The following is a 461,373-nucleotide window of genomic DNA, read 5'->3' as shown; positions in this document are numbered from 1 at the left end:
GTTCATATTGGCTGCATCATCTACAGAGATTTCAAGGCGAGAATCATACACTTCATCTACAACATCTTTTCTTGCAAATACGCGAATTGTTCCCGTTTCGCGGTTTAAATCAACACGAACATTTTGCGCTTGATTAAAGTTACGCTTATATGCAGAAATGAGTGCAGCTTCTATCGCTTCAATAATAATTTCTTTACTAATACCCTTCTCTTTCTCGAGAACAGTCAGGGCATCTAACAACTCACTACTCATTTTTATGGTTCCCCCTTATATCAATGAAAAGGTTAATTGAACGAAACTGCTAATCTTGCGTTAGCTATTTTTTCGTATGGAATATTGATCTCTTTCTTTCTTGTCTTGATCTTCACTGTCACTGTTGCAATCTCACCATCAAAGCTTGTAAGCTCACCTTCAAATGCTTTTTCACCATCAATTGGTTCATATGTTTTCATGAAAACATTTTTTCCAAGTGCTTTTTCAAAATCAGCTTTTTTCTTTAATGGGCGCTCCGCTCCAGGAGAGGACACTTCAAGAAAGTAGTTTTGGCTAATCGGATCTGCCTCATCAAGCTTTTCGCTCAAGGCTTCGCTCACTTTGGCACATTCTTCGATATCGACGCCTTTATCAGAGTCAATAAACACGCGAAGGAACCAGTTTTGACCCTCTTTGACAAATTCAACATCAACGAGTTCAAGCTGTAAGCCATCTAAAATTGGCTGTACCATTTCGCTTACGACATCCACTACTTTTTTGCTCATTCTCTTCCTCCTTGTGCTTTCGATAAACGCTCTTATCAATCATTCTGCATAAAAACCCTGCTTTATGTGAGCAGGGGGAGCAGAAAACGGATGAATAATGTCGAGACAAAAATTGCCTGTTCAATACAAAAGAGCGGGTTTCCCCACTCTTGTCTCGGTAATCGTTAGCATTTCCATAAAAACTATACCATATCCAATTTTTTTATGCAAATGAAGTTCTTCCTTATAACAGGTACTCGTAAATCGTTTACTTTAAACCAATCATACCTCTCTCTTCCTTTATTATATATGCCAATATGAACAGAACGGGCTGGTGATAATCGCAGCTGTATACTATGGGCGAAGAACAGAACTCCCTATGAAAAATGATCTCCATCTGCACTAAATCATTTCTATGTCGAAAAAGCAATTTGTATTAAACAGAATGGTTGATATTTAATATAGAAGAAAAGAGTGTAAATGTTAAAGAAATAAGCAGGCTTCCATTTTAATCGCTTTGCCTTTGCTCCCTCATTTCAAAGAAAACCCTTCCAACTTGTTTCTAGCGAATAAAATTGAGAAAAAATTCACATCGAACTCCATGGAGAGTAGGCGGAATACTGCACTGATAACCTTAACATTACACATAAAGAAAGGACCATGTTTAGATGGAGTTATTTAGCCAGAATTTTTAATAAGCCACGCATGTAAAAGTACAGGTACTTTCTGCGTTGAACTGCTATATTGATCTGGAGCCTGTCTTAACGTTTGTTGTAAATTTCCATTTCCTATTAACGATAAAAATTCCATACTAAATGGGCTAAATCCTCCAATTATAGAAGTACCAATCTTATACATCATATCTTCTCTCGGTTTGGTAATATAGGTGAGTAACTGTTCAAACTCAGATAATGTCAACGAGGCATGATATTGATCATATATATACAGTTCTTCTTCTTTGCTCTGAACTGAACTCAATCCACTTTCTATACTATCTCGATTTAAATCAACAATATAAATCATAGATTCATTTGATAAATAAGGAAGTAACTGTTCTAATAATTCGATCGGATTTTCAAATAGCCCAAAACACAGATGTATTAAAATCACATCATAAATTTTAGCATGTGATGAAAAATTTTTTATATCTGTACAAATAAAATTGGCTTTTATATTTAATTTATTTGCACAATGTATGGCTTCTTCAGATGAATCAATCCCAGTCAAATCAGCTAGAGGTAATTGCTTAGATATATACTCAAGCATCTGACCTTGTCCACACCCTATATCTAAAATAGAAACAGGTGTTTTTTTGAATGTTAGTTGATAATAAGAAATGAAAGTTTCAGCTGATAGAAATCGAGTAAATGGTGTTTCTCTATTATCATAATTTGAACTTATTTTTCTTTTATCTGGATCCAAAAACCATGACTGAGCCAGAGCTCTTTTTACTTCAAGCTCTTTGATTTTTTCTTGTAACATCACAGGGTTTACCACCTTTATAAAAGCCTCACCAGTCAGTTTCAGATAATACGGGAGGTTTCGTTTTGAATTCCTTTACTTTGAGAGGGTGAAAAAAATGAATGAACAAATTATGAGAAATATGAAATGCTATCGCTGCTAAAATCCCAAATGCAAAATATGAAATAACTGTAATTAATGTAAAAAGAGACATATAAGCAGTTGACTTAGCACCGCCTAATGGTATATGCAGCAATATAAATCCTATCGAACTTACACAGATTGATATTGCAATAGATTCCCATAAATTCATTAATAAAGCCGGAAGAATAAAGCGCCAAATTACTTCTTCTGATAGAGCAGTCAATGGAAGAAAAACGATTGAATCAACATTGACAGCATATCTACCTTTAAATACAATCACTTTGTTTTTTATTTTCCATAGCACTGATGGTAAAAGTACTCCTAACAAAAAGAAAAATAAAATGCCAAATACATTTTTACTATTCGAGACTTCAACAAAGAGTTCTTGAGAAAGCGCCCCACAGCATATAGAAGCTCCGATAATGGTGAGTCCATCATAGCTCCTCTGAGGTGTGATATATGTTGTTAGCCTTCGATTGGCTGTTGATTTATCTCTCATGATTTTGACAACCATTTTAGAACTTAAGGGACCCAAAAAGTGAATGAGGATCCCTAAAGCTGCTATCATTGAAATCATTTATTTAAGTACCCGCAATCAATGTATATATTGGGGCATCATCTACTCCATTAAATCCACCGATCAATTCCATCAACTCATCATCGATAAACCCTCCGATAAATTTTATTTAAGGAGGTTTAAAGATGACTAAAATTACAATTCCAACTGCTTTGTCTGCTAAGGTACATGGGGAAGGTCAACATTTATTTGAACCAATGGCTGCGCGCTGCACTTGCACAACAATCATCTCAAGTTCTTCAACTTTCTAATCAACTTTAGGTTTTTTCGTAATATATATGATTGAAAAAACCTCCCACACACTTAGCGAAGCAGATTAGTTAGGTGTGTGGTCATCTTTTATTTGGAAAAATAGAAATTTTCCACACTTATTCTCCTTAACGAAAACCTTGCATTTAACTCGCTTTTGTAAAGCTCCCTCTTATAATTAAACTAATTCTTGTACTTCAATTTAAATTCTCAACACAACTATTTCTCTTACATATATTTGAATTTCAACCCAAAGACACGGTGATCATGATACTAATGGGGTAATCTAGAGATAGAGGATAAAACAAAAAAGGCTATTGAGATTTTTCTCAACAGCCTACTACGTTAACTATCGATTACTTTCACACCGCTTAAATCAGCCCCTTCTCCTTCTAAGATATGATAGGTCATTTTATCCATTGTCACTCCAATAAAATTTAATTTTTTAAACGTACATGATTTGAAATTAACATTTATTAATTTAGAATTCTCAAAAGAGATGTTTTTAAAATAACAATTTTCAAATGAAACATTTATTAAAGTTGATTCATCAATACGAACATTGGGTAAATGACAGCCATATAAAGATGAATTCGTTATCTCACAATGTTCAAAATGAGATTGAGTCAAATCACTCTTTTCAAAAGTTGATGTGGAAATTTTAGAATTGCTAACATTCATTTTTCTCAGATAACACCCATTAAATTCTGAATGGTTCATCACTTTTTGTACGATCGATAGCCCTTTAAAATCGCACAACTTATACTTAACATTTATAAAAGTCAACCAATCTAAATCAGCATTAACAAATATTTTTTTCACATGCTCTACTCGATTATGATCATCAATATCTAATGTATTGACATCAATGCTTATTTCACCTGATTTCAGCTTTTCAATAAGCATATCCTGAACTTCTTCATCTTTTGTTCCAGCATTTTTCAGTTTTAATTTAACTTTTCCAAGCATCTCTAATAATTCTTTTTTCTTTTCTTCATATGTTTTGTTTTTTTTATATGGCCGAAAACAACTTTCAACATATAATTCTAACTTTTCACTTAACATTGCCCCACTCCTTTTATATAAAAAGACGGCTTACAAGTATTGATTTTTCGGTCAACGTTCTAGAAATAGACTAATTGAAGTTTAGATAAATCATTAAAATTTAAGTTAGTTTATGTGCATAACATTCAGCTGAAATTTTATAGCCTAGCCTCTGGCTCTCTTTATATATTTTTTATAACCAACCAACGAAAGAATAAATCCTAACAGTGTATAACCTATAAGGACTACTGTTACTAAGATCAAATTCTCCCCCCCGGGTAGTGTTGATACTGATTGCACTAAGCCTTGATGTGCCCAATACTGTGGGAAGAGCATTCCAATTATTTTTAAATAACTAGGTAATTGATCAAATGGAGTCCATAAACCACAAGCAACCGCTGTCCCTAAAGCAATCATGTTCGTCATCACTAAACCTGTATTCTCAGTTTTAGCAAATGCGGCGATGGCTACTCCCCATGAAGTGACTTGCATTGATAATAGGACAACTACTAAGAAATACGAGCTGTATTGTGTGATTTCAATACCATATAAGTAAACACCCAAAATGGTTAACAACAAAACTTGAAATAAAATGATGACAAAGAACGGAACACACTTTCCAAGAAAAAAATTATGCGGCTGTAAGGGAGTACTTGCCAGCCTTGCCACAATTCCTTTCTCTCGATCTTTTACAAAGCTAATTACAATTGAAATAATAACAAATGTGGAAAAAAACACACTCATTCCTGTAACCGATTGAGAAGCAACTAATGTTTTTTGTGCTTGTGAACTACCTGATGTAAATAATTCTATTAAAAGAATAATTGAAGCAACTGGCAACAAAATGGTCCAGAACAACAAAGATCGATCTTTCACTTGTTTTATGGATTCGATGCGGACTAATGGCCACATAAAAATCACTCCCGTTATATTAATTTAATTCGCTTTCTTATATCACTTTTAAAATAATCACATTTTTTAATTATTTTACCATTTATAGATGCATTTAATTATAATTAGTCAAATAATCTTAACTAACCTACTTATTATTTTAAATTGAAGGTTCACACAAGGTAATTCTGTTCGTTTGATGTATGCCTCTTAACTATGTCAATCACTCTTATAAGTTATATGAATTAAAATACGAGAGTGGTTTTCATTCATAAAGACATTTTTATTGGAATTGATCACGTAAATCTGTTCCTGTTAATTGAAAAAATACATCTTCGAGTCTAGGTCTGTACAAAGATAATTGTTGGGGAACCAATGATTCTTTTTTACTCAGTTTAGCCAAATCTTCTAAAGTTTCTAAGGGTTTTGTTGTTTTAACTAACACACCGCCTTGATAAGTTACAAAGTCATACCCGAGACTAGTTAATGTTTTATTAGGAATCATAGAATCAAAAAAGACAGATGTTTCTGCATAACGATTCAAAAGTTCACCTATTTTTCCTTCTTCAACAATTTTTCCTTTATCAATGAAAGCCACATAATCACATAAACTCTCTATTTCCTCCATATAATGACTAACATAGATAATAGTTCTTCCCTCTTCCTTCAATTTGTTGATTATGTCAAAAATATAGCGTCTTGATTGAGGATCTACCCCCACTGTCGGTTCATCTAAAAGAATTAACTCAGGGGCGTGCATGAGAGCGCAGCCAATATTCAAACGGCGTTTCATTCCTCCTGAAAAATGTTCAACTATATCATTTGCTCTTTCCCACAACCCTACATCTTTTAGTGTTTTTTCTACTCTTTCATCTAATTTCTTCCCTTTTAAACCATAAATCTGTCCAAAAAACTCCATATTTACTTTAGCTGTTAATTTTTCCTCCAAGCTGATGTCTTGGGGGATGTAGCCTAGCGCACTTTTAGACTCACCAACATGCTCAACTTTGCCTTCATAAGATTTAATTATATGAGATATAATTTTCATTAAGGTTGATTTACCAGAGCCATTTGGACCTATTAATCCATAACAAACTCCTTCTGGAATCGTTAATGTAATACTTCTTAACGCTTGGGAAGCTCCGTATTTTTTACTGACGTTCTCTATTTTCAACATTCGGCACCCTTTCCTTTCATCTCATTTATTTTTTAAAATGGCTTCAATAACACTCAAATATTCTTTGTAAGCGTGCTCTCCTAAATCTGTTATACTAACTATTGTTTTTGGTTTTTTATCCACAAAGGTCTTTGTAATTAGCACATAGCCAGCTTCTTCTAATTTTTTCAAATGCGAGCCCAAATTCCCGTCTGTTACAGATAAAGAACCTTTTAAGAAGGTAAAATCACATGTTTCATAAATCATTAATAAACTCATAATCCCTAACCGGACTTTTGGATGGATTAAATCATTTAAACTATTGACATTACTCATTTCCTTGTCCTTTTCTTTTTAAAATCACACCAGTTAATAACAAACTTCCTCCACCAATAAAAGCAAAAATAATGTTCATTAAACTAGGAAATAATAAAAATGTAGTTACACCTAAAACACTTAACCAGAACCCCATAATAAAAATCTCTTTAGCTAGAACAATACCTAAAAGTAAATACATTATGGATACCAATAAAACAATATAAAAGGGTAAATTATCTACTGTATATGGTAATAAACCAACACATATTAAAAAAATAAAGATACCTAAAATGATTCCAAGGCCAAGCCATGTGTATTGCAATTGAGTTCTTAAAAACAAGGGCATTGGTATCATTTTCTTTTGTTTAAAATATGTAGTTAAAGTGATAACCCAGCCCACAATACCTAAAACAAGCCAAAAGACACCTATAGTTATTGGATTAGCAAAAAGTAAAGGTATTGAATACCCCATTATCCAAATAAGGCCCCAAATGATAAAATAAATACTTGTTTGTTTACAATACTCTGTTTTATAGTTTGTAATCGTCTTGATATGAGATAAATTCTCTAATATTTCTGAATTATTCGATTTTTCATTTGGCATAAATAAACTCCTCTTCCACAAAGAACTCTGTACTACAGAGTATAGAGTTAAATTTCCATTTAGTCAAGTTATTGGAAATTTTTTTTACAAATTAAGATAAAAAATAAAAATAACCACCTCCTTTTTTATGGGGAACGAAATCTCATAAATACCTTCTGTCACTTGATCCTTTCTGAAAACTTGGTTTAAGCAATATAAACAGCAAATGAAGTTCCTTATTCAGCAAGCATTCGCCATCAGTTCTTTTCGTTCATTCTTTTCGCATGTTCACTGATAAGGGCTGCCTCCCTGCTCCCTTTTATGATGCGGAAACCGTCATAATCGGGATAGAGCGAATCATCGTCTTGAATGCTTGTTAAAATCCAAAATTGACTACCAGCCCCTCCGAGCCGCTCAACCGCTGACAGCCAGCTTTGGTATACGTCAGGACGTGCTGATTGATTTTGATAGCCAAACTCTTCTAACACAACTGGTTTTCCGATTGACTTCCCGCGGGTGATATGGTCTTCGATCCATTTCACTCCCCAAGCAGCAGACTTGTTCCAATGATCTGGGTACAGATGGTAGGTTCCATAATCGATATTAGAGAGAGCTGTCAAACGGTCCCAATCGACGCCTTCTCCGCCTCTGTAAAACCAATCTTCATGGCCTGGTATGCGAAAAAACCCTTCATCTCCTACTGCAACAAGATGGTGACGATCCAGCGATTTGATCCATGTACTCATTTCATCTGCCCATTTGACTAGTATATTACCCGTTGGATCTGACTGCACACGCGGCTCATTGGCTAGTTCCCAAGTCATAATAGCTGGATCGTCCTTATATTGAACACCTGTGTACGTATTCGTTCTTTCTAAAACATAACGCACATAATTTTTGTAAGCATGTTGAATACGAGGATCTGTATAAAAGGCATCATGTGATCCTGCATTGAACCACTTTACGTATTGATTCATCCCGCCAAAGTCATCCCAATTGTTCACTAGTGGGATGACAAGTTTTATTCCTTCCTGCCCCGCTTTATAAATCGCATAATCTAGTTTTTGAAAACCCGATTCTTCATAGACCCCTGGACTAGATTGTAAAACGGAGTTTTCTTGAGGGGCTCCGTCGTGAAATCCCCAAATACGTAAGACCTTTAAATTCATTGCTTTCATATCATCGAACACTGCATCTACCATCTTTTTAGATTTGTAATGGAAATAGTAATTATTTGTACCAGCAAAGTAAAATGGTTGATTGTTCAGCGTAAATTGTGTGCCAGACGTCTGTACATAAGCGGCGGCTTTAATCGTCAGTAAAAACCATCCGGCCCATATAGCGACCACAAGTATGAAGAAGGACACTCTTTGAGTCCACTTTTTCATTTACATTCTCCTCACAATCTATCCTTCTTCAGGTATGATCACATCTAGCCGAAGTGGTGTTTGTTCATTTGAATCAAGTTCAATTGTCTGCTGTTTCAACAGTTTACTTTCTTTACCGATTCGAATCTCATATGTCCCGTGAAATGCTCGACATGTCACATTGCCATTAGCATCTGTTTTTTCAACTCTTTGTGTCGTCCACTCATTTAGAAGCTTTTCGTAACGTCTACCTGCTTCATTTAAAGACCAATCGTAATTCACGATGGCCGCATGCTCACCTCTCCAATGGGCACCTGCCCAAAATCCCCACATTAGCACTCCTTTTACGGCTGGATGACTAAATGCGACGCGATATAAAGCCTCTAGGTTATCCGCTCTTCTATTAGCGTCAGGGTGAACAGAGTCGTACTCTGTAACCCATATAGGAAGTCCAAGCTCAGCAAGCACATCGAGCCTCTCTTTTACAACGGCTGGATCGACCCGTTCTTCAAAATGCCCTTGTACACCAATCGCCTCAATAGGTGCGCCTAACTGACGAAGTTCATTGATATGTGCTTTATAAGCATGGTGCTCACCATATGAGATCACATTATAATCATTCACAAACAATCGTGCTTGAGGGTCAATTTTTTTCGTTTCTTCATACATCCATTTCCAAATATTTTTCCCGAAGCGGTCTTTAAAAAATGAACCATGCATCATTTCATTGTTTACATCCCAGTGACGGAATCTTCCTTTAAAGTGATTGCCCGCATGCTCAAGCCGGTTTTTCATGGCTTCATACACTTCGTGATTCGGTAGTGACCTCAGCCAGCTTGGATTGGCATCCTCTACCTCCCAAAATAAAGCGTGCCCCCTTACTGGAAGTTGATGTTTATCTGCAAAATTCAGCATCGCATCTGCTTTTTCGTAGGTGATTCTCCCTCTGTCCGGCTCATTTGCATACCATTTTGCCTCATTTTCAAAAACAGCCCAATTAAAATGCTTCACAAAAAAATCGGCATATTGTTGATTAAATAACACTTGGTCATTCATCGCTGAACCAAATGCAAATTCATGCCTAATTTGCTTCAACTCAACCTCTATTCCTGCTATTGGCTTTTTATCGTGATTTGTGACGTTTATTTCAAGATCTCTTTGTCTATGCTCTGAGATTCGATCATTCGCCTCTTTTTTCCACATCAGATTGATCTGCTCATTTTCGCCCTTGTTTATTGATTGATGAAGAAAACTTCTTTCTTTGACCATGTAAAAACACCCTTATCTTCACTGTATTTATATTTCTTAAACAAACTGCCGGCTCAAAGAAACCGGCAGCTTAAATTTCACCTGCTAGTTGATTAGACGATGATATTCTGCGTAGGCAGTGGCCATATCCACTTGTGACCAAAAACGGTGATAGGTGAAAACCGGTGCCCCATTCTCCCATTTGCCTGTTGCTTCATTATATGAAGACTGATATTTACTCTCGAGTGAAGACCATGCTGGATCTTGTTTAATGTTTGGACGAAGATCAGCAAAACTCGTATAGACCCCATTACCTCCTCGCTGCGGATCAGAAGGAATAGTGCTTGATCCAGGAATCTGATTCCCTTGACCAAATGTCCCGCTCCAACCATTTGGGAAATACACTTCTTTTTTAAAGAAGCGGTCATAGTCCTCTCTGTCTTCCTCTGTCACAATGCCCACGCCATCATTGTAATTCCACGCAACCTCAAGGAGCTGAGCGGCTGCATCTTTCGCTCTTACGCCAAGCGCTGTATAATCCCCTGTTTCTAGCTTAGTAGCAGCAGCAAAGAAAGTTAAAGCCTTGACGAGACTCCCTAGTACGCCCGTATCCTGAGTTGGATCTTTTGTGACAGCTATTAGGTTTGGATTTCCTGTTGCAGACTGGAATCCATTCCACGTGTCAGGCTGTCCGCTCCATGCAATATTTCCAGGAAGCCAAAACTCGCCAGGTGCACTCGTTGTAGCCACAGCAGCATTTGTTCCTCCTAGAATTCTTTGTCCTTGGTCATCTAAGAAATACCCCTCTTCATCCGACACAGGACGGCTGCCGATAAAAATGTAATCTAATGCATAGTCGACCCATTTTGTGATACAAGATTTCGCCATTTGGACATTTTCAGAAGTTTTGTCTCCATCTTTCACAAAAATATAATAAAGCTCTGCTACGCGTTCCATCGGCCATGCCTGCATCCCGAACCAGTTATTAGAAGGTGGATCATGGTAAACAGGTGCATCCTCGTATGCCATATCGTAAAAAGTACTTCTTCCCGCCGGATATGCACTATAGTCTCCATTCCAGCTATTGGTTGCGCCTCCTGCTATCGCTCCCTCTTTTGATTGCAGCCATACATAAAATTCAAGCTGCCTTTTTAATGTTTTTTCCCAATCGCTTGCACCGGTTGCGGAAGATGGCTTTAAACCACCTTTGTCTGAGGACAAAGCATAAGCGGCGACAGGGTTTTGATACCCTTGGTGGCAGTGGCTCGCTCCGATACGCCATGACCAGTTTGCATAGTCGCCAAGTCCTCCGCCCCAAGAGGTATACCACGCCATTAAGTAATGACAGGCACCCTTTCCGTTTCCAGGGTACGGATTCCCTTGCTTGCCGCTTCCAATCGTTTGAAAATACTTATCGTACATACCGTAACGGAGAAAATCACCCATTTTTTTCGCTTTATCAAGATAGGTTGAATTATTGTAGCCGAGTTCCTTTGCCCAATACATCGCTTGTATTGCACGCGCATCAGCATCCGTCGCATTGGTATAGCGCCACTGAGCAGCTGGTGCTTGGTTTTCTTTTGTGAACAAGCTCATAAAGCCTTCATTTGGCTTCCCAAAAGATTGATCATCTTGTGATGGATGTGGGATCGCCTCCCATACAGATTCCTGCGGCCCGCGCTGGAACGTGTTTACATATGCGGCTGTATGTGATGGATTGAGTAAGTTCCCATATTTATACCAGTTATCGACATCAAGCAGCCAGTGCATTAAATACGTTTCATTCGTTCCATAGGTTGATTTCAATTCACCATCAATCGGATCTTGACCAGCAGGACGAGCTCCGCTCAGCTGACTAGGATATTGATCTGGATATGGTTTTTCCGCTGCGTATGTGGCTGGGCTAGAAGGATTGTAGGCGCTCATATGCGGCTGCTCATCATTTCCATCTTCATTTACTGGGATGATGTACTTCTCCATATTGTCCCAGGCTGCCTCTAATTTGCTCCAATCCCCTGTGTAATGTCCGTACAACACCTCTAGCCACAGCCAATAGCTATACGCTTCTGACGTTGTCATATGCCCATAATCAGGCGCTTCGCAAATAAGCGTCTCAATTGAATGATACGGAATTCCTTCTGATGAAAAATATCCATTCCCATCACTTTTAATTTGATGATAAAGCGTTAAAAACCGTTCTTTGTTTGACAAATCCTTCACCCTTTCAAAAAATCTTGATTTTTATTTGTCTGGAAGTGTACCAAATACTAAAGCACCATCATCAAAAACAGGAATTCTCGGTGTTTTTTGCATATTGGATGTTAAGCCTTGAAAGGAATAATCATTTGAGGCATCCCATATATTCGACCCATTTGGTGCAGATAATCGAAATTGTATTTCCTTCTTATGCTCTGATTCTCCTCCAGGAAAAATCGCTACGCCTGTAAAATCAATTTCTGCATAATACACGTGAGCTGATGCGTCATATACCTTGATCGGAGATAAGGAAGCGCCTTCATTGTAGGCGGCTGTCACTTGAATATCTTTTTCAGTGAATCCCTTTGCAAAGACCTCACTCAGATTGACGTAATATCTAAAGGAGAGCGTTTGACTACGTCTCGCCGGCCATCCGGACCGGTTGTATAGAACCGCCTTTACTTGAGTAGATGTTGCATCGTTATTCATCACTGCTGCCTCTACAAAAAACTCATCCTCTGGTTGTTCTTGAGGCGGGAAATTGGGCAGCTTTGATTGCCCTTTTCCAAACAGCTGCACCATTTTGGCTATATTTCCTGTAAAAGCGGCATTATAGTCCGTCGCCACCTCGTTTGATACATAATCAGAGATGTCATCGTCATATTGATCCTGTGCATTTGGTCCGCCAACGAGCGCCCCATAAAGAGTGTGACGATGATTCGAAGGATTTGTCAGCTGATTAGACCATGAACCGTGTGCAGTTCGGTGGTGTGGATGCTTCGGCGGGTTCTGGCCAAACCCAACGACATAGCTTCTATTAAGCGGATTATCACCAAGCATATAGTGAGTTTGGTTGATCGCAAACGTTTGGTATCGATTCTTTTTTTCTTCATCTGACACCCAATCAGCGTAAACAAAGGCTAAAAATGCTGCATTTGCTGTATAACGAAGCGAGCCCCATTGATCAAGCCATGCCAAACCGCCAGGCGTATAAGTGATTCTTTCGACTTTTCCATTTTGAACAAAACCTGTGGTCCAGTAATCAAGATTACGCTCTGTCGATTCTATAAATCGATTCTCTTTCGTGATTCTGGCGAGTAAGATTTGCGAAGCAAAAAAAGTATTGTCCCAGGACATGGTAAACGTATAATCCCAATCCTTCGGCCATTCCTCTACTGCTTTTAATGCTTGATTTAAATAGGTTTCTTCATTTGTTGCCAAGTACAGCCAGATTCCGCCCCAAATGAGTTCATCAATATAGCCGCTCCATGAGTTGTAAAACGGCTGAGCGTTTGTGACACAATCTGTATACTCGCCGCGATACCTGTCCGCAAATGCATACAGCTGTTTCGCGTGCGTCAGAAGCTTTGCTGCATAAGGGGCATCTGTCTCTTTAAAAATGATAGAGCCCGCTGCTAAAGCTGCCGCAGTTTGTGCGGCCACTTCTGTTCCTGGACAATTTTCATCAATTTTAAAAGCTGGCCGGCTCATCGGCATCACTTCTGCCGGTCCCCACCAAGCATGATCAGCGTTCCCATCACCTACCTGCGCCCAAAACTCGTTCGGACCTGTATGAGCTTTCAAAAAATAATCTGTTGCCCACCTGATTTGATCGAGGATGTCATCAAGCAGTTCTGCCTCTTCATAGGCTTCTCGGTATTCATATACTGTCCATGCAAGCACAGCTGCTGAGTACGCCATTGGAAGTCCAAATTTCACATGATCACCTGCGTCATACCAGCCGCCAGTTAAGTCATGCCCTACATCCTTCCCGTCCTCTAGTCCAGAATCTCCCCGCCAGTTGAGACGGCTGCTTTTAGGCAGTTTTCCAGACCGCTGCGCTTCATAAAACAACAAGGATTTTTGAAGAACCTCTACATAGTTATACGATGCCATTTCTGTATGACTCACCCCTTCTATTTAGTCAAACATGAATAGACAAGCCACCTCCTTTGATTCAGAACGTGATTTGAACAGCTTTGAAAAGAATCAAATATGTTTCAAAAATAAGCATAGTAAACAGCAATCAGCTTTGCGCTCATCGAAGTTTTTTTCTCTTGATTCTTTCTGTGACTGTACCCAGAATGATCATATGTCGATTGAGAACATTTCAGACGGCGAAATTCTCTTTTTTGCTCTATTTGGGTAGAAAGAATGACATACAATCTCTTCTTTTAAAACATCACGCTAAATCAAGGTATATGAATGAATTAGAAAATGATTCCATTTGGTGGAAATTCTTTATTAGTTAACATAATAATATTATTGTATATATAAAAAAGAAACGCCCCTTTAAGGGCGCTCTTCATTGATCGCATTAAAACAAAGAAAGCTGGTTTTGATCAGGAAGTGCTTCTAAGCAGCCTTGACGATCTAAATATTCTAGAATCGTTTTCGACACTTTTCCGCGTTTTTGTAAATCCTCTTTTGAAAGGAATTCCCCATCTTGACGTGCGCGAACAATATTTAACGCAACGTTCGTTCCGAGTCCAGGGATTGAGTTGAATGGCGGAATTAATCCATCTCCATCAATGATAAACTCTGTTGCACTTGATCGATAGAGATCCACTTTTTTGAAATGGTAGCCTCTTTCACACATTTCAAGGGCAAGCTCTAGTACAGTTAATAGGTTCTTTTCTTTCGGTGAAGCATCTAAACCTTTTGAGTTAATATCGTCCATGACCGCTCGAATCGCATTCGATCCTTTTGTCATTGTTTCAATATCAAAGTCATCTGCACGAACGGTAAAATAAGCCGCATAGTATAAAAGTGCATGATGCACCTTAAAGTAGGCAATCCGTACAGCCATTAATACGTAAGCAGCTGCGTGGGCCTTAGGGAACATGTATTTGATCTTTTTACAAGAATCAATATACCAGTTCGGTACATTATTATTCTTCATTTCTTCTTCCCATTCAGGGGGAAGTCCTTTTCCTTTACGAACAGACTCCATGATTTTAAAGGCAAGTGACGGCTCTAAGCCCTGATAGATGAGATAGACCATAATATCGTCACGGCACCCAATCACTTCACTTAGTTCACACGTTTTATTGTGAATGAGCTCTTGCGCGTTCCCGAGCCATACATCCGTCCCGTGTGATAATCCAGAGATCTGAACAAGCTCTGAGAAGGTTGTTGGTTTTGTATCCTCAAGCATTTGCCGAACAAACCTTGTCCCAAACTCTGGAATACCGAGTGTACCTGTTTTACAGCCAATTTGCTCCTCTGTTACACCAAGAGGCTCTGTTCCTTGGAAAATTTTCATCACTTCTGGATCATCTGTTGGAATCGTCTTTGGATCAATTCCGCTTAAATCCTGAAGCATACGAATAACCGTAGGATCATCGTGCCCTAATATATCAAGTTTGAGCAAGTTGTCATGGATTGAGTGGAAATCAAAATGCGTCGTTTTCCAATCAGAACCTGTCGCATCTGCTGGAAATTGAATAGGTGAGAAATCGTAAATGTCCATATAATCCGGCACTACAATAATACCGCCTGGATGCTGGCCCGTTGTCCGTTTTACCCCTGTACAGCCTTGTACAAGCCGGTCGATTTCTGCGCCCCTCATATGAAGATTATGATCTCCAGCGTAGCCTTTCACGTAACCATATGCTGTTTTTTCTGCAACAGTACCAATCGTACCTGCTCGGTATACATACTCTTCACCGAACAGCTCTTTCGTATAGTTATGGGCAATCGGCTGATATTCACCTGAGAAGTTCAAGTCGATATCAGGGACTTTGTCTCCTTTAAAACCTAAGAACGTTTCAAACGGAATATCATGCCCGTCTTTTTTGTACGGCGTGCCACATTCCGGGCAGTCCTTGTCAGGAAGGTCAAAGCCTGAACCAACAGATCCGTCGTTAAAGAACTCGGAATGCTTACAGCTTGGACATACATAATGCGGCGCAAGCGGGTTCACTTCGGTAATCTCTGTTAAAGTTGCAACAAGAGATGAGCCGACAGATCCCCTTGAACCAACAAGATATCCGTCATCAAGTGATTTCTTTACAAGCTTATGAGAGATTAAGTAAATAACGGCGAATCCATGCCCGATAATACTTTTTAATTCTTTCTCAATACGGTCTTCTACGATTTTCGGCAAATCATCTCCATAGATGCTGCGCGCCATTTGATAGCTCATTTCCCGTACTTCTTCATCTGCACCTTCAATTTTTGGTGTGTATAGGTCATCTTTGATTGGTTTAATGCTTTCGACCATCTCAGAGACTTTTTTCGTATTCGTCACGACGATCTCTTTCGCTTTTTCCTCTCCTAGAAAGGAGAATGCTTCAAGCATTTCATCTGTCGTTCTAAAATGAACTTTTGGCAGTTCATGACGATTCAGCGGATTTGCTCCACCTTGTGATGAAATTAAGATTTTACGATAAATTTTGTCTTCTGGATGCAGATAATGCACATTTCCGGTTGCTACGACTGGTTTATTCAGCTTTTCGCCAAGCTTCACAATGTTTGTGATGATTTCTTTTAACGCACGTTCATCTCGAACAAGCTCCAGCTGTAGCAGATGCTGATACACTTCTGGCGGATGAACTTCTAAATAGTCATAAAATGCTGCAATGTCTTCAACCTCATCAGGTGATTTTTGCATCATCCCTTCAAACACTTCACCCTTATCACAGGCAGACCCAATAATTAAACCTTCTCGATATTTCTCAAGCTGTGAGCGCGGAATGCGCGGCACTCGGTAGAAATAATGAATATGAGAAAGAGAAACAAGCTTGAATAAATTTTTCAGCCCTGTCTCATTTTGTGCGATCAGAATGGCATGGTAAGGACGTGAGCGCTGGTAAGCATTAGACTGACCCATGTTTTCATTCAATTGATCGTGATAGGCAATATCCTTTTCAGCCGCATCTTTTAGCATTTTCAGCATGAGGTAGCCTGTCGCCTCTGCATCGTAAATGGCCCGGTGATGCTGCGTCAGTTCTATATCGAACTTTTTACAAAGTGTGTTCAGCCGGTGATTCTTAAATTCAGGGTAAAGGAATCGGCCAAGTTCCAGTGTATCAATCACAGGGTTTGACGCTTTATCTGTTTTTAACAGGCGTTTGTACGCTGTATTTAAAAAGCCCATATCAAAGCTTGCATTGTGCGCAACAAGGATATCTTGTCCAATCCATTCTTTGAAATCCCGTACGACATCGACGACATCTGGAGCATCTCTGACCATATCATCCGTGATACCTGTTAATTCGATCGTTGTCGCTGATAGTGGGTGATGAGGATTTGCAAATGCCTCAAAACGGTCAATGATTTCTCCGCCCTTTATTTTCACTGCTGCCAGCTCAATAATCGTGTCATACACAGCTGAAAGTCCAGTTGTCTCTACGTCAAATACAACATATGTTGCATCCTCTAACAAACGGTGCTCTGGATTATAGGCAATAGGTACTCCGTCGTCAACCAAGTTGATTTCCACACCATACATCATTTTGATGTCATGCTTTTTACTTGCTGCATAGGCATCTGGGAAGGATTGTACAACCGCATGATCCGTCAGAGCAATCGCTTCATGTCCCCATTTTTTTGCTTGTTCCACCAACTTGCCAATGCCAGTAACAGCATCCATTTGACTCATTGGGGAATGCAAATGAAGCTCGACACGCTTTTCACCCTCAGGTGCCGTATCCTCTTTCAGCTGAGGTTTCATTTCATTGACGTCATTGGCAATCATGACAAGGTCTCTGACAAACGTATCGTTTTGAATGCTTCCTCTTGCTTTGACCCACATGCCTTTTTTCAATGATTTCATCAGCTGGGCATCTTCTTTTTCTCTTGCAAACATTTTAATTAAAATACTGTTTGTATAATCTGTAATTTTAAAGATACAAAGCGTTCTGCCGCTTTTCAGCTCACGCGTTTCTGCATCGAATACGTAGCCCTGGACGGTGATTCTTCTTTCCTCATCCATAATACTATCAAGCGTACGAATTTCTTCATTGTCTTTAATTTGATAGCCAATCATGAGTGGGCCAGACGGACCTTCTTCCTGCTCCTCACTTTCCTTCTTCTCCATCTCAGTGAGGGCTTGCATCGCTCTTTCTTGATCTTCTGCAAGCTTTTGTTCTCTGAACTTCTGAATCTCTTGATCTGATACAAAAATTTCTGTATCAAATTGCAATTCTGGAAAGCCTACTTGTTTAAAAGCAGCCTGGAGCATTGGACTGTACTTCTTCTTGATGGCCAAAGCCTCTGTTTCGCTTTTCGTTTTGATGATGATTTTATGTCCAGACAGCGATGGTTTTTGCTGCTGAAGCAAGCTGATAATTGGAGGAGAAATTCCTTGAAGCTCTTCCACACAATGTGACCAATACGATTGAACGAGCTCTTCAGAGATGCTCGAATCATTGACTTCAATCGTGCAAGTGACTTGTGCAATATGAGAAAATGCATTTGTCAGCCTGCTGAGAAACATTGCATATACCTTGTAAGGCAAAAGCGCCTTAAATTTAAAAAGGAAATGCCACGTTTTCGCCGCCTTATGCACCGTCAATTTGACGATTTCTCCTTCTTCAAAGTAACGACTGAGGTCATCATCTGTCATTTGAATCTGATTGAGTAATATATGAAATTGCCGCCGTGTGATCGGTAATTGTTCATCCAAGACAGGACCCTCCTTTTGTCAATCAGAAAGGTACCTCTTTTCTACAGGAGGTACCTTCATTTTTTTGTTCGTTTTTTATGCTTGGCGTATAAAAGAAATCAGCTCATCAACAGATACTTCGTGTGATTCCCCTGATTTTCTAAACTTCACTTCAACAATGCCTTCTTCTGAACGTTTTCCGCAGCTAATGCGAATTGGCAGCCCAATTAAATCACTGTCTGCAAATTTCACGCCTGCTCGCTCCTGACGGTCATCGAAAAGTACGTCAAAGCCCTCATCTTCTAAGCGCTCGTATAACGTTTCAGCTAGCTCTTTTTGAGCATCGTTTTTCATATTTAATGCAAGGAGATGAAGGTCATATGGCGCAACAGCTTCCGGCCAAATGATTCCTTTCTCATCGTGATGCTGTTCAACAATCGCTGAAAGCGTTCTAGAGATACCGATACCATAGCAGCCCATAATCATTGGCTGCGCTCGACCATTCTCATCAAGGTACGTCGCATCCATTGACTCAGAATAACGAGTGCCTAGTTTAAAGACTTGTCCTACTTCAATCCCTTTAGCAAACTGGATTGTGCCTTCTCCATCTGGAGAAACGTCGCCTTCTTGGATCAAACGGAGATCTGTGAATTCTTTCACTGACACATCACGCGCAGGATTGACATTGATATAGTGATAATCCGCTTCGTTTGCACCTGCAACAGCATTTGTCATGCCTTTAACCGCAAGGTCTGCATAAATATCGACTTCTGCTTCCAGCTTCACTGGACCAACAAATCCAGGCTCTGTTCCAATGACTTCTAGTACTTCTTCGCGAGTAGCAAGCTCTACAAGCTGTGCTCCTACCAAGTTTTTCACTTTCACATCATTTACTTCATGGTCGCCTCTCGTCAGGATGAGAACATACGCATCATCTGCTTTAAACAAAACAGACTTGATACAAAGAGAAGGATCAACTTCTAAAAATCCAGCGATGTCTTGAATCGTTTTTGCTTGCGGTGTATGGACTTTTTCAAGTTCTTTGAAGTCCGCAGGATTTGCTTCTTCTCCTTGATATACAGCTTCAGCCATTTCAATGTTCGCAGCATAGGAAGATGTATCAGAGTATGCGATTGTATCTTCTCCTACTTCTGACAGTGCCATAAACTCATGTGTATCTTTTCCTCCCATTGCACCAGAATCTGCAATAACTGGTCTAAAATTAAGACCTACTTTTGAGAATACATTGGAGTAAGCTGTAAACATCTTGTTGTAAGTGTCATCAAGGCTTTCTGGTGAAGAATGGAATGAGTACGCATCCTTCATAATAAATTCACGTCCGCGCAGTAGCCCAAAACGCGGTCTCTGTTCGTCGCGGAATTTTGATTGAATTTGATAAAGAGTTAAAGGAAGCTTCTTATACGATTTCACTTCGCTGCGTACAAGTGATGTAATCACTTCTTCGTGCGTTGGGCCAAGTGCAAACTCACGGCCATGACGATCTTTCATACGCATCAATTCTGGACCGTATGTATACCATCTTCCTGACTCTTGCCACATTTCTGCCTGCTGCAGCACTGGCATTAACAGCTCAGCTGCTCCCGCCTTTTCCATCTCCTTGCGAACGATGGATTGAATATGCTGGATGACTTTATGAGCAAGCGGCAGATAATGATAGATTCCGCTTGTGTTTTGTCTAATGAACCCAGCTCTTACTAAGAGCTGGTGACTTTTTGCCTCAGCATCTGCTGGCACCTCTCGAAGAGTTGGTATGAAAGTCAGGGATTGTCTCATGTCGTTACACCTCATTTATGAAATAGGACTTCTCACAAAAACTCTTGTTTCCCGTAATGAGAAACAAGAGACATTGGTTTTATAAAAATAATCGCTGGATGTCATTCCACGTAACCACTAGCATTAACAGCATGAGGAATGCAACACCGATAAAGACAACAAGTGCTTCTTTCTCACGATTAATTGGTTTACCGCGAATGGCTTCAACAAACAAGAATAGTAAACGTCCTCCGTCTAGTGCAGGAATCGGCAATAAATTCACGATACCTAAGTTAATACTAAGGAACGCCGCAAACTGCATTAATGTTAACACACCTTGCTTAGCTACTTCTCCTGTCATGTCATAGATCCCAACAGGACCTGCTAACATATCTAGTGAAAATTGCCCTGTGACAATCTTTTGTAAGTTCGTTAAAATCAGACCTGCTGTTGAAATCACAGTCGTTCCTGAGGATGAAATAACCTTCAGAAATCCATTTTCCGTTGGCGGATAAGATCCGAAACGGCCAATGTTTTTTCCGTCTGCTTTCACAGCTTCTGGTACAACCTGCACAGTGCTTTCTTTGCCGTCTCGGTCAATGACGACATTCATTTTTTTCTCAGGGTTCTTTTGAACGGTTTGAACGACATCTGTCCAAGAATTCATTTTATCCCCGTTAATGGACACGATGTGGTCTCCCTGCATGAGTCCAGCTTCTGCCGCTCGGCCGTCTTTCGTCAGCTTGCCGAGTACAGGATCATCAACGGTGACCCCTTGAATAAACCCTAAAGCAACTAAAATCACATACGCCAAGATAAAGTTCATAATCGGTCCAGCTGCGATCGCTTTAATACGCTGCCATACCGTTTTTGATCCAAATTGACGATTGTACGGTGCGATTTGAATCTCTTCACCATCTGCAATATAAAAGCTTGTTTGACTTACATTGTAGCCAGTCAAAATATCTTCATTTCCAGCTTCATATCCTGAGATTCTCATGGCATGATCTAAATCAATCTGCTCAACTTCGATGACAAGTGCATCAGGATATTTTTCTTTATCATTTAAAATGATTTTTTCTACTTCATTTTGCTCATTGAATAAGAGCCCCACTGTATGACCTGGTTTAATTTCAATGACTTCAGGGTCCTCTCCTGCCATTTTAACAAATCCGCCAATAGGGAGAAGTCTAATGGTATAAACGGTTTCTTTTCGTTTAAAGGAGAAAATCTTCGGCCCAAAACCAATTGCGAACTCACGGCATAAAATCCCCGCTCGCTGCGCCATAATTAAATGGCCAAGCTCGTGGAAAAAAACGAGCGTTCCAAAAATAATAATAAACGCAATCACTGTATTCACGAACATACCACCTTATGTGAGGATTGATTGAACAAAGTCTCGTGTATCTTTGTCCACTTCATGGATATCTTGCAAACTAGGCGTTGAAATCACATGATGTCTGTTTAGTGCCTTTTCAATCAATTCTTCAATTTGCAGGAATGTTACTTTGCCTTTCAGAAATGCATCGACTGCCATTTCATTTGCTGCATTGAGCACAGCAGGCATTGTCCCTCCTATTTTACCTGATTCATAAGCAAAATGTAAGCAGCGATACCTGTCAAAATCCGCTTTTTGGAAATTCAATTGTCCAATCTCCCAAAGGTTCAATGATTTTGCTTCTGGTAATGGCGCCCTGTCAGGGTATGTGAGTGCATATTGAATGGGCACTCTCATGTCAGGTGTCCCTAACTGAGCCATGACGCTTTTGTCGTGAAATTCCACCATCGAATGGATAATGCTCTCTTTATGTAACAGCACATCAATTTGTTCATACGGTATATCAAACAACCAATGTGCCTCAATCACCTCGAGCCCTTTATTCATCATCGTCGCTGAATCAATGGTAATTTTCGCTCCCATCGACCAGTTTGGGTGGTTCAGCGCTTCTTCAACCGTAACACCTTCAAGTTCAGTTCGTTTTTTATCTCGGAAACTACCACCTGAGGCTGTCACGATTAAGCGTTCAATGTTTTTAGCTTGTTCACCTTGCAGGCATTGAAAAATAGCGGAATGCTCACTATCGACAGGAAGTAAAGGTACATCATATCTTTTCGCGTACTCTTTTACTATATGACCAGCTGTCACAAGTGTTTCCTTATTTGCGAGTGCAATCGTCTTTTTTTGTTCAATGGCCTTTAATGTTGGAACAAGCCCGACACTTCCGACAAGGGCATTGACCACAACGTCCACTGCTTCATAGGTCGCTGCTTCGATGTTGGCTTCATCACCAGCAGCCATCTTGACATCGTATTCAAATGAATGACCTTTTAGCGTGTGATAGGCCTCTTCACTTAAGCATCCGACAAATTCAGGCTGAAACTGTTCAATGATTGGTATGGCTTTGTCTACATTTCGGCCAAACGTCATGGCTTTTAGCTTAAATTTGTCTGGGTGCTGCCTCATCACATCTAATGTTTGTTCTCCAATTGATCCTGTTGCGCCTAATAGCGAAATATATCTCAAATTGCCACTCCTTCTCTCGTTCAATAAGTTTCTATGAGGTTAGCTGGCAAACGTTGCAAGCAATAAATATAAAAACGGCAGAACGAATAAAAAGCTGTCAAACCTGTCCAAAATCCCGCCATGTCCAGGGAGAATTGTCCCTGAATCCTTCACGTGGTAATGACGCTTTAAAGCAGATTCCACAAGGTCGCCAAGCTGTCCAAAGATACTGAGCAAAAGCGTAATAAACATAACGAGCAGATATGATGGCAAAAATCCTGTAACCGCCTGAAACACAAATGACAACACGACCGCTGTGACGATTCCGCCGATAAATCCTTCTACTGTTTTGTTTGGGCTGATCTCTGGCCAGAGCTTTCGTTTCCCCATCGATTTCCCAATAAAATAGGCACCTGAGTCAGTGGACCAAATAATCACTGCTGCGAAGAAGATCGCACTCATGCCATATAAGCCTCTAATTTGAATAAAATAATAGAAACTGACACCAATATATAATGTCGCTAATATTACAAAAGCAACCTCATCGAATGTGAAAGAGTTTTTGCTCAACACTGTATAAGTTAAAAGAATTAAGACTGCAAATAAAGCAATCTGCATTTTTGATGCGTCTACGTTCGGGAAGAAGCTATTCTCTCCGCCCATTAAAAGCCAAAGCAATATTAAGCTGACAATACCAGGAAAGCTAAAAATCGATATCTTTTTCATTCTTAGAAGCTCAAAGAGAGCGACACTTCCCATTAAGTAAATCAGCAGGGTAAATGGCATCTGTCCATATATAACTGCAAGTAAAAAGACTGCAGCTGCCAAAACACCCGTCAAAATTCTTTGTTTCATCTGCACCACCCTCTAAATTCCACCGAACCTCCGGCCGCGGCGCTGGTATTCTCCGATAGCGCCTATAAGATGCTCATCAGAAAAGTCAGGCCAAAGCACATCCGTAAAGACAAATTCGCTGTACGCAATTTGCCAAAGCATGAAGTTGCTTAATCTAATTTCTCCACTTGTGCGAATAAGCAAATCCGGATCTTGAAGAGATTCTGTCATTAAATAAGCTGAAAACATCTCTTCTGTGATGTCTTCTGCTTGAAGCTTACCTTCTTTGACTTTTTCAGAAATTTGTCTGCATGCGGAGACGATTTCTGTGCGCCCTCCATAGTTGAGCGCAAAATTCAAAATGAGCCCGTCGTTATTCGTCGTACTCTTTACTGCGTTCTCCACCGCTCTTTTCGTATGCTGCGGGAGGCCGTCTGGATCACCTGTTAAGCGAACACGGACATTTTCCTCGATGAGCTCGGGCAGGTAGATGTTTAAAAATTCTTCAGGAAGTTTCATTAAAAAGTCTACTTCTAGTTTTGGACGCTTCCAATTTTCTGTAGAGAAAGCATACAAAGTCAGCACTTTGACATTCAGCTCATTTGCAAGCTTTGTCATGCGCTTGACGACTTTCATTCCTTCATGATGTCCTGCTACCCGCGGAAGAGCACGTTTTTTTGCCCATCTTCCGTTCCCATCCATGATAATGGCGATATGTTCAGGAATTTCTCCATTTAATATGTCTTCTTTTGTCAGACTTTCTAAGTTGGAAGCTGCAGTTTGCTGATTCTTCCAATTTTTGAGTATATTGAGCATGAGATTCCTCCATCACCCAAAAAGGTTGCGTTTCCGCTAATAATATAGTCACCAACAGTATTAACAAAAAAACCCCCTGTAAACATGAAGAGGGTCTTTTCACTATTATCTATTGTACATAGTTTTTTCTTAAACTTCCATGATTTCTTTTTCTTTATCTTTCGTCACGTCATCAATTTTAGCGACATATTCATCTGTCAATTTTTGAACATCCTCTGTTGATGATCTTAATTCATCTTCAGTGATCTCACCATTTTTCTCGAGCTTTTTCAACTCATCGTTTGCATCACGACGAACATTACGAACAGCTACTTTTGCTTCTTCTGAATATTTTCTTACCACTTTCACAAGCTCTTTACGTCTTTCTTCTGTTAGTGCAGGAATTGCAATACGGATCACATTTCCGTCACTTGTTGGCGTGATGCCAAGATCAGACTTTTGGATCGATTTTTCGATATCACCGATAGCTGTTTTATCATAAGGTGTGATAATCAGCATACGTGCTTCTGGCACTGTGATTGACGCGATTTGGTTAAGTGGTGTTTGTGCACCGTAATAATCAACCGTCACTTTATCAAGCAATGAAGCATTTGCTCTGCCCGCACGAACAGTTGCAAGTTCACGTCCGTATGCTTGAACGGCTTTTTCCATTTTTTCTTTCGTTTGGTTCAATACTTCTTTTGACACGTTATTTCCCCCTCACAATCGTTCCAATTGATTCGCCATTTACGGCACGTTTAATATTTCCTTCTTCCATAATAGAGAATACGATTAATGGAATGTCATTGTCCATACATAATGAGGACGCAGTAGAATCCATTACTGCAAGCCCTTCTTTTAGCACATCAAGATATGAAAGCTTGTCATATTTTACTGCATCCGCATCTGTACGAGGATCAGCACTGTAGACACCGTCTACATTATTTTTCGCCATTAAAATGACATCTGCTTCAATTTCTGCTGCACGAAGTGCTGCCGTTGTATCTGTAGAGAAATAAGGGTTACCAGTACCTGCAGCAAAAATTACGACACGTTTCTTCTCAAGATGACGGATCGCTTTTCTTCTTATGTATGGTTCTGCAACCTGTCTCATTTCGATAGAGGTTTGTACCCTAGACTGAATGCCAAGCGTTTCTAGGCTGTCTTGTAGCGCGAGTGAATTCATCACTGTTGCCAGCATGCCCATGTAGTCTGCTGTTGCACGGTCCATTCCTAAGTCACTACCTGTCTTACCGCGCCAAAGGTTTCCTCCGCCTACAACAACTGCAACCTCAACATCTAGCTCTGCAATTTCTTTTACTTGCTTTGCAATTGAATGAATGACAGTTGGGTTAATTCCATTTCCAGCATCACCTGCTAGTGCTTCGCCACTTAGCTTCAGTACAATGCGATTATATTTCGGTTTGCTCATGATAACCTCCAAGTGTAAACTATACCGTCTCTTATTATGCGTAAGAAACTGCCTTTTGTAAATCAATATCCTCTAAAAAATAGGGAACACAGTGCTTGTGCTCCCTAAAAAAGCCCCAGAGAGCTTTTCAAACATTATTTTTTCACTTGGCTCATCACTTCTTCAGCAAAGTTGTCTTGACGCTTCTCGATGCCTTCGCCCACTTCATAGCGAACATAAGTTTGAACGCTTGCGTTTTTCGCAGCTACTACTTGTTTCACTTTTTCATCTGGGTTTTTAACGAAAGCTTGGTCAAGTAAGCAAATTTCTTCGAAGAATTTGTTTAGACGGCCTTCTACCATTTTAGCTACGATGTTTTCAGGTTTTCCTTCTTGAAGCGCTTGCTGCGTTAATACTTCGCGCTCACGGTTTGCTTCTTCTTCTGACACTTGGTCACGAGAAATGTATTTAGGGTTTACAGCAGCAACGTGCATTGCGATGTCTCTTGCAAGCTCTTCGTCAGTTGTTCCGTTAAGAACAGCTAACACACCGATGCGTCCGCCCATGTGTAAGTAAGAACCGAATGCTGCGTTATCTTCTTTCGTGATAACAGAGAAACGACGTAGAGTGATTTTCTCTCCGATTTTCGCAATCGCAGATGTGATATGCTCTTCAACTGTTGAACCGTTTTCCATTTTAGAAGCATGAGCTTCTTCAATTGTTGCAGGTTTAGCAGCAAGCAAATGATCAGCAAGTTCGTTAAGAAGTGATTGGAACCCTTCGTTTTTCGAAACGAAATCAGTCTCAGAGTTCACTTCTAGAATCACGCCTGTGTTGCCGTCAGTTTTGATAAGAGTTAATCCTTCTGCAGCAATACGGTCTGCTTTTTTCGCAGCTTTTGCAATTCCTTTTTCTCTTAGAAGATCGATTGCTTTGTCGATGTCACCATCAGTTTCTGTTAACGCTTTTTTACAGTCCATCATACCTGCACCAGTTTTTTGACGCAGTTCTTTAACTAATTGAGCAGTAATAGCCATTTTACATTTCCTCCTTCTATGTTAAAACACGGATTACTAGGTGAAAAAAAGGTGATAAAAGGCATTTCCCTCTTATCACCTTTTGAATAGGTTACGCAGTTGTTGTTTCAGTTTCTGTCGTTTCTTCTACAACAGCTTCTTCTTCGCCTTGTTTAGACTCAAGAATCGCATCTGCCATTTTAGCAGTTAGAAGTTTTACAGCACGGATTGCATCATCGTTTGCAGGGATCACAACATCAATTTCGTCTGGATCACAGTTTGTGTCAACGATACCGATGATTGGGATATTCAATTTACGAGCTTCTGCAACTGCAATACGCTCTTTACGAGGGTCGATAATGAAAAGTGCATCCGGAAGACCTTTCATGTCTTTGATTCCGCCTAGGAATTTTTCAAGACGTTCTAATTCTTTTTTCAGCTGAACGACTTCTTTCTTAGGAAGAACATCGAATGTACCGTTTTCTTGCATTTTTTCAATATCTTTTAAACGTTTGATACGTTTTTGGATTGTTTCAAAGTTTGTCAAAGTTCCACCAAGCCAGCGTTGGTTCACATAGAACATACCAGAACGGATTGCTTCTTCTTTCACTGAATCTTGTGCTTGCTTTTTCGTACCAACGAAAAGGATTTTTCCTCCGTCAGCAGCAAGGTTTTTCGTGAAGTTGTAAGCTTCCTCTACTTTTTTCACCGTTTTTTGAAGATCGATGATGTAGATACCGTTACGCTCTGTAAAGATGTAACGCTTCATTTTTGGGTTCCAGCGGCGCGTTTGGTGACCGAAGTGAACACCAGCTTCTAGCAATTGTTTCATAGAAATAACTGACATGTTGTTGCCTCCTAATATAATGGTTTTTTTTCCTCCGCTCAAGTCATGTTCACATAAAACTGCGCCACGGCAGCACCTTCATATGAATCATTAAGCGTGTGTATTTAACACCAAGAAATAATATAACACATGATGGACTGACAATCAAGAATCCTTTACAGCTTTCCGCTAAATTTTAATAAAAGCTCGATTTCTGTCTTGCCCGTTTTCAGTTCTTTCGCTATTTCTTCTAGCGAATGCCCTTGGTCATATAAGGTCTTCACTTGGTCCTCGAATGTTTCTTCTACTTCACTTTCAGAAGACGCAAAAGCGTCTGATTCAAGATGTGGAACGGGTTCGTTTACCTTCTCTTCCTGCACTTCGACTTCGCTAAGGAGAGCCGACAAGTGCTCTGGTACTGGATCTTCACTTTCTACCGATTGCTGGGATTCAATTGGTGTTTGTGGCTGCTTTGGTGTCTGAAAATCTGTTTTCAGCTCTTCAGCAGAAAAATCAGGGGAAGCGGCTGCCACTTTTGATAGTTTGTCATTCTCTTCTTTGACTTCCATCAAAAATGCAGCCAGGGTATTTTCCGTTTCTTCTAGAAGTTCTCGCTGCTTTTGTTCAGTTGCCTTCAGCGAATTCATTCTCGTATATAAAATGATCACAAAATAAATAAGTGCAGCATGAAGCATGAAGCTAATCAGCCATAACATATTTTTTCACTCACTAACTCTTTAAGATTGAATGGCTTTATCAAGCAGATGCTTAAGCTTGAACAATGCCTTTGAATGAATTTGCGAAATGCGTGAGGTCGATAAATTGAGCACGTGACCGATTTCCGTTAACGTCAGTTCCTCTTTATAGAAAAGACTGATCACGAGCTTTTCTTTTTCAGATAGCTCGGTCATTTTTTCAGCAAGCTGTTCTATTAATTCATCTTTCAGCATCTTCTCTTCAGGTGTCACAGTTTTCTCGTCGCGAATCATGACTTGGACGTTTTCACCGTCTTCTTGATCATGCAGCTTCTCGTCGATTGAAAGCAGATTTGCAAAGAAACCTTCATTCATTGTTGTGACAACATCCTGTTCACTCATGCCAAGTTCCTCTGCCACTTCTGTCGGCGTCACATTTCGTAAATAGCGTTGTTCAAGCTTTTCAATAGCCGCTTCTACTTTTTTTGTTTTTTCTCTTGATGTACGAGGCAGCCAGTCCTCTTTACGAAGACCGTCGATGATGGCCCCGCGGATTCTGAAGGATGCATATGTATCAAACTTCAGATCTCTTCCGGGGTCGAATTTTTCAAGGGCATCATATAAACCGAGCATCCCTAGACTGATCAAGTCTTCTTTATGCACTGACTTCGGGAGACCGATGGAAATTCTTCCAACATGATATGTGACGAGCGGCATATAGCGGCGCATAAGATCATCTCCAGCAGCTGGGTCCTTCCACTCTTTCCATCTAGCCCATAGCGCCTGATCTTCGTAATTTAAGGATTGCATCTTTCTCCCCCTATACTTCCTTAGTTATATCTTCATAATGCCTTGCTTCACAGTGCGGATCTCAAGCTCTGTCGTAAGCGGGTCAAATTCAATCGTACGACCATTGTTCCCGCCCGTATCCTCACTAATGATCGGGATGCGATAAAGAGACAGATGTTCTTTAACAGCTGATACATTTCTAGGTCCAATTCTCATCAGATCATTGGTTGACTTAAACTTAAACATTTCTGCGCCACCAGCAAGTTTTGCCTTTAGCGCATGTTTGCGCGCTCCTTCTTTAAGGAGCAGATCAATTGTATGCTTGACACCTGTATCTGCATATTTAGCCAAGTTCTCCACTGCCCCTTTTGCAAGGGATGAGTCTGGAAGCATGACATGGACAAGACCTGCCAGTTTTTTTTCTTGATCAAACAGAACAAGCCCTACACAAGAACCAAGTCCGGATGTCCGAATGCGGTCCGGTGTTTTCACAAGCTGAACATCCGCTATACCAACCTTTACAACTGCCGGAATCTGAACGTTCATTAAAGGTTACCTAATGCTTTGAATAGTTTTTCAAACGATTCAAAGTCTGGTAATAGAAACATATTTCCTTTCAGCTCTTGCTTATTTTGATCATCAAAAATTGATGTATCAATCACAATTGCCTGATCACCTAGAGGACTGAATTGCATTAACCCTTCGCTAATGACAGCCCCGAACATATCGAGCGTAACATCTGGAACACTTGGGTGAAGCTGCAATTTTGTTAAATCGGCAAGGGCTGATAAATAAGAGCCTGCTAAAATATTTCCCAGCTCGTGTAGTGCTGACGTCCCCATCACATGCTCGTGAATGGTATCAATATCAAATGCTGGATCTCGTACAAGCTCTCTTACAAATTGCTCAGCTTGCTCAAAGGGCATAATGAAAAAGATAGAGCCAGATAAATCTCCTTCCATTCGCAGGAAAATGCTTGCAACTGGGAGGTCTGCACCGCCAAAGAAATCCATTAATTCTTCAAACGAGAGAACCTTGACAAACGGAACAGCCATATCTATTTTGCGATCCAAAAGGCTGGCAAGAGCAGACGCGGCGTGGCCTGCTCCAATATTCCCAACCTCTCTTAATACATCCAGCTGTTCATCTTTTATTTCATTGAAAATGCTCATTTCACATCCTCCTTAATGAACAGGTGCATCTTGAACGCTCTTGTCGAGGACAGCACCAGGGTGAATGATATTAAATAGACGCTGATCATGCTTAATGATACCTGTTACCCATGATTGTCCTTCTTTTTCAGCTGACTCAGGAGAAGATTCTACTTCTTCTTGATGGACTGTAATGACATCATTCGCTTCATCAACAATCCAGCCGACTTCAATGTCACCAACTTGTACAATAATCATTCTTGTTTCATCTGTAATTTCATTGTCACTTGATCCAAGTCTCACTCTAAGATCGATGACAGGCGTCACGACACCGCGCAGATTAATAACACCGCATATATAAGGGGCAACGCCAGGGACTCTTGTCGGCTGCTGCCATTTTTCAATGGACTTTACTTCTGATACTGAAATGGCGTATTCTTTTTTGTTTACGATAAACACAATCATCTTTTCGCCAGTTTTGATATCTGTACTCATTTCAGACCGCTCCTCTATTGTTTTTTACTTGATCAGTGCATTACAGTCAACGATGAGTGCAACTTGACCGTCGCCTAGGATTGTTGCGCCTGAGATCGCAAACACGTTTGGCAGGTAATCTCCTAGTGATTTCAATACAACCTCTTGCTGACCAATAAATGAATCGACCACAAATGCTGTCAGCTTATCTCCTTTACGAACAACGATGATGTGCAGTTCTTCCTCTAATTCATTCGCATTTGGTACGTGGAATTGTTTCTTCAAGTACACGACCGGTACGATAAATCCGCGGAAATCAATTACTTCGCGATCATGCGTTTGAAGGATGTCGCTTTTCTTAATGACAGCCGTTTCAATAATAGAAGAAATCGGAATCGCAAATGTTTCCTCTTCCAGTTTTACAAGAAGTACAGAAATAATCGATAATGTAAGCGGAAGCTGGATCGAGAATAGTGAGCCCTGTCCTTCTGTTGAGTTGATGCTTACAGATCCGCCCAGTGATTCCAGCTTGTTTTTCACAACGTCAAGGCCTACACCGCGGCCAGAGATGTCAGAAATCGTATCAGCTGTAGAGAATCCTGCTGCAAAGATCAATGAATCAATTTGATGATCTTCAAGTGTCTCTGCTTCTCTTTCTGTAATAACGCCGCGCTCTAATGCTTTTTCAAGCACTTTCTTACGGTTAATCCCACCGCCATCATCTTCTACTTCAATGAAGACGTGGTTTCCGCTATGATACGCCTTTAATAGAACGGTGCCTTTTTCTGGCTTGCCTTTTTTCACACGTTCTTCTGGCGATTCAATTCCATGATCTAGACTGTTTCTAAGTAAGTGTAAGAGCGGATCTCCAATCTCGTCGATAACCGTTCGGTCAAGCTCTGTCTCAGCACCTTCAATGATCAATTCAATTTTCTTATTCAGCTCTTTTGTCAATTGACGGATCATACGAGGGAATCGGTTAAACACCGTTTCAACAGGAACCATTCTCATGTTCAGGATGATCGATTGCAGATCTCCAGAAATACGTGTCATTCTTTCAACTGTGTCTGTGAGTTCATTATTTTCTAATTCTTTGGCAATCTGTTCTAAACGGCCTCTGTCAATCACCAGTTCTTCAAATAGATTCATGAGAGAATCGAGACGGTCAATGTTGACACGAATCGTTTTTGTTCCGCCGGCAGCTGCACCGTTATTGCCATTTGCTTTTGGCGCATCGTTTGCTGGTGCTTTCGCAGCAGGCACAGATACTTCTTCTTTTTCCTGTTCAGGTTTTGCTTCTTGTTTTTCAGCTGGAGCCGCTTCTTCAAATGCAGAAACTTCTGAGATCTCAACTTGTTCAACTTCTGAGATCATCATCACGATTTTCTTCACTTCGTCCATCGGTTGTTTAGATAAATAAGAAATACTGAATTCAGATTCGAAATCTTCTGATTCTAAAAGTTCTGCATTTGGAACTGTTTTAACGACTTCGCCTGCTTCGTTCAGTCTTTCAAAGATCATATAAACACGAACGGCTTTTAATAAGCATGCGTCGCTTAATGTTACATTGAGTTCATAACATTTAAAACCTTGTTCTCTCGCTTCATCAAGCACTGTTCGTTCAAATTCGTTATAGTCTAAGTCGGTAGCAGCCGCTGATACATCACCTGTTTCAACACTAGGAGCTGCCTCAGCATGGCTTCCTGTCACATCTAGCTTTTTACTAATCTCTGTGACATCGCGTTTCCCATCGCCGCCTTCTGCAATTGATTGAACCATTGCTTCAAGGTGATCAAGTGCTTCAAACATTGTGTCCATTGACTCAGGTGTGACAATCATTTGTTCATTTCGAATGGCATCAAACATGTTTTCTAAGTGATGTGTTAGCTGAGCCATATCAGCGTAGCCCATCGTTGCACTCATGCCTTTCAATGTGTGAGCCGCTCTGAATATATCATTCACTAGCTGCAAGTCGGTTGGGTTCTTTTCTAAATCAAGAAGTTTTTCATTACAAGTTTGTAAGTGTTCTCTGCTTTCATCTAAAAAGATATCTAAGTATTGGTTTACATCCAACGTGTTCACGCCCTCTCTTTATTCATGGAGCTTATAATTGCATGTGCGATGTCATCCACATGCCTTGTTTCATGTGCAAGGCCTGCTTTAATGACTGATTTAGGCATTCCGAAAACAACACATGATTCTTCTTTTTCTGCAATGACTTTTGTATGACCGCTTGCGACCATTTTTTTGACACCTTCTGTGCCGTCACTACCCATGCCTGTCATAATGACAGCGATTTTCTCGTAACCCTTTATATGACTGATAGATTCAAATAAATAGTTAACAGAAGGTTTGTGCCGGCTTTCTGTGTCCTCCGGAGACAGCCTGATGACTAAGGATGCCCCTTGTTCATGAAGTGACATATTCATTCCACCAGGCGCTATGTAAGCCACTCCATTTTTAGCGATGTCTCCATCTTGTGCTTCTTTAATCGAAATTTGAGATAAATGGTCTAACCTAGTAGCAAGTGATGCTGTAAATCCTGCCGGCATATGCTGCACAATCAAAATAGGTGCTTCTATGTCCTTAGGCAGCTTCGTGACAACTCGTTGAAGTGCCCTTGGCCCTCCCGTTGATGTTCCGATTGAAATAATCTTTCGGAGTGAGCCACTTTTTACGGCTTGCGGGCGAGGTGTAGCCACTGGAATTGGCGGCTTCATCACCGGCTTTGGAGAAACCTGTACTTCAGTGCGTTTCCTTGACAGCCCTGCCGCAAGCACCCGCTCTACAATTTGGCCTCTTACTTTGTGTAAATCGAGCGAAATACTTCCTGAAGGCTTTGTCACAAAGTCAAAAGCACCAAGTTCTAAGCAATGGATGGTTAAATCTTTCCCTTGCTTTGTCTGGCTTGACACCATAATCACGGCAAGGTCGTGTTCAGCCAGAATTTGTTTTAATGCTTCTGTTCCATTTAAAACAGGCATTTCCACATCTAATGTGACGACATCTGGATTCAGTTCCTTGATCCGTTTTAAGGCATCTTCCCCATTTCGCGCCGTTCCGACGACTTCTATTTCTTGCTCGGCACTTAGGAAATCACTAATGAGCTTTCGCATAAAGGCCGAGTCATCTACTACAAGCACTCTAATCATGAGTCCACCTTCCTCCTTTTAAAAAAAGAGGACAACTTATCTATAAACGTATGCTGCTCTCTCTGTGCCTCTCTTATCTGCTGTTGATAAAGTGTTTCTGCCAGCATCTTGATCGTTTTACTCAGCCGTGAATGAGGCTGCTTCATATAAAATGGAATTTGTTCAGCCACCGCTTTTGGAACCGCAGGATCATCCGGCACAGCACCAGCAAATACTAGTTTTCTGTGTAAAAATGATGTGACCACTCCTGCTAACTTCCGGTAGGTTTCTGACCCTTCTGACGGGGTTTTACACCGGTTGACAATGATTTGCACAGATTGTTCGAACTGATGAATCGCTAAGTGTTTAATTGCGCTGTAGGCATCCATGATTGATGTTGGTTCTGGCGTTGTCACAACCACAACTTCTCCTGCTGATAAAACAAAAGGCAGTTGATCTTTAGACAAGCCAGCCCCCATATCAAAGAAGATACAATCAAAGTCGTGCATCATTCTTTCCATTTCCTCTAGAAAGAACGACCATTGATCTTTATCTAAAGAAAACAGCTGTTCAAGTCCGCTTCCACCAGAAATGTAATAAAGGTTGTTCGTTCCTTGGGTCATAGCTGCTTGGAAGGATTTCTTCCTGACAAGAACATCTAATATAGAGCTAGTCGAAGTTTTTCCTAGTAAAATATCAATATTGCCCATACCAAAATCAAGGTCGATGACTAACACTCGCTTCCCTGCATTTGCGATAGACAGTGCCATATTCAGCGTCAAATTCGATTTTCCAACCCCACCTTTACCGCTCATGACAGCAATGGTTTTTGCCTGTCCGCTTATACCAAGAGGAGCTGGTGCGATCGTTTGATTCTGCTGAACGAGCTTTCTTAAACCTTCTGCTTGGTCGGGCTTCATCATTGTAAGACCATCCTTGTTAATTCAAGAGGAGAGCCCTCAAGAATATCCTCAGGAACATTTTGACCATTTGTTAAAAAGCCAAGTCCAATTTGAGAGTCTGCAATGATTTGAAAGATGGTTCCCATCGTGTCTGTTTCATCTACCTTTGTAAAAATGAATTGATCGATTGGAACGTGTTCAAAGCGTTTAACCATGGCTTTCATATCCTGATACTTCGAGGTCGCACTCATCACTAGGAAACTTTGAATGCTTTCATTAAATGGAATGATGTCTGTCAGCTCTTTGATATACGCTTCTTCTTTAAAGTTACGACCCGCTGTGTCTACGAAAATATGATCATACTCTTTAAACGTCTCTTGAGCTTTTACAAAATCCTCTCTCGAATAACAAACCTCAAGCGGTGCATTGAGCAGTTCCGCATATGTTTTCAGTTGTTCGATCGCTGCAATTCGGTACGTATCTGTTGTAATAAAAGCGATTTTCTTTTGCTTCTGAATGGCCGTTTTGGCAGCGAGCTTTGCAATCGTTGTTGTTTTACCAGCTCCAGTTGAACCAAACAGCACAATGTATTTTGAACGAATCATCGGCTCATCAGAGGTGTGAGCCGGCAGCATATCTGTCAGCTGTTGTTCAAGTTCTTTTTGAATTTGATCTTCCTTGACAGCACCCTTCGTTAAAAGACCTTTGAGGCATTCGTCTCGAATGACATCATCAAGACCTTGATCCTTCAGTTTTTGATCGATTGCCATGAGAGGATCAGGCAGAATACCAGCATGCCGCTCATTCCTCGCATATTCTAAAGGCTGAGCTTGAGAAGGTACTGGTTTCACTGCCTCAGGAGCAAGAGACGGCTCTTCAGGCCGGTGTTGAATCTGCTCCTTTTTCGGAAATACTGGAAGAGGAGGCGCAGGGTGTCCACCTTTACCCGCTCTTTCTTCAAAATCTTGATCCAGCACTGCAATCACTTCAACCATTTGCTGTTTCTTTAAACCGAACAGCTTTCGTTTCACAACGGTTTTGGAATTTAAAATGACGGCATCCTTTCCAAGCTGCTGCCTAATTTGAATCGTTGCCTCCTGCATTGAATTCGCTGTGATTTTTTTCATTTTCATTAGATATCCACCACTCCGATGCTCTGTACTTCCACATTTGCTTCTAGTTCGTTATAAGATAGTACCGGTAAATCCGGGAAATATCTTTCTAACAGCTGCTTGACGTACATTCTTATAGGAGGTGAGCACAATAGAACCGGCGTTTCCTGACGAAGCGAAAGCTGTTCAATTTCTCTCGCCACTGATTGAATCACACTTTCAGAGGATTCTGGATCTAACGATAAGTAGTTGCCATGCTCTGTCTGCTGTACGCTGTCAGCAATCACCTTTTCCACTCGGCCTGAGCATGTCACGACTTTGAGCGATTCATTTTCTCTCGCATATTGTGCAGTAATCTGTCTTGCCAGCGCCTGTCTGACATACTCTGTTAACAAATCTGTATCCGTCGTTAATTTTCCGTAGTCTGCAAGCGTCTCAAAAATGGTGACAAGATTTCGAATAGAAACCTTTTCTTTCAGCAGTTTTGCCAACACTTTTTGAATATCACCAACTGCTAGTGGGTTTGGCGTCACCTCATCCACTAAGACAGGATAACTTTCTTTTAGATGATCGATTAATTGCTTCGTTTCTTGGCGCCCGAGCAGTTCGTGTGTGTTTTGTCTAATTTTCTCTGTGATGTGAGTAGACACAACCGATGCAGGATCTACAACCGTATAGCCAAGCATCTCAGCCTGATCTTTTTCTGCTTCTGAGATCCATTTAGCCGGAAGACCAAAGGATGGCTCAATTGTTTCAATTCCTTCAATCGGATCATCATCAGGCGTTGGAGACATCGCTAAGTAATGATCAAGCAGCAGCTCTCCTTTTGCTACTTCGTTCCCTTTAATTTTCAACCGGTATTCATTTGGGTTCAGTGCAATATTGTCCCGGATCCGTACGACTGGAATCACAAGACCTAGTTCGAGGGCAAGCTGCCTTCGGATCATCACAATTCGGTCTAACAGGTCCCCGCCTTGATTTGCATCGGCTAGCGGAATCAAGCCGTAGCCAAATTCAAATTCAATGGCATCCATTTGCAAAAGATGAATGACGCTTTCTGGACTTTTCATCTCTTCTACCTCTGCCTGTTCCTCCAGTACCTCTTCAATTTCTTCTTGGTCTTGTTTGTTTTTCGACATCATGTATGCGCCAAGTGCAATTAAACCTGCGATCGGTCCTGTCAAAAGTATGCCGATTGGTGTAAACAGCCCAAGAAGGAAGATCGTGCCTGCTGTGACATAAAGCATGGCTGGGAATGCAAAGAGCTGACCTGTAATGTCTGATCCAAGGTTTCCGTTAGAAGCTGCTCTCGTAACAACAATCCCTGTCGCCGTTGAAATGAGGAGTGCCGGAATTTGAGAAACAATTCCGTCCCCTACTGTTAACAGGGTAAAGTGGGAAGCTGATTCTTGAATCGACATGCCTTGCTGAAGCATCCCAATAATAATTCCAAATATAATATTGATGATAACGATGATAATACCAGCGATGGCGTCCCCTTTAACGAACTTACTGGCACCGTCCATCGCTCCATAAAAGTCTGCTTCCCTCGCTACTTTTTCACGGCGGTTTCTTGCTTCACTTTCTGTCAGCATCCCTGCATTTAAATCAGCGTCAATACTCATTTGTTTACCTGGCATCGCATCAAGTGTAAATCTTGCCGCAACCTCTGATACACGCTCAGCCCCTTTAGTAATAACAATAAACTGAATGATGATCAGAATAAGGAAAACAACGAGACCAACGATGATATTTCCTCCAACAACAAATGAACCAAACGTTTCTACAACCTTTCCAGCATCTCCTGTTGAAAGAATAGAACGTGTTGTAGAGATGTTAAGCCCTAAACGAAACAGTGTTAAGAGCAAAAGCAATGATGGAAAAATTGAAAATTCCAGTGGTTCTTGCATGTTCATAGTGGTGAGAAGCACGATAAGCGCAAGAGAAATATTAATAATGATTAAAATACTTAATAGCATTGGCGGAAACGGTATGACCAGCATCGCCACAATTAAAATAACACTGAATATAACAGATAAATCTCTTGCTGACATGCCTGTTCTCTCCTTTTAAAACCAAAAATTCATAAAATCTTTTGTTTCGTTTTATAGACGTAAGCTAAAATTTCTGCGATCGCCTTAAAGTATTCCTCTGGGACCGCTTGGTCGATGTCGACCTGATCATATAGTGCCCGAGCGAGCGGCCGGTTTTCTATGGTCATGATATCGTGCTCTTTCGCAATCGTTCTAATTTTCAAAGCTAAAATATCTGTTCCCTTTGCCACAACAAAGGGCGCGTCCATCTTTTCTTCGTCATATTTCAAAGCAATTGCATAGTGGGTTGGGTTTGTAATGATGACGTCCGCTTTTGGGACTTCCTGCATCATCCGTCTCATGGCCATTTCCCGCTGGCGCTGTTTAATCTTAGATTTTATGAGCGGGTCACCCTCTGATTTTTTATACTCATCTTTGATGTCTTGTTTGGACATCCGTAAGTTTTTTTCATAATCAAATTTCTGATACATATAATCAAGCCCTGCTAAGATCATGAGAGCACCTGCTGCATATAGCCCCATAATCAAGGTCATATTTGCGACGAAATGAAGGGTTTCCTCTGCTGTTAATAAAGGAAGCCTCAGGATTTCGTCAAAGTGCATCCAAAGTGCAATAAATGTCGCAAAACCAATTAAACCAATTTTCAAAATGGATTTTAATAGCTCTACGAGGGCTCGAATACTGTATATCCGTTTAAACCCTTTAATAGGATCTAGCTTTTCTAATTTCGGTTTGATGATTTCTGTCGAAAAGAGAAAACCAACTTGCAAATAGTTACTGATGATCCCTGCCAGCATACCAACACCAAGGATTGGCATGAGGAGGATTCCTGTTTCCTGAAGCAATTGCACAAATAGTTGATGAATATTAGATGTGCTAACCTTCATTAGCATCGTTGTTGAATAAAAACGTTCAATGAGCGCAATAATACGCTCTTTCATAAAAGGCCCAATAAAAAAAAATGATAAAAAGATTAATAGAAATGAGATGGCTGTATTGACGTCGGTACTTTTGGCAACCTGACCTTTTTTACGTGAATCTTGTCTCTTTTTCGGCGTTGCTTTTTCTGTTTTTTCGCCTGCGAAAAATTGCAAGTCTAGTCTAAGTCTTGTCATCATGACGAACCACCGACCAATGCTAAGAAATTCCTCATGGTGAGTACAATCGTATCAAATGTATTTTGGACAACCCCGAAGATGACGCCCATACAGATGATGATCATAATAAAACTCACACCCATTTTAATAGGAAGTCCGACAACAAAAACGTTCATCTGCGGAACTGTTCGTGCCACAATGCCCAGTGCCAAATCGACCAAAAACAAGCTGGCAACGACCGGTGCTGAGATTTGAAAGGCAATGATGAACATTTGGTTGAAGCTCTTTGCAATAAAATAAGCAAAGGATTCACTGCCGAAATTCAGTGCGTACTGATCAACTGCAATATATTGAAAGCTGTAATAGATTCCATCAAGCAGCAGGTGGTGTGCATTGGTTGCCAGCATCAATAGCAATGTGACCGTATAAAAAAACTGCCCCATCAGCGGCGTTTGCGCCCCTGTTTGCGGATCAATCACATTGGCGATCGCAAAGCCCATTTGAAAATCAATAAATGAGCCGGCAATTTGAACAGCGGACACCATGATATATGCAATCAAACCAAGCAGAAGTCCGACCATTGCTTCTTTCACCGCAAGCATCATATAAAGACCGTCTATGTCGAGTGCTGGCGGTTCCTTAATCGTGCTAAAACTAATCACGGCTAAAAACAGAGAGAATCCAACTCTGTGTACAGCTGGGATCGTTCTATGCGCTAAAAGCGGTACTGTCACAAAAAAAGCGGTGATCCGAATAAAAACTAATAGAAAAGCAGGGAATAATTCTATGATTGACATCGCTCGTTAACCTGCAAATCGATCTAAATTCGAGAACAGCTCTGTCGTAAAGGACACAATGGTTGACAGCATCCATGGACCAAACACAACAAGCCCGATAAGAACTGCAACAATTTTAGGAATGAACGCAAGCGTCTGTTCTTGAATTTGGGTTGTCGCCTGAAACACACTGACAATCAGTCCCACAATAAGAGCGAGCGCTAGAAGCGGCCCACTGACAAGCAATACCACATACACTGATCTTTCAGCCATCGTAATGACAAATTCTGAACTCATGTTTTAAGCACCTACTCTAAAAGCTTTGCAGCAAAGATTTAACAATCAAATACCATCCATCGACTAAAACAAATAACAATATTTTAAAAGGGAGCGATATCATAACCGGCGGAAGCATCATCATCCCCATTGACATCAGAACACTTGCGACCACCATGTCAATAATTAAAAAGGGAATAAAGATCATGAAACCAATTTGAAATGCCGTCTTTAATTCTGAAATCGCAAAAGCGGGTACCATCGCCGTTAACGGAATATCTTTTATCGATTCAGGTGTATCGATTTTTGCGTAACTAAGAAATAAAGCCAAATCCTTCTGTCTCGTATGTTTACTCATAAATTCTTTAATGGGCACTTCGGCTTTTTCATATGCCTGATTGAGCGTAATGTCATCATTTAAAAGCGGCGTGAGTGCCTCTTTATTAATCTCTGAGAACGTGGGTGCCATGATAAAAAATGTGAGAAACAATGCAAGCCCTACAAGCACTTGGTTTGGCGGCATTGAGTTGGTTGCAAGTGACGTTCTAACGAATGAAAGTACAATCACAATTCGTGTAAAACACGTCATTAAAATGAGAATGCCTGGTGCAACCGAAAATACGGTTAAAAGTAAAAGAAGACGGACAGACGTGCTAATATTCCCTGCACCGCTGGAATTAAATAAATCGATAAACTCATTCATTTTGTTTCGGGCCTTTCTTTCTGACTTCTGATTGGGTCTTTTTCAATTCGGCTAGCTGCGCCTTCAAATTGGCTGAAAAAGAAGAAGTGGTTGGCTGATCCTGTTTCTTTATCTGAGATGTGAATTTTTGAACGATTTTTGGTAAATCTGTTTTACTTTCCATCGCTTCTTCATATTGTTTCACGATCGCTTCACATTCTTGTTCATCATCAATTTCTTTTAGCAGCTGGATTGAGTCCGCTACTCCGACAACTAATACTCGTTTGCCCACTTTGATAAGCTGGACTGAACGGTTTTGGCCAACCGTCGTTCCGCCAATATTTTCAACATAGCGAAATGGTTTAAGTAAGCGGTTTTGCTTACCAACAAATCTCACCAATCCATATATGAGCAGGATGACAAAAAGTAAGGCACCAATCATTTTGACAAAATCCATAATGGAGACAGAAGAAGAGGGAACTTCTTCTGCCGGATTCGTTTGATTGTCAGTGGTTGTCTTTTCTGTATCCTTTTTGCTGCCTTTCTCTTCTTTGAGCCAGTCATTCACTGTGCCATTTTCAGGATCTTTCGTTTCAGCAAACAGTGAGGCAGGCTGTATCGTTAAGAAAAGCATAAAACTGATCATTGCTATACATATCAAACGTTTTTTCAACAAGTCTTACACCCTTTTTTAGCCTAACGTTTTATTAATTGCTTCAAGTACACGGTCTGCCTGGAACGGCTTCACGATAAAGTCTTTTGCACCTGCTTGGATCGCGTCAATAACCATTGACTGCTGCCCCATTGCAGAACACATGATGATTTTTGCAGAAGCGTCGATTTGTTTAATTTCTTTTAATGCTGTGATCCCGTCCATTTCTGGCATTGTGATATCCATTGTGACAAGATCAGGAGATGTTTCTTTAAATTTTTCAACTGCTTGAGCGCCGTTTTCTGCTTCTCCTACTACATCAAATCCGTTTTTTACAAGAATATCCTTTATCATCATTCTCATGAATGCTGCATCATCTACGATTAATACCTTAGTAGCCATTTACTTATTCTCTCCCTGTATGTTTGTTTATTTTAAATTAGAAAGTCTTTCTGACTGACTTAAAATATCAGTCACACGAACACCAAAGTTCTCATCAATAACAACGACTTCCCCTTTGGCGACGATTCGTTTGTTCACTAGAATGTCTACTGGCTCACCAGCAAGTTTGTCCAGTTCAATGATACTTCCTGCTGAAAGCTCAAGGACTTCTTTGACACTTCGCTGAGTTCTTCCAAGTTCCACCGTAATGGAAAGCGGAATGTCCATCAGCATATCAAGATTTCCAAGCTGGCTTGTTGTATGCTGAGGCTCACTGAACGCTTCAAATTCAACTGGTGCCACATTTACAGGTGCTGCCGGCTTTGGCTTCGCCTGTCTTTTCGGCGGAGCAGCTTGCTGCGCTGGTGCAGACTGCGTTTGAGGTGCTGCCTGCTGAGGTTCAGGTGTGCTCACTTGCGTGTCTTGAACCGGCTCTTCCTCCTGCGCTGGGTCTGTTAATTCTGCGATTAAATCTTTCGCAAATGTAATAGGATAAAGCTGCATAATATTTGAATCAATGAGCTCTCCTATTTTTAATCTGAAGGACACTTTGACAAGCATTTCTTCAGCTGGGATCCGGTCTGTTCCTTCTCCTTCTTTCACATCAAGTAATTCGACGCGAGGCGGAGAAATATCAATCTTTTTATTAAAGACCGTCGACATGGATGTCGCAGCAGAACCCATCATTTGGTTCATCGCTTCTTGCACTGCACTTAAGTGAATCTCGCTTAAAGAAGGGTCAGCATTTGTCCCGTCTCCGCCCATCATTAAGTCCGCAATGACTGCTGCATCTGTTTGCTGGACGACAAGCAGGTTACTTGCGCTGAAGCCTTCCGTATAATTCACTTCAATCGCGACATACGGATGAGGAAATTCCTCATTCAGCATACTTTTTTGAATCACTGTCACAGTTGGAGTGGTAATCTCCACTTTTTGATTTAATAGGGTTGAAAGTGCTGTAGCAGAACTGCCGAATGAAATATTTCCGATTTCTCCAATGGCATCTTGCTCCATTGCAGAAAGGATTGTTTCAGGCTCTATATCGTCATTGCTGCCTCCTTTAAGGAGCGCATCGATTTCGTCTTGTGATAATTTACTTCCGTTATTCTCCATCTTCTTCACCTCTTATGTCGTGATCTAGAATTTGAATCGCCTGTTTCCGATTCACGCGGCCGGCCTGTCCCAAGAATTTCGGTTTATTTCCGACCATAACAGTAAGAGGCGCATTTACTGGTTTGTCCAAGGCAATACAATCACCAATTTCCAAATTCAAAAACTCTTCCACCGTCATTTCCGATTCCCCTAGCTCTGCGACTACCGGTATCTTTGCCGTCATAATCCGTTTTTCAATAGCCTTTGTTTCTTGTTGTTTTGGTTCATTTCGTTCAGACTGCATCCAGTAGTGTACAGACAGCTTTGGAATAATAGGCTCTAATACAACATGAGGAATACATAGGTTAATAACCCCGCTTACCTCACCAATTTGTGTATTAAGAGAAATGACGACAACTGTTTCGTTTGGTGACACCATTTGAACAAACTGGGGATTTACCTCGAAATCTGCCATTTCAGGCTCGATGTCGGTTATGGACTGCCACGCTTCTCTGTAATTTTCCAAAGCTCCCTCAAACATGTTTGAGATAATCTTTGTTTCGATTTCTGTAAGTGATTCTGTCTTATTATGACTAATGCCTATCCCGCCCATCAGCCTGTCCATCATGGCATAGCCGATTGTTGGGTTCACTTCAAGCATAATTCTTCCTTCAAGCGGGCTGACATAAAATAAGTTTAATAATGTCATATTAGGAATCGAACGAATAAATTCTTCGTATGGTACTTGGTCAACCGAGCTGACAGTAATTTGAATATATGATCTTAGCTGAGCTGAAAAGTGTGTGGTGAGCAGTCTAGCGAAGTTATCGTGAATCCTTGTTAAACTTCGAATCTGGTCTTTCGAAAAGCGAAGTGCACGTTTAAAATCATACACCTTTACTTTTTTCGTCGTTTCTTCTTTTTTCAGCTCTTCTGCATCCATTTCGCCTGTAGATATGGCGGATAATAATGCATCGATCTCATTCTGGGAAAGCACTTCTCCTGACATTTCTTCACCTCCATCGTGTCAATTAATCGCCTCTATTGCAGATTAAAGGAGGTTATATATACTTCTTTCACCTTGCCATCTTGCAAATAGTTATTCACTTTGTTTTTAACTAGTGTTTTAAAATGTTCTCTGCCTTTTTTGCCATCAAGTTCATCTGCATTTGTGTCTGATAAAATGTCAATTACGGCGTCTTTCACTTGAAAACTTCTTTTCTCGAGCTCTTCTTTTGCTTTTTCAGAGTCTGTTTCAATATTCAATACAAGTTTGACCGCATTTCCTTCAGACTTTAAATTGGTGATAATCTCAGGAATTTCAACAGAAGCTTTTACGACTTCATCTGCTGTTGGCTCTTTTTCAGCTTTTGCTTCTTCTGAACCATTCAACAGAAAAATGATGCCTGCTCCTATTCCGCCGATGGCAATAATCATGATTAGCATTACTACGACTAATTTCTTCTTCATTCAAATTCCTCTATTCCTTGATTCAATGAAATGACTTGGATTTTTCTGTAGAAAGAAATGATTTTCTCTTGAAGCTGCTCTTCATTTTCTTTCACAACGAATTTCTTTCCATTGGCTAATGTAATGGTCGTGTCTGGAAAGCTTTCGATTTGCTCAATATGGAGAGCGTTCAGCATAAATCCTTTGCCATTCAATCTTGTCACTTCGATCATATTAAGCAGAGAAGCGATCATCCGCTCCCCCTACCTCCTATCGTTTCAGATTCACAAGCTCTTGCAGGATTTCATCAGATGTTGTGATCGTCTTTGCGTTCGATTGGAATCCACGCTGCGCGATAATCATTTCGGTAAACTCGTCTGTTAAATCAACGTTTGACATTTCAAGTCGACCTGTTTGAATGATGCCCGTTCCTTGTTCACCAGGAACGATAGGATTACTTGGTGCACCTGAGCTTAACGTTTGGCGGTATAGGTTCTCACCAACTTTGTCTAATCCTGCTGCGTTACTGAAAGATACGAGTGAAACCTGTCCAACATTTCTAGATACGTTGTTTTCAACAACAGATATTGTTCCATCTGGACCAACACTTACACTTGAAATGCCATCTGGAATCGTTATCTTTTGTCCATTCATTCCAAGCACGTAATTTCCGTCAGAAGTGGTTAAACTTCCCTCTGAATCCCGAGTAAAGTTCCCTGCTCTGGTATAAAGAACTTCTCCTTGTTTTTCAATACGGAAAAATCCATCTCCATTGATGTAGAAATCATAATCTCTATCCGTATTTTGAGAAGCTCCTGCTGACATGATTTTATCAATAGAAGATAAAGATGATCCTAAACCAACTTGTTTTGAGTTGATTGAACCAGAGTTGTTCGTCGGTCCACCAGAACTTGAAATGGTTTGGCTGACCATATCTTTAAAAGTGATACGGCTTTTTTTGTATCCGTGTGTATTGACGTTGGCTACGTTATTGGCTACAACATCTAATTTTGTTTGGAAGTTTTTCATTCCACTAATTCCTGAGTAAAGTGAGCGTAACATTTATTTTCCTCCTCGAATTACTTCGTTTTTTCTCCAACTGCTGTAACGTCCCAAGGGCTGATTTTCGTTCCATCTTCTAAATACAGGAAGTATTCATTGTTTATGTTTTTAACAGACTTCACAGTGCCTGATATCTCTTTATCATCCAGTTTGCCCGATACTTCTTTACCAATCCAGCCTACATACGTCGTAAACGGATCTTGGTGTGCAACAAATGTAGACATGAGCTGATTCAGCTTGGTGATCGAATCGTTCATATTGGTTTGCTGTTCTAAAGATGAAAATGTTGCAAGCTGTGTGACAAACTCACGGTCATCTAGTGGGTTTGTCGGATCTTGGTTTTGAAGCTGCGTGAGCAAAATTTTCAAGAATTGATCTTTGCCAAGCGTATCTGTTTTCTTTTCTGCTTTTGAAGAAGTGTCTGTTTGTGCGACTGTTCTATTCGTAGCATCAACTGTTGCCATTAGATTTCCTCCTCTTCTTCATCTGACCCAACAAGAGCATCCAGTACATCTTGGAATTCTGCTTCCTGTTCATCAGGCTTTTGGAAATTCTGCCCTTTTGACTGTTGCTGCTTGTTTTCTTCGTTAAATTGTCCAAATAACGGCTGCTCATTTGATTGAAGCGGTATATGGAAACGGTCCACTTGAACCGACATATTCGGAAGCGCCTGCTTGAGCTGCGGAAGGTGATGCTCTAGCAGTTCTTTTGCTGCCTGTGTCGAAGCTGTAATTTTACTCGCATACATACCATTTTGCTTCGTCAGCTGAATCGTGATAAATCCGAGATTTTCTGGATTTAACCGAACTGTAAAGCGCCCACTTGAGTTGCCAAATGGCGTGAATTTCATTTGCTTCCACGTATTTAGAATTTGCTGATCAACCGTTCCCGGCTTTTCATCAGTTGTTTGTGTCTGCTGAACAGGAGCTGCTGATTGCAGTTGAAAAAACTGCTTATGACCTGGCAACAGCGTATGAGTGATTGTTTTTTCAGAAGCAGGTGCAGCAGTGCTTTGTCCTTTGACAACTTCCTTTTTGATGAGCCATTCAAGAGAGTTAGCCCCTTTTGCAGGAGTAGCAAGAGTAGATTCTTGTCTTGGAGAGACCAATTCTTTTAACTCTCCTAAAGCAATCTTCAACTCTTTGTCTGACCCTTTTGCATTTGCCATCATATGGTCAATTAACTGATTAAAGTGTTTCAGCTCACTTTGAGACATCGAATTCAGCTTTGGCGCTGAACCCTGCGAGAAAAACTGCTCTTTTACTTGCTGAATCAGTTTCTCATCTACTCCATTTTTTGAAAGAAAGTGAATGAAGTCTTGACCCTTTGCTTCAATATCTTGCACTAGCTTTGCATCAAAGCTGAGCGGCTGTTGATTGAGTAGTTGATATATGAAAAAGTGGACTTGTATGAGCTGCTCACTATGTTCAGAAGCTGACTTATCCGTTTGATCACCGTAAATGGATGATTCCATTTTTTGAAATAGCTCTTCTAGTGACTTGAGATCAGACGAATCAAGCGTTTGACCTTGAAGTGTTTGAAGCGCGCTAAGAAGGTCTCCGTTGATGCCTTCTTCAGGCGATTGCATCCATTTTTCAATGATTTGCATCGCATCATTGATGGAAAGAGTGGCACCCGCTGTCTCAGCATTCACAAGGCCGCTTTGTGCGCCTGCCCCGCTAAGTAATTGTTTAAACAACCCGCTTGCAGATGCCGCGCCGCTCCCCTTTGGTCCCGAGAGACCTTGAGACGATTGCTGTAAGGCTCCAATATCCAATAGCTTCACTTATTGTCCACCCCCATTTTCACTTTCTTTTTTAGAAAGCTCTTTCGTAAACGTAGCTGCCTTCTGAGGTGTTAGTTTTGCTAATATGTCTGTTAGTTTATTTTTGCTTAGCTCTTCGAGGATCTTCAATGCCTCTTTATCACTTAATTCTGATAAAATTTTGGCGGATTTCCCTGCGTCCATGCTTTCATAGATACTGGCAATCTTCCCTTTCGGTTTCTGGTTAGAGGCTGCTGCCCCATCAGAAGTTGTCCCTGATGCATTATTACCTGATGTATCGCTTGATGAGCTGCTATTTGATGAACTGTCATCCGCTGACTTATCATTCGCATCATTTTCAGATGTTTTTTCAAGTGAACTGATTTTTTGATTCAGTCTTTTAATCTCTTCATCACTTGTTTTTAAGTCTTTTTGTGCAATTTCAAGTTCATTCTTTTGCTCTTTAATGGTCTTTTTCAGTTCCTTCAATTCTGCATCGCTTTGATTATTATGTGAAGATGACGTTTTTGAGGTGTCATCTGAACCAACCAAACTACTGACGCCCGGAATGTTTTGGAGCGGTTTCTTTAGATCAAAACCTGCCATATAAAGGATTGTGCCAGTCACTAACACAAGCACAATCAATGGGATGATGACAATAAACAAGATCCATTGAAATTTACCGCCGCTTGATTCTTTCGTTTTTTCCTTCTTAGGCATTCATCTCGACTCCTAATGTCCTTGAAACATGAATTGGCTGATAGAGATATCATCCATTTCTTTCATTTCAATGGCCTTATGTTCAAGGGAAAACTTTTCATACTGCTTTTCTTTCATTTTTTCAAACTTTTTAAACTCGATGTTTTTTTCAGTTAAATCAGATTGTTTTTCATTCATTTGATGGCGTTTCATGATCACAAGCTGCTGATAATGCTGAATGGTGTTATCTAAATTGGTCACAAATTGCTGATAATGACGCATTTCTTGAACACTCATACCACTTCTCAGCTTTTCTTCTTTGCTTTTTTCCATTAATTCTTTTTTACTCATATTTTCATAGAGCTTTTCAGCGACTTGCTCAAATGCCGAAACGGATTGTTGGTACGCTGCGAGTGACTTGTCTTTTTCACTTTCTTTCAGTTCTAAGAGCTTTTGAAATTTGTATTGATATCTCACTGTTTTTGTCAATCCTCTCTATTCATCAAACCGAGCAATACATTCACACTGTCGTCAATAGATACAGCCTCTTCTACATCCTGCTTCAAAAATGAAATCAGATGAGGATAAGCCTGCATGGCATCATCAATGTCTTTCGAGGAGCCTTTTTTATATGCTCCAATGTTAATGAGGTCTTCAGCGTTTTGATAAGTGGATAAAAGCTGGCGGAACCGGTTGGCCGCCTCCTTGTGATCATGACTTGCGATATTGCTCATAACACGGCTGATACTTTTCAGAATATTGACAGCAGGAAATTGTCCTTTGTTGGCTAAAGCACGATCAAGTACAATGTGGCCATCTAAGATTCCCCTGACTGTATCAGCGATTGGCTCATTCATATCGTCACCATCAACAAGCACTGTGTAAAACGCTGTGATGGAACCAAGCTGATTCGTTCCAGTTCGTTCAAGTAATTTTGGCAGTATAGCGAACACCGAAGGCGTATATCCTTTTGTCGTTGGCGGTTCACCAGTTGCAAGACCGATTTCCCTTTGTGCCATAGCGACCCGTGTAACAGAGTCCATCATGAACATGACGTTTTTGCCTCTGTCTCTAAAATATTCTGCAATAGCTGTTGCTGTATAAGCAGCCTTCATTCTCGTCAGTGCAGGCTGGTCAGAAGTTGCGACGACAACAATCGATCGCTTTAGTCCCTCGGTACCTAAATCCTTTTCAATAAACTCACGAACTTCCCGGCCACGCTCTCCAACAAGGGCAATGACATTGAGGTCTGCTTCTGTCTGCTTAGCAATCATCCCCATTAAGGTACTTTTTCCAACACCACTTCCGGCAAAAATACCGATCCTCTGACCAGTGCCGACTGTAAGCAGACTGTCGATCACTCTGACACCAACGCCCATTTTTTCACGAATAGGTGGCCTGTCCATCGGGTTTGGAGGTGACTGATCTGTCGAAACAGGTGCAAGTCCCTTTGGAAGCATACTGCCGTCCAGCGGTTCACCGAAGGCATCAACAACTTCGCCAATTAACCCAGTCCCAACTTTGACCTTCAGCGACTCACCTGTCGCTTCAACTAGACTTCCTGGTGAAATATTGGATGCTTCTACATAAGGCATGAGCAGAATATTTTCATCTCTAAACCCTACGACCTCTGCTTTTATTGGATCGTGCTTACGCCCCTTTTTATGAATGAGACACACGTCTCCGATAGAACTTTCCGGCCCCTTAGATTCAATCATCAGTCCAACAACTCGATTGACTTTACCAAATCGTTTATAAGGATCTGCGGTTTCAATCGTTTCTTTTAACACATCGATGTTCATTTGTGATCACCTGAATCAATGACTTCTAGTAGCTTTTCTTTCAACTGATTCATTTGTGTATCAACACTCGCTTCCACTTTTCCAAAGCTTGTTTCTACGTAACAAGTCCCTTTTGGCGCTTTTTCATCCGAGTAAATGGCAAGGTGTGTATCCTTTTGAAGGATTCTGATTAATTCGTCTTTATACTCCATCACATGATCGTAATGTTCAGGGTCAACATAGATGGAAATATCGTCATATTCTTTCACTTCAGAAATGACCTGCTTCACGAGAGCCAAAAATTGATCTTTCGTGTCCTCAGCCGAGTACCAAACACGTTTGGCGAGTTCAAAAGCCAGTTCCACAATTTTTTCTGCGGAGCTTTCAATTTTTTCTTCGTAATCCTGCTTGGCAAGACTGACAATGTCATTTGCTTGATCAAGAATTGATCGGTACTGACTCATCGCATCTGCTTCACCCTTTTGGAAGCCCTCTTGGTAACCTGCTTGTTTCGCTTCTTCAATAAGCTGCATTCTTTCTTCTTCAAAATCAGCGCGGCGCTGATTGATTTCAGCCATTGTTTTTTCAAGCTCACTATTTGCTTGTTCTACTATACGGCTTGCTTGATCTTCAGCATCACTTAGTACAAGCTGCGACACTTCTGTTTCATTGACAAGCTCTTCTTCATGATGTTCTTTTTTGAACTCCACTTGCTGCAAAGGAATCGTTTGCCGGCCTTGCTCAGGAATAACAGATGTTTCATGTTTGATAATCCTAGACAATGATATCGTCTCCTCCGCCTCGAGCTATGACGATTTCTCCAGCTTCCTCGAGTCGTCTTACGATGCTGACAATACGGGTTTGTGCTTCCTCGACATCTCTAAGCCGGACAGGTCCCATAAACTCCATTTCTTCTTTGAACGTTTCGACCATTCTCTGTGACATGTTGCGGAAGACAATTTCTTTGACCTCTTCGCTTGCCACTTTGAGTGCAAGCAATAAGTCATCATTTTCAACATCTCTGATCACGCGCTGAATCGCTCTGCTGTCAAGAGTGACAATATCCTCAAAGACAAACATACGTTTCTTAATTTCATCAGCAAGCTCAGGATCTTGAATTTCAAGAGTGTCTAAAATGGTCTTCTCGGTCGCACGGTCTACACCATTTAGTACTTCTACAACCGCTTCGACTCCGCCCGTTTGCGTATAGTCTTGCGTAAAGGTTGAAGAAAGTTTTTGTTCAAGAATGCGTTCCACTTCATTGATGATCTCTGGAGATGTGCGATCCATTAAAGCAATACGTCTCGCAACCTCTGTTTGTACTTCCTCACCTAATTCAGATAAAATCTGCCCTGCTTGAACTGGATCTAAGTAGGAAAGGATGAGCGCAATGGTTTGTGGATGCTCATGCTGGATAAAGTTTAAGATTTGTTCTGGGTCAGCCTTTCGAGCAAAATCAAACGGTTTCACTTGAAGTGAGGATGTTAATCGGTTTAAGATACTATCCGCTTTGTCCTCACCAAGCGCTTTTTCAAGCACTTGTCTTGCGTACATAAGACCGCCTTGTGATATGTAGTCCTGCGCGATGGCGATGCTGTGAAATTCTTCAATGATTTCATCTTTTTTAGCAGTATCTACACTTCGCACATTGGAAATTTCCAATGTTAATTTTTCTATTTCGTCTTCAGACAGATGTTTGTATACAGATGCTGACACCTCTAGCCCTAAGGAAATCATTAGGATTGCTGCTTTTTGTCTGCCTGTTAGTCGATTTGAATCTTTTCTCGACATGTATATTCCTCCTAATCCTCGGACAGCCAGCTGCGTAGCAATTTAGCAAAGTCTTCTGGTTTATCTTTTGCCATTTTTTCAAGCTGATTTTTCCTCACCATTTCTTCTGTTTCTGGTTCAGTGTCGATATCAGGAACATGAATTGGTGTATGTTCATCAAACTCAAACTCTTCTTCCTCTTCTTTTCTGCGTTTACGCACAAGAAGAATAATGAGAGCGATAATTGCAAGTAGTAGCACACCGCCTACAATATAAACCCAAATTGGAATATTGTTTGATGGGTTTTCTGCTGCAGTTTGCTGTTTACCGTCTAATTTTGATACAGATAAAACAATTTTGTTATCTAAGTCCGCTTGAGTGAGCGCTTGACCATTTGTGTATTCTTTATCAATTGACGTGCTAATGATCGTTGAAAGAATCTTTTTAATATCATCTTGTCTTTCAGCTGTTAAAGAGTTCACATCGTTTGCAGTTGGTGGTTCGACCAGTGCTTGAATGCCAACATCTCTAATTTTATAAGGGCTCTCTTTGATATCTTTATGAATGCGGTTGACTTCATAGTTGATACGATCTTCGCTCTTTTCGTAATCTCCGCTACCGTTCGCTCCATCGGCGCCTTGATAGTTTGTGACATCATCGTCGCCTGTTCCAGCGGTTCCACCAGCTGCTGCACCATTTCCTGAATAAGTTTCAGCAATCTTTTCAGCGCTGACAGCGATGCCTTGCATGTTTTCTTTATCAACTGGTTCTACAAGGTCTTCTTTTCTTTTCTCTTCAGTAAAATCAATGTCTGTTGTGACCGATACAGCGACTTTTTCTTGACCCATCATTGTTCCCAGCAGCTGTTGAATTTTTCTTTGAAGGTTCTTTTCGATTTCTTCTTTTTTCTGCTGCTGTGCATCCATTCCACTTGCATAGGAATCGGAACTGCTGTTTAAGTCGTAGTAGTTGGAATCTTGGTCCATAATGACAATGTTTTCTGTCTTTAAATTCGGTACACTTTTTGAAATAAGATGATAAAGGCCTTTTACTTGCTGCGGCGCGAGCGTGTAGCCACGTTCAACTTGCAGCACAATGGATGCTGATGCATTACTTTGCTCTTCTCCAACAAAAACGGAATCTTTTGGCAGGTTAATCATAACTTTTGAATCTTTGATCCCATCAATCGTGTTGATTAGATTGGATAGTTCTGTCTGAGTTGCGTCTACTTTCAGAACATCAAATTCATTATCTGTTAAACCGAAGCCGGAATTATTCGCAAAGAAGGAGTAATCAATATTCCCTGTCTTAGGGAGACCCTCAGATGCGAGTGTTACTTTTAAAGAGTCGGCCTGCTTTTCTGGAACGAGAATCGTTGTTCCATTATTCGCAAGTTCCGATTTAACGTTTTTGCCATCTAGTTCCTGTTTGATTTGCCCAGCTTCTGCCTCAGACAAATCTCTAAACAATGGAACCATTTTTTCAGAAGAAGCAAAGATGCTAACAACCGTAATAATGATTGCTAGGGCAGCAACGCCGCCAATCATAAGTATTTTTTGTAATTTTGATCGATTTCGCCAAAACTCAACTGTTTTTGTTCTTAATTGCATTAAAGTACGATTCATCTTAACCCCCGGTCATTCCATTCAGTCTTTTTTTGTCCGTCAGCACCTCCTACATCTGCATTCTCATAATCTCTTGGTACGCTTCGACCGCTTTATTTCGAAACTCCGTTGCAGCTGTGAGTGTCACACTCGCTTTTTGCGAGGCAATCATGACTTCATCGAGATTGACATCTTTTCCTTGTGCAAGTGCATTTGTATACTGGTCTGATTTAAGCTGTGATTGATTTAATGCCTCAATGGAATTCTTCAGCACATCAGAGAAATTCGTTTGACTTTTAGGTGCAGCCGCATGAACGGACGATGCATTTGTCAATTCACTTGCTTGCTGAGCAGCTTGAAGCTGGAAAGGAGATATTGCGTTAACCAATTCTTTTCACCTTACTTTCCTATTTCTAAAGCTTTCATCAACATGCTTTTATTCGCATTTAGCGCGGTCACGTTTGCTTCATATGACCTTGAGCTGCTGATGAGGTCAACCATTTCCTTTAATGGATCAACATTAGGTGTTTGAACATATCCATTTTCATTGGCATCGGGATTTGTAGGATCATATTGAAGGTTGAATGGAGTTTCGTCTTCTGTAATCTTCGTTGCTTTCACGCCGTTTCCTAATTTACCGCTCGAATTCATGCTTGAGTTTAATATAGATGAAAACGATTCACCTGACGGCTGTAATGTGACGAGCTTACGTCTATAAGGCTCCCAGTTGCCATCAACCTGTTTCGCTCTTGTTGTATCCATATTTGCAAGGTTAGAGGATACAACGTCCATTCTGAGCCTCTGTGCTGTTAATGCAGAGGCCGAAGCGTTAACGCCTGAAAAAATTGACATCACTTACCTCCTGTCAAAACTGTTTTAAGAGAATTGAATTTTCCACTCATTCTTTCAACCAACGCATTATACTGAATTTGGTTTTTAGCGAGTTCACTCATCTCTTGATCAATATCGACATTATTTCCGTTTTCTTGATATGAAGTACGGTTGCTCGAAACAACTGAATAATTAGACCCTGTTTTAGAAAAATCAATGTGACCTTGGTATGTTTTTTTAGCATCTAACTTGATCGACGCATCGTTTAGCATATCATGAAATGCGACGTTTTTCGACTTGTAGTTCGGTGTGTCTATATTCGCGATATTATTGCTTATGACTTTTTGCTTAACATTCGCTCTGCCCAAGGCATTCTCAAGGTTGCTTATCGTTCCAGAAAATATATCCAAAACCATATACCTCCAATCATATGTATTTCATTCCATTTAATCATGTCGAGATTTGTAAAACCATATGTTCATTGTAAGAAATAATAGGATTAAAGTCTATGATGTATATGTAAAAAAAACTCGTAATATATATCTATTTTACGAATAGGTATAAAGACCTAGATTCAAAGAACTAAGAATTGTAAGGGTTTTCTTGGAAAAAAGAGTGTCATTTTTCGGACAAATCCTCTTTTTTTATAAAAAAAAACCCTTTTCAGCTTGTATTTCTGCTGAAAAGGGTTTTTGATTAATGAGATTTTAAATTTTCAAGTTCAATTAAAAATTTGTTGTTTAACACTTTGATATACGTTCCCTTCATTCCAAGAGAACGAGATTCGATGACGCCTGCACTTTCTAACTTACGTAAGGCGTTCACGATCACTGAACGAGTGATTCCTACACGGTCAGCAATTTTACTTGCCACTAGAAGCCCTTCGTTGCCATCAAGTTCTTCAAAGATGTGCTCAATGGCTTCAAGCTCACTATATGAAAGAGAACTAATCGCCATTTGGACAACAGCTTTACTTCTTGCTTCTTCTTCAATTTCCTCTGATTTCTCACGAAGGATCTCCATTCCAACAACTGTTGCACCGTATTCAGCAAGAATTAAATCATCATCTTTGAATGTATCTTGCAAACGAGACAGGATTAACGTCCCTAAACGATCTCCTCCTCCGATAATTGGAACAATGGTTGTCAAACCTGATTCAAATAAATCACGGTTCTCAATCGGGAAAGCTGTATACTCACTGTTAATGTCAAGATTTGAAGATGTTTCAGGGATGTTAAATAGACTCTTTGTATATTCTTCAGGGAACTGACGGTCTTCAAGCATTTTCTTCATACGCGGATTTTCAATCTGCTGGTTGATCGAGTAGCCTAGAAGCTTCCCTCTTCTGCTTAATACGAAAATGTTTGAATCAATGACATCTCTCAACGTTTCTGCCATTTCCTTAAAATTAACTGGTTTCCCCGCTGCATCTTGCAGCATTGAGTTAATAATCCTTGTTTTTTGTAGTAACGCCATATTAATGATCCTCCTAGATTACTTTATTCATTTGTTAAAGTATAAATTGACTTAAGTCTTTGTTATTCGCAATCTTTCCTAGCTTCTCTTCTACATACTGAGGGGTAATGGTCACTGTCCCTAGTGTAATATCAGGCGCCTCAAATGAAAGCTCTTCAAGCAGCTTTTCAAGTATGGTATGAAGCCTTCTTGCACCGATGTTATCTGTCTCCTGATTGACATGATAAGCCACTTCGGCAATCTTATGAATAGCATCGTCAGAAAATTCAAGAGATATACCTTCTGTTTCAAGTAAAGCTTTATATTGCTTTAATAATGCATTATCTGGTTCCGTTAAGATTTTCACAAAGTCTTCGATACTTAATTTATCTAATTCTACACGAATTGGGAAGCGCCCTTGAAGCTCTGGAATCAAATCTGATGGTTTTGCCATATGAAATGCACCTGCTGCTACAAAAAGCACATGGTCTGTTTTCACTGCCCCATATTTCGTCATCACAGTTGAACCTTCTACAATCGGTAAAATATCACGTTGAACCCCTTCACGAGAAACATCTGCAGATGATGCACCACCGCTTTTAGCGATTTTATCGATTTCGTCGATAAAAATAATTCCTTGCTGCTCTGCTTTATAGACAGCTTCTTGACTGACTTCATCCATGTCAATCAGTTTTGAAGCTTCCTCAGCTGTTAACGCCTTTCTTGCTTCTCTGACGGTCAGCTTTCTGCGTTTTTTCTTTTTAGGCATGAGATTGCCGAGCGCATCCTGCATGTTCATGCCCATTTGCTCCATACCCGAGCCCTGAAGCATATCAAACATGGATGGCTGCTGCTCTTCGACTTCGATCGTGACGTAATGATCTTCAAGTTCGCCCATAGCCAGTTGATGAGCGATTCGCTTTCTTGTCGATTCAAGTTCAACTTCTTCACTTGATTGATCTCGATCACGGTCATCTTCATCAGAACCACCAAACAGCATCTCAAAAGGATTTTTCACAGACTGGCTTTTTTTCTTGCCAGGAACAAGTAAATGAACAAGACGTTTATTTGCTTGTTTTTCTGCTTCTTCTTGAACGTCTTTCATCTTTTCTTCTTTGACAATTCGGATCGCTGTCTCAACTAGATCTCTGACCATCGATTCTACATCACGGCCGACGTAACCAACTTCAGTAAACTTCGTCGCTTCCACTTTAATAAAAGGCGCACCAGAAATTTTTGCAATTCTGCGGGCAATCTCTGTTTTCCCCACACCTGTTGGGCCGATCATTAAAATGTTTTTCGGAACGACTTCATCCTTTAGCTTATCATGTAAAAGGCTTCTTCTGTAACGGTTTCTTAAAGCCACCGCCACTGCTTTTTTCGCATCAAGCTGACCAATAATGTATTGATCAAGCTTTTCAACTATCTCTCTTGGGGTGAACGGCTTTTTCTCCATACGTCTCATGTCCTTTCTATTCAAGCTCTTCTAAAGTGATTTGATCGTTCGTGTAGACACAGATTTCTCCAGCGGTTTCAAGAGCTGCCTTTGCAATATCTCTTGCTGTGAGATGATCACCTGCATGTGTTTTGAGTGCTCTCCCGGCGCTAAGCGCATAATTGCCGCCTGAGCCGATGGCCAAAATACCGTCATCTGGTTCGATGACCTCTCCTGTCCCAGAGACAAGCAGGATGCTGTCTTTGTTCATAACGATCAGCATGGCCTCAAGCTGTCTAAGCATCTTGTCACTACGCCATTCTTTTGCTAGCTCTACGGCTGCCCGCTTTAAGTTACCACCATATTCTTCAAGCTTCGTTTCAAACTTTTCAAAGAGTGTAAATGCATCTGCTACTGAACCTGCAAAACCTGCAAGCACCTTGCCTCCGAAAAGACGGCGCACTTTTTTTGCTGTGTGTTTCATCACGACAGCCTGCCCGAAAGTGACTTGACCGTCTCCAGCCATCGCACTTTTTCCTTTGTGTTGAACGGCAAAGATGGTTGTTGCATGAAATGATGACATGAAAAAACCTCCTTTTAGGATCGTTTAAAAGCCCTTGGGTGATGAGACATGTACGTTTTCCTTAAAGAATCTTTTGATACATGCGTGTACACCTGAGTTGATGATAAATTCGAATGACCAAGAAGTTCTTGAACACTTCTCAAATCTGCCCCCTCATTTAAGAGGTGTGTGGCAAAGGTGTGCCTTAACATGTGAGGATGGATATGTAATGTGCCTGACGCCTTTTTCATTAGTTCAGTGAGAATGAATCGAACGCCTCTGTCTGTAAGAGGCGCCCCGCGCTGATTCAAAAACACATATGCATCAGCACGATCATTCCCCTTCGCTTTCAGCTTTAGCCTTCCATCCTCTAAATAAGTGATGAGCGCTTCATGAGCATATGAACCAAAAGGAACATACCGCTGCTTGCTGCCTTTTCCATGAACAAGCACTGTATCCATCGATAAATCAAGATCAGATTCTTTTAATGAACATAACTCACTGACCCTCATACCTGTTGCATAAAGAAGTTCTAAAATCGCTTGGTTTCTTTGCCCAAGCGGTGTGCTGACATCAGAAACTGTAAAAAGCTCTTTTAGTTCCTCTTCATACAAAAATGAAGGAATTCGCTTATCCTGCTTTGGTAAGCTAACGAGTAAAAAAGGATTTTCTTTCACAAGCTGTTCTCTTAATAGAAATTTATAAAAGCTGCGAAGCGCAGAGACTTTCTTACTAATCGTTCTTCTTGTCAGGCCTTTTTCATAAGCTTCTGTTAAATAAATTCTCGTATCTTGATAGGATACCTCTTCAAAACCGTCTATTCCTTGAACGTTCATAAATCTGACAAACTCTTCAATCGCTTCTGTATATCCTGAGATGGTTAAAGCAGAATAGTTTTTTTCAATTTGCAGATATTCAATGAATAAGTGGACAAGACGCTGTTTATTCGTCATTTTTACACCTCTTTAAGGCTTTTAAATGGTATCACATATCTTGCTTTCCGTGCAATGATTTACTACAGAGATTTCGAAATAGTTTGAATAGTTTCGATTGCGCGCTTAGCGTACTCCGCATAACGCTCTTGTTTGTTTTTAATGCGAACACCAAGATCTTTCAACAAACCAAAATTCGCATTCATTGGCTGGAAGCTTTTCTTGTTTGTCGATGTGATGTAATAAGCCATGCTGCCGATCGCTGTTTCCTCCGGAAGTGTCACAAGCTCTTCTCCTTTGACAAAACGAGCGGCGTTAATTCCAGCCACTAGTCCGGAAGCTGCGGACTCGACATAGCCTTCAACGCCTGTCATTTGTCCGGCAAAGAATAGATCTTCTCTATTTTTAAACTGATACGTTGGTTTTAAAAGACTTGGTGAGTTAATGAATGTATTGCGGTGCATCACGCCATAACGAACAATCTCTGCTTCTTCAAGACCTGGAATCAAGCGGAATACTTCCTTTTGGTCGCCCCACTTCAGATGTGTCTGGAAGCCGACGATGTTATATAAAGTGCCTGCTGCATCATCTTGTCTTAATTGAACAACAGCATAAGGTCTTTTTCCTGTTTTCGGATCTTCAAGTCCTACTGGCTTCATCGGACCAAACAACATCGTTTTCTTTCCTCTTTTCGCCATGACTTCAATTGGCATACAGCCTTCAAAGAAGATTTCTTTTTCGAACTCTTTTAATGGCACAGTTTCAGCAGAAATAAGCGCGTCGTAAAAACGATCGAATTCTTCTTCTGTCATTGGACAGTTTAAATAAGCAGCTTCTCCTTTGTCATAACGTGATTTCAAGTACACCTTATCCATATCAATGCTATCTTTCTCTAGGATAGGAGCCGCTGCATCGTAGAAGTACAGATATTCTTCACCAGTTAACGATTTTAATTCTTTTGAAAGTGCTTCAGATGTAAGTGGGCCTGTCGCAATAATTGTTGGACCTTCTGGAATGCTTTGCACTTCTTCTTGAAAAACTGTCACATTCGGGTGATTTTTTACGCGATCAGTAACGTTTGCTGCAAATTCATGACGATCTACTGCAAGCGCTCCGCCAGCAGGAACTGAGCTTTCATCTGCAGCTGCGATAATCGCTGAATCTAAATGACGCATTTCTTCCTTTAATACACCGACCGCATTTGTCAAAGCGTTGGCACGCAGTGAATTGCTGCATACAAGCTCTGCAAATTTATCTGTGTGGTGAGCTGGCGTTTGTTTGACAGGTCTCATTTCATACAAGTTGACTTTAATTCCGCGTTTAGCAATTTGCCATGCCGCTTCACTTCCAGCTAAACCTGCTCCGATCACATTTACAAATTGACTCATTGTACAACTCTCCTATTTCGTAAGTTCTGTTTGATGACATAAAAAAGCAGGTGAACAAGGCTGCTCACCGCTATTTTTGTTGTTCCTCTTTATAATCACAATTCACACATTGAACTTGCATGCCTTTTTTCAGCTTTTTCTCTACAAGCATATTTTCGCATTTTGGACACTTTCTTTCAATCGGTTTGTCCCAAGAGACGAATTCACACTCTGGAAAACGATCACAGCCATAAAAAATGCGGCGCTTCTTAGATTTTCGTTCAACAATGTTTCCTTCATGACATGTCGGGCATTTCACACCAATATCTTTCACAATTGGTTTTGTGTTACGGCAGTCAGGAAAGTTAGAGCAAGCCATGAACTTACCGTATCGACCCATTTTGTACACCATCGGATGTCCACACTCTTCACAGTCAACTCCGGCGTATTCAGGCTCAATCTCAACTTCTTGCATTTCTGCTTCCGCTTTTTCGACCCGTTTTGCAAAGTCTTGATAGAAGCTGTCGATAATACGAACCCATTCGATCGTACCTTCTTCAACGCTATCAAGTTCTTTTTCCATTTTCGCTGTGAATTCCACGTTAATGATTTCAGGGAAGAATTCAATGATTAAGTTGAGAACAATTTCCCCAAGCTCTGTTGGGATAAACCGTTTATTATCAAGTGCGACATAGCCGCGCTTTTGAATCGTATCTAATGTTGGTGCATACGTAGACGGACGGCCTATACCTAGCTCTTCAAGCGTTTTGACAAGTCTTGCCTCAGTGTAGCGCGGAGGCGGCTGCGTGAAGTGCTGTTCAGGTTCGATATCTTTTGAAAGAACCGTATCACCTTCTTTAAGATCAGGCAGCATTTTGTCCTTTTCTTCTAGCTGGTCGTCTTTCCCTTCTACATATACCTTCATGAATCCAGGGAATTTCACTTTGCTTCCGTTAGCACGGAATGTAAGCCCGTTATTATCAAGGTCCACACTCATTGTATCAAGAACAGCCGGCGCCATTTGGCTTGCGACGAATCGTTCCCAAATCAATTTATACAGACGAAGTTGATCTCGGCTTAAAACATGTTTGACATCTGCTGGTTTTCTTAGCGTAGATGTCGGTCTGATGGCTTCGTGAGCATCTTGTGCATTTTCATTCTTTTTAGCGGTTCGTTTTGTTGTATTTAAGAAATTCTTACCGTACGTCTGATCAATGAAAGCAGATACTTCTTCAATCGCCGTATTGGAAATACGTGTTGAGTCCGTTCTCATGTATGTAATGAGTCCGACTGTACCTTCTTTACCAAGATCAATTCCTTCATATAATTGCTGTGCAATCATCATCGTCTTTTTCGCACGGAAGTTTAATTTTCTCGCAGCTTCCTGCTGTAAAGTAGATGTTGTAAACGGAACAGCTGGGTTGCGTTTACGCTCTTTTTTCGTCACTTTCTCTACAGAGAATTTGCTCCCTTTTAGTTTCGAAAGGATTTCTTTTACATCTTCTTTTGTTTTCAGTGGATGCTTTTTGCCATTGACGCCAAAGAAGCTCGCTTCGAAGCTTTCTTTTCCTTTTAGGAATGTACCGTCAATTGTCCAGTATTCTTCTGGTTTAAATTCATTAATTTCATTCTCGCGATCAATAATCAGGCGGAGTGCAACTGATTGAACACGACCAGCACTTAAGCCCTTTTTCACTTTCTTCCATAAAATCGGACTAATTTTATACCCAACGAGACGATCTAAGATCCGTCTTGCCTGCTGTGCATCAACTAAATCCATATTGATCATACGTGGATGCTTAAAGGAATCTTTAATAGCATCTTTTGTAATCTCGTTAAAGACAACGCGGCAGTCAGAAGAGAGGTCAAGGTCAAGGCTATGCGCTAAATGCCAAGCAATCGCTTCTCCCTCTCTATCGGGGTCAGCTGCGAGATAGACTTTCTTTACTTTTTTCGCAGCTGTTTTTAATTCTTTTAATACGGGGCCTTTCCCGCGAATTGTAATATACCTCGGTTCGAAGTCATGCTCAGTGTCAACACCAAGCTGACTTTTCGGTAAATCTCTTATGTGCCCCATTGAAGCCTTTACTTTATACTTTTTACCTAAATAACGCTCAATCGTTTTCGCCTTGGCTGGCGACTCAACGATGACTAAATAATCAGCCATACTCAAAATCCCCCTTAAGAGGTGTTCTCTCTTTATACATTTCACAATTCATATTTATGTTAATTGCACCTATCTAACAGGCAATCATGAAAAATTCTTTATGATGAACATCATTATAAACACGAAAAACAAAGTGTAAACTTAAATCCTCACTATTATTAAATATTCCTATGTCTTTTGTCAAACGATATTTTTATGAGAGTTCAGTATATTGAACGCTGCGGAAGGAGAATTCCTCTAAAATATCCTTCGTTGAATGAACAAGCTTTGCTCCCTGCTGTATAAGTCTGGCTGGACCTGTGGAATTAGGATCAAAGATTGATCCTGCAACCGCAAATACCTCTTTGCCTTGCTCAAGTGCTTGATACGCGGTAATGAGTGAACCGCTCTTTTCTTTGCACTGAATCACGATGGTTCCACTTGTGAGCGCACTAATTAAACGATTCCTCAAAGGGAAATGCCACTTTTCTGGTTTGACATAAGGCGGATGCTCGGATAAAAGCAAATGATGCTCGCCCATGTATTCAGCCATTTGCACATGATCCTTTGGGTATAAATGCTGAAACCCGCCTGCTATAATACCGATCGTTTTCCCTTTATTCCTAATGCACTCTTTATGTGCAAGTCCATCAATGCCTTTTGCTAAGCCACTGACAATCGTCCAATCTTCCTTTACAAGCTCACCAACAATTTTCTTCACACATGCTTCTCCATAAGACGATGGAACTCGTGTGCCTACTACACCTAAACTTTTTTCTTCATTTAAATACGATATGTTTCCTTTTAGAAATAACACAGGGGGAGGATCATAAATATGTTTTAGTGTGCTGGGATATAAGGGTGATGTGATGGGAATCATGTGAATGTTTTGCTTTAAATAGGCTTGAACGATGTGTTGAAAAATGGGGAATTCTTTTTCTTCGGCTTGTTTTAAGCGGGTAAAGTCGATTGTTTGTAATGATCGATCCTGTTTGAAATGATGTGTTTCTTCATTTATATATAGCTCAGGATCGACTTTCCACCATTTTGTTAACAAAGAGGGTGAGATGAGGCCTTTTAAGCGGTGAAAAATCATTCTTTCGGACACGTTGTACATACCATTCCTCCTGTTTAAGATAGAAAGAAGAAGACTTGTCAAAGAACAAGTCTTCTTGTGTCATTAATGCGTTTTACAAGCTTCAAAGAGATTCTTCTCTTTTAGTACTTTAATCAAAGTTTCTCCCATGACAGATGGTGTCTCTGCCACTTCAATTCCACATTCACGCATTGTTTTTACTTTTTCATCAGCTGTTCCTTTACCACCAGAAATAATGGCACCAGCATGTCCCATGCGTTTTCCTGGAGGCGCCGTTTTACCGCCAATAAAGCCAACAACTGGCTTTGTCATATTTGCTTTTACCCATTCAGCTGCTTCTTCTTCAGCCGTACCGCCAATTTCACCGATCATAATGACAGCATGTGTATCAGGGTCTTCATTGAATGCTTTTAATACATCAATAAAGTTTGTCCCATTGACAGGGTCTCCGCCGATTCCTACAGCTGTCGATTGACCAACGCCAGCTTCTGAAAGCTGATGTACCGCTTCATATGTAAGCGTTCCAGAACGAGAAACAACCCCCACATGACCTTTTTTATGAATGTAGCCTGGCATGATCCCAATCTTACATTCTTCAGGTGTAATGACACCTGGGCAGTTAGGGCCAACAAGTCTTGTCTTTTTCCCTTCCATATACCGTTTTACTTTGACCATGTCAAGTACTGGAATATGTTCTGTAATACAAATGACTAGATCGACTTCTGCATCAACAGCCTCTAAAATGGCATCTGCTGCAAATGGTGCTGGTACATAGATAACAGAAGCATTTGCTCCAGTTGTTTGAACAGCTTCAGATACTGTATTAAATACAGGAACTCCTTCTACTTCAGTTCCACCTTTTCCAGGTGTGACACCGCCAACAATATTTGTTCCGTACTCAATCATTTGTTTTGTATGGAACAATGCGGTTGAACCGGTAATCCCCTGAACAATTACTCTCGTATTTTTATTAATAAATACACTCATTTAGGTTCCCTGCCTTTCTGCTCTACTTGACTAAAGATACAATCTTTTCTGCCCCGTCAGCCATAGACTCAGCAGAAGTGATATTTAAGCTTGAATCGCTCAGGATTTTCTTCCCTAATTCAACGTTTGTTCCTTCAAGACGTACAACGAGTGGTAATGTTAAGCCGACTTGTTTCGTCGCTTCAACGACACCTTCTGCAATGACATCACATTTCATGATGCCGCCAAAAATGTTCACGAAAATCCCTTTTACATTTTGATCAGATAAGATGATTTTAAATGCTTCCGTTACTTTTTCAGCTGTTGCACCGCCGCCAACATCCAGGAAGTTTGCAGGGTCCCCGCCGTAATGCTTGATGATATCCATTGTAGACATCGCAAGACCTGCACCATTGACCATACAGCCAATATTTCCATCTAGAGAAATGTAGCTTAGATCATATTTAGATGCTTCAATTTCTTTTGGATCCTCTTCATCAAGGTCACGGTATTCTAATATATCTTTTTGTCTATATAAGGCATTGCTATCAAAGTTTAATTTCGCATCAAGTGCCATGACTTTTCCATCGCCTGTTACAACAAGTGGATTAATCTCAGCAATTGAACAATCTTTTTCAACGAACGCATTGTAAAGACTTGTCATAAACTTAACAGCTTGGCCAACTAATTTTGTTGGAATATTAATTTTAAACGCTACTTCTCTCGCCTGATAGCCTTGCAATCCAATCGCTGGGTCGATGACCACTTTGACGATTTTTTCTGGCGTTTTTTCTGCTACTTCTTCAATTTCAGTACCGCCTTCTTCAGAAGCCATCAATACAATTCTTGATGTCGCTCTGTCCAAAACAAGTCCAACGTAGTACTCCTTTTGAATATCGCAGCCTTCTTCAATAAGTAAGCGTTTTATTTCGCGCCCCTCAGGCCCAGTTTGATGTGTGACAAGTGTTTTGCCGAGCAATTCCTCTGCAAACCCTTTCACTTCATCTTTTGTTTTTGCAATTTTTACCCCGCCTGCTTTACCACGGCCGCCTGCATGAATCTGTGCTTTTACGACATATACAGAGCTTTCTAGCTCTTCTGATGCTTTCACTGCTTCATCAGGTGTAAATGCTACTTTACCATTTGGAACTGAAACCCCATATTTTCTTAGGATTTCTTTTCCTTGGTACTCATGGATATTCATTTCCCATCCTCCCAACATATGTAGAAACAAAAATTATAAAATAGACTGCGCTTTCATTTTAAAGAATAAAAAAGAGAATGTCTAGGGTTCTATGTAAAATCGTAAAATCCTTCTAAACATTCAAACTTTTATTTTATTAAAAATATAAATTTTTCATTCAAAACACTTATTTTACCTTATTTTTTCATTTTTTGATCTAACCTATAGATAAACGAAAATATTTCTGCTACAGTATCGTATAACGCTTCAGGGATCTCCTCATCCAGCGTTAAGTGGCGCATGAGTTCAACTAAATTACGGTCTTCTTGTATAGGAACTCCCGACTTTTTTGCTTCTTCAATAATATGGTCTGCTACATAGCCGCTCCCTGTTGCAACGACTTTTGGCGCCTTTTGTTTTTCTTCATCATAATGTAGAGCGACCGCCCTTCTAAGCGGTTTTGAATCCTTCATACTCGTAAGTCCAGCCCTTTCTCGCTGATTTTATGAAAGTGTTCATCTAGAAAGTGAGACGGATCTACTGGCTCTTGTCTCTTCTTTGCTGTAATTCCCGTAAGGCTGTATCCTAAGGCATTTAAATTCTCCCGAACTGCTGGAATCATTGGATTAATGGTTCCTTGAAGTTCATGACCGGTTTCAACTGTAATTGACATGACCTTTTGCTGAATCGTACAGTCGATTAATGTTTCTTCGAGGTTTTCCATGTTTAAGTAAAACATAAGGCGACACTGAGAAATATCAATAGAGCCATCTTTTTTCTTATGTCCTTTTAGAATAAAGGTTAAATCTTGAACACTATGTTTTGAAAAGAGCGGATAAGAGACCATCATTTGGCTGATGGTTTGGTTCTCCTGCTGCACAAATAACTGCCCGTTCAATCTATGAAACAATTGATCGACTTCTTTTTTTACGGGCTCTGGTAAATCGGACTGTCTCACATCATTTAAGACGAGCTTTAATTGGTGAAGCTCCTGATTTTTTACATCCTGGTTGCCTTTTTCGAGTAGTTTCAGCATACCGATTTCGTCACGTACACCTATTGCCTTTTTCATCGTCATGAGTAAATCGAGCACATCGGTTTTATTGCTTAATGCGGGTTCCGTCTGCTGCACCACCTGAGCCAATGCTTTTGCCTCTGTTTTTGACAGGAACGGAAATTCTTTTTGAAGCACAGATGCTTTTGCGTCAGGCTGAGATCCAGCCTGCTGAAGCCCTTGCAGCAATGATGTGAGCTGTTTTAAGCTAGGCTCTTGCTGCCCATCTGCGCCTTGTTTTATTAAACTTGTAAGTATCCGCTCAATTTGCTGAGGCGGGATTTGCAGCTCTTTTGGGCTTATTGATTGCTGCACGTTAGATTGAAGAACTTGGGTCGTCTGACGCTCTTGAGCGATTGGAGTTTGGCTATTTTCTTTTGGTTGAGTCAGATTGGGCTGAGGCGTTACAGGTAGACTTCCTCCTTGCTTCGTCGCCCCTTCTCTCGCTGCTAGAAGGACCGATAAGAGCTTTTCTGCATGGACAGACGTCTCAGCATCTATGACTGATCGAACGGCTTGTGTAAGCGCCTGTGTGGCGTCTGAGTGCTTCGGGAGCTGTGTTAAGCGTTCTAGCAGCGCTGTCATATCCTGATGAAGAGCAGAGGATGATTTCACAGCTAAAATGGATTGAAGCACTCCTTCCTGGATCGGCAAGTCTTTCTTTAAAGCAAATAAAAGTGCCTGGAGACCTTTTTTCACATCAGCTCCTTGAAGCTGTTCGATCCACTTCACTGCCGTTTTTAACTCTGTTTCGTTGATAACCGATTTTTCTTTTAAAAAAGCTGTGGCTGTTAGAATGTTTTCAAGTCCGCTTTTCAGAGAGAGACCTTCTAATAGTTTGGCAGCGGCATCCTTTAATGTCTTAGGATCTTGATCAAATTGCTGGACTGGCCTTAGTTTATTGAGGCTGTCTCCACCCTCTTGTTCAAATTGGAACCAATAAAATGCGTCTGCTTTGAGCTGAGCCGCTAGCTGTGCTTTTATTTTTGTTGAGCCTATTTGAACAAGGGCTGTATCATCTCCAAGCATTTTCAGTACTTTACCGAGAATCAGCCGATGCACATTTTCCTTTCCTTCGGTGTTTAATGGCACAGATTCTGCCGCACTTAACCGGCTATTCAGTGCTGTATGTATGTCCTCAACTCTTGTCATCACAGGCAGCCTCCTTAGGTCAAAAATTTATGAGATAACGGATTTCACTGGTGCAAACGATAATCGATGGATTGGGGCAGCTCCATGTGTTTGAATGGCAGCCAAATGCTCTTTTGTTCCGTACCCTTTATGTTTTTCAAATTGATACTCAGGGTACTTACGCCCGTATTCTTCCATCATCTGATCTCTTGTCACCTTTGCAATACATGCACCTGCTGCGATGGATGCACTTTTTGCATCTCCTTTGATGATATTCTCCTGGTGAATAGGAAGTGGGAGCGTCATGGCATCTATGAGTAGATAATCAGGTGTATGAGTTAACTGCTCCACCGCTCTCACCATCGCCAGTCTTGATGCCTCGTAAATATTGATTTCATCAATCGTAGCCGCATCAACAATGCCGATACCGATATCAAGTGCTTCTTTTTGGATCAGGTCATAATATGCCAATCTTTTTTTCTCAGATAATTGCTTTGAGTCGTTTAAACCGAGCAGGACTGTATCTTCCTTTAATATGACAGCTGCTGCTACAACGGGGCCTGCCAGTGGTCCTCTTCCTGCTTCATCTATTCCAGCAATACATGTGTATCCCTGCGCCTTAGCATTGTTTTCAAATTGCAGCATCTCATTCCATGCTACATGAAGTTGCTGCTGCTTTTCTCTCTCTTTGTGCCACTTCTCTATCAGTTTTTGGACACTTTTTCTCTTATCATCTTTTACAAGCTCATGAATGTATGACTCGTCTTGCGAATGCTTTTCTATCAGTTCTTTTATTTGTTTCACTGTGTACATAGGCTTTTCGTCAGCCTCCTTCTTTATATCGGCAGTTTTCCGCAAAAAATAAAGACCCGCATGAGCTGCGTGTCTTTTAGCTTTCAGGCTTCTCAAAAGTGAGGGGACCAAATTTTTCTGTTCGAATATCCCGAATAATGATTTCGGTGGTTTTGTCGTAATTAATCAATCCACCGCTCATGAGACAGCCGCGCTTTGTACCTATTGCATCAAACAGCTCAGCCGTATCTTCAGGGATCTCCGTTAGGTCATAGCGTTTTTTTAATCTCTCTGGATAGTTTTCTTCTAGAAAGCGAAGTCCATATACAGCGACATCCTGTAAGTTGATGATAGAATCTTTGATCGCTCCAGTTACCGCTAGCCTAAGTCCTACTTTCTCATCTTCAAACTTCGGCCAGAGGATTCCAGGTGTATCGAGCAGTTCCAATTCTTTCCCTACCTTCACCCATTGCTGTGAGGTGGTAATACCAGGACGGTCTCCTGTTTTGGCAATGTTCTTTTTCGCTAAACGATTGATTAAGGTCGATTTCCCGACGTTGGGAATCCCGATAATCAGCGCCCGGATTGCACGTGGTTTAACACCTTTTGCTTTCATGCGGTCGAATTTTTCTTTTAAGATTTCTTTTGAAGTTGTGATGATCTGATTTAACCCTTGTCCATCGACAGAGTTAATAGCAAGTGACCGAACGCCTTGCTGCTCAAAGTGCGCCTGCCACTCCTTTGTCACACGAGGATCCGCTTTATCTGCTTTGTTTAATAGCATGATTTTGGGTTTATTCTGAAGGATTTCTTCGATCATTGGGTTTCTAGAGGACATCGGAATTCTAGCATCAGTTAATTCAAATACGATGTCGATGAGCTTTAATTTTTCTGTGACTTCACGTCTTGCTTTTGCCATATGGCCTGGAAACCATTGAATCGTCATATGTGCACCTTCTCTTCTATCGATTATCTCTATACATTGTACAAAAAAAGAGCCTGTTACAGGTAACAAGCTCTTTCCTTTGATATCATTATCGTCTGATTTCTTTGATACGAGCCGCTTTACCGCGAAGTTCACGTAGGTAGTAAAGTTTCGCACGACGTACCTTACCGTGACGTACAACTTCGATGTTAGCGATTTTTGGTGTGTGTACAGGGAATGTACGCTCAACGCCTACACCGTAAGAAATCTTACGAACTGTGAAAGTTTCGCTGATTCCACCACCACGACGCTTAATTACAACACCTTCAAAGATCTGGATACGCTCACGAGTACCCTCGACAACTTTAACGTGTACACGTAAAGTGTCACCAGGACGGAACGCAGGAAGATCAGTGCGTAATTGTTCTTTTGTGATTTCTTCAATCAAATGTTGCATCGTTTTCAACTCCTTCCAACAGATGCTCATGTCCTCTTTCTTCATTGCAGCGGAACATCGTTTTCAAACTTGAATCGGCAAGCCGTCCAAGTCACAAGTAGTATCATACCATACCTCTATGCAGTGTGCAATACAATCTAGTCATTATGAAGCTGCCAAAGCCATCTTTTTTCTTCATCTGTTAACGTTTTGCATGAATCGATCAAATCTGGCCTTCTTGTATAGGTTCGCTTCAAGGATTCTTTGCGCCGCCACTCTTCAATTTTGGCATGATTTCCAGAGAGGAGCACTTCCGGCACTTTTAGTCCTTTATAATCGGCTGGCCTTGTATAGTGAGGATGCTCTAGCAAACCTGTACTAAATGAATCTTCAATGTGAGACGCTTCTTTTCCAAGCACATGAGGCAAAAGCCTGACCACACTGTCTGCAATCATCATCGCTGGCAGCTCTCCGCCTGTGAGAACGAAATCTCCGATTGAGATTTCATCTGTGACAAGATGCTCCCTGATGCGCTCATCGTAGCCTTCATAATGGCCGCAAATGAACATAAGGTGTTCTTCTTTTGCAAGTTCCTCTGCCTTCTTTTGTGTATATCTTTCTCCTTGAGGACAGACAAGAATAATTCGGGGCTTCTTGCTTGCTTTCTTCGTTAAATCTTCTACCGCATCGAATACGGGCTGTGCTTTCAGTACCATACCAGCACCGCCGCCATACGGATAGTCATCTACTGTTTTATGCTTATGATCCGAATACTCTCTAAAATTGACAACATTGAATGAGACGGCTTCTTTCTCCTGTGCCTTTTTTAAGATCGATGAGTGGAGCACACCTTCGAACATTTCAGGAAAAAGTGTTAAGAAGTCGATTTTCATTCGTCAATGAGTCCTTCCATCACTTCAATGTGTATGGTTTTGGATGAGATATCGATCTTTTTGACGACAGATGGGATATAAGGAATCAGGGCATCTTTTTTGCCTTTTCTTCCGACCACCCAGACATCATTTGCCCCTGGTGTTAAAATCTCTTTGATTTGGCCGACAAGCTGATCCTCTTCATCGTATACTTCACAGCCAATGATTTGGTGGAAATAAAACTCTCCTTCATCTAAAGAGACGAGATGTTCTTTTTCTACTTTTAAGATTGATTCTTTCAATAGCTCTGCTTCATTTAATGAGCTAATTTCTTCAAATGTGAGCAAATCAAACTGTTTGTGCTGCCTATGTGATGCGACAGTGGCTTTCAGCGGCTCCCCTTGACCTTGCTTAAAAATATAGAGGACGCTTCCTTTTTTGTAACGCTCTTCTGGGAAATCTGTCTTTGACACGACGCGTACTTCTCCGCGCACTCCGTGTGTATTGACAATCTTTCCAACATTCAACCATTCTTGTTCCATGTTCTCAATCACCCCTGACGTATTTCCACAATGGTGCCGTCTTTCACGACGATGACATTGTCTTGCATCTTGTCATCCCATTTATCACCTATTTTCACTTCAACCAGCGCATCCACTTCTGTCTCTTTCATTTCACTTCCAAGCGGCAAAATATGCAGCTGCTCTACTTGAAAGTCAATTTGCTGGATCTTCTCCTGCCGTTTATCGATGGCTTTTTGAAATTGAGGGATGGCTTCTTGCTGATGTGGTTCTTTTTCATGTTTTTTCAGTTGAAAATATAGTTGGTTGCATTCACGTTCTAGTCTTTCTTTTTTCTCCAAAAAAGTCGTTAACAGTTTGTCCTTACTGCTTTCAGTTAATACTTGCATGACGGTGACATGTTGAATGATCTGCATCTTCCTTTTTGTCCCCCTATCCGAAGGCATTTGTCCTCTACAGTATAACGAAAAATAGATTTAAACGTGTAAAAAAAGGGGAGGTCCTAAGCCCTCTCCCTTTTTAGTCAGCAATCTCAAGTTGAACTTTCTTAGAAGACTCTGCACTTGCTGCAAACATGACTGTTCGTATCGCTTTCGCTGTACGTCCCTGCTTTCCGATCACCTTTCCGGTATCTTCAGCATTGACAGACAGTGTGTAAATCACTTGCTCATCTTTTTCTAATGAAGATACGTGAATATCTTCTGGGAAATCAACAAGTGGCTCGACGATGGACACAATCAATTCTTCCAAGGACAGCTCATTCATTATTTGCTGTTTTTCGCATTATGAAATTTTTCAAGAATTCCTTGGCTTGAGAAAAGGTTGCGAACTGTATCAGATGGTTTCGCACCATTTTGAAGCCATTTAAGAGCTAATTCTTCGTTGATTTTCACCTCAGCTGGTGATAACACTGGATTGTATGTTCCAACTGTTTCGATGAAACGACCATCACGTGGTGAACGAGAATCTGCTACTACAATACGATAGAAAGGAGATCTTTTTGATCCCATACGTTTTAAACGAATTTTTACTGCCATTTTACTAGCACCTCCGAAAATATTTCAACAAGATAGTATATTAACAATGATAAAAGGGTTTGTAAAGTGTTTTTTCTTAACAACGGTTTTATCATGTATAACCAATTACATAAATGGTAATTTAAAGCCTTTTTTCTTTCCTTTGGACATGTTGGTCATTTGCTTCATCATCTTTTTCATTTCGTCAAATTGCTTTAAGAGGCGATTGACTTCCTGTACAGATGTTCCGCTTCCTTTTGCAATCCGTTTTCTTCGGCTTGCATTGATGACCTCTGGCTGTTCTTTTTCCTCGGTCGTCATTGATTTAATGATCGCTTCGATGTGATTGAGCTGCTTTTCGTCTACTTGGACGTTTTTGAGCCCTTTCATTTTACCGGCTCCCGGCATCATTTGGATCAATTCATCAAGTGGACCCATGTTACGAACTTGGCCAAGCTGCTCGAGGAAATCATCGAGTGTAAAGCTCATGGTCCGCATTTTTTGTTCAAGCTCTTTCGCTTTATCTTGGTCCACGTTTGCCTGTGCTTTTTCAATCAGTGTAAGCACATCTCCCATGCCAAGAATTCTTGATGCCATCCGTTCTGGGTGGAATGGTTCAATCGCGTCAAGCTTTTCACCTAGCGCGGCGAATTTAATCGGCGTATTGGTGACAGCTCGAATGGAAAGTGCTGCACCGCCTCGTGTATCCCCGTCTAGTTTCGTTAAAACGACACCTGTTAAACCTAGCTGTTCATTAAAGCTTTTCGCTACATTGACAGCATCTTGACCTGTCATAGAGTCAACAACAAGGAAAATTTCTTCTGGACTCGCTACTTCTTTTACTTTCTGAAGTTCATCCATCAATTCTTCATCAATATGAAGGCGTCCTGCTGTATCTAAAATGACATAATCATGGTGTTCTTCTTTCGCTTTTTCGATTGCCTGTTTGGCAATCTCGACAGGACTGACTTGATCACCTAATGAAAACACAGGCATATCAAGCTGTTTCCCTAGCGTTTCAAGCTGCTGGATCGCTGCTGGTCTGTAAATATCTGCAGCCACCATCATCGGCTTGCGATTATGTTTTTTGCGAAGTAAATTGGCAAGCTTCCCAGTTGTGGTGGTTTTACCTGCCCCTTGAAGACCAACCATCATAATGACCGTCGGAGATTTTTTCGCTACAGCGATTTTACTCTCTTCTCCGCCCATTAATTCAGTGAGTTCTTCTTTTACAACTTTAATGACCTGTTGCCCAGGGGTAAGGCTTTTCATGACCTCTTGTCCAACTGCCCGCTCACTTACTTTTTTCACAAAGTCTTTGACTACTTTAAAATTGACGTCAGCTTCAAGAAGGGCAAGGCGTACCTCGCGCATCATTTCTTTTACATCTTGTTCTGACACTTTTCCTTTGCCGCGGATTTTTGAAATCGTCTGCTGCAGTCGGTCGGCTAATCCTTCAAATGCCATACTGTGCCGCCTCCTAATCTAATTTCTCAAGCGATTCAATTAAAGCTTCTGCTTCTTCCATCTGAGCGGAATCTGCTACGAGCTCACTCATTTTTTTGAGAAGTTCTTTACGCTCTTTAAATTTCTTAAACAAGAGCAGCTTTTCTTCATATTGTTCAAGCATCGCTTCAGTCCGTTTAATATTATCATAAACAGCCTGTCTTGATACTTCATATTCATCCGCAATTTCACCGAGGGAAAAATCGTCTAGGTAGTAAAGCGACATGTAGCTCTTTTGCTTTGCGGTTAACAACGATTGATAGAAGTCAAACAAGTAGTTCATTCTCGTTGTTTTTTCAAGCGTCATGGGCTCTCTCCCCTTTGTTAAGTTCATTCCCTTTACATCAACTAAGTTTACACGGTTCTCTACTGTGTGTCAAGTTTTTATCTTGTCACTGCATGAAGCGGCGTATAAATAAAAATGCCAGCAATTTTTGCCGGCATTTTTGTTAGTCCTCTTGATCAATCACGTCTGAGAATAATCCATACACATACGATTCTGCATCGAATTCTTGCAGATCGTCTACCTTTTCACCTAAACCGACGAGCTTCACGGGGATGTTTAACTCATTTCGAATTGCAAGGACAATCCCGCCTTTTGCAGTGCCGTCAAGCTTTGTTAAAGCAATTCCTGTCACATTCGTCGCTTTAGAAAATTCCTTCGCTTGTGCCATCGCATTTTGACCCGTTGTTGCATCAAGAGCGAGCAGCACTTCATGCGGTGCATCTGGAACCTCGCGTTCAATGACTCTCTTGACCTTCTCCAGTTCTTTCATCAAGTTGACTTTGTTTTGTAGTCTTCCTGCTGTATCACAGATAAGGACATCCGCATTTTTCGCTTTTGCTGATTGAACGGCATCATAGATCACCGCTGCTGGGTCAGAGCCAGCCGTCTGTTTGACAACAGGGACACCTGAACGCTCTCCCCATACTTCAAGCTGCTCTATCGCACCGGCACGGAATGTATCACCTGCTGCCAAAATGACGGATTTCCCATCATTTTTCAGCTTATTTGCAAGTTTGCCGATCGTCGTTGTTTTCCCAACGCCATTGACACCGACAAATAAAATGATATTTAATCGCCCGTCTTCAATATTCAGCGCAGAGATTTGTTCCTCTCCGCTATTGTAGATTTCAACCAGTTTTTCAGAGATGACCGATTGTACTTCACTTGGGTCTTGAATGTTTCTTAGTTTCACTTCTTTTTTCAGCTCATCAATCAGTTCCATCACCGTTGTGAAACCGACATCCGCGCCGATCAGAACTTCTTCTAATTCTTCAAAAAAGTCTTCATCAACTTTACGGTAGCGTGAAATGAGTTCATTTACTCTTCCTTGAAAGGAGTTTCTCGTTTTTTCAAGTCCATCCTTAAACTTTTCTGATACTGAATCGGTTTGCTGCGTAAATTTTTCTTTTAATTTCTTAAAAAAGCTCATTTGGTTCAAAAACCTCCTTTAATTACTGGACAAGCTCTTTCGTTTCTTCTAGTTTGACAGATACAAGTTTTGAAACACCTGACTCCTGCATCGTAACACCGTAGAGCACATCTGCTTCTTCCATTGTTCCTTTGCGGTGCGTAATGACTATGAATTGTGTTTCTTCGCTGTATTTTTTTAAATATTGTGCAAAGCGGAAAACATTGGCTTCATCAAGCGCCGCTTCTACCTCATCTAACACGCAGAATGGAACAGGTCTGACTTTTAAAATAGAGAATAGTAAAGCGATCGCTGTCAATGCTCTCTCACCGCCTGAAAGAAGGCTTAAGTTTTGCAGCTTTTTCCCTGGCGGCTGCGCGACAATATCAACGCCAGAGTTTAGTAAATCGTTTGGATCTGTCAGCTTAAGATCTGCTTTCCCGCCGCCAAATAATGCTTGGAAAACTGATTCAAAATGCCCGCGAATTTGCGAGAATGTTTCAGAGAAGCGCTTTGTCATCTCTTGATCCATTTCTTCGATCACTTGGAATAATGTATTTTTCGCTTCTGTCAGATCATTTCGCTGTTCTGTTAAGAAAAGGTAGCGTTCATTTACTCGTTCATACTCATCAATGCTGCCTAAGTTCACTGTTCCTAGCTCTTCAATGGCTAATTTGATCAGTTTCACTCGTTTTCTTGCTTCATCTGGCGATAACGTCAGATGATACATCTCTTTTGCCCCTTCAAACGAGAGAGCATACTCTTCGTTCAAATAAGCGATGAGGTTGTCGAGCTCAACTTCCATACGGCCAAGCTTAATTTCTTCATCTTTTAAGCTTGTGGTGAGCTGCTTGTAAAGGCGTTTTTGTTCTTTCAGTTCACGTTCAGCAAATTCTAACGTTTCAGAAAGAGCAAGACGCTGTTTGCGCCGCTCTGAAATGAGCGCGGTTGTTTTGTTTTTATTTTCCAGCTTCTCTTTCGCCGCTTCTTCCAGCTGTTCTGCTCCGCTTGAGCTAGATGTCATTTCACTTGTTAAGAGTGACAGATCTTCTTTTGTTTCCGTCAGCGTTTGTTCAGCCTCTTCTAATTCGGCCATTAAGCTCGAAAGCTTTTCTTGTTCATTCGCTAAGGACTGCTCTTTTTTGGCAAGCGAGATTTTCAGCTCTGTTAATTCGGCAGAAATGGTTTCTTTCGTTGAGCTTTGGGTCTGTTTACGCTTTGTTAATGTATTGATCTCTTGATCAAGGGTGGTCAATTTCTCCCCTATAGAAACTTCAAGAGTTGTCTGCTTTTTGTCCTTATCTGTAAGTTCAGTAGAACGCAGCTGCAATTCTTCTTTTTCTTGGTCATAGAGTTCAAGGTGAGCATTAATATTTTTTTCTGCTACTTGCAGTTCGTATAGCTTCCCTTTGAGCTCTTGCTGCTGTTCTCGAAGCGTTTCTCCCCGCTGACGCAGTTCGTTTAATTGACTTTCGTTTGCTGCAATCAATTGCTTCGTTTCTTTTGTTTCCTTTTCAAGGATCGTCGTTTTTTCTTCCATTTCAACAAGCTGCTTTGTTAATGTTTCGATCTCTCGGTTTCTTGAAAGAAGGGAGTTGTTCTTTTTCTTAACACCGCCACCAGTCATTGAACCGCCGGGGTTCACAACATCTCCATCAAGGGTCACGATGCGATAACGATGACCAAGCATTTTTGCCAGTTCATTGGCGCCTTTTAAGTCTCTAACGATCAGAACCGTTCCAAGCAAGTTCTGTATGACCTTTTGATACTTTTCTTCAAAGGAAACAAGGTGACTTGCTACACCGATAAATGCAGCGTGCTGCTCGGCTGTTTGGACGTCTCTATGCTGAATGGTTCTTTCTTTGATCACATTCATTGGCAGGAAGGTTGCTCGTCCAAAGGAGTGCTGCTTTAAGTATGCAATTGCTTGTCGCGCTGCGGCTTCGTTTTCTGTGACGACGTGCTGCGTTGCTGCGCCTAACGCGATTTCAATCGCTGTCTCATGCTGCTGATCTGTTTGAATCAGCTCTGCAATGGCACCGTGAATACCGCCTAACCGTTCTTTTGCCTTTAAGACCTCTTTTACTCCTTGGAAAAAGCCTGAGAAGTCTTCCTGCATGGATTCTAGCATCTCTTTTTTTGACTTTGCCTGTTGCACATATTGATAGGCTTGGTAAAGAGCCGTTTCTTTTTTCTCGTATTGACGTTTCATTTGCTCAAGTTTTTGCTCCGCTTCTCTAAAACGCTTGACCTGAGCCAGAATGTCTTCTTCTAGGGCTGAAAGCTGCTGCTCAGCCTCTGTTTTCTTCTCATTGACAGACACACGTTCTTCAATGTGTTTTTGGTTGTTTTGCGTGAGCCGATCTAGCTGCATGGCCGCTTGGCGCTGCTGTTCTTCTAATAATTTGCGTTCATTGCGGATGGAAGCCTGTTCATTGAGCAGATCAAAATAATCGCTTTTCAGCTGTTCAATTTGACCTTCCACATCTTCAGTATGAAGCGACAGTTGATGCTGCTTTGTTTTCGCTTCATCTTTTAGCTGCTGCACTTCTTTTTGAAGGCTGTCCCGCGCGATTTTCTGCTGCTGAATCTTTTCGGTTAGCTGCGCCTGCTTTTCAGTTAAACGAATGAGTGTTTCTTCTAGCTGTCCCTGATTTGCGGCTGCATTTTTCTTCCGTTCTTTTAGTACTTCTTTTTTACCTTCAAGCTTTTCTAATTCCTCACTTGTGAAAAGAAGAACTTCCTGCAGGTCATTAATTGATTCGTCAAGTGCTTGAATGCGGTCTCTTGACTCTTCAATTTTAGCTTCTTTTGCTTGAATATCTGTGGATTGCTTCATTTCATCTTGTTTGAAGCGCTCGACAGCTTCACCAAGTGTTGTCCATTTTTCATGAAGTGCTTCGATGTCATGGACAGTTAAGGCGATTTCGACATTTTCAAGCTCTTCTTTTTTTTGCAAATAGTCCTTTGCAATAGATGCCTGCATTCTTAATGGTTCTACTTGATCTTCTAGTTCATGCAGAATATCTTCTACTCGGTTTAAGTTGTCCTGCGTTTCAAACAGTTTATTCTCGGCTTTTTTCTTTCTTGTTTTATATTTCAAAACACCAGCCGCTTCTTCAAAGATGCTTCTTCTCTCTTCTGCCTTACTAGATAGAATTTCCTCTACCTTCCCTTGGCTGATGATCGAAAAAGCTTCCTTTCCAAGACCTGAATCCATGAAAAGATCAATAATATCTTTTAAGCGGACAGATTGATTGTTTATGAGAAATTCACTTTCTCCTGAACGATAGACTCTTCTTGTCACACTGACTTCGTGAAAATCGATCGGTAAAAAGTGATCTTCGTTATCTAACGTTAAAGTCACTTCTGCTAGATTGACTCTTTTTCTTGAGTCGCTTCCTGCAAAAATGATGTCTTCCATTTTTCCTCCGCGGAGGCTTTTCGCTGATTGTTCTCCAAGTACCCAGCGGATGGCATCGGTAATATTACTTTTGCCGCTTCCGTTTGGTCCAACAACAGCGGTGACCCCTTTGACAAAGTCCACGGTCACTCGCTGTGCAAAAGATTTGAATCCTATCACGTCTAAACGTTTGAGGAACATGAGAGTGATCCTCCTTATGTATTTAAAGTACTATTATCTTACCATATGAAGTGAAAAAAGATGATGGAAAACAGAGTGAAATCCCCCTGAATGACGAGGGGGATTTTATTGGTTCATATGATGTTTCTGCAATTTAGCAAGTGCTTCCTGTGCAGCATGCTGTTCTGCTTCTTTTTTACTGCGGCCATTTCCAATTCCAAGCACTTCTCCGCGAAGGGAAACATTTGCTTCAAATTCCCGGTTGTGTGCTGGTCCTTTTTCATGCAGGATGTGGTATTCAAGTACACCTTTTCCATCGCGCTGAACGAATTCTTGCAGCTGGCTTTTAAAGTCCATGACATGCGAGAACGCTCCATCATTAATTTTCGGATAAACATAGGCTTCTAGGAATCGCTCCACTGGCTCAAGCCCTTGATCTAAATAAAGTGCCCCGATAAACGCCTCGAATACGTCCGCTAAAAGTGCTGGGCGTTTTCTCCCGCCGGTCATTTCTTCGCCTTTTCCTAAAAGAACAAGGTCTCCGAAGGACAGCTCATGTGCCAGAGACACAAGTGACGGTTCACATACGATCGCTGCTCTTAGTTTTGTTAAATCTCCCTCGCTCATCGCAGGATATTTCGCAAATAAGAATTGAGAGATGGTCAATTCTAAAACAGCATCTCCTAGAAATTCAAGTCTTTCATTATCCTCGTATGGCTTTTTCCGGTGTTCATTCACATAAGAGGAATGCGTAAAGGCTTGATATAGAAGTTTTTCATTTTGAAAGTGTACAGAAATACGCTGCTGGAATTCTCTAAATTGCTCTAGTTTTTTGCTCTGTTTCTGTTTGTCTTTATATTGTTTTGGCATAGCAACCTCCAGGTAGGCTTAATCGCCTTTAAGGATACTGATTATATGGAGTCTCTCTTTCTACATGCAAGGAAACATTGCTCCTTAGCATCTGAAAAAGGCTGACAATTGATCAGCTGAATATGTTGAAACTAACATAAATTTTGAAAGTCCCGTCATGAAAACAGACGGGACTTTGTTACGCTTATTGCTGGCTATTTATGTAGTTCACAGCGTCACCGACTGTTGCAATTTTTTCAGCATCTTCGTCAGAAATTTCCATATCGAACTCATCTTCAAGTTCCATAACTAGCTCAACTACATCAAGGGAATCAGCGCCTAAATCTTCTTTAAATGAAGCTTCCATTTTCACGTCAGCCTCATCAACGCCAAGGCGGTCTACAATAATTTTTGATACACGCTCTAATACGTCTGCCATTGCCTTTCACCTCCCCTCAAAGTATTATAGTTGATTCGTTTTTAAAAAACTAGAGAAAACCTAATGAAATTTTGATATTTCTTAGGACATGACCATTCCGCCATCTACTTGGATGGTTTGGCCTGTAATATAACCTGCTCCTTCTGAAGCTAAAAAGACAACAACGTTGCTAATATCTTCAGGTGCACCAAAGCGTGCAAGCGGGATCTGCTTAAGCATTTCAGTTTGTACATTCTCATCAAGCTTGTCTGTCATATCTGTAGAAATAAAGCCTGGTGCTACTGCATTGACTGTAATATGACGAGTTGCCAGCTCTTTTGCTGTTGTTTTCGTTAATCCGATGACACCAGCTTTTGCTGCAACATAGTTTGCTTGTCCAGGATTTCCACATACGCCAACTACTGAAGCCAAGTTGATGATTCTTCCGCTGCGCTGTTTCATCATTTGACGTGTCACGGCTTTTGTACAGTTAAAGACACCTTTTAAGTTTATGTTAATGACGTCATCCCATTCATTTTCTTTCATTCTCATGAGCAGGTTATCCTTTGTGATCCCTGCATTATTGACAAGAATGTCAATTGAGCCAAATGTGTCAATCGCTTGTTTCATGAGCGATTGTACTTCTTCAGCATTTGAAACATCAGCTTTAACGGCAAATGCCTGCTGGCCAAGTGCTTTGATTTCGTCTACGACTTCATTTGCTTTTGCTTCGTTTCCAGAATAGTTGACGACAACATTTGCACCATTCTTTGCTAAATCGATCGCAATAGAACGGCCAATCCCGCGTGATGCACCTGTTACAACGGCTGTTTTATTTGTAAGCATCAAGAATCCTCCTTCAATGTTTTAATGGCTGCTTCAATTGTTTCCTGATCTGAAACTGAAATAGTTGTCAGGCGGCGATTGACCTTTTTCACAAGACCTGAAAGCACTTTGCCTGGGCCAATTTCAATAAACGTTGTCACGCCTAAATCAATCAGACGTTCTACACTTTCTTCAAATCGAACAGGAGAATACAATTGTTCAATGAGCTTTGTTTCAATAGCATCACGAGATGTAACGATGTCTGCTGTGACATTTGAGATCACTGGTGTTTTGGCATCTGTAATGTTTAGCTTTGACAGAACATCTGTGAATTTTTCAGCGGCTGGTTTCATTAAGGCAGAATGGAAAGGTCCACTCACTTCAAGGGCAATCGCACGTTTTGCGCCTTTTTCTTTCGCTTTCTCTGAAGCGAGTTCGACCCCTTTTGCTGTACCAGAGATCACGATTTGACCAGGACAGTTTAAGTTAGCGAGTTCTACAAGATGACCACTCTCTGTCACTTCTTTTGTCACTTCTAAAAGCGCAGCTTGATCTAAGCCAAGGATCGCTGCCATAGCGCCTTCTCCTGCTGGAACAGCTTCGTTCATTAATTCGCCGCGTTTTCTCACTGCATAGACAGCATCTTGAAACGAAAGTGCGCCTGCCGCAACGAGGGCCGTATATTCACCAAGGCTATGTCCTGCTGCGTAATCTGCTTTGATTCCGCTCTCTTCAAATTTCTTTAAGATGGCGATACTTGTCGTTAAAAGAGCTGGCTGCGCGTTATAAGTGAGCGTCAGCTCTTCTGCATCTCCTTCAAAAATCATTGAAGATAAGTCAAAACCGAGGGTCTTGTCTGCTTCTTCAAATACAGCTTTAGATACTGCTTCTTGGTCAAATAAATCTTTTCCCATGCCAATTTTTTGAGAGCCTTGGCCAGGGAATAAAAATGCAATTTTAGTCATGCTGCTATACCTCCATTAAGACTCGTTCGTGGTTTCTTTTTGGACTTCTTGATGAATGATGGCTGAAACGTCTTTTTCTACGATATCACGTGCCTGACGAATGGCATGAAAAATGGCGTTTTCATCAGAGGAACCGTGCGCTTTAATGACAGGTGCCTTTAAACCAAATAAAGCGGCACCGCCATATTCGGAGTAATCCATTTTAGACTTCATCTGCATCAATTTCGGCTTCATCATGCCAGCCGCTATTTTTGCTGTGAAGCTGGATGTTAATGTTTCTTTCAGCATTTTAAAGACAGAAAGAGCTGTGCCTTCAATCGTTTTCAGGGCGATATTTCCTGTGAAACCATCTGTGACAACGACATCAGCTACACCTTCTAGTAAATCACGAGACTCCACATTTCCTACGAAATTCAAATTTGATGCTTTCAATAATTCAAAGGTTTTTTTTGTGAGATCGTTGCCTTTTTTATCTTCTGTTCCTACATTTAACAATCCTACACGCGGATTGCTCTTTGGAAAAACACGCTCTGCGTAGATTGAACCCATCATCGCATATTGCACAAGGTGTTCTGGTTTGGCATCAACGTTTGCGCCGACATCTAGTAATAAAAACCCACTGCCATCAAGTGTTGGCAGTGTTGGAGCAAGTGCCGGTCTATCGATGCCATCAATTCTTCCTACGATAAACAGTCCTGCTGTCATGAGTGCGCCAGTGTTTCCTGCTGAAATACAAGCATCTGCTCGTCCTTCGGATACTTCTTGCGCCATTTTCACCATAGATGAATCCTTTTTACGTCTAACTGCACGCACTGGTTCATCTGTCGGTTCAATGACTTCTTTTGCATCTAAAATCGTGATGCGCTCGTTATTTGTTATGTATGGTTTGATTTTATTTTCATCGCCGACAAGTGTAATCTCGATATCTGAAAATGCCGTTAAGCTTTTTTGCACACCGTCAATAATGGCTTTAGGGGCATGGTCTCCCCCCATTGCATCGACTGCAATTCTCATATTACGTGCCACCTTTTACTTTTGTTTTGAGCGATACATGACGAAGTCACCTGAGAAGACAACTTCCTCACCGACATAGCTGTTTACTTCAACTACAGTTCTGCCTTTTTCTTTATCATGCGAGGCTACTTTGGCTTTTGAGACAACTCGTTCGCCTTGTTTAACCTGCCTTGTAAATTTAATATTCGCTTTTGCTGTTAAAGCCAGTTCATCGTCAATGACCGCTACTGCAAGCGAATTTGCCTGGGCGAAGAGATGATGTCCCCTGGCAATTTGGTTTCGGCTAAATACATGCTCTTTTCTCACTTCTAAAATGGAAATGGCTTGGTCATCAAGCTCTACATCAATCATTTCTCCAATCACTTCATCCAGCGGAAGTGACTTCACTTCATCCTCTAATGTCTTTTCGGCCACATGCTTAATTCTTTCGCGTAATTCAGGAATTGACAGTTCCAAACGATCAAGACGAACCGTTTGAATGCTTACACCGAATTTACTTGCCAATTCTTCATCAGTAATGAACGGAGTCGAGCTGATCGTTTGCTGGAGAAGCTTTTGACGTTCTTTTTTATTTAGTTTCATATGCAGACACCATCCGTACATTTATGACTAGGTACTAATAGTAGTATATAATCTCATAGATGATAAATCAATCCTTGTTTCAAAAAGACAAGAAAATTCCTCCAGCGCTTGATCAGCTTAATTTATCTCCGCCCAGCACCCCGCTGTCTACAAGTGTTTGCCGAAGTTCTTTGTATTCGGAATCTGTCCAAAATGCATCTGACTGCACAAGTTCTGCCGCATCTTTTCTAGCGGTTTCCAGTGCTCTGTAGTCATGAACCATATCGGCTACTTTAAATTCAGGCATTCCGCTTTGTTTTTTACCGAAGAAATCACCGGGTCCTCTTAGCTCTAAGTCCTTTTCAGACAGCTCAAAGCCGTCGGTTGTTTCGGACATGATCCTCATCCGCTCTTTCCCGGTTTCCGATTTTGGATCCGCCATTAAAACACAAAATGATTGATGCTCTCCGCGTCCAACCCGGCCTCTGAGCTGATGAAGCTGAGACAGTCCGAAGCGGTCTGCATCGTAAATGACCATGATGGTCGCATTCGGCACGTTGACACCCACTTCAACGACTGTGGTTGAAACGAGAATTTGTACTTCATTTGCTGTAAAGTCTCTCATCACCTGATCTTTTTCATCACTCGCCAGTTTCCCGTGCATTAAGCCGATCGACCACTTACCGCGGTATGCCTCTGTCAGCATGCTGTGGACATCAATCGCATTTTGGACATCCAGCTTGTCCGATTCTTCTATGAGTGGACAAATAATATATGCCTGTCTTCCTTTTTTTAGCTCTTTATCTACAAATGCAAGAATCCTCTCAAGCATGTCATGCTTGACCCAATACGTTTCGATCTGTTTTCTGCCGGCTGGTAATTCATCAATGACGGAAACGTCCATTTCTCCAAAAACAGTGATCGCAAGTGTGCGCGGAATAGGTGTGGCAGTCATGAATAAGACATCTGGGTCCTGCCCTTTACTTCTTAGTTTTTTCCTTTGTTCGACGCCAAACCGGTGCTGCTCATCTGTAATCACAAGACCGAGCTGCTGAAATTCGACTTCGTCTTGGATGAGCGCATGCGTTCCGACTAATATATCAATCTCGCCCTCTTTTAGACGTTCTAGCAATTCTCTGCGGCGCTTTCCTTTCACAGAGCTTGTTAGTAGAGCGATATTTAATCCCCATTTTTCAAACAGCTGATAAAGGGAATCTGCATGCTGCTCTGCCAAAATCTCTGTTGGAACCATTAATGCACCTTGATAGCCGGATAAATGAGCGGCATATAGTGCAATAGCTGCAACAGCAGTTTTCCCTGAACCTACATCCCCTTGCAGCAGACGGTTCATCCGGTACGGGGACGCCATATCAGTCATAATTTCATCAAGCACTCTTGATTGTGCCTTTGTCAGCGGAAATGGCAGACTGTGAACAAACTCAAAAACAGCGTCTTTAGAAAACGGATGCTGGATGCCCGATGTTTTTTCTCGTTCTTTCTTTCTGATGGCCTGCATCTTCAGCTGGAAAATAAGAAATTCCTCGTACACAAAGCGGCGTCTTGCTTGCTTGAGCGAGTCTCTTGTTTCTGGCAGATGGATGGTTTTTAATGCTTCCTGATAGGACATGAGTTTATAGGTAGAGACAAGCTGCTTTGGCAGTGGATCTTCAGCTTTATCTACATAAAGTGACAAGGCTTGTTTGACAAAACGCCTCATCATTTTCACGGTTACATTTTCTTTTACTGAATAAACAGGCTCTATACTGCCATCTTGCTCGTGCGTCCCTTTTTTAAATTCCTGCACCATGATCGATTGACGGTTTTTATCCCATTTGCCAGTGACGGATACCGTATCACCTAACACAAGGCTTCGTTTTAAATAAGGACGATTGAAGCAAATTGCTGTGATGAGAAAACGCCCGACAAGCAGCCTGAATGTCAGCCTGCTTCGTTTTTTTCCATAATAGGTGAGGACGGGCTCACTGTGCACTTTTCCTTCAACTGTGACACGTTCGTCATGCTTTACTTCTTCTAAGTTACGAAGCTCATAGTCGTCATATCGATAAGGAAAGTAGCCAAGTAAATCGGCTACTGTGTGAATTCCAAGTTCATTGAGTGTTTTTTCGGTTTCTTCTCCAATCCCCTTAAGGACTGAGACATTATCTTGCAGTTTCTGTATCACGAGATGGGGTCACACCTCCGAAAATCTTCTTTTCAAGCTCTCTTGCTGTCGGTGTCGCAGCAAGTCCGCCTTGTGCTGTTTCGCGAAGTGCCGTTGGCATGGTTTGACCGATTTTATACATCGCATCAATGACTTCATCACATGGGATACGGCTTGTGATGCCGGCAAGTGCCATATCTGCTGCAATCATCGCATTTGATGCACCCATGGCGTTTCGTTTTACGCACGGTACCTCAACAAGTCCAGCTACTGGGTCACAAACAAGTCCAAGCATATTTTTCAGTGTAATCGCCATTGCTTCAGCAGATTGCTGAGGTGTACCGCCTGCCATTTCGACAATGGCTGCTGCCGCCATCCCTGATGCTGAGCCTACCTCAGCCTGACAGCCGCCTGCTGCACCAGAGATGCTCGCATTATTGGCCACAACAAAACCAAATGCGCCAGAAGTGAATAGGAATCTGACCATTTGTTCCTTTGTTGGCTTTAATGTTTGTTTTACTGCAAATAACGTACCTGGCACAACACCTGCTGAGCCTGCTGTAGGCGTTGCACAGATCGTCCCCATTGCGGCATTGACTTCATTTGTTGCCACTGCCTTACTAACAGCATCTAATATCGTATGACCAGACAATGTTTTGCCTGATGCGATATACGCTTGAAGTTTGACCGCATCTCCGCCTGTTAAACCGGATAATGATTTCACACCTTTTAGCCCGTTTTCTACGGCTTGTTCCATCACTTCTAAGTTGCGGTACATCTGGGAGAAAATATCTTCACGTGATTTCCCCGTTACTTCCATTTCTTGCGTAATCATGATTTCTGAAATGGAGGTATTCCGTTCTTCTGTTAGCTGCACGAGTTCTTTGACGTTTTTAAACATCATTCATAACCTCCTTGTTGTTACTCTGCAATTTGTGTGACTTGAATAATGTTTGGCAGTGTTTCAAGCTCTGATAAGGCAGCTGGGTCAATATTTTGATCCACTTCGATGGTCATCAGAGCCTCTTGCCCGACATCTTTACGCGCCACTTCCATATGACCGATGTTGATGGCGAATTTCGCTAACACGTTGGCGACTGCCGCAATCGTGCCGTAGCGATCGTTATGAACCACAAGAATGGCAGGATGATTTCCTGAAAGTCTGAGCTCAAAGCCATTCAGTTCAGTAATTTCGATTTTACCACCGCCGATGGAAATCCCGATTAATTCAAGGCTTCCGTTCGCATCTGATATCTCTACTTTTGCTGTATTCGGATGCGCTGGTACCGCATCTTCTTCTTTAAATTCAATGTCGATCCCTTTGCTTTTTGCAATATCGATCGCTGTTTTGATGCGTTCATCAAATGTATCAAAGTCAAGAACGCCGCCGATCATGGCGACATCTGTACCATGTCCTTTATACGTATCTTTAAAAGAGCCATAAAATGAAACGACAATTCGCTTCGGTTCTCTTCCAAATAAGCTGCGAGCCACTCTTCCTATTCGAGCCGCACCCGCTGTGTGCGAACTTGATGGACCAATCATGACGGGTCCAATAATATCAAACACACTTCTAAATTTCATAGGTCTTCCCCTCTCATAACCACTCACATATTGGTTTGGTTCTTTCTTTAGACTAATGGATTCAATCGTTTCCCGCAACTCATTTCACCGTTGAATCGTTAGTAAAAAATTGCAAAAGAAGAAGAAGGGCTTTATTTGCCCTTCTTTCGTTATTCGACAGCCAAAATATATGAATAAAGCGGCTGTTTTCCATCGTGGACTTCAACTTCTATATCTTCAAATGTTTCTTCAATAAAGGCTTCTAACTCATCCATCTCTTCAGATGATGCATCTTCCCCTTTAATGATCGTAACAATCTCATCATCTTCTGTCACCATTTTGGTCAAAAGTTCTTTTGCTGCATCTAATTGATTTTTCGCAGTTAAGGTGATTTTTCCGTTAAAGAGACCCATATAATCTCCTTTGGCAATGTCGATTCCATCAATTTGGGTATCTCTCACCGCAAAGGTAATTTGGCCGCTTTTCACGTGGTCAATCGCTTCTAGCATCGCCGCTTCGTTGTCTTCATTTGAAGCTGCTTCATTGAGAGAAAGAAGTGCCGACATTCCTTGAGGAACGGTCTTCGTTGGAATGACAACAACCTCACGACTCGAGACAGTTGCCGCCTGTTTCGCTGCCATGACAATATTAGAATTATTAGGTAAAATAAAGACGGTTTCGGCATGTACGCTTTCAATTGCTGTGACAATGTCTTCTGTACTTGGGTTCATCGTCTGTCCGCCTTCAATGACGACGGAAGCTCCGATACTTTTAAACAAGTCAGCAATTCCTTCTCCCATTGCGACACTGACGACTCCAAAGCGCTGTTTTTCAGCAGCAGGTGCCTTTGGTGCAGCGGGCGCATGTTCTTTTTCTTCGTTCACAATCGAGCTATGCTGCTCTCTCATGTTTTCAATTTTCATATTGATCAGGCTGCCGTAGCGCTGTGCATAGGATAAGACATCTCCAGGCTGCTCTGCATGAATATGAACTTTCGCCAGCGTTTCATCAGATACCACAAGAAGTGAATCTCCGAATTCGCTTAAGTCTTCTCTGAAGGCATTCTCATCAAAGGACTGTTTCTCTTCTTCAAATTTCACCATAAATTCAGTACAATAACCAAATTCAATATCTTCAGTGTTCATATGGCTTTGTGCACTTTTATGATGCTCTGCACTGACAAGTTCTTTTAACGTTGGCAAAGAGGCCGCTTTCAGATGGAGGTCCTCTCCTCTTAATGAAGCAAGGAAACCTTCATATACGCAGAGAAGTCCCTTACCTCCACTATCGACAACGCCTACTTCTTTTAAAACAGGAAGCAGATCTGGCGTTCGATCAAGTGATGCTCTCGCTTCCTCAATCGTTAACTCAAGAACGCGATCAATGTCTTTTTCTGTTACTGAAACAGCAACCGCTTTCTTTGCTGCATCCTTTGCGACCGTTAAGATGGTCCCTTCAATCGGCTTCATCACGGCTTTATATGCTGTATCGACACCTGCCTGTAAGGCAAGGGCAAATTCTTTGGCGTCAATCGTCTCTTTTTGTTCTATATTTTTACTGAAACCTCTAAAGAGCTGTGATAGGATGACGCCTGAGTTTCCTCTTGCGCCCATCAATAGCCCTTTTGACAAGGCCACGCCGACCTTCCCAATATGATCGGTATTTGTTTCTTCAACTGCTTTTGCCCCTGAAGTCATTGACAAATTCATATTTGTCCCCGTGTCTCCGTCTGGCACTGGAAAAACATTTAACGCATCCACAATTTGTGCGTTTTGAGAAAGATGGTGAGCACCTGCAAGAATCATTTTTGCAAATGAGCGGCCATCAAGATTTCTAATAGACAATATATTTCCTCCTTACTACGGGTTCGTAACTCTTACTCCTTGTACATAAATGTTGACCGAATCAACAGAAAGTCCAACTGTGTGAGAAATCGTATATTTGACTTTCGTTTGAACATTATGTGCGACTTCTGATATTTTTGTACCGTAGCTGACGATGATGTACATATCAATATGAATGCGGTCTTCTTTTTGACGCACAAGAACACCCCGGCTGAAGTTCTCTTTACGGAGAATATCCGTCAAGCCGTCCTTGATTTGATTTTTGGACGCCATCCCAACAATACCATAGCAATCGATCGCAGCGCCTCCTGCCACCATTGCAATGACTTCATTTGATATATCAATTTGTCCGTATTTCGTTCTAAGTTCAATGGACACATTGGTTCCCCCTTTTTGAGAAATTGCCCTGAGTTATCACTATTTTACTATAAGACCCTTCTTTTTAAAAGAAATCATTCAATCCGACCCAATCCTACTTATACTATAGCCTTGATTTTTTATCAAGATGTCAAGGTATTTTTCTTGAAAGAGGAGTAAACAATCCTTGCAAACCCCTTGAAGCTGTGGTAAATTATTAAAGTATCTTGAGGCATCTCTAAGTACGTATATGAAGAATATGATGATGTTTTCGCAGTTAGGAGGGAAACAAATGGCACGTAAATGCGTTATTACAGGCAGAAAAACAAAAGCTGGGAACAATCGTTCTCACGCAATGAACTCTACAAAACGTACATGGGGCGCGAACCTTCAAAAAGTTCGTATTCTAGTGGACGGTAAGCCTAAAAGAGTATATGTATCAGCTCGAGCTTTGAAATCTGGTAAAGTTGAGCGTGTATAAGCAAGAGTAAACGCCTGCTACAATAACTTGTAGCAGGCGTTTTTATGTGGAAATAAAGGAGATTACTCATTAATCTTTCTTAAATGAACCAAGCATCGCACGGACAATGCCGCCAAGAAATCTAGGCAGTTTGATTGTATAAAATTTCATTTTGTCCCCCTCCTAAAAGTACCGCTTGCAGCACAATTGAGCTTAATCAGCCATCCACATTGATAGGTTGGTCAATCTTTGCTTCTTACCATTATTAATATGCCTTCATGAAAAGAAAAAGTACCATTTGAGTGGATGAGTTCGTTACTAATACATAGTGTTGAACCAGGCTCAATATGACAATTTTTCAGAGGATATTTGAAACCTTTTAACGTCAGCTTTTCAACCGGTGTTCCAAAGGGTAAAAACGATACATATTTTTTATCCTGATCTTCTTTTATTTCGTATGTACCAGGTTCAAACATTTGAATGATATTTTGTTTGTCTACAAGGGTGATATTCTGCTTGTGCTGAATCCCTTTGTAAAGAAGATGGATATTTCCTAGAAAATGATCCGCCCTTCCTCCTGTAATACCATAGATGTAAATATGTGCTGGGTGCTGACTTAGTGCCCAGTTCAGTGCAAGCTCTAAATCGGTTTCATCCTTTTCAGCTTGAAATACATTCAGAGCAGGCAATTTCTCTTTCAGCTCCCGAAGCTCTTTTTCTGTCACACTGTCAAAATCACCAAAGGCTTTGGCAGGGGTAATACCGTGCTCTAGTAAGAAGAGGGTTCCACGGTCTACGCCAATCCAGAGAACATCCTCCTGTGATGCTTCACGTTCAAGTGGCGGGATGTATTCAAAAGGACCGCCGGCTACGATATGTATGTGCATGATACACGCTCCTCTCCATGTAAAAAGAACCAAAGATCACAATGACTTTGGTTCCTTCCTTTACGCTTCTCGAATTGCCTGGATCGCTGCTGCGCGGTTTTCTTTACCATATACCGCAGAGCCCGCTACTAGTAAATTAGCGCCTGCTTCTTTGCAACTCTTTGCAGTCTCTACATTGACACCGCCGTCTATTTCTATTAGTAAATCGGTTAAGCCCTTTTGTTCACTCAGTGCTTTTACTTCTTTTACCTTCGTGAGGACAGATGGAATAAATGCCTGTCCCCCAAAACCAGGGTTCACTGTCATGAATAACACAAGGTCCACATCTTCTAATACATGCTCAATGTGAGAAACAGGTGTGTGCGGATTCAAGACGACCCCTGCTTTTACACCTTGTTCTTTCATATGTTGTATTGTTCGGTGTAAGTGCGGACAAGCTTCCACATGAACAGAGATAATATCAGCGCCTGCTTTTGCGAATGCAGGAATATACCGATCTGGCTGCTCAATCATTAAGTGAACATCAAGCGGAAGACGCGTATGTGGTCTGATCGCTTCAACGACATTTGGCCCAAATGTCATATTCGGAACAAAATGACCGTCCATGACATCGATGTGAATGTAGTCTGCACCGCCTTGTTCCACATCACGGATATCTTTCTCCAAATTGGCAAAATCTGCTGATAAAATGGAAGGGGCAATATAAACCATGATTTAGTACCTCGGCTTTCTGTCTTTGATTTCAGTTAAAAACTCTAAATAATGCTGATAGCGATATTCTTTGATTTGATCATGCTCGACCGCATCTTTTATCGCACAGCCAGGCTCTTTCACATGCAGGCAGCCTCGAAATTTGCAATCTGCACTCCGGTCTCTAATATCTAAAAAGTATAGACCTAGATCTTCTGCTTCGATGCCAGTAAATTCGAGCGAGCTAAAGCCCGGAGTATCTGCAATGAGCCCGTCTGCTGTTCGAATGAGTTCGACATGTCTTGTCGTATGCTTTCCTCGTCCGAGATGGGATGAGATATCATCTGTTTTCAGCGCCAATTCAGGACTCATCGCATTTAAAAGGGAGGACTTGCCTACACCAGACTGACCGGCAAATACCGTGATTTTATTGTGAAAATGCGGGGTCAGCTTCTCAATGCCATCTCCTTCAATCGTAGAGGTTAAATGAACCTCATAACCAATTTGCCGATAGTCGTCTGCATATGCCTTGATGGTTTCACGCTCTTCGTCTGTTTTCAATAAGTCAATTTTAGTGATACAGATAATCGGCTCAATATGATTGGCTTCTACAAGCACTAAAAATCTGTCTAAAAGTGAGGTGCTAAAGGCTGGTTCTGCCGCTGAGAAAACAAGTACCGCTTGATCAACGTTACTAATAGGCGGACGAACAAGTTCGTTTGTCCGTTCTTTTACTTCTAATAAGTAGCCTTCTTTATCATTGTCTGCTTGATACACGACGTAATCGCCAACAAGAGGTGTAATTTTGTTTTTTCGAAAGATGCCTCTCGCTCTGCACTGAACTACTTTTCCACTCTCTTGCGACTCATCCAGCACATAGTAGAATCCGCTTAATGCTTTAATAATTTTGCCCTCAGGCATAAAGTCCCTCCTTTATTCATCATCAGGGTATTCGATTGTTTTCGAGCTGACGACTTTATCATCAACCGTCACTTGATAATATCCTTTTTGACCTGGTTCAATCTTAAATTTAATGGTCCGTTCAGTCGGCGCAGTGATTTTAAAGCTTTCGTATGAATCAGAGATGCTATGCTCCGCATCATCAATGGAAATTTGGACATTCATCTCCTGTCCTTCCGCTTCTGGTTCATAAGGGATCTCAATCTTTTCAGTTACCGTTTTGGCTGGTTTTTCCTTCGGTCCAAGAGAGAATGTAATCTTGACCGTATCACCTGGTTTAACAGCCGTTCCTGCTCCTGGTTCCTGCTTCATGACCTCGCCTTTTGGCACATCGTCAGAATGCGCTTCTTTTTCATCGAGCTTTAAGCCGTTATCCTCTAAATAATTCGATGCCGCTTGCTTACTATACGTCGTTAAATCACGTAATGTAATATCGGCAGGACCTATGCTGACAGTCAACGTGACTTCTTCATCTGCTGCTACAAGCTCAGTATTCGCGGAAGGACTCTGTTCCATGACAATCCCAGACTCGGTGTCATTATCATTCACTTCCTCCACAACGACCTGTTTAAATCCTTTTTTCTCTAATATTTCTTTTGCTTTATCGACCTTTTCGCCTGTAACATCAGGTAATTCGGTCTTTTCCTTGCCAGTACTTTCGTAAAGCTGAATCTCTGTTCCTTCTTTGACCTTTGTGCCGATTTTCGGGTCTGTTTTGACGACGAGACCTTTTTCAATTTTCTCATCAGCGATCTCTATTGACTCCGAAGCGACGGTAAACCCAGCTTTCTTTAAGGTATCTTCTGCTTTTTCAACCGTCATGCCAGATACATCTGTGACTTCCACATCTTTTGGAAAAAGCAGCCCTGGAAACACAGTGATGGCTAAAATTGACGCAGCAGTCAATATAAATAAGATGGATGCCACAATCCATGGCCATTTTTTTCGTTTCTTTTTCGGCTTTTGTTTCTCTTTTTTCTTCGGTTTTTGAGCCGGATGGACGGCTGTTTTTTCATTGTCTTGATCGATTTGATGATCTTGAATGATTGGGATCGCTTTCGTTGCTTCATGGTCTTCTTCAATAACAAAGCGTTTTTCTTTTAATCTGGCTGGATCGAAAGCGGTTTTTAAGTCTTTTTGCATTTCAGATGCATCTTCATATCGATAAAATGGATCTTTGGCCATCGCCTTTAAAATGATGTTTTCCACGCTTTGTGGAACAGAAGGATTCCATCTTCTCACAGATGGTGGCTCTGATTGCAAATGCTTCAGTGCAACACTGACAGCCGATTCTCCTTCAAATGGCATGCGTCCTGAGATGAGTTCATAGAGCACAATCCCAAGTGAATAGATGTCTGATTTTTTCGTTGCAAGACCCCCGCGTGCTTGTTCTGGAGACAAGTAGTGCACGGAGCCTAGGACAGAATTTGTATGGGTAATGGTCGCTGAGCTGAGTGCCATGGCAATCCCAAAATCAGTGACTTTGATGTTCCCCATATTGTCTATTAATATATTGTGAGGCTTAATGTCTCGGTGGACGAGCTGTTTCGCATGGGCTTCTTCCATCGCCGCAACGACTTGCTCCATGATGCGAACGGCTTCTTTCGGATGAAGCGGGCCATTGGCGTGTATGTATTCTTTCAGCGTCATCCCTTCGACATATTCCATGACAATATAATAAATGTCATCTTCTTCCCCAACATCGTAGATGCTGACAATATTCGAATGATCTAAGCTTGCAGCTGACTGCGCTTCCCGCCGGAAACGTCTAATAAAATCATCATCGCTCGCAAAGTCAAACCGCAAAATTTTAATCGCTACTTCGCGATCTAAAATCATATCCTCCGCCAAATAGACGTTGGCCATTCCGCCTCCGCCTATGACGCGAAGAATCTGATAACGGCCGCTGATCCTTTTTCCGATCAACACTTGCTGTCACCCTCCTCTGGCTGGGAGGAGATTTCTAACAGTACTGCTGTAATGTTATCTTCACCGCCGTTGTCATTCGCTGTTTGTATTAACTCTGTTACTTTTTCCTCTGGCGCGGTCGTTTGCGTTAATATATGAGTCAAATTCTCTTCTTCTACTTTATTCGATAGACCATCTGAGCAAAGCAGGATTTGATCTCCTGGGTCCACTTCAAAAGTACGTGCATCAATTTGAACCTGTTTATCTGTTCCTAATGCTTTCGTGAGCACATTTTTTCTTGGATGATATTCTGCATCCGCTTTTGAAATTTCACCTGTTTTCACAAGCTCATTCACGAGTGAATGATCATCTGTTAATTGGGTCAGCGCTCCTTCTCTTAGCAGGTAGCAGCGGCTGTCTCCAATATGCGCAATTGTGACCGTTTGCAAATGAACGAGCGCGCATACAATAGTCGTCCCCATTCCTTGGCACTCCTCATTGTTTTGCGCATGTTCATAAACTTGGTCATTAATGTCACTGATTTTTGAGATTAACCAGCTTTCTTGATCGGCTGGCTTTTCTGGAATTGAAGATGTTTCTTCCCAGTATTCTTTTAAAGAAGAGACTGCCATCTTGCTGGCGACATCACCAGCAAGATGACCTCCCATGCCGTCTGCTACAACAGCGAGAAGTGAATCTTCTTTTGCTTCAAAAATACCTGCATCATCTTCATTATGCTGACGGACTTTTCCTGTATCGGTAAGAAAGGCTGCCCTTATCAACATTCGTCACCTCGTCTCTTCCTGACGCTCCTTCGCTCTTAGCTGACCGCAAGCAGCATCAATGTCATGGCCTTGCTCTCGTCTAATCGTTACGTTTACGCCTCGTTCTTTTAGCGTTTTTTCAAATAGGAAGATTTGTTCTCTAGGTGTTCTCACATAATCTCTCTCTGGTACATAGTTCACCGGAATGAGGTTCACGTGGCACTTGATTCCTTTTAATAGGTCTGCAAGTTCTTCTGCATGGTGAACTTGATCATTTACTCCGCCAAACAGGCCGTATTCAAAGCTGACACGTCTACCCGTCTTTTGAATGTAGTATTCGATGGCTTCCATTAATTTTGGCAGCTTATATGCCTTATTAATCGGCATTAGGCGGCTTCTGATCTCTGTGTTCGGTGCGTGCAATGACACAGCAAAGTTGATTTGCATTTGCTCATCAGCGAATTGATAGATCTTTGGAATGATTCCGCTTGTCGAAACCGTAATATGGCGTGCACCAATATTTAAGCCATGATCATGGTTGATGATTTTAAGGAAAGCAAGCATTTCTTCAAAGTTATCAAACGGTTCGCCAATTCCCATGATGACAACAGAGCTGACTCTCTCGTCTGTTTCGTCAAGTGCCTGCTGTACTTTTAATACTTGTGCAACGATTTCTCCGGCTTCAAGGTTTCGTTTTAAACCGCCGAGTGTAGATGCACAGAATGTACAGCCAATTCTACAGCCAACCTGTGTTGTCACACAGACAGAGTTTCCATATTCATGACGCATAAGCACTGTTTCAATTGTATAACCATCATGCAGTTCAAATAAAAACTTGATCGTTCCGTCTTGAGACGTTTGTTTGATCACGGTTTTTAATGTTGTGATTGTAAATTGATCTTTTAATTTTTCTCTTAAATCTTTGGAGAGGTTAGACATTTCATCAAAGGATGTCACACGTTTCTCATAAAGCCACTCAAAAATTTGAGCTGCGCGGAAAGGCTTTTCGTCTTGTTCTTTTAACCATTCTTTCATTTCGTGAAGCTCAAAAGAATAGATCGACGGCATATCTGTTTTCAGTTCTTTTCTTACTTTTTGTTCTGTCATTTTTTATCCCTTCTTTCTCATGCTGCAAATAAAGAAACCATCTGTTCCGAAATAATGAGGAAGAATTTGCACACTTCCGTTTTGAACAAACGGAGCAACCTGCTCAGGCAGCCGTTCATTAAGAGATAGATCGGGTTCGAAGTCTTGGTGTTCTTGTAAAAACGCATGAATCACTTGTTGATTTTCTGTTGGGTCCATTGTACATGTACTATATACAAGGGTTCCGCCAGGCTTTAAAAGCGGAGCTGTTTCTTTTAAGATTGCCTGCTGAATTGCAGCTAGCCTTGCTGAGTCTTCTGGAGACTTTGTATATTTCATATCTGGTTTTCGTCTAATGACGCCAAAACCAGAACACGGCGCATCAATCAGAATCCTGTCAAATGAAGCTTCGCTGTAATCGTCTTTTGCTTTCCTTGCATCCAGCGCTTTTGCTTCAATCTGAGTAAGGTTCAGACGTTTTGCTGCTTGTTTGATGAGTTTCACTTTGTGTTCGTGCAAATCAAGTGAAACAATTTGTCCTTCGTCGTTCATACGCTCTGCGATATGTGTTGATTTTCCGCCTGGAGCCGCACAGGCGTCAAGCACAGCTTCTCCCGGCTGAGGGTCTAGTGCTCTTGCGACAAGCATTGAGCTTTCATCTTGAATGGTCACATAGCCTTCTTGAAAAGAAGGGGTTGAAACGATGGACCCTTTCATCAGCTTAAGTGCATCTTCTGATAAATCGCCAAGCTCCGTTTCAATTCCGGCATCCAGCAGTTCTTGCTGCAGTGCTGCGCGGTCCGTTTTCATTCGATTGACACGAAGGGTTTGCTTTGGCGGTACTAAATGAATGCGGCACATGCTTTCTGCCGCTTCAAATCCGTACGACTGAACCCATTCCTGCACGAGCCATAATGGGTGGCTTGTCTCAATCGAAAGCCGCTTGACTGGATCTTTGATGTCATCAAAAGCCGGAACGCCTTCTCTTTGCACGGATCGAAGAACGCCGTTCACAAGTGAAGAAATGCCCTTGTGCCCTCTCTTTTTCGTTAGCTCAACCGCTTCATGGATGGCTGCACGATCTGGAATCTTTTCAAGGTAGATCATTTGATAAAGGGACATCCGCAAAAGCTGCATGACCCACGGAGCCACCTTTTGCGGTTTTTTCACAAATGGTGCCAGCATATAATCTAATGCCAGCTTGTTTTGCAGTGTACCGTACACAAGCTCTGTTAAGAGCGGTTTGTCCTGATCTGCCAAGTCTTTGTCTTTCATAACTGACTGCAAAAGCAAATTACTATAAGCTTGGTTTTGTTCGAGTTTGATTAAAGCGTCCAGCGCTACTTCTCTCACATTACTTTTCTTCATTCATTAACCCTAATTTCTGTCCCATTTCGATATTTGCGCCTCTTAGGAAGTCTTCGCCGCTCATTTTTTTCTTACCAGCTGGCTGCACACCTGTTAATAAAAGGCCTTGTTTATTCCCAGTTCCAATGACTGGACCTTCTTTTTGAAGCTCAATCACTTTCCCAGGTTCTTCTTGCGCTTCGAGTGGAACTTTTTTCGCTTCCCATACTTTTAGATGAGCCCCGTTCCATTCAGTATAGGCAACTGGCCACGGATTTAAGCCGCGAACTTGGTTGTAAAGCTCTTCTCCGGTCTTTGTCCAGTCTAACCTTTCCTGCTCTCGCTTTATATTAGGTGCATACGTTGCCGCTTCTTCATTTTGCGGAATTGGAGAAATAGATCCGCTTAGAACATTCGGCACAGTATCTTTCAATAGTGCGGCGCCTGCTACACTTAATTTATCATGTAATGTACCGACATTGTCTAATTCGTCGATTTCCACTTCTACTTTACTGATCATGTCCCCTGCATCGAGCCGTTCCACCATGTACATGATCGTGACGCCTGTTTTCTTTTTGCCTTGAAGGATCGCATAATGGATCGGCGCGCCCCCTCTTAGTTCTGGCAGCAGCGAGGCATGTACATTGATACAGCCAAACTGAGGTTCATCTAGTAATCGTTTTGGTAGAATTTGTCCAAATGCCGCCGTGACAATTAAATCTGGCTTTAAGGCAAGCACTTTATCAATTTCTTCATCAAGGCGTACCTTTTCAGGCTGCAAGACCGGAATGCCGTGCTTTAAGGCTTCTACTTTCACAGGAGGCGGCGTGAGTACTCGTTTTCTGCCTTTCGGGCGATCTGGCTGCGTGACGACCCCGACAACTTCGTATCCTTCTGTTATAAGTGTCTGCAGCACAGGTACTGAGAAATCAGGGGTTCCCATAAATACAATACGTGCCATTTTCTTCACCCTTCCATTTCCGCAAGTTCTTTTTCTGTATAGGTTTGAATGATTTTCGACGTAAATAAAATGCCGTCTAAATGATCAATTTCGTGCAATAAGGCTCTTGCTAAAAATCCTTCTGCTTCTATTGTAAATGGTTTGCCTTTCTTATCAAAGGCTTTTACCTTCACATAGCTCGGTCTTTCTACTGTGCCGTATAAAGATGGAAAGCTCAGGCAGCCTTCAATATCTGTTTGACTTCCTTTCACTTCAAGAACCTCGGGATTTACTAAATCAATTCTGCCCGTTTCTTCTCCGATATCGACAACAGCAATTCTTTGTGAAATGCCGATTTGTGGTGCTGCTAGTCCGACTCCATCTAGCTCAAGCATTGTATCATACATATCATCAAGCAGTTTTTTGAGCTTTTTATCGAACGTATCGACAGGCTCTGCCTTTTGTTCGAGTACTTCTGCCGGATGCATGACTATTGGTTTGACTGCCACTTAAAGCCCTCCGTTTTACATCATCATATATGGATTCATATCTATTGAAATCATCAATTGTTTTTGTTCCATTTCCTTTTGATAATGATCTTGTATTTTCCGTAGTAAACTTGCCAGTTCATTTTCCCTTTTGTATTTTATCACGCATTGATATCGATATCTATCTTTGATCTTAGCGATTGGTGATGCAGCCGGACCAAGAATTCTTGTATTCGGTGCACAGTTCATTTTTAGGAACTGAACAATTTGATCCGTGACATGCGCTGCCTTCGTCACTTCCTCATGTGATACTGTCACCATCGCCAAAAAGTAATACGGCGGATAGGACTGGTGGCGGCGATGCAGCATCTCCTGTTCATAAAAGGCTTCGTAGTCATGCTGCTGCGTTAATTCAATACTATAGTGAGAAGGCGTATACGATTGAATGATCACAGAGCCCGCTTTTTCATGTCGTCCTGCCCTGCCGCTGACCTGCGTGAGAAGCTGAAATGTTTTTTCACTTGAACGGAAATCAGGGATATGAAGAGACGTATCCGCACTTAGAACACCAACAAGTGTGACATCTGGGAAATCTAGCCCTTTTGCAATCATCTGCGTCCCGAGCAAAATATCTGCTTCTTTATTGCCAAAAGATGTGAGGAGCTTTTCATGAGCACCTTTACGAGACGTTGTATCTACATCCATTCGGATGACTCTTGCCTCTGGCAGTACTTTTGTCAGCTCTTCTTCTACACGCTGCGTACCCGTACCAAAATAGCGAATATGCTCACTATGGCATTCTGGACATTCAGCTGGCACCGGTGCCTCGTGACCGCAATAATGGCATTTCAGCCGTTTTTGATAGCGGTGATAGGTGAGAGAAATTTCGCAATGAGGACATTGCTCCACATATCCGCAATCACGGCACATCACAAAGGATGAATAGCCCCTTTTATTCAGAAATAAGACGGCTTGTTCTTTTCTTTCAAGCACTTCCTTTAATCTGAGCATTAATTCTTCTGAAAACATGGACCTGTTGCCATTTCTCAATTCTTCTCTCATATCAATTAACGAAACGTGCGGCAGCTGCTGCTGGTTGACTCGGTTTTTGAGCGTCAGCAATGTAAACACGCCTTTTTTGGCACGCGCGTAGGTTTCAAGTGAAGGAGTTGCACTACCTAAAACAACTGGGCATCGATGCCTTTTGGCTCGTTCAATGGCGACGTCCTTGGCATGATAACGAGGCATTTCCTCTTGTTTATAAGAAGATTCATGCTCTTCATCTATGATAATCATGCCTAGATTTTCAAATGGTGCGAAAACAGCCGATCTCGCGCCCACGACAAGTTTGACTTCCTTGCGGTGGATTTTCCGCCATTCATCATATTTTTCCCCTGTCGATAATCCGCTATGAAGTACAGCCACATTTGAACCGAATCGTTCTTTAAACCGCTGAACCATTTGAGGGGTTAACGAGATTTCTGGAACGAGGACGATCGCTTCTTTTCCTTTTTGTAGGGCATGATCAATCGTCTGCAAGTATATTTCCGTTTTACCGCTTCCTGTCACCCCGTGCAGCAGAAAAGTTTCATGCCGGTCATCGCTGACTGCTTGATGTATATGTTTTGCCGCTTCTGCTTGTTCTGGCATAAGGTCAAGTGAAGCAGAAGGTGTAAATGCCCGGTCACGATAAGGATCCCGGTAGACCTCTTCATAGCTTTCTGTTAGCAGCCCTTCTTGAATAAAGGTTTTAAGCGTTTGAGAACTCGCGCCTGTTTGCTGCTGCAAGTCTTTCGCTAAAAAGGTCGTCTCACTCGCTTGAAGCAAAAAGGAGAGCAGAGCCTTTTGTTTCACCGCATTTTTTTTCAGCTGCTGCTGTTTTTCTTCAAGCTTATCTTTTGATGCAGCTAGTTGGAGCGTGCGCACTTTTTTCTTTCCAGATTTTTGCGAGACGTGATACCTTACCTCTAGATGACCTTTTTGGACATGCTTTTGAATCTGTTTTAGTTGTTCGGCTGGGATGTCAGCGTAAAGAATGCTATCTCGCTGACCGAAAAGCTCTTTCAATGACTGCGGAAGTTCTTCATCTGACAGCACTTGAATTTCTTTTTCATACTTCGCCTTCATGGCTGCAGGCAGCATCGATTGAAGTGCCGTAATGTGATAGGACAATGTTTTTTCCGTCAGCCAGTGGGAAAGCTCCAATAGCTCATCTGTCAGAACAGGTGATAAATCAAATAAATCGACAATGTCCTTTATGCTTCCTGTTTTTACGTCTGTTTCTTCTTTGACTTTTGTCACAAACCCTTGAATCTTCCTAGGGCCAAAGGGAACGACCACCCTCATTCCCGCTTTGACGAGATCTTTGAATCGATCTGGTACACGGTAATCGAATGGCCGGTCAATGGCTTTCGTTGTGACATCTACGATAACTTCAGCAATCATGCGCGATCACGCTCTTTTGGCAACAGCTGTTTTGCCTCCTTTAAGATTTCAAAAGCGAGGTCTTTTTTGCTCATCATCGGCAGTTCTGTTGTTGTACCATCTGCTTTGATGATTGCTGCTACATTTGTGTCTGTGCCAAACCCTGCACCTTCTTTTGTGACATTGTTGGCCACAATCATATCTAAATGCTTGGATTCGATTTTCTTTTTCGCATAATATTCTACATCCTGCGTTTCAGCTGCAAAACCGACAAGCACTTGATGCTCTTTTCTTTTCCCCAGCTCTTTTAAAATATCTTTTGTCCGGGTGAATTCAATTTCTAAGCCGCCGTCCTGTTTTTTCATTTTATGAGGATATGAGGTCACAGGGGTATAGTCGGCGACTGCTGCTGATTTAATGACAAGGTCCGCTTCCTCGTACACAGCTAATGCGGCTTGATACATGTCCTCTGCCGATTCAACGTGCACCACATGTACATGATTAGGTGCCGTTAAAGAAACAGGTCCTGAAATAAGCGTGACATCAGCCCCCATTTGCTGCGCAGCCTCTGCAATTGCATAGCCCATTTTTCCTGACGATCGATTTGTAAAGAAACGCACAGGATCGATGACTTCTCGTGTAGGTCCTGCTGTCACCACGACTTTTTTACCTGAAAGCGGTAAGTTTTTTGGCTCTTCGAAAAATGCACGGATGTGCTCAACTATTTTTTCAGGCTCCTCTAATCGCCCTTTTCCAATATAGCCACAGGCTAAATAACCTTCACTCGGTTCAATAAACCGGTAGCCGTCCTCATATAATGTGCGAATGTTCCGTTTTACTGCCGGGTGATCATACATATGCACATTCATAGCTGGCGCGATCCATACAGGAGCAGTTGAAGCAAGTAAGGTCGTCGTGAGCATATCATCTGCAAGCCCTGCCGCCATTTTACCAATCGTATGTGCTGTTGCAGGGGCAACAAGGATGAGATCGGCCCAGTCAGCTACGTCAATATGCGCAATGACTTTTGGATTGTTTTCTTTAAATGTATCCACATACACCTCATGTCGAGACAGAGCTTGGAAGGTAAGCGGAGACACAAACTCACGGGCAGATTCTGTCATAATCACTCTTACATTTGCGCCTGCTTGTACGAGTTTACTAGTAAGTGCAGCTGCTTTATATACGGCGATTCCTCCGCTGACGCCGAGCAAAATATTTTTTGACTGTAACATTTGTTTGTCCCCCTTAACGGCCTTTTTCACAAATTCGTCTACAATTCAAAAAAGTCAAAACCAATCATAGTTTTGACTTTTTTGAACGTATCGTATCTGCATAGCAGAAGCGATGTGTTATTCTTGATCCTCTTTTTCAAATGTCAAAAGACCGGCATCAATTTCTTCAAGTGCTTTACCTACAAATTTGTAAGATTTCGTATTTTCGATTTGCTGATCTTGGTGGATCTGCATTTCACGTGCACGACGTGCAGACACTGTCACAAGTGTGTATTTTGAATCAAGTTTGTTCATCAATGAGTCAATTGAAGGATCTAACATAGTTTATTCTACCCCCAGCATTTTTTTATATCTTGGTGCGACTCTGTCTCTGCGCAGGTGTTCTGCAAGGACGATCGCTTTGATTCTTTCACAAGCAAGCTCGACATCATCGTTTTCCACGACATAGTCGTAAGCATCCATCATTTCAATCTCTTCTTTTGCAGCAGCCATTCGATTTCGAATGAGCTCCTCAGACTCTGTACCACGTGTAATGATGCGGTTCTGAAGTTCTGAAAGACTAGGCGGTGCAAGGAAAATAAAAAGACCTTCTGGGAATGCTTCTCTTACTTGAAGTGCACCTTGCACTTCGATTTCAAGGAAAACATCTTTTCCTTCGCTTAATGTCTGTTCTACATAGTCAACAGGCGTGCCGTAGTAATTCCCGACATACTCTGCCCATTCTAACAGCTTTTTGTTTTCAATCATATGTTCAAATTCTTCCCTGGATTTAAAGAAATAATCGACACCATTTCTTTCACCTTCACGCGGTTTACGTGTTGTCACAGAAATTGAGTATTCAAATTTCGTATCTTCCTGGGAGAAAATGGCTTGTCTGACCGTTCCTTTTCCAACTCCCGAAGGTCCAGAGAGAACGATTAAAAGTCCTCTTTCTTTCATAATGGCGTATTACCCCTGCCCTTCATCTATGATTTCTTCTTTTACAGAAAGTCTTTGCGCGACAGTCTCAGGCTGAACGGCAGATAAGATGACATGGTCACTGTCCATAATGACAACAGCACGGGTTCTTCTTCCGTATGTAGCATCTATGAGCATGCCTCGATCTCTTGCGTCTTGTATCATTCGTTTAATCGGTGCTGATTCCGGACTGACGATCGAAATCATCCGATTCGCTGAAATGATGTTTCCAAATCCGATATTGATCAACTTTATGGTCATCTTCTAACGTCCCCCTGTATTATAAACGTCTCTAGTCTCGCCGAAAGAGACGTACTGTAAACAGCATACACAATGACTATTCTATATTCTGCACTTGTTCTTTTATTTTTTCAATAGCACTTTTCATTTCAACCACCAGCTTAGTTAAATGATGATGGTTCGCTTTTGAGCCAATGGTGTTCACTTCACGGTTGAGCTCCTGTACTAGAAAATCAAGTTTTCTGCCAGCAGCACCGCCTTGCATCAAGATTTGCTGGAATTGCTGAAAGTGACTTTTCAATCTCGTAATCTCTTCTGTAATGTCACAGCGGTCAGCAAAGATCGCAGCCTCTGTTGTCAATCTGCTTTCGTCAAGCGCCTCTCCGATCCATTCTTGCAATCGCTGATTGAGCCTGTCTTTATACTGACTCACAACCTCTGGTGCAAAGACTTTGATTTCTTCTGTATAGGCCTCTAATTCAGAAAGCCTCAGCTCACAGTCTTTTTGAAGTGATGTTCCCTCCTGCTCTCTCATGAAGCAAAGCTCCTTGACAGCCGTTTCACAAGCTTCCATCAGCAATTGCTCTAATTGCTCATTTCGGCTAGCCGATTCTTCTACTTGAACGGCATGCTCCAGCCCCAGTAAGTCATGTGCATGCTGAATGCCTGAAATGTGATAGCGTTTCTCGAGATCTTTTGCGGCTTTCATGTATTCATCAAGCAGCGGCCAGTCGATCTGCAAGGACCGGCTTGCTAGTTTACCGCCTTCAATCGTAACAAACAGCTCAATTCTACCGCGCTGCACGTGACGAAGAATGATTTTTTTTAATGTGTCTTCGAAATATAAAAGCGGCCTCGGCAAACGGGCATGAACCTCTTTAAAACGGTGATTGACCGATTTTAGCTCAACTGACACTGTCAGTTCTCCATCCGTTTTACTCGCTTGGCCGAATCCCGTCATACTGCGTATCATGTCAAAACACCCAATTCTTTCATATTAATAAAATGAAAAAGGTAATAGCAGACACTATTACCTCAAAATTATACCATAACGAATTATTTTTTTCTTGTCAAAAGTGATCCTGCCAGTAAAAAAGTTGGCAGTGCAGACATACCGATGATCAGCAGCCAATCAATTGGTGCAATCGCCACCGTTTTGAAAATCGGCTGAAGCGGCGGATAATAAATGACCACAAACATCAGTAAAAGTGATGACAATACCGCACCGATTAAGTAGAGATTCCCGAATGGATTGCGTTCAAAGATGGATCGTTCACTGCGGCAGTCAAATACATGAATGAGCTGCGCCAACACAAGCGTACTAAATGCAACAGTCTGTGCATATGGCAGGTTGTTTGGATCACGGTGATACACAAACATAAATGCTAAAAGGGTCGCAAGTCCAATGAGGAACCCTCTAGATACAACCTTCCAGCCAAGCCCTCTAGCAAAAATCCCCTCTTTCATATTCCTCGGCTTCCTTTTCATGACATCGCCTTCTGGCTTATCCATACCAAGCGCCATCGCCGGGAGACCATCTGTGACGAGGTTGACCCATAAAATTTGAATAGGAACGAGAGGAAGCGGAAGCGCTAGAAGCATCGCAAACAGCATAACCAAAATTTCTCCCACATTTGATGCGAGCAAATAGCGAACAAACTTACGAATGTTTTCATAAATATTTCGGCCTTCTTTAATGGCCGATTTAATGGTCGCAAAGTTGTCATCAAGTAAAATAAGAGAGGACGCTTCCTTGGCTACGTCTGTTCCAGTGATGCCCATGGAGATACCGATATCTGCTTGCTTAATTGCAGGCGCATCATTGACCCCGTCACCTGTCATCGCTACAATATGTCCATTTTTTTGATAGGCTTTCACAATTCTCAGCTTATGCTCCGGTGATACCCGTGCAAAGACGTATACATTTTCAGCCGTTTGCTCAAGCTCTTTGTCACTCAGCTGATCCAGCGCTTTTCCGTCGAGCACCTTTCCTTGCTTTGGTAAAAGGCTCAAGTCTTTTGCGATCGCTTTGGCTGTTTCCACGTGATCCCCTGTAATCATGACTGTTTTTATGCCCGCATCTCTGCACTCTTTAATCGCTCGTCTCACTTCAGGACGAGGTGGATCGATCATGCCCTCTAGTCCGATAAATGTTAAATCAGTTTCAGCCTGCTGGACAGTGGTGATTGTTTCGGTCAGACCAACTTTTTTATACGCAATGGCAATCGTTCTCAGCGCCTGTCTTGCTAAACCTTGAATCGCAGCCTCTGTTTCTTGCCTGTGAGTGGCTGAAAATGAAGCTGTGCGTCCGCCATGCATGATATGGCTTGAACGGTTCATCAGGACATCCGGCGCACCTTTTGCAATGACGTACCGCTCTTTTTGATTCGTTTCGACGACGACTGACATCATCTTTCTTTCTGAATCAAAAGGAAACTCTTCTACCACGTGAAATCCTGCTTCGATGAATTGCTCTGTAAAACCCGCTTTACGTGCTGCGGTGAGAAGTGCCCCCTCTGTCGGATCACCATCAAGCCTCATTTCGCCATCTTTTTCAACGATGGTCGATGTATTACAAAGCGCCCCATATAATAACACCTTTTGCAGACTTGGATGTTTATCTACATGGACAAGTTCTCCGTTCAAGGTGAAATCACCAGATGGCTCATAGCCCGTACCAGAAATATTCCACGTTTTGCCCTCTGCCCATACATGGGTCACAGTCATTTTATTTTGCGTCATGGTTCCTGTTTTATCTGAGCAAATGATCGACGCGCAGCCAAGAGTCTCCACCGCCGGGAGCTTTCTGACAATCGATTTTTGTTTGATCATCCGCTGCACTCCTAAGGAAAGTGCGACGGTAACAATTGCCGGCAGGCCTTCGGGAATGGCAGCAACCGCAAGTGATACTCCCGCCAGGAACATATGATACAAATCATGTCCTTGCACAACGCCAAGAACCACAACGAGCACCGTTAAAAATAAAGCAGCCACAATGAGGATTTTCCCCAGCTGTTCGAGACGTCTTTGCAGTGGTGTTTCCATATTCCCTGCAGCATCCAGCATACCGGCAATTTGTCCCATCGCTGTATTCATTCCTGTACCAATGACAACGCCCACGCCGCTTCCTCTAGTGACAAGCGTCCCCATAAAGGCCATGTTCGTCAAATCTCCAAGCGAGACATGATTGCTAGAAAGCGGACTTGCGTGTTTGACTGCTGGGATGGATTCGCCAGTGAGAGCAGACTCCTCGATTTCCAGACTCTTTGTTTCTAGTAATCTAATATCTGCCCCAATCCGGTCTCCGCTTGAAAATTTCACAATATCCCCTGGCACGAGATGTTTAGACGGGATCTTGATCCATTCATGATTTCTCCTTGCATACACATGTGGGGTTGATAATTCCTTTAGTGCTTGAAGGGATTTTTCCGCCCGGCGTTCTTGATAAAAGCCGAGCACTCCATTAATCAGAACAATCGCTACAATGGCTACTGCATCAATGTATTCGCCTAGAAAAGCAGAAATGATCGTTGCTGCAAGCAAGATTAACACCATAAAGTCTTTAAATTGCGCTAAAAAAATAATCAGAGCTGACGCCTTTTTCCCTTCCTGCAATTCGTTTGACCCGTGTTTTTCAAGCCGTTTTTGTACATCTTTTTCTGACAGTCCGTCACCTATCGATGTATTCATTGTTTTTAATAAATCGGTTTGGTTCAGTTCATGCCAATTCATTTGACCTCGTCCACTCCTCTTTTGTTCTCTCTCATATGCAGTGTTCTATAAGCCAGTTTATTCAGACTCGTCCTAAATCATGCTATAATAATAAGACTGCCTAAAGAACGAGAAATGGAAGGTTCTTTCAGTAGATTTGTGTGAAAGAAGAGGGTGTATCCAACATGTCATTTGACGGCATTTTTACATATGGTATGACAAATGAATTGCAAGAGACATTAACTGGTGGAAGAATTTCAAAAATTCATCAGCCATATAAGCACGAGCTGATTTTTCATATCCGGGCAAACGGAAAGAATCATAAGCTCCTTTTATCCGCTCATCCGAGCTATGCTAGAGTGCAGCTCACAGAGCAGCAATATGACAATCCAAGCGAACCTCCAATGTTTTGTATGCTCCTTAGAAAGCATCTTGAGGGCGGATTCATTGAGCGTTTTGAACAAATTGGATTTGACCGTGTGATCGTACTTCATGTACGAAGCCGTAATGAAATTGGCGACGAACAGACGCGAAAGCTCTACATTGAAATCATGGGAAGGCATAGTAATTTGATTCTTGTCGAAGATGATACGCAGCAGATCATCGATGGCTTGAAGCATCTTTCTCCATCTGTAAACAGCTATCGAACAGTGCTTCCTGGGCACGAATACCTTCTGCCGCCTGCGCAGCAAAAATTAAATCCGTTTGCAGTAACGAAGGACGATATTTTAAAGCATTTACGCTTTCAAGAAGGAATGATCACAAAGCAAATTGTCGATACATTCTCTGGGGTTTCTCCGCTGTTTGCAAAGGAAGCTGTTCACAGGGCCGGTCTTGCCAATCAGGAAACAATTCCAAATACATTACTCGACATGTTCCAGCTGATTCGCATGCATTCCTTTACCCCGCAGCTGACAAGAAAAGATGGGAAGGAGTATTTCTATTTATTAGAACTGCAGCATGTCCAAGGCGAAATGAAGACATTCGACTCTCTCAGCCAGCTGCTTGACCGCTTTTATTTCGGCAAAGCTGAAAGAGACAGAGTGAAACAACAAGCTTCTGACCTTGAACGGTTTGTCATAAATGAAAAAAAGAAAAATGAAAACAAGCTCAAAAAACTGAACAGAACCCTTGAAGAATCTCAAAATGCCCATAAATACCAGCTCTATGGCGAATTGCTAACAGCCAATTTATATGCCATCAAAAAAGGGGATAAAGAAGCGACTGTCATCAATTATTACGATGAAGATGGTGGAGAGATCACGATACCGCTCAAAACAAACAAAACCCCTTCTGAAAATGCGCAAGCATATTTCACAAAATATCAAAAGGCAAAAAATGCAGTGGAAGCGGTCAATGAACAAATTGAGCGGACGCATGAAGAGATTGCTTATTTTGATGAGTTGATTCAGCAGCTGTCCTCTGCCTCACCGAAGGATTTAGAGGAAATGAGAGAAGAGCTTGTTGAAGGGAAATATTTACGCGCCAAACAAAAGCGCAACGCCAAAAAGAAAAAAACGGCGGCCATTCAGCTTGAAACGTATGAATCGTCTCAAGGGATTCCGATATTAGTCGGAAAAAACAACAAACAAAACGAGTATTTAACCACAAAGGCGGCTGCCCGTGACGATATTTGGCTGCACACGAAAGATATTCCTGGATCACATGTCGTCATCCGTCATCAAACGCCTGACGAACAGACGCTACTTGAAGCGGCTCAAATCGCTGCCTACTTCTCGAAGGCAAAGGAGTCGAGCTCCGTTCCTGTCGATTACACGAAAATCCGGCATGTGAAAAAACCAAATGGAGCCAAGCCCGGATTTGTGACGTATGATCAACAGCAAACATTATTTGTCACGCCTGACGAAGATGTGGTTCTTAAGCTGCGAAAATAATAAAAGCCGATAAAATCCTTTCAAGAGATTTTATCGGCTTTTTCTTTGTTGTTTTTTTCTTTCGATATAGAGAGCATCAAGTGCATCTACATCCTCTTGTTCAAGCAATGTCTCAATTTCCGCAGCCAGCTGTTTTGTCCGGGCTGGGCTTGCACCGCTTGTAGAGACTGAAATCGTCACTTTCCCTGCTTTGACCACCTTTGGCACGATCACATTGCCAAGCTCTGATTGGCTCACACAATTCACAAGCTGGTGAGGCCGTGCTGTTTGTGCAATCCATTCATTTACCACCGGATCATTTGTAGCAGCGACAATGAAAAATGCATCCTCTACATCTTGAGCTTCCACTTTCTTTTCTTTCCAATTCAGGTTGTATGTATCAATGAGACGTGCCATCTCTTTAGAAATATCAGGACTCACGATGGTGATATGGCAAGGCTCTATGCATAGCACCTCTGCCCTTCTTGCGGCTATTTTTCCACCGCCGGCGATGAGCACTTGTTGATTGGTTAAATCAAGATGGACTGGAAGCATGGCTTTCTCCTTGGAAATGAAACACATCGTCTTTGTTTAAAATGGTTTCTTGCACGCGTTCAATATAAGCTGCTTTTACATGCGGATGAAAGCCAATATACCGGCATACCCGGACGTCTTTCAGCCTCTCTCTCGCCTGAGCCGCTTCGCTTTCAATCTCTTTCATTAAAATACCCGTAAACAACAAGTAAGGAACGAGATAAACAGGCGCATCATCATCTGCTGTTAATTTCGCAAGAACATCTCGGTAATTTGGCTCACATGCTGTAATAAAACATGGCAAGACCTCAGCAAAAGGAAGCAGGCGCCGGACATCGTCCGCAATGCCAAACACATCTCGCTTCACATCTGGATCAGAGCTTCCGCGGCCAATTAAAAGAATACGTGCTTCCCCGCCTTGATATCCTGCTTCTTCAATTCTTGCAGCAACTGCTTTTGTCACTTCTTGATTGACCCCAATTGGTTTCCCGTATGTGACCTTCACTTGCGGGTATCGTTTTTGAACTTTCTCAATCTCAACTGGAATATCTGATTTAGCATGCATAGCAGTTAAAAGGAGGAGCGGGACGATCGCAATATTTGTAGCTCCTTTGTTCACACAGGCTTCAAAGCCTTCCTCTATAGAAGGGGCTGTTAGTTCTAAAAAACAAATTTCTTGTATATCGGCTTCTACTAATGGCATACAGCTTTTCATAAAAGAAATGGCTTTATCTTGTGCTTCTTTTACCCTGCTTCCATGCCCAACATAAAGTACAGCTTGTTTCATGTGACTCCTCCTTCTTACTTGTTTTGTTCAGACGAAAAGACACGATCAATGCACGTGTCTTTTCTCTAACATTCTCAATTCTCAATGAGAGCCGGTTCAAACCAGTTCAGCTTTTGGTGAAAATGAACGACATCTCCAACAACTATTAAGCTTGGATGCTCGATGCCTTCTTTTTCAACGGTTTCAGACAGTGTCTTAACAGTGCAGCAAGTCGTCTTTTGCCTCGTCGTGGTTCCCCAGTGTATAAACGCTGCTGGCGTTTCTGGATCACGTCCATTTTTTATAAGAAGCTGCTGCACTCTTTCTACGTTTTTGACGCCCATGTAAATCACAAGGGTATCAATCCCTGTAGCCAGTGCCTCCCACTTTTCTTCAAAATGCTCATCCTTTTGATAGTGACCCGTGACAAACGCAACATTCGAGCTGAATTCACGGTGCGTCACAGGAATGCCTGCATAAGCAGCTGCTGCAATACCAGAGGTAATCCCCGGGACAACTTCATATGGAATTCCGTGCTCAGCTAAGCATTCGATTTCTTCACCGCCGCGGCCAAATACAAAGGGGTCGCCGCCTTTCAGACGGACGACAACATTCCCTTCCTTTGCATGGGTCACAAGGGCTTCATTGATGGCTTCCTGTCTCATCGTATGATGATTCGGGAGCTTGCCGCAATAGATTAATTCCGCCTCGGGTTTGGCGTGGGCGAGTATTTCTTGATTGACAAGACGATCATATAAAATGACATCTGCCTGCTGTATTGCCTTAAGGGCTTTTAATGTAATTAAGTCTGGATCCCCAGGTCCAGCCCCCACAATGTATACTTTCCCCATCGTGCTTTTCTCCCCCTGCCATCAGGCGATTATTTCGCTTTTCCCTTTACATAATCAACAAGACGCTGTTTGGACTCTTCACGCGATAATTCACCTGTATCTAGAACAAGCTCAGGTGCAGCTGGCTCTTCATAAGGTGAATCAATCCCGGTAAAAAATGGAATTTCGCCATTTCTAGCTTTTTTATATAACCCCTTTGGGTCACGCTCTTCGCATACGTTCAGATCACATTTCACAAACACTTCGTGAAATTCTCCCGCTTCAACTAACTGTCTAACAATGCGGCGGTCTTCTTGAAATGGTGAAATAAAAGCCGTGATGACAATTGTTCCTTGCTCAACAAATAATTTCGCCACTTCTCCGATACGTCGGATGTTCTCTTTTCTGTCATCATCTGAAAACCCTAAATCTTTATTCAATCCATGCCGCACATTATCGCCATCAAGAACAGTGACTTGATAACCTTGTTCAAACAGCTCTCTAGCCGCTGCATTTGCAATTGTAGATTTACCTGATCCACTTAGACCTGTGAGCCAAATAATGCCGCTTTTATGATTGTTTTTTTGTTGATATTCTTTTTTTGTAATAGATGAATCATGCCACACGATATGTTCGTTGCTCATGTCATACCCTCCCATTAAGATACCGTCGTTTTTAATCCTTCGATTAATGTTTCAATGACTTCTTTTCGGCTGAACGTGCTTGGCGGTAATTCTCCGTTTCTCAGCATCGTTCGAACCTTTGTACCTGAAAGAATGACATGCTCGCTTTTATCGTGAGGACATGTTTTTGGTGTTGCCATTGCTTCACATGTATTACAGTAGAAGCTATGTTCAAATTTTAACGGGGTAATGCCAATTTCTTCGCTTGTAAATTGTTCAAATAACTCCTGCGCCTCGTATGTGCCGTAATAATCACCAACACCTGCATGATCTCTTCCCACAATAAAGTGAGTACAACCGTAATTTTTACGAACAAGCGCGTGAAAGATTGCTTCCTTTGGTCCAGCATAACGCATTGCCGCAGGAAAAACACCTAAAAAGACGCGATCCTTTGGGTAATAACCGTTCAATAACACTTGATAGCTTTTCATTCTCACGTCTGCCGGAATATCGTCTGATTTTGTTTCACCGACAAGTGGATTTAAAAACAAACCATCGACGGTTTCAAGTGCTGTCTTTTGAATATATTCATGGGCACGGTGAACAGGGTTTCTCGTTTGGAAACCAACAATCGTTTTCCAGCCGTTCTCTTTAAAATGACGTCTTGTTTCTTCCGGCTCATACGTAAATTGAGGGAATGGTTTTTCGCTTCGTTTCGTCAGTGTAATTTTACCACCAATGTACGTATCACCGCGTTCAAATAATTTTTTCACGCCTGGATGATTGCGGTCATCAGTTTTATACACATTCACCGCTTCTTTTTCCTTATCTGGTGTGTATTGATCCTCTACTTCAATCACGCCATATACAGTTCCATTATACGATAGACGCACAATCTCGCCTCGATGGATTTCCGCTGCCTTTTCCTTTGTCACTGGCAGTGTAATAGGAAGAGACCAAACGACACCACTTGCTAGCCGCATACTGCTCACAACCGCTTCATAATCAGCTTTTGTTAAAAACCCTTCAATTGGACTATACCCGCCAATTGCTATGAGTTCAAGGTCTGCAAAAGAGATAGCATCTAGTTCAATTTCCTTTGCAGCCGTGCTGAGGTCATACTCTTCATTTACTCGATTAATTAATACGCCACCATGTGGTGTTAAACTCATTTGTTCATCTTCCTCTCAATGTTCATATTTATTAGATGTAAATAGTCGGATTTGTCGTTAAATCCCGCCGCCCTGTTCATGAATCGAGCTGCTTTCATTTTTGACTGCCTTCATCAGACTTAGCGCACCAAGTGAGGCAAGCAGTACACTCATCATGATAAAGATAGAGTAATAGTCCCCTTTTAAGAAAAGACTCACCAGCAAATACGATAGACTAAGTGATAAAAAGGGTGATACTACCCACACTTTCAGCATTTTTTTCACCACATGTTTATGAAAAATATTAGGTCCGCCTTTTGCCATGCCAAGTCCAATGATAGACGAGGAGGTGATTTGGGTAAGTGGAACTGGCAGCCCAAAAATAGAGCTGACGATGACAAGTCCAGCACCGGTACCGGAAAGCAATATCCCTTCGCCCGTTTGATAGCGGGTAATTTTCTTTCCGTTTGTTTCCAGTACTCTTCTACCAAGCAAGAGGGCTCCAATGGCGACGAAGATTCCGCCGTAAAGTGTTCCTTGCCCAACTGACAAAACGCCCGCGGCAACAAGTGGACCGACTGCATTTGCCACATTGTTCATACCTGCTGAAAATGCTTCTAAAAACCCACTAAGGATTAAAACAATGGATAAAATGACTGTTCCTTTTTTAGACAGCTTACGTTTAGGGAACATTCTGATGATTTTGACTACAACAAAGGTAAAAAGAAAGGCGACAAGCGGAATGATGACCCAAAATGCCACAATGACTAAAATGGATTTCACATACAATACTTTATATGCGACCGCGACACCAACTACAGCTCCTACTGTCACCTCACTCGTTGATAAAGGGATGGCCATCAGATTCGCTATAAAGAGTGATAATGCAGCAGAACCAATAATAATACAAACAATTTCAAGTGTAATGACGGATTCAGGCATAATTCCAGAGCTAATCGTTTTGACAACCTCACCACCGCCAATAACTGAACCTGCTAAAATCCCAACTGCACATACACTGAGTGCATAGATCGGCTTTCGAATCGCACCTGATCCGTACGCGATCCCCATCGAAGCTGCTGCACCACTCGCGCCAATGTTTAGAGCGAAAAATAAACTAAATAAAATTGCGGCAATTTCCATACACTATGCTCCCTTACTCATGTAATCCGCACTCAGTCTTAGCTGTGCCTGACCATCTGCCTGACCGCAGATCCTCGGCAGTAAATGCTGGCTGTGTACACGGGGCACACCCGATACTTGGATATCCCTGATCATGTAGCGGATTATAAGTAAGTTCCTCTCTAGATGCATATCTCCATATGTCCTTCCACGTCCAGTGGATAAGCGGACATACTTTCACTGATTTGAATTTTTCATCCTTATTTAAAAAGTTCGTCCCTGCTCGCTTAGGAGACTGCTCTCTCCTTAAGCCAGAAAGCCATGCCGGATAGCCAGATAGCGCTTCTTGCAAAGGAATGACCTTACGCATATGACAGCAGCTTTGAGGATCTGTTTTCCATAGTTGATCACCATGCTGCTCGTTTTGCTCCTCAACCGTCAGCTCAGGGGTTTTCAGCACAATATCTAAACCCGGGTATCTTTCCTTTACCGCATCAATTGTGTCGTACGTTTCCTTAAAATGCAGACCTGTATCTAAAAAGACAATTCTTGCATCCTTTTTTACTTTCGCAATCAAATCAATGAGGACGATGCCTTCAATACCAAAACTGCATGCATAAACGAGCTGATCACCATAATGACCGTATGCCCATTTCAGCACAGATAAGGCCCCTTTATACAAATCATCTTCTTGAAATGTAATGGACGGCTCTTGCCAATTTTCATAAGTTAACATTGTTTCTCCCCTTCCGGAGTATCACTACTCTCCGCACTACGTCAACTGAATTTTTTCTGTCTTCTTCCACTTGGATCACTTGACCGTCCTGAACAATCAGTGTAACTAAACTGAATTCATATCCCCAATCAGTTTCTGCATAGGCTTCAATTAAGTCTTCATCCTGCTTTTGCTTCACTTCCCCCTCACCGTTAAAATAAAAAAACTTCCTTTCAGTCCGAAAGAAAGATGAGGAAGCTCACGATTTCCTTATCTTTCAAAATAGAATCATTTTGCAGGAAGTAGCACCTTGCAAATCGCAGGTTGCCGGGCTTCATCGGGCCAGTCCCTCCACCTCTCTGGATAAGTGTTTTAATTTGTCTTAAATATTAACACAATTCAAACAAAAGTCAACCCGACTTTATTGATAGGATTAGTTTTTATTTAAATTTGAGTCTATTTTACTATTTTTAACCAAATAAAAAAGCTGTGCGGGGAGGCGCAGCTTTTTAGACGGTTTCTTCCATCCAAGATTCAGAGGAAGGATCTTGTCTCCAGCGTTTCAATTTATTCATAGCAGAAGGCTCAATCGCTTTCAGCTCAAGTGCCACGTCTGTCAGGGTGTCATAGTCTGTTAGGGTGACATATGGAATGTTTTTCTCTTGGAATGCTGCCGCAGCTTTTGGCAGACCGTATGTGAAGATCGCAGCAACGCCTAGTACGTCACAGCCCGCTTCTTGAAGAGCAGCGACCACTTCAAGCACACTGCCTCCTGTTGAAATCAGATCTTCTACGACGACCACCTTTTGGCCCTTTGATACGGCACCTTCAATTTGATTTCCTTTTCCATGTGCTTTTGGCTTACTTCTGACATAACACATCGGGACGTTTAGACGATCTGCTGCTAATGCCGCATGCGGGATGCCTGCTGTTGCAGTACCAGCAATCACCTCCGCTCCCTCAAAATGAGTGAGAATCAACTCTTTAAGACCTTCAGCAATGTCGTGTCTAACTTCTGGATAGGACAAGGTGAGACGGTTGTCACAATAGATCGGTGATTTGATACCGCTTGCCCATGTAAACGGTTCGTCTGGTTTCAATGAGACCGCTTTGATTTGTAATAGGTGTTTAGCAATTTTTGTTTTCATCTGGCAGTCACTCCCACTCTTTCAAAATTTGATGATAGGCTTCCAATGGTTTTTCAGCTTTTGTGATTGACCTTCCGACAACAATTTGTGAAACACCTTGCTCTTTTGCATAAGCAGGGGTTGCCACACGCTTTTGATCATCGGTTTGATCATTTAGTAAACGAATCCCTGGCGTAACAGTGAGGAAGTCAGGTGAGATGTGCTCATGAAGGGCTTTGGATTCATGAACAGAGCAAACAACACCGTCTAGTCCACTTTCATGTGCCAATTGACCGTACCGGATGACAGTCTCTTGCAGCGGACGGTCTATGAGTAATTCGCTTCTCATCATGTCTTCAGATGTACTGGTCAGCTGAGTCACTGCAATAATGCCCGGACGTTTTTGCCCAGCAGGCGTTCCGTTTTCAAGCCCTTCTAACGCAGCTTGCATCATCTGTTTCCCGCCAGCAGCATGTACATTGACTAGATCAACGCCAAGTGCGGCAAGCCGGTTCATTGCTTTTTGCACCGTTGTTGGAATGTCATGTAATTTGAGGTCGAGGAAAATGTGGCAATTTTTTTCTTTAAGTGCGTCAAGGATGGCAGGTCCTTCTTGGTAAAACAGCTCCATGCCGACCTTCACAAATAATGGTGTCCCTTCAAAGGGTTCTAAAAAGGCAAGCGCCTCCTGCCCTGATGGAAAATCAAGCGCGATGATGGGCAAGTGCTTCATATTTCCAGCTCCTTCCGATACATTCCTCTACAGATGAATACCCATAGGCTGCTAATACATTTGGCAGTTCTTCTATGATTTCTGGGCAAATAAATGGGTTTACAAAATTGGCTGTGCCAACAGCTACTGCACTCGCACCTGCTAGTAAAAATTCAAGTACATCTTCAGCATTTTGCACTCCGCCCATTCCGATAATCGGGATAGAAACCGCTTGACTGACCTCATGTACCATGCGCACAGCGACAGGTTTGACCGCAGGGCCTGATAATCCGCCTGTTTTATTGGCAAGAATCGGTTTCCCTGTTTTTAAATCTAAACGCATACCGATTAACGTGTTAATCATCGTGAGTCCATCCGCTCCAGCACATTCAATCGCTTGAGCAATCTCTACAATATTAGCTACGTTAGGAGACAGTTTGACATAGACAGGAACGGAGGACACGTCCTTCACCGCTTTTGTCAATGCTGCTGCCATTTGAGGATCTGTACCAAAGGCAATTCCGCCCGTTTTGACATTCGGACACGAGATATTCAGTTCAAGGGCATGGACATTTTTTGCTTGGCTGATCTGCTTCGCTACTTCAACATAATCATCGACCTGTGAGCCAGCGACGTTTGCAATAATAGGCGTATCAAACTGCTCAAGCCAAGGCAATTCATTTTCCAGCACGCCTTTTAGGCCAGGATTTTGAAGACCGATGGCATTGAGCATCCCGGCACCTGTCTCCGCTACCCTTGGTGTCGGGTTGCCAAATCTCGGCTCTAAGGTTGTGGCTTTAATCATGATACCGCCAAGCACGGATAAGTCGTATAATGAAGCAAATTCTCTCCCGAATCCAAAGCAGCCTGATGCAGGGATAATCGGATTCTTTAAAGATAAGCCGGGTAACTCAACGTTTAGCATGACAACGCCACCTCCTCTGCTTTAAATACAGGTCCGTCCAGACAGACTTTGACGTAAGCTTTTTCGTGCTGATCGGTATGACAGACACATGCAAAGCAAGCACCAATTCCGCAGCCCATTCGTTCTTCCATTGAAATGTAGACAGGCTTATCGGGGTAAGAGTATTTTAGTGCTTTTAACATAGGGGTCGGCCCGCAGGAAAGCATGACATCAAAGCTCAAATCATTCTCTTCAATGACACTTGTCACGAAGCCCTTTGCGCCATATGTCCCATCAACTGTTGCGATAAATGTATCTCCGAGTGCTTGGAATTTCTCCTCGTAAAATACATCCTTTTTCGATTGAAAGCCAAGGACATGCTTGACGATGACGCCTTTTTTCGTTAAACGTTTGGACAGCTCATATAAAGGCGGTACTCCAATTCCACCACCGACTAGTAACGCTGTCTGACCTGGCTGAACAACTGAAGGATCGTACCCGTTGCCAAGCGGCCCTAAGACATCGATGGATTCCCCATCCCGCCTTTGGGAAAGAAGCTTTGTGCCCTCTCCCTCTGCGCGATAGATGATGGTTGCTTCTTGCTTCTCGGCATGAATATTGGCAATACTGATCGGTCTTCTCAGCAGCGGTGTCATGGACTCGCTGACCTTGATATGAAGAAATTGTCCAGCCGTTTGAAAGGAGTCCACAAGGTCACCTTTTAATGTCATTTCGTAAATATGATCAGCGATCTCTCGATTTGAGACGACCGTCAAGTATGCTTTTTTCATATCGTTACTGTCACCTCAGCATTCGTTTTCACTTCTGGCATTTCGTCCGCTCTAAATGTCATGCTTTCTAGTACTCTTAAAATCGCTTCTGCTGTATCTAGCGACGTTAAGCAAGCTACGCCATTTTCAACAGCTTCACGTCTGATTCTAAAGCCGTCTCTTGCCGGCTGTTTTCCTTTTGTCAGAGTGTTGATGACAAATTGGGCTTCCCCGTTTCGAATGACATCGAGAAGGTTTTTGCCTTCTTCTCCTATTTTGCCGACAACACTTGATGGGATGGAGGCTTGTTTTAAGTAATTCGCTGTTCCTTCTGTCGCTAAAATATGGTAGCCGATTGAATGGAATCTTCTCGCAATCTCCAGTCCTTCTTCTTTATCCTTATCAGCAACTGTCAGAAGAACTGTCCCGTCTTTAGGAATTTGAATGCCTGATGCAATTAATCCTTTGTAGAGAGCTTTTTCAATTGTGACATCTTTCCCCATGACTTCACCTGTCGATTTCATTTCAGGTCCGAGTGTAATATCGACTCTTCTTAGTTTTGCAAAAGAGAAGACTGGAACTTTGACGTACACCCCTTCTTGTTCTGTGTGAAGTCCTTCTTCGTAGCCATAGTTTTTGAGTTTTTCTCCTAAAATGACTTTTGTCGCCAGGTTGGCCATCGGGATGCCTGTGATTTTACTTAAGAAAGGAACAGTCCGGCTTGAACGCGGGTTCACTTCAAGTACGAACACTTCACCTTTTGAGAGAACAAATTGAATGTTTAGCAGCCCAATAATGTTGAGTCCTTTTGCAAGCTTGATCGTGTATTCTGCGATCTTCGCTTTGATCTCTTCAGACAATGTTTGCGGCGGGTAAACCGCAATCGAGTCACCAGAGTGAACCCCGGCTCTTTCAATGTGTTCCATAATGCCAGGGATCACGACAGTTTCGCCATCAGACACGGCATCTACTTCGATTTCTTTTCCTGTTAAATATTTGTCAATTAAGACTGGGTGCTGCGGATTGACTTTCACTGCATTCTCCATGTAGTGAAGAAGCTCGGCTTCTTGATAAACAATTTCCATCGCACGACCGCCTAATACATAGGAAGGACGGACAAGGACTGGGTAGCCGATCTGATTGGCAATCGCTACAGCTTGAGGCACAGAAGTAGCTGTTTTTCCTTTAGGCTGCGGCACGCCGAGTGCTTCTAATGTTTGTTCAAACTTGTCCCTGTTTTCAGCTCGGTCTAGGTCTTCAAGAGAAGTGCCCAGAATCTTCACCCCTCTATTTGATAATTCATCTGCTAGGTTGATTGCTGTTTGACCGCCGAACTGGACAACGACTCCTTCAGGTTGCTCTAGATCGATGATGTGCATCACATCTTCTACAGTGAGTGGTTCAAAGTAGAGCTTGTCCGAAATACTAAAGTCTGTTGAGACCGTTTCAGGGTTGTTGTTAATAATGATTGCTTCATACCCTGCTTGTTTAATTGCCCACACAGAATGAACGGTCGCATAATCAAATTCTACTCCTTGACCGATTCTGATAGGACCTGAGCCTAATACGATGACGCTTTTCTTGTCTGTACGTTCTGATTCATTTTCATCTTCATATGTGCTGTAGAAATATGGCGTCTCGGATTCAAATTCAGCCGCACAAGTATCTACCATTTTGTAAACAGGTACGATGCTTGCTTCTTGTCTTAGCGTATAGACATCCGCTTCATTCATATTCCACTCGCGGCTAATATAGATGTCTGAGAAGCCTTTTTCTTTCGCTTCTTTTAATACGTCTGTATTGCCTTTGTTTTCTTTTAATGTCTTTTCAAAAGCGATGATGCCTTCCAGTTTATGAAGGAAGAAGTAATCAATTTTTGAGAACTCATGTATTTGTTCAACCGTATAGCCTCTTCTAAGTGCCTCGGCGATATAGAATAATCGTTCGTCTCCCGCCTTGATAATCCGCTTTTCAAGCACTTCGTTTGTGATATCTGCTTCATCTTTTAATTCAATGTGGTGCACATCCGCTTCAAGTGAACGAACAGCCTTTAGAAGAGACTCTTCTAATGTACGACCGATCGCCATTACTTCACCCGTTGCTTTCATTTGCGTACCAAGACGTCTGTTGGCCGATTCGAATTTATCAAACGGCCAGCGCGGAATTTTAGACACAATATAGTCGAGTGCCGGTTCGAAGGCGGCATAGGTTTTACCTGTGACTGGGTTCATCATTTCATCAAGCGTTAAGCCGACAGCAATTTTCGCTGCAAGTTTGGCAATTGGATAACCAGTTGCTTTCGAAGCAAGTGCAGAAGAGCGACTCACGCGCGGATTTACTTCGATGATATAGTATTGAAAGCTGTCTGGATCAATTGCCAGCTGTACGTTACATCCGCCTTCAATCCCAAGTGCCCGGATCAGCTTGAGCGACACATTGCGAAGCAGCTGATATTCACGGTCACTTAACGTTTGGCTTGGCGCCACAACGATACTGTCTCCTGTGTGGATACCGACTGGATCAAAGTTTTCCATGTTACAAACAACGATCGCATGATCACCGCTATCACGCATGACTTCATATTCAATTTCTTTAAAGCCTGCAATACTTTTTTCAAGTAAGCATTGTGTGACTGGGCTTAGCTTCAAACCGTTTTCGACGATTTCCTTCAGCTCTTGCTCGTTTGTACAAATTCCGCCGCCTGTTCCGCCTAATGTATAAGCTGGTCTCACAATGACAGGGAAACCAATTTGATTCGTAAACGCCATCGCTTCTTCTAGGTTATGGATGATTTCACTTTCTGGTACAGGCTCATTTAGTTCATTCATCAAATTACGGAATAGATCTCTGTCCTCTGCTTTTTGAATAGCTGAAAGTTTTGTTCCTAATACTTCAACACCACATTCAGCTAATACGCCAAGGTCTGATAATTCAACAGCAAGGTTAAGTCCAGTTTGTCCGCCAAGTGTTGGCAAGATCGCATCAGGACGTTCTTTTCGAATGATTCGTGTTAAGAATTCTGGTGTCAGTGGTTCGATGTATACCTTATCGGCCATTTCTGTATCTGTCATGATGGTCGCTGGATTGGAATTCACAAGAACGACTTCATAGCCTTCTTCTTTCAGTGCTAAGCAAGCCTGTGTGCCTGCATAGTCAAACTCAGCTGCCTGACCAATGATGATTGGACCTGAACCGATAACTAAAATCTTTTTGATGTCTACGCGTTTTGGCATACTTCTTCCCCTTCTTTCTCAGTTGTATGAATCATGTCCATGAACTGGTCGAATAAGTAGTTCGCATCTTCTGGACCTGGTGATGCTTCTGGGTGGTACTGGACAGTGAATGCTGGTGCTTCTTTATGTTTTAAGCCTTCAATTGTATTGTCGTTTAGTGCGATGTGTGTGACTTCGAGCACGTCCTCGTTAATGGCACTAACTGTGTAGCCGTGGTTTTGAGCTGTCAGGGTGACCTTGCCGGTTGCTAGTTCTTTCACTGGGTGATTCGATCCTCTGTGACCGAATTTCATTTTTTCAGTACTTGCGCCGCATGCAAGCGCGAATAATTGATGTCCAAGGCAAATGCCAAAGAGTGGAACTTTTCCAATCAATTGCTGAATCATCTCGACTGCTTCCGGTACATCAACAGGATCCCCAGGGCCGTTTGAAAGCATGATTCCATCAGGCTTTAACTGTAGCACTTCATCTGCCTTGATATTGTACGGCACCACGATGACATCACAGTCCCGTTTATTGAGCTCGCGCAAAATGCCGTGCTTCATGCCGAAATCGACAAGGACAATTCTTTTTCCTCTTCCTGGGCTTGGATACGCATTTTTCACAGAAACTTGACTCACTTGATCTGTTGGCTGCTGCATTGTTTGAAGGCGGCGCACCACGTCTTCCACTTGTTCATCCGGTCCTGCAAATGCCCCTCTTAATGTGCCTGCACTTCGAATCATGCGTGTCAGCTTGCGTGTATCAATACCGCTAAGCCCTGGAATGTTTTTCATTTTTAAATACTCATCAAGCGAGTATGCAGAGCGCCAGTTTGAGGGCTTTTCACAAAGTTCCTTCACAATCAGCCCTTTGACAAATGGTGTGATCGATTCAAAATCATCACGATTAATCCCATAGTTGCCGATAAGCGGGTAAGTGAGTGTGACAATTTGTCCGCAGTATGATGGATCAGACAAAATTTCTTGATAGCCTGTCATCCCTGTATTAAAGACGACTTCTCCGACTGACGATTCTAAGCTGCCAAAACCTGTTCCTTCGAATACTGTTCCGTTTTCTAGCACTAAGCGTCTCTTCATTTTACTAGTCTCCCCTCTTCATACACGACTTTCCCAGATGCAAGTGTCATGACCGGCCATCCTGATACAGTCAATTTGTCAAACGGTGTATTTTGTCCTTTTGATAAGAAGCTCTTTTTATCGATTGCCATTTCTTTGTTTAGATCAATGAGTGTAATATCAGCTGTTTGTCCTTCTTCCAGCTTTCCATAAGGAAGGGAGAAGGCTTCTGCTGGCTTGATCGTCATATAATCAACGAGTTTTTTTAATGTCCATTCGCCTGTTTTGACAAATCGCGTGTAAAGAAGCGGGAACGCTGTTTCAAGCCCAACTATTCCAAAAGGTGCGCGTTGCATCGTTTCGTTCTTTTCTTCTTCTGTATGCGGTGCATGGTCTGTTGCGATGAAATCAATCGTTCCATCTAACAGTCCCTCGATTAGTGCCTCGCGATCCTCTTTTCCTCTAAGAGGCGGGTTCATTTTATAGTTCGTATCAAGCCCTGGGATGTCTGCATCACATAGGAGCAGGTGATGCGGTGACACCTCTGCCGTCACACGGATGCCTGCTTTTTTTGCATCGCGAACGACTCGCACAGATTCTTTCGTACTGATATGACATACATGATAATGACAGTTCGCTGCTTCTGCTAAAAGAACATCTCTTGCAATATGCACCGATTCACAAATGGACGGTATTCCGTTTAATTCATTCGCTTTTGAAAATTCTCCTTCATGAACGCATCCTCCGTAAATGAGCGAGTTATCCTCACAGTGCGCGACAATGGCTTGATCAAGACTTGCTGCCTTTTTCATCGCTTCGTACATCATACCTGCTGTTTGGATGCCAACCCCGTCATCTGTGAAAGCGAAGGCGCCTGCTTCTTTTAGTGCTGCAAAGTCTGTCATCTCTTCCCCAATTTGTCTAGTTGTGATGGAGGCGTATGGCAGTACTCTGACAGAAGAGGTCTCTTCGATTCGATTCATGAGCCATTCCATTTGCTCTTTTGTATCTGGAACTGGGCGTGTATTCGGCATCGCTGCAATCGTCGTATAACCGCCTCTTGCTGCTGCTTTAGAGCCTGTTTCAATCGTTTCCTTTTTCTCTCCGCCTGGCTCTCTTAAATGTACATGCAGATCAATTAAGCCTGGTGAAACAAATAGCCCTTTAGCATCAATGACCTCTTCTCCGTCTTCTCTTTCTAAGTGACCAATCGCTTGAATCACTTTTCCTTCTACCCTAATATCCTGCTGCACTTTTTCACCTGTGCTTGTTAAGATAAAACCGTTTTTAATGAGATACGACATAGACAGAATCTCTCCCTTTTTGATGTAGTCTGCTATTTTGAAAAGCTCTTTTTAATACCGCCATTCGGACATAAACGCCATTTTCCATTTGCTTGAAAATTCGTGACTGCTTTGATTCCACTAAAGAATCATCTATCTCCACACCTCTGTTTACTGGTGCTGGATGCATGATAATGGCTCGTTCTTTCATGTTGTTTGCTCTGTTTACTGTTAATCCATAAGTCGATAAGTAATCTTCATTGCCCATTTTTTTAGCGTGCCGTTCATGCTGGATTCTAAGCAGCATCACCACATCAGATTGTCTAATGGCTTCGTCTACTTGGACATACGTTCCGTGAGGATTTTGCTCATCTTGGAAGGAAGCAGGTCCTGAGAAAAGGACTGTCGCTCCGAGCCTTGAGAGTACTTCCGCATTCGACCTTGCCACCCTGCTGTGCTTGATGTCTCCATGAATCGAAATCGTTAAGCCCTCAAAGCCGCCAAACTCTTCATAGATGGTCATTAGGTCAAGCAGTGATTGGGTCGGGTGCTGCCCGCAGCCATCTCCAGCATTGATGATGGGAATCCCAACCTTCCCGATCAGTTCGTTGTAATATTCATCGGTGCTGTCTCTGATCACACAAGCTTTCACGCCGATGGATTCGAGCGTTTTTACCGTATCGTAAAGAGTTTCGCCTTTTTGAACAGAGGTGCTTGCCGCATCTAAGCTTAGTACATTCATCCCCAGCTTCTTTTCGGCGACTTCGAAGCTAAATCGTGTTCTTGTGCTTGGTTCAAAAAAGAGATTTGCTACAAATTCTCCCGCTAAACCAAGCTCTTGCTTCCCCTTTTTGAGAGCCGTTGCTTCTTCAATCAGCTGTAAAATCTCTTCTTTAGATAAGCTGCTCATTGTCGATAGATCATTCATTTTTTCTTCCCCCTCTAGTTTTTCATCACTTTCAGGTTCAAAAAAACCCTAAGCCTCGGCAGCTTAGGGTTCTCCAAAAGAAGCAGCGGCACGTTCGTGCATTCTGCTCATTTTAGAACCCTTGTCAGCCTCACTGGACTTCTTTTAAAAGGTTTTCTGTATTCGATTCATTTGACTCGTCATCCTCCGCTTTTTGTTGCGGCAGGATCAGGTTCAACAGGACACCCGTGATGGCAGCAAGTGCCATTCCAGATAGTGTGAGGTTGATTTGTTTCACCTCAATGAATGCCCCGCCAATTCCGATGACTAAGATGACTGATGCGATAATGAGATTACGCTTTTCTTCAAAATTCACTTTATGATCAATCAGGATTCTCAGGCCGCTTGAGGCAATGATCCCAAAGAGCAAGAATGAAACGCCTCCCATGACCGCGGACGGCACTGTACTGATTAATGCTGAGATTTTTCCGACAAAGCCGAAGCAGATTGCAAACACTGCTGCTCCGCCGATGACGAAGATACTGAACACTCTTGTGATGGCAAGGACGCCGATGTTCTCTCCATACGTTGTTGTCGGCGGTCCGCCAATGAGTGAAGCGAAGATTGTCGCCGCACTGTCTCCTAAAATGGAGCGGTGAAGACCAGGTTTTTTAATGAAATCTTGCCCTACAACTTTACTTAACACCACTTGGTGGCCGATGTGCTCAGACATTGTCACAAAGGCAACCGGCACCATTACGGTGAGAATGCTTAAAGTCACAGCTGGTGTGTAGTCCACAAATGGTACAACGAAGTCTGGTACAGCAAACCATTTTGCATCAATGACCGGCTGGAAGTTCACAATGCCTTGTGATAAGGCAAAGAGATAGCCGCTGATAATGCCGATTAATACTGGGATCAAGCTAAGGAATCCTCTTAGGAAAATCATGCTGATAATCGTGACAGCCAGTGTGAAGCCGGCGACCATTAGGTGCTTCAGGCTGTAAACAAGCTCGGTTGCATTCGGATCAGCATACATCGCCATGTTGACAGCTGTTCCAGCGAGTCCGAGTCCGATGACCATAATGACCGGCCCTACGACGACCGGCGGTAGAAGTTTCATCAGCCAGCCTGTGCCGAGCCATTTAATAAATAGTGCAATGAGTGCATAAGCGACACCCGCCATGAAGGCACCGACCATGGCGGCTCCAGGGCCGCCTGTGGCTTTCACATTCAGTATGGGGGCGATAAAGGCAAAGGACGATCCAAGATACGCTGGAATTTGACCTCTTGTGATAATTAAGTAAACTATGGTTCCAACACCACTTGAGATGAGCGCGACCGCTGGACTCATATCGATGATTTTTGGTACTAGAATGGTTGCACCAAACATGGCAAACAAATGCTGAAGGCTAAGTGACAGCCATGTGAACGGTTTTGGGATATCTCGAATGCCTAAATTGGCTTTTTGCTGACTCATGATTTTCCTCCTAGATGTGTCCTTTTTCATTAAAAAAGCCTCTTTGCGAGTATGCGCAAAGAGGCCTAGAAAAACCGTACACGTCATGTTTGCCGTGCTTGGTATCTCTGTTATTGCCCTCTTTGCAAACTCTCTGGAATGCATTTAAAAAGGTTATTTTTCATATATAGCGACAAGGTCGTTTTGATCTACTTCATTCAGTTGAACCATAACTGTCTCTGCTTTTGATGTCGGAATGTTCTTCCCGATATAATCCGCTCGAATCGGTAGCTCCCGGTGTCCCCGGTCGACGAGAACAGCAAGCTGAATGGAAGATGGTCTTCCTACATCCACAAGGGCATCCATGGCTGCTCTGACGGTTCTGCCTGTAAACAGGACATCGTCAACGACAATCAGTGTTTTGTCATTAATGTCAGCTGGAATGTCTGCACCCTTCACAAGCGGGTCTTGGTTCTCTGTCTTTTTTGTCAGGTCATCACGGTATAGCGTAATATCAAGTTCACCCACTATGACTGGATTTCCTTCAATTTGCTCGATGCGCTCTGCAAGGCGCTTTGCAAGATGAATACCTCTAGTCTTGATCCCCGCAAGGATGACATCTTTCATCCCTTTGTTGCGCTCAATCATTTCATGTGCAATTCGGGTAAGCGCTCGTCTGATCGCTTGTTCATCAAGAATGACTGCTTTTTGTTCCATCTTTTACACCTCTTTTTGACAAATAAAAAGCCCCTTCTGCAAAGGGCAGAGAGGGGCGTTCATTTGTGCATACACGTGCACAAATTGATCCGTTATCCTTCTCAGCCTCTCTGGACTGTTTTAAAGAATCTTCATATCTTCGTTCATTATTTCAAAAAAAGAACGGCCTGTCAATCGTTATTTCTTAATGAATCTATAAAAGCTTGCATATCAGCAGGAACTGGTGCTGTGAACTCGATATATTCGCCTGTTCTTGGATGATCAAATCCTAAAACACCTGCATGAAGCAGCTGACCATTGAAATCGACTGTCTTTCTCGGTCCATATTTCGGATCTCCTGCAAGCGGATAGCCGATATATTTCATATGAACACGAATTTGGTGTGTTCTTCCTGTTTCAAGTCGGCACTCCACCACCGTGAAATCCTGAAAGCGTTCAATCACATCAAAGTGAGTGACGGCTTGTTTTGCACTTTCTTTTGTGACCGTCATGCTTTGGCGGTCTTTTTTGTCTCTGCCAATTGGGGCATCAATTGTGCCGGTATCATGCTGAATGATGCCATGGACAACGGCCGTATATTTTCTTGTGACAGTTTTAGCCACAAGCTGATTGACGAGTGATTCATGCGCCATATCGTTTTTCGCGACCATTAACAGCCCAGACGTATCTTTATCAATACGATGGACAATTCCAGGACGCATCACACCATTAATCCCTGATAAGTCCGTGCAATGTGCCATCAGGCCATTTACAAGCGTTCCTGACACGTGACCTGGTGCTGGATGAACGACCATTCCTCGTGGTTTATTCACCACTAGCACATCTGCATCTTCATAATAAATATCAAGATCCATTGGTTCTGCTTCTACATCTAGTACTTCTGGTTCTGGAATCTCGACTTTAATCTGATCTCCAGCTTGTACTTTGTAATTGGCTTTCACTTGTTTCCCGTTTACTTCGATCAGCCCATCCTTTACCCACTGCTGGACCTGGGTTCTTGACCATTCTGGTTCTGTCGTGCTTAGAAATTTATCAAGCCGTTCACTCGTTTGTTCTTCTGAAACGGCAATATTTACTTGATTCATGTAGTTGACTCCTTCGTTTTCTTTCCATCTAACAGCATTTGAATGAAGAGCAGAATAACTCCTACACATAGAGAAGAATCTGCAATATTAAAGATTGGGTAGTGATAATTCCCAAAGACGAAATGAGCAAAATCAACCACTTCCTGACGGAAAACACGGTCGATAAAGTTTCCAATCGCTCCGCCAAGCATTAATGCCAGTGCAACTCCAAGCAGCTTGTCCTTTTGCCCATGCTTTTGCAAATAATAAACAATTCCCGCAATAACAACGAGTGTGATCACATAGAAAAACCACATTTGTCCTTGGAGAATTCCCCATGCGGCTCCTGAATTTCGGTGAGACGTGATATAAAAGAAACCATCAATCACCGGATAAGAATCTCCGAGCATCATATTTTTGACAATGAGCCATTTTGTTAATTGATCTAAACAAATCATCACGAATGCGATTATGTAATAGAACACACACGTTCCTCCATCTTCATACTTTGATCTTTATGCATTTTATCAAGAAAACAGGAAGGAGTAAAGAAACTTTAGTTGACAGACAAAAACCTCCCTACATGTGGAAGGCTTCAAAATGAGAATCATCTGATTCATGAGGATAAGGAGTGAATGCTTTTTTCTCGTATTGCTTATGATATAAAAAGTCGTCAGCCGTGCGGGCGGTAGGAAGAATACTCATTTGTTCAAGCGGAATGACATCACCTGTCGCCTCACATATACCAAAGGTTCCTTGCTCAATTTTTGCAATAGCGAGAGTCACATCTTGCAGCTCTTCTTTGATGTGATAAAGAAGCGTGGCCGTTTGGACCTCGTTCATTGAGACATGCTCAGCGGGTGAACGAAATGATGCGTATTCAAACAGTTTAGCTTGCAGCTCTTCTTTCATTTGAAGGAGTTCCGTGTAAATCGTCTCTAGATCGCCATTCATGTCGCTATTTCAACTCCTGCCCTGTCGTGATAATCATATTGTTGCCCCGGCTGTCCACTTTAAAGCCATAAGATTTTTCCTTTCGTTCTAAACGCTGTCATTTCCGCAAAAAAGAAAACGCCCCGCATATGGCGGGGCGCTAGTTGGTCATATCACACTGTTAATTCTGGTAATATTTTTCCACGATTTCAGCATTTTTCAGTGACAATGTTGGGTATTTCGGATTTGCACCAACATCTTTTGAAATAATACGAGAACGTTCGCATAGTTCTCCTTCTGCTTTTTGAACCAAAATTCTTCCTGAAGTGTATTCAGGTGCTGATGTGTCAGCATTTTGCTCATCTTCTACCGTTAATTCAGAGATGATAAAGAGCTGCTTCACATCTTCTTTAATGGATGCAAGAAGGTTTTTCACTTCTTCTGTCGCATAAAGGGTCAAACTTGCTTCAAGAGAACGTCCGATGACTTTCTCGTTACGCGCAATTTCGAGCGCTTTTAGCACATCGTCACGCACTTCCATAAAGCGGTCAAACTTCGCTTCTGTCGCTTCCGCTTGAGAAACAGCCACACCTTCTGGCATATCTGTTAACTGAACACTTGGCTCTTCAACAAAGCTTAAGTGGCTCCATAATTCATCTGTTGTATGCGGAAGAATTGGTGCAGTCAGCTTCACTAATGCCATTAATGTTTCGTAGAAGACCGTCTGCATGCTACGGCGGTCTGGATGATCCGCATGCTCAATGTACACGACATCCTTTGCAAAGTCGAGATAGAAAGAGCTTAGCTCAATTGTACAGAAATTGTGAATCGCATGATACACGACCGCAAATTCGTAATCATCATAAGCCTTTTTCACTTTATCAATCAATTTGTTTAATTTGATCAAGATATATTGATCCACTTCGCGAAGCTCTTCTACAGGTACTGCATTGACTGCTGGATCAAAGTCAAATAGGTTACCGTGCAGGAAGCGGAACGTGTTACGGATTTTACGATAGACCTCTGCTACTTGTTTTAAGATATCATCAGACACCGGGTGATCGGCTTGATAGTTAACAGAAGATACCCAAAGTCTAAGAATTTCAGCACCTAGTTGTTTAGCTACTTTGGCAGGTTCAATGGTATTTCCTAAAGATTTACTCATTTTACGTCCTTCTTTATCCAAAGTCATTCCATGGCTAACCACTCCTTTGTAAGGTGCTTTTCCTGTGATAGCTACAGAAGTAGATAAAGATGAGTTGAACCAGCCGCGATATTGGTCAGATCCTTCAAGGTAAAGGTCTGCTGGACGGACAAGGTCCTCTCTTTCTTCTAAAACGGCTTGGTGAGAAGAACCGGAATCAAACCATACATCCATGATATCCTGCTCTTTTGTGAATTCACCGTTCGGGCTACCTGGATGTGTAAAGCCTTCTGGCAAGAGCTCTTTCGCTTCTTTTTCAAACCAAATATTCGAGCCATGTTCTCTAAATAATTGAGAGACATGCTGAATTGTTTCATCTGTGATGATTGGCTCACCATTTTCGGCATAAAAGACCGGAATTGGAACGCCCCATACACGCTGTCTTGAAATGCACCAGTCACCTCTGTCACGCACCATATTGAATAGGCGTGTCTCGCCCCATGCTGGCACCCATTTCGTTTCTTTAATATTGTCTAGTAGCGCTTCTCTAAAGTCTTTAATCGATGCAAACCACTGAGCGGTTGCACGATAAATCGTTGGTTTTTTCGTTCTCCAGTCATGCGGGTAGGAGTGCGTGATAAAGTCGAGCTTTTTCAGGGCGCCTTTTGCTTCAAGCTGTTCTGTGATGGCTTTATTGGCATCCTCGTAGAATAGTCCTTCAAAACCAGGTGCTTCGTCTGTCATGACACCTTTTTCATCTACTGGACATAGCACATCAAGACCGTATTTCATACTCACATTAAAGTCATCTTCCCCGTGACCTGGTGCTGTGTGAACACAGCCTGTACCTGCATCCGTTGTCACGTGGTCACCAAGCATCACAAGGGAATCTCTACCATAGATCGGATGCTCTGCAACGACGTTATCTAATTCTTTTCCTTTTAATGTTTTCACGACTTCATACTCTTCAAAGCCAAGCGTTTTTGCCACTTGTTCAACAAGCTCAGATGCGACAACATATCGCTCAGCACCTACTTGAAGAACACTGTACTCTAGGTTTGGATGAACACAAATACCAAGGTTTGCAGGAAGTGTCCAAGGTGTTGTTGTCCAGATGATGAATTGTTCGCCGTTTTCAAGTACGCCTTTTCCATCTTTCACTTTAAATGAAACGTAAATGGATGGTGAACGTTTGTCTTTATATTCAATTTCCGCTTCAGCAAGAGCTGACTCACTTGAAGGAGACCAGTTAACAGGCTTTAGTCCTTTGTAAATATAGCCTCTCTTCGCCATTTCTCCGAAGACAAGAATTTGCTGCGCTTCATACTCAGGCTTTAACGTGACATATGGATTGTCCCAGTCTGCTCTGACGCCTAATCGCTTAAATTGATTGCGCTGACCCTCGATTTGCTTCCATGCATACTCCTCGCATAGTTTGCGGAATTCAGCTGTCGACATTTCTTTACGTTTGACTTTTTTATTTTTAGTGAGTGCTGTTTCAATTGGTAAGCCGTGTGTATCCCAGCCCGGTACGTACGGTGCGTGGAACCCATTCATTGATTTAAAACGGACAATAAAATCTTTTAGGATTTTATTGAGTGCGTGCCCCATATGAATGTCACCATTCGCATATGGAGGTCCATCATGCAAAATAAAGGTCGGGCGTCCTTTTGTCCGCTCTAAAACCATTTGATAGATGTCTTTTTCTGCCCACTCCTCTTGGATTTCAGGCTCTTTGTTCGGCAAGTTCCCTCTCATTGGGAATTCTGTTTTCGGCATTAATAAGGTGTCTTTGTAGTTCATACCCATTCCTCCATATGCAAATTCTGATTAAAAAACAATAAAAAAAGCCCTCTCATCCCATAAGGGACGAGAAGGCTTGTCTCGCGGTACCACCCTTTTAGACAAGCGCTATTTAATCAGCCGCTTATCCACTCTAAAATCGTAACGTGATCAGACGCCTTTTCTTACTCATTCTTTTCAGAAAAGGAACTAAAGGGGTGATCTCATTGCAGCGTCTCGTAATGTCAGGCTTCCACCATCCCTGATTCGCTTTATTACGCATATGACAACTGCGAGTGTCCCTTTCAAACGTTTATCTCTTGTTAATTTATGATGGTATTATATGCAACTTGTACACGTCATGTCAAGATGATGCGCTTATTCTTTTTCGTCAAAGACAGCGTCAACTTCATATTCCAGTAAATGATCCCAATCGTCATTTTTTAGAAGATCAAGCTGAGCTTCGATGAGCATTTGGAAGCGAGTTCTAAAGACCTTCGACTGCTTCTTCAGCTCTTCGATTTCCATCGCAATCTTTCTTGATTTAGATAGCGCTTCGTTAATAATACGATCGGCATTTTTCTCCGCTTCACGAATAATCAATTTCGCTTCTTTATCAGAATGACGTTTGACGTCTTCTGCTGCTTCCTGCGCCACAAGAATTGATTTGTTTAATGTCTCTTCAATTGTTGCAAAATGACCTAATCTTTCGTCAAGCTCGTTTACTTTTTCTTCGAGTTCATTCTTTTTGCGAAGCACGATTTCGTAATCTTTACGTACTTGGCTTAAAAACTCGTTTACTTCATCTTCGTCATAGCCGCGAAAACTTTTTGTGAACGTTTTATTATGAATATCATTAGGTGTTAATGGCAACCTCGCCACCTCCAGATTCAAGTTCGTTATGTCAGAAGCTCAAATGTTACTTTAAATTTATCTTTTTTGGTCTTCCCATCAATCGTTTTGAGGCTAAAGCGGCCGAATCCCCTAACAGAGAGCTGATCGCCTTCGCCGATTGTAAAGGAAGGGTCCTCAGTGACTTTCCAGTTAACTTTGACAAGCCCATTTTTGACCAAAAGCTGTGCTTTTTGCCGAGACTGACGGCTGATTGCAGCACATACCGCATCAAGCCGCAGTGAAGAAATCGTATCTTCTTTGATGTCAGTCTTGCTCTTAACCGGCTTTAAATCTGCCTGCGTGATTTCCTCTAATGAAACGGAGGCTCTGCCGACATGCGTCAGCTGCGCCCGAACAAAATCGGCGACATCACTCGTACAAATAAACTGCACATCTTCCTCTGAAAATAACAAATCTCCAAATTTTTGGCGCTTCAAGCCTGTCCCAATCAGTGAACCAAGGAGCTTCGGGTGTTCTAACGAAATAAACTTTTTCGCATAGTTCACCTGAAAATAAGAGAGCTCAGCATCCTGAGTAGCCGGTTGTAAATATTCGGGATAAATGAGCGCTCTTTTGCGCTCCGCTCCCTCATAACCGCCAAAAAACATGATCCCAAGCTCATCAGCATGCTGGATGACGGACTCGGTAATAAACTGCTCACGCGGATCAAGAAAGTCTGTTAATTTCATTCGATACTGGTCGAGTGCGATTTTTTTCCAGCCTAACACTTGGTCGACAAATGGCTGTTCGTCTTTTCTAAAATGTTGATAAATATCGCTCATTTTGTTCCCCTCTTATGTAAAAGAGCCTGGCAGCGCCAAGCCCGGCAGCCTGTCTACATGAAGCGTGCAATCATATTGTAAAGACCAGTTAGTCCATATGTTGATGCAAAACGAATCACAAGCAATGCCACAATTGGCGAGATGTCAATCATGCCAATTGGCGGAATAATTTTACGAAATGGTTCTAAATATGGTTCGCAAATATTTGTCAGAAAACGCCCAATTGCTGTTTCTCTTGCTGATGGCACCCATGACATAAAGATGTAAATAATAATCGCGAATGAGTAAATCGTTAATACAGTCTGTAAAAGCTGGAAAATGTAATTTAGAATCACTATGATTTACCACCTCTGAGGTTCTTCCTCTGTCAAAAGTTCTGATATTGTGCCAGATACATCTACATTATCAGGTGTACAGAGGAATATATTCGAGCCAATACGCTGGATATCTCCACCGATTGCATATACAGTGCCGCTTAAGAAGTCGATGATTCGCTTTGCTTGATCGTGCTGAATGCGCTGCAAATTGACGACGACTGCACGTCTGTTTTTAATATGGTCTGCAATCTCCTGCGCTTCTGCATAAACACGCGGCTCACTTAACACCACTTTAGAGGATTTCTGCACGCTTTGCAAGCTGACGACATTTTGTTTTCCTGTCTGCGGACGCTCTTGAAATGCCGCTTTGTCCTTTGTTCCTTTTTCTTCTTGGACTGGTTCTCTTTCTTCATCAATATATTCGTACTCATACTCTTCATCGTCGAGAGTGAAAAAGCTTTTAAACTTATTTTTTATGCTCATGTCACGCACCTCCTGTTTCATTTCCAACAAGTGAAGAGCCAATCCGAACGAATGTCGCACCTTCTTCAATTGCGATTTCAAAATCATTTGACATGCCCATCGATAAATGCTGACAAGGTGCATTTACTTGGTTAAGATGTTTTACTTCTTCTTGAAGGTTTTTTAATGTTTTAAAGCAGTTTCGTATCACAGTGTGATCATCTGTAAATGGAGCCATCGTCATCAGTCCAGCAATTTCAATGTGTTTGAAATCAGCGAGCTGCTTGACAAATGGGATCACGTCTTCACTTTGCAAGCCATGTTTTGACTCCTCCAGCGATGTGTTCACCTGTACAAAACAGCGAACCGTGTGATCCGCTCTTTTTTCAATTTCATTCGCAAGAGAGATCCTGTCGAGCGAATGTAAGTAGTCAATGGTCTGAATGACAGATTTTACTTTTCGTGTTTGTAAACTGCCGATGAAGTGCCAGCTAATGCTTTCATCGGTTATAGCCGCTTGTTTTTCAAGTAACCCTTGGTCACGATTTTCACCAAAATGCAAAATTCCTGCTTCCTTGGCTTCTTGTGCTCGTTCAATTGAGACATATTTTGTGACAGCGACGACTGATATATCGTCTGGGTTCCGGTCGGCTCTTTTACATGCTTCGTTTATTTGTTCATTTATTTGTCTGAGATTCTCTCGTACATTCAATTGCTCTTATGCCTCCTTAAACCCGACAAAAGACATCATACGTCCTGTTTTTCCTTGATCACGCCGGTGTGAGAAGAATAGCTGATCATTACAGCTTGTGCACATCGAACTGACATGTATGTTTTCTTCTTTCATCCCTGCATGTAGCAATACGTTTTTGTTTAATGTTTTTAAGTCTAATTTATATTGTCCTTGTGATATCTCGGAATACACATCCTCTGTAGAAAAGGGAAGCTGTTTCACTTGATTCAAGACCACATCATCAACTATGTAGCAACAGCTGCCAATGGATGGTCCAATGACGACTTGTATTTGATCGGTCTTAGCACCTTCTTGGTTGACCCATAGATCTACCATTTTTGCACCAATTTGTTTGACGGTTCCTTTCCATCCGGCATGGGCTGTTCCGATGAGGCCATGTTGCGGAGCTAGAAAATAAAGCGGAACACAATCGGCGAAACAAAGAGCGAGCATGATGTTCGGTTCAGACGTATATAAGCCGTCTGTTCCAGGCAGTGCCTCATGATAATGAAGACTTCCTCTTCCTCTTTGCTCCTTGGTGACTTTCTTGATGCGGTCCTCGTGTGTTTGGTCTGCAAACACCCAATCAGAGAGCGGCACAGCAGTAGCATCTGCTATGACTTGACGATTCATTTGGACACTAGAAGCATCATCTCCTACATGGAGTCCAGTGTTCAATGATTGATATGGAGAAAGGCTGAAGCCGCCATTTTTTGTCGTAAATCCGGCTAATACCTCTTTACCAGAACATGTCATGTTCGTCCAATCATGAATCACCATTGCATAAGGTGATTTCTGCTGAAAGGGGTCATAATTGTGTGTCAAAGCTGCCTCCCACCTTTCATTCATCTCTCTTTATATCGCTCCTATTTTACCACAAGACATGCGTAGACAGTTAGTGGGATTCATTAAATATTACACTCAAATGTGCCCTTTCTACAGGTTTTTTTGCAAATTGATATGAAAACGTAATCTTTTTACCCGAAAAAGACATTGTTTGCTGAGAATGGAGAGCTTATGTTAAGGATCATTAAATGATTCATTGAGGAGTTATACGAATTTTAAGAAGACAATCGGACAAGTATCACATCTTCGCCAATTTTTACTATATTTCGCCACGGGACAATCATTTCCTCTTCTTTTCCGAAAAATCCCATCATTTTACCTGTACCGCCGATAATGATTGCTTGTATTTTACCACTCGTAACATTGATATCAATGTCCCCAATGGTGCCTAGTTTTTTTCCGCTGGACACATCGACAACATCCTTGATTTGGAATTCAGAAATACTGATCATCTGTCCTTCCCCGCCTTTCGTTTTCTACTATAATATGTATGATGGAAAAGCAGGGACGCAGACCAATAGTTTCTTTTATCTACAATTTACTTAAATGAGGACGGCCATTTCTCCACATCACATCTACCGGACATTCAAAGAAGGAAGAAAGCAAGTCGCTTGTCATCATCTCTTTTGTTTTCCCTTGATCAAAAACAGTCCCATCTTTTAATAATAAGGTGTGCTGAAAAACAGGCAAAATCTCTTCTGCATGATGGGTCGTGTAAAGCAAAGTAGGCGCATCAGGCTTTGAAGCAATGAATGAGATGGTCTCCAGCACCTGTTCTCTTGCTAAAAAATCAAGACCTGTCACAGGCTCATCTAAAATCAGGAGCTTGGGATCATTCATTAAAGCCCTCGCAATCAGGACTTTCTGCTTTTCTCCTTGCGAGAGTGTTTCATATGTCCGGTTTGCATATTTGAACGAACCAAATGCTTTTAATAGATCAATGGCTTTCTCCCTTATCTCATCTGTCGGGGTTTCATAAAGCCCGATAGAGGCAAATGCCCCGCTGAGAACAATTTCAAATGCATTGTCGTCTCTGTGCAGTTTCTTTTCAAGTCCCGCAGAAATGAGGCCAATTTTCTTCCTGAGCTTTTCGCCAAGAGCCTCCTTGCCAAAGATATGTCCCAGCACGGTCATCTCACCTGATGTAGGGAAATAATATGAGCAGAGCATATTTAATAAAGCGGTTTTCCCCGCACCATTTAAACCGTAAAGCACCCAGTGCTCCTCTTTGTTCACATGCCAGTCAACAGACTGAAGCAGCCATTTTCCATTTCGTTTTAATGAAACATTCTTCAATTCAAGTGACACCATCATTTCCCCCTGAGTAAAAATTCTGAATAAACAAATAATGAATGTTTACAGCATATCGCAATTGCTCTTTCTGGTAAACCTCACATAAAAAAAGCTGCTCCTTCTACGGAACAGCTTTTCTTCATAGCTACGAAATTTCAATTCGTACGCCTTCTTTTATATCAGGAAACGTGTGCGGGGATGCAAAGACAGCTCCCGGTAATACATCATCAAACGGCTCTTGGAAGTAGATCGAAATATGGCCGAGTTCTTTAAAGTTGTCATTTGCTTTATTGCCGAGGGCTGTGATCGTGTACGTTTGATCGCCCACTTGAATGGTACCGCCCAGTTTCAACGGCTCTTCTTCTAAATGTTCGAACTCATGAATGACGGACATATCTCTTAATTCCTGCGGCGCTGCGGGTCCAAATAAAACAATCAGCTTATCTTCTTTAAATTGCGGGACTAAGATCCCGATTTCTTTTACGACAGATTGTGTGACCATGTATATCGATTCCTCCTTTAATACGTTTAATACATACCGAAGCTGGCAGCGTATGCGATCACAACAGATAGAACCCCTGTAATGAGACGGCTATACAAAACAGCTGGTACTCCATATTGTACCGTTTCCGGCTTCGCTTCACCAAGTGACAGACCCACTGGAATGAAATCACACCCTACTTGACCGTTGATGGCAAATAGTGCAGGAAGTGCAAATTGAGGCGGGATATTTCCTAGTGCAATTTGACTACCAATGAGAACACCGATTACTTGTGCAATGACTGCACCAGGTCCTAAGACAGGTGATAGGAATGGCAATGTACAGACCACAACGAGCAGTAAGAGTCCCCATATAGATCCTGCCAATGGTGATAGAAAATGGGCAATCAAGTCACCAATTTTTGTATAATTGATAATTCCAATTAACATACTGACAAATGCCATGAATGGAATAATGTTTTTCAAAAGCATATCAACGGAATCACGGCCAGCCTGGTAGAACGTACCGGTAACTTTCCCAATTCCTCTTGAGAACCTCATCAGGAAATTACCTTTTTCCTGACGCTCGAGATTTTCCTCTTTCAGTTTTGAATAGGTTTCTTTGAAATTCTCCTTGTCAATCGGCTCACTGTTTTCCTGACCTTCTACTTTTTCCTCACCACTTGATGCATCCGCAAAGGAAATATCTTTTTCTGTGACGCCAGATACGAAGATATCCTCTGTAATATGTTTTGCAAGCGGTCCAGAAGGAGAGGATGCCAAAACGTCTACAGTTGGAATGCGCTTCATTGGATAAAGTCCGATTCGTGCGGTTCCTCCGCAGTCAATGACAACACACATCATTTCATCTTCTGGTATCGAGTTTTTAAAGCCGTCACATGCTTCTGTCCCTGTCATTTCTGCAATTTTACGTGCAACTGGGTGAATGCCTCCCCCTGTAATGGAAACAACCTTTCTTTTTTTACCGGTTGGTTCAAGCTCCAAGCCTTCTCCCCATCCGCCAGCACCTTTTGCAACAAATACTTTGTGGTTTGTCATGTCTAACCCTCCCCTATTGTGAATTCGCTTTCATTTTTCCTGCTAAGTACTTTGTAATCCATTCAGTAATAATACCGCGAAGTAAAATGACGACGATCCCGACTAAGAAGTACCGTACAGCAAGCTCTGACATTGAGTATCCTGCTTCTTTAATACCGTTCGCAATCCCTAAGTAGACAAACAGTTCTCCTGCGTTGGCATACGGAAACAGTGATGTCACCGGATGAACAAATGAAACAGCTGAATCATAGAATGCTGGTTTTTGTTTTTCGGGTAAGAAGCGGCCAAACGTATAAGCCATCGGGTTTGTCAAAATAAGAACGGATAAGATCGGCATTAACGTGTAGCGCAAAATGGTATATTTCGCAGCAAACTGAATCGCTCTATTCACTCGCTCTTCTCCAATAAACTTCATGACAGCATAAGTGAAAGTAAGTAACACAACAAGCGTTGGAACGATACCTGTAACAAGACCCATGAATTGCTTTCCGCCGGCTTCAAACATTCCGATAAAGTGCTCTCCAAACCATTGAATCCATTCCATGTTTCATCTCCCCTTTCTTTAGTTCACATTTGTTATATTTTTTTTCGAAATCGAGACAAGTGCCTGTTCAGCCGCCATGGAAAGTGCGTGCATGACAGCTGGCCCCTTTTTGCGTTTTTTCAACGTCTGCTTCATCATATGGTGCTCATCTAACACAGCCCCTACATGCTTTCCTTCATATGAAGGGACTTCTTTAAATTTAGATAAGATCGACACACCGCCAAGCACATGGCATTTTTGAATGATATACGATTCATCTACAATGATGAGCGCAATGGCTCCAGGGCCAACTTTGCGCCGCTCCATTCCTGAAAATAAGTGATAGCCCTGCTTCCCTCTGTAATCATCAATAAGTGAATCCATGCTCTTGCGGTAGTACTTGATTTGAATAAAAGATAACCCGTACTGCACAATGAGAATGATACAAAGTACGATCGCTAATTTTTCCACAGCTTCACGTCCTTATGATTGAAATAAATGATCTTGTAATGATCGCAGCTTCCAGACCGTTGTGTTTGAATCAAGCTCTACATCATCATGAGTTAGGAATTGTCCTAATTTGATGTCTTTTTTCGCTACGACTTTTCCGCTAATTAAACCAATTGGAATGTGGCCGTTCGTTTTCATGTCTTGATGTGTTTCAAGAACACCTCTTACAGAGTATCCGCCAATCCCGTCAAGTGATTCTCCAGCTTTAATATCTCTTTTTGCCACAGCGACTGTTTCTGATACTGGTACACCAATTGGGTGAATGGATGAATCATGCTGTAAGACCGCTTTTGCGATGGTAACAGGTGTTTCAAGACTCGCTAAGTGGAAAGGACGGTAAAGTGTGTAGTGTGGGCCTTTTCCAACTTTTAAGTAGCGCAGCTCTTCATCTACTGGCTCAAGGTCACTCTTCACGATGACAAATACACCTGGTGCAAGTCCATTTACATATTCAACGACTCCGAAGTTGTCGAGCACGCCGCCTTGCTGTTTTTGATTCAATTTATCTGCTACATTTTCTAAATTGGCTTCGACTCCGTGCATACCGACTTTATCTGGCAGAAGCCCTGTCGCGTTACTTAATAAGTTCATTTCCGCCATTGTTTTTGTTCCGTCCTGGAATGCAGCCAGCATATGTGAACTCATATGTTTACTATCTGCTTCTGCTTGACACGTATCTGGATTTGCTTCTGGGAAGAATGGGTTGTTCTTTCCTTTCCCTGCAACGAGTACCTCAAGACCCATTGTTTTCGCAAATTCATATAATTCTAGTGTTGCTGCTGGTTCGTCTCCAGCTGATCCTGAGTAAACAAGTCCTGCATTTGTGAATAACTTATGCATGACCAACCCGATGGTAATATCAACTTCTACATTTAAAAGAACGAGATGTTTTTTTGAATTAAGCGCTTCCAAAGAAATGTTTGCTCCGACCTCTGGGACACCTGTTGCATCTACGACAACTTCTACGGAATCTGATTGAATCACTTCTCTGTAATCATTTGTGACAACCATTTGATGCGGCTTTGCATGCTGCTTGTAAAAATTCGCTGCCTTCTCTGCTGCACTAAGGTGAATATCACAAACACCAGCAACAATCATGCCTGGAATTTTAGAAATTTGTGAAATGAGTCCAAAGCCCATTTGGCCTGCTCCAATAATCCCTACTTTGATTGGATCTCCACTGCGTTCTCGAGCTAACAATTGTTGATAGATTGACATCTAAATCATCCTTTCAGGTTTTCTTGCTTCTCAATAGATTGCTAGAAATATAATCTGAAACTTTTAACAAATGTTATAAAAATTAACAAAAATCCGTTTATTGTAACATTTGTTATTTTGTTTATCATTTGTTATGAACTTAGTTTATATGATGTGTCAACTTTGTGTCAAGCTAAAATCGATAAAATTTTCAATCTTTTTGAGTCTAAAGACTCAAAAAAACTACCTAATGATATTAGGTAGTTACTTTAATAAGGCATCTCCAGTTCGTTCATCGGTAATTAATACATGAATTAATCCACCTGCTAATGCCGCCCGAATTGCTTCAATTTTCTCTTCGCCACCAGCGACACCTATGACAAGTGGAATTTCTTTTAGCTTTTGGGGGCTTATGCCCATCACCCGGTCGTTCCATGGGTGGGGATATACTTCCCCTTGATGATCAATAAAGTTATAGCAAATGTCACCTGCTACATCCTTTGCTTGAAGGATGTCCTCTTCACCGCTTGTCATATAAGATTTCACCATCGTTGAATGCTGCGGAACACCACCAATTCCGACAACCGCGATATTTGATGATTCTCCTAGTTCAATCACTTTTTTGATTGACGGCTGCCGGATCAGTACATCTTTCGCTTCTTTCGTATCAAGCATGACAGGTACATGTAAAAACTCACATTTAGATTTGAGCGCCTCTGTGCATCTCGCAATAATATAGTTGGCGTGGATATCGACATCTTCATTTCCCACACCTCCGACAAGCGGAACAAATGTCACGGATGGATAGTGCTGAACAGACGTAACCGCTTTCGCCATCTCATGCAGCGTTGTCCCAGAGGAAAACCCAATAACTTGTCCATCCTTCATCACTTTTAATAAAAAGCTTGCCGCCGCGGCACCGATTCGGCTTTTGGTTGTGTCTTTGCTGAGTGTTTCCACACAGACGACTTCTCGGAGCCCATATTTACGTTCTATTTTTCTTTCTAACGATCCATACTGTTGGTTGACTTCATCATGAATAATGATTTCCACGATTCCTGCTTCACGTGCTTTTGCCAAATATTTCGATATGAGCGAACGGCTAACCCCAACCGCTTCTGCAATGTTAGATTGAGTGGCGCCTTCTTCATAATACATATGCGCAACCTTAATGAGCAGCCTTCTTTCATCATGGAATGTCATAATAACCCTTCTTTCCGCTTAAGTGTTCCCTAACAAATGCTATCTAAAATAACATTTGTTAAAAACAGATTAAATGAAAAAAATAACAGAGTCAATACTAGAGGAGTGTTCTCTCATAAGAATGAAAAAAGCCGCACATGAAGCGGCGGCTTTAAAAGATGTTTTTATTCATTTGTTTAATGGCTGCTTTTTCAAGCCTAGAGACTTGTGCTTGAGAAATCCCGATCTCTTCGGCAACTTCCATTTGCGTTTTGCCCTGGAAGAAGCGTTTGCGAAGAATCATTTTTTCCCTGTCGTTCAACCTACGCATGCCCTCTTTTAAGGCCAATTCTTCCACCCATTGTGTGTCTTTGTTCCGTTCATCACTAATTTGATCCATCACATAAATCGGATCTCCTCCGTCATTATAGATCGGTTCAAACAAAGATACAGGATCTTGAATTGCATCTAGGGCAAAGACAATTTCCTCATGAGGCACTTCCAGCACTTTGGCAATGTCTTCTGCTGTTGGCTCCTTGCTTGTCTCACTAATCAGCCTCTCACGGACCTGAAGTGCCTTATAGGCAATATCTCTTAGCGAGCGAGACACCCGAATCGGGTTGTTATCACGCAAGTATCGACGGATTTCTCCTATGATCATAGGAACCGCATAAGTTGAAAATCTGACATTGTGGCTTAAATCAAAATTATCAATTGATTTCATTAATCCGATACAGCCTACTTGGAAGAGATCGTCGACATATTCGCCTCTGTTGTTAAAACGCTGAATCACACTTAAAACCAACCGTAAATTGCCATTGACTAGCTTTTCTCTTGCTGTATCGTCACCCTCATCTTGCAGCTGTCTGAACAATTTTCTCATCTCGTCGTTTTTCAGAACAGGCAGCTTGGAGGTGTCGACTCCGCAGATTTCCACTTTATTTCTGGACACTTTTTTCCCTCCCTACAGGAGCTGTTGTACAAAGTTCAGTATCTCCTTGGGATGGAAAAATATGCACGAGCGATGACGAGAATCATGAAAAAAAAGGTTGTTTCCTTTGACAGTGCAGGGACAGAGCTTTTTTAAAATAATTTTTAGACCATTTTATTAAATTCTTTTTGTAATCGTTTAATAATTCTTTTTTCAAGCCTCGAAATATAAGACTGTGAAATCCCAAGCATGTCAGCGACATCTTTTTGGGTTTTTTCCTCACCACCAATTAAGCCAAATCTTAGTTCCATGATCTGCTTTTCGCGGTCATTTAATTGTTCGAGCGCTTTTTTCAGCAATTTTTTATCCACATTTGCTTCAATATCGCGTGTGATAATATCATCATCTGTTCCAAGTACGTCTGATAAAAGCAGTTCATTTCCGTCCCAATCAATGTTGAGCGGCTCATCAAACGAAACTTCTGACCGGATTTTATTATTTCGACGTAAGTACATCAAAATCTCATTTTCAATACATCTCGAAGCATATGTTGCAAGCTTGATCTTTTTTTCTGGGTTAAATGTATTGACTGCTTTGATCAGACCAATGGTTCCGATACTGATTAAATCCTCAATATTAATACCTGTGTTTTCAAATTTTCTTGCGATGTAAACGACTAAACGCAAATTTCTTTCAATCAGAATCGCTCTTGCGGTTTGATCTCCCTTTGGTAATTTGACAAGCAGCTCCTGCTCTTCATCCTTTGATAATGGAGGCGGGAGCGCTTCACTTCCACCAATATAATAAATTTCATCACTCTTTAGACCTAGCTTCATGAGGAGTTTATACCAGTAGTAAGTGAGTTTAAATTTTAATTTTTTCATCTTCTTCTCCCTTCTAAATGTCAAGTTGACCTCGTAAGATAAAAGACATCACCAAAAACTACGACACCCCCTGGATGATTTTCCCGTCTAACATATCTGGATGAATGATGGATTGAAATTCCTGATCTGCCGATAAGCCGCTCAGACTCAACCCTACAAAACACTTAGCAGGCTGAATCATATGCGTCTTTGAATAAATGAAGACTGTATCTGGTTTTAGGCATAGTAGAAAGCCGTGATCATGACCGACCGCTCGATATGGAACAAGTCTTAATCGATCAAGAAGAGGAAATTGATCATCGATCTTTTGCATGACTTCAACAGGATGAGACTGTTTCATGAGCTCTATAAATGGCTCTCCGCAAATGGCCGTTAGCTGGTCGGCCTGGACGATCATGACAGGTGTTTTTGTCATAGGATCATACAGCTGGTTGCCAGAATCGACGAGTCCCTTTAAACGGATGGTCTCTCCATGAATGTGTATTTCCACAAGCACTTGTTCATCAACCTGTCTTTTTTTCGTACCCACCTCGCCTAATCTTTTCTTTGAAAACAGCCAAATCGCAGGAAACCCAGTTAAAACAAAAAGCCAGCTAATCGGATCACCAAAGCCATCATTTTGTGAAATCAGCAGGCCATCTTGAATCACTGTATTGGTTTGCAAAAATGAATGAACCCCAATCATGCCTCCTCCCATCAAAAATGTTACAAAGTAAAAAGCAAACAGATTTTGAAAAAAGGAACGAAATCTTTGAAAACCAAAGGTTGCAAGAACAATGAAGACAGAAAAAAGTAGTTTGCCTAAAGGGTGTGACACAACCATTGCAAATGGTGTAAAGAGCAAGAGAACAATGCTCGATCCAATGAGAGCTCCTAACATATATCGCCTTTTTTTTACTTGTCGTTTGAGAATAAATGCAGTGAGTAAGAGAAGCAATAGATCAAAACAAAAGTTTAACAGCCAAATCACATCTAAATAAATGACCACCTTCTGCTCCTTTCATCTGAAACAAAGAATCAAAAGCAGTACTTGCACTTGTTTGTACCAGTATAAAACAGTCATGAGATGGAAGTCTGTCAATTCTTGTTGGGGATGATAGAGAACTTTTGGTGGATTGTTATTGTTTTTGTCGAGGAATGAGAGAGAATATTCTTCTGGACAAGCCTTCAAACAATTGTTGAAAGAAAAAAGACACGCTCCAAGAAGTCGTGTCTTTTGTTTAAGTTACTTTTCATTGATGTTTAATGTACCTGAAGCTTTTTGTCTTGTGACATTTCCATAATCATCTCGCACAATTACTTCAATGACCGCACCTTTTGCTTTAGCGGTAGAAGTAGCAGTCCAGTAACCTTCATACGTTCCGCTCGATACTTCGCGAAGCGGCAGCTCTGTAGTATTTTGAAGCTTTGATCTCGCGTTTGTCAGCGGCATGTGAATGACAAACGTTGTGTCTAGCTTTTCTCTACTGTGAAATGAAATTTTAACAGACTCCCCTGATGCCAGATGGACATTCTCTGCTGGAGTCAGCTTAGAAATTTCAGGTGCCTCGTATTGAACATCGATCTTGATTTTTTTAGTCGTTTTGTTTCCTGCTGCATCTTTCGCTGTGACCTTGATCGTATTTTCTCCGTTCTCAAGCAGTATTCTTACGGAATACTTCCCTTCTTTTATGGTTGCCTTTTTTCCATTTACGGTGACTTGATCAAGATGATCATCTGTGACCTTTCCTTCTACAGTGAGCGATTCTTTATTCGTCTTTTCCCCTTTTTTCGGTGTATCGATAGTGAGCGCTGGCGCTGTTTGATCAATGATTACCTTTACTGGTGTAGATCGTTTTGTTGCACCTTTATCCGTAACAGTTGCAGCCGTGAATACATGCTCTCCACTTGAAACTGTGACCTTTTCTTTGAAGGCGCCTGACTGATCTGCTTTCACTTTGGCAATCTCTTCGTCGTTTTGATAGATCGCTACATCAAGCCCAGGAGAGGCTTTGCCTTCAATCTCCAGTTCATCTTTGTTCGTAATGACGCCTGCCTTTGGAGATGTAATCTCTGGCACATCTGCTTCATAGTCAACAAGCGCACGAATCATATAATTTCCCTCTTCTTTTGGAGAAGGAGAAAATGCACCGCTTGTCAGCTGCCAGCTTCTTTCAGCATTTGGTCCATCCTCATCAGTTGCAAGCCCTGGAGATTCCGTATTCTTTTTCGTTTGAATATAGACAAGATAGAAATCTCCATCCACCGTGATGGCTTGATCTTCTAAATCTACTTTTGTCCATTCCCCATTACGCAGCGCTTTTGCTTTTAGAGGTCCTGCCATTTTCTCCCCTGGAGCTCCGTTCTTCCCAGAAGCGTCATACACTTCAACTGCAAATTCATTCCCTCCAGGAGCTGGCCACTCTGCTGACCAGAAACGGAAAAGCCCTCCTGTGAGTTGCGCTTGTTTCTTCCCCTTTTCTAATGAAAACTTCACAGCCCAGCCATTGCCAGGATCATAGAAGGCTCTCGCATTTTCAGCTGTTCCATCATCGTAGCCAATTTCCCCAGCAAAGCCGATGAATGGCTCTAGCTGAATGTTTTTCCCAACTGGCTTTTCTGTCACATCTGCTGTAAAAGAATATCCTTTAAATCCTTTGGCAAATACTTTGACGGTATAGACACCGCTCAATGCCTCTAGAGAAAATTCGCCAGATTCATTTGTTTTCACCGGCTTAATTTTCGCATCCTCTACAAGATAAACCGTGGCATCCTTTATCTTTTCACCCGTTGTTTCGTTGGCAATTGTGCCAGATATCGTTCGTTTCTTTAGTGGCTGTAAGGCGAAATTCGCCTCTGCCGTTTTATTTGAAGAAATATGGACGGTTTGTGTGCGTGATTCAAATCCGTAAGCTTCCGCTTTCACTGTGAATTTTCCTGCACTGTGAGGAAGCTGATATCTCCCTGTCGCTTCATCTGTGTACGTTGACTTGCCGCTTTCAAGAACACTAATTTCCGCTTTCATTGGAAGAGCTTTGATGGACGGAGCAGCTAGATTTTTTTCCTTTTTCAATTCTTTTATGTTCGCAGGCTTCTTATGTGGGTGTAGCGCCTTATCTTTTTGAGGCAAGGCTTGATCTGTTATTTTCATATCACCTAAATGAACATCTTCGTTTGTCACCTGTCCTTCGATCATGCCAATTCCATCTGTTAATGCCGTAATCGCCTCTCTTGCATCAACTAAACCTGCCCCATAGCCATTGTTTGGGGATTCCGTGAATTGCTGATCAGTTAATGGCTTCGCTGTATCAATCAGAATTTGTTCAATCTCTTCAACAGAAAGATCTGACTGTACTTGGCGAAGAAGAGCCACAACAGCTGAGACATGCGGACCAGCCATCGACGTCCCATTCCAGCCATCCTCATACCCTTTCCCAGGAATGGATGAACGAATGTTTACCCCTGGGGCGGCAATGTCTGGTTTCATGACACCATATGGAGACGGACCTTGCAGCGAGAAAGACCCCAATTTGTTATCTTGATCCGTAGCACCCGTTGCAAAGACCTCTTGATAGTTCGCAGGATTCGCAATGGATCCTTCACCACCAGGGTTGAATAAATCGGTATTGCCAGCTGAAAACTCTGGGAAGATGTCCGCCGCTCTCCAAGTATTGACGACATCTTTATACCAATCATCAAGGCCAGGCCCACCTCCCCAAGAATTATTGACAACATCTGGTGCCTTTTCTGGATGCGGGTTGCCGGCCTCATCTTTTGGTGCTAAAATCCACTCACCTGCGTCAAGCAGATCAGCATCTGTACCACCATCTTCTGAGAAAGCTTTCACCGCAATCCATTTTGCGCCCGGTGCGACTCCGATTTGATTCTTTCCATCTGGCTCAGAGCCAACCATCGTTCCCGTTACATGTGTACCATGCTCTAAATCATCATATGGCGCTTCAGATCCTGTTGTAGCATCGTACCAATTGAATTCATGAGTTGGTTCATTCGGATGTGCTGGATCAAATCCGCGGTATTTTTCCTTTAAAGCAGGATGATCCCATTCCACTCCTGTATCAATACTTGCCACAACTGTACCAGTACCGTCATAACCTAAAGCCCACGCTTCTGGAGCATGAACTTGAGAAATGTTCCACTCGACTCCATCTACTGCTTTCATTTGTTTTTTCTGCTTCGTCTTCAAATCAACTGGCCGGTGAATTTGACGGGTTTCATTTGGCAGCACTTGATCTACTTCTGGAAAGGCAGCCACCTTTTCCATGACTTCTTTCGTTCCCGTCACCGCTAAACCATTCACAATATAGTACGAATGAATCTCCTTCACTTGCTTTTTCTTTTGTTCCTTTTGTAAATACGTAAGGAGCGCTTCCTGCGTCTTTTCAGACGTTGCTCTTAATTCGGATACGACAGCTGATCTTTTTGTGTATTGCGTTTTAGCCGCTGTTAATTTCTGTTTTTTGGCTTTGATCACCGCTTCCTTCGCCACATTTTGCGTATTTGTTTGCTCTTTCATTTTGATTAAAAAAGTCACCTGATCATCCTGCTGAAACTGCTTCATTAATCTAGATGAGATCTTTGCTTTTGTAGTCTTAGAGGAGACAGCTTCCTCCTGATATGAGGTAGAAGTCGATGTTGCTTGAACCGTCCCAAAGCTTGTCATCGTTAAAGTACCAATCACCAAAAGACTCATCAAACGATAGCCGGCGGTCTTGCGAAACTTCAATTTCAATCAAATCCCTCCTCCTCAAATGTCCAAACAGAGTATAGGTCCCACTCCTTTCCTTCTGTTGTTCATGACAAGATTCATGGTGTTCTATTTAATGTAGTCAAATAAAGTTCATCATTTTGTCGTTTTTTGTAAGAGGGAGTAAAAATGATTCTTTTTTCTTAAACACCATAAGTCAAATTACATATGGAAATTGAAGTAGCTTTCACGTATTTATGACTTTTTGATTAGAAACCCTTATAAGTTGAGACATAAAAAAACCCCTTCCAATGGAAGGGGTTAAGCTATACTCGATTAGCGTTTATTGCGGTTGCGTAAGAACGTTGGAATGTCTAGCGTATCATCACTTGATTGTGTATTTTGTCTTGGCTGAGATGATGGCTGTTGATGTTCTTCACGTTTTACTTCACGTTTTTGAGGAATGGATTGATTTTGCTTTAATCCTTGTCCTAATGGGTTTCTTTGTGATTTTGTCACTTCTGGTTCTTGCTCAATAAATCCAGTAGCGATCACAGTAACCACAATTTCATCCTTCAAGTTATCATTGATGACAGACCCGAAAATCATGTTTACATCTTCGTCAGATGCAGAAGCCACAATATCCGCCGCTTCTTGCACTTCATAAAGACTTAGGTTCGTTCCACCCGTAATGTTCATGATGACACCTTGAGCACCATCGATTGCTGTTTCTAGAAGTGGTGAGGAAATGGCTTTCTTCGCGGCTTCCGCAGCACGGTTTTCACCTGTTGCGACACCAATACCCATAAGAGCTGAACCTTTATTGGACATGATGGTTTTCACGTCAGCAAAGTCAAGGTTAATCAGACCTGGTGTTGCAATTAAATCTGAAATCCCTTGAACACCTTGTCTAAGCACGTTATCTGCCGCGCGGAATGCTTCCAGCATTGGCGTGTTTTTATCAACAATTTCCAGCAAGCGATCGTTTGGAATCACGATTAATGTGTCAACGGCTTCTTTCATAGAAGCAATTCCTTCAACTGCTTGAAGCTGACGCTTTCTTCCTTCAAATGTGAAAGGACGAGTCACAACTCCAACTGTCAATGCACCAGAATCTTTTGCGATTTTTGCAATGACAGGTGCAGCACCCGTACCAGTTCCACCGCCCATACCAGCTGTAACGAAGACCATGTCTGCGCCTTTTAATACTTCTTCAATCTGCTCTTTGCTTTCCTCAGCAGCTTTTTTACCGACTTCAGGATTCGCACCTGCTCCAAGCCCTCTTGTCAGCTTAGCACCGATTTGCATTTTAGTTTCTGCTTTTGATAGATTTAACGCCTGTGCATCAGTATTGACTGCAATAAAATCGACACCTTGTACGTCATTTTCAATCATTCGGTTGACAGCGTTATTCCCGCCGCCACCTACTCCGATTACTTTAATTGATGCTAGGCCGTCTATATTTGTTTCAAACTCCAACATGCTGAATCCTCCTAATCCGTCGAAAATCTAATTCTATTCCCAGAACATATTAAATAGTTTTTTCATTTTGCCCGGTTTTTTATTTGTCTCTTGTTGTGCTTGTTGTTTTACTTTCGGTCTTGGCTGCGCTTCTTTCACTTGTGGTGCAGAAGAAACCGGCTCCATGGATGCGCCTACTTCATGAAACGCCTCATCTGGCATTTGGAATCCAACTTGTCTGCCCTGAATCTTTGCATTGCGATAAGCAAAGTGGATCAGACCCACTCCTGTCATATATTGAGGCTCTCTCACCCCGATATAATTCGGACTTGCAATCCTGACATTGTTTTGCAAGACTGTTTGTGCAAGAGAAAGGATACCTGGAATGGCTGCCTGTCCACCTGTTAGAACGAATCCACCAGGCAAATCATGGACACCCATATTTCTTAATTCCTCTGCCACAAAGAGCAGGATTTCTTCCAGCCGCGCTTCAATAATGTTAGCCGCATCAATTTGTGTATACGTTTGTTTTTGATCAGTACCGATCACAGAAACTTCAAATGTCTCCTCAGTCGATGCCTCATCATAAAACGCATGCCCAAATTGTTTTTTGATTCGTTCAGCTTCTTCAGTGGAAGTTCTAAGTCCTATAGACAAATCTTTTGTTATGTTCTCTCCGCCCAAAGGGATACTGTGAGTAGAATAGAGATGCCCGTTTTCAAATACGGAAATCGTTGTAGATCCGCCGCCAATATCGACAAGAGCTACCCCAAGATTTTTTTCATCTTTCGATAATGCTGCCGAGCCCGATGCGAGTGGCTGCAAGCATATATCCAGTATTTCAATTCCAGCTCTTTCTACACATCGGAGCCAGTTATGTAGAATCGTTTTAGAACCTGTAATTAACGATCCTTCCACCTCTAGCCGAACACCAAGCATTTTTTTCGGATCTGTGATCTCATCTCTTCCGTCGACGATAAATTGTCTCGGAATCACGTCTACGACGAGATGTTCTTGAGGAATAGATACTACTTGTGCAGCATCTAAGACACGTCTCACATCTTCAGCATGTATTTCTTTGTTTTCACTAGATACTGCGACTACGCCGCTCGTATTCTGAATATGAATGTGGTTTCCGTTAATTCCGACAATCGCCTTTTGTAAAGGAAAACCTACCATTCTCTCAGCCTGTTCAAATGCTTGTCTAATAGAATGAACTGTCTCATCTATATCAACAATCGATCCTTTTTTTAACCCCTCTGAAGGGACATTTCCAACACCTATAATGTTAAGCGAATCATCCGCCATTTCTCCGACGATGACTTTTATATTGGATGTACCGATGTCAAGGCTGACGTAAATTTCATTGTTGTTCATTCTATGGCACCTCCTCACATATCAATACTTTCTATTCTATTATTTGCTGAACAACAATACAATGAATGTGTTTTTACAAGTGTGTAACAAAACTTAAAAAATCAACATTTTTTATTAGGATTACTGAAAATATTCGTTACATCATATGTATATCCTTTTTTATGACTGACTTTTTTTCTTTTTTTCTCTAGAAATTGTCCATTTTGTTAGGAGAATTCTTCTAATAACTGCTATATTTTGAAACAATCTAACGCCGAATGCAAACATTCCGACTAAGTATAAGTCTACACCAAGATGGACGCCCAGAAAAGCTAAACTTATTGCCAGTATAATATTAAAGAAGAAGCCTGATACAAACACTAGTTCATCGTATGCCCCTTGCAGATGTGCCCGGATTCCACCAATCAATGTATCAAGCGCAGCAAGTACAGCGAGGGAAAGATAATTAGAATACTCATTCGGTATCGTAAAATTAGTTAAGAAACCGATCGCAACTCCTATGATTAAGCCAAGTACAGGAAGCCACATTAAGATTTTCCCTCCTTTACATCGTCAAGAGGCTTCAATTCGTTTACTTGAATTGCACCGTCATATGCTTTTAAGTGGATTTTTTTCTTCGGCTGGCTCATACTCAAGCTGAAGTTTTCCTGAGCAAACAAATCACCAATATCTGATACATTTAAACGGCTGTATAATTTGTCGGCCTGCTCACTAATCATTTTAATGGTGACTTCATCACTATCTAAGCTGTAGCCATCCATTTTTGTCGTGCCATTAATATCTCGAATCACACTTGTATTAATGACACGGCGATCATTGATGGAAATATGTTTTGCCCCAAACATATTGGCTTCATTCATTAACTTTTTCAGAAGATCAGGTGGGATATTTTTCACTTCTTCTCCGGTAAGGTCCTTGGAAAAAAGCTGAGATATTTCAATTTCAATCCCCTCCCCTTCCACTTCTGTAAAACCAGCCTTTTCTTTTAAATCCTTTAATGTTTTTGTTAATTGTGCTTCTTTTGATCGGTCTCCTTGAAGACCATATTTTTTTAGCATCTCGTCGTATTTATCAATTTCTTTGAGCAAATCCAATTCCTTACTTTTAGATGCAGATAAATCCTCTCTCAGTTCCCACACATCACGAGTATCACGAACTTTGGGCTTTTGTAAGGAATTAAATTGGATGGAGACCATGATGCCAAATATGATCATTAAAGCTGTTAAACTAAGTAAAGGCTTCTTTTTCCTCAACACCACTCACCTTTTCACTTTTAATCTTTGTTTCTTAAAAGAGGGTTCATACGAATATCCGTTTTCTCGATCGTCATTGAAATGTGATCACTTGTCAGCTGATCGACCACTCCCCCTGCAATATTTAAAGCGGGTATTAACACAGCAGGATCACCAATAGCAGATATGACAAATGGTGCTGGATGCTGAACACCATCTACTGTGACAACTGGACCGTTACAATGTATGTATGATTGGTGTGTGATTCTTTGCCCATTAATAGATACAGCAGAAGCCCCTGATATAAATAGTTCGTTTATCACATGAAAAATGTGGCTCTCATGCACAATGTAATTATTAACATTTTGTCCACTCGGGATATAAGATGCATCTTCAAGAGACACTTTTACCCCTTTTCCTTTTACACCGATCTCTCCTGTAAACATTCTGTATTTCTCAACATCTTCCAGCACATTAAAATATTGCTCTTTTTCATTTTTCAAATTGGACTCCGTTGCTTGTACCTTTGATTGAAGACTATATAATTCTTTTTCGAGTTTCTGATTCGCCTTTTCTTGCGTTGTGAGCTGACTTTTCAGAGAGTATTCTTTTTTCCATTGCTCTGTTCGAATGACATCTGCCTGATGCTGCTTTGTATATTGGTATGAAAAAGAAATCAGAAAACCAAGAACAAGCATGACAATCGAGAATATAACTGTTTTGCCTCTCAACGCTCATCTTCCTTTTTCTTAGATTTAAACGCTTCGAAATACGTAGCGACTTCCATATGGATTGTGCCTTTTTCAGATGATGAAAGTTCTTTTACAATGGCTGGATAGGTTTTCATTTTATCACCGAATGTTTTAATTGATGCAATCACAGTGTTTCCGTCATTCATATAAAATTTAACTAGCCACTTGTTTGAATTGGTCGGCACATAATATATTTCTGAGATGAGTTCCTGAATAGAGGCTGGCAGTTGATTTAAAGATTTAACAGTTTGCTTCAGCTTCTCCTTATTGTCCCAATCGACAAAAATAGGTCCTGCATGACTCGGTGTCACTTCTTCTGGTAAAGCGGTCCCATTTTCAAGAAGCTCATAATATAGATTTCCCTTTTGAAGATACGCAATATTTGCATATTCTTTGACAGCAATACTCACTTTATTTGGGAAATGCTTTTTGATACTGACACTTTTAATCAATTTATTTTGTTTCATATGATCTGCTGTTAAATCTTTATTTAAATTCCAAAACTCTGTTTCGCCTTCTTTAATTTGTGAAAGTTTAACAAGCTGTTTTGTTGAGACATGCTCGTTACCTGTGATGGTTAAAGAAGAAATTTTGCTGATAGGTGTCTGCAAATAAATAATAATTAAAACCATGATAAAAAACAGTAGTATAAAAGAGATCAGTCTCCGATTCGCTTTTTGCTTCCTTTGTTCTTTAATTTTAGGAATTCGCTCTTCTATATTGACGATCTTTTCATTTTCATGATCAGGCCGCATATATACTCTTCACCTCATTCAAAGCTGCTTGTCCACACCTTTGGGTCATCATTTTGATGAGAAAACAAACGGCATTCTTTCATGCCGTTTGTTTTCCTCAGATGCCATCATTCATAAAAACTAGCTGTTAATTTTCTTCACCGATAATTTCTACTTCTGTATGCATCTCTACGTTGTAGTCTTCTTTAATTTTCTTTTGGATGAACTGAATTAAGTCCAGCACGTCTTGAGCAGTCGCTCCACCAGCGTTGACAATAAAGTTGCCGTGCATATCAGAAATTCTAGCTCCGCCGATTTGGTATCCTTTTAAATTCGCTTTTTCTACAAGCTGTCCTGCATATTCAGGCAGCGGATTTCGAAAAATACTGCCAGCACATGGCCGGTTATAAGGTTGAGTTTCTTTACGATAATCTTTATTTTGCTGCATCTTCTTTGTGATTTTTTCGCGGTCATCCTGCTTGAGCTTAAACACAGCTTCTAGAACAATGCCAGGTCGTTCCTTTTGTAGGACTGACGTTCGATAGCTAAAATTCATTTGTTCATTTGTGAGCCACTCGATGCTTCCATCTGCAAATAAGATTCTGGCTTTCACAAGAATCTTACTGATATCAGATCCATGTGCACCTGCGTTCATATAAACAGCGCCTCCAATAGATCCCGGAATACCAGCTGCGAATTCCAGTCCTGAAAGACCCTGTTTACTAAGTGATGTCGCGAGCCTTACGACAGAGTAGCCGCCGCCTACTGTAATTTCTTCATCATTTACAGTTAGGTGATCCAGTCCAGCACCTAGCTTTAGGACAACTCCTCGAATTCCCTTATCAAGGACAAGTAAATTAGATCCTCTTCCAATGACCGTCCAATTCGTATGGTGTTTTTTCACATGATCCATGATCGTTTTCACTGCATCGATATCTTTTGGGATGATCAAAAGATCTGCTGGTCCGCCTATTTTCATTGTTGTATGATTTGCAAGCGGCTCATTTTCAAGTACTTTACCAACTTGCGCTTCTAATAATTCATTCTTCAAGTTCTCCATATTACCCTCCGCCTTACCTAATATCATTCCATCATGTAGTCGTTATTTCTTTTAACACATTATATAAACGTGTAGCCGCATCTGGTACTCCGAGTTCTTTCGTTAAACGGCTCATTTGGTTGAGTTTTTCTTCATTACCAGCAATTTCATCAATGGCATGCAGCAAACGATCCCCTGAAAGCTCTGATTCTCTTAAAACAATCGCAGCATCATGTTTTTCAAGTGATCTTGCATTGATTTCCTGATGATTTGCCGTCACGTATGGGCTCGGAATAAAAATGGTTGGGATTCCAAGAGCCGTTACTTCAGCAATTGTTGTAGCTCCTGCTCTTGCAACAATCACATCGATCGATTTCAGGTACTCTGGCATTTGATGCAAGAAAGGTTTGGTGATCATATTAGGTGCTGCACCTTTTTCCTTTAGTTCATTCAACACTTTTTCATAATGAACCTCACCTGTGATATATAAAAGCTGGTAGTTTTTAGCCTTTAAATCATCTTGCATTTCGATCACTGCTCTATTGATAGGAGCAGCACCTCGACTCCCGCCGAAAATAAGAACCGTTTTTTTCTTTTCATCGAGCCCGAATTCTTTAAGAGATTTCCCCTCTTTTATAGAGACGACTTCAGAGGCTCTAGGGTTTCCCGTAAATACAACCTTTTCAGAAGGAAAATGTGCCTTTGCCTCATCAAAGCATATGGCTACCCTATTAACATATCTCGCTAGGAACTTATTTGTAATACCAGGCAGGCTGTTTTGTTCGTGTATAATGGTCGGGATCTTCAGCTTAGAAGCCGCATAAACAACAGGCCCACACACATAACCGCCTGTTCCAATAACCGCATCAGGCTTGAATTCTTTTAAGTAAGATTTGCTTTTTTGAACGCCTTTTAAAAATCTCATCACCGTTTTGACGTTATCAAAGGAAAGCTTTCGTTTAAAACCTGAAATTTCTATTGCCTTGAAAGGGATATTTTCTCTTTCTACAATTTTCTTTTCAAGTCCATTTTCAGTACCGATATATAAAAATTCCACATCAGGATGCAGTCTTTTCACTTCTTTAATAAAGGCTAAGGCCGGATAAATATGTCCGCCTGTTCCGCCTCCACTGATTACTATACGCATTATACCATTTCCCCTCAATTTTTTTCTGCTCTGAACAAAGTATAAACCCTGTTTTAAACAACAGGGCTCCATTAAAACCTGTAAAGAAGAGTCAAAATAAACGTTTTCGAAACAAAAACTGTCATTTTCACTCTTCAAATCATTTTTTTATACTTTTGCAAAATAAACGTCAACATGGTTTCATTAGCTTCAGCACGCTAATATCTTGCGTACCTGCTGACATTCAAAAGTACGCCAATCGCCATCAGCATTAATGTCAATGATGAGCCGCCATAACTAAGGAATGGGAGCGTGATACCTGTCACAGGAATAAGTCCAGTGACAACTGCGATGTTAATCATTACTTGAATGGCAACCATTGAAATAATACCAACTGCTAGGAAACTCCCATATAAGTCCGGGGCTCCAAGTGCTATTCGTATGCCTCTCCATAATAGAACACTAAAGAGGAGTAAAATGAGTGATCCCCCTATAAAGCCAAGCTCTTCAGACAATATCGCAAAGATGAAGTCCGTTTGGGGCTCAGGTAAATAGAAGAATTTTTGTCTACTTTGACCAAGTCCCATTCCGAACAGACCACCTGGACCAACAGCGTATAAGGACTGAATAATTTGAAACCCACTGCCTAGTGGATCTTCCCAAGGATTTAAATAAGATGTAATTCGTTTTATTCGGTAGGGTGCTGATAAGACAAGTGCAGCAAATCCGCTGAGCCCTATAAGACCGAGAAATATAAAGTGAGCAATTCTCGCACCTGAAACAAATATCATAATAATACAGGTTCCAACCATCACCGTTCCTGTTCCCAGATCCGGTTGAAGCATGATGATGGCAAATGCAGAAAATACAATGCCTAAAGCTGGGGCAAAACCTTTTCGAAAGGATGTGATATTTTTTTGCTTTTCAGATAAGAATTTTGCAAGAAACGCAATCATCGCAAGCTTCATGAATTCAGAGGGCTGAATACTAAACGCTCCGACACCGATCCAGCTTCTTGATCCATTTCTCTCCATACCGATACCAGGAATAAGTACAAGCAGCAAAAGGAGAAAACAAACAGCAATCAATATCTTTGACCAAGTCCGCCACGTCCAATAATCGACTCGCATAATGAAAAACATTGCGATAACTCCGATTCCGGCAAACAACAGCTGTCTTTTTGCAAAATAAAACGAATCATCAAATTTATACGATGCCCACACAGCACTAGCGCTGTACACCATAATTAAACCAATCGTCAATAAAAGTAACGTAATGACAACAAGCAAAAAATCCGGAGAAGTTTTCTTATTCGTCAAGAGACCGACACCCCAAGCATAATTTCATTTGGGCTGTCAGTCATATGAGAGACAAGCCCTTATTTAAGCATATGCACGGCGTTTACAAACATGTCTCCACGTTCTTCAAATGTTTTATGTTGATCCCAGCTTGCACAAGCCGGAGATAATAAAATCACGTCTTCTTCTTCAGATATGTTAAACGCCGCAGGTACTGCTTGTTCAACATTATCGACATGTTTTACGTGATGTATTCCAAGCTCTTCACCAAGCTTCACAAACTTAGGTGCAGTCTCACCAAATGTGATAATTCCTTTGACATGTTTCATAAAAGGTTTCAACTCATCAAATTCATTGCCTCGATCAAGTCCACCTGCTAATAAAATAGTCGGTTGTTCGAAGGCTGACAATGCTTTAGTTGTTGCCAGTATATTGGTCGCCTTGCTATCGTTATAAAATTTCCGACTCTGAATTGTATCTACAAATTGCAGACGATGCTTCACCCCACCAAATGTGGTGAGTACGCGTGTGATCGCTTCATTTGAGCAGCCTGCATTTTTTACAACACAAATAGCTGCCAGAATGTTTTCTTGATTATGCTCACCAGGAAGGACAACATCCTTTACATCAATGATATGTTCATTCATGTAGTAAATTGCACCATGTTGAATAAACGCACCATGTTCTACTGGCTCTTTCACTGAGAAAAACACTTTTTTTGCTTTTGAACCTTCTGCTAGTTTTACAACGGAAGGATCATCTAGGTTAATTACAGCGATGTCATCTTCTTGTTGATGTGCGAATACTTTCTGCTTTGCTTTTTCATATTCATCACGAGTGTGGTGATAATCTAAATGTGCATCAAAAATATTTAATATTAAGCTGATTTTAGGTCTAAATTCAACTGTTCCCATTAACTGAAAAGAAGAGAGTTCTGTTACGATCCACTCATCGCCAGCTGCATTTGCAGCGACTTCACTGGCAACTGTTCCAATATTACCCGCCACTAATGTTTTTTGGCTGTCTTGTTTCAGCATTTCATAAATCAATGTCGTGGTAGTGGTTTTTCCATTCGATCCAGTAATCCCAATAAAAGGAGATGAGGTTAAATGATACGCTAATTCTATTTCCGTCCAAACTGGAATTTGGCGGCGAAGCGCTTCTTGAACCATCACATTTTCATATGGAATGCCTGGATTTTTAATTAAAATTGTAATGTCTTTATCTTCGAATATACGAAGAGGATGACTGCCACAAATGACATCAATCCCCTTTTCAGAAAGTAGCTGAGCAGGTTCATTTTCTTCAAACGGTTTTTGATCATTTACCGTCACATTTACTCCATGTTCATGAAGAATTGAAGCTGCCGCATATCCGCTTTTAGCAAGACCTAATACTAGTACATGTTCGTTTTTTAACATTTGCATCTTATTCAATTATAACCACACCTCGATGTAAATTCCTAAAACAGCAAGTAATAAACCAGCTGTCCAGAAGGTGACAACTACTCTCCACTCTGACCAGCCAACTAACTCATAGTGGTGATGAAGCGGACTCATCTTAAAGATTCTTTTGCCGGTTGTTTTAAAGGAGATGACTTGAAGAATAACGGATAACGTCTCAACAACAAATACTCCACCAATAATGACAAGTAAAATTTCAAGCTTCGTTAAAATCGCAATTGCTACAATGGCTCCGCCTAATGCTAGAGAACCTGTATCACCCATAAATACTTTTGCAGGATGTGCGTTAAACACAAGGAAGCCAAGAACGGCTCCTGCAACAGCTACTGAAAAGATCGCTACATCATACTGGGATTGATTCCAAGCCAGTATAGCAAATGCTCCGAAAGCAATAGCAGCGGTTCCAGATAAGAGGCCATCCAGTCCATCTGTTAAGTTTACGGCATTAGAACCTCCGACAAGCATGAAAACAACAAGGATAAAGTAAGCCCATCCTAAATCAAAGCTGACGTCTGTTCCTGGAATGCGAATCGTCGTTGCAAACTGATAATAATGGAAAACTGCATAAAAGATCACAGCGATCACAATTTGACCGATTAATTTCTGTTTCGATGTTAATCCAAGATTTCGTTTCATCGCTACTTTAATATAATCATCTAAAAATCCTAATAGGCCGTAACCAAGTGTGACAAATAACAGTAAAAACATTTCTGGACTAATCTCAGAAAATTTGTTGATCATCACAATTGTTGTAATAGTGATAGAAAAGATAATCATGATGCCGCCCATTGTCGGCGTCCCAGATTTCTTTTGGTGAGACTGCGGGCCCTCTTCTCTAATACTTTGACCAAATTTTAGTCTTCTTAAAAACGGTATAAAAATCGGGGATAAAAGAACACTGATTAAAAATCCCATTATGATTGTAAACAATATCACCTGTTCAAGCATCGTTCTTTACTCCTTCCGAATTTCCAAAGCCGTTTTCCATCAGAAAATTGCATTCATTATTATGGTATTCATTCGCGTTCTTCGTATGTTGTTTTTGTACAAAATGCTTCATTTCATTACACTCTTTTCATCATTTTAAGATTTGTTTAGATCTAAAATAGCGTCAATAGCAACCTTTGCATCATCAAAGTCATAGACTTGATCGTCAATAATTTGATAGGTCTCATGGCCTTTACCGGCTATTAAGACTGTATCGCCTTTTTTCGCATTGGCAATGGCAAAGAAGATCGCTTGTTTTCGATTCACAAAGCTATGATAATATGCGTCTGGTACCCCGTTTTCCATATCTTTTAAAATGGCTGAAGGATCTTCGCTTCTTGGGTTGTCTGATGTAAATACAGGTTCATCTGCATATTTCACAGCGATTTGAGCCATTTGAGGACGCTTTGTTTTATCACGGTCTCCGCCGCAGCCAATCACGCAGAAAATTTTGCCCTCTGTTAATTCTTTACATGTTGTGAGGACATTTTCTAAACTATCAGGTGTATGTGCGTAATCGACGATGACAGGGAAGTCTTGATCGCAGTTTACAAGTTCAAATCTGCCCTTGACTCCTTCCAGCTCTTCAATCGCACTCACGATCGTCTCAAATGTTAAGCCAGATACGATCCCAACTGATACAGCTGCGAGGATATTATACACATTGAACTTTCCGACAAGGGCAACCGTCACTTTCTTGGTGCCGATTGGAGTGACCAAATCAAATTGAGTTCCCTTCGGCATGATTTGAATATTTTTTGCCATGACATCTGCTTTTCGCTCTAGGGCATACGTCATGACTTCAGCAGCTGTGACTTTTTCAAAATAACTCGAAGCCTCATCATCTGCATTTAAAATCGCATGCTTCGGTTTATTGTGATGAAAGGCACTTCCGAGCTGAGAAAACAGCAAGCTTTTCGCATGTTTATATTCTTCCATTGTGTTGTGGTAGTCAAGATGGTCCTGCGTAAGATTTGTGAAAACAGCAATATCATAATCACATCCATGCACCCTGCCAAGATGGAGGGCATGTGATGATACTTCCATGATGGCTGTGTCTACATCTTGATCAAGCATCTGTTTAAACGTTTTTTGAAGTGTGACACTTTCAGGTGTGGTGTTTTTCACGTCGAGAATGTCATCATTCACCTTCATATACATCGTACCGATTAAGCCTGTTTTCTTCTCGGCTTTTCTCATCATTTGTTCGATCATGTGTGTTGTTGAGGTTTTTCCGTTTGTGCCTGTGATCCCGATGAGATTCAGCTTATGAGTGGGCTGTTCATAAAACGCATCAGCTATTCTTGCAAGTGCTCTTTGAGAGTGTTTCACAATAATGACTGGTACCTCTGTTATGTTAAGAGGGTGTTCTGCTACAATGGCAGCAGCCCCGCTTTTCACCGCTTTTTCAGCATAATCGTGTCCATCTACTGTATAGCCTTTTATACAGACAAAAAGGCTTCCCTTTTTCACCTCTCTTGAATCCATTTCAATGGAAGTGATATCAGGATTTTCGTTTATCAATTCGTTGTTTTCACTTTTAAAGTATGTAAGCAGTTCTTGTAATTTCATTTTCATATCAAACCTCTCAAATTCGTTCACGTGCATGTCTTGTGAAAAAAACACACAGTCTATATTTTATCGTAAAAAAAAGGATACATCCAGCGTATTCCTTAAGTTTCTGTTGGAAAAAACACACTTTGGACTCTTTTTTTCAAACTGGCCTTCTCTTTCAACAAAAAGAGGCAGCCAAATGAGTGCGGCTACCCTCTGTTCATTCTTTATTATTCATCGTTTAAGTATAATCTGATCGTGGAGCCTTCTTTGACCTTTGTCCCAGCAGCAGGTGATTGCTTCACTACTTTACTGCCAGTTCCTGAGGCATCGATCTTTAGGTTGATCAAGAGGGATTCAAGATCTGAAACAGATCCTCCTACAAGATTCGGTACTTCAATGGTTTTTGTGTCCAGCCACTGATACTTCTTTTCAATTTGGCCTTTTCTTTTTTTCACACCCATCTCAGGCAGGCTATCTCGCATAATATGACCAACAATTGGTGCGGCAACGGTACCACCAAATTGAATGGTGCCTTTTGGGTTATCCACAGCTACATAGACTACGATACTTGGGTCATCTGCAGGCGCAAATCCGATAAACGACACAATGTGGTTATTCTCCATATACTTTCCGTCCTTTACCTTCTGTGCTGTTCCTGTTTTTCCGCCAACCCGATACCCTTCAACAAATGCATTTCGGCCAGTTCCTTGAGCGACTACACTTTCAAGTGCATACCTGATTTCTTTAGATGTCTCTGCTGAAATCACTTTCTTTTTGGCAATCGGTGATTGCTTTTTCACAACCTCTTTTGTGATTGGATCTATCCATTCTTTTGCAATATAAGGCGTGTAAAGTGTCCCGCCATTTACTGCAGCTGCTACTGCAGCTACTTGCTGAATTGGCGTAACAGATACGCCTTGACCAAAGGCGGTGGTCGCCTGCTCTACAGGACCTACACGATCAAGCGGGAACAAAATGCCCCGTCCTTCTCCTTGAAGGTCAATTCCGGTTTTTTGGCCAAATCCGAAATTTTTGATATAAGAAAATAATTTTTCTTTACCAAGACGGTCTCCTAGCTCTACAAAGCCGGGGTTACAGGAATTTTGAACTACTTCCAAGAATGACTGTGATCCGTGCCCGCCTTTTTTCCAGCACCTGAGTCTTGCACCATCAACTGTCACAGATCCGCTGTCAAAAAATGAATCGCGTTTTAAATTCACTTTCTTCTCTTCTAATGCTGCTGCAAGTGTAATAATTTTAAATGTCGAACCCGGCTCATATGTGCTCCACACCGGAAGATTTCGGTTAAACACTTTTGAGTCAACTGATTGATAGTCAGCTGGATCAAAATCTGGTCTGCTTGACATTCCTAGCACTTCACCATTTTTCGGATTCATCGCAATCGCAATCATACCATCTGGATTATACTTTGCCTGCGCGTTGTCTAATTCCCGTTCTATGATGGTTTGTACTTTTGCATCGACTGTTAATTTCATATCAAGACCATCTTTAGGCGGTGTATAATCGTCTGCTTCATCTGGCATTTTCTGCCCTTTTGCATCAGAATAAAACTTCACAGACCCTTTTTCGCCTTTTAGGTCATCGTCATAGTAGGCTTCAAGTCCAAGTAAGCCTTGATTATCGATTCCAGCAAAGCCGAGTACATGTGAAAGAAAGCTGCCAAACGGATAATGTCTGATGCTGTCTTCTGCTACATACACGCCTTCTAAATCAAGCTCTCTTACTTCTTTTGCTTTTTCATGTGATACCTTTCTGCCCTCAGGAGAAATTCGTTCAATTGATGTTTTTTTCGTGACGTGCTTGTACGCTTTTTCTTCAGACATATTCAGCACAGCTGCCAATTTCTTGCTTGTTTCTGCGGGATCTTTAATTTGCCGAGGGACGACCAAAATAGATGGAGCACTTTTGTTCGTCGCAAGCTCTACCCCATTCCGGTCCAAAATATCTCCTCGTTCTGGTTCGAATGGGAGGTTTCGGCTCCATGAATCTTTTGCTAAGCTTGTCAGCTTCTCACCCATAATAAACTGCACATATCCTAATCTAGTATCTATGATGAAAAAAATGATCACCCCAAACAGCAGCACGAAAAGCAATCGTTTTCTCACTGTTACACTCGACACTCGCACGCCCGGTTCACTCCTTACATATGGCTTGTTTTCATCATATGCAGGCCCGTCCTTTTGTAGAACGCACCGTGATATTCTGCTGGAGCAAAAGAAAAAACCTAGCAAGTGATTTGCTAGGTTTACAGTTAATTTGGGCTTTTAAATGTCACAGTGACGACTTTGTCTGAAATCTCCGCTCCACTTTTGACACTTTGTTTCACAGCATAGCCTTGTCCATTTGTTTCTATATGCACACCGGCAATCGAAGCATATTGAAGGACTTCTCTTCTGGACCAGCCTGTCATATCAGGCATCTTAATGGTTTTCCCTGCTGTTTTCAAGAAGACTTTCTGGCTTTCAGAGAATTCAGAGCCCGCACTCGGCCACTGGCGTTTAATGGACAGACCGTCGCCGATGACAACAGGTGTTAAGTGTTTATTTTTGACTTCTGTTTCTGCCTGCTTCACTTCTAAATCCAGGAATGAAGGCATCGTTTCTTGTTTCACTTTTTGTTCGCCTGATTTCTTATCGTCTGTTTTTGTTGGTGCAATATTTAAATATAGCAAACTATTTTTCATGACAGGGTTAAAGATTTGAGAAACCGGAGCTGACCCCGTTTCTGTTTCAGACAGCTGCGGCTGCTGGACAGCCACATAAACAAGTAGCTTCGGATCATCTTTTGGCGCCATTCCCATAAATGAAAAGACGTAATCGTTTCTTCCTTGGAGGTAACCGCCGGCACCGCCAATTTGTCCCGTTCCTGTTTTTCCAGCAACGTCGAAGCCTTTGATTTGATAAGGCTGACCTGTTCCAATTTTCGAGGAAACAACCTCACCTAAAATGTCACGAACTTGCTTCGCTGTATCAGATGAAATCGGTTTTCCTGCCGCTGTTGGTTCGTGCTGCAAAATCGTTTTGTTTGTGTTCGGGTCTGTAATATGGTCAATGACATATGGCTTCATCATTGTTCCGCCGTTTGCTATCGCAGTGGCTGCTTCGATTTGTTGAATCGGTGTGATGGCTGATGCTTGACCATAAGCTGTCGATGCTTTGTCATATTCATATCTATAATTGATTTTACTAGACGCTTCGTTCGGCAAGTCAATCCCCGTTTTGTCATAGAAATGGAACTTCTGCAAATATTGTTCGTATCGTGTGAAGCCTAGTTTTTCTTTTGCCAGCTTTGCAAAGGCCACATTTGACGAGCGAAGAACTCCTTGATGAAAGTCAATTTTCCCCCAGCCATTTCCGTTGTTGTGGTCTCGGACAAGTCCGCCGCCTACTTTATAAGTACCAGATTGATATTTGTCATTGCCTTGGTAGACCCCTTCTTGGATCGCCGCAGCGAGGGTAAAGATCTTCATCGTTGAACCTGGTTCAAACGCATATGAAATCACATCATTGTTATAATTCGTAATGTCTAGTTCATTTAAATTAAAGCTTGGCCGTTGCCCCATCGCGAGAACCTTCCCAGTTTTCGGATCAACGACTGTGGCAATGATTTTCTTCGGCTTATACTTTTTGGCAACCTGCGTCATACTTTCTTCAAGAAACGCTTGAATTTTCTGATCGATGGTCAGCGTGACATTTTTCCCGTCTTTCGGGGCGACAATGTCTTCTTTACTATTCGGCAATGCCCATCCGCTTCTGTCACTGTTATATGTCACATAGCCGTCTTTTTCTTTTAAAAATTTGTTCAGTGCCTTCTCAAGTCCCATTGCACCTGACATGTCCTTTGTCGCCTCATTTAATCTGGCATAACCGATGAGGTTAGAAGCAAACATGCCGTTAGGATAATATCGCTTCGTGTCTTTTTCAAAAGCAACACCTGGAAGCTTTAGCTTTTCAATTTTTTCCTTCGTTGAAAAACTAATATCCTTCCCCGCTTTACCAAACTCCACTTGGAATGCATCTTTTGTATTGAGACGCTTTAAAATTTCGCTTTCACTCATATCGATGACTTTCGAGAGCTCTTTTGCCGTCTTTTCTTTATCGACGACATGCATTGGATGCTTAGGGTCCACTGTCATTTTCTTGCTCATGACTGCAATGAGCTTATACACAGATGTATCCTCAGCGATCACATTTCCATTCCGGTCTAAAATAGATCCTCTTTTTGCTTCAAGTGTTTTCTTCGATTGATATTGTTCATTTGCCTTGGCAGCTAATACTTGTCCATCAACCGTTCCTGTAATTTGAATATAGATAAAACGTGCTAGGATGATAAAGAAAAACAGGGCGAAGCAAATACTCGCAATTGCCGCGCCTCTGTTCATCATTTTATTCTTTTTAGGCATCGCCATGTTAATCGACCTTCTTAACATCTTTCGAAATAGTTAAGCCTGCTTTTTTTGCGGCATCAATGATTCTTTCTGGTTCACTCAGCAAGTCTTTTTCCTTTTGTAGCTCAGTGATCTTCTTCGATTCTAAAGATACTTGCTGTTCTAGCTTCTGCACTTCGATATTGGCGTGATAGACAGCAAAAGCTTTAGAAATGATGAGAATCGAGCTGCACATAAGAGCCATGACAAACATGACAAGTAAGATTTTTTCACCAAGTGTGATAGAACCTCTTCTTTTAATGACAACCGATTGGCCTTGCTGCTCTGTTTGATGGTGCTTCACTTCTCTTTGGTAAGCCAAATTACTCATAAGAAACCTCCTTTTTATCATCATCTATGGTGTCGTTTTACTTTTTTTCTGCAATTCGGAGCTTCGCTGAACGGGCACGGTTGTTATGTTCCAGCTCTTGTTCTGATGCAACGATCGGTTTTCTCGTGATCAGCTTCAGCTTTGGTTCAAGTCCTTCTGGAATCACTGGTAGTCCGTGCGGAAGTTCTGGAAGAGAAGACATTTCTCTAAATGTACTTTTACAAATCCGGTCTTCAAGTGAATGGAATGTAATGACAGAAATTCTCCCCTTCGGATTGAGTAACTCTATTGCTTGTTCTAGTGCTTCTTCAAATACTTTCAATTCATCATTTACGGCAATTCGGATCGCTTGAAACACTCTTTTTGCTGGATGTCCGCCAGTTCGTCTTGCAGGTGCCGGAATTCCTTCTTTGATAATGTCGACAAGCTCACCCGTTGTTTCAATTGGCGCTTTTTTTCTTGCTTCTTCAATTTTGCGTGCGATTTGCTTGCTGAACTTTTCTTCCCCATATTTGTAGAAAATCCGAACTAGATCTTCAAATGGCCATTCATTCACCACTTTTTTTGCCGACAATGCGGCTGATTGATCCATTCGCATGTCAAGAGGTGCATCATGGTGATAACTAAAGCCTCTCTCTGGTGTGTCGAGCTGAGGAGATGATACCCCAAGGTCAAAAATCACACCGTCTACGCTTGTAATACCTTGTTCATTCAGACGTTCTTTTAAATATCGGAAGTTGCTTTTTATGAAAAGAATGTTCGCTTTAGAATCCGCGAGCTTCTCTCGTGCATGATCCAGTGCAGCATCGTCTTGGTCAAATCCAATCAATGTTCCTTTTTCTGATAATTGAGATAGTAAATATGAGCTATGACCTGCTCCGCCTAGCGTGCAGTCCACATATGTACCGTCTTCTTTTACGTTTAAACCGTCAACTGTTTCTTTTAATAATACTGTCTCATGTTGAAACATGATGTTATGGTCCCACCTTTTTCAAATAGAAATGAATGTGTAGAAAGCTTGCTGCACAAGGGATTATTATATATCAAATCCAATCATGTTTTCAGCAATTTCAGCAAAAGAATCTTCTTGCTCTTCTGTATATTGTTCCCAGATCGACTTACTCCACAACTCAATTCGATTTGAAACGCCGATGACCACACATTCTTTTTCGAGTTTTGCATATTGGAGTAGGTTTGATGCGATGTTAATACGCCCCTGCTTGTCCAGGTCGCATTCGACTGCGCCAGAGAAGAAGAACCGGGTAAACGCACGTGCATCTTTTTTCGTTAGCGGTAGTGCTTTGAGTTTCTCTTCGATTAGTTTCCACTCACTCATAGGGTAGCCAAATAAACATTGATCAAGCCCTCTCGTCAGCACAAACTGTTCTCCGAGACCGTCTCTAAATTTAGCAGGGATGATCATGCGCCCTTTTGTATCAATCGTATGTTGGTATTCACCCATGAACATGATAATCAGAGCCCCACTTTCTCACCCATACTCTCCACTATCCACCACTTCTCTCCACAAAACTTATTCTACACTGTTTCTACATAAAAAAAAACCCTGAACTAGTCAGGGTTCATTAAAACTTTATTTCAAAGTTTGACAATTTGTTGCTTGTTTTGAAATGAAAATGGCATATTTTTGAATGTTTTGAAGAATTCTGGACCATATTTGTTTAAAAAGTACATGATATTCCAAATTCTTTCTTGCGGAGCATCTAGTGGTTTTAAACTATTTTCAATCCGTTCAAAGTCCCGAAGGATATATCCTTCCTTCTCTTCCACACGCTGCGCAACCTTTTGATAAACAAATTGAAGCTGGTCTTCAATAAATTTGGCATTTTTATCTAGCAGCTGCTCGAAGTTTGGTTCAATCTCCAGTGCTTCTTGTCTCATCACGTCATGAGCATTTGCTAATTCACGTTTGGCGTGTTGAACCGCTTGAACAAAGCTGTCTGGAAGACTTTGCTGAAAGTGCGCTTCTTTCTTTTCTTTCACTCCATTTGTCAGCACTTCTTCTACCGACAGTTCTCTAACTGGCAGTTTCTTGTCGATGTGCCTTTCAAGAAGGGTTACATGCAGTCTCGGAAGAACAGGCGCCATCTTTAATTTAAAATGCTCAAAGATTCCTTTCAGCTCTCCCCAATAGTTAACCTCACCGTGTCCTGCCATAAAGGCAAGTGTCGGGAGAAGGGTTTCCTGCATCAAGGGACGCGTCACCACATTGTTGCTAAACCGTTCTGGGTGCTCCTCCACTTCCTGCAAAAGCTCTTCCTTCGTCCACGTAAGCCCCACTTCTGATATAGAAAACCGGCCGTTCTCTTTTTCAATCAGGAAACGTTCCTCATCATATTCGTAAAACAGATTCGCCTGATTGTCACCAGCTTCAATAATTGGCTGATATCCTGCTCGTTTCATAGCAGCCTGCGATTCATTTAAGCGAGCAGTAACTGCATCATTTGTCTCGACAATGTGCTTGAATAACGCACGCTCGAGTGGTTTGACACCTAAGTCACCCGAATTAAATAAAAGCAGTCCATCCTCTTCAAAGAGGTCACATACAATCCATTCAAAGAAATCAGTAAACGTTTGTGATTTGCGTAAACATCGAAGAAGCTGATCAAACAAGTCATTGGTGTATGCAGATTCTTCATACGTTGAAAACACATCACGGAGCCATGTCTCGGTTTTTTCTTGATCAAGCGGGATTCTTTTCGCAGCCGCTTTTTTGACGTTATGTAATGACAGCTTTTGTTTCACTGGCCCTTTTTCGCCAGATGTGTACACAAAATTAATTTCATCTACGTCATGATCCTCACCGGCTACCCAAAAGACCGGAATCACCGGGACGCCAAGCTCTGTTTCTTTTTCTTTTGCAAACTGAATGATGGATATGATTTTATGTATGGTATAAAGCGGTCCTGTTAATAGACCAGCCTGCTGTCCTCCGACCACCATGACACTCCGTTCATCACGGATCTTTTCAATGTTCTGGCGCATCGCTTTCGATTCAAACTTTGCGTGGTACGCGCTCATATAATCCGCTAAAGCCTCGCGCGGGAAGCTCATTTCCATGAGATCGTCGTATCTCTTTTTCCATGTGTGCTCAGAATGTATATCATAATCAAAAAAAGTCGTCATCTCTTTTTTTTCTTCTATATAATCACGTATGAATAAATTCTGACTTCGGATGGAAAGTTCAGTCAATTGCATGTTTAGAACTTCCTTTCTTCAATAAATAGTTAGTTTCCCGAAAAAAGTATAGCATGTAAATGAGCTCACTCAAAAGATTTTGTTTGCTTTTTTTCCAATACTTCCAAGCTTCGATCAAAGAAAGTGAGATGTGGCGCCGCAACGCTGTGAGCTTGAGCCTTTTTTAAAAGATAGCCAAGGATGGCTTTTCTTTCGGTTTGGCGGCCTTTCACTATATCTTGAAGCATAGACGACTGATTCTCAGCCGTTTTCTCACAAACAGAGACTACATAAGACCAGAGCCGCTCTTTTTCAGGTAAGCTCAAGATGGAAACTGCTTCTTCAAATGCACATTTCATCATGTATTCATATGAAGGGTTTGCGATCAATTCCCCGTTTCTCACATGCAGCAAAGCCGTGAGCGGATTAATACAGACATTGACAAGCAGTTTTTCCTCCAGCACCTTTTTCCATTCATCCGTATAGATCATCTGAAAATGAGATGATGTCTCATTCAATGCTTTTTTTATATCAGCTGCTTCTTCATGCTGAAATGCCCCCCACTTAATGACACCGATACCTGTATGGTTCACTGCATGATTTGACATCTTCATAGCTCCGTGCTCTACCACACCTATGTATAATGAATGTCCCGTTTTCCAATTCTCCAAATCTAATAAGTGAGCCATTCCGTTCTGTAAGAATAAGATACGATGAGGAGGTAATGTCGATAGTTCACCAAGTACATCTTGCAAATGATGATATTTCACTGTCACGATGAGCAAATCAAATTCTCCTGTTATTCCTGTCTGTGCATGAACAGCCACCTGGCATGTTTCTCCTTTTACTGTTCGCTCAATGCCTACTGCTCGAATCTCTTCTGCCTGTTCGTTTCTTCTTGTAAAGACTGTGACGTCATGATGCTGCGTTAAATAACTAGCACAAAGCAGACCAATCGCACCGCCGCCAATGATTCCAATATTCAACTGCCGCACATCCCTTTTTCGTTTACTTCATGATATCAACTATTTTAACAGGTTCATGTCGTGATGCAAAAAGCAGATGGCGCGCTATGATTGAATTTTTTTAATTTAAAAACTATAATAATAAGTGTAAAAACTTTTTGAGGCGGGTGGGATGAAAACGCCTTCAATGACATCACTGTCGACATTATGTGTGTAAGGGGGAAGATCATATGGCACAAGTAAAACGACTTCTAATTAATTACAAAACGTTAGAGGAATTTAAACAATTTAAGGAATACGGCATACAAGAGCTATCCATGCTCGAAGACCTTGAAAGCAATATGATTGAAAATGACAGCAACTCTCCATTTTATGGGATTTATTTTGGAGATAAGCTAGTGGCACGTATGAGCCTTTATCAAGTGGACGGCTCAACGACAACGTATTTTAACCACAACCATGATTATTTAGAGCTGTGGAAGCTGGAAGTGCTTCCTGGGTATCAGCGCAAAGGGTACGGAGAAGCACTTGTTGAATTCGCTAAATCGTTTGGATTGCCAATTCGGACCAATCCGCGCGTCAAATCTGCCGGTTTTTGGGATAAAATGGGCTTTGAAGCAGTCAAATATGATATGGAGCGCGATAAGGGTGAAAATCCACTCATCTGGGAGCCCGCACATATTCAAAAAAATACAGGTGAATCCGCTTAAAGGCTGATCACAAAACGCCCCTCCTTTCTCTGTGAGGGGCGTCTCTTTATTTAGCATATTCTTTTAAGCTGATATTCTGTTTGACTCTTTCAACAATACCTATGAGTGCCCGGTAATCTTCTTCTGTCATTTTTAATTGCCGCTTTAAGTGTTCATTTTCTTCTGTAAGTGACTTCAATTGATGCTGTGCATCTGCCAGTTCTTCGCGTAAATGAGTAGGTCCATCAGGTTCTTTTTCAAGCTGCTCTAAAAACTGAATCACTTCTCGAAGGGTCAATTCAGCCTGATTTGAAGTAGTCTTCTCTTCTATGGTTAACGCATGCTGTGGTAAACCAGAGGAATGAATACCTATTTTTTTGCGCAATTCTTTCCGCTGTTTTTTTGCCAGCTCTATGCCTGCCTGATATTGTTTTCTAACGTATGAGTTCCACCTGAAACCACATGCTGCCGCTGTTCTTGACAATGCTTTCCCGACTTCCTCAAATGCGGAAAGCTGCGTTCCTCCGTCTCGAATGTGCCTTAAGACAACTTCTGCTAAAAGTAAATCTTCATCCTGTGTCCATGCGTCCTGCCTTGTAATCGTCAATTGATCATCCCCCCTGAATCTGAATACCACATCATATGCGCCTACTAGAGTAGATAGACTATTTGCAGGGGAGAAACCTAAAAAATAGACAAATAAAAAAACGCAAGGGAAGAATTCCCTCACGTTTTTTTATCAAGCATTAGTTGCTTTTTACGTCTTTGCCTTTGTATGTTCCGCAAGATTTGCAGACACGATGAGAAATTTTCATTTCACCGCATTCTGGGCAAGCTACCATACCAGGTACTTGTAGTTTGAAATGCGTACGACGCAATCTTTTTTTCATTTTAGAAGTTCTTCTAAAAGGTACAGCCATTATTCCCACCTCCTTAAAGAGTTAAGTTAAGATTCATTATTTTCTTCTAAGAGCTTCTTCAAGCCTTCCAGACGCGGATCAATTCGGTTTTGATGTGCATCTTCCGAAATGACCGCCCAGTCATTCCCTTCTTGTGGTGCAGCACCTTTTACGTCCGTTTGGTCGCAAAAGATTTGCATCGGCACTTCAAGAAGAATTTCTTCCTTGACTAAAGGCGTTAAGTCGATGATGTCGTCTTCTACAATAGAAACGTCTTCATCTTCTATGTCGTCTGTCTTATGAAGTACAAATAGTTCTTTCGTTGAAATCGCAAATGGATAATTTACATCAACAAGCGTTCTTGAACAAGGCAATGTCATTTCACCTGTGATGGTTAAATCAAATGCGACTTGCTTTGATTCGATCACTCCAGTCCCTTTCACCTCTACCGGTGAAATGCGACGTATATCTGAATGAAGGCTAGTAAGTTCATTTAAGTCAACCGTCTCATGAAAATCGAAGCTGTTTTTAGCTTTTTGATGTAACTGATAAACTGTCCATTTCAATTGTATCACCTCTAAGAGCAACAAACATGATTATAGCTTTCCTCATGTTATTTGTCAATATTTTTTCTTTACAGTCCTTTGTGATGTCAGAGCGTTGTTTGACATCAGTTCTCGGAATGCCTACACTGAAAAAAATGGGCTTCATTTTTCCCTTATGCTACTGTAGCATAGACCATTTAACCATAGCAAGAAAGGCGGAACATCTATTGAAAGCAACAGGAGTCGTTGTCGAGTATAATCCATTTCATTATGGACATGCCTATCATGTTCGTCAGGCGAAAACACATACCTCCTCAGATGTTGCCATTGCCGTCATGAGCGGTTCCTTCCTCCAGCGCGGTGAGCCTGCCATCGTCTCAAAATGGGCGCGGACAAAAATGGCACTGCAAAACGGTGTAGACATTGTGTGTGAGCTTCCATACATATACGCAGTGCAAAAGGCAGAAACCTTTGCAAACGGTGCTGTGGCGATTCTAGATGCTTTAAAATGCCGCTCCCTTTTTTTCGGCAGCGAGGATGGTGACATCAAAGCATTCGAGCGAACAGCTCGTGCTTGGCATGAGAAAAAAGAAGAAATTGACCTTTTCACAAAAGGAAAAGTAAAAGAGGGCCTTAGTTATCCAGCTGCAGCTGCTGCTGCGTTTCAAGAGGTGATTGATCCTAAGCACTTACTGGATCTGTCTCTGCCCAATAATATTTTAGGTTTCCATTATGTCAAAGCCATCTTGGAGAGATCCCCTCACATGCAGCCCTTTACCTCTCAAAGGATTTCATCTGGTTATCATGATGATAAACTACCTGAAAATCAGAAAATCGCAAGCGCAACAAGTATACGAAAAGCGTTAAAAGATCATGGTACATTTGAAACAGTCGCCCCTTATCTCCCAGAAGCTACGCTCAAGCAATTACATGACTATCATTCTTCATATGGTCTTCTACATACACAAGAAGCCTACTTTAGCTTCTTAAAACACGTTTTTCACACAATGGATACGGCAGAACTAGAAGGCATCTATGAAATCGAAGAAGGCATCGAACACCGCATGCAAAAGGCGATTACACATGCGTCCTCCTACGAGGAATATCTATCACTTGTGAAAACAAAACGCTATACGTGGACGAGGCTGCAACGGATGAACACACATCTCTTAATGAGGGTGAAAAAGAGTGCCATGCATGAGCTGCTGAAAGAGAAAAAAGCGCCTTATATTCGTTTACTTGGTATGTCAAAGAAAGGGCAGCAATACTTATCTCTTGTGAAAAAAGAATTGGACGTGCCGCTCGTCAGTAAGCTGTCTGCCTTTTCACATCCCGCACTTGATCTTGATATTCGCGCATCCCGCGTCTTCAGCCTGCCCGTTAGTGAGCCGATGCAAACGAACTTAACGGAAGCGGAATTTAAAACCTCACCGATCCGATATGATGAAGAGACTGGTCTCTTCCAGTCTTAGCAAAAAAAGCAGCCTTGCGGAAGGCTGCTCCAAATTGTTGACACAGGGCTAAAATGATCTTTATTTTAGCCTTTGTCTTCTTTTCAGCATAATAGAAAACCTTTGCAGTCCTGACAAAGAATGCAAAGGTTTGTCTACATGCTGAGAGCAGCCTTTATGAAGGCTGCTCTTTTTTGATTAAGATGCTTTCTCTTTTAATTTGTTTAAATAGTTCAGGGCATCTTGCATTGTATCTACAGGCACAATTTTCATATCACTTTTAATATCTTTCGCTGTTTTGACAGCATTTCTATAGTCTGAATTTGGATCACCTTTATCATTCGGTGCAAAGAATATATCTTTTCCTGCTTTATCTGCCGCCACGACCTTTTGATCGATTCCACCAATTGGACCGACCGTTCCATCGGCGTCAATCGTTCCCGTTCCTGCAATCGCATAGCCATGTGTTTCGTCTTCTTTTGTCAGCTGGTTATAAATTTCAAGTGACATCATAAGACCTGCTGATGGGCCGCCGATATTTTCGATATCCACCTTAATAGAAGGTGAGACTTTCACATTTCGGTCTGTAAATAATGATACGCCAATTCCAACTCGATTCGGCTCTTCTTTAAATGGTTTTAACGTCACTTTCTCCGTCATGTCTTTGCCATTTCGTTCAAGGACAAAACGGACAGATGTACCTGCTTTTTTGCTGCTGATATACGAAACCATTTTATCAGCAGAATCATAGGTCTTGCCATCAACGCTTTTAATTCGGTCGCCCACTTCAATTTTGCCGTAAGCAGACATTCCTTTCATCACGTAGCTTGCATATACGCCGTTAAACGTATAATCTACTTTTTTACCTGCTTTTGTATATGCTGCAATCATGGCATTTTCTTGCGAGCTTTTCATCAGCTGCAGCTGCCGTTTCATATAATCTTGATCCGACTCCCCGTCCGCTTTAATATTTTCTTCTGGGACGATTTCATCATATTTATTCATTTTCGCAAGCAAATACGTATACGGATTGGCTGGACCTACTTTAATTGTCATAAGAGAGAAGCTGCCCTTCTCGCCATATCCGCCGTCTACTTGAATGTGGGGAGCAATCTCGGTTGCATCACCCGGCTTTGTCACGTAATATGGCAGTTTGACAAAGGTTAAGCCACATAATACAAGGATAACGACAAAAAAGCTGAGCCAGCGAATATTTAATTTTTTCATTCGATTAACACTCCCATTTATCAATGACATCTTTCAGTGTACCTGTTAGTTGATCTGCGGCAAGCTCACCTGCTTCAATCATCTCCTGCACCTGCACGAACGCACTCGAGCTAAATGTTTCAAGCCTCGGCCGGATCATGACATCAGCGTGAATGGTTTGATGACGGACCAATTCATTTTGAAGGATGTCCAAACTTTGCATAATCACATCCGATAATCTCGTCGCCTTTTCTGTTTTTTTCACCCTTGATACATCAGAGGCGATAATGAGGTCTGCGCCCATATCTTTTAAAACAGACACAGGAATGCGGTCCACAACCGCTCCATCCACTAGCTGTCTGCCGCCCATTTCATGAGGAACAAACACGCCCGGAATGCTGATGCTTGCTCTGACTGCTTGTGAGACAGACCCTTTTTTAAACACGACCTTCTCCCCTGTCTCGAGGTCACAGGCAACCACTGCAAGGGGCATTTTTAATTCTTCGAATTTTTTCCCATATGTAAACGTGTGAATCAGCTGCAAAATTCGATTTCCTTTTAAAAGACCGATTTTTGGCAGTGTATAGTCAGCATAATACTTTTTTCTGAAGACAAGTGCAAGTTTTTTCATTTTTTCTACGTCCTGTCCTGCCGCATAAAAGCTCCCAACAAGTGCGCCAATACTGCTGCCAGCAATCATATCTACCTGAATACCTTGTTTCTCAAGACTAGATAAAACTCCGATATGTGCCATTCCCCTCGCACCCCCAGAGCCTAACGCAAGCCCGATGACTGGTCGCCTCATGAAAATCCACCCTCCTCTTTTCTATGCATATATACGAATCTATTGGTCTAAACATGCCCCTTCTGCTCGTATAGTAATAGAAGACAGGCTCGGCTAGTTTCTTTCTTTTTTGATCACGAGCTCGCCAATAGATCATAACGGCAAGGGGCGAAATCTCCATGAAAAAATGGAACACTCTGTTCATCGCTGCTTTTTTTATCTTTTTAACAGCCACTGTGATTACACATCCACAAGCCTCTTTGCAAGCGTCTAAAAATGGACTTGCAATGTGGTGGGAGGTTGTATTTCCATCATTGCTTCCTTTTTTTATTTTGTCCGAGCTATTAATTAGTTTCGGGATTGTCAGATTTGTCGGGGTATTATTAGAGCCATTTATGCGCCCCATCTTTCGAGTGCCTGGTGTAGGCGGATTTGTCCTAGCGATGGGAATGGCATCAGGCTTTCCTTCTGGTGCGAAATTAACCACAAGACTCAGGCAGGAAGGGCAACTGACACAAATCGAAGCAGAGCGCCTCGTTTCTTTTACAAATTCATCGAACCCATTGTTTATTTTCGGTGCGGTGGCTGTTGGTTTTTTTCATCATCCAGCTTTAGGAATTGTTTTGGCCTGCGCACATTATTTAGGGAATCTCGCTGTTGGGGTGACGATGCGAGGATATAAAGCACGGCATGATGCACATCTGAGAAGCCGTAAGCAAATTTTATTCCCACCGTTTCAAGAAGCATTCAGCGCTCTTCATACAGCAAGACTCGCAGAGAAAAGACCGCTCGGCCAAATTTTAAGTGATGCGGTCATGTCATCAGTCCAAACACTCTTTATGATTGGCGGCTTTATTATCTTATTTTCTGTGTTTAGCAAAATGCTGTCAGTTGTTCATGTGACGGATCTCTTATCCATAGGGATCGGATATATGCTGCAAACGATGCACCTTCCGCCAGAATTAGATCTTGCGATGATTGCCGGTTTATTTGAAATCACATTAGGAAGTCAGCTGACAGGGTCACAGGAAGTCACCCTTCTTGCTAAAACGATTGTCGTCAGCTTTATATTAGGATTCAGCGGGTTTTCTGTTCAAGCTCAGGTCGCTGGCATTCTGGCGGCAACAGATATACGCTTTAAACCGTTTTTCTTCGCTCGTTTGCTTCACGGGATTTATGCAGCTGTTTTTGCCTTCTTATTGTTCAAGCCTCTTTATGTCTCTCGATCTGACATGGCTCTCCCAGCAGGTGCCTTTGAAGCAAGCCAGCAGGTCGTCATGTACAGCAGTGTGCTTTGGAATCAGCTTGTGACAGCTGGCCCTTTGATCACGCTATGCAGCTTGATCTTGTATACGGCGCTATACTATCAGAAATTAAAAAAAGGATGAGTGCACAGTGCACTCATCCTTTAAATTTTTCTATCAGCGCTTCTTCTACCTCTTTTGGCACAAGGTCTTTGACTGAACCATCATATTTCGCTACTTCTTTGACAATGCTTGAGCTTAAGAAGGAATACTGATTGTTGGTCATCATGAAAAACGTTTCAATGTCATCGTTTAACACTTTATTCATTGATGTGCCCTGCATTTCATATTCAAAGTCTGTCACAGCTCTTAATCCGCGTAAAATGACTTTGGCTTCTTTTTGTTTCGCATAATCAACAAGCAGACCGTGAAAGGATTCGACTTTGATATTTGGCAGATCCTTCGTCGCTTGGCGAATGAGCTCACACCGTTCTTCAACGGTAAATAACGGTTTCTTGGATGAGTTATTTAGTACACATACATACACTTCATCAAAGATCTTTGCACCTCTTTTGATGATATCCAAATGGCCCAATGTGACTGGATCGAAGCTACCCGGACAAACGGCTATGTTCCCCATGCTTTAATTTCCCCGCTTTCTATAGATCGTAATACCAGTCAACCCGTACAGTTCCTGTCTTGATATGTAAAGCTGTCCAGCTTCCTCTGGCAGTATAACGTCCTTATCATGCTCACACACGATCACGCCGTCATCTGTTAATAAGGCATGCTCGTCAATCATGTCAAGAAGTGCTTTTAGCTGTTGATCTTTGTAAGGCGGATCAAGAAAGATCGCTTGAAAGGATTCCTCTCGTTTCACAACGGCTGCAAGTGCACGCTTTGCCTCGTTTCGAAACACTTCACTTTGATCAATCAGCTCCAATTGATTGAGGTTTCCTTTGATCGTTTGAATCGCCTTCATATCTCGATCAACGAATATGCAATGATCGAATCCTCTAGAAAGCGCTTCAATCCCTAAACCACCGCTTCCCGCAAATAAATCAAGGGCCCATCCGCCATCAAAATACGGGCCGATCATATTAAATATCGATTCTTTTACTTTATCTGTCGTCGGTCTTGTTGATTGACCTGGTACCGCTTTAAGTGTGCGGCCTTTTCTCGTTCCAGAGATGACTCTCATTTTTCCACCACTTTTTCTGCTTGCTTCTATTGGTTATTGTGTATGACAAAAAATCCAACATTATCTTACCACAACACTCCGCAGGGGACAATGCGCGGACTTTCATTCATTTACTATGTATAGATCAAGGAAAGCGGGGTCATACTACTTATAACAGCATCTGATGTGGTGCTGTTGCCAACCGCGGAGAAGACTTACGTTTCCCCATAAGTTCTTCCTCCGGTTTCTCCTCTCCCTTTGCCTTCTCCTTAATGAATCATTAAGAATAGAAGGACCCCGCGGGTGATGCCGCGGGGGTTTTTTTGTGTCTTTAAAAGCCCACTTTATAATCATACTCTTTTGCTTTGTCCAATTTGGATTCGTACTCTAATTTAATAAAAGGTTTATATGAAGGCTCAACACGCTTCACAAATGGCAATGAGCTGAGCTTAGCCATATGGCGCTCGAGATCATTCATATCACAATAGATCACTGCATATTTCATTTTCCGTGAAATATAGTGAACATTTCCAAATTTTCTTAGCGCCTTTGACTGCTTTAACGAATGCAGCCAAACGACCATCCCTTGACGTTTGGTTTCCATCTTTTCACCTGCCGCTTTTTCAATTCTTTTCAGTCATTATGTAAAAGACGAGACATTCAAGTCTCGTCAAGATACTTTACAGCCACAGCTGCCACCAGATCCACAGCCACCGCCGCATGATGATAGACCATCAAAATACGGGTTCCCTGTTGGAACTTTGATATATGCTGATACAGCTTGACCGATTTCAATACTAATCTCATCTAAGATGGATTGAATCGCTGTTTCTGCTTTTTTGAAATCAACCACTGTATCGTGAAGATCTAACTTTCTTTTGACCTCACGCATTTCCTTTGAGATCGTTCTATAGTCCGGATGGTATTTGCCGAACCGCTGCACATCCTCATATTGCTCTTTTACTTTTGTAAAATGGGCAATAATTTGTTGGGCTTCTTCGTCTTGCTGGAGACGCTTAAAGCAGTTGCGGTAATGTTCAGCCTCCTCCGACTGAAGAATCATGGCAGCCAATTGATTCGCTTCCTCTTGGAGCTCCACAGATTCGATTGTCGCATACATAAATGATGCACCTCCAATTCATAGTTTACCACGAAACCTATGGATCAGAAAATGCTTTTACGTCACAAATACATCCCATGTCTCTCTTTTCTGCCTATATTCTGGATGACGAGAATTGAGCACAACGGTCATTTTATGCTTTCCTTTTGAGAGATGCTTGACCACAAATGCAGCAGTATATTCATTGCCTGCACGTTTTCCGTCTACATACACTGTAAAATATCCCGCCTTCTCATCCTTTTTTAGTCGCGTAGGCTCAAGATGAAAATCTTGCAGTGTACTTTCTATATAAACAGAAGACCCCTGCACTTTGTATTTTAAAAAACCTTGCTGCTTCATTTCGCTTTGGGCTTGCTGCATCACATGTACAGCTGGATCTTGCTTTATGACTTGCTTCTCTTCATGTTGACTTTGACACCCGGTGACAAGAAAAAGCAATGCGCATATTGACAGCATCCATTTCATCATCTGATTCTCCTTTCATCTACTTTTATAGGATGCTCAGGAAATAGACATCTTAATCAACTCAAAAAAGCCTCATCCGGCTCCATTTTGATTGCGCATTGCTTGGAACATTTGAATCATCATTTCAGCCATTTGGACACTGTTACTCAACTGACTCACACGATGAGGAATGGTTTTTTCGTAAAAATTCATTTTATCTAATTCAAAGGACGATAGCTTATCAGGATGTCGAGTCAGCTGTCTGTACCAGAGAGGACGCTGTCTGATGAATTTGATTCGATCCTCTTCGGCCATGACAAACTCCAGTACTTCTTTCCGCACCAAAAGCATCCCCTTTCACTTAATCTTTCCTGAAGGAGAATGGGTGCTGACTGCCTCCAGATGAACCTTTCTTTGAGCCATTTGATGAAAATTGTCCGAGTAAGCTTTGTAAAGAGGAAATAGACTGGCTCATTTTGTTGATTTGTTCATTCATTTGATCAGCGTCCATTTTTTTCACAGCAGAAACCATTTTAGACATAAAATCGGCTTTTCCCGCTTCACTTGGCTTAGAGTCTTTTTCTTCTTTCACGTCTCCAGATTGCGTTTGCCGGTAAGGAGACCACATCTCATCTTCCTCACCAAACATGACCCAATTTTCGTATACACTTTGCCAGCTTTTTTCTTGCGTTTGCACTTCTTGAATTAACTTCGGATGGCGTCTGACGAATTGTTTAAATTCATCAATGGATGTTTGTTTTTGCTTGTTTGTCATATCCTCACCCCCCATACAAATGCCTACTATACTATATACATCAGCAGTTATTTTGGTGAGCCTCTTTTTCAATCAAAAAAACAGCTGCGATGGTGCAGCTGCTTTCGTTTAAGATGTTTTTTTAATGAAGTTTTGGGTGTAGTATTTTTCTTTCACACCGACGCCAAGGTGTGTGTAATCTTTATTTAATAACGCCTTCCTATGACCTTCACTATTGAGCCAGCCTTCTACCGCTGCAGGTCCATCTACATAATTATAGGCAATGTTTTCACCTGCGAGCTGAAATGCCACCTCGCCTCTTTCTAATCGGTCTTTCAGCGTACCGTATTTTTTAGATTCATGGGAGAAATAATGATTCTCTTTCATGTCCTCACTATGCATGAATGCCACTTCAGAGGTTTCATCATCCCACTTTAAGATCGGCAGTTTGTACTTATGACGAATAATATTGGTCATATCAAAAATTTGTTTTTGACTGGAAGCTTCGATCTCTTTCCATTTTTCACCCGATATTGCCTCTGGTTCTATCAATTGACCACGATAGACGACTTCGTATGGCTTTTGTTTCACAAATGTATCTGCGTTAAACGCCCTGATACTTGAAAGGGTGCTTTCAAACTTATCCATGTAAAGCTGAACATATACATCATCGTCCACTTTCACGGTAGGTCTTGTATTCATATCATCTTCTGAGAATTCAAAGCGGTATGAATTTTGTTCATCCTCTACATGAATGTAAGGTGCAATTTGTGTTTTTTTAAATACCTCACTTGTGGCTTGACCGATTTTAAACGGTTCAACATTGAGCCCGTCTCCTGTTGCAAACAATGTCACCACTTTACTATCCTTTACCCCTACTTGAATATAGTGCTTCTTCGATTGATTGTATATCCACCAGTCATAATCATATGCGGAAGGATCAATGCGATCTGGTTCTCCCAGCTGTTTAAGCACTTCGTTTGAAGATTTCCCCATAAAGGACATGAGCCCCTTTTTAGGGATGTTGATCGGCTTATCGCTAGATGTTTCTTCATTAGACACCTTCGGTTCATTGCTGTTTTCTTTTTCTGGTGAAGATCCATATTGAATAAACAGAACGTACGTTCCAGATATAATCAGGAGGATGAGGAGTGTTTTGAGCACAGTTTTCAAATAAACACCTCCGTTAAATTGGCAAGGTACAAAAAGTACCTTCTACTGTCATTTAAACAAAACTCGCTCTATTTATCAACGACAATACAGCCTATTTAACACGAATTTAAAATATGCCCCTCTTAATGAAGAAATCCTTGCCCATGATCTTGATCCTGCTGAGAGATTTCTGTCAGTGCATCTCCTGCGCGATCATTCGATAAATCTTCGACGGATAAATCTCCAAGAGCGACAATCCCTGTTAATGCACCGTTCTTCACAACAGGAATGCGGCGAAGCTGGTGCTCTGACATCAGCCGGACAATTTCTTCAAGCGTTGCATCTTCTTCTGCTGTCAGTACTTCCTTCGTCATCAGCGAGCCTACTTCCTGTGAGTTTGGCTTTTTTTCTGCAATGCCTCTGAGTACAAGGTCACGGTCTGTCACGATACCAACGAGCTGATCTCCGTTAACCACGGGAATGGCACCAATGTCTGCGTCTCTCATTTTGACTGCCGCTTCATACGTATTGTCATCTTGCTGACATGTCACTACTTTTTTTGTCATAATATCTTTGATTTTTTTTGTTTTCACGTTGATTCCTCCATCTGTTATTTTCTTTATTACTGTAACCAGGTTATAAAAGAACATACCTTTCACAGTTGAAAGTTTAACGCTTTCATACTATGATTGTCAGTAAAGGGAATTTTTATAAGGAGGGGTTTTGGGTGAAGTTTGAAGGTACGGGGATTGAAAAGGTAGCAGCTGACTTAAATAAATTAGATTTCATCATGGAAAGTGAAGGATTTGTACGAGCCGATCAATGGGATTATGAGCGTGTGACGTACGACAGAAAGTTTAACATGGTAGAGGGAACCTTTTATTTACGCATTTCCGGCTACGCCACCGAAGGAGATGTAGGTTCAAAAAGAGCACACATACAGCTTCTCACACCTTTACTCGGAAAACATTATTATCCGCACGGTGTTGAATACGGCGAAGGCGAAGATTTCCCTAAGTCTCTCATCCAATCAAGCAAAAAAACACTTGAACAGCTGAAAGAAAAACTAGAAGCAATGACTGCAGAAGCATAAACGAAAGCACAGCCATCCGGCTGTGCTTTTTTCATTCATATTTCGGAATCAGGGCATCTGGTACGGCATCTTTCGCTCTTTCTTTTCTTGCCCAGTCAAAGAAGACAACAGCAAGGATCGAGCCGTACACAATCTCCTGAATAATTTTCATCAAAATCGCGCCTAGCTGCTGGTCTTCTAGCAGCGGCAAGGTATGGAACATTTCAGGACCTGTGAGCGCAAGACCTGCCAGCGTATCACTTGGTACGCATAGATGCAGCGCCTGTATCCAAGCACCAGCATCAGAATAGGTTGCATAGATCGGCGCCTCACTAAACATGATGAGTGCACACGCAGGAGTCATTAATATCCCGTCTGCCATGATATAACCAAGCTTTAAAATGCCTGTAATCTGAGGCTGACTTTGGACTTTATGAACGAGCGGCCACCACATGAAAAAAGCAGCGATAAAAATGACCACTGTCATCAGCGCATGATAAAACGGATCTGTTTTCACAAAGTCAAACACAAGCGGAATATGGTACATCGAAAACAAGCCGTTAAACCCGAGCAATGCAATTAAAGGCTTGGAAAACAAACGAAACATCTGCTGAATGCCTGGTGTTTGTATGATCCGCTCCCAAATGGCCGCAGGTAATCCTGTAATAAGGAGAGGCGGAATGACTAAATAGAGCACCGCCATTTGCGCCATATGTGCACTAAACATAATATGCCCCATTAAATCAATCGGGCTTCCTTTTACGGCGTATAACAGCACAAGCCCGGTCAGAAACAGCGTTTTCTCTTTTACCGTCGCACGATACTTCCCCTTTGTCACAAGAAGCAGATAAAGAGCAGCTGCTATGACAATACTAGTCAAATAGTAAGGGCTCCATAATGCCCGAAATCCGAATATTTCTAAGTTCTCCATTGCTGCGCCTCCTTCAAGGGCAAAGCGGGCTTACCACCAAATAATGGTCAAAAAGGCTAATACGGTAATAAACGCGACAAACACACCTGAGTAAAGAAACAATGCGGGTGTTTCATGCCCTTTTTGGTTCATGTGCATAAAATAATAAAGCTGAAAAGCCACCTGAATAACGGCAAGCAGTAAAATAAATGGTACTGCGAACCAGTTTCCTACGTCTTCAGAAGCGATTGTTAAAAAGGCAACAAAGGTTAATCCAATCATCAAGCCGAAAGAAATGAGCTGATGCTTCATTTCTTCGGCATTTTTCTTTTTACGGTATACAAGATCGACTTTAGACTGATTTGTGTTTTTATTTCCCATTCTTATCCCACCATTCCCATTAAATATACAACGGTAAAGATGAAGACCCACACAACATCAATGAAGTGCCAATACAGACTTGCCACATAATATTTCGGCGCATTGTATAAATCGAGTCCGCGTCTCATATTTCGAATCATAAGAGCGGTAATCCAGCAAAGTCCAAAGGCGACGTGAGCCCCGTGAGTTCCTACAAGTGTATAGAAGGAGGAACCAAGAGCTGAACTGGTAATGGTAAAATCATACGCATGCACATAATGATAGAACTCATAAATCTCAACCCCTAAAAATGAAGCACCTAATAGCACAGTCACACCAAGCCAAAGCTGCATCTTTTTAAAGGCAAAGTTTTTCATATGATACATTGCATACACACTCGTTAAACTGCTCGTCAGTAGAAGCATCGTGGCAATAAAGACAAGCGTGAGATCAAACATATCAGTTGTTTTTGCTCCGCCTGCATTAGAGTTTTTCAGCGCCAAATACGTGGCAAAGAGCGATGCAAACAGAACGGTTTCTCCCCCAAGAAACAACCAGAACCCGACGAACTTATTCTTTCCTTCTAACGTGGCTTTCTCAGGAGAAGCCGGAAAAGTTTCTGCTGTCATTTTTTGTGGTTCCATTATGCTTTCACCCCTTTATCATCGTCATCGGTCAAATCTTCTTTGTGAATATGGTACCCATGATCGTCTTTAAGAGAGCGAACCAGCATGGTCGCAAATGTAATGCCAAGACCAATGAGAATCACTGGAAGCCCCCAGCTATGCTCTTGACGATACATGAAGCCAAACGCTGACACAAATAGACCGAATGAGATAATGACAGGTAAGATGGAATTATTCGGCATGTGAATATCATCGAGCGGTTCAGATGCTGTCATTCCTTTTTTACCATCCATTTTTTCAATCCATAATGGATCTAGTCCTCTGACAAGCGGAAGCTGTTTAAAGTTATATTCTGGCGGAGGTGAAGACACTGCCCATTCAAGCGTTCTTCCATCTCCCCAAGGATCGCCCGATACACGCTCCCCTTTTGCTGTCGTCCAGATGATATTAATCAGCATGATGACAACAGCCACAAACATGAACAGTGCCCCAATCGTACTGACCAAGTTCCCAAGGTCTAGCCCCTGACCCGGCAAGAATGTAAAGACTCGGCGCGGCATGCCCCAAAGACCGAGAAAATGCTGGATAAAGAAGGTTAAATGGAAACCGACGAAAAACAGCACAAAGCCAATTTTCCCAAGCTTCTCATTCAGTATTTTTCCAAACATCTTCGGCCACCAGTAATGCACACCAGCTAAAATACCGAATACGACCCCGCCGATAATGACGTAGTGGAAATGCGCCACAACAAAGTACGTATCATGGAACTGATAATCTGCTGCAGCTGCTGCAAGCATGACTCCGGTTACCCCGCCAAGTAAAAACGACGGTATAAAGGCAACGGAATACAGCATTGGCGTTGTAAACTTCACATTACCGCCCCATATGGTGAGCAGCCAGTTAAATACTTTAATTCCTGTCGGCACCGCAATCGCCATTGTGGCTACAGCAAAGATGGCATTGGCAATCGGACCAAGTCCTGTTGTGAACATGTGATGCGCCCACACCATGAATCCAAGGAAACCAATCAATACAGTCGCAAACACCATCGACGAATACCCAAACAGCCTTTTTCTTGCAAACACTGGAATGATTTCAGAAAATATTCCGAATGCTGGCAGGATTAAGATATAAACTTCTGGGTGTCCGAAAATCCAGAACAAATGCTCCCAGATGATTGTATTTCCGCCGAGCTCTGGATTAAAAAAGCTCGTATCAAACATTCTATCAAGCATCAGCATCGCAAGCCCTGCAGTAAGCGGCGGGAATGCGAATAAAATCAGTGCTGAGGCGACAAATGTCGTCCAAGTAAAGAGCGGCATTCTCATATACGTCATACCAGGCGTTCTCATATTAATAATCGTTGCAAGAAAGTTGATTCCGGCAATTAGCGTACCAATACCCGCTATCTGCAACCCTAAAATATAGAAATCCATGCCGTGTCCTTCTGAATTCAGCGTGAGCGAAGCGTATGCAGTCCAGCCTGCATCAGGTGCCCCGCCCATAAACCATCCAAGATTTAAGAAAATTCCTCCGAAAAAGAACAGCCAAAAACCAAGTGAATTCACAAATGGAAACGCTACGTCACGTGCACCAATTTGAATAGGTACAACCGCATTCATTAATGCAAATAAAAGCGGCATTGCTGCAAGGAAAATCATCGTTGTTCCATGCATCGTCATGACTTCATTGTAAAACCCTGCACTTACAAAATCATTTTCAGGGATGGCTAGCTGAATACGGATTATCATCGCTTCCAGGCCGCCAATTAAAAAGAAAAATCCCCCTGCCACTAAATATAGTATGGCAATTTTTTTGTGGTCAACCGTCGTCAAGTAATCCCATAAGACAGCGCCAAACCCCCGCTTTTTAGCTATAGTACTCACCATGAAATCCCCCTCTTATCTCCCATTTGCCCCTTTTCATATAGATGTTTTAACTTTACACAGACTGTGTCTGACAGATGGCTACTTCTTGGTTGTAGAGACATATTCGGGAGCTCTTAACAAAAACTTCACATCGATTACATACCCTCTTACACATTCCTATTAGAAATTACTCGATTTTAAGTCCTTTTAAATACTCATAAAGTGCATCTGCTTCTGAGTCATTTAATTTAGGGTACGTCCCTGTCATTTTATTTCCTGGTTTAAAGCTCTCTGGATCTTTCAGCCATGCTTTCACGTTTTCTTTGTTCATGTCTTTAATTCCAGCTACTTTCGTTCGCTCTCCGAAGGTTGCAAGGTTTGGTGCTGTCCTTGCTGCTTCCGGCCGTTCGTCCCCAGGCTCTACTGCGTGACAGCTCAAGCAGTTTTTCTCTTTAAATAATTTTTCACCTTCAAGGGCAAGATCTTTTGTGGATGTAGGCTTCTTGTAATCAGCCATTTTTTTCGTCCATCCTAAAAACTCATCTTGAGAAAGCGTTTTAACTTTAAAGTCCATTAAAGCATGCGAGGGACCGCAAAGCTCCGCACATTTCCCGTAGAAATATTCTCCTGCATCTTTCGTTCGTTTTGAATCAAAGGTTAAATAAAACTTGTTTTCATTGTCTGTGTTTGTATCAATTTTACCGCCAGCCGATGGAACCCAGAAAGAGTGTTTCACATCAGATGCTTTCAGCTTGAAGTAGACCTTTTGATCTGTCGGTACAATCAATTCCTGACTCGTGACAATCCCATAATCAGGGTATTCGAATTCCCACCAATATAAACTGGCTCTTACATTGACAACAAGTGTCTTTTCAGGATCTCGTTTTTTCTTATCCATAGCGCTTGTATCCCCAAGCTCAAGCGTGTATGCCACAACAGGCACAACGAGAATAATGAGGAGAAGAATCGGAATCGCTGTCCACGTAATTTCTAGGTTACGGTTCCCTTCCACCTGCTTTGGAATCGTATCTTCTCCAACTTTAGAACGTTTGAATTTAATGATGACGTAAAAGAAAATGATCGATACAACAATGACGACAAGAACCATAATGAGTGTACTCAGTACCGTTAGGAAAAATTGTTTATCTGCTACTTCCCCAACTGGTTTGAGTGTTGATAAGTATGGTTCACCACAGCCCGCCAAAACGAGCGTCAATAAGAGAAACAGTGAATAAACACGCCATTTTCTTATCATAATTTGTCCCAACCCCTTTTGCTTGATCTCCTTTGCCTTTCGCTTTTTACCTCTTATTTATAAAATCACTTTTCACCCATCCATAACCCCCGCCTCTTATAAAAGCACTTACATTTCCTGTTTTCATAAAAAAATGATGTTTTTACTCAAAATACCATCTATGTATAAACAGAAAGCCGCCTAAATAGAACTGAATATCAGGCGGCTTTCATAGTTGTTAGAAAATGTTGTGTTATAAGATATAGCCTTGTTTTGATGTGATCAAAGTGTATTTTACTCTAGAATAGTGTAATAATAATCATCGCGACGAAAAAGATGGTTAAGTAGTTTAATGAATAAACGAACATGAGCGTTGACCACTTCATGACGTCTTTCATTTTAAAGCCCATAAGGCCAATGACGAGCCATCCAATATTCAGCAATGTGCCAAGTGCGACAATCGGCCATCCTAATCCACCTAAGAAAAATGGAAGCGGGAGAAGACATGCTGTCCAAATGATGATTTGGCGTTTCGTGACTTCAAAGCCATAAACGACTGGTAGCATTGGAATACCTGCCTTACGGTAATCTTCCGTTTTCTTAATCGCAAGTGACAGGAAGTGCGGGATTTGCCAAATGAACATAATCATAAACAAAACCCAAGCCGTTGTGTCGATTGTACCTGTGACAGCTGTCCAGCCGATTAATGGCGGCACCGCACCAGATACACTTCCAATAACGGTATTAATGGTGTAATGGCGTTTAGACCACATGGTGTAAAGAACCGCATAAGTAAAGACTCCGATAAATCCAATCACTGCTGATGTGATAGTTGTCATCAGAAGCATGATGAGTCCAAGTACAACAAGCAAAATACCAAATGCATACGCTTGCCCCGGCTGAATCTTACCTGTAACCGTCGGTCTTGTTTTTGTTCTTTCCATTAATATATCAATATCACGGTCAAACGCATTATTAATGGCGCATGAACCGGCAATAATAAGAGAAGAACCAATCATTGTTAACAGCACAATATCAAGATTCCCAAGGAAACTCATCCCTGTAAAATAAAAAGCAAGCCACATTCCAGTAAATGTTGTAATGAAGTTGGAATTGACGATGCCCATTTTAATCAGAGCAAGAAAATCTTTCCAAGCTGTTGTTTCTTCTATTTGTCCATGAATAGCTGCTTCCGCGGCTGTTTTGGAATTTGCCAATGTGTATAACCTCCCTTGCCCAAACCTTCAAACAAACAATGAAACGTAAATTCGTTACAACTCTATCATACAAGATAAACAGCTGTAAAAAAACATCCTATTAAATAATAAACGACAATCTCGAAGTTATTTGTGAACTTTTAGTGAATTTATTAGGATTTACCTGTGTTTCAGAAGGCGGTGCAAAATGAAATATTCTCTCCTCTATTTCTATCAGACTGTGAAAGAAAGATCAAGCACTCTAAATCTGTAAACTTTGTGAACTAACATATCATTTTTTTGTGAACTTTGGTCATTATGAATTGCAACAGAACACGCATTTGGCTTAAACTTGAGAGCATGTGAGGTTTTTCAATTAGATCAGAAGTTTTTTAGAGAAGGTGAAATAATTTGATGAAATTTGCTTTAAGGTTATTGAGCGTGATCACAACGTTTGTGATGCTGATCGTTTTGATTGGCGGTGCGCTTGTGACGAAAACCGGCTCGGGTCTTGGCTGCGGCAGGCAGTGGCCCCTTTGTCACGGTCGTTTCTTCCCTGAAATGAACCCTGCTTCCATCATCGAATGGAGTCACCGCATGTCAACAGGGGTTTCAACCATTCTTGTCTTGGCACTGGCGGTCTTATGCTGGAAAAAGATTAGTCCAGTATTCCGTGAAACCAAATTTTTGGTCATCATGTCGATTATATTCTTACTGCTACAAGCGCTGTTAGGGGCTCTTGCCGTCGTGTTTGGTTCCAACGCACTTGTCATGGCACTGCACTTCGGTATTTCACTCATTTCTTTTGCTTCAGTGTTATTGCTTGCGCTTCTTGTATTTGAGGCAACCAGATCTGAAACAAAGCTTGTGAAGCCGCTTCATATCGGCAAAAAAATGCAGTTTCATATTTATGGTTTGATCACCTATACGTATATCGTGGTGTACACGGGTGCTTATGTGAGGCATACTAAATCAAGCCTTGCTTGCTCTGTTTTCCCGTTTTGTTCAAAAGACGGTGCACTTCCAGCATACTTTAATCAGTGGGTGCAAATGTCTCACCGAGCAGCAGCACTTCTTTTATTCGTCTGGATATTTGTTGCGATGTTCCATGCCATGAAACATTATAAAGAACAGAAGCAGCTGTATTATGGATGGATCATTTCAGCCATTCTCATTACACTTCAAGCGATTTCAGGTGTGATGTCTGTGTATTCCCAGCTCGCACTAGGTTATGCGCTGGCTCATTCATTCTTTATTTCCTGTTTGTTTGGAGTACTCTGTTACTTCTGCCTACTCATTGCCCGGTTTAAATATGAAAGCAAAGAACCATTCAAATAAGAATTTGTATCCCCCTTTCTTGCGGAATGGGGGATTTGTTTTATTGTTGTTTTGCTTCTTCAAATAGCGAAATGGCTTTTTTGCGTCTTTCCTGGTGGTCAACTGCCGGCAGCGGGTATGTATCACCTAGCACACAGCCCGATTTCAATTGCTCATCAATCGGCATTTTACTTGGTTCATGAATCCATTTTTCATCGACATGCTCTAGCTCTGGTACATATTTTCTAATATATTCTCCGCTCGGGTCAAATCGCTTTGACTGAGTGGTCGGGTTGAAAATACGGAAGTACGGCACCGCATCTGTTCCGACGGAGGCTGCCCACTGAAATCCTCCGATATTTGACGCCTCATCATAATCCACAAGTTTTTTTGCAAAATACGCTTCGCCTTTTCTCCAATCAATCAAATAATCCTTTGTTAAAAATGAAGCTGTAATCATTCGCAAACGGTTATGCATCCAGCCCTCCTCATTTAACTGTCTCATCCCTGCATCAACGAGCGGAAAACCTGTCTCTCCTTTACACCAAGCTTCAAACAGCGTCTCATCTTCATTCCATTTCATCCCTTGAAACGCCGAATTGATTTCTTTTTCTTTCATCTCAGGATAATGCGCATAAATCATATGATAAAAATCACGCCATGCCATCTCTTTGATAAAAGTCTCTCTGCCCTCGTCTTCATAGAGTGCTTCTTCATATATCGCATGAAAGATCGTTCGAATCGAAATAGTGCCTGTTTTTAAGAACCGCGACAGCTTGCTCGTTCCAAAAACAGACGGAATATCTCGTTTCTCATGGTAACGCGTTAATCTTTTTTGGATAAATTGATGAAGCGTGTTCATCGCTTTGTCTGAGCCAATTTGATCAAACTTCCTTGAGCAGCCCTTTATCAATTCTCGCAGTTTATCATTTCCTTTTTGCGAAAGTGGCTCATCACAAATCGTATGCTCGCTGCTAAAAAATGATTTGTCAACTTTTATCACAGGCTGCTTTTCTTGCTTACGCCATGATTGATAGTATGGGGTAAACACTTGATAATGTGACCCATCTGCTTTTAAAATATCTCGCGCCCCGTGAAGGTGTGTATCTTGCCATGTTGACACATGAATGCCCTTCTTTTCTAAAAAATCGGTTACTTGCTTGTCACGCCTTTGACCGATCCCCACCTCATCTTCATTAAAAAAGACGGTTTTGATGTCATACACTTCCATGACCTGCTGAAAGGCGCGCAGGACATCATCATGGAGAAGGTGAACATACACTTGAGATTCTCTCGCTTCCTTGACGAAATGCGCCAAGTTTTGAAAGAAATGTTCGTTATTTATATCCATTTCCATTTCAGTAAAGAATGGATCTAGATGATAAAGAGCCAATAATTTGTACTCGTGTTTTTTTGCATAAGTGATCGCTTTTGACAAGGCGATATGATCATCTAATCGCATATCTCGGCGAAACCAAATCACGACAATTTCCAACTTTCTTCACCTCACTCTATAGTGTAATCACTCTCGCAGGCTGCTGCACATTTTAATGCGCTCAAAAAAAGACACATCACGATGGATGTGTCTCAGATTGTAGACAAAGGGCTAAAATGATTTTTATTTTAGCCCTTTGTCTTCTTTTCAGCGTGATAGAAAACCTTTGCAGTCTAGGAAGGGCGAGCACCGGAGCGGAGCGAATTTGACATTCGTGAGCACCGAAGCGCAGACCTGACAAAGAATGCGAGGGTTTGTCTACACGCTGAAACACATCACGATGGATGTGTCTCACTTATTATTCAGGCTTTAAAACAATCAGCAGATCTCCGGTTTGAATCGGTTCTCCATTTGTCACATGTATTTCATCTACGACCGCAGTGAATGGGGCTTGTACAGTCGTCTCCATTTTCATGGCTTCATTGATCATCAAATGCTCACCTTGCGAGATTTTCTGTCCTTTTTCCACGAGCACTTTGATGACAGTGCCTGGCATTGATGCGGCAATGTGATTTGGATTTGAACGGTCCGCCTTCATTTTTTCTTGAACGGATGATTTGATGCTTTCATCCTTAATCACGACTTCACGCGGCTGTCCATTTAGCTCAAAGTAAAGAACTCTTGTGGCATCTGGATTCGGTTCTCCAATTGACACGAGTTTAACAATGAGGGTTTTTCCTTTTTCGATTTCTACCTCAATCTCTTCACCAAGCCTCATCCCGTAGAAGAACGTTGGTGTGTCAAGAACAGAGATGTCTCCGTAGCTTTCTGCTGTTTGGACAAATTCAGAAAAGACTTTTGGATATAAGGCATACGCAATCGCGTCTTGCTCTGTCAGCGTCAGGTCATGAGATTCTTTGAACTGCTGCTGAATAGCTTCAAAGTCAACTGGCTTCAGCTTTTCACCAGGTCTGACAGTGAGCGGTTCTTCTCCTTTTAAAATCAGCTTTTGCAATTTTTCAGGGAACCCGCCATGCGGCTGGCCTAAATAGCCTTTAAATAGCTCCACAACAGAATCAGGGAAGTCTAAAGTTGCTCCTTTTTCATAGACATCTTCCTCTGTTAAATCATTTTGCACCATATAAAGAGCCATGTCTCCGACTACTTTAGAGGAAGGTGTCACCTTCACAATATCACCAAACATGTCATTCACACGTCTGTACATTTCTTTTACTTCGTTCCAGCGGTCACCAAGTCCGACACCTTTCGCCTGTTGCTGCAAGTTACTATACTGTCCGCCAGGCATTTCATGCTCATAAATTTCTGTATGAGGTGAATTCATGCCGCTTTCGAATTCACGGTAGTATTTTCTAACAGAATCCCAATATTGAGAAAGGTGTTCGACCGATTGGACGTTCATGTCTGGCTTTCTTTCATGCCCATCTAAAGCATAGTACAGTGAGCTTGCGCTTGGCTGCGATGTGAGTCCTGCCATAGAGCTGACGGCCACATCAACAATATCAACACCTGCATCAATTGCCCTTGCATAGGTGAACAGTCCATTTCCACTCGTGTCATGTGTATGAAGATGGATAGGGATTGTGAGTTCATCTTTTAAAGCAGAGACTAACTCATAAGCTGCCTGCGGCTTTAATAATCCCGCCATATCTTTAATACCTAAAATATGTGCACCGGCAGATTCAAGCTCTTTCGCAAGAGATACATAGTACTTAAGATCATATTTCGGACGAGATGGATCGAGAATGTCCCCCGTATAACAAATGGCTGCCTCTGCCACTTTGCCTGATTCACGAACAGAATCAATGGCAAGTGTCATGCCTTTGACCCAGTTTAAGCTATCGAAAATACGGAACACGTCAATGCCTGCCTCGGCAGATTCCTTTACAAATGCTTTAATCACATTATCCGCATAGTTTGTATATCCGACAGCGTTTGATGATCTTAAAAGCATTTGGAACAACGTGTTTGGCACTTCTTGGCGAAGCTCTTTTAATCGCTGCCAAGGATCTTCTTTTAAGAAACGGTACGCAACATCAAATGTAGCACCGCCCCACATTTCCATACTAAACAGCTCTGGCCATAAACCTGCTGTTGGCTGGGCTACTTTCTTTAAATCATGAGTTCTGAAGCGGGTCGCAAGCAGAGACTGATGCGCGTCCCTAAAGGTTGTATCTGTTAAAAGGACGCTCTTTTGTTCTTTCACCCAATTGGCAAGGCCCTCAGGTCCATGCGCATCTAACAATTGTTTAGTCCCAGATGGCACCTCTTGCTTGAGAGGAAGCTTCGGTACAACAGGCTTGTCAAAATGAGGCTTCTTTTTCTCCGCAATACCAGGGAATCCATTAATGGTCACGTTACCAATATAAGTCAGCATCTTCGTTCCACGGTCTTTTTGCTTAGGGAAATTAAATAGCTCTGGCGTTGAATCGATAAACGACGTATCGTATTCCCCTTTTAGAAACTTCTCATGCTTTGCCACGTTTTCAAGAAACGGAATGTTTGTTTTAATTCCGCGAATCCTGAATTCCTGTAAGTTTCGAACCATTTTAGCAGCCGCTTGGTCAAATGTGAGCGCCCATGTGGACAGCTTGACCAATAGTGAATCGTAATAAGGTGTAATGACTGCACCTTGAAAGCTGTTCCCTGTATCAAGTCGTACACCAAATCCCCCGCCTGAACGGTAGGCCATAATTTTCCCTGTGTCTGGCATAAAATCATTTAAAGGATCTTCTGTTGTAACCCTTGATTGAATGGCAAAACCATGTGTGAAAATATCTTCTTGCTTTGGTATACCGACTTCCTTGCTGTGAAGGTCATAGCCCTTTGCGACAAGAATTTGGGTTTGGACGATATCGACACCAGTGATCATTTCAGTGATCGTGTGTTCTACCTGTACCCTTGGATTGACTTCAATAAAGTAAAACTCTCCATTTGCAACAAGGAATTCTACAGTTCCTGCATTGATATATGATACATTCCGAGCCAGCTGAACAGCCGCTTCGCAAATATCTTCACGCAGTTGATCTGTAAGAGACACACTTGGCGCCACTTCAATAACTTTTTGATGCCGCCTTTGAACAGAGCAGTCACGCTCATATAAATGAATGATATTGCCGTGATTGTCACCAATCACCTGCACCTCAATGTGTTTCGGATTTTCAATCAGTTTTTCAACGTATACTTCGTCATTTCCAAAAGCCGCTTTTGCCTCTGACTTCGCACGGTCATAGGCTTCCTTCAGCTCCTCTTTCGTTCTGACAATCCGCATACCCCGGCCGCCGCCGCCTAGTGAAGCTTTAATAATAAATGGGTAACCGTATTCTTCACCGAATTTTTCGACTTCTTCGGCCGAATTAACTGGTCCGTCACTTCCTGGAATGACTGGAATTCCAGCTTTTTTCGCTTCTTCTCTTGCCTTTACTTTATCTCCAAACATATCTAAATGTTGAGAAGTTGGGCCGATAAATTGAATGCCTTCCTCTTCGCATCGTCTTGCAAAATGAATGTTTTCAGATAAAAATCCGTATCCTGGATGAATCGCATCCACGTCATTTCGTTTTGCAATTTCGATGATCCCCTCGATATCAAGGTAGGCATCAATCGGCTTTTTCCCTTCTCCAACTAGATATGCTTCATCGGCTTTATAGCGATGATAAGAGCCCGAGTCTTCTTTGGAATAAATGGCTACTGTACGTAAATTGAGCTCCGTACAGGCCCTGAAGACTCTGATAGCAATTTCCCCTCTGTTTGCAACTAGAACCTTTTGAATTGTTCTCTGTGACATTTCTCACTCCTCCATATCCCTTAAAATTTTATATGTACTCTATAATAAAGGAAGAAATGAAAACTGTACACTTTTGTTTTCTAAAGATTCAAAGTTTTCTGCAATCCATTTTTTTGAACTGATGGCTTGATCATTGATTTTTTCTTTTTGTAACGCTCTTTATATTCAGTAAACATGCTGATATTCAGCAATATTCCCATACAACCGCTCAGTAAAATGATGGACGATCCCCCGTAGCTAATAAACGGAAGAGTGACCCCAGTAATCGGAATCAGACCTGAAACACCGCCTAAATTAATGCATGTTTGGATCGCAATCATGGAGGAAATTCCTATTGCAAGCAAACTTCCAAATGGGTCTTCACACTTTCTTGCAATATAAAAACCTTTCACGACGATGAAGCCAAGGAGAGCGAGTACAAAAAATACGCCGAAAAAGCCAAGCTCTTCTGAAATGATTGCCATGATAAAATCTGTGTGCGGCTCTGGAAGATACCCGTACTTTTGAACGCTTTCTCCTAGACCCAGTCCAAAAAAGCCGCCTGATCCAATGGCGTAATAGGAATTAATCAATTGATGTCCAGTATCCCCTGCATCTTTAAAGGGATCTTGGAAACTCTCAAAACGCCCGAGGCGATTTTGCGTGAATATTTTATCCCAGAACAGAATAATAAATGGGGTTACGATGACCATCACGGCACTAAATAACGCCAGCAGCTTCGCAAGTGTTTTCCCGCTAAACCCTGAGCATAAAATCATCGCAAGAGCAATCATGCCAATGATAAAGGCTGTCCCATAGTCTGGCTGCAAAATGATAAATCCGCATAAGATCGAAACAATCACGATTGGAGGTGTGACTCCTCGTAAAATATGATCAATATAATGCTGCTTTTTTGCATACACAGCAGCAAGATAAATAATAACGACAATCTTCACAAATTCCGCAGGCTGAAGACTGAATGGGCCTACTTTAATCCAGCTTCTTGCGTTCCCTGCAATATGACCGCCAAAGTACACATAGATGAGGGAAAAAACGGATAGCAGCAGCATACCGATTTGAAATTTCTTATTTGAAAACAGCTGATATGGAACTAATGCTGTAAAGAGCAATATGACCGCTCCAACGATCATAAATAAAAGCTGTTTCTTAAAAAAATTATCTGGCGCGGCATCGTATCTAATCACAGATGTAATCATACTTGAGCTATACACCATGACCAAACCGAATGCGCTAATTAAAATAATGGCGAACAATAATGAGTAGTCATACGATTTTAGCATTCTCTTTAACATATAATCCTCTTCCTAACGTCTGTTTCTACTGCTTGATATCCTCTTAGCTGTTTTTATTCTACTACATTTTCTCCGTTTGATCTCGTTTTACCTCTTTTATATTGTTCGTCATTCGTGAAAGAATCAAGTCCGTTTGACATGAAACAATGAAAAGAAAATAGAGGACAAAAAAACTCAAACTTATGTTAAGGAAGTTTGAGTTTTCAATCATTATTTTTTTGTGAACGCATCATGAAGTGCGGAAAGCTCTCTCTCAAGTTTATCGAGTAGTTTCTTACCTTCATGTTGATCAACTAATCCAAGCCGGACAGCAAAATCAATTTCTCTCGATAATCCGAACATTTGAGTATCTAAAACCTCTTCATAAAGAGGACATTGCGGCATCGTTAAGTTGTCCATTTGCACTTGGATCAATTTTAAAATTTTATCTGCATCCAATTTTAATAAAGCCAGTGCTTTTTGCCGATGATCGACTAAAATTTCTGACGCCAAAAGTATCCCTCCGTTCCCCAGGCGAGTACCTAATTCTTCTATTTATCATAAAGCGAAACGCCCAAAATTGCAAGCAGATTTGTACAGTTCGCTTTGTAAAAATAAAAAGAAGCCCTCCTTCATTAAAAGATACTCATCTCGTATTTTTCACTCATCAGCTCAAGCAGCTTAATCCCAGCAATACTATTCCCTTTTTCATCCAGAGCCGGACCGAAGATACCGATTCCAAAATCATATGGTGCAGCTCCCATAATCCCGCCTGAGACACCGCTTTTTGCAGGAATTCCGATGTTAATGGCAAATTCTCCGCTCGCATTGTACATGCCGCACGTCACCATAAAGGTTTTACAAATTCTAGCGACATCTTTTGAAAGAATTCGCTTCCCCGTTTCTGGATGTCTGCCGTCTAATGAAAAAACACAAGCAATTTTCGCCAAATCCAAGCTGTTCATCATGATGGCACATTGTTTCGTATAGACGTCCATGACTTCCTCTACGTTCCCTCTAATAATATGATATTGCTTCATATAATAGCACATTGCCCGGTTAATCATCGATGTCTCAAATTCGGAGGCTGCTGTTTCCTTGCAGTATGTAATGCTTTTGTCATTTGCAAGCTCTCTAATGAAGCTGAGCAACCGGCCCAGCTGATCTTGCGGAGTCGCTCCTCTGATTAAACTCGTGACTGCGAGCGCCCCTGCATTAATCATTGGATTCAGCGGTTTATTCGGACTCGCTGTTTCCAGTTTGATCATTGAATTAAACGGGTCACCTGTTGGTTCTTGTCCAACAAATTGAAAGACTTTTTTTGGCCCTTCTTCTGAGAGCACAAGCGCCAGTGCTAATACTTTTGAAATGCTTTGAAGCGTAAATCGTTTATCTACATCTCCAGCTGAGTGGCACGTATTACTCACATGATACACTGCCACAGATAAATCCGTCTGATCCGCTTTGCCGAGAGCGGGAATATAGGATGCTACTTGACCATCTTTGGCCACTTTTTTTGCTTCTTCTACAAATCGCTGAAGCTCTTCATTGTCGCGACATGCCATGCTCATACACTCCCTATCTTTCATGTATGATTAGTGTGTACAAGGTGCAGCATGTTTATGAAAGTGACAAAGCGGGAGAAAACTTCTATAATTTATGTTGGAAAGGGGTTGTCTTGAACATGAGCATCATTCAAATCAAGGGGAACGTACAGTACAAGATCACCATTGATCCAAGTGTATGGATTTTTGATGACCGCAAATTTTTAATGGATTCATTCTTTGAAAAAAATGCAGCAAGTGAAGAGAAACAGCTAGATCAGGAGCTTGACCAAGAGCGGGTCATAAGAGAAGGTCAAACTCTTCCACCTACGTTAAAAACAGAGAAGAAGTACGAAAAGGAAAGACTCGTCACAGGCAGCTTCGGGATGAAGCTTGGCGATATGCTAAAAAATGCTGAGCCGCTTGAACATGCGGATACATGCGAATTTGTCACAGAGACAGGTACAATTGCTGTGCCGCTTTCTCAGGCAATGGAAAGCATTGCTCATTTCAGCCAACATGGTAAGCCAATCACAGAAGAAGGACCCATCCACGTCTATTTCGCGGATCAGTCCAACCTCACTCAGCCGATAAAAGGTGTCAAAGAGCTGATCATTACATAAGAACAGAGGGTCTGGACTATAGCAAATCAGCGGCAAGCTGTGCAAGTCCAGACCTTTCTCCTTTGACAAGCTTGACATGTCCAGATATTTGCTGCCCTTTGAACCGCTCGATCACATACGTAAGCCCATTATTTAAGCTGTCTAAATAAGGGTGATCAATCTGCTCTGGATCTCCCATGAGCACAATTTTACTTCCCTCTCCGACTCGCGTTAATAATGTTTTCACCTCGTGCTTTGTTAAATTCTGCGCCTCATCAATGATAATAAATTGATCAGGTATACTTCTTCCCCGAATATACGTCAATGCTTCGACTTGAATAGATCCAATTCCCGCCAAAATCGCATCAAGCTCGCCCGGCTTTTTTGTATTAAATAAAAACTCTAGGTTGTCATAGATCGGCTGCATCCATGGTCTGAGCTTTTCTTCCTTTTCTCCAGGCAAATATCCTATATCTTTCCCGACAGGCACGATGGAGCGCGCCACGATCAACTTTTTAAACATACCGAGGTCCTCTGTCTGCATTAATCCGGCAGCAAGTGCAAGCAATGTTTTACCAGTCCCCGCTTTTCCAATCAGTGTCACGAGCGGAATGTCACGGCGCAAAAGCAGCTCGAGTGCCATCGTCTGCTGGACATTCTTTGGACGGATTCCCCAAATATGCTCTTGATCATAAACGAGACGTTTTACATGCTCTGCCTTTTGATCAAGCATTCCTAAAGCAGAACCACCTTCATTTCCCTTCATGATGACAAATTGATGAGGGTTGAATGGTGCGCTTGTGACCTCTTTTATTGGTAATTGATTTTGCTTATAAAATGTATTCAATTGCTCAGTCGGAATGTAGAGCTCATGATAGCCATTATCGATGTCCTCATTTTGCAAAACACGGTCACTTAAGAAGTCTTCTGCTTGAAGCCCTATAGCATCCGCCTTTACCCGCACTAACACATCCTTGCTGACCAAAATAACAGGTCTGCCATGAGGCTTTGTTTCTTCCTCTAAGCTTAAATTTTTCGCGACTGCCAAAATTCGATTATCGTTCGTTTTTTCAATAAAAATTTCTTGAAGCTCATGAAAAGAGCGGTGATTCAGTTCAATGCGTAGCGTCCCTTTTGACTCTAGTGTAATTTTTTCATGCAGTTTCCCTTTCGATCTTAAACCGTCGATTAGGCGTGAGACGCGCCGGGCATTTTGTCCAACCTCGTCCATATATCTCTTTTTTGAGTCTACTTCTTCTAACACAACGGCTGGTATGACGACCTCGTTGTCTTCAAATGAAAAGATTGAATTCGGATCCTGTAATAACACATTTGTGTCTAATACATAAATTTTACTCAGGTCCTTCGCCTCCTGATCGGGGTTTCATTCATCCTTGTCTTTCCCAAAACGATTGTTAAAATATATGTTTTCATGAATAAAGTTAGAAGGTTAATTCAACAATAAAATAAATCATGCAGTTTGTGAAGGAGGGAATACAGATGCGACTATTTTTGACATTATTCATGATTCAAGCCATCATTCTGTTGGGCGCTTGTCAGCAGCTGGAAAAGCCAGAGGCACTAGACAAGCAAGATGGACGCCAGCACGTAGTACGGGTGTCAGACTCAACGAAGAAAAAGACCAATCAAGCCCGGTCATCTACAGATGTTGCGCAGCATCTTGTCAAAGTGACAGAGCACGTAGCAGATGTCAATGATGCAACGGCGATCGTCATCGGCCGCTATGCTGTTGTTGGTATTGATGTAAAAGATGATTTAGATAGAAGCAAAGTAGAAAACATTAAATATTCAGTTGCAAAAGCACTGAAAAATGATCCAGAAGGTGCGAATGCTGTTGTGGTCGCTGATCCGGATACAGTCAGCCGGTTAAAAGAAATGGGCAAAGAAATACAAGCAGGCCGTCCTGTCAGTGGGATTATGGATGAACTAGCCGCCATTGTCGGCCGCGTGATGCCAGAGATGCCGAGAAATGAAATTGATCGCCACGAAACAGATCCGACAAATGAGCCGAATGATCAGCTCAAACAAAATGATCAAAAGCAGTTAGACGAACATCAAAACGATCAATCAAACCATCATATGAATCAGAAGAAATAAAGAGAACGGCTTATATCTCCTGTGATATAAGCCGTTTTCTACGCTGATTTTAAGTAGCTGGAAAACATGCTATAATAAATGCAATAAGTGAGGTGAAAAGGATGAGAGTGAAGTGCTCAATATGTGAGAAGCTTGAAACCATTGATGATGATACACTCGTTGCTAAGCGGTTAAGAAATCGACCGATTCATACATATATGTGCGATGACTGTCAGGAACGTATTAAAGTAAAGACAGAAGCACGCATCAAGACTGGCAGATTCTCTCTTTATCAAGATCCTGCGACGAAAGAGAAAAAGAAGAAAAAAGGAAAAAAAGAACAAAAGACATAAAAAAAGACCTGACACATGTTCAGGTCTTTTTTTACGTATTCACTGTTCCTTCTTTTTTCGCACGATGCAGCCGTATTTTATAAATAATCAAAATGGCAGCTGCCACAACTAGGCCTTCCGCTACTGGCAGGAAGATTCCTAGAAATGTGAGAAACGTGCAGCCAAAAATCAAAAACAAGTAAATCACGAGCGCTTTTAAAATCGGTAAACGTCTAGCAAAGCCGAGCTTAAAAACAATAATCGCTAAAACAAGGATGGTGCCATATAGGAGCCACATCCCTGTTTGCGGATTTTCATCGACACGAAACAGCATCGCGAAAAAGGATAGATTTTCACTTACTTCCTGATCATTCAAAAAGATTCCCTCCCCTTATCTTTCAGGGTTCTATCTCTTTAATTCTTCATGGAATTAAGATAATCCTGCTAGCTTTTTCTTCTTCGCTGATTTCTCACGTTCGTTTTTATCTAAAATTTTCTTTCTTAAACGAATTGATTCAGGTGTAACCTCACAGTATTCGTCCTCATTCAAGTACTCAAGAGATTCCTCAAGTGACATAATACGTGGTTTTTTCATGCTCACCGTTTGATCTTTCGTCGCTGAACGCACGTTTGTTTGTTGTTTCATACGGCTTACGTTGACAACAAGATCGTTCTCACGGTTATGCTCACCAACAATCATTCCTTGGTATACTTCAACACCCGGCTCAACGAAGATCACACCGCGCTCTTCAACGCCTTGGATTCCGTAAGCAGTCGCTTTACCTGTTTCCATTGAAACAAGAACTCCTTGACGGCGTCCGCCGACTTGACCAGACTGCATTGGCTGGTAGCTGTCAAACGTATGGTTCAAAATACCAAAACCACGAGTTAATGAAAGAAATTCAGTTGTATATCCGATTAAACCACGTGAAGGCACTGTAAAGATCAGGCGAACTTGACCATTACCATTATTGATCATGTCAATCATTTCACCTTTTCGTGCGCCCATTGATTCCATGATAGAGCCAGTGTGCTCTTCTGGTACATCAATTTGAACGCGTTCAACAGGCTCACATCGAACACCGTCAACTTCTTTTACAATAACTTCTGGCTTCGATACTTGTAATTCAAATCCTTCACGTCTCATATTCTCAATAAGAATGGATAAGTGAAGCTCTCCGCGTCCAGATACAACCCACGCATCAGGTGAAGCAGTTGGATCTACACGAAGACTGACGTCTGTTTGAAGCTGCTGCTCTAAGCGCTCTTCGATTTTACGTGATGTTACGTATTTCCCTTCACGGCCTGCAAATGGGCTGTTGTTAACAACAAACGTCATTTGAAGTGTCGGCTCATCAATACGAAGGATTGGCAAAGCCTCTTGGTGTTCAACTGGACAAACCGTTTCACCTACGTTGATGTCTTCCATTCCAGAAACAGCAACAAGATCTCCTGCTTTCGCTTCGTTGATTTCCACTCGTTTTAACCCTTGGAAACCAAAAATCTTCGTCACACGGAATTGTTTCACACTGCCGTCAACTTTCATTAAGGCTACTTGCTGTCCTACTTGCATTGTTCCTCTGAATACACGGCCGATCCCAATTCTTCCAACATAATCATTGTAATCAAGTAGTGCCACTTGGAATTGAAGCGGCTCTTCATGGTTATCAACTGGGCAAGGGATATGGTTAACAATGGCTTCAAACAAAGATTCCATGTTTTCATCTTGCTTGCTCGCATCGTTACTTGCTGTACCATTGATTGCTGATGCATAGACAACTGGGAATTCAAGCTGTTCTTCTGTTGCATCCAATTCAATGAACAAGTCGATTACTTCATCGACTACTTCAGCCGGACGAGCAAAGTCGCGGTCAATTTTGTTGACAACAACGATTGGTGTTAAGTTTTGCTCAAGTGCTTTTTTCAGCACAAAGCGTGTTTGAGGCATACAGCCTTCATAAGCATCCACAACGAGAAGTACACCATCTACCATTTTCATGATACGCTCAACCTCACCACCGAAATCGGCGTGTCCTGGTGTATCTAAAATATTAATGCGTGTATCTTTATAATGGATCGCAGTATTTTTAGCTAAAATCGTAATACCGCGCTCTCGCTCTAAATCATTTGAATCCATGGCTCTCTCAGCGATATTTTCATTCGCACGGAAAGTACCAGCTTGATGGAGCAATTGGTCAACAAGCGTCGTTTTACCATGGTCAACGTGGGCAATAATTGCGATGTTGCGAAGATCTTTTCGAAGTTTCACATTTTCATCTCCTAAAATAATTAGATAACTTTCATATTATATCACAATCCCCTTTAAATGCCGATCGTTTTTCTGTAAACTTATATTAACTCTAAAAAAAAGGGATGGGGACAAATGAAACAAATCAAATGGCTTCTATTATTATGTGCATTACTTGCGGTTGTCAGTATGGCGTTTATTGGGGTAACTCTTGCAGAAAAAAACGTGCTGGGTATTTGTTTAAGTATTGTGTTTGCCATGATTTTCATGGGTACAGGATTTACATTAAAAAGAAAATTAAACGTGCAATCATAAAATTTCTCAAAAGCCTTTTACATTCTATATGTAGAAGGCTTTTATTTTGGGTAAAAACAAGACCAACCACCTATGAAAGGTCGTGTATAAAGACAGAACATATCATTTAGGCTTGGCAAAAGTAAGCCATCTGAACCTCTCCATCTTTCGACAATAACGTTTATAGTTCTCCAAAATCAAACAGAAAGTTACAATTTTCCTATTCTTCCACAAAGTTTCTCGTGATATGCTGTTCTTGCAACAAAATTTAACAGAAAAGGGAGAGAAAAGAAGCATGAAGAAGATTTTGAGCAAATCGCTCAGCTCTGTTGTATTTTTCGCTTTAGCTATTATTCTTACTTTCACAACAGTAGCTCCTGGGCAAGCAAGCGCTGCAACTTTCAAAGGGATTCCTTTCGAGCAGCAGCAAGTCATTAAAGAATTATTGGAGAAAAACGAGCGTGTCATCAACATTCTCATCAACTCATTTGTTGAGGAAGACAACAACTACACATTTGATGTGAAAAAAGCTGTTGAGCTCGGACTAACTGAAGAAGAAGCGGCGACTGCTGAGAAATTCTTAGATCGCGCAGCTGTTCTGACAATCGTTTTCAGTGAAAGCATCACTAAAAACGAAAAAGGAAAATTGGTTTTTGATGCAGCGAAAGCTGTTGAACTTGGTCTTACAAAAGAAGAAGCAGCTAAATTTGAAAAGCTGTTGAAATCAGTGATCAGAATTGCTGACCTTGCTGGTGATGCACTTGTTCTAGACAAAAAAGGTAATGTTGTCATTGATTCAAAAATCGCAAAAGGTATTGGATTCAGCTCTACTGAATTACTTGTTTTTAACCAAATGCTGAAGAAAATTCCTCAAGAGCAATTAAAATCGGTCTATGATGCCATTCAAATTGCTAAAGAAAAATTAAGCTAAGCTCGAAAACCCCCATCTGGATCGCCCAGATGGGGGTTTTTTATTTCAGCCAATAAAGAATGATCATCATCACATACCCTAAACCAAACACGATGCTTGCTCGGTATATTAACTTGCCATAATAGCGCTTCTCGAACTTTCTTTTTTCTTCCTTTTCATCTATATATGGCATGAGATCAGGTGTCTGGATAAGAATGATTGGTTCTCTCATCTCTTGATAAAGTTGCCGGCAGCTCTCGCAGGTTTGTAGATGCTCGGCTATTATTTTATTGGTACCCGCACTTGTGTCTCCCTCTATATAAAGGGGTAACAATTCTTCGATCAAATAACAGCTCATGTATTGAACTCCTCACAATGTAGCATTCGCTTCAGCTCTAATCTCGCTCGATGAAGGGTTGTTTTGACTTTAGATAAAGTCCAATTCAAAATTTCAGCTACTTCTTCATATGACAATTCCTGAATATCTCTTAAAATAAGGACCTCTCGGTATGAATCCTTCAGCTGATTGATATGATGCCACAGCCTTTGAATGTCAGCTTGTGTTTCGATGTGGTCCTCTGGTGTCAAAAAGGACTGCTGCTCTAAGTAATCAACCTCTTCTACATTCGTAAATGTCCATTTGATTTTTCGGCGATAGTCATTCACAAATGTATGATAAGCAATGGTATAAAGCCATGTTTTCACACTAGAATGTCCTTTAAAAGATGATAAACCATGTAGAGCCTTCATAAATACATCTTGCGCAAGATCCTTGGCCGTTTCCATATTCCCTGTCCGCCGATATAGATATTTGGTGATTTCCTGAAAATATTCTTCATAGATTTTTTCAATTTGATCAGCTGTTCTGGACATTAGAAATAAAACCACACAGTCATCCAAATCGATAAGACAATGAAAAAGAAGTATAACGAGTAAATAAACCCCTTCATGCGTTTTAACTCATTATAGTCATTCTGATCTTCAATCAGTGCTGAACCTTGTTTATTCCCTATGACAACATGCTGAAATTGCTGCTCATGTGACTTCATCCAGCTGTATGCTTCGTCACCCAGCTCCCCTTCTTGATACAGTTCATATAAGTCTTGAAAGATGGCTTGTTTTTCTTTATCTGTCAAAACGGTGCACCTCTTTTGTTCGTCCATTTACTTCATAAATTTTACGCTCATTTGATCCAAAGGTTTGAATAATGACTAGCCATGAATTGTCCATGTCCCCTTCTTTGTTGATCATTCTAACTGGTTTTATTTGTTTTTTATAAATCATAGATGGTTTCTCATTTTTTAATACTTGTTGATAGACTTCATCACGATCTTTATACGATACAACATCCGGTATAGAGGACACTGGTTCCAGCCTCAGTTCAATTCCATCATGATCTCTAAACACACGCAGTAGATGAGAGGATCGATTAAATGTATACTGTTTGGTTTCATTAGTACCTGTCTTTTTCTTCACGTCTTCTGGCTTTTTCTCTATGAGCTTTAACAAATCTTCATCGCTGACGTTCTCTTTTTTCTGTTGAAGAAGCGTTTTTGACAACTTGAAGCTGATGATATCTTTTGTTGAGCCATTAAACAGAAACTCCGATTGATCTTTTGTTGTGACCCTCACTTCATGCTGCCAATCAAAATAGAATTCATCAATGCCTGTGATTTGATAAGCTGGCGACTTTAGGTTTAAATGTTTATAAATACTGTTGATCCTATTTTTTATCTCCATTTCTGTTAAATGGATTCCGTCTATATCCTTTAATTGAAAGATGGCGTTTACGTATTGCGCTTGTCGAAGCGTCCCTTTTTTCCAGGTGGCAAACGCTAAACTGTCCTCTTCATTCTGAGACATTTTTGGCAGAAGAAGAACGTCCGTCTCTCCGTCCTCTTTTTTTACAGCTAATTGAATGCGCTGTAGATCGATTGACCGCCCGCTTCTTTCAAAAAATTCAATGGTTTTTTTTCTATATTCTTTATCGGTTAGTTCCTTTCCCTCTAAACGACCTCGATAAGAATAACCGCTTAATTCGCCTGTAAACGCAGAAATATTCACTTCATACTGATCATCTGCAAACACGTAATGATAAGGGATAGGCTGAAGACTAGCATTTAAATACAGCGATTGATCCTCTGGGACAAATTTTGAAGCGAATGCTTTTGCACTTACTGCTGATAAAGGGCGATATTCTTCTGAAAATGTATCTACCAGTTCCGTTTTGGTGAATTGGAACATGGTATGAGGAATATTGACAATCGGATTGAGTAATAGCAGAAAAAAGACAGCTATACAACCAGCGCCCCACTTCCTTAATCTCACCTTGTCCCGTAGTAAAGCATATAACAAATAAATCGTCATAAAGCTTCCTGCTGCTGCTACTAAAATGACAATCGATTTAAATGTAGATTGAAGCTCATACTTCGAAATAGAAGGATAAAATATATAAAGCAAGGCTGCAAAAATCAAACCATAGAATAAAAGCAATTCCTTCCACTTCCAGTGCCAAAACAAGCGAAAGAAAAGGTGCAGCAGCAAAGCGGCAAAGCAAGCCATAGCCAAAATGGTGATCATATCTCTCCATACTAGCCCCGTATCACCGCTAAGAAAGAACTTTTTGCTTTCAGCAAACACAATAAACACTGTTTGACATAAAGGCAGAAGTAATACAGATAAATCAAAAGCAAAAAACATACCTTTATTTTTTAAATAAGGAAGAGTAATAACATAGTACAGTGATGCAAGCAAGACATACCCATAGATGAGAAATTGCATGAAATCCGTCAGCACTTCAAATGTTTCAATCGTATACTGTCTAGCTAGGACTTGGTGGCTCATTTCAAGTGTCATTCCGCCTAGCAGGACTACTCTTAATACAAGCCCAGCATAAAATACATAACCACTTTTCTTTTCTTTCCATATAGGAAGTGTAATAAAAAGAACAAATAGTCCAAGTACACACCATTGAATGATGCGGATACTGTACTCGTTTAAAATAAAATACCTTTCAAAATGGAGCGATAAATCACTAAACAAATCAAACATTAATAAACAATCCTTTACATCAAATTAAGGCCTCGTTCGTATAGACATTTCTCTTTCCAAAAAGTTTCATCAAATACAAAAAATCACTTCATTCTCATGAAGTGATTTGGTTTATTTTTTATTTCCACTGCCTTTTATGTAATCGTGCAAGATTTTTTCACAAACGGATCGATTTCCGGCGACGATACTGTTTTTGTCTAGAAACGTTAGGTGTTCTCCGTGTATATTTGAGTAGACTGCCCCTACTTCATCAAGCAGTACGCAGCCCGCTGCATAATCCCACGGCGCAAGCCTTAACGTGACGTATGCGTCACTTCTGCCGCTTGCGATATAAGCGAGCTCAAGTGCAGCTGATCCAATCGTTCTCGTCCCTCTCACATCACGCACAAGGCGGGCGAACGGTTTAGCATCAAAATAAGGGCTTTCGATCGCCCAGGTCGGGTTAATGCCAACAATGGCTTTTTCAATCGCTACATCTTTTAATGGAGGAAGCAGGGTATCATTCATATAAGCCCCTTCTCCTTTGATCGCATGGTAAAGCTCGTCATGAATGACGTCATAAATGAGACCGATTTTCCCAATGCCATTTTCAAATATCCCGATTGAAATGGCAAAGTTGCGTTTTTGATGGACAAAGTTCATTGTGCCATCGATTGGATCAATGATCCACACGACTCCATCCAGTGAGGTCACTTCTTCCCCTTGTCCCTCTTCACCTAAAATATGATGATCTGAAAATGTCGATTGTATCTTTTCAATGAAAAAACGTTCTGTTTCTTTATCGATATTTGTGACAAGATCATTTGGATTTGATTTTGTTTCAATTGATAGACCTTCCTGCATGGACGCTTTAATACGGCTTCCTGCTTCTTTTACCCAAAGCTTTGCAAGACGGTCAATTTCCACCCAGTTTGTCATCAGACTGTAAACCTCTTTTCTATGTAATACCTATTTGTAATAGCATACTGATATTATGTGCGTAAAAGCAAGAAAAAAGCAGCTTCATACAAAAACGAACCGATGAATTGGTTCGTTTTTACCTCACCTTGTTTTACCCTTTAAGCTGCTCCCATTCTTTTCTTAGGCGCTCAAGCTTTCGTTTGCTGCGTTCGATTTGGATGTCATCTTTTTGCTCGATGGCTTCATGAAGCGTAGAAAGCTCATAGTCCACCTCTAATCTCCACACAGCGATGCGATTCTTCTTCTCCTGTCTATACCCCTGCTTCACGATTTGCTTCATTTGGTCAACGCCCCTTCCAGAGAATGATTCATTCCTTGTCAGTTTTCATTGATAAAAAATTCAATCGATAAGAGAATTGGTTCTTGCTTATATCGTATGAAGCGATCGCATAACCGCAACGACATTCTGAAAATTGTGTTTTTACCTATTTGTTATGTACCACAAAATCGTTGTTTTTAAACGCTGCCCTACTTCCTCTACAATCTTTGACATGACGGTGCATCTTTTTTTGAGCTTAACCCAAGCTATGATAAAATATGATCAGCGAAAGAATACAGGAGGCATACTATGAGTGAAATGCGTTTTAGAGATGAAGATTTTGAGACATTTACAGTTGACGGTTTAGATGAACGAATGACCGTATTAAAAGAAAGAGTCCGTCCAAAGCTTGAGGCACTTGGAGAACACTTTGCACCACTTCTTTCTTCTATTACAGGAGACGAAATGTTTGTACACGTCGCAAAGCATGCTAGAAGATCAGTCAATCCGCCAAATGATACGTGGGTTGCTTTTGCAAACAGCAAGCGTGGGTATAAAAAACTCCCTCATTTTCAAATTGGGCTTTGGAAAACACATGTCTTTGTATGGTTTGCTCTCATTTATGAATCTCCTGTGAAAGGCGAATATGGTCAGTTATTCGAAAAAGAACTAGATACCATTCAGAAGAAAATACCGCAAGATTTTGTTTGGTCTAAAGATCATATGAAACCAGATGTCATGCGTCACAGCGAACTCGATGCAGAACAGCTAAAAACGCTGTTTGAACGTGTCCAAACGGTGAAAAAAGCCGAGCTCCTTTGCGGTATTCAGCTGCCTAGAGAAGAAGTCGTTCAAATGAATAATGAAGAATTTTTATCAAAAATCGAAGATGCCTTCCGCACGTTGACTTATCTATACCGCTTTACACAAAAACAATCTGTATAAAAAAACGAGCCCACCAAGGCTCGTTTTTTCTTACATACGTATAATGGCGGACTCTTCTGCTTCTCTTGCCGTTTTCACTGTACGATAAGGAGAATACCCGCTTTCCTTTTCAAACGCTGCACAATGCGTCTTTTCTTCTGCTTTTGATGGCACAATCTCTTTAAAGCGTTTATAAGTATCTAATAACTCCTGCTTCGCTATTCCTTTTTCATAGGCTTTTTCAACAGCTTGAAAAAACGAAATAACCGCAATCTTTTCCTCTGTCGTCCAGTCGACGTCCATTGGATATTGATATTCCATTTACTTGTCCCTCACTTTAACACTCATTTCTTATTTGAACTTTTATTATAGCATCTGTTCGATCAGAAACCGATTGATTTTATGCTTTACATTCCGATCAGTTCATAATATAATTCTTTTGTTTTATGCAATGAAATCTGTCGTTATTGGCACAATAATAGCAGGTATTTCGACGAAGGTGGGAAAGCAATTGTCACAACATGATACACCCTTATACACTGGACTAAAAAAACACGCAGCAACCAATCCAGTTCAATTTCACATTCCTGGCCATAAAAAAGGAGCCGGAATGGACCCTGAATTTAGAGCATTCATTGGCGACAATGCATTAAGCATTGATCTCATTAATATAGAACCTCTTGATGATTTACACTCACCTCGAGGAATGATAAAAGAAGCACAAGATCTAGCTGCTGAAGCCTTCGGTGCTGACCATACGTTTTTCTGTATCCAAGGAACAAGCGGCGCCATCATGACAATGGTGATGACCGTATGCGGACCTGGAGATAAAATCATCGTTCCGCGTAACGTCCATAAATCGATTATGTCCGCGATTGTATTTTCTGGCGCAGTTCCTGTTTTTATTCACCCAGAAATAGACAAAGAGCTTGGCATCTCTCACGGCATTACACCAGAATCAGCGAAAAAAGCACTCATAGAGCACCCAGATGCAAAAGGTCTGCTTGTGATTAATCCGACGTATTTTGGCGTTTCAGCAGACTTAAAATCGATTGTAGACATTGCCCATTCATTTCATGTTCCTGTCCTTGTTGATGAAGCACACGGCGTGCATATTCATTTTCATGATAAGCTCCCGCTATCAGCCATGCAGGCAGGTGCCGACATGGCAGCAACAAGTGTCCACAAACTCGGCGGTTCCCTGACCCAAAGCTCTATTTTAAATATGAAGGAAGGGCTTATCTCAAAAGATCGCGTGCAATCGATTTTAAGCATGCTGACAACAACGTCTACTTCTTATTTGCTCTTGGCGTCACTTGATGTCGCTCGAAAGCGATTAGCCACTGAAGGAAAGGCACTAGCAGATGAAGCCATCCGTTTAGCTGAATCAGCGAGAAACCGTTTGAATCAAATTGATGGCATTACGTGTATTGGCAAGGAAATACTCAGTTCAGCTTCTACGTATGATTATGATCCAACGAAATTAATTATTTCAATTAAAGACCTTGGCCTCAATGGCCATGATGTCGAAAAATGGTTGAGAGAAAGCTACCGGATTGAAGTGGAGCTTTCTGACCTTTACAACATTTTATGTATTGTGACCCCTGGTGATTCTGATGAAACAATCGATACGCTTATAATGGCTATGAAAGACATTGCCGCAACCTCTACAAGTGAGAGCGGCACACAAGCGGTAACTGAAGTCCTGCTTCCTGAGATTCCATCGCTTGCCATGACGCCGCGTGATGCCTTTTACGCCACAACAGAAGTGGTTCCGTTTAAAGAAGCAGCGGGTCGCATCATCGCAGAGTTTGTTATGGTGTACCCGCCAGGCATACCTATTTTTATACCAGGAGAGATTATCACAGAAGAAAATATCTCCTATATCTTTAAAAACATTGAAATTGGTCTCCCTGTCCAAGGACCAGAAGATTCAACGCTAGAAATGATCCGTGTCATCAAAGAACAAAAACCAATTTTATAAAAAAGAAACATGCAGCCCCAAATGGAGCTGCATGCTTTTTTATTTATTCAGAGGCTTCATCACAGCAATGACAGTGACCACACGTTCCGTATAGTGTTGTCACTTTTTCATTTTCAAATTGATCAATGGTCTCATTGCAATCTTGACAAATAATTGTACCCACGTACATTCCCCTTTTCTTCATTCAATATTTGAAAGCGTTTAATCTATTTCATACTTCTATAATATGATGTCACATTTAAGTTGTCAACGGTTAATTGTATGACACATTTAATTATTTTTTATGAATATGTGCTATTTTCTCATCATATTGAGGGAACGTTTCAATTGTATTTTGCTTCATATCAATTCTGTAACAATTGAGTAACAATCGAAAATTGTCAAAAAGGACATGATACACTAGAGTGACTAACAGGTAACCAGCTCCTAAAAATGTTGGGACAACCCCAAAGGATTTTGAGGTGAATAGATTGAATTTTATGAGGACACTTCTCATTATATTCCCCATGCTCTTTGTACTTAGTTCATGCTCATTTGCGTATATCATACCGAATCAGACAGACCAAGTCAGTCATATTCAAAAACCAAGAATTCTCTTTTTTACAGATGCAGAAAATCTTGATAAAGAAAGTCCTTATTATGATGCAGTCCTCGATTTAAAGAATGAATACCCGAAGGAAATGTCAAAGATGATTGTGAAAGAAGATCGTAAAGGCTGGAAAAATGAAGTAGACGAATTGCCGGCTATTTTACTTGTAAATAATGAAAAAGTCATTGTGAAGGTTGAAGGAAATGTCAGCAGCAAAGAGGATATTTTATCGCCTTTATGCCACGCTTTAGACCGCGTGAATACAAATTAATGGCTTCACCTTGCACTTATATATCCATATGAAATAGCCCCCTCATGAAATGAGGGGTTTTTCTCATGCAGCGCTCAAAAAAACCCTCTCCTTGATGGAGAGGGTTTTAATAAGTTCATTATTTTACGATATGGATTGGGCTTCCAATTGCTACTTCAGCCGTTTCCATTGTAATTTCACCTAAAGTTGGGTGAGCGTGAATTGTCATTGCGATATCTTCAGCAGTCACTCCAGCTTCGATTGCAAGGCTAAGCTCTGAAATCATATCAGAAGCGCCAACACCTGCGATTTGTGCACCAATCACAAGACCATCCTCTTTACGAGTGATCATTTTCATGAAGCCATCAGTTGCGTCAAGAGAAAGTGCACGTCCGTTTGCTGCGAATGGGAATTTCGCTGCAACGATGTCGATTCCTTCTTCTTTTGCTTCTGCTTCAGTGTATCCAACAGTTGCAAGTTCTGGCTCAGAGAATACAACAGCAGGAATACCAAGGTAATCAATTTCAGCTGGCTCTCCAGCGATTGCTTCAGCTGCAATTTTACCTTCGTAAGAAGCTTTGTGTGCAAGTGGTGGTCCATCAACGATGTCACCAATTGCATAGATGTTAGATACGCTTGTACGGCATTGTTTGTCTGTTTTGACAACTCCGCGGTCAGTCAATTCAACACCAACTTGCTCAAGACCAAGCTCATCTGTGTTTGGACGACGACCAACAGTAACAAGTACGTAATCAGCATCAACTGTTTTTTCTTCACCTTTTACTTCGAAAGTAACAGTGACACCATCAGATTTTTCTTCAACGCCTTTTGCAAGAGCGTTTGTATGGATTTCAACGTTTCCTTTTTTCTTCAGGTTACGTTTAACCAATGAGCTCATTTGCTTTTCGAAACCTGGAAGGATTTCGTCTCCACCTTCAAGGATGACAACTTCTGTTCCAAAGTTTGCATAAGCAGTACCAAGCTCAGTACCGATATATCCACCACCGATAACAACTAACTTCTTAGGTACTTCTTTAAGCGCTAAAGCACCAGTTGAGTTGATCACGCGGTCTGTGTATTTAAAAGTAGGCAATTCAATTGGACGAGATCCAGTAGCAAGAATTGCATTTTTGAAAGTGTACGTCTGTGCTGAATTTTCATCCATTACACGTACAGAGTTGCTGTCTACGAAATAAGCTTCACCTTTAACGATGTCTACTTTATTTCCTTTAAGAAGACCTTGAACTCCACCTGTTAATTTGTTTACAACAGAAGCTTTCCACTCTTGAACTTTTGTGAAATCAACTGTTACGTTTTCAGCTTTGATACCCATGTCTTCAGAATGCTTAGCATTTTCGAAACGATGGCCAGCATTGATTAATGCTTTTGAAGGAATACAACCAACGTTTAGACATACACCGCCAAGTGTTCCTTTTTCAACGATTGTTACTTTTTGTCCAAGCTGTGCAGCACGAATAGCAGCTACATATCCGCCAGGACCTGCACCGATGACAAGAGTATCTGTTTCGATTGGGAAATCTCCTACTACCATGACATTACGCCTCCATTAAAATTAATTGTGGATCATTCAATAAACGCTTGATGTGGTTAAGGGCATTTTGCGCAGTAGCTCCGTCGATCATACGGTGGTCAAAGCTTAGGGAAAGAGCTAAGACTGGAGCTGCAACGATTTCGCCATCACGAACAACCGCTTTTTCAGCGATACGGCCAATACCAAGGATCGCTACTTCTGGGTGGTTGATGACTGGAGTAAACCATTGTCCACCAGCAGAACCGATGTTTGTGATTGTGCAAGATGCACCTTTCATTTCAGCTGGAGCCAATTTACCATCACGTGCTTTTGTTGCAAGCTCGTTGATTTCGTTAGACACTTCAAAAATAGCTTTGCGATCTGCATTTTTCACAACTGGAACGAGCAGGCCTTTTTCAGTATCAGCTGCAATTCCGATGTTGTAGTAATGCTTTTGAACAACTTCATCTGTTTTATCATCGATAGAAGTGTTAAGTACTGGGTACTTTTTCAAAGCAGAAGTAAGAGCTTTTACAACGTAAGGCAAGTAAGTTAACTTGATTCCTTGATCAGCTGCAACTTGTTTGAATTGTTTACGATGTGCAACAAGGTTCGTTACATCAACTTCATCCATTAATGTTACGTGAGGAGCTGTATGCTTAGAGTTTACCATTGCTTTCGCGATTGCTTTGCGGATTCCGCTCATTTTCTCGCGAGTTTCTGGGAATTCCCCTTCAAGAACTGGAGCTGCTGCCGCTTTAGGAGCTGCTTCTTCTTTCGCACTTTCAGCTGCTTGAGGTGCTGCTTCTTGAGCTGCAGAACCACCATTAACGAAGCTGTCGATATCTTCTTTTAACACACGTCCGTTTTTACCAGAACCTGCAACTTTGTAAATTTCAATGCCTTTTTCGCGAGCATATTTACGTACAGATGGCATAGCGATAACGCGTTTGTTTGGATCAGCATCTACTTGCTCTTGTGCACCTGCACCAGTTGCTGCTGCCGCTTCTTCTTGTGCCACTTCTTTCTTCTCTGGCTCGTTACCAGCTTCAGCAGTACCTTGTACTTGAGCTTCAGTTTTTGCTTCGCCTTCTTCTTCGCTGCCTTTAAATTGAAGATTTTCGTAACCAGGTGCATCAAACGTAATGATTGTTTGTCCTACAGTTGCAACTGTTCCCTCTTCAACTTTTAATTCTAATACTTTTCCTTTAACAGGTGAAGGAATTTCTACAACTGCTTTATCGTTTTGTACCTCTGCTAAAACGTCATCTTCATTAATTTCGTCGTTTGGTTTTACAAACCACTTAACGATCTCACCTTCGTGGATACCTTCTCCGATGTCCGGAAGTTTAAATTCAAATGCCACTGTTTTTCGCCTCCTAGATTTTGTTGAATCCTTGTTGTGTATGTTTACACGGTCTTGTAATTGATAAAGGGGAAGAGAAATAAATTCTTTTCCCCTCAGTCATTTAATTAAAATTCAAGAACTTTCTTAGCTGTTTCAAGCACATCTTTATGGTTTGGAAGCCATACGGTCTCAGCTTGAGAGAAAGCAAATACAGTATCAGGTGCAGCTACACGAAGTACTGGTGCTTCTAGGCTAAGGATTGCTCTGTCATTGATTTCAGCTACTACGTTTGCAGCAATACCAGCTTGTTTTTGTGCTTCTTGAACAACGATCGCACGACCTGTTTTTTCAACAGAAGCGATGATTGTTTCAATATCAAGCGGGCTTACTGTACGAAGGTCGATCACTTCAGCAGAAACGCCTTCTTTTTCAAGTTCTTCAGCAGCTTTAAGTGATTCGTGAACCATTGCACCGTAAGTGATGATTGAAAGGTCAGAACCTTCACGTTTCACGTCAGCTTTACCGATTTCAATTGTGTACTCTTCTTCAGGAACTTCCTGACGGAAAGAGCGATAAAGTTTCATATGCTCAAGGAATACAACCGGATCATTGTCGCGGATTGCAGAAATTAATAGTCCTTTTGCATCGTAAGGTGTTGAAGGAATGACCACCTTGATACCAGGCTGTTGTGCGATAAGACCTTCTAAGCTATCAGCGTGAAGCTCAGGTGTGTGAACTCCCCCGCCGAATGGAGAACGGATTGTCACTGGAGAATGCCAGCGTCCGCCAGAACGGTAACGCATACGAGCCATTTGTCCAGAAACAGAATCTAATACTTCGTAAACGAATCCGAAGAATTGAATTTCCATTACTGGGCGGAATTCTTGTAGTCCAAGGCCAATTGCAAGACCGCCAATACCAGATTCAGCAAGTGGTGTATCGAATACACGATCCTCACCAAACTCTTTTTGCAATCCTTCAGTCGCACGGAATACGCCGCCGTTTTTACCAACGTCTTCTCCGAAAACGAGAACGTTTTCGTCATTTTTCAGTTCTGTGCGTAACGCATCAGTGATCGCTTGAATCATTGTCATTTGCGCCATGGCTTACTTCGACTCCTTCTGTTTGTAAATTTCAAGCTGTTCAACTAAGTTGAATGGTTTCACATCGTACATATTTTCAATCAAGTCAGTGACTTTTTGCTTAGGCTGTTCGTCAGCTTCTTTGATCGCTTGTTTGATTTGTTCTTTTGCATCTTCGATGACTTTATTCTCTTCTTCTTCAGACCATAGGCCTTTGTTTTCCAAGAATTTGCGGTAGCGTACCAATGGATCTTTTTGCTCCCACTCGTTTTCATCTTCTTTTGTACGATATCTTGTTGGATCGTCACCAGCCATTGTATGTGGGCCGTAACGGAATGTAAGAGTTTCGATTAATGTTGGACCTTCGCCATTTACAGCACGCTCACGAGCTTCAGCAGTTGCTGCATATACAGCTAATGCATCCATACCGTCAACTTGTACGCCTACGATACCAGCTGCAGCCGCTTTTTGTGCAATTGTTTGCGCAGCAGATTGCTTCTCAACAGGAGTAGAGATCGCATATCTGTTGTTTTGGACAACAAAAATCGCTGGCGCTTTGTAAGCCCCTGCAAAGTTAATACCTTCGTAGAAATCACCTTGTGAAGCTCCGCCATCACCAGTGTAAGTGATTGCAACAGCATTTTTACCGCGCTTTTTCAAACCAAGAGCTACACCAGCAGCTTGAATGATTTGTGCACCGATAATGATTTGTGGTGAAAGTGCATTCAGATCTTCAGGCATTTGGTTACCAACAAAGTGTCCACGAGAGAACAAGAACGCTTTTGTTAATGGAAGGCCATGCCAGATTAATTGTGGTACATCACGATATCCTGGAAGAATGAAATCTTCTTTCTCAAGTGCAAAGTGAGTTGCAAGCTGAGAAGCCTCTTGTCCAGCTGTTGGCGCATAGAAGCCAAGACGTCCTTGACGGTTCAATGAAATTGAACGTTGATCTAATACTCGTGTAAACACCATACGGCGCATTAATTCTTTTAATTGGTCATCTGAGAGATCTGGCATTGCCGCTTCGTTTACGACTTCGCCTTTTTCGTTTAAAATTTGAAACGTTTCAAACTGCTTTTTGATGGCATCAAATTGCTTTTTGCTATCAACAATTGCTTTTTTTGTTTTTGCAGCCATTCTAAAGTCACCTCTTCCTTTCTTTTAACAGTCAATTTGTCGTGAATCCATTTATACATACAGATATAGGATAACCCAAAATACACATATGACTCCTGTATTTAATAGCCACTAGGATCGTTGTCGAAACATAAGATGATCGCTCGTTTTTGAGTTCTTCTAACTGTATTAACGATAGTTCACAAATAACTAATACAACTTCTGTTAACAAGGACTAGTTTACAACAAGAAAAATAGTCCGTCAATTGATTTAACGGCTTTATTTAAATAAATGTATTCGCTTTACTTTTTATGGTGAGCTGTATCAATCTGTTTAACAAACACATCGAACTGTACTAGTATAGTGTGTACTACTGTACTACAATAGAAAATGTTTGTTTTTGTCGAAAAATAAAAAAAGAGCTGTTTTTTCAGCTCTTTTTGGACTCTTGATCTGCCACTTTAGACAAAGCCTGTTTATGCTCATTCAATTGCTTTGTATATTGATTGAACTTTTTACCTTCTTTTCTGACTTTGCTATAAGAACGGTTCACCGTCTTCAGCTTGGATTTCAGCTCTTTATATCCTAAGTCCTTCTTTTTTAAAGATTGATATAAATGCTGATCTTGTTTCAACGCCTTTTGATATTCCTTGTAAAGCTGGTCATACGACGCATATCTTTTCTCAAGCGATTTGACCGTTTCATCTGCTTCTTCTTTTAAATTCGTATCTTGTATACGTCCCGCAGATTCCTTGACCGTTTTCAATTCTTTTTTCGATTCATCCATGCTGTCTTTTTCTGTTTTCAAATGTTCTTCTCGTTTCGCAGCAGATGCTAACGCCTGATCAGAAAGGCTTTTCACTGTTTTAGTGTGATCCTTTGTGGTTTGAATCATTTTTTTATAGAGCTGCTGCTCTTTTTTCTCATAGCTTTGCAGTGCGCCTTGCTCTTTTTCAAAGGATGCCTCTTTTTCGCTCATTTTCGTCATCGCATCTTGCATATCATGAAATGGACTTTGACCTCCGCACCCCGCCAGCAAAAGGGTACATATCCCCGCTAAAGCAGCACCTGCTTTCATGCTTCTTCTTATCTGTCTCATCACAAGGTTCCCCCTTTACTCTCCACATACCACTATAATTTTTATAGGCGTTTGTGACAAGGAAAGAGGTCATTTTGAGGAGCCGAAGAAGATTTTTTTCAAGTGATAGGCGCATGACTATACAAATAGTGCATTCATACATAGTTTATATTACACGCTTCGCCTTCACTTATGAGAGGCCGAGTGTATTTCCAAAGGAGGTCAAAAGTATGTCTAATTATAGTCATGGAAGTATGTATGGTGGATACGGCGGTTACGGGTATGGATACGGTGGTGGATATGGCGGTGGCTGTTGTTACCCAAGTTATGGCGGTGGCTACGGATACGGCGGTGGACGGACATTCGCTTTAATCGTTGTCCTTTTCATCCTATTAATCATCGTTGGCGCAGCATTCTTAGGCGGCGGTGGCGGCTGCTGCTAATGGCTGTTTAAGCCTCTGACCGGTCTCATAGGACCGGTCTTCTTTATTTCATTGCATATGTTGTGTATCATTTTATATACTTTACATACAAAGGAAATAGGAGTGAAGATTTGTGATTACCATGGAAGATATCGTACGGGACGGACATCCCGTCTTAAGACAAACAGCTGAAGCGGTCGAGCTCCCGCCGACAGAAGAGGACAAACAGCATTTAGCTGACATGATTGAATTCGTTAAAAATAGTCAGGATGCTGACATGGCTGAAAAGTATGGACTCAGACCCGGTGTTGGACTCGCGGCTCCGCAAATTAATGTCAGTAAACGAATGATCGCTGTTCACTGTGAGGATGAAGATGGAGTGGAATACAGCTATGCCCTTTTCAACCCGCGCATTGTCAGTCATTCCGTCAAAAGAGCTTATTTAACGACTGGTGAAGGCTGCTTATCTGTTGATGAAGCCATTCCTGGATTTGTCCCTCGATATCAAAAGATCAGGGTGAAGGGTACAACGCTTGAAGGAGAAGACATTGATATTCGCCTAAAAGGGTTTCCGGCCATTGTGTTTCAGCATGAAATCGACCATTTAAACGGCATTATGTTTTATGATCATATTCAAAAGGATCAGCCATTCGCTGAGCCTGACAACTCTGTTGCGATCGGCAGATCATAAAATAAAAAGAAGACCCAATAACCTAAGGGTCTTCTTTTTTTATTCTTCAATCAGGCCTAAATGAGTCACTGCATGGAATATGCCGTCTTCATCTACTGGCTTTGTCACAAAATCAGCCAAATCTTTTAGTTCATTCACAGCATTTCCCATGGCGACGCCTGTACCAGCAAACGAAATCATCTCTCGATCGTTCAGACCGTCTCCAAAGGCAACGGTATCCTTTTGCTCGTAAGGCAGTCTTTCGATAACTCGTTTAATGCCTTCAGCCTTCGATCCGCCTTTTGGCAAGACATCTGTTGACAGCTCGTGCCATCTGACAAGATCAATTTCTTCGCGGAACGCCTCGTATTGGACTTCCTCTTCTGCCTTACAGAATAACAGCATTTGAAAAATCTCGTTTTCTTTAAAGTAAGATAAATCATGTTCAGGATGCTCTGTTTTTAAAGTCCCAATCCCCTCATGGATAAACGGATGATTTGGCACAGAAGCCTTCATCGTTTTTTCCCCCATGAAAACAAGCGGATGATCATGATGATCCGCTGTTTCATAAATTTGCTCCATTAGCTCCAGTTTAAGCGGATTGCCGTAAATGACTTCTCCCTCATACATGACATACTGACCGTTATAAGCTATAAAGGAGTCAAGCCCCAATTCCTCTAAAATAGGCTTAATTAAAAAAGGCGAACGCCCAGATGCAATGAAGAGATGATGGCCTTTTTCTTTTAATAAACGAACCGCTCGCTTCGTTGATTCAGGTATTTTTTTATCATGATCATATAAAGTACCGTCGATATCAAAGAAGATGACTTTTTTATTCATATCCCGTCTCCTGTCTCTTGTTATGTATACCCACTCCCTTTCATCATACAGAAAGATTTCTGCTTTCGAAACCACTTCCTATGAAAACGCCTATTTCCCACATATAACCATGTAACATTCAATGGAAACGTCATATAATACAAGTATAAAGAGAGAACGGAATACAAGGTCTAATCTCACTTCAATTCGAAAGGAGGCGACCTGCGATGCTTCGTCGTCTGCGCAAGAAAATTAGAAGACAATGGAAGGACATGCTTCGTAAAAAATCGATCGCTTAAAAGGATCTTCCGCACATTTGCTGAAGGTCCTTTTTTCTCAGAGACTTTTCTTATGCGCGTTTTTTTAATATAATAGAAATAGCGAGTGTAACATACGGTATTTAAGGAGAGATTTGGATGATATATAAGGTATTTTTTCAGGCAAGTACTACTGAGGTACCTGTAAGAGAACACACAGATTCACTATACGTTGAAGCAGTTTCTGAAAGAGACGTACGTGATAAGTTGAAAAAACATAGCTACAACATTGAATTCATTCAGCCTGTAGACGGTGCTTTTTTAGACTATGAACGAGAAAGTGAAAATTTTAAAGTATTGGAGCTATGAGAGGAATGAAATTTGTAAAAAACGATCAGGCGGCAGTTTTTGCGCTCGGCGGTTTAGGCGAGATCGGTAAAAACACGTATGGCGTTCAATTTCAAGATGAAATCATTTTAATTGATGCTGGTATTAAGTTCCCTGAAGATGAGCTTCTTGGAATTGACTACGTCATCCCTGACTATACGTACTTAGTTAAAAACGAAGATAAAATCAAAGGTCTTTTCATCACTCACGGACATGAAGACCACATCGGCGGTATCCCTTACCTTCTCAAACAAGTGAATATTCCAGTTTACGGCGGCAAACTCGCAATCGGCCTACTTCGTAATAAATTGGAAGAGCACGGTCTCTTGAGACAAACAAAACTTCACATTTATGAAGAAGAAGATACCATTAAATTCAGAAAAACAGCTGTGTCTTTCTTTAGAACTACACACAGTATTCCAGATTCTTATGGAATTGTCGTGAAGACACCTCCTGGTAACATCGTACATACAGGTGATTTCAAGTTTGACTTTACGCCTGTTGGCGAACCTGCCAACTTAACAAAAATGGCTGAAATCGGGAAAGAAGGCGTTCTATGTCTTTTATCCGATAGTACAAACAGTGAAATTCCAGAATTTACGATGTCTGAAAGACGCGTAGGCGAAAGCATTGATGACATCTTTAGAAAAGTCGACGGACGTATTATCTTTGCTACGTTTGCTTCAAACATTCACAGACTTCAGCAAGTGATCGAGTCCGCTGTTGCCAACGGCCGAAAAGTTGCGGTGTTTGGACGAAGTATGGAGTCTGCCATTGATATTGGACAAGACCTTGGCTACATTAAATGTCCAAAAAACACGTTCATTGAACATAATGAAATCAACCGTCTACCAGCAAACAAAGTGACTATTCTTTGTACTGGGAGCCAAGGTGAGCCGATGGCTGCTCTTTCTCGTATTGCAAACGGCACTCACCGCCAGATTTCGATTAATCCTGGAGACACTGTTGTCTTCTCTTCTTCACCGATTCCAGGTAACAATATTAGCGTAAGCCGCACCATTAACCAGCTGTACCGTGCTGGCGCTGAGGTTATTCATGGCTCACTTAATAATATTCATACATCTGGTCATGGCGGACAAGAAGAACAAAAGCTGATGCTCCGTTTAATTAAACCAAAATTCTTTATGCCGATTCACGGTGAATACCGCATGCAAAAAACGCATATTAAACTTGCGAATGATTGCGGAATTCCTGAGGAAAACTGCTTTATCATGGATAACGGTGAAGTACTTGCACTAAAAGGTGACGAAGCAAGTGTCGCTGGCAAAATTCCATCAGGTAACGTGTATATCGACGGAAGCGGAATTGGCGATATCGGGAATATCGTCTTAAGAGACCGCCGCATTCTTTCTGAAGAAGGTCTTGTCATTGTGGTCGTCAGCATGGACATGAAAGAATTCAAAATCTCTGCTGGTCCTGATCTCATCTCAAGAGGCTTTGTCTACATGAGAGAATCTGGAGACCTCATCAACGACGCACAAGATCTCATTTCAAAGCATCTTGAAAAAGTAATGGAACGTAAGACAACTCAGTGGTCGGAAATTAAGAACGAAATTACGGACACACTTGCTCCTTTCCTTTACGAAAAAACAAGACGCCGCCCAATGATCTTACCGATTATTATGGAAGTGTAATCACAAAAAGAGACACGAGCCGACTGGCTGTGTCTCTTTTTTTCATCAGTATTGAAAAAAGCCGCATATATAACATGCGGTTTCTCACTTTTTATGATTGAATTGGGAGGTGCTGAAAGTTTCTGACATCAAACAAGCCCTTTGTCGTCATTTTCACATCAGGAATGACTGGAAGTGCCAAGAAGGACAGCGTCAAAAACGGATTAAAGTCTAAGGTAAAACCTGTTTCTTTAAGCGCTTCATGAAGTGTATGAAGGCTTTCATTGACGAGATGTGCCGGCTGATCTGACAATAAACCAGAGATCGGTAATGGCAGCGTATGAAGAGAACGCCCTTCTTTAACAACAGTCAAACCGCCGCCTGCTTCTTTTAACGCCTCAATCGCTTTGATGATATCAGCATCATTTGTGCCAACTGCAATTAAGTTATGTGAATCATGTGCAACCGTTGTTGCAATCGCGCCCTGTTTGATGCCGAAGCCGCTGACAATCCCTACGCCCATTTCAGATAAACCTTGATGACGTTCAACAAGCACCATTTTCAATACATCTCTGCCTGTATCACTTGTAAATTGTCCGTTCATTTCTGAAGGAGAGACTTGTTCTAACTTTGTTTCAAGCTGATTCGGAATAATACGGATCACATTCATATGTTGATCGCCCGTGATAGGTAGTGCAATGTCTTCCTCTTGAACATCTACTGCATGAACAGATTGTAATAATGCTGGGCTTGGTGCGATCTTTTCGACACTCGGCTTGTACTCTCCGTTCTGTGCAACCAATTCACCTGCGATAAATACGCTTGTAATGTCTACATGATGAAAGTCCGAGACAAGCATAAAATCAGCATCATAGCCTGGTGCAATGGCTCCCTTTGTTTTAAGACCAAAACACTCTGCGGCATTTAAGCTTCCCATTTGATAGGCTAAAAATGGATCTAAGCCTTCTTTTATGGACATCCGTACTTGCTCATCAATACTTCCCTGTGCCATTAAATCATCCAAATGTTTATCATCTGTGCAAAAGAAAAAGCGTCTCGCATTCTTTTCATTGACAGCGGGTAAAACATTTTTCACGTTTTTGGCAACAGATCCTTCTCTCAGCATCACATACATGCCCCTTTTCACACGCTCAAGGGCTTCCTGTGCAGTTGTCACCTCATGGTCTGTTTGGATATTGGCCGTCCGGTAGACGTTGATTAAACGATCTGTTAAGCCTGCTAAATGGCCATCAATCAGTTTATTCTCGTTTTGGGCATCAAGCAGCTTTTGAAGCATATCTTCTTCTGCCTGCTCCACACCGACATAGTCCATCACCTCAGCAAGACCAAGTACTTCCTTTTCTTGATAAAGAGGCTTTAAATCTTTGGCTATTAATGTAGCACCTGATCGTTCAAAACTGACTGCCGGTACACAGGATGGCAGCATGAAATAAATATGTAAGGCAGCTTTTCTCGCTTCTTCCAGCATAAATTGGATGCCTGTTATACCTGACACATTGGCGATTTCATGCGGATCTGTTACGACAGTTGTCACACCGCGCGGAACGACAGCTTTGGAGAATTCAGCAGGGGTAACCATTGAAGACTCGATATGAACGTGGCCATCAATAAAACCAGGCACAAGCATTTGACCTGCTGCATCAAGCTCCTGTTCTCCCTCGTACTCCCCTATCCCGACTATTTGTCCATTTTCAACAGCGACATCAGCGTCTATCCATTCCTGGTTAAACACATCCATGACTTTCGCATGTTTAATCACGAGGGCTGCTTTTTTTCTCTTTGCTGCTACCTCAATTTGATGTCTGAAAAGCTCCTTATCCAACGACACTGCCTCCTCCAAATAAACAATATAATGTTTCTTATCGTAAACGAATCTGTTTGTCCAGTCAATGACATTTAGAGAAAATCAACCATATCAAAACACTGATTTTTATTTCTGAATAGTGATAATTGCACGAAAAATAAGATGATTCATTTTTGCGGTTATACATGAACAAAGCAACCCTTTTCAGTGTCAATTTCCGTCTCAATGTCCACCTGTCATGAACACATTCATGTAAAAAAAACACCCCGTCATCGGAGTGCTTAATAATCGTTTTGCATTTCTCGTTTTTCAAAGCGTCCTATATCGGCTACTGCCCCAATGACAATGAGGATATCTTCTTTTTGAATCATTTCATCTGCCAGCGGGGAAACAATGACTTCTTTTCCGCGCTTAATGGCCACAATGTTGATGCCGTATTTTGCCCGTATATCAAGATCTAAAAGAGAATGTCCCGCCAGCCTGCTGTTTGCCACAATCTCAATCAGGCTGTACTCATCTGACAGCTCGAGGTAATCAAGCACGTTATTTGAAATGATTTTATGTGCAATCCGTCTGCCCATATCTCGCTCTGGATGAACGATGCGATCCGCTCCAATTTTGTTGAGCACCTTTTCATGGTAGTCATTTTGCGCTTTCACGGTGACCATTTTGACGCCAAGCTCTTTCAGCATAATCGTTGTTAAAATACTTGCCTGAATATTTTCACCGATTGCAACGATGACATGATCAAAATTGCGAATACCAAGATTTTTTAAAACGTTTTCGTCCGTCGAATCACCAATGACCGCATGTGAGGCAATTTTCGCGTACTCGTTTACTCGATCTTCATTCATATCCATCGCCATGACTTCAAGTCCTTCTTCGCTCAGCGCCTTGCAAATACTTCCGCCAAAGCGTCCAAGACCAATGACTGCATATTCCTTTTTCATGTTCAGACTCCTTTTATCTCACTTACCATGCATTTTACTACGGTTTGATTAATGAATCCATATGGGAACGAATTTTTTTGCGGAACGCTTCACTTAAGTAAAGGTCTGCTCCTTTTTCGATTTCACTGCGATAATGAGCTGGCGGAGCGATTTCTTCGCTCTTTTGAAGCACAAGAAAGGTTAAACAGTCCTCATAAATTTGATCACCTATTTTGACATCGACAAAAGCTGGACGATATGTGCCTTCATATACTCCCTCTCGTTTATACAAATAACGAATGGCATCAAAAGGAACTTCATATAATACACCCTCTGTTTCGCCGCCGTCTTCTACCATATCAGCTCTTGATCCATCTGGCCTCACCAATGTAAATCTCGTAGTAAAACCGTTTAGTACACCACCGCCGATGATTTGTCTGAAGTGATGATCGACTTCTGCGAGCTTAAATCTAGCATCATCCATACAGGAGCCATAGGCAAAATAATAAAAGGATGATGGCTTCTCATGCCACAGTTTATAAGCTTTCCAGCACCCTCTCTTTATTTCTTTCAGTGCTGATGCCTTCTGCTCTGGCAAAATGTATGTCATGGCTGCTACCTGACCTTGATCCGTCATGACATTGATTTCCTGCTTGTCATACCCTTCCTCTAGTGCGTCTATCTTATTCAACGTGTCAGCGGTTACCTCGTACAATTCCCCGTATACAGTGCCTTTTTCTGCGGAAACACACGCTGGATATCCTTGACCTGTATCGTAGATTCTTCCATTCATCCAAGCAGATTTAGCTATTAGTCTGCTTGGATGAATGTACGCTTCGTGGTGCTCTTCATGCTGCAAAAGCGTCCCATATACAAATAAAGCTTTCATCGTCATGACTTCACGTCCTCTCAACTTGCTGCTGTCTGCTTTTTTGACACACAGGCAAATAAATATGAAAAGCTGTGCCTTTTCCAAGCTCACTAGACACGTCCATTCTTCCGTGATGATCTTTTAAAATTGTCGCACAGATGGTCAGACCAAGCCCTGTCCCTTCTTTTTTCGTGGAAAAGAAAGGGTCATATATTTTTTGAATATCTTCTTCAGACATCCCTTTTCCTTCATCTTGAATGGTAATCTTCCATTCATTCAATACTTTTTCTGTAGATATGTATATGCTGCCACCTTCTGGCATTGCCTCAATCGCATTTTTGATTAAATTAATGAACAGCTGCTTCATTTGGTTAGCGTCTGCTAGGATTGCACCGGCATCCTGCCTTTTAAATGGCTGCTTGAGATCAATATTTGAAAGAACGGCATTTGTTTTTAATAAAGTAATCACTTGTTCTAGAAGCTCATGAAGCTGAACTTCTTGAAAATGGACCGCTTGAGGCTTAGCCAATACAAGCAGCTCACTTAAAACAAAATCAATCCGTTTAATTTCAGAGAAGATAATGTCAAAATAATCGGTTCTTTCAGGATATTGTGTCTTCATCAGCTGTAAAAAACCATTTACTGATGTCAGTGGATTTCTGACTTCATGGGCGATTCCAGCGGCTATTTGTCCAGCGACGGCCAGCTTTTGCGCCTGCATTTGCAATTGCTGATTGGATCTTTCAAGCTCAAGCTTTGCCTGCTTTTGTTTTGTAATATCAGCTACTGTTCCAATTCCTCCGGTAAACTGGTGATGCTCATCAAAATAGAGCTTGTAATGAACGTCTCCCCATACCTTCTTTCCCTCTTTATGGAGAAGCTGCAGTTCTACCCGCCCCGCATCTTTATGCTCCTTGATCACAGATAACAAATGCTGCACCACGCGTTCCTCTTGATCAAAGTACTGATTGTACATGGTGCCTAGACATTCATCAATGTCATAGCCTGTCATTTGTGTCCATGCTTGATTTAAAAAAATAATTTCACCTTTTTCGTTTGTTTCAAAGACGATTTCTTGCAAGTTATCTGTGATTCGATTCAGCCGCTCTGTCAGTTCGTGTGCTTCTTTCTCTCTCGTATTTAAGTCTGACACAAATAGATTTAAGCGGTCTACATAGCCTGAGACAACCCAGATCCCTGTTAGAACAAGGACTGTAAAGGCTAGATCGAGCGGCCAATTAATTTGATAGCCGCCTAGATAATAAAAGAAATCCCAGCTTAATATTAAAATAAATGCAAGAACAGATAACACGATCCGCACTTGATATGTTTTGTTCAAATGATTCCACCTGCCGCCCTGAGATTCTTTGTCAATTGTACCATTTTCCACTTATTTTTTGAGGGAGATGGGGCATTTTTAAGGAACTTTTTCAGAAAAAAAGCCTGTTCTCCGCACAAAGGAAGAGAGCAGGCTTTTTTCATTACTGCTGAAGAGCTTCTTGCAGCTCTTTTAAGAGTAGTTCTGCGCCTTCAGCGCTTAATGTAATTTGACCATTTCCATAATCATGGTTCTCTGATGTAATCTCACCAGTCATGAGGCAAACACCCTCTGGCTTGTATTTTTTCAAGACGATTTTCTCCCCATCTATAAAAAATTCCATACTGTCTTTAATGGCAATATCAAGTGCTCTTCTTAATTCGATTGGCATCACAATACGCCCTAGTTCGTCTACTTTTCTTACGACTCCGATAGATTTCAATTTCGTTCCCTCTTTCTTTCATTAGCTCAAGATCAATCTGTTTTTCACCAATTGATATATCGTAGACGTAAGAGATTCTCAAAAGGTTTCTCCTCTATAAAAATTTTTTTCATAAAAGAAAAAACAAAGGGAAAATTTATTGTGATTGTCAAAATGATACTTGAATTTTACAAGTTCATTTCAAGGTCATCACAAACCCCCACAAATGACCTCAACCCTCTGAACTTTTAAATGTAAAATTGTTTAAAACAGCAAAAATAGAGATTGGGTGAAAACATGTTTCAAAATGCCGAAATTGGAATTGATTTAGGAACAGCTAACATATTGGTTTATAGTAAAAATAAGGGAATTATTTTAAATGAACCGTCCGTCGTGGCAGTCGATACAGAAACAAAAACTGTACTTGCCGTCGGAACAGAAGCAAAAGAAATGATTGGGAAAACACCTGGGAAAATTGTGGCGATCCGTCCGATGAAAGACGGTGTCATCGCTGATTATGATATGACAACAGATTTACTCAAACAAATCATGAAAAAAGCAGGAAAAAATATCGGGTTTACCTTCAGAAAACCAACGGTCGTCGTATGTACACCTTCTGGTTCAACAGCTGTTGAGCGTCGTGCCATCAGTGATGCTGTGAAAAACTGCGGAGCAAAGCACGTGCATTTAATAGAAGAACCTGTTGCAGCCGCAATCGGCGCTGATCTCCCAGTAGATGAGCCTGTTGCAAACGTCGTAGTTGATATTGGCGGAGGAACAACGGAAGTTGCCATCATTTCGTTTGGCGGCGTTGTCTCTTGTCATTCCATTCGAATTGGCGGAGATCAGCTGGATGAAGATATCATTACGTTTGTCCGAAAGAAATATAACCTATTAATCGGCGAGCGGACAGCTGAGCAAGTTAAAATGGAAATTGGTTATTGTCTCATTGAGCATGAGCCTGAATCATTAGAAGTACGTGGACGTGATCTGGTGACAGGTCTTCCAAAAACGATCACACTTGAATCTCATGAAATTCAAGGTGCCATGCGAGAGTCACTTCTTCATATTTTAGAGGCGATTCGTGCCACACTAGAGGACAGCCCTCCAGAGCTTAGTGGTGACATCGTAGACCGCGGCGTGATCTTAACCGGCGGTGGCGCTTTGTTAAACGGGATTCAAGAATGGCTCTCACAGGAGATTGTCGTTCCAGTTCATATTGCAGCAAATCCACTTGAATCTGTCGCAATCGGAACAGGCCGTTCACTAGAAGTCATTCATAAATTGCAAAAAACATTAAAATAATCTTCTTGTTCTACTTCTTTTTTTATCATTTCGATCATATCGTGAGGAATGGATAAACGTGAAGGAGGAAGAACATGTTGCTTGATTTAGGTAAACGGGTCGTTGTCACAGTCATTTTAACGGGTATTATATTAGGAGGAATGAGCCTGTCGTTTTCACATATGCCCCCTTCTAATGCACAGCCTGTGAAACAACTGAACCGCTAAAAAAGCCGCATGAAAGCGGCTTTTTTATTTTGGCCTTTCGCGTGCTCCCCATTTTCCTTTTCGGTCTTAAATCTGATATGATGAACATGACTAAAGGAGGGTTTTTATGAGTACATTTGAAAAACAATTAGATCAATATGCGAAGACCATCGTTGAAGTCGGTGTGAATGTTCAAAAAGAACAAGAAGTCGTCGTATCTGCATCTACTGAATCTGCAGACCTTGTTCGTCTTGTCGCAAAACATGCGTATGAGCACGGGGCGAAAAACGTACATATCCGCTGGAGTGATGGTGTTCTTGCTCGTTTAAAGTATGAACATGCACCGCAGGATGTGTTTGAGCAATTCCCAGAATGGGAAGCACAGATGATGGAAACCATCGCAAAACGCGGCGGCGCTTTTATCACGATCTTGTCAGAAAGCCCTGACCTTCTGCGAGGCATTGATTCGAAAAAAATCGCTGCACAGCAAAAAGCCGCTGGATCCGCCCTTCATACATATCGCCAATACGTTCAATCAGACAAAGTGGCTTGGACGGTCGTAGGCGCTGCATCAAAAGATTGGGCGAAAAAGATTTTCCCTGACGAGACAGATGAAGAAGCTGTCGCTTTATTATGGGATCAAATCTTTAAAGTCGCTCGCGCTGATCAAGCAGATCCTGTGGAGGCTTGGAAAAAGCACGATGAGTTGCTAAATGAAAAGGTCAAAATCCTAAATGAGCGCCACTACCACAAGCTTCATTATGATGCTCCTGGCACTGATTTAACGATTGAGCTCCCTGAGCAGCACATTTGGGTAGGTGCCGGCAGCGTGAGTGAGCGCGGCGTCTCTTTCATGGCCAACATGCCAACAGAAGAAGTCTTTACCGTACCTAAAAAAGATGGTGTAAATGGGACTGTCTCAAGCACAAAACCGCTCAGCTATGCAGGAAATATCATTGATGAGTTTACTTTAACATTTGAAAATGGCCGAATTGTCGATGTGAAAGCGAAGGAAGGCGAAGACATTTTAACTTCGCTCGTTGAAACAGATGAAGGCTCTCATTATCTAGGTGAGGTTGCTCTCGTACCAGATGATTCACCAATCTCAAACTCGAACATTCTCTATTACAATACCCTTTATGATGAGAACGCATCAAACCACCTTGCCATCGGCAGCGGATATGCGTTCAATATCGAAGGCGGAAAAGAGATGAATCGTGAAGAATTGGATGCAGCTGGTGTAAACAACAGTATCACACACGTCGATTTCATGATTGGTTCAAAGGAAATGAATATTGACGGTATTACAAAAGACGGAAAACGTGAACCGATCTTCCGTAATGGAAACTGGGCGATTTAACCAAAAAAGACATCCACTTGTGGATGTCTTTTCTTATTTACGCATAAAGCTCAACGAGCCTCTTTTGAATCTCTTGATCTGATAAGAACTCATCATATGTTGTTTGTTTATCGACGATGCCATTTGGCGTCACTTCGATAATACGGTTTGCCACTGTTTCAACAAACTGATGGTCATGAGATGAGAAGAGCATAGCTCCTTTAAAGCTCATTAAACCGTTATTCAGCGCCGTAATGGACTCTAGGTCTAAGTGGTTCGTCGGCTCATCTAGAAGCAGTACATTCGCTCCTGACAGCATCATTTTCGATAACATACAACGAACCTTTTCTCCTCCTGATAAGACGCTTGCTTTTTTCTTAACTTCTTCCCCAGAGAAAAGCATACGTCCTAAGAATCCGCGTAAGAAGCTTTCGCTTTGATCATTAGGAGAATACTGGCGAAGCCAATCCACTAGATCGACATCGTTTCCTTCAAAGTATTCACTATTGTCTTTCGGGAAAAAGGCTTGAGATGTTGTGACGCCCCATTTATATGTCCCGCTGTCTGGCTCCATCTCACCAGCAAGAATTTTAAATAAAGTAGACACAGCAAGCTCATTACGGCTTAGGAACGCAATTTTATCCTCGCGATTCATAATAAAGTTGACGTTATCAAGTACTTTCACACCGTCGATTGTTTTCGATAGACCTTCTACTTGAAGAACATCATTCCCGATTTCGCGCTCTGGCGCAAAATGGACATACGGATATTTACGTGAAGATGGCTTAATATCGTCTAAAGAGATTTTATCAAGCAATTTCTTTCTTGACGTCGCTTGCTTCGATTTAGAAGCATTCGCGCTGAAACGGGCAACGAACTCTTGAAGCTGCTTAATTTGCTCTTCTTTTTTCTTATTTGCATCTTGGCTGAGTTTCAGCGCTAGCTGGCTGGACTCATACCAGAAATCATAGTTTCCGACATATACTTGAATTTTTCCGAAGTCTAGGTCCGCAATATGTGTACACACTTTATTTAAGAAGTGACGGTCATGCGAAACGACGATGACGGTGTTTTCAAAATTAATAAGGAACTCTTCCAGCCACTGGATGGCTTGTAAGTCCAAGTGGTTCGTTGGCTCATCCAGAAGAAGGACGTCAGGCTTACCAAATAAAGCTTGGGCTAGTAGTACTTTAACCTTTTCAGAACCACCAAGCTCAGACATTTTCTTCGATTGAAGGCTCTCTGGAATGCCAAGACCTTTTAGTAAGATCGCAGCTTCACTTTCTGCTTCCCAGCCGTTTAACTCAGCGAACTCACCTTCAAGCTCTGCTGCACGAATCCCGTCTTCATCTGAGAAATCAGGTTTCATATAGATCGCATCTTTCTCCTGCATCACATCATATAAACGTTTGTGACCCATCATGACGACTTTTAATACTTCAAATTCTTCGTATTCAAAGTGGTTCTGTTTTAAGATCGCTAAACGCTCACCAGGGCTCATATGAACATCGCCCGTCTGAGCCTCAATTTCACCTGAAAGAATCTTTAGAAACGTTGATTTACCAGCTCCATTGGCACCAATTAAACCGTAGCAGTTGCCAGGAGTGAATTTAATATTTACTTCTTCAAATAGTTTACGATCAGCAAAACGCAAACTAACATTATTTACTGCAATCATTTATTAATCCTCCATCACTCATTCATCATTATGAAGTATAACATGAATAACGTTTGATAGAAACGTCTCTCACTAAGAACGAAGGCAAATTGTCCAATATGGTATAATAAGTGGGAATGATTTATTGAAGGAGTTCGTGCGATTTGAGATTACTTACACTGATGGAATACTGTTTATTGATTTTCTTTATGGGTATTTATTTATCTGCAACAGGCTTTAATGCGAGGGATTTTGGCCTTTATATTGGGCTTGTGCTTATTTACACACTGGTACACATCTTTTCGAAACGCTTTTTACAAAAGCGAGGGAAAGAAAATCATAAGATCGGATTGTTTCGGTCCGTTTTAGCCATTACTGGGTCTGTCTTCGCTTCTGTGTTGGCCATTGTGCTCATTGTTACAGTGCTCACGCCAAATTAAAAACGACCCTTCTTTTAAGGGTCGCCCGTTCAAGCACTTTTCTCACGCACCTGAGAAGGGTGCTTTTATTTTGTTTGCCGAATGTCGCCAAATGGGAAGAAAACAAATTCTGATGTCCCGACAACCCGATCCTTTTGAATGAGTCCAAGTCCATTTCTGCTGTCCATGGAGTTGAGTCTGTTGTCCCCCATCACAAAGTAATCGTTTTTCGGTACTTTCACTGGACCAAAATCCCCTGTCAAATGCACTTCATACTCTTTCGCATGTGCCTTGTTCTCTTTTAAATAAGGCTCATCTACTTTTTTACCATTAATGTAAAGCGTATCATCCTTCATTTCAATCGTGTCTCCCGGAAGACCGATCAATCGTTTTACATAATGAATTTTCTGGCCATCTTTTCCATTAATAATCACGATGTCACCTCGTTTGACACCACCTAGATAGTTAATGGTTTTGTTGACAAACAGCTTTTCTCCATCATGAAGGGTCGGTTCCATCGACTCTCCTTCCACCACATACGGCTCAAATATAAACGTACGGATGAGCAAGACGAGCGCAAGTGCAATTAAAATGGCTTTGATCCATTCAAACAGTGAACTTTTCTTCTCTGTTTTGGCTTGCTTTGCATCAGATTGAATATCATTTTCGTTTTGTTTGTTTTCTTCGTTCAAAATACTGCTTCCTCCTAAGACTTTCTGCTAAAAGACTTGAAACGTGAATTGAATAACTTTACTTTATCACATGTCATTTAAAAATTCACAAGACAACCATTCAATTAGATATTTTTTCCTAATTTGTTCATAATTAAACAAAAGAAGCACCGCTGTTCACGATGCTTCTCTTCTACTTTACGCTTCTAGTTTCACTGGTTTTTTCAAAATACCAAGTAAAATCGCTGTTACAACGGCACCGATTAAGATGCTGATGATATAAAGTATCGGATGATTTGTTACCCAGAAAACGAATAGTCCGCCGTGCGGTGCAGGAAGCGTGACTCTAAAGAATTCCGTTAATCCGCCAGCCACAGCTGCTCCAATGACAGCTGAAGGAATCACGCGTAGAGGATCAGCCGCTGCAAACGGGATCGCCCCTTCAGTGATGAAGGCAGCTCCCATGAAGTAGCATGTAATCCCTGCTTCTCGGTCACGTTTTGAGAATTTATTTCTAAAAATTGTTGTAGCAAGTGCAATACCTAATGGTGGTACCATTCCGCCTGCCATAATGGCAGCGTGTGGTGCATAGTTTCCAGCAGCAATCATCGCAAGACCAAATGTGTAAGCCGCTTTGTTAATTGGCCCACCCATATCAATCGCCATCATACCTGCCAAAATAATGCCCATTAAGACAAGGTTTCCAGTACCTAAAGTTTCAAGCCAATGAGTTAATCCGTCCATCACCATTTTTACTGGTGTGTTCACAACGTAATGCATAATGATACCTGTGAAGAAAATACCGAACAATGGATAGAGCAGAACCGGTTTAATTCCGTCGAGTGACTGCGGTACGAATGTGAATACTTTTTTAAGTAACACAACGACATAACCAGCAAGGAAACCGGCAATGAGTCCGCCTAAGAATCCAGCACCTGCTGCCGATGCCATAAATCCACCGACCATACCTGGCGCAAAACCTGGACGATCTGCAATACTCATCGCAATAAATCCGGCTAATACAGCCACGATTAAGGCAAGTGCATTATCTCCACCAATTCCTTTTAAAACAGCTGCAAATGAATTAAATGAAGGGTCATTAGGGTCAGCCGATTTAATACCCCAGAAGAATGAAATTGCAACAAGGATACCGCCTCCGACAACAAATGGAAGCATGTTGCTTACACCGCTCATTAAGTGCTTGTAAAAACCACTTCTCCCTTTGCCAGATGACTCATGTTCGTCTTTTGAAGAACTGCTGCCAGAGCCTTTATAGATCGGCGCATCTTGATTGACTGCTTTTTCAATCAATTCCTGCGGACGACGGATTCCTGCTGTCACAGGTACTTCAATGACATGTTTGCCTTTAAAGCGTTCCATTTCAACTTGCTTGTCCGCTGCCACAATGATGGCTGGTGCTTCTTCGATTTCTTTTGCGGTAAGAGCGTGTTTAATACCGCCAGAGCCGTTTGTTTCAACTTTAATGTCAACGCCCATTTCTTTCGCTTTTTCTTTCAAAGCATCTGCTGCCATAAATGTATGTGCAATACCTGTTGGGCAAGCTGTTACTGCTAAAATCTTAGCTGGTTTACCTGATGCAGCCGGCTCCTCTTGAACTTCCTCTTCTTCTTCATCGTCGTCCTTATCATGCGTATTGATGATATCGATGATTTCATCTTCAGTAGCCGCTTCAAGAAGCTGCTTTCTGATTTCTTCACGCATCAGAAGTGTTGATAAACGAGAAAGTGCTTCTAAGTGCGTGTTGTTTGCGCCTTCAGTTGCTGCAATCATAAAGACAAGATGACTCGGCTGCGCATCCAGTGATTCATAATCTACACCAGCTACCGAGCGGCCAAATGCAATGGCAGGCTCTTTGACACTTGCTGTTTTAGCGTGAGGGATAGCAATTCCTTCACCAATACCAGTAGAGCTCTGTTTTTCACGGTTAATCACTGCTTCTTTGTAGCCCTCTTTATCATTTAACTTGCCTGCTGTATCTAAAACAGTGACTAATTCTTCAATGACTGCTTCTTTCTGCTGGCTGTCTAATTGAAGCTTAATGGTCTGCTTTGTGAGTAGTTCTGTTATTTTCATGGTGACTCCTCCTTTAAATGCGTGTGACTTTTACTTGTGGTAATAGTGTGTCAACAAGCTCTTTTGTCCCAAGCTCTTCAGAAAATGCTGTAGCACTGCCTGATGTGACGCCAAGCTTAAATGATTCTTCAATCGAAAGGCCTTTCGAAACGCCGGCTAAAAATCCTGCAACGACTGAATCCCCTGCACCAACCGAATTAACAAGCGTACCCTTTGGAACATTTGACTGATAAATCCCTTCCTTACTGAATAAGAGAGCGCCATCTCCAGCCATGGATACGATGACATGTTCAGCACCTTGTTCTAACAGCTTCTTTCCATAAGGAATGGCTTCTTCCGCAGTAGATATGCTCGTCTCAAACATTTCACCTAGTTCATGATGATTTGGTTTCATTAAGAACGGTTTCAAGCCTGCTGCTTTTTTTAGGGCTTCCCCGGAAATATCAAGGACCACTCTAACGCCTTGCTTTTCGCACACCTCAGCAATACGTTCATATGTGTTATGAGGCAATGAAGAAGGAATACTGCCAGCTAACACAACGACATCTCCTTCAATCAATGAAGTAAATTGAGACAAAAACGACTCAAATTGTGCTTCAATAATGGATGGGCCGAGTCCGTTGATTTCGGTTTCTTCACCTGTTTTTAGTTTCACATTAATTCGTGTATCTTCTGACACCTCATGAAAGGCTGTTTGTAATTGTTCGTTTTGTAAAAAGTCTTGAATATATTTGCCTGTAAATCCACCAATGAATCCAAGTGCTTTTGATTCAACACCGTGACGTTTTAAAAGCCTTGAGACATTGATCCCTTTTCCGCCCGGATATTTTTTGTCATAGGTTGAACGATTCAAACCGCCGACTGCGAAATCCTCCACGTGTACGATGTAATCAACTGATGGGTTTAAAGTAACTGTATAAATCATGTTTTCACTACCTTTATAACCGTTTTTTCATGGTAATTATCGAATGAATCCTCTTTTGCGTCGTTTGTGATAATGGTGGCTTCCTGTAAACTAGCAAAGGTTGAAAACGATATTTCGCCAAATTTAGAGGCATCTGTTAAGATATAGGTTTTTTTCGCCTGCTTCATGGCCCTTTTTTTCATGAGCGCTTCTTCTGGATCAGGTGTTGTAAACCCCGCCTCGGGATGAATGCCGTTCGTCCCAACAAAGCTTTTGTCAAAACGGTAATTATCCATCGCCGTTAAGGCTGCGGCTCCGACCATGGCTCCTGTTCGATGTTTCACTGATCCGCCTATCAGGTAAAAAGAAATGCCTTTTCTCATGAGTGCTTCAATGTGCATAACACCATTTGTCACAACAACAATATCTTGATCTGGATCGATATATTCAATCATTTGCTGTGTGGTCGTACCAGCGTCTAAATAAATACAATCGCCTTGTTTTAAAAGTGAAGCAGCTGCCTCTGCAACCAATGACTTTTCTTGAAGGTTTTTGGCAGATTTCTCAAATACATCTGGTTCAAGACGGATACTTGATATCTTGGCTGCTCCCCCATGAACTCTTTTAAGAAATCCTTTTTCTTCAAGGGCTGATAAATCTCTTCTAATAGTAGATTCAGACGCATCCGTCATAATCGTTAAGTCCTGTATTTTGATGACATCATTTTCTTCTAAACAGTCGATAATGAGTTGATGTCTTTCCGGTGTTAACATGAAAACACCCCCTTTTGAAAACGTATTCATTTTGCGCGCACCTTTATTGTAATCGCTTTTTTCAACATTATCAATACAAAACAATCAAATACATTCAATAACTATCAAAATCTTTCACCATGGTCATCTTACCTTTATATGTACCATTTGTAAACTGAAAAATATGTGACATTAAGATGAAAGTCATGATCTTAGCATTTCTATCATTTTTCATTTCATTCAATAGAACTAAAAAAAGCTTTTATGCGATGTGCATAAAAGCTTTTGATGTTTGATTACAGCGGAATTCACACTGTTTGTATGTCTTTGTTCTTCTCAGAATTATTCATATCTAAGAGAATCAATCGGATCTAGTCTTGCTGCTTTATTCGCAGGAATTAACCCAAAAACAATCCCAATAAGCATACTAAACAGCACACCTACACAAATGATTTGCCAAGATACTAAGGACGGCCAGCCGGCAATGAGTGATACTAACGAGGCACCGCCTATACCTAGTGCAATCCCCATCAACCCGCCGATCAAGGTTAAGACGACAGACTCAATTAAAAATTGAACGAGTATTTGAGCCCTCGTTGCTCCAATCGCTTTTCGAATACCGATTTCCCTTGTCCTCTCTGTCACAGAAACAAGCATGATATTCATCACACCGATACCGCCGACAAGTAAAGAAATTCCAGCTATTGACCCAATGATTGTTGTCATAACAGACGTGATTTGACCGATGCCCTCTGCAATTTCTTCCATGTTGATCATTTCATAAGCATCTTCTGTATGATGATTCTCATTTAATAATGCAGCCGCATTCTTTCCTACTTCCTTCATTTGATCAGCATGTGCGACTTGAATTGACAACTTATCGTATTCATTGATCCCAAATGTGGAGGTGAGCATTGCAAATGGGACATATATTTCATTCATATCGAATGAGAGCATTCCTGTTTGTTTGGCTAAAACACCGATGACTTCAACCGGCTGTCCGTTCATCCAAATCATTTCGCCCAATGCCTTCTGTCCATTAAATAATTCTTTTTGTAAGCCTTCAGAGATGAGGGCGGCTCTTCTGCCGCTTCTAAAGTCAATATCTCTTAAATTCTGCCCTTCTGCTATTTGTAATGAATGTACATTTGTATACCCTTCATTTATACCGTTAACTGTCGCATCCACTGTCGTATCTTGAAATCTCAGCTGCATTCCTTGCGCAGTCGAAGAGGCAACCTGATTCACCCCATTGATTGTCTTAATGCTTTTTATGTCTTCCTCAGTAAATGTGGCGTCGAATAAAGCGTTGGGATTTGCATTTAACTCTTCGTCAGAAGGCGTATATGTCATATCAACGGTATTGTTTGGACCTGAAATCGACCCTTTTAGCATTTGCTCGCCGCCTTGACCGATAGCCACGACCGCAATGACTGATCCAACACCAATAATAATCCCAAGCATCGTTAAAATAGAACGTAATTTATGAGCTAAAACAGAATTCATCGCTATTTTGATATTTTCAAAGAGTTTCATTCATAGCGTCCCCTTGTGTCAATCTATCTTCAACGAGTCGTCCATCTCTTACAACGACCGTCCGATTTGTATACGCAGCTATTTCTTCTTCATGGGTGACAAGTACAATCGTTGTCCCTTCCTCATTCAGCTTAGTAAACTGTTCCATGATTGAGAAGCTTGTTTTTGAGTCAAGAGCGCCTGTCGGTTCATCTGCTAAGATAAGTTGCGGCTTATTGACAATTGCACGGGCTATTGCCACTCTTTGCTTTTGCCCTCCCGACAATTCACTTGGCATATGTTTCATTCGGTCTGTCAAACCAACCTTTTCAAGTGCCATCTCTGCACGTTCTTTTCTTTCCTTTTGACTGATACCAGCGTAAATCATCGGAAGCTCAACATTACGCCTCGCATTTAACCTCGGCAGCAGGTGAAATTGCTGAAAGACAAATCCAATGAATTGATTTCGAATCACTGCGAGGTCTTGATCCTTTGCTGCTGACAGCTCTCTTCCTTGAAAATGATATTGTCCTGTAGTTGGCCGGTCTAAACAGCCAATGATATTCATTAACGTCGATTTTCCAGAGCCGGACGGGCCCATAATAGACATATACTCGCCTTTTTCTATAACAAGATCGACCTCACTTAATACATCAAATGATTCCTCGGCAACCTCATAGCTTTTTGTCACGTTTGAAAGCTGAATCATTCAGCATTCACTTCCATTCCGTCATACATGTCATCTGATGGATGAGAAATGATTTGATCCTCTGCTATGACACCTTTTGTCACTTCAAGATCATGACCTGACGTTTCCCCTAGCTCTACTTTTACTTTTTTAAGTACATTCTTTTTGACAACATAAACGTATTGTCCATCATCCTCTTTTTTTACAGCTGATTCAGGAATCGTTAGGGCTTGACGCTTATCTGTTTCAATTTCCATGATCATTTTAAAACCAGGTTTTGCTTCAGGTTTTTTTCCTTTTATTTCGATTTCAACTGGATATTGCACCGTTTGATCACCTGCAGTTGTTTCGGATGCTGCCTGAGCAGGTACAACCCCCACTTTTTTCACGACCCCTTGCCAGCTCTTTCCGCGAATAACATCAGACGTTATCTTTACTTTTTGTTTCTTTTTCACTTTTATGGCGTCATATTCAGAAATCAATCCTCTTACAATCATTTTTTTCTCATTGCCAATATGAATGATCGCCTGTCTCTCTTCTGGCTTTCCTGCCCCTTCTTCTTGCTCAATGGAAATGACTGTACCGGCAATTTTACTATGTACGATTAAATCTTCTATTTGTGCTTTTACTTTTTCTTGGCTGATCTCTGCTTGTTTTTGTTCTAATTCAGCCGCTTTCAGCTCTAGTTCAAGCTGGTCTCGCTCGGTTTTAGGATTGGCAGCGGAGTCGCCTCCTTGTTTTTTATCTAATTCGCTCAATCTATTTTGTAATTGTTCGCGTTTTAACGTACTGGATTCAGCCGCAAGAGCTTGCTGCTCTTCTTCAAGTTCCAGCTCTCTATTTTCATATGTAAGAAGCGGCGTTCCAGGCTTTACCTTTTCTCCTTCTTTCACAGAAATCCCCTTCAAATGTCCCTTTTCCTCTTCTGCATAAATGAACTGCTCTTCAGAGAATGAAAGTGTCCCTGGCGTCATGACCGTAGTGGTGATTTCTTTTTGCGTAGGTTTTACTGTTTTAATAGCTGCTGTCGAAGCAGGCTTTGATTGATTTTTCGCAATGTTAAAGCCAATAAATAGACCGATAACAATAATAAAAATGGATCCGATGATGATTTTCTTTCTCATAAAGACATTCTACCCCCAGCTTACTGATATGGTGATTGCAGTTCCTACATATTGAAAAATGATAGATAAGAGATAAAAGACTCCTATAATGGTCCAAGCGATTCTTGGCGATATATGGCCTACTTTCATCAATAAAAAGCCTGTTAAAACAAGGTTCCAGATCACAAATAGATCAATATTGGCAAGCACAGCATGCCATGGACCAGACGTTTGAATGAGTGCATTTAATGAGGTGATTGTGATGTTTTTTGGCACATGGAACAGAATGATGGACAGATGAGAAATAATCGTACCAACGATCGTAACTGGTGTAATAAACAGGACCGCTGAAAACAGCTGCTGAAACGATGCATCACCCTTTGCTAAAAAAACGATGAACTTATATATTGCAGCATTAACCACAAGCCCGAGAAGTAGACCAATTAGCGTCACCACATAAACGACCGATACCGGCAAGCTTAAATCTGCCCACATTCCTTCATTCACCAGCTCTGACAAATAAGTCACAATCACTGTTAAAAAAAGTACGCAGGATAAAGGCCACCAAACCACCGGATTTTCCCATACTCTTTTCAGGTGCTCCGAAGGCCTTGTGCTCACTCCAATGATCGTAGGCTTTTGCATATTTTCTTTCATCAAATGTCATCCTCTCTATGTCATGCAAGTATGCAAACGCACATGCTCTCTCTTATTCTTTCTATTTTATCAAAAGATTGCCAATAAGTGATGGGTGATTTGATTTTCTTATTTTCATTGAGGGAAAAATTATCTATTATCATGAATGAAATCCTCCAAATGACACCATGACTAGATCATATTCATATCAAGAAATAAAGGTTTTTCTGACCTAAAAACATTTTATCAAAAAAACCCATGTCTTTCGGAATAAATATCCTTTTCCTTTGAATTCGGTTGGTTTTTGTGAGACACAACAATTTTTTGTTAAAATAATCCTAGTAATTTCAACAAATCCCGGCTTTATAGGACTATGATTGGTTTCTTTTATAGAACAAATGAGCCTTTAGTAACAATACTTTCATATTAAAAAATTAAAAATATCATGATTTTACTTGATCAAAAGTTATTTTTTCATATAATGTAAAATAGAGGTAGGTTAAATGATAGTGGAAATGGAGTCAAGTGAATGTTAAGAGAAAAATTGAAAACGCAATTGATTTTACTTTATGAAAAGGAACAAGAAGCATGGCAATACTTTCGAAAGGAAAGAGAACTGATTTATCATGAGCTCAAATTACTTGATATGAAAGAAAGCAGACCCTCTAATGACAAAATATACTACGCTGCTAGATGTGTAGATATTATTAAAGAGAAAAAGGGAAGCATTGTGAGCACAAAAGAATTAAAAGAACAGCTTCAAGCCCAGACAGATTTCAACGTGAGACGAATTAGTGAATTGTATGATCTGATTCAGCAGCTCGATCCTCACATTTCTAAAGCACGAAGGGGATGTTTTATTTACGAAGATCACACCCAAATACCTCTACAATCTTTTCACACATAAAAAATTGGTTACAGCCGCTGGCCATAACCAAATCCTCTAATATCTATTATCCACCGCTTACAGGAGGAATGAATGCAACAGTGTCCCCGCTACGCACTTCAGCGTTTCCCCTCGTATATCGTTCGTTGACTGCAACCATCACATTTTGTGCAGCATCAACACCATATACCTCCTGTAATTCTAATTTAATCTCATCAACAGTTGTTTGATCTTTTTGAATGATGATTTGTTGTTTACCGGCCTTCTCAGCAAGGCCGGCGAACAATAATACACTAATCAAGCTGATCACCTTCTTTCTTTGCAAGTTGAAGCTCGCTAGGTTTCCCCTCTGGATATGAAACTGTTTCAAGCTGATCACCTATCCAGGCTTCCCCGTCTTCCCAATATTCTTTTTTCCAAATCGGAACGATTTCCTTAATTCGCTCAATGGCATATTCGTTCGCTTCGTATGCAGCCTTCCTATGAGGAGATGAAACGGCTATCGCAACAGCAATATCCGTTATATCAAGTGTCCCGACCCTGTGCACAATGGCAGCTTCAGTATCAGGCCACCGATTTTTGATTTCTTGTCCAATTTGACTTAGCATACTTTCAGCCATTGGTATGTAAGCTTCGTAAGTTAAGCGCAGCGTTTTCTTACCGTTTGTCCACTCTCTGACCGTCCCGATAAACGTCGTAATGGCCCCTGCCTTCCGCCTTGTCACATGCTGAATCAATTCATTCACATCAATCGGCACTTTTGTTATTTTAAAAAGTTCACTCAAATAGAGCCACCTCCCTTCAATAAGTTATAACAAAATGTATTCGCATCCTTTTCAAAGGCTGAAAACACTGGAAAAGAGTAATTTTTGGCTAACTGAAACTCTTGAGAAAAATAAATAGCTGCTTGTATATTGGAAAGTGTTGAAAGATCAATGAGCTCCTCTTCATTCTTCACACAAACGATTTTGCGGTATGGTGCCTGTTTATACCCTTCTATCAAGACCGCGTCTAATGGAAGATACTGACACATGTTGAGCAATTGCTTTAACGTGATGTGCTGCATTGAAAAGTGAAATTCACCCTCTCCTTCTACGCCAGCGGCAAATGCACCTGCCCCGACATATCGATCGGTGTCTTTTTCTTTCAAAAGACGATCTGGTTTACCGCCATGTCCATGGTGTTTAAAACAGCCTAGCTTCAGCTCATCAAGTACAGCCAGCTGACAGAGCTTTTCAATCAACGACGTCTTTCCGCTGTTTTGATAACCGACCACCTGTAATATACTTAATGTGTCATCCAGCATGGGGAACCCTCGCCTTCGTGCTGAAACAGCAGAACATGCACCTGATCACCAGCCTTAAAACCTCTTGTTCCACCTGGCAGCACGATGAAACAGTTCGCCTCTGCTATTGAGGTCACGGCACTTGATTTATCGAGACCTGTTGGGGTCACACTGAGCTGACTGCCCGTGAACTCAAGTGCCGCTCTGACAAATCGAGTAAACGGATTGGCTTTTGGGAAATCGTGTGTCAGCTTCGCCTCAGCAAAATCGGGTAACGGCTGTTTCTTGAAAGACCATTTATAGACCATCGGTTTCACAAATAATTCAAAGCCAACAAAACAGGCAGCAGGATTTCCTGACAGGCCAAACAGCAGTTGACCATTTGGCATTGCAGCAACCGTCGTTACACTGCCGGGTCTCATGGCCACTTTATTAAATAGCACCTGAGCTCCCAGCTTTTCATAAATTGCGGGGAGAAAGTCAAAATCACCTACTGAAACTCCGCCTGTTGTAATTAAGAAGTCTACCTTGCTTAAGGCTGCTTTGACTGCATGATAGCTTTTGTCAAAATCATCGGACACACCGCCTAAATCAAGCGGCTCTCCCCCAACCTTAAGGATCTGGGCATAAACCATGCTAAGGTTACTGTTTCTAATCTTCCCGTCCACCATCGCATCACTCACTTGAAGAAGCTCTGTACCTGTTGAGATGATGCCGATCACTGGCTTTTTGACAACTGGAACTACCGCATATCCGAATGTCGCCAATAAGGCCGTAACGCCCGGAGTTACTTTGGTTCCTTTTTTGAGCATCACATTCCCTTCAAGTACCTCTTCTCCTTGACGAGAAATATTGTCCCCTTTTTTCAGCGGTCTTTTAAGTGACATGTATGATTTCCCATCTTTTTCAAAGGTTTTAGTCAGCTCAAGCATGATGACGACATTTGCTCCATTCGGGATTTTTGCTCCTGTCATGATACGAATGGCTTGAAAGGGACCGATGGTTTTTGCTGAGACCACTCCTGCCCCAATATGATCAATGACCTCAAATTCAACCGGATGCTCGCTTGACGCTTCTTTTGTATCTTCTGCCCGAAGTGCAAAACCATCATACGGGGACCGATCAAATGCAGGCACATCATGATCTGCCAAAATATCTTCTGCAATGAACCTTTCAAGGCTATTTCTTAAAGGCACCCATTCTGCTTCTCCATGCTTTTCATATTGATGGACTTTTTGAATGGCTTCTTGTACTGGAATTGGCTGACGTCTTTCCATCACACTTCACTCCTATATCCCTAGCAGTTTTGCTAGTAATGAATTGGCTGCTTTTTCATCATTTGTCCCATGGATTAATGCACGTCCACCTTTGAAAAAGACGATACGATAAGATTCATAGCGGACATGGATTAAGAAGTCATTCACTTCTACCTCACAAATGGATGACAGCCGCTCTTTCACATGCTGAAATGATAGATTAGCTAGATCCTTAGATACAACTTGGACTGTATCCCGCCCGCAAAGAATCGTCGTTTTTTTACGCTGATCGTGTAAATAAGGATAGGTTCTATCTTTGCCGCAAGATGGACAGTCCTTCTGCTTAGTAAGAGACAAATCCATTTTAAACGATGTCGCCTGCCAAAGATCAAATGTGACAAATTTCCGTTCGATTTGATCTTCATGTCCTGTTAAATACTTTAGCGCCTCTGTTTGCTGATAAGCAGAAACCATCTGAACTGCTGGAGAAATAATCCCCGCTGTATCACACGTCAAACCGCCAACAGGCAGTTCTGTAAAGACACACGATAAACACGGCGTTTTATCTGGTAAAATGGTCATATACATCCCCTGGCTGCTCACACAAGCACCATATATCCACGGCGTCTTCGTTTTCTGAGATAAATCATTCATGACCATTCTCGTCTCAAAATTATCCGTCGCATCAATGACAATATTTGCGCTGTGAAATAACGGTCTTAACAGCTCAACCCCTGCATCTTCAATCAGGGCGTGTATGGTCACTTCATGATTGATCTCTAGGAGACGTTTTTTTGCCGCAGCTGCTTTTGGCACATGTGCCTTTGCGTCATGTTCTGTATACAGCTGCTGCCGCTGTAAATTTGAAAATTCTACATAATCACGATCAACAATCGTCAACGTGCCGATCCCAGACCGGACAAGCCCTTCCGCAGAGGCCGTTCCAAGTGCACCCGCTCCAACAATTAGAACATGACTGTCAGCAAGCGCACGCTGACCCTTTTCCCCAACCGGAGGGAACAAGATTTGTCTTGAATATCGATCATTCAATGCTGTTCTCTCCTCACCATTTTTTATGTATCATATCATACCGTTTTCAGGTAAATCGCTTCTTTTATTGATATTTCGGAATTCATTTGGTGTTACGTTCAGTTCCTCTTCTGAGACGATACGCACCTTAAGCCTTTGAAGTAACTCTTTGATGGCTAATTGATTCTCTTTTAAACACGCATCAATGGACGGCAGACAGCGGCGATGATAAAGTGCAAATAAAGGCTGTAATCTGCCCTGAACAAGCGGGATGATTGCATCTACGTGCTCGCCACAATAGGACGATAATGCTTCGGCGGTCTCTCTCCGCACGAAAGGCATGTCACATGCCGTCACTAAATACCATGCTGCTTCTTGCTTTTGCATCGCTGTATACATGCCGGCAAGCGGCCCGCATCCGAGCACCTGTTCATCATCCAACCACACATCTCGTTCACCTCTTTCTTTAAAAAAGGTCAGAAGTGATGGATGGCTGATGATGACCATCTGTCCTTTCAAAAGCTGCTTTTTCACATGCTCATATAGTGGTTTTCCTTGATACATATAACTTGCCTTTGGCTCTCCAAAACGTCTGGATGCTCCTCCAGCTAAAATGACATTGACTATGTCCATCCACTCACCCTCCTTTGATATGGTTGTTCTAATCACTCTCATCTCGCATACTTTATTGGTAACATGAATAAGGAGGGTCTATCGATGAACAGGCGCCATGCTTCTCCCCTATTCCATGACCTATCTCAAGAGAATTTATACTTAAAAGCGGAAACAGCCAAATATCAACAAATGATCTCTGATTTACAGTCCTCATATACGTATTCTAAAAACAAGAAGTTAACTCAAGAATATCACGAGATGAAAAAGGATTACACGCAATTAAAGCAACAATTGGATGAAATGACCATTGATCAAGATCATGCAGCCTCAAAAATACAGGATCTTTCCTACAGCAAATCTGAATTATTACATAAAATAGTTCTTCTTCATGAAATGCTCCAAAAAGAAACCTTTCATAGAAGGAAAGAAACGGAAGAAAAACACCGGCTGCATTTAAAAGTCATCAAATATAAAGAAATCTCTCAACAATTAAATGAACGGGTGCAAGATCAAGATAAACGGCTTGCAAAAGAGGAGAAAAAAGGAAATACTTTATCCGCTGTGATTGAGAAACTGCAGCAAACATTAGGTGATAAAAACGCAGAGCTCAATCTATTACAGGAAGGCGTTAAACACCTGCAGGAGCGTTTTTATGAAACACAAGAGAAATTACTGCAAATTGAAAAAGCAAAGGAAGCGATTTTTTATGAAACGCTCACAAGCTATCAAAAGCAGTTAGCCGAAAGTGAGGAATGGATCGCATCTCATTTTGCTGATATTGACCAGTCAGCTCAAACAAATTCACAGCCATTCTCTCGAGACAGCCTCCTGCAAACAACGGAAGAAATCGAACCCATCTTGAAAAAGTTGAATGAACAAGTTCAAACGCTACAAGCACAAGTCGATGCGGTGCAGCAAAATGGAGATGTCATGACAGTAAAGATTGAAGGCTTCAAAAAGCAGCGTGATCACCTGTCAAAGGAACGAAAAATTGTCTATACTGTTGATCAAAAAAAGTAATTCTCGCAATAAAAAAACTGCTGGCTTTTTTCGTCAGCAGTTTCTTTTTTATTTATTCGTCTTCTGTTTGAATATCGCCTTCTAAAATATACTGTCCGCGATATGGCTTTTTCACTTCAGGATACATTTTAATTAAGCTTTGCATAAACGTTGTCATATTTGGAATTTCAAGACCGCTCTCTTTTTCAATTTCTTTTTGAAGTTCAGAGCTTTTAATCGCTGCATTATGACGCTTTAACGTTTTAATCGCAGCTTCACGAAGCTTAGCTGCCTTTGAACCAGGGCGAGCTGTGCCTCTTCTGCGTCTTGTAGATCCTTCAGGAATACCTACAGGAGCACCGTTTAGCTGTCCTGTTCCTAAAGTTGATACAGCATTTGATTGTGATTGTGCAGGCGGCTGGTAGCTTCTCATTTCTTGTGCAGCCAGTTCAGCTAATACAGGCAGTGAATCCGTTTTTCTTTCTGTACGCACTTCTTTTTTTGTATCTGACACTAGACCTGTTCCATGACGGTCTAATTCTCTTAATTTTGCATAAATCGTATCTCGCTCAATTTGATATTCACGGATGACCTTTACTTCTGCTTCGTTTAATTGTTCCAATCGTAATCGTAACGCTTCCCTCTCATTAAACAATGGATTTCCCCCTCATCATATAAAAAATATTCTATAGTAAATATTAGATTAGAAAACTAATTTTATCAACTATTTTTTTATCATTTTACAGTTTGTTATCAGATAGGTATTTTCAACTAAAATTTTGCCAAAGAGGAACAATCGGCATCCATTTCATTGCCACTAAAGGCTTTTGACAAACCTTAAAATATTGTAAAAAATTTGAATAAACACTTATACTACTTGATTTACATCGTTATTTACCAAACTGAAATTTCTTTTGTGCAAAAATGTTCTGAATAGTAAAAAGTTAAAATCTTTACATTTTCATTTCAAAACAAAAATGTAAATAGGTCTTTAGGTCTTTTTGTTTCAGGAATATTTTTTAATAAACTCCCTCAATTTCTCTTTTCTTAGGAAGGCGCAGTCCATTCCGTGCAATAGGTCGCCTATTTTTGTCCATGAAAAAACCCCCATTTATGGGGGGAAGCCTATTCTGCAGCCTTTTCAGACTCAGAAAGCACTCGATTGACACGTTTCTCAAGCATTTTCATTCCACTTCCGCCAGCTTGGAAGTGGCGCAGAGCACCTGTTTTATCAAATACATAATATGCTGGTACATATTCATTTTCAAAGGCTTCTGTTAACTTATGATCACTATCCACAAAAATTGGCTGCGTGATTTCATGCTCTTTCGCAACTTCCTTGATCTTATCCAGATCTAGGTCATCCTCTGATCGCGGCATATGAACGGCTATCACGTTTAGTTGATCCTTGTATTCATCACGGAATTGATTGACTTGAGGCATTGCCTCTTTACAAAGATGACAGCTGACTGACCAGAAATGAATCAATGTTGGTTTGTCACCAATTAGATCTTCTTTTGTTACTTCTCCATTTAACCATTCTTTTGCACCAGTTAGTTCTGGCATTGGTTGACGTAATTTCATTATGAAGCGCCTCCATCCATTGTATGTGTCGAAACAAAAAGGTCTAACATCAGTTAGACCCTCCTGTTTCTTCAGCTATCAATTAAAGTGTTTTTTGACCAGGCTTCCAGTTCGCTGGGCAAAGTCCACCAGTTTGTAATGCTTGAAGAACACGTAATGTCTCATCTACATCACGACCGATATTGTTGTGGAATACTGTTTGATATTGAAGTTCGCCTTCTGGGTTGATAATGAATAGACCGCGAAGTGCAATTCCTTCTTCTTCAATTAAAACGCCGTATTCTCTAGATACTGTGTGGTTTGTGTCAGCAGCTAGCGGATATTTCAATTCGCCTAGACCATTGTCTTTACGGTCTGTGTTGATCCAAGCAAGATGCGTATGGATTGTATCAGTAGATACACCAATGATTTCAGCATCTAAATCTTCGAACTCATCATAACGATCGCTCATTGCTGTAATTTCAGTTGGGCAAACAAATGTGAAATCCATCGGATAGAAGAAAAGAACTGTCCATTTGTCATTCTTCATGTTTTCTTCTAAACTTACTTTACCAAATTCCTTGTTAGCAAGTACTGCTTCCATTTCAAAACGTGGAGCTTGTTTTCCTACAAAACGCTCTGCCATATGTAAATCCCTCCAAAAATAATATCTTTATACAGACTTCTAAGCTGTATATAAAATGAGAATCAAAAGTTGAAATTCTCATTTAGTTAATAACTTCACAATTACAATTATAATACTTAAGCGGTTTTTAGTCAATATTAATTAATAATAAATTTAATTAACGATTTGTCACAATCTCTTGCTTCACTTAACAAAAGTTTAACATGTCTTGCAGAAGGGAACAAATGATTAGCTTCTCTATTAGAGCATACATAGAAAGGTTTTGAAGATCATGAAAGCATTTGAACAAATAGATTGGGTTTCCATTATCCTCAATAGCAGTATGATTTTGCTAAAACTAATCGCTATTTTTGTGATTTATTTTATCATCAGAGCCATCGGAAATAAGATGATTAAGCGTGCCTATTCCACTTTCTCTGAAAGGCATGACGTCTCTTTATCAAGAGCTCAGACGCTGCAAAGTCTCACGCTAAATATTTTCGCCTACATATTGATTTTTATTTTAGTTGTCATGATCCTCGACTTATTTCATTATAACCCGACCGCTTTGCTAGCTGGCGCAGGCGTTGTGGGGCTTGCAATCGGTTTTGGCGCTCAAGGACTAGTGAGTGATATTGTGACAGGATTCTTTATATTATTAGAGAAACAATTCGATGTGGGAGAATACATAACAGTTGCTGGCTTTGATGGGATCGTAGAACAAATTGGACTTAGAACCACGCAGCTTCGAAGCTTTGACGGCACCCTTCATTTTATTCCAAATCGAAGCATATTGAACGTGAGCAATCATTCAAGAGGGACTATGCAGGCACTAGTTGATATCGAGCTATCTCCAGAAGAGAATGTGGATCAAATGATCACAGCCCTTCAAGCTGCGTGTGATGAGGTACGAAAAGACATTCCTCAAATTATCGAAGGCCCTCAAGTTGTCGGCGTGGAGGCGTTTGGATCCTCTTCCCTTGTACTGCGCATCATTGCAAAAACCGAAACAATGGAGCAATGGCGGGTAGAACGAATCTTGCGCAAAAAAATGAAAGAAGTACTCGATATAGAAAAAGAGCAAAAAGAACCGGGATGATCATCTACCGGTTCTTTTTCTTGTTTGTTTTATTGAACACGCTGTTCTACTTCTTGACAAATTTCATCAGCCGTCATACCAGACGCGGTAATCACAGATGCCTTTGTCGTTGTGTCTGAAATGCCAAGAACATTTGAATCTAGCCCTGTGACTACATAGCAGTCACACTGATCCATTTGCTGTTCATTTTGAATACGTACGACGTCATACCCTTTTTGCTTCAGTAGTTCTTCTACATCGGATAAAGATGGTTCTACACCAATTCTTGTCATAATCAAGAACACCTCCTGTTCATAAGGTGTACAGGAGGTAGCTTGATTATTCATTCACCTGCTTGCTTTTTGAAATAAGCCGTCATAACGTTTACTGCGGTTTCTATCGCTTTTTCATCAGGCATAAGTTTTGCATGATGCAGGCCATATTCTGAATCGACCCCTAACCAAAACATGAATCCAGGGTATTTTTTCAGCATGTAGCCAAAATCTTCTCCTGTCATGGCTTCTCTGCATTCAATCACATTCGCAAGCCCTTCTCCGGCGACATATGACATAAATTCCTCTGTCAGTTCCTTTGAATTATCCACTTCGTAATAAGATGAAGGGTATCGCACGGTTGCCTTGCATTCGTAGCCAATTTCAATCCCTTTTGCTAGTGCTTCAATTCGCTTTCTCACTTTTTCCATAGATTCTGGTGAAAGTGTACGAATGGTGCCATCAAGCTTTGCATGCTGCGCAATGATATTTTGAGCCGTTCCCCCGGTAATCGTGCCAATCGTAATGACCGCACTATCAAGAGGATCGACATTACGAGAGATAACCGATTGCAGCTGACCTACAAGTGCGCTCGCTGCCACAACCATATCATTCGCTAAATGAGGGTAAGCAGCGTGTCCGCCTTTTCCTTCAAGATCTATCACAAGCTCACTCGTATTGGCAAAAAGCAGCCCTGGCTTTGTGGCTATCGTTCCGACAGGATATTCAGGTGCAATATGCAGTGCTGTAATAAAATCTGGCGTCCACTTTTTCAGCACATCACTTGTAAGCATCGGTTCAGCTCCGCCTGGACCTTCTTCTGCCGGTTGGAACATAAATAATAGATCTTCTTTGATTGGCTCATGAACGAAATGATCAATGATCCCAAGTGCGATGGTCATATGAAGGTCATGTCCACACGCATGCATCTTCCCTTCATGTACTGATTGAAATGGATACCCTGTGTCCTCAGGAATTGACAGACCGTCCATATCTGCACGATACGCAAATACGCGCTCAGGATTTGTTCCCTTTACTTTGACAAAAAGTCCAGTTCGCCATGTTTCTATCTCAACTCGATCTTTTGAATAAGAACCAAGATGCTTGATGAGATACGCTTGTGTTTTGAATTCCTTAAAACCAAGCTCAGGGATTTGATGTAAATCTCTTCGAATGGATATCAATTGCTCACGATTTAACAAGTGAACTCGCTTCCTTTCTCTATACGAATAAGACGTGGATATATCATCCACGTCTATGTCTTCAGCTGCGAATTGTATGAATTAAAGCTGACGCAGTTCTTGTTTAATTTCTGTTTTACCTTTTGTTTTTTCATCAATGTCTTTGATTTTCTTTGCAGGTGTACCTGCTACAACTGTGTAAGGCTCTACATCGTTCACAACGATCGCACCAGCAGCTACGACTGCACCTTTACCAATTGTTACACCTTCTAGAACTACAGCGTTCGCACCGATGACAACATCATCTTCTACGACAACTGGTTTAGCAGATGGTGGCTCAATGACACCTGCAAGAACAGATCCAGCACCGATATGACAGTTCTTACCTACTGTCGCACGGCCGCCAAGCACCACGTTCATATCAATCATCGTACCTTCGCCGATCACAGAGCCGATATTAATAGAAGCCCCCATCATGATGACTGCATTATCACCGATTTCAACTTGGTCACGAATGATCGCACCTGGCTCAATACGCGCTTTAATGTTCTTTAAATCTAACATCGGGATTGCAGAGTTGCGGCGGTCATTTTCCACGACAACATCTTCAATTTTGTCTTTGTTCGTTTCTAGCGCTTCTTGAATGTCGCTCCACTCACCGAAAACAACTCCGGTGTTTCCTGTGATGAACGTTTTTGCATGTTCACCAAACTCAATACCTTCTAAATCACCTTTGATGTAGACTTTGACAGGTGTTGATTTTGTACTATTTTGAATAAATGAAATAATTTCATTAGCGTCCATTTGTTTCATGTATGTATGTCCTCCTCTTAATTTATACTTCATTACTGTACCAAAGGAGAGTTTTAATGACAAGTGAAAGAGTTGACTCTTCAATGGAAAATAAAACAAGCGGGACTGATTACCCCGCTTCCTGCTGGTGAAGATGAACAAATTGTTTGCCAAAAGAAATCAATTTCTCTTCTTCTTCTCCTTCTGGATTTAGCTCGATCTTGACGGATGGCAGGACAATGTCACCGCCAAGTTCCTTCACTTTTTCTTCGATCAGGTCAACAGCTCCGCAAAAATGCTCATAAGATGTATCCCCGGAACCGAATACAGCAAATGCTTTTCCCGTTAAATCAAGCTCTTCCATTTCTTCATATAAATCAATAAAATCATCAGGAAGGTCACCATCTCCCCATGTGTACGCACCTAACATAATGTGCGTGTAATCATTGAGAAGCTCTGCATCAATATCCATCGCTTCATGACGGTCCACCCTGGCTCCTGCTTCTGTTATTCCTTTTTCAATTAGATCTGCCATCGCTTCTGTATTCCCAGACATCGTGGCATACACGAGTAAAACCTTTTCTGTCACTTTTTCTTCCTCCTTATCAATGAATCAATGCCGGCTCCTCATATGGTCTTACAAACTTGCTCTCATATAAACCAGCACAGAAAAAGTTTTCATTTTGATTGGCTACACGAAAACCGTGTCCTTTGATCGTATCAAACCATTTGAGCTCTTTTTGCTCAATATCAAGCTGATACACTTTAGAAAACCCGTGTTCGTCTTGTGAAGTCGTCACATACACAATGCCATTATCCTCTGACACATCCAAAAATGATTCCTCTCTAGCAAAGGCTTGTGATTGAATATCATGCAGCATATTGGTATGTAAATCTAAAATTTGAACAGATCCCTTTTTGCCTTTTTTTGATCCCAATGCGCAAACAAGCAGATGCTCCTGACAGAGCAGCATAGAAGCTGTCATCCGGTGCTCCTCTCTGTTTAGGAGGAAAACCTGTTCACTCTCCAAGTCATACACCCATATTCCTCCGTGAACATCATGAATCTGTGTTCCAATATAAAGGTGATCACCTGCAGCACATAAGGAACGAATGACAGGCGGGTGGTTCACATGAGCAAATGGCTTCATAATTTCCCAGGAAATCCCGAAATCATTTGACACATAAATACTATGTTTTCCATGTGCACACACAAACCCATCTTTGCGTCCTGTAATAGACCAAACGACTGCATTTGTTGGAAATGATGATAGCGCCCATGTATGGCCTTCATCTCCTGATCTAATCACTGTGCCATTTTCACCAACACCGAATAAATAAGGTCCAATATAGCTGATGGCATGAATTTTATGCTTGAGCTTAAACAGTTGCTGCCACCCGCGCTCCTCACTGTAGTGAAAAATACCTTCACGTTTTACAGCGACAAAGTATCCACCGTTTTTAGATGCAGCAACAGCTGTCGCTCCTTTATGAAACATGATTTTCAACTCGTTTCTCAGATAACGCCGCCCACGTTAAGAAACTCGTGGCAAATTCCTGACAGCATGCCACATCCTCATCGGTATCAGGCGCAAGCTCCATTTTCAATGTTTCAGGAAATACAGATGCACCGGTTGATTTGAGCATGTCATGAAATGTATGGACAGCCTCACAAAACTTCGGATAGCTGTAATCTCCAGATCCGAACACAGCTGCTTTGATGTCACTTAGTTCAAGCGTAGAGACCTCTTCATAAAAGTCCTCAGCTTCATAAGGTAAATCACCATCACCCCATGTATAAGAACCGATGAACACATAATCGTATGAAGAAAGGTCCTCTGCGCTTGTATCATCAAATTCCAACATCTCTGTATCGATCCCTTTTCCTTCTAGTGTTTGCTTTATGATTGCTGCCATATCTTCTGTATTACCAGACATACTCGCAAATGTAATTAGTGCTTTCATCTATCGGTCACCCCATCTAAATGATAATCATTTTCAATTATTATATGTACACTTTAAATGATAATGATTTTCATTGTCAAATGATTTCATAAAAAAGCTTTGACCAATCAATACGATAACCCAATGAAAAACCCGCTCATTCCAATTGGAAGGCGGGTTTTTCATATCGAAGAGATCATCGGTTTCTCATTCGTTCGTTTCATCTATTTGAATAAAATATGGACCATAATCCGTTTCATGCGTCATCACAAATGTCCATTTTTCATTCCAATCCATCACATACATATCGTTATAATCCATATGATTAGATTGATATGGTAAATCATTGATTAAAAGAGAGCTGGCATTTTCGAAAAGATACGCCTCGTCAACAAATTGATAAAAAACAGTACACTTATCCTTTGATTGTTGAAGAAATGCGTCTATCGCTTCAGCATTTTCAAGGCATGTAACCATTCCAAAACTGCATAAATGCCATAAAAAATCATCTATTGATATCTCGTTTTGTTCTTTCATTGAAAGATGACTAGCAAAACGTTCACGCCACCTCACGCGCAAATGATCTCCCCATTCTGGTTTGTTCATTTTGATTAATTGATTGTTTTTCATAAGATCGAAGTCTCCTCTATGATTCGCTCCATCTATCTGTTGCTTTGATATGCGTGCAATAAGTAAATGATCATTCACCTAAAAAAGCACCTTCCTCTTCCAAGAAGGTACTTACACCGCATCACTTTCAAGCATTTCTTTGACCACACCAACAAATGCTTGCACTTGTTTTAATTGAAAAGAAGCTTCATAGCCTAGCAGCCATGTGTCACGTCCGATTTGCTCTCCATTCACGTCAACAAGCGGTGTTTTATGAACACTTTTTTCGTGGTCGTATAAGGTGACCGAAGGCAAAATGGCGTAGCCGATGCCGTGGTAGGCCATTTGTTTACACGTCTCAATCTGGTCCACTAGAATCGTCTGCTTTGGAGACACTTTGAATTTTTGATGCCACCAGTGCTGGATTTCCTGATAATACGTGCTGTCGCTTTTAAATTGAATAAACGGGCGTTCTGTCTCGATTAACTCGTCCACGTCTTTGATAACGGAATCGACTAAATATAAATGATCTGTCATCAAATATTCCTTTGTTCCCTTCCAATCAGGGTTTCCGCGAATGATCCCAATGTGCACGTGGTCCTCGTATAAGCTTTTGAGCATTTCACTACTCCAGCCGGTCACAAGTGATACCTTCGCATTTGGGTACTTTTCGACATACCGCTTTAACACTTTCGGCAGCCAGTGCTGTCCAATAATGGATGCAACCGCAAGCTTTAGTGTACCGTGAATTTCCCCTTCAAGTTCATCGATTCTCTCTCTCACTCGATCTTGCTCTACCGTCACCTCTTTTGCAAATTGAATGATCTGTTCACCTGCCGAAGTCACGGTGAGCCCTTTCTGAGAACGAAAAAAAATTTTGGTTCCCCACTCTTTTTCAATCGTCTGCAATCTTTGGGATAAAGCAGGCTGAGAGACAAAGAGCCGCTCCGAAGCCTTTCTCATATTCAATTCTTCACTTAGCACAACAAGCATATGTAACTCCTGAAGCTGCATGGGCGTCCCCTTTCTCTCTATAAGTTTTTCTTATTCCATATGGTCATTATATAAATTATAGCTTATGAAGGCAAAAAAAATAAGCTGGGTTTCAGCTCATTTTTTCGCGGCATGAATCACTTCATTTAAGCGCTTTAATACAACACGTCGTGTAAATATTCCTTCAAAGACTTGCTCCTCATTTACGACACAAACAAATCCATTATTCGTTACAGCGTGAACGCCTTTTAGCACAGGATCCGTCGTTTTAAGCCTTGGGATATCAGTAAGCATAACCTCTTCTACCTTCAGTTGGTCCAGCTTTTCGAATTCAATTCGTTCTAAACCAAAGATCTTATCCATGATCATATTCGTTCCAATTAACCCATGCAGGTGATAAGAAGGATCTAATACCGGGATGGCTGTATATCCTGTTTTTGTAAGGACCAATAGAGCATGCTCAAGGTTATTTCCAATTTGAACATGTGCCACTTTATCTGCATCAATCATATGCTCGGCTACTGTTGACTCAAGCAATTGAGTTGGTTCTATCTCTATCATGTTTCTTCGACCCCTTTTCTCTCAATCATCAATCATACATTCCCCTTTACCATTAAGCATAAACTAAAACGAAATTTGTCGAAAGATTTTTTCTGCATAAAAAAGATACTCAGCTCCCGAGTATCTAATAGAATGTTCAATCAATATTAATTCTCAAACCTTACTCTGTCATACAATGTGATCAACTGCTTATACGTATTGTCATCGACATTTTTTGTTCCACATTCTATATCATTGATCTCACTGCTTAGTAATTCGACAGCATATTCCTGATTCAGCAATACGTTTAATAATAGCTTTTTCTCTTCTTCATTAAAACGATTTTCGATGACGCTCATCCAACATCAGGCCCCCTGTTTCATATATGCTTTTATATTGATTAGCAGGCTTTTGAATGTCTGCTTCCTCTCTATACAGCTAGAATAAGGAACTAGAATCGAATCGTCAACCGCACGTTTCGACAAGGTTTGGAGAAAAATGACGGAATTTATTTTGTGTATCGATTGGCATAGCAAAATGCTGCGTATGAGTCGGGTTTTATTTTAGCTTCAATTCCCATAGCTGTGATCATTCCGGTCATTTCCTGGATCAGATCTTTTGTACTTCCTTTTTTGCCAATATCCAGATGGGCTTCAAAACGGAGGTCTGCCCCTTCCTCAGCAAACGGAAGAAGCAAATCCATCAGTTCTGTTAAAGGCCCCTCAAGGATGTCTGCACATACCTTTTGGCTAAACGCTGTCTCTAATGAAATTTTTTCTCTAAGGCTTTGCACAGGTCTGCTGATCACTTGTTGCGTGAGGCAGCCCCAAGCCCCTTTGCCAATCCGGTGGAGATGAATTGCAGTCATAAATCTTGTGACATTTTGATTGACCTGAGAGTCCGTACCAATTGATAACACATAGGCGGATCTAGGGTCTTTTCGAATAAAGTCTTTCATTCTCATGACGACATCAGAAAACGCTAAATGATCTTCAGAAAGATTGTAGTAAAAAGAATCACTCACAGAAAGGAACTCCTTTTTAATGGTCTCTTATCCGAAATATGCGCTGAATGATCATCTTCCATTTGTACACTGCGCCAATCATGACACATGTATATTGCCGCAAATAAACGAAGGAATCCTTAGAAAAAACATTTCATACGATTCAGCTTAGGATTGTAAAAGCTCAAAAATCTCAATCGAAATCATATCAATGTTGTCAAATGGGAAAGTATTTGGCTTATCCCCTTGTTGAAAAACAGTCAATTCAAACGTTTGATTCTTTTCGAAATACTTAACACTACAGATTTTCTCACCGTTCACTTCGAAATAACGCTGTGCCGGTTCGTTTGCAGCTTCTGCTGTCTCTTGAAGACTTTGCAGCCTTGTAATGATACCCATTAATTGTGACATTCTAAAAAAAGACTCCTTTCAAAAAAACAACTCAAGATGAACCCGTATTGATTATACACAAGTCCTACAAAGCATCATACCATAAAGTGTTCTCAGATGATATTTTTCCTCTTGAATTCAAAAAAAGAAAAAGAATCTGTTTTTTTAGTTTGAGTCTTTTTTCTAATCTCATGCACCATGTTTTTATAAACCCGCAGATCTCATCAGACGTTTGGCAATTTCGTCAAAATCCTCTTTGGAAATGCCTGGGGCAAACTCTTCCGGTAATTCTCTATAATCTGGCACAGGTGCTCCTTGCGGGGTGCCCTCAATCACTGTGAGCGGTTTTCCATCAATCGGATGACTGCCTTTCCAAATCTTATTAATGTCCTTGTAATCCGTATCACTAAATGTATACAGCTTTGTATGAACATTTTGATCTTCAAATTTCCTCGCTGAATCAAAGTATTTGTTGTCGAGGTTTGGGATTGGCAGCATCTTTCCTACATCTACACCTGTGGCTACCTCAAGCGCCTTTGCATATGCCACAACATGCACTCCGCCCCTGACGAGTAAATAACCGATCATCTCTCTTGCTGTAGGATGATCTGTCATTTCATATACGCGCATTTTGTGCGTACGTGCTCCGCATTCTAGGAAGAAATTATGAAGGAGGTCAAGAATCAGGTTTCCGCTTGAGAACACATTCTCCCCGGTCCAAGGTTTTGCCATGGAATCAAACGGATAGCCTGTTTGAGCCGTTTGAATAAAATGCTGTGTATTTCGTTTATCGACAGCCGCTTTCATCGGTGTCGTATCTGGATCTCCGCCATGGGTGGTCCCTGTAATCATGAGATTCACAGCTGTGGTCACAAGTTCTACATGACCGAATTCTTCAGCCGTAATGCTGGATACGAGGTCATAAAACGGTTTGAGTTTTCGTTTTCCTCGAAAGTTAAAGGATTGAAACATGTAATTATTTAATGTGGACATTTCACCGAATTTTCCGCCGAGTAATTCTTGCACAGCAGCAGCACCATTTGCATCTGGGTGATCTGGTCTTGGCAAATCAATCAGCAGCCGCTTGTCACGTTTGATCATGACGTTCCCTCCTACCGTCTAACTGTCATCACTTAAGATGTATGGAAGGATTGGGCTGTCCTATGCATGAGGCAAAGATGAAAAGCACAAAAAAAACTTGGCGGGGGTAGCGCCAAGTTTTTTGGATCTTGATCTGATAGAGGGGTTGGGGAACAGAGAGTAGCTTCTCTCTATAACTAAATGATAATGATTATCAGTTTCATTGTCAACCATTTTTTATTTCTTTTTTTCAATCAAAAAAAGCAGCCTAAAAGGCTACTCAGATTGTTAATAAATGGCTAATATAATCTTCACTCTGTGCTTTTAAATTAATCCATCTTGCTCATATAAATAGGCATACGGAAGATCTATAAATAAATACATATCTCCCTCTAACGGGTAAGAAAACGTACGTATCCTCTCACCAGTTTCTAAATCGCTGTAAATATCACTGAAAAATCCTTTCCCGCTCATTCTCATTTGGAGAATATTTGCTAGGAAATAAGGACGCCAGCTCCAGTTTTTCTCGATATATTCAGGCTGGAACAACCATTCTTTTTCTTTTTTAAACACATTTCCAGTGATTTGAAAGCCTTCTTCATTACACATATAAATCCGAAAGCTGCAATCCGTTAATTCTAATGCCAGCTTTTGGATGAGTTCATCATTTGTAGTGCATGATTTTTTTAAGGTCGTGACAGCTTGGTGAATTCGCTTATAAAATGTTTCAGAATGTTCGTAGACAGTTTGTAGTTTCTTTTTCTCATGCGCAATAAATTGCTGGAATTCTTCCCTCAGCTGATCTTTTCGTTTATTGCGGTCAATTAATTCCGCCGCCGGCTCGTGAAGATAGAACCCTTGAAAGTATCTGCCGCCATTTCTCCAAGCATATTGCAGCTGAAAATTTGCTTCAATGTCTTCATAAATTAAAGCCGCCCCTATTTTTCTCGCAAGCAATGAAATGCTGTACAAGACATATTCATAGGAAGGAGAAGGAGCCGATGCCCTTAATGCGTGTAAATCTATTTTTAATAGATCGGGTGAGAGCAAGGCAATCCGGTCAAGATTGCTGCTTTCTTTTCCGATATTCGAAATGGCGATTTTAATACCATATGTACGAAAATACGTTAACGTATGGTAAAGCTGTTCAATATCGCCGCTAAACGTATGCTCTGTAAATTCGATAACAAACCGATTAAGTTGAATACCCCTTGCTTCATATTGCTTCAAGAGTTCTAAAAAGCTTTCACCATGATCAAGCATCAGGATATTGGCATCATGATTAATAAAAATGAGCAAATCATCATCTGCTGTTGTGAAAAGATCGAGTGCTTGCGTCAGTACTTTATGATCTACTTCCACTTTATATTCGTCAGGAATAGATGAATCCGTAAAGAAGGAGCCTAGGCTAACTGTTTCAGACTCGAGCTTCATTCTTCCTAAAACCTCATAGCCTATCACTTTTTGCTCTTCCGCACTGAATATCGCTTGATAGTGCGGGAAAACATCTTCAATATTCGTTAAAATATCCAATGGATCGACCATTTTCATCACCTGCTTCTCTCTTTGTGTGATTATAACACATCAAAAGCAGGTCTTACATCGTCATTCAAAATGGGGATTGGTTGAGCCATTGCCCCCCATCCATTGTAATACAATCTCCATTTATATAAGACGCTTGTTCAGATAATAAAAAGCTTGCAAGCTTTGCAATTTCCTCTGGTGTACCAAGTCTGCCAAGTGGAACACTATCTACTGTTCTTTGCGCTGCCTCTTCCGATTCCCATAGTTTATCCGCACCACCTGTTCTCTCGATTGGACCTGGCGCGATGGCATTAACGCGAATTCGATATTGCTTACCCCATTCCACTGCAAGCGTTCGAGTGAGAGATAAAACACCGGCCTTTGCTGCCGCTGAATGCGCCACACCTACACCAGCACCCCATGCATAGGTTGCCACCATATTGACCATACTTCCCCTTTTCTTTTGACGAATCCAGTAATTGCCCACTGCATGACTGCAAAAAAATGTTCCATTTAATACAATATCAATGACAGCCTTCCAGCCGTTAGGAGATAGTTTTTCTGCTGGAACTAAAAAGTTTCCTGCAGCATTGTTAATCAGAGCGTCCACATCTCCAAATGTATCTACCGCAAACTTGACCATTTGATCGGCATCCTCTGGGTTTCGTACATCCATTTGGAAGTAAGCGATCGAGCCGCCATTTTGTTTTATTTCATTTGCTACCTTTTCTAACGTTTCTTCTGTTCTTCCAGTAATCACGACATTCCAGCCTTCATGTGCCAAATGGACAGCCATCGCCTTCCCCATTCCGCTTGATCCCCCTGTGACAATCACTGTTTGTTTCGTCATTTGTTCTCCCCCTCTGTGGTTTTGAATGACTATTCATTCATTATTTTCTATCATATCATGATTGACCCTAGATGCACCATATGGGAGATTCTTTAAATATGATGCTATACTTAATTTTATTTATAAAGGAGTCTTATATGAAGCAACTTTCTCGGAGACAGTTTTTAAAAGGAGCAGCTGGCGCGAGCATTCTCGGTTTTTTAGCTACAACATGTGGATACGGATATGCCAGATACATCGAACCACGCATGATCGATACCGTGTCAATGACCATTCGGGATGCTCAGCTTCCAGCTTCATTTGACCAGTTTAAAATTGCTCAATTTAGTGATGTTCATTTAAGTGATACATTTCCTGCGAAGGAATTAGAATCCGTCGTCCAGCAAATCAACGCTGAGTCTCCAGACCTCATTGTGTTCACAGGTGATCTCGTTGATTTTCAAGCATCGATTGAAGAGCATGAAAAAGCGAAAGCCTATTTGACTGAGCTCCATGCCCCGTTTGGTAAGCTCGCGATATGCGGTAATCATGACTACGGACCATTTGGCATTGATCTTTATGAGAATACGATGAAAGATTGCGGCTTTACAATATGTAAAAATGATGTGTTTCCATTAGAAAAAGAAGGGGCGCATATTCAGATTGCTACAATGGATGACCTGATGATGAGTGTGCCGGATTATGACCTGATTAAGCGAGACGTATCATCTGATTTATTTACCTTGCTGCTCGTACATGAGCCTGATGCAGCATTGGAGCTGGATACAACCCCCATTAACTTGCAGCTTTCTGGACATACCCATGGCGGACAGGTGCAGCTTCCTTTCTACGGACCCATTCTCACAGCACCTTTTGGCCATACATATGTGGAAGGTTTATACGGAAGTTATCAGCACCGAATCTATGTCAACCGCGGACTTGGGACAACAAGACTGCCGTTTCGATTTTTAGCCAAACCTGAATTAACCTTTTTCACCCTCTCTTCTCGCATTTAGACAGAAGCAAAACCGCTTCTTTTTGCATATAGATAATCAAAGATCTTTCTCATGACAAATGTTAGGAGAAACCTTCCTTAGCCTGATTCCGTCCATATATAGATTGAGTGACAGGCATCATGGCTTCTTTTATTTGAGCGAAAGGAGTGTCCTTTGGTGCTGCGATATACGGTAAAACGCGGAGAAACGCTTGCTTCTATAGCGCTTGATTTTCGAACAACAACAGAAGCTTTAAAGGCTGCAAACCCTTCACTGCAAGGCCGAGAGCCGTTACAAAATGAGGTCATTATCATTCCTGGTCTGCCCGATCCTAATACGATCCCTTACCGCATTTCTGTTTCGATCTCAAGCAAACGTCTCGTCTTGTTTTCTGGATCAGAGCTGATTCGGTCGTATCCGATTGCAACAGGAAGAATTTTAAATATGACACCGACAGGTTCTTATTATATTGTGAACAGACAGCCAAACCCAGGAGGTCCCTTTGGCGCCTATTGGCTAAGCCTCTCGAAAGTTCATTACGGAATCCACGGTACGAATAACCCGTCTTCAATTGGTAAAGCTGTGTCTAGAGGATGCATTCGTATGTATAATCAGAATGTCATCGAACTTGCTTCAATCGTTCCAAATGGAACACCTGTGACCATTAGCCAGTAGGAGAAATCAATTGTATGAATGCTTAAAATTTTATATGATATAAAGTGGGATCTTCAGGTTAAGGAGCGTATTTATGGATATTTTTAAAAACAGAAATTTTGTTCGTCTCTTTTTTGCAGCACTTGCTTCGCAAATGGGGACAACAGTAGGCAATATGGCGTTTGCCTTTTATTTGCTCGATCATTTTAGTCATCAGCCCGCCTACGCCACATTAGCAGAGCTCATGTATTCACTTCCAACGATCTTTGTCTTTTTTATGGTCGGTGTCGTAGCAGATCGTTTTGATCGTAAAAAAGTCGCAGAGAATTGCGATTGGATACGAGCTGGGCTGACGATTGTTTTATTCATTGTTATTTATTTCAATTCACTACCTCTTATTTTCTTGATCTTGTTTATACGAAGTGCCATTACGAAGTTCTTCTATCCAGCTGAAGCCTCTCTCGTTCAGGCGATTTTAAATAAAGATCAATATGCAAAAGCCGCTGGCTTAAATCAAATGCTGTTTAGTTTATTCATGGTATTTGGTGTTGGAATCGGTGCGATTATGTATAAGACAATTGGACTTCACGGTGCCATTACCATTGATTTGATCAGTTTTATTGTGTCAGGCATCCTGATTCGTACATGTAACATTCCAATTGAAGCACGTCAGCCAAATGGACAAGCAGGCTGGAGAGGCATGACCATTAAAACGTCTCTAAAAGATTTTAAAGAAGGCATTCTTTACATTATAAAAAATAAATTATTGGCTTCTTTAATTTTTGGCTTTTTTGTTTTCGGTCTAGTCAATGGCGCATTTGCTGTACTTCCGATGTTTACAATGAAATATGGCCTTTCACCGGACCATTTTGAACTGCATACATCATTCTTTACAATCGCGATCGGTGCCGGTCTACTTGTTGGCAGCTTAATGGGCTCTGTTCTCGCTAAAAAAGTAAAGATGCAATATCTCATGTCACTTCCAATTTTGGTTGCAGGCATTCTGATTTTTGTACTTGGTTCCACCCACACACTATGGTTGTTTTATGTCACATCGTTTGTCATTGGTACATGTATTGGCCCAGTCAACATTGTCATTGGCGGCTGGCTGCCGAGAATCGTCCACCCTCGTCTAATGGGACGTGTGTCAGGATGGGTTGACCCACTTACCATGTTTGCTCAATCCATGACATTAGGTTTGATTGCGGTACTATTTCCAAAACTCATTACAAACGTTTCTTATATTTATTACGGAATGGGCGTTATTATTTTACTCGTTTTCCTTTTTTACTTCTTTACACTGCCAAAGTTCAGCAGAGAAGCTGACGACTTAGACGTGCAGCGTGAACTAAAAGGTCAGGGAGCGCAATAAATGAAGCAAAAAGGACTTTCTTCTATAGAAAGTCCTTTTTGCATGGCTGAAACACAAACGGCACTTATTTTTTCTGCTCATCGAAATGATTGGAAGCAAAATGAATGATTCTTTCGACTGCATAAATGCTAATAAATAGGATGAGAAATAGAACCAAAGGATGAATCGAACGATCATCTATCACGTACACAATGCCTCCAACGACAAGTGCGACCAATAAAGGAGTTAACATATCTTCAATCTAAACAGTCCTGTCTGTTCTCATTAACTTTGATCTTATAACATATTTTTCTTTTTATGAAATAAAAGGAATGTGTATAAAATTGCAATATTTTTAATAAAAAATCTTTACATCTTTGGAAGTTTTATAGTAGTATAGTCAGGTTGGAGGTGAGGGGTATGCTAAAAAGTTATTATTTTATTCATACAAAAGATGATCAAGGTCAATATGTTGTACATACAGAAGATTGTGCATTTTTAGGTGATGCTTCAAGCCGTAAATTGATTGGTCTGCACATGAGTGGCGAGAGCGCCATTGATGAAGCTAAACAAATGACGAATGAAACTGATTTTAATGGTTGCTTCTACTGCGCTTATTCAAGTCATAAGAAATAGACCATGTGATTAAACCATATGTTCGGGCATGTTGTCTGGCATATGGTAAATTTTCAGGCGCATCATGAATACAAATTGAGAAACTACCCATTTATTTAAATAGGTAGTTATCACGAACTAATAGTTCACTTCATATATATTTCACCCAGTTAATTCTTCTTGCAATGAAAATCTCTCTTTGAACACCCTTCCTTCTCATTTTTTTGGCTGATATAATGCCATGAATAAAATCATGTATACAATACAAGCTGTCCCAGCCCATTGAAAAAAACCAAATGGCTCCTTTAACCAAAAAACAGTCGTGACAACTGCCGCAAGGGGCTCGACACTTCCAATTAAGCTTGACTCTTTCGGTGATAAATATTGCAAGCTTTCTATGTAAAACCAAAAAGCGATCATTGTACCAAATATGATAACAAACAATAAATAAACATACGCTTCAACAGGTAAATGCGACAGATTTATCTTCCATGGCGGATGGACTAAGCTAAGGGCAGCTCCCCCAATCAGCATCGCCCAGCCGACAACGACTAAAGAATCAAATTCTTTTAACAGATTGATTGGATATAGCGTATAAAACGAAAGCGCTACAGCAGACAGTATTCCCCAAACCACTGCGACAAATGGAACGGTTAATGTTGAAACAGAACCATTCGTTAATAAGAGAAACATGCCCATGAACGCCAATGACACCGTCAGCATATCTCTTTTGGTAAAAGTAGATTGGCGGCGAAGTACTAAATACATGATAATCATAACAGGGGCCGTATACTGCAGAAGCGTCGCCACAGCTGCATTCCCAAGTTGAATGGATGCCATATAAGTATATTGAACAGCTAGCATGCCCATTACTCCAAATATAAGGACTTGCATAGCCGTCCTCTTCTTTTTCCACACACCAATTAGTTGCGCTCGTTCTTTTGTCATGAAATGAACAAATAAAAGCAGTCCACCTGAAATAAGCAGCCTGACAGTCACAAGCCAATTGACATAAATCCCATATTGCTGAAACAATTTTTGTGAAACAGTTCCTCCTACTCCCCAACAGATGGCACCAATCAGCACAAGCAAAATTCCCTTATTTCTATCCATTTCGTTCTCCTCAACTCTCAAACAATCATGATAATATAGTTGATAGTAGTTCACTTTGTTACATATTGATATATCAATTGAACATAAAAATAAAAGAATATTGAGGAGAACCATGAACAACCATCATTTTCTTATTGACTACAATTTGAAAAAATTAACGGAGCATTCTACTACGACCTGGTCTATCGCTCTTTATCATACGAAAATTTGTGATCATAGAAGCGGCCACATCCCTCTTCACTGGCATGACGAATTTCAATTTGTTTTTATTTTAGAGGGGGAAGCTGAATTTCACATCAATGAAGAGACGATATGTTTGAAGGAAGGAGATGGCGTATTCATCAATAGTGGCTGCCTGCATATGGCAAAAGATGCGAATGGGACAACTTGTACATATCTTTGTCTAAACGTTTCCCCACATTTCATCACAGCCAATGAATTATTTACCACTTTCGTTCATCCTTATATGCATGCGAGTCAGACACCTTATATTTTATTGAACCGAAAAGACCACTGGCCAAATCATATCTATCAATGTATTCAAACCATTCAGCGATTAATTGATGAAACTCCAGCATATTATGAGCTTGAACTCAATATTCAACTCATCACCATGTGGAAATGTTTATTACAAAATGGCTTTCAAATAAAATATGATGCACGGCAGCATGATAAAAATGAACGGATGAAACCTATGCTGAATTGGATTCACCAGCATTATCACGAAAAGGTGCTTCTTCAAGATATCGCTCGAGCAGGTCAGCTAAGCCGATCTGAATGCTGCAGATACTTCAAAGATATTCTAAAGAAGACACCTCTTCATTATGTGAATGAATATAGAGTTCAACAAAGTCTCATCCTGCTTCAAGAAACAGACTTCAATATAACAGAAATTGCTTACAAAGTCGGCTTCAACAGCACAAGTTATTTTATTAGTATGTTTAAAAGAATAAAAAATACGACACCTTTAGCATATAGAAAATTAAAAGCGCCGCATTCTTTGTAACTGAAACAGATTGAAGAAAAATCATGATGGATAGATACTAGTGTCTTTGCACACCATTCTGTCATTTTTATATACAAACACGTTTTAGAACCGTCATGAATGGCTATTGTAAATAAGAACAATGGAAATCCTATCGCTTTTTAAAATAAGTCTATTTGCAATTTACTAATAAAAACGTATAATTTATACTAAGCACAGGAAGACGAAAGACAAAGGAGAGAAAAAATGGACGATTATGCTCATACTAAAGACATAGAACCTACAGCAGAAAACATCGCAAAAGCCATTTATACTGTTAACCGCCATGCTAAAACCGCACCAAATCCCAAGTTTCTTTATCTTTTGAAAAAACGTGCGCTGCAAAAACTATTGCAAGAAGGTAAAGGAAGAAAAGTGGGCCTACATTTCTCTAACAATCCCAAATATAGTCAACAACAGTCCGACGTGCTGATTGAAATTGGAGATTATTATTTTCACCTGCCACCAACCAAAGAAGACTTCGAATTTTTGCCACACTTAGGAAATTTAAATCAATCATATCGCAATCCGAAAGCGAATATGTCATTAAACCGAGCAAAGCAACTGCTTCAAACGTATGTCGGTTTAAAAGAAAAACCTACCGCCACAAAACAAAAATCACATTATACAAAGCCCGTCTTCAAACGACTCGGGGAAAGTTATTTTTAAACAAAAAACCACTCATGACGAGTGGTTTTTCCTTTAGATTATAAAGTGATCGACTTTTTCAATCAGCTGATGAATTTCTGGTTTACTAATTTGATCATCTGCACCAATTGTTTCCCCTTTATGGCGCAAATCTTCAGTGATTAACGAAGAGAAGATAAGAATCGGTATGGAACTTGTTAAAGGATTTTCCTTCAACAGTTTCGTTAATCGGTGACCATCCATTTTTGGCATTTCAATATCTGTAATAATCATATCAATTTCTTCTGTCACAGTAATTCCTTTGCTAACAAGGTCCATGACGTGGTCATATGCCTGTTTCCCGTCTTCAAAGGTCACAATGTTTTTATAGCCTGCTTCGGTTAATTCATTTGTTAATAAACGCATGAGAAGCGGAGAGTCTTCAACGACATAAAGCTTCTTCCCTGTTCTTCTCTCGTCTTTCTCACCGTCAAACATATGATACGTTTCTACTCCAGAAGCGGATTCAATATCATAAATGATTTTCTCATAATCTGGAAGGAAAACCATTTTCTCATCAAGCTTAATGATACCGGTCAAATGACGTTCCATCCCTTGATTGAGTGCAGTTGGCTTTTCAATCTCTTCCCAGCTGACGCGGTGAATTTGTGATACCGTTCCTGTATGGAACACAAATTTCCGTTGGTTGAATTCAGTCACAATATATTTCTCTTGTTCTGACTGATCTGACTCGACATTAAAAAAGGAAAATAGATTGATGACTGGTAAAATCTCGCCTCGTAAACTAATCATCCCTTCTACATCTTGATGAGAGTGCGGTACTGCCGTCACCTCAACCGGCTGGATGATTTCTCTTACTTTCATGACGTTAATGCCGAATTGATTTGAACCAATTTCAAACTTCACAATTTCCAATTCATTGGTACCAGAGTCAAGTAAAATTTCTTGTTTGTTTAAAGCCACGGAAATCCCTCTATTCTTCAATATAAGATTGTACTTTTTATATCGGCAGCATAGGTAAAAAGTTGACGTTTCTTTACGCTTTCTCTCGTACGAATTGATGAATCACAAGTCCTATCGCTGCAAGAATAAGTAAAGACCCTAGCGCAAGGCGGCTTGCGAGGTTTCCGTGCTCTGCAAACAGCAGAGTGACTGACCCATAAATGATGGGTCCAATAATGGAAGACACCTTCCCTGAGAATGCGAAGAGACCAAAAAACTGTCCTCTCTTTTCCTTCGGTGTCAGCTCAATAATCAATATTCGTGATGCCCCCCAGCTTGCGCCAAGTGAAATACCGAATAAACTGCCAGCCACCCAGAAGATCCATTCCGTTGTGGCTGTGACAGCCACAATCAGGGCAACGATCAAAATCACATACACGACTGTAATCGAGCGCTTTGCCCCAATCGCTTTTGTGATATATCCAAATAAAAAGGAGCCAATGATACTTGAAATGGTCGACACAAGATAAAGCAGAATAAATTGTCCAGCAGTAAAGCCAATGATGATTTTGGCATACACCGCCATCATCGCAATCGCTGTCTGTAAGGCATCATTCATAAAAAAGAAAGCAATCATAAAGATAAAAGCCGGCTTGTAATGTTTCATCTCTTTAAACGTGCGAATAATTTCTTTATACCCGCTGAAAAATGACGCCTTTTTCTCTTGCTGCGGTAGTGGATGAGGGTCTTTTACAAAAAAGAGAAATGGCAGAAAAAAGAGAAAGAATAATAGTGCTGTCGGAATAAATGCTTCATGAAATTGGTCATTGCCAACAAGTAAATAAACTGTGAGACCGACAAGCGTCCCTAAATAACCAACGGCAATGCCAAATCCAGAAATAAGCGGTATTTCATCCTTTGTCCCAAGATCGGGCAGGATGGTGTCATAAAACACTAGGCTCGAGTGATAGAAGAATTTTGCAATCACAAACAAGGTGACCACTGCTAATAAAGAGACAGGCAGCCCAAACCATTCGCTTGAGAAATCAATCCCAGCAAAGATCCCCATTAAAAACGTACAAGCTATACATATGAGAGTAAACACTGTGATGTAGCGCTTCTTTTTTCCTGTACGATCGATTAGGACTCCGTATAATGGTGTGAAAATGACGAGAAAAAAACTGGCTAGTGCATTTGCATAAGATATAAATGTACTAGCGATCTGATCCATTCTCGCACTGTCTCCGATTGTTTCCTGCAAGTAGAACGGGAAGAAAATGGTGATCATATTCGATGAAAATATTGTATTTGCAAAGTCATACAATGCCCAGGCCAAAATGGGTGCTGTCAAAAACAGACCGAAGCCTGCCCCTTTTTTCTGCATGGTCTTTTTCCCTGTTTTCAATCGTTTGTCTCCCTTCCCTGCCTGATTTTTCACTATCATTCTATTTTATGTCATACGTCCCTCTTCCATACAAGCAATCTATACAAAAAGCACCTCTTACGATTGAGCAGAGGTGCTTTTTTTCATTATTTCTTCACAACAATGGTACTTGCGATTAAATCGTGAAGTGCTTGTTTTTTCTCTGTGAAAAAGGCAATGATGTAGCCAATATATAAGATTGGAGACAAAAAGCCTTTTGCAAAAAAGCGGCCTGTTGCACGGCCAAAAGTGACTTTTTCGCCCGTTACTCTTGTCACTTTAATCCCAAGAGCCATCTTACCAAGCGTTCCTTGCAGTTTTGATGATTCCATGATGGCGTAATAAAGCCATGTCACCAAAATACCGATCAAGATCGCTCCTATATAGAAAAAGATAAGTCCCATAATCACTGCCCATTCCTCATCTGTCATAACAGTTGTTGAATAGTAATAGCTGTCGTCATCCATCATCAATGCTGCCTCTGGACTTGAGACAAAAAAGAGTGTTGCCAAAATAAACATGATAAAAGAATATGGTACGCCGATGATGATACCATCCAAAAGGTGTGCAAGAAAACGATAGCCTACGCCTGCTAGCTCAGGATGTTTCTTTTCTTGAATGTGTGGTTCTGTTATGTTTGTTTCCATCCTATTTCTCCTTTATTATGTATGTTTTCTATAAATTTCTTATAATCATTCGTTATTATATCTTATGAATATCGCAAGATCAATGTAACTTTACACTTTTACATATATTTTAGATCAGTTCGCCCTCAATGATTTATGTGAATAAATACTGAAAATTTGTGAAAATCATGGTACTTCTAGTTCTTTTACCTCCTGATTTTTTAATATTTTGTGATATTTTCGTCTTGTTTCCATTCTGCTGTTGACAATCGTTCTTCACATGGTACAATAGTCAAGGATTTTTTAAAGAAAGGTGTTCATGATGGGAACTGTCGTACTATTAAATAACAATGAAATGACTGTGATTGAAGATATTTGCGAAGCTGATTTTTTAGACATGAAGCATGATTTGTCAAATGATGACGCAGCTTATATCTCTTGGTATGAAGATTACGATACTGCTTATGGATATTGATTTCATTTCATAGATGAAGCGTAAAAAAAGGCGATACAACCTAAGTTGGTTGATCGCCTTTTTACGTTTGCGTGCTTCTTTCACTTTCAGGTTCTACATGAATAAAGATTTGTGCATGCGGAAAATCTTGCTGTATCTTCTCTTCAATTTGATCACATAATTGATGAACATCTTCTATCGTTGTCTTGCCATCTACAATCAAATGAAAATCAATATATTCCTCTGCACCGGATCGTCTTGTTCGAAAGTCATGATATTCGATGAATTCTTGACTGAATCCTTGAATGATTGCTTCGATCGATTGTTCTTCCTCGGGCGTTAGCCGGGCGTCTACGAGTGGCGGGAAGGCTTCTTTCATGAGTTTAAATGCTTCACGCATAATAAAGAGAGCAAGTATCATTCCAATGATCGGATCTAAGAAATACCAGTCGGTTAATGCGACAAGCAATAAACTGAATGCGACCCCTAATGACGTATACACATCAGTTAACAGGTGCAATGCATTCGATTTCATAGCGACAGAATGGACCCTTTCCGCCTCTTTGTTCACAGCCTTCGATACGATAAAATTGATGAGCGCGCCTATTAGCATCACCACAATACCAAGTACAGGCAGCTTGACTGGCTCTGGATGCATTAATTTGTGAACACATTCGTAGATGATCCAAATACCCGCAACGAAAATCAGCAGGGTCTCAATCGTTCCAGAAATATTTTCGACTTTTCCGTGTCCATAAGGATGTTTCGAATCTGCTGGCTTTCTCGAAATACGAACAGAGATAAATGCAATAAAAGATGCCATTAAATCGAGAAAAGAATGAATGGCTTCTGATAAAACAGCAACAGATCCAGTGAGCAGACCTACAATGATTTTTAAGATGACAACAAATGTGTTACTCATCACGGATAGAAACGCTATTTTTGATGTCTTCGCTGATTGTTCCATTTATCGTCCTCCTTTAGGAGATCGTATGTCTATGAAAGCAATTCCCATGACCCTGATTCTCACGTTCTTTCAGTTTACACCGTTTTGCCGTTTTCTAATCATGTTATCGCAGCCTGTATTTTCTCGTGAGGTTACGCTATAATAAATGTTGCTCTTTCTTCAATATATCACTCATGCTGTGATGAATAGGAGAATAGACTACAGATAATGATATCCAGTGCCTTTCGCAGGTGACATTTATGCAGTGAATGGTAAAATAGGATAAAAACATAAATTTTTAAGGTGATGAGAAATGGAGCATTTGCTGAATCCAAGAGTAAAGGATATTGAAATTTCAGGCATTCGAACATTTTCAAATCTCGTATCGTCATATGAGGATGTCGTATCTTTGACGATAGGCCAGCCCGATTTTTATACGCCGCATCATGTCAAAACAGCTGCAAAAGCAGCCATTGACGAGAATTTCACTTCGTACACTCATAATGCTGGTTTCCTAGAGCTAAGACAAGCAATCCAGCACTACATCAAGAAGAAAGTCAACCTTGATTATGATGCAGAGTCAGAGATCATTGTGACGACAGGTGCAAGTCAAGCGATTGATGCTGCGTTTCGAACCATTTTGTCAGAGGGTGATGAAGTGATTTTACCTGGACCTGTCTACCCTGGCTATGAACCGATCATTCGAATGTGCGGGGGGAAGCCCGTACATATCGACACAACGAATGCTGGCTTTAAATTAAATGCCAAGCTGATTGAGGATGCATTAACGGAAAAAACAAAGTGTGTTGTGCTTCCCTATCCTTCAAATCCAACTGGTGTCACGCTTTCAGAAGAAGAATTGAAAGAGATTGCCCAGCTCCTTGAAGGAAAAGACATCTTTATTTTATCCGATGAAATCTATAGCGAGCTGACATTTGACCGGCCGCATCATTCAATCGCTTCTTTCTTAAAGGAACAGACCATTGTGATTAACGGACTGTCTAAGTCTCATAGCATGACTGGTTGGAGAATTGGCTTTTTATTTGCTTCAGCTCCAATTGCTAAACATGTATTAAAAGTACATCAATATAACGTGTCTTGTGCCTCGGCTGTCTCACAAAAGGCGGCACTTGAAGCTGTGACAAATGGTGTGGATGATGCACTCATCATGAGAGAGCAATATAAGAAAAGGCTCGATTATGTATACGATCGGCTCATTTCTATGGGGCTTCCGGTCATTAAGCCTTCTGGCGCTTTTTATATTTTTCCATCCATTGAATCGTTTGGGATGAGTTCCTTTGATTTTTGTATGGAGCTGTTAGAAAGTACAAGACTTGCTGTCGTACCAGGGTCTGCTTTCTCTCCACTCGGCGAGGGGTATGTGCGTCTATCCTATGCTTATTCACTTGAAACACTGAAAGAAGGACTTGACCGCCTAGAACAATTCGTTCTTGAAAAGCGTTCTATTCATTTAACAGACTGAAACAACGGCTCTCCTGCCGTTGTTTTTATTTTGCAGGAAACATGATGTGAAATACGGTGCCCTTTTCGGGATGACTATCCACACGGATCGTCCCGTTGTGATTTTCTAAAATATTAAATGTCACCATAAGGCCAAGTCCAGTCCCTTTTTCCTTTGTCGTTAAAAAGGGCTCTCCTATTCGCTTCATGACCGATTCAGGAATGCCAACCCCTTCATCACGAATGGTGACGTGAATTCCATCTCTTTCTGCTTTGGCCGTAATGTCAACCTGCCCTCCGTCCGGCATGGATTCTACGGCATTTTTGATTAAATTGATAAACACCTGCTTGAGCTGATTTTGATCCCCGTTCATCAGGAGATCCTCTTCTATTTCACTTGTATTCATTAAAATGCCATTTAAGTTCGCTTGTGTTTCTAATAAAGCCGTGACTTCGCTGATGATTTTTTTCAAATCAAGTGTCTGCATCGATGCCGTTTGCTGCGGTTTTGCAAGCATGAGCAGCTCGCTTAAGATAATTTCTATCCGGCTCAGTTCAGAGAAAACAATCTCGAAATATTGATCCCGATCTTTCGTTTTCGGTTTAATGAGCTGCAAAAAGCCTTTGATGGCAGTCAATGGGTTCCTGATCTCATGTGCAATGCCCGCAGCCAATTGGCCTGCGATCGATAATTTTTCAGATCGGAGCATGAGCTCTTCTGTCTGCTTACGTTCGGATATATCTCTTAAAATAATTTGAACGGCTGTTTCTCCAAAAAATGTAGTTGGGATACACACCATTTCTGTATAGATCAGCTTGTGCTTAAATGTATGACAGCTCATCGTGACAATCTCAGAATCTGATGCTCTTTCAATAATACGTGATATGCTCTTTTTCACTTTTGGCTGGTCACAGGAATGGATTTGATGGAAAATATCTTTTCCTATTAATTTATCGTAATGCTCGGCTTCAAATAATTTAATGCCTGATTCATTCATAAACACCCATTTGTGATCGTGAATGACCGCAATTGTATCAATGGAGTTTTGGATGAGCAGCTGATACCGCTCCCGGCTTTTTTGCAGAACGGTTTGGAATTTCTTACGGGATGAGATGTCTACTAACAGCAAAAGCTCTGCCCGCTGATTTTGATAGATCGTTGGTGATGACTTCACTTCGATATGAATGCTGCTCCCATCTTTCCGCTTCCAAATCTGTTCAATCATTCCGACTGGAAGACCTTGTTGCAGCCTTGTAATTCGGCTTCTCACAATGTCATGGTACTCCTCAGCAATAAAGTCAAATGCAGTTTTGCCGATCATGTCATCTCTTGTACATACCCCCATTAATTGAAGCATCGCATCATTCGCATAAACAATTTCCCCTAAAATCGTAATACATAACGGATTTGGCAGCATGGCAATCAATTGTTCAGCTTCACTGACATGTTGGAAAGCCGGCAGACTGCCTAACGACTGTTCTGACACTTCTGATGTTGTTTGAAATGCTGCTTTTTGCGGTTCAGCGTCCAGCACCCTCATTTTTAGGATCATTTCTCTACTTAATTCACTGTCTAACTCATCACAAGCAACAAAATCAATACTAGCTTCAATCCATACAGCTGTTAGGTCACTTCTAAGCAGCCTAAAGTGGGAAATCTCTAGCATGTGCTGATTGTAGAAATAACTCTCGACGAGAAATTGATCTTCGGTATGAACAAAGTCTTTCAAAAAACACCCTAGTAAATCCTTTTGTTCATAGAGCAAAAGCTGCTTACAGTTAGAAGAAATGTAGAGAAAGCGGCCATTAGAAGAAAGAACGGCATGTAAATCGATATTCGAATAAAGCTGATTCGAATCTTTCATTTTTTGTTCCATCGTCGTCCGACCCTCCTTTTCATTTTTTAGGGTTGTCCTTAGATTGATGTATAAAAAAGATTCGCTAGAAAACCCGTATTTTCCTTCCGTCATCGAGGGAAACGTCCATATTTTCAGCAAAAAAGAGCACATTCTCTTGATGTGCTCTCTGCTGTTTACTGCTTTTCGTATTTCTTTTGTAATTCAACGTACTTATCAATAATTTTACTTGGGATGGTTTTAATGACGGAATCTTTGTCTGAGACATAAGGTGTCACGACACTAAAAGCTACTTTTGGATTGGACGATGGATAATATCCTCCAAAGGTTAAATTGTAAGTGGGGTTTCCCCACCAGCTGCGGTTAGCACCATAGTAAAAGGTTTGGGCCGTCCCTGTTTTTCCTGAGACATCATGCTGACCAAAGCGGCCAGCGGCAGTACCGCCGGTCGATGTGACCATTTTCAGTCCCATTTTGACGCGGTCAATATCTGCTTTCGAATTGTTAATCGTGTTCAATACCTTCGGCTCATATTTTTTCACGACTGGGCCTACTTCATCCTTCTTCGTTGGAAGGTGAACGCTTTTCACCACTCTTGGTTGAACGCGATTTCCTCCATTGGCGATCGTTGACATGTACTGGGCAACTTGAAGCGGTGTATACGTGTCATACTGCCCAATTGCTTCATCGAGCAAAAGTCCGCCGACCGTCTTCGGATGTGTCTGCATCCCGCTTGATTCCTGCGGCAAATCGATCCCTGTTTTCACGCCGAGGCCGAATTGCGCATAGTAGTTTCTCATTTTTTGCAGGTGCTCAGGTCTTGCCGGTAACGGACCATCCTTTTGATAAATGATGCCCGCCATTCTCATCGCTACTTGGAACATGTAGACGTTGGAACTTTTTTGGAGAGCCTGTAGATCATTGACCCATCCAAGAACTTTGTATGACCGTTTCGGCTTTCCACCACTCCCTGCAAAGTAGAGCGGTGTATCCATATAGGATTGGTTGTGCGACATTCCGTCCTGATAACCGCCAAGTACTGTGGCTCCTTTGATTACAGAGCCCATTTCGTACTGGGTCGTAAATGTTCCGATGGCATAATCAGTGACGTCTCTGCCGTCCATTTTCTTGCCAGACATCGCGAGAACATCCCCAGTGTTAGGGTCCATCATCACGACAAATGCACGGTCCATCATATAGTTTCTCGCACTAGCGGATCTAAGCTCTGATTCGACGATCTTGTCGACTTCCTTTTGCAGCTCCATATCAAATGTCAGTGCAAGATCAAGTCCTCTTCGTCCCTCTGTCCGCTTGATTTCATCGAGCAGCTTCCCGCCAACCTGAGTATATTGAACGGTCGCTTTCTCCGGGTTCAGAAAATCCTCGTATTGATACTCTAAATAGCTCTTCCCTACTCGGTCATTACGTGAGTAGCCTCTTGCCATATAGTAATCTTCACGCTCTTTTATAATCCCTTGCTCTGGTGTGGTCACACCGCCAAGTACATTATAAAGGGTCTTCTCATACGGATATTTTCTTGTCCAATCATTGATGACATTCACACCAGGCAGTTCATCAAGATGCTCTGATACAAGTGAAATCTCTTCATAGGTCAAACTCACAGATGATGCCTGCTTTGACTCTTTTGTTTCATCGAGTAAAGCAACTTTTTCGTCCCCTTTTTTCTCTTCATTTGGGTCCATTGCTTTCACGATTTGAGGCTCAAAGGCATATCCGCCTGTAAATCGACGATAGATCGCTGCAACTGCTTTTTCCTCTGCATTTTTTTCGATCGCCTTGACCTCTTCCTTAGGCACGCGCTCTACTTGAAGCGGATAGACATCTTTTGCTTTAAGATTCTTTTGCTCTGCTTTTGAAATGAGCTTATCCGCTTCTTTCGGATGGCTTGCCAGCCAAAAATCTCGAATGTCACGCTCTCTCAAAAAATCAGTATCCATTTTTATATAAGTCGCAAGTTTTCTTGCTACCTTAATCTTATCCTTCGCTTTTACACCGCTTTCTGATGTATAAACGATGGCAGGTACACTTTCATTATCAACGACGATTCTTCCTCTCGCGTCATACATTTTTCCTCTTGGTGACGGGTATGATGCTGTTTTGACCTCTGTTCGGTTAGCCTGCTTTTTATAATCCTCACCATTGACGATTTGCAGTACACCAAGCTTGATCACAAGCACAGCAAACAAACTAAAGACAGCGAAGAAAAAGAGATTAATCCTCCAGGCGTTCCGGCGCTTGAATTTTTTCTGCTCGGCACCACCTTGATGCTGTTTCTCTCCCACTTATGTAGCTCCTCTCATCCTTTCAATCTTTTACAATTACCACTCATTATTGTAACACTTTTGTAATAGTTGTTACAGCGAAACAAGCGAAAAAAAGCTGTCAATCCCTATTATGCAAAAAAATATACTAACACTTTAAAATATTGGTATGTTTATGTCGTTTTCATTAAATGGAAGAATTCCCTATCCTTTGATATGAGGCGGGTTTTTTTGTGACTTTAACAAAAATGACAAACAGGCATTGTCAATGGAGGATGCTGGTACGTTTATAACAAAAAGTCCATGTTATGATTTTCTGTGAGAAAACAAAACAAAGATTTTAGGAGGAGTTACAATATGAAGAAGAAATCATTCTTTTTTTCAGCGCTAACGGCTGCTGCACTCATCACGTTCACTGGGGGACATTCAGCTGATGCGAAGGAGCTTAACCTGAAACAAGTAATACATGTAAAGCATCAAACCATTGATCTTCATACATTAGCTACAAAATTACATATCTCTTCAGATGTAAACAAGCTAAGCAAGTCGAATCAAAAAGAGATCGAAGCTCTTTTAAACAAGCTGATCAAAAGCGGGCAACCTGTTACTGGCACAAAAGTGGTAAAAGAAGTAAACAAAGCAAAAAATGAACAAAAACAAGAATCAGTGAAAAAACCTACTGCTTCTAAACCAAGTGCGCCAGCAAAACAAAATACAAACAACAATACAAAAGCTGATCAAAAAGACACAACGACAGCAAAAGCAGACAGCAGCTTGAATGCATTTGAAAAAGAAGTCGTTGAGCTTACAAACAAAGAGCGTGCAAAGCAAGGATTAAAAGCACTTTCTGTTGATTCAAAGCTAAGCAAATCTGCTCGTGCAAAATCTCAAGATATGAAAGATAAAAACTATTTCTCTCATACAAGCCCAACTTACGGATCTCCATTTGATCAAATGAAGAAATTCGGGATCACTTACAAAACAGCAGGTGAAAACATTGCCCAAGGTCAAAGATCTCCACAAGAAGTGGTGACTGCTTGGATGAACAGTGAAGGTCATAGAGCCAATATCTTAAACAAAAACTATACACATATCGGTGTTGGTTATGTGAAATCTGGCAACTACTGGACGCAGCAATTCATCGGAAAATAAGTTATCTAAAAAGCCTGTCCCAAAGTAGGACAGGCTTTTTTATTTCACCCATAATTTATATATACTTTGTGTGCCGCTATTTTCTTCGCCCTGTTCGCGCAGCTTCTCATAAAGTGACTTCGCAAGTGAGAGCCCAGGCATCTCTTCTCCCATCAGCTCTGCTTCTTCAAGTGCAATGCCCATATCTTTAATAAAATGCTTCACGTAGAACCCTGGCTCGAAATCACCTTTCAGCATTCTTGGTGCAAGGTTTGACAAGGACCAGCTTCCTGCCGCACCCGTTGTGATGCTTTTGAGCACGTGCTCTGGATCAAGTCCTGATTTTTCGGCATAGGCCATAGCTTCTGCGACACCTACCATGCCTGCTGCAATCGCAATTTGGTTACACATTTTGGTATGCTGGCCGCTTCCTGCAGGTCCTTGATATTGAATGTTTTCGCCCATTTTCTCAAATAAGGGCAAACACGCTTCATAGGCTGATTTTTCTCCGCCAATCATGATCGCAAGCGTTGCATTTTTTGCGCCTACGTCTCCGCCAGAAACTGGTGCATCTAATGCAAACAGCCCTTTTTCTTTCGCTTTCACTTCAATTTCTTTTGCCAGCTGAGGCTTCGATGTCGTCATATCTATCAGATAAGTACCAGGCGTAGCATGTGCCACAAGCCCCTCTTCACCTAAATAGATTTCTTCTACATCTGATGGATATCCTACCATTGTGATGACAGCATCTGCATGTTGTGCAATTTCCTTCACTTCCGGCTTCCATGATGCGCCTTTTTGAATGAGTGCATCTGCTTTCGCTTTTGTTCTTGTATAAACGAGAACTTCATAACCTGCATCCATTAAATGTTCAGCCATACTGCGTCCCATTACACCAATTCCAATAAAACCAACTGTTTTGATTTGTGTCATCACTTGTTCCTCCTTAAAGAGACTTTGTCAATCCACCATCAATGATAAGTGTTTGACCTGTCATATATGTATTGGCTTCAGATAAAAGAAAGGCTGCATATGCTGCAAATTCCTCTGGCTGCCCATAACGGCCAAGCGGAATCGTACGTTCAGCCTGTGCTTTGATTTCTTCAACCGTTTGGTGCTCTGCCTGCGCGCGGTGCTTGTCGAGCTGTTTGACGCGGTCTGTTTCAATTTTCCCTGGGGCTAACGTATTAATCAAAATCCCATCCTTAGCAAGCTCCTGAGCGGCTGTTTTTGTCCAGCCGGCAATAGCCGGTCTAAAAGTATTTGACAACATCAAGCCTGGGATCGGTTCTTTTACTGACATAGACGCAATGTTTAACACGCGTGCACCGCGTTTTTTCAAATAAGGCAAGGCCTCTTTTAATAATCGAATATAGCTGAGTAAATGAAGCTGAAATGATTCCATCCAGTCTTCATCTGTTAAGGTTTCAAGCGTCCCTGTTTTAGGCCCGCCTGTATTGTTCACAAGAATGTCTACACACTTCTCATCACCAGCTGCCGCTTGAACTAGCGCCTTGATTTGCTGCGCGTCAGACACATCACATACTTGATAAGTCAGCTTTCCTTTTACAAGCGGAGATAATTCTTTCACCGTTTCTGTCAGCGTGTGCTCATGTCTTCCTGAAAGCATCACATCTGCTCCCTCTTTTGCTAGAGCAAAGGCAATCGCTTTTCCGATACCTTGACTACTTGCAGTGACCAATGCTTTTTTTCCAGATAAATTGACATTCATGTCAACACCTCCTTTGCTTTATTTTATCATACAAAAAGAACCTTGCTCACGTCGCAAGGTTCCTTTCCGCTTCTTTACAGCTTAAACCGATCTACTGCCTGACGTAATGCATTGCTGGATTCGTTCAGCATTTCAGTCGAGGTTTTCGTTCTTTCTAAAACTTGGACTTGTTCATCTGTAGACGCATGCACTTCCTCAGCTGAAGCCGCCGATTCTTCTGAAATTGCAGCAATGCTTTGAATGGAGTCACTCATCTTCTGCTGTTCTTCTGTCATTTCATTGATCTGTGTATGAATGCTGTCGATTGTACCGACAAGTGCCTGCATTTCCATTGTGATGCTGCTCAGTGCCTCACCTGTTGCATTAATGGCGTCACCTTGTTCCTCATTCATCTTACTTGCTGCTGTCATCGCTTCAGCCGCCTTCTTCGATTCATTTTGAATGAGTTTGACGGTTTCACTAATGTGTTTTGTTGATTGCGCAGATTGTTCAGCAAGCTTTCTGACTTCTTCTGCAACAACAGCAAATCCTCGTCCGCTTTCTCCAGCTCTCGCTGCTTCAATGCTTGCATTCAGTGCAAGTAAATTCGTTTGATCCGAGATTTGAGAGATGGCTGTCACCACGTTTTCGATATTTTTCGTTTTATGCTCAAGGTCTAGCAGCATTTGCTCTACCTTTTTCGATTCTTCGTTCGCTTGTGTTGATTTTTGAACGAGCACACCAAGTGCATCAAGCCCTTTATAGCTTGCATCCTCAGATGATTTTGAGTTGGTTTGCATTTGTGAGGCAAGCTCACCCATATGGCGCACTTTCTCATACAATTGCTCTGATTTCTCATTAATTGTTTCTGCATCTGATGCCTGCTTAGATGCCCCTGTTGCCACCTCTTGAATGGCGGTTGCAATCTGTTCGCTCGACAGCAAGGTTTCATTTGAAATTTGTGTGACTTCATCCGTTGATGTCACTACTTGGTCTGAAGCCCCTTTCACTTTTTCAATTAACTCTCTAATGTCCTCTATCATTTGATTAAAGCTTTTCGTGAGGAGACCAATTTCATCTTTGGACTTCACTTCAAGCGTACTTGTTAAATCGCCTTCTGACACTTTACGCACATGCCCTGTTAGACGCTTGATTGGCGTTGTAATGCTTCTTGCCAATAAGAAGCTGAGGATCATCGCAAGAATAATAGCAATGACGGATATAATGATACTTGTCTGATTCATTTGTTCTGTAATCCAAAGCAGTTTCTTTTTCTCAAAGCTAACACCAACCGTCCAATCGGCTTCTTTGATTTTAGATATAACCGTCAGTTCTTTGCTGTCATCAATACCTGAATTGTCGATTGCTTTTTTCACAGAAGCAACTTTTGATATGTTTTTTCCTTGCTCTTTTGGATGCGCCAAAATCGTTCCTTTGCCATCAACTAAGAAAGCGGTACCCATATAAGGGATCTTTTGTTCCTTTACATAGGATTGTATGGAAGACAGCTTCAGATCAAGTCCAGCGACTCCAACAACCTTTCCATCTCGGACAATTGCTTTAGTGGCTGAGACAACCGTTTCTTTCGTTGCTTCATCGATATATGGATTGGTCCAAACGACCTGATCAGGCTTTTCAGCTGCTTGGACAAACCAATTTTGTTTAGATGGATCATACCCCTCGCCAAGATCGAACTCTGGGAAAGAGAACATTTTGCCATCACTAGTTCCAATATAGGCAAACGAAATAAGTTTATCCTGTTCCTGCATGTTTTTTAGTTCATCTTTTTCAAAAGCTAATGTTTGTTTTGTTTGTTTTTGCGCAAAATTTTCAGCCAGTGAACTTGTTGCCAGTTTATTAATTGTATTGGCGTAATTATCAAGCTTTTCTGTAATGATGTCTTTCATGTTTTCGGTCATTGCTGCTGTGGTGGTTTTTGCATCTCGTTCAATAAGTGGTGTTAATACTACGTTAGAACCAACTTGAACGGCCACGACGGTTAAAATTAAAATAACTGAGATAAAAACAGCTATTCTTACTTGAAGTTTCTTAAACATCTCATCACCCCTACGTTTCTTATTTTGTATATCGGCAAAATTAGTACCGCATTCAATAGTTGCAAGAAAATTTAAATAGAAAAAACAAGCCCTAAAGGCTTGCTTTAAGTGAAATATTCAATTTTCGCAGACGGAAAGTACCGATCAATATATGATTCTAAAGTCTGTCTTAACTCTTGTTCCTCATCTTTTTGATAGATATATTTCCCAATCCCATATCTACCCCACTTGTATCTTCTTTTTTCTTCATCTAATTCTAATTTTGATTTCGGATAGTTTTTTTGGATGACACGCTTCGCTGGTTTTGTAAAACGATGCTGGATCATTTCAAAGGTGATATCGTGCCTCACATCTTCAGGAAGGGCTGCATCTAGCTTTTCAAAAAGAACTTTATACCCTTCCTGCCAGCCTTCATGAATGTAAATTGGGGCAATAATAAAGCCAAGAGGATAGCCTGCCTTTGCGACTTTGACAGCCGCTTCAATCCGCTGATCAAGCGGTGATGTTCCAGGTTCGAAATATTTAATGACATAATCCGCATTGATGCTAAAACGGAATCTTGTCCGGCCATTATGCTTTGCATCAAGTAAATGATCGACATGATGAAATTTGGTCACAAAGCGAAGCTTACCAAGATCAGTTTGGCCGAAGTATTCAATCGCTTTCTTTAGTGTATGTGTCAAATGGTCAATTCCTACAATATCTGACGTACAAGAAGCTTCGAATCTCGTGATATCCGGCGCACGCTCATTCATGTACTGCTCCGCCTGATCTAATATTTCTTCAACATTCACATATGTTCGAATGTATGGCTTACTTCCCATCGTCGTTTGCAGGTAGCAATAATGGCAATGCCCCATACAGCCTGTTGCAAATGGGATCGCATACTCCGCAGATGGTTTAGACGTATCAAACTTCAACGTTTTCCTCACACCAATGACAAGCGTTGATTTCGCATTACGATACTTTTGTAAGTCATTTTTACCCGGAATATTTCTTACTTGGTTATGTGAAGTCGTTTCTCTTATTTCAATACCCATCCCCTCGAACTTTTCCTTCAGCTCTCGTCCTAACGGGTACTCTAACGCCCGTGGTTCAATGTACACAAGCTGGGGCACAAAAGGTTTGATCATATTTAGCACATCCTTACCTTATAGGTTTTCATACCGTTACTTTAACCGTGCAGGATGGCTTTTATCCTTTCTAAAATCTCCCTTATTCAAATAAATCTTGATAAAGAGCTTCTGCTTCTTCATATGTCGGAAAGACCGCATCATCTGGAGCTAAAGGATGGTACGTTTCAAGTAAGAATAGGGCAAGCTCCTCTTCGTTGTATGGATGTGAAACGATTTCTGCTTCTTTGATTTGTGCTACGTTTGCTGCATGTGGATTTCGATAAATCACATATACTTGATCACCCGGTTTATAGTCTGAGAAAGGCAATCTGGTCACCTCCATTTTTCTTATAGAATGCCCTTCTCTCTGACGGATATGACCCAATATGATAAAATTCGACAAAAAAACCAGACAGGGTTACTGTCTGGTTTGAATTCACTTAGTTATGTTGAAACGTTTTCTTCACGAAATCAACCACTTCTTCTGTCGTGCTAAGTGATAAAATATGCTCTTTAAATGATGCCGCTTCTTCCTTAGAAAGCTTGCTTAGCTGAGTTCTTGCTGGAAGAATAGATGTCGCACTCATTGAGAATTCATCTAATCCTAATCCAAGAAGAAGAGGAATTGCGATTTCATCTCCTGCCATCTCTCCGCACATGCCAACCCATTTACCTTCTTTATGCGCTGCTTCAATAACAAGCGTAATCAGACGTAAAATCGCTGGATTGTAAGGCTGGTAAAGATAAGACACTCGTTCGTTCATTCGATCAGCAGCCATTGTGTATTGAATCAAGTCATTCGTTCCAATACTGAAGAAATCCACTTCTTTTGCAAATTGGTCTGCAATGACAGCTGTTGATGGAATTTCTACCATTATACCGATTTCAATGGAATCGGATACGTCTGTACCAGCGGCAACCAATGCTTCTTTTTCTTCAAGTAAAATGGCTTTTGCTTCTCTAAATTCTGATAACGTCGCGATCATAGGGAACATGATTTTCAAGTTTCCATATGTACTTGCACGAAGTAAGGCGCGTAGCTGTGTTCTGAAAATCTCCTGTTCTTCGAGGCAAAGGCGGATCGCTCTAAAGCCAAGAAACGGGTTCATTTCTTTTGGAAGCTGCAAGTAAGGGAGTTCTTTATCGCCACCAATATCTAGTGTGCGGACAACCACTGCTTTGCCTTCCATTTTCTCTAAAACAGTTTTATACGCATCGAACTGCTCTTCTTCTGTAGGAAGCTGATCTCTGCCCATGTATAAAAATTCTGTACGGTACAATCCGACTGCTTCGCCGCCATTTTCAAGCACACCTTTTACATCTTCAGGTGTTCCGATATTTGCAGCTAGCTCTACGTGAACGCCGTCTTTTGTGACCGTTGGCTGGTCAACCAGTTTCGCCCATTCCGCTTTTTTAGCTAAATAGTCTTCATGCTTTTTTTGATACGCTTTCACTTCATCTTCAGAAGGCTGAATGATGACGTCTCCGCTAATACCATCAACAATGATCAGATCACCATTTTTCACCGTTTTTGTTGCTTCTTTTGTTCCAACAACAGCTGGAATCTCCATTGATCTTGCCATAATCGCTGAGTGAGAAGTACGACCGCCGATATCTGTCGCAAACCCTTTGACGAATTGTCTGTTTAGCTGAGCAGTATCAGAAGGAGTTAAATCTTCAGCAATGATGACCACTTCTTCAGAAATCATGCTTGGATTCGGAATGTCAACGCCTAGCAAATGTCCAATTACACGTTTTGTTACGTCGCGAATATCCGCTGCACGTTCCTTCATGTATTCATTGTCCATTGCTTCGAACATCGTAACAAACATTGTCGCTGTTTCTTTTAAAGCAAATTCAGCATTTACTTTATCAGAGTTGATTTTATCCTTTACTGGGTTTAGCAGCTCTGGATCACTTAACACAAGAAGGTGTGCAGAAAAGATATCTGCTTTGTCTTGGCCAAGCTCTTTTAGCGCATGTTCTTTAATTGCTTCAAGTTCTTGTTTAGAAACATGAATTGCTTCTTCAAAACGCTTCACTTCTGTCTCTGGATCGTTGATGTCTTTTTGGTGAACTGTTAAATCTGGTTCTTCCAGACGATATGCTTTTGCAATCGCAACGCCTGCTGAAGCACCGATTCCTTTCAGTTGTTGCATTACTCGCCTAGGCCTTCACTTTTCATTGTGTCTTTAAGCGCAGCAAGTGCATCATTTTCATCAGAACCAGAAGCAGAGATTGTGATTGTAGCACCTTTCGCAATTCCTAGAGACATTACACCCATAATAGATTTCAGGTTCACTGTTTTACCATTATATTCTAAGTTGATATCAGCATCATATTTACTAGCAGTTTGTACAAGTACTGTTGCAGGACGTGCGTGAATTCCAGAATCTGCAGTTACTTTGAATGTTTGTTGAGCCATTTTTATCAATCTCCTTTTTATACAATTAATACATCCACAATATTATATCATACTGCCGGGCTTGTCATCTAACAAGAACGGCAGTTATGAAAATTATTTTGAAATTTTCATGATGTTTTCTTGACCAGCTTTGATTTCACCGGATTCTTGAAGGTCAATAAATTGTCCTTCACTTAAGTTGGTAAATACAATTGGTGTCATCAAAGATGGTACTTCAGACTTAATTTTATCAATATCAACCTCTAAGAGTTTTTGACCGATTTCTACTTGATCTCCCTCTTGTACAAATGCTTCAAATCCTTCTCCTTTGAGGCTGACCGTATCAATACCGAAGTGGATCAAAATTTCAAGTCCACCGTCAGATTGTAGGCCAATTGCGTGTTTCGTTGGGAATACATTTAAGATCTTCCCTTTCACCGGTGAAACCACCGTTCCATCTGTTGGCAAGATGGCGAAACCGTCACCCATCATTTTCCCTGAGAATACTTGATCTGGTACATCTGTAATCGGATGAAGCTCCCCTGTAATTGGTGATGCAAAGATTTCTTCACCTAGTTCGTTTTGAAGCGGTTTTGCAATGACCTCTTCGACCTGCTGGCTGACTTCTTCTTTTGCAGAAGGATCTTTCGCTGGACGAGGCGTGCGGCCTGCAATGATGTCCTGCATTTGTGTTTTTAAATTATCAGAGCGAGGACCGAAGATGGCCTGGATGTTGTTCCCTACTTCGAGAACTCCTGAAGCACCAAGCTTTTTCAAGCGGTCCTTGTCCACTTTCTTCTGATCATTAACAGTGACACGTAAACGCGTAATACAAGCATCAAGGTGTTTAATGTTTTCTTGGTCACCCATTGCTTCAAGAATTTCATAAGGTAAGTCATTACCCTTTTCAGACTTAGCACTATCTGCACCGTCAGCTGCTTCATCCTCGCGGCCTGGCGTTTTCAGATTAAATTTGCGAATGGCGAATCTAAATCCGAAGTAATAAATAGCAGCAAGTGCGAGACCAACTGGAATCACAAGCCACCAAGCGGTTCTGTTTGGCAAGATACCGAATAAGAAGAAATCGATTAATCCTCCTGAGAAGGTCATACCGATTTTCACGTTTAGAATATCCATTATCATAAAGGATAATCCAGCAAATACACAGTGGATTGCAAATAACACTGGTGCAACAAACAAGAATGAGAATTCAAGTGGTTCAGTAATCCCTGTTAGGAAAGAAGTCAGGGCTGCTGATCCCATAATTCCTGCGACAAGCTTTTTATTCTTTGGTTTTGCTTCATGGTAAATCGCAAGTGCTGCTGCTGGGAGACCAAACATCATGAACGGATATTTCCCTGTCATGAATGTACCAGCTGTCAGCTGAACACCATCTTTGATTTGAGCCATGAAGATACGCTGATCACCACGGATAATATCTCCTGATAAGCTCTTATAGCTAAAGAACTCATACCAGAATGGCGCGTAGAATATGTGGTGCAGACCAAACGGAATTAATGAGCGTTCAATGACACCGAATACAAAGGCAGCAAGCGGCTCATTCGCTGCAAGCAGTCCTGTTGAAAATGAGTTCAGTGCACCTTGGATTGGCGGCCAAATGACTAGCATCAAAAGCCCTAAAATAAGTGCTGAAATAGATGTAACAATTGGAACAAAACGCTTACCGGCAAAGAAGCCAAGATATTGCGGAAGCTCAATTTTGTAAAATTTATTAAACATATAAGCTGCTAATACCCCGACAATAATCCCGCCAAAAACTCCGGTAGATAAGGTCGGTATGCCGAGCATATTAACATATGCTGGGTGGCTTTCCTTAAAGAACTTAGCCAATTTGATTGAATCGGATGGAATGGATCCGTTGGCCATTAATACGGCACTCATCGTTACGTTCATGACAAGATAACCGATAATTGCGGCAATCCCTGCCACACCGTCTCCATTAGCAAGACCGATGGCAACCCCTACAGCAAATAAGAGCGGAAGATTCGAGAAGACAATGTTCCCCGCATTTTCCATGACGCTTGCAACAAGCTGAATTGTATCATTGCTTAAAAATTGAGCCACATCGATCAGCTGCGGATTTTGCATCGCATTCCCAAGTGCTAGTAAAATACCAGCAGCAGGAAGGATCGCAACTGGAAGCATAAGTGCTCGTCCAATTTTTTGCAACACACCAAAAAGTGATTTAAACACTAGTTGAACCTCCTTTTATTTTCGCTTACAACATACAAGCGGGACGCTCCCTGACATACATTTCATAGTTAACCGTTTACATTTCACTTTCAAACACAAAAAAAGGCATGGTGATATAAGGTTGCGCAAATAACAGGATCTTATCCTGTATTTACCTTAAGTCACTCATGCCTGATCGAATCAGTTACACGTTTCAAGGAAACTATGAAATTTTATTTGTCAATCTGTACAGATGAAGGGTTAGGTAGACAGCCTCTGCATCTTGTACAGGCTTTTTCAATGCATGTTGTAATATTTTGATCATTTTCCAAGCAGTATTGTAGCATAAAGGATATTCATTTTTCAATAGATGAAGCAATTTTTCTGGCTCCTCTAAAGATTCTTCCCGTTTAATACGCTCAATCGAAAACGTAATATGGCGCAATAAGCGTAAATAATGAATACTTTCTCTGTCTACTTTCATATGAAATGAATCTTCTATGACTTGGACCATTTGCGTGATGAGCTGCGAATGACGGTTCACCTCAGATAATGGCCGATTCGTTAAAGCTGAGTGAATATGGAGCGCAATAAAGCCAATCTCTCCTTCTGGCAGCTTTGTTTCGACATCAGGACGCTCGTTAATGAGCTCAACGACTTCCTTTGCGACCTCGTATTCTTTCGGATACAACGACTTCGTCTCAAGCATAAAGGGATTGGTGATATCATATCCTTGCTGCACCCGCTTAAAACTAAAGGCAATATGGTCAGTCAGGGCAATATGAATATGCTCATTCAAACGGTGTCCCATTTTTTCTCGTATATGATAAATGACGTCATTGGCAAGCTCGATCATGTTCTCATCAATGTGGTGAAGCAGTTGTTTATATTCTGTTTGTTCCTTTGTATTTTTAAGGACAAACATTTTTTCAAATGTATCTTGATCGAGAACATCACCCGATTTTTTCCCGAAGCCGATTCCTTTCCCAATCAGAACTACTTCGCCCAAAGAAGGGTGTCTTGCAATGATGACATTATTATTTAACGCTTTATCAACGGTGAAGGATTCCATGAACATCCCCACCTCCTTCTTATTCAATCCCTCTTATCGTACAAAACAGATGAAACGTGCGTCAACGATTGTTTTTGAAAACGGTGGTTGATCGCTCGTTCAGGTGAAATGGCAGCATTCTTTTCTCTGGCACCTCTCCCTTTATGGCTCGATCGAACAAGTCAAACGCTTCCTGACCCATTCGTTTCAGCGGAATATCAATGCTGGAAATCCCCAAAGCCTCACTTAATTGGTTAAATTGAAAGCTCAGTATGGCTGGAGTTTCTTCTGCTTTTATATGATGACGCTGCGCCTCTAATAAAAAGCCTGCTGATACGTCATCATTTGTGATGAATAATGCTGTGGGGCGATTCTTCATCTCCTGCCACTCTGTAAATAATTGTTTTCCATCAAAAAGTGTTAGTTTCCCTTCGATGATCCATTCTTCATCAATCTCCTGCCCGAGCGATTTCATCATTTCTTGATAAGCCTGAAGGCGCGACTCGCTATTCGCTCCTTCTGTTCTGGCGAGAACAATCGCAATTCGTTGATGGCCGCATGCTGCCAAATGATGCAGGCCTTCCTTAAATGCTTGATCATGTGCAATTGACACTGTTGAGCATGTATCATGCGGCGTGGGATGACAAAATATAATCGGCCCAGATTCCTGCCACTTTAAAATATGCCCATCACTTAACGCATTTGAACAAAATATTAAACCATCCACACGGCGTTCTTTTAAACTCATTAACGCTTCTTTTTCTTTTAATGGATCATACCCCGTTTGAAATAAAGCAAAATGCATACCGTGCGCCTGTGCTTTTTCTGCAATACCTGTGACAAGGCCGCTGAAATAAGAGTGTTCAATCGTCGGAAGAACGATGCCAAGCATATTTGAATAGCCCTTTGCTAAATGGACAGCTTGAATGTTTCTCGTATATTTGAGCTCTTTCATCGCATGTAGAACACGTTCTCGTTTTTCCTCTTTGACATAAGGATGATCATTCAACACACGTGATACAGTTGTCACAGATACGCCCGCTCTTTTCGCAATCTCCCTTATGTTTGCCATTTTTTCTCCTACTTTCTCTTGCTATGGTAAGCGTTTCATACTTTAAGATGTATGTGAGCTGAACAAATCACTGGATGGAAAGGGGAATTCAAGATGGGTTTCATCATATGGATTATATTATGTATGACTGTTTTGTTTTCTGCTCGTTTTGCACTACATCCTTTAGGAAAAGAACATAAAATCAAACCGTTTGAATCAATTGATGATTTTTTTGTTGATAAGGATCGAAAAGAGTGACAAAAAATCACGATGACACTTCCAAGACATGGACGTTCATCGTGATTTTTTTATTACTTGATGATCGTCAGCTCTTTCGGATAATTGGTTAAAGTGACTGGACCGTCTGCTGTGATCAATACATCATCTTCAATTCTGACGCCGCCGACTCCTGGGACGTAGACCCCAGGTTCGATCGTATACACCATGCCTTCTTGGAGAAGATCATCATTTGCCTGGCTCATCGAAGGAAACTCATGAACAGACACCCCTAGACCATGCCCAAGGCGGTGAGGGAAATAGTCCCCATATCCAGCTTCTGTGATCAGTCCGCGTGCTTTTAAGTCCAGGTCCCCAATTCTCACACCCGGCTTACTCATTTCTAGTGCTGCCATTTCTGCGTTCAGGACGGTTTGATAGATGTCCTTTTGCTGATCAGAAGCTTCCTGATAGATGAATGTTCTTGTAATGTCTGAGCAGTACCCATCAACAATGACTCCAAGGTCAAATAACACAAAGTCGCCTTTTTTTAAGGCTGCCTGTCCTGGATTTCCGTGAGGCTCTCCTGATTTTTCGCCAAAGAGAACCATCGTCGAAAAGGACATGCCTTGAATGCCTTTTTTCTTTAGCTCATATTCAATGACAGCGAGCACTTCTGTTTCGGTGACTCCTTCTTTTAAGGCGTTCACCCCAATTTTTACCCCTTCATCTGCCAATTGAGCTGCTTTTTTCAGTGTAGCAATTTCAGATTCATCTTTAATCAGCCTTAGCTGATTGAGCTCTTCTTCTGCCCGGACAAAAGTTTCTGCCCCAGTGGCAGCTTGAAGCTGTTCTGCTCTTTGAAGCGGAATCGACTCTTTTTCAATTGCAAGTCGAGTTGCTCTTACACCGCGTTTTTCTACTGCTGACTGAATGAAATCAAATGGATTCTCATGGTCTTCATAACCAATGATATCGCCTGACCACCCAGCATTTTTCGCCTGCTCGACTTCCATTTTAGGCAAAATAAAAAATGGATCTGCCTCTTGAAACACAAACAGCCCCATTACTCTTTCATGCGGCTCTGTGAAGTATCCAGATAGATAAAACACATTTTCCTTTGTATGTATAAATGCACCTTGAATGTCTTTTTCCTTTAGCCAAGAAGACAAGCTCTTCATTCGGTTCATCGTGATCCTCCTCACACGTTTTACTACTGATCTATTGTATCAGTTTTTGCTTTATTTCGCACAAAAGCGCACTGGCAGAAGCCAAGTGCGCTATGATGATTTGCTTAAGATGCACGAAGCAGACGCAGTCCATTTAAAATGACCAAAATCGTACTTCCTTCATGCCCGATGACGCCAAAAGGCAAATCAAGCACTTGTAAGAAATTCGCACAAATTAACAAACAAATCACCGTTAATGAGAAAATAATATTTTGCTTAATAATTCGGTTCATCTTTCTTGAAAGACGGATCATCTTCGTTAAGTTATTTAAATTATTCTTCATTAAGATCAGATCTGCTGTTTCTAAAGCCACGTCTGTGCCTCCGCCCATCGCAACCCCCACATCTGCTGTGGCGAGTGCCGGTGCATCATTGATTCCGTCTCCTACCATGATGATGGAATTACCGTGTTTTTTAAGTTGATTGACCTCATGTACCTTTTCATCTGGAAGGCACCCAGCAACAACCGTTTGGATGCCGGCTTCCTGCGCAATGGCTTCAGCCGTTTTTTGCTGATCTCCTGTCAGCATGACGGTTTGGATGCCTAAATCATTCAGCTCTTGAATCATTTTCTTCGCTTCAGGTCTCATTTGATCTTTAAGGCCAAGGCACCCAACGACTTCTTGATCCTTTTGAACATACACCACTGTATATCCTTTTTCAGAAAGATGCTCTCCTGTCTCTTCAATCTCACGGTCCATTGAAGCCTTGCCAGCAAAGTCTTTCTTCCCAATCCGCCACGTTTCTCCATTCAATTGTGCCTTTACACCAAAACCAGAGGTTTCTTCAATGGTGACATGAGCTGATCTTTCTATTTGTTGCTCTTGTGCCATATCAGAGATCGCTTTCGCTAATGGATGGTTTGATTGACTTTCAATTTGATAAAGCGCCTGATAAAAGGCCGCTTCCTCTTGTCCTTTAGCGATCACCACCTGCTCCACAGCTGGCTTTCCGCTTGTAATCGTCCCCGTTTTGTCAAAAGCAATCATGCTGCTAGTGCCTAGCTTTTCTAAAAAGACGCTCCCTTTAACAAGCATTCCGTTTCTTGCGCCGTTTGAGATCAGTGACAAAGCAGCTGGCATAATGGATGCAACAAGCGCACAAGGTGATGCAACAACCATAAACACCATGGCCCGGTAGAAGGTTTCACTCATACTCCAGCCTAGTACAAAATGAGGCAGAACCATTAAAATCGCGACGGTGATCAGTACACCTTTTACATACGCACCTTCGAATTTTTCAATAAATGCCTGGCTTGGTGACACACTTTCTTGAGCTGATTCGACAAGTTTAATAATTTTATGGAAAAGCGTTTCTTCATTATGTTTGGTCACTTCTACTGTTAAGGAACCATTTAAGTTCACTGTTCCCGCAAACACATCTTCGCCTTGCCCTTTTTCCTGGGGCACAGACTCGCCCGTAAGCGCAGATTCATCCACACTTGTTCTTCCGCTTAAAATCACACCATCTGCTGCAATACGTTCCCCAGCTTTGATCATGATACGGTCACCTGGTGTTAATGATGAAGCAGAGACTTGAATGGTCGTACCATTTTCTTCAATGAAAGTCGCTTCATCTGGTGCGATGCTCATTAAAGCTGTTAAATCCTTCTTGCTTTTATTTGATGTATACGTTTCAAGCGCACCACTAAGTGAGAAAATAAAAATTAAGATCGCGCCCTCTGCCCAATATCCAATGATTGCTGAGCCTATAGCTGCAAAAATCATTAAAAGTTCAACATTCAAGCTTTTAGACGAAATGGTTTCTTCAATTCCTTCCTTCGCTTTTGCAAAACCTCCAATTATAAACGCAAGGATAAATAAAGGAATACTCCACATGCTCTCATCCTTTAACATCCATCCAACCAAAATGAGAATCCCTGAGATACCCGCTGCTATTAATTCTCCGTGCTGTGTCCATTGATGAAGGGACCATTTCGATTCCTTTTGATTTGTTGTTTGATAAAGTGCTGTATTCTCATTCATGATTGTTTTCTCCTCTCTAATTGATAATGGTTTTCACATCATCAATTGTTGCCCGTTTCCTTTTTTCATCTATATTTTCTGCTATTTCAAGCTTTTTATAGGTCTGTTATTCATTATAACAGGTTCTGACCGATTTTCAATTAATAATTATTATAATTTCTTTTTGATAATAATTATCATTATTGATGTAGATCCTTTCATCTCTTCTGAGCACAGTTTATTCAGATGAAAAGCAATTGAACACAAAAAAGAACCAAAGGAATGATCCTTGGTTCTTGAAATCATGTTTCGTTCTAAAAATCCGTCCACTCCTTGATTTGTTTTTTCGTCAGTGGACCTACATGATTTTTCACAATTTCCCCTTTTTCATTTATCAAAAAGCTGGTTGGAATGGTGATGATTTGGTATCTCTTCATCATTTCCCCTCGCTCATCTAGTATGACCGGGAATGTAAACTTTCTGTCTTTCACAAATTGGGCAACCGCATGTTTACTTTGTTCAGCCCCTAGTAAATTCACCGTTAAGATATCAACATCACTCTGATTTTCTTTCACGATCTGGTCAAATACGGGCAGCTCCATTTTGCAGGACGGGCACCATGTTGTCCAAAAATGCAAAATGGTCTTTTTTCCTTTCGCCGGAATCATCTGCGTTTCACCAGTTAATGTAGGAGCCTCTATCCTTGGCGCCATAACGGGCTCTTTCGCTTCAGCCTCGCTGCCTATGAGTAATAGAAGCAGGGTCATTATAAGAAGACTGGCGGGTAGATATTTACGATTCATCAGGATCTTCCTTCCCAGTTTTCTTATAGCTTGCCCGCTCGACGAAGAGGACATTCAAGCTTTTTTCATTCTAAGAAACATGGAAACGCCGAGCTCCTTACAAATCGTCGCATAATGCAGTGCAGTCAAGAGGAGCATGCCCGTATTCATCCCTAATATAACCCCCATCATATTCAAGCTTTCAATTGACCCGAGAAAATACACCATTGAAAACGAGACGACATGCACCCATATATTATGTAGGAACACATCTTTAATGAGCCCCATACCGATTAAGCACGCTTGAAATGGCATCACAAACAGGTGGCATAAAAAGTATGGCCAAAGCAGCTGTAAGTAGACAGCAGCTTGCGGTGAATCAAAAAAGAGCTGTGTGAGCGGATAAGCAAAATAATACATCACCATCACTGCCGGTACCCCGTACCCAAACGTAATGATTATTGCCTGCCTGACACGTTTTTTCACAAGATCATACTGACCTAAAGCATAGGCTTCAGATACACTCGGAATCATCACAATCATGATGGAATGAGCGATAAATGCAGGGAAAAAACCGATCGACATCGCGACACCAGCCAGCATGCCGTAATGATCAACAGCAAGTGTGCCAGAGATGCCTGCAGCAATAAGGGCACCTTTGATTAAAAACGGTTCTATCGCATTTGCGATCGCATGAAAAATCCGCATGCCCGTTGTTGGAATGGAGACAGCTAATAGGCGCTTTCTCACGTCAATTCCTCTTAATTCAACAGACCTGACATGGACAGCATTTTTCGCCATGACGTATTGGGAGTATAAATAAATAAAGACGACAAGATCACTCGCGACAATGACACCGATGGCAATGAGTACCGCTGTTTCAATATCAAACGAATACCAATGGAAGAACAAAAACAGGCAGATAAGCTGGATCGTTTTCTTCAGCATATTGGCAAGAGCGATCCTGCCCATTTGCTGCTTTCCCATAAAATAGCCGCGTGCAATCGAGGTAAACGCAATAATTGGAATAAGAGACAGCACAAGCCCTTTCATGAGCGGATGATACGACTGAAACACTGGAATGAACGGCAGGACAATCGCAGCGATCCCCGTTGTTGTACATGTCACCACAAGCGTCATTTTAAACGCATGGCGGAGCATACTTTTATGGAGCCGCTCATGCGATTCTGCAATGAATTTAGAAATGGAGACTGGCAGCTCTAAGCTGGCAATCACGAGGACCAGCATGATGATTGGAAGGATACTCATATATAGACCCATTCCATGTTCTCCAAGCTCTCTCGCTAAAATCATATTGACTAAAAACTCTATACACTCCGCAATGAAAGCTGCGACAGATAGCAGAATGACCCCTTTTACAAATCGATTCATGTAGCCTCCCCTTTATCTAAAGCAAATTCTTTTCACATTCTATGAGACAAGTCCTGAAAATATTTTGATAAATGAAGACAAAAAAAAGAGCGATCTGATTGATCGCTTCAATTCTTTATACGGCAAATACGTGACGACCGATACGTTCTACAATTTTGCGAGAACGAATCCAGTTATCTGTTGCCGTTTTGGGATTATAAAAATAAATGGCCTTTGTTGTTCTGTCATGTTCTTTCACTACTTGCTTCACAGCTTTAACAGAATCTTGATCTGCTTTATCATGAATACTTCCATTCGATACTGGCTGGAAAGCATTTCGCTGATAAATAACACCTTTGACACTGTCAGGAAAAGAGCGATGCTCCACCCTGTTTAAGACGACGCTTGCCACAGCTTTTTTACCTGCGTAAGATTCACCTTTCGCTTCAGCATGTACCAATCGTGAGAGCAGTTCCATTTCCTCATTAGAATAGCGTTTGGCGCTTTCCTCGTTCGTCGTTTCTGATTTTACTCTTTTCTTTTGCTTCGGTTTTGAAGACATTTTTTCTGAAGACGTACTTAGCATTTTGACTTTCGGCTGACGCTTCTCCTCTGAAAATGCTGGGATGACTTGATCGTGTTCATCTTGATCTATATATGAAAGCTCATGCTTAACAGGTGCTTGTGAAAGTTCGTGACTTAATGTGCCTTGCTGCTCTTGTATGTTGTCCATCTTCATGGCTGCGATTAGCATAAGGATGACAAAAAGAGCGGTATGAATTTTCATCATTCGCCTCATTCCTCCTTTAATTAAAGTAGGCGGTAAGATACTTGTCCACTCTAACAAGAGCTCCTTCTATTTTCACGCACAAAGATTTGCATGCCTAACCAAATTCCGTCATTAAATGGCATGTCCTAGTTGAATTGCGTATCAACTGGAATTGTTAGCGCTTAAAAAGACCCCTTTTCCGCCTATCATCATCCTTATGCTCCTGATTATGGGTTATTACATTTTCTTTTCAGATGTATCAAGCTCGTTTGAAGTGTGACAAAAGAACTAAAATAAAAAAGCTTTCTCTCATTCATGAGAAAAAGCTTTAGCTTCTTGCTTCTGTAAGATATTCAAAAATAACATCTCCACCATGTTTCGCAATCCCGCGAAAATACTTAAAATCATCTTGATTCACCAAGATCGAACGAAACGTTAAAAAATCATCTTTTTGAATGGTCACTTGCTTTTCTGTCCCATTTCGTAACGATTCAAGTATTGTGAGGATTTGTTCTTCCGTCAAATAAACCGCTCCTTTACAGCCATCATCAAATATTAAATATATCATCCGTTAGGAAAGCATACAACGAAAACGAAACAAAAACGTCTTTATCCTTTACATTGGTATGAAAATATTGCAAAATACTTTTTAATAGGGAATGAAATCTGTTTTTAAAGGAGAGGGATCGGTTGAAGATTGCAAAAATTGGAAATGTGATCGAATTTAGAAATGGTTTAACAGGTGTAGTTGAAAAAGTGAATGAAAACTCTGTCATTGTGGATGTCACCATTATGGACAACTATAGAGATTTAGAACTGGATTCACTAACAGTCGTTAATCATAAAAACTATAAAATCATCAAAGACTCCGTACATTAATTTGCAATCCTCAATTCAGACTATCGATACATACGTAAATACGAAGCAAAGCTGTTTTCTGACAGTTTAGCTCTCTTTGACAATCACATATGAAAAAGACTGACACCATATGAAGAAGTGTCAGTCTTTTTGCGTATGAAAGGTTTGCATTTCCGCTTTCGTTTTGTACATGTCAACTTCCTCTGGGGTGATAACGCCTTTATCGATTAAAAGTGCAATCACTCCAAGCAATGTGGAGGCACTCCATTTATATCGTTCTTTGTTTTGATGTTCGAGCATTTGAAGCTCTTCTTTTAGTTCCATCAGCAGCTTCTCTGTCTTTTCTTCTTTGTTTGCCAACTCAAACGCCTCCGTTATTCGTTCATTGCCTCTATTTTATCTCAAAGCAAATAAGATAAGCAAAAAACACAAATTACCTTTACAAACATACGTTCTGTCATGTATAATAAATTTACGAGCTGGTAGCCCCCAGCCGTCCTAGCAAGTTCTATTCCCATTTTTATGAGGAGAGCGACATGACTCTTCTCTTTTTTTATCACTTCAATCTAATTCATCCCATTCAAACCCATAAAAAAAGACATGTCATTAGGCATGTCTTTTCCTTTATTAGCGATTATCAATCGTTTCAGGATACATATCATGATTCATCATGCGATATGAAGCCATTTCTTCATATTTGGTACCAGGTTTTCCGTAGTTCGTGTACGGGTCAATTGAAATACCGCCTCTTGGTGTAAATTTGCCCCATACTTCAATGTATCTTGGGTCCATCAATTCAATGAGATCGTTCATAATAATATTCATACAATCCTCATGAAAATCACCATGGTTACGGAAGCTGAACAAATACAATTTTAATGATTTACTTTCAACCATGATTTCATTTGGGATATAGCTGATATAAACTGTCGCAAAATCCGGCTGACCTGTTTGCGGACAAAGTGATGTAAATTCTGGGCAGTTGAATTTCACAAAATAATCTCTATTTGTATGTTTATTCGGAAATGTTTCAAGCACTTGTGGTGCATAATCAAACAAATAATTGGTTCCTTGATTTCCTAGTAAAGTGACACCTTCTAATTCTTCTGGTTTTCTTGTCGTCATGTCGTCTCTTCCTTTCTATACGCCTCGTTTATTGCCCCATAATAATGTGTGCAGCTGCGGCAGCACTCTTACGCGATTTAAGTCTGGGTCTTGCGCTACTTGATCGACAAGCGCTTCATACTTCTTTAATAAGTGCGTCAATAAGTACGCATCATCACCTGTTGTCGTGTCATCATTTCCTACCTGCAAATAAAAAGGAAGCTCTGGATATTTCGCATGAACATCCTTTGCATAGGCTAGATCATGATCGTCAAAAATCACGACCTTTAGGCTTGCATGTTGCAATCTATTTCCGTTTTTCAGCTCATCTATGATACGTGTGAGTTTCGCGAAATCTGTTTTCATATTTGAGCTTGGTGGCTTCGGAGAAATCGTTAAATCATCAATTTTCAAAAACCAGTCCTGATACATTGTCCCTTGTGTTTCAAGCGCTGTATCAATTCCTTCTTCGTGTAGCAAATCAATAAGTGATTCCATTTGTTTTAAAAGCGCAGGGTTTCCCCCTGAAATGGTGACATGAGAAAAAGCCTGTCCGCCTATTCTTTTTAATTCCTTGACAATGTCCTCTGCGTGAAGCCACTGAATGTCATGCTTTGCTGATCCATCCCAAGTAAAGGCGGAATCACACCAGCTGCAAGAGTAGTCACAGCCAGCCGTTCTGACAAACATGGTTTTTTGTCCAATGACCATCCCTTCTCCTTGAATGGTCGGACCAAAGATTTCTAATACAGGAATTGCTTTAGCCATTGTGTTCAACTCGTTTCGGCCGGTAAATGCAGTAGCTTGTTGGTGTCTCCCTAACAAAGACCTGAACACATACTGGTTTATTTGCTAAAGTCGATAAATATGCTGCGACTTTGTCATGCACTGTCTTTGCCACAACCTCTGTAGTAGGCATCGCGTATGGATCGGTTGATGAGAATTCCTCATGATCATTGAGTAGCGTGTGATCATACTGTCCATGAATAAGTTTTTTCAGTGTACTAAAATTGACAAGGAAACCCGATTCATCTAGGTCATCTCCAGCAATGGTTATATTGATGGTGTACGTGTGACCATGTACACGGCTGCAAGCACCTGCATCCTCTCTTGGGATGAAATGGGCAGCTGATATATGCATATCCTTGTTCAATTCAAATGAGTATGGATGATTCGTTTGTGGATAGATTTGAGAAAGCATTTATTTTGCCTCCTTCATTTCCATATAAGTGTCATAGCCCTTTTTCCGAAGCTTACACGCAGGACATTCCCCGCAGCCATCAGACATGATGCCATTATAGCAAGTGAGCGTTTCATTTTTCACAAAATCTAACGCATTCAGCTCGTCTGCTAGCTTCCATGTTTCTGCTTTATTGAGCCACATGAGTGGTGTATGGATGACAAATGGTTTTTCCATCGCCAAATTCACTGTGACATTACAAGACTTTACAAACTCGTCACGGCAATCTGGATAGCCGCTAAAGTCTGTTTCACATACACCTGTGATAATATGTCTTGCACCGATCTGATACGCAAGAATAGAAGCGAAAGATAAGAATACTAAGTTTCGTCCTGGTACAAATGTGGAAGGCAGCTCTCCTTCTTTTTCCTCAATGTCAATGTCATCTCTTGTTAAAGCATTTGGTGCCAGCTGATTCAAAAGAGACATATCTAACAGATGATTCTTCACACCTAACTTGTCAGCAATTCTTTTGGCGACATCAATTTCTTCTTGATGACGCTGATTATAATGAAAGGTCACGGTTTCTACCTCTTCGAATTGTTGAAGTGCCCATAATAAACATGTCGTACTGTCTTGTCCCCCGCTAAAGACAACGACTGCTTTTTCATTTTTCATTTTCTGTTCTCCTCCTTTTGCAGATCTATACACTCGTACAAAGCTGCATCTGAAAGGCTCATGAAAACCCCTATTTTTCTCAAAAGAAAAGACACCTTTACATGTGTATGAGGTGTCCCAGCCATAAAAAATAAAAAATGCCACATCCAAGGATACGGCAAGTCCTTAGTTTTTTATAGAGGGTTTTGCTAGAACCTCTCCCGTTTACACGGATTTTTGTTCAATTTTCACAGAGGATAGTGTACCACATATTTTCCATGCAGGCTATCCTTTCTTTACTTATCATGTGATGCAGGCACTTTTTTTAGAAAAAGAAAGAGGATAAAAAAGATGCTCACATAGCCAAAAATAGGATAAACTGTTGATATCAATGTACCGTAACCAATTTTACTAATCACATAGCAGCATAAGAGAATAAGGGATATTGTCAAGACACTGTTCAGTCGTATATACGCCCTCACTTGTCTCTCCAGTCCATATAAATTGCCTATGACGGATGTAAAGACTTCGCCGAAGATCACAAATAAATAAATGAGGTGAATGGAATTTGCTACTTGATACACGACCTGAGCCATTGGAATATCAAACGCCTCCAGCATATCTAATGAAGAAAGAGATAAAAAGCATACAAATAAAATAATTGTCAGCATGGCGCCCCCAAGCACAGCTCCCTTTTTAATCACCGCTTCAGAGGTCATTTCATTTGCGACGGGCACTAACACTGCTTGAGAAAGTGCCAAATTAAAAGCACCATATGAGATAGCTGATAAAATCCACTCTCCCTCACCCATTTGCAGCGCAAGAACATAACTTTCACTACTGCTAAAAACGAATGAATCAAGAAACACAATCATTGAAAAGAAAATAAGCATTGGGACGACGAGAACATTGACACCAAATAATCCTTTTGATCCTTTCAAAAGCACAATTACGCTCAGAATGATCGTCAAAAAGATCCCATATTCCTTCGATATGCCTAGCTGCTCTTCAAATATAGCACCTGCGCCAGAAATCATCACTGAAGTGACGCCTAATAAAATAAAAAACATGACGACATTAATATACCTGCTTGCAGCTGCGCCAAATAGAAACCGGTTCATATCTTGATAAGACTCTGCTTCAATTCGTTTAGAAATGAGCATCATTTTTGCCCCAAGTCCAGTAAAAATAGCGCCGCTAATCAAGATTCCGAATAATCCAATCCAGCCAAAACGAACAAAAAATTCTACGATTTCTTTTCCGGTCGCAAACCCAGCTCCAACCACTGTTCCTACATATACAAAGGCAAGCTGAAAAGCGGATTCATTTGAACGTTTCATGTGACCCCTCCGCACCCATCACTTTCGATTGTCTTTTTTTATCCTATGAGACAAGTTCCTTGAAAAGAAGGACAAACCATGATTAAATGCAAAAAAGGATTTTCACCCGCCTTTGAGCAAAACAGTTGAAAGTCAAAATAGGTCAGAGTATACTATAGTCAAAGATGGTCAAACAACAGACCATTTTCTTTAACATTCATTGGTCAAATAAAGTCAAACTTTTATCATAAGGAGGTCATGGCAAATGCGTTGTCAACATTGTCAAGTAAATGAAGCAACAATTCGCCTGAATATGCAAGTGAATTCATCCCGGAGCCAAATGGTTTTATGTGAAGACTGCTACACCTCTTTGATGGAGCAATCAAAAATGAAAATGGGACCTCAATTGTTCGGAGGAAGCTCATTCTTCTCTGGGCAAGAGCAAGCAGGACATACGCAAAACGTAGAGCAGCCAAAGCAAAAAGGCTTACTTGATGAACTTGGCCGCAATTTAACAGATGGCGCAAATGCTGGTTTAATTGATCCAGTCATCGGCCGTGATGAAGAAGTCGCAAGAGTCATTGAGATTTTAAATAGAAGAAATAAAAACAATCCTGTCCTCATTGGTGAACCAGGTGTTGGGAAAACAGCGATCGCTGAAGGACTTGCATTGAAAATTGCAAGTGGCGATGTACCAAATAAATTAAAGAACAAACAAATCTATTTATTAGATGTCTCCTCCCTTGTAGCGAATACAGGGATACGTGGTCAATTTGAGGAAAGAATGAAGCAATTAATTAAAGAACTGCAAAGCCGTAAAAATATTATCTTATTTGTAGATGAAATCCATCTTCTTGTAGGCGCAGGATCTGCCGAGGGGTCAATGGATGCTGGAAACATCTTAAAACCAGCTCTTGCACGAGGCGAGCTCCAGCTAGTAGGTGCGACGACATTAAAAGAATATCGTCAAATTGAAAAAGATGCCGCACTTGAACGACGCTTCCAGCCCGTCATTGTAGATGAGCCAACACAAGCTGAAGCGATCGAAATTTTAAAAGGCATTCAAGATAAGTACGAAAGCTACCATGGCGTCACCTATTCAGACGAAGCCATTCAAGCGTGTGTTCAATTATCTTCCCGGTATATTCAAGACCGTCATCTGCCGGATAAAGCCATTGATTTAATGGATGAAGCAGGTTCAAAAGCGAACCTCTCCATTGATGCAGCAAGCGAAGATGAACTAACAAATCGTCTGAGAGAAATTGCTGCTGAAAAACAAGTCGCTTTAAAAGAAGAACAATACGAAAAAGCAGCGAAGCTTCGAGATGAAGAAGAGGCCATTGAAGCTAGACTTCAAAACAAAACAAATGACAAAGAACATGTCGTCACAGCAGAAGACATTCAAGCCATTGTGGAACAAAAAACAGGCATCCCTGTCGGCAAACTGCAAGCAGACGAACAAACCAAAATGAAAGAAATTGACGTCCGCTTAAAAGCACGAGTGATCGGTCAGGAACATGCGGTTGAAAAGGTAGCGAAAGCTGTGAAGAGAAGCAGAGCCGGCTTAAAATCGAAACATAGACCAACTGGCTCCTTCCTATTCGTTGGACCAACAGGTGTCGGGAAAACCGAATTGTCAAAAACACTAGCTGAAGAATTATTTGGTTCAAGAGATGCGATCATCCGTTTAGATATGAGTGAGTACATGGAGAAACACTCAGTATCTAAGCTCATCGGTTCTCCTCCTGGTTATGTTGGACATGATGAAGCGGGTCAACTGACGGAAAAAGTACGCAGAAAACCATACAGCATCATTTTGCTGGATGAAATCGAAAAAGCACACCCTGATGTGCAGCACATGTTCCTTCAAATCATGGAAGATGGCCGGTTAACAGATAGCCAAGGTAGAACCGTCAGCTTTAAAGATACGGTCATTATTATGACAAGTAACGCAGGCAGCACAGATAAAACGGTCAAAGTCGGCTTCCAGTCTGATCAGGAAGAAGCAATTGAGGAGCAATCACTCATTGATTCACTCAGCGCCTATTTCAAGCCAGAATTCTTGAACCGTTTTGACAGCATCATTCAGTTTGATTCATTAGATCGAGATGATTTGGTGAAGATTGTGGATCTTTTGCTCAATGAGCTATCAGAACAATTAAAAGAGCAAAATTTAACAGTCCATGTGACAAATGAAGCGAAAGAAAAAATTGCAGAACTTGGATACCATCCTGCATTTGGTGCTCGTCCACTGCGAAGAACCATTCAAGAGCATGTTGAAGATCAAATGACGGAAATATTGCTTGAAGAAGAACAGCTTTCAGGATTTACTGTAGAAGTTGAAGATAACGAAATTGTCGTAAAAAAAGGATAAGTACATCTTAAGAAGGATCTATAGCTCCATCATGTTGCGGTGTCTAAGTTCCATCCGCACGCCGACGCTCCCCCGCCTCTATTCCTTTAAGATAAAAGAAAAAGAGGTGGATCACATGATGAATTGGAGCTATGATCTTGTCAAAATCATGTATGAGGAAAAATTAAAAGAGCTGCTTTTAATTGAAACCGCTCAAAGAAATTAAAAAGAAACTCCCTTTATATCAGAGGGAGTTTCTTTTTTAAGGTAATAGAAAGCGCTTTCGTCAAAAATTCTTCACAGAAACTGCCTTAATTTGATATTCAGACTAAAACCCTTCTAGAAGACACCGATATTAACTATAGAAAAAGATAGTTAAAGGATTTGGTGAGATAATGGACAAAACATCGTTAATAGGTATTATTTTAGCATTTATTGCACTGAGTGTCGGTATGGTTCTGAAAGGTGTAAGTCTAACCGCTCTTATCAACCCAGCGGCTATATTGATCATTGTGGTTGGGACGATTGCAGCTGTTGTCATCGCATTCCCATCTAGTGAAATTAAGAAAACACCAAAATTGTTCGGCAAAATTTTTAAAGACAACAAGCTTCCAACGATTCAAGAAATGATCCCTCTTTTTTCAAACTGGGCACAAATTGCGCGTCGTGAAGGTCTTTTAGCATTAGAAGCTAGCATTGAGGAAGTAGATGACGATTTCCTTAAGAACGGCTTAAGCATGGCGGTTGACGGTCAAAGTGCAGAATTTATTCGCGACGTCTTAACAGAGGAAGTTGACGCCATGTCTGAAAGACATCAGTCAGGCGCATTAATCTTTACACAAGCCGGTACATACGCTCCGACGCTTGGTGTACTTGGCGCCGTTGTCGGACTTATTGCTGCACTTGCTAACATGGGAGATATTGAAGCACTTGGACATGCAATCAGTGCAGCCTTCGTTGCCACACTGCTTGGGATTTTTACAGGGTATGTGTTATGGCATCCATTTGCCAACAAGCTAAAGCGTAAATCAAAGGAAGAAGTAAAACTTCGTCTAATTATGATCGAAGGGATCCTTTCTGTTCTTGAAGGTCAATCTCCAAAAGTGATTGAACAAAAACTTCTCATGTACTTACCAGCGAAAGAACGTGCAAATCTTGTCATTGAAGAAGGAGAAAAACAAAATGGCTAGGAAACGTAAAAAACATGATCACGATGACCATGTAGATGAATCTTGGCTGATCCCTTATGCCGATCTTCTGACGCTTCTACTCGCTCTCTTCATTGTGCTTTTTGCATCAAGTTCGATTGATGCGGCAAAGTATGAACAGATGGCCAAGTCTTTTAATGTCGTCTTTACGGGCGGTACAGGTGTCATGGATCAAACCAGCATGCAAAGCACTGAAGAAACTGAAAATAGCAACCAGACCAAAAAAGCAGCTGAAGAGGATGAAGAAGCTCAAGCGAAAGCTCGAGATCATGCCGTTCTCACAAAGGTCAAAAAGCAAGTGGATTCCTTCATTGCCAATAAGAAACTTGGAGCTAAGCTCGAAACAAAGCTCACGGACGAAGGTTTGCTCATTACGATAGAAGACAGTATCTTCTTTGATTCTGGCCGGGCGATTATTCGCCCTCAAGATGTCCCGTTAGCAAAGGAAATCTCAAAACTACTCGTCATTAACCCCGCTCGTGACATCGTCATTAGCGGACATACTGATAATGTTCCGATCAGAAATTCAGAATTTGAATCCAACTGGTATTTAAGTGCCATACGTGCTGTAAACTTTTTAAGTATTCTTCTTGAGAACAGCAATTTAAACCAAGAAAACTTTAGTACAAAAGGTTTCGGTGAATTCAAGCCAATCGCTTCAAATGACACAGCAGAAGGCAGAAGTAAAAACCGACGCGTAGAAGTACTTATTTTACCGATTGAGAAAAAAGCAAAATAAAAAAGGGAGCCCTCGGCTTCCTTTTTTATTTATTCTTTATGATCATATAAATGTTTTGCACGCAGTCCCACATGTTTAAGCATGTCAATGCAGGCATCCTTCTCTTCTTCGCTCAGGACACTGATCATCTCATGAATTTCTTTCGCATGATCTGGGAAGATATCATCAAGCAAAGCTCGTCCCTGCTCGGTAATATGCGCAAATGTGACCCTGCGGTCTTCTGCACAGGCCTTACGACTGAGGAGTTCTTTCTTCTCCAATTTATCGACCACATACGTGATGCTGCCGCTTGCAAGTAAAATCTTATCACCGATTTGCTGAAGCGGCTGATCCCCTTTATGATACAGCAATTCTAATACTGCAAATTCAGTCGGATTCAGCCCGTGCTTCACAATATGTTTGTTCATGTGATGATTAATTGAGCGATAGGCACGTGATAATACAATAAATAATTTCAAAGATTTTTCAACATTATGATTTTCCATTTTTTATCATCCTTTATGAAATACACCCCACTAATGTGACATTAATAAACAATAAGTAAAATGTCAACATTTTGATCTATCTTTAGCATGAAAATGAGACCAGAACGAATCACCTAATTTTTTAAAAATCACACAAGTCATCGTAATAAACATAGGTTCAATGCTATAATAAGTCTATTAGGTAATACGTTGGAGCGATGAATGATGAGTATACTGAAAGGGTTTTGGAAGAAGATCAGGCTGTACCTTATTTTGGTCATGATTCCAACCCTAATCATTAGTTATTTTATCTATGAAAAAGAAACGGAAAAAATCGACTTAAAAAACAAACAAACTGCTACACTTATGTTAAATATTCACAAAAACCAAATGAATTATTTAATTAGTGAAACAGAAGCGAGATTAACTTCACTTGCCATGGGATTTGACCAGCCTCTTGAGACGAAAAAAGTAAAAAACATCCTAGAGAAAATCTATAAACAAGAACCTCGTTTTTCAGGCCTGTATCTCCTAGACAAAAAAGGAAATGTAACAGTAAGCACCACACCATTAAAGGAAAAAATCAACCTATCATTCAGAGATTACTTTAAGCGCATTCAAGTGACCAAGCAGACGGTGATCACAGATAACTATGTGAGCCGAATTACAAAACAGCGGATTCTTTCCATTTGCGTGCCTGTGCTGGATGAAAACGAAGAAGTCACCAATGTGCTAGTCGCCGCCATTCAAATTGATTATTTAAGAAATATTATGAATGTATTGAACCCTGATCTTCATTTTAAGATGCTGAATCAAAATGGACATGTCGTGTTTACAAGTGGTCCACAGCCAGCATCAGAAAATGGCAGCACCGTGTCTACATATTTAGATGAAAACAGCTGGAAGCTAGAGGTCTATCCGCAACGCGCTTCTACAGGTGAAGTGCTGTCTGTTATGCTGATCCCTTTATCCAGTGCTTTTATTTTATTAAATATTTTATTCACACTTGTTCAATATGTTATTTTAAGGCGTCAAACCCAGCAGGAGCGTCACCAAAATGAAGCGCAAAAGCTTGAATTAATCGGAACCCTCGCAGCAAGTACGGCACACGAAATTCGCAACCCATTAACAGGGATTAGTGGATTTATACAGCTTTTGCAAAAGAAGTATCACTCTGAAGAAGATCAGCTCTATTTTTCTGTCATTGAAGAAGAAATTAAACGAATCAATCAAATCGTCAGTGAGTTTCTTGTATTAGGGAAACCAACGGCAGAAAAATGGCAGAATAACTCTGTCAAAGAAATTGTCAGTGAGATCATGCCGATCGTTTTCTCTGAGGCGAACCTTTATAATGTTGAGGTTGATTTGCAAATTAATACGATTCAAGATGTTGGGGTATATTGCACAAAGGATCACATTAAACAAGTCGTATTAAATGTAGCGAAGAACTCGTTAGAAGCGATGCCAAATGGCGGTCATTTGAAGATTTTGATTGAGGCTGAAAAAGAACATGTCATTATTAAAGTGAAGGATACGGGTGAAGGCATACAAGAAGAAATGTTAAAACATATCTTCCTCCCTTTTATTACGTCGAAGGAAAAAGGGACAGGTCTTGGGCTTGTTGTGTGTAAACGAATCATTTCGATGTATGGCGGAACAATTGATATCGAGAGCGAAGTGAATAAAGGAACAACCGTCATGATCATGCTTCCTTCTGCTCACTCAGCATAGCTGAAACATTCAGCCGGTTTTGCTTAGGCAAGACCGGTTTTTTCATGTCAATAAGAGGGACGGTTCACAGATAGAAGACTCATTTGAGTTACAAGATCATGAAAGGAGGGGGCAGATTGTTTCTCATGAAAAAGGAGATGCTGATACTCATTCATCAGGTTGTCCAGTTCTTGACTATATTTAATTGTCGTCTCACCAGTGTAGCCTTCTGCTTGAGCAGCTTCTACCATCTGTTTTCTCTTCTCATCAATGGACATTAGCAATTGTTCTTTTCTTACATAAATATTCATGATCTCAGCTCCCGCAATGAATTCGACTGTCTATGCTCAAAATGATCCGACACCAAAATTATACTTTATTTGTAAATTAAATTAAATATGCTAATTTTATTTAATTTTTTACAGCCTAAAGACCTCTTACCCAATCATATTTGGGGGTAAACTTCAAATTTGGACAGGACTGACACATGGATTAAACAGAATTTTATCCTATGTAGAAGATCAAAATCAACTATTTTCTTTCTCATTTTATGTCTATTTCCCTAAAAAAAAGCTGATCTTCCGCCTCATGCGGAATGATCAGCTTTTGTCATTAAACCTTTTCTTCCTCGTAAATTGGCACCCAGCCCTCAGTTGTGACAAATATGCGAACGGCAACCACTTTTCGATCCTTTTGAAGTGTAAAATAGTGACGAATATGTGGCGGAACAGAAATTAAATCGCCTGGATTCAGTCTCACGTCAAAAAAGACGCCATCCTTACCTTGAATGGCAAAGATTCCATGTCCGCTTACAATAAAGCGTACTTCGTCATCTGTATGGTGATGCTCACGCTGAAAATTTTGGAGCAGGTCATCTAGGTTTGGTGTGGCGTCAGATAATGAAATCACATCCTGCGCTTTGTATCCTCGTTTTTCAGATATACTCTCGATTTCCTTTTGGAAAACAGTCAAAATCTCTTCCTTTTCCTCATCTGTTAAATCATACTTTTCTGATAATCGGTTTGGAAGCTTTGCAATATCCCAATGCTCATAAATGACCCCTTGGTTTTCTAAATAGGCTGCCACCTCTTGCTCGCTTTCAAGTAATGTGTTCTCTTCGTTATGAATCAAAATCGTCGCCATGTGCTTTTCCTCCTTTTTATGTGACAAGCTGCTTTTGATAAAGCGTTAATTTCAAGTGGTAGCTAAACAAAAATTCATACGCCTCTAATACTCGTTTTGCTTCTGAGGCTGTTTTTCCCCAGACTGTGATGCCGTGATTTCGAATGAGCACAGCACCTGATTCCGACTCTTCAGTGAGATGCTTTGCAAATTGTGCTGCAAGATGCGGGATATGGGCTGGATTTTCAATAATCGGTAACGACACTTCTGCATCCTCTTCCCAGTAACCAAGCGCTTTGATGATTTCGTTTCCTTTGAAACGAACCTCGCCCCTATCCCCATACAGCTCAGACATCACATTATTATCGATTGTATGAACATGGAGACAGCAGCCTGCATTCGTCTGCTCATACACGTAGTTGTGAAGCAATGTTTCAGCTGATGGTCTAAGCGGTTCGTTCGGATCAACAGGCTTACCTGCTGCATTTACTAAAACAAAGTCTTCATCTGTTTCTTTTCGTTTATCTTTACCGCTTGCCGTCACCAAAAACGTGATTGGATCATCCGACACCTTGATCGATAAATTGCCGCTTGTTCCGTAAAACCAGTCTCTTTGTGCCAGTTCACGTTTGACGTCTGCTAGCTCCTGCCAGCGCTTGCTCTTTGCGTCTGCCATTCCTTCACTTCCTTTATTTGATCAAATTGTGCTTTAAGATCAATAAATGTTTCATACTCTAGATGGACAAGCCCGAGCTCTTTACATTCGTTTAGCAAGTAGTCACGCGCAAATGTGAGATCCGCATGCTTTGCCGCCTCCACATCGGTGACTGAATCTCCAATCATGATAATGAAGTCATTCTCACAGGTCAGCTCTCGAATGATTGACGGCTTGCAGCATCCGCAGCCATTTTGACATTGCGAATCGCAGGCATGCGGCCATTCAATCTGAATATGCTCTTCCCCAAATGACGCATGATTGCAATAAATATCGTCTCGATCCACAATGCCCTCGAGTATGGGATAAACAAAAAAGTCCATCCCGCCGCTTAGCACATAGAAGGGAATATCAGCCTTTTTCACATGATCAACAAATTGCTTGAATCCTTCTCGAATCTCTGTATCTTCTAAAATAAACGATTGAATGGCTTCTTTTTGATCACTCGTCAGTAATTGAAACATCTGCCCGACGCCTTCTTGAATGGTGATCTCCTTTGTGAGAACATCGTCCTTCAGCTTCGTCCATTCACTTGGTGCAAAGTGTTTCATGATGCGAATGATATTATCATTTTTCGTAATGGTTCCATCAAAATCACAACATACAATTGGTTTTTTCATTTATTCTGCTACCCTTCCCCATAGTTCAAGTGCTGCTTTTAAGTCTTGGCAAGAAGCTGCCTTCTCTTGGATCGACTCTCCATGTATCACCGCATCAATGATCGATCGAAATGCTTTCCCTCCGCCGATGGCTCCACGCGGATGTCCGTGAATTCCTCCACCAGCATTTATCACATGATCGAGTCCAAAATCTTTCATCAAAACTGGAACCATTCCAGGATGAATGCCTGCTGACGGAACAGGGAACGTTTTTTGAACCGAATCCTCTTTTACACAAGCTTCATAGATTCCAAAGGCATCTTTTTTCGGAAGTGCGACCGACCCATACGGTGAGGGAAAAAGACTCAAATCAGCGCCTGCATATCGATTTAATTTACCTAAAAGAAGAGAATGGGAGAATCCATATTCGTGCGATGATGTCAAAGCGCCGCTTACTGCGGGATGGGCCATAATAGGCAATCGAATATCTGGATCCTCAGCTAAGCTTTGCATGACATCTAACCCGTAGGCAAAAACATTGAATAAGAGTGCATCTGCTCCAAGCTCAGCTGCCTTTCTTGCTCGATCCTTTAGTTCAAAGGTTCTGCCTGTTAAATTAACGGCATATAGCGTTCGGTGCCCTGTCTCTTCATATGTTTCTTTTAATATCTTTTTTCCTTCTTTGATTCGTTCTTCAAAAGGGGCTAGTGGGCTCTCAAATAAAATTTCATCGTCTTTGATAAAGTCAACGCCGCCTAATGCTTGTAAACGGAGCTGTTCTTTTAAATCTGCCATATCACGGCCAATGACACCTTTAAAAATACTCATCAACAAAGGTCGATCAAACACGCCTACTTTTTTTCGTATGCCATCAATTCCAAATACCGGTCCTGGCAGACTTCTTTTCAATCGATCCGAGAATTGAATGTCGATTAGCTTCACTTTTCCATCTAGTGAAAGCTTTCCAAAGATCGTCGTCAAAACGGCCGGAATATCCGCTGAAAAGTTAGCCTCAGGATAAGCAATGGTCACCTCAGATTGATATAGGCCATTTTCGGCTGGAGCAAACTTTTCTGATACCTTTTCCACCCGGCCTTTATGCTTTTGAAGCTGCTCTTTTTTGAGCTGCGGCAAATCCGTCCATGATCCAACTGTTAAACCAAGCGCGATCTGCTCCGCTTTTCGGTTTACTTGTTCATCCTCTCGATGTGTTAATACGTATGTTGCCAGTAATTCACTCACTAGGAATCCCCTTTCGATTGCGTCATGCATATGGTCAATAAAAAAACCTCTCCAAGTGCTTTATCAGCGCCTTAAAGAGGTTGTTTCGTGTCATTCATCCGAATCTTATCTCTCAGCGCTTGCTGCAAGAATTAGCACCGTGCTTCATGGAAGTCGGTTGCCGGGCTTCATTGGGCTAGTCCCTCTGCCTACTCTTGATAAGAATATTCAATTTTCTTAAATATTGTCTGAATTATCGCACCGTTTATTCATGTTGTCAATGGCTTATTTTCAAACAGATTCAAGGAATCGATTCGCCGAGCGGCTTCTTTTAACCGCTCCTCATTTGTTAAAAGTCCTACTCTCACGTATCCTTCACCGTGAGTACCAAACCCATTCCCCGGCGCCACAACCACATGTGCTTTCTCTAATAATACGCCAGCAAAAGATTCGGATGTATATCCTTCTGGCACCTTTAGCCAAGCAAAAAACGACCCCTTTGGTGCAGTGACCTCCCAGCCAATCTCCTTGCAGGCAGCAATCCACACATTTCGCCGATTCTCATATCGATCATTTTGCACCTGTACGCACGTTTGGTCGCTTAACAAAGCTTCCGCTGCCGCATCTTGAGTGGCTTTGAACAGTGAAACAAACAGGTGATCCTGATAAAGCTCAATCGCTTCAATAACAGACGGATTTCCTGCTGCAAAACCTACTCTCCAGCCGGCCATATTATACGTTTTAGACAATGTGTATATTTCAATTCCTGTCTCTTTCGCTCCATCTGTTTGCAAAAAGCTGATTGGCTTTTCCCCATCAAACCCAATGCCGCCATAGGCAAAATCATGGACAACACATAGCTTGTGATCTTTTGCGAATGTAACGGTTTCTTCAAAAAATGAACGGCTTGCCGTGGCACCTGTCGGATTGTTGGGATAATTTAAATACATCAACTTTGCTTTTTCCTTAACATCCTCAGGCAACCTGTCATAGTCAGGTAAAAAATCATTTTGTTCAAGAAGCGGCAGCGTCACCATCTGAGCTCCAGCAAGCACAGCACCTGACCAATAATCAGGATAACCTGGGTCTGGAACAAGGAGCGTATCACCCGGATTCAGCAGGCATTGCGGCAGCTCAACAAGCCCTGCTTTCCCGCCAAATAAAATCGCAATTTCCGTCATCGGATCAAGCGTGACACCATATTCTCTTTCATAAAAGGCAGCGGCAGCCTTTTTTAATTTCGCTGTTCCGCGGAATGACGAGTATTGATGATTTTCAGGTTTTAATACCGCTTCCTGCATGGCTTTTACAATGTGCGCGGGAGTTGGCTGGTCAGGATTTCCCTGCCCTAAATTAATAATATCTGCGCCTTCCTGCACCTTTTTCTGGACCTTTTGGACAAGGGATGCAAAAAATTGTGTCGGTAATTGTTTCAATACATCTGATTGCTGGAATTCCATTTTTCTTCACCTTCTATTCAAGTTACGTAGCAATACAAATACTGTAATGGATTGTTTTACGAATTGTAAAGCAATTTTGAAAAAGGATTGACATGTGAAGCGCAGCTCTGATAATATCTTGAATTAAGAAATGCAAACAGACACGAGACAATGACATATTGATTTCTCTTATCGAGAGTTGGGCGAGGGATTTGGCCTTTTGACCCCAACAGCAACCGACCGTTAATACCACTGTGAAGTGGGGCGCAGCAAGTAAGCGCCAAGACAATTGTCTTATAGGGCACGGTGCTAATTCCATCAGACGTATGTGCTGAGAGATAAGAGAGGCTTTGAGCATACACACCATCAAGCCTCTTTCTCTCAGGAGAAAGAGGCTTTTTTATATGATTTGGAGGGGAAGCAATTGGTTACACTTACGGCATCATATGAAGAATTAACAGAAAGCTCAGCAGTTGCACTCGCAATTAGACTTGGCTTGATCCAAGAAAGTAGTCATTTGACATGTACGGAAATCGGGGACGGGAATTTAAATTACGTCTTTCATATTTTTGATCATAAACAAGAAAAAGGTTTGATCATCAAGCAGGCACTGCCCTACGCCAAGGTGGTCGGAGAGAGCTGGCCGCTTACATTAGACCGTGCGAGAATCGAAAGTACTGCCCTGATCAAGCAGTCAGAGTATACACCGCACCTCGTACCAGCAGTCTATTATTCAGATACAGCTCTTGCTGTGACGGCAATGGAGGATCTATCACACCTCGAAATCGTCAGAAAAGGGCTAATTGCCGGAAAACAATATCCGCATTTATCCGATCATGTCGGAGAATTTTTAGGAAAAACACTTTTTTACACTTCTGACTTTGCCACAAATCCTAAAATTAAAAAACAATTTGTGAAGCAATTTACGAATCCGGACCTTTGTGACATTACCGAAAAGCTCGTCTTCACAGATCCTTTCTTTGATAGCGGCACAAATGATTTCGAAGAAGAATTAAGAGAAGCTGCCGAAGCGCTTTGGGCAGATCTTGAAGTGCAGGCAAAAGCAGCTGAATTGAAGCGTATTTTCCTGACATCTGCCGAAACACTTGTTCATGGAGATCTTCATACAGGCAGTATTTTTGCAAGTGAGACGGAAACAAAAATCATTGATCCAGAATTCGCTTTTTATGGTCCCTTCGGATTCGATATTGGTCATTTTATCGCTAACCTGTTCCTAAATGCTTTGTCCCGTGAGAATGAACATGATCAGCAGCACCTTTTTGACCATGTCGTCAATGTATGGGCAACATTCAAAGAAGTGTTCGCAAAAGCTTGGAAAGAAGACAGCATTGAAGCGTTTAGTGTATCAGACAGTTTTTTAGAAACAACCTTTGACCGTATTTTAAAAGAAGCGACAGGCTTTGCGGGCTGTGAACTTGTCCGCCGAACGATTGGCCTTGCTCATGCCGCTGATCTCGATGCGATTCCATCACCATCTAAACGGATTCAGCAGAAAAAAGCAGCACTTACGCTCGGAAAAACATTCATCAAACAATATCATGCAGTGGAAACAGCGTCTGACCTCGTCGCATTATTCCAGCAATCTGTAAAGGAGTGACGGGTTTTGTCTAAAGAATTTGAAGTCCCCCGTTCTGTCGAATGGGAAGAAAACTATATTAACATTTTGAATCAGCAAAAATTACCGGCTGAAACTGAGTTTGAGCATCTATATACAAAAGAAGACGTGTATGATGCCATTGTCACGTTAAAAGTGCGGGGAGCACCTGCCATTGGCATTACAGCAGCTTTTGGACTGGCGCTCAGTGCCCAAGACATTGAGACAGAAGAAATTGATGTGTTTAGACAAGAAGTCATTCAGATAAAAGAATATTTAAACAGTGCTCGTCCAACCGCTGTGAATCTAGCCTGGGCATTAGAGCGATTGTTGCAGCGCATTGATCGTGCAGCTTCGGTCAATGCAGCCAAAACAGACCTTGTCCATGAGGCCATTCAAATTCAAATTGAAGATGAAGAAACATGCAGACAAATCGGTCAAAATGCACTCCAGCTCTTTAAATCGGGTGATCGGATTATGACCATTTGCAATGCAGGCTCCATCGCCACGAGCCGGTACGGAACAGCCCTTGCTCCATTTTATTTAGCCAAAAAGAAAAATCTCGACCTTCACATTTATGCCTGTGAAACACGTCCTGTTCTCCAAGGGGCTAGGCTGACAACATGGGAACTCATGCAAGGCGGCGTAGATGTGACGCTCATTACAGATAACATGGCAGCCCATACGATGAAAGAAAAACAAATTTCTGCAGTCATTGTTGGAGCTGATCGCATTGCCCGTAATGGAGATACGGCAAACAAGATTGGCACGTTAAGTCTCGCCATTTTAGCCAAGCATTTTCAAATTCCGTTTTTTATAGCTGCACCGCTTTCTACCTTTGATATCTCAACCAAAAACGGGGCAGATATTCCAATAGAAGAGCGTGACCCGCTGGAAGTAAAGGAATTAAACGGCGTCCAAATTGCACCACCTGATGTTCAGGTATTCAATCCCGCCTTTGATGTCACTCCTCACCATCTCATTTCAGGGATCATTACAGAGAAAGGGATTATCACGTCAAACTATACAGAAGAGATTGATGCTCTGTTCACTGAAAGCATCTCACTCTGATCATAAAAAAAGCGCCGTGTACTTCTTATTTAAGAGCACCGCGCTTTTTTATTTCATTCGTTTTTGCTAAAATTTCTTTTTTCTGTTCTTCTGTCAAAACCTTCATTTTGACACATAGTGATGTGACGGCATACATTTTATTCTTTTTGTCCCAAAACATTCCCTAGCGCCCTCCTTTTTCCCTCAACCAACTTTTTTAGCTTAATAAAAGGATATGTCGCTTGGAAAACATTTGGAACAGGTCAATCGATTTATTTTTGAACAAATGGGATACCTTCTAATTCAAGCAGAACCGCTTTTATATCTGTCTTCGTTCCTGCATAGCCCGTCAGAGAACGGTCTTTTCCAATCACTCTGTGACAAGGGATAAAAATAGGTAATGCATTGCGTCTATTGGCTTGTCCAATCGCTCTCACAGCCTTTGGGTTACCAATTGCTTCTGCAATGTCTGCATAACTTTTTGATTCACCATACGGAATAGTCGAAAGTGCTGCCCACACTTGCTCTTGAAACGAAGTTCCCTTTTGCTTGAGCGGGAGATCGAATTCTTGGCGCTCACCCTTGAAATATTCATCTAGCTGCTTTTTTGCTTCTTGTAATACAGACGTTTCTTCTTCTTTTAGATTGGCTTCCTGTTTTTTTGCTAAAAACGGCTCATCATCAAACATCACTTCGATGATGGCATCGTCTTTTTCTAGTATGTATAGTGCCCCAATTGGTGCGTGATAGACGGTATAATACACGTTAATGCTCTCCTTCTTGTTTCTTCTGCCTCAGTGGCAGCGTGAGATGAAAGACGGTTCCTATCCCTTCCTCACTTTCTACCTCAATCGTTCCTTGATGCTCTTCAATAATTTTATAACTAACCATTAAGCCAAGTCCAGTTCCTCTTTCTTTTGTCGTATAAAATGGTTCCCCTAGACGCCTCAGCTTGTCCTCTGCCATTCCGCAGCCTTCATCCCGCAGTGAAATGACAATATGCTCTTCGCCCTTCCGCTGAATGCTCACATAGACATTTCCTTTTCTCGGCATGACTTCAATTGCATTTTTTAAAATGTTAATAAAGACTTGTTTTAATTGGTTTTGTTCACAATAAATGAGCGGAATCTCATCAATCACATTGAGATGCATTTGAACGTTGCCAAGATTCGCCTGTGCGTGCAACAGATCCATCGTGTCTTTCACAATTTGCACCACATTTTTTTCTTCAAATACGATGGCTTGCGGCTTTGCTAAAATCAAAAATTCGGTGATGATCGATTCAATTCTTTTCAGCTCTGAAGTGATGACATTGAAATAGAGCGAATACTCCCCTTCTATATTTCCTTTTAGCAGCTGAATGAAGCCTTTTAATGCTGTCATCGGGTTTCTAATTTCATGCGCAATTCCAGCGGCAAGCTCTCCGACCACATGAAGGGTATCTGATTTTCTCACCCGTTCTTCTAATTCCTTCCGCTCTGTCACATCTCTAAAGATCGCCAAATTCATATTATGAATGATGTTGCGTTTAAAAGAGAATTCCAATATCCGCTGATCTGGGTGGTTCAGCACAAATGGCACTTCATTGTCCATTTCATCTAATGACATCGCCTGGGCAGGCTGTGCCAAATGTTCAATTTGATAAGGCGCAAGGATGTGGAAAAGGTTCATTTCCGTTAAATGATCACTTTTCAATCCTAGTAGCTCGCTTGCGGATGGATTGACTTCGATAATGCGGTATTGGTTATCAAACAGAACAATGCCGTCCATTGATCCATTAAATACTTTACGAAATTTGAGCTCACTTTCGCGCAGCTCCTCCTCCATCCTTTTTCGATCACTCACATTACGTAAAATGGTTAAGTGCTGTCCTTCTAATACCGCATGCTTTGATGTAAACTCGAGCTCTTTAAACTGACCATTTGCCATTCTGAACAAAAGCTCTTCCCTTATTTCATGATTCCGAATATATCGTCTTCTAGTCGGTCTATATCTCTGATCAGATTTCACGAGAAAGTCTGTGAGTTTCTTGCCAATCAGTGAATGCATAGGCAATTCAAAAATGCGGCAGGCTGATTCATTGGCTCTCACAATCTCTCCATCATCCGCCCATATGATGATCGCATCCATTGCATTTTCAAAAATTTCTCTAAAGCGTTCCTCACTTTTTAACAGCTTTTCTTCCATTAACCTTTTTTCTGTAATATCCCGCATGATGGACATATAAAAACCGCTCATCACATTTGATGTAATGGTGAGCTCGAATAATTTGTACTGGCCAGATTGTAGAGTAACAGGAAGCTCTCCTTTTGCTTTCCCTGTTTCTTTAAGTGACGTTAAAAGGTGCTGTAAGGATGGAAGATTTTCTTCGTCGACAAATTCATGTAAATAGCGATCGGTTAAATCAGTCTTTTGCAGCTCAAAGCTCTGACAAAAAGAATGATTCGCATCAATCATGCAGCCATCCTGATCAAAAATGACCATCCCGTCAATGGCTCGGTCAAACAAATCTTTGAACAACTGCTCATTCATGGAGCGTTCTCGTTCTAATATTTTCTTTGAGGAAATATCTCGCATGACGACAATATATTGCTGATTCATGGTGTCGTGCTCTGCGACAAATTCAATGTATTTTGTTTCACCATTTTCCAGCTGAATGGAGATTTCTCTTTTTAACGTACCTTTTCGAAAAAATAGATCGAGTGAGCATTCAATTTTATCTTTCGGGATGCCGTAAAGGAAATCTAGAACGGATTTATTGAGGAGGTCTTCTTTCGGTGTCTGTACAAGCCTGCATGTTGCTTCATTGGCTTGGATGATGTTGAGGTGCTGATCAAATATAAAAATGGCATCTAACGTCTTATTTAACAGCATTTTTTGCTGCATCAACTCTGTTCGCAAATATTCGTTCTCTTTTTCTAATTTTCTGATATCTTCTGCGCCATCGAGCGTTTCAGTCATTCTCTTACACTCCTTTTCCAGCCTCATTCCTCTACAATATTTCTACAATATTTTCATTGTTCCTTCATTCGACTCATAAAAAAAGATAACTTTTTACACGAAGACTGTCTCATTTATTTCATTTGGATGACAGGATCGAACCTCGATTCTCTTTTCTTACGCTTCTTTTACAGCCGTTCTACAATTTCACATCAAATAGCGAAATGAGCCAAAATGTATTTTAAAATGGGGCAAATACGGGAACAGTGCACTTAGAACATTTATGTTTAAAATCGAGCAGGAAAGGTGATGTTATGGCATCTTCACGAGATAGTTATTTTGATAATGCGAAATTTCTTCTGATTTTTCTAGTTGTTTTTGGTCATTTGTTACGATCATTCATTCATGATAATGATTGGATGCTTTATTTATACAAGTTTATTTATACTTTTCATATGCCTGCCTTTATTTTGGTTTCCGGCTTCTTTGCAAAAGGGTTTAGAAAGCCAGGTTTTATGAAAAAAGTTGCTATTAAGCTGATCATCCCATATTTCATTTTTCAGGTGATCTATTCCGTTTACTATTATCTCTTGCAGGATCAAAGCATGGCCAATTTAAATCCAATTGATCCGCAATGGTCTTTATGGTTTTTAATTAGTTTATTCTTTTGGAATTTGCTGCTCATTCCTTTTTCTAAACTGCCATTTCACTGGGCGATGATCGTCAGTTTGTCGATTGCGTTACTTGTCGGTTACGTGGACAGTATTAGCAATACACTGAGCTTATCGCGTACGTTTGTCTTTTTGCCAATGTTTTTAGCAGGCTTCTATTTAAAAAAGCAGCATTTTGAATTCATCCGTACAAGTAAAGGAAAGCTGTCAGCACTTCTTGTATTAATGGCTGTATTCTTGTTTTGCTATTTCTATGAATTTGATTATTCCTTCTTATTTGGATCACAGTCATATGCTTCTCTAGGTGATGAGGGAGTGATTGCGGCAATGAAACGAATGGCATGGTATCTGCTTGCATTCGGCGCTACATTCAGCTTCTTTGCTTTAGTGCCAACACGCCGTTTCTTCTTTACAAAATGGGGCACAAGAACGTTATATGTGTATTTATTACATGGCTTTGTAATTAAGCTGCTTAGAACGACTTGGTTTGATGACTGGGCCTTGAATGCAGCAAGTGTGGTCATGTTATTGCTGCTGACCATTCTGTTAACCTTTACCCTGTCTAGCACCTTTGTTAAAACCGTTGCACAGCCAGTGATTGAGCTCAAAATGACCAATCTCATGCGTACAATCACCGGCAGGCAGGGCAGTTATAGCAAATAAAAAACGATCCCGCGCGGATCGTTTTTTCTATTTTTCATTCATGTGTCCATTGTGACATTCAGCATCTTTCTTAGGCTTTACAAGCGTATCAATCCATTTGCTGCTGTTGATATCTCCAAGCTCACTACCAAATTCCTCTTCTAAGATATCTGGGTCCATTGGCTTTTTATGGTCTTTCATGTCCTTGCTTTTTACATGCTTCTTAGTCACGAGATCCTCCCCCTTGTTTCCCTTTATGAGAATTTCGGTTTGCTTGACGATCTCTTGAATGTTCATCAAATTGGGTTTGTCCTTGATCATGTGCCATGCTTTCTGTCGGTGTCATATTATTTGTCAGTGCTTCATTTTTCGCTGCTTTTCTTTTCATCTGAAATCAGTCCTTTTTTGACATATTTAGTTCTTCTCTTAATTGGTCTAGAAGTTCCTTCATTTGTTTGACCGTCACCGGCTTTTCCTCTGGCTTTAACTCATAGCCGATTTGTCCATTGGCTTCTAGGGTGGCTTTTTTGAGACTGCTGATGTCTGTAATGCCTTGCTGCTTTAAGCGCATTTTGAATTCATCCCTTGTGAGCCGCGTTTTCTTAAGTTTGTGATCAAGCATTTCTCCATCCTGCAAAATGACCACAGATTTCCCTGAAACCAATTTTTCAAAGAAATCAGATTGGATAGACAATTTTTCCATGATGACGAGTGCAATGATAAATGTAGCGGCGGCATAAATCGTTTCAAGTAAATTGTGCTCAATAAAGGGTTGGATAATAATCGATCCGATTGAAATCATGATCACTGTTTGTTGAACAGTTAATTGACTAATGGATTTAGGCCCTGCTATTCTCAGCAGCAAGGTACCAACTAGCAGCATGACAATTGCTTTCCATATTACATCCAGCACGTCTCGTTCACCTCTTACCTATAGATTGCGAACATCCCATGTGATTTAGCCAGTTAGATAATGGAAATAAAAAAACAGCATTCGCTCGGAATGCTGTTTAGCCGATGATGACGCGCTCTTTCGGATAATGATAATTCGCTTCGCTTTCTCTTCGGCCAATTAAATATAAGAAGCTTGGAATGCCGATCCGTCCAATAAACATGACGACCATAATGATACATTTACCGAACACCGTAAGGTCCGAGGTGATTCCTAGCGATAGCCCTGTTGTTCCGAATGCAGAGCAAACTTCAAATAAATTTTCTAGAAGTGTATTATGCTCGGATAAGGATAACAGGAACGTAGCGCCAAACACCAAAATAAAGGCCATCATCGTCACCATCAAGGATTTGTTAATATCCGCTTGATGAAGCTCTCTTTTGAAAATTTTAATGGACTTATTTCCCCTAGCAAAATGAAACAGTGCGAGTAAATTCAGGGCAAACGTAGTTGTTCGAATTCCGCCTCCCACAGAGCTTGGGGAAGCCCCGATAAACATAAGCATACATAGAAATAAAAGGGTCGGTTCTGTCAAATGGGTAATATCTAATGTTGTCAAACCCCCACTTCTTGTTGCGGTCGATTGGAAAAAAGAATAAAACAAGATTTCGTGCCAGCTTTTCCCTAGGAAGCTGAACCCGGCTTCAAGTGCATATATGCCAATCGCTCCAACAACGACAAGACCGCCAAACGTAATCGTTGTGATTTTTGTAAACAATGAGAACGATGCGTGCTTTCGGTCCTGATTAAATAAATAATCCTTTACTTCGACGAGCACAGGAAAGCCAATCGCACCAAAGATGATCAGCAGCATCGTAATAAATTGGACAAAATAATCATCTTTGTAAGGGATGAGCGAGTTCCCTGTAATATCGAAGCCCCCATTGGTGGTCGCACTAATACTTGAGAAGAAGCCATGCAAGAATGCTCCTTGAACATCGTAATATTTGAGAAAATACATGCTTAAAATCAGACCGCCTAAAAACTCAATGAGCAAAATTAAATATAAGACCTGCTTCATTAATTTCACAATACCTGATAAATTGCTCTGGTTTTGATCTGCCATGATGAGCTTTCTTTCTTTAATCCCAATCCTTTTTCGCATGACAATCCACACAAAGGTACCGAGCGTCATAATGCCGATACCTCCGATTTGCAGGACAAACGCAAGGATCCACATACCTGCCACACTAAATGTTTGCGAGGTATCAACGACAGTGAGTCCTGTGACACTTACCGCACTCACCGCCGTAAATAGAGCATCAATAAATGTCCATTTCACTCCCTCTTGATGAGCTACTGGGAGGCTGAGAAGAATAAGTGATACGGTTACAGCAAGAAAATAATAGAGGGCAATCAGCTGAAATGCTGACAGCCGGTCAATTAGCTTTTTGATAGGATTCATTGTCATTCCTTCTTTTATCTATCTTTTCGAATACTTTATCATTTTAATGAAAAGAGACATGATTTTAAAGATATTTTATGCTTTATTTTCTTTTTCATCAAAAAGAAAAAGACATCCTGTTGCAGAATGTCTTTTCGTCTTTCTTATTTTGCTTCTAGTCTTCTGATTCTTTCGTTTAAATCAGGGTGTGTTGAGAAAAGAGAAGCTTTTCGTTTACCACTGATTTTAAGCGTAGCAACTGCTGTTTGATCATCATCTTTGATTCTTGACGTATACGCCTCAAGTGAGCGAAGTGCATGAACCATTTTATCTTTACCGGCAAGGTCAGCTCCGCCTCGGTCTGCATGGAATTCACGGTGTCTAGAATATGCAAACACGACAAGGCTTCCTAGGACAGAGAAAATGATTTGGAAAACAATCACTGCAATAAAATGAACAATCGGAACAAGCTCTTCACGCGAAACAAAGCGGCTTGCGATCCATGCCGCAATTCTTGAGAGGAAGACAACGAACGTGTTGACGATCCCTTGAAGCAGCGTCATTGTCACCATATCACCGTTCGCAACGTGAGCAACTTCATGAGCGATTACACCTTCAACTGCTGCATCATCCATTTCATGAAGCAATCCAGTTGAAACGGCAACAAGTGATCTTCTCTTAGAAGGACCTGTCGCAAAAGCATTTACTTCAGATGATTGATAAATACCAACCTCAGGCATTTTAGAAAGGCCTGCTGCTCTTGATAATCTGTGCACGCGGTCAACAAGCTGCTGCTCATCATATGTTAATGAATCCTTTTCAGGGTTTAACACACGCACACCCATCATCATTTTTGCCATCCAGCGAGACATCGCAAGTGACATGAACGAGCCAACAAAACCAACAACTGCACTGAATACTAGCAGTGCCACCAAATTAATTCCACCGTCTGCTCCTATATAAGAACCAACACCAGTTGCTGCACTAATAACCGACAGTACAATACCAATCGTAGTGATAACAAGAATGTTCGTTAATATAAACAGAAATATTCTTTTACCCATACATAACCTCCGCTGTCATATTAAGTTCATTTGAACTTATTAATAAAATTATAAAAATAAACGTCTCAAATTGCAAGGAAAAAGGAATCATTCCTTCTGTTTATCATAACGGCTTAAGCCCCGTCACTTCAATATTTACGACTTTGCCACAGCTGAAAAGTGAACAAATTGTGACGCCGCGTTCTGTATTTTAGTTTATTTTGCATTTTCATCAAAAAGAGATTATGATGTTGAATTAGATCAATAATCACGTTTTTGACGTACAAATGAGGTGGAACATGGTGACTTTTAAATTAACGAGAATTGACATGACGAGACTTCTATATTCTCTAAAAGGAGAGGGAGATCTGACTCCGCTTCAGCTTTTGAATCTATCTGTAAAGGGCGATAAGGATCATGAATATGATGATTTAAAGATCCCTTCGTTTTTTGAGAAGCTCGAACGGCGGAAGCAAAAATCAGAGCACGGTCTTTCTACAAATGAAATTGTTGAGCTTGGCAACTTGTGTGAGCTAACGTCTCTTAAATCGACGGCGATTCAAAATTGGATCAAGCGTGATATTAAAGATATGATTGGTCATCCAGAGCTTGGCAAGAAGTACTCCATTGATCAGGTCGTTATTTTATTAATTGTCAGGGATTTAAAATCAGTTTTTGACTTTGATGCCATTCGCATGATCTTATCTGCCTTATTTAACACGATCACAGATCGAACAGATGATGTTATTAGTCCAATCCGTTTTTATGAAGCATATGCGCACGTCCTAGATTTTATTTATCACCATACACATTTTCCGTTAAAGGAAACAAATTTACGAGAAATGACTGAGGAGCAGACCGACATGCTCCATGAAGAGTTTACAGAATTAACGAAGAATCAATGGAATTTGATTAAAGGCATTATCAGTTCTACCGTCTTCTCTGTGTTCACTTCCCACTTGCAAAGTACAGCGCAAGAAATGATGTTTAATACGCTACAGGCAGCTAAATAAGGATAAAAGAAAACCGAGGTGATGAGGTCACCACGGTTTTTTTGTGCAGCAATTGCCAGCATAATTGTACGCCGTTTTCTTCAAAATAAGAAGGCGCAACAAACATGAGGTGAAAGGAGGAATATGGACATGGCAAATCGAAATCAGCTTCTTGTTCCTGGAGTAGAACAAGCATTAGATCAATTTAAATACGAGATCGCTCAAGAATTTGGCGTGACTCTCGGTTCAGATACAGTCGCACGTGCAAATGGTTCTGTTGGCGGTGAAATTACAAAACGACTCGTTCAACAGGCTCAATCACAAATGGGCAATCAATCTAAATAAAAACATGGTGAAATACGCCGGAGCTATTCTGGCGTTTTTTTATTGTTCATATGTGTGCTCAAACCGGTTTTCACGATACGGGGACGGTGCACCTTTTCCCTGCTTCTTCATATGGTCTTTTTTTCGTTCAGCGGACGGCTGTTTCTGATCCCTGTCGTTTTTTTTTGCGTGCTTTTCAGCACCACCACGTGATGTGCCGTTTGGATTCCTTTTATCATCAGGTTCCGTTGAGTGATTTTTTTTTTGTTCTTTATCGATAGAACGTTCCTTTTCTTCCTTTATTTGATTGTCTTTGCTTTTATCATCAGGTTTTGTTTGGTGTGGCTTTTGAATAGATCCTTGCTCTTCCCTCTCTTGATCCTTCTGCTCTTTGTCTTCAGCTTCAGGAGCCTCTTGATCTGGCTTCATCTCTTCGCTATCGTCTGTCTTGACGTCTTCTTGTTTGTCTTTGTCTGCTTGATCTTCATCATCTTTTTTAGGCTCTTCTTCTTTGACAGCATCACTCTCTGCTGCGTCTTCATCCTTTTGAATGCCTTCTTGTTCTTTGTCTTGGATTTCTTGATTTCTGATATATGTGCCTGTTGAAATGCCTGCCTTTTGAGCTTTTTCTCTTGTTTCCAGGTCACTTTCTACAGTTTCTAGCTTGTAATCGCGCTTTTGATATTCACCAGAGATGGTGTTAATTTTACTTTTGACGTTGGTTTTATATGTATGGTCCTGCTTGTTTTCATAAACCGTAGAAATATAAATGCTCTTAGAGTGGTTCACATAACCTTTTTTATCACAGTCATCTATGATTTCCTGCACAACTTTGGTCATGTCGTTTTTTTCTAAATCCTTCATACTGGCCAGTACTTGTTTCGCATCTTTATTCAGTGGTGTGACACCGATCACTTGATAATTGTGATCAAGCTTCAGTTCAAAGCTTGGATTAATGTCAATCGTCATATATGCATATGCTTTTTGACTTGAGAAAGATGGCATCATAGTAAAAATCACGACAATAATCGCTGCGATTGATAGGATTCCTGCATTTAATGGCCGTAAACGAAGCAAGTCAAAAAAACCGGCTTTTTTTCTTTCGAGACGTGATTCATTCGGAAATGTCACTTCTTGACCGATTTCATAATCTTGCTGTTCATATTTTGTCCGCAGAAATTGTCCATCAGGGGTCAGCAGCGTGACATATTTTTTGTTTTTCTCTACTATAATGCCTCTTCTCATGAATTAAGCACCCCTTTAAGGTAATCTTTCAAATACACATAATCACCCGTCATAATGATCGCCATCGCAATGATATATTTTCTATTTCTCTCAATCGTTTTGCGGCTGACTTCCACTAGCTTTTCAAGCTGTTTGACTGGCAATTGTTTTTTCTGAAATAAAATGGTTCTGAGCTCATCGTGTTCAACGAGTGTGTGAGCTACTTTAATGGCATTTTGCCTTGCATCTGCATGCTTTGGTGAATGTTCAAGCAGCTCTTGAAACGTGAGACCGTATACTTTCAATCGTTCTTTAAAATGTTCAATTTCTTCTCTTCTGTGTTCTTGTTCAATTAAACGTCTATATTCGTTTGTAGACAGCTCTGCTTCAATCATGCTTTGAGAGTACTCGCCATTTTCACTTTCTTGCAGGTCCATTTGAACCGTTGGCGCATTTCTCGCTTCTTTTCGAATATAGTCGATCACTTTTCTTTTAATAATTAATTCTGCGAAAGCAAGGAGTGAGTTTCCTTTTTCAGCAGAGTATTTTTCTATCGCTTCATTAAAGGCAATTAAGCCTATGCTGAATTCATCATCTTTTTCATCTATATATCGTTTACAAACGGATGAAACCGTCTTAGCGACAAATGGTTTGTATTGCTCTATTAATGCATTTTGCAGCTCGATATCACCTTGTTGAATACTGATAGCCGACTGCTCTAATGTTTGCTTTTTCTTTCCTTTTTTAAACAAAAGGCTAAGCAATGGTTTCACCTCAGTTCTCCCTATATTACTCATTTATGATAGCTAATTTATGAGGGAAGCGCAAAGGAAGAAATGAGGAATTCATTTCCTGTTACCCAATTATGACATGTATATCATCATCTACTTTACAATGTTTCGTCTAAAAGCAAAGAAATAAGGGGGTATCTCCCCCTTATTTGTAATATACGTGTTATGAAAATGAAATGATATTTCTTTCAAAAAACCTACTCTTCTAGGCGTACCTCTTGTTTTTCCTTGTTTTGTTGCCCGCCTTTTCTTGATGGACTTGATAAAAACCAGCCAAATGCTGCAATTGCGAGAAGCACTGTCCAGAAAATCACTTTCCATAATGTTGAATGAATAAAATGAGAGGACACGATACCAATGGCTGGATGTGACAGTGTGTAAAGCGTGAGCTTCACACCAACCCACCCGACAATGACAAAGGCTGCTGTTTCTAGGCTCGGTCTTGTTTTGAGCAGTTTCACAAAGACAGTCGCTGCAAATCTCATGATGATCAGACCGATGATACCACCTAAAAGAATGACAATAAATTGACCGCCATCAAGTCCACCGATTTGCGGAAGACTTGTTTTCGGCAAAGTTACGGCTAATGCGACCGCCGCTAAGATGGAATCGACAGCAAAAGCGATATCAGCAAGCTCGACTTTTACGACTGTTGCCCAGAAGCCGCTTTGCTTCATGTTTGTGTCTGATTCCTTTTTCTTAAATACGTGCGATTTTAAAATATGGTGAATGGAAATATAAAGAAGATAAATTGCACCAATGGCTTGAACTTGCCACACATCCACTAAAAACGAAATAAGAAACAGGGAACCAAATCGCATGACAAACGCACCCGCAAGTCCGTAAAACAATGCCTTTTTCCTTTGCTTTTCTGGAAGGTGTTTCACCATCACAGCCATGACCAGCGCATTATCAGCGGCTAAAATTCCTTCTAATCCAATCAGTACGAGAAGAACCCACCCGTACTCTAAAATAATTGCTGCATCCATCATCATTCCTCCTTGTTTTATCTATTGTCCCACAACAGACAAAGGCTTATGAATGCAAAAAAGACCTTTGCCTGTAATGGCAAAGGTCTTGCTAGACATGTGATATGTAGAATCATGCCAACAAAGCCGATGGAACTTAAGTCCATGTAATGACGACTTTGTTTCCGGTAAAAACCGGACGCTACTCCCCTTTGGTGGGATTTAAGAATATTTAGATTACTTATAGTTTAATCAATAGACACTGTATTGTCAACAGGGGACTTTCACCTCGGGTCCAGTGATTAGGCAGTTGGTGTTTCTGCTTTTCTTTTTCTACGTTTCAGCCATATATACATCGCGAAAAGCAGCACAATCCCGATCCCAATCGGCAGAAGGTATGGATCTAACATTGCGCCAACCTCTTTCCAGTTCTCCCCGAGCACAAATCCAAGATACACATATACAAATGTAATAGGCGTAATCGCTAAAAACGTGTACAGGCAAAAGACCCACACATTCATCTTGGCAATACCGCACGGGATGGAAATAAGCGTTCTGACTCCTGGAATAAACCGGCCGCTAAATGCGACAAATCCACCATGCTTTTCAAAGAAGGCATCCGATTTATCAAGCGACTCCGGTTTAACAAAAAAGTACTTCCCATATTTATTTAAAAAGGGTCTACCGCCATAACGTCCTAACCAGTACAAGGTCAAAGGGCCAGCCACGCCGCCAATAGAGCCGGCTGCCACAACACCAATGAAGGCCATGTCCCCTTCTGAGACCCAGTAACCCGCAAGAGGCAGAACCACTTCAGCAGGAACAAATTCAATACATAATGCAAGGAAGATGCCAAAGTACGACAAGTTCTTAAAGGCATCAGCTAAAGAAATAATAAAATCTTCGATGTTTATCAATCCCTTTCACACATAATCGTTTAACTGATTCTATCTCTTTTAGAATCGCACATATATTAAACGAAAAAAACCGAAGAAACGATTCACTTTTCGTCGTTTTTTTACATTAAATTTGATTTTACTATAAAAGACAGGTGAAAAAAAAGTTGATTGTGGTATTTAAGTGAAGGAAAAGTGAACACAGAAGCCATTCGATCCGATATATTAGGTATACGTCTGTTTTAAGATACTGGAGGTTTTCTTACATGACCCATTTAACAGGAAGTTACAATGGATGGCTTGTCTTTCTGTCAATCGCAGTCGCCACTGTCGCCTCCTACTCAGCTCTTCATTTAGCCAGCCGAGTGGCACAGTCAAGCGGTGCAAAGAAAAAGGTATGGCTGATCGTTGGTGCCTTGATCATGGGAATGGGGATATGGTCGATGCATTTTATCAGCATGATGGCATTTCACGTGCGTGCTGGCATCACCTATGAAACACCCTTGCTCATTTTATCGATTTTGGCATCTTTTGTCGGGTCCTTGATCGCATTCACAATATGCATTCAAGAGCAGCTCTCCACAAGGCGGCTGCTCATTAGTTCAATCACCATGGGCTCAGCTATTTGCAGCATGCATTATCTTGGAATGGAATCAATGGCCAATGTCTCAATCAGCTATGATCCAGTCCTCTTTTTTCTTTCGTTTTTCATTGCTGTGATAGCGTCTTTCTTTTCGCTTCATCTCTTTTTTCGGCTCCATCGATCCGGGAAAAAGCAGGAGGATCATCTGTTAAAAATAGCTGGTGCACTCGTGATGGGCGGGGCTGTTTCTGGGATGCATTATACCGGTATGGCTGCTTCTACTATGTTTTTTCATTCAGACGGACAGTCCTATAGGGGTGGTTCTCTTGAACTATCACCATTCAGTCTGTCGATTTTCATCGGCTTAATGACACTGATTGTCCAAACACTGATGATTTTTGGTGCCTATATAGATCACCGAATCATGAAGCAGGCAGATAAGCTAAAGGAAAATGAACAGCGGTTCCAATCGCTCATCAAACATAATATCGATGGCATTATCGTGTTATCTGTCAATCGAAAGGTGCTTTCTGCGAACGACTCAGGTAAACAAATTCTAAAAATGTGCAATTCTTGGATTGGTGATGATGTCAGCCAATACGTCATGCCGACTGACATGTGGGAAGAATTTATTTACGAGTCAAAAAAAGCCATCACACGTGAAGCAGAACTAAAAGCAGCAGATCGCTTTTATTATTATCATGTCACTTACATACCTGTTCATGTCAACAATACGCTTGACAGTATTTATCTTGTCTTAAAAGATTTAACGCAGCAGCGGATTGCAGAAAAAGAAATTCATGTCATGGCACATTATGATGCGTTAACCGAGCTTCCTAATCGGCGCCACGCCATCAACCATCTAAGTGATGTTCTCTCCGCTCAAAAAGAGACAGGAACATCGACGGCTGTTCTGTTTCTTGATTTGAATCGTTTTAAAATTATCAATGATGCACTTGGTCATAACATAGGGGACTTACTTCTTAAAGCAGCTGCAAACAGACTGACGCAATGTTTACCAGACAACGGCTTTATAGCCAGACTAGGCGGGGATGAATTTTTAATGATCTTCCCTGACATGGGGCATGACACACAGAAAATTGAACAGCTTTCTCAAAATATCATTCGGCAATTTGAGCGTCCTTTTTTCATCCAGAATCATCAGCTCATTACTTCTATCAGCATTGGAATCGCTATCTCACCTCAAAATGGCAAAGATGGGATGGAGTTAATGAGGAAAGCCGATATGGCGATGTATTTATCCAAAAAACATAAGCAAAGCCGTTATGAGTTTTTCACCGAATCAATGGAAAGATCAAGTGAAGATAGGTTGAACCGAGAGCTTGAGTTACGGGATGCCATTCAAAGAGAACAGTTTGTGCTTCATTACCAGCCGCAAGTGAGTGCGAAAACAAGACAGATGACTGGTGTAGAAGCTCTTCTAAGAATGAAAGCACCAGATGGTTCGTTAAAATCACCCGAGGTTTTTATTGAGCTGGCAGAGGAATCAGGACTGATCATTGATATTGGCAGATGGGTGATTGATACCGCATGCAGGCAGGCTAAAACGTGGTATGACAACGGGCTGAAAATTCCCGTGGCTGTCAATTTATCTGCAAAACAATTCAATTCTGAAGACTTAATTGATTTGATTAAGCTGACACTGAAAAAATACGATATGACACCGTCACTGCTCGAGCTTGAAGTCACAGAAAGTATGACAATGGACAATATCAAGCAATCAAAGCAGGTACTGACCTCACTGAAACATCTGGGCGTTCGCATTAGTATTGATGACTTTGGTACAGGGCATAGCTCCTTAAGCTATTTAAAGGATTTGCCCATTCATCGCCTAAAAATCGACAAATCCTTCATCGAAGATATTTTAAATGATTCAAAATCTGAACAGATTACAGGTGCCATTATCGCGATGGGACATCAACTATCTCTCGAGGTCATAGCAGAAGGTGTTGAAACCTTTGCGCAGGCGCAGCTTTTATCTGCGCAAGGATGTGACGACTTGCAAGGCTTTTATTATGCGAAGCCCCTTCCAGCAAACGATATCGAAAAATTCATTGCCTATCCAGCGCATCAGCTGGACACATAAAAAAGGTGCCAATCATGGCACCTTTTCGTTCTATCTAAATAATAAATGTTGACTGTGAATACCTGCTTTTTTCAATAGACTAATCAATTGTTCTTGTTCTTCTCGCGAGAGGCCTGAGAAGGCACGCGCAATCCGGAGAGAATGAATCGGGTAAATTTTATCAAGATAACTGCGCCCTTTATCTGTTAAATGGGCATAAACCGACCTTTTATCCTTTGGGTCCTGCTCTCTTTCAATGAAACCATTTCGTTCTAATTTGTCAATTACGTACGTCACATTCCCGCTGACAAGCAGGAGTCTTGAGCCGATTTGCTGAAGTTTTTGAGCACCTCTTGTATACAGCAATTCAAGAACCGCAAATTCAGTTGGATTAAATCCATGCTCTTTGCTGTCTCTAATGCTGTGTTCTGAAACGCTTTTAAATGCTCTTGCAAATACCTTGTAAAGTGTCATTGAACGTTCTACTTCTTCTTCATTAAACGATAGTCTCATCACATATCTACCTCTTATAATATTTTTTTAACTTCAAGGCTTTCTTGCGGTGCAGTTGGAGCCTTTCGTAAAAAATAGAAGTACGTTTTTGAAAACCCTTTCAACCACATAAGTGACTCCATTCGTGTTATGTATAAGATTTCGATATAAACTTTTAAAATCCTTCTTATTTTTCACAACCATCTCGAAAAAAAGGTTTTTTAGCAAACCATCAAGATCCGACACAGTTTAACATAATCTGTAAAGACTCTATGTTTCTTTACACTGTATTCGTCAAATTTCTACAAAATTCAATATTGCTATAACATTAAACAAAAAAAGAACCCTTTATGTGACATGCGCACATTTCAAGGGATTTTCACAAATCACGCTTTGTTTTGTTGAAAAAGAAGTGATACTCTTTTTTAAGTCACTAATTGTCATTTTCTTGGCCGCACTAGGACTGTACACTCCTAATGAACAGAGCTGCTTCGTATAATAATGTCTTTCCTTCGCTAAAGCTTCTGTTAGGATACGCCGCACCGATTATTCCCTCCTATCAATTGATCTGGAGCAGGTGCTTATGAAGACCTTTTATACAAATCATTTTGTACAGCTCTTAGAAGAGCATGCGCATTCTGACCTGCAGCCTGCATGAATCGCTCCAGTAATTCATCCCTCTTCATATCTAATGCGATGATTTCTTTTGCCATACAGATGATCCGTGTTTGCTCCATCATATGCTCCTCCTCCTATTTCAACTCATCATCATTATATGCAAGCGTAGCAATCACTTCACATATGTTGTCAACTTTCCTTCCATCGTTTTTTCATTTTTATGTTTTTATGTTATATTTTCTAACAAACGATAGGTTTTTTTCGTTGTCATTCTGTATAATATGAAGAAAAGACTTGCAGGGGTGAGTATATGACGCAGGAAGATGTATCTTATAAAGATAAAAAAGTCATTTCAATCGGGATTGTCAGTGAATTAACAGGGCTATCCGTCAGGCAAATCCGATATTATGAGGAACGCAGACTCATCTACCCCCAGCGCTCAACAAGAGGCACGCGTAAATATTCTTTTTCTGATGTAGAACGATTAATGGACATCGCCAACAAACGAGAAGACGGTGTGCAAACAGCGGAGATTTTGAAAGACATGAAGAAAAAGGAACAGGCATTAAAAAGCGGACAATATAAGAAAAAAATGCTGGAAGGTCAAATTAACGCACACTTCCGGTACAAAAATCGATAAACAAATAAAGTTTAGCTGACTCTTTTAGGCTTTGTTCGTACTTGATTTTTGGTCATGGCTTATGAAAAAGAGACAGCTTTTTTTGCTGTCTCCGTTATCAAACCAAAGCCCTTGGCAATGCCAGATCATACTCAGTGAAATAAGCTATATAGGCAAGGACATCCGTTTAAATTTACTTTTTTTAGGCGGTGTTCCACAACATTTCATTCTAAGAAACAACACTATATCAAATAGCGTTTTAGGTATATTGTTAAGTGCAGGCGATCTAGCGTTTATCCATTCGTTCAGGAATCGAAACAGTTCGTTCATTGATCACATTCCCCGTGTTCAGCGTCGTTTTTGGTTCAATTAAGAGCAAATGAACTTCTTCTTCAGCAATTGGCTGATGTTCAATTCCTTTTGGAATCACAAGAAACTCCCCTTCATTAAGCGCTATTTCTCTATCTCTAAAACGGATGACTAGATTTCCTTTCCATACAAAGAACATTTCATCCTCGTCATCATGGTGATGCCAAATGAATTCACCCTTAATTATTACCATTTTCATGTATGAGTCGTTCAACTCTCCACTTATTCTAGGATTCCAATAATCATTTATTTGCGAAAATTTCTCTTGGATATTAACCTTTGAAATCAATAGATTCCCTCCTCATTTACTTGGAAACGTCTTTTTATCTTTCCTAAGCTAAAACTCCCTACCTCGCAAATTCTCCTCCTCATGATGAGACACCAAGGGACACAATGAGCATCAACCTCTTATATTATTAAGTTTACTTATTCTGTTGGATCACGTAAAATCAAAAAATAGTGTATAGTTCATCACAATTTGTGATGCAAAAGGAGCATTGTTTTGGATATTAAATCTTTGGAGATATTTAAAGCAGTAGCTATTGAACAAAGCGTTACAAAAGCTGCTGAGAAATTAAATTATGTGCAGTCCAATGTCACTGCACGAATCCAGCGTCTTGAACAAGAATTAGGTGTTCCTCTTTTCTATCGATATCACAAAAAGATATCCTTAACGCCTGCAGGGCGAGAACTGTTGCCATATGCAAACAAATTACTCTACGATTTTGAAGAAGCGATAGAGGCCGTAAAGCTTTCCTCTACTCCGCGAGGTACTTTGCACATTGGATCTATAGAGTCTACTGCTTCGACAAGATTGCCAATCATTTTCACAGAATATCATAAGACATTTCCTCAAGTAGAATTGAGCTTGTATATGGCACCTACTGTAGATCAGGTTCATGCTATTCTCAACTACAAGGTAGACGGTGCATTGGTTGATGGGCCCATTCTTCATCCCGACATTATTGAATATCCGGTATTGGAAGAATCTCTTGTTCTCATTACAAGCTACTCCCAGGAGGAATTCCAGGTAGAATCAATTTTGCATGAACCATTGCTTTCGTCATTTGCGCATTGCATCTATTTGGGGCGTTGGCAACGATGGTTAGAGAGCAATGGCTTTGCTCCGATGAAGGTAATGGAATATGGCACTTTAGAGGGCGTGCTTAAATGCGTTGAAAACGGGCTAGGGGTTACCGTATTACCAAAATCTATGGTTGAATCTCGGGTGCAAGGCAGATTTACCTGTCATCCTTTACCGGAACCACACAGAATCGTGCCAACTGTGTTTATAAGGCGCCGCGATTCGTACATGACCAGTGCCCTCTCACGGTTTATGGAATTATTGGGCATAACTCATATGTGATCGGGTCATTTGTGGCAAAAAAGAGGATAGATAGAGCGACATTCTTTCAGCTCTTCTATCCTTTTTACATAAAATTATTTTAGCTTTCATTGAGAGGAAGTGTCAGTTCCTTCAACGAGTCCTACAAAGTCAATCCGTACACCACCTTTTTCAGGATCTTCTATGACCCGCATGGCCAGTGCCTTTTTCTCCCCTGTTTTTTCATCTTCGTAATTCGCATGAAAGACGTGAATGCTGGCTTCTTCCAATTGAAAATCATCATAAGAAAGCGTCTCTATGCCCCATTCTTTTTTCAGTTTTAGAATGTCATTTGGGCTTGGGACAGCACCTTCAACATAGATGTTTTCTATTTTTTGTTTATTTCCTTCGGTAATCGCTTCAATCATATGCTCTGCAGCCACTAGTCTTCTGTCTTTCCCCTCGTCTTCCCTTGAACATGCACCTAGCAATACAATGCACATTAAAATGAATAAAAACTTCTTCATTTTTCTCTCCCACCTTCTCCTTAAAATGTAAAGGATGGAAGCGCTATATGCAATCTTTATTCAAAAAAGACTGTAAAACGTCACGTTTTACAGTCTTCATGCTACATCAGTGTATGAAGGAATGCTGTTGCAATTCCAAAATAGATCAATAAGGATAAAATATCATTCAATGTTGTGATCAGCGGCCCAGATGCAATGGCTGGGTCCACGTTTAATCTGTGTAAAATAATCGGTACGACCGTACCTGCCATTGTCCCAATAATCAGTGTTGCAAGCAGTGAGGAACCGACAACAAAACCTAAAATCATATTGCCCTGCCACACCATTGCGACGACTGTAATAATAATAGAGCAGACAATCCCAATGTAAATACTCGTTCTCAGCTCTCTAAAAATAAGGCGCATGATGGTTTTTTTCGTTAATTCTTCTTTTGAAAGCCCTCTAATGACGACGGCAAGAGACTGTGTCCCTGTATTCCCTGTCATCCCGGCAATCATCGGCATGAAGAACGCTAAAGCAACGACTTGCTGAAGGGTACCTTCAAAATAATTTAAAATACTGCCTGAAATCAGCCCAATGAACAAGAGCAAAATGAGCCACGGAAGACGGCGGTATGCCGCCACAAATGCCGGCGTGTCGAACGTGATATCTTTACCAGAGGCAGCAAACTTTTCATAGTCTTCGCCCGCCTCTTGAATCACAACATCAATGATATCATCGACTGTAACAATTCCGACTAGGACATTGTTCTCTTCCACAACAGGAATCGCAAGGAAATCATATCGTTCAATCAGCTTTGCGATTTCCTCCTGATCCTGAAAGGCTCCAACGGCAATGACTCTTGTAAACATGAGATCCTGTACCTTTTCATCCGGTTCACCTAAAATGAGATCCCGGTATGAGAGAACGCCTACAAGCTGTTTTTGATCATTAATCACATATAAATAGTTGATTGATTCCGCAATTTCAGCAAAGCTTTTCAGCTTCACAACGGCATCCTGCACTGTAAAATGCTGAGGAATCCAAACATAACGGTTCGTCATGATCCGTCCCGCTGTCTCAGCAGGATAATTCATAAGAAGCTGGACGGCTTTTGATTCCTCTGCTTCCATGTTAGATAAAAGCTGATCCTTTAGCTCATCCTCCATCTCATCAAACAAGTTGGCTAGATCATCGTTATCCATTTTGTTTGTGACGAAGGTCGCTTTGTCTTTACCTACTTTTTCAAGAACAATTTCTTGATATTCCCGCTCCAGCTCACCCATCATTTCTGTCACGTCATCGACTGGTAAAAAGCTGAGGAAGCGGCCGCGGTGTTTCTCTGGAAGTTCTTTAAATAAGTAGGCCATATCATATGGCTGAAGTTCTTCCATGATGTTTTTAAATTCTTTTCGTTTTCCATCTCTCAGTAAAATAATGATGCGTAAAATGAGTTCATCATACGTAATATTTTGTATCATCGCTGTTACCTCCCCAAAGTCAGGAGATACCCGAATCCCTTAGAATGTGCGGGGGTCAGGATCTCCTCTATCTGATGTCTCAATCTGATCTTTTGACATATCCTCTATGTGTCTCGAATCGGGATGATCCATCCCCACACCTCCTTTTCTCATAAAAAAGCACCTTCAACCGAATGAAGGCGCTTTGTAAGCATGACAAATAAACACTTGCTCCTTCAATCGTAGAGCTTTAGCACTGTATGGCATAGGAAAAATCCAGCTGCATTAAAAATCACCTTATGTCGATGATTTCTGTTGACCCATTGGCGTCTTTGGACATTTTTGGGCAGCAGCGTATCTCCATACAGGAGCCTCACCTAACGAAGTCTCATATTGTTGACACACTGAGATTACAGAAAAAGCGCAGTGATGTCAATAAGCAAGATGCCAATTTCCCTTATGTATTCGCTTACTTTTGAAAAAAAGAGCGATAGACAAAGTAGACTATCGCCCTTTCATGTCTTTTATTCCTCTTCTGGCTGATTCATATCCTCTTGGGAGAGGAGATGAAAGGAATCATGCAAAAACAAAGCATATCCTTCTCCATCAGGATGCGGAACATATTCCGCATGGTCCATTGTCTGCTCTTCTTCTTTTTTCTTCATATTCTCTCGCCTCCTTTCCCGTAGTTTGTCCCAATGAAAAAACCTTACACATGAAAGTGTAAGGAGTGATTAGTACAAAACAGCTGAACTCATAAAGGTGCGGCGAATGTCACCATTGGCAATGCGCTGATAACCGTCGCTTTAGCTAAAAATGAATGATTGTTTACAGAAAAAAGCTCTCTCTGATTAGGGTACAGCCATTGATTGATAACACAATGTATAATACTAAGTATAAAAATTGAATATTGGGGGATATGATGATGAGCGAATCTACACTGAACATGCACTTTTCAAATGATTTATTAAAAAAAGTAAGAGAACAATTTTTATATATTGATGAGGATCCTATCCTAAAAAAGGAACGACTTTTTTTTGACAATGCAGGTGGCTCTCTTCGTTTAAAACAGGCAAATCATATATTTTCAATCATTGATGGCATCCCAGATTGTTCTGAAAGAAATCATAAAGCTGCAAAACACTTGATTGATATCCAAAAAAAGGGGATTGTTGATCTTCAAACCATTTTTAACGTGAAACAAGGAAGCTTCGCCACATATCTGACAGCATCACAGGCTATCTTTCAAACTACGGGTATCATTGCAGAACATATTCAAGGAACAAATATTGTCACAACATCCTTAGAACATCCAGCAGCCTACGACGCAGCTAGTTTTTATGCAAATAAATTAAACAAAGAGCTGAGAGTGGCCAAGTCTAATCCTTTAACAGGTGGAGTGAACGTAGAAGACATCTTGGCATTAATCGATCAAGATACTGTTCTTCTAAGCGTCATCTATGCTTCGAATATCTCTGGTGCTATTTTAGATATTGAACAAATTGTACAAGAGGCAAGAAAAAAGAAACCAAACTTATTTATCATGGTTGATGCCGTTCAACATGCACCTCATGGTTTAATTGATATTGAAAAAACACCTGTGGATGTGATAAATTTTGCTCCATATAAATTTTTTGGTGTTAGAGGCTGCGGGATTGCTTATTTATCGGAAAGAGCTGCTCTTCTCCCTCATCATAAGTTAAAAGGAAAGAAAGAAACTGAATGGGGTCTAGGAACTCCAGCACCTGCTCATTATGCGGCTATTAGCGCAATTGTTGATTATGTGTACTGGCTTGGAGGTCATTTTACAACAGTGAATGCCAGACGACAGTTATTCGCAGCAGGTATGGAAGCTATCGGAAAACAAGAAAGGTCTTTATTAAAAATAATGCTAGACGGGACACCCAACGTAAAAGGGCTAAGAGAAATCAAAGGAGTTACCGTGCATCTTGATGACCATGATTTATCAAAAAGAGATTTCATCGTAGCCATATCGATAGAAGGAACAAACCATGAGGATGCAGTAAGACAATATGAACAGCACGGTGTGATCGTATATGAAAGGTTGAATACAAGCATTTATTCTAAAAGGATGCTGGATTCCTTTGGAATGAAAGGGGCTATTAGAATATCACCTCTCCATTGTCATACTATTCAAGAGATTGAGACGTTTTTAAGAACAACTGAAATGATAAGCAATCAACATAAAAAGCATTAACACGCTTGGTGGACAGATACATGGAAGTACGCTATTTAGTTTAAAAGATGATATTCATTTGTACTTTAATATAATCATTTAAGCAAAAATAACGGTCTGAACCATCGGTTCAGACCGCATACAAATTTATCTTAGGATTGCTGCCGTATTAATCATCCCATTCTTGCTTCAGGATTTTGCCTGTTTTAGCGGAAATCTCAAAATCAACTTCCTCGCCGTTTGGTGTGGTGATTTCGACTTCATACAAGTACACACCATTTTCTTTATCTAAATCAGAATCTGTGACTGTTCCTTTTACTTTTGCAAGGGCAATTTGTTCAGCCTGCTTTTTAGTGATCTTCACATTCTTTTTCTTTTCTTTGACTGGATCATTCAGCGCTTTCCCTGTTTTGGCATCGACATATACTTTATATTCAAAGCCGCCTTTTTTAATCTCGACCTCATACACCCATTTTCCTTTTTTACGCTCAAGATCCACATCGTCCACATAGCCTTTCACAACTTTTAATGCTGCTTTTTCAGCTTGTTTCTTTGAGACAAACGATGATTTCTTTTGCACCACCTGCTCGGCGTTTGCTGTTTGATTTGTATTTTGCGCTTGAAGTGTGAAACCACCTGCGACAAGAGTTCCTGTTAATGCTGTAGCTACTAGTACTTTTTTCATCATGTTCATGTCCTCCTCTATTTGATTTCTCCTTTATCTTAAAGAAACAAGATGATAAAGGAAGGAAAGAAACATGAGAAAATCATGAGAAAAGGATTAGTTTTCGTACGTAATACCTTCAATGTCTCCTGTATATGCGTTCACAAGCACCTCTGCCTCTCGCCCATCAGGCAAATCCAGCTCCACCTCAAAGACGAGCATACCGCTAAATGTTTCAAGATCAGCATCATCCACTGTCCCTCCGACTTCTTTTACTGCAATTCGGATGGCTTCTTCGACCGTGATTTTTGTCATTTTCTTTTCTTTAGAGGTTGGGTTTTTCTTTTCTGCTTCAAGCACCTTAAACGTTTGCTTGTCGACATCGACTTGATATAATTCTTTTTTTGATTGGATCGTAAAAATAAAACGATCGGACTTTTCTTTCTTTTGAATGACCGTACCGCTTACTTTTTTAACAGCCGCTTCTTCTGCCAGAAGCTCAGCATTTTTTTCATTTGGTTTTTGATAGCTTTTTAACTGCTTGATTTCTTTCATTTGACCGCTTGCAGAAGATGCAATGATTTGATAGATCCCATTTGAATTTTCCAGGGTCAAGGTATAGTCCTGTTTATGATTGATTAAATCAATATTTGTAATGTTTCCATTGTAGTCTTTTGCGATGATTTTTTTGATTTCTGCTTCACTTAATATTTTTTGATCAATGGTTTGAATCATGAGCATTGCAAAGGCTGCAAGAACGACGAGACATCCTGCGAGCGCAAGCACCATTTTCGTTTTTCTAGACATGCAGCGCCTCCTTCCTATTTCCTATTTTATAAGGAGGAAATGAGAAATTGATGAGAAAAGACCTATTTTATTTCTGAAAAAGAATGGTCATGGTTGTCCCTTCGCCGATACGACTGTCCACCTTCAGTTCGGCCCCGTGCTCTTCCGCAATTTGCTTCGCAATTGAAAGACCAAGTCCGGTTCCGCCCGTCTCACTGTTTCTCGCTTCATCCACACGGAAAAAGCGGTCAAAGATTTTCGGCAGATCCTCTTCTTTTATGCCAATCCCATGGTCAACGACTGAAATAAACGGCTTCTCTCCCGCCCATCCGCAGGTCACATCAACGGGCTCTGTACTATATTTAACTGCATTATCAATCAAGATGGTCAAAAGCTGTTTGATTTTCTCTTCATCCCCCTCAGCGACGAGCGGCTGATCTGTTTGCACATCAGGATCAATGGTTCGATTCGTTGCGACTTCAAGTGTATGACATACCTGCTTGCATAAATGACCAAGATCAACTGGCTTCATGTCCAAGTAAAGCGGCTGACCATTTTTCGCAAGTGTTAATAATTGATCTGTCAGCCTTTTCATTTTTTTCGCTTCATCATGAATCGCTTGAGAGGATTCTTCTATAACCTCTGGACGTGTCTGTCCCCAGCGCTTTAGTAAATTGCTGTAGCTCATAATGACGGTAATCGGTGTCTTCAATTCATGAGAGGCATCATGCAAGAATTGCTGCTCTTTCTCATAATGCTTCTCGAGGATTTCTGACATTTCATTAAAGGTTTGTCCCATTTGATACAATTCATCCTTTGAATCGCCTGCTAGTTTGATTCGCTTAAACGCCTTCTCCTTCATACTTGCCTTCATGGTGCTCGTCATTCTACTAATAGGGCGTACAATTTGTTTTGTTAAAATGTGACCAGCAAAATAGGAAAGCACTATAATTAAAACGCCAGCAGCGATTAAAATCATTCTTAATAACGCCAAATTCTCTTCCGTATTTTCGATTTCTTCATATACTTGGAGCGACACAATCTCGCCATTTGTCCAAATAACCGGAATCGCAGCGAACGCAATCATATGCTTGTTGTATTCTTTGATTTCTGCTGTCTGACCAGTTTCATATGTAAAAGGCAGTGAGCTAAACGTTGATTCCTTTGTGACAGTCAGCTTTGACTCACCCTTTTCTGTCACGACACGGATCATGCCATTTTGAGGCAGGTACGCCTTCAGCAGCTCCGAGGATGGAAGACCCTCTTCTTCTGATTTTTTTAAAGCAATGGCAATATTTTCAGCGACCTCAGACAGCCTGGACATATCTTTTTGCGTCAAGGTCATCGAAAAAATAAAATAAATGGCTGTATGAAACAGTAGCACCATTAAAAACAAGGACAACGATGTATAAAGCTGAATTTTATTTTTTAATCTCATTCTTTATCCTTTCATCACATAACCCACACCTCTCACTGTGTGAATCAGCTGTTTTTCGAATGGGTAATCGACTTTTTTCCTTAAATAACGAATATAGACATCCACTACGTTTGTGTCACCGAAGTAATCAAAGCCCCAAACGGCTGTTAAAAGCTGATCTCTTGTAAGCACTTGCTGCTGATGCTTCAGCAAGTGGACAAGCAGGTCATATTCTCTCGGTGTGAGCTCAAGCATTTGCCCGGCCCTTTGTATGTCTCTTGTTTTCTCGTTGACGGTCAAATCTGCTATGCTAAGCTCTGTTTCCTTTTCTTCTTGCGCCTTTATATTCAACCTTAGCTGCGCACGAATTCGCGCTAGTAATTCTTCTATGTCAAAAGGCTTTGTAATATAATCATTCGCCCCAAGATCGAGGCCGCTTACTTTATCAGGCACACTCCCTCTTGCTGTTATCAAAATAATAGGTGTCGCTGTATTTGTCTTTCGAACCCTTCTCAGCACTTCAAGACCACTTAATTCTGGAAGCATGACGTCAAGCAGCACCAAATCGAAGCTTTCCTCTTCAAGAGCCTGGAGTCCGCTCATACCTGTATCTTTGACTTTGACCTCATATCCTTCATATTCAAGCTCTAGTGACAGCACCCTTGCAATTTTCTTTTCATCTTCGACTACGAGTATCTTCCCTTTGTTCATCTCTATCTCTCCTATCTAAAAGGCAAGCTTGTCTTTCCATTATTATATGTTGCCTTTCCCATTTGGAACAGTCACAAACTTCACGTCTTTTTTTACTTAAAAAAGGAACATATATTTAATAAAGCTGTATTCATTTTCATCAATTTTTAAACATAGTCATTCAATCTCACGAAATACAGAGAAATCAAATTGAATAGATGCTCAACAAAAAAAGCCTCTTTCTTGAGGCTTTTTATTTATTTCGTTTTAGGATTATTGTCAAAAAGCTCGTCTACTGTGGTATCCAGAACAGTTGCAATGTCAAAGGCTAATTGTAAAGTAGGATCATATTTATCATTTTCAATGGCATTTATGGTTTGTCTTGAGACCTTACAACGTTTAGCCAGTTCTTCTTGGGATAATTTAAAAGATTTTCTGAGTTCTCTAATATGATTTTGCATTTAATCACCATATTTTTTTCTGTAAATGATTAATGAAAACAAATATATGATTGAGATCAGAGTCAAAAACATGATAGGGGAAACTCCAAAACCTTTATAAGAATTTTTTTCTTGAATCATATAAAATATGGCCTGTGCGACTTCTAATACCAGTATACCGATTACCACCATAAAAGCATAGGATTGAGCTTTCGAGTAGATAAATTTCTTTCTCTCATCACCTTTTTGAATCATTGGTGCAATAAAAATGAACAGTCCGATCAGTAATAATATAACTGAATACACAATTTTTACAACATCCATTTATTCGTCCCCTCTCCATCAAAATGTAAAAAACTCTTTACATTTAAAATCATAGCATCATTCCGATAAATGTCAAATACTTTTTACATTTTATTTTATATAACGTTATCATAAAAAAACAATCATTCGCCCCTCGCTTGTGCTCTTCCTTCCCTTCTATTTATCATCTCCTGATTTCATTGTTATGTAGTTTGCCTCTTTTAGTCCTTTTCACCCATTTTCATCTATACAGGTGCAAGCTCACTATGCAGCATTTCCTTCTTTTTCATATGATATCAAGAGTTTTCCTCAAAAGCTGAGTTCTTTCGTCAAGATGTGAGGAGAACTGCACTTTTGATAATAGATTGATTATTTGAAAAATTATTACAATTGACCCTTTCCGATTAAAAGTTTCTTTTATACAATAACATTACGCAGCCTGAATCTACTTTGAAAACAAAATAAGGAGGGCTTTCTTATGAAAGGTGAAATTCGCTTAATTCCGTATGAAGTAAAAGCCAATGTGATGGAAGCGAAAGAGACGCCGGAAAGTATTCAGGAGATTAAAGCACCCGAACTTTGGTCAAGTGGCTTCAAAGGAAAAGGCATAACCATTGCTGTCCTTGATACAGGCTGTGACACAGAGCATCCCGACTTAAAAGATCAAATTATCGGAGGCAAGAACTTTACCGATGATGACAATGGAGATGCTGAAAATGTAAAAGACTACAACGGGCATGGTACCCATGTAGCAGGAACGATTGCAGCAACAGATCAAAATGGCGGAATTCTAGGGGTTGCCCCTGAAGCCAAGCTGCTGATCGTGAAAGTTCTAGGCGGTGAAAATGGCAGCGGGAAATACGAATGGATCATTAATGGCATCAACTATGCCTCTGAGCAGAAGGTGGATATTATCTCTATGTCTCTCGGTGGTCCAAGCAATGAGCCCGCCTTGCAGGAAGCCATTCAAAATGCGGTGAAAAGCGGTGTACTTGTTGTGTGCGCAGCAGGAAATGAAGGGGACGGGGACGAGCGAACGGAAGAGTTCTCCTACCCAGCAGCATACAATGAAGTCATTGCCGTCGGCTCTGTCTCCCTTGCAAGAGAATCCTCTGAATTCTCCAACGCCAATAAAGAAATCGACCTCGTCGCTCCAGGAGAAGACATTTTATCCACTCTTCCTAACCATAAATATGGCAGACTCACAGGCACCTCAATGGCTGCCCCTCACGTGAGCGGTGCACTAGCCATTATTAAAAATGCCGAAGAAGAAGCGTTCCAGCGTAAGCTGACAGAGCCTGAGGTCTATGCTCAGCTTGTCAGAAGAACCCTTCCACTGAAGCAATCTAAAGCCCTCGTCGGAAATGGATTTTTATATTTAACTGCGCCTGATGTCCTTTTAGAAAAAACATTGGAAGCAGATCTTTTATCTCTATAGCATGAATAGAGGTCCTGAGAATAGATAGAATTTTCTCAGGATTTTTTTAATTAAAATTATTCAAAATTTACTTTGACGAAATGAAATGGACGTTATATAATCGAACACAATAAATTCATAGTTTGAGAGTCGGTAATTCGATCATACGTCGAATTTTAATTGGGAAGACCGGTGAAAATCCGGCGCGGTCCCGCCACTGTGAGTGAGGAGAGCTTTTCTTATGAATCCACTGTCATAAGGACGGGAAGGATGAAAAGCTTGCAGATTCACCAGCCAGGATACCAGCCGCTCTATCACATCAAACCCCCTACGGTTGATAGGAGATGTCGGAAAAAAGCGTCAGTTCTGCTCACGCCTTATTTCGCACACACATTTTGTCTTTTTAAACCAGACATTTGCCCTCATCAATCTTCACCATGAGTGTAAATGTCTTTTTATATTTAGAGGAGGAATTGGAATTGACAATTGTTAAAACAAGTAATCTAGGTTTTCCGAGAATTGGTTTAAACAGAGAATGGAAAAAAGCACTTGAGTCTTATTGGAAAGGTCAAACTGACCGTGAAACCCTCTTAAGCACACTGGATGAACAATTTTTAACTGCCATTAAAACGCAAATTGATCAACAAATTGATGTTGTTCCTTCTGGAGATTTTACCTTCTACGATCACGTGCTCGATACTGCTGTCATGTTCAATTGGATTCCAGAGCGCTTCCGCAGCTTAAAAGACCCGCTAGATACATACTTCGCGATGGCAAGAGGAACAAAAGATGCTGTCTCAAGTGAAATGACAAAATGGTTTAATACAAACTATCACTACATCGTTCCAGAATACGAAAAAACCACCGAATTCAAACTCACACATAACAAACCGCTTGAAGCTTACGAAAAGGTGAAAAAGGCGTTTGGTGTTGAAACAAAACCTGTCGTACTTGGTCTTTATACATTTGTCTCACTTTCTAAAGGCTATGAACCAAATGAAGTAAAAGAGATTCAGCAGCGTCTCGTCCCGCTTTATACTCAAGTTTTAAAAGAACTTGAAGAAGCTGGCGTCAAATGGGTACAAATTGATGAGCCAGCACTTGTCACAGCTTCATATGAAGACGTGAAAGCCGTCAAAGAAATCTATCAAACGATCAAAGAAGCCGTACCTGCCTTAAATATTCTTCTTCAAACCTACTTTGATTCAGTAGATGCGTATGAAGAGCTTGTCACATATCCTGTTGAAGCCATCGGTCTTGATTTTGTCCATGATCAAGGACGCAATCTTGATCAAGTGAAAAAGCACGGCTTCCCGAAAGATAAAATTTTAGCAGCAGGCGTCATTGATGGAAGAAATATTTGGAGATCAGATCTTGGTGAAAGATTGTCATTCGTTTCTGAGGTCATTGCTGACGCTCAGCCGAAGGAAGTATGGCTGCAGCCATCAAGCAGTTTGCTGCATGTACCAGTTGCAAAACACCCAAGCGAACAGCTTGAAGAAAAACTATTAAACGGACTGTCTTATGCTACTGAAAAGCTGGCTGAATTAACAACATTAAAAGAGGGCTTAACAAAAGGAGCTGCGGCGATTGAAGCCGCCATCAATGAAGCCAAGCAAGCACTTCTTACTTTAAAAGAATTTGCAAAAGGAACCAATGCGGATTTCACAGCAGAACGCAACAATCTTTCATCGAAAGACTTTAAGCGTCCAGTTGCCTTTGAAGAGCGCCTTCGTATCCAAAACGAATCTCTTGAACTGCCACTCTTGCCAACAACAACCATTGGCAGCTTCCCGCAGTCTGCTGAAGTGCGTAGCGCTCGTCAAAAATGGCGTAAAAATGAATGGACAGATGCAGAATATGATGAATTTATTAAGAAAGAAACAAAAAGATGGATTGATATTCAGGAGGAAATCGGTCTGGACGTTCTCGTACATGGAGAATTCGAACGTACAGACATGGTTGAATACTTTGGTGAAAAGCTAGCCGGATTTGCCTTTACGAAATTTGCTTGGGTACAATCCTACGGCTCACGCTGCGTGAAGCCGCCAATCATTTATGGAGATGTCGAGTTTACAGCACCAATGACCGTGAAAGAAACGGTTTATGCACAAAGCTTGACGGAGAAAAAGGTCAAAGGAATGCTGACAGGTCCTGTCACCATCTTAAACTGGTCTTTCCCAAGAACAGATATCACCCGAAAAGACATTGCCTTCCAGATTGCTTTCGCATTACGTAAAGAGGTAGAAGCGTTAGAGGAAGCAGGGATTCAAGTTATTCAAGTGGATGAACCTGCGCTAAGAGAAGGTCTTCCGCTCAAAGAAAGTGATTGGGCAGACTATTTAAACTGGGCAGCAGAGTCGTTCCGTCTATCAACATCATCTGTTCAAAATGAAACGCAAATTCATACACATATGTGCTACAGTAACTTCGAGGATATTGTCGATACGATCGAAGACCTTGATGCCGACGTGATCACAATTGAACATTCACGCAGTCATGGCGGATTCCTCGATTACCTAGAGAAGCATCCGTATTTGAAAGGCCTCGGACTTGGTGTATATGACATCCATAGCCCGCGCGTTCCATCTGTCGAAGAAATGAGTCAAATCATTGATGATGCGCTGAACGTATGCCCGACAGATCGCTTCTGGGTGAATCCTGACTGTGGACTAAAAACGAGACAAGAGCCTGAAACCATTGCTGCTTTGAAAAACATGGTGACGGCGGCTGAAGTCGCTCGTAAAAAGCTGTCGCAGCATGCATAATTGATTTCCTCTCCCCTGCTATCATGGCGGGGGATTTTTATGTGCAAATTGTCCTGCTTGACCATCTACTAGGAGGTTTCCTTTTCTAGCATGATTCGTTTATACTAGAGAAGTCAGTCGAACAAAGGGAGGAAGACAATGAATCACGAAGATTTTTTACAACGCGCAATTGATCTTGCAGTAGAAGGAGTCAATAGTGGTACTGGCGGCCCTTTTGGAGCAGTCATTGTCAAGGATGGACAGATTATTGCCGAGGGAAGCAACAATGTGACAACAACAAATGATCCAACCGCACATGCTGAAGTCACAGCCATTCGAAAGGCGTGCCAAACGCTGAATACATACCAATTAGAAGATTGTATTTTATATACAAGCTGTGAGCCTTGTCCGATGTGTCTTGGTGCTATTTACTGGGCTAGACCAAAAGCGGTCTATTTTGCTGCTGGACATCAGGATGCAGCAGTTTCTGGTTTTGATGACTCGTTTATTTATGAAGAAATCAATAAAGATTACGAATCAAGAAATATTCCATTTTATCAGCTGACACTTCAAAAAACCCTTGCACCATTTGAAGCATGGGAAACATACGAACAAAAGAAAGAATATTAAAAAAAGACACCTGCGCTCATCAGCAGGTGTTTCTTTTTTTCAGCGTGATAGAGGACCTTTTTTATTCAGCCACTTCAAGCTCTACTTCGATGTTCCCTCTTGTTGCTTTTGAATATGGACAGAATTCATGCGCAGCCTCAACAAGCTCTTTCACCTTGTCATGGTCAAGGCCTTTTGCAGATACAATCAGCTTGACACCAAGCTTAAATCCGCCATCACTTTCATCTTTTAAAAGACTGACATGTCCCTCGACTTCTGATTCAATGTTGACCCCTTGCTTTTTCGCTACTTGTTCAAGTGCCCCTCCGAAACAAGCTGCATAGCCCGCTGCAAATAATTGCTCTGGATTCGTACCAGTTTCTCCGTCTTTCTTTGCATTAGGCATGACAATGTTATGATCGAGCACACCATCTTCTGAACGAACATGTCCAGCTCTTCCATGTTGTGCCTTTACTTTTGCTGTGAATAATGGTTTCATCTTCATCTCCTCCTTTATCTATTTATTCCTTTCACGTTCTATCCATTTCTCAAACATTTATCGCACATTAAAGAATTTTTTCGTTTTTGGGCTGTATTTATTTTAAAAAAGAAGAAAATCTTATACAATGATAAGTATGACAAAAAATAGTTGGTGACTGACATGACAAATGAATTCGAGCATATGAAGCTGGAAAATCAGCTTTGTTTCTTGTTATATGCAAGTTCAAGAGAGATGACGAAGCAGTATAAACCGTTATTAGAAGAGTTAGACATTACGTATCCGCAATATTTGGCACTGCTTTTATTGTGGGAGCATGGGACATTAAATGTGAAAACGATGGGAGAGCTTTTATATTTAGACTCCGGTACACTCACACCTATGCTGAAACGGATGGAGCAAAACGGACTCATCATCCGCGAGCGCTCGAAAGAGGATGAACGTTCTGTGCAAATTCGTTTAACGGAATATGGCGAGCAACTAAAAGAGAAGGCTACTGCAATTCCATTTCAGATGCTGTCTGGGACAGGCAGATCGGAAGAAGAGTTAAAAACGCTGCGCGCCTCTTTGCATGAGCTTTTGCAAAAATTAACACAATCAAAAGGCTGAGGGAACATTCCCTCAGCCTTTTATGATATCAATTATTGTGCGACAGCTACTAATTCTACTTCGATATTTCCTTGAGTCGCTTTTGAATATGGGCATACGCCGTGTGCTTTATGAACAAGCTCATCTAATGCTGATTGCTCAATTCCAGTTCCTTTTACTTCTAGCTTAACGCCTAGTTTGAAGCCGCCATCTGAACTGTCTTTTACTAAGCTCACATGTGCTGTTACTTCACTTTCAAAACGGATACGCTCTTGTCTTGCGACCATTTGAAGGGCTGAATCAAAACATGCAGAGTAGCCTGCTGCAAATAATTGCTCTGGATTTGTTGCTTTTTCAATTTTTTTCGCTCTTGGTGTTCCAGGCATTGCTACATCATGCTCAAGCACACCATCAGTTGAAACAACCTTTCCTTCTCTTCCTCCTACAGCTGATACCGTTGCAGTAAATAAAACTTCTGACATGTATATAACCCTCTTTCTCTCCAATAATATTTTCTACAATTGAATTGTACACAATTAAAATTCAAGAGTCAACGAATACACACTCTTTTTTTAAGATTTCCTTTCTCCTCTATTTTATGTAAACAGTAAAAAAAGCCCTTAATAAGGGCTTTTAGATGATGTCTTGCTGCGCATTTGGTTGTTGTAGCGTATGATTTCTGTTATCCGGGTCGGCATTTGCTGCTGCCAGCCATAACGCCAGGATGGTGATGCTTGTACAGACGACTGCCCATTTTTTAAAATTCATATAAACAATCCCCTCTCTGAATATAGATTCGAGCATGTTCCGCTTCTCCGTAGAACATGGAAGATTTTTCATAATCTTCCATTTCATTATAATACTTTGCGGTGTCTAATGCCAGCTCCTCTATATCTGGATATGCATAGGCAGACTCTAAAAAATGAAAAATTCGTTTAATATGCTCCGCATCTTGCTTTAAATACAATGCTTCTAAAAATATCGTCTTTTGAATATGAATGTCATCTTGAAGTACTTCTGCTCGCTTCATACATTCTTCTCTGTAGTGTAAGGCTTCTTCGTGTTTACCTTGTTTGTATAATATCTGAGCGGCTGTATAAAGAGGGTCTATGGATCGACGAAGGTGATCGGATTGATTTTGGTCAAATAACGAGATGGATTCTTTCATTAGTACGAGTGCGCGGTCAAGATCGCCCATTCGGTAATAACTGTTGCCCATATTAAACAAAGAGGAAGCAATAAAACGCACATTTTGAAAGTCTCTTGATCTCGCAAGCGCTCTCTCGAGATGTGGTAATGCCTTTTCATGTCTTCTCATATCATCATAATTACCTGCCACAATAAATTCGCATTGGATCGTGCGAAGCGCATATAGCTCATGCTGAATATAGACATCTCGCGCCAGTTTGGCATGATGCATCGAGATATGTGTTTGTTTCATGTGATAATATATTTCTGACATTTTAAAATGAAATTCCGCACGTTCAATATCATCTGACACAAAAGAAAGCTTGTGCTCTGCCTTTTGATAAGACGAGATGGCAGCAATATACTGCCTACGGCCAAATTCATACATGCCTCTGAAAAAATGATAGTAGTATTCAAGCATGCCTGTGACATGTGTTTGATGCTCATCTATTTCTTTCGAAAGCTCGGAAAAGTTGGCGCGAAGCTTTCCTTCCTTTAATGGCTTTAAATAATCGAGCATGACCTCATGTCTGAATTCCATTAAAGAAAAATAGAGAAGCAAATTCTGATCTTCTTCCATTGAATCAAGAGAGGTGCGAATTTCCTGCTTTAGTTGTTCTGCTTGTTCTGAATCAAATCTGCGGATTAATTCATACCACTTGTTGATTTTCACTCCAATATCCGAAGAGGGAATGATTTTCGCCATACGTTGCCTTCTCCAATCTTCTCAAAATATAAAACATTACCATATTTTATCATACTTGACCGAAGAAATACAAAAATGAAAGGAAAAAGAGAGTCCTTTTGTCACAAGACTCTCTTTTGAATTCGTTATTCTCTTATTTGTCCTTGACCGCGAATGACAAACTTTTCAGAGGTTAAGGCAGGCAGACCCATAGGTCCTCTTGCATGCAGTTTTTGTGTGCTAATCCCTATTTCTGCTCCGTAGCCAAATTCAAAGCCATCTGTGAACCGAGTAGAGGCATTATGATAGACAGCGGCAGCGTCGACAGCTTTTAAGAACAGTGACGCATTTTGATCATTTTCCGTAATGATCGCTTCAGAGTGCTTGGAGCTATACGTTTGTATATGCTGAATCGCTTCTTCTATATTGGCTACGATTTTAATACTGACAATCGGCGCTAAAAACTCTGTTTCATAGTCCTCTGTGGTCGCTAATGAAGCACTTGGCGCAAGAGCACATACAGCTTCATCGCCCCGTATCTCTACCCCATTTGCATGAAGGGCTTCACATAACGAAGCGCCATATGTTTTTGCCCATGTTTCATGAATGACAATGCTCTCGATCGCGTTGCAAACAGACGGCCTTTGGGTTTTTGCATTCAGCACAATCTGCTCAGCCATTTCGTTTTTCGCTGTTTCATCAATGTAGATATGACAGTTCCCTGCACCTGTCTCAAGCACTGGCACGGTAGACTCTCTCACAACAAGATCAATTAAATTTTTCCCGCCGCGCGGAATAAGGACATCCAGATATTCATTTAAAGTGAACAGCGTTTTCGCCGTTTCACGGCCTGTATCTTCAATCAATTGCACACTGTCTACTGGAATATCCGTTGTGTGAAGCGCTTCATGGATCACCTTCACAATCGCTTTATTACTATGGATGGCAGAGGAGCTCCCGCGAAGAATAACAGCATTCCCAGTTTTCAAACAAAGGGTGGCAGCATCTACAGTCACGTTTGGTCTTGCTTCATAAATCATTCCAACCGTTCCAAGAGGCACACGCACCTTTTCGATGTACAGACCGTTTTCTTTTTGAATGGTTTCTAATGTTTCACCAATTGGGTCTTTTAGGTGAATGAGTTGAAGGGTCGCGTCTGCGATGGCTTCAATTCTCTCTTCCGTGAGTCTAATCCGGTCAATAACAGAAGGCGTGAACTGCTTTTCCTCTGCAGCCTGCACATCCTTTTTATTCTCATCGAGTAAATAAGCGGAAGATGCTTTAAGTGCCGTTGCGATGGCATGTAAAGCTGCATTTTTTTGCTCCGTCGTTTTTAGGAGCAGCTGATCTTTGGCTACACTTGCTTTTTTTGCTTTTTCAAGAACTTCATTCATCGTATTCCCTCCTCAGTTTTGTACATGCTGTACCCAGTGATCTCTGTGTATGACTTCAGGCTTCTCATTTGAAAGCTCATCACTTCGCATTCCTTTAATACTGAGAAGCTCATCGGATGCGTACAAGGTTTGTCCTTTACCTACTAGCCCATTCGGACCGACGACTTCAACGACCTCTCCTTTAGAAAAGTCACCAGCGACATCAATGACGCCAGCTGGAAGAAGACTTCTGCCATGATGCAAAATCGCCGCTTCCGCTCCTGCATCTATCATAATTTTCCCAGAAACGGGTGAATGGAATTGAATCCATTGACGGCGGTTGTTAACAGCTGATAAGTCCTGTTCTCCGATATACGTTCCGTCTCCTTGACCCGCTAGAATATGAAGCAGCTTATCCTCACCAGTACCTGTACCAATGAAGACTTTCACGCCTAGTGAAAGTGCCGTTTGTGCAGCAGACAGCTTTGATTTCATCCCGCCTGTTCCCACTTTTGAGCCTGTGCTCTTCGCATATGAAAACAATTCTTCTGAAATGTGTGTTAGTACATCAAAACGCTTCGCCTCAGGATGCTCATTTGGATTTGCATTATAAATACCGTTAATGTCTGTTAAGATGATCAATTGGTCTGCATGAATTAATCCACTGACAAGAGCTGACAGCATGTCATTATCACCAAAGGTAAGCTCCTCAATGGAGACAGAATCATTTTCATTAATGATCGGTAAAATTTTTCTTTCTAGCAGCTCCATCATCGTTGCATAAGCATTTCGATATCTTGTTCGATCTGAAAAGTCATTACGGGTTAAAAGCATTTGTGCAGGTGTCATGTGAAAGTGTGAAAATAGTTCTGTATATTTCTGCATTAATAAGCCCTGACCAACGGCTGCTGCTGCCTGTTTTCCCTTTAAGGTCACAGGTCTTGATGGATACCCTAAGCTGCCAAACCCTGCTGCCACGGCTCCTGATGAAATTAAAATAATTTCATGCCCAGCCTCTTTCAGCTTTGCTATCGCTTTCACATGATCCTGCATTTTTTGTTCATCAATGGCTCCTTTTTGCTCTGTTAATGAACTGCTGCCAATTTTGATGACGATCCTTTGCTTTTTCATTATTGATTCCCTCCGCTATACCTTTAGGCACAAAAAAATCCCTTTTTCTCCTTATGTAAAGGACGAAAAGGGATTTTCCGTGGTACCACCTTCATTGAATAAGCATACTTCTAGCTTATTCCACTCAACTCCTGTAACGCCAGGCACGCGCTTAGATTTTTCCTCTAAGGCTCAAAGGGCAGGTTCAGCAGCTGTCTGCGGCAAATGTTTCAGCATGTCATTTGCTCTCTTTACGCATCAGTTCCTGCTTACTATTCCTTTTCAACGCTCGTTAATTTTTTTATATTATCACCAATTGCTAAGGAAAAGTCAAGCGGTCAATTAAATACAATCGTTTTATTCTCATGCACAATAATTCGATCTTCTAGATGCCATTTGACGGCACGTGCAAGCACACTCCGCTCAATTGTTCGGCCAATATTTTTTAAAGCTTCCGCATCATCCCTGTGATCTACACGCTCAATATCCTGTTCAATGATCGGTCCTTCGTCTAAATCATTGGTCACATAATGAGAGGTTGCGCCAATTAATTTGACTCCTCGCTCATATGCACGCTTATATGGATTCGCACCGATAAACGCTGGCAGGAAGGAATGATGAATATTAATGATTTTGTTCGGGTGTTGTTCTATAAATCCAGGCGTTAAAATTTGCATGTATCTAGCAAGCACAATGGCATCAATATCATACTCTTCTAATAATGTGAGCTGCTGTTTTTCCGCTTCTTTGCGAATGTCTTTGTTCGCCTTCACAAAATGGAACGGAATTCCAAGCGCTTCTACTGTATCTTTTGCCGTTTCATGATTGCTGATCACGACCGCAATTTCAGCCATCAAATTGCCGCTTTGCCATTCCCATAGCAGCTCATGTAAACAATGAAGCTCTTTTGACACAAAGATTGCCAGCTTTTTCAGCTCACTTGCACGCGACATGCTCCACGTCATTTGAAAAGATGCTGCAATTGGTTCAAACTGCTGCTTCAGCTGATCCATATTTGCCGAGATGTCTTTCCAATCAAATTCAATTCTTAAAAAGAACCGGCCGCTTTCATGATCTGTTGTGTATTGGCTGGATTCAATGATATTTGCTCCGTGCTCAAATAAAAAGGAAGAGACAGCTGATACAATTCCAGGCTGATCCGGGCAGCTGACAAGCAATCTTCCTTTTTGCTCATGCTTTTGTCTGTGTAATTCAAGTTTCTCTGTTATCAAAGTTCTCATGTATCATGACCTCATTTACGTTTTCATTCTAATGAAATATTATACTGGACTGGAAAGAGAAAAAGCAATGTAGAGCCCTATTTTTCATTGAATATTCATTCAATTCTGCACCTATCGTGATATAATGTGAATAGACCTTTTATCATAAAAGGAGTGATGGAGATGAAAAGTATGACTTTGTTTGGAAAAGTGAGCTTTTGGCTCGGCATCATTTGTCTAATCACAGGTATTTTCCTTTTTATAGCCGGTGAAAGACTCATTCCTTTTCTCACATTTGGTGTGTGTTTTCTGCTTGTGAGCCAGCTTTACCGCAAAAATGAAAACGATTCCAATCATCATTCGATGTAACAAAAGGCTGGCATCTATCTGCCAGCCTTTTCTTATTCAATGATTTTCAATCCTACTGCCGCAGATAAAATCAGTGCGATGAAGAAAATACGTTTTGCGTCTTTCGATTCTCCGTAAAACAGCATACCGACGATGGCGCCTCCAGCAGCTCCGATTCCAGTCCAAATGGCATACGCCGTTCCCATCGGAATCGTGTTCATCGCAAGAGACAGCATCAGAAAGGACATCGAAAAGCCAGCCGCAATGAATAAAATCCATTTGACATGCTTGTCTTTTTGGAATTGGTTCATCATGGTCACACAAAACATTTCTAAGATGCCTGCTCCAATAAGTAAAAGCCAGCTCATGATTCAGCCTCTCCCTTCTTTTCACCTGTTGTCAGCTTCAGTCCTAATACACCGCACAAAAGCATGACAATCAAAAGCAGTTTGACAAGCTGAACCGGCTCACCAAGCACCATGCCTATGACGACGGTTCCTGCTGTCCCAAGCCCGGTAAAAACGGCATAAAGTGTGCCAACTGGGAGTACACTTGTTGCTTTCAGGAGTAAATAAAAACTCACGATAATACAAACGATGGTTGCGCCCCATTCTATGAGCGAGTGGGCATATTTCAGCCCCATCACCCAGCCGACTTCAAAGATGGCCGCAATAAAGACATTTCCCCATTTCATCTGATCTTCTCCTTTCTGAACGATTCCAACCAACAAAAAAAGCCTGGAAATCGATCGTTTGATCAAATCTCCCGGGCTTTTATCCCTCCGTGTCCATATGGCCTCTTCTAAGACCCTATGTGTTTTCTCTCGGTCCAGACTGCGCCAGCGCACGGAACCCTAGAAAACCAATTCATGATAAACAGACCTGACTTAGAGCAGATTCTGTATTAAAAATCTTATCACACCCCAATATGCCGGTCTACCAGTTTGCTCTCCCTCTTCAAATATACTTGTTCATTTTTCGAAAGAAATGATTTCGGACCGGCGTATACTAAGTGTTAGAAACAGATCAACTGATAAAGAAGATCTGCGGGATATTTGCGTGCTGCTAACCGAAGGGAAATGAACGTATATGACAATCCATTTATTTTTTATTACATTGACGATCAAGCGTAAATACAAGGACATGGAGACCGTTCTTTACGAACAAGAAGTTGAAACATTTTATGAAGAAATGAAACAGAAACAACTAAAGTATATGAACTAAAACAGAAAAAATATGGAAGAAGGACCAAGTTAGACACGCTCAGACGTTAAAGGAACGATCATATCGCTGGTATAATGAACTCAGATTGATGTGATGAACGTTCAACTTTAGGATGCTGCATTTATAGATCATCCGTTGTATCGGCCCAAATAATGAAACCAAGAGGTGGATCGTATGATGATAACCGACGAACAGAAACATGAATTTTATCAAGCACTGGTTGACAAGAATCCGCAATATGACGGCACATTCTTCGCCGGCATTAAGACGACCGGTATCTTCTGCCATGCCACATGTACCGCTAGAAAACCAAAATATGAGAACTGTGAGTTTTTCTTTACAGCAGAGGAAGCACTGCTAGCAGGGTATCGTCCGTGCAAGCGCTGCACTCCATTAACCTATCCAAACAGCATTCCAGAAGAAGTCAAAACACTCGTTTCAGCAGTTGAAACACATCCTGAAAAACGCTGGAAAGAAGAGGACTTTCGCGAGTTAGGGATTCACTCTGCAACGGCCCGGCGGAAATTCAAAGAAATCTACGGCATGACCTTTGTTCAATATGCGAGATCACGCCGAATGGGGCTTGCCTTTAAAGAAATTATGAATGGAAAAAAAGTGATTGATCAGCAGGTCGCCTTGGGCTATGATTCTTCGAGTGCCTTCAATGATGCCTTTACGAAAATCATGGGAAATCCCCCTAAAAAGGCGCAGACTAAGATTCTCCACGCTAATTTTATTTCCACACCGATTGGACGCATGATCAGCGTGACAGATGCCGCGCATGTGTATTTACTGGAATTTATGGACAGGCGGGGACTTGAAAAGGAAATTGAGAACATGAGAAAAAAGCATCATGCGCGTATTTTAGTTGGGGAAACAAACGTCCACCAACAATTGGTAAAGGAATTGACCTTATATTTCGAGAAAAAACTGACGCAGTTTACCGTACCACTTTCCATGCATGGCACCCCTTTTCAAATGAAGGTGTGGGACCTGCTCACACGCATTCCATCAGGCGAAACAAGTTCATACCGAGATCTTGCTGTGATGCTGGGCGATCCGCATTTGGTCCGGGCGGTAGGGAATGCAAATGGTGCCAATCAATTGGCGATCATCATTCCATGCCACCGCGTCATTCAAACAAGTGGTGAGCTTGGCGGCTACGGCGGCGGGGTTGAACGTAAGAAATATTTACTTCAGCTAGAACAGCGGATATAAAATAAAAACGGCTCTGCTTATTTTGTAAGCGAGCCGTTTTCTTCGTTGCGGGTGATGCTGTATACATCAATGATTTGGTCCCATTTTGAAATGGTTTTTTCTTTTTTCATGCCCATTTTTAAAGCGACCTTTACCGATGCTTCATTGTCTGGGCGGATTAAGCTCACCATTCGTCTGACCTTCATTTCTTCAAAACCATAGGTGAGACAGCCTTTTGCGGCTTCAGCAGCATAGCCATTTCCCCACGCTGCTTTTTTTAGCATGTAGCCGATTTCAAGTTCTGTTTGTCCTTCAATGTTTTGCAGAACAATCCCGCTTTGTCCAAGTGGTTCATTCGTTTCTTTGTCTTCAATGATCCAGAGAGAAGTATGATACATACGGTCATTCTTTTGATTCCATGCAATCCACTCTTTCGTCTGCTGCTCATCCTTCAAAGAAGGATAATACTTCATTACTTCTTCATCTTGGAACAACATGTCATATAAAAATGGTGCATCATGTTCATTCATCGTTCTCAGTCTAAGGCGCTCTGTTTCAAGCACTGTGCGTGTTTGAAGTTTCATTTATGATCCCCCCTCACTTACTGATTAAAAATATCACCGAACAATCCATTTGAATCTGGGGCAAAGTAATGGATTCCCGCACCGGTTAAACTAGCTGCTAGCGCCGTCCACATCATTAAACTGACTGTCATCCACACCGCAACTTGCTTTCTCTTCGTCCCGAAGCTCATGCACATAAATGCCGCTAGATGACTGCCGATGATAAAAGGACCAATAAGCGCTAATCCCGGGAGACCATATCGTTCCCAAATTTTTCTGGCTCGCAGTTGCTTTTTTTCTCCTTTTTCATTACTTTTGTCCTCTTTTCTCCTCAACCGCCATGCTTTGAAGCGGTCTACGAAAACAATGAGGAGCAAGACTGTGAGAAAGTTGCCGATGAATCCGATTACAGCCGTTGTCACAGGATGCAGTCCACCTAAGATGGCCAGTGGAACAACACCAACCACTTCAAAAAAAGGCAAAGCAGCCAATACAAAAACAAGTACATATCCCCATAAAATAGCCAAGCATAGAACCCCTTTTCATTTTTGTCCTCTTCCCATTGTAATGAAAAATACGCTACCATTTCTACATTTTTTTAGAAAAAGAAAAGTACACCGGATGGATGTGCTCTATTTTTTACATCGTGTTTTCATTTTTCTTGTTCGCTCGGCGTAAGACCATGAGCATAAGCCCTATTACGATCACAACCGATAGTAGACTTTGCATGAGAAGCACGCTTGGTGATGTCCAGCCAAGCCATTCGAATATGAGCTGCGGTCCGAAGAAGATAACCGGTATCAATGAAACGACATTCGCCTTTAAGATTGCATTAAAGACAATGATACATAACAGCATAAGCAGGATGACGCCCAATCTTTGACCTGAGGTCAGCACAAGTAATGGTGTGCCGAGCTTTTGATCCAATAGTTTGATTGTGACCATTGAAGTCAGTTGAAAGATTCCTAAGATCCAAAAATAAAGAAATGCCCGGCCGCCTGTCTGAAAGGCAGACGCTCTAAACATCACAATAATCATGATGACATTGGCTACTAAAACGAGCGGATAGCCAATTAACGCATACCAAGAATAGGATAAGCTTTGACTGATCGCATCTGATAAAATCATATAAAAGAGTGAACCAATTAAGAAGGCACTGACGAAAGGAACCCAGTCTTTATGGTTTCCTGACAGCTCTTTTGCGAGTTCATCAGCATAGCCCCTCGGATCTCCGCCAAACACAGCCTCCCCTGTTTTGCCATCTTTTTCAGCCTCAACCGCATGTGTCGTTAGCTCATCCATCAGCTCATCAATTTCGTCCTCATTTTTCCCCATTGATATGAGATAAAATTTCAGCTCTAGTAAGATGTGTCTTGTTTCTTTTGATACCATAATCTCACTTCCCTTTTTGTAGTAAACAGTTCACATTTTTTGAAAGCTCACTCCAGCGGGTAATAAACTCTGTGAGCGCTTGTTCTCCAGCTTGTGTGAGCGTATAATATTTCCTTTTCGGCCCGCTTGCTGATGCTTTTGTGACAGTGGTCACAAGCTGTTCCTTTTGCATACGCAGCAGAATCGGGTAGATACTGCCTTCACTAATTTGATCAAATCCATAATGAGCGAGCTTCTTCGTCATTTCATATCCATAAATCTCACCCTCTGAAATAATCGACAGCAGGCAGCCTTCTAAAATTCCTTTTAGCATTTGTGTGGATGTTGTCATCTTTGTTCCTCCGATTCCAGTACCTTGCATCACAAGATAGCATCATCTTACCACACACTATCTTGCCATGCAAGATACCGTTCTAGAAAAAAATCACCGCTTAAAGGGTGATTTTTACGCCCATGGTTTATCTGTCCCAAGTGCGTCAGCCAGTGCCTTGCTATGCTTTCGGCGGCTTTTTCTTTCTTCAGCCCGCTGTTTTGCGGTTTGATGCAACATGATTTCTTCCTCTGTTTCCGGCATGACTTGTGGGACTTTCTTAGGCTTCCCATTGTCATCTAACGACACAAAGGTAAGAAATGAAGTCGCTGCGAGTCTGCGCTCTCCAGACATCAAGTTTTCTTTGATGACCTTGACGAACACTTCCATAGAAGACGTACCCACCCATGTGACATAGGACTCTAAACATACCGACTCCTTTTGTCCAATCGGCTCTAAAAAATCAACTGAATCCATTGATGCCGTGACCGTTTCACATCGGCTGTGCCTTGCTGCCGAGATGGAGGCAATGTCATCTATATAACTCATTAATTTTCCGCCAAATAAGGTTTGGTGATTATTCGTATCGAGAGGGAATACCCTGCTGGTTTTGACAACTTTTGATTCCTTGCAGTATTTAAAATTTTCTTCACTCATCATCATAGCTCCTTCTTGCTGTTTTCGTGAATGCGGAACGACTTTTATTAAACACTATTCTTTTAGGTTTGTCTAAACATTTTGCTTTAGTCTCCTGTGAGAGATTTTCTTTCGGAAATGTTTCAACTATGACTAGAACGAGGAATAATAGAACTATGAACAAACAAGGAGGCCATTTGATGGATTCTATGAGAGCAGAACAAATACACAAAATGCCGCAATGCATGAGTGAATATGACGATTTACAAGAAGTCCTTTTATGCAGTCCCATCTATATGGAAATCAAACAGATCATCAACGAAACCCAAAAACATTTTGCAAGAGAAAATATTTCTCAAATGAAAGCCATTACTCAACATAAGCAATTGATCCAAACCCTAAAAGACCATCAAGTACGCCCCATTATGCTTCCTGCAAATGACCGCTTTCCTGAACAAGTGTTTACCCGGGATATTGGGTTTACGATTGGACATACACTCTTTGTTTCAAGCATGGCCGCTCCAGTTAGGCAAGGAGAAGAACAATTGTTAAAAGAGTGGGCACAGGGAAATGGGTTGAAGACTGTTACCCTGACAAATGGAACGATTGAAGGCGGCGATGTGCTTGTGGATCAAAGACGCGTATTTGTCGGAACGAGCAAAAGAACAAATCCAGCCGCTATTCATGAGCTTAAAAAAGAACTGCCGGATCATGACATCATTCCCATTCATCTTCCTCCTCACATTTTGCATCTCGATTGTGTGATGAATATTCTCTCTCATGATGAGATATTGATTTATCCAGAAGCGTTCAAAAAAGAGGATCTTCACCTGCTCAACATGCATTATCATCTAATTGAAATAAGCGAACAAGAGCAATTCACACTCGGCCCAAACGTTTTATCCATTGGACAGAAAAAAGTGATCAGTTTGCCCATCAATCAAGAAACAAATGCTGCATTAACCGCTCACGGCTACACTGTCATTGAAGTGGATTTTTCAGAAATCATTAAATCTGGCGGCTCTTTTAGATGCTGCACATTGCCGATTAGGCGTTCGTTCACTAAAAAAGCCAGCGTGTAGAACAGTTTGTCTACTTGCTGGCTTTTTTTCTGCCTATTTTTATGTCCGATCGTATAAATGACAGGCGACATCATGCCCTTCTTCTACTGCTTGTAATGTTGGCTTTTTTTCAGCACACACATCCATCGCTGCAGGACACCTTGTTCGAAATACACAGCCGCTTGGCGGGTTCACTGGACTTGGAATTTCTCCCTTTAAAATGAACCTTTTGCGCTTGTCCTCCACGTCAGGATCTGGAATGGGGATCGCTGACAGCAATGCTTGTGTATAGGGGTGCAGCGGTGTTTGATATAACGTATCACTGCTAGTCAATTCGACGAGATGACCTAAATACATGACACCGATTCGGTCGCTAATATATTTGACCATCGACAAGTCATGCGCAATAAAGAGAAATGTCAGCCCTTCCTCCTTTTGCAGTTTCTTCAGCAAATTCACGACCTGCGCTTGAACGGAGACATCTAGTGCAGAAATTGGTTCATCTGCCACAATAAATTTCGGCGCTAAGGCGAGTGCTCTTGCAATACCGATTCTCTGCCTCTGCCCTCCGCTGAATTCATGAGGATAGCGCGTGGCAAAGTCATAGCTAAGTCCAACAGCTTCCAGTAGTTCTTTCACCCGGGCAACCCTTTTCTTTTGACTCCCATAAAGGTTATGAATCTCCATTGGCTCCAGCATAATATCTTTTACAGATAGCCGCGGATTTAAGGAGGAATACGGATCTTGAAACACCATTTGAATTTGCCGATTAAAATCAAAGGATTCTTTTTGTGAAAGGTGATGAAGGCTTTTCCCTTCATACAAGGCTTCTCCATCTGTCGGTTCATAAAGGCGCATAAGCACTTTTCCAAGTGTGGATTTCCCGCAGCCGGACTCGCCAACAAGGCCAAATGTTTCGCCTTGTTTCAGCTGAAAGGAGACACCGTCTAGCGCTTTTAGCGTTCTTCCTTTCGATAGATGAAAATGTTTTTTGAGATTGTTTACTTGTAAAAGTGGTTCAACTGCCATGACCTTTCCTCCTCTCGCTTGGCAAATACCGTCTTGCACCTGCCCATTCTTTTTCATATGAAGTGCCAGCAAGGGAAAGAAGTTCAATTTCTCTGCCGGTTTTAGGTGAATGAAGCATCATACCATCACCTGCGTAGATCCCAACATGGCGGACTGCTCCCTTTCCGTTGTCATTGGCGAAAAACAATAAGTCGCCTTGTTCTAAATGGCTTGATGCGACCGGTGTTCCTTGCACTGCTTGGTCACTTGCATCCCTCGGCAAAAGATATCCGCACGCTTTATACATGCTGTAAGCAAAGCCCGAACAGTCATAGCCAAAGCTGCTCATGCCGCCCCATAAATACGAAAGACCAATAAATTGTTTTCCCTTGTCTACAACATCTTTGCCGGCCATAGAAAAAATGGATGAAACTGGATGCACATCTGCTTTATTGATTTCTCTCGTCCCTGCTGGTGTGACAACACGAAAGCAATCACTCGTTTCTTCTACAGCTGCGAGCTCTGTTAAAAAACTAATTTCCATGTCCGCTTGCCCGTTTCGATAGAGCATGGCTTTTTTCTGACAAACGATATGAGATATAGTTGGTGCACTTCCTTCTGTCACTTGCTTTAGTTGGTTCGCAGGTATATAGCCAGGATAGCCTTGTGGGTGTTTCCGGCTGGCCTGCTGCGGAATAACGACTTTCATCCAGCCGTCTGTTTCTTCTAAGCCAATGACTCGTTCACCGAGCAGTACTTGCGACTGGATCAGATTTTCTTCACATAAAGCCAATTTTTCTTCATATGTTTGCTTGTCAATCCACTCTTTGAATTTGAAGGAGCTCTGAAGTACCTTTTGATCGATTTCTCTCGGTGACTGCGGCGCTGTCCATACGTTCGCAACTGCAACCTTTGATTCAAATATCATCATGAGACTCCTTTCACTCCTTGAATGCCTAACCCATGATGCGGCGGGAAAAAGATATCTTTTCCTTTGTACACGATTCCTCCGTCCACCATGTCCTCTTTTAGCATGAGCGGGGCATCAAAATCATAGCGGGTGATATTTGGCTGGCTGGCGGCGAGATGAGCGGCTGCTGTAATGCCAAGTTTTGACTCAATCATGCTGCCAATCATGCACTTTACGCCGTATGCTTCTGCCAGTGCATTGATTTTTAGGGCTTCTTTTATGCCGCCTGATTTCATTAATTTTAAATTGATTAAATCACAGCTTCTCGTTTCAAGCACCTTGATCGCATCATGAAAACTAAAAATACTTTCGTCTGCCATTATCAGTGTATCTGTTGCCTCCGTCACACGGCGTAGGCCTTCGATATCTTCTTTTGGCACTGGTTGCTCGACTAGTTCGATATTCAGTGGCTCCATTTTCCGAATGGCTACGACCGCTTCCTTCCACGTCCAGCCCTGGTTCGCATCGAGTCTAATCTGAATATCCGGCCCGATCTTTTCTCGAATTCGCTTGATACGCTGAATATCCGTATCTATATCATCTTTTCCTACCTTGATCTTTAATGTCTGAAAGCCTTCAGCTGCGTATTGCTTCGCATCTTCCGCCATCTCAAGCGGACGGTTTACACTGACCGTATAATCGGTTTCAAGCTGACTGCGATATCCGCCAAGGTATTGATAAAGCGGAAGTCCTGCCTGCTTCGCTAAGCCATCATAAATGGCCATGTCAACCGCTGCCTTTGCGCTTGTGTTGCAAGCGAGCACCCTGTTCATATGAGAAAAAATTTGTTCATATTCTGACAAGGAAGCTCCAAGCAAACTCGGTCTGATCACTTCGCAGATGGCATAGTCGATGCTTTCCAGCGTTTCACCTGTAATCACTGTTGTCGGGACTGCCTCTCCGTAGCTGACGTCACCTTGATCATATGTGATGATAACGATTAGAGATGCTGCGTCATACACCGTTCGTAAAGCGGTTTTGAAAGGTTTTTTTAGCGGTACACTCATTCTGAATGTACGAACATCAACGATTTTCATTTGATCACCTCTTTCGCTGCAACGCCTGGAGAAATGTGCAGGTTTTTTCCTGTCGCATCTAATGCAGCCTGCGTGCCCATTGGAATGGCAAAGTTTGGCGAAGAATGACCGATCCGGAAGCCCCCAAGTGCAGGTTTCTTTTGCGGGACAATATAGGTGTCCCATACTTGATTCAATGTGAGGGACTGATTTTTCTTTTTTGGCTCACATTGATGAAAATCTCCAATGATGAATCCAGTCGCATCATCCAATTTTCCAGCAGATGTGAGGTGCTGCATCATTCGATCGATTTTATAGGGTTCTTCGTCAATATCTTCAATGAACAAAAGCTTTCCCTTCGTATCGATTTCAAAAGGCGTACCAAGTGTTGTCACGATGAGGGCAAGATTTCCTCCTGCAATCTCACCTGAAGCGGTGCCCGGATAGAAAGTATGAAGGGGTGACAAGTGGTGCGCATACGTAAAGGCTTTCGGTGCGAACAGCTGTAAAAAGGTATCTTTCGTATAAGGATGGACCTCCTCAAGTCCCACATCAGAGGAAAGCATTGGCCCATGAAACGTCACAAGACCCGTCTGCTGCTGGATGGCCGTATGTAAAAACGTAATATCACTATAGCCCCAAAAGATTTTTGGATTCCGGCGAATCAGGTCATAGTCAATGGCTTCCGCAAGTCTGCCAGTCCCGTATCCTCCGCAAGCACAAATAATCGCCTTCACTTCTGGATCTTGAAACATACGATGAAGATCCTCCACTCTTTCATGATCATGACCTGCTAAATATCCATACCGGCGGCCCAAATACTTCCCTTTTTTCACCTTTAGCCCGAGGCTTTCTAAAAAGGCAATCCCTTTTGCTAATTTCAGCTCATCAGGCGGACTTGCTGGTGCAATAATCCCCACCGTATCCCCTGTTTGAAGTGCCACTGGAAGCTGGCTCATGCCATATCCCCTCTTTCTCTTTGTTTCTTTCAATCTATGGGTTTCTGCTTCATAACATGAACGAATAAAGGAACAGACGCTTTTATCTAAAAGCGTCTTTTGATCCTAATATTACTCTCCATCTACTTGTGCCCATTTCAAATCGATATACCCAACAGGGTGACGGACAATCCCCTTCACGCCTTCTTTTTGTAAATGAACTTGGTTATAAAAATGAATCGGAATAATCGGTGCTTCTTCAATGAGAAGTGCCTCTGCATCATGAAGAATGTTGTTTCTCTTTTGCTCGTCTGCTTCCTGGCTCGCCTTTTTGATCAGCTGATCATAGGTATCGTTTGACCATCCTGTCCGGTTCATGGCATTCCCTGTTTGAAAGCTCTCTAGGAAATTGATTGGATCTGCATAGTCTGCTAAAAATGAACTTTGTGAGAATTGGAATTTGAGCGCCTTTTGATCTTCTGCAAACACATTGGCTTCCATGTTTGCAAGCTTCACATCTACACCTAGCGCTTCTTTCAGCTGCTGCTGGATGGCTTCAGCTTTTTTCTTGTTCTCAGGCTTTGTACTGTATGTCAATGTGACGGCTGGCAGTTTTGAATAGTTCTCTTCTTTCAGCCCTTTTTCTAATAACTTCGCAGCTTCACTCTTATCATTCTTCACAAGATCACCGCCAGCTTTTCTGAAATCCTCACCCTTTGAATCAAGAATGCCTGGCGAGACGAAGGCACGTGCTGGCTTCTCTTCATTTTTCGTTACATAATCCACGATATCTTGCGGGTTGATCGCCATTTGAAAAGCTTTGCGGATGTTCTTATTTTGAAAAGGCTCCATGTTCACATTCAGACGATAAAAGAACAATCCAGCCTGGTCTTCAATTTGTACATCTTTATTTTTCAGCAGATTTTCACTTTGCTCTGCTGGGACAAAGGCAGTATCTAAATCTCCTGATTGATACATTTGATAGTCTGTGTTTCGATCACTGATCATCAGCCACTTCACTTGATCCAGCTTGACTGTTTTTTTGTCCCAATACGTCTCACTTTTTTCCATTGTGAAGCTCTCATCATGCTTCCACTCTGTCAGCTTGAACGGTCCATTTCCGACAAAGGTTTTGGCGTCTTTTGCCCAGTTTGGGTCCTTCTTAGCTACCTGTTCATTGACAGGAAAAAAAGCAGGGTTTGCGGTCATATTTAAGAACGATTTCTGCGGATATGCCAGTGTGACCTTAAGCGTTTTGTCATTTACAGCGCTGACTTTCACGTCTTCTTTGTTTCCTTTTCCGCTGTTAAATGCCTCTCCGCCTTCAATCATGTAGGCTAGGAACGATGCAGATGAGCCTGTTTTCGGATCAAGCAGCCGCTTCCACGCATATTCAAAGTCACTCGCTTTCACTGGATCACCATTTGACCACTTGATGCCATCTCTTAAATGGAACGTGTACGTTTTTCCATCCTCTGATATCTCCCATTTTTCCGCCATTGCAGGAGATGGTTCGTGCTTTTCATTCAGTCTCGTTAATCCCTCCATTAAGTTATTGAGCCCTTGCCACGATACATTATTAAAACCAATCGGCGGATCAAACGACGTCGGTTCATTTTCGTTATTTAAGGTTAATATTTTCTTTTCACCCTGATTGCTTGATGATCCTTTCCCTGCTTGCTCATTGGCTGTACATCCTGCGAGCAGCATGATCGTGAACAAACATATACTGATGATCCATCCCTTTTTTCTCATCAAAAACTCCCCCTTTGTGTTGAAGATAAAACGGTTTGATTCGCTCGCTCATCTTGGAGCCAGCAATGCACTGTGTGGGTAGGTGACCGCTGCGTTTCGTGCGGCATGATATGATCACACACCTTCATGGCGGACGGGCAGCGATCTGTATACGGACAGCCCTTTGGCGGAGCAAATAAATCAGGCGGGCTTCCTTCAATTGGAATGAGTTCATCTTTCATATCAAGTCTTGGAACGGATTGCAGAAGTCCTTTTGTATAGGGATGCTGCGGACTGTAAAAAATATCTCGCCTCGTTCCGACCTCCACCATTTTCCCTCCGTACATGACGGCTACCCGGTCTGCGACTTGGGATACGACCCCTAAATCATGTGTGATTAAAATAATGGTGACCCCTGTTTTTCTCTGAATCTCTTTAAACAGCTCTAATATTTGTGCCTGTATGGTCACATCCAGTGCAGTCGTCGGTTCATCAGCAATCAGCACTTTGGGCTCGCAAATTAGTGCCATGGCAATCATGAGCCGCTGTCTCATTCCCCCGCTGAACTGGTGAGGGTATTGCTTTAACCTTTCCTTCGGCTGCGGAATGCCGACCAAATCAAGCATCCGAATGGCGGCTTCTGTCACTTCTTTTTTCGTCAGCTTTTGATGCTCCTTTGCCGCCTCCATGAGCTGATCACCAATTGTCAAGGTTGGGTTCAGTGCGGTCATTGGATCTTGGAAGATCATCGAAATATCGACACCTCGTATGGCGCGCATTTCTTTTTCAGATAATGACAGCAAATTTCGGTCTTCAAACCAGATTTCTCCCCGATCAACATGAGCGCTGTAAGCTGGCAGCAGCCTCATAATGCTTTGTGAAGTCACACTTTTCCCGCAGCCTGACTCTCCTACAATGGCAAGGGTTTCTTTTTCATATACATCCACATTCACCCCGCGTACCGCTCGAACTGAGCCGCCATATGTCCGAAAGCTGACGTGCAGATCGATGATTTGTAGAACTTTTTTCAAAGCGCCATCACCTCTTCATCTTCGGATCAAGCGCATCTTGCAAGCCATCACCTAAATTGTTAAAGCAAAACATCGTGAGCGAAATAAAAAACGCAGGGAAAAATAAACGCCACCAATGCCCGTTATCTGACAGCACTGTCGGCAGCGCATCATTTGCCATCACGCCCCAGCTTGCAAACGGTGCTTGAATGCCTAAACCAAGAAAGCTTAGGAACGCTTCTGCAAATATCGCGGTTGGTACAGTTAAGGTCATCTGAACGATAATCGGCCCCATCGTATTCGGCAGCAGGTTGCGGCGAATGATACGAAGGCTCTTTGCACCAAAGGTTTTTGAGGCAAGGACATATTCCTGGCTTTTCAGCTGAAGAACTTGACCTCTCACGATTCTTGCCATTCCAATCCATCCGGTGACAGTGAGCGCTACAATAATGGTGACGAGCCCTGGCCCCATCAGAACCATCAATAAAATGACAACAAGTAAATAAGGAAGACCGTAGAGCACCTCGACGATTCGCATCATGACATGGTCATATCTCCCGCCCTTATAACCGGCAATGCCTCCATAGATCACGCCGATGGCAAAATCAATCAGGGCTGCCATGACGCCTACAAATAAAGAAATACGCGCCCCGTACCATGTACGCGTGAACACATCTCGTCCAAGCTCATCCGTTCCGAACCAGTGAGCAGCGGATGGCGGCAGATTTTGCATCGAAAGACGCTGCTCTGTCACGCTATTAGGTGCAAGCAATGGGCCTAATAGTGCCATGATAAAAAGAAAAATCAATACCGATAGACTAAACATCGCAAGCTTATTTTGCTTCAGTCGCCTCCATGTGTCTGCCCAATACGAAAGAGAGGGTCTTTTAATGGCATGGGCCTCCGTTTTCTTTTGCTCTCTCGGAGAAAACCATTCGTCCGGCACTTCATGATGCGGATTCGGTTGATCCTGCTGCAAATGTATACTCATGCCTTTCCTCCTTTCTGATGCAGCTGAATCCTTGGATCAAGCAGGCGATACGCCACATCGACAATGAAAAGAAGTGTGATTAAAATGATGCTGTAAAAAACAGTGGTTCCCATGATGACAGGATAATCACGGTTGTTAATACTCTCGACAAAGTATTTTCCCATGCCAGGAATCGCAAATATTTTTTCAATGACAAAACTTCCTGTTAAAATGCTTGCGACAAGTGTGCCAAGAATGGTCACAACAGGCAAAAGCGCATTTCGAAGTGCATGTTTAAACACAATTTTAAAGGGAGAAAGTCCTTTTGCTTTAGCAGTGCGAATATAGTCCTGAGACAGCACTTCAATCATGCTCGATCTTGTTAACCGGGCAATAATGGCCATCGGACTAACGGCAAGAGCAATGGTTGGCAGCACCATATGCATCGGACTTGTCCACATCGCTGTAGGAAAGAGGTTCAAATTCACAGCAAGCTGCTGAATTAATAAGGTAGCAAAGATAAAGTTTGGAATGGATATACCGAAAACAGCAATGGTCATGGCGATATAATCAATCAAGCCATTGTGCCGGAGGGCAGCCATGACCCCTAGCAGGATGCCGGAGATGACAGCAATCAATATTGAGATAAGACCAAGTTCTAATGAGACTGGGAAGCCTCTCGCCAATAGATCATTGACACTTTCAGAAGGCTTTTTAATGGAAGGACCAAAATCAAAGGTAACGATGGATTTTAAATAGATGACATATTGAACATACAGTGGTTCGTCTAAGTGATAGTAGCTTTCGAGGTTTCGCTGGACGGTTTCGTTTGTATTTCGTTCTTCATTGAAGGGCGATCCTGGGATGACCTTCATTAAAATAAACGTTAACGTCGTAATCGTTAAAATCGTGGCAATCATCGCAATAAAACGCTTGAGCAAAAAGCTGGTCATCTGCCGTCTCCCCCTCGCTTAACAAAATGTTGTACGTGCGGCAAGCTCTGTCATGACAAGCATCGCTTGGTAGGCTTCTAATATATTCTCTGCTTGATACGTCACCGTTGTTGTCCCTTCAATAATGGCAGTACCAGGCATTAAATTCGCCCATTCAGCTTGTCCATAATTGGCAAACTCAATCTTCAGCAGCGGCTGATCAGGAGGCGTCAGCGGCTTGATGTGATGAATCTGTTTCATTGCGGCTTCCACCTGCTGTGAGATTTGTTGGTTGACTTTGGCAGGAGTGAGACATTTCACAGCAGATCTTGATATGGTCTCTTTCACTGCCACTGTTTTCACACCAGGCATCAGCTTCTCTGCTTCAAGAGCTGCTTGATCGTCTCCGCAAACAAGAATCACCGGCACACCATAGTAGCCTGCAACATACGCATTAAAGCCCATTTCACCAATTGGATGATCATTTATGTAAAAATGTCTAACACCAAAAATCATACTGTGGGACATCACACCTTTCATGGACGCCCTCGCATGATAGCCTAAAAAAACAGCAGCATCATAGGTTTGATCTAACCCTTGAACCATTGAATAAGGCTTGACGTCACCAGATATAAGAGATGCTTCTTCATGCAATTCTTCAATCAACAAATTATTCATTTTAGAATGACTGTCATTGACCAAAATATTGGTTGCGCCATGCTGAAGAAGTGCCTCCACACAGGCATTCACTTCACTCGTCATGATCTTTCTGCCCCGTTCATAATTGTGCTGACGGGCATCGACAAATGTATGATCAGCTAGACCAGTAATCCCCTCCATATCGACAGATACATAGAGCTTCATTCCCATCCCCCTTAAATTAAACTTAAAATTTGTGTATATTTTTCTAAATTTTCTAAAAAATTATATGATTACTTGATCGATTTTTCAATACAATGTCTGAAAATAAGGAAATTAGACTCAGATATTATAGATCAAAAGACTGTATGACAAAGGATTTTTTTAACAAATAAAACACCACTAACTATGTCTTTAGTGGTGTTTGTCTGCTTCGTTAATCTGTGATTTCAGCTGTTCATATTTCTTCATCGTTTGTGTAAATAGATCATCAAACATCTGAGGTGCCTGCTTTTGAATAACCTCGGCGCCTTTTCCTGTAATGCCCCCTTTTGTCGCCACTCTATCGACGGTTTCAGCAAAGGTGAGGCCCCGTTCTACAAGGACTTGACCTGTGCCTAAAAGGGCATACGTTAAAAATTCATACGCTTCCTCTAAGGAAAGCTCACTATTTCTCACAGCAGCTCTCGCCATTTCTTCAAAAAGAGCAGCGATAAAACCAGGAGATGAGCTCGTCAAGTTACTCGCCGCATCGAACTTGTCTTCTTCAACTTCACGTACGATGCTAAAAGCTGAAAGCAGGCGGTGCAAACGCGCCTTTTCTTCCTCTCCAGCAGTTTCACCATGCGCAACGAGGGAAACGCCCGTTCCAGCAGCTGACGTGAGCGTTGGGATGTATCTGGATATTGGTTGAGTCGTATGCTTTGATAACTTGTCTAACGTCACAGCCGCGGCTACTGACACAATATGTACCGATTTAGCTGCTAAAGACAGTTGATCGAGTACATCAAGTACAGCAAGCGGCGGCACACAGATAAAAAGTACATCACATGACGCAGAAAGTTCCTCTAATGAGCAGATGTTTATTTCTTGATGCTTGTCTTTAAGTTGAAGCAGGCGGTCCGTTTCACTTCTTGTATGGATCATGATTTGATGGGCATAGAGCACTTCTTTTTCCAGCCATTTTTGCACCATCATATCAGCCATGCTTCCATATCCAATGATTCCAATTGTCTTCACAGTTTAATCTCCTCTATTTTGCTTAGATTCACTACTTATTTTAACAATTTCCCACAATGTTTTCATTTTTATCCCACACTTTTTTCTTACGATCAAGTCAGTATCCACAACAAAAGGTAAAACCCCTTAAACCCATACATGAAAAAATGATGAAAGAGAGTGATTTGAATGACACATCACAAAAATGAACAACAACCTTCTCAAGAACTTCAAACAACGGAGCAGCCGCAAAAACGAAAGAAGAAGCCAAACGGCTGGTTTAAGCCATTTGTCAGCGGTGTTGTAGGCGGTACGCTGGCGTTAGGTGTGTACGTCCTTTCGCCATATGCCCAGCACGCATCAGACAACACAGCACATAATTCAGCAGTGGTATCGACAAATGATACAAGTGCCAATTCGTCAAAAACAACCGCCGTCCAAACATCACATTCATCGAGCAGCATCTCCAGCATGGTGGAAAATGTATCACCAGCCATTGTCGGCATTACAAACTACCAAGCGCAAAGTCAAACAGACACGAGCTTCGGCGATTTCAATACGCCTTTTGATGAATCACAGCAAAATAAAAGCAGTCAAGAGGAAAAAACAGGTACAGGGTCAGGAGTGATTTTCAAAAAATCCGGCAGTAAAGCCTATGTCTTAACAAATAACCACGTCATTGAAGGGGCAAATAAACTCACAGTATCCTTACACGATGGCAAAACCGCCAAAGGTAAACTGGTTGGAGCTGACCCGCTGACTGACCTAGCAGTTGTAGAAATTAGTAGCAGTCACGTAACGAAGGTTGCGGCATTAGGCGATTCCTCCTCGCTACGTGCTGGGGAAACCGTTATCGCGATCGGAAACCCGCTTGGTGAAGATCTATCAAGAACCGTGACCCAAGGAATTGTCAGCGGTGTTGACCGAACAGTCTCGATGAACACATCAGCAGGCGAAAGCAGCATTAATGTCATTCAAACAGATGCAGCTATTAACCCAGGAAACAGCGGCGGCCCGCTTCTTACGACAGATGGAAAGGTTGTGGGGATCACGAGTATGAAAATTTCTGAAACAGGTGTTGAAGGCATCGGATTCGCTCTTCCAATCAATGATGTCAAACCAATCGCCGATCAGCTTCTCGCAAAAGGAAAGATTGAGCGTCCATATATCGGCATCAGCATGCTGGATCTCGAACAAGTCCCGGACGTGTATCAGAAAGAAACACTCGGCCTCAAAAATAGTCAGCTTGATCAAGGCGTATACGTCAAAGAAATCGCCGCAGGCTCACCTGCCGCCAAAGCCGGCTTAAAGTCTGAGGATGTCATTACCGCCATCAATGGGAAACAAATCAAAACCGGAAGTGAATTACGTCATGAACTATACACGAATACGAAAGTTGGAGACACCGTAAACATCACACTCATTCGAAACGGAAAAGAAGAAACGAAGAAGGTGACATTAACACAAACTGAATCTAAGCAGGTAAGTTCCTAATGCAAAAGAAAAAGGGCTAAAATCAAGATGATTTTAGCCCTTTTTTCTTTTCAGCGTGATAGAAAACCTTTGCAGATCTGACAAAGAATGCGGGGGGTTTGTCTATACGCTGAGCAGCTCATCATGAGCTGCTTTTTTATGATGACTGAATTGGCGTTAATCTTTGTTCTATTTCTGCTCGTTTGTGCTCTAGAAATGGCGGAAGGGCTAATTGATCGCCAAGCTCATCTACTCCTTCGTCGACTGTAAATCCAGGGCCGTCTGTTGAAATTTCAAATAAGATACCATTCGGTTCTCTAAAGTAAAGGGCTTTAAAGTAGAAACGTTCCACAACACCAGAGTTCGTGAAGCCTGCTTTTGATATTTTGTCATACCATTTTTCCAGTTCCTCTGCATCTTCCACGCGAAAGGCTACGTGATGCACACTTCCTCTGCCGGAACGCTCAGAAGGCCCTTCAGTTTTTTCGATCACATGAATTTCTGTTCCAGCACCGCCATTTCCTGACTCAAAAATGGTCACGATCTCACCATCATTTGATTGTTCACGCGCTCTTTCGGTGAAGCCAAGGATGTCTGTTAAAACACGGATCGTTTTGTCCGCTTCTGCAACAGTTAATTCCACTGGACCCAAACCTCTAATGGCAAACTCTGCCGGAATATCATCATGCACTGGCGGTGAGCCTGCTTCTTGTGCGTTCGGTTCTACTGTTAAAAATAGCTGCTGCCCTTCTGGGTCTTGAAAGCGCAAGGCAGGTCTGCCCCCTCTCAAGGAAGCCGTTTCTTGCTGTACGTCTGTCTCTTCAAAACGCTTTTCCCAAAATGAAAGTGCTTCTTCAGAAGAAACGAGAAGGCCTGTGCTTGTGATCGCGTTTGTTCCTTTCAAACGACGAGCGAGCATTGGAATTTCAAAGAATGTGAGCTCCGTTCCCGGTGAAGCGACCTCATCTCCATAAAATAAATGATACATAGATGGGTCATCCTGATTGACCGTTTTCTTTACAAGTTTTAAGCCAAGAATCTGGCGGTAGAAATCAACATTTTTTTGAGCATTGGCTGTTAATGCAGATACGTGGTGAATTCCATTGATTTTCATTACGTTCACTCCTCTTTCTAAATATCTCGAATTCAAGATAATATCCTTATGAATAAAATAGGTCATTTTTCAAGAAAAGTCAACCATTTGGCTAGATGTTCGCTTTCTAACGATAAAATTAACATTAAATCAAAAATAATCTTTTATTGTTCGTTTTTAACGAAACATTCACCCTGATATCTCCAATAAACAAACACTTTTAAATACAAATACGAAAATCAGAAAATTTTTTTAATTCTTGTTTTCCTAAAATCGTATTACAATGAACGAAATACATGTCACAGTAACGTACGAAAGTGATGCAGGAGGTCGCGAGTAATGAACAAAGAACAACCAGCGTTAAAACAGGACATCGGCTTATTTTTCGCCCTATCTCTTGTCATCGGGACGATTATCGGGTCCGGCGTCTTTATGAAGCCAGGCAACGTCCTTTCCTATTCAGGAAGCTCAAATATCGCATTATTCGCTTGGCTGCTAGGCGGCATTTTAACCCTTGCAGGCGGACTCACTGTTGCTGAAATTGGTACACAAATCCCCCGGACTGGCGGATTGTATGCCTACCTTGAAGAAGTGTATGGTGAGTTTTGGGGCTATTTATGCGGCTGGGTGCAGATTATCATTTACGGACCTGCCATCATCGGTGCGCTCGGTCTTTATTTTGGTTCATTGTTAGCTAATTTATTTTCTCTATCTTCTTTATGGTCGACAACAATTGGCATTATCACTGTTTTATTTTTATGTTTAATTAACATCATGGGAACAAAATACGGCGGCTTTGTTCAAGGGCTGACCACCATCGGAAAGCTTGTCCCGATTGCCGCTATTATTGTGTTTGGCTTATGGAAAGGAAACGAAAATATTTTTATGGCTGTCAACGATAGCATCGCTCAAATGAACTTCGGTGCAGCGATCTTGGCTACGTTGTTTGCCTATGACGGCTGGATATTGCTTGCAGCACTTGGCGGTGAGATGAAAAACCCAGAGAAGCTGCTTCCTCGTGCAATGGCAGGCGGGATTTTAATCGTCACGGCTTGCTATCTCTTTATTAATGTCGCTCTTTTGCACGTGTTACCAGCAGATCAAATCGTACAGCTTGGAGAAAATGCGACAAGTACTGCTGCGACAATGCTCTTTGGACCAATCGGCGGTAAGGTCATTAGTATCGGCATCATCATTAGTATCTTTGGCTGTTTGAACGGAAAAGTTCTTTCATTCCCACGTGTGATTTTCGCGATGGCAGAGCGAAAGCAAATTCCTTTCGCAAACGCGATCTCACGTATTCACCCTACATTTAAAACACCGTGGATTGCTGTATTTGTACAAATTTTGATCGCCATTGTGTTTATGGTCGTCAGCAATCCAGAAAAGCTGTCAGAGGTTTCGATCTTCATGATCTACATCTTTTATGTCATGGCCTTTTTCGCAGTCTTTAAACTGAGAAAACAAAACAAAGGAATCGAGCGTGCTTATAGCGTACCACTTTATCCGCTCACACCAATCGTTGCGATTATCGGTTCTTTATTCGTCTTAATCAGCACCATGATCACCGACTGGAAAAGCTGTCTCATCTCTATGCTGATCGGGATTGCTGGACTGCCTATTTATTATTATATGAAAAAAACACACAAAAAAGCAGAGCGCTAATCAGCTCTGCTTTTTTTTATATTGCTTAATCACTTTGTATGATTCGTTTAAATATCTCATGAGCCGGTATGGCTTACTAAGCACGCGGATTGGGAGTCTTGAGATAAATCCATTCAAATTCGCCTTATATTCCTGCGTCATCCGCTTTGGCTTTGTCGCAATTTTTTCGTATACTTCTTTGTAAAATTCCTTCATGATGTCGACTTTCACACTGATCTTCTGATGACACTCTGTACACTCAACGCTTTTCATCTGATCATTCACATAAACGATGCTGTGGAGGGTCTCTTCTTGGCACCGAGTACAATGTAGGTTCGCTTCCATTTCGGTTTTCTTCAAGATACACAGCTCCTTTCTCGTTTGATGTTGCTCTTTTTATACAATTCGATGGGTACTCGCCGTTTATTGGACGGAAGCTTCCTTTAAAATGGCTGCGGCCGTTAGTTCGTCTGTCACCAGTACTTGAATAAAGCCGCCATTTAAAGCCCCTAAAATACTTTCAGCCTTATGGGTTCCTTCTACAACAGCGATGACCGTTTTGACGCTCTTTAACTGCTCCAGTGATAAACCAATGACCTTTTGGTTCAGTTCATCTTGGACAGGTTTGCCTTGACCGTCAAAGAAACGAAAGCCAATATCACCAACAGCCCCTGATTGCCTTAAACCAGATAAATCTTCTTCTTTTAAGTAACCAACTGTTTTTAACGTTGAACCTTTATGCGGGTTGCCAATACCGATGAGGGCAATATCTACATTTTTACCTTCTTCAAGCACAGCTTCTATATCCTGCATTGCCATGAGCCGCTCTTTTAATTCTTCTGTTTCTAAAATCGCCGGGGCATATAAATAGGAACACGTGCCATTCATTTTCTTTGCCAGCTCATATGCCAGCTGATTGGCATGAATGTCGACTGCCTGCCTGCCCATTCCGCCCTCTAATGGAATGACCTTCACATCATTTCTTCGCTCGAACGGGTATTCCTTTACAAGCTCAGACAGTGTAGTTCCCCATGAAATGCCGATTTTCTCCGCGTCTTTCATGTTTTTAGATAAATAATAGGCGCCTGCTTGACCGACTGCCCGCTTCACCATCTCAGACATTGTCCCGACGCTTGGGACAACGACAGCATCTGTTAATTGAAAAGTTGTTTCTAGCTGTTTTTCCAGTTCCACCGTATGAATACTTTCGTCTTTAATGTACACCTCAACGATTCCCACATCTTTTGCTTTTTGTAAGAGCTTTGAAATGACTGGTCTTGAGACATTGAGCTTTTTTGCGATTTCCTGCTGCGTCCACCCGTCTGTATAATAAAGATGAGCAACTTTGACGAGCTGTCGTCTTTCTTCCCAATTCAGCATGTGACATCATCCTTTTAATATACTATGATTCCCAGTATACCAAACATTCGTTTCTAATTGGCACAATTGTTATGAAAATGACAAAAAGAGCGATTACCTCTCCGCTCTTTTTCCCTCCGTATATTTTGGCTGATACGTTCTCCCGCCGTCTAACAGGATAATTTGTCCGTGCAAGTAGCTTCCCTCTTCACTTGTAAGAAATAAAGTGAGTCCTGCGATATCCTCTGGTCTTCCTAATCTCCCGACAGGAATGAGCGATTGTAGTTGCCTTTTCTCCACCTCAGTAGGATAGAGCGTATCAAGCATTTGAGATTCAATCACGCGGGGTGCAATCACATTGATACGCACATGGTGTGCCCCTAATTCCTTTACAAGCGAACGCATCAGGCCAAAAGCACCTGCTTTTGAGGCGTAATACTGAATTCCACCGCCTGAGCCAGTGATAGCAGATCCTGATCCAATCACGACAATGCTTCCTTCTTGCCGCTCACATATATAAGGTGCTGACGCTTTGATGCAATAGTAAAGACCATACAAGTTCACAGCCAGTGTCTTTTTCCAAAGTGAAAAATCGACTTCTAAAAAAGGAAGTGATTTTGTCATCCCTGCTGAATACACAAGATGAGCAATGCCGCCTAGCTCCCTTTCAGCTGCTGAGATCATCTGCTGAACACTTTCCCACGATGAAACGTCAGCTTGAAATGTCATCAGCTCAGAGTGCTGTTTTTTTAAAAGTGAAAGTCCTTGTTCATCTATATCAGACACAGCCACTCTGTGCCCTTCTTTTAAAAAACGCTCGGCAATTTCCTTTCCAATCCCTTGGGCACCACCAACGATGAGAACCGGTTTTTGATCATTAGCCAGCACTCTCACCCCCATCAAGCATAATCGCTGCACCATCAGTAAATGCGCCATATGATGTACTTAAAAAGACCGTCATATGGGCCACAGTCTCCTTGATTTGCTCTGCATTAGGAATCAAATGGAGAGGGGGCGGTAATAAGGCGAGCACCCGAATGCCTTTGTCTTTAAATTCTCGCGCCAGCCCTTTTGTCATGGCATTCAGCATGGAATTCGATGTCGCATGTGAAATCCCGCCATCACCTGTGATACTGCCTGATGACGATATATTAATAATGCAGCCTTTTTTCTGGTCAACCATGTGCCATACGGCAGCTTGACTGGAAAGAAAGACAGTATTCACAGCTGTTTCCACTTCGTCCATCCACTCATTAGGGTGAGCGGCATCAAGCTCCGCCTCAGCTCCTTGCGCTGCTTGATTGACCAAAATATCCAGTTTCCCGCATGTATCGATCACTTGCCTCAGCATACGCGTGGCATCACGCGGCGTTTCTAGCGGGTTCATGATGATACTCGCCTGACCGCCCATTTTTTGAATGTCTTCACAAATGGTTCTAGCCTTTGATTCATCATGAAATGTGTGTAAAAAAACATGTGCACCTGCCTGGGCTAAAGCCAGGCAGATGGCTTCTCCAAATCCATCTGTGCTACCTGTCACAAGTGCCGCTTTCTGATGAAGCTGGACGTGCACATGCATCTCCTCCCTATCCCTTGTTTGGCATTTATTTTCTCAGCTTACTCACGATATCAAGAGCTGCTTCATAAAAACCTTCTGAGATGGTCGGATGCGGATGAATCATTTTCGCCATCTCTTCTGCTGTTCCTTCTAAATACATAAAGGAAGAAGCTTCTGAAATCATTTCTGTGACATGCGGACCAACCATCGTTGCACCGATCACTTCACCATATGCTGTATCGTACACCAATTTAATAAAGCCTGTTTGAACACCTGCCGCTAACGCTTTACCGCTTGCCGCTAAATCAAATCGTTCAGTTTGTACGCTGAGCCCTTTGGCTTTTGCCTCTTTCTCCGTAAGACCAACACTTGCCACCTCTGGTAATGTATAAATACATCTAGGCATAATATCAGCATTCATTTTTTCAGGCACGCCGCAAATATTGCTGACCGCAACAGCAGCCTCTGCCATCGCCGCATGAGCCAGCTGATAACCGCCGGCGACATCCCCAACTGCGTATACACCTTCAGCACTTGTCTGCATCCGATCATTCACCTTGATAAACGGACCATCATGCTGAAGATCAAACTGGTTAACAGCTGATACATTCGGTCTTCTTCCAACGCAGACAAGCAGTCTTTCCGCTGTAAAGATGTGCGTCTCCCCTTTATCATCTGTTGCATGAACCGCTTTGACTCCTTCGCTTTCCGTCACCTCTGTCACAGTGGTTTTCTTCGCGATATGGATGCCCTTTTTCTTGAGTTCTCTTTCTAGCAGCTTAGATGCTTCTTCATCCTCTTGTGGGATAATGGACGGTGCCGCTTCAATAATGGTGACTTTTGATTGAAGACTTTGGAAGATACAAGCAAGCTCAAGACCAATGACGCCTCCGCCAATAATGACGACAGAAGCAGGAATATCTGGGATGTCAAAGATTGTATCACTTGTATCAAATGAAATATCTTTAAGCCCCGGTATTGGCGGAATAGCTGGTGTAGATCCAGTAGCAATGATTAACTCTTTCGTTTCAATCGATTCTGATCCATCTTGTTTTTCAATCTCAATCCGGTGCTTTGTCACCGCTGTGCCTCTGCCGTTATATACATCAATCTTTCCTTGCTTTAATAAAAAGGCGATTCCACCTCTGAGCTTTTCAATGACGTCATCTTTGCGCTTTCTCATTTTATCGAAGGAAAGAATCATGTCACCTGTTTCGATTCCCCAGCTTTTCGCCTTCTCGATTGATTCAATGACTTCTGCATGTTTCAGCAGGGTTTTTGAAGGGATACAGCCTCGATTTAAACAAGTACCGCCTAGAAAATCCTCCTCAATCAAAGCAACCTTCCGTCCGCGCTCAGCCGCTTGAAGGGCGGCAGTATACCCGCCAGGCCCTCCGCCAATGACTGTCAGATCATACGTTTTCGTCATCCGATTCATCTCCTACATTAGCAATTCAAATGGTTGTTCAAGCACTTTTTTAAGGTCTGTTAAAAAGGCAGCCGCTGGTGCGCCATCTACTACTCGGTGATCAAACGATAAACTGACACCCATCATTGGCCGCACCTGAATTTCTCCATCTACTGCAACAGGTTTATCTTGAATCCGTCCTACACCTAAAATCGCCACTTCTGGCTGATTAATGATCGGGGTAAAGGTATCAATGGCATACATGCCTAAGTTACTAATCGTAAAAGTGGATCCTTTCAGCTGGTCAGGAAGTAGTTTTTGATCACGTGCGTTTCGGCCAATTTCTTTCGCTTCTTTTGTTAGTTGTTTTAATCCTTTTTGATTCGCATGAGAAATGACTGGTACCATCAAGCCGTCTTTCACTGCAACAGCGAGACCAATGTGTACATCTTCATGGAAATGGAGCTCATTTTGTTCAAATGTCATATTGATCTGCGGGTGGCGCGTGAGTACATGGCTGACCGCATGAATGATGATTTCTGTGAACGACAGCCGGTAGCCTGTCTCTTTTTCAATCGCCGGAAGTAACTGCTGACGCACTTCTTTCGCTTTCGTCATATCAATTTCACTTGTTAATGTGACGTGCGGTGCTGTAAAGGCACTTTGTGACATGCGATCAGCAATCACTTTTCTCATGCCAGCTAATTTTTGTGTTTTCACAGGCGAAGCCTCTTTTGTTTGCGTTGCTGCTTGTACGTCACTCTTCATGATCTTACCGTGAGCGCCAGATCCAGAAACTGCTGCTAAATCAATTCCTTCACGAGCAGCGACTTTTTCTGCAAGCGGTGAGACGCGCTGGTCTTTCTCACTAGAATGAACGACTGCCTCGACGTCCCGCTTTTGGACTCTGCCTTTTGGCCCTGTACCAGATACCTCTTGAATCGCCACATGATGATCCTTTGCCGTTTTTCTCGCTGCGGGCGTGGCACGTACTTTTTCACCAGATGTTTTTGGGGCTTCAGTAGAACTGGATGAAGACGAGTCTGGTGAAGACGATTCGCTGCTTTCTGAGGAATCCTCATCTGCCTGTGCTGGCGGCTCGCTCGGCACCTGTTCATTTGCCTCTCCGATATATCCAATAACAGCATTGACTGGAATTTGATCATCAGCTTCGTAGTATTTCTTTAGAAAAATGCCGTCATCATAGGCTTCCACCTCGATGTTGATCTTGTCTGTCATAATTTCAAAAAGAGGCTCACCGATTTCAACCGAATCTCCTTCTTCTTTCAACCATTGAAGCAAGGTTCCGATCTCCATCGTACTGCTTAGCTTCGGCATAAATATCTCTTTTGGCATGATCTTCTCCCCTTTATTTAAGAGCGTACAAGCTCTTTTGCTGCTTCAATAATATCTGGCACTTGTGGAATGACCGCTTTTTCCAGTGTCGGGTTGTATGGTATTGGAACTGCAAGGCCGCCAAGTCGTTTAATCGGCGCATCTAAGTAGTCAAACGCTTCACTTTCCGCTATCATACTTGCAATCTCTCCGCCGTAGCCGCCTCGTTTGACCGCCTCATGAACCACGATACATTTACCTGTTTTCTTCACAGATTCGATAATGGTTTCTTCATCTAATGGGACAAGTGTTCTTGGGTCAATGATTTCAACATCGATTCCCTCTGCTTCTAGTTCCTTCGCCGCTTCTAATGCTTTGTGTACCATAATCGCTGTTGCTACAATTGTGACGTCTTTCCCGCTTCTTTTCACATCAGCTTTCCCTAAAGGAATCGAATAAGGCTCTTCAGGCACTTCGCCGATTGTTTTATATAAAAGCTTGTGCTCGTAGAAAATGACAGGGTTGTCATCATCCATTGCTGCCTTTAAAAGTCCTTTGGCATCATAAGCTGTTGAAGGCTGAACTACCTTTAATCCCGGAATATGAGCCATCCACGCTTCTAAGCTTTGTGAATGCTGCGCTGCGGCACCCGTTCCTGATCCTGCTGGTGTTCTCACAACGAGTGGTACTTTTCCTTTTCCGCCAAACATGTATCGTGTTTTGGCTGCTTGGTTTACAAGCTGATCCATTGCGATTGTAATAAAGTCAGAGAATTGAAGCTCTAAAATCGGACGCATACCTGTCAAAGCCGCTCCGACTGCACCTCCTGCGATGGCAGCCTCAGAGATTGGTGTATTGCGTACGCGCTCCGGACCGAACTCTTCAATCATGCCGCGCGTGACCCCAAAAGCACCGCCATATACGCCGATATCCTCACCTAAAATGAATACATCTTGGTTCTCTCTCATTTCCTGACTCATAGCCTCTCGAACGGCTTCTAAATATGAAATCTCTCTCACTGTTGTTTTTGTCACGTGATTCCCCTCCTAATTAGGCGTATACATCCTCTAATAGTGTATCGATTGACGGTTCTTTACTGTTTTTAGCGAATTCTACAGACGCTTCAATTTCCTGCTTCGCTTCTTCCTGCAAGGCCGCTGCCTGCTCTTCTGTCAAAACATTCAGTTCAATCAAGAGAGACTTAAAGCGCTTGATTCCGTCTTTTTGTCTCCACTCTGTTTCTTCTTCACGTGTACGGTATTTTTTCGCATCACTCTTAGAGTGACCTTTCCAGCGATACGTTTTCATTTCAATAAGTGATGGACCTTCTCCAGCTCTTGCGCGGCTGACTGCTTCATCTACTGAGTTCATAATCTCGACCATGTCATTTCCATCAATCGATTTCCCAGGTATTCCGTAGCTTTCTGCTCTTGTTGAAATGTCTTCAATGTTGATCATTTCTTTTACAGGGCCAGACATGCCGTACTGATTGTTTTCACAAATGAATACAACAGGCAGATCCCAAATGGATGCAAGATTTAGCGCTTCGTGAAAGCTGCCTTCATTTGTCGCTCCATCTCCGAAGAAACAAAGAACGACATAGCCTTCCTGTTTCATTTTAGATGTGAGCGCTGCACCTGTTGCCAGCGGGATACCGCCGCCAACGATTCCATTTGCGCCAAGGTTCCCTTTTTCTAAATCAGCGATATGCATCGAGCCGCCTTTTCCTTTGCAATAGCCAGTCTCACGTCCGAATAGTTCTGCCATCATCTTATTGACCTCTGCACCTTTTGCAATACAGTGACCATGTCCACGGTGCGTGCTGACGATCTTATCTTCGTCCTTTAATACGGCAATTGATCCAACAGCTGACGCTTCCTGTCCGACACATAAATGAGTGGTTCCATGGATAAGTCCTTTGGCAAAGAATTGATCGACCTTTTCATCAAAATATCTCACTAACCACATTTGTTTATATAAATCTGCTAATCTCTCATGACTAATCTGTTCAGGCAAAGTGATTTGTTTTTGCATTTCTTCTCTCCCCTTTACATTTGTTCTTATATGTTACATTTGTAATTATCATACGTTTAAGTATCTTTGAAGTCAAGCATTTCTCTATCATTTTTAAGCGTTTTCATCTTTTATCAGAAAAAAAGAGAAAGGCAAAGCCCTTTTCTAAAGAACTTCTCTTTCTCTTCCAATCTCCTAGGTTCTCATTCATCTGGGTACATCATGATTTTGACACTCTCACCTTCAGGGTGCCTTGCGCATTCTATCGCCTGAAGGAGCTGACTTAACGGATAACGATGCGTCACCATCTTTTCTGTGTTGACCACTTTTGCTCTTAGAAGTTCAAGGGCTTCGAGGTAGTGATAAGGATGTGAGGAATAGGCTCCTACTACTTTCACTTCATCATGGAAAAATCGATCAGCCGGAATGGAGACGTCTCCCTTTGGAAAATGAGCAAACACTAAAATCGTTCCACCTCTCGCTACCGATTGAAATGCTTCTTTTAAAAGCGCACTACTCCCAACAGAAATAATGACGAGGTCTGCTCCCTTTCCATTTGTTTCTCTCATGACCCGGTCTTCCACCGGCTCAGAGGCTGGATGAAAAGCGACGTCTGCACCTAAATTTCTCGCTTGCAGCAGCCGGTTCTCATTCACATCCGTTATCATCACTTTCCCAGCTAAGTAATGTTTGGCAAGCTGTAGTTGAATGCAGCCAATTTGCCCCGCTCCAAGGATCAGTACAGAATCTCCTGGATGAACAGGTGCTCGTTCAAAACCGTGCAGGCAGCAGGCGACTGGCTCTACCATCGCCCCTTGCTCATATGAGACGTCATTCGGGAGCTTGCCCATTGTGTGCTTGACATGTAATGCAGGGACGCGGATATACTCTGAAAACCCGCCTGGCTCTACATTAGTGGCTGCAAACTGCGGACACATTGTATAAAATCCCCTTTGACAAAAGTCACAGGTAAAGCAAGGTACATGGTGCGCAACATAAACCCTGTCTCCCGTTTTTATATTTGTCATAAGCTTTCCAGTTTCAACAATATCACCAGCGATTTCGTGCCCTAGTACCGTTCCAGGAGGTACCGTCTCATGTGTTGCTTTGTAAATATCTGTGCCGCATAAGCCGCAGGCACGCATTCTTAATAGCACTTCATCATTACCAATCGCAGGCCGGTTCCGCTCCTCATACCGAATGTCCTCTGAAGAATAAAAGACAGCTGATTTCATGTAGCTGCATCCTCCTTTTCATCACCTTTCGCAAAATCCTGCAACGTTTGCACAAGCTGCTTGTACTCACTCATCTCACTGGATATCCAGTAACGTCCTCCGAATATGCGAGATGGGCCCACCCTGACATAGACTTTTCCGATATGAGGGTATGGCTTGATAAAAAGCTTTCCTTTAATATCAGAGACCGCATATGTGTGCCATCTGCCAAACGCTCCGATTTTGAGTTTATCTTCACTAATGATGACGTTTGTCGGCTGGTTCAGCCCAGTGATGCTAGAAAGCATGAGGATAGGCAGCGTATAAACGCCTAACACAGCTAACGGTTCAGGCCCTGCTGACATTAACGTATAAAGAGACCAAAGAAAAAACAGACAGATGAGTACGGCTGGAAGAAAAATAGACAACACTGCAGACGTTCGGCTATAAGCATGATGCTGCATGAGACGTCCTCCTTTCAGATACATAGAAGGAGCCGGGAAAGCAAAGCTCCTCCATGGAATGATTGTTTACTTAATATGATCGATGATTTTTTCAATATCATCTTCAATGCCAAATCCAGTTAAAAAGGATAATGTTTGAATCACAGGCGTTCCTTTCGTATCACTCACTGGTGTTGTCGTTACGATTAAATCGGCGCCTTCCGCTTTTTGCGGGACTTCAGATGCCTTGCACTGTTCCACCACGACATCATATCCTTTTTCCTTTAACGTCTCTTCGACCTTTTTGGCAACAACCGTTGATGTTGCAACCGCTGTTCCGCATGAAACCAATATTTTCTTTGCCATAAGAATCCCTCCAGCTCTTTTATTGATCTTTCTGATCTAAGCCCATTTCTTTCGCATACTGCTTTCTAATATCATTTCGCACCCAGTACCATAGGAGCGCATAAGCCAGAGCACAGATGATGGCTGCAATAAAGTACGGGTTGCTCGGATCAAGAAGTCTCACCATGATCCAAGGAATGACGTGGGAACCAAGGTCAATACCTGAAATCATATTGGCTCCTTCTGGGAAGTCAAACCCGACTGCTTTCCCCATTGTTGTCGCAAGCGGTGCGAGATTCGTTGCGATAAAGAAGACAATCATTAATGTAAAAATACTGTTAATAAGACCACGAATAATGTTTCCACGAGCGGCTGCTACTGCCCATACAACTGTAAATGGTAGAACTGATAAGTCAGCAAACGGCAGCATGCCATTGTAAGGGAGAACGACTGCAAGTAGAATCGTAATCGGCACCATAAGAAGGGCTACCGCCATATTCGCCGGATGACCAATCACAATCGCTGTATCTAAACCAATATAGACATTTTTCCCAGGGAAGCGCTTTTGAATATAAGAACGAGCGCCTTCAGAGATTGGAATAAGACCTTCCATTAATAACGCAACCATTCTTGGCATTAGGACAAGAACTGCTGCCATTTGAATACCAAGCGTCATGACGCCTTTCGCATCATAGCCGCCTAAAAGACCAATAATGATACCAAGTATGAGACCCATCACAAGCGGTTCGCCAAAAATACCAAAACGTTTCTTCAATGTTTCTGGATCAGCATGAATTTTGTTTAAGCCAGGGATCTTGTCAATGATACGGTTGGACGCATACATAAGCGGTGCGAAGTTGACCGTTTCAGCATGAGCCATCGATACGCCTTTCAATCCAAAATGGTGTTCGATTGTCGGTGCCGTCCAATCAGCTAATTTAAGCGTGATAGCAGAGACGATCAAACCAACAGCAAGTGCCAAGAACATATTATGATAAGCGTAGTAAGTCACAGAGGCTGCGAAAATCAAATGCCAGAAGTTCCAAATATCCACATTCAGTGTTTTTGTAAAGTTAACGGACAATAAGATGACATTTAACAAAAGCACAAGAGGAATCATCAAAGGGGCAACAGGTGTACCGAAGGATATAGCCGCTCCAATCGGCCATCCAACATCCAAAATATCGAGCTTTAGGCCAAGGGAATTAACCATGGCTTTTGCTGCTGGCCCAAGGCCACTCACAAGCAAATTAATGACAAGGTTGACACCGACAAACCCAATTCCGATCGTAATACCGGCTCGGAAGGATTTCTTAAAGCCTTGTCTTAAAATCATACCGAAAAGCGTCATAATAATCGGGAGCATAATAGTTGGTCCAAGGTCTAATATAAAATCGACAGCTTGCTTGATCATACATCCACCTCCTGGATTTTTCAGATAAAGCGCTTACATTATTTTACGAAAGGCTATTGGTTTAATTCTTTCTGAAGCACAGCAACCGCTTCTTCATACGACGTCATATCAGACAGCTTCGTCATCACCTCTTCTTTTCTAAAAAGTGTCATGAGCTTCTCTAACATCACAAGCTGCTTACTAGGTTCAGAGATTGCTAGGACGAACACAATTTTAGCCAGCACAGTTTCATCAGGGCTCCCCATCTTGTGAAAGATAACAGGTTCCTTTAAAGTGGCTACACTAATCGCCGGTTTGTTAACATGCTCAGGATCTGTATGTGGAATTGCTACCCCAAAGGTCGCAAGTGGAAGGCCCGTAGGATATGTTTTTTCTCTTTCAAGCACCGCTGGTAAAAAGCTCGACTTAATATATCCTCCCGCTTCTAATCGCTCTGCTAAATATGTGGTCACCTCCTCTCTTGAAGATGCATCGTACTGCAGCTTAATCAGTTGTTCATCTAACTCAAACAAGTTGTTCAAACAACCACTCCTTTCATTTGGTATAAATATGAACACATGTAACAAAAAGAAAGAACATTTTGGAATAGAACCTTTTATAAAGCGCTTACATATATACATCCTGAAAAATGTTCAATGTTGTTACCTTTGTAAAGATATTATAATATTCTAAATTATAAGTCAATGTTCCTAGGGAAAATTTTATAAAAAAAGAGGCAGTCTTCTGCATCTTTCATCAACTCTGCTCTACTTCTTATTAAATGTGACTTCCTCTCTCTAATCACTCAGTACTTGCTCTTTGATGTCAGCAACAACATTATCATTCATACGGAAAAAAGGCCCTTAGCCATCGAAATACATACAGTCCTGTACTTCATAAATAGCGAAGCGTCTTCCGCTCTCTGATCAGCTATGTTTCATTTATTTAAATAAAAAAGAAACGCCATCCTCAAGAGGCGCTTCTTTTCCCGGGAAATGTTCTTATTGGGCAGAGAGCTTTAAATTGACGCCAACGGCAGTTCCGTTTCTCGAGGAGTCAGCCACTCCAGTAAAGGTTCCTGCTTTTCGATCAATGAGTAGCGCTTGGACATTTCCTATATCAATAGGCGAATTGCCGAAACGATGTCCCATGTCATTAAGCTTTGTTCTCACATCGAGAGGGACACCTACTTCATAACGATAAGAAGTTGGGCTGTTTGTGTAAATTCTTGGTTCTTCAACTGCATCCTGAAGCTCCATCTCATATTCAAGCAAATTCAAAATGGTTTGTGAAACAGAAGCAATAATGGTCGTTCCTCCCGGTGAACCTACTGTCATGACAGGCTCATTATCTTTAAAAATGATGGTCGGTGTCATACTAGACAATGGTCGTTTATTCGGCTGAACTTCATTTGCTCCGCCTGGTCTTGCATCAAAATCTGTTAGTTCATTGTTTAAGAAGAAACCATATTCCGGGACGAGAATCCCTGTACCAAATAACTGTTCAATGGTTGTCGTGAATGACACAACATTTCCCCACTGATCGGCAACAGTAAAATGTGTGGTCTCACCAATGGTTTTATCTTCAGGCTGTGGAACAATAGGAGATGGATTTTTTTCATCCTCATACGCCCACGGATCTCCTTCTTTCGGGTTACGATTCTTTTGATCTAATTGAATAAGAGAGGCTCTTTCTGAAATGTAATCATCGTCTAATAGTCCTTTTAGTGGAACATCTACGAACTCGGGGTCGCCGGCATATGCAGCACGGTCAGCATAGGAGAGATGCATCGTTTCAGCAAGTAGCTGATATTTTTCAAATGATTTGAGGTCATATTGAGATAGGTTAAAGTGGTCAAGTATTTTGAGAATTTGCAGCATAAACACCCCGCCGGAGCTTGGTGGAGGCATACTTGCAAGCTGGTATCCTTTATAGTCTCCCCAGATAGGCTTGTCAGTCTCGACCTCATAACGACCAATGTCATCAGTTGTCATCGTCCCGCCAAAATCCTGGACTGTATTTGCAAGTGCCTTTGCTACTTTTCCTTCATAAAATGCTTTGCTTCCTTTTTTCGCAATGAGCTTAAATGTTTTTGCAAGACCTGGCTGAACTAGGAGGTCTCCTTCTTTGAGCGGCTGATCATCTGGAAGAAAGATTGGCGCTGCGGCCGTTTTTTTCAATTTTCCTTGATGATCATCAATGGCTTTTGCCAGAACAGAATCGATTTCAAATCCATCCTCTGCAAGCTGAATGGAAGGCTTAATCAATTCCTTCATCGAGCGGGTTCCCCACTTTTCTAATGCCGACTCAAGACCTTTCACAGTCCCTGGAACACCAACAGCATTACCGTGTGTGGATCGCTCAGCAAACGGGATGACTTTCCCCTCATCTGTTAAAAACATGTCTGGTGTTGCGCCTTGTGGTGCTCTTTCTCGACTATTGATGATGGATGTTTCTTTTGTCTTCCCATCATAAACCATCATAAATCCTCCGCCACCAATTCCAGACATCATTGGCTCTGTCACATTCAGTGCGTACTGGATGGCAACAGCAGCGTCAACAGCGTTTCCACCTTTCTTTAATACATCTGCACCCACTTCTGATGCGAGTGGATGGGCAGTAGCCACCATGCCATCCTTCCCAACAGCTACTTTATTCCCATGAGTTTCGTTTGCAGTGACCTGACTGACAGGCAGAAAAAACGAGAAAACCAACAGACATATGGACAAAATAGTTAGAGAAATGCGTTTCATACACAACACCCCTTCCATATTCTTACTTTGACCATACCGACTTCTTGACCAGAATACAATAGATTATTCTAAAATTTCTAAATTTTTCATTATATCTTCCTATATTCACCAAATATAAAGCGGATTTTCAAAACATATGACACATGTACAAAGTAGGGATAAAGACACTATCCTTTCATGTCTTTGATTTCGCGATATAATAAACGCATCACAAAGGGGGAAGAATGATGAATCAGCAGAGCACCTTATTTTGGGAAACTTATTGGAAAGAAAAATCAGAAAGCGCACAAATTGACGCATCTGTTTCCGCTTGGGCATTTGGAGCAGACCCAGATCATTTACTTGACCTTGTTCTGCAAGGGAAAAAAACAGCGACATGTTCTGGACACCTTTTTTACGAAAAGGAACAGGAGCCGCTTCCAAAGGCAGGACAATATGCGGTCATTTTAGACAGCCATGACGAACCAAAAGCCATCATAGAGATCACACATGTAGATGTCATGCCAATGAATGAGGTTCCAGAATCATTTGCCCAAGCAGAAGGCGAAGGCGATCTTTCTTATAACTATTGGTACAAAGCCCATCAAGCATTTTTCACAGAAGCACTCAAACCGTACGGATTAGAATTTAAAGAAGACATGCTCCTAGTTTGCGAGCGATTTAAACTAGTTTATTCAGCTTCTTAAGCTTTAAGCGGCGCCAAGAATGGACCGCTTTTTTCATTTCTTTTCTCCTTTCTGAAAAAGGTGTGTTGAGAACACATCTTTAGGTCAGAATAAGATCAAATAGAAAAAGTGAAGAAATTTTCGACTACACCTGTTTTTTTTCGACAAAAGAATATATAATTATTTGATGTGTGCATTGTCTCATTTATACAATGGAGGGTTTTTACATGTTAAAAAGGAAAAAAGACAAGTTTTCCGTCTTGTTAACGGAAATTGCTAAAAATTTAGATGAAACTGCTGAGTATTTTGTTAGCTATAAAGTAACAAATCAAACCACTCTGAAAGAATTTTCTGACACATTGAAGGAATATGAGACAAAAGGTGATAATCATGTTCATACGATGATTAAAGAGCTGAACAAAGCCTTTATTACGCCGATTGAACGTGAAGACATTCTTCAATTGACGAATAGCCTCGACGATGTTTTAGATGGAATTGAGCATTTTTCAGCGACAATGGAAATCTATTCAATGACAAGCTCTGACGAACATATCGACAAATTCAGCCACTACATCAGAGAATGTGCAAAGGAAATTTTAATTACAATCGATTTACTGGCTGAAAATCGCTTAAAAGATATTCAACCACACGCAATCAAAATCAAAGAGATCGAGCATAATTGTGACAATCTTTATCGTAAATCACTAAAGAACTTGTTTGGAAAAGAAACGGATCCAATCAAGGTCATTCAATACAAAGAAATTTACGAAACACTTGAAGAAATTGCTGATTCCTGTCAAAGTGTTGCCAACAATCTAGAAACAATCATTATGAAGAATGCGTAACGGGGTTAGTTAAACATGGACACATTACTCATCCTTACCATATTTATTGTCATTTGTGCACTTGCTTTTGATTTCATCAACGGATTCCACGATACAGCAAATGCCATTGCCACTTCGGTTTCAACAAAGGCGTTAAAGCCTAGACATGCTATTATTATGGCAGCGTTCATGAACTTCTTAGGAGCAATGACATTTACAGGTGTGGCAAAGTCCATTACAAAAGACATCGCAGATCCTTTCACACTTCAAAACGGTTCTGTCGTCATTTTGGCTGCTTTAATTGCGGCCATTACTTGGAACTTGCTTACTTGGTATTACGGAATTCCGAGTAGTTCTTCGCACGCACTGATCGGATCAATTGCAGGAGCTGTTATTGCCTCTGCTGGTTTTGGCGCTTTAAACTATTCGGGGTTCATTAAAATCATTCAAGCACTGTTGCTTTCACCTATCCTAGCTTTCGTATTGGGATATATCGTGTATACCATTATCAAAATTATATTCAGAAACAACAATCTCGCAAAAACAAATAAACAATTCCGACGTGTTCAAATTTTAACTGCTGCACTGCAATCGTATACCCACGGAACAAACGATGCGCAAAAAGCGATGGGAATTATTACGATGGCTTTAATTGCAGGTAATTTGCATACAACTGACGACATTCCTTTCTGGGTACAATTCTCTTGTGCGCTTGCAATGGGACTAGGTACTTCTATTGGCGGCTGGAAGATTATTAAAACAGTCGGCGGTAAAATTATGAAAATTCGTCCAGTAAACGGAGTATCAGCTGACTTAACGGGTGCAGCTATTATCTTCGGAGCGACATTTATTCACTTACCTGTTAGTACCACTCACGTGATCTCATCTTCTATTCTAGGTGTAGGTTCTGCACACAGAGTAAAAGGAGTAAACTGGGGTACGGCAAAACGCATGCTCGTCACTTGGGTGATCACATTACCGATTTCGGGAACTCTAGGGGCTCTTATATACTTTGTGTTAAATGCGATTATCTAATATCAAAGACCTGTCAGACAGGTCTTTTTTTATTTGTCTGCACCCTTTTCCTGCAAGCCATTTTTTCATGAAGCAGGGTTTCCAATCATATCCATAGAAATGAATTAAGTATCCATCTGTCTATGGGAGAGAAGAACATGCTATTATTTTTTCAATTGACCGTGTGGTTATTGCTAGGTGCTCTTGCTGTATATGTATTTGCCGTATGGCGCTTTGAACAAAAAGTAAAAGAAAAGATGTTTGCCATTCGTAAAACGTGGTATTGGATTTATGTAGCTGGTGCTGTTGTGTACTGGACAAATGACCCTTCTTCAATCTTCACCGATTGGATGCACTACTTGATTATTGCCGTTTTTTTTGCATTAACCGATGCATTCATCTTTCTCAGCTCCTATATTAAAAAACTCGGTAATCACGAACTGGAAACCGACACCCATCAACTCCTAGAACAAAATAACGATCTACTTCATTCTTACCTCAATAAGCTAAAAACGTACCAATACCTATTGAAAAATGAACCGATTCATGTATATTATGGAAGTGTAGAGGCATATATAGAGGGGATTGAACGACTCATTTATTCTTTTGCCGACAAAATGAATATTCAAGCGGTTCTTTGTCCATACGATACGCAGGAACAAAAAGATGACCTGCTGCGGACACTTGACCAGCGCTCTCTTATTCAGGCGAAGCTTGACAGGCAGGAAGTCTATTACGATGATTTCGGCAAATTGGTGCTCATCCCGTTTTCTGTAGCAGATGATCACTTCGTCATTAAGCTCTCCTCTGATGACATTGTCACTGAGTTCGACTATTTATTAATGACGTCACTTACAACAATTTATGACCTAATCTTGCCTGACGAAGAGGAAGGTGATGAAGATGGACCACGCACTTCAAGGGGATAACAACAATCGCAAGAAAAACCCTTTTAAGATTTTAAAGAAAAAGCAACATATTAGTATGGCGGATTACAAGGTAAGCCCCCATACTGAGCGTATTTTTAAAAAGAACGAACAGCTCTTGGATGAGTATAAAAATAAAAGGGCTTGATTACACTAAAGGACGCGGAACAAAATCCGCGTCCTGCTTCCATTTTCACATAGACTTGCATACAATAATCTATACGCTGCAACGATTGAGGTGCCAATAAATGAAAAAGAAAATCAAACAATTGAGATATGTTCAGTTTGCTGAATATAAGTCGTCGCCTTATATGCGTCGATTAAATGAGCAAAGTGAAGCAGTCATCCAATCATACAAACAGAAACACTCACTTACTTAACAGCTTCAAAAGCTTTTCCTTCGTTTTAGGTCCGTATACCCCATCACTTGTCAGACCATTTACCAGCTGAAAACGCGCTACGGCGTTCGCCGTTTTTTCTCCGTAAACTCCGTCTATTCCTTTATTTGCAGCTGCTTTATCAGGATAAAAATAAACAGCAGCAAGCGCCTGCTGGACGAGGCGTACATGCTCTCCCTTTGTCAATGGAGAAGTCACCTTTAAAACCCCATCTGGCAGCTCATACAAGCTCTTTGCATCGTTACGATAAATTTTGAGAACCTGTCCAATTTGAATCTTGTTCGGATCGCTAATGTCATTCCACTTCTGTAAATCCTGAACTGTGACCCCGTGAGCTTTCGCAATACTCGTTAACGTATCACCGCTTTTCACGACATACGTGATGACCGTCTCCGGATCTTCTGCCGTTCCAATCCCTTTTTTAAATTCATCCCAAGTAGATAGAAGCTGGCGTGGACATGCTTTTCCAGACCAGTACTGATGTGTGACCACGTTTGCTAGCGGAATGTGATGTTCTTTTAACAGCTTTTGAATGAGCCATTGTGCATGTTTGACCGCTTGCTGAAAATTCCCATCTACATTCTCACAAATTTCAATTCCGATCGACTTCCGGTTACCATTCCCATGACCATCCCCTGCATGCCAGCCATTTTCATTTAACGGCAGATGCTGAAAGATTTCATGATCATCCACTGTAAAGTGCCAGCTCACCTCTGTCGTTGGGCTTTTTACATAGGCCGCATGACTTTTCGCATCCGCTCCCTTTGACGTGTTTGCTGTGTTATGCACCGTTACATACTCCGGTGTCATCGCATATCCTGGGCGGTTTCCGTTTCCAACTGGAATAAAATCTTGATAAATTTGTACCATCTACTGCACTCCCTTTTGCTAAATTGAATTGATCTTTCTCATCAATCGGTGGCATTCGTAAGACAATACTTGTTTGTTTTCATGAGAAGACTATGGTAAAATTTGAATTCAATTCACTCTTTTTAGTCGTGAAACGTGCAAAAATACAGAAAAAAACAGGAATTAATTCCATTTTTCCTTGATTTTATGTTAAAATTGTTAAAAATAAGCCGATAATAAAAGTAAGTAATAGCTCATTTAGCTATTTAGTCCTATATGGACTTTTCTTTTACGCCAAAAATAGAACATACGTTTGTATGGAGGTTTTCAAATGACTGGTTTTTTAACCCATTTAGAAGAAGATATTAAGCGTTTATATGCTCAATTACAAATAAGCGGTCCTGCTTATAGAGAGATGCAAAGGATCGCTTCTGAATTTCGCGTGTGGGTCCATTACGAGGAGACTGGCAGCATGATGATCCAGCATCAAGGTCTTTACAGTATTATCTTAAACAGATCCCTATCACCTGAAGAACAGTGGCAGGATTTCGCCCACGAGCTTTGTCATGTGCTAAAGCATACAGGCAACCATTTCAAAATGAACAAACTCTTTCGAGAACTGCAGGAGTTTCAGGCAAAACAATTCATGTATCACTTTTGTGTTCCAACCTTTATACTGATGAAAATGAAGCTTCCACCCCTTCGGCAGCAAGCCATTTTGCATATTGCTCAAACGTTTCACGTCACTTGGGCTTTTGCTGAAAAACGGCTTGCCTTATTCGAACAGCGAAAAGCAGGTATTCGCTTTCAACAGGAGTTTACGTCTTATTTAATGAAAGCAGAAAGAGTCGCTGAAAAAGAAGCAGTTTATCAAACGTAAATCATCGCATAAAAGTTTATTCATAAAGGGCTAATACTTGTTTGAGTACATTTGTGTACCGATAAAATTGTTCAGTTTGTGTATCTCGCCGGTATTGACGCCTAAAGTCTTGAAAGAATGCTCTTCTTTGCGCCTGACTAATTTCAAGTTGTACACTTTTTCCTGTCAGACATTTGTTATTGATATTATCAGGATGCGTTCCAGAAAAACGATCAGATTCGGCTAGCAGCAATGCTTGAAAGCCATTTTGCGTTAAACGCTTCACAGTTTCTGCCGCTCTTTCTCTGTCTGTACCTCCCACTAACGTTTGAAGCACCTCTGTTTCTCCGTAGCCATGAAGTGCAAACGTATAATGATGGGTATGCACTTCTGAAAGGCAAAGCGGCTCATCAAAGCGTGTACTTGTAATATGAAGAACATGATTGCCTTTTACTTTAAGGCCTTCAAATAAATACATAGAATAGTCACTAGAAATTTCATGAACAAGCTCACTCACGCCTGATTCAATTCCTCCAGCATGAGGAGACAAAACTAGCAGCTGGTCACCTTTCCGCTTGTGAAGAATTTGATAATCAATCCCTTTTCTTTCATGAGCGGAGAGCTCTTCATAATTTTCATACGTATCGATAATTTGCCTCATGTCATCTGCTCCATTTCTTTATATGAGCATAAGTCTACTGATCCCTCATTCTTTTGTAAAGAGGTTTCGAATCAAATATACCACTTGAATTCTTCCTTAAATTTTCCTTACATTTACGGCATTCTGTTGAATTTTGAGAAAAAATGACCGATAATTGAAACGAATAGAACTTTTGGACTATATGAATCTTTTTGTATTCTCTCTCATAAATTAGAAATATTGTGATCTACATCTGGAGGAATTCATGTTAAAAAAGAAAACCACCCTCACTCTTATCATCTTACTCCTTAGCTTCGCTGGCATTATTTATTGGAAATGCTTCTCTCTTCAAGGCGTGTCTCACGGAACATTCATCCGCTCGATGTCATCACCTGACGGAATGTATATCATCAACACCTATCAGCATAGCGGAGGAAAGCTAAAGGAAAACGCAGTCAGAGCAGAAATTGAAAACAAACTGACCCATCGCAAGAAAACGATTTACTGGAAATACCCTGATAAGGACCCTCTCATCCAATGGAAAAACGGACAGCTTGTTCAAATTGGACATGAGTTTTTAAATGTGGTGAAAGGCGACACGTACGATTATCGCTTTGATCAGAACAAGAGAAAATAATGCATCAAAAAAACGAATCCCTCTTGGATTCGTTTTTTACGTTGACATGACGGTTTGCATGAATTTCTTCATATTCTTACTAACCGTCGTCAATCGATCGACAATTTCACTAAACTCTGTCACAAGTAAAGCCTGTTCTGATGAAGAACCTTTCATATGGTCCATACTTTCAAGTAATGTATGTATATTGGAGGAGATTCCTTGCAGTGAGCTTTCGATGTTTTCTGTTGCACGTGAAGTTTCACTTGAAAGCTTTTGAACCTCACTTGCTACAACACTAAAACCTGCTCCCTCTTTTCCTGCCCTGGCAGCTTCAATTGACGCATTCAATCCTAGCAAACTCGTTTGTTTCGAGATGCCTTTAATCATTTTTGTAATATCGGCTGTTTGTTTCGAGCTTTCAAGAGTTTGCTGCGTTTGTAAGGTCATCTCCTCACTTGTAGCAGAGAGCTCCTCTGAATGTGCCGCCACCACGTGCACTTTTTCTTGAATACTTTGAATAATGTCATTCAATGAATCCATATACGCTTCAAGCTCTATTTGATTTTTGAGTGGAAATCCTAAAGCGAGGGCACCAATCACTTGCCCGTTTTCATCAAAAATGGGCAATCCCATCGCATTTAATGGTACTCCATATACTGATTCAGGCACAAACATACTCGATGTCTCACCTCTCAGCGCTTTTTTCATATTCAGATCATCTGGTTTAATACGTTCACCAGCTCGAATTTGAAAATCAACATCTTTCGATGGCAAATACAGCAAAAATTTCTCTCGGTCAATGACACCCATCGTCACTTCATTTTTTAAAATCTGCATCATATAAGGTGCTGCTGTCACTATACTCTGTAGTATATCCATTTTCTCTACCCCCTTGTATTATTTATCGGTCGTTCTTCTTAAAATAATAGTTTTTTTAAAAAATAATGATGATGATGAAAGTTATTTCTCATATGTACGAGTAAAAAGAAGGAAATTCCCTCTTTATATTCAACAAAACGTAATTTTGCTATAATTCAAGTATCAACATATGATGAAATGGTCATGTAATCATTTTATATATTCATTGGAGGCGCATGTTGTGAGACAACCTATGACATATGAGCGGGCGATCGTCATTGGCGGCGGCATGACGGGAATACTCGCTGCAAAAGTTTTATCAACGTTTTATCATCAAGTTTTCATTATCGAAAAGGACGAAATGCCAGACTCTCCTAAGAATCGTCTCGGCACTCCTCAAGCTTTTCATCCACATAGAATGCTGCCACTAGGCAAGCAAATAGTGGAACGTCTATTTCCTGGTTATACAAAAGAGTTACTGACAATGGGCGGATTTAATACGTGGCATCAAACCTCTCGATTTATCACAAAAGATGGTGAATTAACGCTTACTGATGCAGAAGAAACAGCCGTTACAAGACGTGCCATGCTAGAGTGGGTGCTGATGCAAAGAATGTTAAATGAGGGACGGGTGCAATGTTTAGAAAAACATGAAGCCCTCTCACTTCAGTTGCAAGAGGGAACAAACCAAGTCATTGGACTGGTCGTGAAAGATCGGCATGAAAAACCAGGAAGCATTCGTGAAATGAAAGCAGACTTAGTGGTCGATGCGTCTGGAAGAATGTCTAAATTGCCAAAATGGCTGAAGGATGCTGGACTGACCTTACCACGGGCAGATGAATTAACGGTGTCACTCGGTTACAGCACAAGATACTACAAGATACAACCAGAAGCGCCATACCAGCAATCAATGGTCGTCGTGGGTCAGCCGGAAAGGCAAATCCCAACAGGACTATTTGAACGGGTAGATCATGATTTAGTAGCTGTTCTTCTCTCTGCAGCTGGCGGATCACATTATCCAACAACAGACGCTGATCAATTTGATTCAGAAACGGCTGCACTCGCGCATCCCGCAATAGCAGATGCCATCACTCATTTAACGCCCTATACAAAGCCAAAAGGATTTAGAGTCCCTTCTTGCGTGAGATATCACTATGAACAAATGCACGACTGGCCAAGTGGATTATTGGTGATGGGCGATGCCTTGTGTACATTAGATCCCATTCATGGTCAAGGAATGACAAAGGCCGCACTCGAAGCACAAACTCTTGAGCGCATGCTCAAACAAGCACAAGAAAATGAGCGGCTATCTTTTGAAAAGGACACATTACAACAAATGCAGCACGCGAGTGAACTTGGCTGGTGGCTTTGTGCAATTGCTGATATGGCGTGGGAAGGCGTCGAGTTAAAAGGAGAAAAAACCATTCCTCATTTAACGTTTGTACAGGAATTTTTAAATCGCTACGTACAATACGCCATTGTCACAAAACAGCCTAAACGTCTTGAAGCGTATCACCGGATGCATTCTTTCTTAATAGAACCGAGAGACATCATCAACTTAGAACAGCTGCTTGACATGATTCAAGCTGACACTTCTGGAGAAACGGCTGAATGGTGGAGTCAGTGGGATCAAGAGGACGATAAACGCAATCGAGCTTTTTTCCATGAAGCGGTTCCTGACTTTCGTTTACAGCACTTGCTTTCATTAGATTGAAACAAAAAAAGCCCCTTAGTGGGGCTTTTTCATTAACGTAATAATTGAAGTACGTTTTGCGGCTGTTGGTTTGCTTGAGCTAACATTGCTTGAGATGCTTGAGAAAGAATGTTGTTCTTTGTGAACTCACTCATTTCTTTCGCCATGTCAACGTCACGAATACGTGACTCAGCAGCTGTTAAGTTTTCAGCAGAAGCACCAAGGTTGTTGATTGTGTGCTCGAGGCGGTTTTGGACTGCTCCAAGTGCTGAACGCTGTTTAGATACTGCGCCGATGGCTTCATCAATTTTTGCTACTTCAACGTCAAAGTCAAAACCATCTTCATTTACTTTAATATCTTTGACAGTCAAGGTTTCAGCGTCCATTTTGCCGATCTGAACGTTGATATTTTGCTCAATGTTAGCGCCAATTTGAAATTGGAATCCATCTTCAACGCTACCATCCAACAGATTTTTTCCGTTAAATGCTGTACGCTGAGAAATTCCATCAATTTCATCTACCAAAGCCGTGAGCTCTTCTTGAATAGCTGTTAAATCTTCTGTTTGTTGAGTCCCAACGTTACCCGCTTGAACTGTTAATTCACGCATACGTTGAAGGATCGCATGTGTTTCAGTTAATGCACCTTCAGCTGTTTGAATAAGAGAGATACCGTCTTGTGCGTTTTTAGATGCCATTTCTAAGCCGCGGATTTGTCCACGCATTTTTTCAGAGATGGCAAGACCTGCTGCGTCATCTCCTGCACGGTTGATACGAAGACCAGAAGAAAGCTTCTCCATGTTCTTTTGCCCTGCTCCATTGTTTGCAGACAAACGGTTCAGTGTGTTAAGTGCTGCGATATTGTGGTTAATTCTCATGTTTCATGACCTCCATGTGTTTGAACCAATTGAACATCCTTGTCCAAAAGTTCTAAATTAGAATTTTTTCGTAAGCCTTACAATCCATTTATCGAACATTAATGGAATTTGTTTAACAAAAAAGGAATAAATGAGGTGAAAGTCTCATTCGTTATGATCGTTTCGCTAGAGTATGCCAAATTTAAAGGTCATTTTTCATGATTTGTCAGAGGGATTTAAGAATCATAAGACTGGAGAAAATACGAAGAAAAAAACAGCATAAAAAAAAGCCCCATAAAGGGGCCTGTCATTAACGTAGTAATTGAAGTACGTTTTGTGGCTGTTGGTTCGCTTGTGCAAGCATTGCTTGAGACGCTTGAGAAAGAATGTTGTTCTTCGTGAACTCACTCATTTCTTTCGCCATGTCAACGTCACGGATACGAGACTCAGCAGCTGTTAAGTTTTCACCAGAAGCACCAAGGTTGTTGATTGTGTGCTCTAGACGGTTTTGAACCGCACCAAGTTTACCACGCTCAGAAGATACTTTATTGATTGCAGCATCTACTTTGTCTAATAAAGCATCTGTATTAGCAGCTGTAGCAGTTGTTACAACGTAATCTGCTTTCAACATATCAAGACCAGTAGCAGCAGTACCCATGTTACCAATATTAACAGTTAATTGTTGAGTTTTGTTAGCACCGATTTGGAAAGTAAATCCATCTGTAGCCGTACCATCAAGTAATTTTTTACCGTTGAATGCAGTACGATTAGAGATACCATCTACTTCATCTAAAAGGTTGTCGATCTCATCTTGGATTGCTTTAAGATCTGTAGTAGCATCTTGTGTACCAGTATTACCCGCTTGAACAGTTAGTTCACGAACACGTTGAAGGATTGAGTGAGTTTCAGTCAATGCACCTTCAGCTGTTTGGATAAGAGAGATACCGTCTTGTGCGTTTTTAGATGCCATTTCTAATCCGCGGATTTGTCCACGCATTTTTTCAGAGATGGCAAGACCTGCTGCGTCATCTCCTGCACGGTTGATTTTAAGACCAGAAGAAAGTTTCTCCATGTTCTTTTGGCTTGAAGCGGTGTTTGCAGACAAACGGTTTAATGTGTTAAGTGCTGCGATATTGTGGTTAATTCTCATTTCCTATTACCTCCATGTATGTGGGACCTGACAGACGTCCTTGTCTGAAAAAAGTCCGTTATTCTAGGGCTTATCAACCCTGACAATTCTATTATCGGACGTGTTTATAGGATGTTTAGCAGATTTTTAAAAAAATATCACTTTTTTTCATGACGTTGATCCTAACTTTAACAATTCTATAAAAAATGCTGCTGATTTTAAATCAGCAGCTTTACCATTTTAAAAATATCAGTATTGTTTGATATCAAACATTAAGATATTTTGGTACACCACGTAATCCTTCTTACTTGTGAAGGGGCCTTTATTGTGTTCATCATTGATTTCATAGAAGTTCATCCCAATTCCAAAACTTCTTTCTTTATACCAGTTAAGAAAATCGTTAATTTCTTTCGTTGATAGCAAATAATCCTTTTGCAGTCCGTTTATCATGGTAATTGAAAGTATACCTTTTGTTACTTCTTCTCCAGGTTTTGTTCCGTCCTGATCTTTCGGTTCTTCGGTTGTGCCATCACCAGGCTTAGTTTCGTCCTGATCTTTCGGTTCTTCGGTTGTGCCATCACCAGGCTTAGTTCCGTCCTGATCTTTCGGTTCTTCGGTTGTGCCATCACCAGGCTTAGTTCCGTCCTGATCTTTCGGCTCTTCTGTTGACCCATCATCAGGCTTTGTCCCGTCCTGATCTTTTGGTTCTTCGGTTGTGCCATCATCTGGCTTTGCTTCACCTTCAGCAATTTGCAATTCTTTTAATGAAATAGAAATCACTGATTTGTAATCACTTTTAATCGATTTTGAATGATAATATTCTTTGAAATTCCTTCCACCTATGATATATATCGTACCATCAAGTGTTACAGCACTTGATCCCACTCTAGCTTCAGGCAATTTGCTTATACTTTTTTTCACAGAATTAGACATAACATCATAATATTGTGTATAAGGTGAGATTAGGCTGGATCTGTCATCGTCATACTGACCGCCAGCCATAAACAATTTCCCCTGATATGTTGTAAATGCAGCCCCTAGTTGATAAAACTTCAACTGTGACTTTGTTTGTACCCATTGATTTGTTTCAATGCTATATTCATATACTTGGGCATTTTTATGATTACTAACTGTTCTTTCCCCACCTGTGGCATAGATTTTATTGTTAATGACTTCTGACATAGACATACCAGTAAATTGCTGAGGAAACATTTTTAATTGTTGCCATTTATCCGTTTTTGTATCATAACTATAAAAATTATGTTCTTGATTAGGACTTTTATTCGTTGCAAGAATATAAATTTTATCATTTACAACACTTGCACTTATATCGCCTTTTGTCACAGCTAGGTATGGTATATTAATTGGTGCTTCTGCCCATGTATCTAATTCTGCATCATAAATATCAATCGTATTTGTGCTATCTTGATATGCTCCTCCAATGATATATACTTTTTCACCTATCGCCACTGCAGCACTATCTGTTCTTTCTCTTGGCATGTCAGCTTTTGAACTCCACTCATTTTTGTGAGGATCATACATGTAGGTATTTTTATTACTATATGATTTTTCACTGCTTCCCCCAAAAACAAAAATCTTCCCATCTACTACTGCGGAACTAGAATGAAGTCTCTCTTCCGGTAAGTCCGCTCGCTTCTTCCAGCCATTTGTCTCTGCTGCATAAGCTTTTAACGGATGAATTGTGACCATCATAAAAATGGTCAAAAGCACTAAAAATAAACCTTTTTTCATCATTTTTTTCCTCCAAATCTTAAATATCCCTCCTTTTATCGACATATTTGTAATAAAATTTAATTTTTATCATTGTACACCAGAATGAATATCTCCAAAGTACATCTGCTATTTACCCTCACACATACATCACCGGCGTTGATATTTTAATAATCTTCCCGCCTCGACGATAAAATCTTGGGACGCGGCGGCTTAAGGTGGCGATGACTTCGTAGTTGATTGTATTGAGCATTTCGGCGATTTCATCGACAGAAATTTCTCCGCCCTTTTGACGACCGTATATGACGACTTCCTCACCTTGCTTTGCTTTCATTTCTCCTAAACTGATCATCGTCATATCCATTGTGACTCGGCCAGCAATCGGCATTCGTTTTCCGCGGAAAAGCATAAATCCCCGATTTGATAAAGCACGTGAGTACCCATCTGCGTAACCGATCGGTATGGTCGCAATGACTTCATCCGGTTTTGCTACATATGTTGCACCATAACTGACGGTCCTTGGCTCTGTCACCATTTCCTTTACGAACGCAATCCTTGCTTTTAAACTGAGAGCGGGCTCTAGCTGAACAGCGTCTAAGCTTTCAATGTATTGCGAGGGATACAGACCATATAGCCCGATGCCCAGCCGAATCATATCGGCGCTAAATTCAGGAAACGCGATAGCAGCCGCTGTATTGTTCATATGTACGGTTGGCAGCTTAATTCCTTGTTTTTTCAAAAAGCGAAGAAATTCAATAAAAATGCTGTGCTGCAGCAGCGTGAAGTCAGGGTCAGGCTCATCTGCAGTGGAGAAATGCGTAAAAATCCCGTCCCATCTAAGGTTTTCACTCTTTTCAAGAGCTTCCACCACTCCTAACAGCTCTTCCTTCGTTCGTACACCTAATCGTCCCATCCCTGTGTCGACATTGACATGAATCCCAAGCCGGCGCTGACTTTCTTCTTCCGCTAAGATCTCATTTGCTTCAACAATCCAGTCTTCACGAAGGCCAGATAGATCAATTCTCCAGGCCGCAGCCCTTTTCACACAGTCGAGCGGGGTAAATCCAAGAACCAAAATCGGTGCTTCAATTTTTGCTCTTCGCAGCACAATGCCTTCCTCCAAGCTAGCAACTGCGAGCTCCGTCGCACCGCTTTCCAGTGCCTGCCGGGCTACCTCCACTGAGCCATGTCCATAAGCATTCGCCTTCACGACAGCCATGATCTTACTTTTCCTTGGAATATGCGCTTGAATGGCTTCGATATTTCTTTTAATCGCATCGAGATTGACTTCGATCCAGACTTCCCTGCATAGCTTTTTCATTTATATTTCCTCCTCATCACATGAGCGTTCTTTCTATCTCCATGTTCGCTTTTGCGTCTAGTCTATCTTTATTCATTTTTGAGAAAAACATTCAACTACAATGACTGGACCTGCTTTGTCTTGTTGCACACAAAAAAAGAAACCACATCAACTGTGATTTCTTCTCTATGTGCGATGATATTCAATTTCATCCGATCATTGCATCAATATCATGATAAATCTCCTGTAAATTTTCCCGTTCACTTAAGTATTGAACATTGCTCTTACGAACAGGCACATCAAAACACAAGAAGTTGATTGTCATCGTGGACGATACTTGATCATTCATTGTGAACCTTAATTCAAGCGTCGAAACCTCTTCTTGATCATCACTCTCCGCTACATCATCAATCGGCACACCATCTTCTAACATCTCAACTTGTTTCAAATCTTTCATGGATAGTTCAGTGACTGCAAATCTATTTTTTCTAGTTGACCCGCCAGGCTGATGTTCAATAAAGCGCATTTTCTTTAACTCATCATCAATCGCAAAGCCCTTATCAACTTGCTCCGAAAAGATATAGGTAGATGCCTGAAACCCATCTTCGTGAAAAAGCATCATCATTTTGTCCAATAATATGTTGGGATCATTCTGTTCTTTTCGTCTTTGACATCTACCGGCTATGATTAAAATGACCAGTCCTCCGATGATGCTAAGAGCCGTTCCCCATCCATTCCCTACATCTACGAAAACAGTAAAACCTAAAATAGTAATCATAAAAGCAGTGATAATGCCTATGATGAATATCACTCAATGCTCCTCCTATCATGACCCTTCATGAATGGTTTAGCCATAGTATAGCATTTGAAGTAAGGTGATTTAAGAATATTTATATGAAGAAAACAGACCATAAAGATCTGCTTTCCCATTGAACTTCATTCAAGTGTTTAAAAGATAGGCAGTAAGAACTCACACATGCCTTCTTCTTCTCTATATCTCTCCATAATAGATGCCTGACGCATGTTCAATTGATTGTTTTGGATCATTTGAGGCAATTGGCTCCAAAACAAATTCACTTTTTCGGTTGTATGTGTCACTGTAAACACAGCATACTTTCCCCCTTCAAAATGTCCAGTCTGAACCATTTGATCTTTTGAGAAATCTCTATTTGTCATCAACATGAGGTCGTATCTGCATTTTTCTGGTGAAATTTTTCCAGGATCATCTTGAGGAACACCATATATACCAAATTCCTTTAATTCATCATTTAATTGATGTTGATTGATCCATTTTTTAAATCTCTTCATCATCTCTACATTTTCTTTGCTACCATATGGTCCTATATTTCTCATAAACACCATTTTCATATTCGTTAACATTTCAATTTTGTAATTCATGATTTCCCTCCAACTCTTATTGGAAGATTGGCCAATCATTCCTTACATCCAACGGTAACATCCTTTAAAATATAATACAGTAGGATATTAAAAATAATTGAATTATGTTGGAAAAACATTCACAGGAATTGCGATTTAGATCATAAATTAAGTCATCTCATTTTCTCTTTAAATAGCATATCCAATTTTTTAAAATAAAAAAGAACGGTCTTTAGCCGCTCAATTGTTTATTGATTTTCCTTTGAAGATTTAGTAAAGAGAAGGGTGACAATCAAATAGATAATTGTTCCGAAAAACAGACCATTTAACAAGCTGATAAACAATATTTCACAAACCAGGCCAACATAATAAGACACTGGCGTCCCTGGAAACACAGCCATATTGAACAGACTAATCATAAAGGTTAAAGCAAAAAATATAATGAAAATCTTTCGAAATACTGTTGATTTTAACATTGTCATTTCACTTCCTCCTCAGTATGTTTTCTATGAAAAAAATATTCTTTGTTCATAGCGTATATTCCGTTTTATAGTAAAAAGCCCATAAAGGGCTTTTTACTTAAGCAGTATAACCAATACTTGCAGTATGACCTCTCCTAGCTTCATCATGACTTGCTGTCACTTCAGACGTAAAATAACCAACAACACTTATGACACTAATCATCACGAATACTACTGATAACGTTTTAAATTTCATACTGACAGTCCCCCCGCTTTACTTGAGTTTGGAAATAAAGAATCTTTTCATAGAAATGCATCGCATTGTCTTTATCTCCCATTTCATTATAATATTTTGCAGCATCTTTTGCTAAATCTTCGAGGTCAGGATACATTGACTTTACTTCTAACAATTCCATTATTTTTTCCAACTGCTCAAAATTGTTGTCAATGTATAGGGATCTTAAAAACTTGAATATCAATAATAGAACATGGTCTTTCAGCTTTTCAGATAGTTCTATGCCGTTATTTAATGCATATGTACCTAAGTCCTGTTCTTTCTTTTTGAAGTAGGCTTTTGACAACATAATGAGCGGATCTAAGATTCTATTTAAATGCTCGTATCCCTGCTCTTTAAATGCTCGAATTGAATCATTAAAGTGAATAATCGCTTGTGCTAATTCTTTGTTATGAAAATAACTCAACCCTAAATTATAAAGTGCTGATCCTTTTAATCGTTTTGTTGAGTTGTCGGCGGCTTTTTCTAGTGCGTGCTGAAAATGGGGTATGGCTTTTTCGGGGCAGCCCATATCGATATAGTTTAATCCAATGACAAAAGAACATTGAATCTCTCTAACAGTGTATGTATCTTTTTCTCGGTAACATTCTATCGCCTGTGCGATATGGTGCATCGACATGTGGGTTTGTTTCATGTGGTAATAGATTTCTGCCATCTTGTAATTGAACTCGGCACGTTCAATATCGTCGCTGACAAGAGACAGCTTTTTTTCTGCCCGCTTATAGAAGGTAATCGCATTTAGGTATTCATAGTTTTCAAATTCGTACATGCCGTAGAAAAAATTAAAGTAATACTCGAGCAATCCTGTTAATTTTTCTTGATCCCTTTTGATCTTCATTGCGAGTTCCCTAAAGTTCGCCCGCTCTTTCCCATTTTCTAAAGGATTTAAGTAATCAAGCATTAATTTATGTCTGAACTCCATGAGTGAGAAATACAATAATAAATCTTGATTTTCTTCCATATGATCAAGCATTGATTTGATTTCCTCTTTATATGCTTCGGCGTCCGGTACGTTAAATCGTTGAATATGATAATACCATTCATTGATTTTCAAACCGACGTGAGAAGAAAGTACTTTCTCCATCAGCCCTTACCCCTTCCTCTATTTCCCCTATAATGACATATATTATCATTTCATGAGCCATCCGGCACCGAAAAGAAACCGCAAAAGAACAAAAAAGCTTCTTCTAAAGAAGCCAAGTGATTGATCGTCATTTTGATAAGGAGGAATAACTGAGCTCGCGCCCCTGTACTCTCTGAAATAAGATGATACAATCAGGTCTAACGAAATATTTACATCAAGTATACCCTTCACGTCATACTTGATTTAATCGTTTCCATTTACGAATTTGAGTACGGAAATTTTTAAAAGGGGCAACGGTATTCACACGAATAAATTTATAAACTGGCCAAACTGCCTTTGCTGTAGCGCCATCCGCCCATTTTCGTTGATGAGGTTCAAACACTTCTGCTTCACTCATACGATCCAACATATCACAAATAGTTAACACATTCTGTTTGAGCTGAGCTCTTAATGCGACTAGTGATTGACAGGCATACTTCTCATTAAAAAGAGAATATAATGCGCCAAGCTGATTCCATTTGTATCCTTCTGCTGGCGTATGGACAACTTTTCCTTCAGTTTCGTTTTGCTCCCATTGAAGCAGCAGGGTTGTCCAACCAACTTGATAGGCCAAGTTTTCTGCAGGAGTTCGGCTTACATCCTCTATTCGATCATCTTTCATTTCTTCTGGAATCATATCGAATTCTTCATCGTATTGATTGTACGATTTCATGATTGCTTGTTTTAAAATGTCTTTCGACTCATAGGTTGTCATCATATTCACCTCTAGTTCTTTTCGTGAAAATTTTCCTCAGAACACATCTTGCAAAAGTAAAAAAAATAACTAGAGCTCATGATACTGAATTATTCTAATGTTTTCTGCTTTATTGTCTCTATTATAATCAAACTCTTAATCGAGCAAAAAAGCAATAGCATTTCTGGTTAAATGAAAGCATCTACGTAAGTTTAATAAAGAATATCTATAAAACCGGCTGCGAAAAATAAAGACACTCTTTACGTTCTATCATAAACAAGCACCCAGTATTTCGCCCCAGGTTCCCCTTCTTCTACAACAGCCTTCCAGCCTCTTTTTTGATAAAAAGACAAAGCTTTGTGATTGTCAGAGACACATTTGAGGGTGACCGGTGTTCCGAGCACTTTTATAGCATGTTTGAGAAGCAAGTCGCCAGCTCCTTGACCAGCAGCTTCGGGATGTACAAACAAGAGGTGAATAAAACGATCTGGTACATATAGAGAAATGAATCCGAGGATTTTATTGTTTTCCTCTGCTAAGAAAATTTGCTCTTCCAGCGTATCTTGATCAAAATCTTGCAGATTGATTTCTTCTGTATTGAGCCAGTGAAAGCTCTGACGGCGGGATTCTAAATAGATTTGTCTTAATTTTGGATAATCTTCTATGCTTGCTTCTCTAATCAACATCACAACATCCCCCCTGTTTTTATTTGAATGTTAATTCACCTCTAGAATGTGTTTTGCCTGTATTCTACCTGCCAATAACAATTGATCGCTGAACTGCGAATCATTGACAGCACGTGCAAGAGCGATTGTACCGACCATGCTGCTTACTAGTGCGTAACTCGTAGAGAGACCGATGTTTCCCGTATCGGCTATAAACGCCATAAACCGTTTCAATTCAGCCGTATAGGCTTTCCGTACCTCTTGCGATAATTGAGAAATCTCCCCTGCAAGTGCAGGCAGTATACAGCCGACCTCCGTCTGATCACGGTGAACGGAACTTAAATAGAATTCAATGATCGTCTGAATTCGAGACTGGTCTGCTTTCTTGTCTGCAACACTTTGCAGCAGCTTTATCGTATCAGTAATAGCAAAATGAAAAGCCTCTATCACCAACTGATCCTTGTTCTTAAAATGAGCGTAAAACCCTCCATGAGTTAGACCTGCCCCTTTCATAATGAATGGCAAACTGATATTACGAACGCCATTTGTTCGAAATGCTCGTGCAGCACTTGCAATGATTTGCTCTCTCACTTTTGACTTATGACCTTTCGGATAAGGCATCTTTTTACTCCCCTCCTTCACTTTAACTCTTTTTAAGTGTCTTTATCAAAATATTATAATCATCATATTTTCTTGTGTCAATTGACTGAAATCCATCTTTCCTCACTTAGATGGGATTGACTCCATCAAAATATGATGACTATAATATATTATGATCATCATATTTTAAGGTGGAGGTGCAAGAAATGATTCATTTAGAAACAGTAGATACTTTAGTGATCGGATCAGGTCCGGGAGGCTACGTGGCGGCATTACGTTCAGCTCATCTCGGCATGAAAACAGCGATTGTAGAGCGTGATCAATTAGGTGGAGTATGTACCCATGTAGGCTGTATCCCTTCTAAAGCGCTAATAGCAGAAGCAGAGCGGTTCAAACTCCGCACACAATTGGGGGTTTTTCAAGAAAGCGGCTCTTTCAAGGATGCTCAAGCGTTCAAAAAAGCAGTTGTGAAAAAACAAGCTGGAGGCGTCCAATTTTTGCTAAAGTCAGCGGGAGTTACCATTCTGGAAGGTGAGGCAAGCTTGATCGATCATCATACAGCGGTGATTCAACATGCCGAAAAAGGTGAAAAGCGAATCAATTTCAAACACCTAATACTAGCAACTGGTTCCCGTCCAATCGAAATTAGAACACTCCCTTTCGGAGGTCGTATATTGTCTTCAACTGAAGCACTATCCCTTCCTAAAATTCCGAAAAGCCTTGTTGTAGTTGGAGGTGGTTATATTGGGGTTGAACTAGGACAGATGTTTGCAAGGTTTGGAACAAACGTCACCATTTTGGAAGGTGGCAATCAAGTATTGCCTGGCTTTGAAAGTGAACTTGCCTCGCCTGTCGTTCGACAATTGAAAGAAGATAACATCACCCTGATTACAGGAGCACACGTCACAGATGCCAAGCAACATATAAACGGAATTGATCTTCATTATGAGAAACAGAAAGAAAGCTGCACGGTGAAAGCGGAATATGCACTGATTACTGTCGGAAGAAAACCGAATACAGATGATTCATTAGGCCTTGATTCTATCGGGTTGTCCATTACCCCTCACGGACTGATTGAAGTTGATGAACAATGCAGAACATCCATTCCGCACATATATGCCATTGGTGATATCACCGAGGGTCCTGCTCTGGCTCATAAAGCTTCCTATGAAGCGAAGGTTGCAGCAGAGGCAATCGCTGGTAAACCTTCTATTATAGATTATAAAGCGATCCCACTTGTTGTGTTTTCCAGCCCAGAATTGACAAGTGTTGGACTGAGCGAAACAGATTGCAAGCAACAATCCATTCCGACTGTCATTGGAAAAACAATGTTCTCCATTAATGGTCGAGCGCTGGCATTAAAAGAACCAGAAGGATTTGTGAAGATTGTAGCTCATGCCGAATCTGGCCTTATTTTAGGAGCACAAATCGTAGGTGCAGAAGCATCTACTCTTATATCAGAACTTTCTCTCTCTATTGAAATTGGTGCTACAGTAGAAGATTTAGCAATGACGATTCATCCTCACCCAACATTAGGTGAAATGATCATGGAAGCTGCAGAAATGGCCACCCGTAAAGTTGAAAAATATCTTGCACGATAATTGGTTCAGGTGTAGTTTCTAAAATTGAGCAAAAATAATCGCCATAGCTTATTTATTTAAGAATAATAGGCTATGGCGATTTCAATTGAGCACTCATATTAAAACGTCGGTCAATTTATCGTTAATTGGATCCTACTTCACGCTTTTTACCGAGATTCATGGATAACTGAACGCCAATCATCAGCATGACGATGACAAGCATTGCCACAATAGAAGCATAAAAATGTCCGCTTAGATCGAAAACCAAGCCAATGAAAAACGGACCGAATCCTCCCATGATATACCCGCCCATCTGCGACATGGCGGACCAAGTTCCGGCTTCCTCTGGAGTACGCGTCTCTATAATCGGTAGCATGAGCGCTAAAGGAAATAATCCACCTGCACCCATACCTAGGAAAATGACAGCTGGCAAGATCGGCATTGGCAGAAGAAGAAAGATGAGGCCAATCAGCTCAGACAGACTGCATAAGATGAGAAATAATTTCGGTTTTCCTAATCGAGTAACGACCGCTGGAACGAGTAGTGCCACCGGAATCTGAATGAGTGTAAATATGGTCAGCAGCATGGCAGCATATTGCGGACTGTTTCCGAAACTAAGAGCAATCGGTGAAATCCATGCCGTCAAAGAATAAAACATGCTGGACATAAAGCCAAAAAACAAGGTAAATTGAATCGCCTTTTTGTTTCGCAGCGGCAATTTTAACGGCAAGGTTACATGATCACTCTGCTCATTTTTGCGAGCTATACCTACCCATAGAATAAGCGCGATTACCCCTAGAATAGCCCAGCAAGACAATGCAAACGGAAGATGGTGACTGCGTAGGTAAATCGGAATGGTGAAGCCGGAAGCAAGTGCTGCACCTATTGTCATCGAAATGGAATAAACACTGACAATACCAGGATTTCTCGGGAAATACTTTTTAATAAAACTAGACAATAAAGGACCCGCGAAGCTAATCCCTACCCCTCCTGCAAATGCAGTCATGAGCAGAATAGCGACCGATTGGCTTGTACCCCGCAGCGCTGTGGCGATCGTGATGAGAAGAATCGAGAAAAAAAGCGTTCTCTCTAAACCAAAACGCCGGCTGAGTGTCGTCGCAACGGGAGCAAACACCCCCATACAAAGGACAGGCAAAGTGGTCAAAAGACTGGCTGTCAGTGCGTTCACACCAAGCTCTGATTGGATCATACTCATCATAGAAGCCACGGACGTAATGATTGGGCGCAAGTTTAATGCAGCTAAAAATAAAGCGGCTAAATAAAATATTTTTTTCATCAATGCACTTCTTCCTCTCTACTTGTTGAAGTTACTTTGAGTATAAATCCGCCGCATTCATTGATCAATACAATAATTCGTATTATGATGATAGTAAAAAACTATTATTAATGAAAGGATGACAAATGGATACTCGGCATATTACATATTTCATGGCTGTATTCGATCATTTACATTTCACAAAAGCTGCTGAGCAATTAGGGATATCACAGCCTACATTAAGCCAGCAGATCCGGCTGCTTGAAGCAGAAGTTGGGATGCCGCTCTTTGATCGAATCGGCAAAAAAGTCGTCGCAACCGAAGCAGGTACTCTGCTTTATCAATATGGGATGAAAATGCTTCAAGCTGAAAGAGATGCAAAAAATGCGATGAAAGAACTACTATCTGAAAAACGGGGAAACGTTCGACTTGCCGTTCTCCCTTCCGATCTTGACTTTCAGCTTGTTCCGCTATTTGTAGAATTTAAAACACTTTATCCTGAAACCAATCTGAAAGCATATTCAACGATCTTCGTTCGTGAAGAGGTTCTGTCGCATAAGGTGGATCTCGGCATCGGGCTGAGAGGGCCTGCGGATAAGCGTCTCATTCAAATTCCACTTGGAAGTGAGCCCTACGAATTATTTGCTCATTCAGAAAGTGAACTAGCCCAACAGAGTGAAGTGACATTGGAAGAGCTGACGCAGCATGCTTTGGTTATGTATCCGAAGGGATATCTAGGAAGAGATTTAGTAGAAGACGTATGTAAAGAACAGGGTGTGGAACTAGACACTGTCATGGAGGTTGGGTCCGCATCTTCATTATTGCAGCTGGTTGAAGCCGGCATCGGTGCAACCATTCAGCCGCGAGGATTGCTGCAACAACATGCGACATGGCCAAATATTGTTTCGATTCCTATTGCTGATCCGGCACCTGTTCGTCACTTAGAATTAACTTATTATGCAGATCGATTTGTCAGCAAAGCACAGCAGCAGCTATCTGAATGGCTAATAGACTTTTTCAAATCAAGAACAAACTAAAAATGAGGGTAAAACATGAAGAATGCAAACAGCATATTTACAAGGACAAACCGGGTAGCGATTCGTCAATTTGATCTGCAAGATATCGATGCATTTTATCAATACCGAGCAAACCCCTCTATTGCAACCTATTTAAAGGAAAGGGCTATATTCACGAAGCCTTGAGTTCAATGATCGAATATATTTTCACTACACTGAACAAGCATAAAATCATTGCCTTTACTGATGTGCGCAAGGAAAAATCTATTCGCGTGCTGGAACGTTTAGAAATGAGACGCGAAGGACATTTGCTTCAAAATGATATGTCAAAAGGACATTGGGTTGATGAATATCAATATGCGATTCTTCAATCGGAGTGGACCACTAAGCGCCAGTAAAAGACGCTTTTGATAAACCTTCTATATACATATAGAACTTTTCTATAACGCTCACCATGCTTTCTTTTTTTATAATAGAAAAAAAAGAAATGTGGTGGCGTATATGTCTACAACGATCGGAATTATGGGCGGGATGGGTCCTTTAGCAACGATTGATCTGATGAAAAAAATCATTTCTCATACTCCAGCGATAAAAGATCAGGATCATCTCCATGTGATTGCTGATAATTATCCGCAAATCCCTGATAGAACCAATGCCATATTTGGGAAAGGCGAAGATCCTACAGATGATATGATTGCATCAGCTAAGAGATTAGAACGTGCAGGAGCGGACTTTATTCTCATTGCATGCAATACCGCTCACTTCTTTTTAGAAAACGTACGACATTCCACTCATATCCCTATCATAAATATGCCATTAGAAACCGCAAGTTACCTAAACAAACATCACTATACATCTGTGGGCTTACTATGTACTGATGGAACATTAAAAACCGAGCTCTATCAAAGGGCTTGTGCTCATCACAAGATTGACGTCATGACTCCTAGTGAAAATCTTCAGAAGAGCGTTATGAATGGGATATATGCGGTGAAAGCAGGAAAATTAAGTAAAGGCGAAAGTGAATTAGCGGTAGCTGCAGAGATTTTAATCAATCAAGGGGCAGAAGCCATCATTGCCGGCTGTACAGAAATCCCCTTAGTCTTAAGGTCAACTAAAGATGTGAAAGTGATTGACCCTACTGTCATTTTGGCGAAAGAAGCTGTAAAATTAGTGTATGAGCTTGAAAAGCTAAACATTTAAAGAACGTAGTATAAGGGGATAAAATGAATATTGAGAATATAGAAGCGTTTATTTACGTATGCCAGCTAGGCAGTATCAATAAAGCTGCGGAAGCACTGTATTTAACCCAGCCTTCTGTTTCGGCACGTATTCAATCGTTAGAAAAAGAATTAGACCTGAAATTATTTGATAGACAGAGAAATAAACTATCTCTGACGGAAAAAGGTGAACAGTTTTACCCGCATGCCAAAAAGATCCTCCATTCTTATCAAGAAGCAAAGCATAGTCTCAAACAAACGATGATTCCTTATGAATTGACGATTGGATGCGCATCCTCTATTTCCAATAATCTATTGCCTAACATATTGCCCGCCCTAAAAGAAAAATACGAAAACCTGAAAGTGAAAATTGTAACAGGACACTCAAAGGATGTTGTCCAAAAAGTGATTAACAACCAAGTAGTCTTTGGCATTGTCAGGACTGAAACACATCCTCAAATTGAATCGATCCCGATTTTCAGTGATCCAATCGGGCTGTTCGTCCCAACTCATCACCCGCTCGCTAGCCTTGACAACATTAATATGAAAGAACTAGAAGAACAGCCTTTTATTTTCTTTGACTATGGGTCATTTGATTGGTTGATGCTCCACCGATTATTTCAAAAAAACAGCATCACACCGAACATTTCCATTGAGGTTGATCATATGGAAACCGCAAAAAATTTAGTGCTTCAAGGAATGGGACTATCGTTTCTACCTCATCATTGCGTGAGAAATGAGGTAGAACAAGGAACATTAAAACAAATTTCAATCGATCCATCCATCAATTTCAACATCAATATCGAGTTCATTTATAAAAAAGGAAAATCCAAATCAGTTTTCATTGATCAACTCAAACAGTTTTTTCATGAATTAGATTAAAAAAGCCCTTTTTAGGGCTTTTTTGGATACGTTCTGATTAGCTTTCCAAAGTTAAATAAAGTAAGCTCCCTTTAGAGAGGTTTAATACTCTCTAAGTGAAGTGAATTTTTCTAAGAATGTTCTTTTTATTATACAAGCCCTAATGAGGAAGGTTGTTTTGAAAATGAGACCCAAGAAAAAATTAGTTATTAGCATCATCATTGGTTTTGTTTTGTTTTCTTCCTATTATCTACTAAAAAATTTATTCTTAAAAGAACATGCTGCACACGTTTCAGAAAATGAGTTCAAACCTTCATTTCTAAATGACAAATTAGCTACCATCTACCTTTCAGCATCAATTGATTATCAGCGTGAAGGGAGCTACACAATATATATGAATAAAAAAGGTGAATTAACTACTTCAGAAGGTGATGCAATTGAATTAGGTTCTATTGCTCAAGGTGAACAGATGTTACTGAAAGAAAACCCTTCAGAAATAAATATTCTTGGAAAAAAAACTGCTCATTTTAAGTTCAAAAATAAAGTACATACTGGTTATGGACAAGCTAATGGATATTTAAAGAACAAAGAAATATTTTATACATTAAACAACCAAGGTTTTGGAGAGAAGGACTATAAAAGTTTAATTAGATGGGGCAACAGTCAAAACTTTCACGAGCAGATTTTAAATGGATACTTTGTTAGTACAGGAAACAACGAAGATAAAATTTACGTGATCAATCAAAATATGGATACTGATCGATCTACTTTTCAAGAATTGAATTTAGAGGACAAACCGACTCTTCAAAATGGTGGTCATATTAAACTCATTAATGAAGACTGGGAAGTTTATTCAAATATTATCATTAAGGACAAATTAGCTTATTTTATCCTCTATCACACTCCTGAAGATTCTAAGGATGTGTCTTTTAAAGTAGCAGTATTTGATATAGAAAAGAAAAAATTAAGAGGAGCATATTTACTTGGCAGCTATAAAAGTGAAGATAAACTAATTCCACCAAATGAAAAGCACTTCTATATAAAAGGCGATATTTTATATCACTTAACTGCAAATTCTAAGATTTATACATTTAACACAAAAACGATGAAACCAGAAGAATCCTATTCCTTAGAGCATGAGGAAGGACTCAATGTTAAGTTCTTCTATTTAAATTCTGATCATATCTACTTATTAAACCAAAAAAAGACTGGAGAATATGAAATTTCTTCTTATTCATACCAAAAGGGAAAAAGATTGAATTCTTTAAAGATAAAAGGTCTCGACAAAATTCTGGATAAGAATCATGTATCTGAATATGATTTTTTGATGTTAGAACAAAATAGAAATGATATTCTCAAAATATTTAATAAGTGATTCTAAAAGGAGAATTGATATGACTCATTTAGAATTCGCATTCAGCTTGCTTCCAGTCAGTATGATCATCGCTTCTTTTATCGTCACATTGATGTACAAAAAGTTTATTTCATGCCAGTTGTGAGCTTTATCATTTTACTCATCCTGACATTTACACTTTTTAATGTCTCCTTATTAGGCTGGGCAGTTGTTTACACTTTTGGCTCATTCATTGCTTCATATATAGCATTATTCATCATGAAAATTTTAAATAAAAAGAGGTCTTAAATACATTTAAAAAGCCCTTTACAGGGGCTTTTCTTCTTTCACTATCGTTTTTCCACTGGATGAATGTCTTCTCCCAAAAAGGCGATATTAGGCTCTCCACTCTTTTCTAGAAATTCAGCCATTTCTTGCAATTCTTGATTAATACGGTCATTTCTTGGCATATCTGGGTTTAATAGAAGGATGGAGTGAATCGTTGTCGCTGCTTCATACAAAACATGTTGATCGTTTATCTGTTGGATGCATTGTTTCATACGATTGAAAAACCATTCGATCTCTTCTGTTTCTTCCATCGGATAATGTGCCATTTTGAAGAGATTCTGCTGACGAAGGTCTTGCCTCTCAAATATATGTTCAAGCTCTTCTTTACTGATCTATAAATCCGAAGCTTCCCTCGATCTCTACTACTTCGACCATCGCATCTTCAGCTGTATATTAACTTCTCAATAAAATCATCGAAAGTATCTGCCAGCTTAAAATCTACTTCCAGCTCTAAATCGAAATAGTGAATAGGAGGATGTTCCTTCGTTTCTCGATAATCCATTGCGATTCATGTATATTCTTCCCCGCTGATGATCACAAGTCCCTCAGGCAGATGCAATTCATCACTTAACTGGGGACTATTCATAATGACATCATCTTTGGCGATTCCTCTTAGATGGTCAAATTGAACATGATCCTCAGCCCATGAGTTCGGCTGTTCCAGTTGGAAAAGCATTACGAACTGTAAAACCGCCATTCCATTCTAAAATGAGCTTTTTGTATGTATCAGGTAAAGTGACTCCAAAAGCTCCCTCTGCTTCACGAATTTGTTCCTCATTTATCTTTTTTAATGTGAAAGGGCTCTCTTCTTCTTTTTCCCAGAATGATTTCAAATTGGGTGCCTCCCAATCTGTATTAAGGTCAGTATAACATTGGTTCATTATGAATTCTCTACTCAAACTTATCTATTAATAAACTGGTGAGGAGGAGAAGATCATAAACCTTTCATCCTCTCTGATACCTTAAAGGCTGTATGCTTTACGACAAAATAAAAAAGCCCCTTGGAGGAGGCTTTTTTACGTTTGTTTTCTTGAAGCAACCTCGATGTTGCTGTTATCACTTTTAGAAAGTGATGGAATACCAGCAGTAGATGCCAGTACAATGACTGCCAATGCACAAAAAACAACTTTTTTAATACTCATAAAGACAGTCCCCTTTCAAAATTTTTGTTTGCGCGTCCAACATTTTCATTAAAAATTCATTTGCTGTTTCGTGATCATTTTTAGATTTGAACACACCTGCCACATCATAAGACAGCTCTTCTAAATAAGCATAAATTTTGTTCTCATCTAAAAAATGAAAGACCTGTTTAATTTGGTCAATATTTACTTTATCAACATATAGGGCTTTGATAAAGTGGAACAGTCGTTTGTATAAATCGTCATCATATTGAACAGAGATCGAAAAGCCATAATCAAGGACATCTTTTCCCTTTTTATAATCGCCTTTTTTCATCAATAACGATGACAGAAAATAAAGCGAATGTGGTAAGTTGTCATATCGTTCATTTTTGTTGATACGAACAGCCTTTTCACAATAAGCAATAGCTTGATCTGTATCACCTAAACATTCATAGCAATCAGCCAGATTATAATATGCTGATGAGATCAATCTATTGTTTTGAATTTCTTCAGCCATCCTTAAAGATTTTTCCAAATGAGGAAGAGCTTTATCGCTGCGTTTCATATCATCGTAGTTTCCTGCAATTACAAATGAGCATTGAATCTTTCTTACTTTATACAGGTCATATTGTTCGTAAATCTCCATTGCTTTCAGAATATGGTGCATAGATACATGTGTCTGTTTCATAATGTAATAAGCTTCTGCAACTTTAAAATGGAATTCAGCTCTTTCAATTTCGTCAGAAACAATCTCCAGCTTTATTTCTGCTTTTCTATAATATTTTATCGCTTCTACATATTCTTTATTACTGAATTCATACATGCCTCTGAAAAATAAATTGTAATACTCTAACATGCCGGTGAGCGTTTCTTGAGAGGTTTCTATCAGATCTAAGAGGGATGAAATGGTTGGTCTATTTTTATTAAAGTCTACAGGTTTAATGTAATCTAACATGATTTGATGTCGAAAGCACATCAATTGATAATAAATGAGTAAATCTTGATCCTCTTCCATTCGTTCAATTTCTTGTTCTACCTCAGCTTTCAAAATCTCTGCGTCGGGTACACTGAATTGCCGAATCATTTTATACCATTCATTTATTTTCACACCTACATGTGAAGAAAGAACTTTCTCCATCCCTTATTCCCCTTCCACTAATTTCCCTTATATTACATTTATTATCACATATAGGAATTTACAAAGCACCGAAAAGAAACCGCAAAAAGAACAATTGTTACATCAATAAACCTTTGGCACATTATCATCACAAAACAAAAAGGCAGACTCATTTCAGTCTACCTTCATCTTCTAGATTTTCATGGGAGCACCTTTTGTCTTCAGGTAATATGCAATGAATCATTTAACCACTCGTCACAATGTTCAATAAGCCACCTCAAATATTCAACATATTGACCGGCATGATAGCCATCACAAACAGCATGATGTACTTGTATGGCAACGGGCAAAATGATTTTTCCTTCTTCCACCTTAAATTTGCCTATCGTAAATATAGGCAGTAAATAAGCTTCATCTGTAGATACATTAAGGTTAAAAGAAGTAAAATCAATCCACGGTAGACTTGAAATATTGAACATGTTTTCTGGCATATGAGGTTTCGGAAATAGGTTGCTGCTTTTGCTAAATGTTTCAATATCGGCTACACAGCTTTTATAAAACTGAGCAAAGTTTTCATCAAAAGGCGTCCAAATACTTGAAAACGTCTTTGTTTCTTTATTTAGAATCGTATAACTAGGATGGAGAATCTCCCAGTAACCAAGTTCATCGTTCACTTGATCCATCCGAAACTCAGGAATTTTTTGCACAGCTCTTGCTAACAAATAAATTTGCACAGGATATACTTTCAGCTTTTTTTCTTTTAATATTGCATGCAATTTCGTGATGTCTAGATTGATCACCAAGCTATATGAGCATCGGGTTAACGTCATATAATGGTGAAAGTGCTCTTTTCGCAGATAATTTTCGTCTATTTGTTTAAACAATTTTATCTCCTCCTGAATGTGATTTACTGTATTCAGGAGGAGATTTTATCTGTTTTCACCACCACAATCATCCTTTCAAGAGATATGTCATGTTTCTGTCCATTCAAAGTCTACCATGAGCTTTGCCTACGTTAAAGCCTGCAGCAACTCTTCGTAAGTCATCTTGCCCAACGTGAATTTTTCTAGTGCTATATATGTTTTCTCCGCTGAGGTATTCATTCTATTATGACATTCATTCACTAACTCATTTTCATTTGTTATTGGCTCATGTATATGTTCTTTTTTTCGAAATGCTTCATAATATCTTATACCAAATATTCTCTGGGACATCGCATTGATGTGAATTCCGTCCGGGTTAGGTATAAGGCCTTTCGCAGTAACATAATAACAATTTTCATGATGATGTGCAGATTTTTGTAGTTCCTCATTGATCAGTTGATATTCCACACATCCTGCGCCAAATGCTCTCTTTCCCAAGAAATCGCCCAAACCTCCTATCAAAAGCGGAATGTTAGGTGCAGATAATTCAGTTCTTAGCTCATGAAATAATCTTAGTATTTTTTCATAATATGCTTTGTACTTCCCATCTTGGCTGTCACTTTCTCCTTGATGCCATAATATCCCGGCCAATTCGCTATTTTCCTTTGCAAATTTAGCTTCATTTATTGCATGACGAAATAAAGCCCCCTCTCGTGACCACTCATCAATGGAACTGCCACCTTCGGCACATGGAATCAGACCAATCTTCTCTCCTTCATGATCCTTACACCAAGCCTCCGCAAAGGAAGCCGCCAGTCCAACGCCAGCTACCGGCCTATCAAAATGAATAGGTTCAGTCATCATTTGCCATCTACCATTTCGCAGCATCATGATTCTTTCATTATAAATTGGCGGCACTTCATGCATGAAGCCTCGACCCGCCATATTGGATTGTCCAATTAGTAAAAATGACTTCATATCATTTTCCCCTCCACTAAATATTTTATTAAATATGTATTCGCTTGAACGTTATCATTTTCTTTTTTTATAAATTTCAACAATCTCAAGCCCTATTAGCGCTTATTTTAATTAATTCAAAAAGTGCATTCAGCTATTAACACAATGAAAACACAACACTCCTATAAAATGGTATTTAAGTCTCTTTTTTATATTTGTTGAAAAAGATAAGATTGTGTCGCAAGACTATATTTTCCATAGGAGGAATTACATGAAAAAACGGGCGTTGTTTATTATTTTGTTGTCCTTGTCCCTGATTTTGACCTCTGTTCCCCCAAGTTTTGCAAACAAGAAAAACACCTCAAAAGAAAACGACTCTTTTAAAAATCACGAAGAATTCACCGAAGAAATAGACGGATTGAAAACAAATATAAAAACCATGGAAAACGATTCACAACATGTTACCACTTTTAAAACTGAACTTGGCACAATCACCTATACCTCTAACAAAGAGACAGGTAATATTTCTGTTTCTAGTAACTATCTAAAATCTGACTAAATAGCAGCAATTGAAGAACAGGTAAATAAGATTGCAAACAGCATTGTACTAGAAAATCAAATGAATCCAACGGTCACTAATTCAATTGAACAATTAGCAAATGATGATTTCACAACACAGAAACAAAAGGGCAAATGGGCATGGTCCAAATATGATCATTACCGTATTACAGTAGAAGGAAAGGCAGCTTTAGGGGTGATTGTAGCAGCCATTTTAAACCGCATTCCTTATGTTGGCTGGATTGCTACTGCCGCTGCTCAAATAATGATTCAATTGAAAATGAAAACAGGTTACTTCTCCGCACGTTGGGGAACACGAGCCGACACTGATATTTGTTATTTGTGGAGAAAGAGACACTTGAAAATGTTCTCGGACAGTAAACGTAAAAATAAAAAACTGGACGAAGTAGGATCGGCAGGAAAAGTTTATATGTGTGGAACTGGTTGAATAAAAAAGGCCCCAGTCTAATGCAGACTAGGGCTTTTTTATTGCTGTTTTTGCTCTTTTAGTTTTTTGAAAATCACAAATTGATATACTCCAAATAGTACGGTTAGGATGATGATTGCAGTAAATATTTGATCGACTGGAAGCAAGAAATATACGACAATAAAAGATAAAAGCAAAACAAAATAACCTATATTGAACGCTTTTTTAAATGTCATCATATTACCTCCTTTTTACAATCATATCACGTTTTACCTAACCTTATAACCAACTTTTCACTATTAAAACACAAAAATTCCCTATCAAGGACAGTGGATTTACTTATTTCAATGCTTTTCGAAGAGCTGCTTTTGTCTTCGGACCATAGATACCATCAGCACTAAGCCCATACATGAGCTGGAATCGTTTAACCACATTTTCTGTTTTTGCTCCAAGTAGCCGTCTATCCCATTGTGTCAAAAGCTCGGTCACTTTAACGATGACAGATGATAAGTCGAACACCTTAATCGTTTTGATCCAAAAAATACTGAGAAACAATCTGGTGGATAAAGATCGTCCCCAATCAACAGAAACAGAAACAGAACAATTATTCGTTTTCAGAAAAACAAAAAACCCTTGCTAGGCAAGGGTTCTAACGATGATTCCGACTGGGCTCGAACCAGCGACCTCTACCCTGTCAAGGTAGCGCTCTCCCAGCTGAGCTACGGAATCGGGTTATGTATCAGTTCTGGGCTTTCTGTTACTGACAGTCTCTATTATATAATCATCATGATCCGTCGTCAATGGTTTTGTTCAAAAAAGGTCAAAAAGCCGGCGGCTGTGCCGGCTTTTTTCTCTTCTTTATGATTGGTTTACAAGAACAGGCTTGAGTTGATCAAGTGCTTGTTTGAAGTCGCGTTTGAGGTCTTCTCCGTTTTCTACTCCTACACTTAATCGAAGCAGGCCGTCCGTAATCCCTCTTTTTTCTCTTTCTTCTTTTGGCATAGCAGCATGGGACATTTTGGCTGGGTATGACAGAATGGATTCGACGGCGCCAAGGCTGACGGCGAATACAGGTAATGTGACAGCATCCACTAATTCTTTGACCGCTGCTTGGTTTTCTAATTCAAATGAGAGAACTGCTCCAGCTCCGCTTGCTTGCTTTCGCTGAATGTCTGCCCCAGGATGGTCATCTAAGCCTGGATAGTATACTTTTTTCACCGCAGGATGCTCTTTGAGGAATGAAGCGAGTTCAAATGCCGTTTGGCTTGCTTTTTCTAATCTGACTTGAAGGGTTTTTAACCCTCTTAATACGAGCCAGCAATCCTGCACGCCAAGGACCGCACCGAAGGAGTTTTGCAGAGAATAGAGTTCTTCTCCCAGTTTCTCGTCTTTCACTACAGCTAAGCCTGACAGTACATCACTGTGACCGCTCAAAAATTTCGTTGCGCTGTGCAGGACAACGTCAACACCAAGATCAAGCGGACGCTGAAGAGCGGGTGTTAAAAATGTATTATCTAAAAATGTCAGACAGTCATGTTCTTTGGCAAGCTGGACGACGCCCCCAATATCCGTAATCCCTAGAGTCGGGTTTGACGGCGTTTCCATGTAAATGACTTTTGTATTCGATTGAATGCCTCTTTTGACTTCATTCAAATCCGTCATGTCCACAAAGGTATGCTCAATGCCAAATCGCGAAAGAACTTGAGTAATCATTCTGAAAGTACCGCCATACACATCTCTTGTGACAAGGACGTGATCTCCTTTTGATAATAGAAGAAAAGCGGTTGAGATGGCTGCCATGCCTGATGCAAAAGCAAGCCCTCGTGTTCCTCCTTCTAGCGCCGCAATCGTATCCTCTAACGCTTGACGTGTAGGAGTCCCCGATCTTGAGTAATCATATTGGCTAAAATCATCAAAGCTGCTTTGATGAAAGGTGGACGCATGCTGAATCGGCACACTGACTGCACCTGTTGAACGGTCTGTTTTGAATGCATTATGAACGAGTTGGGTTTCGAATGTCCAATCATGTGTGGTCATTTGGCATGTACCTCCTCTTTTACTTGTGATAGTGCCTGCTTTAGGTCTGCCTTCAGGTCTTCTACGTGCTCAATACCAACGGAGAAACGGAGCAGTTTGTTACACACACCGTTTGCAATGCGAATTTCCTCAGGAATATCCATGTGCGTTTGCGTCGCAGGATACGTAATGAAGCTTTCGATTCCGCCAAGACTTTCAGCAAAACATATCGTTTTCAGCTGCTTTAAAAATGGATTGACCCAGTCCTCTTCGGCTACACGGAATGACAGCATTCCTCCCTTGCCTGGGTAAAGGACATCTTGAATTTCTGGCTGTTTCTTTAAAAACTCAGCTAGCTCCTTCGCATTTGCCTCGTGCTGGCGCATTCTAAGAGCCAGTGTTTTCATCCCTCTCATTAACAGCCATGAGTCAAACGGAGATAAAACGGCGCCAATTGCGTTTTGATGCTGGAACATGTCTTCAGAGAGCTTCTCTCCTTTTGTCACCACAAGCCCGGCAAGAACGTCATTGTGTCCACCTAAATATTTGGTTGCACTATGGATGACAATGTCCGCTCCAAGCGTAATCGGCTTTTGCAAAACGGGTGTGTAAAAGGTGTTATCGACAATGACCAAAGCGCCATGTTCTTTTGCAATCTTCGCTATTTTTTGAATATCCGCTTCCTGCATAAGTGGATTTGTCGGCGTTTCAATAAAGACTGCTTTTGTGTTTGACGTGATTTTAGAGCGTAAACAGTCTTCATCTGAAAAATCATCGTAAAGAAAACGCAAGCCGTACTTTTTCCATTCGTTTTCAAACAAACGATATGTACCGCCATATAGGTCTGATGAGACGATGAGTTCATCACCGCTTTCAAATAGCGCCATGATCGTTTGGATCGCAGCCATTCCCGAACTGAAGGCAAATCCGGCCGTCCCTTCTTCGAGTGAAGCAATTGCATCCTCTACAAGCTGTCTTGTTGGGTTTTTCGTACGAATGTAATCAAATCCGGTTGATTCCCCTATGCCTCTATGTCTGTATGCTGTTGAAAGATAAACGGGGGGACTGACCGTACCAGTCGCCTCTTCGCTGCGGTTTCCAATTTGCGCTAATGTCGTTTCCACATGTTCTGTCATTTGACACCATCCTAAGTAAAAATCTGATTTCAAAACAGAAAACCCCTTCTTCATAAGAAGAAGGGGTTTTAATCGCTTCCTCTTATCTTCCAAGCAAAAAAGCTGCTTGCTGGATTTAGCACCTTGGTACATCACATGAAGTGATGCATACCGGTTGCTGAGGTTTCAAAGGGCCAGTCCCTCCACCTCTCACGATAAGAATGTGTTGTCTGTCTGTTCTAATTCTTAATACTGTAACGCATTAAATCTCATTTTTCAAGAGGAATCTGAACAATTAATTGAAATTTTCTGTATTTTATAACAGATTCGGTGTTAACTGAATTGATTGCATGTTAGCATATAGGAACAACGCTATTTTTCATGTTACAATGAATGGAAACGTTTCACTTTGTGATGAAATCGGTTAGCTGGAGGAATGGATTATGGTGAAGAAAACAGGCATTATTCAAGAAGAAACCTTACATTCAAAAGAACTTGGGGCGGATATGACCCTTTTGATCTATTTGCCAGTCAATTATTCCCCCCTTTATACATATCATGTCATCATTGCCCAAGATGGTCATGATTATTTCCGCTTAGGCAAAATAGGCAGACAGGCAGAAGAATTGATGCAAAACAAAGAAATGGAACGCTCCATTATCATTGGTGTTTCTTATGAAAATGTCACGGAAAGACGGAATACGTATCATCCAGACGGCACAAAATTTGAAGCGTATAAACGCTTTTTAGCAAATGAACTTGTCCCTTATATTGATACGCATTATCCAACCTATCAAATTGGCTCAGGTCGCACGTTTATTGGTGATTCACTGGGTGCTACGATTTCTCTTATGACAGCGATTGATTATCCTTCTTTATTTGGCGGACTCATTTTGCAGTCCCCTTACGTCGATGAGTCAGTCTTAGAAGCTGTTAAACAGTCGACAGCCCTTTCTCATTATGCGATTATCCATCAAATTGGACTGGAAGAAACGGCTGTGAAAACAACAGATGGCCAAGTGCTTGATTTTATTCAGCCAAACGACGATTTAAAGGCACTTCTTGAACAGTCAGGTGCGGATTATTTATTTGAGACCTTCGAAGGGGATCATAAATGGACGTTTTGGCAGCCGCTCATTGCGCCTTCGTTAAAAAGAATGCTCCCATATTCGTTAATCAACTGAATTTTGTTATAATAAACAATAATAAATACTTTCTTAATCAGGAGGGAACACGATGAAATACGGAGTTGTTATATTTCCATCAAAAAAATTGCAAGATATTGCGAACTCTTACCGGAAGCGTTATGATCCGAACTATGCACTCATACCGCCTCATTTAACACTTAGAACACCTTGTGAATTAACGGATCTAGAAGCGGCTGAGGTCGTCTCAACGTTAAGAGAGTATGCAAAAAATGTTTCTCCTATTACATTACGTATTAAAAAATTCAGTTCATTCGCTCCTGTAAACAACGTCATTTATATGAAAGTAGAACCGAACGAGGAAATCATGGCGCTCAATGAAAGATTGTACGCAGATCCACTTGCTGGCACACCTGAATATGCCTTTGTTCCGCATGTGACAGTGGCTCAAAAACTATCAGATGATGAGCATTCAGACGTACTTGGCACATTAAAGCTGAGAAAGATTGACCATGAAGAAACAGTGGATCGCTTCCACCTTTTATATCAATTAGAGAATGGATCTTGGACCGTCTATGAAACATTTATTTTAGGAGAAGAGGGTTAAGTACACTTGAAAACAGTCATCGCAACAGCACAAACACAACGAGAAGATGCATATTACGTTCGAAAAGAAGTATTCGTCAAAGAACAAGAAGTCCCAATAGAGATTGAAATAGATGAACTAGAAGACGAGGCCATTCATTTTGTCATTTATAACGATGAAATGAAGCCTCAAGCAGCCGCTAGATTACGGATCATTGAAGGGCCAAAGGCAAAGCTAGAACGAATTTGTGTGTTAAAAGAGGCGCGCGCTTTCGGCCTTGGCCACAAACTATTAGAAGCGCTGGAAACAGAAGCCATTGCGAATGGAGCGAAGGAAGCGGTTATGCACGCACAAGTCCAAGCTCTTCCTTTCTACGAAAAAAAAGGCTACAAAGCCGTATCTGAACCGTTTGAAGAAGCGGGGATCACACATGTCAAAATGACAAAAACACTGTCTGTTTGACCAAAAGAAAAGCCAGAGCATTCAAGATGCCCTGGCTTTTCTTTCTTTATCATCGTTCGTCAATGGAAGAAAGCGCAATCATTTATATATACGTATTAATATGAACGCCTTTGCCTTCCTCCATAAACATATCTCGTACAAAGCGTTCCCGCTTTTTTTGTTGTACTTTCGTTTCCGCTTCTGTCACTAAGTCCTCTTTTTTCTCCAGCTCTCTGTATATCTTGTCATGAAAGGTGCGAGTAACCTTAGTTACTTTCGCGTAGTCTTCTTTATCCTGAGGAGCAGGACGATTGATATATTGAAAATACAGATCCGGCTGAATCGGGGCTATATATCCCATCAAGAACGCCTCCTTTGCTTCTCTTCTACTCTACTATTCCCTAATTAATACTGTTTGAAACACGTATCATTTGATATGATTAGATGTGTTTCTTTTTAAGATTGATTAACTATTGGAGGACTAGCTTTGAAATGCGCACGACGACATGATCGAACGATCTCATTACATACGTATTCGAGAGAACATTATCAATTCCTCCATGACGAGGGAAAAAAAGGGCACTTATTCTGCCCATATTGCGGACAACCAGTCTTTTTCAGATTAAATATACATGAAGAACCTGCCTTTATTCATAAACATATGTCTCAGCAAGTGCTGTGTGAACAAGCAGAAGAACAAGAAGATCAGAAAAAACACGCAGATCGAGAGGAAAGTGCTTCTTATAAAGAACTTGGAGGCTTCCGTTTTCCAACAGGTAAACAAATCATCTCGCAAACGAATGAATCATATGACTGGCAGGAACCAAGGTCGATTCAATTTAGTGATGCGTTACATTTAGAAGAGAATGAACAAGCACATACCATCGATCTCTTTCCGCATATCACCTTTAGCACACCGCAGCTTCAAGCTGTCACACATAAAGACGGTCCAATGCTGGTGCTGGCTGGCGCTGGCAGCGGGAAAACAAGAGTCCTGACAGCAAGAGCGGCTTATCTCATGTCACATCATCATATTCCTGCTCACCATATCTTACTCGTGACTTTCACCACAAAAGCCAGCAGTGAAATGAAAGAAAGACTGCGCAAGCAATATCAGCTTCACCCATCACAAGCAAGCCAAGTGGTGACAGGCACCTTCCACAGTCTTTTTTATAAAATGCTGCTTCACGATGACGCAAACAAATGGAACGGCCAGCACCTGATTAAGTTTGATTGGCAGAAGGAACAGTACATTCGGAAAGCCATCATGAATGAAGGACTAGATGAAAAAAACTACCCTACCGATCAAGTCCTGCAATCGATCGGCTATTGGAAAAATGCTTTTTTACCAGGTGAGCTTCCTGATTTGAAGGATGAAAAGGAAAAGCACATGTGGACGATCTATCAATCTTATGAACAGCAAAAACGAGACAATCAGCAATTTGACTTTGATGACATGGCCATTGCCTGCTTGCACATGCTGACTGAACAGCCTGAACTGCTGGAACGGTATCAAGAACGGTTCAAATATATATTGGTGGATGAATTTCAGGATATTAATCCAGTACAATATCAATTAATTCAACTTTTAGCCGGAGAATCAGAGCAGTTATTTTGTGTCGGTGATGATGATCAAGCCATTTATGCCTTTAGGGGCAGTAATCCTGCTTTCATTCTTGAATTCAAACGAGATTATCCTTCGGCTCAGATTGTCCATTTACATGCCAATTATCGGTCGCATCATACAATTGTCGCAAGTGCGGATGCCGTTATTAAGAAAAATCAGCATCGTTATGAGAAAACGTTAAAAGCCGTCCGATCGGAGACAATCCCTCCTATGCTCTTTTATCCATATGACGAGGAAGAGGAAGCGACCATGATCGTGGCAGATATTCAGGAGAAAATTAAAAACGGCGCAAAGCCGAATGATATCTGCGTGCTCTTTCGCACCAATACGGGAGGCCGCGCGATTTATGAGCGTCTGCATCAATCCGCGATTCCGTATGAGACGGAGGCTGGTGTCAAAGCCTTCTACAGCAGACGAATTGTTCGGGTTCTTCTCGCCTTTCTCTCTTTAAGTCAGGATGCCGATGATGTAGCTGCTATGAAACAGCTGCTTCCGGTTTTCTTTTTAAAGCAACAGACCTTAAACACAATGAAGGCACTGACCATCACGGAAGATTGTTCAATGGTCGACGCACTCGGAAAACTAACTGATATTCAGCCGTTTCAACAGAAAAAGCTGCAATCCATTGTTCCTCTGTTCCGCACGTTACGAAATTTAAAGCCGTCTGATGCTGTGGCGTTTATTGAACAAAAGATGGGACTTGGTGATTACTTAAAAAAACGAGTGAATGATACGAATGTGCTTGAAAAAGGGGCGGATGACGTACGAGATGTAAAAACCGCCGCCAAACGCTTTGAAACGATTGAAGCCTTTCTCGCACATGCCGAACACATGAAATCTGCCGAAAAGGAAAAAACAGACGAACCAGGTGTTCAGCTCATGACGATTCACCGGGCAAAGGGTCTGGAATTCCAAACGGTGTACATCACTTGCGTGGTCGACGGAGCACTGCCTCATGATTTCTCACTTGATGAACTCAGAAACGGTGATGAAGAAGCCTTGGAAGAAGAGCGCCGTTTATTATATGTGGCCATGACAAGAGCTGAACAATCTCTTTATCTATCGGTTCCATCATTTAGACGAGGGAAAACCGCTCATCGCTCGCGCTTTTTATATCCCCTTCTAAAGAAAAGCCGAGAATTATTCACAGAAAAACAACAGGCCCCCCTTTAAGCGGAGAGCCTGTTGTTTATTTTTTGTTGTTCATCATTTTAGCGATGGTATTGAAATCAAGCTTTTCTTTTCCACTTGTAATCGATTGAACGATTTTGTCTTCCATTTCTTTCGGTACACGTTTATTCGCAAGCTGCGCTACTTTTTTAATGACGCCTCGAACCGTTGCTTCATCTTTAAAGTTGGCATTTTGCAAAGAACCTGCAAGCTTGAAGACATCGTTCATATTCACACCTGTTTTATTTTCAACGCTTTTAAAGAATTTATTATCCATTCATTTGCCTCCTCTTTGTGGAGTAATCACCTTACTATATGAAAATAGGCGAGATATGTGCCTATCCTAAAGCCTTGTTTGCCCAAAGAGAAAGGAAAGCAAAAGGCTCCCCTATTGCTTCCCTCACCTTCTTACTGTTTAGTTAAAGAAAGAAGCACCAACGATGATTAGAAGGATGAAAAGCACAACGACAAGAACAAATGTTGATCCATATCCGCCGCCATAACCTCCGCCGTAGCCGCCGCAAGAACCGCCACCGTAACCGTAACAACTCATATATAAGCACCTCCTCTTCTCCCTTACAAAATATGAAAAATACAACAAATGGTTTGGACGATCACATAAAAAAGTGCGGAATTTTTATTTTCGCTGTTTAAAGACGTAATCTGCCTCTCCATGACGTATCATGAATGCTTCTGTTTCTTTCGCAAAAGCATCCATCTTCACGCCAAATGCTTTTAAATGCTCCTCAAGATCCTTCGCTTTATCCGTTAGATCCATTTCAACCTTTTCATGCGCTTGCTCTTTCCCATCATGGGGTTTAGTGAACAAGGAACCGATTAATTGTTCGAATGCATCCATTCTGGTCACCCCTTCTCTCTTACATATGCATCACTCAAAAAAAGGGCAACAAAAAAACCGGATAAATCCGGCTTTTGTTTTTCCTTTATTGAGGTTTCTTTTTGTTTCCACAGCCGCAGCCTGCTTTTTTAATTTTCTTCGTATAAACAGATTGTTGATTTGACTGCGCTGGATAACCTTGAAGCGTATGTGACGGCGTTTCAGTTGGTTTCATCGCAACCCTTCCTTTCCTATTCCATGATAGTATATGCATTTTTTAAAAGCGTGTCTGATCAGAATGCCTGTTTATTTCACCAGCTTTGAGACGATCGCTTCAATAATGCCTGCTGCTGCGGCAATCGCTAATAGTAAATTAAGCCACATGCTAATGACAGGAAATAATATGTATATCAGAAGTAAAGCAGCAGTGCACCACATGCCCGTACACCAATAACAACTTAACAGCTCTCCTACCCAAGACCGCAGTCCTTTACCTTTAATGATGATATATGTCTCCACTTCACCTTGTTCATTGACCTCTTCCTGTTCTTCATGAAATAAACGGCGGAAAGGAGCAGTAATGGTATCAAATACAATGAGCCTCGTCAGTCTAAAGGATGCGAGGGCAAACACGACAAATGACAAAGCACCGCTCAGGAGCCTCCACCTCCTTCTTTCTTCTTTTTTGCGTCCTTTCTTTATATATGCAAAAAGAAAGACCGCCATGATGAATCGAGCGGAAATAAAATTGGGTTGTACTTTTTCACACTTTCCGATTCCACCTTGAGCCTCTGCTGCATTAAATAATGTATAGATAAGAAAGGAGTGAAAGTATTGTCTATTGAAGAAAGTGCTGATTTATTATACACACAACTGTTAAACGAATTAATCAGCAATTATGATGATTTCATTGAGATCAAAGATTCCGAAAATGTCACAATTCATAAAACAGATGTAACAGCCGCACTCTCCCTTCAAGCGACCGTAACGACAATCATTACTCTTTTAATCCAACTTCTTGTACCAGACGATGAATTGGCTACAGACATCACAGATCAGCTTTTAGCCACACAACAAGTAACAGTCCAAAAGAAAACTGTGATCCAAATCATCAATTGCTATAACGTCACGATTACATTATCAGATGCATCTATTATGAACTCTGTCCAAATTCTCACTCAAACATTGAATGTACTCTTAGTTGAAGCCGGCATTCTTTGACCCTTTCTTTTTCTAACATTATGTATGAAAGAGGTGAAATAATCGTGGCTGAAGAGAACGAAAAAAAGGAGTTTCAAATCAACACTGATGTTGATCCATTAACGAGCCTTCTTGTAAGTGATATTTTAAACAAAAACAATATCACAGATGATCAGAAAGCAAATATTACAGATGATCAAAGAAGAATGATTTTGAAATTAGTTGAGGACTTACAAAAGAAAGCAGATGACTTCGTACAGCAGCAGCAGGAGAAAAAAAGGCAGGCAGAGACAGCAAAACATCCGGAAGAAGTACAGCCTGAACCAAAAGTACGTCCAAAACGAAATTCACTTCGAGATCGTATTCAGCAGCGCCGTGATGCGCAGCGTAATAACGATTAAATAAAAATGGGTTGCCTGCTAGGGTAAATGCCCGAGACAAAACCACGCATTCCAGCATTTAATAAAGTAAACGGAAGGAGGAATAGAAATGGATTCTAAACCATACTCTTGGGTCGCTCTAGATCGTAACTGTACACACCACGGCGATTACAACTATGAAAGAAAAGCAGTTTGTGACGGCCACTATTATGATGATGAAGATGTCTTGCAAGACTTTGATCAAGTGAGTTTTACAAAGCAGACATCTGAGGAAGTCATTATCGTCAGAGACTCTTGTGACATTAATGTCTCTTCTGTTGATGCACAGGTTGCAGCATCTATCCAAGTAGCTGTTCAAACAGCGATCATCACCATTACAAATATCTCAATCGCAGATGGTGATTTAGCAGACCGCGTCACACAGGATCTTTTACAAGCTGCTACTCACAAACAAACAAACCGCCAAAAACTTGTCATCGAAAATTCAAGAAACGTTACAGTATCGACAATCGATGCGGACATCTCAATCGCAATCCAAACACTTACACAAACACTTGTTGCGACAATCATTGCGATCGGTATCCTCTAATGTACAAAAGCAGAGCGAAAAGCTCTGCTTTTCCTTTTATAAAAATACAACAAATATAAATAGTCATTTACCCACACCAACTAGAGGGCGCATACATATGTTGTTAAGGACTAAAGTCAAATACCTTGTTAAAGGAGCTGAAATCCATGAGCTGCGGAAAACACCATGGCCGACATGATGAAAACTGTGTATGCGATGCGGTTGATAAGATTTTAGCAGAGCAGGAAGCTGTAGAAGATAAATGTCCTACGAGCTGCTACAGTAATTTATTAAGCCCAACCGTTTCTGGAAAAGATACGATTCCGTTTTTACTTTTCGATAAAAAGGGCGGATTGTTTTCTACTTTCGGAAACATTGGAGGATTTGTTGACGATTGCCAATGCTTCGAATCCATTTTCTTCCGGGTTGAAAAATTACACGACTGCTGTGCTACGTTATCTGTATTAAGACCTGTTGATGTACACGGACATACGTTAAGCGTTTGTCACCCTTGTGACCCTGACTTCTTTGGTCTAGAAAAAACGGACTTTTGTATTGAGGTTGATCTAAACTGCTTCTGCGCAATCCAATGTTTAAACCCAGAACTAGTAGACAGAGTCATGCCATCGAAAGATAAAAAGCATCATCACCACGGCTAAATCAACCGCCATTGATCTCACTTGTCATGAGTCAAAGCATCCCCTTCCTTACGAATGACAGTCAATCATGCGGAGCAGTCAGCATAAGAGCTGCCGCTTCCGCATTGATTGTAAGTAGAAGTATCAACCGGCAAAACAAAAAGCTTGTAGATGATGACAGTGCTCAAACACTCAAACAAATTTCCTAGTATAGGAGGGTTGAATATGAGCCGCAAACATTCATGGAATTGTGTAGCAGAGGCTGTTGAAAATATTAACGACTTACAAAATGCCGTCGAAGAAGAATGCCCGACCAGCTGTTACAGCAATCTCCTTTCTTCATCCCATTCATTAGGTGACACTGTCCCGTTTGTTCTCTTTACATCCAAATCAAAACCATTCGTCGCATTCGGAAACGTCGGAGAAGTAGATGCAGGTCCTTGCTTCAGCACTACATTTTTCAGAGTCGAACACATCTCTGACCACTGCGCAACACTCAGCTTGCTTATCGCATTTGACAAAGACCGTCATATTTTAGATTTTACAGACAAAGATTCTGTATGTGATGTGTTCCGATTAGAAAAATCGAAGTATTGCATTGAAGTAGATCTTGACTGCTTCTGCGCAATCGAGTGCTTAAATCCACGACTCATCAACCGTAACTGCTAACAAAAAAAGTCCCTCTATGGGACTTTTTTTTCAAATTTTGACAAAGGGATAAAATGATCTTTATTTTAGCCCTTTGTCTTCTTTTCAGCGTGATAGAAAACCTTTGCAGTCTAGGAAGGACGAGCACTGGCGCGGAGCGAATTTGACATTCGTGAGCACCAGCGCACAGGACTGACACCGAATGCGAGGGTTTGTCTACACGCTGAAAAAGTCCCTCTATGGGACTTTTTTTATTCGTTAAAAGCCAAGTGGATGAATCGAGGAAATTTCATCTATTGCTAATTCAACTGGATTTCCCCCACCCGCTGTTCGAATGACCACTGTATCTTCTTTTCGATCCATGATAATCCCTCTATATGTTTTACCATCAGCTTCAATCAGGCAAAGGGCTCTTGGCATATTATGAGGCAGGCTTGTGAGAAAATCGACTTTTTCGTCAATGCTCATCTGACTTAAAGGCTTTTTCACTCGTTTTCTTCTAGGTTCTTCTTTTGTTTCATGAAAAACGCCTTCTGGCGGCTTCTCCTCTTCTCGCTGAGGTTTTCGTTCTTGTATAAGCTCTGGCTCTTTTGTGATGTCTTGTTCTTGGGTAAGCTCTGCTTCTTGCATCATGTCTTGCTCTTGCTGACGCTCAGGCGGCTTTGCTTCTTTTTTCTTCTCGATTTCTTGAGCCACGGGTTCCTCGTGCGTACTTTCTTCGATCTTGTCTTTTTTACTCTTAGAAATTTCTTGTGGTTTTTCTGATTTCTTTCGCTTTCTCACAATATTTTGCATGGCCGGCATTGACTCATCATAGCTCGGCTGAACAATATACATAAGCGGCTTCTGGTTCTCATCACCTTTATTTGACATACTAATCCCTCCCGAATGATTCATTCCTTATATATATGAGCGGACGCCTCAAATCAGAAGAAAAATAAAAAAACAGCATACCCTTATTCGGTATGCTGCAAATCATTTAATTGGTTAGCGAGCAATGATATGGAAGCCAGAATCAACATGCAGATTCTCACCTGTCATGCCGCGTGATAGATCACTGAATAAGAATAGAGCTGTATCGCCAACTTCTTCAGGAGTCGTTGTACGACGAAGCGGTGCACGCTCTTCAATATCCTTCAGAATGGTATTAAAACCACTGATGCCTTTTGCAGACAGCGTACGAATTGGACCAGCAGAAATACTATTCACACGAATACCTTCTGCGCCTAAATCAGCTGCTAAGTATTTCACACTTGCTTCAAGTGCTGCTTTTGCTACACCCATTACGTTGTAGTTTGAAACCACACGCTCTCCGCCTAGGTATGTAAGCGTGACGATGCTTCCACCTTCTGTCATCAATGGACGTGCTGCTTTTGCTACAGCTGTTAAAGAGTATGCACTAATGTTGTGCGCCAAAAGGAAACCTTCACGGTTCGTGTTTAAGTATTCACCGACAAGCTCTTCCTTGTTTGCAAATGCAATCGCATGCGCAACGCCATGAATGACTTGTACTTTTTCTTTAATTGTAGCGAAACATTTTTCGATTTCTTCGTCACTTGTCACGTCACATGGAAGAATGATTGAATCATCACGCTCAAGTGTGCTTGCAAGTTCTTTTACAGATTCAGCAAGACGATCTCCAACATAAGTAAAAATCAAACGAGCTCCAGCTTCGTGAAGTGAGCGGGCAATTCCCCAAGCGATGCTTCGTTTATTGGCAACACCCATTACCACGATATTACGGCCTTCTAAAGAAAAGTTCATATGTAATAAAGCCTCCTATTTTTTCAAGACATAGTATTAGTACCTGATCATAATATTATCACAGATCATGAGAGAATGACAATTTCCGCAGAAAGAAAGTTTCTTTTTCATCAAAAAACCGTCCTCGCAAATGAAGACGGTTCGATTCTCTCATCGTTTGAGCCGGTTTTGCTGATAAGCAAAATGGTTGGTAGGTCCGTGTCCAGCCCCAATATTCAAAGGGAACTTGATGGCTTCATGGACAAAGGTTTCTGCTGTGTCAAAAGCCTCCCTCATGGAGGATCCTTTCGCAATTTCAGCTGTTAATGCCGCTGCAAACGTGCAGCCTGTGCCATGTGTATGGGGAGTATCAATGTGTTCGTTTGTGACTTCTATAAAGCCTTTTCCATCATACAATAGGTCTGTAATCATTCCGCCAGATGGACCGTGACCGCCTTTGATCACGACATGTTTCGTACCAAGCTCATATAAACGCTCCGCTGCTAGATAGCGATCCTCTTTTGTCTGAATCCGCATGCCTGTCAGCACTTCTGCCTCAGGAAGATTCGGCGTTACGGCATAGCTGACAGGCAGCAAGTGTGTTTTCAACGCTGTGACCGCATCTTCATTTAATAAAGAAGCGCCTCCTTTTGCGATCATCACTGGATCGACAATGAGCTTCATGTCATATTGAACCGTTTTTTCAGCAACTATCTTGATCATGTCTGCGCTCCACAGCATTCCTGTTTTGACGGCATCTGGCAGTAAATCCTCTGCCACTGCATCAATTTGACTTTCTAACGCCTCGTTTGAAAGCGGATATACTCCGTGAACACCTAGTGTGTTTTGTGCTGTAATCGCTGTGATCGCAGACATTCCGAACACACCGAGCTCCTGAAAGGTTTTTAAATCAGCTTGAATGCCTGCTCCGCCGCCAGAATCAGAACCTGCAATTGTGAATGCTTTTTTGATCGTCATTTCATCACACCTCTCATTAGCCAATCCATTGATGATAAATGGTTCTTGCTTTTGCCATATCATTTGTGCCATGGACAAGAGCTCTGCCGTCTTTAAATAAGACAAGCTTATATTCATCCTTTTGACAGGAAAGCAAATACGGATTTTCAAGGACATCCATCCCTGCTTTCTTTAACCGAAGAGCCACTTCGTTTAATGGCGGCGGGGTTTCGGCTGCACTGCGGATTTGGACCGTATTGCGGCCGCATAGTACATCTGCTTTCGCTCTCTTGTCATAGGAGAGAAATGGATATGTCTTCAGCCCACAGCTTGGACATTGCTTCTTCTTTAAGGAGCTGGCTGATCGGATGTCAGACCGCTCATTGGTCCATAAATCAAAGGATCTTAAAATTGGCGTCACTTGATGACCTGTTAAATACTTCAGAGCATCTGCCACTTGATATGCTGCCACCTGCTGCACAACTGGACTAATGATACCGGCTGTATCACAAGTCATGCCTTGTGCGGGTAAATGTTCAAGCAGGCAGTGTAAACATGGCGTCTCACCAGGAATGACAGTAAATTGAATACCATAGCTGGCGACGCAAGCTCCATAAAGGAATGGAATTTGATGTTTGACGGCAGCATCATTAGCGATCATTCTCACCTCAAAATTATCCGCTGCATCAACAATGATTGAAGCTCCGCTGACCAGTTCATCAATCTGTTCAGCGGTCACATCAATGACAATTCCTTTGACCTGCACGTCACTATTTATCTGTTTGAGTCTATTTTCAGCCGCCACAGCCTTTGGCAGTCGATCCTGTACATCTTGCTCCGTGTAAAGCTGCTGACGCTGAAGGTTGCTCCATTCAATATAATCTCGATCCAAAATGGTGACAGATCCAACGCCAGCACGAACGAGCATTTCCGCACTAGCTGTTCCAAGCGCTCCTGCACCAATAATGACAGCCTTTGAGTCATTTAACCGCTTTTGCCCCTCTATGCCGATTGGCTGAAAGAGCTCTTGTCGTGAATAACGTGTGCTCAAAATGCCGGCATTCCTTCCTGCGGACTGCTTGCTGTCCCGTAGTTTTTCAAAGGAATACGTCCCGCCTCGAAGCCTAGCCTTCCTGATTCAATCGCCAGCTTCATGGCTTTTGCCATTTTCACAGGGTCCTTTGCACCTGACACAGCGGTGTTCAGTAATACAGCGTCAGCCCCTAGCTCCATCGCATAAGCCGCATCCTTTGGAGAGCCTACACCAGCATCAATAATCACCGGTACCTTTGCCTGCTCGATAATAAATGAGAGATTCAAAGGGTTTAGTAAGCCTTGCCCTGAACCAATCGGCGAAGCACCTGGCATGATGGCATGGACACCAAGCTCTTCTAATTTTCTTGCCAGTACCACATCATCAGATGTATATGGCAGCACGATAAATCCTTCTTCGAGTAGCATTTCGGATGCTTTTAACGTTTCGACTGGATCTGGCAGAAGAGACCTTGAGCAGCCAATGACTTCTACCTTGATCATGTCACACAGTCCAGAAGCCTTCGCTAAACGAGCAATACGAACTGCCTCTTCCGCTGTACTAGCACCAGCTGTATTCGGAAGCAGCGTATATTTTGATAAATCAAGCTGCTCCAAAAAGTTTGGCTGAGATGCTTCGAAAATGTTCATTCTTCTCACAGCAAAGGTTAATATTTCTGCTTCTGATACGTTCACGGCTTCTTTTTGAACTTCAAATGATGGGTACTTTCCTGTACCAAGTAATAATCTTGATGTGAATGTCTTTCCGCCAATGTGCAGCATGTTGTCATCCTCCTCCTACAAAGTGAACGATTTCGATCGTGTCATTAGGTTGAATTTTCACTTGTTGAAACGCTTCTTTATCAATAATTTCTTGGTTCTTTTCCACAATCACTACTCGATTTTCAAGCTGATAGTCTGATAGCAGGTCATAGATCGTTCCATTTTCTTGATCGAAATCAACGATTCTGCCATTCAATTGAATTTTCATACAAACAGTGCCTCCTTTCGGCCAATACGAAATGCGTGAAGCCATTCCTTTTGGACCGGTTCACCTAATATCAGGTCGCGAATGATTTCTCCAGTAATCGGGGCAAGTAAAATACCATTTCTGTAATGCCCTGCAGCAAAAAGAATACGCTGATCTTCCGGGTGTCTTCCGATATAAGGATGCCGATCGCTTGTCGCCGGACGAAGGCCAGCCCAGCACTGATCAATCGGCATCTCCTTGATCGAAGGCATCAGCTGTGACGCCTTTTGAATAACAGCTTCAATGCCGCCAAGCGTCGGAACAGTTTGCCACTCGTTTGGCTTCATCGTTGCGCCAACGACCAGTTTGCCGCTATCTCGTTGAACGATGTAACTATGATCATGGTAAATGGTGTGTTGGAGTGCTGGGCCATGATTCCATACAGACACACATTCCCCTTTTACTGGATAAAGAGAATGAGATAATCCAAGCTCTTCAAAAAAACGGCCAGACCATACACCACTTGCTACAGTGAGATCATCACATGTGAATGTTCCCTTCGTTGTTCTAATCGCTAACGCTTCTTTCTCCCGCTTCACTTCGATCACGGGTGTACACTCATTCACTTCTGCCCCGTACCTGACCGCCGCCTGCCAAAATGCCCGGCATACCGCATAAGGTTCGACATGAACATCCTCTTTAATCAAACCTGCTCCTAAGATGTTCTCTGCTATTTGAGGCATGCATTTTTTTACGCTGCTTGCGTCAAGCCACTCAAATGTAGACAAATGCTGCATGCGGCAAAGTGCTTGTTTCTCCTCTTCTGTAAAGGCTACCTTCATGATACCGCCCGCTGATGTTCGAATATCAATGCCAGATTCATGCTGTAGATCGACTTTTAACTTTTCGTACAATGCCTGGCTTGCTCTGCCTACTTGAAAAAAAATATCCTCATGACCCTCTCCTTCAGCATGTGCACCAAGCATCCCAGCAGCCGCACTTGTCGTTTGCTTCCCTACCTCATTCGCCTCAAATAAGACGACCTGCTTTCCTGCTTTTGCAAGGTGATAGGCAATGGACATCCCTATAATTCCACCACCAATGATTGCCACATCATAATGCTTCTTCATAAGGATGCTCCTTTACTTGTTTAGAAAATGCTTGTGCCATCTTGCGCGGCTGATGATGAGTAAAAATTCCAGACATGACAGCAATCCCTTTCACATTCGCGTGTCTCAATTCTGGAATGCGGTCAGGTGTCACACCACCGATTGCCACGACTGGAATAGATAGTAGAGATGTCAGTTCTTTCACAAGCTGTACGCCTCTTGCCTGAAGTCCTGGTTTACAAGTGGTGTCATATACGTGCCCAAATATGACATACTCTGCTCCATTTTTCTCAGCTGCTTTCCCTTCTTCAATCGAATGAACAGAGACGCCCGCATGAAGATGAGGGAATTTTTGCCGCAGCTCTTTTGGCGAAAAGCTATGGCCCGGGAGATGTACCCGGTGAATATTGGTGAGCAGTGCAACGTCTACTCTGTCGTTGATGATGAGCTTCTCTTTCGGTACACCTTCTAAAAGGAGACCTTTCACGAGATCAACAAGCTCACTTGCTGTTTTAGACCGTTCCCGGATATGAATAAAATCCACTTCAGGTGCAATTTTTTTTATTTGTTTGATCAGCTCACCCGCAGGAAGCGAATCATTTGTCACTGCGTGGAGTTCCATTTGCACCAACCCCATCTAAGCATGCTGTTTGCCACATTTCTTTTTGATACGCCATCTCCCAGAAATGGTATTCGTAATAGCTTGAAATCACAAAATTTTCTTTCATATTGGCCCGTACATGTTCTGGTGCTTTTTCGGCTAGTTCATCAAAGCGGTTGACCTGTTCAAAGACAAGTTCCTTAAACCAATCCCCTCCATATGTCAAAATCCATTCCTGATAAATCGGATGGTCAGGTGTGGTTTGTTTCAGCTTTTCACCCACCTCATAATAAAGCCAGTAGCACGGCAATAACGCAGCTAATATCTCTTCGAATCGTCCGCTTTTCACAGATCGGTACATATGAGACGTATACGCATATGCAGTGGGAGAAGGCTTAAAGTTCTCGATGGCTTCATCTGAAATCTCTAAAAGCTCTGTAAACTTTCTATGCAGCGACAGCTCTGCTTCATACGTTCCCTGCGCATGATACGCCATTCTGCCCGTCGTATGTAAGTCCTCACTAATTGCCGCTCCATATGCTTGCACCTTTGCAAAATGAGTTAAATAATATGAATCTTGCATCACATAATACGTGAAACGATCGAGTGACAGCGTGCCATCGCCAATCCCTTTCACAAAGGGGTGTGTAAAGCTTCCATTCCACCATGGTGCTGCTGCTTCTTTACATTCAGTTGAAAATGTCATGTTTCTCTCCTCCTGTTTTTCCATATAAAAAAGCCACTTTCCGCGTGGAAAGTGGCTTGGAATTTGTAAAAAGCATAGTCAAAAACCGCACCACTTCCCTACGCAGGTATGAACCTGTTCAGGTAATGAGGGTCTAAAAGTCGATACTTTTATCTCAGCCCTTTTAAAGGACTCCCCTAGTGGATCAAATATATGATGTTGTACTTCTATCTTAATCAGGAATTGTTCATTGGTCAAGGGTTCATTCTCACTCTAATTGGGCTCTAAGTCCTGCTACATACTCACGAGAGCCCGACACAAGCACACGGTCACCGCTTCTAAGCGTCGTATCTCCATGTGGTACTAAGCTGTCTATCCCTCTGAAAATACGGACAAAGACCAAATCGCCGGTAAACGGAAATTCCCTCAGCATGACATTGTGATAGCGATGATTGTTCATTTGAATTTGATACAAGGAAGTATCCTCATTTGTTAATAATCGAATTGCATCCGGTGCTTCAATCAAGGCTCTTAGCACCGTTTTAGATGATAGGAAATTAGAAAACGTATCAATGCCCGCTTCCTTCAATGTTAGCTCTGCCTCAGCTTTGCTCACACTCGCAATGACTTGTTTTGCTCCTTCTTCCTTTGCAAATAAAGCAATTTCCTTATTTTTCGTCTCACTGCCTGTTGCGACGACGAGGACATCCTCCTGGCCAACGCCTGCCTTTCGCAGCGTCTCATCGTCGTACTCTTCAATTGATTCGACTTCAAAGATGGAGTCGGCGAGCATCGCTTCTTTATTTTCTTGAAAGACATGCAAAATTCGAATATCATATTCATCCTGATGTAAATCGAGTGTGACAGGTAAGGTCAGCTGATTTGCACCAATAAAGGTCACACGTTTTTTATGGCTCACAGCTTGTTCTTTTTTAAACAGTGCTTTAAACCAAACTGGCGTTAAAATACTCGTGAGTATCGCGACTAAAATCAGCGCGCCGGACATTTTATGATCAATGACTCCGAGCCGCTCCCCGATCGTCGCAGCTGCAATGACGAGTGATAATGTCGATGTTAATAAAAAGCCAGAGCCGATCACTTTTTTCATGTCATACCATTTTTTCAAATAAAGAATCGGGATGAGCTTACTAATCAGTAATGCAATAAATAGCAGCGGGATCATGATCATAATAGTTGGGTCCTTGAACAGTGCCCATATATTCAAATCCACTCCAACCATCACAAAGAAGATGGGGATCAAAAATCCGTAGCCAAATGAATCCAGCTGCTGGACAAGCTCTTTATTCGGCGAAAGAAGGGACACAAGTACGCCCGCTAAAAACGCCCCAAGAATATTTTCAGCACCGAGTGATTCAGATAAAGCAACTAAGACTATAATGAGAGTAAAGATCGCCCTTGTCCCAATTTGCACGGTCCCTTTTGACATGGACTGAAAAATTGACTTTGTCTTAAATACGCGGCCAAATAAATAAAGAAGGATGCCCACAGCAAATAATAAGAGCAGAAGCCACATATTCCCTGTACCATCGCCATAAATGGAGGAAAATACAGCAAGTAAAATCATCGTCACCAAATCCGCAATGACAGCGACAAGCAAGATGATTTGACCGATATTCGTCTGCATCAATTTTTCCTCTTTTAAGGTGGGAACCACTACCCCTAATGAGATCGTCGATATAATGAGCGTCATTAAAAAGGCATTTTGGATAAACCCTGCAAGGACAAACGCATAGGACAGAATAAAAGAAATACTAAATACGCCAAGAAAAACAATAGTGGCTGCTTTAAACGTATTCGGTTCTTTTAGACCATTTGGTAGTTCTCGTGCTTTCTTCTTTGACTCGAAAGAAGAAAAATCTATTTCAAGTCCACTTAAAAACATCAGAAAAATAAAACCGAGCATGGATAACGTATCTAACCATGCATCATGTTCAACTACCAGTTGAAGACCGCTTTTCCCAATGATGAGCCCCATGATGATTTCAGCAACAACGACCGGAATGGTCAGCTTAAATCGGTGCAATAAAAGTGGGGTGAAAAAGGCGACAATAATAACGACAACGAGTGATGAAACAGATGTATGCTCCATTGGCTAAAGCCTCCTAACATTGATGTTTAATCTTTTAAGGTTTACGTTAAAGCATTGATTCTAACAATTGCCTAAATGAAAAGAAAGCCATTCGTTATATGTTCTAAAATTCAAACTTCTTTAACCCCGATGAATGGATGAGAAAAATCAGGAGGAAATCTTATGAAATTTGATATCATTGGTGATATCCACGGCTGCTACGAAGAGCTGCTTGCCCTCATACACAAACTAGGATACGAATTCAAACATGGATTACCCGTCCATCCTGATAAGAGAACGCTAGCACTTGTCGGTGATTTAACAGATCGAGGACCTCAGTCAGTAGATGTCATGCGATTTGTCATTCATGCCTACGCACACGGCGCGATCCGCTACGTACCTGGCAACCATTGCTTTAAACTTTATCGCTATTTAAAAGGAAATCCGGTGAAATTACTTCATGGCATTGAAACCACAGTGAACGAAATAAAAAAGCTGCCCCTTCATGAACAAACCAAATTGTCACATGAATTTAAGCAGCTATTTGAGAAGGCTCCGCTTTACGATGTACTTATTCCTGATGAACTGATGATTGCTCACGCAGCGATGAAGGAAAAGGACATTGGAAGAAAGCCGAACAAACAGATGCGATCCTATCTATTATTTGGCGCAGTCACAGGAGAAACGTGGCCGGATGGGCGACCTGTGCGGAAGGATTGGGCAATGGAATATCGCGGAAAACCATGGATTGTCTACGGACATACACCAGTAAAAGAACCGCGATTCGTTGGCAGAACCGTCAACATTGATACAGGCTGTGTATTTGGCCACCGGCTGTCTGCCCTTAAATATCCTGAGCTTGAAACGGTTTCTGTTCCTTCCTCTATGCCTTATGACGATTCAAGGTTTCAGCATTTCACATCATAAAAAAACCCGGACCTGCGCTTGCAGGTAGCCGGGTTTCTCTATTTAAAGCAGCAATGATTTCATGTCTTCAGGAAGCGGAGCCGAGAATGTCATTTCCTCCCCAGTCATCGGATGAGGAAAGACAAGAGTCTCACTATGCAGTGCCTGCCGGTTCATCCGCTCACTCGTCCCGCCATATAACGTATCTCCGATGAGCGGATGACCAAGATACTGCATATGAACACGAATTTGATGGGTTCTCCCCGTTTCAAGTGCCAGCGTCACATCTGACATGTTCAACTCAGCGTCCACCGCTCGCACTGTAAAATGCGTCACGGCTTCCTGTCCAGTATCATCGACCATTCGCTCGATGATACTATCTCCTTTTCGAGCAATTTTTGCTCGAATGGTTCCATGCTTTTCTTTGATCATGCCATGTGTAAACGCTCTGTATGTTCGTTTGACCGCTCCACTTTTCTGCGCTTTTGATAAAAGGCTGTGTGCAAAGCGATGCTTGGCCACAAGCATGACGCCAGATGTATCTCGATCAAGGCGGTTCACTAAATGAACCGTCAGCCGAACAGACTGCTCTGCATAATGATGCAGCAATCCATTCGCAATACTGTGCTCTCGGTGCTCCCGAGAAGGAATGGACGGAATATATGGCTTTTTATTCAGCACAAGGACATGCTCATCCTCAAATAAAATATCAAGCGGAATCGGAGCAGGCTTTAGCCCTTCACTCACTTTTTCCTCTGGGAATAAAATGGTGAGCCTGTCTCCGTTATGCAGCTTGTATCTCACAGTCACATGCTCTCCATTAATGAGGAGATCACCGCCATCAAATTTAATATCCGTCAGCATTCTTTTCGAAATGCCAATATCTATTAAATAATCCTTTAAAAGCAGCCCTTCTTCTTTGGCTGTCATGGTTTTGTTTAGCGTAAAGTATTCCAGCGAGAACGACCTCTTTCTTATTCTCCTTTTCCGATAAAGGAATCTTGCACCCTTTTCCAAAACGGAAATGGTCTAAATCGGGCAAAGCGGACATTCTCGTCTGCTACCCGGCATTGAATGGATTTGACATCCTTATGAAGCAGCGTCAAATGATCAATGGTTACCTGAAAATCGACATCATTCCTCGGCTTTATGACACAAGTATGGTGGTCTGGTAAAATAAGCGGCGAACCGACCGTTCGAAACACTCTGTTGTTGATTGAAGCCATTTCTGCCAGCTGAATGGCTCTAATGGAAGGATGAATAATGGCGCCCCCAAGTGCTTTATTATAGGCTGTACTGCCAGACGGTGTAGACAGACAAAGACCGTCACCTCTGAATGTTTCAAACAGCTGACCCCTAATTTCAACATCTGCCACAAGTGTCCCTTCCATACTTTTAATCGTACATTCATTCATGGCTAAATATTTCTCTTCTCTGCCGCCATCGTTGTATCTGACAATGACTTCTAAGATCGGATATTCCACAATGTGATAAGGGGTTTTCGCAATAGCTAAAACGAGTTTTTCAATTTCACTTGGCACCCAGTCAGCATAAAAACCAAGATGACCTGTATGAACACCGACAAAAGCTGTTTCATTCAGACGGTCGCTATAACGGTGAAACGCATAAAGAAGGGTGCCGTCTCCACCAACCGTAATGACAAGATCGGGTTCCTCTTCATTGAGTTCCATCCCGAAATCCAATAAGTAGGTCTGAATTTTACTTTTGAGTGTGTCAGATACAGAATTCCCTTTCGAAGAAACTGCAAATTTCATGAATTCTTCTCCTTTTCCACCTTGCTGCTATGAGAGGGCAGCATCATATTTGATCAAGCACAGGCTCAGCTATCGTTTTTCTTTTTCCGGGAAAATGCCACTTGTGCTTCTTGAATTTCCCCTCTAATTTCAGACATCTCATCATCAAGAAGAGATGCTGCCTCGGAAGCTCTTTGAAGGCGCAGCTTGACTTTCTCCGGGATATTCCCGCTATATTTATAATTCAGAGAATGCTCAATGGTCGCCCAAAAATTCATCGCAAGTGTACGAATTTGGATTTCGACGAGGAGCTGCTTCTCTCCATTAATCGTTTGCAGCGGATATAACACAACAAGGTGGTACGAACGGTATCCGCTTTCTTTATGCTCTGCAATATAGTCGCGTTTATCAACAACCACGAAGTCTTTTCGTGACTGGAGCATTTTTTTCACGACTTGTATGTCTTCTACAAACTGGCACATAATGCGAAGCCCAGCAATATCCTGCATCGTTTCGATTTCATGCATTGGGATGTTTTTACGCTTTGCCTTTTCTAATATGCTGGCAACAGGTTTCACTCGGCCTGTAACAAATTCTACTGGTGAATGGTCATCCTCGAATTCATACAGCTTTCGAATGCCTTTTAGTTTCACTTTTAATTCTTCGACTGCTTGTTTATACGGTGCGAGGAATTGATCCCATTGTTTTTTGTCCATGAAACTTCCCCCAATTCCATATACCTAATTATTTCAGAGGAATGTGCTCTTCACTTTCTCTTCCATATCTCCGTAATTGGCATTGTCTTTAATATTGTCGATTAAATAATGTAATTCTTGATGAAGCTGAATGAGTTCTAACGAATGTCCTCCCGCTGTCAAATAGACAGGGATGTCAAGATTCATTGCTTCTTTTAATGGAGTCCATGTATGTTCCCCTAAGATAAGATATGAAAAGGACTCCTCGTTTTCAAGTATGTAAACGAACGCAAAGTGATCAGAATCAACAAGCATTTGTCCTGATGCTTTTGCTTTTTGGATTTGCTCTTCTGACTTGGTCGTCAAAATCAGCCTGTCTTCTTTTAAAGTTGCTTCTGCGATTTCAATTCGGTTTTGCATCATGATCTCCTTTACAACAAAGTACAGCTTTATTTTATCATATCAAGTTCAATATTGATAAACCGAACTTATTGAGAAAATCCTATTTTCTTCTTATAAATGATCCTTTCACGTAATTATCCATTGATTTTGGCACATGTGGAAAGAGAAATAATAGATAAAAACAGTCTTTTACATGATGAACATACTTCATGTACAATAATCATATTTCCTCTAAATGAAAGGTTGATGTCAAAATGGCACAGGAAATTGAAATAGAACTAAAGCAATTGTTAATGAAAGAAGAATTTGAACAGTTGAAACAACATTTTCAATTGAAGGATTCGGATTTTCACACGCAAACCAACCATTACTTTGATACACCTCAATTTGATATAAAATCTCAATTCGCTGCATTAAGAATGAGAGAAAGAAACGGTCAGTGGGTTCTCACGTTAAAGGAACCACACGAAATAGGCTTGCTCGAAACCCACCAAACGATCGCTCCTCCTTCAAGCCTTGACGATTTCCAGCTGCCAAAAGGTGAAGTGGCTGACAGGCTAGATCATTTGAACATTCAAAAGGATCAAATTGTGTATTTTGGTTCACTTGAAACGTCAAGAGCTGAAAAAATGATCAAAGAAGGCTTAATTGTTTTGGATCACAGCCGATATTTAACAGTAGAGGACCATGAACTTGAATTTGAAGTGAGCGACCTGGAAATCGGACAAGCCGCATTCTCCGCATTGCTCCAACAATTCCAAATCCCTGTTCGAAACACGAAAAACAAAGTCGTACGTTTTTATGAAGAGAAAATGAAAACACAGAATAGATGAATTCCTTGAAGGAGGAACATGATGAACGTCAATCAACTTCAATCCTTTATGCAGCTCCAAGCGCTTAAAACGTTACAATCAGACCCTGGACAAACGCAAATGCCGGGCGGCCAAGAATCGACTGCACAAGCTTCATTTCAGTCGCTGCTGCAAGATTTTTTAGGCGGATCAGAATTATCACGCCTGCCGCTTTCAATTTCTGCATTTATGGGAACGGACCCATCAACGGCTCCGAACACGCAATACGCGCGTACAAACCCATACTTATCTGCTATCGCTGGCGGTGAGCAGCTTCAAGCTCAACCTTCATATGCGAATGACGCTCCATTGAATACAGCAAATGGTATTGGGAATGTCTTAAACAACAGCTACACGCCGCCGCTTCAAAAGGCTGTTTCAAGCGGCTCATCATCAAAGGAAATTAATCAAATTGTGTCACAAATGGCTCAAAAACATGGTGTTCCAGAAAAGCTAATTCATGCGGTCATTAAGCAAGAATCTGGCTATCGTACGAATGCGGTCAGCCATGCAGGCGCGCTTGGCCTTATGCAGCTTATGCCATCTACAGCTAAGTCACTTGGCGTGAATAATGCCTTTGATGCGGCCCAGAACATCGAAGGCGGCACGAAGTATATCAAACAAATGCTTCAGAAATATAATGGAAATGTCTCACTCGCCTTAGCTGCTTATAATGCAGGCTCAGGAAATGTTGATAAATACGGCGGCATTCCACCATTTAAAGAAACACAAAATTATGTAAAGAAAATTACAGCACAATATTTCGCTTAAACCGAAGAGAATAACCTCTTCGGTTTTTTGTATGTCGCTTTTCACCCTTTTTTGACTGAATGTGTTATGATATGGTCAATTGATCACGGAACCCGCCTCTCCCCTTATTTCCAATAGACCAAAGCGGTTTGTTTGTGGAATTGAGATGAGGTTGTTAAAATAAGTACAAGAATAGAAACATTAAAATAGAACAAACTGAATATCACTTTTGAAATAAATGAATTCACAATAGGGCGCTTCATCCTATTAACTACGAGTAAAAGGAGTAGTCAACATGGTACAATCGTTTAACGCACCTTACGAAGCGGTTGGAGAGGAACTTCTATCGCAACTTGTTGATACTTTTTATGAAAATGTAAAGTGTCATCCTTTGCTTCATCCTATTTTCCCGGATGACTTAAAAGAAACAGCAAGAAAACAAAAACAGTTTTTAACGCAATATTTAGGCGGACCCCCGCTTTATACAGAGGAGCATGGCCACCCTATGCTACGGGCGAGACATCTCCCTTTTCCGATTACTGAGGAGCGGGCTGACGCATGGCTTGAATGCATGGAGGATGCAATGGATCAAGTAGGATTAACCGGCGATATTCGTGACTTTTTATTTGAGCGACTTTCTTTAACGGCTCGTCATATGGTCAATCAAACACCTGAAAAGGATGGACGATCTTGAGCTGCAATACGCACGATCAATATTTCTCACACTGTCACGGACATCCTCAAAAGCCGATTGAAATCTATGTATTCATTGACCCTCTAAGTCCAGACTGCTGGTTATTAGAACCATCCATTAAAAAATTAAAAATGAAGTACGGCCGTTTTTTCACTTTACGAACGGTGACAAGTTCTAGTATTAATGCATTGAATCGAAAACGAAAAAAGCATTTACTGACCGAAGCATGGGGGAAATTTGCGACCAAAACTCAGACCAAAAAAGAACAAATGCTGTCTGAACAAATTGTGACTTCACCCTATCTCGCCTCGCTTGCATTAAAAGCGGCTGAACTTCAAGGCAGAAAATGCGGAATGAAATTTCTGCGTCTCATTCAAGAATCACTTTTTTGCCATCAGCAAGATGTCACAAGTGAACATGTACTGCTAGAAAATGCAAAAAGCGCTGGACTAGACATCGAGGAATTCCAGCGCGATATTCATTCTCAAAGTGCTGTCAAAGCACTAAAATGTGATATGAAAATTGCCGCTGAAATGGACGTGTCTGAGCTTCCGACCTTTGCCTTTTTTAATACAGTAAACGGAGATGAAGGATTAAAAATTTCAGGTGCGTACTCTTATGATGTATACGAGGAAATCCTTTTTGAAATGATTGGTGAAAAACCAACCCCATCAGAACGGCCTCCAATTGAATGGTTTATTGCTTACTTTCAATTTGCATCTGCCAAAGAGATTGCGGTTGTTTATGACCTGACACTTGATGAAGTTGAACGAGAAATGAAAAAGCTGGCTTTCGCTAAAAAAGTCGAACGTGTACAAGTGCAGCAAGAAATGTTTTGGCGCTATAAAGAAGATGGTCATCATTCAGATCTTGATGTCTATCGCTGTGAGAATGAACATGGGTGCTGACCCATGTTTTTTCTTTACTTTCATAAAGAACATTTGTTCTATTTTTAGGTACGAAGAAACCGCGCCGGGATAAGCGCGGTTTCACTATGTCTTAACGACAACAAAGGGGATGGGAGAAATTTTTCACGGTCAAACAAAGGGGTAATGTTTGTATGTGATTAATTTCACATCTGTAGTATATCAAATTTTGTCGACTTATGACAACAGATATACTATATGTTCATATTTTTGTCACAAAACATAAGAGGGTTGTCACTTTCATATAGTGAAAGTAACGAAAAAATGGAGGGATCTGCATGCGCAGCACAACCATTGGACTTGTTTCCATTGGCTTATGTTTCTTTTTAAACATATTAGGCTTAATGAAAATGCTTCCTCTTTATCTCACATCGCCACTCTTATTTGCTGCAATACTTTTTACACTTTATCGACTGAACCACCGGAAGACCTTTAAAGGATTTAAAGGTTGATTATAATGAACGGCCTCTACATGTGAAGAGGTCTTTTTTGTGAAAAAAACTCCTGTCAAAAGATGAGTTTGCACTCACACGTCTGACAGAAGTCTTTTCATTACTCACCCGTTTTAGAGATGAGCTCTTCCATTTCTTTTAATTTTTCTTCGAACAATTGACATGCTGCTTCGATTGGTTCTTTGGAAGCCATATCAACACCCGCTTTTTTCAGCACATTGATTGGATAATCAGAGCTTCCTGCTTTAAGGAAGTCTGTGTAGCGCTCCACCGCAGGTTTTCCTTCTTCTAAGATTTGCTTGCTTAATGCCTGTGCAGCACTATAGCCTGTTGCATATTGATAGACATAATAGTTGTAATAGAAGTGAGGGATTCTCGTCCATTCTAATCCAATTTCCTTATCCACAACCATGCCGTCTCCAAAATACTTCTTATTCAGGTCGTAATAAAGGTTCGTCATGAATTCTGGCGTTAAAGCCTCTCCTTCTTGTGCTTTCACATGAATCAAATGCTCAAACTCAGCAAACATCGTCTGTCTGAATACCGTTCCTCTAAATCCTTCTAGCAAGTGATTTAACACATACAAACGCTGCTTTTTATCATCTAGATGATTCAGCAGGTATTCGCCTAGTAACGCTTCATTTGTCGTAGAAGCTACTTCAGCTACAAAGATGCTGTAGTTTCCATACGGATATGGCTGGTGCTTTCTTGTATAGTAGCTGTGGACGGAGTGCCCAAATTCATGAGCCAGTGTAAATAAATTATCAATATTATTTTGCCAGTTCATGAGGATATATGGATTTGTGCCATAGCTTCCAGATGAATACGCACCGCTACGTTTCCCTTTATTCTCATAAACGTCTACCCAGCGATTATTGAGTCCCTCTTTTAACACGGACACATATTCTTCTCCTAATGGCGCTAACCCTTTTAGCATATAATCCTTTGCTTCATCGTAGGTTAGCTTCATGCCAGCATCTTTTACAAGTGGTGTATACAAGTCATAATTGTGCACTTCATCAAGCTTTAACACCTTTTTACGCAATTCAATATAACGGTGTAATAACGGTAAATATTGATGAACTGTATCAATTAGATTGTCATATACTTCTTCTGGGATACTGTTTCGAGATAGTGCTGATTCTCTTGCCGATTTATAATTTCGTACTTTTGCATAAAAATTATCCTTTTTAATCGAACCACTCAGTGTTGAAGCAAGCGTGTTTTTATACTGATCATACGTTTTATACACAGCTTTAAAGGCATTCTTTCTCACTTCACGGTCATCACTGTTTAAAAATGTGATAAAGTTGCCGTGGGTAATTTTCTTTTCTTCCCCATTTTCATCCTTTACAGAAGGGAACGAAATATCAGCATTGTTAAACATACTAAAAGTAGTAGATGAAGTTGAGAGAGGTTCAGATGCCTCAGCTAATAAGGCCTCTTGCTCCTCACTTAAAATATGTGGACGTTCTTTATTAATTTCTTCAAGAGCATGAGAATACAGTTTTAATTCTTCTTTTTCCAGAATAAACTGCTGCAATTTATCTTCTTGAATCGATAAAATCTCTGGAACAATATAAGCAGAAGTACTAGAGAGCTGTGTAAATAAATTCGATGCTTTATCATTCAGCGCTTGAAATGATGAGTTAGTTGTATCCTCATCGTATTTCATGTGCGCATATGTATAAAGCTTACCAAGCTTTTCAGAAAGCTGATCCTGAAAGGTTAGGGCTTCATACAGTACATCAGCAGAATGGGCGAGCTTGCCTTTAAATTGGGCGAGCTTAGGAATTTCTTTTTTGACCGCTTCGAATTCCTTGTTCCATGCATCGACGCTTTCAAAAATATCTTCAAGTCGCCATTTGTTTTCTTCTTTTACTTCGCTTCTGTCTGGTAAATGGTTGTTTTTGCTTTGTGAAGTCATATGAATCCCCCTTGCATAAGTTGTGTTGAACCAACCTTTCGGAAAGTGAAAGAAATTGGTGTTGTATTTATCTTCTTTGTTTTGAACTATATTTGTCAAATCATATGCAGAAATAAATACCAAACAGACTAAAAAAATGAGAAAAAAGCGTTTCTTTCTATTCAATCGCAGCACCACCTTTTTCTTATCATGATCAAAGTGGGCATGAAACATGCTAATGAAATAAGATAGCATCTCGTTTGAACGCTTCATCTACTGTTTGTATCGGCATTTGATTTGACGCTACTTCATAATTACCCTCTTTCGTCATGTGTAAAAACCCTTGTCTGACAAGCGCATGAACATATGATGTGATAACCTCTTTTAATTCTTCTATTGAAACATCGCCATATCGAAGCTTTACTTCTTTCATCTGGATACACCGTTTGATTTCTTTCATCAGCAGTTGAATCGTCACTGGACTGCTTCCTTTTTTCCTTATTATCCAATCATATAGACACCCTTGCCAGACGTAAACGGGACTTGTAAAGATGTACACTTCTGGCAGCGGGATAAATAATTCAGTCGGCAGAAAAGGGAAAGCTGTTTGATGATGCTCATAAAAAACGTCTCTCAACCGTTTGCTTTCATTTGATAAAATGCGAGGAGGCCGTTGCCTAAATTGCTGTATGCATCTTAGCCATTGCTTAGAAACTTGACGCTTGCTTGAGGGCGGCGATAGGATATCCGAAAGTTTGCGGTATGCTGTTGGCGGTCTGACAGTCATGGCAGCACATATTTTCGTTGGTTGAAATACAAGGAGTTGAGCAAGATGGATGAATCGATTCTGGAGCGGACAATAAAAAATCAGACTTCCTTTCTGTGATTCCCTTAGCATTCCCCAATGAATGGAGGAGAAGGAAAAGAGCTGGGCAGATTTTCGCTTTAAACGATTTGCTCCTAGGACCCATATAGGGAAGAGCCCTGATTCGCGGAGTCCTGCTGTTCTTTTACGCAGCTCTTGCCGTGAAATATTTGAGCATTGATATTCGATTGCATAGCTTGTTCCTCCAATAGAGACGGTCACGTCAGGACGCTGATGAACCTTTGACACATACTTTTCAAGCACCGGTTTATGTCCCAGCTGCTGAAGCCAATGCATCATGGCTTCTTTCCCCGCCTGATGATAAGCCGTTTCGCCTGCGGCTAGAGGACATGCTGTCAGCTGTTTATGTGCAAAATGATAAACACGTTGTTCACCAAGCTTTAATTGCACCTCTTCCCTGCATTCAGGGCAGTAAAATTTGCACGTTGTCCTGACATGCTCCAACCTGTTTTTAGATAAGTGATGTGTAATTCGAATAAGCTTTCCATTATCCATGATCGCTGTATTCATTCAGCTCGCCCCTTAGTCTTTGATGATCGTATTATAGCTTTTTCGTCTATAAGAGAGCGAATAGGCAAAATGAGCTTTTATTGTGTGAAAATATGATTTTACTGATGTTTTCTTGAGGAAAATAAAAAACCCCCCTGATAAAAAGGGGGAAAATACAATCTTTATAGTAATGGCGATAATAATCTTGCTGTTGATTCAAAGAGTCTTACCCTTAACGGTCTCTTTGCAAATTCTTCTGGGACAATCTCGTGCGACTGCTCTAAATCACCTAAAAAGTCGTTCACGAGCTTCTCAGTGCTTTTCGTTTTATAGAGGAAGGCATTCACTTCAAAATTCAAATGAAAGCTTCTCATATCCATGTTGGCCGTTCCTATCGAAGCCAGCTCGCTATCTACAATGATAAATTTACTATGCATAAAGCCTTGATCATATTCATACACCTTTGCCCCTGCTTCTAAAAGCTCCGGGAAGTATGAACGGGACGCATGGAAGACGATCCGTTTATCTGGATTCTTCGGTGCAATAATCCGTACGTCTACTCCGCTTAATGCAGCAATTTTCAATGCAGACAAAATATCATCATCCGGCACAAAATATGGTGAAGCAATCCAAATAGACTTTTTGGCAGAGATAATCATGGAGAAAAAGAGATTTTTAATGACCTCCCACTGTTTATCAGGACCACCAGCAATCATTTGTACGCCTTCTGTTGTAATCTCAATGTGGGTGAAATCTTTGAAGTATTCCACACCTGCACATCTCTCATTCGTCATATAGTACCAATCCTGCATGAAAATCTGCTGCAGATCACGAACAGCTTCACCCTTAATCATCAAATGCGTGTCACGCCAAAATCCATATTGTCTGCTTCTGCCCATATATTCGTCTCCAATGTTTAGCCCGCCAACAAATCCAACTTCTCCATCAATCACGACAATTTTTCGGTGATTTCGGAAATTGATTTTATTATTTAACAGTGGCAGCCTCACGGGTAAAAAAGGAACGATCTGAACGCCAGCCTTTTCGAGGTCAGCAATATATTGACGAGAGAGCTTTAAACTCCCTACATCGTCATATAAAAAGCGGACAATCACGCCATTTTTCGCTTTATCAATGAGAATATCTTTTAATTCTTGTCCAAGGTCATCGTGGCGGAGAATATAATATTCTAAATGAATGTGATGTGTCGCCTTTTTGATTTCTTCAAAAATATGAGAGAATGTTTCTTCTCCATTCGTCAGGACTTTAGAGGACGTGCGATACGTAATAGGGGTATGTCCAAGTCTGTGGGCCAGCTTAAATAAGAGCTGCTGATGATCACCCATATGCGTCATTTTCTCAATCGCTTCTCTATGAATATGTTCATCTTCCTGGATTAACTGTTCGTCCAGGATGGCTTTCTTTTCAAACAACCGGCGCTTTTTGATATTGCGTCCAAAGAAAATATAGAACAAAAAGCCGAATAACGGAAAGCTGCCAAGCAGGACAAGCCACGTTATCGTTTGAGATGGATTCCGGTTCTCCAAGAATATGACAAACCCGATGAAGATAATCGATAAAGTGAACAGAACGCTGACTGAACTTAATACACTTACCGCTAAATCACCGGCAATTAATTGAATGACTAAATAAGCACCTATCGTAATGATAAGAAAAAATAGAACTTTGACTAAATTTCTCATTTCATTTTCTCCTTGCCGATCTCTTTATTTACCTATTCATTCCGATAAAAAAGCCGATTCCTCTATAGAAATCGACTTTTGTTGGTTACGAGAAGTGCTGTTGAATCGTTTCAAGGGCATTTCCTTCGATAATCAGCTGACCATATTCTTTCAGTCTGTAAATGCTGACCACTGATTCATGAGCATATTCAAGCAAAATGCTGAGCTTATTCTCCACTTGCTCATCTGACAAATCCTCGTGGAAGTCAACATATAGATAATAACGGTTTTCAAACGAATATAAACTTGAGGTAAAATCCTGCATATTTAATTGAGAAAGTGCAATCAAATCTTCAAAGTCATCCATTTTCAACACAAATTGAAGTTGAAGTTTTTTGTCCTTCTCATTATGGTCTTCTTGATCCTGCTCTTCTTTTTGAAAATCATCAAGCAGTGCGTCTAGACTTTCTTCATCTGTTTGATCTTTTTTATCTTCTGGAATCGGCAATTCGAGCTTTTGTCCATCTTTAGAAAGTTGGGCTTTCGTCACGACAATTTCAAGACCTTTGTCAAGTGCCTGCACTTGAATCCAAAGCGGTCCCTCAACTGCAAATTCTTCTTCTTCGTGCACTTCGTCCATTACTTCCCAAAACAGCTCTTCACTGCGTTCACGATTATACCAAATCTCTTCACGGTCAAATCCGCGGTCTTCAATATCACCGTAGGAAATATAAAATTTCACTGTATGTTCATTAATTCTTTCGATTTCCATTTTGCCAACCTTCCCTTCTATATAAGATGTTGAAGGGACATACAAGCTCCCAATTAATAGTACTTTACTACACTTTACCCGTTCCGTCTACATGTTAACCTTTTAAAGAATTGAGGTATTGCTTCGTACTGTCTATTTTATGATAAAACATGAATAAAAGAAATAAAAACGCATTTTTTGCAGAGAAAACTTACAGAAACATATATTTGAATTGTCTTCATATATTGGTTGTACGAGCTCTATTAGACATGAGGTGAAATGGATGGAAACAGAATGGATCATATCCTTACTGATGATTATTGGCATCGATCTGATTTTAGGCGGAGATAACGCGTTGATCATTGCGATGGCTAGCCGCAGCTTGTCAAATGACAAACGCAATAAAGCCATATGGATCGGCACACTTTTGGCAGTGCTGATGAGAATAACAATGACAGGTGCCGCAGTTTATTTATTGACCATCCCTTATTTACAATTTATCGGCGGACTTTTTCTCCTTTATATAGGATACAATTTGTTAATTGAGCAAAAGAAAGAATCAATTCGCATTAAAAGCAGCGGCTCCCTTTGGCGTGCGGTTCAGACCATTGTGATTGCCGACCTCTTTATGTCACTTGATAATGTGATTGCAGTTGCAGGAGCGGCAAAAGGCAACATGCTGCTGACCGCTTTTGGCCTGATGATTTCAGTACCGATTATTATTTGGGGAAGTAAGCTAATTCATGCCGCTTTCACCAAATTCCCGTATCTATTATACGGAGGAAGTGCTCTTTTGGCTTTTACTGGCGGTGAAATGATTGTTCGTGATGTGAAATTGAATGAATTTATGGCTCAGCATGCGACTCTTGAATTGATGCTTCCGTTTTTAACAGTCGTAATGGTCATTTTAGCCAGCCTGTTTTACGAACAAACGGCTGAAAACAAATAAAAAAAGCTGCCAAATGATCGGCAGCTTTTCTTTTTTCTATTAGTTAGCAAGTCGCTGAGCTTCTCTTAGTTGGAATGTACGAACCGTTCTTGGAAGGAAACGTCTAATTTCATCTTCATTGTAGCCAACTTGTAGTCTTTTTTCATCCAAGATGATTGGACGTCTTAAAAGACCTGGATGCTCATTGATCAGTTTATACAATTGTTGAAGAGGCATTGTCTCAACATTCACATTTAGCTTTTGGAATACTTTTGAACGTGTTGAGATAATTTCATCTGTACCGTCTTCAGTCATTCGAAGAATTTCTTTGATTTCATCGATTGAAAGAGGCTCTGAAAAGATGTTTCTCTCTTGATACGGAATATTGTGCTCTTCTAACCACGCTCTTGCTTTTCTACATGATGTACAGCTTGGTGATGTGTATAATGTTACCATAAATCTTCACTCCTCAATTTGTAGAATGAATATTGATCTGTATTCTTAAATTAAAATTGTTCTAAATAAGTAATCTTTATAGTGATTATACTATAAAAAAGTAAGTGTGAACAGATTTTCTTGCAATTTTTGTGACAAAAACTAGACAATTTCATTCATTTTCTCGTGTTGCTTGATGTCTGAACATTCTCATTTAGTCGAGATGATCGAAAATATTTTTTTGTTTTCTATTTTCAATGACCTTCAATACATCATCAACATCTTCATACGACTGCCCATACCATTCTTCATCTTTATACGTATGGATTCGTTCATAGGTTTTCCTCATAGCCTCCATCATTTCTTCTTCATTATCTGTAAGAGGCGACCAATAAAGGATTTCCATGCGGTTCACTTCATTTGTTGCAAGTGACCTGCGTTTATAACCGATTGATTCTGCATGCTTGAAGTGCTCTCTTTGGTAAAACTTTAGGCGTTTTGCAGTATCTGCATCATCTTCATCTACAGGCTCAACCTCAAGCAAGATCGGTTTCTTTTTTTCCTTCAGCTTATGAATGAGCTTTGATCCGAGGCCTTCACCTCTTGCATCTCTGGAAACAAATAAATAATCAATAAAGATAAAATTATCAAATTCGGCGTACATCATCACATGATGAGGTCCTTCCTCCTTATGATAAACATCACTTCTTTCCTTTAATAAAGCTTCCATATGCTCTTTTGACTTCATTTCTTCTATCGGGAAGTATTCACTGAGCTTTTCATACCAATTCATGGATCCGCTCCTTATGATATCGTTAAGAACCACTTCCTTAGATATTCCCGATTTCCTGCTATTTAAACGCCTGTACTAGTAAGACGCAGCAAAGTCTCCTCTAGTTTCACTTTTTTTCAAACAACAGAAAAAAAGTTTTATATCGAACGATTCATGAGTAATTGAAAACAGACAAACAGGATAAGTGTCATCCCAGTTTGGAACATGATGAAATAAAGATACTTGCTGCGCCGTGCTTCCTCTTTCTGATTGCTTGTTTTCCGGTGAAGCATATATTCCACGGAAAAAGACACGATGCCAATGAGCACCATAAATATGAGCATCCACTGTCCTCCATTTGGCTTTCTCAAAAAGGACGTTGAAAAAAGCATGAATACAATGAGAAAGTGAAAGAATGAATAACGAAACGTCTTCCATATCGACATCTGATTTCCTCCTAGAACCCGCTTGTTGTTAACTAAAAATTACCATCATCTCGTTTTTTGTAAAATAAAAAAAAGAAGCACTGACATAGCAGTGCTCCTTCCTTCTTATAATTGTTTTGCCTGAAGCTCTTTGAATTCTTCCTCTGTGCAGCTCACAAAGTGACCTGGCTTCACTTCACGGAAATCAGTGTTTGTTCCTTTGTGAACGGACGGATCATACTTGATTCGTTTGCGGTTACGCTCATAATCTGGATCTGGAAGCGGAATCGCAGATAGTAATGATTTTGTATATGGATGAAGCGGGTTTTCGTATAATTCATTCGCTGGTGCCAGCTCTACCAATTTCCCGAAATACATCACGCCAATACGATCGCTGATGTATTTTACCATGGACAGGTCATGGGCAATGAATAAATACGTTAAGCCTTTTTCTTCTTGCAGTT

The 461,373-nt window shown here is 41.2% G+C and carries 492 protein-coding genes, 1 tRNA gene, 2 pseudogenes, 10 riboswitches and 2 other annotated features (2 of these 507 cut by a window edge); of the genes and pseudogenes, 95 read left to right on the top strand and 400 right to left on the bottom strand.

Annotated features, from left to right (window positions below):
• The 4 genes from nusA to MHH41_RS08040 all read right to left on the bottom strand — a co-directional run.
• Positions 1-252, bottom strand: the 5' portion of a protein-coding gene (gene nusA, locus MHH41_RS08055) for a transcription termination factor NusA (protein WP_003211013.1). It extends 864 nt beyond the left edge of the window; 252 of the gene's 1,116 nt are visible here — the first part of the coding sequence; it begins with the start codon at positions 250-252; its stop codon lies beyond the left edge, outside the window.
• Positions 253-284: 32 nt separating this feature from the next.
• Positions 285-758, bottom strand: a complete 474-nt coding sequence (gene rimP / locus MHH41_RS08050; protein WP_003211398.1) for a ribosome maturation factor RimP — start codon at positions 756-758, stop codon at positions 285-287.
• Between the two features lie 657 nt (positions 759-1,415).
• Positions 1,416-2,219, bottom strand: coding sequence for a class I SAM-dependent methyltransferase (locus tag MHH41_RS08045; protein ID WP_340866666.1), 804 nt, complete (start codon positions 2,217-2,219; stop codon positions 1,416-1,418).
• A gap of 28 nt (positions 2,220-2,247) precedes the next feature.
• Complete coding sequence (locus MHH41_RS08040; protein WP_157733344.1) at positions 2,248-2,841, bottom strand: CPBP family intramembrane glutamic endopeptidase; 594 nt, start codon at positions 2,839-2,841, stop codon at positions 2,248-2,250.
• A gap of 203 nt (positions 2,842-3,044) precedes the next feature.
• Here MHH41_RS08040 and MHH41_RS08035 point away from each other — a divergent pair, with 203 nt between their 5' ends.
• The gene (locus tag MHH41_RS08035) at positions 3,045-3,170 is read left to right on the top strand and encodes a plantazolicin family TOMM peptide (protein ID WP_003212531.1); all 126 of its coding nucleotides are present in this window, start codon (positions 3,045-3,047) and stop codon (positions 3,168-3,170) included.
• A 343-nt stretch (positions 3,171-3,513) separates the two neighbouring features.
• Here MHH41_RS08035 and MHH41_RS08030 read toward each other — a convergent pair whose 3' ends face one another.
• The 85 genes from MHH41_RS08030 to MHH41_RS07610 form a co-directional block, all read right to left on the bottom strand.
• A complete protein-coding gene (locus tag MHH41_RS08030; protein WP_321998957.1) occupies positions 3,514-4,233 on the bottom strand; it encodes a pentapeptide repeat-containing protein in 720 nt (239 codons plus the stop codon).
• Positions 4,234-4,377: 144 nt separating this feature from the next.
• A complete protein-coding gene (locus MHH41_RS08025; protein WP_003212220.1) occupies positions 4,378-5,124 on the bottom strand; it encodes an ABC transporter permease in 747 nt (248 codons plus the stop codon).
• A 262-nt stretch (positions 5,125-5,386) separates the two neighbouring features.
• Entirely contained in the window at positions 5,387-6,280 is an 894-nt protein-coding gene (locus MHH41_RS08020) for an ABC transporter ATP-binding protein (protein ID WP_003211121.1), read from the bottom strand.
• 21 nt (positions 6,281-6,301) lie between these two features.
• Positions 6,302-6,595 (bottom strand): winged helix-turn-helix domain-containing protein, encoded by a 294-nt coding sequence (locus MHH41_RS08015; protein WP_034619900.1) that lies wholly within the window; start codon positions 6,593-6,595, stop codon positions 6,302-6,304.
• Positions 6,588-7,181, bottom strand: coding sequence for a hypothetical protein (locus MHH41_RS08010; RefSeq protein ID WP_251191262.1), 594 nt, complete (start codon positions 7,179-7,181; stop codon positions 6,588-6,590). Before MHH41_RS08010 ends, MHH41_RS08015 begins: the two co-directional genes overlap by 8 nt.
• Before the next feature lie 236 nt (positions 7,182-7,417).
• Entirely contained in the window at positions 7,418-8,548 is a 1,131-nt protein-coding gene (locus MHH41_RS08005) for a glycoside hydrolase 5 family protein (protein WP_340866070.1), read from the bottom strand.
• An 18-nt stretch (positions 8,549-8,566) separates the two neighbouring features.
• Entirely contained in the window at positions 8,567-9,796 is a 1,230-nt protein-coding gene (locus tag MHH41_RS08000) for an endo-1,4-beta-xylanase (protein ID WP_340866069.1), read from the bottom strand.
• Between the two features lie 84 nt (positions 9,797-9,880).
• Positions 9,881-11,986 (bottom strand): glycoside hydrolase family 48 protein, encoded by a 2,106-nt coding sequence (locus tag MHH41_RS07995; RefSeq protein WP_310426782.1) that lies wholly within the window; start codon positions 11,984-11,986, stop codon positions 9,881-9,883.
• Between the two features lie 30 nt (positions 11,987-12,016).
• Entirely contained in the window at positions 12,017-13,867 is a 1,851-nt protein-coding gene (locus MHH41_RS07990; protein WP_340866665.1) for a glycoside hydrolase family 9 protein, read from the bottom strand.
• Between the two features lie 421 nt (positions 13,868-14,288).
• The gene (locus MHH41_RS07985; RefSeq protein WP_233421743.1) at positions 14,289-18,542 is read right to left on the bottom strand and encodes a PolC-type DNA polymerase III; all 4,254 of its coding nucleotides are present in this window, start codon (positions 18,540-18,542) and stop codon (positions 14,289-14,291) included.
• A gap of 135 nt (positions 18,543-18,677) precedes the next feature.
• Positions 18,678-20,375 carry a proline--tRNA ligase gene (locus MHH41_RS07980; RefSeq protein ID WP_050945032.1) on the bottom strand — a complete coding sequence of 566 codons (1,698 nt, stop codon included), beginning with the start codon at positions 20,373-20,375 and terminating at the stop codon, positions 18,678-18,680.
• 79 nt (positions 20,376-20,454) lie between these two features.
• On the bottom strand, positions 20,455-21,720 hold the full coding sequence (gene rseP, locus MHH41_RS07975; RefSeq protein WP_106055909.1) for an RIP metalloprotease RseP: 1,266 nt from the start codon (positions 21,718-21,720) through the stop codon (positions 20,455-20,457).
• A 6-nt stretch (positions 21,721-21,726) separates the two neighbouring features.
• The gene (gene dxr / locus MHH41_RS07970; RefSeq protein WP_106032950.1) at positions 21,727-22,878 is read right to left on the bottom strand and encodes a 1-deoxy-D-xylulose-5-phosphate reductoisomerase; all 1,152 of its coding nucleotides are present in this window, start codon (positions 22,876-22,878) and stop codon (positions 21,727-21,729) included.
• Between the two features lie 39 nt (positions 22,879-22,917).
• A complete protein-coding gene (locus MHH41_RS07965; protein WP_044141895.1) occupies positions 22,918-23,712 on the bottom strand; it encodes a phosphatidate cytidylyltransferase in 795 nt (264 codons plus the stop codon).
• Positions 23,713-23,724: 12 nt separating this feature from the next.
• On the bottom strand, positions 23,725-24,507 hold the full coding sequence (locus tag MHH41_RS07960; protein WP_003212321.1) for an isoprenyl transferase: 783 nt from the start codon (positions 24,505-24,507) through the stop codon (positions 23,725-23,727).
• A 129-nt stretch (positions 24,508-24,636) separates the two neighbouring features.
• Complete coding sequence (gene frr, locus MHH41_RS07955; protein ID WP_003212469.1) at positions 24,637-25,194, bottom strand: ribosome recycling factor; 558 nt, start codon at positions 25,192-25,194, stop codon at positions 24,637-24,639.
• A gap of 1 nt (position 25,195) precedes the next feature.
• Complete coding sequence (pyrH, locus tag MHH41_RS07950) at positions 25,196-25,918, bottom strand: UMP kinase (protein ID WP_003210919.1); 723 nt, start codon at positions 25,916-25,918, stop codon at positions 25,196-25,198.
• 134 nt (positions 25,919-26,052) lie between these two features.
• Complete coding sequence (tsf, locus tag MHH41_RS07945) at positions 26,053-26,934, bottom strand: translation elongation factor Ts (RefSeq protein ID WP_003211584.1); 882 nt, start codon at positions 26,932-26,934, stop codon at positions 26,053-26,055.
• A gap of 91 nt (positions 26,935-27,025) precedes the next feature.
• Entirely contained in the window at positions 27,026-27,760 is a 735-nt protein-coding gene (gene rpsB / locus MHH41_RS07940; RefSeq protein WP_003212093.1) for a 30S ribosomal protein S2, read from the bottom strand.
• 155 nt (positions 27,761-27,915) lie between these two features.
• Positions 27,916-28,455 (bottom strand): Swarming motility protein SwrB, encoded by a 540-nt coding sequence (locus MHH41_RS07935; RefSeq protein ID WP_050945035.1) that lies wholly within the window; start codon positions 28,453-28,455, stop codon positions 27,916-27,918.
• Between the two features lie 21 nt (positions 28,456-28,476).
• Positions 28,477-29,244, bottom strand: coding sequence for a FliA/WhiG family RNA polymerase sigma factor (locus tag MHH41_RS07930; protein WP_012009976.1), 768 nt, complete (start codon positions 29,242-29,244; stop codon positions 28,477-28,479).
• A gap of 24 nt (positions 29,245-29,268) precedes the next feature.
• Positions 29,269-29,769, bottom strand: a complete 501-nt coding sequence (locus tag MHH41_RS07925) for a chemotaxis protein CheD (protein WP_003212153.1) — start codon at positions 29,767-29,769, stop codon at positions 29,269-29,271.
• Positions 29,769-30,395, bottom strand: a complete 627-nt coding sequence (locus tag MHH41_RS07920) for a chemotaxis protein CheC (protein WP_003211405.1) — start codon at positions 30,393-30,395, stop codon at positions 29,769-29,771. Before MHH41_RS07920 ends, MHH41_RS07925 begins: the two co-directional genes overlap by 1 nt.
• Positions 30,396-30,407: 12 nt before the next feature.
• Positions 30,408-30,869: a chemotaxis protein CheW gene (locus MHH41_RS07915; RefSeq protein ID WP_003211606.1), complete on the bottom strand. Its 462-nt coding sequence runs from the start codon at positions 30,867-30,869 to the stop codon at positions 30,408-30,410.
• A 24-nt stretch (positions 30,870-30,893) separates the two neighbouring features.
• Positions 30,894-32,921 carry a chemotaxis protein CheA gene (locus MHH41_RS07910; protein ID WP_340866065.1) on the bottom strand — a complete coding sequence of 676 codons (2,028 nt, stop codon included), beginning with the start codon at positions 32,919-32,921 and terminating at the stop codon, positions 30,894-30,896.
• Positions 32,922-32,926: 5 nt separating this feature from the next.
• Entirely contained in the window at positions 32,927-34,000 is a 1,074-nt protein-coding gene (locus tag MHH41_RS07905; protein WP_340866062.1) for a protein-glutamate methylesterase/protein-glutamine glutaminase, read from the bottom strand.
• The gene (locus tag MHH41_RS07900; protein WP_106028951.1) at positions 33,997-34,902 is read right to left on the bottom strand and encodes a MinD/ParA family protein; all 906 of its coding nucleotides are present in this window, start codon (positions 34,900-34,902) and stop codon (positions 33,997-33,999) included. Before MHH41_RS07900 ends, MHH41_RS07905 begins: the two co-directional genes overlap by 4 nt.
• Positions 34,899-36,014 carry a flagellar biosynthesis protein FlhF gene (gene flhF, locus MHH41_RS07895; RefSeq protein ID WP_106032949.1) on the bottom strand — a complete coding sequence of 372 codons (1,116 nt, stop codon included), beginning with the start codon at positions 36,012-36,014 and terminating at the stop codon, positions 34,899-34,901. The genes MHH41_RS07900 and flhF overlap by 4 nt, the downstream gene beginning before the upstream one ends.
• On the bottom strand, positions 36,014-38,047 hold the full coding sequence (gene flhA, locus MHH41_RS07890) for a flagellar biosynthesis protein FlhA (protein WP_003212241.1): 2,034 nt from the start codon (positions 38,045-38,047) through the stop codon (positions 36,014-36,016). Before flhA ends, flhF begins: the two co-directional genes overlap by 1 nt.
• A 29-nt stretch (positions 38,048-38,076) precedes the next feature.
• Positions 38,077-39,165: a flagellar biosynthesis protein FlhB gene (flhB, locus tag MHH41_RS07885; protein WP_340866060.1), complete on the bottom strand. Its 1,089-nt coding sequence runs from the start codon at positions 39,163-39,165 to the stop codon at positions 38,077-38,079.
• Positions 39,162-39,941, bottom strand: coding sequence for a flagellar biosynthetic protein FliR (gene fliR / locus MHH41_RS07880; protein WP_012009967.1), 780 nt, complete (start codon positions 39,939-39,941; stop codon positions 39,162-39,164). The genes flhB and fliR overlap by 4 nt, the downstream gene beginning before the upstream one ends.
• 6 nt (positions 39,942-39,947) lie before the next feature.
• A complete protein-coding gene (gene fliQ / locus MHH41_RS07875) occupies positions 39,948-40,217 on the bottom strand; it encodes a flagellar biosynthesis protein FliQ (protein ID WP_003211206.1) in 270 nt (89 codons plus the stop codon).
• Between the two features lie 16 nt (positions 40,218-40,233).
• Positions 40,234-40,899 (bottom strand): flagellar type III secretion system pore protein FliP, encoded by a 666-nt coding sequence (fliP, locus tag MHH41_RS07870; RefSeq protein WP_003211147.1) that lies wholly within the window; start codon positions 40,897-40,899, stop codon positions 40,234-40,236.
• A complete protein-coding gene (fliZ, locus tag MHH41_RS07865) occupies positions 40,892-41,551 on the bottom strand; it encodes a flagella biosynthesis regulatory protein FliZ (protein ID WP_034619906.1) in 660 nt (219 codons plus the stop codon). The genes fliP and fliZ overlap by 8 nt, the downstream gene beginning before the upstream one ends.
• A gap of 18 nt (positions 41,552-41,569) precedes the next feature.
• Entirely contained in the window at positions 41,570-41,932 is a 363-nt protein-coding gene (locus tag MHH41_RS07860; RefSeq protein ID WP_003212360.1) for a response regulator, read from the bottom strand.
• 27 nt (positions 41,933-41,959) lie between these two features.
• Entirely contained in the window at positions 41,960-43,084 is a 1,125-nt protein-coding gene (fliY, locus tag MHH41_RS07855; protein ID WP_050945045.1) for a flagellar motor switch phosphatase FliY, read from the bottom strand.
• Complete coding sequence (fliM, locus tag MHH41_RS07850; RefSeq protein ID WP_003212239.1) at positions 43,074-44,072, bottom strand: flagellar motor switch protein FliM; 999 nt, start codon at positions 44,070-44,072, stop codon at positions 43,074-43,076. Before fliM ends, fliY begins: the two co-directional genes overlap by 11 nt.
• A gap of 32 nt (positions 44,073-44,104) precedes the next feature.
• Positions 44,105-44,533 (bottom strand): flagellar basal body-associated protein FliL, encoded by a 429-nt coding sequence (fliL, locus tag MHH41_RS07845; protein ID WP_003212424.1) that lies wholly within the window; start codon positions 44,531-44,533, stop codon positions 44,105-44,107.
• Positions 44,530-44,745 carry a flagellar FlbD family protein gene (locus MHH41_RS07840; RefSeq protein ID WP_034620035.1) on the bottom strand — a complete coding sequence of 72 codons (216 nt, stop codon included), beginning with the start codon at positions 44,743-44,745 and terminating at the stop codon, positions 44,530-44,532. Before MHH41_RS07840 ends, fliL begins: the two co-directional genes overlap by 4 nt.
• 37 nt (positions 44,746-44,782) lie before the next feature.
• On the bottom strand, positions 44,783-45,574 hold the full coding sequence (flgG, locus tag MHH41_RS07835; RefSeq protein WP_003211619.1) for a flagellar basal body rod protein FlgG: 792 nt from the start codon (positions 45,572-45,574) through the stop codon (positions 44,783-44,785).
• 17 nt (positions 45,575-45,591) lie between these two features.
• Entirely contained in the window at positions 45,592-46,038 is a 447-nt protein-coding gene (gene flgD / locus MHH41_RS07830) for a flagellar hook assembly protein FlgD (RefSeq protein WP_044141919.1), read from the bottom strand.
• Positions 46,038-47,360 carry a flagellar hook-length control protein FliK gene (gene fliK, locus MHH41_RS07825; protein WP_003210821.1) on the bottom strand — a complete coding sequence of 441 codons (1,323 nt, stop codon included), beginning with the start codon at positions 47,358-47,360 and terminating at the stop codon, positions 46,038-46,040. The genes flgD and fliK overlap by 1 nt, the downstream gene beginning before the upstream one ends.
• Positions 47,361-48,059: a MotE family protein gene (locus MHH41_RS07820; protein WP_050945049.1), complete on the bottom strand. Its 699-nt coding sequence runs from the start codon at positions 48,057-48,059 to the stop codon at positions 47,361-47,363. It abuts the gene before it with no gap.
• Positions 48,060-48,071: 12 nt separating this feature from the next.
• A complete protein-coding gene (gene fliJ / locus MHH41_RS07815; RefSeq protein WP_034620036.1) occupies positions 48,072-48,515 on the bottom strand; it encodes a flagellar export protein FliJ in 444 nt (147 codons plus the stop codon).
• 8 nt (positions 48,516-48,523) lie between these two features.
• Positions 48,524-49,840, bottom strand: a complete 1,317-nt coding sequence (gene fliI / locus MHH41_RS07810; RefSeq protein ID WP_003212478.1) for a flagellar protein export ATPase FliI — start codon at positions 49,838-49,840, stop codon at positions 48,524-48,526.
• A complete protein-coding gene (gene fliH, locus MHH41_RS07805; RefSeq protein WP_251191272.1) occupies positions 49,837-50,601 on the bottom strand; it encodes a flagellar assembly protein FliH in 765 nt (254 codons plus the stop codon). The genes fliI and fliH overlap by 4 nt, the downstream gene beginning before the upstream one ends.
• Positions 50,594-51,610, bottom strand: coding sequence for a flagellar motor switch protein FliG (fliG, locus tag MHH41_RS07800; protein ID WP_003210883.1), 1,017 nt, complete (start codon positions 51,608-51,610; stop codon positions 50,594-50,596). The genes fliH and fliG overlap by 8 nt, the downstream gene beginning before the upstream one ends.
• 11 nt (positions 51,611-51,621) lie before the next feature.
• Positions 51,622-53,214, bottom strand: coding sequence for a flagellar basal-body MS-ring/collar protein FliF (fliF, locus tag MHH41_RS07795; protein ID WP_034619909.1), 1,593 nt, complete (start codon positions 53,212-53,214; stop codon positions 51,622-51,624).
• Positions 53,215-53,263: 49 nt separating this feature from the next.
• Positions 53,264-53,581, bottom strand: a complete 318-nt coding sequence (gene fliE / locus MHH41_RS07790; RefSeq protein ID WP_003212183.1) for a flagellar hook-basal body complex protein FliE — start codon at positions 53,579-53,581, stop codon at positions 53,264-53,266.
• Between the two features lie 11 nt (positions 53,582-53,592).
• Positions 53,593-54,045 (bottom strand): flagellar basal body rod protein FlgC, encoded by a 453-nt coding sequence (gene flgC, locus MHH41_RS07785; protein WP_012009953.1) that lies wholly within the window; start codon positions 54,043-54,045, stop codon positions 53,593-53,595.
• Positions 54,045-54,434, bottom strand: coding sequence for a flagellar basal body rod protein FlgB (gene flgB / locus MHH41_RS07780; protein WP_012009952.1), 390 nt, complete (start codon positions 54,432-54,434; stop codon positions 54,045-54,047). The genes flgC and flgB overlap by 1 nt, the downstream gene beginning before the upstream one ends.
• A 286-nt stretch (positions 54,435-54,720) precedes the next feature.
• On the bottom strand, positions 54,721-55,500 hold the full coding sequence (gene codY, locus MHH41_RS07775; protein WP_003210838.1) for a GTP-sensing pleiotropic transcriptional regulator CodY: 780 nt from the start codon (positions 55,498-55,500) through the stop codon (positions 54,721-54,723).
• 34 nt (positions 55,501-55,534) lie between these two features.
• A complete protein-coding gene (hslU, locus tag MHH41_RS07770) occupies positions 55,535-56,935 on the bottom strand; it encodes an HslU--HslV peptidase ATPase subunit (RefSeq protein ID WP_003211907.1) in 1,401 nt (466 codons plus the stop codon).
• A 16-nt stretch (positions 56,936-56,951) separates the two neighbouring features.
• Positions 56,952-57,497 (bottom strand): ATP-dependent protease subunit HslV, encoded by a 546-nt coding sequence (gene hslV / locus MHH41_RS07765; RefSeq protein WP_003211247.1) that lies wholly within the window; start codon positions 57,495-57,497, stop codon positions 56,952-56,954.
• Positions 57,498-57,511: 14 nt separating this feature from the next.
• Entirely contained in the window at positions 57,512-58,429 is a 918-nt protein-coding gene (gene xerC, locus MHH41_RS07760; RefSeq protein WP_003211704.1) for a tyrosine recombinase XerC, read from the bottom strand.
• A 62-nt stretch (positions 58,430-58,491) separates the two neighbouring features.
• Complete coding sequence (gene trmFO, locus MHH41_RS07755) at positions 58,492-59,796, bottom strand: FADH(2)-oxidizing methylenetetrahydrofolate--tRNA-(uracil(54)-C(5))-methyltransferase TrmFO (protein WP_003212444.1); 1,305 nt, start codon at positions 59,794-59,796, stop codon at positions 58,492-58,494.
• Positions 59,797-59,866: 70 nt separating this feature from the next.
• Complete coding sequence (topA, locus tag MHH41_RS07750; RefSeq protein ID WP_003212237.1) at positions 59,867-61,942, bottom strand: type I DNA topoisomerase; 2,076 nt, start codon at positions 61,940-61,942, stop codon at positions 59,867-59,869.
• Positions 61,943-62,135: 193 nt separating this feature from the next.
• Positions 62,136-63,038: a DNA-processing protein DprA gene (dprA, locus tag MHH41_RS07745; protein WP_340866055.1), complete on the bottom strand. Its 903-nt coding sequence runs from the start codon at positions 63,036-63,038 to the stop codon at positions 62,136-62,138.
• 63 nt (positions 63,039-63,101) lie between these two features.
• Entirely contained in the window at positions 63,102-64,004 is a 903-nt protein-coding gene (sucD, locus tag MHH41_RS07740; protein WP_003212080.1) for a succinate--CoA ligase subunit alpha, read from the bottom strand.
• Positions 64,005-64,026: 22 nt separating this feature from the next.
• Positions 64,027-65,187: an ADP-forming succinate--CoA ligase subunit beta gene (gene sucC, locus MHH41_RS07735; protein ID WP_340866053.1), complete on the bottom strand. Its 1,161-nt coding sequence runs from the start codon at positions 65,185-65,187 to the stop codon at positions 64,027-64,029.
• 176 nt (positions 65,188-65,363) lie between these two features.
• On the bottom strand, positions 65,364-65,639 hold the full coding sequence (locus MHH41_RS07730) for a FlhB-like flagellar biosynthesis protein (RefSeq protein WP_003211418.1): 276 nt from the start codon (positions 65,637-65,639) through the stop codon (positions 65,364-65,366).
• Positions 65,636-67,372, bottom strand: coding sequence for a hypothetical protein (locus MHH41_RS07725; RefSeq protein WP_003212009.1), 1,737 nt, complete (start codon positions 67,370-67,372; stop codon positions 65,636-65,638). The genes MHH41_RS07730 and MHH41_RS07725 overlap by 4 nt, the downstream gene beginning before the upstream one ends.
• Before the next feature lie 27 nt (positions 67,373-67,399).
• Positions 67,400-68,164: a ribonuclease HII gene (locus tag MHH41_RS07720; RefSeq protein WP_003210902.1), complete on the bottom strand. Its 765-nt coding sequence runs from the start codon at positions 68,162-68,164 to the stop codon at positions 67,400-67,402.
• Between the two features lie 76 nt (positions 68,165-68,240).
• Positions 68,241-69,089, bottom strand: a complete 849-nt coding sequence (ylqF, locus tag MHH41_RS07715) for a ribosome biogenesis GTPase YlqF (protein WP_050945052.1) — start codon at positions 69,087-69,089, stop codon at positions 68,241-68,243.
• An 88-nt stretch (positions 69,090-69,177) separates the two neighbouring features.
• Complete coding sequence (gene rplS, locus MHH41_RS07710) at positions 69,178-69,525, bottom strand: 50S ribosomal protein L19 (protein ID WP_003212364.1); 348 nt, start codon at positions 69,523-69,525, stop codon at positions 69,178-69,180.
• Between the two features lie 137 nt (positions 69,526-69,662).
• Positions 69,663-70,397 carry a tRNA (guanosine(37)-N1)-methyltransferase TrmD gene (gene trmD, locus MHH41_RS07705; protein ID WP_003211682.1) on the bottom strand — a complete coding sequence of 245 codons (735 nt, stop codon included), beginning with the start codon at positions 70,395-70,397 and terminating at the stop codon, positions 69,663-69,665.
• Positions 70,394-70,918, bottom strand: coding sequence for a ribosome maturation factor RimM (gene rimM / locus MHH41_RS07700; RefSeq protein WP_284906476.1), 525 nt, complete (start codon positions 70,916-70,918; stop codon positions 70,394-70,396). The genes trmD and rimM overlap by 4 nt, the downstream gene beginning before the upstream one ends.
• Before the next feature lie 8 nt (positions 70,919-70,926).
• On the bottom strand, positions 70,927-71,313 hold the full coding sequence (locus tag MHH41_RS07695; protein ID WP_050945054.1) for a YlqD family protein: 387 nt from the start codon (positions 71,311-71,313) through the stop codon (positions 70,927-70,929).
• Between the two features lie 103 nt (positions 71,314-71,416).
• Entirely contained in the window at positions 71,417-71,662 is a 246-nt protein-coding gene (locus MHH41_RS07690) for a KH domain-containing protein (protein WP_012009937.1), read from the bottom strand.
• On the bottom strand, positions 71,662-71,934 hold the full coding sequence (gene rpsP / locus MHH41_RS07685; RefSeq protein WP_003212139.1) for a 30S ribosomal protein S16: 273 nt from the start codon (positions 71,932-71,934) through the stop codon (positions 71,662-71,664). Before rpsP ends, MHH41_RS07690 begins: the two co-directional genes overlap by 1 nt.
• 105 nt (positions 71,935-72,039) lie before the next feature.
• Positions 72,040-73,380 (bottom strand): signal recognition particle protein, encoded by a 1,341-nt coding sequence (gene ffh / locus MHH41_RS07680; RefSeq protein ID WP_050945055.1) that lies wholly within the window; start codon positions 73,378-73,380, stop codon positions 72,040-72,042.
• A gap of 13 nt (positions 73,381-73,393) precedes the next feature.
• Positions 73,394-73,726, bottom strand: coding sequence for a putative DNA-binding protein (locus MHH41_RS07675; protein WP_003210763.1), 333 nt, complete (start codon positions 73,724-73,726; stop codon positions 73,394-73,396).
• A gap of 142 nt (positions 73,727-73,868) precedes the next feature.
• Positions 73,869-74,855 carry a signal recognition particle-docking protein FtsY gene (ftsY, locus tag MHH41_RS07670; RefSeq protein WP_003211188.1) on the bottom strand — a complete coding sequence of 329 codons (987 nt, stop codon included), beginning with the start codon at positions 74,853-74,855 and terminating at the stop codon, positions 73,869-73,871.
• 22 nt (positions 74,856-74,877) lie between these two features.
• The gene (gene smc / locus MHH41_RS07665) at positions 74,878-78,438 is read right to left on the bottom strand and encodes a chromosome segregation protein SMC (protein ID WP_340866052.1); all 3,561 of its coding nucleotides are present in this window, start codon (positions 78,436-78,438) and stop codon (positions 74,878-74,880) included.
• Between the two features lie 105 nt (positions 78,439-78,543).
• Positions 78,544-79,287, bottom strand: a complete 744-nt coding sequence (gene rnc / locus MHH41_RS07660) for a ribonuclease III (protein WP_003211549.1) — start codon at positions 79,285-79,287, stop codon at positions 78,544-78,546.
• Between the two features lie 184 nt (positions 79,288-79,471).
• Entirely contained in the window at positions 79,472-79,705 is a 234-nt protein-coding gene (gene acpP, locus MHH41_RS07655; protein WP_003212028.1) for an acyl carrier protein, read from the bottom strand.
• Between the two features lie 81 nt (positions 79,706-79,786).
• Positions 79,787-80,530: a 3-oxoacyl-[acyl-carrier-protein] reductase gene (gene fabG / locus MHH41_RS07650; RefSeq protein ID WP_050945057.1), complete on the bottom strand. Its 744-nt coding sequence runs from the start codon at positions 80,528-80,530 to the stop codon at positions 79,787-79,789.
• Positions 80,530-81,474, bottom strand: coding sequence for an ACP S-malonyltransferase (gene fabD, locus MHH41_RS07645; protein ID WP_340866051.1), 945 nt, complete (start codon positions 81,472-81,474; stop codon positions 80,530-80,532). Before fabD ends, fabG begins: the two co-directional genes overlap by 1 nt.
• 15 nt (positions 81,475-81,489) lie before the next feature.
• On the bottom strand, positions 81,490-82,488 hold the full coding sequence (gene plsX, locus MHH41_RS07640; RefSeq protein ID WP_003211133.1) for a phosphate acyltransferase PlsX: 999 nt from the start codon (positions 82,486-82,488) through the stop codon (positions 81,490-81,492).
• Positions 82,489-82,503: 15 nt separating this feature from the next.
• Positions 82,504-83,070 (bottom strand): transcription factor FapR, encoded by a 567-nt coding sequence (gene fapR / locus MHH41_RS07635; RefSeq protein ID WP_003210820.1) that lies wholly within the window; start codon positions 83,068-83,070, stop codon positions 82,504-82,506.
• A 112-nt stretch (positions 83,071-83,182) separates the two neighbouring features.
• Positions 83,183-85,231, bottom strand: coding sequence for an ATP-dependent DNA helicase RecG (gene recG / locus MHH41_RS07630; protein ID WP_310426817.1), 2,049 nt, complete (start codon positions 85,229-85,231; stop codon positions 83,183-83,185).
• Complete coding sequence (gene sdaAA / locus MHH41_RS07625; protein WP_034620038.1) at positions 85,209-86,111, bottom strand: L-serine ammonia-lyase, iron-sulfur-dependent, subunit alpha; 903 nt, start codon at positions 86,109-86,111, stop codon at positions 85,209-85,211. The genes recG and sdaAA overlap by 23 nt, the downstream gene beginning before the upstream one ends.
• Before the next feature lie 20 nt (positions 86,112-86,131).
• A complete protein-coding gene (gene sdaAB / locus MHH41_RS07620; protein WP_003212160.1) occupies positions 86,132-86,794 on the bottom strand; it encodes an L-serine ammonia-lyase, iron-sulfur-dependent subunit beta in 663 nt (220 codons plus the stop codon).
• Positions 86,795-86,943: 149 nt separating this feature from the next.
• Complete coding sequence (locus tag MHH41_RS07615; protein ID WP_050945060.1) at positions 86,944-88,617, bottom strand: DAK2 domain-containing protein; 1,674 nt, start codon at positions 88,615-88,617, stop codon at positions 86,944-86,946.
• A 15-nt stretch (positions 88,618-88,632) separates the two neighbouring features.
• Positions 88,633-88,995: an Asp23/Gls24 family envelope stress response protein gene (locus MHH41_RS07610; protein ID WP_003211680.1), complete on the bottom strand. Its 363-nt coding sequence runs from the start codon at positions 88,993-88,995 to the stop codon at positions 88,633-88,635.
• Between the two features lie 271 nt (positions 88,996-89,266).
• On the opposite strand from MHH41_RS07610, the gene rpmB reads away from it, so the two are divergent.
• Positions 89,267-89,455 carry a 50S ribosomal protein L28 gene (rpmB, locus tag MHH41_RS07605; RefSeq protein WP_003212514.1) on the top strand — a complete coding sequence of 63 codons (189 nt, stop codon included), beginning with the start codon at positions 89,267-89,269 and terminating at the stop codon, positions 89,453-89,455.
• Between the two features lie 69 nt (positions 89,456-89,524).
• On the opposite strand, the gene spoVM is transcribed toward rpmB, so the two are convergent.
• The 17 genes from spoVM to MHH41_RS07520 all read right to left on the bottom strand — a co-directional run bounded on the left by spoVM (position 89,525) and on the right by MHH41_RS07520 (position 107,092).
• Entirely contained in the window at positions 89,525-89,605 is an 81-nt protein-coding gene (gene spoVM, locus MHH41_RS07600) for a stage V sporulation protein SpoVM (protein WP_008354550.1), read from the bottom strand.
• Between the two features lie 71 nt (positions 89,606-89,676).
• Positions 89,677-90,321 (bottom strand): thiamine diphosphokinase, encoded by a 645-nt coding sequence (locus tag MHH41_RS07595; RefSeq protein ID WP_003210934.1) that lies wholly within the window; start codon positions 90,319-90,321, stop codon positions 89,677-89,679.
• Between the two features lie 60 nt (positions 90,322-90,381).
• Complete coding sequence (rpe, locus tag MHH41_RS07590) at positions 90,382-91,032, bottom strand: ribulose-phosphate 3-epimerase (RefSeq protein ID WP_050945061.1); 651 nt, start codon at positions 91,030-91,032, stop codon at positions 90,382-90,384.
• A 3-nt stretch (positions 91,033-91,035) separates the two neighbouring features.
• Positions 91,036-91,932: a ribosome small subunit-dependent GTPase A gene (rsgA, locus tag MHH41_RS07585; RefSeq protein WP_050945062.1), complete on the bottom strand. Its 897-nt coding sequence runs from the start codon at positions 91,930-91,932 to the stop codon at positions 91,036-91,038.
• A 12-nt stretch (positions 91,933-91,944) separates the two neighbouring features.
• A complete protein-coding gene (pknB, locus tag MHH41_RS07580; protein WP_003212486.1) occupies positions 91,945-93,900 on the bottom strand; it encodes a Stk1 family PASTA domain-containing Ser/Thr kinase in 1,956 nt (651 codons plus the stop codon).
• Positions 93,894-94,664, bottom strand: a complete 771-nt coding sequence (locus MHH41_RS07575) for a Stp1/IreP family PP2C-type Ser/Thr phosphatase (protein WP_226805173.1) — start codon at positions 94,662-94,664, stop codon at positions 93,894-93,896. The genes pknB and MHH41_RS07575 overlap by 7 nt, the downstream gene beginning before the upstream one ends.
• Before the next feature lie 3 nt (positions 94,665-94,667).
• Positions 94,668-95,750, bottom strand: a complete 1,083-nt coding sequence (gene rlmN, locus MHH41_RS07570; protein WP_003212089.1) for a 23S rRNA (adenine(2503)-C(2))-methyltransferase RlmN — start codon at positions 95,748-95,750, stop codon at positions 94,668-94,670.
• A 3-nt stretch (positions 95,751-95,753) separates the two neighbouring features.
• A complete protein-coding gene (rsmB, locus tag MHH41_RS07565; RefSeq protein WP_340866049.1) occupies positions 95,754-97,097 on the bottom strand; it encodes a 16S rRNA (cytosine(967)-C(5))-methyltransferase RsmB in 1,344 nt (447 codons plus the stop codon).
• A complete protein-coding gene (gene fmt, locus MHH41_RS07560) occupies positions 97,084-98,037 on the bottom strand; it encodes a methionyl-tRNA formyltransferase (protein WP_050945065.1) in 954 nt (317 codons plus the stop codon). The genes rsmB and fmt overlap by 14 nt, the downstream gene beginning before the upstream one ends.
• Positions 98,038-98,042: 5 nt before the next feature.
• On the bottom strand, positions 98,043-98,525 hold the full coding sequence (def, locus tag MHH41_RS07555; RefSeq protein WP_050945066.1) for a peptide deformylase: 483 nt from the start codon (positions 98,523-98,525) through the stop codon (positions 98,043-98,045).
• A 15-nt stretch (positions 98,526-98,540) separates the two neighbouring features.
• Positions 98,541-100,949, bottom strand: a complete 2,409-nt coding sequence (gene priA / locus MHH41_RS07550) for a primosomal protein N' (RefSeq protein WP_340866048.1) — start codon at positions 100,947-100,949, stop codon at positions 98,541-98,543.
• Positions 100,946-102,163 (bottom strand): bifunctional phosphopantothenoylcysteine decarboxylase/phosphopantothenate--cysteine ligase CoaBC, encoded by a 1,218-nt coding sequence (gene coaBC / locus MHH41_RS07545; RefSeq protein WP_065097254.1) that lies wholly within the window; start codon positions 102,161-102,163, stop codon positions 100,946-100,948. The genes priA and coaBC overlap by 4 nt, the downstream gene beginning before the upstream one ends.
• 117 nt (positions 102,164-102,280) lie before the next feature.
• Positions 102,281-102,484 carry a DNA-directed RNA polymerase subunit omega gene (rpoZ, locus tag MHH41_RS07540; protein ID WP_003211647.1) on the bottom strand — a complete coding sequence of 68 codons (204 nt, stop codon included), beginning with the start codon at positions 102,482-102,484 and terminating at the stop codon, positions 102,281-102,283.
• 3 nt (positions 102,485-102,487) lie between these two features.
• The gene (gene gmk, locus MHH41_RS07535) at positions 102,488-103,102 is read right to left on the bottom strand and encodes a guanylate kinase (RefSeq protein ID WP_003212381.1); all 615 of its coding nucleotides are present in this window, start codon (positions 103,100-103,102) and stop codon (positions 102,488-102,490) included.
• A 9-nt stretch (positions 103,103-103,111) separates the two neighbouring features.
• Positions 103,112-103,381, bottom strand: coding sequence for an extracellular matrix/biofilm regulator RemA (gene remA / locus MHH41_RS07530; RefSeq protein WP_008344898.1), 270 nt, complete (start codon positions 103,379-103,381; stop codon positions 103,112-103,114).
• A gap of 76 nt (positions 103,382-103,457) precedes the next feature.
• Positions 103,458-104,333 (bottom strand): YicC/YloC family endoribonuclease, encoded by an 876-nt coding sequence (locus MHH41_RS07525; protein ID WP_003211878.1) that lies wholly within the window; start codon positions 104,331-104,333, stop codon positions 103,458-103,460.
• A gap of 83 nt (positions 104,334-104,416) precedes the next feature.
• Positions 104,417-107,092, bottom strand: a complete 2,676-nt coding sequence (locus MHH41_RS07520) for a calcium-translocating P-type ATPase, SERCA-type (RefSeq protein ID WP_212045852.1) — start codon at positions 107,090-107,092, stop codon at positions 104,417-104,419.
• Positions 107,093-107,256: 164 nt separating this feature from the next.
• Between MHH41_RS07520 and MHH41_RS07515 the strand changes: the two genes are divergently transcribed.
• Entirely contained in the window at positions 107,257-108,966 is a 1,710-nt protein-coding gene (locus tag MHH41_RS07515; RefSeq protein WP_340866045.1) for an Rqc2 family fibronectin-binding protein, read from the top strand.
• Positions 108,967-108,996: 30 nt separating this feature from the next.
• Here the strand turns inward: MHH41_RS07515 and MHH41_RS07510 are convergent, their stop codons facing one another.
• The 59 genes from MHH41_RS07510 to MHH41_RS07220 all read right to left on the bottom strand — a co-directional run bounded on the left by MHH41_RS07510 (position 108,997) and on the right by MHH41_RS07220 (position 170,541).
• Complete coding sequence (locus MHH41_RS07510) at positions 108,997-109,500, bottom strand: precorrin-2 dehydrogenase/sirohydrochlorin ferrochelatase family protein (protein WP_003211818.1); 504 nt, start codon at positions 109,498-109,500, stop codon at positions 108,997-108,999.
• Complete coding sequence (locus MHH41_RS07505) at positions 109,481-110,266, bottom strand: sirohydrochlorin chelatase (RefSeq protein ID WP_340866043.1); 786 nt, start codon at positions 110,264-110,266, stop codon at positions 109,481-109,483. The genes MHH41_RS07510 and MHH41_RS07505 overlap by 20 nt, the downstream gene beginning before the upstream one ends.
• A gap of 74 nt (positions 110,267-110,340) precedes the next feature.
• Positions 110,341-111,096 (bottom strand): uroporphyrinogen-III C-methyltransferase, encoded by a 756-nt coding sequence (cobA, locus tag MHH41_RS07500; protein ID WP_212045848.1) that lies wholly within the window; start codon positions 111,094-111,096, stop codon positions 110,341-110,343.
• Positions 111,097-111,125: 29 nt separating this feature from the next.
• Positions 111,126-111,719, bottom strand: a complete 594-nt coding sequence (gene cysC, locus MHH41_RS07495) for an adenylyl-sulfate kinase (protein WP_003212173.1) — start codon at positions 111,717-111,719, stop codon at positions 111,126-111,128.
• A 14-nt stretch (positions 111,720-111,733) separates the two neighbouring features.
• Positions 111,734-112,870 (bottom strand): sulfate adenylyltransferase, encoded by a 1,137-nt coding sequence (sat, locus tag MHH41_RS07490; protein ID WP_050945075.1) that lies wholly within the window; start codon positions 112,868-112,870, stop codon positions 111,734-111,736.
• 57 nt (positions 112,871-112,927) lie between these two features.
• On the bottom strand, positions 112,928-113,992 hold the full coding sequence (locus tag MHH41_RS07485) for an inorganic phosphate transporter (RefSeq protein WP_003211192.1): 1,065 nt from the start codon (positions 113,990-113,992) through the stop codon (positions 112,928-112,930).
• Positions 113,993-114,005: 13 nt separating this feature from the next.
• Positions 114,006-114,707 (bottom strand): phosphoadenylyl-sulfate reductase, encoded by a 702-nt coding sequence (locus tag MHH41_RS07480; protein WP_003211029.1) that lies wholly within the window; start codon positions 114,705-114,707, stop codon positions 114,006-114,008.
• Entirely contained in the window at positions 114,694-114,885 is a 192-nt protein-coding gene (locus tag MHH41_RS07475) for a DUF2292 domain-containing protein (RefSeq protein ID WP_003211143.1), read from the bottom strand. The genes MHH41_RS07480 and MHH41_RS07475 overlap by 14 nt, the downstream gene beginning before the upstream one ends.
• 68 nt (positions 114,886-114,953) lie before the next feature.
• Positions 114,954-115,056, bottom strand: a riboswitch (SAM riboswitch).
• A gap of 139 nt (positions 115,057-115,195) precedes the next feature.
• Positions 115,196-115,834 (bottom strand): orotate phosphoribosyltransferase, encoded by a 639-nt coding sequence (gene pyrE / locus MHH41_RS07470; RefSeq protein WP_044141967.1) that lies wholly within the window; start codon positions 115,832-115,834, stop codon positions 115,196-115,198.
• A 7-nt stretch (positions 115,835-115,841) separates the two neighbouring features.
• On the bottom strand, positions 115,842-116,546 hold the full coding sequence (gene pyrF, locus MHH41_RS07465; RefSeq protein ID WP_253622631.1) for an orotidine-5'-phosphate decarboxylase: 705 nt from the start codon (positions 116,544-116,546) through the stop codon (positions 115,842-115,844).
• A complete protein-coding gene (locus MHH41_RS07460) occupies positions 116,518-117,450 on the bottom strand; it encodes a dihydroorotate dehydrogenase (protein ID WP_050945079.1) in 933 nt (310 codons plus the stop codon). Before MHH41_RS07460 ends, pyrF begins: the two co-directional genes overlap by 29 nt.
• Positions 117,444-118,220, bottom strand: a complete 777-nt coding sequence (locus MHH41_RS07455; protein WP_335364992.1) for a dihydroorotate dehydrogenase electron transfer subunit — start codon at positions 118,218-118,220, stop codon at positions 117,444-117,446. Before MHH41_RS07455 ends, MHH41_RS07460 begins: the two co-directional genes overlap by 7 nt.
• Positions 118,217-121,432, bottom strand: coding sequence for a carbamoyl-phosphate synthase (glutamine-hydrolyzing) large subunit (gene carB / locus MHH41_RS07450; RefSeq protein WP_050945080.1), 3,216 nt, complete (start codon positions 121,430-121,432; stop codon positions 118,217-118,219). Before carB ends, MHH41_RS07455 begins: the two co-directional genes overlap by 4 nt.
• A complete protein-coding gene (locus tag MHH41_RS07445) occupies positions 121,417-122,511 on the bottom strand; it encodes a carbamoyl phosphate synthase small subunit (protein WP_335364993.1) in 1,095 nt (364 codons plus the stop codon). The genes carB and MHH41_RS07445 overlap by 16 nt, the downstream gene beginning before the upstream one ends.
• Positions 122,508-123,794 (bottom strand): dihydroorotase, encoded by a 1,287-nt coding sequence (locus MHH41_RS07440; protein WP_106033181.1) that lies wholly within the window; start codon positions 123,792-123,794, stop codon positions 122,508-122,510. The genes MHH41_RS07445 and MHH41_RS07440 overlap by 4 nt, the downstream gene beginning before the upstream one ends.
• Positions 123,778-124,701 (bottom strand): aspartate carbamoyltransferase catalytic subunit, encoded by a 924-nt coding sequence (locus MHH41_RS07435; protein WP_050945083.1) that lies wholly within the window; start codon positions 124,699-124,701, stop codon positions 123,778-123,780. The genes MHH41_RS07440 and MHH41_RS07435 overlap by 17 nt, the downstream gene beginning before the upstream one ends.
• Positions 124,702-124,831: 130 nt before the next feature.
• Entirely contained in the window at positions 124,832-126,160 is a 1,329-nt protein-coding gene (locus MHH41_RS07430; RefSeq protein ID WP_050945084.1) for a solute carrier family 23 protein, read from the bottom strand.
• A gap of 153 nt (positions 126,161-126,313) precedes the next feature.
• Entirely contained in the window at positions 126,314-126,856 is a 543-nt protein-coding gene (pyrR, locus tag MHH41_RS07425) for a bifunctional pyr operon transcriptional regulator/uracil phosphoribosyltransferase PyrR (protein ID WP_003211705.1), read from the bottom strand.
• 170 nt (positions 126,857-127,026) lie between these two features.
• Positions 127,027-127,941: an RluA family pseudouridine synthase gene (locus MHH41_RS07420; RefSeq protein WP_050945085.1), complete on the bottom strand. Its 915-nt coding sequence runs from the start codon at positions 127,939-127,941 to the stop codon at positions 127,027-127,029.
• On the bottom strand, positions 127,938-128,405 hold the full coding sequence (gene lspA, locus MHH41_RS07415; protein ID WP_012009890.1) for a signal peptidase II: 468 nt from the start codon (positions 128,403-128,405) through the stop codon (positions 127,938-127,940). The genes MHH41_RS07420 and lspA overlap by 4 nt, the downstream gene beginning before the upstream one ends.
• A gap of 94 nt (positions 128,406-128,499) precedes the next feature.
• Positions 128,500-128,874: a TraR/DksA family transcriptional regulator gene (locus MHH41_RS07410; RefSeq protein WP_340866035.1), complete on the bottom strand. Its 375-nt coding sequence runs from the start codon at positions 128,872-128,874 to the stop codon at positions 128,500-128,502.
• A 160-nt stretch (positions 128,875-129,034) separates the two neighbouring features.
• The gene (gene ileS / locus MHH41_RS07405; protein ID WP_340866034.1) at positions 129,035-131,800 is read right to left on the bottom strand and encodes an isoleucine--tRNA ligase; all 2,766 of its coding nucleotides are present in this window, start codon (positions 131,798-131,800) and stop codon (positions 129,035-129,037) included.
• Between the two features lie 59 nt (positions 131,801-131,859).
• Positions 131,860-132,098, bottom strand: a binding site (T-box leader).
• Between the two features lie 59 nt (positions 132,099-132,157).
• Entirely contained in the window at positions 132,158-132,652 is a 495-nt protein-coding gene (locus tag MHH41_RS07400; protein ID WP_003211323.1) for a DivIVA domain-containing protein, read from the bottom strand.
• A gap of 26 nt (positions 132,653-132,678) precedes the next feature.
• Complete coding sequence (locus tag MHH41_RS07395) at positions 132,679-133,455, bottom strand: YlmH family RNA-binding protein (protein WP_212045842.1); 777 nt, start codon at positions 133,453-133,455, stop codon at positions 132,679-132,681.
• A gap of 53 nt (positions 133,456-133,508) precedes the next feature.
• Positions 133,509-133,790: a YggT family protein gene (locus MHH41_RS07390; RefSeq protein WP_251191297.1), complete on the bottom strand. Its 282-nt coding sequence runs from the start codon at positions 133,788-133,790 to the stop codon at positions 133,509-133,511.
• Positions 133,791-133,796: 6 nt separating this feature from the next.
• Positions 133,797-134,255, bottom strand: coding sequence for a cell division protein SepF (sepF, locus tag MHH41_RS07385; protein ID WP_003212271.1), 459 nt, complete (start codon positions 134,253-134,255; stop codon positions 133,797-133,799).
• A 1-nt stretch (position 134,256) separates the two neighbouring features.
• Positions 134,257-134,946, bottom strand: coding sequence for a YggS family pyridoxal phosphate-dependent enzyme (locus MHH41_RS07380; protein ID WP_340866031.1), 690 nt, complete (start codon positions 134,944-134,946; stop codon positions 134,257-134,259).
• A 6-nt stretch (positions 134,947-134,952) separates the two neighbouring features.
• Entirely contained in the window at positions 134,953-135,816 is an 864-nt protein-coding gene (gene pgeF / locus MHH41_RS07375; RefSeq protein WP_335353064.1) for a peptidoglycan editing factor PgeF, read from the bottom strand.
• A 212-nt stretch (positions 135,817-136,028) separates the two neighbouring features.
• Positions 136,029-136,265 (bottom strand): YlmC/YmxH family sporulation protein, encoded by a 237-nt coding sequence (locus tag MHH41_RS07370; RefSeq protein ID WP_008344958.1) that lies wholly within the window; start codon positions 136,263-136,265, stop codon positions 136,029-136,031.
• 79 nt (positions 136,266-136,344) lie between these two features.
• Complete coding sequence (locus tag MHH41_RS07365; RefSeq protein ID WP_034620040.1) at positions 136,345-137,121, bottom strand: ABC transporter ATP-binding protein; 777 nt, start codon at positions 137,119-137,121, stop codon at positions 136,345-136,347.
• Positions 137,122-137,251: 130 nt separating this feature from the next.
• A complete protein-coding gene (locus MHH41_RS07360; protein WP_007499733.1) occupies positions 137,252-137,608 on the bottom strand; it encodes a PTS glucitol/sorbitol transporter subunit IIA in 357 nt (118 codons plus the stop codon).
• A 26-nt stretch (positions 137,609-137,634) separates the two neighbouring features.
• Entirely contained in the window at positions 137,635-138,645 is a 1,011-nt protein-coding gene (srlE, locus tag MHH41_RS07355; RefSeq protein ID WP_050945092.1) for a PTS glucitol/sorbitol transporter subunit IIB, read from the bottom strand.
• A 13-nt stretch (positions 138,646-138,658) separates the two neighbouring features.
• Positions 138,659-139,189 carry a PTS glucitol/sorbitol transporter subunit IIC gene (srlA, locus tag MHH41_RS07350; protein WP_003210918.1) on the bottom strand — a complete coding sequence of 177 codons (531 nt, stop codon included), beginning with the start codon at positions 139,187-139,189 and terminating at the stop codon, positions 138,659-138,661.
• 18 nt (positions 139,190-139,207) lie between these two features.
• Positions 139,208-139,639 (bottom strand): transcriptional regulator GutM, encoded by a 432-nt coding sequence (locus MHH41_RS07345; protein WP_003212289.1) that lies wholly within the window; start codon positions 139,637-139,639, stop codon positions 139,208-139,210.
• Between the two features lie 12 nt (positions 139,640-139,651).
• Positions 139,652-140,896: an NAD(P)H-dependent oxidoreductase gene (locus MHH41_RS07340; protein ID WP_003212501.1), complete on the bottom strand. Its 1,245-nt coding sequence runs from the start codon at positions 140,894-140,896 to the stop codon at positions 139,652-139,654.
• 243 nt (positions 140,897-141,139) lie between these two features.
• Positions 141,140-142,078, bottom strand: a complete 939-nt coding sequence (locus tag MHH41_RS07335) for a sugar-binding transcriptional regulator (protein WP_050945093.1) — start codon at positions 142,076-142,078, stop codon at positions 141,140-141,142.
• 151 nt (positions 142,079-142,229) lie between these two features.
• Positions 142,230-143,009, bottom strand: coding sequence for an RNA polymerase sporulation sigma factor SigG (sigG, locus tag MHH41_RS07330; protein ID WP_003211879.1), 780 nt, complete (start codon positions 143,007-143,009; stop codon positions 142,230-142,232).
• A gap of 143 nt (positions 143,010-143,152) precedes the next feature.
• Entirely contained in the window at positions 143,153-143,872 is a 720-nt protein-coding gene (gene sigE / locus MHH41_RS07325) for an RNA polymerase sporulation sigma factor SigE (protein WP_003211142.1), read from the bottom strand.
• A 58-nt stretch (positions 143,873-143,930) separates the two neighbouring features.
• Entirely contained in the window at positions 143,931-144,860 is a 930-nt protein-coding gene (gene spoIIGA, locus MHH41_RS07320; protein WP_003211533.1) for a sigma-E processing peptidase SpoIIGA, read from the bottom strand.
• A 237-nt stretch (positions 144,861-145,097) separates the two neighbouring features.
• Positions 145,098-148,601 (bottom strand): S8 family serine peptidase, encoded by a 3,504-nt coding sequence (locus MHH41_RS07315; RefSeq protein WP_340866028.1) that lies wholly within the window; start codon positions 148,599-148,601, stop codon positions 145,098-145,100.
• A 291-nt stretch (positions 148,602-148,892) separates the two neighbouring features.
• Positions 148,893-150,038: a cell division protein FtsZ gene (gene ftsZ / locus MHH41_RS07310; RefSeq protein ID WP_003211613.1), complete on the bottom strand. Its 1,146-nt coding sequence runs from the start codon at positions 150,036-150,038 to the stop codon at positions 148,893-148,895.
• Positions 150,039-150,071: 33 nt separating this feature from the next.
• Positions 150,072-151,394 (bottom strand): cell division protein FtsA, encoded by a 1,323-nt coding sequence (gene ftsA, locus MHH41_RS07305; protein ID WP_050945096.1) that lies wholly within the window; start codon positions 151,392-151,394, stop codon positions 150,072-150,074.
• Between the two features lie 159 nt (positions 151,395-151,553).
• Positions 151,554-151,922, bottom strand: coding sequence for a small basic family protein (locus MHH41_RS07300; RefSeq protein WP_137054665.1), 369 nt, complete (start codon positions 151,920-151,922; stop codon positions 151,554-151,556).
• Positions 151,922-152,647 (bottom strand): DUF881 domain-containing protein, encoded by a 726-nt coding sequence (locus MHH41_RS07295; protein WP_106029729.1) that lies wholly within the window; start codon positions 152,645-152,647, stop codon positions 151,922-151,924. Before MHH41_RS07295 ends, MHH41_RS07300 begins: the two co-directional genes overlap by 1 nt.
• A gap of 20 nt (positions 152,648-152,667) precedes the next feature.
• Complete coding sequence (locus MHH41_RS07290; RefSeq protein ID WP_003211621.1) at positions 152,668-153,357, bottom strand: DUF881 domain-containing protein; 690 nt, start codon at positions 153,355-153,357, stop codon at positions 152,668-152,670.
• Complete coding sequence (locus MHH41_RS07285) at positions 153,354-154,133, bottom strand: cell division protein FtsQ/DivIB (RefSeq protein ID WP_003211861.1); 780 nt, start codon at positions 154,131-154,133, stop codon at positions 153,354-153,356. The genes MHH41_RS07290 and MHH41_RS07285 overlap by 4 nt, the downstream gene beginning before the upstream one ends.
• Positions 154,134-154,260: 127 nt before the next feature.
• A complete protein-coding gene (gene murB, locus MHH41_RS07280) occupies positions 154,261-155,172 on the bottom strand; it encodes a UDP-N-acetylmuramate dehydrogenase (protein ID WP_253622635.1) in 912 nt (303 codons plus the stop codon).
• A gap of 31 nt (positions 155,173-155,203) precedes the next feature.
• A complete protein-coding gene (gene murG, locus MHH41_RS07275; protein WP_003212323.1) occupies positions 155,204-156,298 on the bottom strand; it encodes an undecaprenyldiphospho-muramoylpentapeptide beta-N-acetylglucosaminyltransferase in 1,095 nt (364 codons plus the stop codon).
• 197 nt (positions 156,299-156,495) lie between these two features.
• A complete protein-coding gene (gene spoVE / locus MHH41_RS07270) occupies positions 156,496-157,596 on the bottom strand; it encodes a stage V sporulation protein E (RefSeq protein ID WP_003212197.1) in 1,101 nt (366 codons plus the stop codon).
• Between the two features lie 59 nt (positions 157,597-157,655).
• The gene (gene murD, locus MHH41_RS07265) at positions 157,656-159,002 is read right to left on the bottom strand and encodes a UDP-N-acetylmuramoyl-L-alanine--D-glutamate ligase (protein ID WP_373466194.1); all 1,347 of its coding nucleotides are present in this window, start codon (positions 159,000-159,002) and stop codon (positions 157,656-157,658) included.
• A 9-nt stretch (positions 159,003-159,011) separates the two neighbouring features.
• The gene (gene mraY, locus MHH41_RS07260) at positions 159,012-159,986 is read right to left on the bottom strand and encodes a phospho-N-acetylmuramoyl-pentapeptide-transferase (RefSeq protein WP_003211854.1); all 975 of its coding nucleotides are present in this window, start codon (positions 159,984-159,986) and stop codon (positions 159,012-159,014) included.
• A 135-nt stretch (positions 159,987-160,121) separates the two neighbouring features.
• Positions 160,122-161,597: a UDP-N-acetylmuramoyl-L-alanyl-D-glutamate--2,6-diaminopimelate ligase gene (locus MHH41_RS07255; RefSeq protein ID WP_050945101.1), complete on the bottom strand. Its 1,476-nt coding sequence runs from the start codon at positions 161,595-161,597 to the stop codon at positions 160,122-160,124.
• 212 nt (positions 161,598-161,809) lie between these two features.
• A complete protein-coding gene (locus tag MHH41_RS07250; RefSeq protein ID WP_012009866.1) occupies positions 161,810-163,729 on the bottom strand; it encodes a stage V sporulation protein D in 1,920 nt (639 codons plus the stop codon).
• A gap of 125 nt (positions 163,730-163,854) precedes the next feature.
• Positions 163,855-166,005: a penicillin-binding protein gene (locus MHH41_RS07245; protein WP_034620042.1), complete on the bottom strand. Its 2,151-nt coding sequence runs from the start codon at positions 166,003-166,005 to the stop codon at positions 163,855-163,857.
• A gap of 7 nt (positions 166,006-166,012) precedes the next feature.
• The gene (gene ftsL / locus MHH41_RS07240) at positions 166,013-166,360 is read right to left on the bottom strand and encodes a cell division protein FtsL (RefSeq protein WP_106029731.1); all 348 of its coding nucleotides are present in this window, start codon (positions 166,358-166,360) and stop codon (positions 166,013-166,015) included.
• A 37-nt stretch (positions 166,361-166,397) separates the two neighbouring features.
• The gene (rsmH, locus tag MHH41_RS07235; RefSeq protein WP_003210993.1) at positions 166,398-167,330 is read right to left on the bottom strand and encodes a 16S rRNA (cytosine(1402)-N(4))-methyltransferase RsmH; all 933 of its coding nucleotides are present in this window, start codon (positions 167,328-167,330) and stop codon (positions 166,398-166,400) included.
• Positions 167,331-167,396: 66 nt separating this feature from the next.
• Positions 167,397-167,828: a division/cell wall cluster transcriptional repressor MraZ gene (gene mraZ, locus MHH41_RS07230; RefSeq protein ID WP_003211163.1), complete on the bottom strand. Its 432-nt coding sequence runs from the start codon at positions 167,826-167,828 to the stop codon at positions 167,397-167,399.
• Positions 167,829-167,956: 128 nt separating this feature from the next.
• Complete coding sequence (bshC, locus tag MHH41_RS07225; protein ID WP_212045836.1) at positions 167,957-169,576, bottom strand: bacillithiol biosynthesis cysteine-adding enzyme BshC; 1,620 nt, start codon at positions 169,574-169,576, stop codon at positions 167,957-167,959.
• Positions 169,577-169,641: 65 nt separating this feature from the next.
• A complete protein-coding gene (locus MHH41_RS07220) occupies positions 169,642-170,541 on the bottom strand; it encodes a 2-dehydropantoate 2-reductase (protein WP_340866020.1) in 900 nt (299 codons plus the stop codon).
• Between the two features lie 209 nt (positions 170,542-170,750).
• On the opposite strand from MHH41_RS07220, the gene MHH41_RS07215 reads away from it, so the two are divergent.
• Entirely contained in the window at positions 170,751-171,230 is a 480-nt protein-coding gene (locus tag MHH41_RS07215) for an N-acetyltransferase (protein ID WP_003211702.1), read from the top strand.
• 46 nt (positions 171,231-171,276) lie between these two features.
• On the opposite strand, the gene gerR is transcribed toward MHH41_RS07215, so the two are convergent.
• The 3 genes from gerR to MHH41_RS07200 form a co-directional block, all read right to left on the bottom strand.
• Positions 171,277-171,816, bottom strand: coding sequence for a sporulation-specific transcriptional regulator GerR (gene gerR, locus MHH41_RS07210; RefSeq protein ID WP_050945104.1), 540 nt, complete (start codon positions 171,814-171,816; stop codon positions 171,277-171,279).
• Positions 171,817-171,955: 139 nt separating this feature from the next.
• Positions 171,956-172,129, bottom strand: coding sequence for a 50S ribosomal protein L32 (gene rpmF, locus MHH41_RS07205; protein WP_008354700.1), 174 nt, complete (start codon positions 172,127-172,129; stop codon positions 171,956-171,958).
• Positions 172,130-172,155: 26 nt separating this feature from the next.
• Positions 172,156-172,674 (bottom strand): YceD family protein, encoded by a 519-nt coding sequence (locus MHH41_RS07200; protein WP_003210956.1) that lies wholly within the window; start codon positions 172,672-172,674, stop codon positions 172,156-172,158.
• 206 nt (positions 172,675-172,880) lie between these two features.
• Here MHH41_RS07200 and MHH41_RS07195 point away from each other — a divergent pair, with 206 nt between their 5' ends.
• Positions 172,881-174,125 (top strand): nucleotidyltransferase, encoded by a 1,245-nt coding sequence (locus tag MHH41_RS07195; protein WP_251191307.1) that lies wholly within the window; start codon positions 172,881-172,883, stop codon positions 174,123-174,125.
• A gap of 177 nt (positions 174,126-174,302) precedes the next feature.
• Here the strand turns inward: MHH41_RS07195 and MHH41_RS07190 are convergent, their stop codons facing one another.
• Together MHH41_RS07190 and MHH41_RS07185 are read right to left on the bottom strand one after the other, a co-directional pair.
• Positions 174,303-175,331: a SepM family pheromone-processing serine protease gene (locus MHH41_RS07190; protein WP_340866016.1), complete on the bottom strand. Its 1,029-nt coding sequence runs from the start codon at positions 175,329-175,331 to the stop codon at positions 174,303-174,305.
• A gap of 4 nt (positions 175,332-175,335) precedes the next feature.
• Entirely contained in the window at positions 175,336-176,115 is a 780-nt protein-coding gene (locus MHH41_RS07185; RefSeq protein ID WP_050945106.1) for a patatin-like phospholipase family protein, read from the bottom strand.
• A 158-nt stretch (positions 176,116-176,273) separates the two neighbouring features.
• On the opposite strand from MHH41_RS07185, the gene ylbJ reads away from it, so the two are divergent.
• Positions 176,274-177,482, top strand: a complete 1,209-nt coding sequence (ylbJ, locus tag MHH41_RS07180) for a sporulation integral membrane protein YlbJ (RefSeq protein WP_003211685.1) — start codon at positions 176,274-176,276, stop codon at positions 177,480-177,482.
• Positions 177,483-177,495: 13 nt separating this feature from the next.
• On the opposite strand, the gene coaD is transcribed toward ylbJ, so the two are convergent.
• The 9 genes from coaD to MHH41_RS07135 all read right to left on the bottom strand — a co-directional run bounded on the left by coaD (position 177,496) and on the right by MHH41_RS07135 (position 182,554).
• Positions 177,496-177,978: a pantetheine-phosphate adenylyltransferase gene (gene coaD, locus MHH41_RS07175; RefSeq protein WP_044142001.1), complete on the bottom strand. Its 483-nt coding sequence runs from the start codon at positions 177,976-177,978 to the stop codon at positions 177,496-177,498.
• Positions 177,979-177,981: 3 nt separating this feature from the next.
• On the bottom strand, positions 177,982-178,539 hold the full coding sequence (gene rsmD, locus MHH41_RS07170) for a 16S rRNA (guanine(966)-N(2))-methyltransferase RsmD (RefSeq protein ID WP_003211265.1): 558 nt from the start codon (positions 178,537-178,539) through the stop codon (positions 177,982-177,984).
• A 310-nt stretch (positions 178,540-178,849) separates the two neighbouring features.
• Positions 178,850-179,122 (bottom strand): YlbG family protein, encoded by a 273-nt coding sequence (locus MHH41_RS07165; RefSeq protein WP_003212137.1) that lies wholly within the window; start codon positions 179,120-179,122, stop codon positions 178,850-178,852.
• Positions 179,123-179,188: 66 nt separating this feature from the next.
• The gene (locus MHH41_RS07160) at positions 179,189-179,638 is read right to left on the bottom strand and encodes a YlbF family regulator (RefSeq protein ID WP_007499807.1); all 450 of its coding nucleotides are present in this window, start codon (positions 179,636-179,638) and stop codon (positions 179,189-179,191) included.
• Between the two features lie 57 nt (positions 179,639-179,695).
• Positions 179,696-180,103 carry a hypothetical protein gene (locus MHH41_RS07155; protein ID WP_050945107.1) on the bottom strand — a complete coding sequence of 136 codons (408 nt, stop codon included), beginning with the start codon at positions 180,101-180,103 and terminating at the stop codon, positions 179,696-179,698.
• A gap of 72 nt (positions 180,104-180,175) precedes the next feature.
• Positions 180,176-180,424 carry a YlbE-like family protein gene (locus tag MHH41_RS07150; RefSeq protein ID WP_034619936.1) on the bottom strand — a complete coding sequence of 83 codons (249 nt, stop codon included), beginning with the start codon at positions 180,422-180,424 and terminating at the stop codon, positions 180,176-180,178.
• A gap of 19 nt (positions 180,425-180,443) precedes the next feature.
• On the bottom strand, positions 180,444-180,857 hold the full coding sequence (locus tag MHH41_RS07145) for a YlbD family protein (RefSeq protein ID WP_003212038.1): 414 nt from the start codon (positions 180,855-180,857) through the stop codon (positions 180,444-180,446).
• 108 nt (positions 180,858-180,965) lie between these two features.
• On the bottom strand, positions 180,966-182,009 hold the full coding sequence (locus MHH41_RS07140; RefSeq protein WP_003212349.1) for a CAP domain-containing protein: 1,044 nt from the start codon (positions 182,007-182,009) through the stop codon (positions 180,966-180,968).
• Between the two features lie 122 nt (positions 182,010-182,131).
• Positions 182,132-182,554, bottom strand: coding sequence for a CBS domain-containing protein (locus MHH41_RS07135; protein ID WP_044142103.1), 423 nt, complete (start codon positions 182,552-182,554; stop codon positions 182,132-182,134).
• A gap of 161 nt (positions 182,555-182,715) precedes the next feature.
• Between MHH41_RS07135 and MHH41_RS07130 the strand changes: the two genes are divergently transcribed.
• Positions 182,716-183,081: a YugN family protein gene (locus MHH41_RS07130; protein WP_050945108.1), complete on the top strand. Its 366-nt coding sequence runs from the start codon at positions 182,716-182,718 to the stop codon at positions 183,079-183,081.
• 31 nt (positions 183,082-183,112) lie between these two features.
• On the opposite strand, the gene ctaG is transcribed toward MHH41_RS07130, so the two are convergent.
• The 6 genes from ctaG to cyoE all read right to left on the bottom strand — a co-directional run bounded on the left by ctaG (position 183,113) and on the right by cyoE (position 189,275).
• Positions 183,113-183,991 carry a cytochrome c oxidase assembly factor CtaG gene (gene ctaG / locus MHH41_RS07125; RefSeq protein ID WP_003211132.1) on the bottom strand — a complete coding sequence of 293 codons (879 nt, stop codon included), beginning with the start codon at positions 183,989-183,991 and terminating at the stop codon, positions 183,113-183,115.
• A gap of 30 nt (positions 183,992-184,021) precedes the next feature.
• Positions 184,022-184,351, bottom strand: coding sequence for a cytochrome c oxidase subunit IVB (ctaF, locus tag MHH41_RS07120; RefSeq protein ID WP_003211520.1), 330 nt, complete (start codon positions 184,349-184,351; stop codon positions 184,022-184,024).
• Positions 184,352-184,353: 2 nt separating this feature from the next.
• Positions 184,354-184,974, bottom strand: coding sequence for a cytochrome c oxidase subunit III (gene ctaE / locus MHH41_RS07115; protein WP_003210862.1), 621 nt, complete (start codon positions 184,972-184,974; stop codon positions 184,354-184,356).
• Positions 184,974-186,845 carry a cytochrome c oxidase subunit I gene (ctaD, locus tag MHH41_RS07110; RefSeq protein ID WP_050945109.1) on the bottom strand — a complete coding sequence of 624 codons (1,872 nt, stop codon included), beginning with the start codon at positions 186,843-186,845 and terminating at the stop codon, positions 184,974-184,976. Before ctaD ends, ctaE begins: the two co-directional genes overlap by 1 nt.
• A 166-nt stretch (positions 186,846-187,011) precedes the next feature.
• On the bottom strand, positions 187,012-188,079 hold the full coding sequence (gene coxB / locus MHH41_RS07105; protein WP_003212202.1) for a cytochrome c oxidase subunit II: 1,068 nt from the start codon (positions 188,077-188,079) through the stop codon (positions 187,012-187,014).
• 278 nt (positions 188,080-188,357) lie between these two features.
• On the bottom strand, positions 188,358-189,275 hold the full coding sequence (gene cyoE, locus MHH41_RS07100) for a heme o synthase (protein ID WP_003211774.1): 918 nt from the start codon (positions 189,273-189,275) through the stop codon (positions 188,358-188,360).
• A 393-nt stretch (positions 189,276-189,668) separates the two neighbouring features.
• On the opposite strand from cyoE, the gene MHH41_RS07095 reads away from it, so the two are divergent.
• On the top strand, positions 189,669-190,592 hold the full coding sequence (locus MHH41_RS07095) for a COX15/CtaA family protein (RefSeq protein ID WP_003210766.1): 924 nt from the start codon (positions 189,669-189,671) through the stop codon (positions 190,590-190,592).
• A 40-nt stretch (positions 190,593-190,632) separates the two neighbouring features.
• On the opposite strand, the gene MHH41_RS07090 is transcribed toward MHH41_RS07095, so the two are convergent.
• The 5 genes from MHH41_RS07090 to glsA all read right to left on the bottom strand — a co-directional run bounded on the left by MHH41_RS07090 (position 190,633) and on the right by glsA (position 198,647).
• Positions 190,633-192,066, bottom strand: coding sequence for a cryptochrome/photolyase family protein (locus tag MHH41_RS07090; RefSeq protein ID WP_340866011.1), 1,434 nt, complete (start codon positions 192,064-192,066; stop codon positions 190,633-190,635).
• A 298-nt stretch (positions 192,067-192,364) separates the two neighbouring features.
• Complete coding sequence (pyc, locus tag MHH41_RS07085; protein ID WP_340866010.1) at positions 192,365-195,811, bottom strand: pyruvate carboxylase; 3,447 nt, start codon at positions 195,809-195,811, stop codon at positions 192,365-192,367.
• 80 nt (positions 195,812-195,891) lie between these two features.
• Complete coding sequence (ftsW, locus tag MHH41_RS07080; RefSeq protein WP_137054677.1) at positions 195,892-197,103, bottom strand: putative lipid II flippase FtsW; 1,212 nt, start codon at positions 197,101-197,103, stop codon at positions 195,892-195,894.
• A 210-nt stretch (positions 197,104-197,313) separates the two neighbouring features.
• A complete protein-coding gene (locus MHH41_RS07075; protein WP_003212509.1) occupies positions 197,314-197,595 on the bottom strand; it encodes a YlaN family protein in 282 nt (93 codons plus the stop codon).
• Positions 197,596-197,717: 122 nt separating this feature from the next.
• Positions 197,718-198,647 (bottom strand): glutaminase A, encoded by a 930-nt coding sequence (gene glsA, locus MHH41_RS07070; protein ID WP_251191315.1) that lies wholly within the window; start codon positions 198,645-198,647, stop codon positions 197,718-197,720.
• Between the two features lie 119 nt (positions 198,648-198,766).
• On the opposite strand from glsA, the gene MHH41_RS07065 reads away from it, so the two are divergent.
• Positions 198,767-199,249: a hypothetical protein gene (locus MHH41_RS07065; protein WP_050945113.1), complete on the top strand. Its 483-nt coding sequence runs from the start codon at positions 198,767-198,769 to the stop codon at positions 199,247-199,249.
• A 16-nt stretch (positions 199,250-199,265) separates the two neighbouring features.
• Here MHH41_RS07065 and MHH41_RS07060 read toward each other — a convergent pair whose 3' ends face one another.
• Positions 199,266-200,588: a PhoH family protein gene (locus MHH41_RS07060; protein ID WP_034619937.1), complete on the bottom strand. Its 1,323-nt coding sequence runs from the start codon at positions 200,586-200,588 to the stop codon at positions 199,266-199,268.
• 140 nt (positions 200,589-200,728) lie between these two features.
• Between MHH41_RS07060 and MHH41_RS07055 the strand changes: the two genes are divergently transcribed.
• Both MHH41_RS07055 and MHH41_RS07050 read left to right on the top strand, forming a co-directional pair.
• Positions 200,729-201,346, top strand: a complete 618-nt coding sequence (locus tag MHH41_RS07055; protein WP_340866008.1) for a YhcN/YlaJ family sporulation lipoprotein — start codon at positions 200,729-200,731, stop codon at positions 201,344-201,346.
• 101 nt (positions 201,347-201,447) lie between these two features.
• A complete protein-coding gene (locus MHH41_RS07050; protein ID WP_003210787.1) occupies positions 201,448-201,678 on the top strand; it encodes a YlaI family protein in 231 nt (76 codons plus the stop codon).
• 31 nt (positions 201,679-201,709) lie between these two features.
• Here the strand turns inward: MHH41_RS07050 and MHH41_RS07045 are convergent, their stop codons facing one another.
• Both MHH41_RS07045 and typA read right to left on the bottom strand, forming a co-directional pair.
• Positions 201,710-201,991, bottom strand: a complete 282-nt coding sequence (locus tag MHH41_RS07045) for a YlaH-like family protein (protein WP_044334035.1) — start codon at positions 201,989-201,991, stop codon at positions 201,710-201,712.
• A gap of 96 nt (positions 201,992-202,087) precedes the next feature.
• Positions 202,088-203,926: a translational GTPase TypA gene (typA, locus tag MHH41_RS07040; RefSeq protein WP_003212439.1), complete on the bottom strand. Its 1,839-nt coding sequence runs from the start codon at positions 203,924-203,926 to the stop codon at positions 202,088-202,090.
• Between the two features lie 114 nt (positions 203,927-204,040).
• Here typA and MHH41_RS07035 point away from each other — a divergent pair, with 114 nt between their 5' ends.
• Complete coding sequence (locus MHH41_RS07035; protein WP_003211596.1) at positions 204,041-204,220, top strand: DUF5325 family protein; 180 nt, start codon at positions 204,041-204,043, stop codon at positions 204,218-204,220.
• A 274-nt stretch (positions 204,221-204,494) separates the two neighbouring features.
• Positions 204,495-205,130, top strand: coding sequence for a hypothetical protein (locus MHH41_RS07030; protein WP_044142020.1), 636 nt, complete (start codon positions 204,495-204,497; stop codon positions 205,128-205,130).
• A gap of 40 nt (positions 205,131-205,170) precedes the next feature.
• Here the strand turns inward: MHH41_RS07030 and MHH41_RS07025 are convergent, their stop codons facing one another.
• The 6 genes from MHH41_RS07025 to MHH41_RS07000 all read right to left on the bottom strand — a co-directional run bounded on the left by MHH41_RS07025 (position 205,171) and on the right by MHH41_RS07000 (position 209,400).
• Complete coding sequence (locus MHH41_RS07025; protein WP_137054679.1) at positions 205,171-205,467, bottom strand: anti-sigma factor family protein; 297 nt, start codon at positions 205,465-205,467, stop codon at positions 205,171-205,173.
• Complete coding sequence (locus MHH41_RS07020; RefSeq protein WP_205688519.1) at positions 205,464-205,982, bottom strand: sigma-70 family RNA polymerase sigma factor; 519 nt, start codon at positions 205,980-205,982, stop codon at positions 205,464-205,466. Before MHH41_RS07020 ends, MHH41_RS07025 begins: the two co-directional genes overlap by 4 nt.
• A complete protein-coding gene (locus MHH41_RS07015; protein ID WP_126741232.1) occupies positions 205,982-206,245 on the bottom strand; it encodes a hypothetical protein in 264 nt (87 codons plus the stop codon). The genes MHH41_RS07020 and MHH41_RS07015 overlap by 1 nt, the downstream gene beginning before the upstream one ends.
• Positions 206,235-208,160: a hypothetical protein gene (locus MHH41_RS07010; RefSeq protein ID WP_309216629.1), complete on the bottom strand. Its 1,926-nt coding sequence runs from the start codon at positions 208,158-208,160 to the stop codon at positions 206,235-206,237. The genes MHH41_RS07015 and MHH41_RS07010 overlap by 11 nt, the downstream gene beginning before the upstream one ends.
• 111 nt (positions 208,161-208,271) lie before the next feature.
• Positions 208,272-209,078 (bottom strand): inositol monophosphatase family protein, encoded by an 807-nt coding sequence (locus MHH41_RS07005; protein ID WP_340866000.1) that lies wholly within the window; start codon positions 209,076-209,078, stop codon positions 208,272-208,274.
• A gap of 133 nt (positions 209,079-209,211) precedes the next feature.
• Positions 209,212-209,400 (bottom strand): hypothetical protein, encoded by a 189-nt coding sequence (locus MHH41_RS07000; protein WP_003211901.1) that lies wholly within the window; start codon positions 209,398-209,400, stop codon positions 209,212-209,214.
• A gap of 288 nt (positions 209,401-209,688) precedes the next feature.
• On the opposite strand from MHH41_RS07000, the gene MHH41_RS06995 reads away from it, so the two are divergent.
• Entirely contained in the window at positions 209,689-210,324 is a 636-nt protein-coding gene (locus MHH41_RS06995) for a DUF1054 domain-containing protein (RefSeq protein WP_050945117.1), read from the top strand.
• 30 nt (positions 210,325-210,354) lie between these two features.
• On the opposite strand, the gene MHH41_RS06990 is transcribed toward MHH41_RS06995, so the two are convergent.
• A complete protein-coding gene (locus tag MHH41_RS06990) occupies positions 210,355-210,624 on the bottom strand; it encodes a UPF0223 family protein (RefSeq protein WP_050945118.1) in 270 nt (89 codons plus the stop codon).
• Between the two features lie 190 nt (positions 210,625-210,814).
• On the opposite strand from MHH41_RS06990, the gene MHH41_RS06985 reads away from it, so the two are divergent.
• A complete protein-coding gene (locus tag MHH41_RS06985) occupies positions 210,815-212,287 on the top strand; it encodes an aminotransferase class I/II-fold pyridoxal phosphate-dependent enzyme (protein ID WP_340865998.1) in 1,473 nt (490 codons plus the stop codon).
• A 43-nt stretch (positions 212,288-212,330) separates the two neighbouring features.
• Here the strand turns inward: MHH41_RS06985 and MHH41_RS06980 are convergent, their stop codons facing one another.
• Positions 212,331-212,450, bottom strand: coding sequence for a GapA-binding peptide SR1P (locus tag MHH41_RS06980; RefSeq protein ID WP_003212464.1), 120 nt, complete (start codon positions 212,448-212,450; stop codon positions 212,331-212,333).
• A gap of 316 nt (positions 212,451-212,766) precedes the next feature.
• Between MHH41_RS06980 and MHH41_RS06975 the strand changes: the two genes are divergently transcribed.
• Positions 212,767-213,147, top strand: coding sequence for a hypothetical protein (locus MHH41_RS06975; RefSeq protein ID WP_223250645.1), 381 nt, complete (start codon positions 212,767-212,769; stop codon positions 213,145-213,147).
• Between the two features lie 118 nt (positions 213,148-213,265).
• Here MHH41_RS06975 and lpdA (MHH41_RS06970) read toward each other — a convergent pair whose 3' ends face one another.
• From lpdA (MHH41_RS06970) to MHH41_RS06950, 5 genes are all read right to left on the bottom strand, one after another.
• Positions 213,266-214,678, bottom strand: a complete 1,413-nt coding sequence (gene lpdA, locus MHH41_RS06970) for a dihydrolipoyl dehydrogenase (RefSeq protein WP_003211097.1) — start codon at positions 214,676-214,678, stop codon at positions 213,266-213,268.
• A 4-nt stretch (positions 214,679-214,682) separates the two neighbouring features.
• A complete protein-coding gene (locus tag MHH41_RS06965) occupies positions 214,683-216,023 on the bottom strand; it encodes a dihydrolipoamide acetyltransferase family protein (RefSeq protein WP_003211261.1) in 1,341 nt (446 codons plus the stop codon).
• Positions 216,024-216,130: 107 nt separating this feature from the next.
• A complete protein-coding gene (gene pdhB, locus MHH41_RS06960) occupies positions 216,131-217,108 on the bottom strand; it encodes a pyruvate dehydrogenase complex E1 component subunit beta (protein ID WP_003211433.1) in 978 nt (325 codons plus the stop codon).
• 3 nt (positions 217,109-217,111) lie between these two features.
• Entirely contained in the window at positions 217,112-218,227 is a 1,116-nt protein-coding gene (pdhA, locus tag MHH41_RS06955) for a pyruvate dehydrogenase (acetyl-transferring) E1 component subunit alpha (RefSeq protein ID WP_003211678.1), read from the bottom strand.
• Between the two features lie 410 nt (positions 218,228-218,637).
• On the bottom strand, positions 218,638-219,306 hold the full coding sequence (locus MHH41_RS06950) for a YkyA family protein (RefSeq protein ID WP_268458729.1): 669 nt from the start codon (positions 219,304-219,306) through the stop codon (positions 218,638-218,640).
• A gap of 233 nt (positions 219,307-219,539) precedes the next feature.
• Here MHH41_RS06950 and MHH41_RS06945 point away from each other — a divergent pair, with 233 nt between their 5' ends.
• Positions 219,540-219,728, top strand: a complete 189-nt coding sequence (locus MHH41_RS06945) for a YjcZ family sporulation protein (RefSeq protein WP_041816227.1) — start codon at positions 219,540-219,542, stop codon at positions 219,726-219,728.
• A 112-nt stretch (positions 219,729-219,840) separates the two neighbouring features.
• A complete protein-coding gene (gene def / locus MHH41_RS06940) occupies positions 219,841-220,398 on the top strand; it encodes a peptide deformylase (RefSeq protein WP_137054685.1) in 558 nt (185 codons plus the stop codon).
• Between the two features lie 39 nt (positions 220,399-220,437).
• Here the strand turns inward: def (MHH41_RS06940) and MHH41_RS06935 are convergent, their stop codons facing one another.
• A complete protein-coding gene (locus MHH41_RS06935) occupies positions 220,438-221,217 on the bottom strand; it encodes a Cof-type HAD-IIB family hydrolase (protein WP_003211252.1) in 780 nt (259 codons plus the stop codon).
• Between the two features lie 395 nt (positions 221,218-221,612).
• On the opposite strand from MHH41_RS06935, the gene MHH41_RS06930 reads away from it, so the two are divergent.
• Positions 221,613-221,822, top strand: a complete 210-nt coding sequence (locus MHH41_RS06930; RefSeq protein ID WP_003211882.1) for a DNA-dependent RNA polymerase subunit epsilon — start codon at positions 221,613-221,615, stop codon at positions 221,820-221,822.
• Positions 221,823-221,827: 5 nt separating this feature from the next.
• Positions 221,828-223,495: a ribonuclease J1 gene (rnjA, locus tag MHH41_RS06925; RefSeq protein WP_003212511.1), complete on the top strand. Its 1,668-nt coding sequence runs from the start codon at positions 221,828-221,830 to the stop codon at positions 223,493-223,495.
• 91 nt (positions 223,496-223,586) lie between these two features.
• Here the strand turns inward: rnjA and ade are convergent, their stop codons facing one another.
• The 5 genes from ade to MHH41_RS06900 form a co-directional block, all read right to left on the bottom strand.
• A complete protein-coding gene (ade, locus tag MHH41_RS06920; protein ID WP_106029766.1) occupies positions 223,587-225,317 on the bottom strand; it encodes an adenine deaminase in 1,731 nt (576 codons plus the stop codon).
• Positions 225,318-225,580: 263 nt separating this feature from the next.
• The gene (locus MHH41_RS06915; RefSeq protein WP_003211815.1) at positions 225,581-226,249 is read right to left on the bottom strand and encodes a potassium channel family protein; all 669 of its coding nucleotides are present in this window, start codon (positions 226,247-226,249) and stop codon (positions 225,581-225,583) included.
• 37 nt (positions 226,250-226,286) lie between these two features.
• Complete coding sequence (locus tag MHH41_RS06910; protein ID WP_340865993.1) at positions 226,287-227,123, bottom strand: gamma-glutamylcyclotransferase; 837 nt, start codon at positions 227,121-227,123, stop codon at positions 226,287-226,289.
• A 4-nt stretch (positions 227,124-227,127) separates the two neighbouring features.
• On the bottom strand, positions 227,128-228,438 hold the full coding sequence (locus tag MHH41_RS06905) for an ATP-binding protein (protein ID WP_335365015.1): 1,311 nt from the start codon (positions 228,436-228,438) through the stop codon (positions 227,128-227,130).
• 142 nt (positions 228,439-228,580) lie between these two features.
• The gene (locus tag MHH41_RS06900; protein ID WP_003211634.1) at positions 228,581-228,859 is read right to left on the bottom strand and encodes an AbrB/MazE/SpoVT family DNA-binding domain-containing protein; all 279 of its coding nucleotides are present in this window, start codon (positions 228,857-228,859) and stop codon (positions 228,581-228,583) included.
• A gap of 276 nt (positions 228,860-229,135) precedes the next feature.
• Here MHH41_RS06900 and mreBH point away from each other — a divergent pair, with 276 nt between their 5' ends.
• The 3 genes from mreBH (at position 229,136) to MHH41_RS06885 (ending at position 231,688) form a co-directional block, all read left to right on the top strand.
• Complete coding sequence (gene mreBH, locus MHH41_RS06895; protein WP_003211642.1) at positions 229,136-230,143, top strand: rod-share determining protein MreBH; 1,008 nt, start codon at positions 229,136-229,138, stop codon at positions 230,141-230,143.
• Positions 230,144-230,217: 74 nt separating this feature from the next.
• On the top strand, positions 230,218-230,349 hold the full coding sequence (locus MHH41_RS06890) for a protein YkpC (RefSeq protein ID WP_003210922.1): 132 nt from the start codon (positions 230,218-230,220) through the stop codon (positions 230,347-230,349).
• Positions 230,350-230,455: 106 nt separating this feature from the next.
• Complete coding sequence (locus tag MHH41_RS06885; protein WP_137054688.1) at positions 230,456-231,688, top strand: aminopeptidase; 1,233 nt, start codon at positions 230,456-230,458, stop codon at positions 231,686-231,688.
• Between the two features lie 37 nt (positions 231,689-231,725).
• Here the strand turns inward: MHH41_RS06885 and MHH41_RS06880 are convergent, their stop codons facing one another.
• Complete coding sequence (locus MHH41_RS06880; RefSeq protein WP_340865992.1) at positions 231,726-233,345, bottom strand: ABC-F family ATP-binding cassette domain-containing protein; 1,620 nt, start codon at positions 233,343-233,345, stop codon at positions 231,726-231,728.
• A gap of 143 nt (positions 233,346-233,488) precedes the next feature.
• On the opposite strand from MHH41_RS06880, the gene MHH41_RS06875 reads away from it, so the two are divergent.
• Positions 233,489-233,764 carry a hypothetical protein gene (locus MHH41_RS06875; protein WP_034619939.1) on the top strand — a complete coding sequence of 92 codons (276 nt, stop codon included), beginning with the start codon at positions 233,489-233,491 and terminating at the stop codon, positions 233,762-233,764.
• A 65-nt stretch (positions 233,765-233,829) separates the two neighbouring features.
• Here the strand turns inward: MHH41_RS06875 and lepB are convergent, their stop codons facing one another.
• The 8 genes from lepB to MHH41_RS06835 form a co-directional block, all read right to left on the bottom strand.
• A complete protein-coding gene (lepB, locus tag MHH41_RS06870; RefSeq protein WP_223251366.1) occupies positions 233,830-234,402 on the bottom strand; it encodes a signal peptidase I in 573 nt (190 codons plus the stop codon).
• Between the two features lie 210 nt (positions 234,403-234,612).
• Entirely contained in the window at positions 234,613-236,508 is a 1,896-nt protein-coding gene (locus MHH41_RS06865) for a PTS fructose transporter subunit IIABC (protein WP_321999018.1), read from the bottom strand.
• 13 nt (positions 236,509-236,521) lie between these two features.
• Positions 236,522-237,433 (bottom strand): 1-phosphofructokinase, encoded by a 912-nt coding sequence (pfkB, locus tag MHH41_RS06860; RefSeq protein WP_340865989.1) that lies wholly within the window; start codon positions 237,431-237,433, stop codon positions 236,522-236,524.
• Positions 237,430-238,185: a DeoR/GlpR family DNA-binding transcription regulator gene (locus tag MHH41_RS06855; RefSeq protein ID WP_137054690.1), complete on the bottom strand. Its 756-nt coding sequence runs from the start codon at positions 238,183-238,185 to the stop codon at positions 237,430-237,432. The genes pfkB and MHH41_RS06855 overlap by 4 nt, the downstream gene beginning before the upstream one ends.
• A gap of 321 nt (positions 238,186-238,506) precedes the next feature.
• The gene (locus MHH41_RS06850) at positions 238,507-239,700 is read right to left on the bottom strand and encodes an ABC transporter permease (RefSeq protein WP_050945130.1); all 1,194 of its coding nucleotides are present in this window, start codon (positions 239,698-239,700) and stop codon (positions 238,507-238,509) included.
• Positions 239,687-240,388 carry an ABC transporter ATP-binding protein gene (locus MHH41_RS06845; RefSeq protein ID WP_050945131.1) on the bottom strand — a complete coding sequence of 234 codons (702 nt, stop codon included), beginning with the start codon at positions 240,386-240,388 and terminating at the stop codon, positions 239,687-239,689. The genes MHH41_RS06850 and MHH41_RS06845 overlap by 14 nt, the downstream gene beginning before the upstream one ends.
• The gene (locus MHH41_RS06840; RefSeq protein WP_050945132.1) at positions 240,385-241,491 is read right to left on the bottom strand and encodes an efflux RND transporter periplasmic adaptor subunit; all 1,107 of its coding nucleotides are present in this window, start codon (positions 241,489-241,491) and stop codon (positions 240,385-240,387) included. The genes MHH41_RS06845 and MHH41_RS06840 overlap by 4 nt, the downstream gene beginning before the upstream one ends.
• A 9-nt stretch (positions 241,492-241,500) precedes the next feature.
• The gene (locus tag MHH41_RS06835; protein WP_003211611.1) at positions 241,501-242,127 is read right to left on the bottom strand and encodes a YIP1 family protein; all 627 of its coding nucleotides are present in this window, start codon (positions 242,125-242,127) and stop codon (positions 241,501-241,503) included.
• A gap of 508 nt (positions 242,128-242,635) precedes the next feature.
• Between MHH41_RS06835 and MHH41_RS06830 the strand changes: the two genes are divergently transcribed.
• Positions 242,636-243,013 (top strand): Rok-like winged helix domain-containing protein, encoded by a 378-nt coding sequence (locus MHH41_RS06830; RefSeq protein ID WP_003211488.1) that lies wholly within the window; start codon positions 242,636-242,638, stop codon positions 243,011-243,013.
• Between the two features lie 46 nt (positions 243,014-243,059).
• Here MHH41_RS06830 and moaD read toward each other — a convergent pair whose 3' ends face one another.
• From moaD to MHH41_RS06800, 6 genes are read right to left on the bottom strand one after another with little or no spacing between them, the layout of a single operon-like run.
• Complete coding sequence (gene moaD / locus MHH41_RS06825) at positions 243,060-243,293, bottom strand: molybdopterin converting factor subunit 1 (protein ID WP_044142043.1); 234 nt, start codon at positions 243,291-243,293, stop codon at positions 243,060-243,062.
• Entirely contained in the window at positions 243,286-243,777 is a 492-nt protein-coding gene (locus tag MHH41_RS06820) for a molybdenum cofactor biosynthesis protein MoaE (protein ID WP_050945133.1), read from the bottom strand. The genes moaD and MHH41_RS06820 overlap by 8 nt, the downstream gene beginning before the upstream one ends.
• Complete coding sequence (mobB, locus tag MHH41_RS06815) at positions 243,774-244,298, bottom strand: molybdopterin-guanine dinucleotide biosynthesis protein B (protein ID WP_003211651.1); 525 nt, start codon at positions 244,296-244,298, stop codon at positions 243,774-243,776. The genes MHH41_RS06820 and mobB overlap by 4 nt, the downstream gene beginning before the upstream one ends.
• Positions 244,280-245,557 (bottom strand): molybdopterin molybdotransferase MoeA, encoded by a 1,278-nt coding sequence (locus MHH41_RS06810; RefSeq protein ID WP_050945134.1) that lies wholly within the window; start codon positions 245,555-245,557, stop codon positions 244,280-244,282. The genes mobB and MHH41_RS06810 overlap by 19 nt, the downstream gene beginning before the upstream one ends.
• A gap of 9 nt (positions 245,558-245,566) precedes the next feature.
• Positions 245,567-246,583 (bottom strand): thiazole biosynthesis adenylyltransferase ThiF, encoded by a 1,017-nt coding sequence (locus MHH41_RS06805; RefSeq protein WP_050945135.1) that lies wholly within the window; start codon positions 246,581-246,583, stop codon positions 245,567-245,569.
• Positions 246,584-246,613: 30 nt separating this feature from the next.
• The gene (locus MHH41_RS06800; RefSeq protein WP_050945136.1) at positions 246,614-247,195 is read right to left on the bottom strand and encodes a molybdenum cofactor guanylyltransferase; all 582 of its coding nucleotides are present in this window, start codon (positions 247,193-247,195) and stop codon (positions 246,614-246,616) included.
• A gap of 84 nt (positions 247,196-247,279) precedes the next feature.
• Between MHH41_RS06800 and MHH41_RS06795 the strand changes: the two genes are divergently transcribed.
• Positions 247,280-248,197: a hypothetical protein gene (locus MHH41_RS06795; protein WP_050945137.1), complete on the top strand. Its 918-nt coding sequence runs from the start codon at positions 247,280-247,282 to the stop codon at positions 248,195-248,197.
• A 52-nt stretch (positions 248,198-248,249) separates the two neighbouring features.
• On the opposite strand, the gene rok is transcribed toward MHH41_RS06795, so the two are convergent.
• From rok to ahpA, 3 genes are all read right to left on the bottom strand, one after another.
• Entirely contained in the window at positions 248,250-248,831 is a 582-nt protein-coding gene (gene rok, locus MHH41_RS06790; RefSeq protein ID WP_003210851.1) for a transcriptional regulator Rok, read from the bottom strand.
• A 470-nt stretch (positions 248,832-249,301) separates the two neighbouring features.
• Positions 249,302-249,760 (bottom strand): TlpA family protein disulfide reductase, encoded by a 459-nt coding sequence (locus MHH41_RS06785; RefSeq protein WP_003211884.1) that lies wholly within the window; start codon positions 249,758-249,760, stop codon positions 249,302-249,304.
• Positions 249,761-249,842: 82 nt separating this feature from the next.
• On the bottom strand, positions 249,843-250,385 hold the full coding sequence (ahpA, locus tag MHH41_RS06780; protein WP_003211758.1) for a biofilm-specific peroxidase AhpA: 543 nt from the start codon (positions 250,383-250,385) through the stop codon (positions 249,843-249,845).
• A gap of 271 nt (positions 250,386-250,656) precedes the next feature.
• On the opposite strand from ahpA, the gene MHH41_RS06775 reads away from it, so the two are divergent.
• Positions 250,657-251,463 carry a mechanosensitive ion channel family protein gene (locus MHH41_RS06775; protein ID WP_137054698.1) on the top strand — a complete coding sequence of 269 codons (807 nt, stop codon included), beginning with the start codon at positions 250,657-250,659 and terminating at the stop codon, positions 251,461-251,463.
• Positions 251,464-251,492: 29 nt separating this feature from the next.
• On the opposite strand, the gene MHH41_RS06770 is transcribed toward MHH41_RS06775, so the two are convergent.
• The 15 genes from MHH41_RS06770 to fadH form a co-directional block, all read right to left on the bottom strand.
• A complete protein-coding gene (locus tag MHH41_RS06770) occupies positions 251,493-251,735 on the bottom strand; it encodes a YkuS family protein (protein ID WP_003211408.1) in 243 nt (80 codons plus the stop codon).
• A gap of 50 nt (positions 251,736-251,785) precedes the next feature.
• Positions 251,786-252,916, bottom strand: a complete 1,131-nt coding sequence (locus MHH41_RS06765) for an N-acetyldiaminopimelate deacetylase (RefSeq protein ID WP_268458746.1) — start codon at positions 252,914-252,916, stop codon at positions 251,786-251,788.
• Positions 252,917-252,997: 81 nt separating this feature from the next.
• On the bottom strand, positions 252,998-253,708 hold the full coding sequence (gene dapD, locus MHH41_RS06760; protein WP_003212204.1) for a 2,3,4,5-tetrahydropyridine-2,6-dicarboxylate N-acetyltransferase: 711 nt from the start codon (positions 253,706-253,708) through the stop codon (positions 252,998-253,000).
• A gap of 109 nt (positions 253,709-253,817) precedes the next feature.
• Entirely contained in the window at positions 253,818-254,276 is a 459-nt protein-coding gene (locus tag MHH41_RS06755; protein WP_212045815.1) for a flavodoxin, read from the bottom strand.
• A 16-nt stretch (positions 254,277-254,292) separates the two neighbouring features.
• The gene (locus tag MHH41_RS06750) at positions 254,293-255,186 is read right to left on the bottom strand and encodes a WD40/YVTN/BNR-like repeat-containing protein (protein ID WP_340865981.1); all 894 of its coding nucleotides are present in this window, start codon (positions 255,184-255,186) and stop codon (positions 254,293-254,295) included.
• A complete protein-coding gene (locus MHH41_RS06745; protein ID WP_050945142.1) occupies positions 255,176-255,652 on the bottom strand; it encodes a flavodoxin in 477 nt (158 codons plus the stop codon). The genes MHH41_RS06750 and MHH41_RS06745 overlap by 11 nt, the downstream gene beginning before the upstream one ends.
• A 186-nt stretch (positions 255,653-255,838) precedes the next feature.
• A complete protein-coding gene (locus MHH41_RS06740; RefSeq protein ID WP_050945468.1) occupies positions 255,839-256,261 on the bottom strand; it encodes a DUF4275 family protein in 423 nt (140 codons plus the stop codon).
• A 111-nt stretch (positions 256,262-256,372) separates the two neighbouring features.
• Complete coding sequence (locus MHH41_RS06735; protein WP_003211236.1) at positions 256,373-257,254, bottom strand: LysR family transcriptional regulator; 882 nt, start codon at positions 257,252-257,254, stop codon at positions 256,373-256,375.
• 96 nt (positions 257,255-257,350) lie between these two features.
• Positions 257,351-257,794 carry a cyclic-di-AMP-binding protein CbpB gene (cbpB, locus tag MHH41_RS06730; RefSeq protein WP_003210874.1) on the bottom strand — a complete coding sequence of 148 codons (444 nt, stop codon included), beginning with the start codon at positions 257,792-257,794 and terminating at the stop codon, positions 257,351-257,353.
• A 146-nt stretch (positions 257,795-257,940) separates the two neighbouring features.
• Complete coding sequence (gene abbA, locus MHH41_RS06725) at positions 257,941-258,132, bottom strand: antirepressor AbbA (RefSeq protein WP_003210802.1); 192 nt, start codon at positions 258,130-258,132, stop codon at positions 257,941-257,943.
• 149 nt (positions 258,133-258,281) lie between these two features.
• Positions 258,282-258,797 (bottom strand): ribonuclease H-like YkuK family protein, encoded by a 516-nt coding sequence (locus MHH41_RS06720; RefSeq protein ID WP_003212504.1) that lies wholly within the window; start codon positions 258,795-258,797, stop codon positions 258,282-258,284.
• A 147-nt stretch (positions 258,798-258,944) separates the two neighbouring features.
• A complete protein-coding gene (locus MHH41_RS06715) occupies positions 258,945-259,187 on the bottom strand; it encodes a YkuJ family protein (protein WP_003212254.1) in 243 nt (80 codons plus the stop codon).
• Between the two features lie 183 nt (positions 259,188-259,370).
• The gene (locus tag MHH41_RS06710; RefSeq protein WP_003210823.1) at positions 259,371-260,267 is read right to left on the bottom strand and encodes a manganese catalase family protein; all 897 of its coding nucleotides are present in this window, start codon (positions 260,265-260,267) and stop codon (positions 259,371-259,373) included.
• 303 nt (positions 260,268-260,570) lie between these two features.
• Positions 260,571-261,791 carry an EAL domain-containing protein gene (locus MHH41_RS06705; RefSeq protein WP_050945469.1) on the bottom strand — a complete coding sequence of 407 codons (1,221 nt, stop codon included), beginning with the start codon at positions 261,789-261,791 and terminating at the stop codon, positions 260,571-260,573.
• Between the two features lie 64 nt (positions 261,792-261,855).
• Positions 261,856-262,620 (bottom strand): 2,4-dienoyl-CoA reductase, encoded by a 765-nt coding sequence (fadH, locus tag MHH41_RS06700; RefSeq protein ID WP_003211125.1) that lies wholly within the window; start codon positions 262,618-262,620, stop codon positions 261,856-261,858.
• Between the two features lie 137 nt (positions 262,621-262,757).
• Between fadH and MHH41_RS06695 the strand changes: the two genes are divergently transcribed.
• The 3 genes from MHH41_RS06695 to MHH41_RS06685 all read left to right on the top strand — a co-directional run bounded on the left by MHH41_RS06695 (position 262,758) and on the right by MHH41_RS06685 (position 265,620).
• Positions 262,758-263,615, top strand: a complete 858-nt coding sequence (locus MHH41_RS06695; RefSeq protein ID WP_310426929.1) for a metallophosphoesterase — start codon at positions 262,758-262,760, stop codon at positions 263,613-263,615.
• 156 nt (positions 263,616-263,771) lie between these two features.
• Positions 263,772-264,269: a L,D-transpeptidase family protein gene (locus MHH41_RS06690; RefSeq protein WP_034619946.1), complete on the top strand. Its 498-nt coding sequence runs from the start codon at positions 263,772-263,774 to the stop codon at positions 264,267-264,269.
• Positions 264,270-264,342: 73 nt separating this feature from the next.
• The gene (locus MHH41_RS06685) at positions 264,343-265,620 is read left to right on the top strand and encodes an MFS transporter (RefSeq protein ID WP_003211422.1); all 1,278 of its coding nucleotides are present in this window, start codon (positions 264,343-264,345) and stop codon (positions 265,618-265,620) included.
• 64 nt (positions 265,621-265,684) lie between these two features.
• On the opposite strand, the gene MHH41_RS06680 is transcribed toward MHH41_RS06685, so the two are convergent.
• Positions 265,685-265,852 carry a hypothetical protein gene (locus tag MHH41_RS06680; protein WP_340865976.1) on the bottom strand — a complete coding sequence of 56 codons (168 nt, stop codon included), beginning with the start codon at positions 265,850-265,852 and terminating at the stop codon, positions 265,685-265,687.
• Positions 265,853-266,019: 167 nt separating this feature from the next.
• On the opposite strand from MHH41_RS06680, the gene MHH41_RS06675 reads away from it, so the two are divergent.
• A complete protein-coding gene (locus MHH41_RS06675) occupies positions 266,020-266,235 on the top strand; it encodes a hypothetical protein (protein WP_050945147.1) in 216 nt (71 codons plus the stop codon).
• A gap of 195 nt (positions 266,236-266,430) precedes the next feature.
• Here the strand turns inward: MHH41_RS06675 and MHH41_RS06670 are convergent, their stop codons facing one another.
• Positions 266,431-267,327 (bottom strand): DMT family transporter, encoded by an 897-nt coding sequence (locus MHH41_RS06670; RefSeq protein WP_003211579.1) that lies wholly within the window; start codon positions 267,325-267,327, stop codon positions 266,431-266,433.
• Between the two features lie 112 nt (positions 267,328-267,439).
• Here MHH41_RS06670 and MHH41_RS06665 point away from each other — a divergent pair, with 112 nt between their 5' ends.
• Both MHH41_RS06665 and MHH41_RS06660 read left to right on the top strand, forming a co-directional pair.
• Complete coding sequence (locus MHH41_RS06665) at positions 267,440-268,333, top strand: AraC family transcriptional regulator (RefSeq protein ID WP_340865975.1); 894 nt, start codon at positions 267,440-267,442, stop codon at positions 268,331-268,333.
• 225 nt (positions 268,334-268,558) lie between these two features.
• Complete coding sequence (locus tag MHH41_RS06660; RefSeq protein ID WP_012009774.1) at positions 268,559-269,020, top strand: YkyB family protein; 462 nt, start codon at positions 268,559-268,561, stop codon at positions 269,018-269,020.
• Between the two features lie 33 nt (positions 269,021-269,053).
• Here the strand turns inward: MHH41_RS06660 and MHH41_RS06655 are convergent, their stop codons facing one another.
• The 3 genes from MHH41_RS06655 to MHH41_RS06645 form a co-directional block, all read right to left on the bottom strand.
• Complete coding sequence (locus MHH41_RS06655; RefSeq protein ID WP_003212225.1) at positions 269,054-269,962, bottom strand: chemotaxis protein; 909 nt, start codon at positions 269,960-269,962, stop codon at positions 269,054-269,056.
• A gap of 73 nt (positions 269,963-270,035) precedes the next feature.
• The gene (locus tag MHH41_RS06650) at positions 270,036-271,346 is read right to left on the bottom strand and encodes an MFS transporter (protein WP_340865974.1); all 1,311 of its coding nucleotides are present in this window, start codon (positions 271,344-271,346) and stop codon (positions 270,036-270,038) included.
• A gap of 125 nt (positions 271,347-271,471) precedes the next feature.
• Positions 271,472-272,011 (bottom strand): RDD family protein, encoded by a 540-nt coding sequence (locus MHH41_RS06645; RefSeq protein WP_340865972.1) that lies wholly within the window; start codon positions 272,009-272,011, stop codon positions 271,472-271,474.
• Positions 272,012-272,312: 301 nt separating this feature from the next.
• Between MHH41_RS06645 and MHH41_RS06640 the strand changes: the two genes are divergently transcribed.
• Entirely contained in the window at positions 272,313-272,465 is a 153-nt protein-coding gene (locus tag MHH41_RS06640; RefSeq protein ID WP_170965990.1) for a hypothetical protein, read from the top strand.
• Between the two features lie 61 nt (positions 272,466-272,526).
• On the opposite strand, the gene MHH41_RS06635 is transcribed toward MHH41_RS06640, so the two are convergent.
• Positions 272,527-273,411 (bottom strand): cation diffusion facilitator family transporter, encoded by an 885-nt coding sequence (locus tag MHH41_RS06635; RefSeq protein ID WP_050945150.1) that lies wholly within the window; start codon positions 273,409-273,411, stop codon positions 272,527-272,529.
• A gap of 292 nt (positions 273,412-273,703) precedes the next feature.
• Between MHH41_RS06635 and MHH41_RS06630 the strand changes: the two genes are divergently transcribed.
• Positions 273,704-274,873, top strand: a complete 1,170-nt coding sequence (locus MHH41_RS06630; protein WP_003210942.1) for an aminotransferase A — start codon at positions 273,704-273,706, stop codon at positions 274,871-274,873.
• A 25-nt stretch (positions 274,874-274,898) separates the two neighbouring features.
• Here MHH41_RS06630 and MHH41_RS06625 read toward each other — a convergent pair whose 3' ends face one another.
• Together MHH41_RS06625 and MHH41_RS06620 are read right to left on the bottom strand one after the other, a co-directional pair.
• A complete protein-coding gene (locus MHH41_RS06625) occupies positions 274,899-276,728 on the bottom strand; it encodes a PAS domain-containing sensor histidine kinase (RefSeq protein ID WP_137054703.1) in 1,830 nt (609 codons plus the stop codon).
• A 155-nt stretch (positions 276,729-276,883) separates the two neighbouring features.
• Positions 276,884-279,010: a peptidoglycan D,D-transpeptidase FtsI family protein gene (locus tag MHH41_RS06620; RefSeq protein WP_050945152.1), complete on the bottom strand. Its 2,127-nt coding sequence runs from the start codon at positions 279,008-279,010 to the stop codon at positions 276,884-276,886.
• Between the two features lie 336 nt (positions 279,011-279,346).
• Here MHH41_RS06620 and MHH41_RS06615 point away from each other — a divergent pair, with 336 nt between their 5' ends.
• On the top strand, positions 279,347-280,141 hold the full coding sequence (locus MHH41_RS06615) for a CAP domain-containing protein (RefSeq protein WP_340865971.1): 795 nt from the start codon (positions 279,347-279,349) through the stop codon (positions 280,139-280,141).
• Between the two features lie 39 nt (positions 280,142-280,180).
• Here MHH41_RS06615 and MHH41_RS06610 read toward each other — a convergent pair whose 3' ends face one another.
• The 10 genes from MHH41_RS06610 to MHH41_RS06565 all read right to left on the bottom strand — a co-directional run bounded on the left by MHH41_RS06610 (position 280,181) and on the right by MHH41_RS06565 (position 291,723).
• The gene (locus tag MHH41_RS06610) at positions 280,181-281,053 is read right to left on the bottom strand and encodes an NAD(P)-dependent oxidoreductase (protein ID WP_003211880.1); all 873 of its coding nucleotides are present in this window, start codon (positions 281,051-281,053) and stop codon (positions 280,181-280,183) included.
• A 13-nt stretch (positions 281,054-281,066) separates the two neighbouring features.
• On the bottom strand, positions 281,067-281,852 hold the full coding sequence (locus MHH41_RS06605) for an SDR family oxidoreductase (protein ID WP_137054704.1): 786 nt from the start codon (positions 281,850-281,852) through the stop codon (positions 281,067-281,069).
• Between the two features lie 74 nt (positions 281,853-281,926).
• On the bottom strand, positions 281,927-283,888 hold the full coding sequence (locus MHH41_RS06600; RefSeq protein WP_340865968.1) for a methyl-accepting chemotaxis protein: 1,962 nt from the start codon (positions 283,886-283,888) through the stop codon (positions 281,927-281,929).
• A gap of 104 nt (positions 283,889-283,992) precedes the next feature.
• Complete coding sequence (gene splB / locus MHH41_RS06595) at positions 283,993-285,021, bottom strand: spore photoproduct lyase (protein ID WP_212045808.1); 1,029 nt, start codon at positions 285,019-285,021, stop codon at positions 283,993-283,995.
• Positions 285,022-285,103: 82 nt separating this feature from the next.
• Complete coding sequence (locus MHH41_RS06590; protein WP_044331928.1) at positions 285,104-285,346, bottom strand: transcriptional regulator SplA domain-containing protein; 243 nt, start codon at positions 285,344-285,346, stop codon at positions 285,104-285,106.
• 97 nt (positions 285,347-285,443) lie between these two features.
• Positions 285,444-287,162, bottom strand: coding sequence for a phosphoenolpyruvate--protein phosphotransferase (ptsP, locus tag MHH41_RS06585; RefSeq protein WP_106029802.1), 1,719 nt, complete (start codon positions 287,160-287,162; stop codon positions 285,444-285,446).
• Positions 287,162-287,428 carry a phosphocarrier protein HPr gene (locus MHH41_RS06580; protein WP_003211078.1) on the bottom strand — a complete coding sequence of 89 codons (267 nt, stop codon included), beginning with the start codon at positions 287,426-287,428 and terminating at the stop codon, positions 287,162-287,164. Before MHH41_RS06580 ends, ptsP begins: the two co-directional genes overlap by 1 nt.
• A 93-nt stretch (positions 287,429-287,521) precedes the next feature.
• Positions 287,522-289,621, bottom strand: coding sequence for a glucose-specific PTS transporter subunit IIBC (gene ptsG, locus MHH41_RS06575; RefSeq protein ID WP_106067350.1), 2,100 nt, complete (start codon positions 289,619-289,621; stop codon positions 287,522-287,524).
• A gap of 202 nt (positions 289,622-289,823) precedes the next feature.
• The gene (glcT, locus tag MHH41_RS06570; protein WP_003212366.1) at positions 289,824-290,678 is read right to left on the bottom strand and encodes a glucose PTS transporter transcription antiterminator GlcT; all 855 of its coding nucleotides are present in this window, start codon (positions 290,676-290,678) and stop codon (positions 289,824-289,826) included.
• A 55-nt stretch (positions 290,679-290,733) separates the two neighbouring features.
• Entirely contained in the window at positions 290,734-291,723 is a 990-nt protein-coding gene (locus tag MHH41_RS06565; RefSeq protein WP_212045807.1) for a LacI family DNA-binding transcriptional regulator, read from the bottom strand.
• 93 nt (positions 291,724-291,816) lie between these two features.
• On the opposite strand from MHH41_RS06565, the gene MHH41_RS06560 reads away from it, so the two are divergent.
• Positions 291,817-291,960, top strand: coding sequence for a hypothetical protein (locus tag MHH41_RS06560; protein ID WP_003211556.1), 144 nt, complete (start codon positions 291,817-291,819; stop codon positions 291,958-291,960).
• A 53-nt stretch (positions 291,961-292,013) separates the two neighbouring features.
• Here MHH41_RS06560 and MHH41_RS06555 read toward each other — a convergent pair whose 3' ends face one another.
• The 6 genes from MHH41_RS06555 to MHH41_RS06530 form a co-directional block, all read right to left on the bottom strand.
• Positions 292,014-293,108, bottom strand: a complete 1,095-nt coding sequence (locus MHH41_RS06555; protein WP_003211922.1) for a M24 family metallopeptidase — start codon at positions 293,106-293,108, stop codon at positions 292,014-292,016.
• 104 nt (positions 293,109-293,212) lie between these two features.
• Positions 293,213-295,132 carry a heavy metal translocating P-type ATPase gene (locus tag MHH41_RS06550; RefSeq protein ID WP_212045806.1) on the bottom strand — a complete coding sequence of 640 codons (1,920 nt, stop codon included), beginning with the start codon at positions 295,130-295,132 and terminating at the stop codon, positions 293,213-293,215.
• 293 nt (positions 295,133-295,425) lie between these two features.
• Positions 295,426-295,914 (bottom strand): endospore biogenesis thiol-disulfide oxidoreductase StoA, encoded by a 489-nt coding sequence (stoA, locus tag MHH41_RS06545; RefSeq protein WP_050945161.1) that lies wholly within the window; start codon positions 295,912-295,914, stop codon positions 295,426-295,428.
• 54 nt (positions 295,915-295,968) lie between these two features.
• Positions 295,969-297,285 (bottom strand): polysaccharide biosynthesis protein, encoded by a 1,317-nt coding sequence (locus MHH41_RS06540; RefSeq protein WP_050945162.1) that lies wholly within the window; start codon positions 297,283-297,285, stop codon positions 295,969-295,971.
• Between the two features lie 115 nt (positions 297,286-297,400).
• Positions 297,401-298,054, bottom strand: a complete 654-nt coding sequence (locus tag MHH41_RS06535; protein WP_003211234.1) for a cell wall hydrolase — start codon at positions 298,052-298,054, stop codon at positions 297,401-297,403.
• A gap of 307 nt (positions 298,055-298,361) precedes the next feature.
• Complete coding sequence (locus MHH41_RS06530; protein ID WP_044139794.1) at positions 298,362-298,556, bottom strand: hypothetical protein; 195 nt, start codon at positions 298,554-298,556, stop codon at positions 298,362-298,364.
• Between the two features lie 167 nt (positions 298,557-298,723).
• Here MHH41_RS06530 and MHH41_RS06525 point away from each other — a divergent pair, with 167 nt between their 5' ends.
• Positions 298,724-298,912 carry a YkvS family protein gene (locus MHH41_RS06525; protein WP_003211747.1) on the top strand — a complete coding sequence of 63 codons (189 nt, stop codon included), beginning with the start codon at positions 298,724-298,726 and terminating at the stop codon, positions 298,910-298,912.
• 120 nt (positions 298,913-299,032) lie between these two features.
• On the opposite strand, the gene MHH41_RS06520 is transcribed toward MHH41_RS06525, so the two are convergent.
• The 6 genes from MHH41_RS06520 to MHH41_RS06495 form a co-directional block, all read right to left on the bottom strand.
• Positions 299,033-299,251 (bottom strand): hypothetical protein, encoded by a 219-nt coding sequence (locus MHH41_RS06520; protein ID WP_044139792.1) that lies wholly within the window; start codon positions 299,249-299,251, stop codon positions 299,033-299,035.
• Positions 299,252-299,518: 267 nt separating this feature from the next.
• A complete protein-coding gene (gene queF, locus MHH41_RS06515; RefSeq protein ID WP_003211403.1) occupies positions 299,519-300,016 on the bottom strand; it encodes a preQ(1) synthase in 498 nt (165 codons plus the stop codon).
• Positions 300,017-300,031: 15 nt separating this feature from the next.
• On the bottom strand, positions 300,032-300,763 hold the full coding sequence (queE, locus tag MHH41_RS06510; protein WP_050945163.1) for a 7-carboxy-7-deazaguanine synthase QueE: 732 nt from the start codon (positions 300,761-300,763) through the stop codon (positions 300,032-300,034).
• The gene (queD, locus tag MHH41_RS06505; protein WP_003211826.1) at positions 300,756-301,196 is read right to left on the bottom strand and encodes a 6-carboxytetrahydropterin synthase QueD; all 441 of its coding nucleotides are present in this window, start codon (positions 301,194-301,196) and stop codon (positions 300,756-300,758) included. The genes queE and queD overlap by 8 nt, the downstream gene beginning before the upstream one ends.
• Positions 301,197-301,853 carry a 7-cyano-7-deazaguanine synthase QueC gene (gene queC, locus MHH41_RS06500; RefSeq protein WP_003211973.1) on the bottom strand — a complete coding sequence of 219 codons (657 nt, stop codon included), beginning with the start codon at positions 301,851-301,853 and terminating at the stop codon, positions 301,197-301,199.
• A 159-nt stretch (positions 301,854-302,012) separates the two neighbouring features.
• A riboswitch (PreQ1 riboswitch) is annotated at positions 302,013-302,057 on the bottom strand.
• Positions 302,058-302,128: 71 nt separating this feature from the next.
• Positions 302,129-303,172: a YkvI family membrane protein gene (locus MHH41_RS06495; RefSeq protein WP_212045805.1), complete on the bottom strand. Its 1,044-nt coding sequence runs from the start codon at positions 303,170-303,172 to the stop codon at positions 302,129-302,131.
• Positions 303,173-303,416: 244 nt separating this feature from the next.
• On the opposite strand from MHH41_RS06495, the gene MHH41_RS06490 reads away from it, so the two are divergent.
• From MHH41_RS06490 to motB, 3 genes are all read left to right on the top strand, one after another.
• Positions 303,417-305,525, top strand: a complete 2,109-nt coding sequence (locus tag MHH41_RS06490; RefSeq protein ID WP_113386966.1) for an ATP-dependent Clp protease ATP-binding subunit — start codon at positions 303,417-303,419, stop codon at positions 305,523-305,525.
• 374 nt (positions 305,526-305,899) lie between these two features.
• Positions 305,900-306,694, top strand: coding sequence for a flagellar motor stator protein MotA (gene motA, locus MHH41_RS06485; RefSeq protein WP_003212085.1), 795 nt, complete (start codon positions 305,900-305,902; stop codon positions 306,692-306,694).
• A complete protein-coding gene (gene motB, locus MHH41_RS06480; protein ID WP_003211671.1) occupies positions 306,687-307,451 on the top strand; it encodes a flagellar motor protein MotB in 765 nt (254 codons plus the stop codon). Before motA ends, motB begins: the two co-directional genes overlap by 8 nt.
• Positions 307,452-307,480: 29 nt before the next feature.
• Here the strand turns inward: motB and MHH41_RS06475 are convergent, their stop codons facing one another.
• Positions 307,481-307,936, bottom strand: coding sequence for a MarR family winged helix-turn-helix transcriptional regulator (locus MHH41_RS06475; RefSeq protein WP_003211701.1), 456 nt, complete (start codon positions 307,934-307,936; stop codon positions 307,481-307,483).
• Positions 307,937-308,140: 204 nt separating this feature from the next.
• On the opposite strand from MHH41_RS06475, the gene MHH41_RS06470 reads away from it, so the two are divergent.
• Complete coding sequence (locus tag MHH41_RS06470; protein ID WP_034619953.1) at positions 308,141-309,646, top strand: ATP-binding protein; 1,506 nt, start codon at positions 308,141-308,143, stop codon at positions 309,644-309,646.
• 47 nt (positions 309,647-309,693) lie between these two features.
• On the opposite strand, the gene MHH41_RS06465 is transcribed toward MHH41_RS06470, so the two are convergent.
• The 6 genes from MHH41_RS06465 to MHH41_RS06440 all read right to left on the bottom strand — a co-directional run bounded on the left by MHH41_RS06465 (position 309,694) and on the right by MHH41_RS06440 (position 314,742).
• Positions 309,694-309,936, bottom strand: coding sequence for an aspartyl-phosphate phosphatase Spo0E family protein (locus tag MHH41_RS06465; protein ID WP_050945168.1), 243 nt, complete (start codon positions 309,934-309,936; stop codon positions 309,694-309,696).
• A 301-nt stretch (positions 309,937-310,237) separates the two neighbouring features.
• A complete protein-coding gene (locus MHH41_RS06460) occupies positions 310,238-310,768 on the bottom strand; it encodes a 1,2-dihydroxy-3-keto-5-methylthiopentene dioxygenase (protein ID WP_113386965.1) in 531 nt (176 codons plus the stop codon).
• A 16-nt stretch (positions 310,769-310,784) separates the two neighbouring features.
• Positions 310,785-311,423 (bottom strand): methylthioribulose 1-phosphate dehydratase, encoded by a 639-nt coding sequence (locus MHH41_RS06455; protein ID WP_003210888.1) that lies wholly within the window; start codon positions 311,421-311,423, stop codon positions 310,785-310,787.
• Positions 311,387-312,082 (bottom strand): 2-hydroxy-3-keto-5-methylthiopentenyl-1-phosphate phosphatase, encoded by a 696-nt coding sequence (locus MHH41_RS06450; RefSeq protein WP_050945170.1) that lies wholly within the window; start codon positions 312,080-312,082, stop codon positions 311,387-311,389. Before MHH41_RS06450 ends, MHH41_RS06455 begins: the two co-directional genes overlap by 37 nt.
• Complete coding sequence (gene mtnW, locus MHH41_RS06445; RefSeq protein WP_412056546.1) at positions 312,083-313,303, bottom strand: 2,3-diketo-5-methylthiopentyl-1-phosphate enolase; 1,221 nt, start codon at positions 313,301-313,303, stop codon at positions 312,083-312,085.
• Between the two features lie 102 nt (positions 313,304-313,405).
• Positions 313,406-313,507, bottom strand: a riboswitch (SAM riboswitch).
• 44 nt (positions 313,508-313,551) lie between these two features.
• On the bottom strand, positions 313,552-314,742 hold the full coding sequence (locus MHH41_RS06440; protein ID WP_340865951.1) for a pyridoxal phosphate-dependent aminotransferase: 1,191 nt from the start codon (positions 314,740-314,742) through the stop codon (positions 313,552-313,554).
• Between the two features lie 165 nt (positions 314,743-314,907).
• Positions 314,908-315,066, top strand: a riboswitch (SAM riboswitch).
• Positions 315,067-315,145: 79 nt separating this feature from the next.
• Here MHH41_RS06440 and mtnK point away from each other — a divergent pair.
• Together mtnK and mtnA are read left to right on the top strand one after the other, a co-directional pair.
• Positions 315,146-316,339, top strand: a complete 1,194-nt coding sequence (gene mtnK / locus MHH41_RS06435; protein WP_034619956.1) for an S-methyl-5-thioribose kinase — start codon at positions 315,146-315,148, stop codon at positions 316,337-316,339.
• Between the two features lie 6 nt (positions 316,340-316,345).
• Positions 316,346-317,407, top strand: coding sequence for an S-methyl-5-thioribose-1-phosphate isomerase (gene mtnA / locus MHH41_RS06430; protein ID WP_106035826.1), 1,062 nt, complete (start codon positions 316,346-316,348; stop codon positions 317,405-317,407).
• 25 nt (positions 317,408-317,432) lie between these two features.
• Here mtnA and MHH41_RS06425 read toward each other — a convergent pair whose 3' ends face one another.
• The 3 genes from MHH41_RS06425 to MHH41_RS06415 form a co-directional block, all read right to left on the bottom strand.
• Positions 317,433-317,567: a hypothetical protein gene (locus MHH41_RS06425; RefSeq protein ID WP_003211599.1), complete on the bottom strand. Its 135-nt coding sequence runs from the start codon at positions 317,565-317,567 to the stop codon at positions 317,433-317,435.
• A gap of 91 nt (positions 317,568-317,658) precedes the next feature.
• Complete coding sequence (locus tag MHH41_RS06420; RefSeq protein ID WP_212045803.1) at positions 317,659-318,150, bottom strand: methylated-DNA--[protein]-cysteine S-methyltransferase; 492 nt, start codon at positions 318,148-318,150, stop codon at positions 317,659-317,661.
• Between the two features lies 1 nt (position 318,151).
• Complete coding sequence (locus MHH41_RS06415; protein WP_212045802.1) at positions 318,152-320,347, bottom strand: PAS domain-containing sensor histidine kinase; 2,196 nt, start codon at positions 320,345-320,347, stop codon at positions 318,152-318,154.
• 293 nt (positions 320,348-320,640) lie between these two features.
• Between MHH41_RS06415 and MHH41_RS06410 the strand changes: the two genes are divergently transcribed.
• Entirely contained in the window at positions 320,641-321,660 is a 1,020-nt protein-coding gene (locus tag MHH41_RS06410; RefSeq protein WP_003212122.1) for an acyltransferase family protein, read from the top strand.
• 27 nt (positions 321,661-321,687) lie between these two features.
• Here MHH41_RS06410 and MHH41_RS06405 read toward each other — a convergent pair whose 3' ends face one another.
• The 5 genes from MHH41_RS06405 to htpX form a co-directional block, all read right to left on the bottom strand.
• Positions 321,688-321,870: a hypothetical protein gene (locus tag MHH41_RS06405; protein ID WP_003211111.1), complete on the bottom strand. Its 183-nt coding sequence runs from the start codon at positions 321,868-321,870 to the stop codon at positions 321,688-321,690.
• A complete protein-coding gene (locus MHH41_RS06400) occupies positions 321,863-322,027 on the bottom strand; it encodes a hypothetical protein (RefSeq protein WP_199852772.1) in 165 nt (54 codons plus the stop codon). Before MHH41_RS06400 ends, MHH41_RS06405 begins: the two co-directional genes overlap by 8 nt.
• Before the next feature lie 6 nt (positions 322,028-322,033).
• On the bottom strand, positions 322,034-322,552 hold the full coding sequence (locus tag MHH41_RS06395; RefSeq protein ID WP_003211987.1) for a DUF421 domain-containing protein: 519 nt from the start codon (positions 322,550-322,552) through the stop codon (positions 322,034-322,036).
• A gap of 97 nt (positions 322,553-322,649) precedes the next feature.
• Positions 322,650-323,996: a TrkH family potassium uptake protein gene (locus MHH41_RS06390; protein WP_080984786.1), complete on the bottom strand. Its 1,347-nt coding sequence runs from the start codon at positions 323,994-323,996 to the stop codon at positions 322,650-322,652.
• A 143-nt stretch (positions 323,997-324,139) separates the two neighbouring features.
• Complete coding sequence (gene htpX / locus MHH41_RS06385) at positions 324,140-325,039, bottom strand: protease HtpX (RefSeq protein WP_003212518.1); 900 nt, start codon at positions 325,037-325,039, stop codon at positions 324,140-324,142.
• Between the two features lie 278 nt (positions 325,040-325,317).
• On the opposite strand from htpX, the gene MHH41_RS06380 reads away from it, so the two are divergent.
• On the top strand, positions 325,318-326,031 hold the full coding sequence (locus MHH41_RS06380; protein ID WP_335365036.1) for a DUF1836 domain-containing protein: 714 nt from the start codon (positions 325,318-325,320) through the stop codon (positions 326,029-326,031).
• Positions 326,032-326,160: 129 nt separating this feature from the next.
• A complete protein-coding gene (locus tag MHH41_RS06375; protein ID WP_003211343.1) occupies positions 326,161-326,355 on the top strand; it encodes an alpha/beta-type small acid-soluble spore protein in 195 nt (64 codons plus the stop codon).
• 39 nt (positions 326,356-326,394) lie between these two features.
• On the opposite strand, the gene MHH41_RS06370 is transcribed toward MHH41_RS06375, so the two are convergent.
• The 4 genes from MHH41_RS06370 to MHH41_RS06355 form a co-directional block, all read right to left on the bottom strand.
• The gene (locus tag MHH41_RS06370; protein ID WP_106029820.1) at positions 326,395-327,579 is read right to left on the bottom strand and encodes an anti-sigma factor domain-containing protein; all 1,185 of its coding nucleotides are present in this window, start codon (positions 327,577-327,579) and stop codon (positions 326,395-326,397) included.
• Positions 327,576-328,331 (bottom strand): RNA polymerase sigma factor SigI, encoded by a 756-nt coding sequence (gene sigI / locus MHH41_RS06365; protein WP_034662939.1) that lies wholly within the window; start codon positions 328,329-328,331, stop codon positions 327,576-327,578. Before sigI ends, MHH41_RS06370 begins: the two co-directional genes overlap by 4 nt.
• Positions 328,332-328,546: 215 nt before the next feature.
• Positions 328,547-329,338 carry a TerC family protein gene (locus MHH41_RS06360; protein WP_050945179.1) on the bottom strand — a complete coding sequence of 264 codons (792 nt, stop codon included), beginning with the start codon at positions 329,336-329,338 and terminating at the stop codon, positions 328,547-328,549.
• A gap of 30 nt (positions 329,339-329,368) precedes the next feature.
• Positions 329,369-329,540, bottom strand: a riboswitch (yybP-ykoY riboswitch).
• Positions 329,541-329,619: 79 nt separating this feature from the next.
• Positions 329,620-330,234 carry a DedA family protein gene (locus tag MHH41_RS06355; RefSeq protein WP_050945180.1) on the bottom strand — a complete coding sequence of 205 codons (615 nt, stop codon included), beginning with the start codon at positions 330,232-330,234 and terminating at the stop codon, positions 329,620-329,622.
• 245 nt (positions 330,235-330,479) lie between these two features.
• Between MHH41_RS06355 and MHH41_RS06350 the strand changes: the two genes are divergently transcribed.
• Complete coding sequence (locus MHH41_RS06350; RefSeq protein ID WP_340865943.1) at positions 330,480-332,903, top strand: bifunctional diguanylate cyclase/phosphodiesterase; 2,424 nt, start codon at positions 330,480-330,482, stop codon at positions 332,901-332,903.
• A 30-nt stretch (positions 332,904-332,933) separates the two neighbouring features.
• Here the strand turns inward: MHH41_RS06350 and MHH41_RS06345 are convergent, their stop codons facing one another.
• Positions 332,934-333,398 (bottom strand): MarR family winged helix-turn-helix transcriptional regulator, encoded by a 465-nt coding sequence (locus tag MHH41_RS06345; RefSeq protein WP_088004396.1) that lies wholly within the window; start codon positions 333,396-333,398, stop codon positions 332,934-332,936.
• 557 nt (positions 333,399-333,955) lie between these two features.
• A complete protein-coding gene (locus MHH41_RS06340; RefSeq protein WP_003212375.1) occupies positions 333,956-334,114 on the bottom strand; it encodes a hypothetical protein in 159 nt (52 codons plus the stop codon).
• A 188-nt stretch (positions 334,115-334,302) separates the two neighbouring features.
• On the opposite strand from MHH41_RS06340, the gene MHH41_RS06335 reads away from it, so the two are divergent.
• Entirely contained in the window at positions 334,303-334,632 is a 330-nt protein-coding gene (locus MHH41_RS06335) for a MerR family transcriptional regulator (protein ID WP_012009715.1), read from the top strand.
• Between the two features lie 265 nt (positions 334,633-334,897).
• Here MHH41_RS06335 and MHH41_RS06330 read toward each other — a convergent pair whose 3' ends face one another.
• On the bottom strand, positions 334,898-335,269 hold the full coding sequence (locus MHH41_RS06330; RefSeq protein ID WP_340865941.1) for a cupin domain-containing protein: 372 nt from the start codon (positions 335,267-335,269) through the stop codon (positions 334,898-334,900).
• Between the two features lie 213 nt (positions 335,270-335,482).
• Between MHH41_RS06330 and MHH41_RS06325 the strand changes: the two genes are divergently transcribed.
• The gene (locus MHH41_RS06325) at positions 335,483-336,346 is read left to right on the top strand and encodes a LysR family transcriptional regulator (RefSeq protein ID WP_226805099.1); all 864 of its coding nucleotides are present in this window, start codon (positions 335,483-335,485) and stop codon (positions 336,344-336,346) included.
• Positions 336,347-336,432: 86 nt separating this feature from the next.
• On the opposite strand, the gene MHH41_RS06320 is transcribed toward MHH41_RS06325, so the two are convergent.
• The 3 genes from MHH41_RS06320 to MHH41_RS06310 form a co-directional block, all read right to left on the bottom strand.
• Positions 336,433-336,831 (bottom strand): hypothetical protein, encoded by a 399-nt coding sequence (locus MHH41_RS06320; RefSeq protein WP_003211828.1) that lies wholly within the window; start codon positions 336,829-336,831, stop codon positions 336,433-336,435.
• Positions 336,832-336,932: 101 nt separating this feature from the next.
• Positions 336,933-338,291 carry a magnesium transporter gene (gene mgtE, locus MHH41_RS06315; protein WP_003212108.1) on the bottom strand — a complete coding sequence of 453 codons (1,359 nt, stop codon included), beginning with the start codon at positions 338,289-338,291 and terminating at the stop codon, positions 336,933-336,935.
• Positions 338,292-338,498: 207 nt separating this feature from the next.
• Positions 338,499-338,662, bottom strand: a riboswitch (M-box (ykoK) riboswitch).
• A 132-nt stretch (positions 338,663-338,794) separates the two neighbouring features.
• Entirely contained in the window at positions 338,795-338,935 is a 141-nt protein-coding gene (locus tag MHH41_RS06310; protein WP_003212346.1) for a hypothetical protein, read from the bottom strand.
• 260 nt (positions 338,936-339,195) lie between these two features.
• Here MHH41_RS06310 and MHH41_RS06305 point away from each other — a divergent pair, with 260 nt between their 5' ends.
• Positions 339,196-340,488, top strand: a complete 1,293-nt coding sequence (locus MHH41_RS06305; protein ID WP_340865940.1) for an aminotransferase class V-fold PLP-dependent enzyme — start codon at positions 339,196-339,198, stop codon at positions 340,486-340,488.
• 148 nt (positions 340,489-340,636) lie between these two features.
• Here MHH41_RS06305 and MHH41_RS06300 read toward each other — a convergent pair whose 3' ends face one another.
• The 6 genes from MHH41_RS06300 to MHH41_RS06275 all read right to left on the bottom strand — a co-directional run bounded on the left by MHH41_RS06300 (position 340,637) and on the right by MHH41_RS06275 (position 344,788).
• Positions 340,637-341,155: a PepSY domain-containing protein gene (locus MHH41_RS06300; protein WP_050945185.1), complete on the bottom strand. Its 519-nt coding sequence runs from the start codon at positions 341,153-341,155 to the stop codon at positions 340,637-340,639.
• 93 nt (positions 341,156-341,248) lie between these two features.
• Positions 341,249-341,938: a PepSY domain-containing protein gene (locus tag MHH41_RS06295; RefSeq protein WP_003211196.1), complete on the bottom strand. Its 690-nt coding sequence runs from the start codon at positions 341,936-341,938 to the stop codon at positions 341,249-341,251.
• Positions 341,939-342,005: 67 nt separating this feature from the next.
• A complete protein-coding gene (locus MHH41_RS06290; RefSeq protein WP_106049108.1) occupies positions 342,006-343,355 on the bottom strand; it encodes a sensor histidine kinase in 1,350 nt (449 codons plus the stop codon).
• Positions 343,356-343,358: 3 nt separating this feature from the next.
• Entirely contained in the window at positions 343,359-344,045 is a 687-nt protein-coding gene (locus MHH41_RS06285) for a response regulator transcription factor (protein ID WP_106029825.1), read from the bottom strand.
• 236 nt (positions 344,046-344,281) lie between these two features.
• On the bottom strand, positions 344,282-344,485 hold the full coding sequence (locus tag MHH41_RS06280; RefSeq protein WP_050945187.1) for a helix-turn-helix transcriptional regulator: 204 nt from the start codon (positions 344,483-344,485) through the stop codon (positions 344,282-344,284).
• Positions 344,486-344,788, bottom strand: coding sequence for a hypothetical protein (locus tag MHH41_RS06275; RefSeq protein ID WP_050945188.1), 303 nt, complete (start codon positions 344,786-344,788; stop codon positions 344,486-344,488).
• A gap of 457 nt (positions 344,789-345,245) precedes the next feature.
• On the opposite strand from MHH41_RS06275, the gene MHH41_RS06270 reads away from it, so the two are divergent.
• The 3 genes from MHH41_RS06270 (at position 345,246) to MHH41_RS06260 (ending at position 349,561) form a co-directional block, all read left to right on the top strand.
• Positions 345,246-346,205: a S8 family peptidase gene (locus MHH41_RS06270; RefSeq protein ID WP_212045795.1), complete on the top strand. Its 960-nt coding sequence runs from the start codon at positions 345,246-345,248 to the stop codon at positions 346,203-346,205.
• Positions 346,206-346,317: 112 nt separating this feature from the next.
• A riboswitch (cobalamin riboswitch) is annotated at positions 346,318-346,509 on the top strand.
• 154 nt (positions 346,510-346,663) lie between these two features.
• Positions 346,664-348,952: a 5-methyltetrahydropteroyltriglutamate--homocysteine S-methyltransferase gene (gene metE, locus MHH41_RS06265; protein ID WP_050945189.1), complete on the top strand. Its 2,289-nt coding sequence runs from the start codon at positions 346,664-346,666 to the stop codon at positions 348,950-348,952.
• Between the two features lie 138 nt (positions 348,953-349,090).
• Positions 349,091-349,561, top strand: a complete 471-nt coding sequence (locus MHH41_RS06260) for a nucleoside deaminase (protein ID WP_003212370.1) — start codon at positions 349,091-349,093, stop codon at positions 349,559-349,561.
• A gap of 61 nt (positions 349,562-349,622) precedes the next feature.
• Here the strand turns inward: MHH41_RS06260 and MHH41_RS06255 are convergent, their stop codons facing one another.
• A complete protein-coding gene (locus tag MHH41_RS06255) occupies positions 349,623-350,039 on the bottom strand; it encodes an organic hydroperoxide resistance protein (protein ID WP_003212261.1) in 417 nt (138 codons plus the stop codon).
• Positions 350,040-350,201: 162 nt separating this feature from the next.
• Between MHH41_RS06255 and MHH41_RS06250 the strand changes: the two genes are divergently transcribed.
• Positions 350,202-350,648 carry a MarR family winged helix-turn-helix transcriptional regulator gene (locus MHH41_RS06250; RefSeq protein ID WP_003212097.1) on the top strand — a complete coding sequence of 149 codons (447 nt, stop codon included), beginning with the start codon at positions 350,202-350,204 and terminating at the stop codon, positions 350,646-350,648.
• A gap of 32 nt (positions 350,649-350,680) precedes the next feature.
• Here the strand turns inward: MHH41_RS06250 and MHH41_RS06245 are convergent, their stop codons facing one another.
• From MHH41_RS06245 to purU, 6 genes are all read right to left on the bottom strand, one after another.
• A complete protein-coding gene (locus MHH41_RS06245; protein ID WP_044138892.1) occupies positions 350,681-351,109 on the bottom strand; it encodes an organic hydroperoxide resistance protein in 429 nt (142 codons plus the stop codon).
• Positions 351,110-351,260: 151 nt separating this feature from the next.
• Positions 351,261-351,395, bottom strand: a complete 135-nt coding sequence (locus MHH41_RS06240) for a hypothetical protein (RefSeq protein ID WP_050945190.1) — start codon at positions 351,393-351,395, stop codon at positions 351,261-351,263.
• Positions 351,385-352,521: a Rap family tetratricopeptide repeat protein gene (locus MHH41_RS06235; protein WP_050945191.1), complete on the bottom strand. Its 1,137-nt coding sequence runs from the start codon at positions 352,519-352,521 to the stop codon at positions 351,385-351,387. Before MHH41_RS06235 ends, MHH41_RS06240 begins: the two co-directional genes overlap by 11 nt.
• Before the next feature lie 125 nt (positions 352,522-352,646).
• Positions 352,647-353,894 (bottom strand): glutamate-5-semialdehyde dehydrogenase, encoded by a 1,248-nt coding sequence (locus MHH41_RS06230; protein WP_050945192.1) that lies wholly within the window; start codon positions 353,892-353,894, stop codon positions 352,647-352,649.
• 12 nt (positions 353,895-353,906) lie between these two features.
• Positions 353,907-355,004: a glutamate 5-kinase gene (gene proB / locus MHH41_RS06225; RefSeq protein WP_050945193.1), complete on the bottom strand. Its 1,098-nt coding sequence runs from the start codon at positions 355,002-355,004 to the stop codon at positions 353,907-353,909.
• A 55-nt stretch (positions 355,005-355,059) separates the two neighbouring features.
• Positions 355,060-355,278, bottom strand: a binding site (T-box leader).
• A 43-nt stretch (positions 355,279-355,321) separates the two neighbouring features.
• Positions 355,322-356,224 (bottom strand): formyltetrahydrofolate deformylase, encoded by a 903-nt coding sequence (gene purU, locus MHH41_RS06220; protein ID WP_003212058.1) that lies wholly within the window; start codon positions 356,222-356,224, stop codon positions 355,322-355,324.
• Positions 356,225-356,386: 162 nt separating this feature from the next.
• Between purU and MHH41_RS06215 the strand changes: the two genes are divergently transcribed.
• A complete protein-coding gene (locus MHH41_RS06215; RefSeq protein WP_050945194.1) occupies positions 356,387-356,572 on the top strand; it encodes a hypothetical protein in 186 nt (61 codons plus the stop codon).
• Between the two features lie 32 nt (positions 356,573-356,604).
• Here the strand turns inward: MHH41_RS06215 and MHH41_RS06210 are convergent, their stop codons facing one another.
• Both MHH41_RS06210 and MHH41_RS06205 read right to left on the bottom strand, forming a co-directional pair.
• Complete coding sequence (locus MHH41_RS06210; RefSeq protein WP_003212530.1) at positions 356,605-356,919, bottom strand: DMT family transporter; 315 nt, start codon at positions 356,917-356,919, stop codon at positions 356,605-356,607.
• Entirely contained in the window at positions 356,916-357,245 is a 330-nt protein-coding gene (locus MHH41_RS06205; RefSeq protein ID WP_003211810.1) for a DMT family transporter, read from the bottom strand. The genes MHH41_RS06210 and MHH41_RS06205 overlap by 4 nt, the downstream gene beginning before the upstream one ends.
• 66 nt (positions 357,246-357,311) lie before the next feature.
• Positions 357,312-357,419, bottom strand: a riboswitch (guanidine-I (ykkC/yxkD leader).
• Positions 357,420-357,639: 220 nt separating this feature from the next.
• Here MHH41_RS06205 and MHH41_RS06200 point away from each other — a divergent pair.
• Both MHH41_RS06200 and MHH41_RS06195 read left to right on the top strand, forming a co-directional pair.
• Entirely contained in the window at positions 357,640-357,774 is a 135-nt protein-coding gene (locus MHH41_RS06200) for a YrzI family small protein (protein WP_003212325.1), read from the top strand.
• A 174-nt stretch (positions 357,775-357,948) separates the two neighbouring features.
• Positions 357,949-358,992 carry a bifunctional transcriptional activator/DNA repair enzyme AdaA gene (locus MHH41_RS06195; RefSeq protein ID WP_050945195.1) on the top strand — a complete coding sequence of 348 codons (1,044 nt, stop codon included), beginning with the start codon at positions 357,949-357,951 and terminating at the stop codon, positions 358,990-358,992.
• Between the two features lie 17 nt (positions 358,993-359,009).
• Here MHH41_RS06195 and MHH41_RS06190 read toward each other — a convergent pair whose 3' ends face one another.
• The 5 genes from MHH41_RS06190 to MHH41_RS06170 form a co-directional block, all read right to left on the bottom strand.
• A complete protein-coding gene (locus tag MHH41_RS06190; protein WP_003210777.1) occupies positions 359,010-359,555 on the bottom strand; it encodes a GNAT family N-acetyltransferase in 546 nt (181 codons plus the stop codon).
• 17 nt (positions 359,556-359,572) lie between these two features.
• The gene (locus tag MHH41_RS06185; protein ID WP_050945196.1) at positions 359,573-360,061 is read right to left on the bottom strand and encodes a small multi-drug export protein; all 489 of its coding nucleotides are present in this window, start codon (positions 360,059-360,061) and stop codon (positions 359,573-359,575) included.
• Between the two features lie 112 nt (positions 360,062-360,173).
• Positions 360,174-360,926: an HAAS domain-containing protein gene (locus tag MHH41_RS06180; RefSeq protein WP_050945197.1), complete on the bottom strand. Its 753-nt coding sequence runs from the start codon at positions 360,924-360,926 to the stop codon at positions 360,174-360,176.
• A 4-nt stretch (positions 360,927-360,930) separates the two neighbouring features.
• On the bottom strand, positions 360,931-361,257 hold the full coding sequence (locus tag MHH41_RS06175; RefSeq protein WP_012009682.1) for a PadR family transcriptional regulator: 327 nt from the start codon (positions 361,255-361,257) through the stop codon (positions 360,931-360,933).
• 114 nt (positions 361,258-361,371) lie between these two features.
• Positions 361,372-361,893, bottom strand: a complete 522-nt coding sequence (locus MHH41_RS06170; protein ID WP_034619972.1) for an acyl-CoA thioesterase — start codon at positions 361,891-361,893, stop codon at positions 361,372-361,374.
• 179 nt (positions 361,894-362,072) lie between these two features.
• Between MHH41_RS06170 and MHH41_RS06165 the strand changes: the two genes are divergently transcribed.
• Positions 362,073-362,954 carry a dimethylarginine dimethylaminohydrolase family protein gene (locus tag MHH41_RS06165; RefSeq protein ID WP_050945198.1) on the top strand — a complete coding sequence of 294 codons (882 nt, stop codon included), beginning with the start codon at positions 362,073-362,075 and terminating at the stop codon, positions 362,952-362,954.
• Between the two features lie 39 nt (positions 362,955-362,993).
• Here the strand turns inward: MHH41_RS06165 and MHH41_RS06160 are convergent, their stop codons facing one another.
• The 10 genes from MHH41_RS06160 to proG form a co-directional block, all read right to left on the bottom strand.
• Complete coding sequence (locus MHH41_RS06160) at positions 362,994-363,962, bottom strand: ABC transporter ATP-binding protein (RefSeq protein WP_003211497.1); 969 nt, start codon at positions 363,960-363,962, stop codon at positions 362,994-362,996.
• A complete protein-coding gene (locus MHH41_RS06155; protein WP_050945199.1) occupies positions 363,952-364,869 on the bottom strand; it encodes a C40 family peptidase in 918 nt (305 codons plus the stop codon). Before MHH41_RS06155 ends, MHH41_RS06160 begins: the two co-directional genes overlap by 11 nt.
• Positions 364,869-365,948, bottom strand: coding sequence for a dipeptide epimerase (locus tag MHH41_RS06150; protein ID WP_050945200.1), 1,080 nt, complete (start codon positions 365,946-365,948; stop codon positions 364,869-364,871). The genes MHH41_RS06155 and MHH41_RS06150 overlap by 1 nt, the downstream gene beginning before the upstream one ends.
• Complete coding sequence (locus MHH41_RS06145; RefSeq protein WP_050945201.1) at positions 365,945-366,886, bottom strand: S66 peptidase family protein; 942 nt, start codon at positions 366,884-366,886, stop codon at positions 365,945-365,947. The genes MHH41_RS06150 and MHH41_RS06145 overlap by 4 nt, the downstream gene beginning before the upstream one ends.
• A gap of 111 nt (positions 366,887-366,997) precedes the next feature.
• Positions 366,998-368,620: a peptide ABC transporter substrate-binding protein gene (locus MHH41_RS06140; protein ID WP_050945202.1), complete on the bottom strand. Its 1,623-nt coding sequence runs from the start codon at positions 368,618-368,620 to the stop codon at positions 366,998-367,000.
• On the bottom strand, positions 368,620-369,630 hold the full coding sequence (locus MHH41_RS06135) for an ABC transporter ATP-binding protein (protein WP_050945203.1): 1,011 nt from the start codon (positions 369,628-369,630) through the stop codon (positions 368,620-368,622). The genes MHH41_RS06140 and MHH41_RS06135 overlap by 1 nt, the downstream gene beginning before the upstream one ends.
• Positions 369,631-369,637: 7 nt before the next feature.
• Positions 369,638-370,600 (bottom strand): ABC transporter permease, encoded by a 963-nt coding sequence (locus MHH41_RS06130; protein WP_044138912.1) that lies wholly within the window; start codon positions 370,598-370,600, stop codon positions 369,638-369,640.
• Entirely contained in the window at positions 370,597-371,532 is a 936-nt protein-coding gene (locus MHH41_RS06125) for an ABC transporter permease (RefSeq protein ID WP_050945204.1), read from the bottom strand. The genes MHH41_RS06130 and MHH41_RS06125 overlap by 4 nt, the downstream gene beginning before the upstream one ends.
• An 18-nt stretch (positions 371,533-371,550) precedes the next feature.
• Entirely contained in the window at positions 371,551-372,375 is an 825-nt protein-coding gene (locus tag MHH41_RS06120; protein WP_050945205.1) for a M55 family metallopeptidase, read from the bottom strand.
• A 189-nt stretch (positions 372,376-372,564) separates the two neighbouring features.
• The gene (gene proG / locus MHH41_RS06115) at positions 372,565-373,389 is read right to left on the bottom strand and encodes a pyrroline-5-carboxylate reductase ProG (protein WP_050945206.1); all 825 of its coding nucleotides are present in this window, start codon (positions 373,387-373,389) and stop codon (positions 372,565-372,567) included.
• Between the two features lie 168 nt (positions 373,390-373,557).
• Here proG and MHH41_RS06110 point away from each other — a divergent pair, with 168 nt between their 5' ends.
• Entirely contained in the window at positions 373,558-374,862 is a 1,305-nt protein-coding gene (locus tag MHH41_RS06110; protein ID WP_212045786.1) for a trypsin-like peptidase domain-containing protein, read from the top strand.
• A 136-nt stretch (positions 374,863-374,998) separates the two neighbouring features.
• On the opposite strand, the gene MHH41_RS06105 is transcribed toward MHH41_RS06110, so the two are convergent.
• A complete protein-coding gene (locus MHH41_RS06105) occupies positions 374,999-375,955 on the bottom strand; it encodes a ring-cleaving dioxygenase (RefSeq protein WP_003212217.1) in 957 nt (318 codons plus the stop codon).
• A gap of 318 nt (positions 375,956-376,273) precedes the next feature.
• Here MHH41_RS06105 and MHH41_RS06100 point away from each other — a divergent pair, with 318 nt between their 5' ends.
• Positions 376,274-377,599 carry an APC family permease gene (locus MHH41_RS06100; RefSeq protein WP_212045785.1) on the top strand — a complete coding sequence of 442 codons (1,326 nt, stop codon included), beginning with the start codon at positions 376,274-376,276 and terminating at the stop codon, positions 377,597-377,599.
• Here MHH41_RS06100 and MHH41_RS06095 read toward each other — a convergent pair whose 3' ends face one another.
• From MHH41_RS06095 to ggt, 14 genes are all read right to left on the bottom strand, one after another.
• Positions 377,600-377,938: a bh protein gene (locus tag MHH41_RS06095; RefSeq protein ID WP_034619978.1), complete on the bottom strand. Its 339-nt coding sequence runs from the start codon at positions 377,936-377,938 to the stop codon at positions 377,600-377,602.
• A gap of 63 nt (positions 377,939-378,001) precedes the next feature.
• The gene (locus MHH41_RS06090; protein ID WP_050945210.1) at positions 378,002-378,958 is read right to left on the bottom strand and encodes a sugar-binding transcriptional regulator; all 957 of its coding nucleotides are present in this window, start codon (positions 378,956-378,958) and stop codon (positions 378,002-378,004) included.
• Between the two features lie 93 nt (positions 378,959-379,051).
• Complete coding sequence (locus tag MHH41_RS06085; protein WP_212045885.1) at positions 379,052-379,837, bottom strand: SDR family NAD(P)-dependent oxidoreductase; 786 nt, start codon at positions 379,835-379,837, stop codon at positions 379,052-379,054.
• Positions 379,815-380,516 carry an SDR family NAD(P)-dependent oxidoreductase gene (locus MHH41_RS06080; RefSeq protein ID WP_233421732.1) on the bottom strand — a complete coding sequence of 234 codons (702 nt, stop codon included), beginning with the start codon at positions 380,514-380,516 and terminating at the stop codon, positions 379,815-379,817. The genes MHH41_RS06085 and MHH41_RS06080 overlap by 23 nt, the downstream gene beginning before the upstream one ends.
• 25 nt (positions 380,517-380,541) lie before the next feature.
• Positions 380,542-381,924, bottom strand: a complete 1,383-nt coding sequence (gene lpdA, locus MHH41_RS06075) for a dihydrolipoyl dehydrogenase (RefSeq protein ID WP_212045784.1) — start codon at positions 381,922-381,924, stop codon at positions 380,542-380,544.
• A gap of 12 nt (positions 381,925-381,936) precedes the next feature.
• Positions 381,937-383,259 (bottom strand): dihydrolipoamide acetyltransferase family protein, encoded by a 1,323-nt coding sequence (locus MHH41_RS06070; RefSeq protein ID WP_106032377.1) that lies wholly within the window; start codon positions 383,257-383,259, stop codon positions 381,937-381,939.
• A 17-nt stretch (positions 383,260-383,276) separates the two neighbouring features.
• Positions 383,277-384,257, bottom strand: coding sequence for an alpha-ketoacid dehydrogenase subunit beta (locus tag MHH41_RS06065; RefSeq protein ID WP_034620051.1), 981 nt, complete (start codon positions 384,255-384,257; stop codon positions 383,277-383,279).
• Between the two features lie 31 nt (positions 384,258-384,288).
• Positions 384,289-385,272 carry a pyruvate dehydrogenase (acetyl-transferring) E1 component subunit alpha gene (gene pdhA, locus MHH41_RS06060; RefSeq protein ID WP_003211858.1) on the bottom strand — a complete coding sequence of 328 codons (984 nt, stop codon included), beginning with the start codon at positions 385,270-385,272 and terminating at the stop codon, positions 384,289-384,291.
• Positions 385,273-385,454: 182 nt separating this feature from the next.
• Positions 385,455-386,486 (bottom strand): alcohol dehydrogenase catalytic domain-containing protein, encoded by a 1,032-nt coding sequence (locus tag MHH41_RS06055; protein WP_212045783.1) that lies wholly within the window; start codon positions 386,484-386,486, stop codon positions 385,455-385,457.
• Positions 386,483-386,929 carry a hypothetical protein gene (locus MHH41_RS06050; protein WP_003211419.1) on the bottom strand — a complete coding sequence of 149 codons (447 nt, stop codon included), beginning with the start codon at positions 386,927-386,929 and terminating at the stop codon, positions 386,483-386,485. The genes MHH41_RS06055 and MHH41_RS06050 overlap by 4 nt, the downstream gene beginning before the upstream one ends.
• Positions 386,930-386,995: 66 nt before the next feature.
• On the bottom strand, positions 386,996-387,274 hold the full coding sequence (locus MHH41_RS06045; protein ID WP_003212259.1) for a PTS sugar transporter subunit IIB: 279 nt from the start codon (positions 387,272-387,274) through the stop codon (positions 386,996-386,998).
• Positions 387,275-387,293: 19 nt separating this feature from the next.
• Positions 387,294-388,667, bottom strand: a complete 1,374-nt coding sequence (locus tag MHH41_RS06040) for a PTS galactitol transporter subunit IIC (protein WP_003210771.1) — start codon at positions 388,665-388,667, stop codon at positions 387,294-387,296.
• Between the two features lie 53 nt (positions 388,668-388,720).
• Positions 388,721-389,188 (bottom strand): PTS sugar transporter subunit IIA, encoded by a 468-nt coding sequence (locus MHH41_RS06035; protein WP_106029849.1) that lies wholly within the window; start codon positions 389,186-389,188, stop codon positions 388,721-388,723.
• A gap of 459 nt (positions 389,189-389,647) precedes the next feature.
• Positions 389,648-391,399, bottom strand: a complete 1,752-nt coding sequence (gene ggt, locus MHH41_RS06030; RefSeq protein ID WP_212045782.1) for a gamma-glutamyltransferase — start codon at positions 391,397-391,399, stop codon at positions 389,648-389,650.
• Positions 391,400-391,626: 227 nt separating this feature from the next.
• On the opposite strand from ggt, the gene MHH41_RS06025 reads away from it, so the two are divergent.
• The 5 genes from MHH41_RS06025 to MHH41_RS06005 all read left to right on the top strand — a co-directional run bounded on the left by MHH41_RS06025 (position 391,627) and on the right by MHH41_RS06005 (position 394,976).
• Positions 391,627-392,085 carry an ASCH domain-containing protein gene (locus MHH41_RS06025; RefSeq protein WP_212045781.1) on the top strand — a complete coding sequence of 153 codons (459 nt, stop codon included), beginning with the start codon at positions 391,627-391,629 and terminating at the stop codon, positions 392,083-392,085.
• Between the two features lie 206 nt (positions 392,086-392,291).
• Positions 392,292-392,909 carry a DUF47 domain-containing protein gene (locus MHH41_RS06020; protein ID WP_003212390.1) on the top strand — a complete coding sequence of 206 codons (618 nt, stop codon included), beginning with the start codon at positions 392,292-392,294 and terminating at the stop codon, positions 392,907-392,909.
• Positions 392,910-392,924: 15 nt separating this feature from the next.
• The gene (locus MHH41_RS06015; RefSeq protein WP_003210927.1) at positions 392,925-393,923 is read left to right on the top strand and encodes an inorganic phosphate transporter; all 999 of its coding nucleotides are present in this window, start codon (positions 392,925-392,927) and stop codon (positions 393,921-393,923) included.
• A 137-nt stretch (positions 393,924-394,060) separates the two neighbouring features.
• A complete protein-coding gene (locus MHH41_RS06010) occupies positions 394,061-394,831 on the top strand; it encodes a type II toxin-antitoxin system SpoIISA family toxin (protein WP_212045780.1) in 771 nt (256 codons plus the stop codon).
• Positions 394,800-394,976, top strand: a complete 177-nt coding sequence (locus MHH41_RS06005; protein WP_080984789.1) for a type II toxin-antitoxin system SpoIISB family antitoxin — start codon at positions 394,800-394,802, stop codon at positions 394,974-394,976. Before MHH41_RS06010 ends, MHH41_RS06005 begins: the two co-directional genes overlap by 32 nt.
• A 220-nt stretch (positions 394,977-395,196) precedes the next feature.
• Here the strand turns inward: MHH41_RS06005 and MHH41_RS06000 are convergent, their stop codons facing one another.
• A complete protein-coding gene (locus MHH41_RS06000) occupies positions 395,197-396,096 on the bottom strand; it encodes an N-acetylmuramoyl-L-alanine amidase (protein WP_050945222.1) in 900 nt (299 codons plus the stop codon).
• A 310-nt stretch (positions 396,097-396,406) separates the two neighbouring features.
• Here MHH41_RS06000 and MHH41_RS05995 point away from each other — a divergent pair, with 310 nt between their 5' ends.
• Complete coding sequence (locus MHH41_RS05995; RefSeq protein ID WP_050945223.1) at positions 396,407-396,955, top strand: ImmA/IrrE family metallo-endopeptidase; 549 nt, start codon at positions 396,407-396,409, stop codon at positions 396,953-396,955.
• 16 nt (positions 396,956-396,971) lie between these two features.
• On the opposite strand, the gene MHH41_RS05990 is transcribed toward MHH41_RS05995, so the two are convergent.
• Positions 396,972-397,595 (bottom strand): poly-gamma-glutamate hydrolase family protein, encoded by a 624-nt coding sequence (locus MHH41_RS05990; protein ID WP_050945224.1) that lies wholly within the window; start codon positions 397,593-397,595, stop codon positions 396,972-396,974.
• Between the two features lie 244 nt (positions 397,596-397,839).
• On the opposite strand from MHH41_RS05990, the gene MHH41_RS05985 reads away from it, so the two are divergent.
• The gene (locus MHH41_RS05985; RefSeq protein WP_044138938.1) at positions 397,840-398,211 is read left to right on the top strand and encodes a DUF5412 domain-containing protein; all 372 of its coding nucleotides are present in this window, start codon (positions 397,840-397,842) and stop codon (positions 398,209-398,211) included.
• Positions 398,212-398,247: 36 nt separating this feature from the next.
• Here MHH41_RS05985 and MHH41_RS05980 read toward each other — a convergent pair whose 3' ends face one another.
• The gene (locus MHH41_RS05980; protein ID WP_050945225.1) at positions 398,248-399,072 is read right to left on the bottom strand and encodes a methyl-accepting chemotaxis protein; all 825 of its coding nucleotides are present in this window, start codon (positions 399,070-399,072) and stop codon (positions 398,248-398,250) included.
• Between the two features lie 220 nt (positions 399,073-399,292).
• Between MHH41_RS05980 and MHH41_RS05975 the strand changes: the two genes are divergently transcribed.
• On the top strand, positions 399,293-400,765 hold the full coding sequence (locus MHH41_RS05975) for an NAD(P)/FAD-dependent oxidoreductase (RefSeq protein ID WP_340865914.1): 1,473 nt from the start codon (positions 399,293-399,295) through the stop codon (positions 400,763-400,765).
• A gap of 32 nt (positions 400,766-400,797) precedes the next feature.
• Here MHH41_RS05975 and hag (MHH41_RS05970) read toward each other — a convergent pair whose 3' ends face one another.
• The 11 genes from hag (MHH41_RS05970) to MHH41_RS05920 form a co-directional block, all read right to left on the bottom strand.
• A complete protein-coding gene (hag, locus tag MHH41_RS05970; protein ID WP_044141245.1) occupies positions 400,798-401,619 on the bottom strand; it encodes a flagellin Hag in 822 nt (273 codons plus the stop codon).
• Between the two features lie 289 nt (positions 401,620-401,908).
• Positions 401,909-402,748, bottom strand: a complete 840-nt coding sequence (gene hag / locus MHH41_RS05965; protein ID WP_106029857.1) for a flagellin Hag — start codon at positions 402,746-402,748, stop codon at positions 401,909-401,911.
• Positions 402,749-402,976: 228 nt separating this feature from the next.
• Positions 402,977-404,479 carry a Kelch repeat-containing protein gene (locus tag MHH41_RS05960; protein WP_340865913.1) on the bottom strand — a complete coding sequence of 501 codons (1,503 nt, stop codon included), beginning with the start codon at positions 404,477-404,479 and terminating at the stop codon, positions 402,977-402,979.
• 118 nt (positions 404,480-404,597) lie between these two features.
• Positions 404,598-405,779, bottom strand: coding sequence for an alanine racemase (gene alr / locus MHH41_RS05955; protein WP_111912350.1), 1,182 nt, complete (start codon positions 405,777-405,779; stop codon positions 404,598-404,600).
• Between the two features lie 187 nt (positions 405,780-405,966).
• On the bottom strand, positions 405,967-406,569 hold the full coding sequence (locus tag MHH41_RS05950; protein WP_340865910.1) for a hypothetical protein: 603 nt from the start codon (positions 406,567-406,569) through the stop codon (positions 405,967-405,969).
• Positions 406,570-406,706: 137 nt separating this feature from the next.
• Complete coding sequence (locus MHH41_RS05945) at positions 406,707-407,156, bottom strand: GyrI-like domain-containing protein (protein WP_106035848.1); 450 nt, start codon at positions 407,154-407,156, stop codon at positions 406,707-406,709.
• A 227-nt stretch (positions 407,157-407,383) separates the two neighbouring features.
• Entirely contained in the window at positions 407,384-407,617 is a 234-nt protein-coding gene (locus tag MHH41_RS05940; protein ID WP_340865909.1) for a hypothetical protein, read from the bottom strand.
• Positions 407,618-407,841: 224 nt separating this feature from the next.
• Positions 407,842-408,975 carry a Rap family tetratricopeptide repeat protein gene (locus MHH41_RS05935; protein ID WP_050945233.1) on the bottom strand — a complete coding sequence of 378 codons (1,134 nt, stop codon included), beginning with the start codon at positions 408,973-408,975 and terminating at the stop codon, positions 407,842-407,844.
• A 232-nt stretch (positions 408,976-409,207) separates the two neighbouring features.
• Positions 409,208-409,729: a ClbS/DfsB family four-helix bundle protein gene (locus MHH41_RS05930; RefSeq protein ID WP_340865906.1), complete on the bottom strand. Its 522-nt coding sequence runs from the start codon at positions 409,727-409,729 to the stop codon at positions 409,208-409,210.
• A gap of 239 nt (positions 409,730-409,968) precedes the next feature.
• Entirely contained in the window at positions 409,969-410,394 is a 426-nt protein-coding gene (locus MHH41_RS05925; RefSeq protein WP_212046032.1) for a GNAT family N-acetyltransferase, read from the bottom strand.
• A gap of 30 nt (positions 410,395-410,424) precedes the next feature.
• Entirely contained in the window at positions 410,425-410,994 is a 570-nt protein-coding gene (locus tag MHH41_RS05920; RefSeq protein ID WP_340865905.1) for a TetR/AcrR family transcriptional regulator, read from the bottom strand.
• Between the two features lie 185 nt (positions 410,995-411,179).
• Here MHH41_RS05920 and lpdA (MHH41_RS05915) point away from each other — a divergent pair, with 185 nt between their 5' ends.
• A complete protein-coding gene (gene lpdA, locus MHH41_RS05915; RefSeq protein ID WP_340865904.1) occupies positions 411,180-412,574 on the top strand; it encodes a dihydrolipoyl dehydrogenase in 1,395 nt (464 codons plus the stop codon).
• Positions 412,575-412,695: 121 nt separating this feature from the next.
• Here the strand turns inward: lpdA (MHH41_RS05915) and MHH41_RS05910 are convergent, their stop codons facing one another.
• Entirely contained in the window at positions 412,696-413,850 is a 1,155-nt protein-coding gene (locus tag MHH41_RS05910) for an MFS transporter (protein WP_050945238.1), read from the bottom strand.
• A 125-nt stretch (positions 413,851-413,975) separates the two neighbouring features.
• Between MHH41_RS05910 and MHH41_RS05905 the strand changes: the two genes are divergently transcribed.
• The 7 genes from MHH41_RS05905 (at position 413,976) to MHH41_RS05880 (ending at position 418,565) form a co-directional block, all read left to right on the top strand.
• A complete protein-coding gene (locus MHH41_RS05905) occupies positions 413,976-414,866 on the top strand; it encodes a LysR family transcriptional regulator (protein WP_253622710.1) in 891 nt (296 codons plus the stop codon).
• A 15-nt stretch (positions 414,867-414,881) separates the two neighbouring features.
• Positions 414,882-415,031, top strand: a complete 150-nt coding sequence (locus tag MHH41_RS18825) for a hypothetical protein (RefSeq protein WP_240792635.1) — start codon at positions 414,882-414,884, stop codon at positions 415,029-415,031.
• Between the two features lie 5 nt (positions 415,032-415,036).
• Positions 415,037-415,243: a GNAT family N-acetyltransferase gene (locus tag MHH41_RS18820; RefSeq protein ID WP_445661606.1), complete on the top strand. Its 207-nt coding sequence runs from the start codon at positions 415,037-415,039 to the stop codon at positions 415,241-415,243.
• A 103-nt stretch (positions 415,244-415,346) separates the two neighbouring features.
• Entirely contained in the window at positions 415,347-416,045 is a 699-nt protein-coding gene (locus MHH41_RS05895) for an aspartate/glutamate racemase family protein (RefSeq protein ID WP_340865903.1), read from the top strand.
• Positions 416,046-416,068: 23 nt separating this feature from the next.
• Positions 416,069-416,944 carry a LysR family transcriptional regulator gene (locus MHH41_RS05890; protein ID WP_340865902.1) on the top strand — a complete coding sequence of 292 codons (876 nt, stop codon included), beginning with the start codon at positions 416,069-416,071 and terminating at the stop codon, positions 416,942-416,944.
• A gap of 163 nt (positions 416,945-417,107) precedes the next feature.
• On the top strand, positions 417,108-418,298 hold the full coding sequence (locus MHH41_RS05885) for a hypothetical protein (protein WP_340865901.1): 1,191 nt from the start codon (positions 417,108-417,110) through the stop codon (positions 418,296-418,298).
• Between the two features lie 111 nt (positions 418,299-418,409).
• On the top strand, positions 418,410-418,565 hold the full coding sequence (locus MHH41_RS05880) for a DUF2651 family protein (protein ID WP_335365320.1): 156 nt from the start codon (positions 418,410-418,412) through the stop codon (positions 418,563-418,565).
• A 41-nt stretch (positions 418,566-418,606) separates the two neighbouring features.
• On the opposite strand, the gene MHH41_RS18815 is transcribed toward MHH41_RS05880, so the two are convergent.
• From MHH41_RS18815 to MHH41_RS05855, 6 genes are all read right to left on the bottom strand, one after another.
• The gene (locus tag MHH41_RS18815) at positions 418,607-418,870 is read right to left on the bottom strand and encodes a hypothetical protein (RefSeq protein WP_417894809.1); all 264 of its coding nucleotides are present in this window, start codon (positions 418,868-418,870) and stop codon (positions 418,607-418,609) included.
• 372 nt (positions 418,871-419,242) lie between these two features.
• On the bottom strand, positions 419,243-419,437 hold the full coding sequence (locus MHH41_RS18810) for an SMI1/KNR4 family protein (protein WP_417894806.1): 195 nt from the start codon (positions 419,435-419,437) through the stop codon (positions 419,243-419,245).
• Between the two features lie 183 nt (positions 419,438-419,620).
• Positions 419,621-419,746 carry a hypothetical protein gene (locus MHH41_RS05870; protein WP_262982764.1) on the bottom strand — a complete coding sequence of 42 codons (126 nt, stop codon included), beginning with the start codon at positions 419,744-419,746 and terminating at the stop codon, positions 419,621-419,623.
• Positions 419,736-420,863, bottom strand: a complete 1,128-nt coding sequence (locus MHH41_RS05865; protein ID WP_335365319.1) for a Rap family tetratricopeptide repeat protein — start codon at positions 420,861-420,863, stop codon at positions 419,736-419,738. The genes MHH41_RS05870 and MHH41_RS05865 overlap by 11 nt, the downstream gene beginning before the upstream one ends.
• A 200-nt stretch (positions 420,864-421,063) precedes the next feature.
• Entirely contained in the window at positions 421,064-421,726 is a 663-nt protein-coding gene (locus MHH41_RS05860) for a type A-6 chloramphenicol O-acetyltransferase Cat86 (protein WP_050945244.1), read from the bottom strand.
• A 126-nt stretch (positions 421,727-421,852) separates the two neighbouring features.
• Positions 421,853-422,683, bottom strand: coding sequence for a sialate O-acetylesterase (locus MHH41_RS05855; RefSeq protein ID WP_268458834.1), 831 nt, complete (start codon positions 422,681-422,683; stop codon positions 421,853-421,855).
• Between the two features lie 250 nt (positions 422,684-422,933).
• On the opposite strand from MHH41_RS05855, the gene MHH41_RS05850 reads away from it, so the two are divergent.
• Positions 422,934-423,221 carry a hypothetical protein gene (locus tag MHH41_RS05850; RefSeq protein ID WP_340865897.1) on the top strand — a complete coding sequence of 96 codons (288 nt, stop codon included), beginning with the start codon at positions 422,934-422,936 and terminating at the stop codon, positions 423,219-423,221.
• 60 nt (positions 423,222-423,281) lie between these two features.
• Positions 423,282-423,668, top strand: coding sequence for a hypothetical protein (locus MHH41_RS05845; RefSeq protein ID WP_340865896.1), 387 nt, complete (start codon positions 423,282-423,284; stop codon positions 423,666-423,668).
• Positions 423,669-423,706: 38 nt separating this feature from the next.
• Here the strand turns inward: MHH41_RS05845 and MHH41_RS05840 are convergent, their stop codons facing one another.
• The 5 genes and pseudogenes from MHH41_RS05840 to MHH41_RS05820 form a co-directional block, all read right to left on the bottom strand.
• The gene (locus tag MHH41_RS05840) at positions 423,707-423,883 is read right to left on the bottom strand and encodes a hypothetical protein (RefSeq protein WP_189318130.1); all 177 of its coding nucleotides are present in this window, start codon (positions 423,881-423,883) and stop codon (positions 423,707-423,709) included.
• 103 nt (positions 423,884-423,986) lie between these two features.
• Positions 423,987-424,120: pseudogene (locus tag MHH41_RS05835) on the bottom strand (peptidoglycan-binding domain-containing protein); the annotation flags it as partial.
• 183 nt (positions 424,121-424,303) lie between these two features.
• A tRNA-Val gene (locus MHH41_RS05830) sits at positions 424,304-424,376 on the bottom strand.
• A 129-nt stretch (positions 424,377-424,505) separates the two neighbouring features.
• Positions 424,506-425,684, bottom strand: coding sequence for a cystathionine beta-lyase (gene metC / locus MHH41_RS05825; protein ID WP_340865894.1), 1,179 nt, complete (start codon positions 425,682-425,684; stop codon positions 424,506-424,508).
• Positions 425,681-426,799: a methionine biosynthesis PLP-dependent protein gene (locus MHH41_RS05820; protein ID WP_340865893.1), complete on the bottom strand. Its 1,119-nt coding sequence runs from the start codon at positions 426,797-426,799 to the stop codon at positions 425,681-425,683. Before MHH41_RS05820 ends, metC begins: the two co-directional genes overlap by 4 nt.
• Positions 426,800-426,878: 79 nt before the next feature.
• A riboswitch (SAM riboswitch) is annotated at positions 426,879-427,000 on the bottom strand.
• A 221-nt stretch (positions 427,001-427,221) separates the two neighbouring features.
• On the opposite strand from MHH41_RS05820, the gene MHH41_RS05815 reads away from it, so the two are divergent.
• The 3 genes from MHH41_RS05815 to MHH41_RS05805 are packed head-to-tail and all read left to right on the top strand — an operon-like array spanning position 427,222 to position 428,971.
• Positions 427,222-427,962 (top strand): alpha/beta hydrolase, encoded by a 741-nt coding sequence (locus MHH41_RS05815; protein ID WP_340865892.1) that lies wholly within the window; start codon positions 427,222-427,224, stop codon positions 427,960-427,962.
• A 52-nt stretch (positions 427,963-428,014) separates the two neighbouring features.
• Positions 428,015-428,530, top strand: coding sequence for a YjcG family protein (locus MHH41_RS05810; protein ID WP_340865891.1), 516 nt, complete (start codon positions 428,015-428,017; stop codon positions 428,528-428,530).
• Between the two features lie 6 nt (positions 428,531-428,536).
• A complete protein-coding gene (locus tag MHH41_RS05805; RefSeq protein ID WP_044140428.1) occupies positions 428,537-428,971 on the top strand; it encodes a GNAT family N-acetyltransferase in 435 nt (144 codons plus the stop codon).
• A gap of 82 nt (positions 428,972-429,053) precedes the next feature.
• On the opposite strand, the gene MHH41_RS05800 is transcribed toward MHH41_RS05805, so the two are convergent.
• Positions 429,054-429,311: a hypothetical protein gene (locus MHH41_RS05800; protein ID WP_003210759.1), complete on the bottom strand. Its 258-nt coding sequence runs from the start codon at positions 429,309-429,311 to the stop codon at positions 429,054-429,056.
• 126 nt (positions 429,312-429,437) lie between these two features.
• On the opposite strand from MHH41_RS05800, the gene MHH41_RS05795 reads away from it, so the two are divergent.
• Positions 429,438-431,750, top strand: coding sequence for an ATP-dependent helicase (locus MHH41_RS05795; RefSeq protein ID WP_340865889.1), 2,313 nt, complete (start codon positions 429,438-429,440; stop codon positions 431,748-431,750).
• A 16-nt stretch (positions 431,751-431,766) separates the two neighbouring features.
• Here MHH41_RS05795 and MHH41_RS05790 read toward each other — a convergent pair whose 3' ends face one another.
• The 5 genes from MHH41_RS05790 to MHH41_RS05770 form a co-directional block, all read right to left on the bottom strand.
• Positions 431,767-432,024 carry a stage VI sporulation protein F gene (locus tag MHH41_RS05790; RefSeq protein WP_003212292.1) on the bottom strand — a complete coding sequence of 86 codons (258 nt, stop codon included), beginning with the start codon at positions 432,022-432,024 and terminating at the stop codon, positions 431,767-431,769.
• Between the two features lie 138 nt (positions 432,025-432,162).
• Complete coding sequence (locus tag MHH41_RS05785; protein ID WP_003212017.1) at positions 432,163-432,300, bottom strand: YjcZ family sporulation protein; 138 nt, start codon at positions 432,298-432,300, stop codon at positions 432,163-432,165.
• An 84-nt stretch (positions 432,301-432,384) separates the two neighbouring features.
• Positions 432,385-432,606: a hypothetical protein gene (locus tag MHH41_RS05780; protein WP_044140426.1), complete on the bottom strand. Its 222-nt coding sequence runs from the start codon at positions 432,604-432,606 to the stop codon at positions 432,385-432,387.
• Positions 432,607-432,691: 85 nt separating this feature from the next.
• Positions 432,692-432,820, bottom strand: coding sequence for a hypothetical protein (locus tag MHH41_RS05775; protein WP_003211271.1), 129 nt, complete (start codon positions 432,818-432,820; stop codon positions 432,692-432,694).
• A gap of 71 nt (positions 432,821-432,891) precedes the next feature.
• On the bottom strand, positions 432,892-433,242 hold the full coding sequence (locus MHH41_RS05770; protein ID WP_034620057.1) for a DUF1360 domain-containing protein: 351 nt from the start codon (positions 433,240-433,242) through the stop codon (positions 432,892-432,894).
• Between the two features lie 177 nt (positions 433,243-433,419).
• Here MHH41_RS05770 and MHH41_RS05765 point away from each other — a divergent pair, with 177 nt between their 5' ends.
• From MHH41_RS05765 to MHH41_RS05745, 5 genes are all read left to right on the top strand, one after another.
• Positions 433,420-433,806: a spore coat protein gene (locus MHH41_RS05765; protein ID WP_044140425.1), complete on the top strand. Its 387-nt coding sequence runs from the start codon at positions 433,420-433,422 to the stop codon at positions 433,804-433,806.
• Between the two features lie 44 nt (positions 433,807-433,850).
• Positions 433,851-434,186: a spore coat protein gene (locus MHH41_RS05760; RefSeq protein WP_251190974.1), complete on the top strand. Its 336-nt coding sequence runs from the start codon at positions 433,851-433,853 to the stop codon at positions 434,184-434,186.
• A gap of 88 nt (positions 434,187-434,274) precedes the next feature.
• Positions 434,275-434,754, top strand: coding sequence for a spore coat protein (locus MHH41_RS05755; protein ID WP_113768431.1), 480 nt, complete (start codon positions 434,275-434,277; stop codon positions 434,752-434,754).
• A gap of 146 nt (positions 434,755-434,900) precedes the next feature.
• The gene (locus MHH41_RS05750; RefSeq protein ID WP_003211658.1) at positions 434,901-435,392 is read left to right on the top strand and encodes a CotY/CotZ family spore coat protein; all 492 of its coding nucleotides are present in this window, start codon (positions 434,901-434,903) and stop codon (positions 435,390-435,392) included.
• A 204-nt stretch (positions 435,393-435,596) separates the two neighbouring features.
• Positions 435,597-436,040: a CotY/CotZ family spore coat protein gene (locus MHH41_RS05745; protein ID WP_044140422.1), complete on the top strand. Its 444-nt coding sequence runs from the start codon at positions 435,597-435,599 to the stop codon at positions 436,038-436,040.
• A gap of 237 nt (positions 436,041-436,277) precedes the next feature.
• On the opposite strand, the gene MHH41_RS05740 is transcribed toward MHH41_RS05745, so the two are convergent.
• The 10 genes from MHH41_RS05740 to MHH41_RS05695 all read right to left on the bottom strand — a co-directional run bounded on the left by MHH41_RS05740 (position 436,278) and on the right by MHH41_RS05695 (position 445,226).
• Positions 436,278-436,892, bottom strand: coding sequence for a spore coat CotO family protein (locus MHH41_RS05740; RefSeq protein ID WP_050945254.1), 615 nt, complete (start codon positions 436,890-436,892; stop codon positions 436,278-436,280).
• A gap of 114 nt (positions 436,893-437,006) precedes the next feature.
• Positions 437,007-437,783 carry an enoyl-ACP reductase FabI gene (fabI, locus tag MHH41_RS05735; protein WP_003211867.1) on the bottom strand — a complete coding sequence of 259 codons (777 nt, stop codon included), beginning with the start codon at positions 437,781-437,783 and terminating at the stop codon, positions 437,007-437,009.
• Between the two features lie 150 nt (positions 437,784-437,933).
• Positions 437,934-438,740, bottom strand: coding sequence for a bifunctional hydroxymethylpyrimidine kinase/phosphomethylpyrimidine kinase (gene thiD / locus MHH41_RS05730; RefSeq protein ID WP_050945255.1), 807 nt, complete (start codon positions 438,738-438,740; stop codon positions 437,934-437,936).
• 16 nt (positions 438,741-438,756) lie between these two features.
• On the bottom strand, positions 438,757-439,770 hold the full coding sequence (locus MHH41_RS05725; RefSeq protein ID WP_339207003.1) for a thiazole biosynthesis adenylyltransferase ThiF: 1,014 nt from the start codon (positions 439,768-439,770) through the stop codon (positions 438,757-438,759).
• A complete protein-coding gene (locus MHH41_RS05720) occupies positions 439,767-440,534 on the bottom strand; it encodes a thiazole synthase (RefSeq protein WP_034322849.1) in 768 nt (255 codons plus the stop codon). Before MHH41_RS05720 ends, MHH41_RS05725 begins: the two co-directional genes overlap by 4 nt.
• A 4-nt stretch (positions 440,535-440,538) precedes the next feature.
• Complete coding sequence (gene thiS / locus MHH41_RS05715) at positions 440,539-440,742, bottom strand: sulfur carrier protein ThiS (RefSeq protein WP_003210896.1); 204 nt, start codon at positions 440,740-440,742, stop codon at positions 440,539-440,541.
• Positions 440,739-441,851: a glycine oxidase ThiO gene (thiO, locus tag MHH41_RS05710; RefSeq protein ID WP_226805029.1), complete on the bottom strand. Its 1,113-nt coding sequence runs from the start codon at positions 441,849-441,851 to the stop codon at positions 440,739-440,741. Before thiO ends, thiS begins: the two co-directional genes overlap by 4 nt.
• A complete protein-coding gene (gene tenI / locus MHH41_RS05705) occupies positions 441,835-442,452 on the bottom strand; it encodes a thiazole tautomerase TenI (protein ID WP_050945259.1) in 618 nt (205 codons plus the stop codon). Before tenI ends, thiO begins: the two co-directional genes overlap by 17 nt.
• Complete coding sequence (gene tenA / locus MHH41_RS05700; RefSeq protein WP_003211004.1) at positions 442,427-443,137, bottom strand: thiaminase II; 711 nt, start codon at positions 443,135-443,137, stop codon at positions 442,427-442,429. Before tenA ends, tenI begins: the two co-directional genes overlap by 26 nt.
• Before the next feature lie 78 nt (positions 443,138-443,215).
• A riboswitch (TPP riboswitch) is annotated at positions 443,216-443,325 on the bottom strand.
• 59 nt (positions 443,326-443,384) lie between these two features.
• Complete coding sequence (locus MHH41_RS05695; RefSeq protein WP_340865881.1) at positions 443,385-445,226, bottom strand: monovalent cation:proton antiporter family protein; 1,842 nt, start codon at positions 445,224-445,226, stop codon at positions 443,385-443,387.
• A gap of 162 nt (positions 445,227-445,388) precedes the next feature.
• Here MHH41_RS05695 and prpE point away from each other — a divergent pair, with 162 nt between their 5' ends.
• On the top strand, positions 445,389-446,132 hold the full coding sequence (gene prpE, locus MHH41_RS05690) for a bis(5'-nucleosyl)-tetraphosphatase PrpE (protein WP_212046066.1): 744 nt from the start codon (positions 445,389-445,391) through the stop codon (positions 446,130-446,132).
• A 42-nt stretch (positions 446,133-446,174) separates the two neighbouring features.
• Here prpE and MHH41_RS05685 read toward each other — a convergent pair whose 3' ends face one another.
• From MHH41_RS05685 to MHH41_RS05670, 4 genes are all read right to left on the bottom strand, one after another.
• Positions 446,175-447,041, bottom strand: a complete 867-nt coding sequence (locus MHH41_RS05685; protein ID WP_340865878.1) for an RluA family pseudouridine synthase — start codon at positions 447,039-447,041, stop codon at positions 446,175-446,177.
• Positions 447,042-447,085: 44 nt separating this feature from the next.
• Complete coding sequence (locus MHH41_RS05680) at positions 447,086-447,886, bottom strand: NAD kinase (protein WP_003211364.1); 801 nt, start codon at positions 447,884-447,886, stop codon at positions 447,086-447,088.
• Positions 447,887-447,951: 65 nt separating this feature from the next.
• Positions 447,952-448,581, bottom strand: a complete 630-nt coding sequence (locus MHH41_RS05675) for a GTP pyrophosphokinase (protein ID WP_003211990.1) — start codon at positions 448,579-448,581, stop codon at positions 447,952-447,954.
• A 33-nt stretch (positions 448,582-448,614) separates the two neighbouring features.
• Positions 448,615-448,980, bottom strand: a complete 366-nt coding sequence (locus tag MHH41_RS05670; protein ID WP_212046067.1) for a UPF0738 family protein — start codon at positions 448,978-448,980, stop codon at positions 448,615-448,617.
• A gap of 236 nt (positions 448,981-449,216) precedes the next feature.
• Here MHH41_RS05670 and MHH41_RS05665 point away from each other — a divergent pair, with 236 nt between their 5' ends.
• The 5 genes from MHH41_RS05665 to MHH41_RS05645 all read left to right on the top strand — a co-directional run bounded on the left by MHH41_RS05665 (position 449,217) and on the right by MHH41_RS05645 (position 452,635).
• Positions 449,217-449,795 carry a CYTH domain-containing protein gene (locus tag MHH41_RS05665; protein WP_050945267.1) on the top strand — a complete coding sequence of 193 codons (579 nt, stop codon included), beginning with the start codon at positions 449,217-449,219 and terminating at the stop codon, positions 449,793-449,795.
• Between the two features lie 21 nt (positions 449,796-449,816).
• Positions 449,817-450,584: a lytic transglycosylase domain-containing protein gene (locus MHH41_RS05660; RefSeq protein ID WP_050945269.1), complete on the top strand. Its 768-nt coding sequence runs from the start codon at positions 449,817-449,819 to the stop codon at positions 450,582-450,584.
• A 274-nt stretch (positions 450,585-450,858) separates the two neighbouring features.
• Entirely contained in the window at positions 450,859-451,257 is a 399-nt protein-coding gene (locus tag MHH41_RS05655; RefSeq protein WP_008355333.1) for a globin domain-containing protein, read from the top strand.
• Complete coding sequence (locus MHH41_RS05650) at positions 451,254-452,165, top strand: ClpXP adapter SpxH family protein (RefSeq protein WP_310023430.1); 912 nt, start codon at positions 451,254-451,256, stop codon at positions 452,163-452,165. The genes MHH41_RS05655 and MHH41_RS05650 overlap by 4 nt, the downstream gene beginning before the upstream one ends.
• A gap of 296 nt (positions 452,166-452,461) precedes the next feature.
• Entirely contained in the window at positions 452,462-452,635 is a 174-nt protein-coding gene (locus MHH41_RS05645; protein WP_226805021.1) for a hypothetical protein, read from the top strand.
• A gap of 100 nt (positions 452,636-452,735) precedes the next feature.
• Here the strand turns inward: MHH41_RS05645 and pepF are convergent, their stop codons facing one another.
• The 5 genes and pseudogenes from pepF to MHH41_RS18805 form a co-directional block, all read right to left on the bottom strand.
• Positions 452,736-454,562, bottom strand: a complete 1,827-nt coding sequence (pepF, locus tag MHH41_RS05640; RefSeq protein ID WP_284906233.1) for an oligoendopeptidase F — start codon at positions 454,560-454,562, stop codon at positions 452,736-452,738.
• 214 nt (positions 454,563-454,776) lie between these two features.
• Positions 454,777-455,937 (bottom strand): competence protein CoiA, encoded by a 1,161-nt coding sequence (locus MHH41_RS05635; RefSeq protein ID WP_340865875.1) that lies wholly within the window; start codon positions 455,935-455,937, stop codon positions 454,777-454,779.
• Positions 455,938-456,098: 161 nt separating this feature from the next.
• Positions 456,099-457,619, bottom strand: coding sequence for a cardiolipin synthase (gene cls, locus MHH41_RS05630; RefSeq protein ID WP_050945276.1), 1,521 nt, complete (start codon positions 457,617-457,619; stop codon positions 456,099-456,101).
• A gap of 85 nt (positions 457,620-457,704) precedes the next feature.
• Complete coding sequence (gene mecA / locus MHH41_RS05625) at positions 457,705-458,370, bottom strand: adaptor protein MecA (protein ID WP_050945278.1); 666 nt, start codon at positions 458,368-458,370, stop codon at positions 457,705-457,707.
• Positions 458,337-458,457, bottom strand: a pseudogene (locus MHH41_RS18805) (hypothetical protein); the annotation flags it as partial. The gene mecA and the pseudogene MHH41_RS18805, both read right to left, overlap by 34 nt.
• Before the next feature lie 175 nt (positions 458,458-458,632).
• On the opposite strand from MHH41_RS18805, the gene MHH41_RS05620 reads away from it, so the two are divergent.
• Positions 458,633-459,298 carry a TerC family protein gene (locus MHH41_RS05620; RefSeq protein ID WP_003211565.1) on the top strand — a complete coding sequence of 222 codons (666 nt, stop codon included), beginning with the start codon at positions 458,633-458,635 and terminating at the stop codon, positions 459,296-459,298.
• Between the two features lie 39 nt (positions 459,299-459,337).
• Here the strand turns inward: MHH41_RS05620 and spxA are convergent, their stop codons facing one another.
• From spxA to MHH41_RS05600, 4 genes are all read right to left on the bottom strand, one after another.
• Entirely contained in the window at positions 459,338-459,733 is a 396-nt protein-coding gene (spxA, locus tag MHH41_RS05615) for a transcriptional regulator SpxA (RefSeq protein ID WP_003211421.1), read from the bottom strand.
• 193 nt (positions 459,734-459,926) lie between these two features.
• Entirely contained in the window at positions 459,927-460,505 is a 579-nt protein-coding gene (locus MHH41_RS05610; protein WP_058014295.1) for a GNAT family N-acetyltransferase, read from the bottom strand.
• A gap of 137 nt (positions 460,506-460,642) precedes the next feature.
• Positions 460,643-460,930: a hypothetical protein gene (locus MHH41_RS05605; protein WP_050945281.1), complete on the bottom strand. Its 288-nt coding sequence runs from the start codon at positions 460,928-460,930 to the stop codon at positions 460,643-460,645.
• A gap of 105 nt (positions 460,931-461,035) precedes the next feature.
• Positions 461,036-461,373 carry the final stretch of an ABC transporter ATP-binding protein gene (locus MHH41_RS05600; protein ID WP_106035866.1) on the bottom strand. It continues 583 nt past the right edge of the window, so 338 of the gene's 921 nt are visible here — the last part of the coding sequence; its start codon lies off the right edge, out of view; it ends in the stop codon at positions 461,036-461,038.

Source organism: Bacillus sp. FSL K6-1145 (genome assembly GCF_038003425.1).
Classification (GTDB): Bacteria; Bacillota; Bacilli; order Bacillales; family Bacillaceae; genus Bacillus; species Bacillus pumilus.
Note: the sequence above shows the minus strand (reverse complement) of the source record. Positions and strands in the feature narration are given on the sequence as shown.

Excerpts from the sequence above, each read along its gene's own strand:
- MHH41_RS06120 (WP_050945205.1), bottom strand. The coding sequence starts at position 372,375 with ATGAAGCTCTATGTATCTGTCGATATGGAGGGGATTACTGGTCTAGCT.
- fliG (WP_003210883.1), bottom strand. The coding sequence starts at position 51,610 with ATGTCGAGAAAAGATTCAAATCGACTAACAGGCAGACAAAAAGCAGCA.
- MHH41_RS05925 (WP_212046032.1), bottom strand. The coding sequence starts at position 410,394 with ATGTTGATTAGAGAAGCAAGCATAGAAGATTATCCAAAATTAAGACAA.
- MHH41_RS06845 (WP_050945131.1), bottom strand. The coding sequence starts at position 240,388 with ATGATTCAGCTTTCAAACGTGACAAAAAGCTATGAGGTTGCCGAGGAA.
- cls (WP_050945276.1), bottom strand. The coding sequence starts at position 457,619 with ATGAGAAATTTAGTCAAAGTTCTATTTTTTCTTATCATTACGATAGGT.
- MHH41_RS06170 (WP_034619972.1), bottom strand. The coding sequence starts at position 361,893 with ATGAGTGAAGAAAATTTTAAATACTGCAAGGAATCAAAAGTTGTCAAA.
- MHH41_RS06475 (WP_003211701.1), bottom strand. The coding sequence starts at position 307,936 with ATGGAAAATCATAATGTTGAAAAATCTTTGAAATTATTTATTGTATTA.
- murB (WP_253622635.1), bottom strand. The coding sequence starts at position 155,172 with ATGGAGAACTTGAAGAATGAATTATTAGAAGCGCAAGTTGGTAAAGTA.
- MHH41_RS05745 (WP_044140422.1), top strand. The coding sequence starts at position 435,597 with ATGAGCCGCAAACATTCATGGAATTGTGTAGCAGAGGCTGTTGAAAAT.
- MHH41_RS07430 (WP_050945084.1), bottom strand. The coding sequence starts at position 126,160 with ATGAGTCAGCAAAAAGCCAATTTAGGCATTCGAGATATCCCAAAACCG.
- MHH41_RS06275 (WP_050945188.1), bottom strand. The coding sequence starts at position 344,788 with ATGGATGTTGTAAAAATTGTGTATTCAGTTATATTATTACTGATCGGA.
- MHH41_RS06685 (WP_003211422.1), top strand. The coding sequence starts at position 264,343 with ATGGATATTTTTAAAAACAGAAATTTTGTTCGTCTCTTTTTTGCAGCA.
- MHH41_RS06635 (WP_050945150.1), bottom strand. The coding sequence starts at position 273,411 with ATGGAACAATCAGCGAAGACATCAAAAATAGCGTTTCTATCCGTGATG.
- MHH41_RS06680 (WP_340865976.1), bottom strand. The coding sequence starts at position 265,852 with ATGTTAACTCCTTTATTGGTCGCACTTGTCGTTGGAGGCATTGTGTAC.
- MHH41_RS07050 (WP_003210787.1), top strand. The coding sequence starts at position 201,448 with ATGAGAGTGAAGTGCTCAATATGTGAGAAGCTTGAAACCATTGATGAT.
- rnjA (WP_003212511.1), top strand. The coding sequence starts at position 221,828 with ATGAAATTTGTAAAAAACGATCAGGCGGCAGTTTTTGCGCTCGGCGGT.
- MHH41_RS06295 (WP_003211196.1), bottom strand. The coding sequence starts at position 341,938 with ATGTCTAGAAAAACGAAAATGGTGCTTGCGCTCGCAGGATGTCTCGTC.
- plsX (WP_003211133.1), bottom strand. The coding sequence starts at position 82,488 with ATGAGAATTGCAGTCGATGCAATGGGGGGAGACCATGCCCCTAAAGCC.
- queE (WP_050945163.1), bottom strand. The coding sequence starts at position 300,763 with ATGGCTAAAGCAATTCCTGTATTAGAAATCTTTGGTCCGACCATTCAA.
- MHH41_RS05800 (WP_003210759.1), bottom strand. The coding sequence starts at position 429,311 with ATGGGATATATAGCCCCGATTCAGCCGGATCTGTATTTTCAATATATC.
- MHH41_RS06010 (WP_212045780.1), top strand. The coding sequence starts at position 394,061 with ATGCTATTATTTTTTCAATTGACCGTGTGGTTATTGCTAGGTGCTCTT.
- ctaE (WP_003210862.1), bottom strand. The coding sequence starts at position 184,974 with ATGGAACCACAAAAAATGACAGCAGAAACTTTTCCGGCTTCTCCTGAG.
- splB (WP_212045808.1), bottom strand. The coding sequence starts at position 285,021 with ATGATCAAACCTTTTGTGCCCCAGCTTGTGTACATTGAACCACGGGCG.
- MHH41_RS06710 (WP_003210823.1), bottom strand. The coding sequence starts at position 260,267 with ATGATCAAACGTGACAAGCGGCTGCTGATTGATTTGCCAAGACCAGAT.
- MHH41_RS06090 (WP_050945210.1), bottom strand. The coding sequence starts at position 378,958 with ATGCTGAATTGGGAAGAAAGACGACAGCTCGTCAAAGTTGCTCATCTT.
- gmk (WP_003212381.1), bottom strand. The coding sequence starts at position 103,102 with ATGAAAGAAAGAGGACTTTTAATCGTTCTCTCTGGACCTTCGGGAGTT.
- MHH41_RS06945 (WP_041816227.1), top strand. The coding sequence starts at position 219,540 with ATGTATGGTGGATACGGCGGTTACGGGTATGGATACGGTGGTGGATAT.
- tsf (WP_003211584.1), bottom strand. The coding sequence starts at position 26,934 with ATGGCTATTACTGCTCAATTAGTTAAAGAACTGCGTCAAAAAACTGGT.
- MHH41_RS06440 (WP_340865951.1), bottom strand. The coding sequence starts at position 314,742 with ATGGAATTCCAGCAATCAGATGTATTGAAACAATTACCGACACAATTT.
- MHH41_RS18820 (WP_445661606.1), top strand. The coding sequence starts at position 415,037 with ATGATCGAATATATTTTCACTACACTGAACAAGCATAAAATCATTGCC.
- ftsW (WP_137054677.1), bottom strand. The coding sequence starts at position 197,103 with ATGTTAAAGAGAATGCTAAAATCGTATGACTACTCATTATTGTTCGCC.
- smc (WP_340866052.1), bottom strand. The coding sequence starts at position 78,438 with ATGTTCCTCAAACGTTTAGACGTGATAGGATTCAAATCTTTTGCACAG.
- rpsB (WP_003212093.1), bottom strand. The coding sequence starts at position 27,760 with ATGTCAGTTATTTCTATGAAACAATTGCTAGAAGCTGGTGTTCACTTC.
- MHH41_RS07510 (WP_003211818.1), bottom strand. The coding sequence starts at position 109,500 with ATGCTTCCAGTCCATCTTGATTTAACCAATCAACAAGTGCTCATCGCC.
- sdaAB (WP_003212160.1), bottom strand. The coding sequence starts at position 86,794 with ATGAAATTTAGAAGTGTGTTTGATATTATTGGACCCGTCATGATTGGT.
- MHH41_RS05980 (WP_050945225.1), bottom strand. The coding sequence starts at position 399,072 with ATGGATATACTACAGAGTATAGTGACAGCAGCACCTTATATGATGCAG.
- MHH41_RS07065 (WP_050945113.1), top strand. The coding sequence starts at position 198,767 with ATGAGCATCATTCAAATCAAGGGGAACGTACAGTACAAGATCACCATT.
- hag (WP_106029857.1), bottom strand. The coding sequence starts at position 402,748 with ATGAGAATTAACCACAATATCGCAGCACTTAACACATTAAACCGTTTG.
- MHH41_RS07440 (WP_106033181.1), bottom strand. The coding sequence starts at position 123,794 with ATGTCGTATCTCATTAAAAACGGTTTTATCTTAACAAGCACAGGTGAA.
- MHH41_RS07930 (WP_012009976.1), bottom strand. The coding sequence starts at position 29,244 with ATGCAATCCTTAAATTACGAAGATCAGGCGCTATGGGCTAGATGGAAA.
- MHH41_RS07480 (WP_003211029.1), bottom strand. The coding sequence starts at position 114,707 with ATGTTAACTTATGAAAATTGGCAAGAGCCGTCCATTACATTTCAAGAA.
- MHH41_RS07000 (WP_003211901.1), bottom strand. The coding sequence starts at position 209,400 with ATGAAGCAAATCGTGAAGCAGGGGTATAGACAGGAGAAGAAGAATCGC.
- MHH41_RS06130 (WP_044138912.1), bottom strand. The coding sequence starts at position 370,600 with ATGAGTATACATTTGCAGCAGGATCAACCGAATCCGCATCATGAAGTG.
- MHH41_RS07245 (WP_034620042.1), bottom strand. The coding sequence starts at position 166,005 with ATGCCTAAAAAGAATAAAATGATGAACAGAGGCGCGGCAATTGCGAGT.
- queC (WP_003211973.1), bottom strand. The coding sequence starts at position 301,853 with ATGAAAAATGAAAAAGCAGTCGTTGTCTTTAGCGGGGGACAAGACAGT.
- ileS (WP_340866034.1), bottom strand. The coding sequence starts at position 131,800 with ATGAACTACAAAGACACCTTATTAATGCCGAAAACAGAATTCCCAATG.
- pdhA (WP_003211678.1), bottom strand. The coding sequence starts at position 218,227 with ATGGCTGCAAAAACAAAAAAAGCAATTGTTGATAGCAAAAAGCAATTT.
- MHH41_RS06310 (WP_003212346.1), bottom strand. The coding sequence starts at position 338,935 with ATGAAGAAAAAAGAAGAAGAGCAGACAATGGACCATGCGGAATATGTT.
- MHH41_RS05995 (WP_050945223.1), top strand. The coding sequence starts at position 396,407 with ATGACTGGTTTTTTAACCCATTTAGAAGAAGATATTAAGCGTTTATAT.
- MHH41_RS06020 (WP_003212390.1), top strand. The coding sequence starts at position 392,292 with ATGTTAAAAAGGAAAAAAGACAAGTTTTCCGTCTTGTTAACGGAAATT.
- MHH41_RS06705 (WP_050945469.1), bottom strand. The coding sequence starts at position 261,791 with ATGGTCGATCCATTGGATATTTTAACGAATATTGAAGATGTTTTCCCG.
- flhA (WP_003212241.1), bottom strand. The coding sequence starts at position 38,047 with ATGTCAGCAAGAGATTTATCTGTTATATTCAGTGTTATTTTAATTGTG.
- sepF (WP_003212271.1), bottom strand. The coding sequence starts at position 134,255 with ATGAGCATAAAAAATAAGTTTAAAAGCTTTTTCACTCTCGACGATGAA.
- MHH41_RS05780 (WP_044140426.1), bottom strand. The coding sequence starts at position 432,606 with ATGGATGCATTCGAACAATTAATCGGTTCCTTGTTCACTAAACCCCAT.
- rimM (WP_284906476.1), bottom strand. The coding sequence starts at position 70,918 with ATGGAACAAGAATGGTTGAATGTTGGAAAGATTGTCAATACACACGGA.
- MHH41_RS07915 (WP_003211606.1), bottom strand. The coding sequence starts at position 30,869 with ATGAGTACAGATATCAAAACTGGCGAAAAGATGATTGTGTTTATCGTA.
- MHH41_RS07005 (WP_340866000.1), bottom strand. The coding sequence starts at position 209,078 with ATGACAAACTGGGTGGAAATTGACCGTCTTGCAAAGCTTTGGGTAAAA.
- MHH41_RS06535 (WP_003211234.1), bottom strand. The coding sequence starts at position 298,054 with ATGATGAAAATTCATACCGCTCTTTTTGTCATCCTTATGCTAATCGCA.
- MHH41_RS18825 (WP_240792635.1), top strand. The coding sequence starts at position 414,882 with ATGAAGAATGCAAACAGCATATTTACAAGGACAAACCGGGTAGCGATT.
- MHH41_RS05880 (WP_335365320.1), top strand. The coding sequence starts at position 418,410 with ATGCCAGTTGTGAGCTTTATCATTTTACTCATCCTGACATTTACACTT.
- MHH41_RS06305 (WP_340865940.1), top strand. The coding sequence starts at position 339,196 with ATGAGCGAATCTACACTGAACATGCACTTTTCAAATGATTTATTAAAA.
- MHH41_RS07840 (WP_034620035.1), bottom strand. The coding sequence starts at position 44,745 with ATGATCGAAGTGACAAGATTGAATGGCAAAGGATTTATGCTGAACGCT.
- MHH41_RS07165 (WP_003212137.1), bottom strand. The coding sequence starts at position 179,122 with ATGGAAACCAAACGTCAAGGGATGGTCGTTTGGCTGCATTCGTTAAAG.
- mraY (WP_003211854.1), bottom strand. The coding sequence starts at position 159,986 with ATGCTTGAACAGGTGATATTGTTTACAATCATAATGGGATTTTTAATC.
- MHH41_RS06285 (WP_106029825.1), bottom strand. The coding sequence starts at position 344,045 with ATGAACAAAGGGAAGATACTCGTAGTCGAAGATGAAAAGAAAATTGCA.
- MHH41_RS07410 (WP_340866035.1), bottom strand. The coding sequence starts at position 128,874 with ATGAATGGCGATCTAGAGACGATTTACACGGAACTCCTTCAAATGAAA.
- rpmF (WP_008354700.1), bottom strand. The coding sequence starts at position 172,129 with ATGGCTGTACCTTTTAGAAGAACTTCTAAAATGAAAAAAAGATTGCGT.
- MHH41_RS06550 (WP_212045806.1), bottom strand. The coding sequence starts at position 295,132 with ATGAATGAGAATACAGCACTTTATCAAACAACAAATCAAAAGGAATCG.
- MHH41_RS07420 (WP_050945085.1), bottom strand. The coding sequence starts at position 127,941 with ATGAATCAAGTAAATATTGCCGTTTCAGAAGAACAAACGAGTGAACGG.
- MHH41_RS06390 (WP_080984786.1), bottom strand. The coding sequence starts at position 323,996 with ATGAATCCTATCAAAAAGCTAATTGACCGGCTGTCAGCATTTCAGCTG.
- htpX (WP_003212518.1), bottom strand. The coding sequence starts at position 325,039 with ATGGGTAAAAGAATATTTCTGTTTATATTAACGAACATTCTTGTTATC.
- MHH41_RS06080 (WP_233421732.1), bottom strand. The coding sequence starts at position 380,516 with ATGCATGTGCACGTCCAGCTTCATCAGAAAGCGGCACTTGTGACAGGT.
- MHH41_RS06350 (WP_340865943.1), top strand. The coding sequence starts at position 330,480 with ATGACCCATTTAACAGGAAGTTACAATGGATGGCTTGTCTTTCTGTCA.
- MHH41_RS07045 (WP_044334035.1), bottom strand. The coding sequence starts at position 201,991 with ATGCTGTTTCGTGTCGATGAAAATCCGCAAACAGGGATGTGGCTCCTA.
- ftsA (WP_050945096.1), bottom strand. The coding sequence starts at position 151,394 with ATGAACAACAATGAAATTTACGTCAGCCTTGACATCGGTACATCCAAT.
- MHH41_RS07980 (WP_050945032.1), bottom strand. The coding sequence starts at position 20,375 with ATGAGACAATCCCTGACTTTCATACCAACTCTTCGAGAGGTGCCAGCA.
- MHH41_RS07935 (WP_050945035.1), bottom strand. The coding sequence starts at position 28,455 with ATGTTATGGCTGATTAGCTTCATGCTTCATGCTGCACTTATTTATTTT.
- ftsZ (WP_003211613.1), bottom strand. The coding sequence starts at position 150,038 with ATGTTGGAGTTTGAAACAAATATAGACGGCCTAGCATCAATTAAAGTA.
- MHH41_RS06565 (WP_212045807.1), bottom strand. The coding sequence starts at position 291,723 with ATGGCAAACATAAGGGAGATTGCGAAAAGAGCGGGCGTATCTGTGACA.
- motA (WP_003212085.1), top strand. The coding sequence starts at position 305,900 with ATGGACAAAACATCGTTAATAGGTATTATTTTAGCATTTATTGCACTG.
- MHH41_RS06865 (WP_321999018.1), bottom strand. The coding sequence starts at position 236,508 with ATGAAAATAACAGAACTACTCACAAAGCAGACCATTAAGCTTCAATTA.
- MHH41_RS05655 (WP_008355333.1), top strand. The coding sequence starts at position 450,859 with ATGGTACAATCGTTTAACGCACCTTACGAAGCGGTTGGAGAGGAACTT.
- MHH41_RS06000 (WP_050945222.1), bottom strand. The coding sequence starts at position 396,096 with ATGGTACAAATTTATCAAGATTTTATTCCAGTTGGAAACGGAAACCGC.
- MHH41_RS06280 (WP_050945187.1), bottom strand. The coding sequence starts at position 344,485 with ATGCAAAATCATATTAGAGAACTCAGAAAATCTTTTAAATTATCCCAA.
- MHH41_RS07445 (WP_335364993.1), bottom strand. The coding sequence starts at position 122,511 with ATGAAGAGACGCTTAGTGCTAGAAAACGGAACAGTATTCGAAGGAACA.
- MHH41_RS06470 (WP_034619953.1), top strand. The coding sequence starts at position 308,141 with ATGAGTATACTGAAAGGGTTTTGGAAGAAGATCAGGCTGTACCTTATT.
- MHH41_RS06200 (WP_003212325.1), top strand. The coding sequence starts at position 357,640 with ATGACAATCCATTTATTTTTTATTACATTGACGATCAAGCGTAAATAC.
- flhF (WP_106032949.1), bottom strand. The coding sequence starts at position 36,014 with ATGAAAATGAAAAAAATCACAGCGAATTCAATGCAGGAGGCAACGATT.
- thiO (WP_226805029.1), bottom strand. The coding sequence starts at position 441,851 with ATGAAGAAGCATTATGATGTGGCAATCATTGGTGGTGGAATTATAGGG.
- cysC (WP_003212173.1), bottom strand. The coding sequence starts at position 111,719 with ATGAGCAACGAACATATCGTGTGGCATGATTCATCTATTACAAAAAAA.
- pgeF (WP_335353064.1), bottom strand. The coding sequence starts at position 135,816 with ATGAATGAAAGGTGGGAGGCAGCTTTGACACACAATTATGACCCCTTT.
- MHH41_RS06050 (WP_003211419.1), bottom strand. The coding sequence starts at position 386,929 with ATGCAGCATCATGCTTATAGCCGAACGTCTGCAGTGTTGTCTATTTTT.
- MHH41_RS05720 (WP_034322849.1), bottom strand. The coding sequence starts at position 440,534 with ATGCTGCACATTGGCGGAAAGACATTCACATCAAGATTATTACTTGGT.
- sat (WP_050945075.1), bottom strand. The coding sequence starts at position 112,870 with ATGAGTTTAACACCACATGGTGGCGTATTAATTAATCGAGTAAATGAA.
- srlE (WP_050945092.1), bottom strand. The coding sequence starts at position 138,645 with ATGACAAACCACAAAGTATTTGTTGCAAAAGGTGCTGGCGGATGGGGA.
- MHH41_RS07575 (WP_226805173.1), bottom strand. The coding sequence starts at position 94,664 with ATGTTGATAAGGGCAGCCTTTCTTACCGATACAGGAAAAGTCCGTCAG.
- MHH41_RS07055 (WP_340866008.1), top strand. The coding sequence starts at position 200,729 with ATGCGACTATTTTTGACATTATTCATGATTCAAGCCATCATTCTGTTG.
- MHH41_RS06300 (WP_050945185.1), bottom strand. The coding sequence starts at position 341,155 with ATGATGAAAAAAGTACTAGTAGCTACAGCATTAACAGGAACTCTTGTC.
- MHH41_RS07520 (WP_212045852.1), bottom strand. The coding sequence starts at position 107,092 with ATGAATTGGCATGAACTGAACCAAACCGATTTATTAAAAACAATGAAT.
- MHH41_RS06085 (WP_212045885.1), bottom strand. The coding sequence starts at position 379,837 with ATGGGGGTGAGAGTGCTGGCTAATGATCAAAAACCGGTTCTCATCGTT.
- MHH41_RS07990 (WP_340866665.1), bottom strand. The coding sequence starts at position 13,867 with ATGGCATCGTATAACTATGTAGAGGTTCTTCAAAAATCCTTGTTGTTT.
- MHH41_RS08040 (WP_157733344.1), bottom strand. The coding sequence starts at position 2,841 with ATGAGAGATAAATCAACAGCCAATCGAAGGCTAACAACATATATCACA.
- MHH41_RS07030 (WP_044142020.1), top strand. The coding sequence starts at position 204,495 with ATGAAGAAGATTTTGAGCAAATCGCTCAGCTCTGTTGTATTTTTCGCT.
- MHH41_RS06735 (WP_003211236.1), bottom strand. The coding sequence starts at position 257,254 with ATGCAGCTTCAGGAGTTACATATGCTTGTTGTGCTAAGTGAAGAATTG.
- pyrF (WP_253622631.1), bottom strand. The coding sequence starts at position 116,546 with ATGAAGCACTTGCCCATCATCGCGCTTGATTTTCCATCAGGGCAGGAG.
- flhB (WP_340866060.1), bottom strand. The coding sequence starts at position 39,165 with ATGATGACAAGACTTAGACTAGACTTGCAATTTTTCGCAGGCGAAAAA.
- MHH41_RS08000 (WP_340866069.1), bottom strand. The coding sequence starts at position 9,796 with ATGGTCAAAGAAAGAAGTTTTCTTCATCAATCAATAAACAAGGGCGAA.
- MHH41_RS07255 (WP_050945101.1), bottom strand. The coding sequence starts at position 161,597 with ATGAAATTACAAGAACTGCTTACATACTTTAAAAGTGAAAACAACGAA.
- MHH41_RS06240 (WP_050945190.1), bottom strand. The coding sequence starts at position 351,395 with ATGAATTTTAAAAAATGGGCAGTCGTCTGTACAAGCATCACCATCCTG.
- MHH41_RS05665 (WP_050945267.1), top strand. The coding sequence starts at position 449,217 with ATGGCACAGGAAATTGAAATAGAACTAAAGCAATTGTTAATGAAAGAA.
- MHH41_RS05840 (WP_189318130.1), bottom strand. The coding sequence starts at position 423,883 with ATGACATTTAAAAAAGCGTTCAATATAGGTTATTTTGTTTTGCTTTTA.
- pyrE (WP_044141967.1), bottom strand. The coding sequence starts at position 115,834 with ATGAAAACAAAAATTGCTAAACACCTATTACAAATCAAAGCGGTCTCA.
- bshC (WP_212045836.1), bottom strand. The coding sequence starts at position 169,576 with ATGCAATTGACTGAACTTTCCATCCGAAGTCAGAATTTATTCATACGT.
- rsmD (WP_003211265.1), bottom strand. The coding sequence starts at position 178,539 with ATGAGAGTCATCTCTGGAACGAGAAAAGGCCGCACACTTAAAGCGGTA.
- MHH41_RS06125 (WP_050945204.1), bottom strand. The coding sequence starts at position 371,532 with ATGACCAGCTTTTTGCTCAAGCGTTTTATTGCGATGATTGCCACGATT.
- MHH41_RS05910 (WP_050945238.1), bottom strand. The coding sequence starts at position 413,850 with ATGAAAAAAATATTTTATTTAGCCGCTTTATTTTTAGCTGCATTAAAC.
- MHH41_RS06005 (WP_080984789.1), top strand. The coding sequence starts at position 394,800 with ATGAAGATGGACCACGCACTTCAAGGGGATAACAACAATCGCAAGAAA.
- trmFO (WP_003212444.1), bottom strand. The coding sequence starts at position 59,796 with ATGAGTCAATTTGTAAATGTGATCGGAGCAGGTTTAGCTGGAAGTGAA.
- pdhB (WP_003211433.1), bottom strand. The coding sequence starts at position 217,108 with ATGGCGCAAATGACAATGATTCAAGCGATCACTGATGCGTTACGCACA.
- MHH41_RS05750 (WP_003211658.1), top strand. The coding sequence starts at position 434,901 with ATGAGCTGCGGAAAACACCATGGCCGACATGATGAAAACTGTGTATGC.
- MHH41_RS05740 (WP_050945254.1), bottom strand. The coding sequence starts at position 436,892 with ATGTCAAATAAAGGTGATGAGAACCAGAAGCCGCTTATGTATATTGTT.
- spoVM (WP_008354550.1), bottom strand. The coding sequence starts at position 89,605 with ATGAAATTTTATACAATCAAACTGCCTAGATTTCTTGGCGGCATTGTC.
- MHH41_RS05945 (WP_106035848.1), bottom strand. The coding sequence starts at position 407,156 with ATGAATTACAAAATTGAAATGTTAACGAATATGAAAATGGTGTTTATG.
- priA (WP_340866048.1), bottom strand. The coding sequence starts at position 100,949 with ATGATTGCTGAAGTTATCGTAGATGTCACAACGAAAGCCATTGACCGG.
- MHH41_RS06775 (WP_137054698.1), top strand. The coding sequence starts at position 250,657 with ATGAAAGCATTTGAACAAATAGATTGGGTTTCCATTATCCTCAATAGC.
- MHH41_RS06695 (WP_310426929.1), top strand. The coding sequence starts at position 262,758 with ATGAAGCAACTTTCTCGGAGACAGTTTTTAAAAGGAGCAGCTGGCGCG.
- MHH41_RS07985 (WP_233421743.1), bottom strand. The coding sequence starts at position 18,542 with ATGACAGATGATGACCTCAGTCGTTACTTTGAAGAAGGAGAAATCGTC.
- dprA (WP_340866055.1), bottom strand. The coding sequence starts at position 63,038 with ATGTACAACGTGTCCGAAAGAATGATTTTTCACCGCTTAAAAGGCCTC.
- MHH41_RS05810 (WP_340865891.1), top strand. The coding sequence starts at position 428,015 with ATGAAATACGGAGTTGTTATATTTCCATCAAAAAAATTGCAAGATATT.
- MHH41_RS07905 (WP_340866062.1), bottom strand. The coding sequence starts at position 34,000 with ATGATTAGAGTGCTTGTAGTAGATGACTCGGCCTTTATGCGAAAGCTC.
- MHH41_RS06175 (WP_012009682.1), bottom strand. The coding sequence starts at position 361,257 with ATGACAACATCCACACAAATGCTAAAAGGAATTTTAGAAGGCTGCCTG.
- ffh (WP_050945055.1), bottom strand. The coding sequence starts at position 73,380 with ATGGCATTTGAAGGATTAGCCGACCGACTGCAGCAGACGATTTCAAAA.
- hslU (WP_003211907.1), bottom strand. The coding sequence starts at position 56,935 with ATGGAGAAAAAGCCGTTCACCCCAAGAGAGATAGTTGAAAAGCTTGAT.
- MHH41_RS05790 (WP_003212292.1), bottom strand. The coding sequence starts at position 432,024 with ATGGATAATAAATTCTTTAAAAGCGTTGAAAATAAAACAGGTGTGAAT.
- rimP (WP_003211398.1), bottom strand. The coding sequence starts at position 758 with ATGAGCAAAAAAGTAGTGGATGTCGTAAGCGAAATGGTACAGCCAATT.
- MHH41_RS07690 (WP_012009937.1), bottom strand. The coding sequence starts at position 71,662 with ATGAATGAGCTGTCCTTGGAAGAATTGATTGTGTCCATCGTCGAGCCA.
- abbA (WP_003210802.1), bottom strand. The coding sequence starts at position 258,132 with ATGAGCGTCATCGAAAATCGTTTTAATGAAGAAGAGAAAAAGCTATTA.
- MHH41_RS06855 (WP_137054690.1), bottom strand. The coding sequence starts at position 238,185 with ATGTTAACACCGGAAAGACATCAACTCATTATCGACTGTTTAGAAGAA.
- MHH41_RS06140 (WP_050945202.1), bottom strand. The coding sequence starts at position 368,620 with ATGAGAAAAAAGGGATGGATCATCAGTATATGTTTGTTCACGATCATG.
- fabI (WP_003211867.1), bottom strand. The coding sequence starts at position 437,783 with ATGAACTTTTCTTTAGAAGGCCGTAATATCGTGGTAATGGGTGTTGCC.
- MHH41_RS05895 (WP_340865903.1), top strand. The coding sequence starts at position 415,347 with ATGTCTACAACGATCGGAATTATGGGCGGGATGGGTCCTTTAGCAACG.
- MHH41_RS06930 (WP_003211882.1), top strand. The coding sequence starts at position 221,613 with ATGATATATAAGGTATTTTTTCAGGCAAGTACTACTGAGGTACCTGTA.
- MHH41_RS07360 (WP_007499733.1), bottom strand. The coding sequence starts at position 137,608 with ATGGTCACACAATCTGTCGTAAAAGAAATCGGGATCTTAGTCCCGCAA.
- pyrR (WP_003211705.1), bottom strand. The coding sequence starts at position 126,856 with ATGGAACAAAAAGCAGTCATTCTTGATGAACAAGCGATCAGACGAGCG.
- MHH41_RS06910 (WP_340865993.1), bottom strand. The coding sequence starts at position 227,123 with ATGACGATGAAAGCTTTATTTGTATATGGGACGCTTTTGCAGCATGAA.
- MHH41_RS06270 (WP_212045795.1), top strand. The coding sequence starts at position 345,246 with ATGAAAGGTGAAATTCGCTTAATTCCGTATGAAGTAAAAGCCAATGTG.
- pdhA (WP_003211858.1), bottom strand. The coding sequence starts at position 385,272 with ATGCAAAAACAAATCACTTTGCCTGAACAGATTAGTCATGAGAGATTA.
- murG (WP_003212323.1), bottom strand. The coding sequence starts at position 156,298 with ATGCGTATAGTAATCAGTGGAGGCGGAACAGGCGGACATATTTATCCG.
- MHH41_RS05960 (WP_340865913.1), bottom strand. The coding sequence starts at position 404,479 with ATGAAAAAAGGTTTATTTTTAGTGCTTTTGACCATTTTTATGATGGTC.
- MHH41_RS06235 (WP_050945191.1), bottom strand. The coding sequence starts at position 352,521 with ATGGCGAAAATCATTCCCTCTTCGGATATTGGAGTGAAAATCAACAAG.
- hag (WP_044141245.1), bottom strand. The coding sequence starts at position 401,619 with ATGAGAATTAACCACAATATCGCAGCACTTAACACACTGAACCGTTTG.
- rseP (WP_106055909.1), bottom strand. The coding sequence starts at position 21,720 with ATGTTCGTGAATACAGTGATTGCGTTTATTATTATTTTTGGAACGCTC.
- MHH41_RS07920 (WP_003211405.1), bottom strand. The coding sequence starts at position 30,395 with ATGAGCATTTTCAATGAAATAAAAGATGAACAGCTGGATGTATTAAGA.
- MHH41_RS08035 (WP_003212531.1), top strand. The coding sequence starts at position 3,045 with ATGACTAAAATTACAATTCCAACTGCTTTGTCTGCTAAGGTACATGGG.
- MHH41_RS06800 (WP_050945136.1), bottom strand. The coding sequence starts at position 247,195 with ATGGACATAGTCAATGTCATTTTAGCTGGAGGAGCATCCAGACGTTTT.
- MHH41_RS05905 (WP_253622710.1), top strand. The coding sequence starts at position 413,976 with ATGGATACTCGGCATATTACATATTTCATGGCTGTATTCGATCATTTA.
- mecA (WP_050945278.1), bottom strand. The coding sequence starts at position 458,370 with ATGGAAATCGAAAGAATTAATGAACATACAGTGAAATTTTATATTTCC.
- MHH41_RS06415 (WP_212045802.1), bottom strand. The coding sequence starts at position 320,347 with ATGACTGAAACGCTCGATGGCGCAGAAGATATCAGAAAATTAGAAAAA.
- MHH41_RS08045 (WP_340866666.1), bottom strand. The coding sequence starts at position 2,219 with ATGTTACAAGAAAAAATCAAAGAGCTTGAAGTAAAAAGAGCTCTGGCT.
- MHH41_RS07010 (WP_309216629.1), bottom strand. The coding sequence starts at position 208,160 with ATGTTTGATTTGTTTAGTGATTTATCGCTCCATTTTGAAAGGTATTTT.
- queD (WP_003211826.1), bottom strand. The coding sequence starts at position 301,196 with ATGCTTTCTCAAATCTATCCACAAACGAATCATCCATACTCATTTGAA.
- mobB (WP_003211651.1), bottom strand. The coding sequence starts at position 244,298 with ATGCTGGATGACACATTAAGTATATTACAGGTGGTCGGTTATCAAAAC.
- flgC (WP_012009953.1), bottom strand. The coding sequence starts at position 54,045 with ATGTCAATTTTTTCAGGCGTTAACGCTTCGGCCTCTGCATTAACAGCA.
- ftsL (WP_106029731.1), bottom strand. The coding sequence starts at position 166,360 with ATGAGTAATTTGGCTTACCAAAGAGAAGTGAAGCACCATCAAACAGAG.
- rpsP (WP_003212139.1), bottom strand. The coding sequence starts at position 71,934 with ATGGCAGTAAAAATTCGTTTAAAACGTATGGGATCAAAAAGATCTCCT.
- rlmN (WP_003212089.1), bottom strand. The coding sequence starts at position 95,750 with ATGACAGAACAAAAAGTAAGAAAAGAACTGAAAACAGATATGCCGTCG.
- MHH41_RS06215 (WP_050945194.1), top strand. The coding sequence starts at position 356,387 with ATGAAAAGTATGACTTTGTTTGGAAAAGTGAGCTTTTGGCTCGGCATC.
- flgG (WP_003211619.1), bottom strand. The coding sequence starts at position 45,574 with ATGTTACGCTCACTTTACTCAGGAATTAGTGGAATGAAAAACTTCCAA.
- MHH41_RS06150 (WP_050945200.1), bottom strand. The coding sequence starts at position 365,948 with ATGAAAATCGTTGATGTTCGTACATTCAGAATGAGTGTACCGCTAAAA.
- MHH41_RS06160 (WP_003211497.1), bottom strand. The coding sequence starts at position 363,962 with ATGGCAGTTGAACCACTTTTACAAGTAAACAATCTCAAAAAACATTTT.
- MHH41_RS06015 (WP_003210927.1), top strand. The coding sequence starts at position 392,925 with ATGGACACATTACTCATCCTTACCATATTTATTGTCATTTGTGCACTT.
- fliL (WP_003212424.1), bottom strand. The coding sequence starts at position 44,533 with ATGAAGAAGAAATTAGTCGTAGTAATGCTAATCATGATTATTGCCATC.
- MHH41_RS07900 (WP_106028951.1), bottom strand. The coding sequence starts at position 34,902 with ATGATGAAGCCCGACCAAGCAGAAGGTTTAAGAAAGCTCGTTCAGCAG.
- MHH41_RS07695 (WP_050945054.1), bottom strand. The coding sequence starts at position 71,313 with ATGCAGATCATTCAACATGTCACCGTCATGCAAGTATTAACTGAAAGC.
- MHH41_RS07285 (WP_003211861.1), bottom strand. The coding sequence starts at position 154,133 with ATGCGGCCTGATCATGAAAATGAAAAGATCGTCAATATAGAAGAGCGA.
- hslV (WP_003211247.1), bottom strand. The coding sequence starts at position 57,497 with ATGTCATCATTTCATGCAACAACCATCTTTGCCGTTCAACACAAAGGA.
- MHH41_RS05940 (WP_340865909.1), bottom strand. The coding sequence starts at position 407,617 with ATGACAATGTTAAAATCAACAGTATTTCGAAAGATTTTCATTATATTT.
- MHH41_RS06230 (WP_050945192.1), bottom strand. The coding sequence starts at position 353,894 with ATGAATGAAGTTCTTGAAAAAGCAAAAAAAGCAAGTGTAGCCAAAGAT.
- MHH41_RS05985 (WP_044138938.1), top strand. The coding sequence starts at position 397,840 with ATGTTAAAAAAGAAAACCACCCTCACTCTTATCATCTTACTCCTTAGC.
- flgD (WP_044141919.1), bottom strand. The coding sequence starts at position 46,038 with ATGGCAACAGTTGATGCTACGAATAGAACAGTCGCACAAACAGACACT.
- rpmB (WP_003212514.1), top strand. The coding sequence starts at position 89,267 with ATGGCACGTAAATGCGTTATTACAGGCAGAAAAACAAAAGCTGGGAAC.
- MHH41_RS08015 (WP_034619900.1), bottom strand. The coding sequence starts at position 6,595 with ATGAGTAATGTCAATAGTTTAAATGATTTAATCCATCCAAAAGTCCGG.
- MHH41_RS06380 (WP_335365036.1), top strand. The coding sequence starts at position 325,318 with ATGGTGACTTTTAAATTAACGAGAATTGACATGACGAGACTTCTATAT.
- fliP (WP_003211147.1), bottom strand. The coding sequence starts at position 40,899 with ATGAATGAGTTTATCGATTTATTTAATTCCAGCGGTGCAGGGAATATT.
- MHH41_RS07435 (WP_050945083.1), bottom strand. The coding sequence starts at position 124,701 with ATGAATGATCTATCGACAATGAGCAGCTTATCTAAAGAAGAGATTTTA.
- ylqF (WP_050945052.1), bottom strand. The coding sequence starts at position 69,089 with ATGACGATTCAATGGTTTCCAGGCCATATGGCAAAAGCAAGACGTGAA.
- MHH41_RS06290 (WP_106049108.1), bottom strand. The coding sequence starts at position 343,355 with ATGAGATTAAAAAATAAAATTCAGCTTTATACATCGTTGTCCTTGTTT.
- sigE (WP_003211142.1), bottom strand. The coding sequence starts at position 143,872 with ATGAAAAAATTAAAATTTAAACTCACTTACTACTGGTATAAACTCCTC.
- MHH41_RS06675 (WP_050945147.1), top strand. The coding sequence starts at position 266,020 with ATGCTAAAAAGTTATTATTTTATTCATACAAAAGATGATCAAGGTCAA.
- MHH41_RS07135 (WP_044142103.1), bottom strand. The coding sequence starts at position 182,554 with ATGACAAAAAAAGTAGTGACATGTCAGCAAGATGACAATACGTATGAA.
- murD (WP_373466194.1), bottom strand. The coding sequence starts at position 159,002 with ATGCAAATGTTAAAAAACGAACATGTACTAGTATTAGGTCTTGCTAAA.
- tenA (WP_003211004.1), bottom strand. The coding sequence starts at position 443,137 with ATGACATTTTCAACTGAATGTAAAGAAGCAGCAGCACCATGGTGGAAT.
- queF (WP_003211403.1), bottom strand. The coding sequence starts at position 300,016 with ATGACGACAAGAAAACCAGAAGAATTAGAAGGTGTCACTTTACTAGGA.
- MHH41_RS08030 (WP_321998957.1), bottom strand. The coding sequence starts at position 4,233 with ATGTTAAGTGAAAAGTTAGAATTATATGTTGAAAGTTGTTTTCGGCCA.
- metC (WP_340865894.1), bottom strand. The coding sequence starts at position 425,684 with ATGACCACACATGATTGGACATTCGAAACCCAACTCGTTCATAATGCA.
- fliI (WP_003212478.1), bottom strand. The coding sequence starts at position 49,840 with ATGAACATCGATGTGTTAAAAGAAACGATTGAAACCGCAGATCCTTAT.
- MHH41_RS06105 (WP_003212217.1), bottom strand. The coding sequence starts at position 375,955 with ATGAAAATCAATGGAATTCACCACGTATCTGCATTAACAGCCAATGCT.
- glcT (WP_003212366.1), bottom strand. The coding sequence starts at position 290,678 with ATGTTCATGGAATCCTTCACCGTTGATAAAGCGTTAAATAATAATGTC.
- MHH41_RS06255 (WP_003212261.1), bottom strand. The coding sequence starts at position 350,039 with ATGAAACCATTATTCACAGCAAAAGTAAAGGCACAACATGGAAGAGCT.
- MHH41_RS07145 (WP_003212038.1), bottom strand. The coding sequence starts at position 180,857 with ATGACAAACAAGCAAAAACAAACATCCATTGATGAATTTAAACAATTC.
- MHH41_RS07820 (WP_050945049.1), bottom strand. The coding sequence starts at position 48,059 with ATGCCTAAGAAGGAAAAAACGAAAGAATCAAGCGGCGGTAAATTTCAA.
- pfkB (WP_340865989.1), bottom strand. The coding sequence starts at position 237,433 with ATGATTTATACAGTTACTTTAAACCCATCAGTTGATTACATCGTACAC.
- MHH41_RS06990 (WP_050945118.1), bottom strand. The coding sequence starts at position 210,624 with ATGGAATATCAATATCCAATGGACGTCGACTGGACGACAGAGGAAAAG.
- rsgA (WP_050945062.1), bottom strand. The coding sequence starts at position 91,932 with ATGCCTGAGGGCAAAATTATTAAAGCATTAAGCGGATTCTACTATGTG.
- MHH41_RS05670 (WP_212046067.1), bottom strand. The coding sequence starts at position 448,980 with ATGCAAAACCGAATTGAAATCGCAGAAGCAACTTTAAAAGAAGACAGG.
- MHH41_RS06455 (WP_003210888.1), bottom strand. The coding sequence starts at position 311,423 with ATGGCAGACGCAAAGAGCAAGCGCTGGCAGGAGCTAGCAGACGTCAAA.
- MHH41_RS06340 (WP_003212375.1), bottom strand. The coding sequence starts at position 334,114 with ATGATGGAGCAAACACGGATCATCTGTATGGCAAAAGAAATCATCGCA.
- MHH41_RS06995 (WP_050945117.1), top strand. The coding sequence starts at position 209,689 with ATGAGTGAAATGCGTTTTAGAGATGAAGATTTTGAGACATTTACAGTT.
- MHH41_RS06615 (WP_340865971.1), top strand. The coding sequence starts at position 279,347 with ATGAAGAAGAAATCATTCTTTTTTTCAGCGCTAACGGCTGCTGCACTC.
- MHH41_RS06670 (WP_003211579.1), bottom strand. The coding sequence starts at position 267,327 with ATGGATAGAAATAAGGGAATTTTGCTTGTGCTGATTGGTGCCATCTGT.
- fadH (WP_003211125.1), bottom strand. The coding sequence starts at position 262,620 with ATGACGAAACAAACAGTGATTGTCACAGGGGGATCAAGCGGAATGGGG.
- MHH41_RS06975 (WP_223250645.1), top strand. The coding sequence starts at position 212,767 with ATGAGGACACTTCTCATTATATTCCCCATGCTCTTTGTACTTAGTTCA.
- MHH41_RS06885 (WP_137054688.1), top strand. The coding sequence starts at position 230,456 with ATGAGTACATTTGAAAAACAATTAGATCAATATGCGAAGACCATCGTT.
- MHH41_RS07960 (WP_003212321.1), bottom strand. The coding sequence starts at position 24,507 with ATGCTCAATATACTCAAAAATTGGAAGAATCAGCAAACTGCAGCTTCC.
- MHH41_RS05680 (WP_003211364.1), bottom strand. The coding sequence starts at position 447,886 with ATGAAATTTGCAGTTTCTTCGAAAGGGAATTCTGTATCTGACACACTC.
- MHH41_RS06165 (WP_050945198.1), top strand. The coding sequence starts at position 362,073 with ATGGATTCTATGAGAGCAGAACAAATACACAAAATGCCGCAATGCATG.
- MHH41_RS06190 (WP_003210777.1), bottom strand. The coding sequence starts at position 359,555 with ATGAAACTTCAAACACGCACAGTGCTTGAAACAGAGCGCCTTAGACTG.
- MHH41_RS08020 (WP_003211121.1), bottom strand. The coding sequence starts at position 6,280 with ATGTTGAAAATAGAGAACGTCAGTAAAAAATACGGAGCTTCCCAAGCG.
- MHH41_RS06830 (WP_003211488.1), top strand. The coding sequence starts at position 242,636 with ATGTTAAGAGAAAAATTGAAAACGCAATTGATTTTACTTTATGAAAAG.
- xerC (WP_003211704.1), bottom strand. The coding sequence starts at position 58,429 with ATGACGAATAAACAGCGTCTTGTCCACTTATTCATTGAATATCTGCAA.
- rpoZ (WP_003211647.1), bottom strand. The coding sequence starts at position 102,484 with ATGTTAGATCCTTCAATTGACTCATTGATGAACAAACTTGATTCAAAA.
- MHH41_RS06625 (WP_137054703.1), bottom strand. The coding sequence starts at position 276,728 with ATGGAACAAAAAATGAAAGATTCGAATCAGCTTTATTCGAATATCGAT.
- MHH41_RS06750 (WP_340865981.1), bottom strand. The coding sequence starts at position 255,186 with ATGTTTCATAAAGGAGCGACAGCTGTTGCTGCATCTAAAAACGGTGGA.
- MHH41_RS05675 (WP_003211990.1), bottom strand. The coding sequence starts at position 448,581 with ATGGACAAAAAACAATGGGATCAATTCCTCGCACCGTATAAACAAGCA.
- MHH41_RS07190 (WP_340866016.1), bottom strand. The coding sequence starts at position 175,331 with ATGAAAAAATTAAATATTCGCTGGCTCAGCTTTTTTGTCGTTATCCTT.
- MHH41_RS06110 (WP_212045786.1), top strand. The coding sequence starts at position 373,558 with ATGACACATCACAAAAATGAACAACAACCTTCTCAAGAACTTCAAACA.
- rsmB (WP_340866049.1), bottom strand. The coding sequence starts at position 97,097 with ATGAAGAAAAGTAATGTGAGAGAAGTAGCGCTGGACGCTTTAATCAAA.
- MHH41_RS07155 (WP_050945107.1), bottom strand. The coding sequence starts at position 180,103 with ATGAAATGGATGCTGTCAATATGCGCATTGCTTTTTCTTGTCACCGGG.
- rpe (WP_050945061.1), bottom strand. The coding sequence starts at position 91,032 with ATGGTTTATATTGCCCCTTCCATTTTATCAGCAGATTTTGCCAATTTG.
- MHH41_RS07925 (WP_003212153.1), bottom strand. The coding sequence starts at position 29,769 with ATGAACGTTCAGATTCCGGCAGTTGTAAAGGTTGGTATAGCGGATGTT.
- MHH41_RS07185 (WP_050945106.1), bottom strand. The coding sequence starts at position 176,115 with ATGAGGCGACCAGTCATCGGGCTTGCGTTAGGCTCTGGGGGTGCGAGG.
- MHH41_RS07515 (WP_340866045.1), top strand. The coding sequence starts at position 107,257 with ATGTCATTTGACGGCATTTTTACATATGGTATGACAAATGAATTGCAA.
- MHH41_RS05785 (WP_003212017.1), bottom strand. The coding sequence starts at position 432,300 with ATGAGTTGTTACGGTTACGGTGGCGGTTCTTGCGGCGGCTACGGCGGA.
- MHH41_RS06840 (WP_050945132.1), bottom strand. The coding sequence starts at position 241,491 with ATGAGAAAGAAAATCATCATCGGATCCATTTTTATTATTGTTATCGGT.
- MHH41_RS05820 (WP_340865893.1), bottom strand. The coding sequence starts at position 426,799 with ATGACAGAACATGTGGAAACGACATTAGCGCAAATTGGAAACCGCAGC.
- MHH41_RS05610 (WP_058014295.1), bottom strand. The coding sequence starts at position 460,505 with ATGAATTGGTATGAAAAGCTCAGTGAATACTTCCCGATAGAAGAAATG.
- MHH41_RS06260 (WP_003212370.1), top strand. The coding sequence starts at position 349,091 with ATGAATCACGAAGATTTTTTACAACGCGCAATTGATCTTGCAGTAGAA.
- MHH41_RS06540 (WP_050945162.1), bottom strand. The coding sequence starts at position 297,285 with ATGAATCGATTTGTAAAAGGGGTCATTCTGCTATCTGTCGCAGCTTTC.
- MHH41_RS06375 (WP_003211343.1), top strand. The coding sequence starts at position 326,161 with ATGGCAAATCGAAATCAGCTTCTTGTTCCTGGAGTAGAACAAGCATTA.
- ctaD (WP_050945109.1), bottom strand. The coding sequence starts at position 186,845 with ATGGTGAGTACTATAGCTAAAAAGCGGGGGTTTGGCGCTGTCTTATGG.
- MHH41_RS06740 (WP_050945468.1), bottom strand. The coding sequence starts at position 256,261 with ATGAAAAACAATCAATTAATCAAAATGAACAAACCAGAATGGGGAGAT.
- MHH41_RS06880 (WP_340865992.1), bottom strand. The coding sequence starts at position 233,345 with ATGATTGCAGTAAATAATGTTAGTTTGCGTTTTGCTGATCGTAAACTA.
- MHH41_RS06935 (WP_003211252.1), bottom strand. The coding sequence starts at position 221,217 with ATGAATAAAAAAGTCATCTTCTTTGATATCGACGGTACTTTATATGAT.
- proB (WP_050945193.1), bottom strand. The coding sequence starts at position 355,004 with ATGAAAAAGCAAAGGATCGTCATCAAAATTGGCAGCAGTTCATTAACA.
- MHH41_RS06555 (WP_003211922.1), bottom strand. The coding sequence starts at position 293,108 with ATGAACCGAATGAAGAGCTTGTCTTCTTGGCTAAAGGAAAAAGACATT.
- ggt (WP_212045782.1), bottom strand. The coding sequence starts at position 391,399 with ATGAAACGCATTTCTCTAACTATTTTGTCCATATGTCTGTTGGTTTTC.
- MHH41_RS06610 (WP_003211880.1), bottom strand. The coding sequence starts at position 281,053 with ATGACACAAATCAAAACAGTTGGTTTTATTGGAATTGGTGTAATGGGA.
- MHH41_RS06205 (WP_003211810.1), bottom strand. The coding sequence starts at position 357,245 with ATGAAATGGGGAAATGTCTTTATTGCGGCCATCTTTGAAGTCGGCTGG.
- MHH41_RS07525 (WP_003211878.1), bottom strand. The coding sequence starts at position 104,333 with ATGATACGCAGTATGACGGGATTCGGCCAAGCGAGTAAAACGGATGGA.
- MHH41_RS07730 (WP_003211418.1), bottom strand. The coding sequence starts at position 65,639 with ATGAAGGATTCAAAACCGCTTAGAAGGGCGGTCGCTCTACATTATGAT.
- sucC (WP_340866053.1), bottom strand. The coding sequence starts at position 65,187 with ATGAATATCCATGAGTACCAAGGAAAAGAAATCCTAAGAAAATATGGG.
- MHH41_RS06025 (WP_212045781.1), top strand. The coding sequence starts at position 391,627 with ATGAATCAGCAGAGCACCTTATTTTGGGAAACTTATTGGAAAGAAAAA.
- MHH41_RS06785 (WP_003211884.1), bottom strand. The coding sequence starts at position 249,760 with ATGAAATTACGTCAACCAATGCCAGAACTAACTGGTGCAAAAGAATGG.
- MHH41_RS05930 (WP_340865906.1), bottom strand. The coding sequence starts at position 409,729 with ATGACAACCTATGAGTCGAAAGACATTTTAAAACAAGCAATCATGAAA.
- MHH41_RS05990 (WP_050945224.1), bottom strand. The coding sequence starts at position 397,595 with ATGAGGCAAATTATCGATACGTATGAAAATTATGAAGAGCTCTCCGCT.
- MHH41_RS05870 (WP_262982764.1), bottom strand. The coding sequence starts at position 419,746 with ATGAGTATTAAAAAAGTTGTTTTTTGTGCATTGGCAGTCATTGTACTG.
- motB (WP_003211671.1), top strand. The coding sequence starts at position 306,687 with ATGGCTAGGAAACGTAAAAAACATGATCACGATGACCATGTAGATGAA.
- fabG (WP_050945057.1), bottom strand. The coding sequence starts at position 80,530 with ATGCTTACAAATAAAACAGCCGTTGTAACAGGTGCATCACGCGGGATT.
- topA (WP_003212237.1), bottom strand. The coding sequence starts at position 61,942 with ATGGCTGATTATTTAGTCATCGTTGAGTCGCCAGCCAAGGCGAAAACG.
- mreBH (WP_003211642.1), top strand. The coding sequence starts at position 229,136 with ATGTTTCAAAATGCCGAAATTGGAATTGATTTAGGAACAGCTAACATA.
- MHH41_RS05890 (WP_340865902.1), top strand. The coding sequence starts at position 416,069 with ATGAATATTGAGAATATAGAAGCGTTTATTTACGTATGCCAGCTAGGC.
- cobA (WP_212045848.1), bottom strand. The coding sequence starts at position 111,096 with ATGGGGAAAGTATACATTGTGGGGGCTGGACCTGGGGATCCAGACTTA.
- MHH41_RS07485 (WP_003211192.1), bottom strand. The coding sequence starts at position 113,992 with ATGGAAATTGCCGCAATTTTATTTAGTTTATTTTTCGCTCTAAACATT.
- alr (WP_111912350.1), bottom strand. The coding sequence starts at position 405,779 with ATGAAAAAGCTATGCAGGGAAGTCTGGATCGAAGTCAATCTCGATGCG.
- rnc (WP_003211549.1), bottom strand. The coding sequence starts at position 79,287 with ATGCCAAAACAATATAAAGACAAACAGAAACAGAGCAAAAAACTAGAG.
- stoA (WP_050945161.1), bottom strand. The coding sequence starts at position 295,914 with ATGAATCGTAAATATCTACCCGCCAGTCTTCTTATAATGACCCTGCTT.
- MHH41_RS06715 (WP_003212254.1), bottom strand. The coding sequence starts at position 259,187 with ATGTCACAATTAATGGGTATCATTACAAGGCTGCAAAGTCTTCAAGAG.
- sucD (WP_003212080.1), bottom strand. The coding sequence starts at position 64,004 with ATGAGTGTATTTATTAATAAAAATACGAGAGTAATTGTTCAGGGGATT.
- MHH41_RS06145 (WP_050945201.1), bottom strand. The coding sequence starts at position 366,886 with ATGAGCCAGCTTCCAGTGGCACTTCAAACAGGGGATACGGTGGGGATT.
- codY (WP_003210838.1), bottom strand. The coding sequence starts at position 55,500 with ATGGCGTTACTACAAAAAACAAGGATTATTAACTCAATGCTGCAAGAT.
- MHH41_RS06770 (WP_003211408.1), bottom strand. The coding sequence starts at position 251,735 with ATGACAAGAATTGGTGTAGAACCATCTTTATCCGATGTAGAAGAACTA.
- MHH41_RS06915 (WP_003211815.1), bottom strand. The coding sequence starts at position 226,249 with ATGAAAAAGGAATATGCAGTCATTGGTCTTGGACGCTTTGGCGGAAGT.
- pyrH (WP_003210919.1), bottom strand. The coding sequence starts at position 25,918 with ATGAGCAAACCGAAATATAATCGCATTGTACTGAAGCTAAGTGGCGAA.
- MHH41_RS07370 (WP_008344958.1), bottom strand. The coding sequence starts at position 136,265 with ATGATCAGTATTTCTGAATTCCAAATCAAGGATGTTGTCGATGTGTCC.
- MHH41_RS05815 (WP_340865892.1), top strand. The coding sequence starts at position 427,222 with ATGGTGAAGAAAACAGGCATTATTCAAGAAGAAACCTTACATTCAAAA.
- remA (WP_008344898.1), bottom strand. The coding sequence starts at position 103,381 with ATGACCATAAAGTTGATCAATATCGGATTTGGAAACATCATTTCAGCG.
- MHH41_RS05645 (WP_226805021.1), top strand. The coding sequence starts at position 452,462 with ATGCGCAGCACAACCATTGGACTTGTTTCCATTGGCTTATGTTTCTTT.
- ahpA (WP_003211758.1), bottom strand. The coding sequence starts at position 250,385 with ATGGCAGAGCGTTTTGTAGGAAAACAAGCTCCACGTTTTGAAATGGAA.
- MHH41_RS06495 (WP_212045805.1), bottom strand. The coding sequence starts at position 303,172 with ATGAAACGTTCAAATGAATCCGCTTTTCAGCTTGCCTTTGTATATGTA.
- MHH41_RS06660 (WP_012009774.1), top strand. The coding sequence starts at position 268,559 with ATGGACGATTATGCTCATACTAAAGACATAGAACCTACAGCAGAAAAC.
- MHH41_RS06045 (WP_003212259.1), bottom strand. The coding sequence starts at position 387,274 with ATGGCAAAGAAAATATTGGTTTCATGCGGAACAGCGGTTGCAACATCA.
- MHH41_RS06320 (WP_003211828.1), bottom strand. The coding sequence starts at position 336,831 with ATGAAGAAGTTTTTATTCATTTTAATGTGCATTGTATTGCTAGGTGCA.
- trmD (WP_003211682.1), bottom strand. The coding sequence starts at position 70,397 with ATGAAAATCGACTTCTTAACACTTTTTCCTGAAATGTTCGAAGGTGTG.
- fliR (WP_012009967.1), bottom strand. The coding sequence starts at position 39,941 with ATGTCAATCATAGAATTATTCCCTGCTTTTCTATTAGTTTTTATTCGG.
- MHH41_RS05935 (WP_050945233.1), bottom strand. The coding sequence starts at position 408,975 with ATGGAGAAAGTACTTTCTTCTCACGTCGGTTTGAAAATCAATGAATGG.
- MHH41_RS05660 (WP_050945269.1), top strand. The coding sequence starts at position 449,817 with ATGAACGTCAATCAACTTCAATCCTTTATGCAGCTCCAAGCGCTTAAA.
- MHH41_RS07725 (WP_003212009.1), bottom strand. The coding sequence starts at position 67,372 with ATGACAAGAGTTGAGGACATACATACAGCACTGAATAGCCGGTTAAGT.
- rsmH (WP_003210993.1), bottom strand. The coding sequence starts at position 167,330 with ATGTTTCAACATGAGACAGTATTATTAAAAGAAACAGTTGACGGTTTA.
- MHH41_RS05885 (WP_340865901.1), top strand. The coding sequence starts at position 417,108 with ATGAGACCCAAGAAAAAATTAGTTATTAGCATCATCATTGGTTTTGTT.
- MHH41_RS06335 (WP_012009715.1), top strand. The coding sequence starts at position 334,303 with ATGACGCAGGAAGATGTATCTTATAAAGATAAAAAAGTCATTTCAATC.
- pepF (WP_284906233.1), bottom strand. The coding sequence starts at position 454,562 with ATGACTTCACAAAGCAAAAACAACCATTTACCAGACAGAAGCGAAGTA.
- MHH41_RS06560 (WP_003211556.1), top strand. The coding sequence starts at position 291,817 with ATGGGTTTCATCATATGGATTATATTATGTATGACTGTTTTGTTTTCT.
- lpdA (WP_212045784.1), bottom strand. The coding sequence starts at position 381,924 with ATGACGAAAACGTATGATCTGACAGTCATTGGCGGAGGGCCTGGCGGG.
- MHH41_RS07460 (WP_050945079.1), bottom strand. The coding sequence starts at position 117,450 with ATGCTAAACGTTGAGTTACCCGGCTTATCTTTAAAGAATCCGATTATC.
- MHH41_RS06360 (WP_050945179.1), bottom strand. The coding sequence starts at position 329,338 with ATGGATGCAGCAATTATTTTAGAGTACGGGTGGGTTCTTCTCGTACTG.
- MHH41_RS18815 (WP_417894809.1), bottom strand. The coding sequence starts at position 418,870 with ATGGCACATTATCCGATGGAAGAAACAGAAGAGATCGAATGGTTTTTC.
- MHH41_RS06155 (WP_050945199.1), bottom strand. The coding sequence starts at position 364,869 with ATGATATTTGAATCAAAGGTTGCAGTTGCGAACGTATGGACAGCGCCG.
- MHH41_RS07300 (WP_137054665.1), bottom strand. The coding sequence starts at position 151,922 with ATGTGGCTTCCTGTACTTGGCTTAATCATAGGAGTTGCGATCGGTTTC.
- lpdA (WP_340865904.1), top strand. The coding sequence starts at position 411,180 with ATGATTCATTTAGAAACAGTAGATACTTTAGTGATCGGATCAGGTCCG.
- purU (WP_003212058.1), bottom strand. The coding sequence starts at position 356,224 with ATGAGAACTTTGATAACAGAGAAACTTGAATTACACAGACAAAAGCAT.
- MHH41_RS06580 (WP_003211078.1), bottom strand. The coding sequence starts at position 287,428 with ATGGCTCAACAAACATTCAAAGTAACTGCAGATTCTGGAATTCACGCA.
- MHH41_RS06250 (WP_003212097.1), top strand. The coding sequence starts at position 350,202 with ATGACAAATGAATTCGAGCATATGAAGCTGGAAAATCAGCTTTGTTTC.
- MHH41_RS06600 (WP_340865968.1), bottom strand. The coding sequence starts at position 283,888 with ATGTTTAAGAAACTTCAAGTAAGAATAGCTGTTTTTATCTCAGTTATT.
- coaD (WP_044142001.1), bottom strand. The coding sequence starts at position 177,978 with ATGGGGAACATAGCCGTTTGTCCGGGTAGCTTCGATCCAGTCACATTG.
- sdaAA (WP_034620038.1), bottom strand. The coding sequence starts at position 86,111 with ATGTTTAAAAACGTCAAAGAACTCGTGCAGCTAACAGAAGAACGGAAT.
- MHH41_RS06890 (WP_003210922.1), top strand. The coding sequence starts at position 230,218 with ATGTTGCTTGATTTAGGTAAACGGGTCGTTGTCACAGTCATTTTAACG.
- mgtE (WP_003212108.1), bottom strand. The coding sequence starts at position 338,291 with ATGATACAAAATATTACGTATGATGAACTCATTTTACGCATCATTATT.
- ctaG (WP_003211132.1), bottom strand. The coding sequence starts at position 183,991 with ATGGAGAACTTAGAAATATTCGGATTTCGGGCATTATGGAGCCCTTAC.
- MHH41_RS05635 (WP_340865875.1), bottom strand. The coding sequence starts at position 455,937 with ATGAATACAGCGATCATGGATAATGGAAAGCTTATTCGAATTACACAT.
- glsA (WP_251191315.1), bottom strand. The coding sequence starts at position 198,647 with ATGGCATGTCGCGACAATGAAGAGCTTCAGCGATTTGTAGAAGAAGCA.
- MHH41_RS06195 (WP_050945195.1), top strand. The coding sequence starts at position 357,949 with ATGATGATAACCGACGAACAGAAACATGAATTTTATCAAGCACTGGTT.
- MHH41_RS06460 (WP_113386965.1), bottom strand. The coding sequence starts at position 310,768 with ATGGCGACGATTTTGATTCATAACGAAGAGAACACATTACTTGAAAGC.
- mraZ (WP_003211163.1), bottom strand. The coding sequence starts at position 167,828 with ATGTTCATGGGTGAATACCAACATACGATTGATACAAAAGGGCGCATG.
- pyc (WP_340866010.1), bottom strand. The coding sequence starts at position 195,811 with ATGTCACAGAGAACAATTCAAAAGGTTCTAGTTGCAAACAGAGGGGAA.
- fabD (WP_340866051.1), bottom strand. The coding sequence starts at position 81,474 with ATGACTAAAATTGCATTTTTATTCCCTGGCCAAGGCTCTCAAAAAATT.
- MHH41_RS05850 (WP_340865897.1), top strand. The coding sequence starts at position 422,934 with ATGAAAAAACGGGCGTTGTTTATTATTTTGTTGTCCTTGTCCCTGATT.
- carB (WP_050945080.1), bottom strand. The coding sequence starts at position 121,432 with ATGCCAAAACGCGTAGACATCAAAAAGATTTTAGTTATCGGTTCAGGT.
- MHH41_RS05685 (WP_340865878.1), bottom strand. The coding sequence starts at position 447,041 with ATGACAGCCAAAGAAGAAGGGCTGCTTTTAAAGGATTATTTAATAGAT.
- MHH41_RS08005 (WP_340866070.1), bottom strand. The coding sequence starts at position 8,548 with ATGAAAAAGTGGACTCAAAGAGTGTCCTTCTTCATACTTGTGGTCGCT.
- MHH41_RS06070 (WP_106032377.1), bottom strand. The coding sequence starts at position 383,259 with ATGCCAAAAGAGATATTTATGCCGAAGCTAAGCAGTACGATGGAGATC.
- MHH41_RS06640 (WP_170965990.1), top strand. The coding sequence starts at position 272,313 with ATGGGAACTGTCGTACTATTAAATAACAATGAAATGACTGTGATTGAA.
- MHH41_RS06465 (WP_050945168.1), bottom strand. The coding sequence starts at position 309,936 with ATGAATATTTATGTAAGAAAAGAACAATTGCTAATGTCCATTGATGAG.
- MHH41_RS06370 (WP_106029820.1), bottom strand. The coding sequence starts at position 327,579 with ATGAGAAGAGGCATTATAGTAGAGAAAAACAAAAAATATGTCACGCTG.
- MHH41_RS07160 (WP_007499807.1), bottom strand. The coding sequence starts at position 179,638 with ATGTATGCGACAATCGAATCTGTGGAGCTCCAAGAGGAAGCGAATCAA.
- fapR (WP_003210820.1), bottom strand. The coding sequence starts at position 83,070 with ATGAAACTAAATAAAAAAGAACGTCAAAAGCTTCTCCAGCAAACGATC.
- prpE (WP_212046066.1), top strand. The coding sequence starts at position 445,389 with ATGAAATTTGATATCATTGGTGATATCCACGGCTGCTACGAAGAGCTG.
- fliF (WP_034619909.1), bottom strand. The coding sequence starts at position 53,214 with ATGAATCGTACTTTAATGCAATTAAGAACAAAAACAGTTGAGTTTTGG.
- MHH41_RS07455 (WP_335364992.1), bottom strand. The coding sequence starts at position 118,220 with ATGAAAAAAGCATACTTGACGGTCGTCTCAAATCGAGAGATCGCTGAT.
- MHH41_RS06745 (WP_050945142.1), bottom strand. The coding sequence starts at position 255,652 with ATGAAAGCACTAATTACATTTGCGAGTATGTCTGGTAATACAGAAGAT.
- MHH41_RS06040 (WP_003210771.1), bottom strand. The coding sequence starts at position 388,667 with ATGATCAAGCAAGCTGTCGATTTTATATTAGACCTTGGACCAACTATT.
- MHH41_RS06630 (WP_003210942.1), top strand. The coding sequence starts at position 273,704 with ATGGAGCATTTGCTGAATCCAAGAGTAAAGGATATTGAAATTTCAGGC.
- MHH41_RS06850 (WP_050945130.1), bottom strand. The coding sequence starts at position 239,700 with ATGAAACTCTTTGAAAATATCAAAATAGCGATGAATTCTGTTTTAGCT.
- MHH41_RS05605 (WP_050945281.1), bottom strand. The coding sequence starts at position 460,930 with ATGTCGATATGGAAGACGTTTCGTTATTCATTCTTTCACTTTCTCATT.
- fliY (WP_050945045.1), bottom strand. The coding sequence starts at position 43,084 with ATGGAGAATAACGGAAGTAAATTATCACAAGACGAAATCGATGCGCTC.
- fliM (WP_003212239.1), bottom strand. The coding sequence starts at position 44,072 with ATGTCAGGAGAAGTGCTTTCCCAGAATGAGATCGATGCATTATTATCC.
- MHH41_RS06950 (WP_268458729.1), bottom strand. The coding sequence starts at position 219,306 with ATGAGACAGATAAGAAGAAGCATGAAAGCAGGTGCTGCTTTAGCGGGG.
- fliQ (WP_003211206.1), bottom strand. The coding sequence starts at position 40,217 with ATGAGTTCAGAATTTGTCATTACGATGGCTGAAAGATCAGTGTATGTG.
- MHH41_RS06490 (WP_113386966.1), top strand. The coding sequence starts at position 303,417 with ATGCGTTGTCAACATTGTCAAGTAAATGAAGCAACAATTCGCCTGAAT.
- coaBC (WP_065097254.1), bottom strand. The coding sequence starts at position 102,163 with ATGTTACAGTCAAAAAATATTTTGCTCGGCGTCAGCGGAGGAATCGCC.
- MHH41_RS06400 (WP_199852772.1), bottom strand. The coding sequence starts at position 322,027 with ATGAAAAGAAAAGCAGCGAAAAATGAAGCACTGACAAATAATATGACA.
- MHH41_RS06245 (WP_044138892.1), bottom strand. The coding sequence starts at position 351,109 with ATGTCAGAAGTTTTATTTACTGCAACGGTATCAGCTGTAGGAGGAAGA.
- MHH41_RS05865 (WP_335365319.1), bottom strand. The coding sequence starts at position 420,863 with ATGGAGAAAGTTCTTTCTTCACATGTAGGTGTGAAAATAAATGAATGG.
- ylbJ (WP_003211685.1), top strand. The coding sequence starts at position 176,274 with ATGAAAAAATGGAACACTCTGTTCATCGCTGCTTTTTTTATCTTTTTA.
- MHH41_RS05620 (WP_003211565.1), top strand. The coding sequence starts at position 458,633 with ATGGAAACAGAATGGATCATATCCTTACTGATGATTATTGGCATCGAT.
- fmt (WP_050945065.1), bottom strand. The coding sequence starts at position 98,037 with ATGGCACGTATTGTATTTATGGGAACCCCTGATTTCTCAGTACCTGTG.
- MHH41_RS06055 (WP_212045783.1), bottom strand. The coding sequence starts at position 386,486 with ATGAAATCAGCTGTCTTTTATTCTTCAGAGGACATTCGGTATGAGGAG.
- MHH41_RS06100 (WP_212045785.1), top strand. The coding sequence starts at position 376,274 with ATGAACAAAGAACAACCAGCGTTAAAACAGGACATCGGCTTATTTTTC.
- MHH41_RS06645 (WP_340865972.1), bottom strand. The coding sequence starts at position 272,011 with ATGGAAACAAACATAACAGAACCACACATTCAAGAAAAGAAACATCCT.
- dapD (WP_003212204.1), bottom strand. The coding sequence starts at position 253,708 with ATGAAACAAATGGACGCTAATGAAATTATTTCATTTATTCAAAATAGT.
- spxA (WP_003211421.1), bottom strand. The coding sequence starts at position 459,733 with ATGGTAACATTATACACATCACCAAGCTGTACATCATGTAGAAAAGCA.
- MHH41_RS07720 (WP_003210902.1), bottom strand. The coding sequence starts at position 68,164 with ATGTACACAGTGAAACAAATAAAAGAACTGATAGAAAAGCATTCGCAA.
- thiS (WP_003210896.1), bottom strand. The coding sequence starts at position 440,742 with ATGAAAATTCAATTGAATGGCAGAATCGTTGATTTCGATCAAGAAAAT.
- MHH41_RS06210 (WP_003212530.1), bottom strand. The coding sequence starts at position 356,919 with ATGAGCTGGCTTTTACTTATTGGAGCAGGCATCTTAGAAATGTTTTGT.
- MHH41_RS06410 (WP_003212122.1), top strand. The coding sequence starts at position 320,641 with ATGGCATCTTCACGAGATAGTTATTTTGATAATGCGAAATTTCTTCTG.
- MHH41_RS05695 (WP_340865881.1), bottom strand. The coding sequence starts at position 445,226 with ATGGAGCATACATCTGTTTCATCACTCGTTGTCGTTATTATTGTCGCC.
- MHH41_RS06605 (WP_137054704.1), bottom strand. The coding sequence starts at position 281,852 with ATGAATGTCAATTTATCTGGAAAAAAAGCATTGGTCACTGCAAGTAGT.
- MHH41_RS07215 (WP_003211702.1), top strand. The coding sequence starts at position 170,751 with ATGGCACAAGTAAAACGACTTCTAATTAATTACAAAACGTTAGAGGAA.
- MHH41_RS06450 (WP_050945170.1), bottom strand. The coding sequence starts at position 312,082 with ATGAAAAAACCAATTGTATGTTGTGATTTTGATGGAACCATTACGAAA.
- ptsP (WP_106029802.1), bottom strand. The coding sequence starts at position 287,162 with ATGCAACAACTGAAAGGAATCGGTGCTTCAGCAGGCGTTGCGATTGCA.
- MHH41_RS08025 (WP_003212220.1), bottom strand. The coding sequence starts at position 5,124 with ATGTGGCCATTAGTCCGCATCGAATCCATAAAACAAGTGAAAGATCGA.
- srlA (WP_003210918.1), bottom strand. The coding sequence starts at position 139,189 with ATGGAATGGATTCAATGGTTTGGAGAGCACTTTATCGGAATGTTTGAA.
- MHH41_RS08010 (WP_251191262.1), bottom strand. The coding sequence starts at position 7,181 with ATGCCAAATGAAAAATCGAATAATTCAGAAATATTAGAGAATTTATCT.
- MHH41_RS07340 (WP_003212501.1), bottom strand. The coding sequence starts at position 140,896 with ATGTCAATCTATCAACAATTGTTAGCTCGAGAACGCAGTGGAGATCCA.
- MHH41_RS06795 (WP_050945137.1), top strand. The coding sequence starts at position 247,280 with ATGAACAGGCGCCATGCTTCTCCCCTATTCCATGACCTATCTCAAGAG.
- coxB (WP_003212202.1), bottom strand. The coding sequence starts at position 188,079 with ATGATAAGAAAATGGCGTGTTTATTCACTGTTTCTCTTATTGACGCTC.
- rplS (WP_003212364.1), bottom strand. The coding sequence starts at position 69,525 with ATGCAACATTTGATTGAAGAAATCACAAAAGAACAATTACGCACTGAT.
- MHH41_RS06590 (WP_044331928.1), bottom strand. The coding sequence starts at position 285,346 with ATGGAGGTGACCAGATTGCCTTTCTCAGACTATAAACCGGGTGATCAA.
- MHH41_RS05920 (WP_340865905.1), bottom strand. The coding sequence starts at position 410,994 with ATGCCTTATCCGAAAGGTCATAAGTCAAAAGTGAGAGAGCAAATCATT.
- MHH41_RS06425 (WP_003211599.1), bottom strand. The coding sequence starts at position 317,567 with ATGTTTTGGGACAAAAAGAATAAAATGTATGCCGTCACATCACTATGT.
- MHH41_RS05855 (WP_268458834.1), bottom strand. The coding sequence starts at position 422,683 with ATGAAGTCATTTTTACTAATTGGACAATCCAATATGGCGGGTCGAGGC.
- MHH41_RS05755 (WP_113768431.1), top strand. The coding sequence starts at position 434,275 with ATGGATTCTAAACCATACTCTTGGGTCGCTCTAGATCGTAACTGTACA.
- MHH41_RS05775 (WP_003211271.1), bottom strand. The coding sequence starts at position 432,820 with ATGAAACCAACTGAAACGCCGTCACATACGCTTCAAGGTTATCCAGCG.
- ftsY (WP_003211188.1), bottom strand. The coding sequence starts at position 74,855 with ATGAGCTTTTTTAAGAAATTAAAAGAAAAATTTACGCAGCAAACCGAT.
- MHH41_RS05845 (WP_340865896.1), top strand. The coding sequence starts at position 423,282 with ATGAATCCAACGGTCACTAATTCAATTGAACAATTAGCAAATGATGAT.
- MHH41_RS07505 (WP_340866043.1), bottom strand. The coding sequence starts at position 110,266 with ATGAAACAAGCTGTACTTTATGTTGGGCATGGAAGCAGGGTAAAAGAA.
- MHH41_RS06180 (WP_050945197.1), bottom strand. The coding sequence starts at position 360,926 with ATGGTATCAAAAGAAACAAGACACATCTTACTAGAGCTGAAATTTTAT.
- MHH41_RS07020 (WP_205688519.1), bottom strand. The coding sequence starts at position 205,982 with ATGTCCAGAACAGCTGATCAAATTGAAAAAATCTATGAAGAATATTTT.
- MHH41_RS07595 (WP_003210934.1), bottom strand. The coding sequence starts at position 90,321 with ATGCACATACATATCGTAGCCGGCGGTCCTTTTGAATACATCCCGCCA.
- MHH41_RS07035 (WP_003211596.1), top strand. The coding sequence starts at position 204,041 with ATGAAACAAATCAAATGGCTTCTATTATTATGTGCATTACTTGCGGTT.
- MHH41_RS07335 (WP_050945093.1), bottom strand. The coding sequence starts at position 142,078 with ATGACATTCCATGATGAAAGAAGGCTGCTCATTAAGGTTGCGCATATG.
- MHH41_RS06665 (WP_340865975.1), top strand. The coding sequence starts at position 267,440 with ATGAACAACCATCATTTTCTTATTGACTACAATTTGAAAAAATTAACG.
- cbpB (WP_003210874.1), bottom strand. The coding sequence starts at position 257,794 with ATGATAGAGATAGAACCAACTCAATTGCTTGAGTCAACAGTAGCCGAG.
- MHH41_RS07860 (WP_003212360.1), bottom strand. The coding sequence starts at position 41,932 with ATGGCTACTAAGGTATTAATCGTAGATGATGCAGCATTCATGAGAATG.
- MHH41_RS07095 (WP_003210766.1), top strand. The coding sequence starts at position 189,669 with ATGAAATTTGCTTTAAGGTTATTGAGCGTGATCACAACGTTTGTGATG.
- MHH41_RS07675 (WP_003210763.1), bottom strand. The coding sequence starts at position 73,726 with ATGACGCTTGAAAAAACAACGAGAATGAACTACTTGTTTGACTTCTAT.
- MHH41_RS07965 (WP_044141895.1), bottom strand. The coding sequence starts at position 23,712 with ATGAAACAAAGAATTTTGACGGGTGTTTTGGCAGCTGCAGTCTTTTTA.
- MHH41_RS07395 (WP_212045842.1), bottom strand. The coding sequence starts at position 133,455 with ATGAGCGATATTTATCAACATTTTAGAAAAGACGAACAGCCATTTGTC.
- tenI (WP_050945259.1), bottom strand. The coding sequence starts at position 442,452 with ATGGAACTCCACGCAGTGACAAATGATTCGCTTCCTGCGGGTGAGCTG.
- lpdA (WP_003211097.1), bottom strand. The coding sequence starts at position 214,678 with ATGGTAGTAGGAGATTTCCCAATCGAAACAGATACTCTTGTCATCGGT.
- thiD (WP_050945255.1), bottom strand. The coding sequence starts at position 438,740 with ATGACGATCAAAAAAGCATTCACAATTGCAGGTTCTGATTCTGGCGGC.
- ctaF (WP_003211520.1), bottom strand. The coding sequence starts at position 184,351 with ATGGGAAATAAAAACACAAATCAGTCTAAAGTCGATCTTGTATACCGT.
- acpP (WP_003212028.1), bottom strand. The coding sequence starts at position 79,705 with ATGGCAGACGTATTAGAGCGTGTATCAAAAATTATTGTAGACCGCCTT.
- MHH41_RS06835 (WP_003211611.1), bottom strand. The coding sequence starts at position 242,127 with ATGAAAGAAAATATGCAAAAGCCTACGATCATTGGAGTGAGCACAAGG.
- MHH41_RS07025 (WP_137054679.1), bottom strand. The coding sequence starts at position 205,467 with ATGAGCTGTTATTTGATCGAAGAATTGTTACCCCTTTATATAGAGGGA.